This window comes from Bradyrhizobium retamae, assembly GCF_001440415.1.
Lineage (GTDB): Bacteria > Pseudomonadota > Alphaproteobacteria > Rhizobiales > Xanthobacteraceae > Bradyrhizobium > Bradyrhizobium retamae.
Map to the genome: position 1 here is coordinate 1 of NZ_LLYA01000001.1, position 458340 is coordinate 458340.

The 458340-nt window shown below is 62.9% G+C and carries 424 protein-coding genes, 1 tRNA gene, 5 pseudogenes and 2 riboswitches (1 of these 432 only partly in view); of the genes and pseudogenes, 199 read left to right on the forward strand and 231 right to left on the reverse strand.

From position 1 onward, the window contains the following. Together CQ13_RS00005 and CQ13_RS00010 are read left to right on the forward strand one after the other, a co-directional pair. The coding region (locus CQ13_RS00005; protein ID WP_197427206.1) for a transposase at positions 1–401 on the forward strand (401 nt) is incomplete at its 5' end. A gap of 466 nt (positions 402–867) precedes the next feature. Then, positions 868–1101, forward strand: coding sequence for a PepSY domain-containing protein (locus CQ13_RS00010; protein ID WP_057840989.1), 234 nt, complete (start codon positions 868–870; stop codon positions 1099–1101). A gap of 145 nt (positions 1102–1246) precedes the next feature. On the opposite strand, the gene CQ13_RS00015 is transcribed toward CQ13_RS00010, so the two are convergent. Continuing rightward, positions 1247–1657, reverse strand: a complete 411-nt coding sequence (locus CQ13_RS00015) for a cupin domain-containing protein (RefSeq protein WP_057840990.1) — start codon at positions 1655–1657, stop codon at positions 1247–1249. 1024 nt (positions 1658–2681) lie between these two features. Between CQ13_RS00015 and CQ13_RS00020 the strand changes: the two genes are divergently transcribed. From CQ13_RS00020 to CQ13_RS45100, 3 genes are all read left to right on the forward strand, one after another. Next, the gene (locus tag CQ13_RS00020; protein ID WP_057840991.1) at positions 2682–2921 is read left to right on the forward strand and encodes a DUF6894 family protein; all 240 of its coding nucleotides are present in this window, start codon (positions 2682–2684) and stop codon (positions 2919–2921) included. Between the two features lie 12 nt (positions 2922–2933). Then, entirely contained in the window at positions 2934–3260 is a 327-nt protein-coding gene (locus tag CQ13_RS40330; protein ID WP_347337008.1) for a hypothetical protein, read from the forward strand. 342 nt (positions 3261–3602) lie between these two features. Beyond that, a complete protein-coding gene (locus CQ13_RS45100) occupies positions 3603–3914 on the forward strand; it encodes a phasin family protein (protein ID WP_245308959.1) in 312 nt (103 codons plus the stop codon). 345 nt (positions 3915–4259) lie between these two features. On the opposite strand, the gene CQ13_RS42385 is transcribed toward CQ13_RS45100, so the two are convergent. From CQ13_RS42385 to CQ13_RS00035, 3 genes are all read right to left on the reverse strand, one after another. After that, positions 4260–4409 (reverse strand): hypothetical protein, encoded by a 150-nt coding sequence (locus CQ13_RS42385; protein ID WP_156433411.1) that lies wholly within the window; start codon positions 4407–4409, stop codon positions 4260–4262. A 233-nt stretch (positions 4410–4642) separates the two neighbouring features. Further along, entirely contained in the window at positions 4643–7798 is a 3156-nt protein-coding gene (locus CQ13_RS00030) for a multidrug efflux RND transporter permease subunit (protein WP_057840993.1), read from the reverse strand. A 9-nt stretch (positions 7799–7807) separates the two neighbouring features. Beyond that, a complete protein-coding gene (locus CQ13_RS00035; RefSeq protein WP_197427207.1) occupies positions 7808–9013 on the reverse strand; it encodes an efflux RND transporter periplasmic adaptor subunit in 1206 nt (401 codons plus the stop codon). Positions 9014–9899: 886 nt separating this feature from the next. On the opposite strand from CQ13_RS00035, the gene CQ13_RS00045 reads away from it, so the two are divergent. The 3 genes from CQ13_RS00045 (at position 9900) to CQ13_RS00055 (ending at position 12511) form a co-directional block, all read left to right on the forward strand. Beyond that, positions 9900–10895, forward strand: coding sequence for a hypothetical protein (locus CQ13_RS00045; RefSeq protein WP_057840995.1), 996 nt, complete (start codon positions 9900–9902; stop codon positions 10893–10895). 144 nt (positions 10896–11039) lie between these two features. Next, positions 11040–12065 (forward strand): peptidoglycan -binding protein, encoded by a 1026-nt coding sequence (locus CQ13_RS00050; protein ID WP_057840996.1) that lies wholly within the window; start codon positions 11040–11042, stop codon positions 12063–12065. Next, positions 12065–12511 carry a GNAT family N-acetyltransferase gene (locus CQ13_RS00055; RefSeq protein ID WP_057840997.1) on the forward strand — a complete coding sequence of 149 codons (447 nt, stop codon included), beginning with the start codon at positions 12065–12067 and terminating at the stop codon, positions 12509–12511. Before CQ13_RS00050 ends, CQ13_RS00055 begins: the two co-directional genes overlap by 1 nt. Before the next feature lie 169 nt (positions 12512–12680). Here the strand turns inward: CQ13_RS00055 and CQ13_RS00060 are convergent, their stop codons facing one another. Beyond that, positions 12681–14534 (reverse strand): ABC transporter ATP-binding protein/permease, encoded by a 1854-nt coding sequence (locus CQ13_RS00060; RefSeq protein ID WP_057840998.1) that lies wholly within the window; start codon positions 14532–14534, stop codon positions 12681–12683. A 180-nt stretch (positions 14535–14714) separates the two neighbouring features. Here CQ13_RS00060 and rpmE point away from each other — a divergent pair, with 180 nt between their 5' ends. Then, a complete protein-coding gene (rpmE, locus tag CQ13_RS00065; RefSeq protein ID WP_057833964.1) occupies positions 14715–14942 on the forward strand; it encodes a 50S ribosomal protein L31 in 228 nt (75 codons plus the stop codon). A gap of 182 nt (positions 14943–15124) precedes the next feature. On the opposite strand, the gene rcdA is transcribed toward rpmE, so the two are convergent. Then, the gene (rcdA, locus tag CQ13_RS00070) at positions 15125–15637 is read right to left on the reverse strand and encodes a protease adaptor protein RcdA (RefSeq protein ID WP_057840999.1); all 513 of its coding nucleotides are present in this window, start codon (positions 15635–15637) and stop codon (positions 15125–15127) included. A 450-nt stretch (positions 15638–16087) separates the two neighbouring features. Further along, positions 16088–16279 (reverse strand): DUF1192 domain-containing protein, encoded by a 192-nt coding sequence (locus tag CQ13_RS00075; RefSeq protein WP_057841000.1) that lies wholly within the window; start codon positions 16277–16279, stop codon positions 16088–16090. A gap of 119 nt (positions 16280–16398) precedes the next feature. Between CQ13_RS00075 and CQ13_RS00080 the strand changes: the two genes are divergently transcribed. Then, the gene (locus CQ13_RS00080; RefSeq protein ID WP_057841001.1) at positions 16399–17397 is read left to right on the forward strand and encodes an NAD(P)H-quinone oxidoreductase; all 999 of its coding nucleotides are present in this window, start codon (positions 16399–16401) and stop codon (positions 17395–17397) included. Positions 17398–17518: 121 nt separating this feature from the next. After that, positions 17519–20395, forward strand: a complete 2877-nt coding sequence (locus CQ13_RS00085) for an EAL domain-containing protein (protein ID WP_057841002.1) — start codon at positions 17519–17521, stop codon at positions 20393–20395. Positions 20396–20544: 149 nt separating this feature from the next. Here the strand turns inward: CQ13_RS00085 and CQ13_RS00090 are convergent, their stop codons facing one another. Together CQ13_RS00090 and CQ13_RS00095 are read right to left on the reverse strand one after the other, a co-directional pair. Then, the gene (locus CQ13_RS00090) at positions 20545–20898 is read right to left on the reverse strand and encodes a DUF2200 domain-containing protein (protein ID WP_057841003.1); all 354 of its coding nucleotides are present in this window, start codon (positions 20896–20898) and stop codon (positions 20545–20547) included. Between the two features lie 748 nt (positions 20899–21646). Further along, positions 21647–21916: a DUF7662 domain-containing protein gene (locus tag CQ13_RS00095; protein ID WP_057841004.1), complete on the reverse strand. Its 270-nt coding sequence runs from the start codon at positions 21914–21916 to the stop codon at positions 21647–21649. 154 nt (positions 21917–22070) lie between these two features. On the opposite strand from CQ13_RS00095, the gene CQ13_RS00100 reads away from it, so the two are divergent. Further along, a complete protein-coding gene (locus CQ13_RS00100; protein WP_057841005.1) occupies positions 22071–23573 on the forward strand; it encodes a GGDEF domain-containing protein in 1503 nt (500 codons plus the stop codon). 116 nt (positions 23574–23689) lie between these two features. Here CQ13_RS00100 and galU read toward each other — a convergent pair whose 3' ends face one another. After that, positions 23690–24568 (reverse strand): UTP--glucose-1-phosphate uridylyltransferase GalU, encoded by an 879-nt coding sequence (gene galU / locus CQ13_RS00105; protein WP_057841006.1) that lies wholly within the window; start codon positions 24566–24568, stop codon positions 23690–23692. 231 nt (positions 24569–24799) lie between these two features. Between galU and CQ13_RS00110 the strand changes: the two genes are divergently transcribed. Then, positions 24800–26194: a lytic murein transglycosylase gene (locus CQ13_RS00110; RefSeq protein ID WP_057841007.1), complete on the forward strand. Its 1395-nt coding sequence runs from the start codon at positions 24800–24802 to the stop codon at positions 26192–26194. Between the two features lie 160 nt (positions 26195–26354). Continuing rightward, positions 26355–28073 carry an SGNH/GDSL hydrolase family protein gene (locus tag CQ13_RS00115; protein ID WP_057841008.1) on the forward strand — a complete coding sequence of 573 codons (1719 nt, stop codon included), beginning with the start codon at positions 26355–26357 and terminating at the stop codon, positions 28071–28073. Between the two features lie 234 nt (positions 28074–28307). Here CQ13_RS00115 and CQ13_RS00120 read toward each other — a convergent pair whose 3' ends face one another. The 3 genes from CQ13_RS00120 to CQ13_RS00130 all read right to left on the reverse strand — a co-directional run bounded on the left by CQ13_RS00120 (position 28308) and on the right by CQ13_RS00130 (position 30778). Continuing rightward, positions 28308–28682 (reverse strand): CsbD family protein, encoded by a 375-nt coding sequence (locus CQ13_RS00120; RefSeq protein WP_057841009.1) that lies wholly within the window; start codon positions 28680–28682, stop codon positions 28308–28310. A 92-nt stretch (positions 28683–28774) separates the two neighbouring features. Beyond that, positions 28775–29509 carry an SDR family NAD(P)-dependent oxidoreductase gene (locus CQ13_RS00125; RefSeq protein WP_057841010.1) on the reverse strand — a complete coding sequence of 245 codons (735 nt, stop codon included), beginning with the start codon at positions 29507–29509 and terminating at the stop codon, positions 28775–28777. 252 nt (positions 29510–29761) lie between these two features. Beyond that, positions 29762–30778 carry an AraC family transcriptional regulator gene (locus CQ13_RS00130; RefSeq protein ID WP_156433412.1) on the reverse strand — a complete coding sequence of 339 codons (1017 nt, stop codon included), beginning with the start codon at positions 30776–30778 and terminating at the stop codon, positions 29762–29764. A 538-nt stretch (positions 30779–31316) separates the two neighbouring features. Between CQ13_RS00130 and CQ13_RS00135 the strand changes: the two genes are divergently transcribed. After that, positions 31317–31952, forward strand: coding sequence for a DUF1326 domain-containing protein (locus CQ13_RS00135; RefSeq protein WP_057841012.1), 636 nt, complete (start codon positions 31317–31319; stop codon positions 31950–31952). 139 nt (positions 31953–32091) lie between these two features. Then, positions 32092–32769, forward strand: a complete 678-nt coding sequence (locus CQ13_RS00140; RefSeq protein WP_057841013.1) for a DUF1326 domain-containing protein — start codon at positions 32092–32094, stop codon at positions 32767–32769. Positions 32770–32843: 74 nt separating this feature from the next. Here CQ13_RS00140 and CQ13_RS00145 read toward each other — a convergent pair whose 3' ends face one another. Next, positions 32844–33380, reverse strand: coding sequence for a GNAT family N-acetyltransferase (locus CQ13_RS00145; protein ID WP_057841014.1), 537 nt, complete (start codon positions 33378–33380; stop codon positions 32844–32846). Between the two features lie 91 nt (positions 33381–33471). On the opposite strand from CQ13_RS00145, the gene CQ13_RS00150 reads away from it, so the two are divergent. Then, the gene (locus CQ13_RS00150) at positions 33472–34251 is read left to right on the forward strand and encodes an SDR family NAD(P)-dependent oxidoreductase (RefSeq protein ID WP_057841015.1); all 780 of its coding nucleotides are present in this window, start codon (positions 33472–33474) and stop codon (positions 34249–34251) included. Positions 34252–34349: 98 nt separating this feature from the next. Then, positions 34350–35237, forward strand: a complete 888-nt coding sequence (locus tag CQ13_RS00155; protein ID WP_057841016.1) for a TauD/TfdA dioxygenase family protein — start codon at positions 34350–34352, stop codon at positions 35235–35237. Between the two features lie 139 nt (positions 35238–35376). Here CQ13_RS00155 and CQ13_RS00160 read toward each other — a convergent pair whose 3' ends face one another. Beyond that, complete coding sequence (locus CQ13_RS00160; RefSeq protein ID WP_057841017.1) at positions 35377–36027, reverse strand: YqgE/AlgH family protein; 651 nt, start codon at positions 36025–36027, stop codon at positions 35377–35379. Between the two features lie 137 nt (positions 36028–36164). Between CQ13_RS00160 and CQ13_RS00165 the strand changes: the two genes are divergently transcribed. After that, on the forward strand, positions 36165–36998 hold the full coding sequence (locus tag CQ13_RS00165; RefSeq protein WP_057841018.1) for a protein-disulfide reductase DsbD domain-containing protein: 834 nt from the start codon (positions 36165–36167) through the stop codon (positions 36996–36998). 150 nt (positions 36999–37148) lie between these two features. On the opposite strand, the gene CQ13_RS00170 is transcribed toward CQ13_RS00165, so the two are convergent. Beyond that, a complete protein-coding gene (locus CQ13_RS00170) occupies positions 37149–37493 on the reverse strand; it encodes a hypothetical protein (RefSeq protein ID WP_245308964.1) in 345 nt (114 codons plus the stop codon). A gap of 4 nt (positions 37494–37497) precedes the next feature. Next, positions 37498–37650: a hypothetical protein gene (locus CQ13_RS44175; RefSeq protein WP_197427208.1), complete on the reverse strand. Its 153-nt coding sequence runs from the start codon at positions 37648–37650 to the stop codon at positions 37498–37500. A 617-nt stretch (positions 37651–38267) separates the two neighbouring features. On the opposite strand from CQ13_RS44175, the gene CQ13_RS00175 reads away from it, so the two are divergent. The 3 genes from CQ13_RS00175 to CQ13_RS00185 all read left to right on the forward strand — a co-directional run bounded on the left by CQ13_RS00175 (position 38268) and on the right by CQ13_RS00185 (position 41407). Then, positions 38268–38615 (forward strand): hypothetical protein, encoded by a 348-nt coding sequence (locus CQ13_RS00175; RefSeq protein WP_057841019.1) that lies wholly within the window; start codon positions 38268–38270, stop codon positions 38613–38615. A 235-nt stretch (positions 38616–38850) separates the two neighbouring features. Further along, positions 38851–40209 carry an oligosaccharide flippase family protein gene (locus CQ13_RS00180; RefSeq protein ID WP_156433414.1) on the forward strand — a complete coding sequence of 453 codons (1359 nt, stop codon included), beginning with the start codon at positions 38851–38853 and terminating at the stop codon, positions 40207–40209. Positions 40210–40576: 367 nt separating this feature from the next. After that, complete coding sequence (locus tag CQ13_RS00185; RefSeq protein WP_057841021.1) at positions 40577–41407, forward strand: sulfite exporter TauE/SafE family protein; 831 nt, start codon at positions 40577–40579, stop codon at positions 41405–41407. A gap of 131 nt (positions 41408–41538) precedes the next feature. Here CQ13_RS00185 and CQ13_RS00190 read toward each other — a convergent pair whose 3' ends face one another. From CQ13_RS00190 to cysG, 12 genes are all read right to left on the reverse strand, one after another. After that, on the reverse strand, positions 41539–42327 hold the full coding sequence (locus CQ13_RS00190) for a 3-hydroxybutyrate dehydrogenase (RefSeq protein WP_057841022.1): 789 nt from the start codon (positions 42325–42327) through the stop codon (positions 41539–41541). Positions 42328–42332: 5 nt separating this feature from the next. After that, complete coding sequence (locus CQ13_RS00195; RefSeq protein WP_057841023.1) at positions 42333–43508, reverse strand: DUF3734 domain-containing protein; 1176 nt, start codon at positions 43506–43508, stop codon at positions 42333–42335. 137 nt (positions 43509–43645) lie between these two features. Next, positions 43646–44143 (reverse strand): CAP domain-containing protein, encoded by a 498-nt coding sequence (locus tag CQ13_RS00200; protein WP_057841024.1) that lies wholly within the window; start codon positions 44141–44143, stop codon positions 43646–43648. 135 nt (positions 44144–44278) lie between these two features. Further along, positions 44279–45328: a sulfate/molybdate ABC transporter ATP-binding protein gene (locus CQ13_RS00205; protein ID WP_057841025.1), complete on the reverse strand. Its 1050-nt coding sequence runs from the start codon at positions 45326–45328 to the stop codon at positions 44279–44281. Then, entirely contained in the window at positions 45318–46295 is a 978-nt protein-coding gene (gene cysW / locus CQ13_RS00210; protein ID WP_082637245.1) for a sulfate ABC transporter permease subunit CysW, read from the reverse strand. Before cysW ends, CQ13_RS00205 begins: the two co-directional genes overlap by 11 nt. A gap of 10 nt (positions 46296–46305) precedes the next feature. Continuing rightward, positions 46306–47112: a sulfate ABC transporter permease subunit CysT gene (cysT, locus tag CQ13_RS00215; protein ID WP_082637246.1), complete on the reverse strand. Its 807-nt coding sequence runs from the start codon at positions 47110–47112 to the stop codon at positions 46306–46308. A 67-nt stretch (positions 47113–47179) separates the two neighbouring features. Continuing rightward, positions 47180–48169, reverse strand: a complete 990-nt coding sequence (locus tag CQ13_RS00220; RefSeq protein ID WP_057841026.1) for a sulfate ABC transporter substrate-binding protein — start codon at positions 48167–48169, stop codon at positions 47180–47182. 137 nt (positions 48170–48306) lie between these two features. Beyond that, on the reverse strand, positions 48307–49029 hold the full coding sequence (locus CQ13_RS00225) for a phosphoadenylyl-sulfate reductase (RefSeq protein WP_430649644.1): 723 nt from the start codon (positions 49027–49029) through the stop codon (positions 48307–48309). Positions 49030–49034: 5 nt separating this feature from the next. Then, entirely contained in the window at positions 49035–49550 is a 516-nt protein-coding gene (locus CQ13_RS00230; protein ID WP_057841028.1) for a DUF934 domain-containing protein, read from the reverse strand. Beyond that, the gene (locus CQ13_RS00235; protein WP_057841029.1) at positions 49537–51192 is read right to left on the reverse strand and encodes a nitrite/sulfite reductase; all 1656 of its coding nucleotides are present in this window, start codon (positions 51190–51192) and stop codon (positions 49537–49539) included. Before CQ13_RS00235 ends, CQ13_RS00230 begins: the two co-directional genes overlap by 14 nt. A 13-nt stretch (positions 51193–51205) precedes the next feature. After that, entirely contained in the window at positions 51206–51517 is a 312-nt protein-coding gene (locus tag CQ13_RS00240; protein ID WP_057841030.1) for a DUF2849 domain-containing protein, read from the reverse strand. Then, positions 51514–52950 (reverse strand): siroheme synthase CysG, encoded by a 1437-nt coding sequence (gene cysG, locus CQ13_RS00245; RefSeq protein WP_057841031.1) that lies wholly within the window; start codon positions 52948–52950, stop codon positions 51514–51516. The genes CQ13_RS00240 and cysG overlap by 4 nt, the downstream gene beginning before the upstream one ends. A gap of 253 nt (positions 52951–53203) precedes the next feature. Here cysG and cysD point away from each other — a divergent pair, with 253 nt between their 5' ends. From cysD to CQ13_RS00265, 4 genes are all read left to right on the forward strand, one after another. Then, positions 53204–53998: a sulfate adenylyltransferase subunit CysD gene (gene cysD, locus CQ13_RS00250; protein WP_057841391.1), complete on the forward strand. Its 795-nt coding sequence runs from the start codon at positions 53204–53206 to the stop codon at positions 53996–53998. Positions 53999–54022: 24 nt separating this feature from the next. Next, entirely contained in the window at positions 54023–55939 is a 1917-nt protein-coding gene (gene cysC, locus CQ13_RS00255) for an adenylyl-sulfate kinase (protein WP_057841032.1), read from the forward strand. Positions 55940–56072: 133 nt separating this feature from the next. Further along, positions 56073–58235 carry a malate synthase G gene (locus CQ13_RS00260; RefSeq protein ID WP_057841033.1) on the forward strand — a complete coding sequence of 721 codons (2163 nt, stop codon included), beginning with the start codon at positions 56073–56075 and terminating at the stop codon, positions 58233–58235. 95 nt (positions 58236–58330) lie between these two features. Then, on the forward strand, positions 58331–58531 hold the full coding sequence (locus tag CQ13_RS00265; protein ID WP_028349298.1) for a CsbD family protein: 201 nt from the start codon (positions 58331–58333) through the stop codon (positions 58529–58531). 61 nt (positions 58532–58592) lie between these two features. Here CQ13_RS00265 and CQ13_RS42395 read toward each other — a convergent pair whose 3' ends face one another. Next, the gene (locus CQ13_RS42395; RefSeq protein ID WP_141686784.1) at positions 58593–58748 is read right to left on the reverse strand and encodes a Thivi_2564 family membrane protein; all 156 of its coding nucleotides are present in this window, start codon (positions 58746–58748) and stop codon (positions 58593–58595) included. Between the two features lie 204 nt (positions 58749–58952). Here CQ13_RS42395 and CQ13_RS00270 point away from each other — a divergent pair. After that, positions 58953–61047 (forward strand): annotated as a pseudogene (locus CQ13_RS00270) (methyl-accepting chemotaxis protein). Positions 61048–61104: 57 nt separating this feature from the next. Here the strand turns inward: CQ13_RS00270 and CQ13_RS00275 are convergent. Both CQ13_RS00275 and CQ13_RS00280 read right to left on the reverse strand, forming a co-directional pair. Further along, positions 61105–61740, reverse strand: coding sequence for a DUF2865 domain-containing protein (locus tag CQ13_RS00275; RefSeq protein WP_057841034.1), 636 nt, complete (start codon positions 61738–61740; stop codon positions 61105–61107). Between the two features lie 34 nt (positions 61741–61774). Further along, complete coding sequence (locus CQ13_RS00280) at positions 61775–62542, reverse strand: L,D-transpeptidase (protein WP_057841035.1); 768 nt, start codon at positions 62540–62542, stop codon at positions 61775–61777. 264 nt (positions 62543–62806) lie between these two features. On the opposite strand from CQ13_RS00280, the gene CQ13_RS00285 reads away from it, so the two are divergent. The 3 genes from CQ13_RS00285 (at position 62807) to CQ13_RS00295 (ending at position 64934) form a co-directional block, all read left to right on the forward strand. Then, positions 62807–63940, forward strand: coding sequence for an AI-2E family transporter (locus CQ13_RS00285; protein ID WP_057841036.1), 1134 nt, complete (start codon positions 62807–62809; stop codon positions 63938–63940). Positions 63941–64006: 66 nt separating this feature from the next. Then, positions 64007–64366: an ElaB/YgaM/YqjD family protein gene (locus CQ13_RS00290; RefSeq protein WP_057841037.1), complete on the forward strand. Its 360-nt coding sequence runs from the start codon at positions 64007–64009 to the stop codon at positions 64364–64366. Positions 64367–64484: 118 nt separating this feature from the next. Next, complete coding sequence (locus CQ13_RS00295; protein WP_057841038.1) at positions 64485–64934, forward strand: hypothetical protein; 450 nt, start codon at positions 64485–64487, stop codon at positions 64932–64934. 306 nt (positions 64935–65240) lie between these two features. Here the strand turns inward: CQ13_RS00295 and CQ13_RS00300 are convergent, their stop codons facing one another. The 7 genes from CQ13_RS00300 to CQ13_RS00330 all read right to left on the reverse strand — a co-directional run bounded on the left by CQ13_RS00300 (position 65241) and on the right by CQ13_RS00330 (position 71568). Further along, positions 65241–65657: a hypothetical protein gene (locus tag CQ13_RS00300; protein ID WP_057841039.1), complete on the reverse strand. Its 417-nt coding sequence runs from the start codon at positions 65655–65657 to the stop codon at positions 65241–65243. Positions 65658–65883: 226 nt separating this feature from the next. Continuing rightward, entirely contained in the window at positions 65884–66492 is a 609-nt protein-coding gene (locus CQ13_RS00305; protein WP_197427209.1) for a 2-hydroxychromene-2-carboxylate isomerase, read from the reverse strand. Between the two features lie 4 nt (positions 66493–66496). Next, positions 66497–66739: a hypothetical protein gene (locus tag CQ13_RS00310; RefSeq protein ID WP_057841040.1), complete on the reverse strand. Its 243-nt coding sequence runs from the start codon at positions 66737–66739 to the stop codon at positions 66497–66499. Positions 66740–67017: 278 nt separating this feature from the next. Then, positions 67018–68292: an MFS transporter gene (locus CQ13_RS00315; protein WP_057841041.1), complete on the reverse strand. Its 1275-nt coding sequence runs from the start codon at positions 68290–68292 to the stop codon at positions 67018–67020. A 444-nt stretch (positions 68293–68736) separates the two neighbouring features. Next, positions 68737–69348, reverse strand: a complete 612-nt coding sequence (locus tag CQ13_RS00320) for a LabA-like NYN domain-containing protein (protein ID WP_057841042.1) — start codon at positions 69346–69348, stop codon at positions 68737–68739. 298 nt (positions 69349–69646) lie between these two features. Then, positions 69647–70642, reverse strand: coding sequence for a DUF808 domain-containing protein (locus tag CQ13_RS00325; RefSeq protein WP_057841043.1), 996 nt, complete (start codon positions 70640–70642; stop codon positions 69647–69649). 119 nt (positions 70643–70761) lie between these two features. Then, positions 70762–71568, reverse strand: a complete 807-nt coding sequence (locus CQ13_RS00330) for a response regulator (protein WP_057841044.1) — start codon at positions 71566–71568, stop codon at positions 70762–70764. 314 nt (positions 71569–71882) lie between these two features. On the opposite strand from CQ13_RS00330, the gene CQ13_RS00335 reads away from it, so the two are divergent. After that, complete coding sequence (locus CQ13_RS00335) at positions 71883–72080, forward strand: NepR family anti-sigma factor (RefSeq protein WP_057841045.1); 198 nt, start codon at positions 71883–71885, stop codon at positions 72078–72080. Further along, positions 72080–72628 (forward strand): sigma-70 family RNA polymerase sigma factor, encoded by a 549-nt coding sequence (locus tag CQ13_RS00340; RefSeq protein ID WP_028349310.1) that lies wholly within the window; start codon positions 72080–72082, stop codon positions 72626–72628. Before CQ13_RS00335 ends, CQ13_RS00340 begins: the two co-directional genes overlap by 1 nt. 111 nt (positions 72629–72739) lie before the next feature. On the opposite strand, the gene CQ13_RS00345 is transcribed toward CQ13_RS00340, so the two are convergent. The 15 genes from CQ13_RS00345 to urtA all read right to left on the reverse strand — a co-directional run bounded on the left by CQ13_RS00345 (position 72740) and on the right by urtA (position 86942). Further along, positions 72740–74398, reverse strand: coding sequence for a CHASE domain-containing protein (locus CQ13_RS00345; protein WP_057841046.1), 1659 nt, complete (start codon positions 74396–74398; stop codon positions 72740–72742). Between the two features lie 335 nt (positions 74399–74733). Continuing rightward, positions 74734–75366: an urease accessory protein UreG gene (gene ureG / locus CQ13_RS00350; RefSeq protein ID WP_057841047.1), complete on the reverse strand. Its 633-nt coding sequence runs from the start codon at positions 75364–75366 to the stop codon at positions 74734–74736. A gap of 180 nt (positions 75367–75546) precedes the next feature. Then, the gene (locus CQ13_RS00355) at positions 75547–76284 is read right to left on the reverse strand and encodes an urease accessory protein UreF (RefSeq protein WP_082637247.1); all 738 of its coding nucleotides are present in this window, start codon (positions 76282–76284) and stop codon (positions 75547–75549) included. Next, positions 76265–76834 (reverse strand): urease accessory protein UreE, encoded by a 570-nt coding sequence (locus tag CQ13_RS00360; RefSeq protein WP_057841048.1) that lies wholly within the window; start codon positions 76832–76834, stop codon positions 76265–76267. Before CQ13_RS00360 ends, CQ13_RS00355 begins: the two co-directional genes overlap by 20 nt. A 66-nt stretch (positions 76835–76900) precedes the next feature. After that, the gene (locus CQ13_RS00365) at positions 76901–77200 is read right to left on the reverse strand and encodes a putative quinol monooxygenase (protein ID WP_057841049.1); all 300 of its coding nucleotides are present in this window, start codon (positions 77198–77200) and stop codon (positions 76901–76903) included. Positions 77201–77224: 24 nt separating this feature from the next. Then, the gene (locus CQ13_RS00370; RefSeq protein WP_057841050.1) at positions 77225–77524 is read right to left on the reverse strand and encodes a putative quinol monooxygenase; all 300 of its coding nucleotides are present in this window, start codon (positions 77522–77524) and stop codon (positions 77225–77227) included. A 127-nt stretch (positions 77525–77651) separates the two neighbouring features. Then, positions 77652–79367 carry an urease subunit alpha gene (gene ureC / locus CQ13_RS00375; protein WP_057841051.1) on the reverse strand — a complete coding sequence of 572 codons (1716 nt, stop codon included), beginning with the start codon at positions 79365–79367 and terminating at the stop codon, positions 77652–77654. A 127-nt stretch (positions 79368–79494) separates the two neighbouring features. Then, on the reverse strand, positions 79495–79800 hold the full coding sequence (locus CQ13_RS00380; protein ID WP_057841052.1) for an urease subunit beta: 306 nt from the start codon (positions 79798–79800) through the stop codon (positions 79495–79497). Between the two features lie 128 nt (positions 79801–79928). Continuing rightward, complete coding sequence (locus CQ13_RS00385; RefSeq protein ID WP_057841053.1) at positions 79929–80231, reverse strand: urease subunit gamma; 303 nt, start codon at positions 80229–80231, stop codon at positions 79929–79931. Between the two features lie 43 nt (positions 80232–80274). Next, positions 80275–81111 (reverse strand): urease accessory protein UreD, encoded by an 837-nt coding sequence (locus CQ13_RS00390; protein WP_057841054.1) that lies wholly within the window; start codon positions 81109–81111, stop codon positions 80275–80277. A 36-nt stretch (positions 81112–81147) separates the two neighbouring features. After that, positions 81148–81843, reverse strand: coding sequence for an urea ABC transporter ATP-binding subunit UrtE (gene urtE, locus CQ13_RS00395; RefSeq protein ID WP_057841055.1), 696 nt, complete (start codon positions 81841–81843; stop codon positions 81148–81150). 81 nt (positions 81844–81924) lie between these two features. Further along, the gene (urtD, locus tag CQ13_RS00400; RefSeq protein ID WP_057841056.1) at positions 81925–82686 is read right to left on the reverse strand and encodes an urea ABC transporter ATP-binding protein UrtD; all 762 of its coding nucleotides are present in this window, start codon (positions 82684–82686) and stop codon (positions 81925–81927) included. 4 nt (positions 82687–82690) lie between these two features. Further along, the gene (urtC, locus tag CQ13_RS00405) at positions 82691–83857 is read right to left on the reverse strand and encodes an urea ABC transporter permease subunit UrtC (protein WP_057841057.1); all 1167 of its coding nucleotides are present in this window, start codon (positions 83855–83857) and stop codon (positions 82691–82693) included. Further along, positions 83854–85467 (reverse strand): urea ABC transporter permease subunit UrtB, encoded by a 1614-nt coding sequence (gene urtB / locus CQ13_RS00410; RefSeq protein WP_057841058.1) that lies wholly within the window; start codon positions 85465–85467, stop codon positions 83854–83856. The genes urtC and urtB overlap by 4 nt, the downstream gene beginning before the upstream one ends. 158 nt (positions 85468–85625) lie before the next feature. Next, complete coding sequence (urtA, locus tag CQ13_RS00420; RefSeq protein WP_057841060.1) at positions 85626–86942, reverse strand: urea ABC transporter substrate-binding protein; 1317 nt, start codon at positions 86940–86942, stop codon at positions 85626–85628. 544 nt (positions 86943–87486) lie between these two features. Between urtA and CQ13_RS00425 the strand changes: the two genes are divergently transcribed. The 4 genes from CQ13_RS00425 to CQ13_RS00440 all read left to right on the forward strand — a co-directional run bounded on the left by CQ13_RS00425 (position 87487) and on the right by CQ13_RS00440 (position 91587). Further along, complete coding sequence (locus CQ13_RS00425) at positions 87487–88929, forward strand: DEAD/DEAH box helicase (protein ID WP_156433415.1); 1443 nt, start codon at positions 87487–87489, stop codon at positions 88927–88929. Between the two features lie 23 nt (positions 88930–88952). Beyond that, positions 88953–89240, forward strand: coding sequence for a translation initiation factor IF-1 (infA, locus tag CQ13_RS00430; RefSeq protein ID WP_028349326.1), 288 nt, complete (start codon positions 88953–88955; stop codon positions 89238–89240). A gap of 268 nt (positions 89241–89508) precedes the next feature. Continuing rightward, complete coding sequence (locus CQ13_RS00435; protein ID WP_002714433.1) at positions 89509–89721, forward strand: cold-shock protein; 213 nt, start codon at positions 89509–89511, stop codon at positions 89719–89721. A 282-nt stretch (positions 89722–90003) separates the two neighbouring features. Then, on the forward strand, positions 90004–91587 hold the full coding sequence (locus tag CQ13_RS00440; RefSeq protein ID WP_057841061.1) for a pilus assembly protein TadG-related protein: 1584 nt from the start codon (positions 90004–90006) through the stop codon (positions 91585–91587). An 827-nt stretch (positions 91588–92414) separates the two neighbouring features. Here the strand turns inward: CQ13_RS00440 and CQ13_RS00445 are convergent. From CQ13_RS00445 to CQ13_RS00465, 5 genes are all read right to left on the reverse strand, one after another. Beyond that, positions 92415–93035 (reverse strand): TadE/TadG family type IV pilus assembly protein, encoded by a 621-nt coding sequence (locus CQ13_RS00445; RefSeq protein ID WP_245308965.1) that lies wholly within the window; start codon positions 93033–93035, stop codon positions 92415–92417. A gap of 19 nt (positions 93036–93054) precedes the next feature. Beyond that, positions 93055–93612: a TadE/TadG family type IV pilus assembly protein gene (locus tag CQ13_RS00450; protein WP_057841063.1), complete on the reverse strand. Its 558-nt coding sequence runs from the start codon at positions 93610–93612 to the stop codon at positions 93055–93057. Between the two features lie 203 nt (positions 93613–93815). Then, positions 93816–94316: a pilus assembly protein N-terminal domain-containing protein gene (locus CQ13_RS00455; protein WP_057841064.1), complete on the reverse strand. Its 501-nt coding sequence runs from the start codon at positions 94314–94316 to the stop codon at positions 93816–93818. A gap of 136 nt (positions 94317–94452) precedes the next feature. Continuing rightward, positions 94453–95280 (reverse strand): sterol desaturase family protein, encoded by an 828-nt coding sequence (locus CQ13_RS00460; RefSeq protein ID WP_057841065.1) that lies wholly within the window; start codon positions 95278–95280, stop codon positions 94453–94455. Positions 95281–95342: 62 nt separating this feature from the next. Then, positions 95343–96794: a hypothetical protein gene (locus CQ13_RS00465; protein ID WP_057841066.1), complete on the reverse strand. Its 1452-nt coding sequence runs from the start codon at positions 96792–96794 to the stop codon at positions 95343–95345. Positions 96795–97300: 506 nt separating this feature from the next. Here CQ13_RS00465 and CQ13_RS40090 point away from each other — a divergent pair. From CQ13_RS40090 to CQ13_RS00505, 9 genes are all read left to right on the forward strand, one after another. Continuing rightward, a complete protein-coding gene (locus tag CQ13_RS40090) occupies positions 97301–97474 on the forward strand; it encodes a Flp family type IVb pilin (protein WP_063800013.1) in 174 nt (57 codons plus the stop codon). A gap of 202 nt (positions 97475–97676) precedes the next feature. Continuing rightward, entirely contained in the window at positions 97677–98198 is a 522-nt protein-coding gene (locus CQ13_RS00470) for an A24 family peptidase (RefSeq protein ID WP_057841067.1), read from the forward strand. A gap of 127 nt (positions 98199–98325) precedes the next feature. Then, positions 98326–99111 (forward strand): Flp pilus assembly protein CpaB, encoded by a 786-nt coding sequence (gene cpaB, locus CQ13_RS00475; protein WP_057841068.1) that lies wholly within the window; start codon positions 98326–98328, stop codon positions 99109–99111. 17 nt (positions 99112–99128) lie between these two features. Continuing rightward, positions 99129–100592, forward strand: a complete 1464-nt coding sequence (locus CQ13_RS00480; protein ID WP_057841395.1) for a type II and III secretion system protein family protein — start codon at positions 99129–99131, stop codon at positions 100590–100592. 9 nt (positions 100593–100601) lie between these two features. Continuing rightward, positions 100602–101351 (forward strand): CpaD family pilus assembly protein, encoded by a 750-nt coding sequence (locus tag CQ13_RS00485; protein ID WP_057841396.1) that lies wholly within the window; start codon positions 100602–100604, stop codon positions 101349–101351. Next, positions 101348–102616: a CpaE/TadZ family protein gene (locus tag CQ13_RS00490; RefSeq protein ID WP_057841069.1), complete on the forward strand. Its 1269-nt coding sequence runs from the start codon at positions 101348–101350 to the stop codon at positions 102614–102616. Before CQ13_RS00485 ends, CQ13_RS00490 begins: the two co-directional genes overlap by 4 nt. A 22-nt stretch (positions 102617–102638) precedes the next feature. Continuing rightward, positions 102639–104108: a TadA family conjugal transfer-associated ATPase gene (locus CQ13_RS00495; protein WP_057841070.1), complete on the forward strand. Its 1470-nt coding sequence runs from the start codon at positions 102639–102641 to the stop codon at positions 104106–104108. Positions 104109–104115: 7 nt separating this feature from the next. Continuing rightward, entirely contained in the window at positions 104116–105093 is a 978-nt protein-coding gene (locus CQ13_RS00500) for a type II secretion system F family protein (RefSeq protein ID WP_057841397.1), read from the forward strand. A gap of 10 nt (positions 105094–105103) precedes the next feature. Further along, positions 105104–106078 (forward strand): type II secretion system F family protein, encoded by a 975-nt coding sequence (locus tag CQ13_RS00505; RefSeq protein ID WP_057841071.1) that lies wholly within the window; start codon positions 105104–105106, stop codon positions 106076–106078. A gap of 195 nt (positions 106079–106273) precedes the next feature. On the opposite strand, the gene CQ13_RS00510 is transcribed toward CQ13_RS00505, so the two are convergent. Continuing rightward, positions 106274–107110, reverse strand: coding sequence for a tetratricopeptide repeat protein (locus CQ13_RS00510; protein WP_057841072.1), 837 nt, complete (start codon positions 107108–107110; stop codon positions 106274–106276). 129 nt (positions 107111–107239) lie between these two features. Here CQ13_RS00510 and CQ13_RS00515 point away from each other — a divergent pair, with 129 nt between their 5' ends. Both CQ13_RS00515 and CQ13_RS00520 read left to right on the forward strand, forming a co-directional pair. Then, positions 107240–108622 (forward strand): leucyl aminopeptidase family protein, encoded by a 1383-nt coding sequence (locus CQ13_RS00515; RefSeq protein ID WP_057841073.1) that lies wholly within the window; start codon positions 107240–107242, stop codon positions 108620–108622. Beyond that, a complete protein-coding gene (locus tag CQ13_RS00520; RefSeq protein WP_057841074.1) occupies positions 108615–109457 on the forward strand; it encodes a C40 family peptidase in 843 nt (280 codons plus the stop codon). The genes CQ13_RS00515 and CQ13_RS00520 overlap by 8 nt, the downstream gene beginning before the upstream one ends. 146 nt (positions 109458–109603) lie before the next feature. On the opposite strand, the gene CQ13_RS00525 is transcribed toward CQ13_RS00520, so the two are convergent. The 6 genes from CQ13_RS00525 to CQ13_RS00550 form a co-directional block, all read right to left on the reverse strand. Then, a complete protein-coding gene (locus CQ13_RS00525) occupies positions 109604–111241 on the reverse strand; it encodes an ABC transporter ATP-binding protein (RefSeq protein ID WP_057841075.1) in 1638 nt (545 codons plus the stop codon). A 6-nt stretch (positions 111242–111247) separates the two neighbouring features. After that, entirely contained in the window at positions 111248–112426 is a 1179-nt protein-coding gene (locus CQ13_RS00530) for an ABC transporter permease (protein ID WP_057841076.1), read from the reverse strand. After that, complete coding sequence (locus CQ13_RS00535; protein WP_057841077.1) at positions 112426–113538, reverse strand: microcin C ABC transporter permease YejB; 1113 nt, start codon at positions 113536–113538, stop codon at positions 112426–112428. The genes CQ13_RS00530 and CQ13_RS00535 overlap by 1 nt, the downstream gene beginning before the upstream one ends. Then, positions 113538–115421, reverse strand: a complete 1884-nt coding sequence (locus tag CQ13_RS00540; RefSeq protein ID WP_057841078.1) for an extracellular solute-binding protein — start codon at positions 115419–115421, stop codon at positions 113538–113540. Before CQ13_RS00540 ends, CQ13_RS00535 begins: the two co-directional genes overlap by 1 nt. A gap of 14 nt (positions 115422–115435) precedes the next feature. Continuing rightward, positions 115436–117331 (reverse strand): extracellular solute-binding protein, encoded by a 1896-nt coding sequence (locus tag CQ13_RS00545; protein WP_057841079.1) that lies wholly within the window; start codon positions 117329–117331, stop codon positions 115436–115438. A gap of 285 nt (positions 117332–117616) precedes the next feature. Beyond that, positions 117617–118168 (reverse strand): c-type cytochrome, encoded by a 552-nt coding sequence (locus CQ13_RS00550; protein WP_057841080.1) that lies wholly within the window; start codon positions 118166–118168, stop codon positions 117617–117619. 211 nt (positions 118169–118379) lie between these two features. Between CQ13_RS00550 and CQ13_RS00555 the strand changes: the two genes are divergently transcribed. Then, positions 118380–119120, forward strand: a complete 741-nt coding sequence (locus CQ13_RS00555; RefSeq protein ID WP_057841081.1) for a 3-deoxy-manno-octulosonate cytidylyltransferase — start codon at positions 118380–118382, stop codon at positions 119118–119120. A 33-nt stretch (positions 119121–119153) separates the two neighbouring features. Further along, on the forward strand, positions 119154–120014 hold the full coding sequence (locus tag CQ13_RS00560) for a prephenate dehydratase (RefSeq protein WP_057841082.1): 861 nt from the start codon (positions 119154–119156) through the stop codon (positions 120012–120014). A 752-nt stretch (positions 120015–120766) separates the two neighbouring features. On the opposite strand, the gene CQ13_RS00570 is transcribed toward CQ13_RS00560, so the two are convergent. Continuing rightward, on the reverse strand, positions 120767–121786 hold the full coding sequence (locus tag CQ13_RS00570; protein WP_057841084.1) for an LLM class flavin-dependent oxidoreductase: 1020 nt from the start codon (positions 121784–121786) through the stop codon (positions 120767–120769). Between the two features lie 381 nt (positions 121787–122167). Here CQ13_RS00570 and metF point away from each other — a divergent pair, with 381 nt between their 5' ends. From metF to maiA, 3 genes are all read left to right on the forward strand, one after another. Further along, entirely contained in the window at positions 122168–123082 is a 915-nt protein-coding gene (metF, locus tag CQ13_RS00575; protein WP_057841085.1) for a methylenetetrahydrofolate reductase [NAD(P)H], read from the forward strand. A 4-nt stretch (positions 123083–123086) separates the two neighbouring features. Then, complete coding sequence (gene metH / locus CQ13_RS00580) at positions 123087–126944, forward strand: methionine synthase (protein WP_057841398.1); 3858 nt, start codon at positions 123087–123089, stop codon at positions 126942–126944. Between the two features lie 93 nt (positions 126945–127037). Further along, positions 127038–127697 carry a maleylacetoacetate isomerase gene (gene maiA / locus CQ13_RS00585; RefSeq protein ID WP_057841086.1) on the forward strand — a complete coding sequence of 220 codons (660 nt, stop codon included), beginning with the start codon at positions 127038–127040 and terminating at the stop codon, positions 127695–127697. Positions 127698–127903: 206 nt separating this feature from the next. Here the strand turns inward: maiA and CQ13_RS00590 are convergent, their stop codons facing one another. Next, positions 127904–128536, reverse strand: coding sequence for a glutathione S-transferase family protein (locus CQ13_RS00590; RefSeq protein ID WP_057841087.1), 633 nt, complete (start codon positions 128534–128536; stop codon positions 127904–127906). A gap of 182 nt (positions 128537–128718) precedes the next feature. On the opposite strand from CQ13_RS00590, the gene CQ13_RS00595 reads away from it, so the two are divergent. Beyond that, entirely contained in the window at positions 128719–129138 is a 420-nt protein-coding gene (locus tag CQ13_RS00595; protein ID WP_057841088.1) for a DUF6636 domain-containing protein, read from the forward strand. Between the two features lie 157 nt (positions 129139–129295). Here the strand turns inward: CQ13_RS00595 and CQ13_RS00600 are convergent, their stop codons facing one another. From CQ13_RS00600 to CQ13_RS00630, 7 genes are all read right to left on the reverse strand, one after another. Continuing rightward, positions 129296–129889: a GNAT family N-acetyltransferase gene (locus CQ13_RS00600; RefSeq protein WP_057841089.1), complete on the reverse strand. Its 594-nt coding sequence runs from the start codon at positions 129887–129889 to the stop codon at positions 129296–129298. Positions 129890–129895: 6 nt separating this feature from the next. After that, the gene (glpK, locus tag CQ13_RS00605) at positions 129896–131398 is read right to left on the reverse strand and encodes a glycerol kinase GlpK (protein WP_057841090.1); all 1503 of its coding nucleotides are present in this window, start codon (positions 131396–131398) and stop codon (positions 129896–129898) included. 213 nt (positions 131399–131611) lie between these two features. Then, positions 131612–132385 carry an SDR family NAD(P)-dependent oxidoreductase gene (locus tag CQ13_RS00610; RefSeq protein ID WP_057841091.1) on the reverse strand — a complete coding sequence of 258 codons (774 nt, stop codon included), beginning with the start codon at positions 132383–132385 and terminating at the stop codon, positions 131612–131614. A gap of 169 nt (positions 132386–132554) precedes the next feature. Further along, the gene (pimD, locus tag CQ13_RS00615) at positions 132555–133694 is read right to left on the reverse strand and encodes a pimeloyl-CoA dehydrogenase small subunit (RefSeq protein ID WP_057841092.1); all 1140 of its coding nucleotides are present in this window, start codon (positions 133692–133694) and stop codon (positions 132555–132557) included. Between the two features lie 180 nt (positions 133695–133874). Next, positions 133875–135065 carry a pimeloyl-CoA dehydrogenase large subunit gene (pimC, locus tag CQ13_RS00620; RefSeq protein ID WP_057841093.1) on the reverse strand — a complete coding sequence of 397 codons (1191 nt, stop codon included), beginning with the start codon at positions 135063–135065 and terminating at the stop codon, positions 133875–133877. A gap of 31 nt (positions 135066–135096) precedes the next feature. Then, positions 135097–136770: a dicarboxylate--CoA ligase PimA gene (gene pimA / locus CQ13_RS00625; RefSeq protein ID WP_057841094.1), complete on the reverse strand. Its 1674-nt coding sequence runs from the start codon at positions 136768–136770 to the stop codon at positions 135097–135099. Beyond that, a complete protein-coding gene (locus CQ13_RS00630) occupies positions 136770–138866 on the reverse strand; it encodes a 3-hydroxyacyl-CoA dehydrogenase NAD-binding domain-containing protein (protein WP_057841095.1) in 2097 nt (698 codons plus the stop codon). Before CQ13_RS00630 ends, pimA begins: the two co-directional genes overlap by 1 nt. Before the next feature lie 165 nt (positions 138867–139031). On the opposite strand from CQ13_RS00630, the gene CQ13_RS00635 reads away from it, so the two are divergent. The 11 genes from CQ13_RS00635 to CQ13_RS45120 all read left to right on the forward strand — a co-directional run bounded on the left by CQ13_RS00635 (position 139032) and on the right by CQ13_RS45120 (position 149983). Continuing rightward, the gene (locus CQ13_RS00635) at positions 139032–139895 is read left to right on the forward strand and encodes an IclR family transcriptional regulator (protein WP_057841096.1); all 864 of its coding nucleotides are present in this window, start codon (positions 139032–139034) and stop codon (positions 139893–139895) included. A gap of 69 nt (positions 139896–139964) precedes the next feature. After that, positions 139965–140762, forward strand: coding sequence for an ABC transporter ATP-binding protein (locus CQ13_RS00640; RefSeq protein WP_057841097.1), 798 nt, complete (start codon positions 139965–139967; stop codon positions 140760–140762). Continuing rightward, positions 140759–141472, forward strand: a complete 714-nt coding sequence (locus CQ13_RS00645) for an ABC transporter ATP-binding protein (RefSeq protein ID WP_057841098.1) — start codon at positions 140759–140761, stop codon at positions 141470–141472. Before CQ13_RS00640 ends, CQ13_RS00645 begins: the two co-directional genes overlap by 4 nt. Positions 141473–141484: 12 nt before the next feature. Next, on the forward strand, positions 141485–142363 hold the full coding sequence (locus CQ13_RS00650; RefSeq protein ID WP_057841099.1) for a branched-chain amino acid ABC transporter permease: 879 nt from the start codon (positions 141485–141487) through the stop codon (positions 142361–142363). A 2-nt stretch (positions 142364–142365) separates the two neighbouring features. Further along, positions 142366–143382, forward strand: coding sequence for a branched-chain amino acid ABC transporter permease (locus CQ13_RS00655; RefSeq protein ID WP_057841100.1), 1017 nt, complete (start codon positions 142366–142368; stop codon positions 143380–143382). 237 nt (positions 143383–143619) lie between these two features. Further along, positions 143620–144849 carry an ABC transporter substrate-binding protein gene (locus CQ13_RS00660; protein WP_057841101.1) on the forward strand — a complete coding sequence of 410 codons (1230 nt, stop codon included), beginning with the start codon at positions 143620–143622 and terminating at the stop codon, positions 144847–144849. A 160-nt stretch (positions 144850–145009) separates the two neighbouring features. Continuing rightward, positions 145010–146236, forward strand: coding sequence for an ABC transporter substrate-binding protein (locus CQ13_RS00665; protein ID WP_057841102.1), 1227 nt, complete (start codon positions 145010–145012; stop codon positions 146234–146236). 131 nt (positions 146237–146367) lie between these two features. After that, a complete protein-coding gene (locus tag CQ13_RS00670) occupies positions 146368–147657 on the forward strand; it encodes a glycerate kinase type-2 family protein (RefSeq protein ID WP_057841103.1) in 1290 nt (429 codons plus the stop codon). A gap of 179 nt (positions 147658–147836) precedes the next feature. Continuing rightward, positions 147837–148649: a PAS domain-containing protein gene (locus tag CQ13_RS45110; RefSeq protein WP_245308966.1), complete on the forward strand. Its 813-nt coding sequence runs from the start codon at positions 147837–147839 to the stop codon at positions 148647–148649. 27 nt (positions 148650–148676) lie between these two features. Beyond that, a complete protein-coding gene (locus CQ13_RS45115; RefSeq protein WP_245308968.1) occupies positions 148677–149306 on the forward strand; it encodes a GGDEF domain-containing protein in 630 nt (209 codons plus the stop codon). Positions 149307–149332: 26 nt separating this feature from the next. Further along, positions 149333–149983, forward strand: coding sequence for a putative bifunctional diguanylate cyclase/phosphodiesterase (locus CQ13_RS45120; RefSeq protein ID WP_245308969.1), 651 nt, complete (start codon positions 149333–149335; stop codon positions 149981–149983). A gap of 99 nt (positions 149984–150082) precedes the next feature. Here the strand turns inward: CQ13_RS45120 and CQ13_RS00680 are convergent, their stop codons facing one another. Further along, positions 150083–150601, reverse strand: coding sequence for a MarR family winged helix-turn-helix transcriptional regulator (locus CQ13_RS00680; protein WP_057841104.1), 519 nt, complete (start codon positions 150599–150601; stop codon positions 150083–150085). A gap of 172 nt (positions 150602–150773) precedes the next feature. Here CQ13_RS00680 and CQ13_RS00685 point away from each other — a divergent pair, with 172 nt between their 5' ends. The 3 genes from CQ13_RS00685 to CQ13_RS00695 are packed head-to-tail and all read left to right on the forward strand — an operon-like array spanning position 150774 to position 154317. Then, complete coding sequence (locus tag CQ13_RS00685) at positions 150774–151814, forward strand: branched-chain amino acid ABC transporter permease (RefSeq protein ID WP_057841105.1); 1041 nt, start codon at positions 150774–150776, stop codon at positions 151812–151814. Positions 151815–151819: 5 nt separating this feature from the next. Beyond that, entirely contained in the window at positions 151820–153589 is a 1770-nt protein-coding gene (locus CQ13_RS00690) for a branched-chain amino acid ABC transporter ATP-binding protein/permease (RefSeq protein WP_057841106.1), read from the forward strand. Next, complete coding sequence (locus CQ13_RS00695; protein ID WP_028349379.1) at positions 153586–154317, forward strand: ABC transporter ATP-binding protein; 732 nt, start codon at positions 153586–153588, stop codon at positions 154315–154317. Before CQ13_RS00690 ends, CQ13_RS00695 begins: the two co-directional genes overlap by 4 nt. A 67-nt stretch (positions 154318–154384) precedes the next feature. Here the strand turns inward: CQ13_RS00695 and CQ13_RS00700 are convergent, their stop codons facing one another. The 9 genes from CQ13_RS00700 to CQ13_RS00740 form a co-directional block, all read right to left on the reverse strand. Then, positions 154385–155536, reverse strand: coding sequence for an ABC transporter substrate-binding protein (locus CQ13_RS00700; protein ID WP_057841107.1), 1152 nt, complete (start codon positions 155534–155536; stop codon positions 154385–154387). An 88-nt stretch (positions 155537–155624) separates the two neighbouring features. Next, a complete protein-coding gene (locus tag CQ13_RS00705; protein WP_028349381.1) occupies positions 155625–156044 on the reverse strand; it encodes an acyl-CoA thioesterase in 420 nt (139 codons plus the stop codon). Between the two features lie 13 nt (positions 156045–156057). Continuing rightward, positions 156058–156819 (reverse strand): SDR family NAD(P)-dependent oxidoreductase, encoded by a 762-nt coding sequence (locus tag CQ13_RS00710; protein ID WP_057841108.1) that lies wholly within the window; start codon positions 156817–156819, stop codon positions 156058–156060. 35 nt (positions 156820–156854) lie between these two features. Beyond that, on the reverse strand, positions 156855–158741 hold the full coding sequence (locus CQ13_RS00715; protein WP_057841109.1) for a feruloyl-CoA synthase: 1887 nt from the start codon (positions 158739–158741) through the stop codon (positions 156855–156857). A 1-nt stretch (position 158742) separates the two neighbouring features. Then, the gene (locus tag CQ13_RS00720) at positions 158743–159549 is read right to left on the reverse strand and encodes a crotonase/enoyl-CoA hydratase family protein (protein ID WP_156433417.1); all 807 of its coding nucleotides are present in this window, start codon (positions 159547–159549) and stop codon (positions 158743–158745) included. Positions 159550–159654: 105 nt separating this feature from the next. Continuing rightward, on the reverse strand, positions 159655–160113 hold the full coding sequence (locus CQ13_RS00725) for a DUF3237 domain-containing protein (protein ID WP_057841111.1): 459 nt from the start codon (positions 160111–160113) through the stop codon (positions 159655–159657). 61 nt (positions 160114–160174) lie between these two features. Then, complete coding sequence (locus tag CQ13_RS00730; protein WP_057841112.1) at positions 160175–161491, reverse strand: TRAP transporter large permease; 1317 nt, start codon at positions 161489–161491, stop codon at positions 160175–160177. A gap of 6 nt (positions 161492–161497) precedes the next feature. After that, entirely contained in the window at positions 161498–162007 is a 510-nt protein-coding gene (locus CQ13_RS00735) for a TRAP transporter small permease (RefSeq protein ID WP_057841113.1), read from the reverse strand. 77 nt (positions 162008–162084) lie between these two features. Beyond that, on the reverse strand, positions 162085–163101 hold the full coding sequence (locus CQ13_RS00740) for a TRAP transporter substrate-binding protein (RefSeq protein ID WP_057841399.1): 1017 nt from the start codon (positions 163099–163101) through the stop codon (positions 162085–162087). A gap of 260 nt (positions 163102–163361) precedes the next feature. Here CQ13_RS00740 and pobA point away from each other — a divergent pair, with 260 nt between their 5' ends. Continuing rightward, positions 163362–164531: a 4-hydroxybenzoate 3-monooxygenase gene (pobA, locus tag CQ13_RS00745; protein WP_057841114.1), complete on the forward strand. Its 1170-nt coding sequence runs from the start codon at positions 163362–163364 to the stop codon at positions 164529–164531. A 215-nt stretch (positions 164532–164746) separates the two neighbouring features. Continuing rightward, positions 164747–165172, forward strand: coding sequence for a PaaI family thioesterase (locus tag CQ13_RS00750; protein WP_057841115.1), 426 nt, complete (start codon positions 164747–164749; stop codon positions 165170–165172). Between the two features lie 22 nt (positions 165173–165194). On the opposite strand, the gene CQ13_RS00755 is transcribed toward CQ13_RS00750, so the two are convergent. Continuing rightward, positions 165195–166088 (reverse strand): LysR family transcriptional regulator, encoded by an 894-nt coding sequence (locus CQ13_RS00755; RefSeq protein WP_057841116.1) that lies wholly within the window; start codon positions 166086–166088, stop codon positions 165195–165197. Positions 166089–166205: 117 nt separating this feature from the next. On the opposite strand from CQ13_RS00755, the gene CQ13_RS00760 reads away from it, so the two are divergent. Next, complete coding sequence (locus CQ13_RS00760) at positions 166206–166835, forward strand: pyridoxamine 5'-phosphate oxidase family protein (protein WP_057841117.1); 630 nt, start codon at positions 166206–166208, stop codon at positions 166833–166835. A 63-nt stretch (positions 166836–166898) separates the two neighbouring features. Here CQ13_RS00760 and CQ13_RS00765 read toward each other — a convergent pair whose 3' ends face one another. Together CQ13_RS00765 and CQ13_RS00770 are read right to left on the reverse strand one after the other, a co-directional pair. Then, on the reverse strand, positions 166899–167630 hold the full coding sequence (locus CQ13_RS00765; protein WP_057841118.1) for a glutathione S-transferase family protein: 732 nt from the start codon (positions 167628–167630) through the stop codon (positions 166899–166901). 61 nt (positions 167631–167691) lie between these two features. After that, a complete protein-coding gene (locus tag CQ13_RS00770) occupies positions 167692–167940 on the reverse strand; it encodes a hypothetical protein (RefSeq protein WP_057841119.1) in 249 nt (82 codons plus the stop codon). Positions 167941–168042: 102 nt separating this feature from the next. Between CQ13_RS00770 and CQ13_RS00775 the strand changes: the two genes are divergently transcribed. After that, complete coding sequence (locus CQ13_RS00775; RefSeq protein WP_028351726.1) at positions 168043–168741, forward strand: helix-turn-helix transcriptional regulator; 699 nt, start codon at positions 168043–168045, stop codon at positions 168739–168741. A gap of 46 nt (positions 168742–168787) precedes the next feature. Beyond that, on the forward strand, positions 168788–169114 hold the full coding sequence (locus CQ13_RS00780) for a YkgJ family cysteine cluster protein (protein WP_197427210.1): 327 nt from the start codon (positions 168788–168790) through the stop codon (positions 169112–169114). A gap of 41 nt (positions 169115–169155) precedes the next feature. Here CQ13_RS00780 and CQ13_RS00785 read toward each other — a convergent pair whose 3' ends face one another. Beyond that, entirely contained in the window at positions 169156–169560 is a 405-nt protein-coding gene (locus tag CQ13_RS00785; protein ID WP_057841120.1) for a hypothetical protein, read from the reverse strand. Positions 169561–169740: 180 nt separating this feature from the next. After that, positions 169741–170094: a DUF3307 domain-containing protein gene (locus CQ13_RS00790; RefSeq protein ID WP_197427218.1), complete on the reverse strand. Its 354-nt coding sequence runs from the start codon at positions 170092–170094 to the stop codon at positions 169741–169743. A gap of 419 nt (positions 170095–170513) precedes the next feature. Here CQ13_RS00790 and CQ13_RS00795 point away from each other — a divergent pair, with 419 nt between their 5' ends. Next, on the forward strand, positions 170514–171923 hold the full coding sequence (locus CQ13_RS00795; protein WP_057841122.1) for a TAXI family TRAP transporter solute-binding subunit: 1410 nt from the start codon (positions 170514–170516) through the stop codon (positions 171921–171923). 1 nt (position 171924) lies between these two features. On the opposite strand, the gene CQ13_RS00800 is transcribed toward CQ13_RS00795, so the two are convergent. Beyond that, entirely contained in the window at positions 171925–172788 is an 864-nt protein-coding gene (locus CQ13_RS00800) for a DUF6537 domain-containing protein (protein WP_057841123.1), read from the reverse strand. Positions 172789–172805: 17 nt separating this feature from the next. Then, positions 172806–173471, reverse strand: coding sequence for a Crp/Fnr family transcriptional regulator (locus CQ13_RS00805; protein ID WP_057841124.1), 666 nt, complete (start codon positions 173469–173471; stop codon positions 172806–172808). 261 nt (positions 173472–173732) lie between these two features. On the opposite strand from CQ13_RS00805, the gene CQ13_RS00810 reads away from it, so the two are divergent. From CQ13_RS00810 to CQ13_RS00820, 3 genes are all read left to right on the forward strand, one after another. Further along, positions 173733–174509 carry an enoyl-CoA hydratase/isomerase family protein gene (locus tag CQ13_RS00810; RefSeq protein WP_057841125.1) on the forward strand — a complete coding sequence of 259 codons (777 nt, stop codon included), beginning with the start codon at positions 173733–173735 and terminating at the stop codon, positions 174507–174509. A 138-nt stretch (positions 174510–174647) separates the two neighbouring features. Next, positions 174648–174902, forward strand: coding sequence for a hypothetical protein (locus tag CQ13_RS00815; protein WP_057841126.1), 255 nt, complete (start codon positions 174648–174650; stop codon positions 174900–174902). Between the two features lie 229 nt (positions 174903–175131). Further along, complete coding sequence (locus CQ13_RS00820; RefSeq protein ID WP_057841127.1) at positions 175132–176766, forward strand: ankyrin repeat domain-containing protein; 1635 nt, start codon at positions 175132–175134, stop codon at positions 176764–176766. Positions 176767–176943: 177 nt separating this feature from the next. Here CQ13_RS00820 and CQ13_RS00825 read toward each other — a convergent pair whose 3' ends face one another. From CQ13_RS00825 to CQ13_RS00855, 7 genes are all read right to left on the reverse strand, one after another. Continuing rightward, positions 176944–177657: a nitroreductase gene (locus CQ13_RS00825; protein WP_057841128.1), complete on the reverse strand. Its 714-nt coding sequence runs from the start codon at positions 177655–177657 to the stop codon at positions 176944–176946. Position 177658: 1 nt separating this feature from the next. Continuing rightward, on the reverse strand, positions 177659–178903 hold the full coding sequence (locus CQ13_RS00830; protein ID WP_057841129.1) for an acyl-CoA dehydrogenase: 1245 nt from the start codon (positions 178901–178903) through the stop codon (positions 177659–177661). A gap of 116 nt (positions 178904–179019) precedes the next feature. Further along, positions 179020–180267: an acyl-CoA dehydrogenase gene (locus CQ13_RS00835; protein WP_057841130.1), complete on the reverse strand. Its 1248-nt coding sequence runs from the start codon at positions 180265–180267 to the stop codon at positions 179020–179022. 125 nt (positions 180268–180392) lie between these two features. Then, positions 180393–181520: an acyl-CoA dehydrogenase family protein gene (locus tag CQ13_RS00840; protein ID WP_057841131.1), complete on the reverse strand. Its 1128-nt coding sequence runs from the start codon at positions 181518–181520 to the stop codon at positions 180393–180395. Positions 181521–181657: 137 nt separating this feature from the next. Beyond that, a complete protein-coding gene (locus tag CQ13_RS00845; RefSeq protein ID WP_057841132.1) occupies positions 181658–183529 on the reverse strand; it encodes an AMP-binding protein in 1872 nt (623 codons plus the stop codon). Between the two features lie 276 nt (positions 183530–183805). Continuing rightward, entirely contained in the window at positions 183806–184564 is a 759-nt protein-coding gene (locus CQ13_RS00850; protein WP_057841133.1) for an SDR family NAD(P)-dependent oxidoreductase, read from the reverse strand. A gap of 69 nt (positions 184565–184633) precedes the next feature. Beyond that, positions 184634–185308: a TetR family transcriptional regulator gene (locus CQ13_RS00855; RefSeq protein WP_057841134.1), complete on the reverse strand. Its 675-nt coding sequence runs from the start codon at positions 185306–185308 to the stop codon at positions 184634–184636. Between the two features lie 147 nt (positions 185309–185455). Between CQ13_RS00855 and CQ13_RS00860 the strand changes: the two genes are divergently transcribed. The 6 genes from CQ13_RS00860 to CQ13_RS00885 all read left to right on the forward strand — a co-directional run bounded on the left by CQ13_RS00860 (position 185456) and on the right by CQ13_RS00885 (position 192252). Beyond that, positions 185456–186628, forward strand: a complete 1173-nt coding sequence (locus CQ13_RS00860) for an acetyl-CoA C-acetyltransferase (RefSeq protein WP_057841135.1) — start codon at positions 185456–185458, stop codon at positions 186626–186628. Positions 186629–186829: 201 nt separating this feature from the next. After that, positions 186830–188383, forward strand: a complete 1554-nt coding sequence (locus CQ13_RS00865) for an acyl-CoA synthetase (RefSeq protein WP_057841401.1) — start codon at positions 186830–186832, stop codon at positions 188381–188383. 90 nt (positions 188384–188473) lie between these two features. Next, complete coding sequence (locus CQ13_RS00870; protein ID WP_057841136.1) at positions 188474–189643, forward strand: alpha/beta hydrolase; 1170 nt, start codon at positions 188474–188476, stop codon at positions 189641–189643. A 106-nt stretch (positions 189644–189749) separates the two neighbouring features. Further along, complete coding sequence (locus CQ13_RS00875) at positions 189750–191222, forward strand: amidase (RefSeq protein WP_057841137.1); 1473 nt, start codon at positions 189750–189752, stop codon at positions 191220–191222. Positions 191223–191349: 127 nt separating this feature from the next. Continuing rightward, the gene (locus CQ13_RS00880; RefSeq protein WP_156433419.1) at positions 191350–191859 is read left to right on the forward strand and encodes a hypothetical protein; all 510 of its coding nucleotides are present in this window, start codon (positions 191350–191352) and stop codon (positions 191857–191859) included. 39 nt (positions 191860–191898) lie between these two features. Continuing rightward, positions 191899–192252: a nuclear transport factor 2 family protein gene (locus tag CQ13_RS00885; RefSeq protein WP_057841139.1), complete on the forward strand. Its 354-nt coding sequence runs from the start codon at positions 191899–191901 to the stop codon at positions 192250–192252. A gap of 154 nt (positions 192253–192406) precedes the next feature. Here the strand turns inward: CQ13_RS00885 and CQ13_RS00890 are convergent, their stop codons facing one another. Together CQ13_RS00890 and CQ13_RS00895 are read right to left on the reverse strand one after the other, a co-directional pair. Next, a complete protein-coding gene (locus CQ13_RS00890; protein ID WP_057841140.1) occupies positions 192407–193495 on the reverse strand; it encodes a Zn-dependent alcohol dehydrogenase in 1089 nt (362 codons plus the stop codon). A 48-nt stretch (positions 193496–193543) separates the two neighbouring features. Beyond that, on the reverse strand, positions 193544–195313 hold the full coding sequence (locus CQ13_RS00895; protein ID WP_430649639.1) for an acyl-CoA dehydrogenase family protein: 1770 nt from the start codon (positions 195311–195313) through the stop codon (positions 193544–193546). 170 nt (positions 195314–195483) lie between these two features. Between CQ13_RS00895 and CQ13_RS00900 the strand changes: the two genes are divergently transcribed. Together CQ13_RS00900 and CQ13_RS00905 are read left to right on the forward strand one after the other, a co-directional pair. Next, positions 195484–196185 (forward strand): SDR family NAD(P)-dependent oxidoreductase, encoded by a 702-nt coding sequence (locus CQ13_RS00900; protein WP_057841142.1) that lies wholly within the window; start codon positions 195484–195486, stop codon positions 196183–196185. A gap of 108 nt (positions 196186–196293) precedes the next feature. Then, positions 196294–197124 carry an enoyl-CoA hydratase gene (locus tag CQ13_RS00905; protein ID WP_057841143.1) on the forward strand — a complete coding sequence of 277 codons (831 nt, stop codon included), beginning with the start codon at positions 196294–196296 and terminating at the stop codon, positions 197122–197124. 64 nt (positions 197125–197188) lie between these two features. On the opposite strand, the gene CQ13_RS00910 is transcribed toward CQ13_RS00905, so the two are convergent. Beyond that, the gene (locus CQ13_RS00910; protein ID WP_057841144.1) at positions 197189–197809 is read right to left on the reverse strand and encodes a GNAT family N-acetyltransferase; all 621 of its coding nucleotides are present in this window, start codon (positions 197807–197809) and stop codon (positions 197189–197191) included. Positions 197810–197881: 72 nt separating this feature from the next. Beyond that, positions 197882–198085, reverse strand: a complete 204-nt coding sequence (locus tag CQ13_RS00915) for a DUF1127 domain-containing protein (RefSeq protein WP_028351757.1) — start codon at positions 198083–198085, stop codon at positions 197882–197884. 117 nt (positions 198086–198202) lie between these two features. On the opposite strand from CQ13_RS00915, the gene CQ13_RS00920 reads away from it, so the two are divergent. From CQ13_RS00920 to CQ13_RS00950, 7 genes are all read left to right on the forward strand, one after another. Continuing rightward, the gene (locus CQ13_RS00920) at positions 198203–199102 is read left to right on the forward strand and encodes a transcriptional regulator GcvA (protein WP_057841145.1); all 900 of its coding nucleotides are present in this window, start codon (positions 198203–198205) and stop codon (positions 199100–199102) included. Positions 199103–199296: 194 nt separating this feature from the next. Next, positions 199297–200688, forward strand: a complete 1392-nt coding sequence (gene tcuA / locus CQ13_RS00925; protein WP_057841402.1) for an FAD-dependent tricarballylate dehydrogenase TcuA — start codon at positions 199297–199299, stop codon at positions 200686–200688. Between the two features lie 56 nt (positions 200689–200744). Next, entirely contained in the window at positions 200745–201776 is a 1032-nt protein-coding gene (locus tag CQ13_RS00930) for an alpha/beta hydrolase (protein ID WP_057841146.1), read from the forward strand. Positions 201777–201810: 34 nt separating this feature from the next. Continuing rightward, on the forward strand, positions 201811–202926 hold the full coding sequence (gene tcuB, locus CQ13_RS00935; protein ID WP_057841147.1) for a tricarballylate utilization 4Fe-4S protein TcuB: 1116 nt from the start codon (positions 201811–201813) through the stop codon (positions 202924–202926). Between the two features lie 329 nt (positions 202927–203255). Then, positions 203256–204728 (forward strand): HlyD family secretion protein, encoded by a 1473-nt coding sequence (locus CQ13_RS00940; protein ID WP_245308971.1) that lies wholly within the window; start codon positions 203256–203258, stop codon positions 204726–204728. Between the two features lie 29 nt (positions 204729–204757). Then, entirely contained in the window at positions 204758–205951 is a 1194-nt protein-coding gene (locus CQ13_RS00945; RefSeq protein ID WP_245308972.1) for a hypothetical protein, read from the forward strand. Further along, positions 205951–207927 carry a glycosyltransferase family 2 protein gene (locus CQ13_RS00950; RefSeq protein ID WP_082637269.1) on the forward strand — a complete coding sequence of 659 codons (1977 nt, stop codon included), beginning with the start codon at positions 205951–205953 and terminating at the stop codon, positions 207925–207927. The genes CQ13_RS00945 and CQ13_RS00950 overlap by 1 nt, the downstream gene beginning before the upstream one ends. Positions 207928–207976: 49 nt before the next feature. On the opposite strand, the gene CQ13_RS00955 is transcribed toward CQ13_RS00950, so the two are convergent. From CQ13_RS00955 to CQ13_RS00975, 5 genes are all read right to left on the reverse strand, one after another. Beyond that, a complete protein-coding gene (locus CQ13_RS00955) occupies positions 207977–208567 on the reverse strand; it encodes a DedA family protein (RefSeq protein ID WP_057841149.1) in 591 nt (196 codons plus the stop codon). 271 nt (positions 208568–208838) lie between these two features. Beyond that, the gene (locus tag CQ13_RS00960; protein ID WP_063800014.1) at positions 208839–209390 is read right to left on the reverse strand and encodes a GNAT family N-acetyltransferase; all 552 of its coding nucleotides are present in this window, start codon (positions 209388–209390) and stop codon (positions 208839–208841) included. A 132-nt stretch (positions 209391–209522) separates the two neighbouring features. Next, complete coding sequence (locus CQ13_RS00965; protein ID WP_057841151.1) at positions 209523–209936, reverse strand: Rieske (2Fe-2S) protein; 414 nt, start codon at positions 209934–209936, stop codon at positions 209523–209525. After that, positions 209936–211045, reverse strand: coding sequence for an amidohydrolase family protein (locus CQ13_RS00970; RefSeq protein WP_057841152.1), 1110 nt, complete (start codon positions 211043–211045; stop codon positions 209936–209938). Before CQ13_RS00970 ends, CQ13_RS00965 begins: the two co-directional genes overlap by 1 nt. Continuing rightward, complete coding sequence (locus CQ13_RS00975; protein WP_057841405.1) at positions 211042–212121, reverse strand: amidohydrolase family protein; 1080 nt, start codon at positions 212119–212121, stop codon at positions 211042–211044. The genes CQ13_RS00970 and CQ13_RS00975 overlap by 4 nt, the downstream gene beginning before the upstream one ends. Positions 212122–212261: 140 nt before the next feature. Between CQ13_RS00975 and CQ13_RS00980 the strand changes: the two genes are divergently transcribed. Beyond that, entirely contained in the window at positions 212262–212744 is a 483-nt protein-coding gene (locus CQ13_RS00980; protein WP_057841153.1) for a CinA family protein, read from the forward strand. Positions 212745–212807: 63 nt separating this feature from the next. Here CQ13_RS00980 and CQ13_RS00985 read toward each other — a convergent pair whose 3' ends face one another. The 3 genes from CQ13_RS00985 to CQ13_RS01000 all read right to left on the reverse strand — a co-directional run bounded on the left by CQ13_RS00985 (position 212808) and on the right by CQ13_RS01000 (position 216577). Beyond that, positions 212808–214115: an HlyD family type I secretion periplasmic adaptor subunit gene (locus tag CQ13_RS00985; protein ID WP_057841154.1), complete on the reverse strand. Its 1308-nt coding sequence runs from the start codon at positions 214113–214115 to the stop codon at positions 212808–212810. After that, a complete protein-coding gene (locus tag CQ13_RS00990; protein WP_057841155.1) occupies positions 214112–215860 on the reverse strand; it encodes a type I secretion system permease/ATPase in 1749 nt (582 codons plus the stop codon). Before CQ13_RS00990 ends, CQ13_RS00985 begins: the two co-directional genes overlap by 4 nt. Before the next feature lie 447 nt (positions 215861–216307). Further along, positions 216308–216577 (reverse strand): GlsB/YeaQ/YmgE family stress response membrane protein, encoded by a 270-nt coding sequence (locus CQ13_RS01000; protein WP_057841157.1) that lies wholly within the window; start codon positions 216575–216577, stop codon positions 216308–216310. A 63-nt stretch (positions 216578–216640) separates the two neighbouring features. Between CQ13_RS01000 and CQ13_RS01005 the strand changes: the two genes are divergently transcribed. Further along, positions 216641–216958 (forward strand): Sec-independent protein translocase family protein, encoded by a 318-nt coding sequence (locus tag CQ13_RS01005; protein ID WP_057841158.1) that lies wholly within the window; start codon positions 216641–216643, stop codon positions 216956–216958. A 68-nt stretch (positions 216959–217026) separates the two neighbouring features. On the opposite strand, the gene CQ13_RS01010 is transcribed toward CQ13_RS01005, so the two are convergent. The 7 genes from CQ13_RS01010 to CQ13_RS01040 form a co-directional block, all read right to left on the reverse strand. Then, entirely contained in the window at positions 217027–218010 is a 984-nt protein-coding gene (locus tag CQ13_RS01010; RefSeq protein WP_057841159.1) for an ABC transporter ATP-binding protein, read from the reverse strand. Continuing rightward, positions 218007–219419, reverse strand: a complete 1413-nt coding sequence (locus CQ13_RS01015) for an Asp-tRNA(Asn)/Glu-tRNA(Gln) amidotransferase GatCAB subunit A (protein WP_057841160.1) — start codon at positions 219417–219419, stop codon at positions 218007–218009. The genes CQ13_RS01010 and CQ13_RS01015 overlap by 4 nt, the downstream gene beginning before the upstream one ends. After that, positions 219416–219613 carry a hypothetical protein gene (locus tag CQ13_RS01020; RefSeq protein WP_057841161.1) on the reverse strand — a complete coding sequence of 66 codons (198 nt, stop codon included), beginning with the start codon at positions 219611–219613 and terminating at the stop codon, positions 219416–219418. Before CQ13_RS01020 ends, CQ13_RS01015 begins: the two co-directional genes overlap by 4 nt. After that, positions 219610–220701, reverse strand: coding sequence for an ABC transporter ATP-binding protein (locus CQ13_RS01025; RefSeq protein WP_057841162.1), 1092 nt, complete (start codon positions 220699–220701; stop codon positions 219610–219612). Before CQ13_RS01025 ends, CQ13_RS01020 begins: the two co-directional genes overlap by 4 nt. A 3-nt stretch (positions 220702–220704) precedes the next feature. After that, positions 220705–221583, reverse strand: coding sequence for an ABC transporter permease (locus tag CQ13_RS01030; RefSeq protein ID WP_057841406.1), 879 nt, complete (start codon positions 221581–221583; stop codon positions 220705–220707). 11 nt (positions 221584–221594) lie between these two features. Further along, positions 221595–222548: an ABC transporter permease gene (locus tag CQ13_RS01035; RefSeq protein ID WP_057841163.1), complete on the reverse strand. Its 954-nt coding sequence runs from the start codon at positions 222546–222548 to the stop codon at positions 221595–221597. 212 nt (positions 222549–222760) lie between these two features. Further along, complete coding sequence (locus CQ13_RS01040) at positions 222761–224419, reverse strand: ABC transporter substrate-binding protein (RefSeq protein WP_057841164.1); 1659 nt, start codon at positions 224417–224419, stop codon at positions 222761–222763. Positions 224420–224624: 205 nt separating this feature from the next. On the opposite strand from CQ13_RS01040, the gene CQ13_RS01045 reads away from it, so the two are divergent. Beyond that, positions 224625–226238, forward strand: a complete 1614-nt coding sequence (locus CQ13_RS01045; RefSeq protein ID WP_245308973.1) for an ABC transporter substrate-binding protein — start codon at positions 224625–224627, stop codon at positions 226236–226238. A gap of 46 nt (positions 226239–226284) precedes the next feature. Here CQ13_RS01045 and CQ13_RS01050 read toward each other — a convergent pair whose 3' ends face one another. Then, positions 226285–228513: a CHASE2 domain-containing protein gene (locus tag CQ13_RS01050; RefSeq protein ID WP_057841166.1), complete on the reverse strand. Its 2229-nt coding sequence runs from the start codon at positions 228511–228513 to the stop codon at positions 226285–226287. 100 nt (positions 228514–228613) lie between these two features. Next, positions 228614–233428 (reverse strand): VCBS domain-containing protein, encoded by a 4815-nt coding sequence (locus tag CQ13_RS01055; protein ID WP_057841167.1) that lies wholly within the window; start codon positions 233426–233428, stop codon positions 228614–228616. Between the two features lie 684 nt (positions 233429–234112). On the opposite strand from CQ13_RS01055, the gene CQ13_RS01060 reads away from it, so the two are divergent. Beyond that, a complete protein-coding gene (locus CQ13_RS01060; protein WP_057841168.1) occupies positions 234113–234916 on the forward strand; it encodes a transglutaminase-like cysteine peptidase in 804 nt (267 codons plus the stop codon). Between the two features lie 353 nt (positions 234917–235269). Continuing rightward, positions 235270–237345, forward strand: a complete 2076-nt coding sequence (locus CQ13_RS01065) for a PQQ-dependent dehydrogenase, methanol/ethanol family (RefSeq protein WP_430649645.1) — start codon at positions 235270–235272, stop codon at positions 237343–237345. 120 nt (positions 237346–237465) lie between these two features. Here the strand turns inward: CQ13_RS01065 and CQ13_RS01070 are convergent, their stop codons facing one another. The 6 genes from CQ13_RS01070 to CQ13_RS01095 form a co-directional block, all read right to left on the reverse strand. Beyond that, a complete protein-coding gene (locus CQ13_RS01070; protein ID WP_057841169.1) occupies positions 237466–238665 on the reverse strand; it encodes an ABC transporter substrate-binding protein in 1200 nt (399 codons plus the stop codon). 91 nt (positions 238666–238756) lie between these two features. Continuing rightward, complete coding sequence (locus CQ13_RS01075; protein ID WP_057841170.1) at positions 238757–240595, reverse strand: AMP-dependent synthetase/ligase; 1839 nt, start codon at positions 240593–240595, stop codon at positions 238757–238759. Positions 240596–240729: 134 nt separating this feature from the next. After that, positions 240730–241509 (reverse strand): ABC transporter ATP-binding protein, encoded by a 780-nt coding sequence (locus CQ13_RS01080; protein ID WP_057841171.1) that lies wholly within the window; start codon positions 241507–241509, stop codon positions 240730–240732. A 10-nt stretch (positions 241510–241519) separates the two neighbouring features. Further along, positions 241520–242278, reverse strand: a complete 759-nt coding sequence (locus CQ13_RS01085; RefSeq protein ID WP_057841172.1) for an ABC transporter ATP-binding protein — start codon at positions 242276–242278, stop codon at positions 241520–241522. Next, positions 242275–243426, reverse strand: coding sequence for a branched-chain amino acid ABC transporter permease (locus CQ13_RS01090; protein ID WP_057841173.1), 1152 nt, complete (start codon positions 243424–243426; stop codon positions 242275–242277). Before CQ13_RS01090 ends, CQ13_RS01085 begins: the two co-directional genes overlap by 4 nt. Then, positions 243426–244301 carry a branched-chain amino acid ABC transporter permease gene (locus CQ13_RS01095; protein ID WP_028351790.1) on the reverse strand — a complete coding sequence of 292 codons (876 nt, stop codon included), beginning with the start codon at positions 244299–244301 and terminating at the stop codon, positions 243426–243428. The genes CQ13_RS01090 and CQ13_RS01095 overlap by 1 nt, the downstream gene beginning before the upstream one ends. Before the next feature lie 288 nt (positions 244302–244589). Here CQ13_RS01095 and CQ13_RS01100 point away from each other — a divergent pair, with 288 nt between their 5' ends. Together CQ13_RS01100 and CQ13_RS01105 are read left to right on the forward strand one after the other, a co-directional pair. Next, a complete protein-coding gene (locus CQ13_RS01100; protein ID WP_057841408.1) occupies positions 244590–245342 on the forward strand; it encodes an ABC transporter ATP-binding protein in 753 nt (250 codons plus the stop codon). Then, the gene (locus CQ13_RS01105; protein ID WP_057841174.1) at positions 245339–246862 is read left to right on the forward strand and encodes a hypothetical protein; all 1524 of its coding nucleotides are present in this window, start codon (positions 245339–245341) and stop codon (positions 246860–246862) included. Before CQ13_RS01100 ends, CQ13_RS01105 begins: the two co-directional genes overlap by 4 nt. A gap of 42 nt (positions 246863–246904) precedes the next feature. Here the strand turns inward: CQ13_RS01105 and CQ13_RS01110 are convergent, their stop codons facing one another. Beyond that, entirely contained in the window at positions 246905–247789 is an 885-nt protein-coding gene (locus CQ13_RS01110) for an alpha/beta fold hydrolase (protein ID WP_197427219.1), read from the reverse strand. Positions 247790–247995: 206 nt separating this feature from the next. On the opposite strand from CQ13_RS01110, the gene CQ13_RS01115 reads away from it, so the two are divergent. Next, positions 247996–248814: an MBL fold metallo-hydrolase gene (locus tag CQ13_RS01115; RefSeq protein ID WP_057841176.1), complete on the forward strand. Its 819-nt coding sequence runs from the start codon at positions 247996–247998 to the stop codon at positions 248812–248814. An 11-nt stretch (positions 248815–248825) separates the two neighbouring features. Beyond that, positions 248826–249440, forward strand: a pseudogene (locus tag CQ13_RS01120) (amidohydrolase family protein); the annotation flags it as partial. Here CQ13_RS01120 and CQ13_RS01125 read toward each other — a convergent pair. From CQ13_RS01125 to CQ13_RS01150, 6 genes are all read right to left on the reverse strand, one after another. Beyond that, positions 249441–250697, reverse strand: a complete 1257-nt coding sequence (locus CQ13_RS01125) for an aminopeptidase (RefSeq protein ID WP_057841177.1) — start codon at positions 250695–250697, stop codon at positions 249441–249443. A gap of 273 nt (positions 250698–250970) precedes the next feature. Continuing rightward, positions 250971–251258, reverse strand: a complete 288-nt coding sequence (locus CQ13_RS01130; RefSeq protein ID WP_057841178.1) for a DUF1330 domain-containing protein — start codon at positions 251256–251258, stop codon at positions 250971–250973. A 50-nt stretch (positions 251259–251308) separates the two neighbouring features. Continuing rightward, entirely contained in the window at positions 251309–252037 is a 729-nt protein-coding gene (locus CQ13_RS01135; RefSeq protein ID WP_057841179.1) for a Crp/Fnr family transcriptional regulator, read from the reverse strand. After that, positions 252015–253346, reverse strand: coding sequence for a (Fe-S)-binding protein (locus tag CQ13_RS01140; RefSeq protein WP_057841180.1), 1332 nt, complete (start codon positions 253344–253346; stop codon positions 252015–252017). The genes CQ13_RS01135 and CQ13_RS01140 overlap by 23 nt, the downstream gene beginning before the upstream one ends. Before the next feature lie 4 nt (positions 253347–253350). After that, positions 253351–253740: a RidA family protein gene (locus tag CQ13_RS01145; protein WP_063800015.1), complete on the reverse strand. Its 390-nt coding sequence runs from the start codon at positions 253738–253740 to the stop codon at positions 253351–253353. A 121-nt stretch (positions 253741–253861) separates the two neighbouring features. Then, on the reverse strand, positions 253862–255760 hold the full coding sequence (locus CQ13_RS01150; protein WP_057841182.1) for a DEAD/DEAH box helicase: 1899 nt from the start codon (positions 255758–255760) through the stop codon (positions 253862–253864). Positions 255761–256063: 303 nt separating this feature from the next. Here CQ13_RS01150 and CQ13_RS01155 point away from each other — a divergent pair, with 303 nt between their 5' ends. Further along, a complete protein-coding gene (locus tag CQ13_RS01155) occupies positions 256064–256780 on the forward strand; it encodes a DNA-3-methyladenine glycosylase I (RefSeq protein WP_057841409.1) in 717 nt (238 codons plus the stop codon). A 64-nt stretch (positions 256781–256844) separates the two neighbouring features. Here the strand turns inward: CQ13_RS01155 and CQ13_RS01160 are convergent, their stop codons facing one another. Continuing rightward, positions 256845–258077 carry a rhodanese-like domain-containing protein gene (locus CQ13_RS01160; protein ID WP_057841183.1) on the reverse strand — a complete coding sequence of 411 codons (1233 nt, stop codon included), beginning with the start codon at positions 258075–258077 and terminating at the stop codon, positions 256845–256847. Between the two features lie 59 nt (positions 258078–258136). On the opposite strand from CQ13_RS01160, the gene CQ13_RS01165 reads away from it, so the two are divergent. Beyond that, a complete protein-coding gene (locus CQ13_RS01165; RefSeq protein ID WP_057841184.1) occupies positions 258137–259060 on the forward strand; it encodes a LysR family transcriptional regulator in 924 nt (307 codons plus the stop codon). A 7-nt stretch (positions 259061–259067) separates the two neighbouring features. Here CQ13_RS01165 and CQ13_RS01170 read toward each other — a convergent pair whose 3' ends face one another. Further along, the gene (locus CQ13_RS01170; protein ID WP_057841185.1) at positions 259068–259667 is read right to left on the reverse strand and encodes a thiamine pyrophosphate-dependent enzyme; all 600 of its coding nucleotides are present in this window, start codon (positions 259665–259667) and stop codon (positions 259068–259070) included. Further along, a complete protein-coding gene (locus CQ13_RS01175) occupies positions 259664–260230 on the reverse strand; it encodes a thiamine pyrophosphate-binding protein (protein ID WP_057841186.1) in 567 nt (188 codons plus the stop codon). Before CQ13_RS01175 ends, CQ13_RS01170 begins: the two co-directional genes overlap by 4 nt. A 244-nt stretch (positions 260231–260474) precedes the next feature. Between CQ13_RS01175 and CQ13_RS01180 the strand changes: the two genes are divergently transcribed. The 3 genes from CQ13_RS01180 (at position 260475) to CQ13_RS01190 (ending at position 262100) form a co-directional block, all read left to right on the forward strand. Beyond that, positions 260475–261158, forward strand: coding sequence for an RNA polymerase sigma factor (locus CQ13_RS01180; RefSeq protein WP_057841187.1), 684 nt, complete (start codon positions 260475–260477; stop codon positions 261156–261158). Between the two features lie 90 nt (positions 261159–261248). Then, positions 261249–261770: a DUF4142 domain-containing protein gene (locus CQ13_RS01185; protein ID WP_057841188.1), complete on the forward strand. Its 522-nt coding sequence runs from the start codon at positions 261249–261251 to the stop codon at positions 261768–261770. 9 nt (positions 261771–261779) lie between these two features. Beyond that, entirely contained in the window at positions 261780–262100 is a 321-nt protein-coding gene (locus CQ13_RS01190; protein ID WP_057841189.1) for a cupredoxin domain-containing protein, read from the forward strand. Positions 262101–262399: 299 nt separating this feature from the next. Here the strand turns inward: CQ13_RS01190 and CQ13_RS01195 are convergent. Then, positions 262400–262473 (reverse strand) — tRNA-Gly (locus CQ13_RS01195). A 390-nt stretch (positions 262474–262863) separates the two neighbouring features. Here CQ13_RS01195 and CQ13_RS01200 point away from each other — a divergent pair. From CQ13_RS01200 to CQ13_RS01215, 4 genes are all read left to right on the forward strand, one after another. Beyond that, positions 262864–263703 carry a helix-turn-helix transcriptional regulator gene (locus CQ13_RS01200; RefSeq protein ID WP_057841190.1) on the forward strand — a complete coding sequence of 280 codons (840 nt, stop codon included), beginning with the start codon at positions 262864–262866 and terminating at the stop codon, positions 263701–263703. A gap of 54 nt (positions 263704–263757) precedes the next feature. Further along, positions 263758–264117: a VOC family protein gene (locus CQ13_RS01205; protein WP_057841191.1), complete on the forward strand. Its 360-nt coding sequence runs from the start codon at positions 263758–263760 to the stop codon at positions 264115–264117. 122 nt (positions 264118–264239) lie between these two features. After that, positions 264240–264641 carry an SRPBCC family protein gene (locus CQ13_RS01210; RefSeq protein ID WP_057841192.1) on the forward strand — a complete coding sequence of 134 codons (402 nt, stop codon included), beginning with the start codon at positions 264240–264242 and terminating at the stop codon, positions 264639–264641. A gap of 119 nt (positions 264642–264760) precedes the next feature. After that, on the forward strand, positions 264761–265117 hold the full coding sequence (locus tag CQ13_RS01215) for a hypothetical protein (protein ID WP_057841193.1): 357 nt from the start codon (positions 264761–264763) through the stop codon (positions 265115–265117). A 56-nt stretch (positions 265118–265173) separates the two neighbouring features. Here CQ13_RS01215 and CQ13_RS01220 read toward each other — a convergent pair whose 3' ends face one another. Further along, positions 265174–266613 carry an MATE family efflux transporter gene (locus CQ13_RS01220; protein ID WP_057841410.1) on the reverse strand — a complete coding sequence of 480 codons (1440 nt, stop codon included), beginning with the start codon at positions 266611–266613 and terminating at the stop codon, positions 265174–265176. A gap of 208 nt (positions 266614–266821) precedes the next feature. On the opposite strand from CQ13_RS01220, the gene CQ13_RS01225 reads away from it, so the two are divergent. The 5 genes from CQ13_RS01225 to CQ13_RS01245 all read left to right on the forward strand — a co-directional run bounded on the left by CQ13_RS01225 (position 266822) and on the right by CQ13_RS01245 (position 272292). Further along, positions 266822–268168: a PQQ-dependent sugar dehydrogenase gene (locus tag CQ13_RS01225; protein WP_057841194.1), complete on the forward strand. Its 1347-nt coding sequence runs from the start codon at positions 266822–266824 to the stop codon at positions 268166–268168. Between the two features lie 116 nt (positions 268169–268284). Beyond that, positions 268285–269514: an acyltransferase family protein gene (locus tag CQ13_RS01230; RefSeq protein WP_057841195.1), complete on the forward strand. Its 1230-nt coding sequence runs from the start codon at positions 268285–268287 to the stop codon at positions 269512–269514. A gap of 11 nt (positions 269515–269525) precedes the next feature. Then, complete coding sequence (locus tag CQ13_RS01235; RefSeq protein WP_057841196.1) at positions 269526–270659, forward strand: ABC transporter permease; 1134 nt, start codon at positions 269526–269528, stop codon at positions 270657–270659. Continuing rightward, positions 270656–271381, forward strand: coding sequence for an ABC transporter ATP-binding protein (locus CQ13_RS01240; RefSeq protein WP_057841197.1), 726 nt, complete (start codon positions 270656–270658; stop codon positions 271379–271381). The genes CQ13_RS01235 and CQ13_RS01240 overlap by 4 nt, the downstream gene beginning before the upstream one ends. Positions 271382–271395: 14 nt before the next feature. After that, a complete protein-coding gene (locus CQ13_RS01245; protein ID WP_057841198.1) occupies positions 271396–272292 on the forward strand; it encodes an alpha/beta hydrolase in 897 nt (298 codons plus the stop codon). Between the two features lie 27 nt (positions 272293–272319). Here CQ13_RS01245 and CQ13_RS01250 read toward each other — a convergent pair whose 3' ends face one another. Then, positions 272320–273426, reverse strand: a complete 1107-nt coding sequence (locus CQ13_RS01250; RefSeq protein ID WP_057841199.1) for a 2'-deoxycytidine 5'-triphosphate deaminase — start codon at positions 273424–273426, stop codon at positions 272320–272322. A gap of 119 nt (positions 273427–273545) precedes the next feature. Continuing rightward, positions 273546–273625: riboswitch (SAM riboswitch) on the forward strand. 70 nt (positions 273626–273695) lie between these two features. Here CQ13_RS01250 and CQ13_RS01255 point away from each other — a divergent pair. Further along, the gene (locus tag CQ13_RS01255) at positions 273696–274889 is read left to right on the forward strand and encodes an O-succinylhomoserine sulfhydrylase (protein ID WP_057841200.1); all 1194 of its coding nucleotides are present in this window, start codon (positions 273696–273698) and stop codon (positions 274887–274889) included. 111 nt (positions 274890–275000) lie between these two features. Here the strand turns inward: CQ13_RS01255 and CQ13_RS01260 are convergent, their stop codons facing one another. The 3 genes from CQ13_RS01260 to CQ13_RS01270 are packed head-to-tail and all read right to left on the reverse strand — an operon-like array spanning position 275001 to position 278062. Then, positions 275001–276032: an SGNH/GDSL hydrolase family protein gene (locus tag CQ13_RS01260; protein ID WP_057841201.1), complete on the reverse strand. Its 1032-nt coding sequence runs from the start codon at positions 276030–276032 to the stop codon at positions 275001–275003. Between the two features lie 12 nt (positions 276033–276044). After that, positions 276045–276806 carry an SGNH/GDSL hydrolase family protein gene (locus tag CQ13_RS01265; protein WP_057841202.1) on the reverse strand — a complete coding sequence of 254 codons (762 nt, stop codon included), beginning with the start codon at positions 276804–276806 and terminating at the stop codon, positions 276045–276047. Next, positions 276803–278062 (reverse strand): OpgC domain-containing protein, encoded by a 1260-nt coding sequence (locus CQ13_RS01270; RefSeq protein ID WP_057841203.1) that lies wholly within the window; start codon positions 278060–278062, stop codon positions 276803–276805. The genes CQ13_RS01265 and CQ13_RS01270 overlap by 4 nt, the downstream gene beginning before the upstream one ends. Positions 278063–278313: 251 nt before the next feature. Here CQ13_RS01270 and apaG point away from each other — a divergent pair, with 251 nt between their 5' ends. Next, positions 278314–278706 carry a Co2+/Mg2+ efflux protein ApaG gene (gene apaG, locus CQ13_RS01275; RefSeq protein ID WP_028351829.1) on the forward strand — a complete coding sequence of 131 codons (393 nt, stop codon included), beginning with the start codon at positions 278314–278316 and terminating at the stop codon, positions 278704–278706. A gap of 813 nt (positions 278707–279519) precedes the next feature. Here the strand turns inward: apaG and CQ13_RS40335 are convergent. Beyond that, positions 279520–279660 (reverse strand): annotated as a pseudogene (locus CQ13_RS40335) (Hsp33 family molecular chaperone); the annotation flags it as partial. A 94-nt stretch (positions 279661–279754) separates the two neighbouring features. On the opposite strand from CQ13_RS40335, the gene CQ13_RS01280 reads away from it, so the two are divergent. Continuing rightward, positions 279755–280072 carry a hypothetical protein gene (locus CQ13_RS01280; protein WP_057841204.1) on the forward strand — a complete coding sequence of 106 codons (318 nt, stop codon included), beginning with the start codon at positions 279755–279757 and terminating at the stop codon, positions 280070–280072. 347 nt (positions 280073–280419) lie between these two features. Here the strand turns inward: CQ13_RS01280 and CQ13_RS40340 are convergent, their stop codons facing one another. Further along, complete coding sequence (locus CQ13_RS40340; RefSeq protein WP_082637253.1) at positions 280420–280686, reverse strand: DUF1488 family protein; 267 nt, start codon at positions 280684–280686, stop codon at positions 280420–280422. A gap of 423 nt (positions 280687–281109) precedes the next feature. On the opposite strand from CQ13_RS40340, the gene CQ13_RS01290 reads away from it, so the two are divergent. The 5 genes from CQ13_RS01290 to CQ13_RS01305 all read left to right on the forward strand — a co-directional run bounded on the left by CQ13_RS01290 (position 281110) and on the right by CQ13_RS01305 (position 284719). Continuing rightward, positions 281110–281412, forward strand: coding sequence for a hypothetical protein (locus tag CQ13_RS01290; RefSeq protein WP_245308976.1), 303 nt, complete (start codon positions 281110–281112; stop codon positions 281410–281412). A 118-nt stretch (positions 281413–281530) separates the two neighbouring features. Further along, a complete protein-coding gene (locus tag CQ13_RS01295; RefSeq protein ID WP_430649640.1) occupies positions 281531–281917 on the forward strand; it encodes a response regulator in 387 nt (128 codons plus the stop codon). A gap of 96 nt (positions 281918–282013) precedes the next feature. Next, entirely contained in the window at positions 282014–282793 is a 780-nt protein-coding gene (locus tag CQ13_RS01300; protein WP_057841207.1) for a sensor histidine kinase, read from the forward strand. A 167-nt stretch (positions 282794–282960) separates the two neighbouring features. Continuing rightward, positions 282961–283176, forward strand: a complete 216-nt coding sequence (locus CQ13_RS42400) for a hypothetical protein (protein ID WP_156433423.1) — start codon at positions 282961–282963, stop codon at positions 283174–283176. A 1171-nt stretch (positions 283177–284347) separates the two neighbouring features. After that, the gene (locus tag CQ13_RS01305) at positions 284348–284719 is read left to right on the forward strand and encodes a signal transduction histidine kinase (RefSeq protein ID WP_156433448.1); all 372 of its coding nucleotides are present in this window, start codon (positions 284348–284350) and stop codon (positions 284717–284719) included. A gap of 22 nt (positions 284720–284741) precedes the next feature. Here CQ13_RS01305 and CQ13_RS01310 read toward each other — a convergent pair whose 3' ends face one another. The 3 genes from CQ13_RS01310 to CQ13_RS01320 all read right to left on the reverse strand — a co-directional run bounded on the left by CQ13_RS01310 (position 284742) and on the right by CQ13_RS01320 (position 288070). Next, entirely contained in the window at positions 284742–285740 is a 999-nt protein-coding gene (locus CQ13_RS01310) for an Hsp33 family molecular chaperone (protein ID WP_057841209.1), read from the reverse strand. Between the two features lie 195 nt (positions 285741–285935). Continuing rightward, positions 285936–286862, reverse strand: a complete 927-nt coding sequence (gene argF / locus CQ13_RS01315) for an ornithine carbamoyltransferase (protein WP_057841412.1) — start codon at positions 286860–286862, stop codon at positions 285936–285938. Then, positions 286862–288070, reverse strand: a complete 1209-nt coding sequence (locus CQ13_RS01320) for an aspartate aminotransferase family protein (RefSeq protein ID WP_057841210.1) — start codon at positions 288068–288070, stop codon at positions 286862–286864. Before CQ13_RS01320 ends, argF begins: the two co-directional genes overlap by 1 nt. Before the next feature lie 482 nt (positions 288071–288552). On the opposite strand from CQ13_RS01320, the gene CQ13_RS01325 reads away from it, so the two are divergent. Continuing rightward, positions 288553–289062: a GcrA family cell cycle regulator gene (locus CQ13_RS01325; protein ID WP_028351833.1), complete on the forward strand. Its 510-nt coding sequence runs from the start codon at positions 288553–288555 to the stop codon at positions 289060–289062. Positions 289063–289252: 190 nt separating this feature from the next. On the opposite strand, the gene phoB is transcribed toward CQ13_RS01325, so the two are convergent. The 7 genes and pseudogenes from phoB to CQ13_RS40350 all read right to left on the reverse strand — a co-directional run. Continuing rightward, positions 289253–289957 (reverse strand): phosphate regulon transcriptional regulator PhoB, encoded by a 705-nt coding sequence (phoB, locus tag CQ13_RS01330; RefSeq protein WP_028351834.1) that lies wholly within the window; start codon positions 289955–289957, stop codon positions 289253–289255. 73 nt (positions 289958–290030) lie between these two features. Then, entirely contained in the window at positions 290031–290747 is a 717-nt protein-coding gene (phoU, locus tag CQ13_RS01335) for a phosphate signaling complex protein PhoU (RefSeq protein ID WP_057841211.1), read from the reverse strand. A 104-nt stretch (positions 290748–290851) separates the two neighbouring features. Next, entirely contained in the window at positions 290852–291673 is an 822-nt protein-coding gene (gene pstB / locus CQ13_RS01340) for a phosphate ABC transporter ATP-binding protein PstB (protein ID WP_057841212.1), read from the reverse strand. After that, positions 291670–292515, reverse strand: coding sequence for a phosphate ABC transporter permease PstA (pstA, locus tag CQ13_RS01345; RefSeq protein WP_057841213.1), 846 nt, complete (start codon positions 292513–292515; stop codon positions 291670–291672). The genes pstB and pstA overlap by 4 nt, the downstream gene beginning before the upstream one ends. Positions 292516–292519: 4 nt before the next feature. Further along, positions 292520–293518 carry a phosphate ABC transporter permease subunit PstC gene (gene pstC / locus CQ13_RS01350; protein WP_156433425.1) on the reverse strand — a complete coding sequence of 333 codons (999 nt, stop codon included), beginning with the start codon at positions 293516–293518 and terminating at the stop codon, positions 292520–292522. Positions 293519–293698: 180 nt separating this feature from the next. Continuing rightward, positions 293699–294709 carry a phosphate ABC transporter substrate-binding protein PstS gene (gene pstS / locus CQ13_RS01355; RefSeq protein WP_057841413.1) on the reverse strand — a complete coding sequence of 337 codons (1011 nt, stop codon included), beginning with the start codon at positions 294707–294709 and terminating at the stop codon, positions 293699–293701. 139 nt (positions 294710–294848) lie between these two features. Then, a pseudogene (locus CQ13_RS40350) lies at positions 294849–295293 on the reverse strand (sensor histidine kinase); the annotation flags it as partial. Between the two features lie 606 nt (positions 295294–295899). Here CQ13_RS40350 and CQ13_RS01370 point away from each other — a divergent pair. From CQ13_RS01370 to CQ13_RS01400, 8 genes and pseudogenes are all read left to right on the forward strand, one after another. Then, on the forward strand, positions 295900–296769 hold the full coding sequence (locus tag CQ13_RS01370) for a trypsin-like serine peptidase (protein ID WP_156433426.1): 870 nt from the start codon (positions 295900–295902) through the stop codon (positions 296767–296769). An 8-nt stretch (positions 296770–296777) separates the two neighbouring features. Next, complete coding sequence (locus tag CQ13_RS42405) at positions 296778–296924, forward strand: hypothetical protein (RefSeq protein ID WP_156433427.1); 147 nt, start codon at positions 296778–296780, stop codon at positions 296922–296924. Positions 296925–297033: 109 nt separating this feature from the next. After that, the gene (locus CQ13_RS01375; RefSeq protein ID WP_156433428.1) at positions 297034–297357 is read left to right on the forward strand and encodes a hypothetical protein; all 324 of its coding nucleotides are present in this window, start codon (positions 297034–297036) and stop codon (positions 297355–297357) included. Positions 297358–297482: 125 nt separating this feature from the next. Further along, positions 297483–298910, forward strand: coding sequence for a multicopper oxidase family protein (locus CQ13_RS01380; protein WP_057841219.1), 1428 nt, complete (start codon positions 297483–297485; stop codon positions 298908–298910). A gap of 27 nt (positions 298911–298937) precedes the next feature. After that, a pseudogene (locus tag CQ13_RS01385) lies at positions 298938–299382 on the forward strand (DUF411 domain-containing protein). 101 nt (positions 299383–299483) lie between these two features. Next, on the forward strand, positions 299484–300143 hold the full coding sequence (locus tag CQ13_RS01390; RefSeq protein ID WP_063800016.1) for a TlpA family protein disulfide reductase: 660 nt from the start codon (positions 299484–299486) through the stop codon (positions 300141–300143). 14 nt (positions 300144–300157) lie between these two features. Next, positions 300158–300430: a hypothetical protein gene (locus CQ13_RS01395; protein ID WP_156433429.1), complete on the forward strand. Its 273-nt coding sequence runs from the start codon at positions 300158–300160 to the stop codon at positions 300428–300430. A 48-nt stretch (positions 300431–300478) separates the two neighbouring features. After that, the gene (locus CQ13_RS01400) at positions 300479–301171 is read left to right on the forward strand and encodes an SCO family protein (protein ID WP_057841414.1); all 693 of its coding nucleotides are present in this window, start codon (positions 300479–300481) and stop codon (positions 301169–301171) included. A gap of 103 nt (positions 301172–301274) precedes the next feature. Here CQ13_RS01400 and CQ13_RS01405 read toward each other — a convergent pair whose 3' ends face one another. The 4 genes from CQ13_RS01405 to CQ13_RS01420 form a co-directional block, all read right to left on the reverse strand. Further along, positions 301275–302576: an ATP-binding protein gene (locus CQ13_RS01405; RefSeq protein WP_057841221.1), complete on the reverse strand. Its 1302-nt coding sequence runs from the start codon at positions 302574–302576 to the stop codon at positions 301275–301277. Positions 302577–302622: 46 nt separating this feature from the next. After that, positions 302623–303681: a lysylphosphatidylglycerol synthase domain-containing protein gene (locus CQ13_RS01410; RefSeq protein WP_057841222.1), complete on the reverse strand. Its 1059-nt coding sequence runs from the start codon at positions 303679–303681 to the stop codon at positions 302623–302625. Positions 303682–303955: 274 nt separating this feature from the next. After that, positions 303956–304252: a hypothetical protein gene (locus tag CQ13_RS01415; protein ID WP_057841223.1), complete on the reverse strand. Its 297-nt coding sequence runs from the start codon at positions 304250–304252 to the stop codon at positions 303956–303958. Positions 304253–304254: 2 nt separating this feature from the next. Further along, complete coding sequence (locus tag CQ13_RS01420) at positions 304255–305649, reverse strand: OmpA family protein (protein ID WP_057841224.1); 1395 nt, start codon at positions 305647–305649, stop codon at positions 304255–304257. 168 nt (positions 305650–305817) lie between these two features. Between CQ13_RS01420 and CQ13_RS01425 the strand changes: the two genes are divergently transcribed. Next, positions 305818–306876 carry a polysaccharide deacetylase family protein gene (locus CQ13_RS01425; protein ID WP_057841225.1) on the forward strand — a complete coding sequence of 353 codons (1059 nt, stop codon included), beginning with the start codon at positions 305818–305820 and terminating at the stop codon, positions 306874–306876. A gap of 101 nt (positions 306877–306977) precedes the next feature. Further along, positions 306978–307778, forward strand: coding sequence for an SDR family oxidoreductase (locus CQ13_RS01430; protein ID WP_057841226.1), 801 nt, complete (start codon positions 306978–306980; stop codon positions 307776–307778). 155 nt (positions 307779–307933) lie between these two features. Here CQ13_RS01430 and CQ13_RS01435 read toward each other — a convergent pair whose 3' ends face one another. The 6 genes from CQ13_RS01435 to CQ13_RS01460 all read right to left on the reverse strand — a co-directional run bounded on the left by CQ13_RS01435 (position 307934) and on the right by CQ13_RS01460 (position 314856). Further along, positions 307934–308218, reverse strand: a complete 285-nt coding sequence (locus CQ13_RS01435; protein WP_057841227.1) for a hypothetical protein — start codon at positions 308216–308218, stop codon at positions 307934–307936. 126 nt (positions 308219–308344) lie between these two features. Beyond that, positions 308345–309781 carry a benzoyl-CoA 2,3-epoxidase subunit BoxB gene (gene boxB, locus CQ13_RS01440; protein WP_057841415.1) on the reverse strand — a complete coding sequence of 479 codons (1437 nt, stop codon included), beginning with the start codon at positions 309779–309781 and terminating at the stop codon, positions 308345–308347. Between the two features lie 162 nt (positions 309782–309943). Beyond that, positions 309944–311632 carry a 2,3-epoxybenzoyl-CoA dihydrolase gene (boxC, locus tag CQ13_RS01445; protein WP_057841228.1) on the reverse strand — a complete coding sequence of 563 codons (1689 nt, stop codon included), beginning with the start codon at positions 311630–311632 and terminating at the stop codon, positions 309944–309946. Positions 311633–311741: 109 nt separating this feature from the next. After that, the gene (locus CQ13_RS01450) at positions 311742–312260 is read right to left on the reverse strand and encodes a DUF309 domain-containing protein (protein WP_057841229.1); all 519 of its coding nucleotides are present in this window, start codon (positions 312258–312260) and stop codon (positions 311742–311744) included. A gap of 36 nt (positions 312261–312296) precedes the next feature. Further along, positions 312297–313115: an alpha/beta fold hydrolase gene (locus CQ13_RS01455; RefSeq protein ID WP_057841230.1), complete on the reverse strand. Its 819-nt coding sequence runs from the start codon at positions 313113–313115 to the stop codon at positions 312297–312299. Between the two features lie 184 nt (positions 313116–313299). After that, the gene (locus CQ13_RS01460; RefSeq protein WP_057841231.1) at positions 313300–314856 is read right to left on the reverse strand and encodes a benzoate-CoA ligase family protein; all 1557 of its coding nucleotides are present in this window, start codon (positions 314854–314856) and stop codon (positions 313300–313302) included. 126 nt (positions 314857–314982) lie between these two features. On the opposite strand from CQ13_RS01460, the gene CQ13_RS01465 reads away from it, so the two are divergent. Then, positions 314983–315888 carry a helix-turn-helix transcriptional regulator gene (locus CQ13_RS01465; protein ID WP_057841232.1) on the forward strand — a complete coding sequence of 302 codons (906 nt, stop codon included), beginning with the start codon at positions 314983–314985 and terminating at the stop codon, positions 315886–315888. Between the two features lie 290 nt (positions 315889–316178). Then, on the forward strand, positions 316179–316718 hold the full coding sequence (locus CQ13_RS01470; RefSeq protein WP_057841233.1) for a P-loop nucleotide/nucleoside kinase family protein: 540 nt from the start codon (positions 316179–316181) through the stop codon (positions 316716–316718). Between the two features lie 49 nt (positions 316719–316767). On the opposite strand, the gene CQ13_RS45130 is transcribed toward CQ13_RS01470, so the two are convergent. Then, positions 316768–316992 carry a hypothetical protein gene (locus CQ13_RS45130; protein ID WP_245308977.1) on the reverse strand — a complete coding sequence of 75 codons (225 nt, stop codon included), beginning with the start codon at positions 316990–316992 and terminating at the stop codon, positions 316768–316770. Between CQ13_RS45130 and CQ13_RS46940 the strand changes: the two genes are divergently transcribed. Further along, positions 316885–317319 (forward strand): GNAT family N-acetyltransferase, encoded by a 435-nt coding sequence (locus CQ13_RS46940; protein WP_430649646.1) that lies wholly within the window; start codon positions 316885–316887, stop codon positions 317317–317319. The two genes, CQ13_RS45130 and CQ13_RS46940, sit on opposite strands and share 108 nt — an antisense overlap. On the opposite strand, the gene CQ13_RS01480 is transcribed toward CQ13_RS46940, so the two are convergent. Together CQ13_RS01480 and CQ13_RS01485 are read right to left on the reverse strand one after the other, a co-directional pair. Next, entirely contained in the window at positions 317282–317770 is a 489-nt protein-coding gene (locus CQ13_RS01480) for a GNAT family N-acetyltransferase (protein ID WP_057841235.1), read from the reverse strand. The two genes, CQ13_RS46940 and CQ13_RS01480, sit on opposite strands and share 38 nt — an antisense overlap. A gap of 4 nt (positions 317771–317774) precedes the next feature. Beyond that, positions 317775–318566, reverse strand: coding sequence for an IclR family transcriptional regulator domain-containing protein (locus CQ13_RS01485; RefSeq protein WP_057841236.1), 792 nt, complete (start codon positions 318564–318566; stop codon positions 317775–317777). A 97-nt stretch (positions 318567–318663) separates the two neighbouring features. On the opposite strand from CQ13_RS01485, the gene CQ13_RS01490 reads away from it, so the two are divergent. Next, on the forward strand, positions 318664–320022 hold the full coding sequence (locus CQ13_RS01490; RefSeq protein ID WP_057841237.1) for an aromatic ring-hydroxylating dioxygenase subunit alpha: 1359 nt from the start codon (positions 318664–318666) through the stop codon (positions 320020–320022). 147 nt (positions 320023–320169) lie between these two features. Beyond that, entirely contained in the window at positions 320170–321606 is a 1437-nt protein-coding gene (locus CQ13_RS01495) for a glutamine synthetase family protein (RefSeq protein ID WP_057841238.1), read from the forward strand. A 260-nt stretch (positions 321607–321866) separates the two neighbouring features. Here CQ13_RS01495 and CQ13_RS01500 read toward each other — a convergent pair whose 3' ends face one another. The 8 genes from CQ13_RS01500 to CQ13_RS46950 all read right to left on the reverse strand — a co-directional run bounded on the left by CQ13_RS01500 (position 321867) and on the right by CQ13_RS46950 (position 328173). Continuing rightward, positions 321867–322595: an ABC transporter ATP-binding protein gene (locus CQ13_RS01500; RefSeq protein WP_057841239.1), complete on the reverse strand. Its 729-nt coding sequence runs from the start codon at positions 322593–322595 to the stop codon at positions 321867–321869. Beyond that, positions 322588–323355, reverse strand: a complete 768-nt coding sequence (locus tag CQ13_RS01505) for an ABC transporter ATP-binding protein (RefSeq protein WP_057841240.1) — start codon at positions 323353–323355, stop codon at positions 322588–322590. Before CQ13_RS01505 ends, CQ13_RS01500 begins: the two co-directional genes overlap by 8 nt. Further along, positions 323348–324295 carry a branched-chain amino acid ABC transporter permease gene (locus tag CQ13_RS01510; RefSeq protein ID WP_057841241.1) on the reverse strand — a complete coding sequence of 316 codons (948 nt, stop codon included), beginning with the start codon at positions 324293–324295 and terminating at the stop codon, positions 323348–323350. The genes CQ13_RS01505 and CQ13_RS01510 overlap by 8 nt, the downstream gene beginning before the upstream one ends. Beyond that, a complete protein-coding gene (locus CQ13_RS01515) occupies positions 324292–325209 on the reverse strand; it encodes a branched-chain amino acid ABC transporter permease (protein ID WP_057841242.1) in 918 nt (305 codons plus the stop codon). Before CQ13_RS01515 ends, CQ13_RS01510 begins: the two co-directional genes overlap by 4 nt. A 239-nt stretch (positions 325210–325448) precedes the next feature. Then, positions 325449–326624, reverse strand: a complete 1176-nt coding sequence (locus CQ13_RS01520) for an ABC transporter substrate-binding protein (RefSeq protein ID WP_057841243.1) — start codon at positions 326622–326624, stop codon at positions 325449–325451. A gap of 333 nt (positions 326625–326957) precedes the next feature. Further along, positions 326958–327845 carry a sigma-70 family RNA polymerase sigma factor gene (locus tag CQ13_RS01525; protein ID WP_156433430.1) on the reverse strand — a complete coding sequence of 296 codons (888 nt, stop codon included), beginning with the start codon at positions 327843–327845 and terminating at the stop codon, positions 326958–326960. Continuing rightward, a complete protein-coding gene (locus CQ13_RS46945) occupies positions 327846–327986 on the reverse strand; it encodes a hypothetical protein (RefSeq protein ID WP_430649641.1) in 141 nt (46 codons plus the stop codon). A 49-nt stretch (positions 327987–328035) separates the two neighbouring features. After that, a complete protein-coding gene (locus tag CQ13_RS46950; RefSeq protein ID WP_430649642.1) occupies positions 328036–328173 on the reverse strand; it encodes a hypothetical protein in 138 nt (45 codons plus the stop codon). A 197-nt stretch (positions 328174–328370) separates the two neighbouring features. Between CQ13_RS46950 and CQ13_RS01535 the strand changes: the two genes are divergently transcribed. Next, positions 328371–329645 carry an NAD(P)/FAD-dependent oxidoreductase gene (locus CQ13_RS01535; protein WP_057841244.1) on the forward strand — a complete coding sequence of 425 codons (1275 nt, stop codon included), beginning with the start codon at positions 328371–328373 and terminating at the stop codon, positions 329643–329645. A 4-nt stretch (positions 329646–329649) separates the two neighbouring features. Here the strand turns inward: CQ13_RS01535 and CQ13_RS01540 are convergent, their stop codons facing one another. The 4 genes from CQ13_RS01540 to CQ13_RS01555 form a co-directional block, all read right to left on the reverse strand. Continuing rightward, the gene (locus tag CQ13_RS01540) at positions 329650–331230 is read right to left on the reverse strand and encodes a tannase/feruloyl esterase family alpha/beta hydrolase (protein WP_430649647.1); all 1581 of its coding nucleotides are present in this window, start codon (positions 331228–331230) and stop codon (positions 329650–329652) included. A gap of 322 nt (positions 331231–331552) precedes the next feature. Beyond that, the gene (locus CQ13_RS01545; RefSeq protein WP_057841246.1) at positions 331553–332767 is read right to left on the reverse strand and encodes an ABC transporter substrate-binding protein; all 1215 of its coding nucleotides are present in this window, start codon (positions 332765–332767) and stop codon (positions 331553–331555) included. A 78-nt stretch (positions 332768–332845) separates the two neighbouring features. Further along, on the reverse strand, positions 332846–333169 hold the full coding sequence (locus CQ13_RS01550; RefSeq protein ID WP_057841247.1) for a 2Fe-2S iron-sulfur cluster-binding protein: 324 nt from the start codon (positions 333167–333169) through the stop codon (positions 332846–332848). Positions 333170–333181: 12 nt separating this feature from the next. Continuing rightward, entirely contained in the window at positions 333182–334417 is a 1236-nt protein-coding gene (locus CQ13_RS01555; protein ID WP_057841417.1) for a cytochrome P450, read from the reverse strand. A gap of 80 nt (positions 334418–334497) precedes the next feature. On the opposite strand from CQ13_RS01555, the gene CQ13_RS01560 reads away from it, so the two are divergent. Further along, the gene (locus CQ13_RS01560) at positions 334498–335028 is read left to right on the forward strand and encodes a MarR family winged helix-turn-helix transcriptional regulator (protein ID WP_057841248.1); all 531 of its coding nucleotides are present in this window, start codon (positions 334498–334500) and stop codon (positions 335026–335028) included. Between the two features lie 241 nt (positions 335029–335269). Here the strand turns inward: CQ13_RS01560 and CQ13_RS01565 are convergent, their stop codons facing one another. Next, complete coding sequence (locus CQ13_RS01565) at positions 335270–336499, reverse strand: ABC transporter substrate-binding protein (protein WP_082637256.1); 1230 nt, start codon at positions 336497–336499, stop codon at positions 335270–335272. Positions 336500–336611: 112 nt separating this feature from the next. On the opposite strand from CQ13_RS01565, the gene CQ13_RS01570 reads away from it, so the two are divergent. Continuing rightward, positions 336612–337139 carry a MarR family winged helix-turn-helix transcriptional regulator gene (locus tag CQ13_RS01570; protein ID WP_057841249.1) on the forward strand — a complete coding sequence of 176 codons (528 nt, stop codon included), beginning with the start codon at positions 336612–336614 and terminating at the stop codon, positions 337137–337139. 100 nt (positions 337140–337239) lie between these two features. Here the strand turns inward: CQ13_RS01570 and CQ13_RS01575 are convergent, their stop codons facing one another. Next, on the reverse strand, positions 337240–339102 hold the full coding sequence (locus CQ13_RS01575; protein WP_057841419.1) for a feruloyl-CoA synthase: 1863 nt from the start codon (positions 339100–339102) through the stop codon (positions 337240–337242). Positions 339103–339321: 219 nt separating this feature from the next. Here CQ13_RS01575 and CQ13_RS01580 point away from each other — a divergent pair, with 219 nt between their 5' ends. Further along, positions 339322–339750, forward strand: a complete 429-nt coding sequence (locus CQ13_RS01580) for a MarR family winged helix-turn-helix transcriptional regulator (protein ID WP_156433432.1) — start codon at positions 339322–339324, stop codon at positions 339748–339750. A gap of 208 nt (positions 339751–339958) precedes the next feature. Beyond that, the gene (atzF, locus tag CQ13_RS01585) at positions 339959–341767 is read left to right on the forward strand and encodes an allophanate hydrolase (protein ID WP_057841250.1); all 1809 of its coding nucleotides are present in this window, start codon (positions 339959–339961) and stop codon (positions 341765–341767) included. A gap of 56 nt (positions 341768–341823) precedes the next feature. Here the strand turns inward: atzF and CQ13_RS01590 are convergent, their stop codons facing one another. From CQ13_RS01590 to ugpB, 10 genes are all read right to left on the reverse strand, one after another. Next, entirely contained in the window at positions 341824–342528 is a 705-nt protein-coding gene (locus CQ13_RS01590; RefSeq protein WP_057841251.1) for a GntR family transcriptional regulator, read from the reverse strand. Next, positions 342525–342953 (reverse strand): oxalurate catabolism protein HpxZ, encoded by a 429-nt coding sequence (gene hpxZ, locus CQ13_RS01595; protein ID WP_057841252.1) that lies wholly within the window; start codon positions 342951–342953, stop codon positions 342525–342527. Before hpxZ ends, CQ13_RS01590 begins: the two co-directional genes overlap by 4 nt. A 2-nt stretch (positions 342954–342955) precedes the next feature. Beyond that, positions 342956–344353: an AtzE family amidohydrolase gene (locus tag CQ13_RS01600; protein ID WP_057841253.1), complete on the reverse strand. Its 1398-nt coding sequence runs from the start codon at positions 344351–344353 to the stop codon at positions 342956–342958. A 7-nt stretch (positions 344354–344360) separates the two neighbouring features. Beyond that, entirely contained in the window at positions 344361–344543 is a 183-nt protein-coding gene (locus CQ13_RS01605) for a DUF4089 domain-containing protein (protein WP_057841254.1), read from the reverse strand. 19 nt (positions 344544–344562) lie between these two features. After that, complete coding sequence (locus CQ13_RS01610) at positions 344563–346347, reverse strand: dipeptide ABC transporter ATP-binding protein (protein WP_057841421.1); 1785 nt, start codon at positions 346345–346347, stop codon at positions 344563–344565. Between the two features lie 110 nt (positions 346348–346457). Further along, on the reverse strand, positions 346458–347357 hold the full coding sequence (locus tag CQ13_RS01615) for an ABC transporter permease (protein WP_057841255.1): 900 nt from the start codon (positions 347355–347357) through the stop codon (positions 346458–346460). Between the two features lie 9 nt (positions 347358–347366). After that, positions 347367–348380, reverse strand: a complete 1014-nt coding sequence (locus CQ13_RS01620) for an ABC transporter permease (protein ID WP_057841256.1) — start codon at positions 348378–348380, stop codon at positions 347367–347369. Positions 348381–348500: 120 nt separating this feature from the next. Further along, positions 348501–350123 carry an ABC transporter substrate-binding protein gene (locus CQ13_RS01625; protein WP_057841257.1) on the reverse strand — a complete coding sequence of 541 codons (1623 nt, stop codon included), beginning with the start codon at positions 350121–350123 and terminating at the stop codon, positions 348501–348503. Positions 350124–350348: 225 nt separating this feature from the next. After that, the gene (locus CQ13_RS01630) at positions 350349–351305 is read right to left on the reverse strand and encodes an aminoglycoside phosphotransferase family protein (protein WP_057841258.1); all 957 of its coding nucleotides are present in this window, start codon (positions 351303–351305) and stop codon (positions 350349–350351) included. 84 nt (positions 351306–351389) lie between these two features. After that, positions 351390–352700 carry a sn-glycerol-3-phosphate ABC transporter substrate-binding protein UgpB gene (gene ugpB / locus CQ13_RS01635; protein WP_283807479.1) on the reverse strand — a complete coding sequence of 437 codons (1311 nt, stop codon included), beginning with the start codon at positions 352698–352700 and terminating at the stop codon, positions 351390–351392. Between the two features lie 639 nt (positions 352701–353339). Between ugpB and CQ13_RS01645 the strand changes: the two genes are divergently transcribed. The 6 genes from CQ13_RS01645 to CQ13_RS01670 all read left to right on the forward strand — a co-directional run bounded on the left by CQ13_RS01645 (position 353340) and on the right by CQ13_RS01670 (position 359790). Beyond that, complete coding sequence (locus tag CQ13_RS01645; RefSeq protein ID WP_156433450.1) at positions 353340–355346, forward strand: sensor histidine kinase; 2007 nt, start codon at positions 353340–353342, stop codon at positions 355344–355346. Next, positions 355316–357061, forward strand: coding sequence for an ATP-binding response regulator (locus tag CQ13_RS01650; protein ID WP_057841260.1), 1746 nt, complete (start codon positions 355316–355318; stop codon positions 357059–357061). Before CQ13_RS01645 ends, CQ13_RS01650 begins: the two co-directional genes overlap by 31 nt. Further along, positions 357058–357795 (forward strand): response regulator, encoded by a 738-nt coding sequence (locus CQ13_RS01655; protein WP_057841261.1) that lies wholly within the window; start codon positions 357058–357060, stop codon positions 357793–357795. Before CQ13_RS01650 ends, CQ13_RS01655 begins: the two co-directional genes overlap by 4 nt. Before the next feature lie 358 nt (positions 357796–358153). Continuing rightward, complete coding sequence (locus tag CQ13_RS01660; protein ID WP_057841424.1) at positions 358154–358765, forward strand: sigma-70 family RNA polymerase sigma factor; 612 nt, start codon at positions 358154–358156, stop codon at positions 358763–358765. A gap of 178 nt (positions 358766–358943) precedes the next feature. Further along, positions 358944–359144 (forward strand): hypothetical protein, encoded by a 201-nt coding sequence (locus tag CQ13_RS01665; RefSeq protein WP_057841262.1) that lies wholly within the window; start codon positions 358944–358946, stop codon positions 359142–359144. A gap of 145 nt (positions 359145–359289) precedes the next feature. Further along, the gene (locus CQ13_RS01670; protein ID WP_057841263.1) at positions 359290–359790 is read left to right on the forward strand and encodes a hypothetical protein; all 501 of its coding nucleotides are present in this window, start codon (positions 359290–359292) and stop codon (positions 359788–359790) included. A 20-nt stretch (positions 359791–359810) separates the two neighbouring features. Here CQ13_RS01670 and CQ13_RS42410 read toward each other — a convergent pair whose 3' ends face one another. Beyond that, positions 359811–359984, reverse strand: coding sequence for a hypothetical protein (locus CQ13_RS42410; protein ID WP_156433433.1), 174 nt, complete (start codon positions 359982–359984; stop codon positions 359811–359813). Positions 359985–360044: 60 nt separating this feature from the next. Here CQ13_RS42410 and CQ13_RS01675 point away from each other — a divergent pair, with 60 nt between their 5' ends. From CQ13_RS01675 to CQ13_RS01690, 5 genes are all read left to right on the forward strand, one after another. Continuing rightward, positions 360045–361442, forward strand: coding sequence for a cytochrome ubiquinol oxidase subunit I (locus tag CQ13_RS01675; protein ID WP_057841264.1), 1398 nt, complete (start codon positions 360045–360047; stop codon positions 361440–361442). After that, on the forward strand, positions 361439–362449 hold the full coding sequence (gene cydB, locus CQ13_RS01680; RefSeq protein WP_057841265.1) for a cytochrome d ubiquinol oxidase subunit II: 1011 nt from the start codon (positions 361439–361441) through the stop codon (positions 362447–362449). The genes CQ13_RS01675 and cydB overlap by 4 nt, the downstream gene beginning before the upstream one ends. A 29-nt stretch (positions 362450–362478) precedes the next feature. Then, a complete protein-coding gene (locus tag CQ13_RS42415; protein WP_197427214.1) occupies positions 362479–362577 on the forward strand; it encodes a DUF2474 domain-containing protein in 99 nt (32 codons plus the stop codon). A 167-nt stretch (positions 362578–362744) separates the two neighbouring features. After that, the gene (locus CQ13_RS01685; RefSeq protein WP_057841266.1) at positions 362745–363344 is read left to right on the forward strand and encodes a L,D-transpeptidase; all 600 of its coding nucleotides are present in this window, start codon (positions 362745–362747) and stop codon (positions 363342–363344) included. A gap of 57 nt (positions 363345–363401) precedes the next feature. Continuing rightward, the gene (locus CQ13_RS01690; protein ID WP_057841267.1) at positions 363402–364442 is read left to right on the forward strand and encodes an amino acid ABC transporter substrate-binding protein; all 1041 of its coding nucleotides are present in this window, start codon (positions 363402–363404) and stop codon (positions 364440–364442) included. A gap of 199 nt (positions 364443–364641) precedes the next feature. On the opposite strand, the gene CQ13_RS01695 is transcribed toward CQ13_RS01690, so the two are convergent. Both CQ13_RS01695 and CQ13_RS01700 read right to left on the reverse strand, forming a co-directional pair. After that, on the reverse strand, positions 364642–365781 hold the full coding sequence (locus tag CQ13_RS01695; protein WP_057841268.1) for an acyl-CoA dehydrogenase family protein: 1140 nt from the start codon (positions 365779–365781) through the stop codon (positions 364642–364644). Between the two features lie 152 nt (positions 365782–365933). After that, on the reverse strand, positions 365934–367118 hold the full coding sequence (locus CQ13_RS01700) for an acyl-CoA dehydrogenase family protein (RefSeq protein ID WP_057841269.1): 1185 nt from the start codon (positions 367116–367118) through the stop codon (positions 365934–365936). A gap of 162 nt (positions 367119–367280) precedes the next feature. On the opposite strand from CQ13_RS01700, the gene CQ13_RS01705 reads away from it, so the two are divergent. Together CQ13_RS01705 and CQ13_RS01710 are read left to right on the forward strand one after the other, a co-directional pair. After that, a complete protein-coding gene (locus CQ13_RS01705; RefSeq protein ID WP_057841425.1) occupies positions 367281–367826 on the forward strand; it encodes a carboxymuconolactone decarboxylase family protein in 546 nt (181 codons plus the stop codon). A 219-nt stretch (positions 367827–368045) separates the two neighbouring features. Then, positions 368046–368540, forward strand: a complete 495-nt coding sequence (locus tag CQ13_RS01710; protein ID WP_057841270.1) for a VOC family protein — start codon at positions 368046–368048, stop codon at positions 368538–368540. A gap of 11 nt (positions 368541–368551) precedes the next feature. Here the strand turns inward: CQ13_RS01710 and CQ13_RS01715 are convergent, their stop codons facing one another. Both CQ13_RS01715 and CQ13_RS01720 read right to left on the reverse strand, forming a co-directional pair. After that, a complete protein-coding gene (locus CQ13_RS01715) occupies positions 368552–369052 on the reverse strand; it encodes a DUF2938 domain-containing protein (RefSeq protein ID WP_057841271.1) in 501 nt (166 codons plus the stop codon). After that, on the reverse strand, positions 369045–369908 hold the full coding sequence (locus tag CQ13_RS01720; RefSeq protein WP_057841272.1) for a class I SAM-dependent methyltransferase: 864 nt from the start codon (positions 369906–369908) through the stop codon (positions 369045–369047). Before CQ13_RS01720 ends, CQ13_RS01715 begins: the two co-directional genes overlap by 8 nt. A gap of 97 nt (positions 369909–370005) precedes the next feature. On the opposite strand from CQ13_RS01720, the gene CQ13_RS01725 reads away from it, so the two are divergent. Continuing rightward, positions 370006–370482, forward strand: a complete 477-nt coding sequence (locus CQ13_RS01725; protein WP_057841273.1) for a helix-turn-helix domain-containing protein — start codon at positions 370006–370008, stop codon at positions 370480–370482. Here CQ13_RS01725 and CQ13_RS01730 read toward each other — a convergent pair. From CQ13_RS01730 to CQ13_RS01745, 4 genes are all read right to left on the reverse strand, one after another. Continuing rightward, entirely contained in the window at positions 370445–371677 is a 1233-nt protein-coding gene (locus tag CQ13_RS01730) for an MFS transporter (RefSeq protein WP_057841426.1), read from the reverse strand. The genes CQ13_RS01725 and CQ13_RS01730 overlap by 38 nt on opposite strands. A gap of 170 nt (positions 371678–371847) precedes the next feature. Next, positions 371848–372207, reverse strand: a complete 360-nt coding sequence (locus CQ13_RS01735) for a nuclear transport factor 2 family protein (RefSeq protein WP_057841274.1) — start codon at positions 372205–372207, stop codon at positions 371848–371850. 14 nt (positions 372208–372221) lie between these two features. Next, on the reverse strand, positions 372222–373466 hold the full coding sequence (locus CQ13_RS01740) for an MFS transporter (protein ID WP_057841427.1): 1245 nt from the start codon (positions 373464–373466) through the stop codon (positions 372222–372224). Between the two features lie 134 nt (positions 373467–373600). Then, positions 373601–374095: a type II toxin-antitoxin system HicB family antitoxin gene (locus tag CQ13_RS01745; RefSeq protein ID WP_057841275.1), complete on the reverse strand. Its 495-nt coding sequence runs from the start codon at positions 374093–374095 to the stop codon at positions 373601–373603. A 230-nt stretch (positions 374096–374325) separates the two neighbouring features. Between CQ13_RS01745 and CQ13_RS01750 the strand changes: the two genes are divergently transcribed. Beyond that, complete coding sequence (locus tag CQ13_RS01750; RefSeq protein WP_245308979.1) at positions 374326–375054, forward strand: protein-L-isoaspartate O-methyltransferase family protein; 729 nt, start codon at positions 374326–374328, stop codon at positions 375052–375054. A 14-nt stretch (positions 375055–375068) separates the two neighbouring features. Here the strand turns inward: CQ13_RS01750 and CQ13_RS01755 are convergent, their stop codons facing one another. Next, positions 375069–375755, reverse strand: coding sequence for a DUF938 domain-containing protein (locus tag CQ13_RS01755; RefSeq protein WP_057841276.1), 687 nt, complete (start codon positions 375753–375755; stop codon positions 375069–375071). A gap of 36 nt (positions 375756–375791) precedes the next feature. Continuing rightward, on the reverse strand, positions 375792–376181 hold the full coding sequence (locus CQ13_RS01760; protein WP_082637259.1) for an ArsR/SmtB family transcription factor: 390 nt from the start codon (positions 376179–376181) through the stop codon (positions 375792–375794). Positions 376182–376400: 219 nt separating this feature from the next. Between CQ13_RS01760 and soxC the strand changes: the two genes are divergently transcribed. The 10 genes from soxC (at position 376401) to CQ13_RS01810 (ending at position 384137) form a co-directional block, all read left to right on the forward strand. Further along, on the forward strand, positions 376401–377645 hold the full coding sequence (soxC, locus tag CQ13_RS01765; protein ID WP_057841277.1) for a sulfite dehydrogenase: 1245 nt from the start codon (positions 376401–376403) through the stop codon (positions 377643–377645). Then, the gene (locus tag CQ13_RS01770) at positions 377629–378303 is read left to right on the forward strand and encodes a c-type cytochrome (protein ID WP_082637260.1); all 675 of its coding nucleotides are present in this window, start codon (positions 377629–377631) and stop codon (positions 378301–378303) included. Before soxC ends, CQ13_RS01770 begins: the two co-directional genes overlap by 17 nt. Positions 378304–378353: 50 nt before the next feature. After that, complete coding sequence (gene soxX / locus CQ13_RS01775; RefSeq protein WP_057841430.1) at positions 378354–378683, forward strand: sulfur oxidation c-type cytochrome SoxX; 330 nt, start codon at positions 378354–378356, stop codon at positions 378681–378683. Between the two features lie 56 nt (positions 378684–378739). After that, on the forward strand, positions 378740–379234 hold the full coding sequence (gene soxY / locus CQ13_RS01780) for a thiosulfate oxidation carrier protein SoxY (protein WP_057841278.1): 495 nt from the start codon (positions 378740–378742) through the stop codon (positions 379232–379234). A 16-nt stretch (positions 379235–379250) separates the two neighbouring features. Next, positions 379251–379562, forward strand: coding sequence for a thiosulfate oxidation carrier complex protein SoxZ (gene soxZ, locus CQ13_RS01785; RefSeq protein ID WP_057841279.1), 312 nt, complete (start codon positions 379251–379253; stop codon positions 379560–379562). Further along, positions 379559–380425, forward strand: a complete 867-nt coding sequence (soxA, locus tag CQ13_RS01790; RefSeq protein WP_057841280.1) for a sulfur oxidation c-type cytochrome SoxA — start codon at positions 379559–379561, stop codon at positions 380423–380425. Before soxZ ends, soxA begins: the two co-directional genes overlap by 4 nt. An 8-nt stretch (positions 380426–380433) precedes the next feature. Beyond that, complete coding sequence (locus CQ13_RS01795) at positions 380434–380739, forward strand: hypothetical protein (protein WP_057841431.1); 306 nt, start codon at positions 380434–380436, stop codon at positions 380737–380739. Positions 380740–380765: 26 nt separating this feature from the next. Then, complete coding sequence (soxB, locus tag CQ13_RS01800) at positions 380766–382514, forward strand: thiosulfohydrolase SoxB (protein ID WP_057841281.1); 1749 nt, start codon at positions 380766–380768, stop codon at positions 382512–382514. Then, positions 382511–382972, forward strand: a complete 462-nt coding sequence (locus tag CQ13_RS01805; RefSeq protein WP_057841282.1) for a DsrE family protein — start codon at positions 382511–382513, stop codon at positions 382970–382972. The genes soxB and CQ13_RS01805 overlap by 4 nt, the downstream gene beginning before the upstream one ends. Before the next feature lie 124 nt (positions 382973–383096). Next, positions 383097–384137 carry an MBL fold metallo-hydrolase gene (locus CQ13_RS01810; protein WP_057841283.1) on the forward strand — a complete coding sequence of 347 codons (1041 nt, stop codon included), beginning with the start codon at positions 383097–383099 and terminating at the stop codon, positions 384135–384137. Between the two features lie 41 nt (positions 384138–384178). Here the strand turns inward: CQ13_RS01810 and CQ13_RS01815 are convergent, their stop codons facing one another. From CQ13_RS01815 to CQ13_RS01825, 3 genes are read right to left on the reverse strand one after another with little or no spacing between them, the layout of a single operon-like run. After that, positions 384179–385012, reverse strand: a complete 834-nt coding sequence (locus CQ13_RS01815) for an ABC transporter substrate-binding protein (protein WP_057841284.1) — start codon at positions 385010–385012, stop codon at positions 384179–384181. Next, the gene (locus tag CQ13_RS01820) at positions 385012–385794 is read right to left on the reverse strand and encodes an ABC transporter ATP-binding protein (protein ID WP_057841285.1); all 783 of its coding nucleotides are present in this window, start codon (positions 385792–385794) and stop codon (positions 385012–385014) included. The genes CQ13_RS01815 and CQ13_RS01820 overlap by 1 nt, the downstream gene beginning before the upstream one ends. Further along, positions 385791–386834: a FecCD family ABC transporter permease gene (locus tag CQ13_RS01825; protein ID WP_057841286.1), complete on the reverse strand. Its 1044-nt coding sequence runs from the start codon at positions 386832–386834 to the stop codon at positions 385791–385793. The genes CQ13_RS01820 and CQ13_RS01825 overlap by 4 nt, the downstream gene beginning before the upstream one ends. Before the next feature lie 133 nt (positions 386835–386967). Further along, positions 386968–387167, forward strand: a riboswitch (cobalamin riboswitch). A 113-nt stretch (positions 387168–387280) separates the two neighbouring features. On the opposite strand from CQ13_RS01825, the gene CQ13_RS01830 reads away from it, so the two are divergent. The 3 genes from CQ13_RS01830 (at position 387281) to CQ13_RS01840 (ending at position 390369) form a co-directional block, all read left to right on the forward strand. Further along, positions 387281–389539 carry a TonB-dependent receptor gene (locus CQ13_RS01830; RefSeq protein ID WP_057841287.1) on the forward strand — a complete coding sequence of 753 codons (2259 nt, stop codon included), beginning with the start codon at positions 387281–387283 and terminating at the stop codon, positions 389537–389539. 293 nt (positions 389540–389832) lie between these two features. Next, positions 389833–390072 (forward strand): hypothetical protein, encoded by a 240-nt coding sequence (locus tag CQ13_RS01835; RefSeq protein WP_057841288.1) that lies wholly within the window; start codon positions 389833–389835, stop codon positions 390070–390072. A gap of 6 nt (positions 390073–390078) precedes the next feature. Continuing rightward, positions 390079–390369 carry a hypothetical protein gene (locus CQ13_RS01840; RefSeq protein WP_057841289.1) on the forward strand — a complete coding sequence of 97 codons (291 nt, stop codon included), beginning with the start codon at positions 390079–390081 and terminating at the stop codon, positions 390367–390369. 30 nt (positions 390370–390399) lie between these two features. Here the strand turns inward: CQ13_RS01840 and CQ13_RS01845 are convergent, their stop codons facing one another. Beyond that, positions 390400–390642 (reverse strand): hypothetical protein, encoded by a 243-nt coding sequence (locus tag CQ13_RS01845; RefSeq protein WP_057841290.1) that lies wholly within the window; start codon positions 390640–390642, stop codon positions 390400–390402. Positions 390643–390819: 177 nt separating this feature from the next. Here CQ13_RS01845 and CQ13_RS44180 point away from each other — a divergent pair, with 177 nt between their 5' ends. Continuing rightward, entirely contained in the window at positions 390820–390978 is a 159-nt protein-coding gene (locus CQ13_RS44180) for a hypothetical protein (protein WP_197427215.1), read from the forward strand. A gap of 119 nt (positions 390979–391097) precedes the next feature. Here the strand turns inward: CQ13_RS44180 and CQ13_RS01850 are convergent, their stop codons facing one another. Next, positions 391098–392372, reverse strand: coding sequence for an ATP-grasp domain-containing protein (locus CQ13_RS01850; RefSeq protein ID WP_057841291.1), 1275 nt, complete (start codon positions 392370–392372; stop codon positions 391098–391100). Between the two features lie 174 nt (positions 392373–392546). Here CQ13_RS01850 and CQ13_RS01855 point away from each other — a divergent pair, with 174 nt between their 5' ends. Next, positions 392547–393761, forward strand: coding sequence for an MFS transporter (locus CQ13_RS01855; RefSeq protein WP_057841292.1), 1215 nt, complete (start codon positions 392547–392549; stop codon positions 393759–393761). Between the two features lie 88 nt (positions 393762–393849). Further along, positions 393850–395592: an N-acyl-D-amino-acid deacylase family protein gene (locus CQ13_RS01860; protein ID WP_057841432.1), complete on the forward strand. Its 1743-nt coding sequence runs from the start codon at positions 393850–393852 to the stop codon at positions 395590–395592. Positions 395593–395667: 75 nt separating this feature from the next. Here the strand turns inward: CQ13_RS01860 and CQ13_RS01865 are convergent, their stop codons facing one another. After that, positions 395668–396954: an MFS transporter gene (locus CQ13_RS01865; RefSeq protein WP_057841433.1), complete on the reverse strand. Its 1287-nt coding sequence runs from the start codon at positions 396952–396954 to the stop codon at positions 395668–395670. 255 nt (positions 396955–397209) lie between these two features. On the opposite strand from CQ13_RS01865, the gene CQ13_RS01870 reads away from it, so the two are divergent. From CQ13_RS01870 to CQ13_RS01885, 4 genes are read left to right on the forward strand one after another with little or no spacing between them, the layout of a single operon-like run. Further along, the gene (locus CQ13_RS01870; RefSeq protein WP_197427216.1) at positions 397210–397896 is read left to right on the forward strand and encodes an ABC transporter ATP-binding protein; all 687 of its coding nucleotides are present in this window, start codon (positions 397210–397212) and stop codon (positions 397894–397896) included. Beyond that, positions 397893–400355: an ABC transporter permease gene (locus CQ13_RS01875; RefSeq protein WP_057841293.1), complete on the forward strand. Its 2463-nt coding sequence runs from the start codon at positions 397893–397895 to the stop codon at positions 400353–400355. The genes CQ13_RS01870 and CQ13_RS01875 overlap by 4 nt, the downstream gene beginning before the upstream one ends. Further along, positions 400345–401430 (forward strand): lipocalin-like domain-containing protein, encoded by a 1086-nt coding sequence (locus CQ13_RS01880; protein WP_057841294.1) that lies wholly within the window; start codon positions 400345–400347, stop codon positions 401428–401430. Before CQ13_RS01875 ends, CQ13_RS01880 begins: the two co-directional genes overlap by 11 nt. Before the next feature lie 26 nt (positions 401431–401456). After that, positions 401457–401849, forward strand: a complete 393-nt coding sequence (locus CQ13_RS01885) for an MAPEG family protein (protein WP_057841295.1) — start codon at positions 401457–401459, stop codon at positions 401847–401849. Positions 401850–401913: 64 nt separating this feature from the next. Here the strand turns inward: CQ13_RS01885 and CQ13_RS01890 are convergent, their stop codons facing one another. The 3 genes from CQ13_RS01890 to CQ13_RS01900 all read right to left on the reverse strand — a co-directional run bounded on the left by CQ13_RS01890 (position 401914) and on the right by CQ13_RS01900 (position 407613). Then, positions 401914–403107: an ABC transporter substrate-binding protein gene (locus CQ13_RS01890; protein WP_057841296.1), complete on the reverse strand. Its 1194-nt coding sequence runs from the start codon at positions 403105–403107 to the stop codon at positions 401914–401916. A gap of 145 nt (positions 403108–403252) precedes the next feature. Beyond that, positions 403253–406405 (reverse strand): efflux RND transporter permease subunit, encoded by a 3153-nt coding sequence (locus tag CQ13_RS01895; protein ID WP_057841297.1) that lies wholly within the window; start codon positions 406403–406405, stop codon positions 403253–403255. After that, complete coding sequence (locus CQ13_RS01900; protein WP_057841298.1) at positions 406402–407613, reverse strand: efflux RND transporter periplasmic adaptor subunit; 1212 nt, start codon at positions 407611–407613, stop codon at positions 406402–406404. The genes CQ13_RS01895 and CQ13_RS01900 overlap by 4 nt, the downstream gene beginning before the upstream one ends. 433 nt (positions 407614–408046) lie before the next feature. Between CQ13_RS01900 and CQ13_RS01905 the strand changes: the two genes are divergently transcribed. The 7 genes from CQ13_RS01905 (at position 408047) to CQ13_RS01935 (ending at position 416645) form a co-directional block, all read left to right on the forward strand. After that, entirely contained in the window at positions 408047–409201 is a 1155-nt protein-coding gene (locus tag CQ13_RS01905) for an iron-containing alcohol dehydrogenase (RefSeq protein ID WP_057841299.1), read from the forward strand. A 16-nt stretch (positions 409202–409217) separates the two neighbouring features. Then, positions 409218–410768: an AMP-binding protein gene (locus CQ13_RS01910; RefSeq protein ID WP_057841300.1), complete on the forward strand. Its 1551-nt coding sequence runs from the start codon at positions 409218–409220 to the stop codon at positions 410766–410768. A gap of 293 nt (positions 410769–411061) precedes the next feature. Beyond that, a complete protein-coding gene (locus CQ13_RS01915) occupies positions 411062–412657 on the forward strand; it encodes an ABC transporter substrate-binding protein (protein WP_057841435.1) in 1596 nt (531 codons plus the stop codon). A gap of 140 nt (positions 412658–412797) precedes the next feature. Beyond that, complete coding sequence (locus CQ13_RS01920; RefSeq protein WP_057841301.1) at positions 412798–413745, forward strand: ABC transporter permease; 948 nt, start codon at positions 412798–412800, stop codon at positions 413743–413745. 4 nt (positions 413746–413749) lie between these two features. Next, the gene (locus CQ13_RS01925; protein ID WP_057841436.1) at positions 413750–414643 is read left to right on the forward strand and encodes an ABC transporter permease; all 894 of its coding nucleotides are present in this window, start codon (positions 413750–413752) and stop codon (positions 414641–414643) included. Further along, entirely contained in the window at positions 414643–415656 is a 1014-nt protein-coding gene (locus CQ13_RS01930) for an ABC transporter ATP-binding protein (protein WP_057841302.1), read from the forward strand. The genes CQ13_RS01925 and CQ13_RS01930 overlap by 1 nt, the downstream gene beginning before the upstream one ends. Further along, the gene (locus CQ13_RS01935; protein ID WP_057841303.1) at positions 415653–416645 is read left to right on the forward strand and encodes an ABC transporter ATP-binding protein; all 993 of its coding nucleotides are present in this window, start codon (positions 415653–415655) and stop codon (positions 416643–416645) included. The genes CQ13_RS01930 and CQ13_RS01935 overlap by 4 nt, the downstream gene beginning before the upstream one ends. 140 nt (positions 416646–416785) lie before the next feature. Here CQ13_RS01935 and CQ13_RS01940 read toward each other — a convergent pair whose 3' ends face one another. From CQ13_RS01940 to CQ13_RS01975, 8 genes are all read right to left on the reverse strand, one after another. Then, on the reverse strand, positions 416786–418747 hold the full coding sequence (locus tag CQ13_RS01940; protein ID WP_197427217.1) for an acetyl/propionyl/methylcrotonyl-CoA carboxylase subunit alpha: 1962 nt from the start codon (positions 418745–418747) through the stop codon (positions 416786–416788). An 11-nt stretch (positions 418748–418758) separates the two neighbouring features. Next, on the reverse strand, positions 418759–420375 hold the full coding sequence (locus tag CQ13_RS01945) for an acyl-CoA carboxylase subunit beta (protein WP_057841437.1): 1617 nt from the start codon (positions 420373–420375) through the stop codon (positions 418759–418761). Positions 420376–420474: 99 nt separating this feature from the next. Next, a complete protein-coding gene (locus CQ13_RS01950) occupies positions 420475–421341 on the reverse strand; it encodes a beta-keto acid cleavage family enzyme (RefSeq protein WP_057841305.1) in 867 nt (288 codons plus the stop codon). 89 nt (positions 421342–421430) lie between these two features. After that, positions 421431–422225 carry a helix-turn-helix transcriptional regulator gene (locus tag CQ13_RS01955; RefSeq protein ID WP_057841306.1) on the reverse strand — a complete coding sequence of 265 codons (795 nt, stop codon included), beginning with the start codon at positions 422223–422225 and terminating at the stop codon, positions 421431–421433. Positions 422226–422355: 130 nt separating this feature from the next. Further along, positions 422356–423012: a glutathione S-transferase family protein gene (locus CQ13_RS01960; RefSeq protein ID WP_057841307.1), complete on the reverse strand. Its 657-nt coding sequence runs from the start codon at positions 423010–423012 to the stop codon at positions 422356–422358. Between the two features lie 87 nt (positions 423013–423099). Then, positions 423100–424317: an ABC transporter substrate-binding protein gene (locus tag CQ13_RS01965; protein WP_057841308.1), complete on the reverse strand. Its 1218-nt coding sequence runs from the start codon at positions 424315–424317 to the stop codon at positions 423100–423102. A gap of 203 nt (positions 424318–424520) precedes the next feature. Further along, positions 424521–425681 (reverse strand): acyl-CoA dehydrogenase family protein, encoded by a 1161-nt coding sequence (locus tag CQ13_RS01970; RefSeq protein WP_057841309.1) that lies wholly within the window; start codon positions 425679–425681, stop codon positions 424521–424523. Positions 425682–425826: 145 nt separating this feature from the next. Beyond that, entirely contained in the window at positions 425827–426981 is a 1155-nt protein-coding gene (locus tag CQ13_RS01975; protein WP_057841310.1) for an acyl-CoA dehydrogenase family protein, read from the reverse strand. A gap of 192 nt (positions 426982–427173) precedes the next feature. Here CQ13_RS01975 and CQ13_RS01980 point away from each other — a divergent pair, with 192 nt between their 5' ends. Further along, entirely contained in the window at positions 427174–428727 is a 1554-nt protein-coding gene (locus CQ13_RS01980; RefSeq protein ID WP_057841311.1) for an acyl-CoA synthetase, read from the forward strand. A gap of 116 nt (positions 428728–428843) precedes the next feature. On the opposite strand, the gene CQ13_RS01985 is transcribed toward CQ13_RS01980, so the two are convergent. Together CQ13_RS01985 and CQ13_RS01990 are read right to left on the reverse strand one after the other, a co-directional pair. Next, on the reverse strand, positions 428844–429053 hold the full coding sequence (locus CQ13_RS01985; protein WP_057841312.1) for a cold-shock protein: 210 nt from the start codon (positions 429051–429053) through the stop codon (positions 428844–428846). A 179-nt stretch (positions 429054–429232) separates the two neighbouring features. Next, positions 429233–429997, reverse strand: a complete 765-nt coding sequence (locus CQ13_RS01990; RefSeq protein ID WP_057841313.1) for a helix-turn-helix domain-containing protein — start codon at positions 429995–429997, stop codon at positions 429233–429235. 187 nt (positions 429998–430184) lie between these two features. On the opposite strand from CQ13_RS01990, the gene CQ13_RS01995 reads away from it, so the two are divergent. From CQ13_RS01995 to CQ13_RS02005, 3 genes are all read left to right on the forward strand, one after another. Beyond that, positions 430185–432455, forward strand: a complete 2271-nt coding sequence (locus tag CQ13_RS01995) for a marine proteobacterial sortase target protein (RefSeq protein ID WP_057841314.1) — start codon at positions 430185–430187, stop codon at positions 432453–432455. A 207-nt stretch (positions 432456–432662) separates the two neighbouring features. Next, positions 432663–433241 (forward strand): class GN sortase, encoded by a 579-nt coding sequence (locus tag CQ13_RS02000; protein ID WP_057841438.1) that lies wholly within the window; start codon positions 432663–432665, stop codon positions 433239–433241. 165 nt (positions 433242–433406) lie between these two features. After that, positions 433407–435629 (forward strand): acetate--CoA ligase family protein, encoded by a 2223-nt coding sequence (locus tag CQ13_RS02005; protein ID WP_057841315.1) that lies wholly within the window; start codon positions 433407–433409, stop codon positions 435627–435629. Between the two features lie 183 nt (positions 435630–435812). Here the strand turns inward: CQ13_RS02005 and CQ13_RS02010 are convergent, their stop codons facing one another. Beyond that, on the reverse strand, positions 435813–436574 hold the full coding sequence (locus tag CQ13_RS02010; RefSeq protein WP_057841439.1) for a S1 family peptidase: 762 nt from the start codon (positions 436572–436574) through the stop codon (positions 435813–435815). A gap of 108 nt (positions 436575–436682) precedes the next feature. Here CQ13_RS02010 and CQ13_RS02015 point away from each other — a divergent pair, with 108 nt between their 5' ends. The 3 genes from CQ13_RS02015 (at position 436683) to CQ13_RS02025 (ending at position 439757) form a co-directional block, all read left to right on the forward strand. Next, positions 436683–437318, forward strand: coding sequence for an HAD-IA family hydrolase (locus tag CQ13_RS02015; RefSeq protein WP_057841316.1), 636 nt, complete (start codon positions 436683–436685; stop codon positions 437316–437318). A 108-nt stretch (positions 437319–437426) separates the two neighbouring features. Further along, entirely contained in the window at positions 437427–438374 is a 948-nt protein-coding gene (locus CQ13_RS02020; RefSeq protein ID WP_057841317.1) for an AAA family ATPase, read from the forward strand. Positions 438375–438380: 6 nt separating this feature from the next. Next, the gene (locus tag CQ13_RS02025) at positions 438381–439757 is read left to right on the forward strand and encodes a vWA domain-containing protein (protein WP_057841318.1); all 1377 of its coding nucleotides are present in this window, start codon (positions 438381–438383) and stop codon (positions 439755–439757) included. A gap of 14 nt (positions 439758–439771) precedes the next feature. Here the strand turns inward: CQ13_RS02025 and CQ13_RS02030 are convergent, their stop codons facing one another. The 3 genes from CQ13_RS02030 to CQ13_RS02040 are packed head-to-tail and all read right to left on the reverse strand — an operon-like array spanning position 439772 to position 443843. Then, positions 439772–442000: a xanthine dehydrogenase family protein molybdopterin-binding subunit gene (locus CQ13_RS02030; protein WP_057841319.1), complete on the reverse strand. Its 2229-nt coding sequence runs from the start codon at positions 441998–442000 to the stop codon at positions 439772–439774. Continuing rightward, entirely contained in the window at positions 441997–442494 is a 498-nt protein-coding gene (locus tag CQ13_RS02035) for a (2Fe-2S)-binding protein (RefSeq protein ID WP_057841320.1), read from the reverse strand. The genes CQ13_RS02030 and CQ13_RS02035 overlap by 4 nt, the downstream gene beginning before the upstream one ends. Continuing rightward, positions 442491–443843: a cytochrome c gene (locus tag CQ13_RS02040; RefSeq protein WP_057841321.1), complete on the reverse strand. Its 1353-nt coding sequence runs from the start codon at positions 443841–443843 to the stop codon at positions 442491–442493. The genes CQ13_RS02035 and CQ13_RS02040 overlap by 4 nt, the downstream gene beginning before the upstream one ends. A 243-nt stretch (positions 443844–444086) precedes the next feature. Here CQ13_RS02040 and recQ point away from each other — a divergent pair, with 243 nt between their 5' ends. Continuing rightward, on the forward strand, positions 444087–445949 hold the full coding sequence (gene recQ / locus CQ13_RS02045; RefSeq protein WP_057841322.1) for a DNA helicase RecQ: 1863 nt from the start codon (positions 444087–444089) through the stop codon (positions 445947–445949). Between the two features lie 9 nt (positions 445950–445958). Here recQ and CQ13_RS02050 read toward each other — a convergent pair whose 3' ends face one another. Then, positions 445959–446972, reverse strand: coding sequence for a 1-aminocyclopropane-1-carboxylate deaminase (locus tag CQ13_RS02050; RefSeq protein ID WP_057841440.1), 1014 nt, complete (start codon positions 446970–446972; stop codon positions 445959–445961). Between the two features lie 159 nt (positions 446973–447131). Here CQ13_RS02050 and CQ13_RS02055 point away from each other — a divergent pair, with 159 nt between their 5' ends. Further along, positions 447132–447596 carry an Lrp/AsnC family transcriptional regulator gene (locus CQ13_RS02055; protein WP_057841323.1) on the forward strand — a complete coding sequence of 155 codons (465 nt, stop codon included), beginning with the start codon at positions 447132–447134 and terminating at the stop codon, positions 447594–447596. Between the two features lie 96 nt (positions 447597–447692). Further along, a complete protein-coding gene (locus tag CQ13_RS02060; RefSeq protein ID WP_057841441.1) occupies positions 447693–448253 on the forward strand; it encodes a hypothetical protein in 561 nt (186 codons plus the stop codon). Between the two features lie 66 nt (positions 448254–448319). On the opposite strand, the gene CQ13_RS02065 is transcribed toward CQ13_RS02060, so the two are convergent. Further along, positions 448320–448589 (reverse strand): hypothetical protein, encoded by a 270-nt coding sequence (locus tag CQ13_RS02065; protein ID WP_156433437.1) that lies wholly within the window; start codon positions 448587–448589, stop codon positions 448320–448322. A gap of 469 nt (positions 448590–449058) precedes the next feature. On the opposite strand from CQ13_RS02065, the gene CQ13_RS02075 reads away from it, so the two are divergent. Beyond that, on the forward strand, positions 449059–449364 hold the full coding sequence (locus CQ13_RS02075) for a hypothetical protein (protein ID WP_057841326.1): 306 nt from the start codon (positions 449059–449061) through the stop codon (positions 449362–449364). Between the two features lie 167 nt (positions 449365–449531). Here CQ13_RS02075 and CQ13_RS02080 read toward each other — a convergent pair whose 3' ends face one another. Further along, positions 449532–450791: a S1C family serine protease gene (locus CQ13_RS02080; RefSeq protein ID WP_057841327.1), complete on the reverse strand. Its 1260-nt coding sequence runs from the start codon at positions 450789–450791 to the stop codon at positions 449532–449534. A gap of 455 nt (positions 450792–451246) precedes the next feature. Here CQ13_RS02080 and CQ13_RS02085 point away from each other — a divergent pair, with 455 nt between their 5' ends. After that, positions 451247–452227 carry a Bug family tripartite tricarboxylate transporter substrate binding protein gene (locus CQ13_RS02085; RefSeq protein WP_057841328.1) on the forward strand — a complete coding sequence of 327 codons (981 nt, stop codon included), beginning with the start codon at positions 451247–451249 and terminating at the stop codon, positions 452225–452227. A 76-nt stretch (positions 452228–452303) separates the two neighbouring features. Here the strand turns inward: CQ13_RS02085 and CQ13_RS02090 are convergent, their stop codons facing one another. Together CQ13_RS02090 and CQ13_RS02095 are read right to left on the reverse strand one after the other, a co-directional pair. Continuing rightward, positions 452304–453173, reverse strand: a complete 870-nt coding sequence (locus CQ13_RS02090; protein WP_057841329.1) for a tetratricopeptide repeat protein — start codon at positions 453171–453173, stop codon at positions 452304–452306. Positions 453174–453270: 97 nt separating this feature from the next. Further along, positions 453271–453927: a FecR family protein gene (locus CQ13_RS02095; protein ID WP_057841330.1), complete on the reverse strand. Its 657-nt coding sequence runs from the start codon at positions 453925–453927 to the stop codon at positions 453271–453273. Between the two features lie 293 nt (positions 453928–454220). On the opposite strand from CQ13_RS02095, the gene CQ13_RS02100 reads away from it, so the two are divergent. Continuing rightward, complete coding sequence (locus CQ13_RS02100) at positions 454221–456815, forward strand: VCBS domain-containing protein (RefSeq protein ID WP_057841331.1); 2595 nt, start codon at positions 454221–454223, stop codon at positions 456813–456815. A gap of 46 nt (positions 456816–456861) precedes the next feature. Here CQ13_RS02100 and CQ13_RS02105 read toward each other — a convergent pair whose 3' ends face one another. Continuing rightward, complete coding sequence (locus CQ13_RS02105) at positions 456862–457854, reverse strand: tripartite tricarboxylate transporter substrate-binding protein (protein WP_057841332.1); 993 nt, start codon at positions 457852–457854, stop codon at positions 456862–456864. A 219-nt stretch (positions 457855–458073) separates the two neighbouring features. Here CQ13_RS02105 and CQ13_RS02110 point away from each other — a divergent pair, with 219 nt between their 5' ends. Next, positions 458074–458340: the beginning of a 2-dehydro-3-deoxygalactonokinase gene (locus CQ13_RS02110; protein ID WP_057841333.1), read on the forward strand. The gene runs 645 nt beyond the window's last position; 267 of the gene's 912 nt are visible here — the first part of the coding sequence; the start codon lies at positions 458074–458076; its stop codon lies beyond the right edge, outside the window.

Sequence of the window (458340 nt, forward strand, 5' to 3'; positions counted from 1 at the left end):
GCCCGGGCGGAAAGCGGCTCGGAACGAGCGGCACCGTGCACGAGGGCAAGACGCTTTTGTATCGTGCGAGCAAGCTCGACTGCGATGTATGCCCGCTCAAACCGCAGTGCTGTCCAAAAGAACCATCGCGCAAGATCCCGCGCGACATACATGAGCACGCCCGGGACGTCGCCCGGTCGTTCGCTGGCACCGAGGGCTTCGAGACATCACGACGTGAGCGCAAGAAGATCGAGATGCGGTTTGCGCACCTGAAGCGCATCCTTAAGCTCGGTCGACTTCGACTGCGTGGTCCACAAGGCGCCCAGGACGAGTTTGTTTTAGCTGCCATCGCTCAGAACCTGAGGCGGCTCGCGTCACTGGTTGCGCGACCGCCACCGGCAGAAGTTCTGTGCACCGCGTAGCGTTGGAGTTGAGCGTCAAGGCCGGCGGCGTTAAAGCCGCCGTTCCTAACAAAACGCCAAACGACCCGACCCCTTGCACCCGACTTTTGCAACAAAATCGGCACCTTTGAGACATGCCGACTGGTTCTAAAGATGTCCGATTGTCGAACTGGACCCGAAGTGGCTCGGACCTCATCAAATCAACGCGATTGACCCACTCCGGACCTCGCGCTCATTGGATCGCATTCCGAAAGGTGGGCCGTGCTCGCGGCGAACGTCAGCTTTGGCCAGTTCAAGACCCGCCCGTCACTTGAGCGATGCGATTTTGACAATTGATTTGCGCGCCCTGCATCCTGGGTGCAGCCTATCCTCGCGGGCTTGCCAGCTTCGCGATGGTTCCGGCGTTGCGTTCGAAGGAGCGCACGAAAACACCAGGATAAAGGCCAATACACAGGGGGGCTGACGGCATCAACCAGGAGAACGGACGATGTGGACACGATCGATCTCTCGGGCAGTCCTTTGCCTAACGCTGGCGAGCGTCTTCTCGCCTGCCCATGCCCTGACCCAGCAGGAGCTTATCGCCAAGCTTGAGGCGGCGGGCTATTCCCAAATTCGGGAAATCAAATCCACCGCCGAAGGGATCTCCGTCAAGGCGATGAAAGACGGCAAGGAGGTGTCCCTCGTCGTTGACAGCAGCGGCCAAGTCAAGGAGCGCCGCTAGGCCGCTCCCCGCTCGCTAGTCCGCTCCGCTGCGGTCGTCCCCGCCAGCCCACGACAACGAGACGCGCGACCATGGATCGCTGACGTCGTGAGACTGTAGAGTATCGGGAGAGTATCGGGCAGCCGCCAACCTATGCGCGCAGGCTTCAGGCCATTAGGTCGGTGATCCGCATAATTGCGACCGCATTGCTTACATTGGACGGTTGCTCTTTGGTGCCCTTGTTGCAGGTCCAGACGAAGTTCTTTTTGGCCGTGAACGTCTTCTCGTCCTGGTCGATCTGAAGCTCCCCTTCGGTGATATGGCAGACCATGGCATTGTCCATCGGGTGACTTGGGATCTTCGATCCCGGCTGCATGATGATGTCACGCATCGAGACAGTCTTGAAGCCGGGAATAAGGGACGGTGTCTCACCACCGTAAGCACGCACCACGACACCTGGCCACGGCGTGGTGGAATCCTTGTAGTCCGTCGTTTGCGCAGCTGCCGGCTTCACCATGGCCGCCGAAGCCGCTGCCAATCCTAGCGCCACTGCTGACCTTCGATTTACTTTTTGCATTGACCTTCTCCTCACGGAAAGGCTTCCCTCGTGCAATAGAGTCCATGCGGCGCGATGGCCAGCCCGATTCCTGACAGGGCGTTCCGATCAGTGTTTCGACAGGAACTCGAATATGGCGGCGGCGCGCGCGGCTGCTGGCGGGCGGCAGGTCAACTCGCACCCCTTGCGTGTTGTGAAGGTCCGCTGTTGCACCTTTGAGACATGCCCGCCTATCCTGAGAATGTCCGTTGACCCGGGTAGACCGGAAGTTGTTGTGGTCGCGGTCAACCCGACGCGAATGACCAAACCAGACGTCGCGGTCTCTGCCCAACAATCTCTTGGTATCTCCACTACAGCTTCTTTGGCTGCTGCCCGCAACATTGGATCGAGTCAGCCCCTATCTCGGACGGTTCGTCGCCTTTCGAGCAGTTAACTGCGGGAAGGCACTCACCAACGCCCCAGCAAAGCTCGGCGATCAAGCCAGCCATAAGCGGCCGCCTTAAGAAGCCGCAGAATTGCCGGGGCTCGCGTGGACGTCCGGAGTCGAGAGCTAGATGACTCCCGCTCATATGCCGCGAAGTGGGCTTAAGACGGCTGCCCGCTGATTTCGCCAGTTTTTGGATCAAAAATCAGGGCGCCGCGTTGAGTAACGCTAACTCATCAAGGTGAAAATGATAGAGACCACGCCTTTATGCGCCGGGAGACGACGCCGGCCGAGCGGCGCGCCCACAAAACGTTCAGAGAGGTCAGAAATGACATGACTGATTACGAAAAGGCGCAGAACTCTTTCCACGAAAACCGCGAGCGTCTGAAGGCAGAGCGGCTAGCCCGAGAAGCGGAAGCGAGGGCTCGATCATCTTCCAATTGATGATTTATCGACGACCCTGCGCGGTTAACGATCGTCACTGCATAATCTGCGTAGTCTCTCGATACTGGGCAGTCTCTCTCTTTGTGCTCATGCCTTGTACCTACGGGCACCAATATAAAATCCCACTCTGTGGCAGCTGATTAGGAACAGGTCGGCGCAGTGCTGGGTTATGCGCCTATGAAGAAGTTTTTCTTTGACCTAGCCGGAGAGCTTCCGGCCCACGACGTCCTGGGACGCCAGTGCAAGTCCGACGAGGAAGCGAAGGACCATGCTCAGTTCATCGCTCATCGGATTGGCACCGAGCGGCCGACTTTCGCAAAGCCGGGGAACTATATCTCAGTCCGAGATGAGAGCGGCCGCGAGGTATTCGAGGCGCCTATTAAACCGACGATCCGCACTCAAGTTGCGCGTCACTAGTGACTACTTCGCTTGCTGAATGAATTCAAACAGACCGATCGGCGGATGTTCACCTCGTTGATGATGTTGGCAGTCGAAGCAAATGGCGTCGTTTCGCTGCGGATGATGAAACTGATGCGCGGCGGCAGAAGAGCTCGTCGCGAAGCTGAACTAATGGTTAGCGAAAAGATACGTGCTGCTTTCGAAGCTAGCGCCAGTTTAATGGCTGGTGCTTCGGGTGATGAAATAGTCCATCAATATCGGCGGCATGTAGCGGTAAATGCGAAGCGGCTGAGCAAGCTTAATTCGGGCCGAAGCCGAAATCGTGCGTTCAAGCGAACAAGGCGTCGACGGAAATAACAACGGCCTCAACTAACACCGCTGACAGTCAGCCGCCGCTGGTTCGCCTAATCTTGGGGATGTCGAGTTCATAACTTTGAGTCTGGAACGTACAGGATACTGACCCTACACGAATGACCGTCGTGGTCGACCAATCAATCCTCGGAGTGTCAAATGAGTAAACGTAGACCGGCAGCGAAGTCAAAGCACAGCCGCGGCCCGAAAATAGCCGCTAAGGCCCAGCGGGTCGCTCAGACGGTTGTTAGAAGTCCCAAACGAAGCCGTCTGCCCTCAGTTGGGACAGCCTCGACTGAATCACGCCCAGAGCGACGTAGCGAAGAAGAGGCTCTCGGGGGTGATCCGATGACAGCTTTTCACGAAACTCGCCTTGAGCCGGCAACAGCCTTACAAGATGAGCCCAACAAGGACCCACCGAAAGGATCTGATTTTTCTTCAGCCGCGGCAAACGTGGGAGCAATTCAAGCAAAGTTGCTGGAGGTGGCACAAGCCAACATGCAATTTGCTTTTGAGTTCGCTCAGAGGCTTGCGACAATTAGATCGCCCGTCGAATTTCTCAGTGTCACTGCAGAATTCACGAGCAAGCGGAGCGCCATGTTCCTGAAGCATTCGAAGGAGATCGCTGAATTAAGCATCAGGTGGCGAACAGCCCTATGAGGAATATCCGTTCCGTTCGCGCTTTTAGGATTTGCCTTGGCATGACGGAGACGGTGATCGTCACGCGGTCTTCCGAAAGCCCCTCGCGAATTGCACCAAACTCTGCAGTCCTCGCTTCACCTTCTCGTCGGTGATCACTTTGAGAAGTTCACCCGCCGAACTGTTCGCCGCCTCGTTTTGTCCCTTCGCTCTTGAGAAGTCCGCAGTTGGCGAGGTAGGGCTCGCCAGTTGGCGGCCTCTTTCATGGACGCAATTGGCCTAGTTGAAATTAACAGTGGCCTGATTTGAACTTTCGCCCTGTCCTGCCGTCCTACAGTTATGGATCGGATTCGGGAAAAGCAGACACTAGAAGCCAAACTTGCCAGATGCCGCGAGCTGGCGAAAGAGTTCCCACACGGCTCCACGGCGCAGATGATCCGCGATATGGAGGAAGAATTCCGCCAGCAAATCCGAGAACTCGAAAAACAGTAAGGCCGCCTCGGCTGGCGGCTTCATCTTTATACGCGGGCTCGTAAGTCGCCTATTGGCACATAGCGTCGTTTCGCTGCTATGCAGCAGCATGTCGGCTATCGGGGCATAGCAGACTCTGGCGCGGCGTCAGCCCGGCAAATTTATGGGTTCATGGACTGGATGCATCGGCCGCCGCCTGCGCTAATGCTTCTCGACGGCCCGAGACTGCAAGTCCTGGCGCAGCCCTGGCGTCGCGAGGTCACGGAGCATGACAGCGTCTATGACTTCACCGGCGCCGGCGGGCCAGCCACCTCGGCTCCCGCCATCTCCTCCACCTTCTCCCGGTCCCCCGCCAGCACGCGCTGCACTGAGACGAAGAACACCGGCACCATCAACAGCGCCAGAATCACCACCGCGATCATGCCGCCCATCACGCTGGTGCCGAGCGCCTGCTGGCTGGCGCCGCCGGCTCCCGTCGCAATCGCCATCGGCAGCACGCCGCAGACGAAGGCTAAGCCGGTCATCAAAATCGGGCGGAAGCGCAGCGAGCAGGCTTCGACCGTCGCTTCAATCAGCGGCTTGCCTTGCGCGCGCAAATCCTTGGCGAATTCGATGATGAGGATGGCGTCTTTCGCCGCCAGGCCGATGATTGTGATCAGGCCGACGGTGAAGTAGACGTCGTTCGGCAGCCCCCGCATGGTCGCGGCAATCACCGCGCCGCAGATGCCGAGCGGCACCGTCAGCAAGACCGCAAGCGGAATGGTCCAGCTCTCATACAGCGCGGCAAGCAGCAGGAACACCACCAGCACCGAGAGGCCGAGCAGGAACGGCGCCTGCGAGCCCGACAGCTTTTCCTGCAGCGACTGGCCGGTCCATTCGAAACCGAAGCCGCGCGGCAGCTTGTTGGCCAGCCGCTCCATCTCTGCGATGGCATCGCCGGAGGTGAAGCCGGGCTTGGCTTCGCCTGAGATGCGCACGGCGGGATAGTAGTTGAAGCCCGCGATCTGGGTCGGCCCCTTCGACCACTGGACCGTGGCGAAAGCGGAGAACGGCACCAACTGACCGCGGCTGTTCTTGACGTTGTAATTGAGGATGTCGTCGGCGTTCATGCGGCTGGCGCGGTCGGCCTGCACGATCACGCGCTGCATCCTGCCGCGGTTCGGAAAGTCGTTGATATAGTTCGAGCCGAGATTGGTCGAAATCGTCTGGTTGATGTCCTCGAAGGTGACGCCGAATGCGCCGGCTTTTTCGCGGTCGATCATCAGATTGACCTGCGGCGCCGGCGGCAGGCCCTCGACATAGACCTTCTGCAGGATCGGGCTGGCATTGGCTTCCGCGATCAGCCGGTCGGATGCGGCGACCAGCGCCGGATAGCCCTTCTGGCCGCGGTCCTGCAGGCGGAACGAGAACCCGGAGGAATTGCCGAGATTGTCGATCGGCGGCGGCTGCAGCGCCGAGATCCTGGCGTCGCGGATCGACGAGAGCTCGCGGTTGATGTCGGCGACGATCGCGGCGGCGGAATCCTTTCTGCCCCGTTCCGACCAGTCCTTCAACGTAATGAAGGCCTGCGCGGTGTTCATGCCCTGGCCGAGGAAGCTGAAGCCAGTGAGGAACGTGACGTCCTCGACGCCGGCGCGATTGAGCAGATACTTCTCCACGGCCTGGACCGCCGCTTCGGTGCGGGCGTAGGAGGAGTCGGACGGCGTCTGCACGTCTGTCGTGATGAAGCCCTGGTCGTCGACCGGCAGGAAGCCGCCGGGCAGCCGGACGAATGCCCAGCCGAGGCCGATGAGCAGCGCGGCGTAGATCAGCATCAAACGCCCGGTGCGCTTCAGCGAGCCCTGCACGGTGCGCGAATAGCCGCCACGGCTCGTCTCGAGCACGCGGTTGAACCAGCCGAACACGCCCTTGCGGGCATGGCCGTGGCCGGCCTCGACCGGCTTCAACAGCGTCGCGCACAACGCCGGCGTCAGCGAAAGCGCCAGCAGCGCGGAGAAAGCGATGGCCGAGATCATGGTCACCGAGAACTGGCGATAGATGATGCCGACCGATCCCGGGAAGAACGCCATCGGCACGAACACGGCCATCAGCACCAGCGTGATGCCGATGATGGCGCTGGTGATCTGCGACATCGCCTTGCGGGTCGCCTCCTTCGGCGGCAGGCCCTCTTCCGCCATGATCCGCTCGACGTTCTCGACCACGACGATGGCGTCGTCGACGAGAATGCCGACCGCCAGCACCATGCCGAACATGGTCAGCATGTTGATGGAATAGCCGGCCGCCATCAGCGTCGCACAGGTGCCGAGCAGCGCCACCGGCACCACGATGGTCGGAATGATGGTATAGCGGATGTTCTGCAGGAACAGGAACATCACGATGAAGACCAGCACCACCGCTTCCACCAGCGTCATCAACACCTTGTTGATCGAGGCCTTGACGACGGGCGTGATGTTGTACGGGATTTCGTAACCGATATTGGCCGGAAAGAATTTTGACAATTCCTTCATCTTGGCTTCGACGGCGCTTGCGGTGGCAAGCGCGTTGCCGGTCGGCGACAGCAGCACCGAAAGGCCCGCCGTCGGCTTGCCGTTGAGCCGCGTGTTGAACTGATAGCTCAAGCCGCCAATCTCGATGCGGGCGACGTCGCGCAGCCGCACCGTCGATCCATCCGGATTGGCGCGCAGCGTGATGGCGCCGAATTCATCCGGCGATGAGAGCTGACCCTTGACCAGCACCAGCGCGGAAATCCTCTGCTCCGGCGTGCTCGGCTCGGCGCCGACGCTGCCCGAGGCGACCTGGGCGTTCTGCGCCGAGATCGCCTTGTTGACGTCGTCGGCGGTGAGGCCGTAGCCGACCAGCTTGGCCGGATCGACCCAGATCCGCAGCGAACGTTCGGTGGAATAGAGCGTGGCTCGGCCAACGCCCGGAATGCGCCTGATCTCGCCGAGCACGTTGCGGATCATGAAATCGCCGAGGCCGATTTCGTCGAGCGATCCGTCGGCCGAATTCAGCGTAATGATCTGCAGCACGGCAGAAGAGGCCTCCTCGACCAGGATGCCCTGCTGGATCACCGCGCGCGGAAGCCGCGCCTCGACGCGCTTGAGTCGGTTCTGCACTTCGACCGACGCCGCACCCGTCTCCGTGCCGGGCACGAAGTTGGCGATGATTTCGACCTGCCCCAGCGAGTCAGAGGTAGATTCGAAGTTGAGGATGCCGGAGGCGCCGTTGAGTTCCTCCTCGATCAGCCGCGTGACGCTGTTGTAGAGGTTCTCCGGGGACGCGCCGGGATAGCTGGTCGAGATCGAGATCGAGGGCGGTGCGATGATCGGATATTGCGCGACCGCCAGCAACGGGATCGAGATCGCGCCGATCAGGCAGATGAAAAGCGCGACCACCCAGGCGAAGATCGGCCGGTCGATGAAGAAGCTGGGCATGTCCCGGTCTCAGCGGGACGCTTGCGCTGCCGGTGCTGGCGCTATCGAACCAACCGAGGCATCCGCATCGATCCACGCCTTCGCCTTGACCTTGTCGCCGGCAACAAACTTCTGGAACCCGTCGACGATGACGCGGTCGCCCTCCTTGAGGCCCTCGCTGATCAGCCACACGCCGTCCTGCATCGGGCCGGTGCGGACCGGCTGCGTCGCGACGCGGCCGTCGTCCTTGACCACGAAGACCTCGCTGCCGCCGCCGGCATCGCGCTGGATCGCCTGCTGCGGCACGGCCATGGCATCGGAATCGATGCCCTGTTCGATCAGGACGCGGACATACATGCCGGGCAGTAGTTCGCGATTCGGATTCGGAAACTGTCCGCGCAGCGTGACCTGCCCGGTATAGGCGTCGACCTTGGCATCAGAGAACAGAAGCTTGCCGGGAATGGAATATGCCGGACCATCGTCCAGCACGAGGCGGACCTTGGCCACGTCGGGCGCGATCCGGTCGAGGTCGCCGCTTTCGAGCGCACGGCGCAGCTTGTTCATCTCCGCGATCGATTGGGTGAAGTCGGCGTAGATCGGGTCGAGCTGTTGGATCGTGGCGAGGCTGGTGGTCTCGTTCTGCACCACCAGCGCGCCTTCGCTCACCAGCGCGGCGCCGACGACGCCGCTGATTGGCGCACGGATTGTTGCATAGTCGAGATTGAGCTTCGCGCGGGCGACATCGGCCCTGCGGCTGCCAACCTCAGCCTCAGCCTGGCGTTGGGCTGCGATGGCTTTTTCGTTCTCGGCCTCGGGCGCCGCACGCTGGCTGGTCAGCGTCGCAATGCGCCGGGCGTGCTGGGTGGCGAGATCGAGCGCAGCTTCCGCCTTGTCCAGCGCGGCTTCGCTCGCCTGCAGTTCCACCTCGAAGGGTTTGGGGTCGATCCGGTAGAGCGGATCGCCGGCCTTCACCTCGGTGCCCTGCTGGAACAGGCGCTCGACGACGATGCCGGAAACCCGCGCACGGACTTCCGAGACCCGGGTGGGTGCGATTCGGCCGGGCAATTCACGAACGATGGCGCGGGGCTGAGATCTGACGGTGAAAGTGCCCACTTCAGGCTCGGGCGGCTTTGCCGCTGCTGTCGCAGTGGTCGGTTCATTGCAGCCAGCCAAAAGTGGCGCCATCGCAGTCAACATCACAATGATGCATGCCGATTGCGTTCGTAGTCCGGACATTGAAAGCTTTGCCCCAGTTCAGGTTGAAGGCGCGAATTGAGCATTCGCGACGTTGTCGTAAGCAGCCTTGGAACTCACGGTTGATGGAAGATAGGATAGGGACAGGGTGCTGCGACGCAATACGGTTTCGCGGCGGCCCAATGTCACACAACGCTATCACACTGAATTACCGACGACTTTTCCGGACTCACTTGATTGTGAGTCGGTTCCATTGCGTGTGGGCCGGGAACAAAGGGGCGGAACCTGCCGTTTCGCTGCATATGATTGCAGCAGATGACCGCGCGGGAGGCATCCGGCACGAATCGGTTAACGCCGGGTTAAGCCGCCGCCTTGAGCCGGTAATGGCTGGTGCCCCCGCTCGCTGCCACCGGCGTAACCGAACAGGCCTGCGGTGGGGAGCAGGAAACAGCGCCAGCGCCGCATCCACAGCGCGGTCTCTCCGCCATAAACCTTGCGAAGCACGCGCTCGAGTTCGTCGGCGAGCCAGCATCGTCGGGCAGCGGCACCCGCTCGGCGGTGCCCACGATCGCGGAGACGAAGCTTATGACCACTCCCTCCCTATTTGGCACGATCCTCTTCAAAAGACCGGTGCCCGCTATGGGCTAACGCGATCCTGCGGGTCGGATGATGCCGGCATCGGCCGCGGGAAGAACGGGCTGGTGCGCAACCGGCAGTCGCAATAGCGCCCTGCCTGGCGCTGGGCGGGCTCCTCATGAAAAATCCCGGTTGGACATCGAACCGTTCCAAAATACGCTGATGTCAAAGCCGAGTTTCGGGAAGAGGTTCCACGGTCGGCCCGAAATCGCGGCTTGCAAGCTTTTTTCTCCAGCCCGCTGTGCCATATTGGCGCCAGCGCGGCTTTTCGTAACCGGATGACACCCCGCAAATGCCTTCAGGCCCCTCCTCCCGCTCCGAAATGGAGATCGAGCTGAGCAAACTGTCCTCACCACGGATTTTCCTAGTGCGGATGCTCGTGTTCCTGGTGCTCTGCACGCTGGTCACGGTCGTGCTCTACAAGCAGATCACCGTGGCGTTCTTTGCCAATCCTGGACTTAACGCTCTGATCGGCGGGGTGCTCCTGATCGGCATCATCCTGTCATTCCGGCAGGTGGTTCGGCTCTATCCGGAGGTGGCCTGGGTCAACAGTTTCCGCATCGCCGATCCGGGGCTCGCGATCGACCGGCGCCCGACCCTGCTGGCGCCGATGGCGGCAATTCTCGGCGGCGAGCGTACCGGGCGAATGACGATATCGCAGCAGACCATGCGGCACTTGCTGGATTCGATTGCGACGCGGCTGGACGAAGCCCGTGATATTTCCCGCTACATGACGGGCTTATTGGTCTTCCTCGGCCTGCTTGGCACCTTCTGGGGCCTGATCGAAACCGTCGGTTCCGTCGGCAAGGTGATCGACGGCCTGAAAGTCGGCGGCGATGCCGGCTCGCTGTTCGACACCCTCAAAGAGGGGTTGGCCGCGCCGCTCGGCGGCATGGGTATTTCGTTCTCGTCCTCGCTGTTCGGCCTCGCGGGCTCCCTGATCCTGGGCTTTCTCGACCTGCAGTCGAGCCAGGCGCAGAACCGCTTCTATACCGACCTTGAAGACTGGCTCGCCTCCACCGTGCGCGAATATGGCGATGGCAGTTCCGGGATCGGCGGCGAACTGCAGCACGCAATGGAACGTATCCGCGCAGTGGTGGAAGAGAGCGGCGGCAGCCGCAACACCACGGCGGCGATGGCCAATCTGGCCGAGGCGATCCAGGGCCTGGTTGCGCATATGCGTACCGAACAGCAGATGATCCGCGAATGGGCCGACGGCCAGGGCGAACAAAACCGCGAGATCAAGAAGCTCCTGGAGCGGATCGCCAGACAGCCCGAGAAGAGCTGAAGTGGAAAGTTCGTGTCCCGGACGCGGCGCAGCACGCAAGTGATGCGACGCAGAGTCGGGACCCATGCAAGCACTCTAGGTTCCGGCACTGCGGAGCGGCGTTGCACGCCGCACCGCGTCCGGGACAGATACCGGAGACAATAAATGGCCCTCGCCCGTGCCCGCCGCAGTGAATCCGGTTTCAACTATTGGCCGGGCTTCGTCGACGCGCTGTCGACGCTGGTGCTGTCGATCGTGTTCCTGCTGTCGGTGTTTTTGGTGGTGCAGTTCTTCCTGTCGCAGGAGGTTACTGGCAAGGACAAGGCGCTCGAACAACTCAACGCCAAGATCGCACAGCTCAACGACCTGCTGTCGCTGGAAAAGCTCGGCAAGATCACGCTCGACGATCAGCTCGCGCAGTTGCGCGCCGGCCTCGCCGCCGCGGAAGGCGAACGCGACCGCATCAAGGGGCTTTACGAGGGGTTGTCCGGTGCCGGCGACGCCCAGGGCCGCGCCAACGAGCTCAACAAGGCGCTCGAATCCGAAAAGGCGGTGACCTCGCGCGCGCTCGCCCAGATCGAGGTGCTGAACCAGCAGATCAGCGCGCTGCGCCGCCAGCTTGCGGCGCTCGAGGAAGCGCTGGAAGCCTCCGAAAAGCGTGACAAGGAATCGCAGGGGCGGATTGCCGATCTCGGCCAGCGCCTGAACGTCGCGCTGGCGCAACGCGTGCAGGAATTATCGCGCTACCGTTCGGAATTCTTCGGCCGCCTACGCGCCATTCTGGGCAATCGCCCCGATGTCCGCATCGTCGGCGACCGTTTCGTATTCCAGTCGGAAGTCTTTTTCGATACCGGCCAGGCGGTGCTGCTCCCCGAAGGCCGCTCCGAACTCGACAAACTCGCCACCGCGCTGATCGATCTGGACAAGCAGATACCGAGCGAGATCGGCTGGGTGCTGCGGGTCGATGGCCACACCGACATGCGGCCGATCAACTCGCCGCTGTTCAAGTCGAACTGGGAATTGTCGTCGGCGCGCGCCATCTCCGTGGTACAATATCTGGTTTTCCTCGGTGTTCCCGCGCAACGGCTGGTCGCCGCCGGCTTTGCCGAGTTCCAGCCGCTCGATTCAGCGCCCAACGAAGACGCCTACAAGCGCAACCGCCGCATCGAACTGAAGCTGACGGAACGGTAGTGGGATATCACACCCGCCTCTACCGTGCAGATGATGAAGCAGCGGCAATTGAGCTGTGGCATCGCACTTGGCAACAGGCGTATCCCGAGATCGACTTCACCTCACGGCTGGAATGGTGGCGCGGTCGCTGGCGCAACGATCTCGTACCGAAAGCCGAGATTGTGGTCGCGGAACAGGAGGCCGGCGCGCTGGTCGGTTTTGTCACCGTCGATCGCGAAGGCTATCTCGACCAGCTTGTGGTTGCGCCAGAACACTGGGGCTCCGGCGTCGCTCACCTGTTGGTCGAAGAGGTCAAGCGCATCTCGCCGAAGGGGGTCACGCTACTCGTCAATAAGGACAACGCCCGCGCGATCCGCTTCTACGAGCGCAACGGGTTTGAACATGCCGGCGAGGATGTGAATCCGACCTCGGGCCGGCCGGTGTTGAAGATGGAATGGAAGGCATAACACCCTCACCCAGCCCGACAGCGTCATACCCTGCGCATGCGGGATATCCAGTACGCCGCGGCTTCTCAGCTTGATCACTGACGTCTCTGGAAGATTGGGTCACCCAGCGGAGTCTGTCATCGGGCGCATTCGCGCGACCCGTTGGGTGACAACAGTTCCCACTGATCGGCTACGCGCCCTCGAACTGCAGCCGCGCCAATCGCGCGTATAGCCCGTTCGCCGCGACCAGCTCCGCACGCGTGCCCTGTTCGACGATCCTGCCCTGGTCCATCACCATGATGCGGTCGCAGGAGAGCACGGTGGCGAGGCGATGCGCGATGACGAGCGTGGTGCGATGGCGCATCAGTTCTTCCAGCGCGGTCTGCACCAGCGTCTCGCTTTCGGCATCGAGCGCTGACGTCGCTTCGTCGAGCAGCAGTAGCGGCGCGTCACGCAGGATCGCACGCGCGATCGCGATGCGCTGGCGCTGGCCGCCGGACAGCGTCACGCCGCGCTCGCCGAGTTGCGCCTCGAAGCCGCCGGGCAGCTTGCGCAGGAATTCGGTGGCGTGCGCGAGATCGGCGGCGCGCTCGACCTCGGCGTCGGTGGCGTCGGGCCGGCCGAAGCGGATATTTTCGCGCGCCGTGGCCGCAAACACCACCGAATCCTGTGGCACCAGCGCAATCCGCGAGCGCACGTCAAGTGGATCCGCCGATTTGACCGGCACGCCGTCGAGCGAGATCGTGCCCTGGGCCGGATCGTAGAACCGCAGCAGGAGGTGAAACAGCGTGCTCTTGCCCGCACCCGAGGGACCCACGATCGCGACCTTCTCGCCGGCCCTGACCGAGAGCGAAACATCGTCGACCGCGAGCACATCCGGCCGCGCGGGATAGGCAAAGCTGACGTTCTCGAACCCGACGTCGCCACGCGCAGGCCGCGGCAGCGCGACGGGCTGCGGCGGGGCCGTGATCTGCGACTTGACCCGAAGAATCTCGAACAGCCGCTCGGCGGCACCGGAGGCGGCCGAGACTTCGCCCCATACCTCGCTAAGCTGTCCGAGACCGGCGGCGGCGAACGCCGCATACAGCACGAATTGACCGAGCCGGCCCGGCGTGATCTGGCCGGTCAGCACGTCGTGCGAGCCGACCCAGAGGATCGCCACTACGCTGGAGAACACGATGAAGATGATGATCAGCGTCAGCACCGCGCGCGCCCGCGTCGAACTGCGCGCCGCCTCATAGGCCTGTTCGACATCGCCGCCGAAGCGGGCGGTGGCCATCCGCTCGCTGGTATAGGCCTGCACGGTCCTGATCGCGCCGACCAGCTCGGAAGCGTACGCGCTGGCGTCCGCCAGCGTATCCTGCGCGTTGCGCGACAGCCGCCGCACCCAGCGGCCGAAGGCGACCAGCGGGATCACGATCACGGGGATTGCCAGCAGCACGAAGCCTGAAAGCTTGGGGCTCGTGATCACCATCATGGTGGCGGCGCCGATGAACAGCATCATGTTGCGCAGCGCGATGGATACCGAGGCGCCGACCGCGGACTTGATCTGGGTGGTGTCGGCCGTCAGCCGCGACACCAACTCGCCCGAACGCGCGGAATCGAAAAATGCGGGCGAGAGTGAGATCAGATGCGCGAACACGTCGCGCCTGACGTCGGCAACGATGCGCTCGCCGATCGTCATGACGAGGTAGTAACGCGACGCGCTGGCGGCGGCGAGCACCGCGACGACCGCAATCATGACGCTGAAATAGCTGTTGATAAGGGCGATGCCTTCGGGACTGAATCCGAAATCGATCATGCGCCGGATCGCGATCGGCACGATCAGCGTGGTGATCGCCGCGACCGTCAACGAAATGAAAGCGAGCGCCGCGCGCCCGCGGTAGCGCGCGACATAGGGCGCGAGCGCCAGCAGCGGGCGCAGCCTGGCGCCGGTCCTGGCCGGCGATTGCGTCAACTGGCTCTCGATGAAGGCCTCTTCCTCGAGCAGGGCGTCACGCGGCGGCGTGCCGCGGGGGGCTTCAATCTGTTCCACTGCGCTCATGAAATCCGACCCGTTTCTCTGCCCCCAGATAGGCCTCCACGGCCCCTTCTGGCAAATCCGGGAGATTCCCAATCAGGACATATACGTAGCTTGTTTTGACAGGCTTCCTGAGCTATAGAGCCGCCAAATCCCGTATCCCCTGACAGTTGAGACGGGCGCAGGCGCGCCGAAGGATATGCCATGAAAGCCGAAATTCATCCGAATTACCATACGATTACGGTCGTGATGACCGACGGGACCGAGTACCAGACCCGCTCCACCTGGGGTAAGGAAGGCGACAAGCTGAACCTCGATATCGATCCCAAGTCGCACCCGGCCTGGACCGGCGGCTCGCAGCAGATCCTCGACCGCGGCGGCCGAGTGTCGCGCTTCCAGAAGAAGTTTTCGGGCTTCCTCAAGAAGGACTGAGGGGTCTTTGGGCCGTTCCGTACCCATCAGAAGTGAAAAACGCCCTGGCAAGCCGGGGCGTTTTTGTTTGGCACGATTCTATCCCCGTCATTGCGAGCGCAGCGAAGCAATCCACGCCTCCACGTGCGGAGCTATGGATTGCTTCGCTGCGCTCGCAATGACGGCGGAGAGAGTTTGCGGACCTACTGCTCGAACGCCGCTTTCAACCTGTTGAGCTGCGGCACCAGCGGATTGCCGATCGGCGCACGTTCCGCGGGCGCCGCGTGGATCGAGATGTCGAGGCGACGGACCCGCGTCTGCAGGCTCATCGATCGCGCAATCAGATCCTGCAATTGCTGCGGGAGCTTCTCGATCATGTCCTCCGGCCCGGGATCGGCGGCCGTGAGCTTGACCTTGGTCTTTTCCCGATTGGCCTGGGTCAGCGTCATCTCGCCTTCCTTGACCGCGCGATGCAGCAACAGCCATGACGCAAGCTGCATCAGGCGGGTGGTCAGGCGCATGCTTTCGGTTGCGTAAGTAAGGCTGACAGAACGTTCGAGCGCCTTGGCTTCGGTGCGGCCATCGCCATCGAGATAGGCGGCGGTTTCCTCGACCAGATCCATGCCTTCCCGGAAGAGAGTTCCGAACGCCGCCGAATTAGTCAGCCGCTCGCTGAACAGAACGAGCGCGGGTTCGCTTTGCGAACGGTCCGCCATGGTTAACGCCCTCACGCCACTATTTGCCCCAACCGGCTGTGAACCACCGGCTTATGATGAACAAATCATTGCTCGGGCGAAGTCGAGAGTCCAGCGGCAACCGGATTTATGGTTTCCAGCTCGTGGGAGCACAAAATAGCCGCGGAGAGCACAAAAAAGAGCCGCCGTTTCCGGCGGCTTTTGAAGTTGATAACAGGGAGGCGTCAAACAGAGTGGACAGGAGCCACTCGGTGTCCAAACGAGGACGATGACAGTCATAAAGGAGAAAGCTTAATCCTTCGTAAACGAGCGATTTTCTTCAGGGATTATTTGCCATGTGGGCCACTGGCCGAGTTTTGTAATTGCAATCGTTTGGAGAGTAGCGGGTCTCGTGCCCCGGAACGAAAGCGTGGGTCCCGGCACTGGAGCAGCGCCAAGGGCGATGCACCGCGTCCGGGACACGAGATCCTCTCACGTCTTGAAGAAGCTGTTCGCGGCATCCTTCGATGCGCGCTTCTTGGTGACCGCTTCTTGCAGCCGCGCGACTTCCGAATTCAAGAGCTCAATCCGCTCCGTCAATTCCTCGACCGACAGGAGCGACAGGTCCTGGCCGATCTCGTGGGTAATCTTCCTCCGCGGTTTGTCGTCATCCTCGATCGACATGCGCTTCCTCCTTCCGCCGGTTCGTAACGGCTTGCTGATCCCTCAAGCGGTTGCCAGCCGCAACCGGGCTGGCTAATCAGGGGCCGCCTTCAATTCTCAGCCTTTCACAAGGACAAATCATGTCAAAGCTGCCCGCGCAAATGACCGTCATCGGCATCAGCAAGCCAGGCGGCCCCGACGTGCTGTTGCCCGAAACCCGCAGCGTTCCAGCGCCCGGCCCAGGCGAAATCCTGGTCAAGGTGATGGCGGCGGGTGTCAACCGCCCCGACGTTGCGCAGCGTTCCGGCGCCTACCCGCCGCCGCCCGGCGCCAGCGACCTGCCCGGCCTTGAAATCGCGGGCGAAGTGGTGGCGCTTGGCGAAGGCGCCACAAAGCACAAGCTCGGCGACAAGGTGATGTCGCTGGTCGCGGGCGGTGGCTATGCCCAGTATTGCATTGCGCAAGACGCGCAGGCGATGGCGGTGCCGCCGTCGCTGTCGATCCAGGAAGCCGGCGCGATCCCGGAAACGCTGATGACCGTCTGGCACAATGTGTTCGAGCGCGGCGGGCTCAAGCCCGGCGAAACGCTTCTGATCCACGGCGGCTCGTCCGGCATCGGCACCATGGCGATCCAGCTTGCGAAAGCGTTCGGCTCCAAGGTGCTCGTGACCGTCGGCTCTCAGAACAAGATCGACGCCTGCCTCAAGCTCGGCGCCGACCGCGCGATCAATTACAAGACCGAAGACTTCGTCGCCGTGGTCAAGGCCGAGACCAACAATGTCGGCGCCAACCTGATCCTCGACATGGTCGCCGGCGACTATGTCGATCGCAACTATGACGCTGCTGCGGTCGACGGCCGTATCGTGCAGATCGCGACGCTCAACGGCCCCAAGGTTACCGTCAACATTGCCAAGGTGATGGTGAAGCGGCTGACCCATACCGGCTCCACGCTGCGCCCCCGTACTAATGCGGATAAGGCAGCGATGGTCGCTGCGATCGAGGCCAAGGTGATGCCGCTATTGCGCGAGGGACGTGTAAAACCGCTGATGGACAGCTCATTCCCGCTGGAAAAAGCGGCCGACGCGCACCGGCGGATGGAGACCTCCGCACATATTGGCAAAATTGTGTTGGCGGTCTAACCGATCGCGAGCGAAGCGCGGGTGGAAACCCTTTGATTTGCTTCGCTTTCATGTCATTTATCGCGGCAACGCCGACCCCGTTCGCTGGGCCGGGAGAATCGCTGGTCGCGGAGTACTGACATTGCGTCTGATCAGGCGCCTTGCGCTAGTCGCGCTGGGCCTCATGATTGTTATGGCCGCGCCTGCGGCGCATGCCATCGACGCGGTCAGCGTCCGCAGCGACGCGCCTGCCATCGATCTCACCGCAGTGCTCGACCACCAGCGCAGCGAAACCGACCGCATCCAGGTTTCGACGGCGCCGGGAACCGACGGCATCGTCCGCCGTATCGAAGTGCGCGCCCGCGAGGGCGGACAGAACTGGGTGGTGTTCGCGCTTGCCAACAATACCGACGACCAGCTCGATCGTCTGATCGTCGCGCCACACTATCGCATCGTGTCATCCGGCCTCTTGTGGCCCGATCTCGGCCTGTCGCGCATCGCGACCATTACGCCGTCGACCGGCGACCGCCCCGAACGGCAGGAGAGCGCGACCGCCGACATCTTCCGCATCACGCTCGACCCCGGTGCCGTCATCACCTTCGTGGCGGAACTGCGCACCGACAAGCTGCCGCAGCTCTATCTCTGGGAACCCGACGCCTACAAGGACAAGGTCAACTCGTTCACGCTCTACCAGGGCATCGTGATCGGCATTTCCGGCCTGCTGGCGCTGGTGCTGACGATCCTGTTCGTGGTGAAGGGCAGCATCATGTTCCCCGCTGCTGCGGCGCTGGCTTGGGCGGTGCTGGTCTATATCGGCGTCGATTTCGGCTTTTGGGGCAAGGTGCTCGACATGTCGAACAATGCAGAGCGCGTCTGGCGCGCGGCCGGCGAAGCGATCCTCGCAGCGACGCTGCTGGTGTTTCTGTTCGCCTATCTCAACTTGAGCCGCTGGCATGTGCGCTATTCCCACATCACCGTCGGCTGGCTGGCCTTCCTCGGATCGCTGGTGGCGCTGGCGCTGTTCGATCCCGCGGTCGCCTCCGGCATTGCCCGCATCTCGCTGGTCTTGATCGCCTTCGCCGGCTTTGCGCTGATCGTCTATCTCTCGACGCATGGTTTCGACCGCGCGGTGTTGTTGATCCCGACCTGGTTCCTGCTGGTGGTCTGGGTGATCGCCGCCGGCATGACGGTGGCGGGAAGCGTCACCAACGACATCGTAGGTCCGGCGCTGCTCGGCGGCCTCGTGCTGATCGTGATGCTGATCGGATTTACGGTGATGCAGCACGCGTTCGCCGGCGGCGGCGCGACAACCGGCATTGTCTCCGACATCGAGCGCCGCGCGCTGGCGCTGACCGGCTCCGGCGACCTGATCTGGGACTGGGACGTCTCTGCCGACAAGGTATTCACCAGCCCGGAGACCGAAAGCCTGCTCGGGCTGAAGCGCGGCACGCTGGAAGGTCCGGCCGCAAAATGGCTGGAGGTGCTGCACCCGCTCGACCAGGATCGCTTCCGCGCCGCGCTGGACAGCGTGCTCGACCAGCGCCGCGGCCGGCTGGTGCAGGATTTCCGCCTGCGCACGCCTGACGGCCACTTCATGTGGTTCGCGCTGAAGGCGCGCCCGGTGGTCGGCTCCGACGGCGAAGTCTCGCGCGTGGTTGGAACGCTGACCGACGTCACCGAAATCAAGAACGCCGAGGAGCGCATGCTGCACGACTCCGTGCATGACAACCTCACCGGCCTGCCCAACCGCAAACTGTTCATGGATCGCCTCGGCGCGGTGGCAAATTTCGCCAAGAGCATGCCGAACCTGCGGCCGACGCTGATGGTGATCGACCTCGATCGCTTCAAGCAGGTCAACGATTCCGTCGGCATTGCGGTCGGCGACTCCATCCTGCTGACGCTGGCGCGGCGGCTGACGCGCATCCTGAAACCGCAGGATACGCTGGCGCGGCTGGCCGGCGACCAGTTCGGCCTGATCCTGATGTCGGAGCAGGACCCGGCACGCATCACCGCCTTCGCCGAAACCATCCGCAAGACCATCCGCGCCCCGATCGCCTTCAACGACCGCGAGATCTTCCTGACCGCGTCCATCGGGCTCGCGCTGTCGGATCCGCAGACGCAATTGTCCGACGAGATCATCAAGGACGCCGAGCTTGCGATGTATCACTCCAAGCGGATCGGCGGCGACCGCATCGACGTCTACAAGCCGGCGATGCGCGCGCGCAAGACCGACCGCCTGACGCTGGAAAGCGAATTGCGCCGCGCCATCGAGCGGCGGGAAATCACGATCCTGTACCAGCCGATCGTGCGGCTGGAAGATCGCTCGATCGCCGGCTTCGAGGCGCTGGCGCGCTGGGATCATCCCAAGCTCGGCCGGATGTCGCCGTCGGAATTCATCTCGATTGCCGAGGAAATCGGCCTGATCGTCGATCTCGGCATGTTCGTGCTGGACCAGACGGCGCGGCAGCTCTCGGTATGGCAGCGTGCGATGCGCTCGCGCGAACCGATCTTCGCCTCCGTCAACGTTTCCTCGCGGCAGTTGCTGCGCCATGATTTGATCCACGATATCCGCACCGTGCTGTCGCGTTCGTCGGTGGCGCGCGGCACGCTTAAGCTGGAGCTCACCGAGTCGCTTGTGATGGAGAATCCGGAGCATGCCGCGCAGATGCTGGCGCGCATTCGCGAACTCGGCACCGGACTATCGCTGGACGATTTCGGCACCGGCCATTCCTCGCTGGCGTACCTGCAGCGCTTCCCCTTCGACACTATCAAGATCGACCAGTCCTTCGTGCGCACCACCAGCCGCGGCACGCGGCCGGTGATCCTCAAATCGATCATTGCTCTGGCGCATGACCTCGGCATGGATGTGGTGGCGGAAGGCGCGGAGACGGATTCGGATGCGGTCGAGCTCTATCAGTTGGGCTGCGAATACGCGCAAGGCTTTGCCTTCGGCGAGCCGATGGACGCCGACGCCGCGATGCGGCTACTAACGGAAGAACGGCTGGAAGCGGCGAGTTGATATCGTCGAGCCGCACGTGAATATGGATGCGAGCTCAAGCTTTGAACGCCGAGGCGTCCTGGTCCAGCACTTGAAAAGAATGGGCAGTGCGCCGGGCCAACTCCGCGCAGCGTCGCCGAGCTAAGTGGATCGAGGCTGGTCGCTCAGGGTCATTTTCTTCGCAGAATTTTGTCCATCGTTTTTCCCTGCGCTAGCTCATCGATAAGTTTGTCCAGGTAACGAATTTCTCGCATAGTTGGTTCTTTGATATCCTCCACTCGGACGCCGCAAACCACGCCTCTAATCAAGGCTCTCGAAGGATTGATTTTAGGGGCCTTTGCAAAGAATGTTTCAAAGTCAGTCTGTTTTTCGAGTTGAGTTTCCAGCTCCTTCTGACCATAGCCTGTCAACCAAGAGATGACCTGATCGACCTCTGCCTTTGTGCGTCCTTTTTTCTCTGCCTTCGCAACGTAAAATGGGTAAACGCTTGCGAAGCTCGTTGTATAGATCCGGTGTTTTGCCATGGGTGCTCCAAGGGTCGCTAATAAAGCATGCAAGGCCTGAGACCATCAGGGGTGCCGGGCCGTCCCCAGATACATAGAAACCGCGCATCACTTCTCCCGCGCTCACCGCAAAGTATCCGCGACCCGGACGCTATTGAGGCAACGTGCGCGAATTCTGGTGCGACGAAAGGTAACGATACAACATGGACCGCTTCGTCACGAAGTGACTGCCTACGTGCACTTGCGCTTGATGTTGGCGGCATGTCCGGTTTGGGATTAATCTCATAGTTGCCAATCAGAATTTTGCCGCGCAATGAACGGGCCAGCCGTTGTTCCAAAGAATTAATTTCCTGAACCGGATCAACATGATTGTCGGAATTTTGGCCCGCAATCGCGCCAGAAGCCGTTTGGCAGACCATGGACGGTTTTAAATTGCGCAATGTTGGAAGGTGCCGGTGATTTGCCCGACAGGTCAAATGTTTTCGGGTGTAAGCATTCATGCCAGCGACACCTTGTTACTTTGCATGGGATTGTTTTCGATATTTTGGTTGGGAGCAAAAGCCGCGCCGGGCTCCATCCGGGTTACGCGCGCTGACCTCATCCTGAGGAGCGCGCCTTCGCGCGTCTCGAAGGATGGCCGCTGTCCGCTGCAACCATCCTTCGAGACGCTTGCTTCGCACGCTCCTCAGGATGAGGTCGGCGGTCGTTGCGAAGGAAGCTCCTCGTAGCCTGGATGGAGCGAAGCGTAATCCGGGAACGGGACGCCAGGTTATCGAGCCAGCTTGTCGGTCGATTTCATCTTCCTGAATTTAACGCTCTTGCCGTCGGCCTGCCGGGTCGCGATGTAACCGGCTTCGAGGCAGGCTTCGCGTTGCGGCATCTTTTCCTGCGGGCTCCGCAACGTCTCCCACCATGACGCACGGTGCGCGGCGCGCGGCAGCGCCGCATCGAGGATCTCCTCGATCTGCTCGAAGCTCAGCACGAGTTCGGGAACCGTCTGTTTTTTCAGGTAGTCCCGCAGCAGGTCGTAATCGTTCACCCGTATCCCCAATGGCGATTTGCACAAAACCGTCTATCCCGGCAACCAACCGTTAACGCATTATCATATCGCTGTCGCCGCTTAAGGCCGCAACAACGTATCCGGCGCATACCGGTAGGTTATTGCGGGCGATACTATTGGACGGCACGAAGGCGTGGCCAGAAAAAGCTATTTTGGGAAAGACGCGGGCCGCCGGCCCTGGCGGTTGTCGGTCAAACTTCTGATCGCGTCGTCGGTCGCGGCCGTGATCGGCTTCTCCGCGATTTGCACCAGCGTCATGTTCGACATGCGCCGCGGCGAGGAAGAGCTGGCACGGCAGACGCTGCAAAATCTCGCCTCGGGGGTCGACGCCGACATCAGCCGCAATATCGAGCTTTACGACCTGTCGCTGCGCGCCGTCGCCAGCAATCTGGTGATGCCGCAGATCAAGGGCGTCGGCAAGGAGATCCAGCACCTGATCCTGTTCGATCATGCCGCCACCGCAAGGCATTTCGGCGTAATCCAGGTGTTCGACGCGCAAGGCAAGCTGACACATGAAGCGGCAAGCCTCGATCCGGCGCCGGAGGATCGCAGCGACGAGGAGTATTTCCAGGTTCATCGCTCCAATCCCGATGTCGGCCTGTACATGAGTCGCCCGATGCTGCATCGGAGCGCCTATTCGATCGTGCTCAGCCGGCGCATCAACGATTCCGATGGCGGCTTCCTTGGCGTCGTGGTGGGCTCGATCCGCTTCAGCTATTTCCATGAGCTGTTCGGCCGGCTTACCCTCACTCCCGGCGATACGATCACCGTGCTGCGCCGCGACCGGATGGTCATCATGCGGACGCCGTTCGACCTCGACATCGTCGGCAAAAATCTGGCAGAGCGAAAAAACTGGAATCCGGCAAATCTGCAGCAAGGCGGGTCCTACGCCGGGGTCGGACCGGTGGACCCGACACCGCGGCTTTACGTTCGAAGCGCCAATACGAGCCTGTTCTTTGTCGTAGTCGGAAAACCGCTGGCGAGCATCCTGAGCCTCTGGTACCGGGAAGTGATCCGGATCGGCGCGGTCATGGTGGCCCTGATCCTGTTCGTGCTCGGCACCACATTGTTCCTCGCGCGCGAGATCGGCCGCCGCGCCGAGGCAGAGGAAAAACTGGAAGAGCTCGCGACCACCGACGCGCTCACCGGCCTGAAGAACCGGCGTAAATTCGATTGCGAGATCGACCTGGAATGGCGGCGGGCGACGCGCAACCAGACCCCCGTCGCGGTGCTGATGATCGATGCCGATCATTTCAAATCGTACAATGACAGGTTTGGACATCAGGCCGGCGACCAGGTGCTGGTCGGCATTGCGATCTGCATTTCGGATTCGGTCAGGCGGGCCGGCGACTGTCCGGCCAGATACGGCGGCGAGGAATTCGCGGTACTGCTGCCCGGCCTCTCGGCGGTGGAAGCGCTCACCGTCGCCGAAACCATCCGCCTCAAAGTCGAACAATGGGCCGAAGATCCCAACGTGACGACGGTGAGTATCGGCGTGGCGAGCATGACGCCCACGGCAGCGATCGATTGGTCCTATCTGATCGAAGCGGCCGACAAGGCCCTCTACGCGGCCAAGGCCAACGGCCGCAACCAGTCGGTGGTCGCCGCCATCCCGCAGCTCGCGCTGGTGGCTTAAGGCAAGCGCAACACTATTTCGTCTAACGCGTACTAGCTTCGTCGTCGCGCTTCTGCGTCAAAGCGTCGAGATAGGCCTTGGCTTCGTCAGCAATGACGGGATGAGCGTCCTCGCCCCTACTCCGCCAGATACTTCTTCATCTCCGCGCGCAGGCCGTCGCGCAGCTCGGCGCGGGCCATGCCGTAGGCGATGTTGGCGCGAAGGAAGCCGGATTTCGAGCCGCAGTCGTGCCGCTCGCCCTCGAATTCCACGCCGAAGAACTTTTGCGTCTTGGCGAGAGCTTTCATCGCATCGGTGAGCTGGATCTCGTTGCCTGCGCCGCGCTCCTGGGTTTCGAGGATCTTGAAGATTTCCGGCTGCAGGATGTAGCGCCCGGTGATCGAAAGGTTTGACGGCGCGGTGCCCTTCGGCGGTTTCTCCACCATGCCGTCGACCTCGAACATGTTTTTGGCAAGGCGCTTGCCGACGCCGCAAATGCCATACTGGTGGGTGAGATCGTCGGGCACCGCCTCCACCGCGAGCAGATTGGATTTGGCGCCGAGCTTCGCCGCGGCCTCGATCATCTGCTTCAGGCAACCCGGGCTGTTGAGCACTAGCTCGTCCGGCAGCACGACGGCGAACGGCTCATCGCCGACGATATCGCGCGCGCACCAGACCGCGTGGCCGAGACCGAGCGGCGCCTGCTGGCGGGTGAAACTCATGGCCCCGGCTTCGGGCTGGTCGCGCGCCAGGATGTCCTGCTCGGCCTTCTTGCCGCGCGCGGCGAGCGTGGTGTCGAGCTCGAACATCCGGTCGAAATGGTCCTCGATCACCCCCTTGTTGCGCCCGGTGACGAAGACGAAATGCTCGATTCCGGCCTCCTTGGCCTCGTCGACCACGTATTGAATCAGCGGCTTGTCGACGATGGTCAGCATTTCCTTCGGCATCGCCTTGGTGGCGGGCAGGACGCGGGTGCCGAGGCCGGCGACCGGGAAGACGGCTTTACGGATTTTCATGGGATGTCGGGCGCCTTGATATTGAGATCTGGAAATGAGGAAAGTGCTTTGATTGCACGTTGATAGCCGGTTTGCACCCTTGAACAAAGGCGGATGTATGGTGGCGTTCCCGCCCGACCTGCACCTCCCCTTGCGCGCGCCGGGCGCGACAACAAAATCCGCTCTGTTAAGCTATTGGAAACCGTGACAGGGCCTTCTGGCACAGGGTTGGTTTCGACGGATGGGTACGGCATGGGTCTCTTTGAACGAGTGACGAGTAATCGAACGGGCGCGATCCTAATCGCCGCAGCGCTGTTGTGTTCCAGCGGCCAATCCCAGGCCCAATCTCAAGCCCAATCCTCCGGCAACGGGGTTTCGAACTTTTTCGGCACTATCTTCTCAGGGCAGAAGGTCGCGGCGCAGCCGGCCACGCCCAGTCCGGACGGCAGTCCGCCGCCCTGGAGCGGAGAAGACGGCGCCTCCGGCCATCCGCTGATGACGGCGTCCGCGATCCGGCAGGCGGCGGCGAACTTTCAAAATTGCGTCGCCTCGATGTGGCCGGATGCTGCGCGGCGCAACATCACCCAGCAAAATTTCGAGCGCTTCACCGCCGGCCTCGAGCCTGATTTGCGCATTATGGACCTGATGGACTCGCAGCCCGAGTTCACCAAAGCGATCTGGGACTATCTCGATATCCTCGTGAACGACAACCGCCTTGCCAAGGGCCGCGAGATCCTCGCCCAATACAAGCCGCAATTCGACGCGGTGGAGAAGGCCTATGGCGTCGACCGCTACATCATCGCATCGATCTGGGGCATCGAATCCAACTACTCGACGCAAGTGGGCGACCGCAACGTCGTGCGATCGACCGCGACACTGGCCTGCATCGGCCGCCGCCAGGCTTATTTCAGGGATGAATTCCTCACCGCGATCGAGATCCTCAACCGCGGCGATCTCAGACCCGAACAAATGCGCGGCTCCTGGGCCGGCGCGTTCGGGCCGACGCAGTTCATGCCGACCGCCTTCAAGCGCTATGCCGTCGACGCCGACGGCGACCGACGCCGCGACGTCGTCGACAACGTCGCCGATCTGATCGCCTCCACCGCCAACAACCTCAGGAAAGACGGCTGGCAGACCGGTCGGAGCTGGGGTTACGAGGTGGTGCTGCCGGAGGGCTTTAATTTCATGCTGGCGGACAAGTCCAAGGCGATGACGATTGCGCAGTGGCAGAGCCAGGGACTGAAGCGGGCCGACGGCAAGCCGTTTCCTGACACAACCGATAAGGCCTATCTGCTGGCGCCGGCCGGCATGCAGGGGCCCGGCTTCCTGATGCTGCAGAACTTCCGGGTGATCATGAAATACAACCCGGCCGAGGCCTATGCGCTGGCGATCGGCCATTTTGCCGACCGGCTGCGCGGCGGGCCGCCGTTCGTGCAACCCTGGCCGCGGCAGGAACGGGTGCTGTCGCGGGCGGAACGACTGGAACTGCAGCAGCTCCTGGCGCAGCGCGGGCTCTACAAGGGCACGCCGGATGGCCAGTTCGGTGGCCAGACGCGGGAGGCGCTCCGCAGCTTCCAGGCTTCGATCGGAGCGCCAGCGGACGGATTTGCCTCTTCCGACGTGCTGGAGCGGCTGCGGGGCCGTTAAAACCTGTTTTCAGCGCTTAAACGACCCTGAAAACCACGATTCGGCAGGAGCCTTGACGCTGGGCCTGGAACCTCGGTTTATGGGATGTGAAATCTGCCCGCTTGCGGCCCGATTCCGCTGCTATATTTGACGCTTCACGATCCATTTGCGACCGAGCCGGATGCGAAAGCCAACGTCCTTCTTGCGCGTGTTTACCGAGACCGGGCCACTGGTGGCGCTGGCGGTTGCGATCGCGCTCCTGATCGGGATCGTGGGACCCGCGTCGGCGCAGTTTTTCAATTTCGGCGGCTTTGGCGGGCCGCCGCAGCGGCAAGCGCCGCAGCGCGGCTGGTTCGGCGGCGATTTCTTTTCGCCATTCCAGCAGCAGGCGCCGCAGGCGCCGCGCCAGGATTTCTCCCGCGCGCCCGCGCCCGCCAAGCGAGATACGGTGCCGGAACGTAACGTACTGGTGCTCGGCGACGCCATGGCCGACTGGCTCGCCTATGGCCTGGAAGACGCCTATTCCGAGCAGCCCGACATGGGCGTGATCCGCAAGCACAAGACCGTCTCCGGCCTGATCAAGTATCAGCCGCGCGGCGAGCCCGCCGATTGGACCGCGGCCGCCAAGGGCATCCTCGCCACCGAAACGCCCGATGCCATCGTCGTCATGCTCGGCCTCCATGACCGCCAGGCCATCCGCGAGGCGGTCACCGAGAAGAAGGCCGATAAGAAAGAAGACAAGAAGGACGCGCGCGGCAAGGCAGATACCAAGACAGATACCAAGCCGGCGGACGCAAAGAAGCCGGAAGGCTCGGCTGACACGGCAAAGCGCGACGATAAGCCGGCCGATGCCGAATTGTCGCCTGACGATGCAGCCGATAGCGACACGCCGCAAAACGCCGCACCCGCGCGATCTGGCGGCGGACTTTATGAGTTCCGCGACGAGCGCTGGGTCGAACTCTACACCAAGAAGATCGAAGAGCTGATCGGCGTGCTGAAATCCAAGGGCGTCCCAGTGCTGTGGGTCGGCCTGCCGGCGATCCGCGGGCAAAAAGGAACGGCTGACATGCTGTTCCTCGATGCGCTGTATCGCGACGGCGCCGGCAAGGCCGGCATTACCTATGTCGATATCTGGGATGGCTTTGTCGATGAAGCCGGCCGCTTCCTGCAGAAAGGTCCCGACTTCGAAGGCCAGATCCGCCAGCTCCGCACGGCCGACGGCGTCTTCTTCACCAAGCCCGGCGCGCGCAAGCTCGCACACTATGTCGAGCGCGAGGTGACGCGCCTCCTCGCCGCCCGCTCCGGGCCGATCGCGGTGCCGATCGAACCGGCGACGCCGGAGGCCAATGTCGCGCCGGGCCAGCCGGCGCCGCGTCCGCTGGCCGGACCGGTCATGCCGCTGGTGGCCTCTTCCGTCGGCACCGATCAATTGCTCGGCGGTCCCGGCTCGCGTCCGGCAGCGGTTGATGCGCTAGCCGCGCGCACGCTGGTGAAGGGTGAAGCGCTGGCCGCGCCGGCCGGCCGCGCCGACGACTACGTATGGCCTCGTCGCGAAATCGGCCGCGAGCCGGCGAAGGGCGATACCCCGATGGCGGCCACCTCACCGAGCGGAACCACGGCAGCCGCCCCGCCACAGAAGCAGCTCTTACTGCCGCCGCCGCAGCAAACGCTGCAGCAACAGAAGAGACAGGTGCCGCCGCCACCGATGCAGATCCGCCCGGCGCAAAACAACGGTCCGTCACTACGTGACTTCTTCGGCGGGTTCGGTGTGGGGCCGCGGCCGCCTGCACCACCCGCGGCCGCACCGCCGCGTGGACCCGCTGCTCTTCCGGGCGCGCCGCGGCCGCCGGGCAATGTCGGGCGCTCGGCAGAGGTTCCGCCGGGCAATTTCACGCGGTGATTTAGGTAGAGCGTTTTCCAGCGAAGTGGACACCGGTTCGCGTCAAGAAAACGCGTCAAAACAAAAACCTAGAGCCCGGTTCTGATTCAATCGGAACCGGGCTCTAGTTCTCATGCTGAGGAGCGCTTCTCCGCGCGTCTGCGGGCGATGCTTCACACCGCCGCGCGAACCATGAAGCTCCCATGCAGCCATCCTTCGAGACGCGGCCAATAGGCCGCTCCTCTCAGGATGAAGTTAGCCGTAATAGCGCCAGCGCGGCGGCGGGCGGCGCGGCGGGCGCGTCATCAACAGCGCCAGCGCAAAGCCAATGCCGGCTGCGACCAAGAGCGCGCCGAGCGGATTTTCCTGAACAGTTTTCGCTACCGTCTGCTGGCCGCTACGAATGGTGTCGCCGCTATGCTCAATGGCGTCCTTGGCATAGCTGACGGCGGTGTCAGTGGCGTCGCGGGCGGCATCCTTGGCCTGGCCGTAGAGATTTTGCACTGTGCCCGCCGCTTCGCGCGCGCGGCCTTCGGCTTGCGCCTTCGCATCGCCAGCCATATCGCCGACGGTGCTTTCGACCTTACCCGCAAAATCCTCGGCCGAACCAGCAATCCGATCCTTGTCCATCGCGGTCCTCCTGTTTTCGGGGAATGTAACCGGTGAGACCCCGTTCGGGTTCCTACCGCGATCGAAACGCAGTTCTAATCAAGATGCCAAGCTTACAGGATCAGACCACCGTCGACCACGATGGTCTGGCCGATGACGTAGGTCGCAAGCGGCGAGGCCAGGAACAGCGCCGCACCGGCCATATCCGCCGGCGTGCCGAGCCGCTTCAACGGGATCCGCTCGAGCGCGCCTTCGAGGCGTTTCGGATTGGCGGTGGTCGCCTTGGTCATCTTGGTATCGACCAGGCCGGGCGCGATGCCATTGACGCGGATGCCGTCCCCGGCCCACGCCTCGCCGAGCGTGCGCGTCAGCCCGACCGCACCGGTCTTCGAGGCGTTGTAGGCTGGATTGCCCATCGTGGAGTGATAGGCGGCGGTCGAACTGACGATGATGAGCGCGCCCTTGCTGGCGCTCAGCATCGCATGGAATTTTGTCGCACAGGCCATCAGGCTCATCAGGTTGATTTCGACCACCCTGCGAAAGCCATCCATCTCGAATTCGCCGCGGCGGTAGATCACCGCGCCCTGCGCCAGCACCAGCACGTCCAGTTTCGTGAAGGATGGCTGGAAGGATTCAATGGCCTGCGCGTTGCTGACGTCGAGCTGGGAATAATCTAACCCGTCAAGAAGCGAGCCTTCGTCAGGCGAATAGTCGGCGGCGCTTTCGCGGGTGCCGCAGACGGCGACACGTGCGCCCTTGGCACGGAACGCCTGCGCGATGCCATTGCCGATCCCGCTGGAGCCGCCGACCACCAGCACCTGCCTGCCGCTGAAATCCAGTTCGTTCATCGCTCGCGATCCTTTTTGTGTGTTCTAGGGCGTACTCATAAATCCAAAAGGGCCATGCGGCTCAATGGGTGACTGCACGGAGAAGGGCTTTGTAAGAAATGCGAAGCATTTAGTCTTCCAGCTCAGCAACGAAGTGCTGTGCAACAATATCCGCTTCGGGGTCATTACGAGACCTCGACACCAACCTACTTGGTTGCTTTGGTGGATTGAGCGCACTCAGCAAATGCAATTGCGGGCCTCGAACTTTCTGGACTACGGTTGCTTCCGAGGCTGCTGCACTTGCCTGCCATCTCTTAGCGTCTCCGAAGGACTTTCCCCAAAGCACGCGCGGTACGAGACCGAGAACCGGCCCATATGGGTAAACCCCGTGCTCATGGCAATCTCGGTGACATTCGCTTCCGGATCGGCCCGCAGCAGGGCTTGGCGAACTTGCCGCAAACGGGCGTTCCGCAGGTAGCGCATGGGGGAGACACCCTTGAAATCGCTGAAGTGTTTAAAGAGTGTTCGGCCTGCAACGCCGGTCGCCGTAACGAGGTCGGCCACGGTAACCACCCGGTCGAGATGGGCCTCAATGTAGTCGATCGCGCGCTTCACGTCACGCGGAGCAATCGGCTTCTCGAGACGTCGCAGTGCGGCGCTGTAATTGTGCGGGTGCGACACCAGCAATGCCGTGACAATGAACTGCTCGAATGTGCTCATCGTCGTCGGGCTCCAGAGCACCGATCCCGCCTGTTCCAGGTCCGCGACGCCCGTCAGCACGTAGCGTGCCAAGCTGCGGCCGTACCCGGTGGCGAGGTCGATCGTGGGCGCAAATTCGAGGGGAGCGGTTGGTGGCTCGCCGAGTAGGGCGACAAGCTGATCTGTAAGGCTGGATTTGGTCAGAGACAGTTGGATGCGGCTGCTATCGGGCTCCGATACCAGCCGACAACTCTCGCGCATCGGCGAGATGATCGTGGCGAGGTTCGGATTGCACACGACGTTTTCACGGCCAATGGTGGCTCCAAGCTGTCCGCGAAGCGGCAGGTGGATCCAAGTGTCCGTGCGGCCGGGGCTCGGACACAGGACGACCGGTGCGCCGCCGTATTGCGCGTAACCCACGTAGAGGCCCGGCATGTAAACGCCGTTAAGGCGCGTATCGAGGAGGTGGGTCTGCCGCCCCGCGATGTCGAAGCGGTAGCCTTTCGCGCGCAGGAATGCACCGGTCTCTTCCACATTGCGGCTGTGGAAGATGGGCATCTGCTCCAGAAGCGGCGCTGTGCCAGGCTGCATGCTCGCCTCCGTGTTGATCGAGCATACCACGCATGCCGCGGCATGGGCACCGGGGCCGGGAATGCTCCGATCATTCTTGCAGTTTTTGGATAATGATAGTTGGCGCTTTCCGTGGGCGATTTCCACGTTTTACGCGCTTTCCGGATAGGCCCCGGCGGCAATCGGATATCCAGCACCCAAATGCGCCAGCTAAGCTTCGCGCCCAACGGGCGCCGTGCCTATCGATGCCGTGCCTATCGATAGGGGTGGCCCATCAAGGAGGGAAGCGTCATTGCGGACGCGCTTACGCACGCTGTGATCTCATTCCAGTATCCGTCGTGACCAGTGCCAGTCGACCACGAGCCCGATCGCGGCATCTCGACCCGCCTGCGCCTGCTTGATCGACTCGTCATTGACAAGCGCCGGCTGATCGGTGCTCACCTGCCGTTCCCTGGCACCGGCTTCGTCGAGCGCAAGGATGGCGTCTATCGCTTCGTTCCGGCTTGAAGCTCGCGCAAAGTCGAGCTGAGCGTCATCGCTTTTGGGAGGGCGCAGTGAGATGGCTGATCAATGGCTGTTCAAAAGCGAGACTTATGATAACTGCAATTGTTCAGTGAGCTGCGGGTGTCAGTTCAACGAGCCCACGACACATGGAAATTGTCAGTTTGCCTATGTCGGCACCGTCGTTGCAGGTCATTTCAATGGCACGCCGCTGGCGGGCCTGAATTGGTCGCTGCTCTGCATATTCCCCGGCGAGATCGAGGAAGGAAACGGCAAGCGCCAGATCATCATCGACGAGCGGGCGAACAAGGCTCAACGGATCGCTCTCGAAACGATTGTATCGGGTAAGGCATGCCGGCCACTCAGCAACCATTTTTCCGTTTTCGGTTCCTTATGCACGGAATTTTTCGAGACACTTTTCCTGCCGATCAATCTCGAGGTGAATCTCCAACTCAGAACCGCGAACGTCGACATCCCGGGTGTTGTGAAGAGTGTCGGCAGACCAATCATCAACAAGTTCAGTGGCGAGCCCTTCCACATTGCACTGGCACGGCCGTCCGGCAGCTTCGAGTTTACCTATGGGGAAATTGGGCGAGGCACGACCTCGGTAAGCGGTGATATGGAGATGGCGTTCAAAGATTCATGGGCGCTATTTTGCGTGCACCACTACAACCAGGATGGCTTGATCCGCTGAGTGATGACGGCAGAGAGCTTAGCCGGATCGAATTTGTCGTGTTAGCTGAGCCTCGAGCTGACATTGGTTGGCTGTAGAACGGTCGGGTCTTGTTACCGATGTTTCTCTGCAAGACTATCCGTAGAGGAGGGTGACGACGATGGCGGATCAATGGCTATTCAAGAGCGAGACCTACGATAACTGCAATTGCGCGATGAACTGTGGTTGCCAATTCAACCTGCCGAGTACTCACGGCTATTGTCAGTCGGCCTTCGTCGGCACCATCGTCGAAGGCTACTTCAACGATACGCCGCTCTCAGGCTTGAACTGGGCGGCGCTGTACAAGTGGCCCGGCGAAATCAAGGACGGAAACGGGCGGCGCCAGATCATAATCGACGAGCGTGCAGATGAAGCTCAACGGATCGCGCTTGAAGCGATCATCTCAGGCGACGCATGCCAACCATTGAGCAATCTCTTCGCCGTATTCGCGTCCACATGCTCGGAGTTTTGCGGGACGTTGTTCCTGCCGATTGATCTCGATGCGGACTTGGAGCTCAGAACGGCAAGGGTAGAGATACAAGACGTCATGCGGAGCACCGGCAGGCCGAAGATCAACGAGTTTACTGGTCAACCATTCCACATTGCGCTGGCGCGTCCCAGCGGCAGTTTCGAATTTACCTACGCAGAAATCGGGCTAGGTACCACGTCGGTCACAGGTGACATGGAAATGGCATTCGAAGATTCATGGGCACATTTTTGTGTTCATCACTTCAATCAGGACGGCTTGGTCGGGGAAAGATCAAGACTCACGGCATGGCTTGGGCCGACCCCGCGGTGAATGAGGCTAGGTGTTATCGTTCTGAAGGATGTCTCCTGATCGGTGGCGAAGTATCGGCGGTTTGACGCTGGTGTCTACGGAAGCAGCCGAGTGGTTTCCCGAGCCTCGTCGAGAAATTTGACCATCAGAATCTCGTCGTAATATCGCCCACCCTGCTTGAGGGCTCGCTTTTCATAGCCGTACTCGACAAAGGCCATGGCGCTGTAAAGTTGGCGCGCCGCTTCGTTCTCGCTCACGACAGTCAATTGAACCATCTCCACGCGCCCGCGCGCATGGTCGAGAACGGCCGCGACAAGCAACTTTCCAAGGCCCGAACCTCGCGCGGTGTTTCGAACATACATCGCCCAAAGCCGCCCCTTGTGCGCCTGCTTCAAACCTTCCTGCGCGGAAAATCCGGCAATTCCGGCAAGCTCCCCGTCAAGGAATGCGCCGAAGATATCCGCCCGTCCGATGGCCGCTTCGAACCACGATAGTGGTTGCGCATTTTCTCTCTCAAACGTGCTGCCGAAAGCCTCCGGATTTTTCTCAAGCGCTTCCAGCCGGATCTCTCGATACAGGGGCGCGTCGGCAAGCTCCAGGAGACGTATCTGCGCCCCGCCAGTATCGGTCACGGTTGCACCTCGCTCGGCTTCGTTTGACCTGTGTGCGGATCGGTGCCAGCCTTGTCAATCCTGCAAAGCGCATCTCTGTCCGGATCCCATTATGCCAGATTTCAAGGAGCTGAGTCGTTCGGTCAAAGGCCTGACCGTCCTCGTCACCGGTGCTGCCAGCGGCATGGGCCGTGCAACGGCGCTGGTGTTCGCGGCTGAGGGCGCCAATGTTGCAGTTACCGATCTGAACGCCGCGTCGACCCAGGCGGTTGCCAGCGAGATCGCAGCGAAGGGCGAATCGGCAAAAGCGTGGACGCTCGACGTCACCAATCCTGGCGACATCATCAAGGTGGTCAACGAGGTTGCCGCGCATTTCGGTGCACTCGACATCGTCATCAACAATGCCGGCATCTCCGTGCACGTGGCGATCGACGAGGAAGGTTATGAAGCAGCCTGGGACAAGGCGCTGGCCGTGATGATGACCGCGCATCCACGCATCATCCGGGCCGCGTTGCCGCATTTGCGCCGATCGAAGAATCCGCGGATCGTCAACATCGCATCGACCGAGGCGCTCGGCGCTACCGCGCTGCACAGCCCGTACTCGGCAGCGAAAGCCGGCGTCACCGGCTTGACGCGCTCGCTCGCCGTCGAGCTCGGACGCGAGGGCATCACCGTGAACTGCATTTGCCCGGGTCCGATCCGCACCGCGATCACCGAGCGGATTTCCGAAGAGCACAAGACGATCTACGCCAAGCGCCGCACCGCACTCGGCCGCTACGGTGAGCCGGAGGAAGTGGCGCACATGACGCTGAGCCTGTGCTTGCCAGCGGCTTCGTTCCTGACCGGCGCGGTGATCCCTGTCGACGGCGGCCTCATGGCGCGAAACGCGTAGCGGGCATGCGTCCGCAGCGTTGACTTGGACATTTCGCGGAGTAATTTTTCTTACAAAGAAAGCGGGACACACCGCCCGCCGTTTTTGGGAGAGACGCCATGACGGTCACGATCCGGCAGCTTCATCCGCATTTTGTCGGCGAAGTATCCGGGCTTGATCTGCGAAAACCCCTGACGCCGCAGGAAGCAGCCGACGTCGAAGCCGGCATGGACAAGTACGCCGTGCTGCTGTTCCGCAACCAGGACATCACGGACGAACAGCAACTCGCATTTGCGCTGAATTTCGGCAAGCGCGAAGACGCTCGCGGCGGCAATATCGTCAAGCCTCAGGATTCGCGCCTCTCGACCGGCCTCAATGACGTCTCCAATCTCGGCAAGGACGGCAAGCCATTGCCGCGCGACAGCCGCGCACATCTGTTCAACCTCGGCAATTGCTTGTGGCATTCCGACAGCTCGTTTCGTCCGATCCCGGCGAAGTTCTCGCTCTTGTCGGCGCGGGTGGTGAACCCGAAGGGTGGCAACACCGAATTCGCCGATATGCGCGCGGCGTATGACGCGCTCGACGACGACACCAAGGCCGAGATCGAGGACCTGATCTGCGAACATTCGCTGATGTATTCGCGCGGCTCGCTCGGCTTCCTGGATTATACCGACGAAGAAAAAGAGATGTTCAAGCCGGTGCTGCAGCGGCTGGTGCGGACGCATCCGGTGCATCGCCGCAAGTCGCTGTATCTGTCATCGCACGCGGGCGCGATTGTGGGCATGAGCATGCCCGAGGCGCGGTTATTGCTGCGCGACCTGACCGAGCACGCCACGCAGAAGGAATTCGTCTACGTCCATAAATGGACCGTGCATGACCTCGTGATGTGGGACAATCGCCAGACCATGCACCGGGTTCGGCGCTACGACCAGTCGCAGCCCCGCGACATGCGGCGCGCCACTGTTGCCGGTACCGAGCCGACAGTGACGCAGCAGGCCGCGGAGTAGAGGTTTCCCGTCGTCCCTGCGAACGCAGGCCCCATACGCCGCGGCCCATCCGTGAGGCGATGGGGCAGCTATCATTTCAAACAATCAAAGCCGGTGGTTATGGGTCCTGCGTTCCCAGGGACGACGCCGCGGCTAGCGCCTACGCGTGCCCGGCCTCATTCGACAGCATGCCGAGGTCGATGCCGATCTTGCGCAACGCACGTTGATATTTGTCGTCGACGTCGTCGCCGAAGATCAGATCCGGGTCGGCGTCGCAATGCAGCCAGCCATTGTGCTGGATCTCGTTCTCGAGCTGCCCGGGCGCCCAGCCGGCATAGCCGAGCGCCAGGATGGCATGCTTCGGCCCGGTGCCTTTGGCGATCGCCTTGAGGATGTCCACCGTCGCGGTCAGGCAGATGCCCTCGTCGATGTTCAGCGTCGCGTCCTTGATGAAGAAATCGCTCGAATGCAGCACGAAACCGCGGCCGGTATCGACCGGGCCGCCCTTCAACACCTGCATGGTCTCGGCGTTTTCCGGCAGCGTGATCTGGTCGGCCTTCTCGATGATATCGAGTTGCACCAGCAGTCCTGGAAAGTCGATGCTGCCGGCCGGACGGTTGACAATGATGCCCATCGCCCCTTCCGACGAGTGCGCGCACATGTAGATGACTGAGCGCTCGAAGCGCGGATCGCCCATGACCGGCATGGCGATCAGCAGCCGGCCGTCCAGATAGCCCTCGCCAGACGAATTATCGCCAAAGCCGGCGGCTTTGCGGCGGACAGGCTTCGATGTCTTGCCTTCAGGGCTCATCCGCAAAGGCCTTTCTCTTGCAGGTTCATATCCTGATATCGGGTGCGGTTTCTGTCAATCAAGCTTCCGGCATCATTCGGCTGCCGATCACACGCAATTCAATGGTTTGCCTCGAAACTTGCCTGTAAAGACGTGCCATGAGCGTCCTAGTTCCCCTGCGCGCCGCACTCGGCGTCGCCGCCTTGAGTGTCGCGTGTGCGGCGTCGGATGTTCGCGCCCAGGATGCCTCGCCGTGGCAACACGACGCCCATTCCGCGGTACGGTTGCTGGCGGGATCACGCAGCGGCGCGGTGCTGCTCGGCGGCGTAGCCATCCAGTTGCAGCCGGGATGGAAGACCTATTGGCGGACGCCCGGGGATTCCGGCGTGCCACCGCGCTTCGACTTCTCCAAATCCGACAATGTCGAAGCCGTGACGGTGCTGTGGCCGGCGCCGATGAAATTCGACGACGGCGCAGGCGGCACCGCGCTGGGATACAAGCAACAGGTCGTGCTGCCGTTGCGGATCGTCGCCAAGAATGCCGACAAGCCGGTGACACTGCGCACCCACATCAGCTACGCGGTTTGCGAAAAGCTCTGCATTCCCGTCGAAGCCCATGCCGAACTCGCTTTTGCCAGCGTGGCAAGTACCGAGGACGGTACACTGTCCGATGCGCTCAATGCGGTGCCGAAGCCGGCCAATGTCGGGGACCCCAATCCGCTGACCATCCGCGACGTCAAGCGCGAGGGAAAGAACGTGCTGGTCGACGTGACCGCGCCCGAGGCCAGGGAGGTCAACCTGTTCGCCGAGGGGCCGACGCCCGACTGGGCGTTGCCGGTTCCCAAGCTCGTGGAGCAAGGCCCGCCCGGCGTCAAACGCTTTGCCTTCGAACTCGACGGCCTGCCGCCCGGCGCCAGTCCGGAAGGCGCCGCACTCAAACTGACGCTCGTCGGCGGCGACCGGGCCTACGAGTTCAACGTCAGTTTGAATTGACGCGACTTGAATTGACGCGACCTGCCGACCCTGCGGACGTGCTCAGCCGCGCCACGATGCCGCAAGGTGTTTCCACCCGGTGCAGCGACGCTTTCCAGTCAGAGGAGAGCCGGCGCTTGGCAGCTCTCCTCTTCGGCAACGTGTGTCCTCCTAGCTCTTCTGGCCGCTCATCTGCTGAGCGCGCATATAGCTCTTGCAAGCGCTACGCATGTCGCCCTTTGACATGGCGGCATTCGCCGCGCCCATCTCTTTCATCATCGCAAATTTGCCGGGGCTGTCAGGCATAGCGTTACTGGACGCGACGAGCTTGGCCATGTTTTCGCTTGTGCAAGCCGTCTTCTGGGCAGAAGCCGGGCTGACAGCCAGCGCGGCGGTGATCGTTACAGCGGTGACAAGCAGTAGTTTCATATTTTTCCTCCCCGGCCGCACCATGCGGCCGAAGCTCAGAATTACAAAAAGCCAGAAAAGTTCCGCCAACCCGGGACCAACCGGCATGAAGCTACGAAACCGGAGATACCTGCACGGCTGGCGGGGGCCTGTGGGTCGGTATGGGATCGGGCGCGTTGATCAGATAGAGCGCGCCCGCCACCAGCATGATGGCAGCGATCACCAATCCCAACATGGCCAGCACCAGATCGTTCGGGTCATCCATCTCGCGGCCCGGACATGCGGGCGTTCGGGTGCGATGGCAGCCATCGCCTTTGGCTATCCGCGCGAGCGCCTGTGATGAATAACGGCGGGTCCGAAGACCTTTGGCTATCCGCGACATGCGCCGTTGTGAACGGCGGGCGATGGCTCCGCGGCATCAAACGACGGCCCAGCCGTTTTGTTCCTGACTTCGTAGTTTCGTGGCACCCCGACCAAGCAGCTCAGGGTTCGAGCCGTCCAGGAGCGATCAACGGATCGGGTCGCCGCGACGTTGCCGCTGCGCCAAGCCATGGTCGGCGGCGGCTCCTGCCCGTGCGTTAAGCAAAAATTTTCGCTGACCTCTTGAACACAATTTTTGTGCTCCTCAGATCATTTTCCGCGCCGGAGGCGCTTCGATGCCGCAGACGGCGCGCATCCAAATCCGCAGCCCCGGTTTGCAGGCCGGGCGACGCAATCGTCAAACGAGGAAAGGATAGATCTGTCAGCCACGGGAGCTTGAGATGAGCACCTCTGTTCAGCGAAGGCCGCGCAAGGGCGGATCGCTTGTTCTTGACTGGCTCATGGTCGCAATGAGCTTCGCAACGATCGCTTGGATCAGTTTTCGAACGATAGGAGGATGATATGATCACTGATCACACCATTGTCTCCGCTCGGGCGGAGCAACGCAAAAAGGCTGCTGAAGATCGCCGCTTCATCCGGCGATTGATCGCAGCTTTCACCGGCGCGGCGTTGGCCATGCCGGCGCTGGCAGCCTGGGGAATCGATAGTCCGCATACCCAGCAGCCTTCCGATCGCGCCGTGACTCCGATCATCTTGCCGCCAATTCCCTACCTCGATTCCATGCCCTGGATGCAGTGGAACGTGAACGCCAACGCGTCCAAGACCGACCTCCTGCTGTCGCCGACATTGCGGTGGGGAATTGGGCTGACACCAGTGGCGCAGGATCAGCAGAAGCTGTCGGCTAACTGAGCCAAGTCCGTCCGGATGCGATTTGCGATTGCTCGCGCAGATCGCATCCATCTGCAGCGGCTCGGTACAAGCTATTCCTGGTAGGGCATGACCGCGGAGCGGCGTCGGTCGGCCGAAAGCCACTCATATCGGTCCCACGGGCCCCCCACCCAACCGAATCTTAACGAATGGTTGATACATCCGATCGTCGCCGCCGCCTCGCGGCACGTTTCGGGGATGTACCGTTGTGGCCGTAATGGATTCGCAATCCGCAACCGCTCCGCCTGGTGGCGTGATCGCGCGCCTGCGTGCGCTGCTTGGCGGCTCCAGTGAAGCCTCCGTTACAAGGCGGCTGGCCGGCACGATCTTCGTGATCCGCGTCTTCAGCGCAGCGCTTGCCTATTTCTCGCAGATCCTGCTGGCGCGCTGGATGGGCGGCTCGGACTATGGCGTCTATGTCTATGTCTGGACCTGGGTGCTGCTGCTCGGCAGCATGATGGATTTCGGCATCTCGGCATCCGCGCAGAAGCTCATTCCGGAATATCGTACACGCGGCGAACACGCGCTGTTGCGCGGCTTCCTCTCCGGCAGCCGATGGATGACGTTCGGTGTGTCCTCCATCGTCTCGCTGCTGCTGGCGGGCGCGGTGAAGGGATTGTCGCCGTGGATCGACGGCAACGCGATCGTTCCCCTCTACATCGGTTGCCTGACACTGCCGGCGTTCGTCGTCGCCAACACCCAGGACGGCATCGCCCGCTCGCACGACTGGATGCGGCTTGGCCTGGTGCCGCAGTTCATCGTGCGCCAGTCGCTGATCATTGGCCTGACCGCCGGCGCCTTCGTGCTCGGCTTCGATCTCGGCGCCACCGCCGCGATGTCGGCCAGCGCCGCTGCGGTATGGATCGCGATGATCGGCCAGATGATCGTGCTCAATCGCAAGCTCGGCGGCCACATCGAGCCCGGCCCCCGAGCCTACGACTTCCGCGGCTGGCTCGCGGTCTCGCTGCCGATCCTGATGGTGGAGAGCTTTTATCTGCTGTTGTCATACACCGACGTGCTGGTGCTGCAGCAATTCCGCTCCTCGGAAGAGGTCGGCGTCTACTTTGCCGTAGTGAAGACGCTGGCGCTGGTCTCCTTCATTCACTACGCGATGGGGGCTTCGACTGCGCATCGCTTTGCCGAGTATCACGCGCAGGGCGACAAGCCGCGGCTGTCGGCCTATGTGGCGCATGCGATCCAGTGGACGTTCTGGCCGTCGCTCGGCGCGACTATTCTGCTGCTGGCGCTGGGCAAGCCGCTATTGTGGCTGTTCGGACCGCAATTCGTCGTCGGCTATGACATCATGTTCATTGCAGCGATTGGCCTTGTGGTGCGTTCCGCCATCGGCCCAGTCGAGCGGCTCCTGAATATGCTCGGCCATCAGCACATCTGCGCGCTGGCCTATGCGCTCGCCTTTGTCATGAATGCTGTGCTGTGCGTCGTCCTGGTGCCCCACTTCGGCGGCCATGGCGCGGCAGCGGCGACCTCGATCTCGCTGACGTTCGAGACGGTGCTGCTGTTCTGGATCGTGCGCCGGCGGCTCGGACTGCGCGTGTTGGCGTTCGGGAAGCGTTGATCGTGGAGCCACCGGAGCGGTTGGAACACGGCCGCTTGCATCTCAAGTCCGTGTCGTAACCGTCCTGCGTTATCCGTTCCGGATTTTCTATCGTGTGCGCAAGGACGATCGATATCCTGCACATCCGACATACGTCGCGACGGCCCGTTAACGAGGTTGACCAGTAAGGGCCCCGCCAGGCGGCCGACAGCATCAACGAGGCAGGATACCGGTTTCGCTCTGCACCGCCAAATTGGGGAAAATAACCACCGGATTCCCGTGTGCGCATGAAATATTCTTATTTCACCCGATGCGCCGCCATCGATAGGACGTTTATCCCCTGCGTTGATATATACTCGCACATGCCAAATGGAACTTGCACCCGGAAATGATTGATCCGCTTTACGTTGCCTCGGGATTCGGCGTCGGCCTGCTGGTCGGGATGACCGGTGTCGGCGGCGGCTCGCTGATGACGCCGTTGCTGATTCTGCTATTCGGCATCCACCCGTCGACCGCTGTCGGCACCGATCTTCTATATGCCGCGGCCACCAAGACGGGCGGCAGCCTGGTGCATGGCTTTGCACGCAGTATCCACTGGCCGGCCGTGATGCGCCTTGCCAGCGGCAGCATCCCGGCAAGCGTCGTTACCTTGCTCGTGCTGTGGCAGCTCGAGCTCAAGGGGGAGGCCGCGCGCAGCGTGGTCAATCTGGTGCTGTGCTTCGCGCTCCTCCTCACGGCGACATCGTTGATCTTCCGCAGGGCGATCATGGATCACTATCGCCGACGCATGGAAGGGTTCGATGCCGCGGCGACCGGCCGCGCGACCGTGATGGTCGGCGTGGCGCTCGGTGTGCTGGTCTCGATTTCATCCGTCGGTGCCGGCGCCGTCGGCGTCACCGCGCTCTTGCTGCTCTATCCCCGCCTGCCGATGGCGACCATTGTCGGTTCCGACATCGCACATGCGGTGCCGCTGACGCTGGTAGCCGGCATCGGACATTGGGCGCTGGGTTCGGTCGATTGGGCGCTGATGGGTGTGCTGTTGGTCGGATCGTTGCCCGGCATCCTGATCGGCAGCTACTGCGCGGTTCGCGTCCCGGAGACGGTGCTAAGGGTGGTGCTGGCCACAGTCCTGATTTTGGTGGCCAGCAAGCTCGGCTTCAACGAGCTGCATTTTTCGCAGGCCAGTATCGCAGCTGTCACCGGAAGCGTCGCCCATTAGCGCGTTTTCCAGCGAAGTGGACAGTGGTTCGCGTCAAGAAAACGCGTCAAAACAAAAAAACCTAGAGCCCGGTTCTGATTCAATCAGAACCGGGCTCTAGCCGCGCTTCCCGGGCCTGCTCACGATTTGCCTTATTCTGCGGTCCATCCGCCATCGATCGATAGATTGGTGCCGGTGATCTGGGCTGCATCGTCGCTGCACAGGAACAGCGCCAGTGCGGCGACCTGTTCTGAGGTCACGAACTCCTTAGTCGGCTGCGCTTCCAGCAACACGTCGTTGATGACTTGCTCCTTGGTCAGGTTACGTGCCTTCATGGTGTCGGGAATCTGCTTTTCCACCAGCGGCGTCCAGACATAACCGGGGCTGATGCAGTTGCAGGTGATCTTGAACGTCGCAAGCTCCAGTGCCACCGTCTTGGTGAGGCCGGCAATGCCGTGCTTGGCCGAGACGTATGCCGCCTTGAACGGCGACGCCACCAGCGAATGCGCGGAAGCCGTGTTAATGATACGGCCCCAGCCGCGCTTCTTCATGCCGGGGACTGCAGCGCGGATGCCGTAGAACGCCGACGACAGGTTGATGGCGATAATGGCTTCCCACTTCTCCGGCGGAAAATCCTCGATCGGCGAGACGAACTGGATGCCGGCATTGTTGACGAGGATATCGACCGAACCAAACGTCTTCTCGCCAAGCGCGACCATTTCTGCAATCTCGGCGGGCTTGGTCATGTCGGCGGGCGAGTGCACGGCGCGGACCTTGAAGTCGGTCTCGATGCCGGAACGCTCGCGCTCGATATCGGCCGGCACGCCCATGCCGTTGAGGACGACATTGGCGCCGGCGGCGGCAAAAGCGCGCGCGTAAGCCAATCCAATGCCGCTTGTCGAGCCGGTCACGACAGCGGTCTTGCCTTTTAACGTACCCATTCCATTCACTCCTGCTTGCCTGCGGCGGTCTTCGAAACATCCCCCGTCATATCGTAGGCCATCATGGTCTGGCCGGATTGCGGACGCTCCAACACATCCTTGTGACGCATCGACAGATGAACGTCGCGGACGCCTGCGTTCCAGTGTTCGACCATGGCGACATGCGAAAAGTCGTAATCCTTGGATGACGTTTCGTAGTTCTTGCTCTTGTAAATCAGATGCACGACGGTGACGGTGTTTTCCTTGGCCGCGTTGCAGAGAACTGCCACCGACGGATCGTTCTTGAGATCATCGGGCAGCTTTCCGAGCAGCTCGCGCAGCGCCTTTCGCGCGTTGTGCACCTGCTTGTTCTTGTCGGTAGCCATGCGGGTGCGGCTGGAATAGCGGATGTCCTTTTCGCGCTCTGCGGCCTCCAGCAGCGATGTCGGCAATTCGCCGCGCGCGCTGAACAAATCGACCTGAAAGATCAGGAGATCGCGGTTGGTTTCCTCGCTCAGCACATAATCGAGCGGCGTGTTGGAAGCGATGCCGCCGTCCCAATAGTGCTCGCCTTCGATCTCGATGGAAGGAAAGCCGGGCGGCAGCGCGCCGGAGGCCATGATGTGCTCCGGGCCGATCTTCTTGCCGTGCTTCCTGAAATCGAAACTGTCGAAATATTTCAGGTTGCCCGAGGTTACCCCGACCGCGCCGACGCTGAGCCGCGTCTTCAGATCGTTGATGCGATCGAAGTCGATCAGCCGCTCCAGCGTTTTCTTCAGCGGCGCAGTGTCATAATAGCTTTGCGATTGCCGGCTGCCCGGCGGCCACAAGGGCGCGGGCGGAATGCGCGGCGTGAAGAAGCCCGGTACGCCGAAGGTCGCAATCAGCGCGGCACTGGTCTCGTTGAACAGCGAGCGCGCGCGGTCACCCGATGCGACGGGCTTCCATGGCACCGGAGATGATACCATCTCCCAAAATTCTTTCAGCCGATCGACGCGCTTTTCGCCTTCATTGCCGGCAATGATCGCGGCATTGACGGAGCCGATCGAAATGCCCGCGATCCATTCGGGTTCGAACCCCGAGCGGCACAGCGCCTGAAATGCACCCGCCTGATAGGAGCCGAGCGCGCCGCCGCCTTGCAGGACCAGCACACGCTGCGCTTTGGCGGGCGTGGTTGCCGGCGCGGTATCGGAATGATCCATCGTGACCGTCGGCTAGTGGACAATGACCGGGGCACCGTGGCGGCAGTTCGCGACGGCGTCAATCAGGCAGGATCGAAGCAAGGATCACGCCGAGTTTATCGCATTGTGAGACGTCGAAGCCCGCATCCGGCGTTGCCTCACGTCGATGCAAGGATGAGCGTCCAGAACACCTTGTATTTGGTGTTTGGAGCATAAACCGCCGCGATGCCCAATTTTGTGACACCGTTCTTGAGCATATTGGCCTTGTGCGGCGGCGAGTCGCGCCAGCCGGAAAAGGCTTCCGCCACCGTGTGATAGCCGGCCGAGATATTCTCGACGGCAAGCTTCGCCGGATAGCCTGAGGCCCCCAGCCGCTTCTCCAGCGGGCCCTTCACGTTATGGTCCATCTTGTTGCGGGCCGCCATCGCCTGGGACTGCTGCTCCGCCAGCTTGATCAGATCGGGATCGACCACTACGGCGCCGAGGCCATTGTTCTGCCGATATTGCGAGATCAGGAGCGCCGCCGCCACGGGGTCGAGCGTGGCGCCGGGTTGGGCCATGTCGAGATACATGGCCGGCTGTTCCGGAATCTTGACGTCTGCCGAGCAGCCGGCAAGCAGCAATAGGCCGATAATGGCGGTGGTCGCCCGTTTCACTGAAAGAATCCCCCGAAGAAGCCCCTAAGCCTGGATGGCCGCTTGTTGCATACCAACCGTGGCTGAATGGTGAACGGGCCGTCGTTTCGACGTCATTCCGAGTTCGCTTCGCGCCGCGGAATGACGACTTCGTCGTCAATCCTGCACGGCAAAGATCCGGTAGCGGCGGGGTTGCAGGCTGATGATTTCGCCGGCCTGGAGTTCCCGGTCCCGGGGGGCGTCGATCTCGATCACGGTCTTGCCCTCCCCGCCCATCAAGGCGATCTCCGCCCGCTGGATCGGGCCGAACGAGCGGACATGGCGCACCGCGCCCTCCAGCGAGCCGGTTCCGGCGGGCCCGATCTGCATGTCGTGGCGACGGACGAACAGCTTTGAGGCGCCGGAGGCTGCACCATCGGCGGCGATATTAAGCGGCCGGCCGCCGAGCCGCACCGAGCCGCCTGAGACCTCGACCGGCAGCACGATGGATTCGCCGATGAAGCCGTGGACGAAGGCGGTCGCCGGATTGTCATAGACATCGCCGGGCGTGCCGATCTGCTCGATACGCCCCTTGTCCATCACCACCACGCGGTTGGCGACTTCCAGCGCCTCCTCCTGGTCGTGGGTGACGAAGATCGAGGTGACATGGATTTCGGAATGCAGCGAACGCAACCATTGCCGCAGCTCTTTCCGCACCTTCGCGTCGAGCGCGCCGAACGGCTCGTCGAGCAGGAGAATGCGCGGCTCGATCGCAAGCGCGCGGGCGAGCGCAATGCGCTGGCGCTGGCCGCCCGACAATTGGCTGGGATAGCGGTTTGCCAGCCAGTCGAGCTGCACCAGGTCGAGCAATTCCTTGACGCGGGCACGGATCGCGGCCTCGTCCTTGCGGACGGCGCGCGGCTGCACACGCAGGCCAAAGGCGACGTTCTCGAACACCGTCATATGGCGGAACAGCGCGTAGTGCTGGAACACGAATCCGACGTGGCGTTCGCTGGCGCCGTGTCCCAGCGCATCCTCGCCATCGATCCGCACCTCGCCTGCATCGGGCCAGTCGAGGCCTGCGATAATCCGCAGCAGCGTGGTCTTGCCCGACCCGGATGGGCCGAGCAGCGCCAGCAATTCGCCCTTGCCGACCTTCAAATCGACATTGTCGAGGGCTGCGAACGCGCTGAATTTCTTGACGATATTTTTGACTTCAATGGTCACTTGAATCGTTCCTTGGAATCTGTCCTTCGTCGTCCAGGCGCCGTTCGAGAACCGTTTTCACGACCAGCGTGATCAGGGCCAGCATCGCCAGGAGCGAGGCAATCGCAAACGAGGCTACGAATTGATATTCATTATAGAGGATCTCGACCAGTAGCGGCATGGTGTTGGTCTCGCCGCGGATATGGCCCGACACCACCGACACCGCGCCGAACTCGCCCATGGCGCGCGCATTGCACAGCAGTACGCCATACAACAGGCCCCATTTGATATTGGGCAGAGTGACGCGGAAGAAGGTCTGCAGGCCTGACGCTCCCAGCGAGATCGCGGCTTCCTCCTCCTGCGTGCCCTGCTCCTGCATCAGCGGGATCAGCGAGCGGGCCACAAACGGAAACGTCACGAAGATGGTCGCGAGCGCAATGCCGGGCACGGCGAACAGAATATGGATGTTGTGCGCCTGCAGCCAGGTGCCCCAATAGCCCTGCGCACCGAACAGCAGCACGAAGACGAGACCCGAAATGACCGGACTGACCGAGAACGGCAGGTCGATCAGCGTGACCAGGAAGGTCTTGCCGGGGAAATCGAACTTTGCGATCGCCCAGGCCGCGATCACTCCGAACAGCAAATTGAGACCGACCGAAATCGCCGCCACCATCAGGGTCAGCCGGATTGCCGACAGCGCCTCCGGCTCGGCCAGCGCGGCGAAATAGGCGCCAAAACCTTTCGACAAGGCCGATGCGAACACCACAACCAGCGGCAGCACGACAAAGATGGTGAGGAAGCTGACGGCAAGCGCGACGATGACGAAGCGGACCGGCCCCGGCTCTGTCCGAAAATCCTTGGGTGAAGCAATCGCCCGCGGACGCTCGCGCGCTTCTCGGCGCGACAGCGAGGAAACGGCCGCGCCCGCCGTTGACGCGTAGGGCTTTAGCGGCGCCACCGGAGTCACAAAGCTTGTCTGCGTCGACATCAGCAGGCCCTCAATGCGCGGGAATGCGGATTTGCGCCCAGCGTTGCAGGCGATTGACGGCTAAGATGATCACGAACGAAGCCAGCAGCATGATGACGGCAATCGCCGTCGCATCGGCGTAGCGGAATTCGGACAACCGGATCACGATCAGCAGTGGCGCGATCTCCGATACGTTCGGCAGATTGCCGGCGATGAAGATCACCGACCCGTACTCGCCGACCGCACGCGCGAACGCCAGCGCGAAGCCGGTCAGCAGCGCCGGAATCAGGCTCGGCAAGATCACCCGGAACACGGTGTGCCAGCGGTTGGCGCCGAGGCTTGCGGCCGCTTCCTCGATTTCCGGATCGAGATCGATCAGGACGGGCTGAACCGTCCGCACCACGAAGGGGATGCCGATAAAGACCATCGCGATAAAGATCCCGATCGGTGTGAACGCCACCTTGATGCCGAGTTCAGCCAGCGGCGCGCCGAGCCATCCCTTCTGTGCGAACAATTGCGTCAGCGCCACGCCCGCAACCGCGGTCGGCAGCGCAAAGGGAATGTCGACGATGGCATCGAAAATCCGCCGGCCAGGAAAGCGGTAGCGCACCAGCGCCCACACGATGATAGTACCCATCACCAGGTTGACGCAGGCTGCGGCAAAGGAGAGACCGAACGAAATCCTCAGCGCATTCAGCGTGCGGCGGCTGGTGAGAATTTCCCAGAACTGAGCGGGCGAAAGCTCGAGCGTCTTGAGGAACAGGCCGGCGAGCGGAATGAGGATGATAACGGAGAGCCACGTCAGCGTCAGGCCCATGGTCAGACCGAACCCGGGCAAGCTCGTGCGCCGTGCGACCGCTGTGCCCACAAATCCCCCGCTTCCGCTACGGCTGACGCTGGCCGGATCAGTTCTTGTAGATCTGGTCGAAAATGCCGCCTTCGCCGAAGTGATCTTTCTGCGCCTTGGTCCAACCACCAAAAACGTCGTCGATTGTGAAAAGTTCGACCTTGGCGAAGGATTTTTCATGCTCCTTCGCAATTTCCGCATCGCGCGGACGATAGGAATTGCGCGTGGCGATCTCCTGGCCCTCTTTGGTATACCAATACTTCAGATAGGCTTCGGCGACGGCTCGCGTGCCTTTTTTATCGGCAACCTTGTCGACGACAGAAATCGGCGGCTCGGCGAGAATCGACGACGGCGGCGCGACGATCTCGAATTTGCCCTTGCCGAATTCGCGCTGCGCCAGGAATGCCTCGTTCTCCCACGCCAGCAACACGTCGCCGACGTCGCGCTCGACGAAAGTTACGGTCGAGCCGCGCGCGCCGGTATCGAGCACCGGCACGTTTTTGAAGAGATCAGCGACGAACTTCTTCGCCTTGTCGGGGGAACCGAATTTCTTTTCGGCAAAGCCCCATGCGGCCAGGTAATTCCATCGTGCGCCGCCCGACGTCTTCGGGTTCGGCGTAATCACCTGCACGCCGGGCTTGATCAGATCGTCCCAATCCTTGATGGCTTTTGGGTTACCCTTGCGCACCAGGAATACGATCGTCGAAGTATACGGCGATGCATTTTGCGACAGGCGCTTCTGCCAATCCGGCGCCACCAGTCCCTTCGCAGCGATGGCGTCGATGTCATAGGCCAGCGCCAGCGTGACGACATCGGCCTGCAGCCCGTCGATTACCGCGCGCGCCTGCGAGCCCGAGCCGCCATGCGACTGCTTGATCTCGACGCTCTTGCCGTTCTCTTTCTGGTAGGCCGCCGCGAACGCCTTGTTGAAATCGGCGTACAGCTCGCGCGTCGGATCGTATGACACGTTGAGCAAGGTGTAGTCGGCAGCGAAGGCCGAACTCGCCCAGAGCAATCCGGCAACAAGCGGCAGAATGCGACGGATCATCGTTGATCTCCATTCGGCTTGACGAAGCATATCATCAACCACGAACGCATAAGTCGCGACGAAGGGCCCCTTAGTCAACGAAACCGCATTTCATTGTTTGCGGTTCCGCAGCTTCCTTGTCCTATGAAGTCCGGATTCTAGGAAGTTTTGGTCGTATGGATGCCGCATTCCGTCTTGGGCCTGCCGCGCCAACGGCCGGCGCGGGCGTCCTCGTCCGGCGCCGTCCGGCTCGAGCACGGCATGCACCCGACCGACAGATAACCGGAGGCGACCAGCGGATGCGGCGGCAGTTTGGCGAGCTCGTAGATCGCCTCGATCTCTTCGCGCGACACGTTGGCAAACGGATTGAATTTCAGCTTGTTGCCGTCGTCCTCGACAACGGGAATCTCAGCGCGCGCGCCGCCCTGAAAACGCTTGCGTCCGTTGATCCAGGCCGAGAACGGTTTGAGCGCCCGCGCCAGCGGCTCTACTTTACGGATACGGCAGCAGGCGTCGGGATCGGAAAACCATAATTCGCGATCGGGATCCTGGCGTGAGAGCGCTTCTGCCAGCGGCTTGATCGAGCGGACGTCGCGGAGGCCAAGCGCAGCAATCAGCGTATCGCGATAGGCGAGTGTCTCCTCGAACAGCCAACCTGTATCGAGGAAGATCACGGGAATCGCGGGATCGACGTCGGCCATCACCTTGAGCAGAGCCGCCGATTCCGTACCGAACGACGACACCAGCGCAAGCTGCTCGCGACCGACGGTCTTCAGCGCAGTTTCAATGACATGCGCCGGCGAAGCGTCGCGCAAGGTATGGTCGAGCGTCTGCGCCGAATGAAGGATCGCTGGACCCGCGGCGACCACCTGCTGTGAAATCGTGCTCACTGGCCGGCACTCTCCGAATGACGCAACTGCATCCGCCGATTGAGCGCTGTGACGCGGCCATCGCCGGTCGGCTGGTAGAACACCGAATAGCGCTTCATGGTCTCGGCGAAGGCATCGGCGTCGGCATCCTTCTTCACCTCGAACGCGTCGAAGCCGGCGCGCGACATGAACACGAACTGGTCGCGCAGCACCTGGCCGGTGGCGCGCAACTCGCCGTCGTAGCCATGCCGCTCGCGCAACAAGCGCGCCTGGCTGTAGGCACGGCCGTCACGGAAGGTCGGGAACACCAGCGCGACAGCGGCCAGGCGATCGAGATAGGGCACGAGGTCGTCGACGGCTCGGCTGTTCGGCCAGATCACGCCGGTTTTGCCGGCACGCTTGAGAATGGCTTCCGGATCTTCGAGGAACCGCGCTGACGAAATGAGGACCGCTCCGTCGCCCGGCAATTCGGCGCCGTCGGCAACATGGACGAACAGGTCGGTGGCGATTCTTCCGTTCTTAACGAGTGGCATAGACCCGCTCCTTGAATGGCTCGACGCCCAGACGCTTGACCGTATCGACGAACAGTTCTTCGGGACGGTCGCGCAGCGCGAGATAGGCTTCGACAATGTCTTCGATCACGTCGGCAACTTCCGCATAAGGGACGGCCGGGCCGATCAGCGCGCCCATCTGCGCGTTCTCGTCGGCGCGGCCGCCGATCGTGATCTGGTAAAACTCCTCGCCGTTCTTCTCGACGCCGAGGATGCCGATGTGGCCGACGTGGTGATGGCCGCACGCGTTGATGCAGCCGGAGATGTTGATGTGCAGCCGGCCGATCATGTCGGCGGTGTCGTGGTTGGCAAAACGCCGCGTCAATTCCTGTGCGATCGGAATCGAGCGCGCATTGGCGAGCGAGCAGTAATCGAGCCCCGGGCAGGCGATGATATCGGTGACCAGATTGACGTTCGGCGTGGCGAGCCCGAGACGGTCGAGCGCCTTCCACAACTGCGGCAGGTCGCGCTTGGCAACATGCGGCAACGCCAGGTTCTGCTCGTGGCCGACGCGGATTTCGCCGAAGGAGTATTTGTCGGCGAGATCGGCGATCGCGTCCATCTGGTCGGCGGTGGCATCGCCGGGTGGGCCGCCCACCGGCTTCAGCGACAGCGTCACGATCGAATAGCCCTGCACCTTGTGCGGGGCCACCGAGTTCTTGCGCCAGCGCTCGAACAGCGGATCATGCGCGGCCTGCTTCAGCTCGTCCGGCATGTGCGGAAGCTTCTCGTAAGCCGGATAGGAGAAGCGCGAACGCACCTCCTCGATGACGGAATGGTCGAGTGTCAGGGCGCCGTGGCCCATCTGCCTCCATTCCTCGTCGACCTCACGCGCGAACTTCTCGATGCCGAGCTCATGCACCAGGATCTTGATGCGCGCCTTGTAGATGTTGTCGCGGCGGCCATACTGGTTGTAGACGCGCAGGATCGCCTCGACATAGCTGAGAATGTCGCGGCCGGCTACGAACGGCTTGATGGTCTTGGCGATGAACGGCGTGCGGCCAAGGCCGCCGCCGACCAGCACCTCGAAACCGGTCTCGCCGTCGGCGTTCTTGTGCAGGCGCAAGCCGATGTCATGGATCTTGATCGCGGCACGGTCGTGCTCGGATGCGGTGATCGCGATCTTGAACTTGCGCGGCAGGAACGAGAATTCCGGATGCAGCGTGGTGTGCTGACGCAGAATCTCCGACCAGATGCGGGGATCCTCGACCTCGCCGGGCGCGACGCCCGCCCATTGGTCCGAGGTGACGTTGCGCATGTTATTGCCGGAGGTCTGCATCGCGTGGATACCGACCTCGGCAAGCTCGGCCAGCGCATCGGGCAACTCGGCAAGCTTGATCCAGTTGAACTGGATGTTCTGCCGCGTGGTGAAATGGCCGTAACCGCGATCGTAGCGGCGGGCAATGTGGGCGAGCCGGCGCAACTGCTTCGACGACAGCGTGCCATAGGGGATCGCGACGCGGAACATGTAGGCGTGCAATTGCAGGTACACGCCGTTCTGCAGCCGCAGCATCTTGAATTCGTCCTCGGTGAGTTCGCCCGAGAGGCGGCGCTTCACCTGATCGCGGAATTCCGAAACCCGCTCGTTGATGAGCGTGCGGTCGAGTTCGTCATATGCATACATGATGGATCAGCCTTTAGGCCGGAAGAAGGTCGATGGTGAGGCCCTTCGACCGGATGTGTTCACGAAGGTTGCCGGGCTCGACCACCCGGCCCTTGAGCTCGACGGGCGCGATATAGGCACCGACCGCGCCGACGTCATCGGCCGCGCTTTCGGCGAGCAACGCACGCGCATCATCCGAAGTGCTCACGATCGCAGCGTCGGACAGAGCGGTCGACCACCCATGTTGTGCGGTCCGGTAGACCACGGCGCCATCCCAGGTGCGATTGGCGGTCACGACCGACGGCCCCGTGATTCTGATTTTCTTTTGTTCGAGCGGAGAGGTCATTCGGCAGCATCCAATAGTTTTGAGATGACTTGATTGAGGTTGGACTGGCGCCACGGCGCGGAATGCGCGACGACGTCGCCGATGATGAGGATGGCGGGGCCGCCATCGATTTTTTCGACCAGCGCGGGAAGGTTTTCGAGCGTCCCGACCACGGCCTGCGCATCCGGCCGCGTCACCCGTGCGAACACGCCGACGGGCGTTTGCGGCAACCGGCCGGCAGCCAACAGGCCCGCGCGGACCGACGGCGCGGCGGTCATGCCCATATAGACCACGATGGTCATCTTCTTGTCTGTCAGCACCGACCAGTCGACGTTCTCGGCATCCTTTGCCTTGTGCGCGGTCAGGAAAGTGATGCGCAGCGCTTCATGCCGATAGGTCAGCGGCGCCTCGAACTGCGCGGCGGCGCCGAGGCCTGCGGTGATGCCCGGCACCACCGAATAGGCAACGCCGGCGGCGCGCAGCACTTCGATTTCCTCGCCGCCGCGGCCGAAGATGAAGGGGTCGCCGCCCTTCAGCCGCACCGCGCGCTGTCCAGATTTTGCAGCTTCAATCAGCAATTTGTTGATCGCGTCTTGGCCGATGCCGGGCTTGCCGACGCGACGGCCGACCGGAATGCGCGAAGCGTCGCGACGGATGCGGTCGAGAATTTCCGGCGAGACCAGCTCGTCGTAGAAAACCACGTCGGCATCCTGCAGCGCGCGCAACGCCTTGATGGTGAGCAGATCCGGATCGCCCGGCCCCGCGCCGACCAGCGTCACCCTGCCCTCGGCCTTGCCGTCCTTGCTCGCGCCAGCGAAGGCGGAGGGATCGGCGATTTCATTCAACGCGGTTTCCGCCTCGGCCTTGCGCCCGGCCAGAACCAGCGCACCGATCGGGCCGTCAATCACGCGCTCCCAAAAGCGGCGGCGCAGCGCAAATTCGGGAATGCGCGCATGGATCGATTTACGAAAGCTGCCGATGAAGCCGGCGAGATCGCCGATGCGCGCCGGCAGCACCGCTTCGATGCGCTCGCGCACGCGACGTGCGACCACTGGCGACGCGCCGCCGGTGCCGACGGCGACGACGACGTCGCCGCGATCGACGATCGCGGGAAAGATGAAAGTCGAGTGCGCGAGATCGTCCATCACGTTGACAGGCAGACCGACCGCCTTCGCGCGCACCGACATCGCAACGCCGACATCACCGGCGCCGGCGCAGAGTACCGCGATGACACCCGCAAGATCGGCCGTAAGCGGATCGCCGGTTGCGCGTTGGATCCGCGCGGCAGCGGCCGCATCGAGTCCCGAAACGTCATGGCTGCCGTCGGTCGCATACCAGCGAATGTCTGCACCGGCTGATGCCAGGAGGCGCAACTTCGCGCGCACGAGTTCGCCGGCTCCGACGAGCAGCACCACACCGCTTTGCAGATCGAGAAACACGGGCAGAAATCGCATGCGAAACTCGCTTCCCCCACTTCGGGGTTGACTGGAATTATTTTCTATATATGTCTCGTTCAACGCCCGCAAAGAGAAAATTATTTCTTCTCGATTGCGTCGCAACTATAGAATTTTCGCCCTCCAAGGCCAAGGCCCAGAGATGCATCTTCTCAATCCCGACTCTGCCAAAGACCGGTTGCGTGGCGCTGACCGCAAAAGCGGCGCCACCGTCGAACAAATTTTCGCCGATGGACGGCTGCCGCCGCCCTCGATGGATCATCTCGACGAGCTCGAGGCGCAGAGCATCTACATTCTGCGCGAGGCGTTTGCGCGGTTGAAAAAACTCGCGCTGCTGTGGTCGCTCGGAAAAGATTCCAACGTGATGATCTGGCTGGCGCGCAAGGCCTTCTTCGGCCGCGTGCCGTTTCCGGCGCTTCACGTCGATACCGGCAAGAAATTTCCCGAGATGTACGCCTTCCGCGATCGCTTCGGAAAAGAGTGGGATCTCGATCTGAAGGTCGAACCCTGCCCGTCGATCGATGCCGTCGATCCAACGCTACCGCCGGCCGCACGTTCGGCCGCCCGCAAGACCGAAGGGCTGAAGTGGGCCCTGACCAAATATGGCTTCGACGGATTGATTGCCGGCATCCGCCGCGATGAGGAGGCCACGCGCGCCAAGGAGCGCGTGTTCTCGCCGCGCGGACTCGAAGGCGGCTGGGACGTGCGCGACCAGCCCCCGGAGTTCTGGGATCAATTCAACGCATCAGTGCCGCAAGGCGCACATCTACGCGTCCACCCGATCCTGCATTGGACCGAGGCCGACATCTGGGCCTACACCAAGCGCGAAAACATTCCGATCATTCCGCTCTATCTCTCGAAGGACGGCAAGCGCTATCGCTCGCTGGGCGATCAGGACATCACCAATCCGGTGGCGTCGACCGCCTCCAGCATCGACGAGATCCTCGCCGAGCTCGACGGCACCAAGGTGCCGGAGCGCGCCGGCCGCGCGCTGGATCATGAAACCGAAGATGCTTTCGAGCGGCTGCGCGTCGCCGGCTATCTCTAACGGACATTTGCTGTGAGCGTTGCGATGAACATGATCCTGCCTGCCAGCGTTTCGGCAACACCGAACGGCACCACCCGCCCGCAAGTGCGCATCGTCATCGTCGGTCACGTCGATCACGGCAAATCCACGCTGGTCGGTCGCCTGCTGCACGAGACCGGCAGCCTGCCCGAAGGCAAGCTGGAGATGTTGCAAGCCGTCAGCGCACGGCGCGGCATGCCGTTCGAATGGTCGTTCCTGCTCGATGCGCTGCAGACCGAGCGCGACCAGGGCATCACCATCGACACCACGCAAATCCGCTTCCGCACCCGCTCGCGCGACGTCGTACTGATCGACGCGCCTGGCCATGCCGAATTCCTGCGCAACATGATCACCGGCGCCTCGCAGGCCGACGGTGCGGTGCTGATCATCGACGCGCTGGAAGGCGTGCGCGACCAGACCCGGCGGCACGGCTATCTGCTGCATCTGTTGGGCATCAAGCAGGTCGCGATCGTCGTCAACAAGATGGACCGCGTCGATTTCAGCGCGGATCGCTTCAAGGAGATCAGCGACGAAATTTCGGCGCATCTCATCGGCCTTGGCGTGACGCCCTCGGCCGTGATTCCGATTTCCGCACGCGACGGCGACGGCGTCGCCGAGCAGACGCCACGGATCGGCTGGTACCAGGGACCAACCGTCGTCAAAGCGCTTGACGCGCTCGAGCCGGCGCGGCCGCTGGAGCAACTGGCGCTGCGGCTGCCGGTGCAGGCGATCTACAAGTTCGACGACCGCCGCATTGTTGCGGGCCGCATCGAGTCCGGACATCTGAGTGCCGGCGATGAAATCGTCATCATGCCCGCCGGCAAGATCGCGAAGATCAAGACGGTGGAGAGCTGGCCGGTGACGCCGCTCAACGGCAGCCACGGCGCCGGCCGCTCGGTCGGCATCACGCTCGACCGCGAATTGTTCATCGAGCGCGGCGATGTCATCGCCCATGCGGGAGCTACCCCGCGCGACACACGGCGCATTCGCGCGCGCATTTTCTGGCTGCACGACAAGCCGCTGTCGAAAGGCGACCAGATCCTGATCCGCCTCGGCACGCGGGAAACCCGCGCCAGCGTGGTGGCGATCGAGAAGGCGGTCGATCCAGGTGAACTCTCCAACGAGGAGACCACGGCGATCGCGCGCAATCACGTCGGCGAAATCGACATCTCGCTGGCTCAGCCGATCGCGGCCGATCCCTATCAGGAAAATTCGCGCACCGGTCGGCTGGTAATCGAGGTCAATGGCCGCATCGCCGGCGGCGGCCTCGTGCTGTCGGTCGACGCCGGACAGCGCGCCGTTCCGATCGACATCGTGCCGGTGGAATCCGCATTGCGCCCGGAAGAGCGCTCGGCGCGCTACCGCCACAACGGCGCGGTGATCTGGCTGACCGGCTTGCCGGGTTCGGGCAAATCGACGCTGGCGCGCGCACTCGAGCGACGGCTGTTTTCGCGCGGCGGTTCGCCCATCCTGCTCGATGGCGACACGCTGCGCGCCGGCCTCAACGGCGATCTCGGCTTCTCGGCGCAGGACCGCACCGAGAACATCCGCCGGCTGGCGGAAGTTGCGACCCATCTGGCGCGCAACGGGCACATTGCCGTCGTCGCGGCGGTCTCGCCGTCGGCGGACGATCGCGCAGCCGCGCGACGCATCGCCGACGCTTCGTTCCGCGAGATCTACGTCGCGACGCCTGCCGAAGTCTGCGAGAGCCGCGATCCCAAAGGCCACTATGCTAAGGCGCGCGCGGGCACGCTGCAGGCTTTCACCGGCATCGGCAGCGACTACCAACCGCCCGTCCAGGCGGAGCTGCGCATCGACACCTCTGCGCGCTCGGTTTCGGACGCAACCGACGATATCGAGCGAATGCTGGCGGAGACCGGCATTCTGTTCGACGAACTCGTCGACCTGGCGGCGAACATCTAGGCTTTTTGGGGCCTTCTCATCGACCCGGCTTTAGGGCTAAAAGGGCGGCCAACGTCGCCCCTTTGGCGCGTTTTCTGCTGTTTTCGCCCGAAAACCAGCCAGCGAACGCCAGTTTTACCTGAGAAAGCCTGTCATGAATCGTGTCGATGCCCACGGATTGAAGATCGCCCCTGTCCTGTTCGACTTCATCGCCAAGGAGGCAACTCCCAAGACCGGGATTTCACCCGATGCATTCTGGGCCGGCGTCGCCGCCATCGTCAAAAAGCTCGGGCCGAAAAATCGCGAGCTGCTCGCCTTCCGCGACGCGCTGCAGGTCAAGATCGACGGCTGGCACCGCGCCAACAAGGGCAAGGCGTTCGACATGAACGCCTATACGGCGTTCCTGAAGGAGATCGGTTATCTCCTCCCCGAGCCGGCTACGCAGAAGGTCGAGACATCAGATGTCGACGAGGAGATCGGCAAGATCTGCGGACCGCAACTCGTCGTTCCCCTGACCAATGCCCGCTACGCGCTGAACGCGGCGAATGCGCGCTGGGGCTCACTGTATGACGCGTTCTATGGCACCGATGCGATTCCGCACGATCCGAGCGAGAGCGGCAAGGGCTATAACAAGGCACGCGGCGACAAGGTGATCGCCAAGGCCAAGGCGTTCCTCGATTCCGCCGTGCCGCTCGCGACCGGCAGCCACACCGATGTGACGTCGTACAGCGTGATCGCCGGCCAGCTTGCGGTGAAACTGAAGAGCGGCAACGCCACCGCGCTAAAATCCGCGTCGCAGTTCGCCGGCTACCAGGGCGACGCCGCTCAGCCTTCCGCGGTCCTGCTCGTCAACAATGGCATGCACGTCGAAGTGAAGATCGACCGCAATCATTCGATCGGCAAGGACGATCCGGCCGGTGTCGCCGACATGATTCTGGAATCGGCGGTTTCCACCATTCTCGACATGGAAGACTCGGTTGCCGCGGTCGACGCCGAAGACAAGGTGCTGGTCTATCGCAACACGCTCGGCCTGATGAACGGCACGCTTTCGGCCGACTTCGAAAAGGGTGGCAAGACGGTTCAACGATCTCTCAACCCTGACCGCGTCTACAAGACGCCCGACGGCAAGGAGCTGACGCTGCACGGTCGCAGCCTGCTGCTGATGCGTAACGTCGGCCATCACATGTTCACCGACGCCGTGCTCGACGAAAAGGGCGAGGAGATTCCAGAAGGACTTCTGGATGCTGCGGTCGCCGGTCTGCTTGCGATCCACGACCTCAAGGGCAATTCGAAAGTCAGGAATAGCCGCACCGGCTCGGTCTATATCGTCAAGCCGAAGATGCACGGCCCCGACGAAGTCGCGCTGACCTGTGAACTGTTCAGCGAGGTGGAAAAGCTGCTCGGACTGCCCGAGAACACCATGAAGGTCGGCATCATGGACGAGGAGCGCCGCACCACGGTGAACCTGAAGGCCTGCATCCAGAACGCCTCGAAGCGCATCTGCTTCATCAACACCGGCTTCCTCGACCGCACCGGCGACGAGATTCACACCTCGATGGAAGCGGGTCCGATGATCCGCAAGAACGACATGAAGGCGCAGCCCTGGATCAAGGCCTATGAGGACTGGAACGTCGACATGGGACTGATCGACGGCCTGCCCGGCCATGCCCAAATCGGCAAGGGCATGTGGGCGGCACCCGACAAGATGGCCGACATGCTCAGCCAGAAGCTCGGCCATCCACAGGCCGGCGCGACCACGGCGTGGGTGCCCTCGCCGACGGCGGCCACGCTGCACGCGCTGCATTATCACCAAGTCAACGTGATCGCGCGACAGGAAGAGCTCGCCAAGGGCGGCCAGCGCGCAAAACTCTCCGACATCCTCACCATTCCGGTTTCGCAGTCGAACTGGGCGCCCGATGATGTGAAGCAGGAGATCGACAACAACTGTCAGGGTATCCTCGGCTATGTCGTGCGCTGGATCGACCAGGGCGTCGGCTGCTCCAAGGTGCCCGACATCCATGACGTCGGCCTGATGGAAGACCGCGCGACGTTGCGGATTTCCAGCCAGCATCTGGCGAACTGGCTGGCGCATGGCGTCGTCAGCAAGGATCAGGTGATGGAATCGTTGAAGCGCATGGCAGTCGTAGTGGACAAGCAGAATGCCGGCGACCCGCTCTACAAGCCGATGGCACCTTCGTTCGACGGCGTTGCCTTCCAGGCCGCCTGCGATCTCGTCTTCAAGGGTCGCGAGCAGCCGAACGGCTACACCGAATACATCCTCACCGCGCGCCGCCGCGAGGCAAAGGCGGCAGGCTGAGCCCGCCGCGACACGTCACGATGCCGCATTGATTCTAGCGGAACGCCTGAGCTTTTTGTCCGTTGATCGCCATACCAACTGAGGAGGAGATGGCGATGGATTGGAACAGGGTTGAAGGCAACTGGAAACAGTTCAAGGGCTCCGCCAAGGAGAAGTGGGGCAAGCTTACCGATGACGATCTGAACGTCATCGAGGGCCGCCGCGAACAACTCGAAGGCAAGCTGCAGCAGCGCTACGGCTTCGCCAAGGACCAGATCCGCAAGGACGTGGACGACTGGTTCAGGACCTTGAAATAGGAACACGCTTTCGAGCGAAAAAGCCCCGCCCCACGCCGGGGCTTTTCGTTGGTGGCTACGGCTAAATCACCGCGATGTATCTCAACAGCGAGATCACGCCCAGAATGATCACCACGACGCGGGCGATCTGCTTGGCGCGGCCATCGATCGGCAGGAGGTTGATGAGATAGAGGACGAGGATAACAACCAGGAACGTGATGAGTATACTGACAAGCATGCGAAGCCCCCTCGGCGTTGGCCGGAAAATGCGCTGGTAGTGTTTTGTTAACGTGAAGGGGCGCCCCGGGTTCCGCACCATGGAACCGAGCCCGCTTGGAAAATTGCAGTTATTTCAAGGAATCCTCGTAGTACTACGCGGCTCTCACTCGACAAGTATTTACCGTTTGCCCTCCAAATGGCCACGACGCCTCGGGGGAGCATCATGTTGAACCGTCTGACCGTATCCGCGCTGCTGAAAGCCGTCATCCTCATCACCTCATTCTGCGTGGTGGTTGGATTCTCGCTTAGCGCCTGGGACTCCTGGGGCCGCTTGCAGGTGGCAAGCCGCATCGCGGTCATCGCCGACGCCTCCGCAAACATGTTCAAGGCGATGCACAATCTGCGCACCGATCGCTCCACGACCAACCGGCTCTTGAATTCCGATGCGCCGATGGATGCCGATATCGAGAAGTATCTGCGCAACATCCGCGACACCGAAATGCCGGCGATGGGCAATGCGCTCGGCCTGCTCGGCAGCCTGGAGTTCGCGCAGCACCAGACGTTAATCCCTGAGTTCGACCGCCTCTACCGGACGATGACCGCGCTGCAGAAGGAGTTCTGGGAAGCCGTGGCCAAGCCGAAGGCCGCGCGCCGACCCGAGCTGGCCAAGGAGTACATGACTGCCGCCAGCGCCATGCTGGAGACGCTGGAGAAGCTGTCCGGGGCGCTGGGTGCGGCCGTCAATCACCAGGACGCGACCATCGACCAATTGCTGGCGATCAAGCAGATCGCCTGGCTGTTGCGCAACACCGCCGGCGAGGCCTCGCTGATCGTTTCGACCGGGCTGAGCTCAGGCAAGGTCACGCCGGAGGCGAGGCTTGCCTACCCGAAATACGTCGGCGGCATCGATGCCGCGTGGGGTGCGCTGGGGCTGACCGCGTCGGGAATGCAGTTGCCTGCCGCGATCTCGAGTGCGATCGCCGCGACCAAGACCGCGTATTTCGAGCCGTCCTATCTCGACCTGCGTGACCGGTTACTGACGCAGATTGCGGATGGTGCGAAGCCGGAAATGACCGCCAACCAGTGGACCCCGGTCACGGTCGGGCGCCTCGCTGCCGCCGTCGCCGTGGCCGAGGCCGCGCTCGACGCCGCCAAGGATCACGCCGCGCACCTGCGCTCCACCGCCCAACGCTCCCTGACGATGCAGCTCGCATTGCTGACCGGTGCGCTGGCGCTGGCATTCGGCGCCATGGCGATCGTTACCCGCCGCATCATCAAGCCGCTGCACGCCATGCGCGACGCCATGCTGAAAGTCGCAGCCGGCGACCTCGGCGTCGATACCGGCTATGCCGCGCGCCACGACGAAATCGGCGCGCTGGCCGGCGCACTGGAGACGTTCAAGCAGCAGGCTGCCGACAAGGCGCGGATCGAGGTGCAGGAGCGCGAGCGCAACGCCGGCGCGATGGCGCGGCAGCAGGCGATCGAGAGCTATGTCGGCGAGTTCGAGGGCATGGTGCGCGAGACGCTCACCCAGCTCGGCGATGCTTCCGGCCAGATGCGGACCACCTCGACCGGCCTCTCGGCGATTTCGCGTCAGACCAACGAGCGCGTCCAGGTCGCCGAGAAGGCCTCCGGCGACGCCTCGATGAGCGTCGAGACGGTCGCGGCGGCTTCCGAAGAGCTCAGCGCCTCGATCAACGACATCAGCCAGCAGGCGGCGCACGCCGCCAGCATCGCCAGCCGCGCGGTCGGCCAGGCGCGCAATACCGACGGCACCGTTCAGGGGCTGGCGCAGTCGGCAGGGCGGATCGGCGAAGTCGTCGGCCTGATCAATACCATCGCCGCGCAGACCAACCTCTTGGCACTCAACGCCACCATCGAGGCCGCGCGCGCCGGCGAGGCCGGCCGCGGCTTTGCGGTGGTCGCCTCCGAGGTCAAGTCGCTGGCAAGCCAGACCGCGAAGGCGACCGAGGAGATTTCCGAGCAGATCTCGGATATCCAGCGCGTTGCCGGCGAGGCCATCGACGCCATCAAGGGCATCGGCAGCATCATCGGTGGAGGTCAACGAGGTCGCGACCGCGATTGCCGCCGCCGTGCAGCAACAGGGTGCCGCGACGCAGGAGATCACCCGCAGCACCCAGTTTGCCGCGCAGGGCACCAAGAACGTGTCCGACAACATCACTGGCGTGAAGGCCGATGCCGACGCGGCAGCGGCCGCCGCCGAGGACGTCAAGCAGGCTTCCCAGACGCTGGAGACGCAGAGCCAGCAACTCGGCAATCAGGTCACCGCGTTCCTCGGCAAGATCCGCGCGGCGTAATTCACCTATACTCGTCATGCCCGGGCTTGACCCGGCCATGACAGCCGGCAATCATTCTCAATCCCGCGCCACCACGGGCACGCGCCCATACTTGGCGCGGACCTTGCCGGAGGCGGGTGAGAAGTTCAGTTCGGCGCCGCGCCTGTCGCCGCTGCGGCCCGCGACCAATAGCCCGTTCTCGCCGGCGACGATGTCGCCCTTGCGCAGCGTCGGGTCGTCCTCGATCTTGACCTGTGCCAGCCCGACCTGGTCCTTGCCGTTGCAGGTGCAGCCGCTGACGAGTTCGTTGCGATAGCGGAACGCGTTCGGCAAGTCCGAATAGGCTTTTCCGTTCTCGGCGGCCGCGGCGTCGATGCTGCTGCCGTAGAACACCTTGGTCTCGCTCGCCGGGCACAGCTTGTTGCAGGAGGCCCCCCGGCTTGCGTTGTCGGACGCTGTGAGCGGGAAGTAGCGCCCGTCGCAGGTCCGCACGCAATACGCCTGACCGCCACCGCCGTAACGGGTGCGCCCCTCGCCGCGCGGCGCATACACCTGGCCGTCATCATTTGGCATCTGGATAGTGGGCTGATGGCGCGGGCGGGCGAATCCGCCGAATAATTGCGAGAAGAAGTCCTGCGCCTGCGCGGCAGGCGCCAGCGCCGACGCGCACGCCAGCGCGGCTGCTCCCCATACCGCCAGTTTTCCAGATCGCATCAACGCTCTCCCTCACGCAGTACCAGGCATCACTTCAGTTGAGCTGCGGCGTCAGGTTCATCGCCTGACGGCCCGACGGAGCAATTGCGACGGGGCGCGCATGCGCGGCGGCCGGACGCGCCGCGATGCCGGTCCTGGAATCCCCGCCGCGCGCCATGACCGGTGCTCTCTTCGGCAACACCACGACCCTGGTGCCGACATCAACGCGGTTGAACAGATCCATGACGTCCTCATTGACCAGGCGGATGCAGCCGGACGAGACGAATTTCCCGATCGTCGAGGGATCGTTGGTGCCGTGAATGCGGTACTGGCTGGTGCCGAGATACATCGCCCGGGCGCCGAGCGGATTGCCGGGACCGCCGGCCATGAAGCGCGGCAGATAGGGCTGGCGCGCGATCATCTCGCTAGGCGGATGCCAATCCGGCCATTCCGCCTTGCGGCTGATGGTCTGCACTCCGGCCCAGGTAAAGCCTTCGCGGCCAACGCCGACGCCGTACCTGATGGCCCGGCCCTGACCGAGCACGTAATAGAGCGTGGTGTTGCCGGTATCGATGACGATGGTGCCCGGCGCCTCGGTCGTGCCGAAGGGGACGACGGCGCGGCGAAGCCGTTCGGGCGTCGCGCCTTCGTCGGAGGCAATCACCTCATCAGCGGGATAGCCATTCGGCTGGGTGGACGCGTAGCCGAGCGTCTGCGCGTTCGCAGCGCTCGAGAGTGCCGAGGGCGTCAGCAAGACGGCGGCGACGAGGACAAATGCGCTCGCCACGCGCGACGAAGGCCGGCGATCGGAGGACTGTGTCATGGGACCTGCCCCGTGGGATTGTGCATCGCTGGATGCTCTGCTCCAACAAACGCCGCCGCGAGCCGGCGGTTCCGAACCGCCGATGTCGCGTCGCATCACGTCAAGTGCGACACCGCTCACGCCTACGCGATTGGAACTCGCACCTTCGCGTCACGTTATGATCGAAGTCCGGTTCGCGACGTCGCTTATGCCGTGTCACCGCCGCTTCGGGCGAGGGAAGCCATTGTGAGCGTCACTCCCACCAAGCCTTCGCCCACCAAGCCTTTGGCCGCCAAATCCCCGCCGACAAGGCCGTTGCCCGGTGAACGCCAGCTTTCCCACGAGCAGGAAGGCACAACGGTCCCCGAGAGCAAGCTCGATTTGCCGCCGGTCATCCGTCGCACGGAAGTAGTTGCGATCTGCCTCGTGGGTCTTCTGATCATCTGCATCATCACCGGCCTCTATCTCGCCAAGGCGTTGTTTCTGCCGATCACGTTGGCTTTCATCGTCGGCACCATGCTGTCGCCGGCCGCCAACTTCCTGGAACGCTACCGCATTCCGCGCGCGGTCGCCGCGGTGCTGATCGTGGCGGCCGCCAGCGCCGCGACCTCTTTCATGGTCGGCCTGATCGCCTCGCCCGCGATCGAATGGAGCGGCAAGCTTCCGGAGTTGGGAGCGCTTTTAAAGGACAAGCTGCACGTGTTCGACCGGCCGCTCGCGCAGTGGCAGGAGCTGCAGAGTATGCTCGGCGGGCCCGATACGCTGACGACATTGTATCTGCCCAAGGCCGACTGGGTGCAGCCGACGCTGGAATTCCTGTCGCCGACCTTTGCCGAATTCCTGCTGTTCATCGCAACGCTGATCCTGTTCATCGCGAGCTGGCGGGACCTGCGCCGGGCCCTGATCCTGAATTTCGGCGAGCGCGCGTGGCGGCTGCGGACGCTGCGGATCCTCAACGAGATCGAGGAGCATCTCGGCAACTATCTGTTGGTGGTGACCATGATCAATGTCGGCGTCGGCATCGCCACCGGCCTGATCTGCGCGGTCACGGGCATGCCCAACCCGGCCAGTCTTGGCGCGCTGGCGGCGATCCTGAATTTCATTCCGATCATTGGCCCGGTGGCGATGTTTGCCGTGCTGGTCGTGGTCGGCATTGTCGCGCTCCCGACCATCAGCGCTGGGCTGCTGGCGCCGGCCATATTCGCCGTGATGACTTTCCTGGAAGGCCATTTCCTGACACCGACGATCATCGGCCGCCGGCTGGCGCTGAACGCGCTTGCGGTATTCCTGGCGGTGGCGTTCTGGACTTGGCTGTGGGGCCCGATGGGCGCGTTCCTGTCGTCGCCACTTCTGATCGTCGCGCTGATCGTGAAGGAGCATTTGATGCCGCCGGATTCGCCGCAACTGCCGGAAGATTAGGCCGGGGAACTTCCCGTTCCACGAAGCGTTTGTTCCGTGGATGAACTCAGTACCCGGGAGCTTTCGATGTCTGACGCCGCAATGAAGAATCTGACGGACAAAGCGACCTACGAGCGCCTGCAGAAGGATATGACCGCTGTGAAAAACGATATCGCGGCTCTCACCGAGCAGATCACCGACGCGCTGAGCAGTTTTGCCGGCACCGCCGGTAAGCAGGCGCGGCATGGCTACAGGCAGGCGCGCGCCAATGCAGAACAGGTGGTCGACGACGTGTCGGAGCGCGGCAGCGCGATGATGGACGCAGCCCAGGACGCCGCCTCTTCGATCGAGGAGACGCTGGAAGACGCCATCACGCAGCGTCCGCTGGCAACCGTCGCCGTGGCGCTGGGGATCGGCTTTCTGATCGGTGTGGCGTGGCGTAGGTAGGTTTGGCGACGGATCGCGTGCGCTGGGCAGCCATGCCTTGCATCGCCTCTTGCATTCCCGTGGCGACGGAGCGCTGCGGCGTGTTTCGTTGACGCGGTTTTCAGATTGAGGCGTGGCCATGTTTCAGCGACTGATCGACGATTTCAAGGAATCGACCGGCACCGCGTTGCGGCTGACCTCGCTGGCGGCAGCGGCGGCCATGGCGTTGCTGGTCACGGCCGCTTTTCTGTGCGCGGCGGCCTTCGTGTTCGTGCTGGAGCGGTACGGTCCCGTGCAAGCTTGCCTCACCGGTGCCGCCATCTTCTTCGTGGTCGCGCTCATCGCGGCCGGCTGGTACATGGTGCGCAAGAAGCAGATCGAGGCGCGCGCCAAACAGGCGGCTAAAGTGAAATCCACCGCGCAGACCGTGCTGTCCGATCCGATGCTGGTCGCGACCGGCATCCAGTTGATCCGCGCCATCGGCGTCAAGAAGCTGATCCCGATTCTCGCAATCGGCGGACTGGCACTGGGATTTCTCGCGAGCCGCGCCAACGCCAGCAGCAGCGAGAGCGAAGCGCCGGCGGAGTAGGCGAGCTCGGCCGTCGTGAGATAACGAAGTTGTCGTTCCGCGCGCATGCCGATCCAGCACGCAGCGGCCCATCCACGTCATGGCGAGCGCAGCGAAGCAATCCATTCTTTCTTTATGCGACGCATGGACTATTCGCGAGTAGGGTGGGAAAGCCAACGGGTCGCGCGAATGCGCGCCCAGCGAGGAGCGGCGCTCGCGGAGTGACGACAGGCTCCGCGTGCCCACCATCACGAAGCGTGCTCAATGATAGATGGTGGGCACGGCGCATCGCGCCTTTGCCCACCCTACAGACCTCTGCCCATTGGATCAGGTCACGCAACGGCCAGGCTGGAGCAGTTTTGCGACTTCGGTCAACACACTGACGGGCGGTTCGCAGGCGATCGCGGTCTGTGACTTGCTGGGCTTGTTGTCTGGCTTGGCCGGTGGCGACGGGCGGTTCCGCGCCTCCTCTTGAACCACGGGAACACGTACCACCACGGATGTGTCGTCGAGGCCGACGGTCCGGATCGTAATCGTCTCGGTCTGGCCCGTCGCGGCTTTAACGGCCGCGCGGTCGGCCTTGCCGGCGCGGTTGATGTCTGCCCCGCGGTTGATGTCTGTTCCGGGTGAGGTCGCGGCGAGTTTCAGCCGGCTGGCGAGGTCGTGACCGGAAGCAAGCTGAACGGCGCCAAACGTGGCGAAGACGGCAAGAAGTGCAAAAATTGCTTTGAAAATCTGTGACATGGCTCTGTGTCCCTCGCCCCATGGCGATCACGAACACAACCCGAACCGAGTAGCCGTAGGTCCGGCGCTTATCGATCACTTAACCGTGTACGAAAAATATTTGCGGCACCATGGAACGAGTCCGGGGGGCTCGGAGTCATCCCGGCAGCCGGTTATTCCCCCTGCCCCATTGACCGGCGACGTAGGGCGCGACCGTGGTGATGCCGGTCGCGCCCTGCTTTTTTGTTTAAGCCAGCGTCTTCAAAGCGCGTTCCAGCAGATCCAGCCGGTCCTGGCCCCAGAAGATCTCGCCGGAAGGCAGCACGTAGCTCGGCGCACCGAAGACGCCTGCTGTCAGCGCCTCCTGCGTAAACTTCTCATGCAGCCCGTCGAGCTCGGCGTCCGAAGGCGCGCCCGCGCGAAGCTCCGCGGCATCAAGGCCGGCGCGCTGGGCGGCCAATGAAATCGCGGTGGGATCGGCGAGCGTTTCCTCCCGTTCCCATACCGCGCGCCCAAGCTCAAGGGACAGCCTGTGGGCATTCTTGCCTTGCAGCTTGGCCGCGATCACCAAGCGGGTCGCCGCGACGTCGTCGCAAGGAAAATGCTTCGGCTCAAGATTGATCGGAATGCCCAGCACCTCGCGCCAGCGCTTCAACTCCATCATCCGGTAGGCGCGCCGCTGCGGAGAGCGCTTCGGCAGGGGCAGCCCGCCGGTCTGTTCGAAGATCGGCCCGAACTTGCAGGGCTTGATGTTGACGGTCGCGCCATTGCGCCCGGCGATCTCCGCGAACGACGCGCTGCCGAGATAAGTCCACGGCGAGGTGAGCGACATGTAGTAGTCGATGGTGACAGGCACGCTTTCAGCCCGAGACGTTCGTGATCTTGTGGTCGAGATGACCGGTTTTGTAGTCGCGGCGAAGCTGGCTCAGGGATGTCTCGTTCAGGTGAAGCAAAACATCGCTCAGCTTCTCGGTCGGAGGATAACCGGCGGCAAACCCCTGTCCGTAAATCTTGCGCAAGGTGCCGATCAAGGTGTTTCCGTGCTTGTGGCTGATTTCGTCGTCCTGGTTGCGGTAGCGATTGTCGTGACCTGCCTTGCTCATGCCGCTCTCCCTTGTGCCTGCGGCCAAAACATCCTCCCGCTGGGGCAGATTGGCAATCGTGCACTGCAACCGGGATCAAGACGAGGCCATCGCGAACGCTGGTCGCGATCGCCGCCATCTGAAGTGATCGACAGGTATCGCGCCTGCTCGTTTGCGATGCATGAGCTTGGAATGGGACAAGGCGGACTGCAACCCGGCAGCCGGTTATTCCCCTTGCCTATTGACCGGCGACGTAGGGCGCGACCGTGATGATGCCGGTCGCGCCCTGCTTTTTTTAACTACCGCCTCGCCGCCTTCATCTCCTCACTCGGCTTCACATCCTGCGAGCGGCTGTAAACCGCAACCGCGACGATCAGCACCAGCGTCAGCGTGCCGAACAGCGCGCGATAGGCCTCCTCCGTGCGCGCGCCGTTCGCCAGCGGCTCGAACGCGCCGATGATGATGCCGGAGAGCGTCTGCATGCAGGCGACGCCGAGCATCACTGACGTATTCATGGTGGAGATGCCGCGGCCGATCAGGCGGTCGGGGAAGATACCGCGGCCGTGGGTCATCACCATGGTGCTGGAGGCGGAGAAGAAGCCCATGGCGACGATGACGCCGACCGGCAGCCAGGCGGGCGGGTGGGAGAACAGCGCCAGAATCGCAAGCAGCAAAATGATCGCCGAGGTGCCGCCGATGGCGATCCACTTGCGGGTGTCGAGCCGGCGGTCGAGCGGGCCGAAGGCGAGCATGCCGGCCTGGTAGGCGATCACGGCACAGAGCAGGACATTACCGGCCGCGATCGGGCTCAAGCCATGCACCTCGCGGAGGAATGCGCCGCCCCACAGGCCTTGCACGGTGAAGGTGCAGGCATAGTTGCAGAAGTTCAGCGCCAGGATCGGCTTCAGGCGCGGGTTGCGCAGCACCTCGATCAAGCCTTTGAGCATCTCGCCGGGCGGCTCCGCCTTTCGGCTCAGAAAGGGATGGCCGGGCGGCGCGTCGCGCACCACCAGAAAGATCGCGACCGTGGCGAGCGCGGTGAACACGACGACGGCGCCGAACACCGGACGCCAGCCGACCGCCTGCGATGCCCAGGCAAGCGGCGTGGTGGCGGCGAGGTTGCCGAGCAAACCGATCGACAGCACGAGCGCGGTCAGCGTGGAGAAACGATCCGGCGGAAACCAGCGCGAGATCACCACCATGCTGCCGATCAGCATCACGCCGCAGCCGGCCCCCATCAGCGCGCGGCCGGTGAGCAGCACCGGCCAGCTCGGCGCCAGCGTGAACATCGCGCCGCCGATGCAGGCCACGATCAGCATGCCGACCACGGTATAGCGTGGCCCGAAACGGTCGAAGAAGAAGCCGCACGGGATCTGCATCGCGGCGAAGCCGAAGAAGAACGCGCCGGTCAGCGCCCCCAGCGCTTCCGGCCCGATGGCGAGATCGCGCATCAGATCGAGGCCGATGGTGACGTTGGAGGCGCGGAAAAAATGGCTGGCGACATAGGCGGTCGCCAATGTCGCAACGATGATGAGGCCCCGGCGGTGGGGGAAAGGCCGCTCGGCGGACTGCATCGGTGAAGGGACGTTTCCGTTTGTTTTCTCGTTGCAACGAGCCTATGCGGGCGCGGCGCGCAGTTCAACAAGCAATCGATCCGATTGCTAGCCTCTATGTCAGTGCGCGCATGGCTCTTGCTCGAAAAAAATCCGGCGCGCTGGTGGCGCGCCGGATAGTCCGACCAGCTTTCACTCGAAGCTGGTGGCCCTAGCCAGGGGGAGGTGCCTGGCCGAGAACACGGTAACGCCGGCGGTCGCCGGTCCCAGCGTGTGGAATTCCGGGATCGGCGACGTGTCAGGTGAAGCAATCATACCGCCGGCCTCACAAGCCGGAGGTGAACTACTTCACAGACCGCGTGCACAAAACGACAGGCCGTGCAGCGGGCACATGGAATCCATTTCCACTCTACGCAACAGCAACTCGGGTCAGTCTGCAGCCCCGCGGAACCGACCAATCAGAAATCATTCCGCAATGCTACCGCCATTGATCGCTCCGCGCGTCGCGAACGGCGGCAATTGCTGGCGGATCTCGCGTAGTCCCGGCCGCTCGGACGGATCGCGCCCGAGCGCTGCCTTCAATTCCGCGAGGTCGATGAAGGCATCGGCCTGACGCCGCAGTTCGTCAGCCACCATCGGAGGCTGGCTGGTCAGGGTCGAGACGACGGTAACGTGCACGCCGCGGCGCTGCACCGCCTCCACCAGCGGGCGAAAATCCCCATCGCCGGAGAACAGAAACATCCTGTCGATACGCTCGGCGAGCTCCATCGCATTGACGGCAAGCTCGACATGCATGCTGCCCTTCACCTTGCGGCGGCCGCCGGCGTCAGTGAATTCCTTGGTGAGCTTGGTGACGACGGTGTAGCCGTTATAATCGAGCCAATCGATGAGGGGACGGATCGATGTATATTCCTGATCCTCGATAACGGTCGTGTAGTAGAACGCGCGCAATAACGCGCCACGACCCTGGAACTCCTTGAGCAGACGCCGGTAGTCGATATCGAAACCGAGTGTCCTGGCGGTCGCGTATAGATTGGCGCCATCGATAAAGAGCGCGATTCTGTCGGACGGCATCATCAGACAAGCCTCTCATTTAGGGGACGCCGATCGAGCGAGCATTCGCTAAAGGCTTGCCCGCACGCTGCTAGGGTACCGAAGCTGACCGAGGTGACGAGGCAGGTGGCGCCGACGATCGGGAGGAACAATCGCGCGCTGCGCCAGTAGTTCAATCGATACGTATCCTGCCTCGACACGCCAACGTTAAGGTGCGTGCGCGCCGAGCTCAATTGTACCGAGGTAAGCCGCCGGTATCGAAACGGATGGACCGGCTATACGAAGGTTTAACGTCTCCCGCCCGCAAACAGGCGACTCTTCACTAAGCCGGCCTATTCTGACGGCGTTGCAGAAGATGCTTCAGCCGTTTCCATGCGGGCCCGAGGACAAATCCAACGACCGGAATCGAGGCGGCGCCGATCAGCAATCCGATGACACCGGAGATGGCGGCCTCAACCACCCATTCGAGAATCGCGGCGACGGGCGGCACCGTGTGCGCCGCAGCCTCCGCCGCCGCCTTGACGGCGTGTTCGATCGCGGGCGGGCCGTAGACCTCGAGGCCATGCAGGATGATGCCGCCGCCCACCCAGATCATGGCGGCGGTGCCGATCACGCTGAGGAGTTTCAGCAGCACGGGCATGCTGCGAACAATGCCGCGTCCGAGCGCGCGGCCAACAGCCGAGGCGCGGTCGCTCCGCGCCAGACCCACGCCGACATCGTCGGCCTTCACGATCAGCGCGACCACGCCATACACGGCGACGGTGATTCCGATCGCCACGACCGCCAACACGAGCGCCTGCTTCCAAATGCTCCCCGCTGGGAGCGCCGCCAGCGTGATCGCCATGATTTCGGCCGAGAGGATGAAGTCGGTCTTGATCGCGCTTGCGACCTTCTCGTCTTCGACCGACTGTGCGTTCAACGCCACCGAGCCGAGCTGGGCCTCATGCTGGTGCGCCTGATGGGGCATGACCGCTTCGAGCACTTTCTCGACCCCTTCGTAGCAAAGATAGACGCCGCCCAGCATCAGCAGCGGCGTGATCGTCCAGGGGAGGAAGTAGCTCAGCACCAGGGCGGCCGGCAACAGAATCAACAGCTTGTTGCGCAGCGATCCTGCGGCGATCCTGCCCACAATGGGAAGCTCGCGCTTCGGCTCGAAACCGATTACGTAACCGGGCGTAACAGCGGTATCGTCGATCACGACACCTGCGGCCTTCGCGCCCGCCCTGGCGGCCTGGCTGGCGACGTCGTCGAGGGAGGCTGCAGCCACCTTTGCGATCGCCGCGATGTCGTCGAGAAGGCCGATCAGCCCGATACTCATCGATTTCCAACCCGCACTATTTGATTCGCCGCCCCAAGCCTTGCGGTTTATGACCGCAAAAAATCCGGCGCGCTAGTTGGGCGCGCCGGATCATTGCTACTCTCGCTACAAGGCTCCCGTCAGCCGGTGGCTGCACGCGGGCTGCGATTGCGCGAGTTGCGCTGGAAGAACAGCGCCTGGCTCGCGACCGCCGAAACCATTGCGGGCTGGAACGGCTTTGAGATCAGGAACGCCGGCTCGGGGCGTTCGCCGGTCAGGAAGCGCTCGGGGTAAGCGGTGATGAACACCACCGGCACCTCGAACGCGCGCAGCAATTCGTTGACCGCGTCCAGGCCCGACGAGCCGTCGGCGAGCTGGATGTCGGCGAGGATCAGGCCGGGCTTCTTGTTCTTGGCCAGCGCGACCGCGTCGGCATGGGTGCGGGCGACGCCGATGACGTTGTGACCGAGGTTCTTCACGAGGCTCTCGAGGTCCATCGCGATGAAGGTCTCGTCTTCGATGATGAGAACGTCGGTGGCGATTTCGGCCGCCATTTCGCGGCCGGCGGTATCCGTCAACTGCCGGGTCTCGGCGATGTCGGTATTGAGAATGAACGCCACCTCTTCCTCGGAGAAGCCTTCGAGCGACAGCAAGAGGAACGCCTGCCGCGGCAGCGGCGTGATGTTCGACAGCCGTCGCTCCGGCGGCAGCGCCAGCGTCGCGACATCGGGATTGTCGTTGAGCGAGACCGAATTCCAGATCTGGGTGAACAGCTTGAAAAGCCCGGCGCGCGGGCCGTACCGTTCATCCAGCAGCGAGCCATCCTGCAGCAGGGCCTCCAGCATGGCGGCCACATAGGCATCGCCCGAGGCCTGGTTTCCGGTGAGCGCACGGGCATAGCGCCGCAATAGCGGCAGATGTTCAGCAACGAGCTGTGATCGGGACATCCCCATTCATCCTTGTCTAGGGCCGTATTCTTGGCCGTACTTAGGGTCGCATCTGGGCGGACGTAACCTCGAGCGCCGCGTCCGGCGCCATTTAAGATTTGTAAACCATTTTTGAGTCGGGGGGACCCGGTTCCCCTGTCACCCCCGACTACTCGCGGATGGCAAAAAAGTTCCAGAAAAAGTTCCCAGATTTCGGAACCTTCCGCAGATTTTCGCATTAGCCTTTGAACCTATAACGCGGCGGCTAGGCCCAATTTCGAGGTAACCTCTTGAAACCACAGAGAATTAACTCTCGGGGAAGCGTGGATCAGACCATGAAGGAAGCAAAAAAGCAGGGCGGGCTCAATGCCGAGATTCAATCGAGGATCGGCCACCAGCTTCGTGCCATGTACGACGATGTGGTCCGACAGGGCGTGCCGGACCGCTTTGCGGAGCTGATCCGGAAGCTCGATGGGCCGGAGGCGGCGGCGGCCCAGATCGACGAAACAGCAAAAAATGACGGGAGGGACTAATGCCTCTCACGGACTCTCTTCGCGACGACATTTTGGCGTCGGTACCAAGCCTGCGCGCGTTTGCGATCTCGCTCTCCGGCAACGGTGATCGTGCGGACGACCTGGTGCAGGAAACGTTGCTGCGCGCCATTGCCAACATTGACTCGTTCCAGCCCGGCTCGAACTTGCCGGCCTGGCTGTTCACCATCCTGCGCAACCTGTTTCGCTCGGACTATCGCAAGCGGCGGCGCGAGGTGGAGGACGCCGAGGGCAATTACGCGAAAACTTTGAAGACCCAGCCCTCGCAGAACGCGCATCTGGAGTTCGAGGAGTTTCGCACAGCGCTCGACAAGCTGCCGCAGGACCAGCGCGAAGCGTTGATCCTGGTCGGAGCCTCCGGTTTCTCTTACGAGGACGCCGCCGCCATCTGCGGCTGTGCGGTCGGCACCATCAAGAGCCGCGTCAACCGCGCGCGCTCGAAACTCTCCGCATTGCTCTATGTCGAGGGCGCCGAGGATTTCGGACCTGACGAGACCGTGCGCGCCGTGATCGGCGGCAACGGCGGCTGATGACGCGATCGAGACGACACGGAAAAGGCGGCCCGGGTGGGCCGCTTTTTTTGTCGCTATCGTAACCTGGACGTGATGCCGTCGTCGGACGACGGGCGGATGGGGCGAGACCTACCGCGCGGGCCGCACCGGCGCGGAAATCTCTCCCGTGCGATCGCGCTCGTTCATGTCGACCACCGTGGCCATCGGAGCGATGAGTTCGTAGACATAGCTAACATCGGTGAAGTAGCGCTTTGCGGTACCGCCGAGCGCTTCGGGGGCGACGCGGTCGAGCAGGATGAGGCCGAAATCCGAGTCTTCGCGCCGTGTCGCCGCGCTGGTGTTGAACTCTTCCCAACGGAAATGAAAGATCGTGTCGGGCTCCTCACCCGACACTTCCCAGTTCGCGACGATATGCGGATGTTTGCCGACCAGCGACAGGCCCTCGTCGGAGTGCGAGGCCAGCTCGAAAAACAGCAGCGAGAGCGACTGCGCGGCGCGCGCGCTGACGGCGATATCCGGGCCGTTGATGACGATGCGGTCGGCATGGGGAATCGCGCGCGACTCGAACAGGCCCTTGAGCTTGACGCCCTGCCACTGGCTTTCGCTGAGCAGCGTCACCACGTTCGACATCGCATGAATGCGGCCGATCAACAGCTCGCGTGCCACATCCATGTCGGAGCCGTGACGCAGCGTGCGCGTCACGATCGACTGGATCACAGCCAGGATGTTCTTGACCCGGTGATTGAGCTCGTCGATGACGGCGGTCAAGCGCCGCTCGAAACCGATCCGCACCTCGATCTCGCGGCTGAGCCGTAGATTGTTGTAGGCGACATAGCCGAACAGCCCGCAGACGATTCCGGTGAGCGCCAGCCCAATGGCCGCGACGACGATCGCGGTCTGCTGCGCACGCTGCGCGGCATTGTTCTTGGCGTAATAGGCTAGCGACCAGTCGCGACCGCCGAACGTCACCGTCCGCACCACCGACGGCAGCGGATCGCCCTGCCTCACCGCCCGCAGCGTGACGAAGCCCTGGTCGTTGGCGACATATTCGTCGTTGGCGTCATCGGGATCCTTCAACACCACCGAGAACAACGAGCGGTCGTCATCGGTCAGCATCAGCGGTGCCAGCTCGTACGAAAAGGTGACGAAGCCGGCCGGCTCCGAACTGCCCTCCAGCAGAATCGGAGACGCGAGCACGAGACCGATCGGCCCATTCTGGCGCAACAGCGGGATCGGGTCCGACGCCAGTGGCCTGCCGGTTACCGCCGCCTGCGCCAGCATCGGCCCAATCACCGAGTGCCGGTCGTAGGCGCGGCCGGGAAAGCCGAGCGTGTCCGGACTACGCGGCTCGAGATCCATCAGCACGTCGATTGGCTTGTTGATGGTCCGGAGATCCAGCGGCTTGTCGTCGAAATCCCTGATCGTCGGATTGGTGAAGCCCGCGCTCTTCAGCTCCGCCTGCGCAGCCGCAAGATCGCCCGGCTTGAGACGCGCGATCCAGGACGCGATCACAAAATCGGTCTTGAAGGCATAGATCGCCGAGCGCAGCGGCTGCAGCATGTTGGCCTTCACTACTGAGGGTGAGCGAAACAAGCCAGATGCAACGCGTGCGAGCAATTCGCGCTCGGTCAGCCGGTCCTGCACCAGGCTGGCATGAACGTCGATGGCGCGCGACAGCGCAATGCCGTCGATCGCCAGTTCCTGCTCATGGACGCGATAGGCTGCGAGACCGGAGAGCAAAACTCCGATCAGGGCAATAAAGCCGATAATGAAGCCCAGCCGAACCACTCGCTTACTCAGGAATGACGTGTTGGCGAAGACGTATTGGAAGCATTTCGAGGTCTGCCGGGGCAGAGACACGTGGCAATAGCGCGAAGGCCAAGCGCGGCGAATATGACGGAGCGATCATCAGCACGCAACTGACAGCTTGGCAGCGGGCAACAACACGGCAGCCGTTAACGCTGATTTGGCGGCGCCAGAAGTTGACAATCTGACAGCGTCGATTTGGTTCCGGCGCGGACAAACAAATCTGAGGGCTGCGGCGGCGGACGAGCATTAATGTTAATGCGCCGCTCACCTGCCGCTGGCCTGACCGCCGGCCCCCCGGAGCCGGCTACCCGGGCCTACCGGGCCTTCGCGGCCGGACGCAGGCCGCCCTTGGTCTCGATGAAGCCGATGATGCGATCGAGCCCCTCGCTCTTCTTCAAATTGGTCATCACGAACGGCCGCTCGCCGCGCATCCGCTTGGCGTCAATCTCCATCTTCTCCAGCGACGCGCCGACATAAGGCGCCAGGTCGATCTTGTTGATGACGAGCAGGTCCGAGCGGGTGATGCCGGGGCCACCTTTGGAGGGAATCTTGTCGCCGGCGGCAACGTCGATCACGTAGATCGTGAGATCGGCGAGTTCGGGAGAAAACGTCGCAGCAAGATTGTCGCCGCCGGATTCGATCAGGACCAGATCGAGATCGGGAAATTTCGCGCGCATGTCGGCGACCGCCGCAAGATTCATCGAGGCGTCCTCGCGGATCGCGGTGTGCGGGCAGCCGCCGGTCTCGACGCCGGCGATGCGGTCCGGCGTCAGCGAGCCCGAGCGCACCAGAAATTCGGCGTCCCACTTGGTGTAGATGTCGTTGGTGATGGCGGCGATGTCGTAGCGCTCGCGCATCGACTTGCAGAGCAGGTCCATCAGCGCGGTCTTGCCGGAGCCGACAGGACCGCCGACGCCGATCCGAAGCGGGCCGTGAGAGGTTGCCATGTTATGCACTCTTTCCGTTTCGTCGTCCCTGCGAAGGCAGGGAGCCATAGCCGCTGAATTTGATTGCTGCAACGCGCTGGAGCTCCAACCCGGCATAGCCACGAACATTTGTGGTTATGGGTCCCTGCGCCGAGTGCGCGATTGCGCACGGAGGCAGGGACGACGGGAGCGTGTGCGGCGTCATGACCGGAACAGCCGCGTATACTGCGTCTCGTGTCGGAGGCTGGCGAGATCGGCGCGGAAGGTGGCGCTGCCGAGATCGTCCAGCGAGGCGGCGAGCGCGCGCTTCGCCGTTGCCGCGACATCAGTTTCCAGGCTCGCGAGAATGCGCTGGCTGTCGGTTTGCCCCAGCGGCACGAGGCGGGCGCCGGCGGAAATCCAGTTCGACACCACGGCATGCAGGAAGGCATGCATTGCCGGCGCAAGCGGAACGGCATGGGCGGCGCTGACGACACCAACCGCGACGGGATAAACGATCGCGCTGCCGCTCGCAGCAACCATGCCGTCGAACCCGTCGCAGGCCCAGGCGGCGCGAGCGATATCGATGAAGGCGCGGCCCTGCGTCGAAGTCTCGAGCTGACGCTCGCGCGAGGGCACGAAGGCAGCGGCCAGTTCAGCAATCTCGCGCAACGCCGTGGCGTCCTGCACGGACGCGGCGCGATACGCCTGCGCCAGAAACACGGCGTCGCAGAAGCCGGAACCATCGTTGAGCATCGTGCCCAGCCAGTCGCGCAGCGATGCGGCGTCGGTGATATCGCCTGCCTCCACCGCCCATTCGATGCCGCTGGAATAGGAGAATGCACCGACCGGGAAAGACGGCGACAGCCAGGTCATCAGCCGGTACAGCGCCGCTGACTCCTCCGCATTCATTCCGCTGCTCGCGGCGGCGGGCGCAGGCTCACTTGTGGTCATGAGCATGGGAGTGATCGTGGTGGTGATGATCGTGGTCGCAATGTTCGTCGTGGTGGTGATGGTGGTCATGATCATCATCATGGTGACGATCATGACCGTGGTGGTGCGCGGCATGATCATGCGAAGCCTGCGCATAGGCGCCGCCTTCGGGATCGAACGGCGCCTCGATCTCGATGATGCGCGCACCCAGCCCCTTCACCATCGCCTCGATGACGTGATCGCGGCGGATGCGCAGGCCCTTCGGCATGATCTGCGTCGGCAGGTGACGGTTGCCGAGATGCCAGGCGATGCGGACCAGATGCACGGGATCGACGCCCCGGATCTCGATCAGGGGCTCGGCAGCCGCGACCACCTCGATCAGCCTGCCGTCCTCCAGCACCAGCGCGTCACCGCCGCGCAGCGCCACCGCATTCTCCAGGTCGAGCAGGAACTCGAGCCCGCGCGTTCCAGTCATCGCCATCCGCCGCCGGTGCCGGTCGTCGAAATCGAGCACAACGGTGTCGGCGGCTGCTTGCGTCCAGCGATGCTGGCCCAAAACTTTGGTCGCGCGGATCATAAGAGCCTTTTGTTTGACGCGTTTTCTTCGTGCGAACCGGTTCCCACTTCGCTTGAAAACGCTACGCTAAAATTTCTCGACCTTGCCGTCGCTGATGATCTCGATCACCGTCGGCGCCGTCTTCATTTGCGAGGAATACTCCCGCCACACCTTCATGTGAGGCGCACGGCCATGCGCATTGAGGTCGTCGCGGGTCTCCCAGCGCTCCACCACGACATATAGATTTGGATCGTTCACGCTGACATGGCCTTCGTAGGAGATGCAACCTTTCTCCTTCCGCGTTTCGGCGATGCAGGCCTTGTGCCCCTTGATGAAGTCGTCCTTGTTTTCCGGCTTCATCGGCGTGGTGGCGATGACGTAGATCATAAATTTGTTCCCGTTGTTTCTTGGTTAGCGGACGTCGACCTTTTCGGGCGTGATCACTTCGATCTTCGGCGGAGCCGACATGCATTTCACGGCGACGCGACCGAAGGTCTTCATGTGCTCGGCGCCACGATGCGGCACCAGCGCCTCGGCATCTTCCCACTGCTCGACGAACACCATTTTTGAGGGATCGGTGACGCTCTCGTGCAGGTCATAGGCAATGTTGCCCGGCTCTTTGCGGGTTTCCTTGATGCAGGCGGTGGCGGCGGCGATGAAATCGGCGCGCGTTTCGGGTTTTATGGTCAGCGTGGCAACGACGTAGATCACTAGATCCTCCCGGACTTTTGTTCTGGCTAACGTTCCGGAATGGACCTTAACTCAGAAGCGCGATCGGACGCAAAACCGGAATCCACCCACGGATCAAGTCCGAGGGCATGCGTTTGCTGATCGCGCTTTAGAACATGAAATACCTCTGCGCCATGGGCAGGACCTCGGCGGGCGCGCATGTCAGAAGCTCGCCGTCTGCGCGCACCTCATAGGTCTCGGCATCGACCTCGATCTTGGGCGTCGCCCCGTTGTGGATCATGCTCTTCTTGGAAATGCCGCCGCGGGTGTTTTTTACCGGGTAAAGCGTCTTGGCTATGCCGAGCTTGCGCGCCAGCCCGCCGGTGATGGCGGCCTTCGACGTGAACACGACGGAAGACGCGGTCAGCGACTTGCCGAAGGCAGCGAACATCGGCTGGTAATGCACCGGCTGCGGCATCGGGATCGAGGCGTTCGGATCGCCCATCGGTGCCGCCACGATCGACCCGCCCTTGATAATGCAGTCCGGCTTGACGCCGAAGAAAGCCGGCGACCACAGCACGAGGTCGGCAAGCTTGCCCTTCTCCACCGAGCCGATCAGTTTCGAGACGCCATGCGCGATCGCGGGGTTGATGGTGTATTTGGCGATGTAGCGCTTGACGCGGAAATTGTCGTTGTCGTTACCCTTGTCCTCGGGCAGCGAACCGCGCTGCTTCTTCATCTTGTCGGCGGTCTGCCAGGTGCGGATGATGACTTCGCCGAGCCGGCCCATCGCCTGCGAATCCGACGACATCATCGAGAGCGCGCCGAGATCGTGCAGGATGTCTTCGGCTGCGATGGTTTCCTTCCGGATGCGGCTCTCGGCGAAGGCCAGGTCTTCGGCGATCGAAGGATCGAGATGGTGGCACACCATCAGCATGTCCAAATGCTCGTCGATCGTGTTGCGCGTAAACGGGCGCGTCGGGTTGGTCGAGGACGGCAGCACGTTCTTCAAGCCGGCAATCTTGATGATGTCAGGCGCATGGCCGCCGCCGGCGCCTTCGGTGTGGAAGGCGTGGATGGTACGGCCCTTGAAGGCTTTTACCGTGTCCTCGACGAAACCAGATTCGTTCAACGTGTCCGAATGCAGCATCACCTGGACGTCGTAATCGTCGGCGACGGCGAGGCAGTTGTCGATCGCGGCCGGCGTGGTGCCCCAATCCTCATGCAACTTTAGCGCGCAGGCGCCGGCTTTGATCATCTCGACCAGTGCAGCGGGACGCGCGGCATTGCCCTTGCCTGATATGCCGAGATTGACCGGGAAGGCGTCGAACGACTGGATCATTCGTCCCATATGCCAGGGGCCAGGCGTGCAGGTGGTCGCAAACGTGCCGTGCGAGGGCCCAGTGCCGCCGCCGAGCATCGAGGTGACGCCACTCATCAACGCATGCTCGATCTGCTGCGGGCAGATGAAGTGGATGTGGCTGTCGAACCCGCCAGCGGTGAGAATTTTTCCTTCGCCGGCGATGACGTCGGTGCCGGGGCCGATGATGATGGTGACGCCGGGCTGGATATCGGGATTGCCGGCCTTGCCGATCCCTGCGATCATCCCCTCCTTGATCGCGACGTCGGCCTTCACGATGCCCCAGTGATCGACGATCAGCGCATTGGTAATGACGGAATCGGCCGCGCCCTGCCGGTTCGTCACCTGCGACTGCCCCATGCCATCGCGGATCACCTTGCCGCCGCCGAACTTCACCTCCTCGCCATAGGTGGTGAAGTCTTTTTCAACCTCGATGATGAGATCGGTATCGGCCAGCCGCACTCTGTCGCCGGTGGTCGGCCCGAACATGTCGGCATAGACACTACGTTTGATTTTCACGGACATGACGGACCCCAGCGTTCAGATTTGATCGGTGTTTCGTTTCGGACATGGGGACTCGGGGCCACCCCTCTCCCCAACCCTCCCCCGCAAGGGGAGAGGAGCCCGGCTAGCGTGCTCACCTCACAATGATTCACAGCTTCCCCTGCACGTCGCCGCGAAAGCCATAGATCACGCGCTTTCCCGCGAGCGCGACGAGTTGGACGTCGCGCGTTTGCCCCGGCTCGAAACGCACCGCGGTGCCGGCGGCGATGTCGAGGCGCATGCCGCGGGATTTTTTGCGGTCGAATTTCAGTGCGGGGTTGGTTTCGAAGAAGTGGTAGTGCGAGCCGACCTGGATCGGGCGGTCGCCGGTATTGGCGACGGTGAGCGTCACCGTTTTGCGGCCGGCGTTGAGTTCGATCTCGCCATCCTTGATGAAGCGTTCGCCGGGGATCATGTATCCTCCTCTGTCATTCCGGGGCGCCCGAAGGGCGAACTGTGATGCGCAATTGCGCATCTGAGAATCTCGATCAACAACCTCTGGAATCCGGGTTCCCGCTTCGCGTGTCCCGGAATGACGAATAACTATCTGATCGGCTCGTGCACGGTGACGAGTTTCGTGCCATCCGGAAACGTCGCTTCGACCTGGATGTCATGGATCATCTCGGGAATGCCATCCATCACCTGTGCGCGGGTCAGGACCTGCGCGCCTGATTGCATCAGCTCGGCGACGGTGCGGCCGTCACGGGCGCCTTCGACGATGAAGTCGGAGATGATGGCCACCGCCTCGGGGTGGTTGAGCTTGACGCCGCGCTCAAGCCTGCGGCGCGCCACCATGGCCGCCATCGAGATCAAGAGCTTGTCCTTTTCGCGGGGGGAGAGATTCATGCGAGCACTCTGGTGAATGAAAAACCTAATCGAGCCACAGCGGTTAATTGAGCCAAAGTCTTGGCGGCGCTGCGCCGCTGGCGCGGTCGAGCACCGTCATCATATCGGCGCGGAGCCGGGCCGCATCTTGGGCACAGAAGCGCGCCATTGCAAATCCATTCCAGCAGGAGGCGCCGACCTCGCCACCAAACGTTTCCGAGGCTTCGCGGATGCGCTCCACGACTGCTTTATCGCCGGGCACAATCAGCGCGGTGCCGATGGCAACGCCGCCATTGGCCACGGCCGGCCGCGCCAGCTTTGCGCCGATATCGCCGTCGAGCCGGATGGTCTCCGCAAAGACCAGCTTGCCGCCGCGGCGCAGGCGCCAGCGGTCGACGAACTCGCCGTGCCGCATCGTTTCACCCATCGCGGCGCGGCCGAACACGACGATTTCGCAGAGCAGAAGCGAGGCGTCTTCGGCCAGGTTGATGTCGATGCGCCTGACAATTCGCGCGCGGTCAAACAGGATGGTTTCCTGCGGCAGCCAGGCGAGATGCGCACCGGCTTCCGCCTTCAAGGCGATGCCGAGTTGCGCGGCGGGACCGGGGGCGCGATAGACCTTTTCGGCCGCTGCCGTCGTCAGCGTCAGCCGGGTGCCCTCGCCTGCCCTGATGTCGATGTCGAAACGGTCGCCGCCGGCAATGCCGCCGGCCGTGTTGACGAAGACGCCGGACAACCCTTCTGCCTCGGGCGAAGGAAAGCGCACCCGCAGCGAGCCGGATTCATGCAAGTCCCCACGGCGGGTGACGCCATCCTGCAGATGCACGCCGAACCGCACCGCGCCCTGGGCCCGGTTGGCCGCGAAGGTTGCTGAAACCGTGCGCGTGATATCACTCCGCATCCGTCCCCCAAACGGTGTCTGCCGCGCTCGAAAACGTTACAGCGCCATCTGGCGACTGATCTCCGCGGGATCGAGATTGGCGCGGTCGCAGGCATATTTCACGGCGCCGCGGTCCATGACCGCGAAATTGTCGCCGAGCTCGCAGGCAAAGTCGAGATATTGTTCGACCAGCACGATCGCGATGTTGCCGAGGCTGCGCAGGTAAGAGATCGCGCGGCCGATGTCCTTGATGATCGAGGGCTGAATGCCTTCGGTCGGCTCGTCCAATAGCAACAGTTTCGGCCGCATCACCAGCGCACGGCCGATCGCGAGCTGCTGCTGTTGGCCGCCGGAGAGGTCGCCGCCGCGCCGCCCCAGCATCGTATTCAGCACCGGAAACAGTGAAAACACGTCGTCGGGGATATGGCGATCCTCGCGCTTGAGCGGCCCGAAGCCGGTCTTCAGATTTTCCTCAACCGTGAGCAGCGGGAAAATTTCGCGGCCCTGCGGCACGAAGCCGATGCCGCGTCGCGCGCGTTCATAAGGTTTCAGACCGGTGATATCGTGACCATCAAGCGCGATCGAGCCACTGGCGATCGGATACTGGCCGACCATCGCGCGGAGCAGCGAGGTCTTGCCGACGCCGTTGCGGCCCAGCACGCACGTCACCTTGCCGGGCTCGGCGGACAGCGAGACGCCGCGCAAGGCTTGTGCTGCGCCGTAGTAGAGATTGATGTTTTTCACATCCAGCATCGTCAGCCTTTCGCGACGGGCGAATGGCGAGTAGCGAATAGATCGAAGACTTCCATTCGCTACTCGCAACCCGCCATTCGCCTATCTTCCCAGATACACTTCGATCACGCGCTCGTTCGATGAGACCTGATCGATGGTCCCCTCCGCCAGCACCGTGCCTTCGTGCAGGCAGGTGACCTTGACGCCGAGCTCGCGCACGAAGGTCATGTCGTGCTCGACGACCATGACGGTCTTTTCCTTGTTGATTTCCTTCAGAAGCTCGGCGGTCTGATGCGTCTCGACATCGGTCATGCCCGCGACCGGTTCGTCGACCAGCAGCAGTTTTGGGTCCTGTGCCAGCAGCATGCCGATCTCCAGCCACTGCTTCTGGCCGTGTGACAGGCTGCCCGCAAGACGGTTGCGTGCATCGGTCAGGCGGATGGTTTCGAGCACGCGGTCGATCCGCTCGGATTCGTCCCTGCTGCCGCGCCAGAACAGCGTGCCCTTGACGCTGTGATCGACATTGAGCGCCAGCAACAGATTGTCCTCGATGGTCTGGCTCTCGAACACCGTCGGCTTCTGGAATTTGCGGCCAATGCCGAGTTCGGCGATATGGGTCTCATCCAGCCGCGTCAGGTCGATCATGCCATCGAACAGCACTGTGCCTTCGTCCGGCTTTGTCTTACCGGTGATGATGTCCATCATCGTGGTCTTGCCGGCGCCGTTCGGGCCGATGATGGCCCGCATCTCGCCTGGCTCGAGGGTGAGCGAGAGATTGTTGATGGCGTGAAAGCCGTCGAACGAGACATGCACACCGTCGAGGTAGAGCAGCGCCGAAGTGGTCCTTCCCTCCATGACACTCATGCGCTCACTCCGCCGGCTTCGGTTCGCCGACGCCGTCTTCGAGCGCAGCGCTTTCGGCATTGGCTTTTTCGGTTGCCTTCCGGGACTCCCGCCAGGCGTTGAAGGTGCCGACGATCCCCTTTGGCAGGAGCAGCGTCACCAGGATGAACAGCGCGCCCAGCATGAACAGCCAGTATGGCGCCAGCGGGCCTGAGGTGAAGTAGGTTTTTGCGTAGTTGACGACGACAGCGCCAAGCGCGGCGCCCACCAGCGTGCCGCGGCCGCCGACGGCGACCCAGATCACCGCTTCGATGGAGTTGCCCGGTGCATATTCGCTCGGATTGATGATGCCGACTTGCGGCACGTAGAGCGCGCCGGCGACACCGGCCATGCAGGCCGACAGCGTGAACACGAACAGCTTGTAGGATTCGACGCGGTAGCCGAGGAAACGGGTGCGGGACTCGGCGTCGCGGATTGCAATCAAGACCTTGCCGAGCTTCGACGTCACGACCGCCCGGCAGATCAGGAAGGCCACGATCAGCGCCAAGCAGCTCAGCGCGAACAGAGCGGCGCGGGTGCCGTCGGCCTGCACGTTGAAGCCGAGGATGTCCTTGAAGTCGGTCAGGCCGTTATTGCCGCCGAAGCCGAAATCGTTGCGGAAGAACGCCAGAAGCAGCGCATAGGTCATGGCCTGGGTGATGATCGAGAGATAGACGCCGGTGACGCGGGAGCGGAACGCCAGCCAGCCGAAGCAGAACGCGAGCAGGCCGGGAACAAGAACGACCATCAGCGCCGCGAACCAGAACATATCAAAGCCGTGCCAGTACCAGGGCAGCGCCGGATAGTTCAGGAACACCATGAAGTCGGGCAGGATCGGATTGCCGTAGACGCCGCGGCTGCCGATCTGGCGCATCAGGTACATGCCCATGGCGTAGCCGCCGAGCGCGAAGAACGCGCCGTGGCCGAGCGAGAGAATGCCGCAATAGCCCCAGATCAGGTCAATCGAGAGCGCCAAAATGGCGTAGCAGGCGTATTTGCCGAACAACGCGACAAGATAGGTCGGCACCTGCAGCGCCGAGCCTGAAGGCAGCAGGAGATTGGAGAGCGGGATCAGCACGCCGAGGCCGGCGACCACCACCAGGAAGACGGTGGCGCTGCGATCGAGCGAGCGCGTGAGGATATGCGGCGTCATGCTTCCACCGCCCGGCCTTTGAGCGCGAACAGGCCGCGCGGACGTTTCTGGATGAACAGGATGATCAGCACCAGGATGGCGATCTTGCCGAGGACGGCGCCCGCCACCGGCTCCAGGAACTTGTTGGCGATGCCGAGTGTGAAGGCGCCGACCAGCGTGCCCCAGAGATTGCCGACACCGCCGAAAACGACGACCATGAAGCTATCGATGATATAGCTCTGGCCGAGATTGGGGCTGACATTGTCGATCTGCGACAGCGCCACGCCGGCAATCCCGGCGATCCCCGAGCCGAGACCGAAGGTCAGTGCATCGACGCGCGAGGTGGCGATGCCCATCGAGGCCGCCATGCGCCGGTTCTGTGTCACAGCGCGCATTTCGAGTCCGAGCGCGGTGTAGCGCAGCATGGCGAGCAGGATGACGAACACGGCCAGCGTAAAGCAGAGGATCCAGAGCCGGTTGTAGGTGATGGTGATCTGCCCGAGCTCGAACGCGCCGCTCATCCAGGAGGGATTGCCGACCTCGCGGTTGGTGGGGCCGAACGCGGTGCGCACGGCCTGCTGCAATACCAGCGACAGGCCCCAGGTCGCGAGCAGCGTTTCCAACGGGCGGCCATAGAGGAAACGGATGATGCCGCGCTCGATCAGCACGCCGACGGCGCCCGCGACGAGGAACGCCAGCGGCACCGCGATCAGCAGCGAATAATCGAACAGGCCAGGATAATTGCTGCGAATGACCTCCTGCACCACGAAGGTGGTGTAGGCGCCCAGCATCACCATCTCGCCATGCGCCATGTTGATGACGCCCATTACGCCGAAGGTGATGGCGAGGCCGATTGCGGCGAGCAGCAGCACCGATCCTAGCGACAGGCCGTACCAGGCGTTCTGGACCATCGACCACATCGCAAGATTGCTCTGGATCGAGGCGATCGCGCTTGCTGCGGCGCGCGCGACATTGGGCGGCAGGTCATTGCCCAAGCCCGTCAGCAGCGCCATCGCCTCCTGATCGCCGCGCGCCTTGACGACGGCAACCGCCTCGAGCTTCTCGACCTCGGTCGCGTCAGACTTGTAGAGCAGGATGGCGGCGCGGGCTTCCGCGAAGGCGGCCTTGACGGACTTGTTGGTCTCTTTCGCCAGGGCGCCGTCGATCACCGGCAGCGCACTCTCCTCATGGCTCTTGAACACCGATTGCGCCGCCGCGATCCGCTTGGCCGGGTCCGGTGACAACAGCGTCAACCCGCCGAGCGCGGCCTCGACGGCGCGGCGCAAGCGGTTGTTGAGGCGGACGGCGGCCGCATTGTCCGGCAGCTTGTCCACGGCAGCGCCGGTCGCAGCATCGATGACCCTGCCGTCGGCCTGCGTGATGAAAACTTTCTTGGTATCCGGATCGGCGGACAGCCTTCCGTCCTGCAGCGCACTGATGATCGGAAAAGCCAGCGGATTGCCCGAGGTCGCGACCGCGCCGATCGCCTCATCGGTGTCGGAAAAATCGTCGTTGGCGAACTTGGCGACCGCGTCCTCGAACGGGCCCGCCAGCGCCGGCGCTGCAAAGGCTACGGCGAGGGAAATCGCGAGCAAAAGCGCGCGAAGGCGATCAAGGAAATTGGCAGACACAATGCAACCCCGGCAGGAGTATGGGGGGAAGGCGGCGGCACCACCGCCTTCTCCCGTCGTTCTCTTCGAAGAACTCTTGGAAGTTCTTTATTGCAATCAGGCGATCCCGATCCTGTCGGATCAGATCGAGATCATGATCCTGTCGGATCAGATCGGGATCAGGAGCCCTGACCGCCGCACTTGTTGATCTTGGTGTTGTAGTTGCCGCACTTCTTGCCGACCCAGTCGCCGATCAGGTCCTTGGAGCCCTCGAGCTCCTTCGACCAGGCGTCGCCAGCGACAAGGCCCGGGGTCTTCCACACCACGTCGAACTGGCCGTTGGCTTTGATTTCGCCGATGAACACAGGCTTGGTGATGTGATGGTTGGGCAGCATCTTGGAGGTGCCGCCGGTCAGGTTCTTGGCTTCGATGCCGGGCAGCGCGTCGATCACCTTGTCCGGATCGGTCGACTTCACCTTCTCGACCGCCTTGACCCACATTTCGAAGCCGATGACGTGCGCTTCCATCGGGTCGTTGGTCACGCGCTTCGGATTCTTGGTGTAGGCCTGCCAGGCCTTGATGAACTTCTCGTTCTCGGGCGACTTGATCGACTGGAAGTAGTTCCAGGCGGCGAGATGGCCGAGCAGCGGCTTGGTATCGATGCCGGCGAGTTCTTCTTCACCGACCGAGAACGCGACCACCGGAATGTCGGTCGCCTTGATGCCCTGGTTGCCGAGTTCCTTGTAGAAGGGAACGTTGGCGTCGCCGTTGATGGTGGAGACCACGGCGGTCTTCTTGCCGGCCGAGCCGAACTTCTTGATGTCGGCCACGATCGTTTGCCAGTCACTATGACCAAACGGCGTGTAGTTGATCATGATGTCTTCCTGCTTGACGCCCTTCGACTTCAAGTAGGCTTCGAGGATCTTGTTGGTGGTGCGCGGATAGACGTAGTCGGTGCCGGCCAGCACCCAGCGCTTCACCTTCTCGTCCTTCATCAAATAGTCGACGGCGGGGATCGCCTGCTGGTTCGGCGCCGCGCCGGTGTAGAACACGTTGCGCTCGCTCTCCTCGCCCTCGTATTGCACGGGGTAGAACAGGATCGAGTTCAGTTCCTTGAATACCGGCAGCACGGACTTGCGTGACACCGAGGTCCAGCAGCCGAACACGACCGAAACCTTGTCCTTGGTGATCAACTCGCGGGCCTTTTCGGCAAACAGCGGCCAGTTCGAAGCGGGGTCGACGACGACAGGCTCGAGCTTCTTGCCGAGCACGCCGCCCTTCTTGTTCTGCTCCTCGATCAGGAAGAGAATGGTGTCCTTCAGCGTGGTTTCGCTAATGGCCATGGTGCCGGAAAGCGAATGCAGGACGCCGACCTTGATGGTCTCCTGCGCCTTGGCGTTCGAGAACGCAGCCAGACCCAAAATCAGGCCGGCAGTGGCCGCCAGCCAGCGGCGGCGGCTCAGCGTCGCTATATCGTGAGTCAATTTGGTAACCATGAAATGTCATCTCCCTGACGCAGGCGTTGAACGCTGCGAAACGGCCCCACGGCCGCCTGCGGTTAAGGGAATCGCAAGAACCATGCCATCGCTCGATGGCCGGATAAACTCCTATAATCGCTTGAAAATTCCGGCTACGCGAAAATCGCCGGCGGGAAATCTGCCTATTTATTAGACAGTATAAATGTATGCTTTGGCGGCAAAGTATCTGTTTTTTGTGCAAATGCCGCAATTTGGTTAAATTTCTTGCACGAATTTTGATCGTTTAGGTTGGCCCGGCGGCACGAAGCGATCTGGCCGATCGGTTTCTTTTAACCGCGCTGGCGAGGCGCGCCGAATTCACCTTGAAAGCGGCGCGCAAGTGCTCCATATGACTATCGTGACCTAGAGAATCATCAGGTCCTTGCGAGCCGCGTGTTCTGATCCCGTTTTACGGTTTCTGGCTTGCCCCCTTCAGCTAGCAAAACCGACGCCCCAAACACGCGGGTGTCTCTGACACACCCGCGCGCTCCTGGCTGATATCGCCGGGCGCCTGCCCTTTTTAATGGAAAGAACCACCCTTTTGACCTCCTTTCAGGATTTCGGCCTTGCCGATCCCATCTCGCGTGCGCTCAAGGAAGAAAATTACCACACGCCCACGCCCATCCAGGCCCAGACCATTCCCATCGCATTGACAGGCCGTGACGTCGTCGGCATCGCCCAGACCGGCACCGGCAAGACCGCGGCGTTTGCGCTGCCGATCCTGCACCGGATCCTGGAGAACCGCACTCGGCCGCAGCCGAAGAGCTGCCGCGTGCTGGTGCTGTCGCCGACTCGCGAACTGTCAGGCCAGATCCTCGACAGCTTCAACGCCTATGGCCGCCACATCCGCCTGACCTCGGCGCTCGCGATCGGCGGCGTGCCGATGGGCCGCCAGGTCCGCTCGGTCATGCAGGGCATCGAAGTGATGGTGGCGACCCCCGGCCGCCTGCTCGATCTCGTCCAAAGCAACGGGCTGAAGCTGAACCAGGTCGAGTTCCTGGTGCTCGACGAAGCCGACCGTATGCTCGACATGGGCTTCATCAACGACATCCGCAAAGTCGTCGCCAAGCTGCCGATCAAGCGGCAGACGCTGTTCTTCTCGGCCACCATGCCGAAGGATATCGCGGAACTCGCCGAATCCATGCTGCGCGCCCCCGCCCGTGTGGCGGTGACACCGGTGGCCTCGACCGTCGAGCGCATCACCCAGCGCATCATCCAGGTCGATTTCGCGGCCAAATCGGCCGTGCTGGCGCAGCTCCTGAAGCAGGAACCGGTCGATCGCGCGCTGATCTTCACCCGCACCAAGCACGGCGCCGACAAGGTCGTGAAGGTGCTGGCCAAGGCCGGCATCGACGCCAACGCCATTCACGGCAACAAGTCGCAGAACCACCGCGAGCGCGTGCTGGCGGCGTTCCGCACCGGCGAGATCCGCACCCTGGTCGCCACCGACATTGCAGCCCGCGGCATCGATGTCGACGGCATCAGCCATGTGGTGAATTTCGACCTGCCCAATGTTCCCGAAACCTATGTCCACCGCATCGGCCGCACCGCGCGCGCCGGCGCCGAGGGCGTGGCGATCTCGCTGATCGCGGGCGCCGAGGAAATGGGCTATCTGCGCGACATCGAGCGGCTGATTCGCATTGCGCTGCCGCGGGAAGACCGAAGGACGCCGGGCCACCGTGATGCGGCGCCGGCCCCCGCCCAGCACCGGGGCGGACGGCCTGGAACACGCGTCCATGCTAGCCGTTCCCATGAAGCGGCCCCAAGCGCAAAAGGCCCTCGCCGACACCGCCGCGGTGGTGGTAATAATGCGCAGCAGCCGAACAGGCACGAAGCGCCGCGTCCGGCCCAGCAGGCCGGCAAGAGTCAGGCCGGCCAAAGCGAGGGCATTCAGGGCGTCGCCTTCTTGCATCGCGAGAGCCGTCCGAATAATCAACCGAACCGTAACCGCCGACCGCAGCGCTAGCCTCGATCGACCTGGAGACCACCATGGCTAAAGAAGAGCTGATCCAGTTCGAAGGACTGGTGACCGAAATTCTCCCCGACGCGCGCTATCGCGTGCAGCTCGATGCCGGACACGAGATTGTTGCCTATACCGCGGGCAAGATGAAGAAGAACCGGATCAAGACGCTGGCAGGCGATCGCGTGACGATCGAGATGTCGCCGTACGATCTGGAGAAGGGTCGCCTGATCTTCCGACACAAGGACGAGCGCCCGTCAACGCCGGGCGCCCCGCGTGGCGCGCCGCCGCGCGGCGGCCAGTTCCGCCGCCGGTAAACAGATCGTAAACGCCGCTCGAAATCGCGCCGACGCGGCCGCGTCGCGCGCGAGCGAAGGCGGCCGGCCGTCCGAATCAAAAAATCGCACGTCAGGATTGTTTTGAACCCTACTATCGAATAATATTAGGTATCGATTTTCGGCCGGACGACATTAGCTATCCACCGGTACAGCCGGTTTAGACGCTGACGACCCTTCCAAAAATTCGATCTCACCAGCCCGTCGAAAGGTGGGCTACGACTTGTCTATCTGAGAAGGGACTACCCCCGTGAGCATGGGAACCGTGAAGTGGTTTAACGCTACCAAGGGCTATGGCTTCATCCAGCCGGATGACGGCGGCAATGACGTGTTCGTACACATCAGCGCTGTCGAGCGTGCCGGCCTCGGAACGTTGCGTGAAGGCCAGAAGATCTCCTACGAAATCGTGGCAGATCGCCGCTCTGGCAAATCTTCGGCCGACAATCTGCGCGCCGCCGGATAAGGGATTTCTTCGGGCCTCGGCCGAGAAATCCAGTTCGAAAATTTGAAAAGGCCGCGCTGATGCGCGGCCTTTTTATTTGGCCGATGCGAGTGATTTGGCGATCGGCGAAGAACGCGCAGGCGTTGCGCCTTCGCCGAGCCCACGTAGTAAAGAGATCGTAACCCACGGCTGCTGAAATCGGTCACATCCGAGATCGGCCTGTTTTTCGGCAATCAGATTAAGGGGCACTTAGGGAGGCCAGGACTACGATCACGCGCTTTTGGATAGCCAAGGGGCGTTGTCGTGCCATTTCGTCTTAAGCAGTGTCTTTCCCGTTTCCGCCGCGATCAACGCGGCAATATCGCGATAATTTTCGGGATCGCGGCGATCCCCCTGATATCGGCCGTTGGTTCTGCGGTGGATTACTCGCTCGCGACCAGAATGAAGGCAAAACTGCAATCCGCGGCAGATGCCGCAAGCATTGCCGCGCTTGCGCAGAAGTCGCCTGGCTTTCTCGCGGCTTCGGTGATGTCTGGCAACGGCTCGGTAACCGCCGGCGTTACCGATGCCAATAATGTCTTTGACGCCAACATGAGCGGGATCACGGGCTACCACAACCTGGTTCGCACCAGCACCGTTACGAAGACCGGAATAAAACTGGCTGCCAGCGTCCAGTTCACTGCCGAGGTACCGGTGACCTTCATGAAAGTGCTTGGGTTTCAGAAGCTGACGGTAACAGGCATTTCAAGCTCGGCCGCCTCGCTGCCGCCGTACCTCGATTTTTATCTGACGCTGGACGTCTCGGGGTCGATGGGCCTTGCATCGACGGGCGCCGAGCAGACGCGGCTTGCCCAAGTCAACCCGGATAACTATCGCCAATATCCCACCGGCTGCGCCTTCGCCTGCCATTTTGCGCCGCAGAACAGCGCCTGCACCAATACCGGGACCCAGGCATACCCAACGAACAACTACTGTATGGGCTATGCGATCTCGCGCGTCAGCCAAAGCGGCTACAAGGGTCTTCTCTCGAACACGACAGTAAGTTCGACTTATCCTGCGGGCAAGAAGCTTTCAAATACGATGGCGGACGGCCTGCCGAATTCGTTGTATGCGGCCTTGCCGCCGGTTTCATCCTGCCCGACCGACGGTACCGACGCCTGCATCCAGTTGCGCCTCGACGCGGTCGGCTACGCCTTGACCGAGTTGTTCAAAACTGCGAACGACTCCAAGAAGGTTGACAACCAGTTCCGGATTGGCCTCTACCCGTTCATTCGGTATCTCTACGCCTATTTTCCGCTGACCAGCAGCATCAACGGCTCTCCCACCAGCCCCGGCACCATCAACTACGCGGCCGCAAACCTCGCCACGCAGCTTGATACAAATATAAATGCAAACCTTGGCTCCGGCGGCACGCATATCGGTGCCGCGCTTGAGTCGATCAATGCCAAAATCGGCACCGGCTCCGGCCCCGTCGGCGACGGCAGCACGCCGACCACCCCGCAGCCTTACGTCTTCCTCGTCACCGACGGCGCCCAAAACAACCAGGTGAAAGGCGTTCCCAACGGCTCCTGGTCCGGCAGCAACCGCGCTACCACGATTGATCTCCAGAACACCCTGACGACCGTTCCCTCCTGCGAAACCCTCAAGAGCCGCGGCATCATCGTTTCCGTGCTCTACATTCCCTATGAAAAGATCGATCCCGTGAATACGAGCTTTGCCGGCAATGAAGGCACCTATGCCAACAACAACATTCAGTATATTCCGGGCAGTCTAAAGAAATGCGCGTCGCCTGGCTTCTTCTACACCGCGAGCACGCCCAAAGAGATCGAGAAGGCGCTGGACGCCATGTTCAAGCACGCGCTGCAGACCGCACATATTACGCAATGACCTGGCAGCAGCGGCCGGCCATCAGTCTCCAATGGGGCTATTCGGCCGCGGGCCCTCGTCTTCGAACTCGGCAAAGACCACGTATGGCCCACCAGGCCGACGTTTTCTCTCGCGTTCTATCCCAGACGGCGAGCGCCCAGAACGATCACAATGAGATCGGTGGGTCCGTTCGGTAGCCAGCCCAGACAGGCGATAGATGGAGGAATTCCGGATTGCTTGGCGCGCGCATTAGACCCTGATCCGATCAAAACTGAAACGGGTCGGGATCTAATGTCTCTGTCTGAGCATGACTCCGGGCAAGCGCTTCGCGTTTGTCCCGAGGAAAACTGGCCTCCCCTTTTGCGCTAACTTCACTGTGTCATAAGCCCCTCGTGACGAGGAGCGCGGAACGCGCCTCTCCAACCATGCGGCCCGTCTGTGACCCACATCCTTCGAGACGTCCGCGGAGCCTGTCATCACTCCGCGAGCGCCTTGCGCTCGTCGCTGGGCGCGCATTCGCGCGAGCCGTTGGCGGGCTCCTCAGGATGAGGGGTTGAGCGGCTATGACGCGGTAAGACTAACGCGCCCCTTCTGGTCCGGATCATGCACAGCTCAAAGCCCCACGATGGCGTTGGGCAGAGGCCGCCTTGTGTCGGTCAGTGGAGAGTTGGACGTACGCGCTCAAAATGCAGTGCTGCTGTACGGAAGCGGCTTTCCGATGCACCGGATCAAACCCGCCCTTACCGCTGCCTGAACCAATGCAACCCACGAATACAGCGCCGGTCCTCCTCCAGGAGAAGGTCGCGGTGAACGCTACGAATTGCGAAGGTTGTCGCAGACTGCTGCCGTCATAGCTTCGGACAGTCGGGAGGGAGGGGATCCGAAGCGGATGCTCGATATTTAACGCAGAGTTCCAGGCGCGGACGCGTGAAGGCGGCATCGCTATAGGTAACACCTGTCGTCGCCAGCACATAACCGATGGCCGGCGTATACTTGTAGCTGACCTCGCTCCAGATCACGTATGTCCCCTTGGCCACGACGAGAGCTGGAGGCAACACTACAACGTCACCCTCATTATGAGGCGGCGTCGACGCGATCGTGACACCGCCTCCCGTATCGATCGTCAAACCCTTGCTCCACTGAACCCGAGCGACCCCCGTCGCGCTATCGACGTAAACTTCCGTGATCGAGGATACCAACGGCGACGCCGGGTAGGGTGTCATGATCGCCTTTGCCGCTTCGCCAAAACTGATGATATCGGCATCCACCACGCTCTTCATCTGAGAGGTCAGATCGGAAAGCGTTCGCGCCACCAGGGTAGCCTTGCGATCCACAGAAATGGCCGACGAAACCTCGACCACTCCGAAGAACATCACCACCATCAGCGGAAAGATCATGGCAAACTCGATCGCCGCGAGGCCGCTGCGATCATCCAACAAGCCGCGCACGCGAAGTGACACCTTCTGCATCTGGGATACCATCATCGTATCACGGCTCTACATGAAAAGCGGCGGTCGCAGCGAGCAGCCGCTGCCTGCCGTTGAGATTTGCGATGTCGTAGCCTAATCCCGTCACATACAGCGGCCATTTATAAAAAGCGCGAATGACGACGGTATTGGGAGAGCCGACTGCCGGCAGAGAATATGAGAAAGGTCCGGTCAGGTTTCCACCGACGACCGGAGCGGTAATCGTGATCGCGGTGCCCGGGGGAAAGACCTTCACATCCACATTAAGGTTGGCCAGATTGCCGCCGTCGCAATTAAACATCACCTTGATGCGATTGCAGAGGTCCGTCTTGAACGCAGTTTCGTCCATGCCGCTATCCTGGGCTTGATGCGTGAGCATCAGCCGCGCGCTTTGCTGCATTCCATGGTCCAGAAGCTGGCCTGCAAAAAAAATAATCGCCGTCTCGAGAATCGCAAACAGCATGCCGAAGAACAACGGCGCAATCAGCGCAAACTCGACGGCGGCCGAACCCCGGCGGTTGTGGCGAAATCGGTACAGTGCGTTTCTTACAGAGGCTGTTGCAGCAGCGGGTGACGACATCGAAAGATCCCAGACGGCAGCGATTATCCGCCTGCAAGAACTACCTGAAAGTGATTGTGGAAGTGTTTCGTCGAATCGAGGGAGAGCGGCCCCGCCCGCTAACCGGGCGTTAACAATGTTCTGAGCGAGATCGAATCGTGGACAGGATAATGTACCGGATGCGCCAACTGGAGCTTCGGTTCTGATTCAATCAGAACCGAAAATCAGTTTGCCGATTTAGCCCCAGCGCCACTGGCTTGACCGCTGAGAGAACCGGCCTGATCGATCGCCGCCTTGAAGTAGTTCTCGCCGTCGCCGAGGGTGACGCGGCGCTGGCAGATCGGCATGCAGCTATAGGATTCGCGCTCGACGCCGCGATAGACGGTGACGAGCTGATCGGTCGGGCCTTCGACCTGAATCTGACGATCGACCAGCACGTCGCCGTTGCGGTCCATGGCGATGAAATTGGTCGCGCCGTAGCCCTTGCCGGTGACGACGACGATGCCGCCGCTCTGCAGCGTGACGTCCGCAATCAGCGGATTTCCGACCACGATGGTGGAGACCTTGGCGGGAAGCTTCACGAGCTTCGCCTGATCGACATAGACGGCGATACGGTCGGGATCGGGCGAGGCCAGGCCGACGGCCGGCCACAGCAGGATTCCTGCAGCGAGGGAACGCAATCCAAAACGCGCACGTGCGCGAATACGCGGGAACTTGAACGACATACTTTACCCCGGGGCATCAACAAGCCGGCGATGGCGATACGCAGCGGAACCGGCGCCCGACACGGACGAATCTGACGACAATTCATGAACAAAGGGCAAATAGACCCTGAAATGGGGCAAGAAATCCGCCGCCGGCCTATTTGCGGAATGGGTAAGCCAGTTGCCCAATCATCTCGCGCGGGAACGAGGACTGATCTTCCACGCCGTACTGCTCCGGCAGGCGATCCGAGGGCATCCGGAAGGTTCCGAACAGGATGTCCCAGAGGGGAAAGGTGCCCGCGAAATTGCTGTCGCCGCCTTCTTCGCGCGCGGTGTGGTGCCAACGGTGAAACACCGGCGTTGCCACAACGTACTTGAACGGTCCGAGGGTCCAGTTGAGGTTGGCGTGAACGAACGCCGAAAGGAACATGTTGAACGGGCCGAGCCAGAGCATCACGCCCGGCGAAATGCCGGCCATCAGCAGCGCGACGTCGACCCCGATGGTACCTAGCAGCAGGTTGACGGGGTGAAAGCGCGCCGCCGAGATCCAGTCGACATCCTCCGACGAATGGTGAATGGCGTGGTATTTCCAGAACCCGCCGCCATGAAACATGCGGTGCAGCCAGTACATCATGAAATCGGTTGCGACCAGAAACAGGATCGCCTGCAGCCACAACGGCAGCCTCGACAACGGGCCGTGGCCGTTGTCGTAGAAGGCGATCAGCTCGTCGGCGTCGCGAATTCCGAACACCAGCGCGGCGCCGAGCACCAACAGGGCGATGCGGAACACGCGCAAGAACAGCGGCACCAGGAACCAGTAGCAGATGTCGGTGACGAGTTCGCGCTTGCGCCACCAGGGCTTACCGGGATTGCATGCCCAGAAATGCGAAAGCACCGAGAACAATAGCGCCAGCGCGATCGTGACCGGCACCACCTTGGCCAGGGTCTGGCCCAGCATCTCGACGACTTCGATCGGCAGGTTCATCCGGCCCGCGTACCAGAATCCCAGCTCGCCCGCCAGTTGGCGTCCCCAAAAGATCGGCCGGATCAGTTGGCCGTGCGAACGTGCAGCACCGCATTCTCATCGGCGTAGGCGCGCCGCCAGCCGCCAATATGATCGAGCAGGCCGACCGCAGGCGTAGACGGCGTCAGCAGCACCGCGTCGATATCCCAGCTCTTGAGAATGTCGAGAAACTGGTTGACGTCCTTGAGCTTGAGCGCACGGTAATAGGCCATTTCGAACGCTTCGCCGTAGAGCTCGGCGCGCCCGTCGACGAACACGGGCGTCTGCCGCCAGATCAGATAGCCGCCGAACGGAAGGTCATTGAGAACCCGCTTCGGATTATGCGCCTTCAGCGCATCGACGGCCGCGGAAGGCGACTGCCTTTCGGGCGGTGCAAACGTGGTGTTGGCCGCGAGCAGCCATGTCCAGCCGCCGAGCAGGACCATTACTGCCGCTATCACAGCCGTCGGGGCGCGGGTGCGGGCAGACCAGGCCGGCCGCAGCGCGAACTGCGACGCCACCGGCGCGAGTACCACGATCGGCAGCAGCAATGCGAAGATCTCGAAGTTCCTGACATGCGACAACGCCATGTGCAAAAGGCCCAGCACCAGCGCGATCCGCGGCGGGGAAAGCTTGACGCCGCCGTGAAGTGCGCCGGCGATCAGCGTGAGGATCGCCATCTCGAACGCGCCGAACTTGCTGAAGTCCGCCGGCGTCCATTCAGAGATCAGATGCAGGAGTTCGCCGAGATCGAGAATCTTGCGTGCGGCGAGGATCGATCCCCACCCGTAAGGCGTGGCGCAGCAGGCCGCCAGCGCGCCGATGCCGAACGCAGCCCAGCGCAGCACCAGCTGTTTTTGCTGCGTCCGATCGGCATTCCACAGCGCATCCAGCGCGAACGCGCCGACCAGCACCAGGCCAAACACGAATCCGCCGTGCAGGTTCGCCCACACCGCGATCAACGAGAGCAGCCATGGCGACGGCGCCTGGCCGCGCTCGCTCGCCGACATAAGGCCGTTTGCCCACGCAAGCATGATCGGCAGCGCCAGCACATGCGGCCGCGCCAGAAAATGCTCCATCGAAAGCGCCGACGCCGCCATCGCGAAGGTGACGGCATGGACCGCGGGGATGCGGCGGCCGAGAATATGAGCGAGCAGTGCGAAGGTTGCGGCGATGCAGCTCGAGGCGAGAACCACCGGCCCGGTCCAGCCCGCCAGATTATAGCTTGCCGCATACAGCACCTGCGCCAGCCAGGACGACGATGTCCATGGCTCTCCGGCCTTGGTGAAGGAATAGCTGTCGGTGCGCGGCAAGGCGTGGTGATCGAGGATCCACTGGCCCACGGTGATCTGCCAGTAGGTATCGGAATCGTTCAGCAACATGCCGCCATTGCTCAATAGCAGCGCGTAGACACCGATGCCGATCCATAGCCATGCAGGTACCTGGCCGAGGATGGTAGACTTCTCATTGGTAGCCGCCGCAGTAATTGTATTCATGCCATCAGCCCGCAAGAGACCGGCACGAAGAACCAGCAACAGAGGTCGGTGATGAACTCGCGCCTGCGCCACCAGGGCTTGCCGGGATTGCAGGCCCAGAAATGCGAGAGTACCGCGAACACGAGGGTGAGCGCGATCGTGACTGGAACGTCGTCTCGTCTACCACCTTGATGACTTCCATTGGCAAACCGGTCATGACGGCCTCGTTCGATCGTGGAGCACAAAGGGTATCCGCTCGCGCTTAAGGGGCCGTGAATCAAAGGAGTCGCCCGACACTGCACGATCGCGACGAACGACCCCGCAGTCGCAGCTTGCATTTTATCGAACGCCTTAATGCAGTGTTTACTGTGCTCAAGAACTGCAAGTTCCAAGCATTTTTGCACGGTTGAATTAACTGCGCCGAAATTGTCGCACCCTAGGGTGACGCCATGGTCACGGTGCTGAGAACGCCGGCGAGACCAAACTGAAGTCCGACCAGCCACGTGTCTACACAGGAGCTATCATCTATGAAGAATCTCGTTTCGCGTTTCGTGAAGGATGAGTCCGGCGCCACCGCCATCGAATACGGTCTGATCGCCGCAGGCATCTCGGTCGCGATCATCACCGCCGTCAACGGCATCGGCGGCAAGCTGAGCACGTCCTTCGGTAAGATCTCGACCGACCTGAAAACTACTCCTTAAGCGACGGTTGCGAGCAAGCGTCAAAAGGCCCCGGCAAGCCGGGGCCTTTATTCGTTTTGGCAAGGCGCGCGCTGGATTAGCAAGCCGCCGCCAGATGTGGCGCGAGCCGCTACATTCCCTCGTTTCCCGATTGTTCATTTCTCGTGGCTAGGCTCGGCCAGAGCCTGGACCCCCGGGTTAACCGCAGCGTGTGTGAAAACTTATGATTCTCGATACCGCCCGCCTCCTGCTGTTTCCGGCCCTGATGGCGTTCGTAGCCGCGAGCGACCTCTTAACCATGACGATTTCGAACCGGGTGTCGCTGGCACTGATCGCCGGCTTTGTGACGCTTGCAGTGCTGGGCGGCATGGGCCTGCACGACATGCTCATGCATTTCGCCGCCGGCGCCGCCGTTCTGGTGGTGGCCTTTGCCTGCTTCGCGAGGGGGTGGGTCGGCGGCGGCGACGCCAAGATCGCGGCCAGCGTGGCGCTCTGGTTCGGCTTCGACCAGCTTCTGAATTTTCTGGTCCACGCCTCGCTGTTCGGCGGGGCACTGACGCTGTTGCTGCTGCAATTCCGGCAGTGGCCGCTGCCCTATCCGCTTTCGGGACAGGCCTGGCTGAACCGGCTGCACGACAACCAGAGCGGAATCCCCTACGGCATCGCGCTCGCCTTCGGCGCGCTGATCGTCTATCCGGAGACCGCATGGATCAAGGCGATCGACCTTCACCTCGCCATGCGCTGATCCATCACCGCTAACTTTCCGTTAAGGCAATTTACACACGCCTCATTAACCATGCTTTGACGAATAGCTGGTCAACTCCCATCACGGCGGCGGAAGCGTCGCGGCGTAATGTGGAAAGTGAAGCGTAATGAATACCGCACGCATTGTGGTCCTGGCTATCGCCATCGGCGCCGGCGGCATTGCTGCATATCTCGCCAGCGGGTCCGGCGACACACCAGCGCCGGTCCAGCCGGTCGCGCAGATGCAGACCGTCGATATTCTCGTCGCCAAATCGGATATTGGCCTCGGCCAGTCGGTCAAGCCGGACGATCTGCAATGGCAGACCTGGCCGGCCTCGACTGCCAGCAACTTCATCAGCCGCGCCAGCAGGACCGACGCCGTCAAGGAGATCACCGGCTCGATCGCGCGCGCGCCGTTCATCGCGGGTGAGCCGATTCGCGAGCAGAAGTTGGTGAGGGCCGACGGCTCCGGCTTCATGGCGGCGATCCTGCCCGCCGGCTTCCGGGCCATTTCCACCGAAATTTCGCCGGAAACCGGCGCCGGCGGCTTCATCCTGCCGAACGACCGCGTCGACGTGATTCTTACCAAGCGCGCGAAGAACCCGGACGGCAGCGGCCCGGATATATCCAATTCGGAGATCATCCTCAGCAATGTTCGCGTTCTGGCTATCGACCAAGCACCGAAGGAGAAAGAAGGCACCAGCGCGCTGGTCGGCAGGACCGTCACCCTCGAACTGAAGCCCGACCAGGCCGAGACGCTGGCGCGATCGCGCCAGAACGGCACTCTGACGCTGGCGCTGCGCAGCATCGCTGACATCAACGCAGCCCCGGACGATCAACAACTCAACAAGCGCGGCGAAAGCCTCAACGTCATTCGCTACGGCGTTGCCAGCCAGCAGACGATGCAGAAGTGACCGAAAGGACGCACGATATGAAGTGCAGGGAAATTCAGCCGATGATGCGAACGTTCATCGTCCGCGCCCTGTCGTTTTCGGCCATGGCTGCTCTCACGCTCAATCCGGCGCTGACGCAGGTATTGGCGAGTGACTATCGCGTCGCGCCGATGCCCTCCGACGGGCAGATGAACGCGCGTTTCGTTTCGCTCGGGATCGGCAAATCCATCGTGATCGACCTGCCGCGCGAGATCAAGGACGTGCTGGTTGCCGATCCGAAGATCGCCAACGCCGTGGTGCGTTCGACCCAGCGCGCCTATATCATCGGCGCCGCGGTCGGCCAGACCAATATCGTTTTCTTCGATTCCACCGGTGCACAGATTGCGGCCTATGACATCGCGGTCAAGCGCGACCTCAACGGCGTGCGCGCCGCGCTGAAACAGTCGATGCCGAATTCGGAGATCCTGATCGATGGTGTCGGTGACGGCGTCATATTGAGCGGCACCGCGGCAAGCCCGATCGAGGCGCAACAGGCCGCCGATATCGCCGCCCGCCTCGTGGGCGGCACCGAAAAGATTGTCAATTCGATTGTCGTCCGCGGCCGCGACCAGGTGATGTTGAAAGTCACGCTCGCAGAAGTCCAGCGCTCGATCATCAAGCAGCTCGGCATCGATCTCAGTGCCAGCATGACCTACGGCACATCCGTTGTTACCTTCAACAACAACAATCCGTTCTCCGCAAACAGTGCGCCGCTCGTCCCCGGCAACGCCCTAACCGGGAGTTTCGGCTCGACGCCATCCGTGCAGGCGACGCTGCGCGCGATGGAAAGCGCCGGCGTGGTGCGGACCCTTGCCGAGCCCAACCTCACGGCTATTTCCGGCGAGTCCGCAACCTTTATCTCCGGCGGCGAATTTCCAATTCCGACCGGCGTGACCTGCCAACCCACAACGGGCGGTGGCATCGGACAATGCGTCCAGACAGTCAGCTTCAAGAAATTCGGCATCTCCCTCAACTTTACGCCGGTCGTGCTGACGGAGGGACGGATCAGCCTTCGGGTGATGACCGAAGTGTCGGAGGTCTCGACCGAAAACGCTCTAACCGGCGGTGCCGGTGGAACGACGATCCCCTCGATCAAGACCCGCCGCGCCGAGACGACATTGGAAATTCCGTCCGGCGGCGCGATGGCGATGGCCGGCCTGATCCAGGAACAGACCAAGCAGGCGATCAACGGTCTGCCGGGTCTGGCGCAACTGCCGGTTCTCGGCACGCTGTTTCGCAGCCGCGACTTCGTCAACAGCCAGAGCGAACTGATGGTTCTCGTCACGCCCTACGTGGTGCGTGCGGTTGCGCAGAAAGACCTGTCGCGTCCCGATGACGGCTTTGCCAGCGCCTCGGACCCACAGGCCGACCTGCTCGGCAGCATCAATCGCATCTACGGCGTTCCGGGCCGCGTCGAGAAGGCGCGGAATTATCGCGGCACCTACGGCTTTATTACGGACTGAGGCGGGATGATGACAGCACAGAGCACAAAATTCGCCGATCGCAAGCGCGCGCTCCGCCTGACCGCAGCGCTGATCGGTGTTTCCGTCGCGCTCGGCGCCTGCAAGCATGCCGTCGTCGATCCCGTGACGACGGCCGGCGTGCCCGACGATTACCGCCAGCGCCATCCGATCGCGGTCCAGGAAGCCGACCGCTCGATCGTGGTTTTCGTCGGTCGCGGACGCGGCGGCTTGTCCGCCCCTCAGCGTGCCGACGTCATGGGCCTGGCCCAGGACTGGCTTCGCGAAGGCACCGGCGTCATCAGCGTCGACGTGCCCGTCAATACGCCGAACGCGCGGGCGGCCGAGGATTCACTGCGCGAGATCCGGGCGACCTTTGCAGCTGCGGGCGTGCCTCCGCGCGCGATCAATGTCCGTCAGTACCACCCGGAAGATCCCAGGCATATGGCCGCGATCCGCCTCAACTATCCGAAGATCTCGGCCGTGGCCGGGCCGTGCGGGCTGTGGCCAGAGGATCTCGGACCGTCGATCCACAACAAGGGCTATTTCGACAACAAACAGTACTACAATTTCGGCTGCTCCAACCAGCGTAACCTGGCGGCGATGGTCGACAATCCGTCTGATCTCGTGCAGCCGCGTTCCGAAACCCCAGCCTATACGCCTCGCCGTAGCGTTGCCTTCGAGAAATATCGCAAGGGCACGACCACCGCGACCACCTATCCCGAGAGCGACAGGGCCAAACTCAGCGATACCGGCAAATGATCACTTACTCGCGCCAGAATACAGAACCGCAGCCGGACATCACGGCGCCGTCGACCGAGGACCACATCGCACCGGCGCCACGGGTGTCAGTGCAGGCGTTCTGCGAGACGGTGGAAACCGCGGCCGCCGTGCAGTCGGCGGGCGAAGATCGCCGGCTCGGCAAGGCTCATCTCAAGATCCAGATGGGCGGCATGGCCGCGGCTATCGAGGCTTACCGCTCGGCCCCGACCCCGAACGTCATCATCCTGGAGACCGAGGGCCGCAACGACATTCTCCTCGGGCTCGACCAGCTCGCCACCGTCTGCGACGCCGGAACACGCGTGATCGTGATCGGGCGCATCAACGACGTGATGCTCTATCGCGAACTGGTCCGCCGCGGCGTCAGCGATTACGTCATCGCGCCGGTCGGCGCCATCGACGTCGTGCGCTCGGTCTGCAACCTGTTCTCCTCGCCGGAAGCCAAGGCCGTCGGCCGCATCATCGCCGTCGTCGGAGCCAAGGGCGGCGTCGGTGCGTCCACCGTCGCCCACAACGTCGCCTGGGCGATCGCGCGCGACCTGTCGCTCGACTCCGTGGTCGCCGATCTCGACCTCGCTTTCGGCACCGCCGGCCTCGACTACAATCAAGACCCGCCGCAGGGTATCGCGGATGCGGTATTCTCTCCCGACCGGGTCGATACCGCGTTCCTCGACCGCCTGCTGTCGAAATGCACGGACCATCTCAGCCTGCTGGCAGCGCCGGCAACGCTCGACCGGGTCTACGATTTCGGCGCGGAAGCCTTCGATTCGATCTTCGATACGCTTCGCACCACGATGCCCTGCATCGTGCTCGACGTTCCACATCAATGGTCGGGATGGACCAAGCGCGCCTTGATCGCGGCCGACGACATCCTGATCGTCGCCGCGCCTGATCTCGCCAACCTGCGCAACACCAAGAATATCTTCGACCTCCTGAAGGCATCGCGGCCGAACGATCGTGCGCCGCTCTACTGCCTCAATCAGGTCGGCATCCCGAAGCGGCCGGAGATCCCCGCCGCCGAGTTCGCCAAGGCAATCGAAAACCACCCGATCGCCACGATCCCGTTCGAGCCGCAAATCTTCGGCGCGGCTGCCAACAACGGCCAGATGATTGCGGAGATCTCCGCAACTCATCGCACCACCGAGATGTTCCTGCAGATTGCGCAGCGGCTCACCGGCCGCGGCGAGACCAAGAAGAAGAGTTCGTTGCTGTCGCCTTTGATCGAGAAGTTGCGGGCCAAGAAGTAAACAGCCCGCGTGGAGTGCCATCGTGTTCGGTAAGCGTAGCGGAAATGATAGTGATACGCGGGTACTCAAGCCCGCCATTCAGGCGCCGGAGCCGGTCTCCAGCGCCGCAGCCGCGCCGCGCGAGATCGCGGCGCCGGCGGTGGCCTCGCCGCCACTCGCCCCCGCAAAGCAGCAGCCCGCGGCCACCACGGAGGCGGCGCGGCGCTCCGACAACTACTACCAGGTCAAGGCGACAATCTTCGGCGCGCTGATCGAGGCGATCGATCTTGCCCAACTCGCCAAGCTCGACGGCGAGTCCGCGCGCGAGGAAATCCGCGACATCGTCAACGAGATCATCGCGATCAAAAACATCGTGATGTCGATCGCCGAGCAGGAAGAGCTGCTCGACGACATCTGCAACGACGTGCTCGGCTACGGCCCGCTCGAGCCACTATTGTCGCGCGACGACATCGCCGACATCATGGTCAACGGCGCCGGTACGGTGTTCATCGAAGTCGCCGGCAAGATCCAGAAGACCGGCATCCGCTTCCGCGACAATCAGCAGCTCCTCAACATCTGCCAGCGCATCGTCAGCCAGGTCGGCCGGCGCGTCGACGAATCCTCGCCGATCTGCGACGCCCGCCTCGCCGACGGCTCCCGCGTCAATGCCATCGTTCCGCCGCTGGCGATCGACGGGCCTGCCCTCACCATTCGTAAATTCAAGAAGGACAAGCTGACGCTCGACCAACTGGTCAAGTTCGGCGCGATATCACCGGAAGGCGCGACGATCCTGCAAATCATCGGCCGTGTCCGCTGCAACGTGCTGATCTCGGGCGGTACCGGCTCCGGCAAGACCACGCTGCTGAACTGCCTGACGCAGTTCATCGAGCATGACGAGCGCGTCATCACCTGCGAAGACGCCGCCGAGCTTCAACTGCAGCAGCCTCACGTGGTGCGGCTGGAAACCCGTCCGCCCAACATCGAGGGCGAAGGCCAGATCACGATGCGCGAGCTGGTCCGCAATTGCCTGCGTATGCGTCCCGAACGCATCATCGTCGGCGAAGTCCGCGGACCCGAGGCGTTCGACCTCCTGCAGGCGATGAACACCGGCCACGACGGCTCGATGGGAACGCTGCACGCCAACAACCCGCGCGAAGCCATGTCACGCTGCGAATCGATGATCACGATGGGCGGCTTCTCGCTGCCCTCGCGCACCATCCGCGAGATGATCTGCGCTTCGATCGACGTCATCGTGCAGGCCGCGCGCCTTCGCGACGGCTCGCGCCGCATCACCCATATCACCGAGGTGATGGGCATGGAAGGCGACACCATCATCACCCAGGACCTGTTCGTCTACGAATTGCTCGGCGAAGACGCGAACGGCAAGATCATCGGGCGTCACCGCTCGACCGGCATCGGCCGTCCGAAGTTCTGGGATCGCGCGCGATATTACAACGAAGAGAAGCGGCTTGCGGCGGCGCTCGATGCCGCCGAAGTCGTCGACCAGACATGAGGAAGCGATGAGCATGCAAGCGCTCGCACTGGCGTTTCTTGCCGCCACCACCATCGGCGGCCTGGCATGGGTGTTCATCTATCCGGCGCTGTCGGGCGAGAAGAAGGCCGAATCGCGCCGCGCCTCGATCGCCCGTTCCGATGCGCCGGCGCGGCAGGCCGAGAAAAGCCAGCGCTCGCGCCGCGAGCAGGTCGAGGGATCGCTCAAGGAGCTCGACGCCCGGCGCAAGAAGGAGAAGTCCGTTCCGCTTTCGACCCGCCTCGCCCAGGCCGGCTTGGGATCCTGGACGCCTCAGAAATTCTGGATCGTTTCCGGCATCCTCGCGGCGGTGGGCTTCGTGGTCGCATTCATCGTCGGCGGCTCGCTGTTGGGCGCCGCCGTGATGGCATTCGGCACCGGCCTCGGCCTGCCACGCTGGCTCTTGAGCTACCTCAAGAAGCGCCGCGAGAAGGCGTTTCTGAAAGCGCTTCCCGACGCCGTCGACGTCATCGTGCGCGGCATCAAGGCCGGTCTGCCGCTGTTCGAATCGATCAAGGTGGTCGCAGCCGACTCGCCGGAGCCGCTCAAGAGCGAGTTCAACGCCATCATCGAAACCCAGACCATCGGCATGCCGCTCGGCGACGCCTGCGCGCGGCTGTATGAGCGGATGCCGTTGCCGGAGGCGAACTTCTTCGGCATCGTGATTGCGATCCAGCAGAAGTCCGGCGGTAACCTGTCGGAAGCGCTCGGCAACCTCTCCAAGGTTCTGCGCGATCGCAAGAAGATGGCGGAGAAGATTCAGGCGATGTCGATGGAAGCCAAGGCCTCCGCTGGCATCATCGGCTCGTTGCCGCCGGCCGTGATGGTCCTGGTGTGGATCTCGACGCCCGACTATATCGCGCTGCTTTGGACCACCCATCTCGGCCAGTTCATGCTGCTATGCTGCGCAGCCTGGATGACGATGGGCGTCCTGGTGATGAAGAAAATGATCAACTTTGACTTCTGACGGTGCGCCTATGATTGAGTTTCTGATCGCCAAGATGCACGACGCGCGGTTCATGACCATGCTGCTTGCGGCCATCGCCGCGAGTGCGACCGCTTATACGCTGATCATGCCGCTGTTCGCCGGCGAAGGCCTTGCCAAGCGCATGAAGGCGGTGGCCAGCGAGCGCGAACGGCTCCGCCAGCGCGAGCGCGAGCGCCTCAACAAATCGGAGAAGGTATCGCTGCGCCAGACTCCGAAGCAAATCGTTTCCAAGGTCGTGGAAGACCTGAACCTGACCAAATGGCTGGCGCAGGAAGCCGCGCGAGACAAGCTGATCATGGCCGGCTACCGCGGCCACGCGCCCTACGTCACCTTCCTGTTTGCCCGCGCGGTGACGCCGATCGTGCTGTTTCTCAGCGCGGCCCTCTACGTGTTCGTGATCACCAACTTGGACAAGTCGTTGACGATCAAGCTCGGCATCTGCATCGGCGCCGCCTATCTCGGGCTGCAGGCGCCGATGCTGTTCCTGAAGAACGCCATCACCAAGCGACAGCTCTCCATCAAGCGTGCCTTTCCCGATGCGCTCGACCTCCTGCTGATCTGCATCGAGTCCGGCATGTCGGTCGAAGTCGCCTTCCGCAAGGTTTCTACCGAGATCACGTCGCAATCGATCGCGCTATCGGAGGAATTCGCGCTGACCACGGCGGAATTGTCCTACCTGCAGGACCGCAAGGTGGCCTACGAGAACCTCGCCAAGCGCACCGGCCTGGAGGGCGTGAAATCGGTCTGCCTCGCGCTGATGCAGTCGGAACGCTACGGCACCCCGCTTGGCCAGAGCCTGCGCGTGATGGCGCAGGAAAACCGCGACATGCGCATGACCGAGGCCGAGAAGAAGGCGGCGGCGCTGCCGCCGAAACTGACCGTGCCGATGATCCTGTTCTTCCTGCCCTGTCTGTTCATCGTCATTCTCGGACCGACCTACATCAAGCTTCAGGCGATACAGTAAGGCCGCGGCGCCGCGGGAGCCGCGCCATTCGACCGTCGTCGGTCGTGCGGCCGGCCGCCCGGCGAACTCTTCGCAAGCCGAAAGCAGACGAGGCGTGCGCCGACGCCCTGCTCGATGACGATTAGCTTCGGAACGTCAGATCAGGCCTCGCGCGTTGAGCTCCGGCGGACAAGTCACCCGTATCGGCAGCGATGCTCAGTCCGGCCGGTTGAGGGCGGCGACCGGGACGGTCGCCTTGTTGCCGGGGGGACGCAAATGGTCCTTGTCCTTGCGGCTCAGCATTTCCCGCAGGTAAGCCACGTTGGCAGCCGCCTCGTCGGCGGGCAGATCGCCCTTGGCGATGGTCTCGGCTTCGGCGAAACGGCCCTGCAGGCCGACGACGAGCGCGAGGTTCTGCCGCACCCTGGCGTCGGCACGCGGATTGGAATAGGCGCGCCGCAGCGTTTCCTCGGCTTGCGGCAGCTCGCGCGTCAGCATGTAGGAGAGGCCGAGATTGGACAGCACCGAGGGCTCTTCCGGCACGATCTTCAGCGCGCTCGCGTAATAGCGGCGGGCCTCTTCGTGCTTGCCCATCTTGTCGAGCGTGGTGCCCTGCACCGACAGAATGCGCCAGTCGGGATTGGCGGGCGTATGGGCGCGGCTGAGCACGTCGAAAGCAGCCTGCGAATTGCCGTTATCGGCGAGCGCGCGGCCGTAAGCAGCGAGCAGCGTCTTGTTGCCGGGATGGGCGATCGTGGCCTGTTCGAGCACGGCAGCGGCCTGTGTGCGCTGGCCAGTGGCGCGGAGTGCCTGGCCATACCCCAACGCCGCCTCGGCATCCTTGGGATTGGCGCGATAGCGCTCGCCATAGACCTCGGCCGCGCGGCGTGGATCTTCGGGAACGGCTTCGGCCTTGGATGAGGACGAACCCAGCGATCCCGTAATATCGGACATGGTCTTGCAGCCGCCAAGGCCCGCGGCCAAAACCGCGGTTACCGCGGCTGAGGTCAGGAACCGAGCAAAAGACCCGGCGTGGCTGGACGATCGACGCATGGCACTTCAACTCACGGGAATGGCGGACAAATAGAGGCGAACGAGGAAGCAATAGACTGTTAACCCTAACGGCCGGTTAATTGGCCGTGCTATGCCAGCCAGACACGCCCCATTCTCCGCGAGACATGCATGCAATCGCCGTTCGAGACCGCGCCCATCGCCCCCGCCATTCCGATTACGTTCGCCACCAAAATCACCTGGAGCGCGATCGCCAAAGACCTTCCCGAACCGGCCCGGCAGTTTGCGCTCGCCAATGATTTTACCGCCAAGCCCGGCAAGTGCCTGACGCTGCCGGCGCCCGACGGGAAGATCGCGCAGGTCGTGTTCGGGCTTGATGAAGAAACCGCCAAGTCGCGCGACCTGTTCCGGCCCGGCGCGCTGCCTGGCCTGTTGCCGCCGGGCGTCTATCGCTTCGCCAACGCGCCGCACGATCTACGCCTGGCGACGCTCGCCTTTGCGCTGGGGAGCTACCGCTTCGGCCGCTACCGCAAAGCCGAAAGGCCCGAGGCCCGGCTGGTGCCGCCCGATGGCGTAGATATCGCCGACATCGCGCGGATGGCGGAAGCGGCGGCGCTGGCGCGCGACCTGATCAACACGCCGTCGAACGACATGGGGCCGGAGCAACTGGCGGACGCCGCGAAGGCATTGGCGGCGCGTTTCGGCGCCAGCTTCGACTGCATCATCGGCGACGACCTCGTGAAGCAGAACTTTCCGCTGATCCACGCGGTCGGCATGGCCTCGGCGCGTGCCCCGCGCCTGATCGACCTGAGCTGGGGCGATCCCGCCCACCCCAAAGTGACGCTGGTCGGTAAGGGCGTCTGCTTCGACACCGGCGGGCTCGACATAAAGCCGTCCAGCGGCATGCTGATCATGAAAAAAGACATGGGCGGCGCCGCCAACGTGCTGGCGCTGGCGCAGATGGTGATGGACGCGAAGCTGAAGGTCCGCCTACGCGTCCTGATCCCCGCGGTCGAGAACGCGGTCGCCGGAAACGCCTTCCGTCCGCTCGACATCTTCAAGTCGCGCAAGGGGCCGACGGTGGAGATCGGCAATACCGACGCCGAGGGACGGTTGGTGCTGGCGGATGCGCTCGCCCTGGCGGACGAAGACAAGCCGGATCTGTTGATTGACTTGGGCACACTGACCGGCGCTGCGCGGGTGGCGCTGGGACCGGATTTACCGCCCTTTTACACCCATGATGAGACGCTGGCCGAAGGCATCGCAGAACATGCAAAGCGGGAGAACGATCCGTTGTGGCGAATGCCGCTGTGGCCACCCTATGATTCGTGGCTGGATTCGAAGGTCGCCGACATCAACAACGCGCCGTCGGGCGGCTTTGCCGGCTCGATCACCTGCGCGCTGTTCCTGCAGCGCTTTGTCACCGATGCCAAGAGTTGGCTGCATGTCGATATCTACGGCTGGACGCCTTCCGCAAAACCCGCGCGTCCCGAAGGCGGCGAATGCCAGGCCGCACGCGCGATCTACAAAGTGTTGAGCGAACGCTATGCATGATCCGCGCCTGACGCCGGCACGGCCCGAAATCGCCGCGAAATATCTCGAAGGCAAGGTGAAGGCCGAGCGCTATGTGTCCGGCGAGGAATTTTGCGTGTGTGAGGCGATCGCGCCGCTGTGGGAGCGACCTGCCGCGGGCGCCATGATGCTGACGCAGGCGCTGAAGGGCGAACGCGTCACGATCTACGACCGCAATGACGAAGGGTTTGCGTGGGGCCAACTCGCGAGTGACGGCTATGTCGGCTGGATTCCAGATGCCGCGCTGGCAAAGCCTACGGCCGCACCAACGCACAAGGTCACGGCACTGCGGACCTTCGCGTTTCCGGGCCCTTCGATCAAGCTGCCGCCGGTCGAGACGCTGACGACGGGAGCAAGGGTGACGGTCATCCGCGAAGACAGCGCGTTCGCCATTACAAGCGACGGCTGGTATCTGCCGCGCCATCATCTCCGCAGCCTCGACGCGGTGGAACAAGACTTCGTCGCGGTTGCCGAACGCTTCATCGGCACGCCCTATCTTTGGGGCGGCAAGAGCTCGCTCGGTATCGATTGTTCCGGCCTCGTCCAGGTTTCGCTGGCCGCCGCCGGCACCGGCTGCCCGCGCGACAGCGACATGCAAGAGGGAGGCCTCGGCCGGGCATTGAGTCCCGCCGAGATGACGAAGCTGCAGCGCGGCGATCTGATCTTCTGGAAGGGACACGTCGCGATTGTGCGGGATGCCGACAGCATCGTGCATGCCAACGCGAACCACATGGCGACAGTGGTGGAGAACACGCAGGAGGCTATTGCACGGATCAAGGCCGTCAGCAGCGAGGTGACGGCGATCAAGCGACTCTAATCACAAGCCCGCTGTCATCACCCGCGAAAGCGGATGATCCAGTAGTCCGGGACATTTGTGAGTGAATGAGGGGCTGCGGCGTACTGGATACCCCGCCTTCGCGGGGCATGACGATCGTTATCTTTGACGGCTGTTACTCATGACGGTCACGTCGCAGCCGCGTCGCCCGAAACCGCCTCGATCCGGAACGCGGCAGCGAACAGGGCGCGGGTGTAGTCGCTCTTCGGATTTTTGAACAGCTCCGCGGCCGGCCCCTCCTCCACCACCTTGCCGTGACGCATCACGATCAGATGGCTGGCCAGCGAGGCCACGACGCGCAGATCATGCGAGATGAACATGTAGGTCAGATCGCGCTTGCGCTGCAGCTCGCGCAAGAGGTCGACCATCTGCGCCTGGAACAGCATGTCGAGCGCGCTGGTCGGCTCGTCCAGCACGACAAAATTCGGCTCCAGCACCACCGCGCGCGCAATCGAGATGCGCTGGCGCTGGCCGCCGGAAAATTCATGCGGATAGCGGAATCGCGTCGCCGGATCGAGACCGACGTCTGTGAGCGCCTTGACGACGCGCGCCTCGCGCTCTTCACGCGACAGCGACTTCTGATGCACGCTCAGGCCTTCGGCAACGATATCGCCGACCGACATTCGCGGGCTGAGCGCGCCGAATGGATCCTGAAACACGATCTGCATGTCGCGACGGTGCGGCAGCATGGCCTTGAAGCGCAGGCCCTGGATGTTGTTGCCGAGGAACACGATTGGGCCGTCGGAGGAAATCAGCCGGAGCAGCGCGAGACCCAGCGTAGTCTTGCCCGAGCCGGATTCGCCGACGACGCCGAGGGTCTCGCCCTTGCGGACCGCGACGCTGACGCCATCCACCGCCTTGATGTGGCCGACGGTCGAGCGCAGCAACCCACGCTTGATCGGAAACCAGACCTTGAGATTGTCGGCCGACATCACCACCGGCTCGTTGGGCCGCGGCGGCGCCGGGTCGGGCTTGGGCTCGGCCGCGAGCAGCGCGCTGGTATAGGCATGTTTCGGCGCGGTGAAGACCCGTTCGACCGGGCCCTGCTCGACGATCTTGCCCGAGTTCATCACGCAGACCACGTCGGCGATGCGGCGAACGATGCCGAGGTCATGGGTGATGAACAGCATGCTCATACCGAGCCGGGACCTGATCTCCGCGAGCAGCGCCAGGATCTGGGCCTGCACCGTGACATCGAGCGCGGTAGTCGGCTCGTCCGCGATCAGAAGATCCGGCTCGTTGGCGAGCGCCATCGCGATCATGACGCGCTGGCGCTGGCCGCCGGACAATTGATGGGGATAGCTCTTCAACCTGGTTTCGGGATCGGGAATGCCGACCTGCGTCAAGAGCTCGAGCGTGCGCGCCCGCGCCATCTGCCCGCCGATGCCGTTGTGCAGGGAGAGAATCTCGCCGATCTGCGCCTCGATCGTGTGCAGCGGATTGAGCGAGGTCATCGGCTCCTGGAAGATGATCGAGATGTCGTTGCCGCGGATCTCGCGCATCTCGTTTTCCGAGGCATTGAGCAGCTCGCGGCCTTTGAAATGGATCGTGCCGGAGGGATGCGACGCGGTCGGATACGGCAGCAGTCTTAGGACCGACAGCGCGCTGACCGATTTTCCGGAACCGGACTCGCCGACCAGCGCCACGCACTCGCCGCGCTTGATGGAAAACGAGACGCGGTCGACCGCAATCGTGGCGCCGCTCGGCTGGTGAAACGCCACCGAGAGATCGCGCACATCGAGCAAGGGTTGGTTGACGGCGTCCATTATGCTCTACCGGAACGTCTTGCGCGGATCGAAGGCGTCGCGCACGCCCTCGCCGATGAAGATCAAAAGCGACAGCATGATCGCGACCGAAAAGAAGCCGGTAAAACCGAGCCAGGGCGCCTGCACGTTGGACTTGCCCTGCGACAGCAGCTCGCCGAGTGATGGCGAACCCGGCGGCAGACCGAAGCCGAGGAAGTCGAGCGCGGTAAGCGTCATCACCGAGGACGACACGATGAACGGCAGAAAGGTCATGGTCGCCACCATCGCGTTCGGCAGCAGATGCCGGAACATGATCACGCCGTTGGAGACTCCGAGCGCGCGCGCCGCCTGAATGTATTCGAAATTGCGCCCGCGTAAGAATTCCGCGCGAACCAGGCCAACCAGCGAGGTCCAGGAGAACAGCAGGAGAATGCCGAGCAGCACGAAGAAGCCGGGCACCAGCACCGATGACAGGATCAGCAGCAGATAGAGCGAGGGAATCGCGCTCCAGATTTCGATGATGCGCTGGAAGATCAGATCGGTCCAGCCGCCGAAATAGCCTTGCACGCCGCCGGCGACGACGCCGATGATCGAGGACAGGATGGTCAGCGTCAGGCCAAACAGCACCGAGATGCGAAAACCGTAGATCAGTCGCGCCACCACGTCGCGGCCCTGGTCATCGGTACCGAGCCAGTTGTATTCGAGGTCGCTACAGCTCTTCAAGCCCTTCTTCTCCACCACGGGCTTGCACTGCTCTTCCGTCAGCATCCATGTCGGCTTCGACGGCGCCGGCGTCGGTAAATCGAGATTGTGGGTAGAGTAGGAATAGCGGATCAAGGGCCAGATGATGGTGCCGCCCTTTTCGGCGATCAGCTTTTGCAAATAGGGATCGCGGTAGTCGGCCGCGGTTTCGAAATCGCCGCCGAAAGTGGTCTCGGAATAGCTGACGAAAGCCGGCCAATACAGTTTTCCGTCATACTTGATAAGGAACGGCCGATCGTTGGCGATCAGTTCGGCAAACAGCGAGATCATGAACAGCGCAAGGAATATCCAGAGCGACCAGTAGCCGCGGCGGTTCGCCTTGAAGTTCTGCCAGCGTCGGCGGTTCAGCGGCGATGGCGCGAACGCGTGCTGCGTGGCCGGGACGACCTCGCCAAGCGGCGACCTCGTGGTGGTTTCGACCGGTTGTGGAGCGAGCAGCGCCATCAGACTTCCCTCGCCTCAAAATCGATCCGGGGATCGATCCACATGTAGGCGAGGTCGGAGATCAGACCCACCACAAGGCCCACGAGGGAGAAGATGAACAGCGTGCCGAACACGACCGGATAGTCGCGGTTGAGCACGCTTTCGAAGCCGAGCAGCCCGAGCCCGTCGAGCGAGAAGATGGTCTCGATCAGCAGCGAGCCGGAGAAGAATGCACCAATGAACGCACCGGGAAAGCCTGCGATTACGATCAGCATGGCGTTGCGGAAGATATGGCCGTAGAGCACCTGCCCCTCGCTGCAACCCTTTGCACGCGCGGTCATGACATACTGCTTCCTGATCTCATCGAGAAACGAGTTCTTGGTCAGCAGCGTCATGGTGGCGAAGGCGCCGAGACCCATCGCGATCAAAGGCAGGGTGAGGTGCCAGAAGTAGTCGATGATCTTCCAGTACCAGGGGAATTGCGACCAGCCGTCCGAGGTCAATCCGCGCAGCGGGAACCAGTTGAAGAACGAGCCGCCGGCAAACAGGATGATCAGCAGGATCGCGAACAGGAAACCGGGGATCGCAAAGCCGACGATGATAGCGGCGGAAGTCCAGGTATCAAATCGCGTTCCGTCCGCCACCGCCTTGCGGATGCCGAGCGGGATCGAGATCAAATAGGTCAGCAGCATCAACCAGAGGCCGAGCGATATCGAGACCGGCAGCTTTTCCTTGATCAGCTGCAACACGGTGGTGTCGCGAAAGTAGCTCTTGCCGAAATCGAAGCGGGCGAAATTCCATACCATCAGCGCAAAGCGCTCATGCGCCGGCTTGTCAAAGCCGAACTGCTTTTCCAGGTTCTTGATGAAATCCGGATCGAGCCCCTGCGCGCCGCGGTATTTCGAATTGACGGCATCGGCGGAGGCGCCCGCCTGGGGCGTACGGCCGGCAAAGTCACCGGTGGAAGAGCCTGAGATGCGCGATGAGCCGCCGGTATCGGCGCCGGAAAGCTGTGCGATCACACGTTCGACCGGGCCGCCCGGCGCGAACTGCACGACCACGAAGGAAATGAAGAGGATGCCGAGCAAGGTCGGAAACATCAAGAGGATGCGGCGGGCGATATAGGCGGTCATTATTGCTTCGCCTGCTCGAGTTTGCCGGCCTTGGCAGCGTCATACCACCAGATAACTCGCTCGCCGGAGCCCGATGCATCGATCTGATAACGCGGCAGGTTCTTCGGGCGGTCGAAGATGTCCCAATAGGCCAGCCGATGCGTCTTGTTGTACCACTGCGGCACCCAGTAGCGGCCGGCGCGGAAAACGCGGTCGAAGGCATGGCAGGCAACCGTCAGCTCGGCGCGGGTATCCGCCGCAATGATCTTTTCGATCAACGCGTCGATGGCGGGATTCTCTATACCGGCCAGGTTGTAGGAGCCCTTGGTGTTGGCAGCGTGCGAGGAGAAGAAGGCACGCATTGCGTCGCCCGGCGTCGTCGACATCGAGAAGCGCGTGATAGTCATGTCGAAATCGAAATCTTCCACCCTCGCTCGGTACTGCACCGCATCGACCATGCGCGGGCTCGCCTCGATGCCGAGCGTTCCCAGATTCTTGATATAGGGCGCGTGATGCGGATTCAGCGAAGGCTCATCGTACAGGAATTCGATGCGAAACACTTCACCGCTCCGCGTCATCCGCTTGCCGTCCTTGATGATGAAGCCGGCTTCGTTGAGCAATTGCTGTGCCTTGCGCAGCATGGTGCGATCCTGCCCCGAGCCATCCGAAACCGGGGGCACGTAGGGCTGGGCGAACACTTCGTCGGGCACTTGGCCGCGGAATGGCTCGAGCAGCTTCAGCTCCTCCGGTGAGGGCGGCCCCTTCGCCATCATGTCTGAATTCTGGAATGGCGAATGCGTACGCGCATAGGCGTCGTACATAATGGTCTTGTTGGTCCACTCGAAATCGAAGGCGTTGATCAGCGCCTCGCGCACGCGGGGGTCCTTGAACTTGTCGCGGCGGGTATTGATGAACCAGCCCTGCGCGCCGGACGGCCTTTCGTCCGGTACCTGCTCGCGCTTGACGCGGCCGTCCTTGATGGCGGGGAAGTCGTAGCGCGTCGCCCAGATGCGCGCGGTAAATTCTTCGCGGAACAGATAGTTCTTGCCGGTAAAGCCTTCGAAGGCGACGTCGCGGTCGCGATAGAATTCGTAGCGGACCACATCGTAATTGTAGTAACCGCGGCAGACCGGGAGGTTCGCCCCCCACCAGTCCTTGACGCGTTCGTACTCGATGAAACGGTTGACCTCGAACTTGCCGACCTTATACGGCCCCGAGCCCAGCGGCGTGTCCAGTGTCGATTCATCGAAGGGCCGCGTCTCATAATATTTCTTCGAGAAGATCGGCAGGCCCGCGACGAAGAGCGGCACGTCGCGCGCGCGCTTCTCGGCGAAGGTGACGATCATGGTCGCATCGTCGAGCGCCTCGGCGCCCTTGACGTCACGCATCTGCACCTGGACCAGCGGATGGCCCCTGGCCTTCAGCGTGTTGATGGACCAGGCGACGTCATGCGCCGTGATCCTCGAGCCGTCGTGAAACTTGGCCTCGGGGCGCAGCGTAAAGCGGTAGGTCAGCTTGTCCGGCGAAATTCGCACCGACTTTGCGACGAGCCCGTACATCGCATCCGGCTCGTCGCCGGCCCGCACCATCAGCGCTGAGAAGGTCAGGTCCATGCCCTGCGCGCCCTCGCCCTTGAGGATGTAGGCGTTGAGCGAATTGAAGGTGTGGTAGGACTGATTGTAGGAGCGCGTCGAGGGGATGGTCGAGAACACGCCGCCCTTGGGGGCAGAGACATTCACATAATCGAAATTCTTGAAGTCGGCCGGATATTTCAGATCACCGAACGCCGAGATGCCGTGCATCTCAGCGCCGTTTTCCTCTGTGGCGCGGACGGGGCTAAGCCGCAGAACGCTCAGCGCGCCTGCGCCGAGGCCGAGGACGTGCCGGCGGGAAAATTGCGCCATGCGCAGGCTATCCTTCAAGACCGTCTTCCGATCTTTGCCGCCTTGTCGGCATCATACCACCAGATCGCGGGGAAGCCGGACAGGCCGTATTTGGGCAGTTCGGACGGACGGCCGAAACGATCCCAACGCGCCGTACGGACCTTGGGATAATTCCACTGCGGCACGACATAGTGGTTCCACAGCAGCACGCGGTCCAGCGCCCTGGTCGCAGCAACAAGGTCTTCCCGGCCCTTCGCATAGATCAGCCGCTCGATCAATTTGTCGACCGCGGGATTCTTGATGCCGATGATATTGCGCGAACCCGCCATGTCTGCCGCCTGCGAGCCCCAATATTCGCGCTGTTCATTTCCGGGCGACAACGATTCCGGCCACGACGAAACGACCACATCGAAATCCCAGCTACGAATCCGGTTTTCATACTGTGTCGGATCGATCGTGCGTACGCTGACGGCGATACCAAGTCGCTCCAGGGACGGCTTGAAGAACAGCATGACGCGTTCGAAGGACGGGTCTGCACCGAGTAATTCGAGCGCAAATGGCGTTCCCGTCTTGCTATCGACCAGCTTGCGCTCTCGCACCTCATAGCCGGCTTCCTTCAGCAGGCGCAGGCCCTCACGAAGATTTTCGCGAACCGCTTCGGGACTGCCGCCGACCGGATTGGTATAGGGCTTCGTGAATACCTCGGGCGGCACTTCCGCGCGGACGGCTTCGAGTATTTCCAACTCCCTGCCTTGCGGTAGGCCGCTTGAAGCCAGTTCAGTGCCGTCGAAATAGCTGCTGATGCGCTTGTACTGACCGAAGAATATCTGCCTGTTCATTTCCTCGAAGTCGAACGCATAGTTCAGCGCGCGACGCACCCGCGGATCCTTGAACTGGTCACGCCGGATATTCAGCGCGAACGCCTGCATGATTCCGGAGCTGCGGTTCGGAAACTCCTCAAGCAGCACGCGCTTGTCATTGACGGCCGGAAAGTCGTAGGCCGTGGCCCAGTTCTTCGCGCTGTTTTCGGTTCGCCAATCGACCTGGTCGCCCTTGAAGGCCTCGAGTGCGACCGTCGAATCCCGGAAATACTCCAAGCGCAACTCGTCGAAATTATTGCGGCCGACACTCGTGCTGGAATCGCGTCCCCAATGGTCCTTCACCCGCTCCAGCGTCAACGTCCTGCCCGGGACAAACTCCTTGATCCGGTAGGCACCCGAGCCCAGCGGCTTCTCCAGCGTCGTTGCAGCGATATCGCGCTTGCGACCCTCGCTGTCGGTTCCCTCCCACCAATGCTTCGGCAAGATCGTGAGTTGTCCGACGATCAGCGGCAGTTCGCGATTGCCGGGCGCATCGAAGCCGAACTTTATGTCGCGATCACCGACCTTTTCAGCCTTCACCACATGGCGGTAGTAGGCCGAGTACTGCGGATGATGTTGCTTGAACGCATTAAGGGAGAAGATGACGTCGTCAGGCGTGACAGGCTTGCCGTCATGCCATTTCGCCTCTCTTCTGAGACGATAGATGACCCAGGAGAAATCCTCGGGGTGACTGACGGCTTCGGCTAGCTCGCCGTACTCGGTCGAAACCTCATCCAACGACTGCGTCATGAGCGATTCGTAAATCAACTGAACGCCACCTGCGAGCGCCCCTTTGACGCCGGCAACTACAAGATTGAAATTATCAAACGTCCCGACTTGGATCTGACGTACGGTGCCGCCCTTCGGGGCCTCTGGATTCACGTAGTCGAAGTGCTTGAAGCCGACTGGGTATTTGATTTCGCCGAACAGCGACAGGGCATGCCGAAAGACCGGTTCGTCCGCACCCGATTGTGCGTGAGCCGGCGAAATTTCAGGTATGCCTAGCCCCAATGCGGGTGCCATAGCGGCAACTGCGCTGCCCTGGAGAAGATGTCGTCGGGTAATGGCCAAATGCAGAATTCCTGTTGCTGACGCCAGTATCCGTTGTTTCGAAGTTCGCCGCCCCTGCCACGAACGACGCAAACAACAAGGCCGAGCTAGTGAGGACCCAATATAAGGCAAGGGTTCGACGAATTACGTTGCTTTTTCCTCATGATAGCAGCTTGGGAACACGGCCGCTGCGGCGAAAAGTCCCGGTAACAACTCCGATAACAACAATGCGATCCCTCATACGCAAACGGCCAGGCGATGCCTGGCCGTCATGTCGTGGCGAAGTCCCTGCAGGCTGACGAAATATTAGTTCGCCGCCGTCGGAAGCGGAGCCGGGCTATCCGAGAGGCTGCGCAGATAGGCGATCACGTCGGCGCGCTCGCTGTCCTTCGGGATACCGGCAAAGCCCATCGCCGTGCCCGGAACGAAGGCCTTGGGGTTGGCGAGGAACTTGTTGAGGTCCTCATAGGTCCAGGTGCCGCCCTTGCTCTTCAAGGCGGCCGAGAAGTTGAACCCGCCGCGTCCCTGGCCCTTCGGCTCGTTCAAGACGCCGTACAGATTGGGCCCGACGCGGTTGGGGCCGCCCTTTTCGAACGTATGGCAGGCGGCGCACTTTTTGGCGGCGGCGGTGCCCTTCTCGACGGACGCGGTCTGCAAGAGCTTCTCGATCGGCTCGGACGGCGCGGCGGCTTCCTTGGCTGCACCCTGAGAGGTGTCTTCCTTCACGGCAATCTCGAAGCCCGGCTTTTCCGGCTTCACGGGGGCAAAAATCGCATGAGCGGCAAAGTTCGTCACCAGAACGAGAAGGCAGGTGGCGAGGACGGCGCCGAGAATCTTGTTGAGTTCGAAGGAGTCCATAACGGATCAGGCTCCAAGCCGGAAAGGTCGACTGAAGGCCGGCAAAACGGCCGCGGGTGGGCGTGAGGAATCAGCCTTTCGCGCCGCACCCTCAGCAGGGGTTGAGATATCGGTTTGCCCGGGCTCTGGCAACCCGTATAAACGCGCCGACTTTCCACCGATCCCCCATTATTTCCGGCCTGTTTTTGCCGGCCGGCTGACCTCGTTCCGGATGACCGAAACTCGCATCTTGGTGCTGATTCCCGCCCGCATGGCGGCAACCCGTCTGCCCGGCAAGCCGCTCCTGGGTATCGGCGGCCTGCCAATGATCATCCACGTGCTGCGGCGGGCCGAGGAGGCCAGAATCGGCCGGGTAGCGGTCGCCACCGACACGCCGGAGATCGCCGCCGCCGTAAAGGCTCACGGCGGCGAGGCGGTCATGACCAGGCCAGAGCACCCCTCCGGGTCGGACCGGATTTACGAGGCGCTGAGGACCCTCGACCCCGACGGGAAAACCGAGGTCGTCGTCAACATCCAAGGTGATCTTCCGACCATTCCCCCTGCGGATATCCGCGCCGCGCTCGCGCTGCTGGACGATCCCCAGGTCGATATCGGGACCTTGGCTGCCGAGATCCGACGGGATGAAGAGCACACCAACCCGAGCGTGGTGAAGCTGATCGGCTCCCCCGTAGGCGGCCAGCGGCTCCGTGGGCTGTATTTTACCCGCGCCACCGCGCCCTACGGCGACGGGCCGCGCTACCATCACATTGGCCTCTATGCCTACCGGCGGCAGGCGCTGGAGCGGTTCGTGAAGCTGCCGCCTTCCGTTCTGGAACAGCGCGAAAAACTCGAGCAGCTCCGCGCGCTGGAAGCCGGCATGCGGATCGACGCCGCCATTGTCAATTCGGTGCCGCTCGGGGTCGATACACCGGACGACCTCGAAACCGCCCGCCGCATACTGGCAAATAGCTGAGCGGCTGCTAAAAGGCCGCCAGAGAAACGAGACATGACCAACAAGCTCAAAATCGCATTCCAGGGCGAGCCTGGCGCCAATTCCCATATCGCCATCGTCGAGGCCCATCCGAACGCCGAGCCGTTGCCCTGCGCGACCTTCGAGGACGCGCTGTCGGCGATCGCCTCGGGCGAGGCTGACCTCGGCATGATCCCGATCGAGAATTCGGTCGCCGGGCGCGTCGCCGATATCCACCATTTGCTGCCGGCGTCCGGCCTGTTCATCGTCGGCGAATGGTTCTTGCCGATCCGCCATCAATTGATGGCGCCGAAGGGGGCAAAGCTCGCGGACATCAAGACGGTGGAGAGCCACGTCCATGCGCTCGGCCAATGCCGCCGCATCATCCGCAGGCTCGGCATCAAGCCGATCGTCGCCGCCGACACCGCCGGCAGCGCGCGCGATGTTTCCGAACGCAAGGACAGAAGCGTGGCCGCAATCGCGTCACGACTGGCGGCACAGATCTACGGGCTCGATATCCTAGCCGAAGACGTCGAGGACGAAGCGCACAACACCACGCGCTTCGTGGTGCTGGCGCGCGAGGCCGGCTGGGCGAAACGAGGCTCGGGCCCGCTGGTCACCACTTTTGTTTTCCGGGTGCGCAACCTGCCCGCTGCGCTCTACAAGGCGCTCGGCGGCTTTGCCACCAACGGCGTCAACATGACCAAGCTTGAAAGCTACATGGTCGACGGCAATTTCTTCGCCACCCAATTCTATGCCGACGTCGACGGCCATCCCGACGACAAGGGCCTCGCCTTTGCGCTGGAGGAACTGAAATTCTTCTCGCGCGAATTCCGCATCGTCGGCGTCTACCCGGCGCATCCGTTCCGGGCGACCTTCAGCGAGAAGCTGGATTGAGGGACGCGCGCACGTCTGCTCGCATCTCCCGGCGCACGATTGCTGACGTGGGCGCGGAGAGCGCAGATTCGTGACGTGCAGCAGCCGGATACTCACCAGCGAGCTGCGAGTTGCGCGGCATTAACGGTGCAGCCGATACGGATATTGAAAGCGGTGCTCGCCCGGCATTGTCAGCCGGCGTACGGCCGCTCTCCGATCACCACCGGCCGTTCCAGCCCCATCCTGGACGCGGGCCCCATCCTGGGCGCGGGCCCCATCCTGGGCGCGGCCCCCATACCGGGCGCGGGCCCCATACCGGGCGCGGGCGCCAAACTGGCGGGCCACCCCAAGCATAGGCGCCGCGCCATCCCGGACGCGGACCCCAGCCGCCATAGACGCCCCACCTTGGACCCGGACGCCACCAGCAGCGCCCCCAGGCGTTGCAGACCCAGCGGACCTGCTCAACATCATTGGCTTGGCGTGAAATCTGGTCGGCCTGCGGAAGGCCGTTCGGCATCGCAGCGGAAGCCGAGCCGGCGGTGAGCACAACGCCGCCGAGGGCGGCCAACCCAACAATAGCAGATTTCAGTTCCATGGTTCGTCTCCGTGGTTGGAGACCTCAACAACCTCTTTGACAACGTTTGGTTGCTTCCAGGATTCGAAACCAGCGCAGGGTATGTTCAAAAAAATGAGATGGGGATTCGAAGAAAAGTCATCACGATCTTAAGCCGTTATTCCGGGGCGCCCAAAGCGCGAACCCGGAATGACGGTATCTACGCAGCAGCCTTCTCACCCAACCCGAACGCATTCGCCAACAAACTATACGACTTCTTGCGTGCGTCGTGGTCGTAGACCGCCGTGATGATCATGAGTTCATCCGGCTGGCTGGCCGCGATCATCGGCTGCAGCTTTGTCAGGATGGTCGCCGGACTGCCGACGAACAGCCGCGAGCGGTTGCGCGCGATCGAGGCGCGCTCGGCATCCGCGTACGGATAAGCCAGCGCTTCCTCCACGCTCGGCAGCGGCAGATATTGTCCGCGGTCCCGGCGCAGGCGGTTGAGGTCCATCGAGGATGCGAGCTTCTCGGCCTCCGCATCGGTCTCGGCGGCGACCGCCGCAACGGCGAGAATGCCATGTGGGGTTTCCCGCCAGCCGGACGACTTGAAGTGGCTGCGGTAGTTCGTCATCGCCGCAATCGCATCATAGGACGCAAAGTGGTGCGCGAACGCGAAGCCCATGCCGACTTGCGCCGCCAATTCCGAACTGTAATCGGAGGAGCCGAGCAACCAGATCGGCGGCAACGGCGTATCATCGGGCATCGCCACCACATTGTTGTAGGGATGGCCGGCCGGAAACCCGCGGGTTTCCCACAACACCAGTTCGCTCAGCCGTTCGAGAAAATCGTCGCCCTCGCGGCGATCGAGCCGGCTGCGCAGCGCATGCGCGGTTGCGCCATCGGTGCCGGGCGCGCGGCCGAGGCCGAGATCGATGCGGCCGGGAAACAGCGCCTCCAACATCTTGAAGCGTTCAGCCACCACCAGCGGCGCGTGGTTGGGCAGCATCACGCCGCCGGAGCCGACACGGATGTTTTTGGTCACCGCGGCGATCTGCCCGATCATCAAATCAGGCGCGGGGCTCGCCACCGACGCCAGATTGTGGTGCTCGGCGAGCCAGTAGCGGACATAGCCGAGCCCATCGATATGGCGCGCGAGATCAATGCTGTTCTGCAGCGCGGCGGCGGGTTTTGTGCCTGTGGTGACGACGGAGAGGTCGAGGACGGAAAGCGGGATCATGGCGCTAAGCTAATGCGGCAAGCGAAGCCGACAAAGGCCTGGTCGGCGCAGAGCAGGTCCGCGCTTGTGGGGAAAGGAGCGCCACATCGCGGCACTGGAGTGGGATGAAATGTGACAAACTCTATGATTTACGCCATTGCCCACCACTTGTTATACTGACTCCACAAGAAACCGTTTTCTTGGCCATTGTTTTTACTGCATAATTTACTGAAAGCGCCACCCACTAAATCCTTCTACCAAGACATAAATTTCGTATATTTTGCGCGTATTGGGCCATTTCCCATCTCCAATGGGCTGTTTGACCCGCCCTGTTTCGCTTACTTTAGCGCATCGCCGCTACGGCTGGCGTCCGCCCATCGTTTCGGAGCTTTGTGAAGTGCCATGACCGAGGTTACGCCCGCTGCTTTCGACGGCCATCGCGCGCTGCATTCGCCAAAGATCTCCTTTGAGTTCTTCCCGCCCAAGACCGAAGAGATGGAGCGGAGCCTGTGGGAGACCATCAACCGGCTGGCGCCGCTTGCCCCCAATTTCGTCTCGGTGACCTATGGCGCCGGAGGATCGACCCGCGAGCGGACCCATTCGACCATTGCCCGCATCCTGAAAGAGACGCGGCTCACGCCTGCCGCGCACCTGACCTGCGTCGGCGCGCCCAAGGGCGAGATCGACGACGTGGTGGCGCGCTATCACGAGATCGGCGTCCGCCATATCGTAGCGCTGCGCGGCGATCCCACCACCGGTATCGGCACCGCCTATCGCGCGCACCCCGACGGCTACCAGAGTTCGCCAGACCTGATCGCAGGCATCAAGAAGCGCTTTCCCGATATCGAAATCTCAGTGTCCGCTTATCCGGAAAAACATCCGGAGAGCCCGACGATTGACGCTGATATCGATACGCTCAAGGCGAAGGTGGACGCCGGCGCGGCGCGTGCGATCACGCAGGTGTTCTTCGATAACGATCTCTACTTCCGCTACCTCGACCACGTCCGCGCCCGCGGCATCGATATTCCGGTCGTCCCCGGCATCATGCCGATGCACAATTTCAAGCAGGCGCGGAGTTTTGTGACCCGCGCCGGCACCACGGTGCCAGACTGGCTGGCGGACAAATTCGAAGGCCTGGATGACGACGCGGAGACCCGTAAGCTCGTCGCCGCCACGGTGGCCGCCGGCCAGGTGCAAAAGCTCGCCAAGCACGGCGTCGACACCTTTCACTTCTACACCATGAACCGCGCGGACCTGGTGTTCGCGATCAGCCATCTGCTGGGCATCCGCCCCAATGGCGCACAGAAAGCCGCCTGATCCGATGAGTGTTTCGATTCCGAAGGTTTCGCCGAAGCGAACTGCCCTGCTCGCCGCCGCCCGCGAACGCATCCTGGTGCTCGACGGCGCCATGGGCACCATGATCCAGGGCCTGCAGTTCGACGAAGCAGCGTTTCGCGGCGAGCGTTTCAAGGACTTCCATCGCGACGTCAGAGGCAACAACGATCTCCTGATCCTGACGCAGCCGGAGGCGATCGAGGACATCCACGCCGCGTACTTGCGCGCTGGCGCCGACATCGTCGCGACCAACACGTTTTCATCGACCTCGATCGCACAGGCCGACTACGACATGTCGGACCTCGCCTATGAGCTGAACCGTGACGGCGCAAAACTCGCCCGCGCCGCAGCGATGCGCGTCTCGGCCGAGGACGGCAAGCCGCGCTTCGTTGCCGGCGCGCTCGGCCCGACCAACCGCACCGCCTCGATCTCGCCCGACGTTTCCAACCCCGGCTATCGCGCCGTCACCTTCGACGATTTGCGCAAGGCCTATGGCGAACAGGTCAACGGCCTGCTCGATGGCGGCGCCGACCTGCTGCTGGTCGAAACCATTTTCGATACGCTGAATGCCAAGGCGGCGCTGTACGCGATTTCGGAAATCACGGAGGAACGCGGCATCGACGTGCCCGTGATGATCTCCGGCACCATTACCGACAAATCCGGCCGCTTGCTGTCGGGGCAATTGCCGGAAGCGTTCTGGAATTCGATCCGCCACGCCAAGCCGATCACCGTTGGCTTCAACTGCGCACTCGGTGCGGAAGACCTTCGCTCCCATATCGCCGATATCGGCCGCGTGGCCGACACGCTGGTTTGCGCCTATCCGAATGCCGGCCTGCCCAACGAATTCGGCCAGTACGACGAGACACCGGAATATATGGCGCGGCTGATCGGCGAGTTTGCCGAAGCCGGCCTCGTCAACATTGTCGGCGGCTGCTGCGGCACCACGCCCGACCATATCGCCGCGATTGCCGCCGCGGTCGCCCCGCACAAGCCGCGTATTGTGCCCATGATCGAGCCCCGGCTGCGGCTGTCGGGGCTGGAGCCGTTCGAACTGACGCCGGCGATTCCGTTCGTGAACGTCGGCGAGCGCACCAATGTCACGGGCTCGGCGAGATTCCGCAAGCTGATCACCGCGGGCGATTACACTGCGGCACTTCAGGTGGCGCGCGACCAGGTCGAGAACGGCGCGCAGATTATCGACGTCAACATGGACGAGGGATTGCTGGATTCGGAAGCCGCGATGGTGACGTTCCTCAACCTCGTCGCCGCCGAGCCGGATATCGCGCGCGTCCCTGTGATGGTCGATTCCTCGAAATTCCATGTGATCGAGGCCGGCCTGAAATGCGTTCAGGGCAAACCGGTGGTGAACTCGATCTCGATGAAGGAAGGCGTGGAGAAGTTCATCCACGAGGCCCGCATCGCGCGCCGCCATGGCGCCGCCGTCGTGGTGATGGCGTTCGACGAAATCGGCCAGGCCGACACGTTCGCGCGCAAGACCGAGATATGCAAGCGCGCCTACGATATCCTGGTCAACGAGGTCGGCTTTCCGCCCGAGGACATCATCTTCGATCCGAATATCTTTGCGATCGCGACGGGCCTCGAAGAGCACAACAATTACGGCGTCGACTTCATCGAGGCAACGCGCTGGATCCGGACGAACCTGCCGGGAGCGCATATTTCCGGCGGCGTCTCGAATCTGTCGTTCTCGTTCCGCGGCAACGAGCCGGTGCGCGAGGCGATGCATTCAGTGTTCCTGTATCACGCCATCCATGCCGGCATGGACATGGGCATCGTCAATGCCGGGCAAATGATCGTCTATGACGATATCGATCCCGAGCTGCGTCAGGTGTGCGAGGACGTGATCCTCAACCGCGACCCCGGCGCGTCCGAGCGGCTGCTGGCGCTGGCGGAAAAATTCCGCGGCAAGGAGAAGCAGACAAGAGAGCAGGATCTCGCCTGGCGCGAGTGGCCGGTCGAGAAGCGGCTGAGCCACGCGCTGGTGCACGGCATCACCGAATTCATTGAGGAAGACACCGAGGCCGCTCGGCTGACGGTCGAACGTCCGCTGAATGTGATCGAAGGACCGCTGATGGCGGGCATGAACATCGTCGGCGACCTCTTCGGCGACGGCAAAATGTTCCTACCGCAAGTGGTAAAGTCGGCGCGCGTGATGAAGCAGGCAGTCGCCTATCTGATGCCGTTCATGGAAGAGGAGAAGGCGCGCAACCTCGCCAATGGCATCACCGGCGACGGCCGCAACGCCGCCGGTAAGATCGTGCTGGCGACGGTGAAAGGCGACGTCCACGACATCGGCAAGAACATCGTCGGCATCGTGCTGCAATGTAACAATTTCGAGGTGATCGACCTCGGCGTCATGGTGCCGGCGACCAAGATCATCGAGACGGCGAAAGCCGAAGGCGCCGACATCATCGGGCTATCGGGCCTGATCACGCCGTCGCTCGACGAAATGAGTTTTCTGGCCGGCGAGATGGAACGGCAGGGCATGAAGATGCCGCTGTTGATCGGCGGCGCGACGACGAGCCGCGTCCATACCGCCGTCAAGATCGACCCGAACTATCGGGGCGGACCGGTGGTGCATGTCAACGACGCCAGCCGCGCCGTCGGCGTCGCGTCGTCGCTGCTGTCGCCCGACAGGCGCGAGGCCTATGCCGCCGACATCCGCGCCGAATACGCCAAAATTTCGGCCGCGCATTTGCGCGCACAGGCCGACAAGAAGCGGCTGAAGCTGGCGGACGCCCGCGCCAATGCGGTCAGGGCGGACTTTGTGAAAACGCCGCCGAAGAAGCCATCGTTCCTGGGGCTCAGGAATTTTGACGCCTATGATCTGGCCGAGCTTGCCGAATACATCGACTGGACGCCGTTCTTCCAGACCTGGGAATTGACCGGGCGTTTCCCGGCCATCCTCGACGATCCCAAGATCGGCGAGGTCGCGCGCTCGCTCTATGACGACGCACGCAAGATGCTCGACCGCATCATCAAGGAGAAATGGTTCACGGCGCGTGCAACGATCGGCTTCTGGCCGGCCAATGCGGAAGGAGACGATATCGCGGTTTACGCCGACGACAGCCGCAAGCAGAGGACCGCCACGTTCCATACGCTGCGTCAGCAGTTGGAGAAGCGCGAAGGCCGCTTCAACGCCGCATTGTCGGACTTCATCGCGCCTGCGTCGTCGGGCGTATCTGATTATATCGGCGGCTTTGTCGTCACCGCAGGAATCGGCGAGGACGCGGTCGCCGACCGCTTCAAGAACGCCAATGACGACTACTCCTCGATCCTGTGCAAAGCGCTGGCCGATCGCCTCGCCGAAGCCTTTGCCGAGCGGATGCATCAGCGCGTCCGCAAGGAATTCTGGGGTTATGCGGCGGACGAGGCGCTGAGCTCCGACCAGTTGATCCTGGAGCAATATGCCGGCATTCGTCCGGCGCCCGGCTATCCCGCGCAGCCCGACCACACCGAGAAAGCGACGCTGTTCCGCCTGCTCGATGCGGAAAAGACTGCCGGCGTGAAGCTGACCGAGAGCTTTGCGATGTGGCCGGGCTCGTCGGTTTCGGGACTTTACTTCTCCCATCCCGAAAGCTTCTATTTCGGCGTCGGCAAGATCGAGCGCGACCAGGTCGAGGACTATGCCGCGCGCAAGGGCATGAGCGTCGCCGAGACCGAGCGCTGGCTGGCCCCGGTGCTGAACTACATCCCTTCGCAGGAACAGGCGGCGGCGAAGGCACCGGTGGCGGAGATCGTCCCCGCCAACGATGTCGCCTCGCATCCCCCGGGCTGCACCTGCGCGGTGCATCTGGCCTGGCGGAAGAAGGCGGTGGGGGCTTAACTCGTCATCACCGGGCTTGACCCGGTGATCCATCTCACGAAGATGGATGGATGCGCCGGTCAAGCCCGCGCATCACGAGTGCGTGGAGCCCTCATGAAGTTCTTCTCCTTCTGGCGATCGCTGGCGAGCTTTCGCGTTCGCATCGCGCTCAATCTGAAAAATGTTCCGGTCGAAGTGATCTTCATCGACCTCGACGCCAACGCGCATCGCGATGGCGAGTATCGCCGGATCAACCCGCAGATGGCGTTGCCGGCGCTGGTGGAAGATGACGGCGCCACGCTGTTCCAGTCGCTCGCCATCCTCGAATATCTCGACGAGAAATATCCCTCCCCGCCGCTATTGCCCTCCGATCTCGCCGGCCGCGCCCGCGTCCGCGCGCTGGCGCTGATGGTGGCCTGCGAGGGCCACCCGCTGCTGACGCCGCGGGTGCGGCGCTATCTCGACCACGAGCTGAACCTGCGCGACGCGCAGCAGTCGGCGTGGCGGCGGCACTGGATCGCCGAGACGCTGGCAGCGCTGGAGGGACATCTTGCCGACCACAAGGACACCGGCAAATTCTGCCATGGCGATGCGCCGACCATCGCCGACATCTGCATGGTCGGCCATGTCACCGCTGCGCTGAACCAGCAGGTCAATCTGGCGACCTATCCGACCGTGAAGCGCATCTTCGAGACCGCGATGGCGCTGCCGGAATTTGCGAAAGCCCATCCGCTGGCGCAGCCGGATACGCCGGAGGCGATGCGGCAGAAGTAGGGTGGGCAAAGGCGCGCTTGCGCCGTGCCCACCATTTATCGGCAGACCCATCTTGGATGGTGGGCACGCTGCGCACTGCCCACCCTACGAAAGCCCCTCACGCCTTCGGCGGGGCCAGCGCCTGCTGAACAAATCGCGAAAACAACCCCATGCAAAGTAGGATTGGGCCTAACTCCACGGCCGTGGCCGGGCACGGCCCATCCAGCTCAATCGCCGCTCGGCGGGGCTAACGGCTGCACGATTTCTTTAAACGGCGGCAGCGCCTCGCAAGTGGCGGAATGCGCTTTCAGCGCCCGATAGCTGGCGTCGAACAGCTCCGGATGCGCCTCACCGACGAAGCGCAGCACGCAGGCGACCGCGATGTCGGCGTGACCGGCGCGCTCGCCGAACCAGTACGGCGTTTTGACCGCCGCGCGCTCCTTCTCCAGCACCTCCAGCACGCTCGCTATCTGCGACTTGCAACGCTCGACCCAGAGATCGAGCTGCTTCTCCTTCCGCAGCACGCGCTCGTAGAGCAGGCTGACGCCCTTGTCGCCGAGCCCCATTGCCAGCGCGCAAATCCGCAAATGCCGCCAGCGCGCTTCACCGCTCCTGGCAATCATCGCTTTCTCGGGGCCGACGCGATCGTCGAGATAATCCAGGATCATCGCGCTCTCGATTAGCGCTTCGCCGTCATCGAGTACCAGCGTCGGCACCCGTCGCAGCGGATTATAGCGTGCGATCTTGTCGGCATCGCCAAAGGTCGACCACGGCTTGTGCTCGAAGGCAATGCCGTAGAGCCGCATGGCGATGGCGACGCGGCGGACAAAGGGGGAGTCGTATTGGCCGATGAGGATCATGGTTGTTGTGCTCTCCGCTCGTCATGCCGGGCTTGACCCGGCCATCCATCCCTCCGTGGAAGGATTCTTCCGAAGAATGATGGATGCCCGGATCAGGCCCGGGCCTGACGAGGTTGCTTTGGGTTGCGCTGCACGTCATCCTAAGTACGTTGAAGCCCATTGCAACCCGCGAGTCACACATCATGCTCCGCTTGCGGCCGATCTTTCCCGCGCTCTCGCTATTGGTTCTCGCCGCACCAGCCCACGCCCAATCCGGCCCCGCTGGCTTCCAGTCGCCATCCAAAAACATCGCCTGCCAGTATTTCGACTACGACAAGCAGAACGTGCTCCGCTGCGACATCGCCGCGATAAAAACCAGGCCGCGCCGGCCTGCCGATTGCGACCTCGATTACGGCCAAGCCTTCGAGATGAACGCCAGAGGCCCCGCCGCCCGCATCTGCCATGGTGACACCGTGATGGACAAGTCACTGCCGGTGCTGGCCTACGACGAGGTCTGGCAGCGCGGGGGATTTACGTGCAAGTCGGAGCCGACTGGCGTGACCTGCTTCAACACCGACCGGCGCGGATTTTCGCTGGCGCGGGCGAAGCAGGAGGTGTTTTGAGAGATGTTCTGACGACGCCCCACACACAAGTCGTCATACTCCGCGAAGACAGAGTATCCAGTACGCCGCGGCGGCTCGGTTCCATCCTAAGGTCTCTGGAATACTGGATCCCCGCCTTCGCGGGGATGACGATCGAGGATGAGGATGCGCTACTGATTCACTCAATCACCGGCACATGCTGCGCAACCTCACGCGGCGCGGTGCCGTCGAGCCGAGGATCGTCGGCGATCTCGATCTGCCGCCGGAAGGCGCGAAAGCCGGAGCGCTGATAGAAGGCAAGCGCGGCGGGGTGGTCGAAGGTGCAGGTGTGCAGCCAGACGCGGTTGATCGGCCGTGACCAGGCGACTTCCAGTGCGCGATTCATCAGCCAGCGGCCGGCGCCGGTACCGACAAGTTTGGCGGTGACGCCGAACATGCCGATCTCGCATTGGCCGGACTCGCGAAAATCCAGCTCGAGCAATCCCTCGTCACGGCCATCATCGATCAGCGCGTAGACTTCGAGTTGAAGCGAATGAAGCCGTGCCGCAAGCTCGGCGTCGGGCATCTGCATCCGCGAGAACCACAGCCATTCCTCGCCGACGCGGCGATAGAGATCGCGAAACCAATCGAGCGGCGGCGTCTCGACTCGGCGCAGTGACCAGGCTCGGGGCGGATCGGAGCGCAGCGCGGGACGCGCAGTCATCTCCAGATGCGTGACGATAGCGGCAATTTTGCCGGTGGGAACGTCCGAATAGCCGTCAGGCACTATCAACTGACATCACTCCCCTTCATCGCTCGCCAGCACGCCCTTTACCGCCCTCGCCCAACCCGCCAGCTTCCGCTCGCGCGTCGCCTTGCTCATCGCCGGCTTGAAGCGGTGTTCGAGCCGCCAGTTGTCGGCGAATTTTGCGGGCTCGGGGTAGACGCCGGCGTTCAACCCGGCGAGATAGGCGGCGCCTAACGCTGTGGTCTCCTGGATCTTCGGCCGGTCGACTGGTGCATCCAGCAAGTCGGCGAGGCGCTGCATGGTCCAGTCGGAAGCGGTCATGCCGCCGTCGACGCGGAGCACGATGTTGGCGGCGGTTGCGTCCGGCCAGTCGGCGCGCATGGCGGCCCAGAGGTCGAAGGTCTGGTAACAGACGCTTTCGAGGGCGGCATGCGCGAGTTCGGCCGGGCCGGTATTGCGGGTCAGGCCGAACAGCGCGCCACGTACGCGCGGATTCCAGTAGGGCGCGCCGAGGCCAACGAAGGCGGGCACCAGATAGACACTCTGCATGGAATCGGACTTGTCGGCGAGCGGGCCGGTTTCGGAGGCCTGCTTGATGACGCCGAGGCCGTCGCGCAGCCATTGCACCGCCGAGCCCGCGACGAAGATCGAGCCTTCGAGCGCATAGGTGCGTTTGCCGTTCAATTGATAAGCGATGGTGGTGAGCAGCTTGTTCTTCGAGGCCACCGGCGTGGTGCCGGTGTTGAGCAGCGCAAAGCAGCCGGTGCCATAGGTCGACTTGATCATGCCGGGCGTGAAGCAGGCCTGGCCGATGGTTGCGGCCTGCTGGTCGCCGGCAATGCCGGATATTGCGATCGGGCCGCCGAACAGGTCGGGCACGGTTTCGCCGAACTTGGCGGAGGAATCCTTGACCTCGGGCAGCATCGAGCGCGGCACGCGCAGGATTTTCAAGAGCTCGTCGTCCCAGTCGCCGGTGTGGATGTTGAACAGCAGGGTGCGCGAGGCGTTGGTGGCGTCGGTGACGTGCACCTTGCCGCCGGTCAGCCGCCATAGCAGATAGCAATCGACGGTGCCGAACATGAGTTCACCGCGCCCGGCGCGTTCGCGCGCGCCCGGGACGTGATCGAGGATCCATGCGACTTTGGTGCCGGAGAAATAGGGATCGATGATCAGGCCGGTCTTGGCCGAGATCATGGGCTCGTGGCCTTCGCTCTTCAAGCTGGCGCAGATATCCGCGGTGCGGCGGTCCTGCCAGACAATGGCGCGGTGCACCGCCTGCCCCGTGGCGCGGTCCCACACCACCGTGGTCTCGCGCTGGTTGGTGATGCCGATCGCGGCGATGTCCTGCGCTTTCAGTCCGGCCCTTTCCAGCGCCTCGCGGCAGACCTGTAACGTCGAGGTCCAGATGTCCTCCGGCTCGTGCTCGACCCAGCCCGACGCCGGGAAATGCTGCGGGAATTCCTGCTGCGCCGTGGCGGCGATGGAAATATCGCTGCGGAACACCATGGCGCGCGAGGACGTGGTGCCCTGATCAATGGCCAGCACAAAGGACATGACGTTGCTTCCCCGAAGGATTGTTGGTTGCGCAGAGGCAATCCGATTGAGAGGCGAAGGTCAATATCTCCGTCGTCGTCCCTGCATCTCCGTCGTCCCTGCGAACGCAGGGACCCATACCGCGCTGTGTCCTCGATTGAAACGAGATGGCAGACACTCTTCGCAAAATGAACGCTGGTGGCTATGGATCCCTGCGTTCGCAGGGACGACAGTTCACACCGCCGCTGTCGTCACGCCGCCGTCCACTACAATGGTCTGGCCGGTCATGAAGGTGGAGGCATCAGACGCCAGATAGGCCACGGGGCCCGCGATTTCATCCGGCTCGCCGATCCGGCGCAGCGGCGTGGTGGCGGTGCGGCGTTTGAGGAGATCGGCGTCTTCCCACAGCGCGCGAGCGAAATCGGTTTTCACCAGGCCCGGCGCGACGCAATTAACGCGGACGCCCTTTGGACCCCATTCGCCGGCGAGGCTGCGGCACAGCGCAAAATCCGCCGCTTTCGAAATGCCGTAGGCGCCGATCACGGTGGAGCCGCGCATGCCGCCGATGGACGAGATGATCACCACCGAGCCGTTGCCGCGCTCCGCCATCTGCGGGATCGCCAGCGCGCAGAGCCAGATGTTGCTCTTGACGTTACTGCCCATGATCTTGTCGAAGGCCTCGTCCTTGATATCGAGCAGCGGACCGTAATAGGGGTTCACCGCGGCGTTGCAGACGAGGATATCGACCTTGCCGTAATGCTTTGTCGTGCCCGATATCAATGCCTCGACTTCCTCGCGGCGCGAGATGTTGCAGGGGATGACATGGGCGTCGCCGCCGGCCTTTTTGATGCCTTCGGCCACCTCCTGGCAGGCATCCGCCTTGCGGCTGGAGATCACGACCTTGGCCCCGAGTTTTGCCAGCAGTTCGGCGGAAGAGCGGCCGATGCCGCGGCTGGAGCCGGTGATGACGGCGACTTTTCCGGTGAGATCGAACGGGGTGTTTTTCATTGTTGTTTGATTCCTCTCTATTCCCGTCATTGCCTGCGACAAACGCGAAGCGTTTGCGCAAAGGAGCGAAGCGACGAAGCAATCCATCTATCCCTGTGTAGCGCGATGGATTGCTTCGCTTCGCTCGCAATGACGGGGCAACATCAGTGCCCCGCAATGACAATTTGGCTTACACCAGCCCACCTTCCGCGACGCGGCGGAGGTGGTAGTCGGTGTCGCCGAACGTATTCTCGATCATGGTCAGGCGCTTGAAGTAGTGGCCAATCTTGGCTTCCTGGGTCATGCCGATGCCGCCGTGGAGCTGGATCGACTGCTGGCCGATGAACTTCCCAGACTTCCCGATCTGCACCTTGGCAGCGGCAACCGCGGTCGCGCGCTCCTTGGCGTCTTCGAAATCGGCCGCCATGGTCGCGAACATCGACATGCTGCGAGCCTGTTCGAGGGCGACGAACATGTCGGCGGCGCGGTGCTGCAGGGTCTGAAAGCTGCCGATCGGAACGCCGAACTGTTTTCGCGTCTTGAGATACTCGACCGTCGTCTTCAGCGCTTCATCCATCGCACCGACGGCTTCCGCGCACATCGCGGTGCGGGCTTCATCGACCACGCGCTCGATCAGCGGCAAGCCGTTCTCGGGATCGCCGATCGCGGCGTCGCTGCCGACCTCGACGCCGGTGAAGGTGATGTCGGCGGCATGCAGCCCGTCCTGGGTCGGATAGCCCTTGCGGGTGACGCCCTTGGCATTCGCCGGCACGAGGAACACGCCGATGCCCGTCTTGTCGTGCCGGCTGCCCTTGGTGCGCGCGGTCACGATCAGCGTGTCGGCATTCTCGCCGTTGAGCACGACGAATTTTTCACCGTCGATCACGTAAGCCCCGCCCTTCTTCTTGGCCGTGGTCGAGACGTCGGCGAGATCGTAGCGCGAGTTCTTCTCGAGCTGCGCGAAAGCAAAGGTCTTGCTGCCGTCGATGATGCCGGGAATATGCGCGGCCTTCTGCTCGGCCGAGCCGCCATGGCGCAGGAAGCCGCCGCCGATCACGACGGTGGCGAGATATGGCTCCAGCACCAGCGCCTTACCGAGCGCTTCCATCACGATCATGGTTTCGACCGCGCCGGCGCCGAAGCCGCCGTCGGCTTCCGCGAACGGCAGGCCCAGCAGGCCCTGCTCGGCGAGCTTGCCCCAGACGGCCTTGCTCCAGCCGCCCTTCTCCTTCTGGTACTTCTTGCGCGCATCGAAATCGTAGGAATCGGTCAACAGACCGTCGATGCTTTCCTTGAGAAGCCGCTGCTCCTCGGACAAATCAAAATCCATGTTGTTTTCTTTCTCCGGCTAACCAAATCCGTCGTCATGCGCGGGCAGCCGCGCCCCACCCTCAGTCGTCATCCCCGCGAATGCAGGGATCCAGTATTCACCGGCGTTCTTCGTGAATCAGGACCGCCGCGGCGTACTGGGTCCCCGCTTTCGCGGGGACGACGTGCATTGTTGTGGCGCCTACAGCCCCAGCACCGCCTTGGTGATGATGTTGCGCTGGATCTCGTTGGAGCCGCCGTAGATCGAGACCTTGCGGTTGTTGAAGTAGCTCGGCGCGATCTGGGCGGTCCAATCCATGGTTTCGTTGGAGGCGTCGTCGCCATGCTCGTCGTAAGGCGCGGCGAACGGGCCGATCACTTCCATCAGAAGTTCGGTGGTGGTCTGCTGGATTTCCGAGCCCTTGATCTTCAACACCGAAGACGCCGGGTTGGGCTTGCCCTTGCCGTGCTTGCCCTCGTCGGCGACGACACGGAGCTGCGTCAGTTCGAGCGCCTTCAGCTCGATCTCGCAGGCCGCCAGCTTCTCGCGGAAACCCTGGTCTTCCAGTACCGGCTTGCCGTTCTGTTCGACCTTGGAGGCGAGCTCCTTGATGCGGCGCAGCCGCTCCTTGGAGACGCCGACGCGGGCGATGCCGGTGCGCTCGTTGCCGAGCAGGAATTTTGCGTAATCCCAGCCCTTGTTCTCTTCGCCGATCAGGTTCTCGACCGGCACCTCGACGTCGTCGAAGAATACTTCATTGACCTCGTGGCCGCCGTCGATGGTCTCGATCGGACGCACGGTGACGCCCTTCGACTTCATGCTGAACACGATGAAGGAGATGCCCATCTGCTTCTTCGCTGACGTGTCGGTGCGGCACAGGCAGAAGATCATGTCGGCGTGCTGGGCCAGCGTGGTCCAGGTCTTCTGGCCGTTGATGATGTACTTGTCGCCCTTGCGCTCGGCCTTGGTCTTCAGCGAGGCGAGGTCAGACCCCGAACCCGGCTCCGAGAAGCCCTGGCACCACCAGTCGTCGACATTGGCGATGCGCGGCAGATAGTGCTGCTTCTGCTTCTCGTTGCCGAAGGTGTAGATGACCGGGCCGACCATGCTGACGCCGAAGGCGAGCGGCGCCGGCGCCGGATGCATCTGCAGCTCTTCGTTGAAAATGTACTGCTGCACCGAGCTCCAGCCGGTGCCGCCATATTCCTTCGGCCAATGCGAGACGCCCCAGCCCTTCTTGTTCAGGATGCGCCACCAGGCGACCATCTCGTCCTTGGAGAGATGACGGCCCTCGACCATCTTGCGCCGCGTTTCCGGCGGTACGTTGTCCCTGAAGAAGGCTCTCACTTCTTCACGAAACGCGATTTCTTCCTTGCTGAAAGCGAGATCCATCAGATCCTCCTGTGAGCGAATTAGATTCCGGCTAAGCGACGTTCTCGCTGTTGGCAGCTTGCGATGACTTCTGCTGCATGCGCAATTCGTGGCGCGACAGCTTGCCGACCGGCGTGCGCGGCAATTCTGTGACGAACTCGACGGCGGTCGGCAGCTCGTGCTTGCCGAGCTTGCCCGTGAGGAAGCTGCGCAGCTCATCGATGGTGAACGGCTGAGCGCCCGCGCGCAGCCTGATGAAGGCTTTCGCCGACTCGCCGCGGTAATCGTCTGATATGCCGATCACGATCACTTCCTGCACGGCAGGATGCGTATAGATCGCCTGCTCGATCATCTGCGGATAGACGTTGAAGCCGCCGGAGATGATCATGTCCTTCTTGCGGTCGACCAGGTAGAAATAGCCGTCAGCGTCCATGTAGCCGATATCACCGGTGAGAAAACGGTCGCCGACAAAGGCTTCCGCGGTTTCCTTCGGCCGGTTCCAGTATCCCTTGGTGACATTCGGACCGCGGATGCGGATTTCGCCGGTTTCGCCCACCGGCATCAACTTGGTCGGATCCTCCAGCGACACAACGTCCATCTCGATGCCGGGCAGCATCAGGCCGATCGAGCCTGGCTTGTCCGGTCCCTCCTTCGGGTGTGCGGTGCCTGGCGAGCAGGTCTCGGTCATGCCCCAACCGCTCTTCAGCTTCATGCCGACCCTGCGCTCCAGGATCCGTGCGACTTCGACCGGCAGCGGTGCGCCGCCGGAGCCAACGCTGACCAACGAAGACAGATCGCGCTTGTCGAGGTCCGGTAGGGCTGCGATCGCGATCCACATGGTCGGCACGCCGGGGAAAACGGTAGCACGCTTGATCTCGATATCGCGCATCACGGCCTCGACGTCGAAACGCTGATGCAGCGAGATCAGATTACCGCGCCGGATCGCCGACAGCAGCACGACCGTCAGCGCATAGATATGAAACAGCGGCAGCACGCAAATCATGCGCTCGACCGCATTGCGCTCGGCGCGCGACGGTCTGCCCCAGACGTCGTAGACCGACACCGCCGACGTCAGATTGCCGTGGCTGAGCATCGCGCCCTTCGGCAATCCGGTGGTGCCGCCGGTATATTGCAGCAACGCGACGTCGTCGGCCGAGATCGCGGGCCATTGCGCCGGCTTTGCTGCACCGTCAGTAAACTTCTTGTAGGTGACGATCTTCAAATTATCGGGCAACGCCGTCTGCGGCGTCCCGACCTTGCCCCAATGATCGTCCTCGCAAACGATCAGGCGATCGAGCAGTCCGTGAGCGAGAAATTTCAGCGCAGTCGGCAACAGCGCCGACAGATTGCTGGTAACCAGTACCCGCGCGCCCGAGTCAGTAAGCTTGTGCGACAGCGCGATCTCGCCATCGAGCGGCGACAGATGCACGACGCGGGCGCCGGCCTTCAGCGCGCCGAAGAAATTGATCGGGTGATCGGGCGAATTGCCGAGGAACAGCGCGACCGAACTGCCCTTGCCGTAGCCGGCGCGCAGGAAGGCGCTGGCGGCCGTTTCCACCAATGCCTCAAGTTCGCTGTAGCTGATCGGCCGCTCCCGGAATTCGATCGCGGGGCGCGAGCCGAACTCCGCGGCTGCCGTCGACAATAGATCAGGCAGCGTGCCGCGTGCGATCGGCTCGTCCCAGCGGACGCCTTGCGGATAGAACTGTTCGCCCGGATGCCCCATCAAGCCGCCTTCGATTGCGCGGCGAGCGACGCAAACGTCTTGCCTTCCGCGGCAAGGCGCTTGAGCAGCGGGGCCGGCTCGAGCGACGGATCGTTGGTCTCCTTGGCATAGTACGACAGCCGGTCGGCAATATGCTTCAGCCCGACCTGGTCTGCATAGAACATCGGGCCGCCGCGATAGATTGGCCAGCCATAGCCATAGAGCCAGATCACGTCGATGTCGCTCGGCCGCGCCGCGATACCTTCCTCCAGGATGCGCGCACCCTCGTTGATCATCGGGTACATCATGCGCTCGAGGATCTCGTCGTCGCTGACGACGCGCTTCTTGCGGCCGAGACGCTGCAGCGTCTCGTCGATCAGCTTCTCGACCTCCGGATCGGGCAGCGGCGCGCGCGAGCCGCCTTCATACTTGTAGTAGCCCTTGCCGGTCTTCTGGCCGAAGCGGCCGGCCTCGCACAGTGCGTCGGCGATTTCCGACTTGATGCCGCGGTCTTTTCGCGAACGCCAGCCGATATCGAGGCCGGCGAGATCGCTCATCGCGAACGGGCCCATCGGCATGCCGAATTTCGTCACCACGGCATCGACCTGCTGCGGCAACGCGCCTTCGAACAAGAGCTTCTCCGACTGCTTGCCGCGCTGGGCCAGCATGCGGTTACCGACAAATCCGTCACAGACGCCGACCACGGCCGGCACCTTTGCGATCTTGCGCGCAATCGACACCGCCGTCGTCAGCGCATCCGGCGCGGTCTTGTCGGCACGGACGATCTCGCACAGCTTCATCACGTTGGCCGGCGAGAAGAAATGCATGCCGAGTACGTCCTGCGGACGTTTCGTCACCTTCGCGATCTCGTCGATGTTGAGATACGAGGTGTTGGAAGCCAGCACCGCGCCGGGCTTGGCGTATTTGTCGAGCGCCTCGAATACCTCCTTCTTGACCGCCATGGTCTCGAACACCGCTTCGATCACAAGGTCAGCATCCCTGACGTGCTCGAGGCCGACCTTGCCGTCGATCAAGCCCATGCGCTTAGCCGGCGCATCCGCCGGGATGCCACCGCGCGCCGCGGTCGCCTCGTAATTCTTCTGCATCACGCCCATGCCGCGCTTGAGCTGCTCTTCGCCGGTCTCGATCAGCGTCACCGGGATACCGGCGTTGGCAAAGGACATCGCGATGCCGCCGCCCATGGTGCCGGCGCCGATGATGGCGACGCGTTCGACCGGGCGCGGCTTGGTGCCATCAGGCACGCCGGCGATCTTGGCGGCTTCGCGCTCGGCGAAGAAAGCGTAACGCTGCGCCTTGGACTGGTCGCTGGAGACCAGCTTGAGGAAACCCTCACGCTCCTTCTTCAACCCTTCGTCGAACGGCAGCTCGATCGCGGCGCGCACCGCATCGGCTGCGGCGAACGGGGCTTCCAGCCCGCGCGCCTTCTTGGTCAATGCGGCGACTGCGTTGGTAAAGATCGAGATGTCGGCCTTGGCGGCAGCGAGCTTACTGTCATCGTCGCGCAGCTTGCGTAAGGGGCGCTTCTCCGCCAGCACCTTCAGCGCAAAGGATTCGCCACCCGACGCCGGCCCCTCGACGATCTCCTCGATCAGGCCGTTCTTGAGCGCCTCGGCCGCGCCGATCGGATCGCCGCCGACGATCATCTTGACCGCCAGCTCGGGCCCGACGGCGCGCGGCAGGCGCTGGGTGCCGCCGGCGCCCGGCAGCAGGCCGAGCTTCACCTCGGGCAGGCCGAGGCGAGCGTCCTTGGTGGCGACGCGATAGTGGCATGCCAGCGCGACTTCGAGACCGCCGCCGAGCGCCGTGCCGTGAATGGCGGCAATGATCGGCTTCGGCGACTTCTCCATGAGATCAAGCACCTCGGCGAGGCCCGGCGGCTTCGGCGGCTTGCCAAATTCGGTGATGTCGGCGCCGGCGATGAAGGTGCGACCGGCGCAGGTCAGCACGATCGCCTTCACTTCCGAATCCGCGATCGCGCTCTTCATGCATTCGAAGATGCCGCCGCGCACGGCGGCACTCAGCGCGTTGACGGGAGGACTGTTGACCGTGACGATGGCGATGACATCATGACGCTCGAGTTTTACCACTTCGCTCACGGGACTCTCCCTGGATCGTTTGTTCTTGGATGCCGCCCAACTTGCGTTGAGTAGCTACGGCTATTACCAATTTCGCAGTGCGAAATTTAATTCCACATCTTGACAGGGAGGGTTATTTTGAAGCACGTCCCTTGTCAACGAGCTCATCAGCAGCAGTAGCGGGTAATGAAACGTCCAGGGAAAAAAGCGGCGACCGATCGCAGCTTCGTCGTCGCACTCTCCCGCGGACTCGATGTGTTGCGCGCATTCCAACCCAATGACGGGCTTCTTGGCAATCAAGAACTCGCCGCCCGCACCAAATTGCCGAAGCCAACCATTTCCCGGCTGACTTACACTCTGACCAAACTCGGTTATCTTACACCCGTTCCGCGCTTCGAAAAGTATCAGCTCGCGCCATCAGCCATGGCGCTGGGGTATGCCGCCCTTGCCAATCTCGGCGTTCGGCATTTGTCCGAGCCTTATCGCGAAGCGCTGATGCGCGAGACCGGCGGCGCCGTCGCAGTCGGCGGACGCGACCGTCACAGCATGATCTATTTCGGGCAGAGCCGCACCGGGCTGCTCGGTGTGCAGCTTGACGTCGGCTCACGCGTTCCGATCGCGACCACCGCGATGGGACGGGCCTATCTCTGGGCCCTGCCCGACGACGAGCGCGCCTCACTATTGCGCGAACTGCGCGACCACTACGGCAATCGCTGGCCCAAAATGCGCGACGGCATCGAGCGCGCGGGCGAAATGCTCGCCCGTCACGGCTTCACTATCTCTGCCGGCGAATGGCAGGACGATGTGCACGCCGTAGGTGTGCCGCTGAAGCTGAGCGACGGAACCGGACCGTACGCCTTCAATTGCGGCGCGCCCGCTTTCCGTTTCACGGAAGATCGTTTGATCAACGACATTGGACCTCGCCTTGTCACGATGGTAAGGAACATCGAAGCAGCGCTGGGCGGCGCAGCACCGCAATCAAAAAAATCAGAGAACAAGAAGTTGAAAGCAGGAGGAAGAGTTGCACGTTTGGCCGAGGGGATCAGATAGCCTTCACCATGACCGGCAAAAACATTTGCGCGGTCATTCCCGCTCCGTGATCAGGGCGGGCGGGACGCGATGACGCAGCCACAGCTCGCGCAGGGCAATGTTCCCCTGCTCGCGGTCCGCGACGTCAGCGTCGTGTTCGGCGGCATCATCGCGCTCAACGGTGTGTCCTTTGACATGCACAAGGGAAACATCCTCGGCCTGATCGGACCGAACGGCGCCGGCAAGACGACGCTGTTCAACTGTCTGTCCCGCCTCTATCAGCCGAGCACCGGCGACATCCTGATGGAAGGCGTCAGCATCCTGACGCGCCCGGCGCACAAGATCGCGGAGATCGGCATCGGCCGCACTTTCCAGAACGTCGCGCTGTTTGCCAATTTGTCGGTGCTCGACAACGTCCGCGTCGGCTGCCACGCGCGCTCCTCCAGCGACATCATCTCCGACTCGATCAAACTCGCCTGGGTTCGCCGCGGCGAGGTCGAGATCAACAAGAAGGTGCAGGAGATCCTCGCCTATCTGCATCTCGAGGATGTTGCCCATACCATCGTGTCCGGGCTGCCGTTCGGCACCCAGAAGCGCGTCGAGCTGGCGCGCGCACTGGCCGCGGATCCGAAGATCCTGCTGCTCGACGAACCCGCCGGCGGCCTCAACCATGAGGAAGTCCATGTGCTAGGCGACCTAATCAAGCGCATCAGGGACGAACGGCACATGACGGTGCTGCTGGTCGAGCACCACATGGGTCTAGTGATGTCGATCGCCGATCATGTCGTGGCGCTCAATTTCGGCCGCAAGCTTGCCGAGGGAACGCCGGCCCAGGTCCAGGCCGATCCTGACGTCATCAAGGCCTATCTGGGGAGCAAGGACCAATGACTGCGATGCTCAATGTCAGGGACCTGCGCGCCTATTACGGCCAGGTCCAGGCCCTTCACGGCCTCTCCTTCGCCCTCAACGAAGGCAGCCTCACCACGCTGCTCGGTGCCAACGGCGCCGGCAAGACCACCACCCTGCGGGCAATCTGCAACATGGTGCGCTCGACCGGCGCGATCGAGTTCGAGGGCAAGCCGCTGTCCGGCAAGTCGACCGAAAACGTCGTTCGCCTCGGTATCGCGCATGTGCCGCAGGGCCGCGGCACCTTCACCACCATGACGGTGGAGGAGAACCTGCAGCTCGGCGCCATCACCCGCACCGACAAGAAGAACATCGTCGCCGACATCGAGCGGATGTACGAGCACTTTCCGGTGCTGAAGGAACGCCACACCCAGCAGGCCGGCACCCTGTCGGGCGGCGAGCAGCAGATGCTGGCGGTGGCGCGTGCGCTGATGCTGCGGCCGCGGCTGATGTTGCTGGACGAGCCGTCGTTCGGCCTCGCGCCGCTGATCGTGCGCGACCTGTTCAAGATCCTCGGCAAGATCAACCGTGAGGACAAGGTCACCATCCTCGTGGTGGAGCAGAACGCGCAGCTCGCGCTGGAGCTCGCCGACCAGGCCTATGTGATCGAAACCGGAAAAATCGTGATGTCGGGGAACGCGAAGGAAATCGCGAGCAACGAAGACGTCCGCAAATCCTATCTGGGTTACTGAGGAGCTGGGACGATGGAATTGTTCACCAACCAAGTCCTGGCCGGCATCGCCACGGGCGCGATCTATGCCTGTATGGCGCTCGCGGTGGTCATGATCTACCAGGCGATCGACCATCTGAACTTCGCCCAGGGCGAAATGGCGATGTTCTCGACCTTCATCTCCTGGCAATTGATGCAGTGGGGCGTGCCCTATTGGTGGTCATTCCTGCTCACGCTGGCGATTTCGTTCGCCGGCGGCATCCTGATCGAACGCCTCCTGTTCAAGCCGCTTGCGAAAGCGCCGGTGCTGACCAACGTCGCCGGTTTCATCGCGCTGTTTGCGATCGTCAACTCGGTGGCCGGCCTGACCTGGGACTTCACCATCAAGCAATATCCGACACCGTTCGGCTCCTCGCCGTTCCTCGGCAGCCAGCTGATCTCGACCCACCAGGTCGGGATGATCGGCGTCACTCTCCTTATGCTGATCGGGCTCTACCTGTTCTTCCAGTTCACCCGGATCGGCCTTGCCATGCGTGCAGCGGCGGCATTGCCGGAATCGGCGCGGCTGGTCGGCGTCAACACCTCCTGGATGATCGCGCTCGGCTGGGGCATGGCCTCCGCGATCGGCGCCGTCGCCGGCATCCTGATCGCCCCGGTCGTGTTCCTCGAACCGAACATGATGGGCGGCGTGCTGGTTTACGGTTTCGCCGCTGCCGTGCTCGGCGGCCTTAGTTCGCCGCTGGGCGCCGTCATGGGCGGCTTCCTGGTCGGCGTCTTCGAAAACCTCGCCGGCACCTACATCCCAGGCGTGGGCAATGAACTGAAACTGCCGATCGCGCTTGCGCTGATCATCACCGTCCTGGTCTTCAAACCTGCCGGTCTCTTCGGCCGAGCCATCGTCAAGCGAGTCTGATCATGAGCGTAGCTGCAGAAGACACCGTCACAGAAGCCCCGGCCGTCGAGGCTGTTCCGAAGCGCGCCATGACGCTGGGCACCGGCACCTCGCTGGTGATCCTGGCGGCGCTGCTTGTAACGCCGGTATTCGTGAAGAACTTCGTCGTCTTCCAGATGACGATGGTCATGATCTACGGGATCGCGGTGCTGGCACTCAACATCCTGACCGGCGGCAGCGGGCAGTTTTCGCTCGGCCAGAGCGCGTTCTACGCGCTCGGCGCCTATACGTCGGCGGTCCTGATGGAGAACGCCAACATGAACTATGCGCTGACGCTGCCGATCGCGGGGCTGGTCTCGTTCGGCGCCGGCTACCTGTTCGGCAAACCCGCGTTGCGGCTTACCGGCATCTACCTCGCGCTAGCCACCTTCGCGCTGGCGGTCGCCATGCCGCAGCTCCTGAAGCTGCATTTCCTCGAGCATTGGACCGGCGGCGTTCAGGGCCTCACCGTCATGAAACCCGATGCGCCGTTCGGGCTGCCGATCGGTCAGGACAAGTGGCTTTATTACTTCACGCTGGCGATCTCGGTCGCGATCTATGTCGGATCAGTCAACCTGCTGCGCTCGCGCTCGGGCCGCGCCTTCATGTCGATCCGCGACAACGAGATCGCGGCCTCCGCCATGGGCGTCGACGTCGCCCAGTACAAGACGCTCGCCTTCGGCGTATCCGCGGGCATCACCGGTATCGCCGGCGGGCTCAGCGCCATCGTCGTGGCGTTCGTGGCACCCGACAGCTACACGATCAATCTGGCCATCGCGCTATTCCTCGGCATGGTGGTTGGCGGCGTCGGCTGGCTGCCGGGCTCGTTCGTCGGCGCCGCCTTCATCATCTTCGTGCCCAACATCGCGGAGAGCATCTCAAAGGGCCTCTCCGGTGCGGTGTTCGGCGTGCTCCTGTTTATTGTCATCTTCCTCGTGCCGCATGGCGCAAGGCAGGTGGCAATTGTTGCGCAGCAGATGCTCGGTAAATTGAAGAAGTAACTTCACGCCGCGGGATCTGTTCGGCTGACATCACCAGCGGCGAACTCGGCCATTAACCAATATTCCGCCGGGCGGTAGTTTCCCGGAGCATCCGACTAAATATCGCCCTCCGCGACACCGTCGCGGGGGGCTTTTTGTTGCTGGACGCGGCCGAAAGGTATTCAATGTTCGCAAAGGGCCGCCAAGCGCTCCAATCAAAAATGATGACACAGTCACCGATCCTAGGGAGATCAAAAAATGTCCGCCATCAACTTGCGTTTGGGGGCCTTTGCGGCCGCCCTCGCATTGCTTGCTGCGACCAGCAGCGGCGCACTCGCGCAGAAAAAATACGACACCGGCGCCAGCGACACCGAAATCAAGATCGGTAACATCATGCCTTACAGCGGACCGGCTTCCGCTTACGGCGTGATCGGTAAAACCGAAGAGGCCTATTTCAGGAAGATCAACGCCGAAGGCGGCATCAACGGCCGCAAGATCAATTTCATCAGCTATGACGACGCCTACTCTCCGCCGAAGACGGTGGAGCAGGCGCGCAAGCTGGTCGAGAGCGATGAGGTGCTGCTGGTCTTCAATCCGCTGGGCACCCCGCCGAACACGGCGATCCAGAAATATCTGAACAGCAAGAAGGTGCCGCAACTGTTCGTCGCCACTGGCGCCACCAAGTGGAACGACCCCAAGGACTTCCCCTGGACGATGGGCTGGCAGCCCAACTACCAGAGCGAGTCGCAGATCTACGCCAAGTACATCCTGAAGAACCATCCGAACGCCAAGATCGGTATTCTTTATCAGAACGATGACTACGGTAAGGACTATCTAAAAGGCTTCAAGGACGGACTTGGCGCCAAGGCTGCATCAATGATCGTCTTGGAGGAGAGCTACGAAGTCTCCCAACCGACGATTGACTCCCACATCGTCAAGCTGAAGTCATCAGGCGCCGACGTATTCTTCAACATCACCACACCGAAGTTTGCGGCGCAGGCGATCAAGAAGAACGCCGAGATCGGCTGGAAGCCGCTGCATTTCCTCAACAACGTCTCGGCGTCGATCGGCAGCGTGATGAAGCCGGCCGGGTTCGAGAATGGACAGGACATCATCTCGTCGCAATACTTCAAGGATCCAACCGACGCGCAGTGGAAGAACGATGCCGCGATGAAGGCATGGAACGAATTCCTGGATAAGTACTATCCGGAAGCCAACCGGGCCGATGCATCGGTGATGTACGCGTATATCGTCTCTCAAGGCTTGGTGCACGTGCTAAAGGCCTGCGGCGACGACCTGACTCGAGCAAACGTCATGAAGCAGGCGGCCAGCATCAAGGACCTCGAACTCAATGGCCTGCTGCCTGGGGTCAAGGTCAACACGTCGGCGACCGATTTTGCTCCGCTCTCTCAATTGCAACTGATAAGATTCAAGGGCGAGAACTGGGAGCGCTTCGGCGAAATTCTCTCGGGAGACGTCGGCGGCTGACCCGGCTGCGAGCTCTGCTGAAGATGCAGCCCCTGCGGCTTTTACCGCAGGGGCTTTTTGTTTGTGAGGCTTTCGGCAAGATGCTAATCACGACGCTGTCAAAAGAGCCGCGTCAAGAGGCCCGACAGTTACATTAAGAGATGAAAAGGGAGAGACAGAAGTGTCCACAATCAAAAAACTTGCGGTGGTTTCGACCGCGTTTGGATTGCTCGCGGCAAGTTCGAGCGGCGTTTTCGCGCAGAAGAAATACGATCCCGGTGCGAGCGACACTGAAATCAAGATCGGCAATATTATGCCCTACAGCGGACCAGCTTCCGCTTACGGTGTGATCGGAAAAACCGAAGAGGCCTACTTCAGGAAGATCAATGCCGAGGGCGGCATCAACGGTCGAAAGATCAATTTCATCAGCTATGACGACGCCTACAGCCCGCCGAAGACCGTGGAGCAGGCGCGCAAGCTGGTCGAGAGCGATGAAGTCCTGCTGATCTTCAACCCGCTTGGCACCCCGCCGAACACGGCGATCCAGAAGTACCTGAACAGCAAGAAGGTGCCGCAACTGTTCGTCGCCACCGGCGCCACCAAGTGGAACGATCCGAAGAGTTTTCCGTGGACGATGGGCTGGCAGCCCAACTACCAGAGCGAAACGCAGATCTATGCGAAATACATTCTGAAGGAGAAGCCGAATGCCAAGATCGGGATCCTCTATCAGAATGACGACTACGGTAAGGACTATCTGAAGGGCTTCAAGGACGGCCTTGGCGCCAAGGCTGCGTCGATGATCGTGCTGGAGGAAAGCTACGAAGTCTCCGAGCCGACCATCGACTCGCACATCGTCAAGCTGAAGGCCTCCGGCGCCGACGTGTTCATCAACATCACCACGCCGAAATTCGCGGCGCAGGCGATCAAGAAGAACGCCGAGATCGGCTGGAAGCCGCTGCATTTCCTCAATAACGTCTCGGCCTCGATCGGCAGCGTCATCAAGCCGGCCGGCATGGAGAACGCCCAGGACATCATCTCCTCGCAATACCTGAAGGATCCGACGGATGCGCAGTGGAAGGATGATGCGGGCATGAAGGCCTGGAACGAATTCCTGGACAAATATTACCCGGAAGCCAACCGCGCCGACGCCTCGGTGATGTTCGGCTACACCGTCGCCCAGGGTCTCGTGCATGTGCTGAAAGCCTGCGGCGACAATCTCACGCGCGAGAACGTCATGAAGCAGGCCGCCAGCATCAAGGACCTCGAACTTGGCGGTCTGCTGCCGGGCATCAAGGTCAACACGTCACCGACCGACTTTGCGCCGATCTCGTCTGTGCAACTGATCAAGTTCAAGGGCGAGACCTGGGAACGCTTCGGTGAAATCCTGTCCGGCGACGCCGGCGGCTAGTCATTTTGAAGTCTGATCGGCCCATTTGCGGGCCGGGAGAACCCCCGCAGGCATCCTGCGGGGGTTTTCTTTTGCAGCGATTGGATGGATAACCAGACCTCCCGTCCCCCTAGCAGCTCCCGTTGCAAATCATGACCGACCGACGTCCCCTTTTGCGTGCGATCTTTGATGCGGCCGTTGCGGCCGCGCATCCCGACGTCGTGCTGTCCGCGCATCTGCGTCCCGTGCCCAAGGGCAAGGTGATCTGCCTCGCCGCAGGCAAGGGCGCTGCAGCGATGGCGGCTGCGGCCGAACGGCACTACCTCGATACGCTTGGCCTCGATCCGTCGCGGCTGACCGGCCTTGCCACCACGCGCCACGGCCACGGCGTGCCAACGCGGCGCATCAGGGTGATCGAGGCCGGCCATCCGGTGCCCGACGAAGCCGGGCTGAAAGCCGCCGACGAGACGCTGCGTCTTGCCGCGGAGGCGACTGCGGACGACCTTTTGCTGGTGCTGTTGTCCGGCGGCGGCTCGGCAAACTGGATCGCGCCCGCAGATGGGGTTTCGTTCGCACAGAAGCAGCAGGTAAACCGCGCGCTATTGCGCTCGGGCGCGCCGATCGGCGAGATGAACGTCGTGCGCAAGCATCTGTCGCGGATCAAGGGCGGCCGGCTGGCCCGCGCCGGACAGCGCGCCGCTGAGATCGTGACGCTCGCGATCTCAGACGTCCCGCATGACGATCCGTCAGCGATTGCATCGGGACCGACGGTACCGGATCCGAGTACGCTGGCGGACGCCCGCGCCCTGGTTGCGAAGTATAATCTCACGGTCGACGATGCCGTCCGACGCGCGCTCGACGACGGCAGGAACGAGAGCTGCAAGCCCGGCGATCCCGCCTTTTCCCGCGCGCAATTCGAGATGATTGCAAAGCCGAAGGCTTCTCTCGACGCGGCGATCAAGGTCGCGAAGGACGCAGGGTATGAGGTTGTCGGCCTCGGCGCGGATCTCGAAGGCGAGGCGCGCGAGGTGGCGGCCGATCATGCGGGACTGGCGCTGAAAGCACAAAGCGAGGGCAAACGCATAGCGATCCTGTCGGGCGGCGAGCTCACCGTGACCGTGCGTGGCAATGGCCGCGGCGGTCCCAACCAGGAATATGCGCTGGCGCTGGCGGATCTTCTGAAGACTACGTCCGGCATTGTGGCGCTGGCTGCAGACACCGACGGCGCCGACGGCGGCGCCGGCAGCGCGACCGACCCGGCCGGCGCTTTGATCGATCAGACGACATTCGCGAAGATGAAGTCGCTCGGCCTCGATCCCGCGGCCTATCTCGCCAACAACGATGCGACCGCGTTCTTCTCGGCCACCGGCGATCTCCTGCTGACCGGCCCGACCCTCACCAATGTCAACGACGTCAGGGTGATCTTGGTGGACCCGACGTAGATCGCCGAGGCAGTTGCCGGAGCCTCGCATGCGCCGTAACGGCATTAACGCTTTGTTGAGCAGTTTGCGAAGAACCCCCGCGCGGTTTGCCTATCTCGAAGGTGCGATTCATTAGCCTGGCATTTAATGGCCGTTCTCCCGGAGGAGGAGAGCCGCCAGTCGCGGCTGGGGAACGCTTTATGACGGATCACATCCCGACAACCGCGCCGCGGTCAGCGCATTTGAGCGCTCGGCTGGAGGACGCGATCAACCATATGTCGCTCGGAATCGTCGTATTCGACGAGAAGCGCGAGGTCGTTTTCTGCAACCGCCGCTACAGGGAGATGTACGGGCTCTCGCCTGAACAGGTGAAGCCGGGAACACCGACCCAGGCACTGATCCGGCACCGGCTGAAACTCGGGCTGAAGGTGCAGGTCGCGGTCGATGATTATATCCGTGAGCGCGTCGGTCGCGACATCGCACTCGACACCACGGTGCAGGAGTTCACCGACGGCAGGATCGTCGCCTACACCGTCTACCCGATGCCGGACGGCGGCGGGATGGCGACGCATGAGGATATCACCGAGCGCGAAGAGCTTAATGCCCGGCTGAAGAAACAATACGAGCTCGGCAAGGAGCAGGAAGAAGCCCTGCGCATCAGGAACTTCCAGTTCGACACCGCGATCAACAACATGTCGCAGGGGCTTTGCTTCTTCGATTCCGACCACCGCCTGATCGTCTGCAACGATCGCTTCGTGGAGATGTATGACATTGCGCCCGAGCGCGTCAGCCCCGGCATGTCGCTGGTCGAGATCGTCGACCTGCGCTTCGAAGCCGGCAGCTTCCCCGCCATGACGCGCGACGAATATCTGCAATGGCGCACCAACGTGGCGGTTTCCAATGAAGCGAAAGACAGCATCGTCGAATTGAAGAACGGGCGTACCTTCAAGATCCGCCACCGCCCGATGCCCGGCGGCGGCTGGGTCGCGACGCATGAGGACATCACCGAATAGCGCCAGTCCGAGGTCAAGATCGAATACATGGCGCATCACGATGCGCTGACCGATCTTGCCAATCGGGTGTTGTTGAACGATCGGCTCGAATATGCGCTGGGCAGGGTTTCGAACGGGGAAATGGTGGCCGTCCATCACCTCGACCTCGACCAGTTCAAGGCCGTAAACGATACGCTCGGCCACCCCTGCGGCGACAAGTTGCTCAGGAGCGTCGCCGAACGGTTGCGCCGGCTCGTCGGCGATTCCGACACGATCGCGCGGATGGGCGGCGATGAATTCGTCATCGTGCAGGCCACGATCTCGGACCCCGCCGATGCCACTTCGCTGGCGCAGGGCGTCATCGATGCGCTGAGCGAGCCCTATGAAATCGACGGCCAGCAGGTCGTGATCGGCGTCAGCATCGGCATTTCGGTCGGTCCCGGCGACGGATCGAACCCCGACAAATTGCTGCGCAATGCCGACCTCGCACTCTACCGCGCCAAGAGCGACGGCCGCAGCACGTTCCGCTTCTTCGAGCCTGCGATGGACCTGCAGATGCAGACCCGCCGCATCATGGAGCAGGATCTGCGCAAGGCGCTCCCGGCGCGCGAGTTCGAGCTGCATTACCAGCCGGTCGTCAATCTGGCGAGCAAGGAATCAGCGGCTTCGAGGCGCTGATACGCTGGCATCATCCAACCAAGGGATTGATCTCGCCGGCCGCCTTCATCCCGCTGGCCGAAGAGATCGGCTTCATCGTGCCGATGGGCGAGTGGGTCATCAGGCAGGCTTGTGCCACCGCCGCGCAATGGCCCGACAACCTTCACGTCGCCGTCAATATTTCAGCGATCCAGTTTCGCAGTCCCGGCCTGATGCAGGTGATCGTCGGCGCGCTCGCCGCCTCCGGACTCGCGCCGACGCGGCTGGAGATCGAAATCACCGAGAGCGTGTTGCTCCACAACAAGGAAGCGACGCTCGCGCTGCTGCATCAGTTGCGCGCGCTCGGAATCCGGATCGCCATGGACGATTTCGGCACCGGATATTCGTCACTGACCTACCTGCAGAGCTTTCCGTTCGACAAGATCAAGATCGACCGCTCGTTCGTCAAGAACATTACCGAGAATTCGAGCTCGCTCAACATCGTGCGCGCGGTTGCCGCGCTCGCCAATGGAATGGGCATGACGGCGACCGCCGAGGGCGTCGAAACCGCGGAGCAACTTCACAGCATCGCATCCGAGGGATGCACGGAAATGCAGGGCTTCCTGTTCAGCAAGCCACTTCCCGCCGCCGAGATTGAGCGGCAGTTTTTGTCGGGACGCGGACCGCGCGAGGCTCAAGGCCGCATCGTCGCGGCGTGAGGGCCCAGCTTTTCATTCCGGAGCGCGCGAAGCGCGAATTACGATGCGCAATTGCGCACCATAGTTCGCATCTTCGATGCGCCCCGGAATGACTTTTGTTCAAAACTCCGCCGCGATCTTCGACAGCATTTCCAGCAGCGCGATGCGGTTGGCAGGACCCAGCAGTTCGTTGAGACGCGCCTCGTGCTTGCTGGCCACCAGCTTCTTGGCACGTGCCAGCACCGCCCTGCCCTTGTCTGTCAGAACCAGGATGTGCGAGCGACGGTCGTTGGTCGAGCGCATCCGGGCGCAGAGGCCGCGGCCCTCCAGCGCATCCAGCATCGAGACGAAATTCGGCCTGAGGATGCCAAGGGTGTTGGCGATTTCGGTCTGGTTGCGCCCGGGATTGCGATCGAGCAACAATAGCACGGAGAATTGCGCCGGCGTCAGTTGCAGCGGCGCGACACAGCGCAGGAAGTCCTCGAATACCTTGAGCTGCGCGCGCTTGAGCGAATAGCCGAGCAGGTCGGCCAGCTCGCCCAGTTGCAGCCCGGCATTCTCCGCGGCGCCATCGGCGATTTCCTTGCCGTTGCCGCGCGACGACTTGACGACATCGGTCGCTGCCTTGGAAACTGTCATGGCGTGAGGCTCGCCCCCAACAAAGGCTCGGCGGTGACCGGGCCTTGATGTTATATTTGATAATTGTTATTGGATATATCAAATATCGGCGCCTTTCAACTGCCGAGATATAGGACGGCCGGCGGACCGTGCGAGGTCAGGACCGGCGACGCTTTTAGGGGGAGCGCCAGTCTTGAATACGACGATCATGCTGTTCCTGCTGCAGGACGGCATCACCAATGGCGCGATCTATGCGCTGCTCGGACTGGCGCTGGTGCTGGTGTTTGCCGTCACCCGCGTCATCCTGATTCCGCAGGGCGAGTTCGTGACCTTCGGCGCGCTGAGCTACGCGATGCTGGCGACCGGTCAGGTGCCGGGCACCGCAAAGCTGGCGATGGCCATGGGCGTGGTCGCCTTCGGCCTCGACCTGTTTGAGGCGCGGCGATCATTACGGCCAAGGCGGGTCGCGCGCGCCGTTGCCCTCAACATCGCTCTCCCCGCCGCGATCATGGCCCTGACCTATGGCCTTGCCGGTCCCAAGACTCCGATTGCGGTCAACATCGCGCTGTCGCTTTTGATCGTCGCGGCGATCGGGCTGTTTCTCTACCGCATCGCGTTTCAACCGATCGCTCATACCTCGGTGCTGGTGCTGCTGATCGCCTCTGTCGGCTGCCATCTTGCGCTGCAGGGCCTGGGGCTCGTGTTCTTCGGCGCCGAGGGCCTGCGCGGGCCGGCGCTGTCGAATACCGCACTGACGATCGGCCCGCTGCGCTTCACCGGCCAGAGCCTTGCGGTCTACGGGCTGACGGTCGCCTTCATCGTCGCGCTGTGGCTGTTCTTCGGCTTCACGCTGATGGGCAAGGCGTTGCGCGCTACCGCCGTCAACCGCCTCGGCGCCCGCCTCGTCGGCATCCGCACCACGCTATCGGGGCAGATTGCCTTCCTGCTGGCATCCATCATCGGCGCGATTTCCGGGATCCTGATTGTGCCGATCACCACGCTCTATTACGACACCGGCTTCCTGATCGGCCTGAAAGGTTTTATTGCCGCGATCATCGGCGGACTGGTCAGCTATCCGCTGACGGCGGTCGCAGCCTTGCTGGTCGGCAGCGTCGAGGCGTTCTCATCGTTCTACGCCAGCAATTTCAAGGAGGTCATCGTCTTTACGCTAATCCTTCCCGTGCTGGTGCTGCGCTCGCTCGCAGCGCCCGCGGTCGAGGAAGAGAAGGATTGACGGCGATGAACCGGCGCACCCCTCTCATCATCTTCGCGCTCGTGATGGCAGCGATCCCGTTCATTCCGGGGGTCCCGCCATTCTGGATCGTGCTGCTCAACAATATCGGCCTCGCCGCACTGGTGGCGATGGGCCTCGTGCTCCTGACCGGCGTCGGCGGCCTCACCTCGTTCGGCCAGGCCGCCTTCTGCGGCTTCGGCGCCTACACCACGGCGGTATTGACCACGGCCTATGGCGTCTCGCCATGGCTGACACTGCCGCTCTCACTCGTGGTCAGCGGCATCGCCGCAGTCCTGCTCGGCATCGTCACGGTACGGCTGTCCGGCCATTATCTGCCGCTCGGCACCATCGCCTGGGGCATCGGCCTATTTTACCTGTTCAGCAAGCTGGAGTTCCTCGGTCGCAATGACGGCATCTCCGGCATCCCGCCGCTCTCGATCGGCAATTTCCGGATGCTCGATCCCGGCACGATCTATTTCGCGATATGGATCGCGGTGCTGGTCTCGGCGCTCCTGACCATGAACCTCCTGGACTCCCGCACCGGCCGCGCGATCCGCGCGCTGCGGCGCGGGCATATCGCCGGCGAAGCGTTCGGCGTGCAGACGCCGCGCGCCAAGCTGCTGGTATTTGTGTATGCGGCGGTTCTCGCCGGCCTCTCCGGCTGGCTTTATGCGCATTTCCAGCGCGCGGCCAACCCAACCCCGTTCGGTGCACATGCCGGTATCGAATATCTGTTCATTGCCGTGGTCGGCGGCGCCGGCTATGTCTGGGGCGCGGTGCTCGGCGCCGGCATCGTCGTGATCTTGAAGGAGATCCTGCAGAGCTATCTGCCCTATATCTTCGGCGGCCAGAGCCAGCTCGAGACTATCGTGTTCGGCATCCTGCTGGTCGTTCTGCTGCAACTGGCGCCGACCGGCGTCTGGCCCTGGCTGATGTCGCGACTGCCGATCCAGCCGGGCCGCAGGATGCCCGATGCGTCGCTACCGCTTGCCACGCCCGTGCGCGCACAGGCTTCATCCGCCGTGCTGCTGCAGATCGAGAAGGCGCGCAAGCAGTTCGGCGGCGTGATTGCCGTCAACGACGTCTCCTTCGACGTCCGGGCCCGCGAGATCGTCGCCTTGATCGGCCCCAACGGCGCCGGCAAGAGCACGACCTTTAACTTGATCACGGGCGTGCTGACGACGACCGGCGGCACCATCTCGGTGCTCGGCAACAAGGTCGACAACGCTCCGCCGCAGGACGTGGTAAAGCTCGGCGTCGCGCGCACCTTCCAGCATGTCAAGCTGGTCCCTGACATGACCGTGCTGGAGAACGTCGCGATCGGTGCGCATTTGCGGGGGTCTGCGGGCGCGATCTCCAGCATGCTCCGGCTCGACCGGGCCGACGAGGCCAAATTGCTGGCGGAAGCCGCCCGCCAGATCGAGCGCGTCGGCCTCGGCGACCAGATCGACCAGTTGGCGGGAAGCCTGTCGCTCGGCCAGCAGCGCATTGTCGAGATTGCACGCGCGCTGTGCGTCGATCCCCTGCTGCTGCTGCTCGACGAGCCGGCCGCGGGACTGCGCCATATGGAAAAGCAGCGGCTCGCTGCCCTGCTCCGTCAACTGCGCGACGGCGGCATGTCGGTGCTGCTGGTCGAGCACGACATGGGTTTTGTGATGGATCTCGCCGACCGCATCGTCGTGCTCGATTTCGGCACCAAGATCGCCGAGGGCACGCCGGATGCGATCAAGACCAATCCCGATGTAATCAAGGCCTATCTCGGAGCTACCGCATGAGTGCGCTGTTATCGGTCTCCGACGCCCACGTTTCCTACGGCAAGGTCGAAGCCGTGCGCTCGGTTTCGCTCGAGGTCGCTGACGATGAGATCGTTACCATCATCGGCGCCAACGGCGCCGGCAAGACCACGCTGCTGAACGCCATCATGGGCGTGCTGCCGCTCAAGGGCGCCACCGCCTTCGCCGGCACCGACATGACCCCGCTCGACATCGAGGATCGCGTCGCGGCGGGCCTCTGTCTCGTTCCGGAGCACCGCGAATTATTCGGCACGATGAACGTCGAGGACAATCTGCAGCTCGGCGCCTTCCGGATTCCGAAGGCAACCGCGGCAAGGTCGTTCGAGCGGGTCTACACGCTGTTTCCGCGCCTCAAGGAGCGGCGCAAGCAATTGGCCGGCACGCTCTCCGGCGGCGAGCAGCAGATGCTGGCGATGGGCCGCGCGCTGATGGGCGCGCCAAAACTGTTGATGCTGGACGAACCGAGCCTTGGTCTCGCGCCGATCATCGTGGCCGATATCTTCCGCACCATCGGCGAATTGCGCGCCGCCGGCGTGTCGGTGCTGCTGGTCGAACAGAATGCGCAAGCGGCGCTTAAAATCGCCGACCGCGCCTACGTCATGGAACTCGGCGAATTCATCCTGTCCGGATCGGCCAAGGATATCGCAAGCAACCAGCGCGTCGCGGCGAGCTATCTCGGCTTCCAGCACGAGGGCGCAAGCGGGATCTAGGGACTAGATGGGCCGCTTCCGCGCAGCCCATCTAGTCTGTCAGACCTCATCCATGAGGGTCACGATCTCACTTCGCCGGGACGTATTTGCCGTCCTTCACGGTCAGGATGATGCGCGAGCGGTCGTCGAGGCCGTAGCGATCCTTTTCGGTGAAGTTGTAGACGCCCTGGCTTGCCGCGATTTCCTTCTCCGAGATCAGCGCCAGACGGATCGCCTCGCGGAATTCCGGCGTGCCCGGCTTGGCCTTCTTCAGCGCCACCGGTATCACGCGCTTCAGCACTTCAAAGGCGTCGTAGGAATGGCCGGCGAACTGGCTGCGGCTGTTGGCGCCATACTTGGCTTCGTAGGCGGTGTTGAGTGCCAGACCCGGCTTCTTGGTCAGCGCGCTGTCGGGCTGGGTTTCCGGAGACATCACCGGACCGGACGCCATGATCACGCCCTCGGCCGCGGCACCTGCGATGCGGATGAAGTCCATGCTGGCGGCGCCGTGGGTCTGGTAGATCAGGCCCTTGTAGCCGCGCTCGCGCAGCGCGCTCTGCGGCAGCGCTGCGGCGGTGCCGGAGGCACCGACCAGAATGGCGTCAGGATTGGCAGCGACCAGTTTTAGCACCTGGCCCGCGACCGACGTATCGGGACGAGCGTAGCGCTCTTCGGTCACCATGGTCAGGCCCATGGGTACGGCCTGGGTCTTGAAGTCGTTGACCCAGAGATCACCGTAAGAATCGGAGTAGCCGATGTAGCCGACGGTCTTGATGCCGTGGGCCTTCATGTGCTCGTACAGCACCTTGCCCATGATCGGGATCGGCTGCGGCATGGCGACCGACCATTTCATGCGCGCTTCGTTGATCGGGAGCGGCGCCAGGCCGAAATGCGGAATCCCCGCTTCGTTCGCAACCGTGGAGACCGCAACCGTCGGAGGTGTTGTCGAGGAGCCCATGATGATGTCGGCCTTCGACTCGGTGACGAAGCGCCGTGCATTGGTAGTCGCCGTGGTCGGATCGCCGCCGTCATCGAGCACGATGATCTTGATCGGCACGCCGCCGATTTCCTTCGGCACGAAATCGAGCGAGTTGCGTTCGGGAATGCCCAGTGCCGCCGCGGGACCGGTTGTGGTGACGGTGATGCCGATCGTGATTTCATTGGTCTGTGCAATGACCGGCGCCCCGGGCAGGGCGAGGGCCGCGATGACAGTCGCCGCGGACAGAAAAGCCTTGTTCATTCATTCCTCCCTTGGATTATTATCTGCAGTCTTAAGCAAAACCGGGCCCTCAATTCAGCCCCTCCTTTAGGTCATGCCGGATAGTAAGTCAGCCCCGCATGAAACGCTCGACGATCTCCGGCGGCATCGGCGCCGATTTCAGCTTCGCGGGATCATCCGGGTGCTTGCCGACCAGCACGCGGGTTTCGAATGCCTCGATCGCCAATGCCTCGCCCTTGAACACGTTGTGGACCACCTCGAAGCTGGAGCGCTTGAAGCTCTCGATCCGGCTTTCGATCCGGATCCAGTCGCCATGGGTGGACGGGATATGAAATTTGGCCCTTGTGTCGACCATGGGAATGCCGACGAGGCCATATTTGTGGATGAGATCCTGTTTCGAAAAGCCGGCGGCTTCGAACATGATTGAGGTGGAATCGTCGAACATCGCGAAATAACGCGGGTAGTAAACAATGTTGGCGGGGTCGCAATCGCCCCACTGGATCTGCACATCGCGCCGGTTGACGAACATGGGATGAAATATCCTAGCGCGGCGCCATGCGAAGCGCGGCATCGAGCCGCACCACTTCGCCGTTCAGATAAGGGTTATCGATCATGTGCAGCGCGAGCGAGGCAAACTCGTCGGCCTGGCCGAGGCGGCGCGGGAACGGGATCGAGGCGGCCAGCGAGTCCTGCGCTTCCTGCGGCAGGTTGGCCAGCAGCGGCGTGAGGAACAGGCCCGGCGCGATCGTCAGCACGCGAATGCCGAACTGCGCCAGTTCGCGCGCGATCGGCAGCGTCATGGCGACGATGCCGCCCTTGGAAGCCGAATAGGCTGACTGACCGATCTGGCCGTCATAGGCCGCGACCGAGGCGGTCGAGATCACCACGCCGCGCTCGCCGGTCGCAAGCGGCTCGAGCTTCGACATCGGCGCGGTCGCCAACCGCAGCATGTTGAACGAGCCGATCAGGTTGACCTTGATCACCTTGTCGAAATCACCGAGCGCCATCGGGCCGTCCTTGCCGATCACGCGCTTGGCGACGCCGATGCCGGCGCAGTTCACCAGCACGCGCGCCGGGCCATGGGCCGCCGCGGCTTTTGCAATCGCAGCTTCCGCCGAGGCCGCATCGGAGACGTCGCAGATTACCGCGACGCCGCCGATCTCGGCCGCGACGGCCTCTGCCAGGTTGGCGTTGAGATCGCAGACTGCGACCTTGGCGCCCTGCGCCGCGAGGCGGCGCGCGGTCGCCGCGCCCAATCCCGATGCGCCGCCGGTGACGATGGCGGCCTGGTCCTTCAACTGCATGGTGCTCTCCCTGACAAGCTTCTGAGCGAATTCGGTTACAGCGTGATCACCTGCGCCGGTGGCGCGGGCGAATAGATCTCCTCGATCAGCGCACTGCGGTTCTCCAGAACCGCGCGCTGGTTGATCGAACCCTTGTCGGTGACCTCGCCGCGATCGATCAACAGCGGCGTATCGAGCAGCACCGCGCGCGTGATCCGGGTCGACGATCCGGTTGCGCCCGCGACGAGCTTCTTAAAGCGTTCGCGGAAGGCCGCGACGATCAGCGGATCGGACGCCGCGGCAGCGAGGTCGTCGACCGGAAGCGTCGGATTGATCAGACGGCAACCGTCGAGATCGAGCACCACCAGCGCCGATATTTCGTCGCGGTTGATGCCGGCAATCACGACGTCGCGCACCAGCGGCGCGCAGGCCGCGACGAAGCGCGCCCGTAACGGGCCGACGCTGACCCAGGTGCCGCTGGCAAGCTTGAAGTCCTCGCCGATGCGGCCGTCGAAATCGAAGCCGGCGTCGAAATTATCTGCAACGGCCGGCTTGAGCGCATCGCCCATCTTGTAGAAGCCTTCCTCATCGAAGGACTTCGCCGTCATATCAGGCTGACGCCAGTAGCCGGGCATCACGTTCGGCCCCTTGGCGCGAACCTCCAGCTTGCCATTATTGGGCACGAGTTTCGCATCATTACCTAGAACCGGCAGCCCGACATGGCCGGAGCGGCTGGTCACCGGATTGACCGACATGAAGAACGGCGCGGTCTCGGTGGCGCCGAGGCCGGTCAGCATCGGCACGCGATAGCCGGTTTCCTGGACCGACAATTCGTCGAGGCTGTTCCAGACGAAGGCCGACAGCGCCGCGCCCGAAAAAAACATCGCATGCAGCCGCGCAAAGAACTTTTTACGCAAGGCCGCATCGTCGCGCAGATAGGGCAAGAGCGATTCATAGCCCTTGGGCACGTTGAAATAGACCGTCGGCGAAATCTCCCGGAGATTGCGCACGGTCTCCTCGATGCCGCTGGGCATCGGCTTGCCTTCGTCGAGATACATCGAGCCGCCATTATAGAGCGTCAGCCCGATATTGTGATTGCCGCCGAAGGTGTGATTCCACGGCAGCCAATCGACGATGACCGGCGGCTCGTCCTTCAGGAACGCCAGCGTCTCGCGCAGCATCACCTGATTGGCGCAGATCATGCGTTGCGTGTTGATCACGGCCTTCGGGTTGCCGGTCGAGCCCGACGTCAGCAGGAACTTTGCGATCGTATCCGGGCCGATCGCCTGGTGCACCGCGTCGAGCCGCGGATGCAGCGGCGTCGGCATCAGATCTGCAAGCGTTGTGACATCACGGCCGGGCACCGCACCGCGCGAGGCGGCGATCTCGGTCCCGAACGACACATTGGCGGCGAGCGCATCGGCGAATTTCGTCGCGTCGTCGACGAACACGAGGCCGGGAGTCAACAGCTTCATCAGATAGTTGAGCTTGCCGTAGTCGCGCGACACCAGCGAATAGGCCGGCGATACCGGACAGAAGGGAATACCGGCATAGAGCGCGCCGAACGCGATGAGCGCATGATCGACCGAGTTGCCGGACAGAATGACGACCGGCTTTTCCGCGGAAAGGCCGCGCGCCAGCAGCGCAGACGCGATATGCCGCGACGACGTCAACAGCTCCGCATAGGTGATCTGCCGCCAGCCGCGTGCGGCGTTGCGCTCCGCCATGAAGACCCGATCGGGCGCCGCTGCGGCCCAATGATGCAGCCGATCGGTGATACGCGCCGGATAGTCCCGCAACTGCGCTTTCGGACGCAGATAGATGGTGCCGTCGTCGCGGCGCTCGACATGCACCGCGGGCGTGCCGAACGAGATCGGGCGCAGCGGATGATCGGCGCGCGCGGCTGAATCGGTCGAGGCGGACATGCTGGGCTTGGCGCTCATGTCAGGTCGGCTTCACCTTTGCGGTCTTGTGGTCGAGAAACGCACGAATGCGGCGCTTGGCCTCTTTGTCGCTTTGCGCCACGGTTGCCATCAGGGATTCCATCAGGAGGCCAGTTTGTGGATTGGCCTCCGCGATCATCGGCAGCGCCTGCAGCACGGCAAAATTGGTCAGCGGCGCGTTCGCCGCCACGCGTTCCGCCAGTTCCAGCGCCTTCGGCAGCGCGCCGCCGGCCTCGGTGAGGTATTGCGAGAAGCCATAGGCCGAGCCTTCGGTGGCCGAATAGACCCGCCCCGTGAGCATCATGTCGATCATCCGCGCCACCCCGATCAGCCGCGGCAGCCGCACCGATCCGCCGCCGCCGACGAAGATGCCGCGCTGGCCTTCGGGCAGCGCGAAATAGGCTGATGGTTCGGCGACGCGGATATGCGCGGCGCAGGCCAGTTCCAGCCCGCCGCCGATCACCGCGCCCCTCAGCGCCGCGATCACGGGGACGCGGCTATACTGGATGCGATCGAACACCCGGTGCCACATCTGCGAGTGCCGCAGGCCCTCCGTGGCGTCATGCTCGGTCAGTTCGGACAGGTCGAGGCCGGAGGAAAAATGGTCGCCGACGCCATGGATGACAACGGCGCCTGTGCCCTCGGGCAGATTGGAGAAGCAATCCTGGATCGCGAGGATGATGCCATCGTTGAGCGCATTGCGCTTGGCCGGCCGGTTGAGGCCCACGGTCAGCACCGCGCCCTTCTGCTCGATCATGAGCAGGTCGGATTGACCCGCGGCGGCGGTAGAGGCGTTTCCCATAGGCAATTTTAGGTCCTGCGCAGAATAGTTATGTTTTATAACGATTTTGCCGGGCGGGAGTCAATGAGGGAGTTCACCCTCCCCTGGAGGCGTCCGAGACGAGCGCGCGCCTCACAGCACCTGGTGCACGTCGATGACGACGCGGTCGGCGTGGCGGGCGGCGGAGGCGACGAAGAGGTTTTGCATCAGCCAGCGATATTTCTCTGCGCCCGTCTCGAATTTCGGCACGGTGCGGAAATAGATCAGTTTTGGATCAACCGGCTCGCCGCGCTTGAGCTTCCGCAGCAGTTCGACCGGGCCGAAACGCAGGCCCTTGTTCTCGACATAGACCACCGCACCGTCGTCGGTCTCGAAGGCGTATTTGGCTTCCAGCTCGATCAATTCGTTAGGGCGGATGATCTGGAAGTCCGCCCCGAAGGGAAGAACATTGCCGTTGACTTCGCCCTTCACCTCGCCGCCGATGATCGGAATGATCCGGCGCACGCCGGTGCCGATCTCGCCGGCCGACGTCACCTCGCCGATCCGCACGGTGATGGTGAAGACGTATCTGGTCTCGAGCTGCGGGGTCATCGGACTATCTGTTTGAGCATGATTTTTCGGAAAACCGGCTTCCACTTTTCCGGATCATGCCCTATCCGGCCATGCGCTGCGGCAGCCACAGTGCCAGTATTGGAAATGCAATCAGGATCACCAGCCGGATCAAGTCCGTCAACACGAAGGGCATCACGCCACGGAAGATCGTGGAGAACGACACGTCCTTGACGACGCTCTTGATGACAAAGACATTCATGCCGATCGGCGGTGAGATGAGGCCAAGTTCTACCGTCATCACGACGATGATGCCGAACCAGATCGGATCAAAACCGAGGTGGACGATCACTGGAAAGATGATCGGCACCGTCAGGATGATCATGGCCATGGCATCCATCAGGCAGCCCAGCACCAGATACATCACCATGATCAGCGCCAGGATGCCGTAGGGACCGAGCCCGAGGCCGGTGAGCAGTTCCGTCACCTTCTGCGGGGTCTGCGTCACCGTCAGGAAATAGCCGAAGATCAGCGCGCCAATCAACACCGTGAACACCGCGGCTGCGGTGCGGGTCGCCTGCAGCAGCGAACCCAGGATCTTTTCCTTGTCCAGCCTTCCCGTCAGTATGCCAATCAGGAACGCACCGGTGGCGCCGACCCCGCCCGCCTCCGTCGGCGTAAAGCGCGGCAGAAATGGCAGGCCGTACAGCCCGCCGATCACGAAGATGAACAGCAGCACCGGCGCCCAGATGTTCTTCAGGCCGGCCAAGCGCTCGCGCCATTTGGTTTGCGGACCCGCCGGCAGGAAGTCCGGCCGGAACCAGCCGATCAGCGAAATCGTAAGCATGTACATGGCAATGGCGAGCAGGCCGGGGATGATGCCGGCGATGAACAGCTTGCCGATGTCCTGTTCGGTAATGATGCCGTAGACGGCGAGCACCGTCGATGGCGGCAACATGGCGCCCAACGTGCCGCCGGCCGCGATCACGCCCGTGGCAAAGGATTGCGGATAGCCATAGCGCCGCATTTCCGGATAGGCGACGGCCGAGAACGTCGCGGCGGTCGCCACCGACGAGCCGCAGATCGCGGCAAAACCGCCGCAGGCCCCGACGGTAGCAATGCCAAGCCCGCCGCGCAGATGGCCGACAAAGCCGTTGGCGGCGCGGAATAGTTCGCGGCTCATGCCGGAATTGCTGACGAATGCTCCCATCAACAGGAACATCGGAATCACGCCGAAGGTGTAGTCGGTCACCGTGCGCATCGAGGTCTGGCCGACCATCTTGAGCGCCGGCGTGAAGCCGACCAGATAGCCGAAGCCACAGACGCCGACCAGGCCCATCGCCATGCCGACCGGCACGCGCAGCAGCATCAGCACGAAGAGCGCGACAAATCCCAGGACCGCGACGGCATCGGTGCTCATCCCGCCCTACTCCACGGTCTTGATCTTGGCGTCATGGATTTCTTCCGGATGGAAGACCAGCCGCCAGGTGCGGATCGCGATCAGGAGCACCGCGGCGGCGTCGCCGGCCCAGGCGACCGCGAAGAACGGCCAGGTTGGCATATGCACTTCATACGTCAGGACATTGTCGTTGTAGGTGCCGCGCACCTTGTCGAACAGGGTATAGGTCTGCACGGTGACGACGAACAGCAGCACCAGCGTCGCGAACACGTCGATCATGCGCTGATACTTTGGTCCGACATTGGCCCAGATCAGATCGACCGTGATATGGCCGCCGCGATAGCTGGTCGCGGCGATGCCCCAGAAGATCAGGATGCCGAGCAGCATGCGCCCGATGTCGAACGAGTCCGGGATCGCGTAATTGAACGTGTTGCGCAGCAGGACGCCGATGAAGATGTTGAGCGCAACGATGCCGACAAAGCCGGCCGCGATCCATTCGATCGTGTTGATGAAACGATCCATCCACGCGCGATTCATGTCCGCTCCGAACGGCTGGCAATGGCAGCGAGCAACGGCGGCAGGAGATCTCTGCCGCCGGAAGGTTGTTTACGCGTCTACTGCGCGAGCGCGTTGTACTTGCTGAGCGAGGCCTTGAGTTCGGCCAGCGCCGCGTCCGGGTCGCCGCCGTTCTTCTTGACGCCCTCGCCCCAGGTCTTGACCAGCGGCTCGGCCGCCTTCTTCCATTGCGCGGTCTGCTCCGGCGTCAGCTTGTAGACCTCGTGACCGGTCATCGCCTTGATCTTTTCGACGCCGGCATCCTCGTACTTGCCCCAGGGTTCGCCGACGCGGCCGGCGGCTTCCGTGTTGCAATTGTTGTCGATCGCCTTCTTTTGCTTATCGGACATCTGGTTGTACTTGTCCTTGTTCATCACGAAGGCAAAGGTCGTGACGTAGATCGGCGCTTCGATGTGATACTTCGTCACCTTGTCGATGCCGAACAGCACCACCGACCCCCACGGGAAGGTAACGGAGTCGGCGACGCCGCGTTCGATGATGTCGCGGACCTCAGGCGCCGAGGACTGCACGTTGGTGCCGCCGAGCTGGGTGACGAAATTAGCCATTGTGGCATGGGCGGGCCGGATCTTCATGCCCTTGATGTCTTCGGGCGTGACGATTTTCTTCGTCCGGGAATGGAAGGTCGACGGCGAATGGATGAAGGCCAGGCAGAACTTGACGTCCTTCATCTCTTTCTCGGCATATTTGCGATACCAGGCGTCGAGCGCCATCGAGCCGCCCTTGGCGTCCGACATCAGGAAGGGCAGTTCACCGGCGCCGATTATGGGAAACCGCCCCGGCTGATAGCCCGGGTTGATGTAGGTGACATCGGCGATGCCATCGCGCGCCATGTCGTAATGATCGAACGCCTTGCCGAGTTGCTGCGCCGGGAACACCTTGGACTTGATGGTGCCGCCGGATTCCTTCTCGACCGCCGCGCCCCATTCCTCCAATGCCTTCTGCAACGGGTGCGACGCCGGCACCCAATGCGACAGTTTCAGCTCGAAGGTTTTTTCCTGCGCCAGCGCAGGCGTCACGCTGGCGGCCAGCAGCATCGCCAGAAATGTCTTCCTCATCGGCATCCTCTCCCTTGGCACGCGGGCTGTTCGATCGCCCGACCTCGTTAATTAACATGTTATCTAACTCGCCCGCCTTTTCAAGGCGAACGTTCGGCCGCGCGTCTCCTCTTCTCCTGGTCGCCATGTGCACCGCCGCGAGTACACTCATAATGTTTCGCGCCAATGTCCTTTGCCAAAACCGTTATATGATATAACTACCATTGCAAGCCTGGGGGCAACCGCCGGCTTGAAACCTATAATACCGGGAGGAGCGGGTATTGAGGACAAAAGTCGCAATCATAGGTGCAGGTCCGGCAGGATTGTTGCTTGGGCAACTACTTCACCGCTACGGTATCGATAACGTCATTCTCGAGCGCCAGACAGGCGAATATGTGCTCGGCCGCATCCGCGCCGGCCTGCTCGAGGAAGGCACGGTGGCGCTGCTCGACGAGGTCGGCGCCGGTGAGCGCGCCCATCGCGAGGGGCTGGTCCACCATGGTCTGGAATTGGCGTTTGGCGGCGCGCGGCACCGAATCGACTTGCACGGCGCCACCGGCAAGACCGTCATGATCTACGGCCAGACCGAGGTGACGCTCGATTTGATGAACGCGCGCAAGGCGGCGGGCCTCACCGCCATCTACCAGGCCGCCGACGTCAAACCGCTCGATTTCGATACCGACCGCCCGCGCGTCAGCTACGTCAAGGACGGCGTCACCCACGAGATCGAATGCGACTTCATCGCCGGCTGCGACGGCTTTCATGGCGTCAGCCGCGCCAGCGTAAAGCCGTCCGCGATCCAGACCTTTGAACGGATTTATCCATTCGGCTGGCTCGGCATCCTCTCGGAGACGCCGCCGGTCAGCCCCGAGCTGATCTACTCGAATCATGCGCGCGGGTTCGCGCTCTGCACCATGCGCTCGACCCGGCGCAGCCGCTATTACGTGCAGTGTCCGCTCGACGATCATATCGACCAGTGGCCGGACGAGCGCTTCTGGGACGAACTGAAGCGCCGGATCGACCAGAAGGCGGCCGACGAACTCGTCACCGGCCCCTCGATTGAAAAGAGCATTGCACCACTGCGCAGTTTCGTCGCCGAGCCGATGCGGTTCGGCCGGATGTTTTTGGCCGGCGACGCCTCCCACATCGTGCCGCCGACCGGCGCCAAGGGCCTGAACCTTGCCGCCAGCGATGTGCATTACCTCTCGCAGGCGCTGCGCGAATATTACGACGAGAGATCCTCGGCCGGGATCGACGGCTATTCCGCCAAGGCATTGTCGCGCGTCTGGAAGGCGGTGCGCTTCTCCTGGTGGATGACCTCGATGCTGCACAAATTCCCGGACCAGGGCGAATTCGGCGCACGGATTCAGCTCGCCGAGCTGGATTACGTCGTCAATTCGAAGGCGGCGTCCGCGTCGCTGTCGGAGAATTATGTCGGGCTGCCGTTTTAGACGCCGCTATCGTCATTGCAAGGAGCGCTAGCGACGAAACAATCCATCTTTCTCCGCTTGCGGACGCATGGATTGCTTCGCTCCGCTCGCATGACGAACGGAGAGAGCGCGGCATTTCAAACACCCGTCTTAAAGCCGTTTAAAACTTTGTAGGTGGTGACTTCGCTGGCCGGTTGCGTTCAATGACGACAGCATCGTCACACCGCGAGCCGCCAATGACCGCATCAGACATTCCCCAAGGATTCGAGCCGCACACCCGCAAGAGCCCGCTTACCGATCCCTGGGAACCGCTCTATTCGAAGAAGACCGACAAGGCCGTGATCATCGGGCTACGGCTGGCAAAACCGCACACCAACGGCCGGGGGCTCATTCACGGCGGGCTGATCGCGGCGCTCGCCGACAATGCCATGGGCCATAGCTGCGCGCATGTGATGGGCGGGGTGTCGTCGCTGGTGACGATCGGGCTGGCGGTCGATTTCGTCGGCACCGCCGAGGTCGGGCAGTGGCTTGCGGTCGAGAGCGAGGTGGTCAAGACCGGCAGGACGGTCTGCTTCGCGCAGAGCCTGATCAAGGCCGACGACGCCGTGATCGCGCGGGCCAATGCGACGTTTCGCGTGGTGCCGAAGAAGGAGCCGGTGTAGCGCCGCGTCCGGGGCACGGTAGCTACCCGAAATGCCAGTCGGCCATTTCGGTCACCAGATCGACGAAGGTGCGCACCTTGGCCGAGAGCAGCCGCGAGGTCGGATAGACGATGTGGATAGGCATCGCCGGCTGTTCGAACGGCACAAGCACGATTCGGAGCCGACGCGCTTTAAGGGATTCGGCGGCCTGATAGGCCATCACCCGCGTCAGCCCGCCGTCCTGCTCGGCATATTGAATGGCGGCATCCGAGCTGTTGGTGGCAAAGCGCGGCGTGCTGGCGACGCGGATCTCGCGGCCGTCCTCGACGAAACGCCAGTCGAGCGCTGCGGTCATGGCGCCGAACTGGATCGTGTCATGCGCGGAGATGTCCCGTGGCCGCTGCGGCTCGCCGCGCGCCCGGAGATAACCGGGCGAAGCCACCACGATCCGCCGCATCTCGCCGACATGGCGCGCCACCAGCGTCGAGTCGGGCAGATGGCCGATTCTAACCGCGAGATCGACGCCGTCCTCGACCAGGTTGATCATGCGGTCGGACAAACGGAGATCGACGCCGACGGCGGCATAGCGCTTTAGGTAGGCGGTCACGATTGCGCTGACATGCAGCCGGCCGAACCCGACCGGCGCCGAGATGACGAGCTGTCCCTCGGGGCGCGTGCGCTCGCCCGCGACGGCGCCCTCGGCCTCCTCGACGTCAGCCAGGATCCGCCGCGCCCGCTCCAGATAGCGCGAGCCGGCATCGGTCAGCGTCACCTGCCGCGTCGTCCGCTGCAGCAGCCGCACACCGAGACGATCCTCCAGCGCCGCAATCAGCCGCGTCACGCCCGATGGCGATAGCCCGAGCTTGCGCGCCGCTGGGGCAAAGCCCCGCAGGTCAGCCACCGCGACAAAGGCCTGCATGGCATCGAGCCGGTCCATCCTATTATTGCATATCCAGCAATAGTAAAGTGTCAATTCCAAAGATTGTTTAAGTTACGGAAACATCCATCTTGGAGCCTGAAGGACGACCGTTTAGGCGCTCCACGGGAGGCTCAGATGTCTGACGTTCACACCTCTTCCAGCGATGTCGCCTTCACTTCGGCGGTGAAGGCGATCCAGACCCGCAAGGGCTCGCGCGAGGCCTATGCCAGCGTCGAGGCGCGCGGCGGCTGGCGCGTCGAGATCGACGAAAACCTCGCCGGCTTCCTCACCGAGACCACGAGCTTCTATCTCGCGACCGCTTCCGCCGACGGCCAGCCTTACATCCAGCACCGCGGCGGGCCGAAGGGCTTTGTCAAAATTCTCGACAAGAACACCATCGCGTTCGCCGATTACAGCGGCAACCGGCAGTACATCAGCCAAGGCAATCTATCGGAGAATCCGAAGGCACATATTTTCGTGATGGACTATGCGCATCGCCGGCGCGTGAAGATCTGGGGCGAGGCGCGCGTGGTGGAAGACGATCCGGCGCTGACGAAATCGCTGATGCCGCACGGTTACAAAGCGCGGCCCGAGCAGGTCATCCTGTTCAAGATTGCGGCGTGGGACACCAACTGCCCGCAGCACATTCCGCAGAAGTTCGACGCCGCCGGCGTCGCGCAGGCGTTGGCCGTGCGCGACGCCCGCATCGCCGAGCTCGAAGCGGAGCTGGCCGCTTTGCAGGGCCGGTCCGCTCCGGCAGGCTAGAGCGTTTTCAAGCGAAGTGGTACCGGTTCGCGTAAAGAAAACGCGTCAAACAAAGAGCCATAGTCAGGCGGCTTGCTGTTGCACCGGCGCCCAGGCGAATTCCGGATAGTACAGCAGCATCATCCGGTCGACATAGGCGGTGAGATTGGCGAACTGCTCGGTCCGCTGCCGTAGCGCCGACTCGAAGAACGGCGTCAGGATTCCGGCGAGCGCGCCGAACGCGGTGGCGTCCGTGCCGCAGGGTGCTTCGCCCATCAGAAACGGCTTGTCGCCGAGCTGGACCGACAGCGCAAACAGCGAGCGGGCGGCAAGATCGATGTCCTCGTCCGGGGCGTGGCGGCCGAGGCCGCTGAGCAGGTAGTTTTCGGCGACGCGGAACTGGGCGTCCTCGCGCATCTTCTCGCGCAGATGCGCCGGCGCGCTGTCGAAGAAATGCGCAGGGCCCTTGGCAAAATTGTCGCCGTCGATCCAGCGCGCGCCGACCAGCGCCCAATAAATATGATGCTCGATCATCCGCTCGAACGCCCAGGCCTGCGCCCGCGCCTGCAGGCTGAGCGGCGCATCGAAGTCGAAACCATATTTGGCTTCCAGATGCGCGCGAATGAAGGTGGAATCGGCGATCGTCTCGGCCTCGTCGACGATGTACGGCAACTGCCCCTTGGGAGAAGCCGGCGGCTTGGCCTTCTCCTTGCGATAGGCAAGACCGGCCATCTTGAGCTGGACCTCGGTCTTGGTCACAAAGGGACTGATCTCCGGCAGGCCGAAGCCGGCACCGAAGCCGTAGAGGGTAATCATGCTGGTCTCCCGATCTCAAAAACGCGCCCGAGGCTAGCGCCCCCCTGCTGCCACCATGGTGTCAGCAGCAGCAGTGCCGGCCGCCGCCTTCCTCCTGCCGCGGCGAACGGGGCTTGCGCGCCCACGACGCAAGCTGCTCTTGCGCCAGGGCGCACATGGCGACGAGCGAACGCCAGGCCAGCTCAACCATCGCCCAGCGCAGGTCGGTGGTGACGCAGTGGATGGAAACGAGCTGTTCCAATGCAAATCGGTGGGCATTCACGAGAGGTCCGCGGCTTTGCCGGAAGCCGAATTCGCGGAAAATGGTCATGGACAAGTTCCCTTTAATTGAGGTGTTGTCCCGATATACAAAACCCCTGCTGCCAACATGCTGTCAGCATCGCGGGCCATCGATCAGGAAAAGAGACGAGCCATGAGACGGGCCGACCGGCTGTTTCAGATCATTCAGGTGCTCCGGCGCACCCGCAAGCCCTTGACCGCGGACGCGATCGCGGCGGAGCTGGAGACTTCGAAGCGAACCATCTACCGCGATATAACGACCCTGATCGAACAGCGCGTGCCGATCCGCGGCGAAGCCGGCGTCGGCTACATCCTGGAAAAAGGCTTCGACCTGCCGCCCTTGATGCTCACGCCAGATGAGATCGAGGCCTGCGTGCTCGGCGCGCAATGGGTGGTCGGCCACGCCGATCCGGCATTGGCACGCGCAGCCCAGGATCTGATGGCGAAAGTCGCCGAGACGGTGCCCGAACGGCTGCGGCCATTCGTGCTGGAGCCGGCCAGCCGCGCCCGACGGGCATGGAACCGGGAGCCCGACCGCATCGACATGGTGCGGACGCGGGCGCAGATCCACGACGGCAAGAAGATCACGCTGAACTATCGCGACGAGCATGGCCGCGACAGCCAGCGCACGATCTGGCCGATCGCGGTCGGCTATCACGAGGCGGTGCGGATACTGGCGGCGTGGTGCGAGTTGCGGAAGGATTTTCGCAGTTTTCGCACCGACCGCGTCGTCGACGCGGTCTATCACGACGAAAAATATCCGGAACGGCGCGATATCCTGCGGGCGAAATGGCGGCGCAGCCTGGTCTGGGAAGCGCCGAAGGATACTTGAGGCTGGTCGCTGGTCGCCGCCGTCATTCCGGGCTAAACGCTGAAACATGCAAGGAATCGCCGCCTACGACCAAAACCCCTGCCAGGCCTGCGGCGCGTGCTGCAGCTACTCGCAGAACTGGCCGCGTTTCACCACCGAGGACGATGCGACGCTCGACCTGATTCCGGAAAGATTCGTCAACGAACGGCTGTCGGGAATGCGCTGCGACGGCGAGCGCTGTTCGGCGCTGTCAGGCAAGGTCGGCGAGGCGACGTCGTGCCTGGTCTACGCGGTGCGGCCCGAGGTGTGCCGCACCTGCATGCCCGGTGACGTGGAGTGTGCGATGGCGCGAAAGCGGCACGGATTGCCGATACTTCCCGCCCTTCCTGCCTAGTGCGCAATTGCGCACGGGCGCAGGGATGACGGCAGTGCAAGTTACGCCGTCACCGCTTCCGCAAAATCTTCGTCGTCGATCTCATCCTCGATCGGCTTGAAGGTCGAGAGCGGTTTGGTCGAAAGAGTGATCGGCTTGCGACCACCGTGCGATGACGACGAGGCGGAACGCACGGCGGGTTCGCGCGACAGCGCGTAGAGGGTGGAGCCGACCCGGCCGCCGAAATGGATCAGCTCGCGTTCGGTGCAGCTCGCGGCGATGGCGATGGCCAGCGCGTGGAGGTGGCTGCGGCGGTAGCAGAACAGCGCCAGCATGGCGCGGACGTCGGACGAAACGCTTTCCACCAGCAGCGACAGCCCGTGCGGATTGGCGCGATACATCTCGCCCAGCAGTTCGTCCCGGACCGGACAAAAATCGTTCTCGAAGGCGTCGCGGCTTGAAAACATTGCGGTTCTCCCTTTCCGGAAGATGCCGTGTAATTCTCTAATGAAGGGTTAACCACCTGCACCAGTAGTGTTCCGGGGCGCTTGCCTGTGACGCCTGAACCGGAATCAGAACGTGATTCGCGCCAACGTGGATACGCCTTCCGAATTCGGAGAAGATTGGACTGATGCCACCAGGCGCGATCAGTTCGCCGCCATGTAAATCGCCAGGCCGAAACCGGTGAGATGATGCAGCGCCTGATCGACGCCGATCAGCGTCCAGAACCACGGATGCTCGTTTTCGAGCGTGACGCCGAACCGGGAGGCGATGATCCCCTTGAGGCGGTCGACGGTGATGTGGATGAAGAAATCGATAAACGCGACGAACCAGAATCGCGGCGCGACGATCAGGATCAACGCCAGCGATACCGCGAGGTGCACGAGGCAATGCGCAAGCAGCGGCATCGCCCAGCCAGTCTTTTGATCCTTGCCGATCGCCATCCAGGAAGTTTGCAGCATGAAATCGGCAATGACGTGCTTCACGGTGAGAAGCAGCATCCATCCGACCAGCGCACCTACCGGGATCGAGGACGACATCGAGGGAAACAACAAAGCTGACGCCCTTTGCTGGGACTGACGAGATGGCGAAAAACCGGGACCTAGGCTGTCAGCGCAATGTTCTTGTCAAACCCGGACTATTCGAACGTTGCCTTTATTTATGACACCTCCCGCGGCGGAATGCACCTGTGGGTAGTCTGAAAATCGCACGGTGTGGCGGAACTGCGATACTGCGGCAACGGCGCGCAGCGTGGCCCGGGCAAGGTTACCGGCGGGCCCGCTTTGCCAATCCCATAAGAGCGGGCTATCATTGGCCGGCAGCCAAAATTATCGTTCTTTTCTAGGTATTTACAAATCCATTCGGACGGCCTGCGGCGCCCAGCCCGGCGGCAACACGTCCCTGACCCCGGGTGCGAGCCATGCGAGCCGAAACCCCAACGCCGCATCCGAAAATGCCGCGTTGCCGCTCGCGGGCGGTCAAGAGCAACCGGACCCAGATCCTGCTGTTTTCCATCCTGACGCTAGTCCTGACCGCCGCGGTGGTGTGGGGTGGCCGGACGCTGCTGCGCAATTCCGAAACGCTGGTATTTGCCGTCGGTGATACCGGCGGTCCGGAGGCGCGCTTCGCTGCCCGGCTGGCGACGGTGCTGAAGAACAATTCCTCGCGGCTGCGGCTCAAGATCGTGCCCAACGGCGACAGTGCCAAGGCGTTGTCGCAGTTCGACCGCAAGGAGGCCAACCTTGCCATCTTGCGCACCGACGCCAGGATTCCGCCCCGCGCCCGCGCGCTGGCGATCCTCGAACACGACCTGCTTCTCTTGATCAGCCCGAACGGCAAGAAAATCAAATCCGTCGCGGAGCTGAAGAAAAAGAAGATTGCCGTCATAGCCGACAACGAGAGCGGGGCTGCGCTGGTGCGCAACATTCTCGAGCTCTCCGACACCCCGGATGCGGCGGCGCGGGTCCAGATGGCCTCGCCGGGCGCGACCTTCGACCAGTTGTTCGCCGCGGGCTTCGGCGCCGTGGTCAAGATCGCGCACGCCTCGCAGATCGTAAAGGACAAAAGTTACCAGCAATTTTCCCGACGCGGCAGCTTCACCCTGAATGCGATCGAATCGGCAAAGGCGATCGCGAGGAAGTACCCGGCGATCTCGGAGGAGACGGTGGCGACCGGAATGCTGTCCGCCTCCCCCGCTGTCCCTGCGGAAGACGTCGAGACGATCGGGCTCGAATGGCTGCTGGTCGCCCAATCCAAGCTCTCGACCACCACCGTGGGCGACCTTGCGCGGATCATCTACGAGAACAAGGCCGAGCTTGCGCTACCCGACGGCTTCGCCTCCAAGATCGAGCCCGCAGAGACCGACAAGGACGCCTTCGTCGTGGCGCATCCGGGCGCCGCCGAATACATCAACGACGACACCAAGTCCTTTGTCGAGCGCTACAGCGATTTGATGTATGTGGCGCTATTGGCGCTCAGCATCATCGGCTCGATCTTTGCCGCCATCTACGCCAAGATCACCCGGATCGCACCGGAAAAGGCCAGCCAGCTCGCGACCGCAATTCTCGATATCGGCGAACGCGTCGAGCACGCCAACTCTCTCGACGCGCTCGACGAACTGCAGGACGAGCTGGAAGCAATCCTGCGCGGCGTGGTGATTGGCTTGCGCGACGGCACCATCAGTAGCGACGGGCTGGATACCTTCAAGCTCGGCTATGAATTCGTGCGCGACGAAATCGGCCTGCGCCGCGAACATCTCAAGCGGTATGCCGCGCATGATCATCCGCAGGACGACAAGGTCGTGGTCGTGAAGACCGCGCAGAGCGCGTAAACTACACGTTAACGGGCACCCGTGCCCTTATCTCGGCGATCTTGCGCTTGAGCGCGGTCTGCCGCGGGTCGGGCGAGACGGCGGCGCGCGCTTCGGCGATCGCGCCGGCGAGATCTGACAAGGCCAGCGCGCCATCGAAGGTCGGCTTGGCAAGCCCGTCGATGATCGCGTTCCAGTCCGCCATGCCCTGCCGATAGACGTCGCCATAGCCCTCGATCATGGTCGCAGTCTGGATGACCGTGGGCGCGGCTTGGGGCTGCTTGGTCAGGCTGCGGTCAATCATGTGCAGCCAGCGTTCGACCCAGACCCGCTCCTTGGCATAGCGCACCGAAAGCAGCCGCCATCGCCGCAGCCCGGCCTCGATCTTGAGGCGGCGAATGCCGAAGCGACTTGCCGTACTAAAGCGGATCGAAACGCGCTTGTGCGCCCAACCCACCCATTCGATGGCATCGAGCAGGTATTCGGCGACGACGGCGGGAAGCGCCCCGATCAACTCTTCAAGCCGGAATTTCCTGATATCCACGGACCCGGCCGACCCGCCGGGCGGGCCACTGAGTTCGGCGAGCTTGAGCTGCGCGATCCGGATCGGGTCCTGATAGCTCATGCGCACCGCCATCAGCCGCGCGATTTCGCCGAGCATCACGTCGTCGACGCCTCGTTTGCCGATGAACCGCCGCAGCCGGTCGACGTAGAGCCGGGCGTAGCTCGGGCCCTGATAGTCGATGAGGAGATGGATGGCCTTGCTCGCCACCGCCATCACCGGCTCCGGCAGCCCTTCGGGCAGGAACGGCGGCTCGTCGTCATCGTCGCCAATGAAATCGGCTAAGAGATAACGCAACGACGACAGAATACCGCGGTCTGACACTCCTTGGGCTCCGGCCTCTACGCGGGTTTCGGCTCGGCTGCCGGCGCAGACTGCTGTGCCAGTCGCCGCTCAAGCGTTTCAATATTCTGAAACAGCCGGGCACTTGACAGCCGCAGGAAATAGAAGCCGAAGGCCGGGTTCTGCACGTAGAGCTCCTCAACCTTGGTGTAACTGACGCTCAGGATGAGGCCGGATTCGACGCATTCCAGCGTCTGGGTTCGCATGTTCGACGGCGACAGCATACCGAGCTCGCCAACGATGGCGCCTACCGGCAGCACGATGCCGGATTCGACCAGCTTGAACTTGCCGCTGACGATATAGAGCATGTCCTCGGCCTTCTCATCCTTGTAGAACAGGATTTCGCCGGCCTGGCATTGGCGCTCGGTCATGAACGGCTTCAACCATTCCATCGACAGGTCGCTGTTGACGGATTTTTTGACGTCGCGCACCAACTGCAACATCTGGTGCAGCCGATAGGAATTAACCAGCAGCATGATCAACTGCACCACCATGACCAGGTAGTTTCGGGCGGGAATTGCGGTGATGATCAGGATGACGTTGGCGAGAATGCCGAAAATCCGCAAAGGGATCATGGTCTTCATCGTCGTGGTGGCAACCACGAAGATCGTGGCAAACAGCACACCGGCCGTTCCCGCGTGTTGTGCCAGATGAGACGTATCCATTGGAGACCAACCAATTTTCTTCAGGGAGTGATCTAATTCACGTTTCTGTTGCCGTGCCCGCTATCGTAATGTCCGCGGGCTTGCTTTGGTATACGAGGAAAACGCGACTATTTGTCGGGATTCTCACCTTTCCGGGGTAAAATTCACCGCAATGGCGCTTGCTGGACAGTGCCGGCCGCGGCCTGGGTTTTGACAAGGCATTTGACGGTCCTCCCGGCCCGACGGCGCACCAAGGCAGACAAAAGAATAATGGAGAACAGGATGTCCGAAGCGGCGAGCGCACCAGTCCTTGAAATCAAAGGCCCGCGCGCCACCATCCGCCTCAACCGGCCGAAACATCTGAACCGGCTGCAGAGCGAGGATCTCGGCGAACTCATGAAACTGTTCGACCGGATCGAGGCCGATCCCGCGATCCGCGTGCTGGTGCTGACCGGCACCGGCCGCGCGTTCAGCGCCGGCTATGATCTCAATTCGGTCGCGGACCGAGCGATCAGCGAGAAGGAACAGCCGAGCGCGGGATCGGCGTTTGAGGTCGTGGTCAACCGGCTGGAGGATCTCGGCGTGCCAACGATCTGCCGGCTTAATGGCGGCGTCTATGGCGGCTCGACCGACCTGGCGCTGGCCTGCGATTTCCGCATTGGCGTCGACACGGCGGAAATGTTCATGCCGGCGGCACGGCTCGGCCTGCACTACTACAAGAGCGGTATTAAGCGCTACGTCTCGCGGCTCGGCGTCGACAATGCAAAGATGCTTTTTCTCACCGCGCAAAAAATCACCGCACCGGAAATGCTGCGGATCGGTTACCTCACTGCCATGGTGCCGGTGGCGATGCTGGACGAGGAAGTGGATCGTCTCGCCACTATCTTGGCCGGCAACGCGCCGCTGGCGATGCGCGGCATGAAGCGCGCCATCAACGAATTCGCCCGCGGCAAGCTTGACGACGAGGCCGCCGACCTCCGCCACCGCGAGAGCATGCGCAGCGCCGAGATCAAGGAAGGCATCGAGGCGTTCGCGGAAAAACGGCCGCCGCGGTTTTAGAGCGGGGCGTATTTCGCGGCATGAAACACTCCTGAAACACGATTCTCTCCTTCGCGCGTGAACGCAGTTCGCCCCTGGTCCGACTGATGGGCAGGGACGCAACAACGGCCTCGTGCCAAGCAACTGGAGAAAATGAGTATGTTTCGCAAGGTTACCCTCGGACTGATTGCCGCCGCCTCGCTGACCATTGCCGCTGCAGCGCCCGCTTCCGCCGGCGGCTTTTACCACGGCCATCACTGGGGCCATCATTGGGGCCATGGCTGGGGTCCCGCCATCGGCGTCGGCTTCGGTGGCGTCTACGTCAACACCGGTTTGAACGCCTGCCTGCAGCAGCGCTGGGTCGAAACCCGCCGTGGCATGCGCCTGCGCACCGTGAACGTCTGCGCCTACTGATCGAACAGCATTTGTAAGAGAGATCCCGACCGCGCCTGCGATCGGGATTTTTCCGCTTGCCTGATACGTTGACCCGTGCCCGCTGCAGCCATATTGTGGCGCCTGCGGTGCAAGCCGCGCCCGGGCCCGCGGGAAGGGTTGAACCCACTTGCAGCTTTCGAGCGACATCTAGAGCCTTTGTGCAGCCGGTATTGCGGGCCCTCGGCGATGTCACGCACGGAGGTGTCTGATGAACCGGTCTCCCGATCGATTGAATCTCGATCATCTGAAGAAACAAGCCAAAGAATTGATCCGCCTCTATCGAAGCCGCGACCCGGCGGCGATAGCGCGGTTTCGGCATGCGCTGCCGGCGGCGGTCGGCCGAAGCGATCAGGACATTTCATTCCTGCAATTTCGCCTGCACGACGCGCAATCATGCATCGCGCGCGAGCACGGCTTTGCGTCATGGCCTGACCTGAAACAATACGTCGAAGTGCAGATGGCAGTGCGCAACGAGCGCGCCGCTCGCGTCCTGCACTGGGCTCAGCTCATCTATTCCGGCGACGTCAGCGGCGCTGCCAACCGCGCCAACCCGCGCGTCGCGCTGCGCATCCTGGCCGATGATCCCGAACTCGTCGCGGGCGATCCTTATCTCGCCTGTGCGATCGGCGACGAAGACGCGCTGCGGCGAGCGACACAGGCCGATCCGGCCTGGACCAACCGTCCCGGCGGCCCGCTGCGATTGCCGCCGCTGTTCGCGGTCGCGCATTCAAGCCTGCTGCGCGTGGAAGAATTTCGCGGGCGCCTGCATCGCTGCGCGCAATTGCTCATCGCGGCAGGCGCCGACGTCAACCAGCACATCTACAGCCGCTGGCCGCCTGGATCGCTGAACGAGCCCGACCAACGCTATCCGCTCTCAACGCTTTATGGCGCGGCCGGCAGCAACCATGATCCGGCGCTGACCAGACTGTTGCTCGAAGCGGGAGCAGGTCCGAATGACGGCGAATCGCTTTATCATTCATTGGAGAATCCGGCGTGCACGCGGCTATTGCTGGAGCACGGCGCGCGGATCGCAGAGAGCAACGCGATCTACCGCTCGATCGATCTCGAAGACGACACCGCGCTAAGACTGTTGCTGCAGCATGGCGGCGATCCGAACGAACCGGCGCTGAACAAGCCGCTGGCCGGCTGGGGCTCGCCTTTAGCATGGGCGATCTACCGCCGGCGCCCCCGCCATGTGAACGCATTGCTGGAAGCGGGCGCCGATCGGTTTCGACCAACCGCTGACGGCATCAGTCCCTACAGGCTGGCGCTGCAGTTCGGACTCTCCGAGGTCGCAGCCCTGCTGCGCGAGGGCGAACCTGACGTTACCGACGAAGAGCGCTTCGTCGCCGCATGTGCGCGCGGCGACGAAACGGAGGCGCGAGCGATCCGCTCGCGGCGACCTGACCTGCCGGCCTCGTTGTCGCCGGCGCAGTTGCGATTGCTGCCTGACATGGCCGCGGCCGGCGCCGATGACGTCGTCAAGCTGATGGTCAGGCTCGGCTGGCCGATCACGGTGCGCGGCGGCGACTGGGATGCATCCGCGCTCAACCTCGCGGTGTTCCGCGGCGATGCCGCGCTGACGCGCTTCCTGCTCGAACACGGCGCTGATTGGACCGAGCAGCACGGCCACGGCGACAACGCCTGCGGCACCTTGGGTTGGGCCTCCTGCAACGAACCGGTCGAGGGCGGCGATTGGGTCGGCTGCGCATGCGCCCTACTCGATCACGGCATGCCGCGTGCGACGGCGATGCCCAACGATCCTGATTGGGTGCTGGTCGCCGGCATGCGAAAACGCTTTTCCGACGAGGTCACCGAGGAACTGCTGGTTCGCGGAGTTTGACATTCTCCCCATCTCCCTTGTGGAAGAGGGTGCCTTCGCGAAGCGAAGACAGGTGAGGGGTTGTCTCCGCGGATAGAGACCCGTCATCCGGCGCCGTAGCCGATGCGAAGCATCGGCGTTCTAAGAGACGGCGGCCAAAGGCCGCCTATGCCACCTTCACCCACAAGGGGAGAAGGGTTACTCGTCCACGAAGGTGACCGTATCAGCCACGCTCGCCCGCGAGGTGCGGTAGCTGTTGACCTTGTGGGCGTGGTCGGCATAGCCGAAGGAAATGCCGCAGACCACGCGCCGGTCATCCGCCAGCTTGAAGTGACGCCGGATCAATCCGGAATGCCGCGCCAGCGCGGCCTGCGGGATGGTGCCCAGGCCGAGCGCCTGCGCCGCCAGCATGAAATTCGAGACATAGGCGCCGCAATCGACCGCGCCATAGATGCCGAGCGGCTCGTCGGTGTGGATAACAGCGACATGCGGGGCGCCGAAGAAATTGTAGTTCTCCAGCGCCTGTTTGGCGTAGGCCATCTTGTCGCCTCTGGCGATGCCAAGCGTGTTGTAGAGCTGAAAACCGCTCTCGCGGCGGCGTTCGAGATAGACGCCGAGATATTCGCGCGGCGGCGTGAAGTCATGATCATCTTTCGCGCCGGAGGCGGCTTCGGCATAGATCGCCTTGCGAAATGTCTCCTTGGCCTCGCCGCTGGCGATCAGCACCTGCCAGGGCTGGCTGTTGCACCATGACGCCGTGCGCTGCGAGACCCTGAGAATATGTTCGATGGTCTTGCGCGGCACTTCTCGCGGCAGAAATGCACGGACGGAATAACGCTCGTTCAGGAGCTCTTCGAGCATGCCGATGCGATCCGCGGTCGCGTAACGTGCCTTGGGTGCTATAGCATCCATGTTAGCGTCCCTTGGTTGGGATCTTGTTGAACGGCACGTCTTTGTCGACTCTGATATCGCCGGGGAGGCCGAGCACGCGCTCGGCGATGATGTTGCGCAGAATCTCGTCGGTGCCGCCGGCAATGCGCATCGAGGGCGAGGACAACAGCATCTGCTGGAACTGGCCGCGCGCCGTTTCCTCATCCGCGCCGGTGAGCGCGCCGGCCGCGCCCTGCAGATCCATCGCATGGGTCGCGATATCCTGCAGCATCGAACCCGACACCAGCTTGCCGATCGAGTTTTCCGGGCCCGGCCGTTCGCCCTTCGACAGCGAGGAGATGGCGCGGTAGCTGGTGTATTTCAGTCCGCTCGCCTTAACCGCCCAGTTCGCGAGTTTTGAGCGCGTCGCGGGATCGTCGATCGCAAGCCCGTCATCGGTCATCAGGTTGGAGCAGAACTCCAACATCTCGGGGAAGCCCGTCGCAAGCCGCGAACCGATCGACATACGCTCGTTCATCAGCGTGGTCAGCGACACGTTCCAGCCGTCGCCGACCGCGCCGAGCCGTTGGCTGTCCGGGATCACCACATCGGTGAAATAGACCTCGTTGAACTCCTGCATGCCGTTGGCCTGCTTGATCGGCCGCACCTCGACGCCCTTGCTCTTCATGTCGAGGAAGAACATCGTCAGGCCCTTGTGCTTGGGCACGTTGGGATCGGTGCGCGTGATCAGCAGGCCGTAGTCGGAGTAGTGCGCGCCTGAGGTCCAGATCTTCTGGCCGTTGACGATCCAGTTGTCGCCCTGCTTCTCCGCGCGCGTGCGCAGCCCCGCGACATCCGAGCCGCCGGCGGGTTCGGAGAAGAGCTGACACCAGATGTGCTCGCCGGAAGCGAGTTTCGGCAAATAGTAGCGCTTGTGCGCCTCGCTGCCGAACGCCATCACCGTCGGGCCGCACATGCCCTCACCGATTTGGAACGGCTGCGTCAGCTTGCCGTAGACGCCCTCTTCCTGCTGCCAGATCACCTTCTCGATCGGGCTAGCGCCGCGGCCGCCATACTCCTTCGGCCAATGCAGGCAGGCCCAGCCTCCTTCGGCCTTCTTCTTCTGCCAGGCCTTGCCGACGTCGACGATATCTTCCTTCTCCAGCCGGATGCGGCCGAGCGAGGATTTTGAGAGCTCCGCCTCGTAATGCTTCGGCGCGTTGGCGTCGATCCATTTGCGGGCGAGGCTACGGAATTCCGCTTCCTGCGGCGTATCGTCGAAGTTCATTGCGGACCTCTTTTTCTTGCGTAGGGTGGGTTAGCAAGGCGTAACCCACCAGTTCTATCGAGCGTTGTTGCTGGCAATGGTGGGTTACGCTTCGCTAACCCACCCTACGAATCGTCTTAAGTCCTTCCCTTGGTCGGGATCTGGTTGAACGGCACGTCCTTGTCGACTCTGATATCGCCGGGCAAGCCAAGCACGCGCTCGGCGATGATATTGCGCATGATCTCGTCGGTACCGCCTTCGACGCGGGTGCCCGGCGCGCGCAGCAGCATCGCCTGGAATTTTCCGGCGACTTCGGCGTCTTCCGGCCCGCTCAGCACGCCGGCAGCGCCCTGCAGGTCGAGCGCGTACATCGCGACTTCCTGGACCATCGATCCCGCCACCAGCTTGCCGATCGAATTCTCCGGGCCCGGACGCTCACCCTTCGACAGCGCCGAGATCGCGCGCATACTGGTGTATCTCAGGCCGCTCGCCTTCACCGCATAGTTCGCCAGCCTCGAACGAACGCTGCGGTCCTCGATCGCAGGCCCATCTTCCAACATCAGGCTGTTGCAGAACTCGAACAGTTCCGGGAAGCCTGTCGCCACGCCCGCTCCGATCGACATGCGCTCGTTCATCAGAGTGGTCAGCGAGACGTTCCAGCCGTCATTGACGGCGCCAAGCCGCTGCGAGTCCGGGATCTTCACGTCGGTAAAATAGACTTCGTTGAAGTCGGACTGGCCGCTGGCCTGCCTGATCGGCCGCACCTCGACGCCCGGGCTCTTCATGTCCAGGAAGAACATCGTGAGGCCCTTGTGCTTCGGCACATTGGGATCGGTGCGCGTGAGCAGGATGCCGTAATCCGAATAGTGCGCGCCCGAGGTCCAGATCTTCTGGCCGTTGATGATCCAGTCGTCGCCCTTCTTCTCGGCACGGGTGCGAAGCCCTGCGACGTCGGAGCCGCCTGCGGGTTCGGAGAATAGCTGGCACCAGATCTTCTCGCCGGAAGCGAGTGGCGGCAGATATTCGCGTTTCTGCTCCTCGCCGGCATAGGCCATCATGGTCGGGCCGCACATGCCGTGGCCGATGATGAACATGCCGCTGAGTTTGCCGAACGGCCCCTCTTCCTGCTGCCAGATCACCCGCTCGATCGGCGAGGCGCCGCGGCCGCCATATTCCTTCGGCCAGTGCAGGCAGGCCCAGCCGGCATCGGCCTTCTTCTTCTGCCAGGCCTTTGCAACGTCGAGAATGTTCGCGCCCTTGAGCACGGTGCGGCCGAGCGAGGACTTTCGCAGTTCTTCCTCATATTGCTTCGGCGCGTTGGCTTGTATCCATGCGCGGGCTTCGGCGCGAAACGCGGCTTCCTGCGGAGTGTCGTCGAAGTTCATGTTTTAAATCCTCGGTCGCATCCTGCTTCGTAGGATGGGTGGAGCGAAGCGATACCCATCTCTTTTTGCCGTCCGACTTCTGATGGGTTTCGCTGCGCTCTACCCATCCTACGGGTCTCACAAGCTTACGCCGCGTTCTTCTTGCGCATGCGGTCGATCAACTGATCTTCCCAGTACGACAGGCTGCCGAGCGTCAGCGCGGTGGTGTTGGCGCGGCGGTAGTACATGTGGCAGTCGAATTCCCAGGTGAAACCCATGCCGCCGTGAACCTGGATGTTGTTCTTGGAGCAGTGCTGGAACGCCTGCGTCGCGCTGATGCGCGCCGCCGCTGCGGCCTCCGGCAATTCCGACGCATTGGTCGAGAGCGCCCAGGCGCCGTAGTAGCAATTCGAGCGCGCCAACGTCGCCGAGACGTACATGTCGGCGAGCATGTGTTTCACCGCCTGGAACGAGCCGATCGGCCGTCCGAACGCGATACGGTCGAGCGCGTAGTCGCGGCCCATTTCCAGCGCGCGGTCGGAGCCGCCGACCTGCTCAAACGCCAGCAGTACTGCGGCGCGGTCGAGCACTTGCGTGAGGATGCTCCAGCCCTCGCCGGCCGCGCCAAGCGGTTCGGCGTTGGCTTTCGTGAAGGTGAGTTCGGCTTGCCCGCGGGTCGGATCGACATTGGTCAACGGCTTCGCCTCAACGCCGCCGGCCTTGAGGTCGACCAGGAACAGCGAGATGTCGGAATCGCGCTCGGTCGAACCGGTACGCGCGGCAACGACCGCGAAATCGGCAATCGCGCCATCCGGCACCGGCCTCTTCACGCCGTTGAGCGTGCCGCCGGAAGCCTGCAGCTTGATCGCCTTCGGCGACGGATTGCCCTTGCCTTCGAACAGCGCCAGCGTGCCGATCGCCGCACCGGAAGCGATCTTCGGCAGCCATTTCTGCTTCTGCGCATCGGAGCCAGCCAGCAGCAGCGCCTCGGCGGCAAGATAGACCGTGGAAGAGAACGGCACCGGCGCATTCGCGCGGCCCATTTCTTCCGCAATCACGCAAAGCTCGAGATGGCCCGCGCCCGCGCCGCCGAACTGTTCGGGAATTGCGACGCCGAGGAAGCCCATTTCGGCGAGCCCTTTCCACAATTCCTTGTCATACGGCGCCTTGCCGTCGAGCACCTCGCGCACGGCCTTCGGCGGGCACTTCTCAGTGAGAAATTTCCGCGCCGCGTCGCGCATTTGTTTTTGTTCGTCGGAGAAATCGAAGTTCATGGCGGCCTACCTCAGTTGCTTTCGTATTGTTCTATTCCCCGTCATTCCGGGGCGATGCGAAGCATCGAACCCGGAATGTCGAGTGGAGAGAATCGGTTTCGAACGATGGGTTTCGCTGCGCTCTACCCATCCTACGATCAGTTCAAAATGATCACATCATCTCCCGGCTTGTCGGCATAAAGCCTCTCCACCAGCGCGGCGCGGCGTTCGAGGCCGGCGCGCTGGTTGATGTAGCCCTTGTCGGTGAGTTCGTTGCCGTCGATCGAGGGCGGCTCGGCCATCAGCATCGCGCGCGCAATCCGCATGCTGCTGCCGGTGGCGGAGGCGTTATGCGCTTCCAAGCCACGCTTCAGGCAGGCGATCACCTGGGGCTGCTTCACCACCTGCTCAAACGTCGCATCGGGATTCCCCACGATCTGCCGACAGGCGTGCAGATTGGGCCAAGCCAGAAGTCCGATGAACGGACGATCCTGTCCCGTGACCAAAGCGTCGTGCACCACTGGCGTCGCAGCCGCGATGGCGTCGGTGCGCAATGAGCCGACATGGACGAAGGTGCCGGTCGTGAGCTTGAAGTCTTCCACCACGCGGCCGGAAAAGATGATGCCCTGCAGCGGATCGTTGTCATCGACGAACACGCCGGCATCGCCGATGCAGTAAAAACCTTCCTCGTCGAACATCTTCTTCGTCAATTCCGGCTGGCCGAAATAACCCGGCGTGACGTTGATGCCGCGCAGGCGCAATTCGTATTTGGAACCGCACGGCACCATCTTCAACTCGACGCCGGGAAACGGCAGGCCGATCAGGCCGACACGCTCGGTGTCCCAATAGGTGCCGGTCGAGGTCGGCGCGGTCTCAGTCGAACCCCAGCCGGTGTAGAACACGATGCGCTCGCCGGTGGTCTTCACCGCCAACGCCTGCATACGGTCGTAAAGATCGTCCGGCAGCCGAGCGCCGCCATAGGCCATCACGGTCAGGTTCTTGAAGAAGCTGCGGCAGAGCGCGTCGTCCTTTTCCATCGCAGCGGCGAGCGCCGCGTAGCCGGCGGGGACGTTGGCGTAATAGGTCGGCGATATCTCGTGCAAATTGCGAATGGTCTCGTCGAACTGGCCGGGCATCGGGCGGCCGTCGTCGATGTAGAGCGTGCCGCCGTCGATCAGCGCCGGGTTGAACAGCGCATTGCCGCCCATGGTGTGATTCCAGGGCATCCAGTCGAGATAGGTGGAAACCGGCCCGTTCGGGTCGCGCGGGCGCACCTGCATCATCATCGCCGCGTTGGCGCACATCATCTCCTGCGTATTGATGACGGCCTTCGGCATGCCGGTCGAGCCCGACGTGAACAAGAGCTTGCCGACGGTTTTCGGTGTGATCTTTGAAATCGAGTCTTCGACATCTTTGGTGGCCGGCGTTGCCGCGAGTTCGGCGAACGACACACTCCTGATGCCTTCGCACGGGCGCGCGACGTGAACCACAGTGACGCCGGCCAGGTCGATCGCCCTGAGCGCCTTCTCAAAGGTCGGACCGTCCTGCACCATCACGACCGCAGGCTTGATCAGGTTGAAGAGATATTTGAGCTTGAGACGATCCTGGCTCATCAGCGAATAGGCCGGCGACACCGGCGCGGCCGGCCGGCGAGCCTGCATCGCCGCCTGCGTCATCAGCGCGTGCTCGATGGAGTTGCCTGATAGGATCGCAACGGGACGGCCCTCCGTGAGGCCAAGGTTGAGCAGGCCCTGCGTCAGTCCGTCGACGACGCGCTTGGCTTCGCCGTAGGAGACGTTGCGCCATTGCCGCTCAGCGCCGCCGCGTTGTGCCAGCCAGATCCGTTCGGGCGCTTGCTTCGCCCATTTCGAAAGCGACGCCGGAATGTGCTTCTCGTAAGGCTGCAGCGGAATGCGCGACTTCAGGATGATGACGCCATCGGGACGACGCTCCACCGCGATGTCGCGCGGCAACCATTCGATCTTGCGGAAGGCCGGCTTTGTCAGCACCTTTGCTGCACTCCCACTCATATTGCGCCTCCCGGAATTTTTGTCCTTTGCGGATCTTGTCGTCATCGCCTGATATAGACAGGCTTTCGCTTTTCGAGGAAGACCCTGATGCCTTGCATCCGCGGATTGCGGCGCTCATTGCTGCGCCCTCTCCCCTTGTTGGGGAGAGGCTACACCGGCATCAGCCGTGCATTCGATGCGGTGAGGGGTTGCCAGCCGGAGAGAACCCCTCATCCGTCTTCGCGTTCCGCGAAGCCACCTTCTCCCACAAGGGGAGAAGGAAGAAGTGCATCGCCCTTACCGCGGCGCCATGCGGATGGCGCCGTCGAGGCGGATGGTCTCGCCGTTGAGCATCGCGTTCTCGACGATGTGCACCGCGAGCGCGCCATATTCGTCGGGCTCGCCAAGGCGGGCCGGGTGCGGCACCTGCGCACCCAGGCTCTTGCGGGCTTCCTCGTTCAGGCCCATCAGCAGCGGCGTGAAGAAGATGCCGGGAGCGATCGTGTTGACGCGGATCTTCAGGCTCGCGAGATCGCGCGCCGCCGGCAGCGTGAGGCCGACGATGCCGCCCTTGGAGGCGGAATAGGCGATCTGGCCGATCTGGCCTTCATAGGCCGCAACGGAAGCGGTGTTGATGACGACGCCGCGCTCCTCGCCGACCGGGGCCGCGGTGGCTAGCCGCTCGGCGAACAAGCGCAGCGCGTTGAAGGTGCCGATCAGATTGACGTTAATGATGCGGACGAACTTTTCCAGCGGATAGACGCCGTCCTTGCCGACCACGCGCTGCGAGCCGCCGATGCCGGCGCAGTTCATCAGCACGCGCGCGACACCATGAGCGGCTTCCGCCTTGGCGATCGCCGCCTTCATCTGGTCCTCGCTGGTGACGTCGGCATGAAGGGCTACGCCCTTCACTTCGGCCGCGACCTTCTCGGCATTCTCCTTGTTCTGGTCGAGCACGCCGATCTTGGCGCCCTTGGCGGCCATGGCACGGGCGGTCGCGGCTCCTAAGCCGGAACCACCGCCGGTGATGAGAACGGCAACGTCTTTCAACTGCATTTTGAGAACCTTTCCTTGGGTGTTTTCTTCTCTAGCTGGCGAATAGCGAGTGGCGAATGGATCCATTCGCTATTCGCTACTCGCTATTCGCCCCTTCCCTTCTTCCAGCATGCCGCCGCAGATCAGCGCTTCCATGTGCTTGATGTATTCGCGGCAGACTTCGTCGGTGACCGGGCCGACCCCGGTCGCGCGCGACATCGCGTGGCGGCCGAAGAACAGGTGATCGCAGGCACCGATCAGACTGGTGTAGAACAGCACCGGATCGATATTTCGGAATTCGCCGGCCTTGACACCCTCGGCGAGCAGGCGGCGATGAAAATCCAGCAGCGGCGCGACGAAGAATTGCGAGACTTCGTCGGCGGCTTCCGGGCTGCTCTCGTGCAGGAGATAGTGGATCAGCCGGTTCATGTAAGGGAACTGGTGATAGGCACGGATGATGCCGCCGATATGCAGGCGAAGCTTTGCGGTCGGCGAGATCGGCTGGCTGATCAGATATTCAAGCTGCGACATCTCGGTCGCGGCATCCCGCGCCAGCAGCGCCAGCAACAGCCCGTCCTTGTTGCCAAAATGGTATTTCACCAGCGCGGCATTGACGCCCGACTTCTGCGCAATGTCGGACAGCGACACCTCGATCGAGGCGCGCTCGATCATCAGCTCGCTCGCCGCCACGAGCAGCTTCTCGGCGGTGGTATTTTTGCCGCTCGGGAGCCTGGCCGGTACGCTGGTATTCAACGGTGATCCCATCACTGCTGAGGGCGGGAAATCTGGCCGCACATAAGCGCATGCCGCGGCTGCACTCAAGAGTTAATTGATTGATTGACTAAATCCCGCAGCCCCCCTTAAATCCGGCCCATCTTTCCAAGCCACAAACAACATTCAGGGAGAACAGACATGGCCGAGGCCTATATCGTCGCCGCCGCACGCACTGCCGGTGGCCGCAAGGGCGGACGTCTCGCAGGCTGGCACCCGGCCGATCTCGCCGCTTCCGTGCTCAATTCGCTGGTCGACCGCACCAGCGTCGACCCGGCCCAGATCGAGGACGTGATCATGGGCTGCGTGATGCAGGCCGGCGAACAATCCAACAACATCGCGCGCAACGCGGTGATGGCCTCGAAGCTGCCTGAGAGCGTGCCCGCCACCTCGGTCGACCGGCAGTGCGGTTCCTCGCAGCAGGCGCTGCATTTTGCGGCGCAGGCAGTGATGGCCGGCTCGATGGACATCGTGATCGCCGCCGGCGTGGAATCGATGACGCGGGTGCCGATGGGGCTTGCTTCGTCGCTGCCGGCCAAGAACGGTTTTGGCCACTACAAGAGTCCGGGCATCGAGGCGAAATATCCGAACATCGTGTTCAGCCAGTTCACCGGCGCGGAAATGATGGCGGAGAAGTATGGGCTCTCCAAGGATCAGCTCGACGAATATTCCTACAACAGCCATCAGCGCGCGATTGCCGCGACGCAAGCCGGCAAGTTCAGGGATGAAATCGTTCCGCTACAGATCACCCGCGCCGACAACTCGACTGACACCCACCATATCGACGAGGGCATCCGCTTCGACGCCAGCCTCGACGGCATCAGGGGCGTCAAGCTGATTGCCGAGAACGGCAAGCACACCGCCGCCAGCGCCAGCCAGATCTGCGACGGCGCCTCCGGCGTGCTGGTGGTCAACGAGAAGGGCCTGAAGTCGCTCGGCGTAAAACCGTTGGCGCGCATCCATCACATGACCATGATGGGCGGCGATCCCGTGATCATGCTCGATGCGCCGCTGCACGCCACCAAGCGGGCGCTGGAAAAGGCCGGCATGTCGATCAATGACATCGACCTGTTTGAGGTCAACGAAGCCTTCGCGGCCGTGCCGGTGGCGTGGCTGAAGACGACGGGCGCCGATCCGGAACGGCTCAACGTCAATGGCGGCGCGATCGCGCTCGGCCATCCGCTCGGCGGCTCCGGCACCAAGCTGATGACCACGCTGGTCAATGCGTTGAAGCAGAACAACAAGCGCTACGGCCTGCAGACCATGTGCGAAGGCGGCGGCATGGCGAACGTGACGATCGTGGAAAGGCTGTAAGCTGCTGCTGGACGAAAGAAGCGTCCGCATAAAAGGTGTCGTCCCGGCCCTCATGCGCAATTGCGCATCAGGAGCCGGGACCCATAACCACAGGTGTTTGTGGTTATGCTGAGCTGGAGCTCCAGCTTGCTTCAACAAATCAAAACTGTGGTTATGGGTCCCTGCGTTCGCAGGGACGACGCATCACCCGAGGAAACGTTTGTGACCCACCCCTTCATCCACGCCCGCACCCAGCCGAACAAGGTCGCCTACCAGATGGCCGGCACCGGCAAGGCGATCACCTATCGCGAGCTTGACGAGCTATCGAACCAGGGCGCGCAACTGTTCCGCAAGCTCGGCTTGAAGGCCGGTGACCACATCGCATTCCTGATGGAAAATCGCCTGGCGTTCATGGAGATCTGCTGGGCGGCACAACGCGCCGGGCTCTATTACACCGCGATCAGCCGCTATCTCACTGAGGAAGAGATCGCCTATATCGTCAGGGATTGCGGCGCCAAGGTCTTCATCACCACGCCGCAATGCGCCGACAAGGCCAAAGGCCTGATCAAGGGCGAGCCGAGCGAACCGCTGTTCTTCATGGTCGATGAGCCCGCGCCGGGATTCCGCTCCTGGGACAAGGAAGCGATCGCGATGCCTGTGACGCCGATTGCTGACGAGGTCGCCGGCTACGACATGCTGTATTCCTCGGGCACCACCGGCCGGCCCAAGGGCATCAAGAAGGAGTTCGAGGGCAAGGCGATCGACGTGCCGAACCCGCTCCTGAGAATTCTCTGCGCCGACATGTGCGGCATGTCGTCCGACAGCATCTATCTGTCGCCAGCGCCGCTCTATCACGCAGCTCCCCTGCGCTTCAACATGATGGCAATCACGCTCGGCGGCACCTCCATCATCATGGAGCACTTCGACGCCGAGGAATTCTTGAGGCTGGTCGAAAAGTACAAGGTCACGCAGTCGCAGCTCGTGCCAACCATGTTCGTGCGGATGCTGAAATTGCCGGACGAGGTGCGCGCGGCTTACGACGTCTCGACGCTGAAAGGCGCGATCCACGCCGCGGCGCCCTGCCCGGTCGACGTGAAAGCGAAAATGATCGAGTGGTGGGGGCCGATCCTGATCGAATATTACGCCGGCTCCGAAGGCAACGGCGTTACCGTTTCAACTTCGCAGCAATGGCTGACCCATCGCGGCACCGTCGGCCGCGCCGTGGTCGGTAAGGTGAAAATCCTCGACGAGAATGACGAGGAGAGACCGACCGGCGAAATTGGCACGGTCTATTTCGCCGACGCGCCTGTTTTCACCTATCACAACGATCCCGAGAAGACCAAGAAGGCCTACAACGCCAAGGGCTGGTCGACGCTCGGCGACGTCGGATATCTCGACGCGGAAGGTTTTCTCTATCTCACCGACCGCAAGAGCTACATGATCATCTCCGGCGGGGTGAACATCTACCCGCAGGAGACCGAGGACGTCCTGATCACCCATCCTGCCGTCTCCGACGTCGCCGTGTTCGGCGTGCCGAACGAGGAAATGGGCGAAGAGGTCAAGGCCGTGGTGCAGCCGCACGACATGGCAAAAGCCGGCAAGGATCTCGAGGCCGAACTGATCGTGTTCTGCCGAAAACATCTGTCGCCAATCAAATGCCCAAGGAGCATCGACTTTGAAGCCGAGTTGCCGCGCACGCCGACGGGAAAATTGGTGAAGCGCCACCTGCGTGACCGGTACTGGCCGAAGGCCCTCTTATCCTCCCCTGGAGGGTAGAGGGCGCGACAATCATTCGTGGCTTGTCGTAGACATTCGCGCCATTACAGTCGCGGCAGAACAAGACTTGGCCGACCACAAGGAAACGCCATGCCCACCCTCCCCGAGATCCCGCTCCCCGCAACCATCCGCTCGCGCACCATCGACAACATCAACGGCTTGCGCATGCACGTGCTGGAAGCCGGCTTCGAAACACCCGGCCGTCCGTGCCTCCTGCTCCTGCACGGCTTTCCCGAACTCGCCTATTCCTGGCGCAAGGTGATGCCTTCTCTCGCGCAAGCCGGCTATCACGTGATCGCGCCGGACCAGCGCGGTTATGGCCGCACCACCGGCTGGGACCCAAATTACGACGGTGACCTCGCCTCGTTCCGCCTCACCAATCTGGTACGCGACGCGCTCGGGCTGGTGTCGGCGTTCGGCTACGCAAGCGTCGATGCCGTGATCGGGCATGATTTCGGCTCGTCGGTCGCGGCCTGGTGCGCGCTGATACGGCCCGACGTGTTTCGCTCGGTCGTCATGATGAGCGCCCCGTTCGGCGGGCCTCCATCGCTGCCGTTCAACACGGTGCACGAGCCCGCCAAGCCCGCCGATGATCCCATTCACCGCGAACTCGCCGCGCTGCCGCGCCCGCGAAAACATTACCAGTGGTATTACTCGACGCGCGGGGCGAATAACGACATGCACCGCGCGCCGCAGGGCGTCCATGATTTCCTGCGTGCCTATTACCACCACAAGAGCGCCGACTGGAAAGCCAACCAGCCCTATCCGCTCAAATCCTGGACGGCGGAAGAGATCGCAAAGCTGCCGACTTACTATGTGATGGACCTCGCCAAGGACATGGCGGCCACCGTTGCCAAGGAAATGCCGTCGGCCGCGCAAATCGCCGCCAACAAATGGCTGCCGGACAGTGAGCTTGCCTTCTACAGCGCCGAGTACGAGCGCAACGGATTCCAGGGCGGGCTGCAATGGTATCGCTGCGGCACCTCCGGCGCTTTTGTGCCGGAACTGCAGATATGGTCCGGCCGCACCATCGACGTGCCGTCCGCTTTCATCTCGGGCAAGCAGGACTGGGGCACCTATCAGCGCCCCGGCGTCTATGAGGCGATGCAGTCGAAAGCCTGCACCAACATGATCGGCTGCCATCTTGTTGACGGCGCCGGCCACTGGGTGCAGCAGGAGCAGCCCGGCGAAGTGACTCGGCTGCTGATGCAATTCCTGCAACAAGCAAAGGACAACGCAGAGACAAAGGCGAGCCAGTAGCGTACCGGCAAGAGAGGACCGCCGCTGTACAGCTATTGCTCTTGCCGCACGCGCCCAAACTGAGCATCATCCGCGCCGTATTCAGAAACAGAGCGGAGCGTACGCCTTGGCCAAATCGCAATGGAGTTTCAAGACCGCCGTTGAATTGTCCGCGGCGCTTGCCGCGAAGAAGGTCTCGGCCGTCGAACTGGCCGAGGACGCAATCGGCCGGATCGAGCGGCACGACGCGAAGATCAACGCGATTTGCGTTCGCGATTTCGAGCGCGGCCTTGCCGCCGCCCGCGCCGCCGACGCCGAACTGGCGCGCGGCGTGAAGAAGCCCCTGCTTGGCCTCCCGCTGACCGTGAAGGAGTCCTACAATATCGCGGGGCTGCCGACGACCTGGGGCATTCCGGCGCAGAAGGACTTCACGCCGACGGAAGACGCGCTGTCTATCTCACGCGTCAAGGACGCCGGCGGCGTCATCCTCGGCAAGACCAATGTCCCGTTCGGGCTCGGCGACTGGCAGAGCTATAACGAGGTCTACGGCACCACCAGCAACCCTTATGACCTCGGCCGGACGCCGGGCGGCTCGTCCGGCGGCTCCTCGGCGGCGCTCGCGGCCGGTTACGGCCCGCTGTCGCTCGGCTCCGACATCGGCGGCTCGCTGCGCGTGCCCGCCTTTCATTGCGGCGTCTACGCGCACAAGCCGACCTTTGCGCTGGTGCCGGGACGCGGCCACACGCCGCCGCCATTCCAGCCGCTGCCGCTCGACCGCGATCTTGCCGTGATTGGCCCGATGGCACGCAGCGCCGCCGATCTCTCGCTGCTGCTCGACACCATTGCCGGTCCCGATCCGCTGGAGGCCGGCAAGGGCTACCAGCTCGCCCTGCCGCCGCCACGCCACGGCGCGCTGAAAGATTTTCGCGTGTTGGTGGTCGATAGCGACCCGGTCATGCCGACCGACGAGGTGGTGCGCGGCACGATCCACAAGCTCGCCGCCAACCTCGAAAAGGCCGGCACCAAGGTCGATCGCAACAGCCCGTTGCTGCCGAACTTTGCCGAGACGTCCCGGCTCTACATGCGGATGCTGATGTCGTTCCTCGCCGCTTCCTTCCCGCCGGAAATCTATGCCGGCGCGCAGGCCGCCGCCGCCGCGCTACCGCCGAGCGATGTAAGCCTCGCCGCCGAACGCCTGCGGGGCATGGCGCAAAGCCACCGCAACTGGTTGATGGACGACGTCGCGCGTGCGCGCCTGCGAGCGCAATGGCGCGAACTCTTCAAGACCTATGATGCTGTAATCTGTCCGATCATGCCGACCCCGGCCTATCCGCACGACCATTCCGACGACCAGGAAAAACGCCGCATCGAGATCGACGGCAAAGATTACGTCTATCCCGATCAGCTTTCGTGGCCCGGCATCGCCACCCTGCCCGGCCTGCCCGCGACCGCACTCCCGACCGGCTTCTCGCCGGACGGACTGCCGATCGGCGTGCAGATCGTCGGCCCCTGGCTGGAGGACCGTACGCCGCTCAAGCTGGCGGAGCTGATCGAGCACGAGTTTGGCGGGTTCAAGCCGCCGCCGATGTTTGATGATTAGAGATCCCTCGTGCCGAGGGGTTAAGCGCAAGCGCGCCTCCTCGCCGGGAGGGTGAAGCGGTATCGTTGAAAGCACCATGCGGACTTTCATTCGAAGCGTCATCGCCGCCGTTGCCGGCCTCCTGCTGATGTGGCCGCTTGGCTACGCCTATGCCGCGCTCGGCTGGCCAACATTCCACTTGTGGGGGCTGATGCACGGCACCTTTGTCGCGGCCTGGCCCACCCTATCTATCCTGGCATTCCTGGTACTGGGGTATCTGCAGCTTTTCCGAAGAATCGACGACACGGCGCTTCTGATCGCCGGCCTTGTTTGGGGTCTGTTACTGGCCAGCGGTTTCAACATCCGCCACGCTCTCGGCTTTGAGATCGCCTATGGCCTGCTCAGCGCCACGGCCGTTGTTGTTGCAGCACTATGCATCTTTGCCAAACACCGGCTCCGTCTGGCGTTGCTCGTGATATCGCCGCTTGTTTTCCTGAACCTGGACTTTCTGCTGGCGCCACCGGCGCTTGAACAATTCCTGTCTCGAGCCATCTTTGATCTCAAGGTGCTTTTGCCGCCAGTCGCCTTCTCGCTTGCGGGTTATGTGCTTGGTTCGCTCGTCCGCGTCGTAATCAAACGCTCGCCGAGACCAGCGTGATGGCCGCTCTACATTGACGAACAAGGACCGGAGGAAATCATGAACAACGACCTTGCCGAGCTCACAAAGCTCAACCACGACTATGTCGCGTCCGTGCAGAACTCCGACGTCAAGCGCTTTGACGAAATCCTCGCAGCCGATTTCTACTGCTCCAATCCCGACAAGTCGCTGGTTGATCGCGCCGCGTTCCTGCAACAGACCGCAAAGCCGGTCGCGATCAAAAACCTGCGTGCGGAAGACGTGAAGATTCGTATCCTCGGCGATTTCGCCATCATCCACGCAGCGACGAGCTACACCACGCCGGATGGCCAACAGGCGCACGGCCGCTATACCGACTGCTGGGCAAAGCAGAATGGGAAATGGCTCGCAGTCTCCGCGCATGTGACGCGGTAGCCTATGCTCTCACCGCGTCGTCCCTGCGAAAGCAGGGATCCATAACCACTGCTGCATATTGGGATAGAAGTCGTCTCCCCTTGTGCCAATTTCGTCGGCCACGGCGTATGGGTCCCGGCGTTCGCCGGGACGACGGATATTGTTGCGTACACCCTCACGCATCAAACACAATCACGCTGCGGAGCGTCTTGCCGGCTTTCATGTTGGCAAAACCTTCGTTGATCTCAGAGAGGTTCAGCTTGGCCGAGATCCAGTCTTCCAGATGCAGCTTGCCGCGCATATAGAATTCGACCAGGCGGGGCATGTCGACGCGGAAATGGTTGGAGCCCATCGACGACCCCTGAATCCGGCGCTCGCGCAAGAAATCGAAGCCGTGCAATTCGATCTTCTGGCCGAACGGGATCATGCCGACGATGGTCGCGGTGCCACCGGCCGCCAGCATCGCAAAGGACTGCTCGGCGGTCTCCTTGCGGCCCAGCACCTCGAAGGAGTGATGAACGCCACCATTGGTGAGCTCACGCACCTGCTGTACCACATCGCCGCGGGAGGGATCGACGATGTCGGTAGCGCCGAGTTTTGTGGCCAACTGCAGCTTGGCCGGATTGGTATCGATCGCGATGATGCGGCCGGCGCCGGCGATCGCGGCGCCATTGATCGCGGCCATGCCGACGCCGCCGCAGCCGATCACGGCCACCGTTTCGCCGGCCTGCACCTTTGCGGTGTTCACGACCGCGCCATAGCCAGTGATGACGCCGCAGCCGATCAGGGCCGCCAGCTCCAGCGGCATGTCCTTGCGGATTTTGACGATGGCGTTCTCGTGCACCAGCATCTGCTCGGCAAACGACGAGAGATTGAGGAACTGATGAAGCTTTTCCTCACGCGCCCAAGACAGCCGGTTCGACTGACCGGGCAGCATCTTCACCGTCGTATCAGTGCAGAGCACGGTGCGACCGGTGGTGCAGTTATCGCAGGTGCCGCAGAATACCGAGAGACAGGTCACGACGTGATCGCCGGGTTTCACATAGGTGACGTCGGAGCCGACCTTTTCGACCACGCCCGCCGATTCATGGCCGAGCACGGCCGGCAGCGGATGGGGATACAGCCCCTCCATGAAGTGCAGATCGGAATGACAGAGGCCGGCGACGCGCGTGCGGATCAGGACTTCGCGCGGGCCGGGATTCGGCACGCTGACCTCCTCGATCACCAGCGGCTGGTTGACTTCATGCAAAACGGCGGCCTTCATCGGTGCTCCCTCTATTCTGTTATTTTTTGAACCAGTACTGGCTGCAGCCTACGCTGCGACAAGCAATTCGCCAACCTCGGCCATGCCGACGCTGCGTTCGCCGAGCAGATGGCCGGTGATCGCGCGCTGGGTGGCATTTTCCGCAAGCCGGAACGGGTCGCTCGGCGCGACGCGATGGTCGACCACCATCCGCGACAGCAACAGCCGCCTGGCGTCGCCGCGCATCTCGTGAATCCGCCCGCCCTCCCAGGCCAGCGCAACGGCGCTGGCGACATGGTAGAGCAGGCTGGTGGCGCGCCGCGCGTCGCCTTCATTGTCGGTCCGGCTGGCTACCTCGCGGGCAAAGCCGACCGCACGGTCTGTCAGTTCACGCAGCCGGTTGCACCAGGCCTGCGGCACGTTGGTGCTGTCGTCGAGGCGGGCGTGCAGATCGGCCGCGAGCGCGGCGTCGGCGCCGTGGCGGCCAACCGCGCGGGTCAGCGCATCGATTGCGACGATGTTGCCGGTGCCTTCCCAGATCGAGCCGAGATGGGCGTCGCGCAGCAGCCGCGCGGTGGCAAACTCCTCAATGTAGCCGATGCCGCCGCGCATCTCCATCGCATCGCCGCAGACTTTTCGCGCGTCGCGCGTGGCGCGGAATTTCAACGTCGGCGTCAGGATGCGCAGCAGCGCCGCCGCGTCCTGGCTGCCGGCTTCCGCGCGATCGAGCGCATCGGCCGTGAGAAAACTCATCGACAGCGCCTGCTCGGTCGGCAGCATGATCTTCATCAACTGCCGCCGCGCCAGCGGCAGGTCGATGATCCGCTGGCCGAACACCACGCGGTTCTTCGCCACCGTCATCGCGTCATGGTGCGCGCGCCGCATCAGCGCGGTGGATTTGACGCCGTTGGAGAGCCTGGACGAGTTCACCATCTCGGCCATCTGCACGAAGCCGCGATCGAGCTTGCCGACGGCATAGGCAATCGCGCCCTCGAACTTGATTTCGCCCGACGCCATCGAACGGGTGCCGAGCTTGTCCTTCAGGCGAACGATCCGGTAGTGATTCTGCGAGCCATCGCCGAGGAAGCGCGGCATCAGGAACAGGCCGACGCCGCGCGTGCCGGGCCCCGCTCCTTCCGGCCGCGCCAGCAGCATCACCACCTTGGCGTCGGCATTGGAGCAGAACCATTTCTCGCCATAGAGCCGCCAGTGATCGCCTTCCTGCACGGCCCGCGTCGTCAGCGTGCCGACGTCGGAGCCACCTTCCTTCTCAGTCATGAACTGGCCGCCCTGAGTAAGCTTGCTCATGTCGGTCTGGGTCAGGCCGTCGAGATATTTTGCCTTCAACGCGTCGCTGCCGAAATTGTTGAGCAGTTTCGCGCAACCATCCGTGACGTTGATCGGACAGCCCATGCCGAATTCGGTCTGATTGAACAGGAACGTGAAGGCATGCTTGGCGACGACGGGGTATTTATCCGGCCAGCCCATGATGCCCTTGCGGATCGACATCGCGTGAATGCCGAACTCGCCGAACGCGGCTTTCTCCAGCTCGCGATAGGCCGGGTGATATTCGATATACTGGATATCGCGGCCGAACCTGTCGCGCTGGTGGAGCACCGGTGTATGCCGGTCGGCAAGCCGCGCGCATTCGTCGAGATAGCCGCCGGCCAATTCGCCGAGCCGGTCGAGATGCGGCTCGATATGCCGAAACAGCGGTTCAGGCAGATGCAGGCGAAGCAGATCCGTCAATGCCGGATCGGCGCGGTAGAAATTCATCCCCGTCGTATCAGGTGCGAGCAATCCCGGCTGATTGGCTGACGCGGCTGCACGGTCTTGCATGAGTGGATGCATTTTTAGCCCTTGTTCGTTCCGCCCGATGTTGGTCAACTATCGATAACGCGGGCTGACGTGCCGTCAACAACCATAATTGGAGGGCCGCCATGGCGGACGATTGCCAGGCGGGATCGGGTTCCTAGATACCGAATCCCCACCATCCGAGGACTGCGCCCATGGAATTGCCAAAATACAAGATTGCCCTGATTGTTGGTGTCGGCGAGGGATTGAGCGCATCGCTGGCGCGACTGTTCGCGCGCGAAGGCATCAAGGTTGCGCTTGCCGCGCGCAAGATCGAGAAGCTTGGCGCGCTCTGCACCGAGACCGGGGCCCGCGCCTTTGCCTGCAATGCTACCGAGGCCGAAGAAGTCGAGAGGCTGTTCGGCATGGTCGAACGCGAGATCGGCACGCCCGATCTCGTCGTCTATAACGCCAGCGGCCGCGCCCGCGGCGCCTTCACCGACCTGGTTCCGGCCGAAGTTGCGAATGCGATCGCGGTCTCCGCCTTCGGCGGCTTTCTGGTAGCCCAGCAGGCCGCGACACGCATGCTGCCGAACAAGCACGGCGCGATCCTGTTCACCGGCGCCTCCGCCAGCGTGAAAGGCTATCCGCAATCGGCGCCGTTCGCGATGGGCAAGTTTGCGCTGCGCGGGCTGGCCCAAAGCATGGCGCGCGAATTGTCGCCGCAGGGCATCCATGTCGCGCATTTCGTCATCGACGGCGGCATCCGCAGCGCCGCGCGTACGGAGCCTGCCGATCGGCCGGATTCGATGCTCGATCCCGACGCGATTGCGCTGAGCTACTGGAACGTGCTGCAGCAACCGCGCAGCGCCTGGACGTGGGAAGTGGAGCTGCGGCCGTGGGTGGAGAGGTTTTGAGACGGCCACCGCCGTCATTGCGAGCGCAGCGAAGCAATCCACCGCGCCGCGAAGGAAGATGGATTGCTTTGTCGCTTCGCTCCTCGCAATGACGAGAATAGGACAACCATGACCTCCGAAACCAAAATCGACACCGGCACCGACGAACTGCTCTGCGTGATCCGCGACCGCGTCGCCACCATCACGCTGAACCGCCCCGAAGCGCGCAACGCGTTCTCGGATACGCTGACGCCGGCGCTTCGCAGCATGATCAAGGCCTGCGGCGAAAACCCCGAGGTCGGAGCGCTCCTGCTCACCGGCGCGGGCACCGCGTTCTGCGCCGGCGGCAACGTCAAGGGCATGGGCGCGCATCGCGACAAGAAGAAGCTCGAAATGGCGTATGACGAGAAGGTCGCCGACCTGCAGGAGCGGCAGCGCCTGCTTACCGGCGCGCTTGCCTCGGTGCGCAAGCCGACGATTGCGGCGCTGCCCGGCCCCGCGGTCGGCGCAGGCCTCGCGCTCGCGCTGGCCTGCGATATCAGACTAGTGGCGCAATCCGCCTTCATCTCCACCGGCTATGTCCGCGTCGCGCTTTCCGGCGACTACGGCATCGCCTGGCTGCTGACGCGGCTGGTCGGCACCTCGCGGGCGCGCGAACTTATGTTTACCGGCGACAAGGTCGATGCCGCCAGATGCGAGGCGATCGGTCTCGTCAACCGCGTGGTGCCCGACGACAAGCTGCAGACTGAGGCCTTCGCGCTTGCCAGATCCATGGCCGAAGGCCCGACGCTCGCGCTGCGCTACATCAAGGACAATCTCGACGAAGCGCTCCAGTTCGACTTCGCCACCGCGCGCGACCACGAGGCCGAGCGCCTCGTCCGCCTGACCACCACCGCCGATCACAAGGAAGCGGTGCAAGCCTTCATCGACAAGCGCAAGCCGGTGTTCAGGGGAAGCTGAGTTCCTTTTCCGCGGGTAGCAGAAAATGGCCCGGTTCCGGCGCGGCCAGAACCGGGCTCAGTGGTCAAACCGCAGGCGAGGACATTGCGCTGGGAGAGACGGCGGCAAGCCGCCAACTGGCGCATGGGATTTCCCGCGGTTCGACGTGGATATCTTTCTGGAAGCGCGTCAACTTCCAGTCGCCGGGCGTATTGGTAAAGCCGTAGCCGGACTTGCGGGCGAGCGCGATCATGGCATCGTTGGAACGCAGCGTGTCGCCGAAGATGCGCTCGGCGCCGAACGCGGCGGCGCGGCATTCGAGGTTTTTCAACAGCGCCTTGCCGATGCCGTGCCCCTGCCAGCGGTCGTCGATCGACAGGCCTAATTCGATTGCAGCAGTCTGGCTGTCGAAGGCATAGCGCGCTTCGCCGACGATGGTCTCGCGGCCGTCGACCGGCATGGTCGCGACCACACTGAACCGGTCCGCTTCGCCGACACGGATGAAGCGATCGAGTTCGGACGGCGGCAGTTCGCTGGCGGCGCCGAGGAAGCGGTTGTAACGGGAGCGCGTCGAGAGCGCGCGGAAATAGTTCTGCAGCGCCTCGGCGTCGCGCGGCTCGACGAAGCGCACGGTCACGGCCTGGCCATGCCGCGAGCGCAGCACGTCCGAATATTGCCTGAGATCGTCGAAACGCAACCTGGTCATCGCGCGCTCCCGTCGGTCCTCAATGAAGGTGGCCGGCGTCCCCCAGACGAGGCGGCGCCGGCCGGCTGCTACTTAAGCCCGCCAGAACGGTTTCTCGGCCTCGTACGCGACGTCGCTCCACGAGACGCCGATGTCGTGCAGCTCCCGCTCCGACCACTTGGCCAGCTCGCGGCGGGACTGGTAGCGCTGCCGCCAGACATGGAGGGTCTCGGCCAACTGGCTCAAAATCCCCGGTCCATGATGATTTATCATCGATTCATGAGTGTAAGTGGACATTTTCGGCTCCTGTAGTAATCTGTTGGCGCTAATATCTGCGCTATTGGGGCCGTTCACAAACGACACTTTGTACCGCTTCGGATGATATAAACTCATGAATTGAGGGAGAATCCGGCAATGACCGGCAGACTGCCGTCGCTGAACGGTCTGCGCGCCTTCGAGGCAGCCGCCCGGCATCTGAGCTTCACGCAGGCCGCCTCCGAGCTGAACGTCACGCAGACCGCGATCAGTCACCAGATCAAGCGGCTGGAAGAAGAGCTCGGGGTTCGCCTCTTCGTCCGTCAGAACCGCTCGCTGACGCTGACGGCGGAAGCGCAGGACTACCTTCCCGGCATCCGCGCCGCCTTCAACGATCTCCGGCTCGCGACCGACCGCCTGCTGCGCAAAGACGACGACCATGTGCTGACGGTATCGACGCTGGCCTCGCTGGCCGCCAAATGGCTGCTGCCGCGCCTCACGGCCTTTCAGGAAGCGCAACCGGGGATCGACGTTCGCATCACGACCTCGATCAATCTCGTCGACTTCCAGCGCGACAAGGTCGATGCCGCGATCCGCTACGGCCGCGGCCAGTGGCCTGGCGTTCGCGCCGACTGGCTGATGGCGGACGAACTCTTTCCGGTGTGCAGTCCGGCGCTGCTCAAGGGGAACAAGCCGCTGAAATGCCCCGAAGACCTCCGGGATCACGTGCTGCTGCATACCAGCAACGCGAATAGCGACGACTGGCGGCTGTGGCTGACGGCGGCCGGGCTGCCGGCCGATTTTTCCAAACAGCCGGGCGTGACCTTCGACATGATCTTCATGACGGTGCAGGCGGCGATCGACGGTCTCGGCGTTGCGATGGGCCGCACCGCCTATGTGCAGGAGGACATCGCGAAGGGACGCCTGGTCGTTCCTTTCAAGATGGCTTTCCCGGTCGATGCCGGATTCTACCTGGTCTCGCCGGCGGGTAGAGCCGATCCGCCAAAGCTCGCGGCCTTCCGGCAATGGCTGCTCGCCTCCGTTCAGAACCGCGCCTGAGCGTGCAGATATCCCGCACAGCCAGATGCATGCGACATGGTCGCATGCAGCCATGCTGATTACTGATGCAGGCGCACGAGAGGCGTGACGCGGCCGCTGCATCAGGCTAGAAAATCGCGGGCGGATGGATTTGCCTGGCCGAGCGCCGGTTTGATTTTTGAGGCCAACAACGACAACAAGAGCGCATGGCCGATTTGACAGTCAAGTTCGATGTGCTGGTGATCGGCGGCGGCAACGCCGCTCTCTGCGCCGCCATCAGCGCCCGGCGCGCAGGTGCTTCCGTGCTGGTGCTGGAAGGCGCTCCGAAATTTTATCGCGGCGGCAACACCCGCCACACCCGCAACATGCGCTGCGCGCACGATGCCGCGACCGACATTCTCACCGGGCCGTACACGGAAGAGGAGTTCTGGGACGATCTGTTGCGGCTGACCGGCGGTCAGACCGACGAGGAACTGGCGAAATTCATGATCAGGGAGTCCAAGGACATTCTGAACTGGATTGTCGAACAGGGCGTGCGCTGGCAGCCCTCGCTCGGCGGCACGCTGAGCCTCGGCCGCACCAACTCGTTCTTCCTCGGCGGCGGGCGGGCGATGCTGAACGCGCTCTATCTCACCGCGGAAAAGCTCGGCGTCGAAATTGTCTACGATGCGGAGGTGATCGACCTCGACATCGAACACGGCATGTTCCTGTCGGCGAAGCTGAAGCAGCCGATCGACGGCACGAGCGAAATCCGCGCTTCCGCACTGGTCGCCGCCGCCGGCGGCTTTGAAGCCAATATCGAATGGCTGAAGGAATATTGGGGCGAGGCGGCGGATAATTTCCTGATCCGCGGCACGCCCTATAACCGCGGCTCGATTCTCAAGATGCTGCTCGACAAGGGCGTGCAGGACATCGGCGATCCCACCCAATGCCATGCGGTTGCGATCGACGCTCGCGCACCGAAATTCGACGGCGGCATCATCACCCGCCACGATTCGGTTGTGTTCGGCATCGTCGTCAACAAGCACGCCCAGCGCTTCTACGACGAGGGCGAGGATATCTGGCCGAAGCGTTACGCGATCTGGGGGCGGCTAGTGGCCGCGCAACCGGACCAGATTGCCTACATCATCTTCGATGCCTCCGTTCGCAACAGTTTTATGCCGACGCTGTTTCCGCCGATCGAGGGCGGGAGTATTGCCGAGTTGGCCACCAAGCTCGAACTCGATCCGGCGGCGCTGGAGAAGACCATCGCCGAATTCAACGCCGCGGTTAGGTCCGGCACGTTCGATCACACCATTCTCGACGATTGCCGCACTGAGGGCATCACGCCGCCGAAGACGCATTGGGCGCGCCGGATCGAGACGCCGCCTTACCTCGCCTATCCAGTGCGGCCCGGCATCACCTTCACCTATCTCGGCACCCGCGTGAACAGGCAGGCGCGCATGGTGATGAAGGACGGCAAGCCTTCGGCCAACATGTTCGCGGCCGGCGAGATCATGGCCGGCAACGTACTCGGCAAGGGCTATGCGGCCGGCATCGGGATGACCATCGGCAGCGTGTTCGGTCGGGTCGCGGGTCGGGAAGCGGCGAAGAATGCGCGGAATTAGCGAGCCACCTTGCCCCCGCTCTTGGCGGGGAGAGGGAGAAGCCAGAGGGAGAGATCATGACTCGTCTTGCGATTATTTCTGCTACGGCAGTTCTAATGAACGCGACGCTGGCCCACGCCGCCGAGCCGATCGCGCTACGCGACATGGGTTCGTTCCATGTCGGCGGCCGGCTGGTCGAAATTTCCGGCAAGCCGGTGAAGGAAGTGACCTTCACCCCCGGCGGTGTGCCGGCAAAAGTCGATCCCAACGGCACCTATCAGGTCGAGCAGATGTACGTGCAGTATTTTCTGCCTGCGAACGAAAAGGGCGCCTATCCACTTCTGATGTGGCATGGCGGCGGCCTGACCGGCGTCACCTACGAGACGACGCCCGACGGGCGCGAGGGCTGGCTGAACTATTTTCTGCGCAAGGGCTGGGCCGTCTACAACTCCGACGCGGTCGAGCGCGGCCGCGCCGGCTGGGCGCAATATCCAGATATCTTCAAGAGCGAGCCGGTATTCCTCACGACAGCCAATCCGTTCGAGCGGTTTCGGATCGGCGACGGCATCGGCTCCTACAATCCCGATCCGGCCAAGCGGAAGCTGATGCCGGGCAGCCAGTTTCCGAACGAAGGCTACGAGAATTTCGTCAAGCAGAACGTGCCGCGCTGGACCACCACCGATGATGCGATCATCGCTGCCTATATCGCCGAGATCGACCGCGTTGGCCCTTCCGTCATCCTGTTCCACAGCCAGGCCGGCAGTTTCGGCTTCAAGGTGGCGCAGGCGCGGCCCGACAAGGTCAAGGCGCTGATTGCGATCGAGCCGGCCGGCGTCGGCGATCCCGCCAAGGTCGACGTGCGGAAGAACATTCCGACGCTGATCGTCTATGGCGACTACATCGAGAAGGATTCGCGCTGGCCGAAGATTCGCGCCAACGGCCTTGCGTTTGCGGACGCGATCAAGGCGGCGGGCGGCAGCGTCGATGTCGTCGATCTGCCGCAAGCAGGCATCAAGGGCAATTCGCACATGGTGATGATGGACAGGAACAACGCCGAGGTCGCCGCCCTGATCCAGAAGTGGCTGGAGGGCAAGGGGTTAACGAAATAACCGGGTTGGCCGCGAGGGCAGGAAGCAGCGCATCATGCACGGAACGAAGATTCTGGAGGAGGCCGACCGCCTGATGACGGTCTGCAATTCCTGCCGCTATTGCGAGGGCCTCTGCGCAGTGTTTCCAGCGATGGAAATGCGCCGGGCCTTTTCCGACGGCGATCTCAATTATCTCGCCAATCTCTGCCACGCCTGCGGCGCCTGCTACACCGATTGCCAGTTCTCGCCGCCGCACGAATTCAACGTCAATGTGCCAAGGACGCTCGCGGTGGCGCGCGCGGAATCTTATGCGGCCTATGCATGGCCACGCGCCTTCGCGGGCACGTTCGCGCGCAACGGACTTGTCATCAGCCTCGTTGCCGCGCTCAGCGTCGCCGCATTCATTTTCGGCTTCGCCGCCTTGCACGATCGCCAGGTGCTGTTTGGCACGCATACCGGGCCGGGCGCGTTCTACAAATTGATGCCGCACAATGCGATGGCAGCCCTGTTCGGCGCGGCGTTCCTTTACGCTATCGGGGCGCTGGCGATGGGCGTGCGCGCCTTCTGGCGCGACATCGGCGAGCCCATCGGCATGAAGACCGATGCACGCGCGCTGTTGCAGGCCATCCGCGACGCCGGCGAGTTGCGCTATCTCGACGGCGGCGGCGTCGGCTGCTTCAACGAGGACGACCGTCCGACCGACCACCGCCGGCTCTATCATCACCTCACCTTCTACGGTTTTGCGCTGTGCTTTGCCTCGACCTGCGTCGCAACGCTCTATCACTATCTGCTGGCGCGCGAGGCGCCGTATCCGTGGTGGGATCTACCCGTGGTGCTCGGCACGCTCGGCGGCATCGGGCTGTTGATCGGGCCGATCGGTTTGCTCGCTGAACGATGGAAGCGCGATTCCATCCTGGTCGATGAAGCGCGTTACGGCATGGATGTCGCGTTCATCGCGATGCTGTTCCTGACGAGTCTCACGGGCATGGCGCTGCTGATCTTGCGCGAGACCGCAGCGATGGGACCGCTGCTGGCGCTGCATCTCGGCGTGGTGTTTTCGCTGTTCGTCACCATGCCCTATGGCAAGTTCGTGCACGGCATGTATCGCTTTGCCGCCCTGGTGCGCTATGCAATGGAGCGAAGAGCGATGGCACAGGGGACGGCGGAGTAGCGGCGCCGCCTTTCTACGTCATCGCGAGCGGACCGTCTCGCCATGTCGGCAAGTCGGCTCCCTCGCCCTTGCGGGGGAGGGAACAGACCTCTCGTGCGGTAACGGTGATGTTGGGAGCGCGGCGTTCGTTTGATGATGTCGCAGACGTGATCGCTGGAAACGCGAATTCACCGCGCCTTCACGCCGAAAGTTTCTGCAGCTTTTTCCCGAACTGACCCGAACCAATCGCGCCCTGCATTGTTTGCAGTGCATTAACAAGGCCGCCGGAGGAACCGGAGCCGGTTAATGAGGAAGCGCTTTTTCGGGCGCCACCAACCGAGAGAGAGCGGATGAACAATCTATTCAACGCCGGTGCGACGGAACGTTCCTCCGGGCTGGACCACGGCCTCCCGCCGAGAGCCCGGCGCCACCCGACCATCCTGAGAGTTTCCGCCGTCGGTGTCGCCGGGCTGTTGTCGGCGTTGATGGTGACGGCCGCGGCTCCGCCGATTACCGCCGATCAATCCGACCGCGCCGTTGTCAACGCGCCGGTGACGCTGCTGACCGTACCGATCAGCGGCGAAATCGACACGCTGACGGCGCTTCCAGGCCGCGACGTTCGCGACGGCGACAGACTGGCACAGATCAGCAATCCAAGGGTTGACCGCAGCACGCTGATCTCGCTGGAAGAAAAATCATCCGATGCGCGCCAGAAGCTCGACGCGACGCGGGCAAAGGGCGCATCCGACCGCGCCTATGTTGCTTCCCTCGAGGCCGAACTCGCCAGCCAAACTGAGCAGCTCAAGATGAAGTTCCAGTTGCAGATCGAGGAGCTGCGCGCCCGCGTGTCGCAATCCAATGCCCAGAGCGGCGAAAAGAAGGTTTTGGTAGAACGGCAAAGCAACATGGTGACGCGCAATACGGCAAGTATGGACATGCTCAGGCCGACCACACAGCAATATGCCGCGGCCATGCACAATGCGGACGCGGAACGCGCCAAGCTCAATCAGAAGATTGCGCAGCTCGATGCCTTGAACAGGGGAATCTATGTCGGAGAGGAACTGGTTGGGCTCAACAATCTGGCGCAAAAGCGCAGGGACATCGATCTCGACGCCCAGCGCATGGAGATCGAGGAGCGGCAGCAATCCGCCGTCCTCGGCGACCTGGAGCGCCTGATCGACGCTGAGCAGAAGCGGCTTGCGAGCCTGGCAGGAGCGGACGTCCTTTCCCGCGGCCCCGGCAAGGTGCTGACTATCGGCGCTGCGATGGGGCGTCACGTCAACGCCGGCGATACCATCAGCTCCATCGTTGATTGCGACAAGCGCTTCGTGGTTGCCATTTTCTCGTACCGGCAAGGACAGAATATGATGCCCGGCACCCGTGTCCGCATCGACGGGAGCACGTTCCGTACCGGAATCGTCAGCGCGGTGTTACCGAAGACCAGCGACAAGGTCGATGAGCGCTTTGCCGTGCCGTTTCCGCAAACCGAGCGGCGCGAGCTCTATGCGATCATTACGCCTGAAGGCGCGAACGAGGCTGGCGCGCCGGTGCGGGAAACGCAGGCTTCGGACGCCGCGGCCTGCGCGGTCGGCCAGTGGGTCACCGTCACGCGCGACAACGGCGTTGTGCCGTCGATGTCGGTTACCTGGCGGCGGCTCGGCAATCTCATGGCCTCGTGGACGCATGATGATGGCCGCAACAGCGAGACCGCGCAAAGCCACCCGATTGATGCGGATCAACCCCGTTCCGGCATGCCCCAGCCCGAGGCGCCGAAGGCCGATGAAAACTGGTGGTCCCGCACTCGCACGCTCGTATCGCGATGAAGCACGCGATCGGGATGGCGTTATGTGCAATGGTCCTGGGTTCGACGCCGGTTGCGAGCAAGCAGCCGGAAAAGAGCGGCGGTCCGTTTTGTGCCGGGCTCAACAAGGCGGTGGCGCCGCTGACCGGCGAAGCCGACGCCGTCTTCATCCGCAGTTATGAACCTGGCGATGGCGAAGCAAACCTGCCGGCGGGCATTGCCACGACGGCGTTTGTCTATGACAACGCGCTCGCCGTCATTGCGCTGATCGCCTGCGGCAACGTGCCGGATGCCAAACCGATCGGTAACGCATTGAGCCGGGCGGCCCGCAACGACCGGACTTTTCACGATCATCGGGTTCGCAACGCCTATCGCGCCGGCCTGGTTGGCAACGGGGCTCCGAATCTACCGGGATGGTGGGATGAGCACGCCAGGATCTGGGCCGAGGATGCGGCGCAGGACGGCACCTCGACCGGCAACGTTGCATGGGCGGCCTTGGCGCTGCTGACGCTGCACCAGGCGACGCACGATCGGCAGTATCTCGCCGACGCCAGAAGCCTGATCGATTGGGTCATCGCCACGACCGCCTGCGGCGATGGGTTCTGCGGTGGCGTTCATGGCTACGATCCGCAGCAGGTCACGCTCACCTGGATGTCGACCGAGCACAATGCCGACGTCCACGCCGCCGCGAGTTGGTTGTTGCGCCTGACCGGCGAGCCAAAATACGCCGACGCGGCCGGGCGGGCCCGGCGGCTGCTCGACCGTAGCTTCCGCGGAAATCACTTCCTGCTCGGCACCAAGCCAGACGGCAGTCTTGCGGATGAAGGCCTGCTCGCGCTCGACGCTCAGCTTTGGCCATGGATGGCCGTGCCAGACGCGCCTGCGGCCTGGCGAAGCACGCTTGATTTCGCGCAAACTCACCTGGCGGTGGATGGCGGTTTCGATTTCAACGGCGACCGCGACGGCATCTGGGTCGAAGGAACGGCGCAGGCGGCATTGGCCCACCGGATCAGCGGCAACACATCGCGGAGCGATCGGCTGCTGGCCAATTTGAAAGCCGACCAAACGCGCTCCGGCCTGCTCAACGCCGCACGCACCGCGCGACTGACGACGGGGTTGTCGATCGATCCCACTGGCGCCGTGCCCGACTTCTTCTACTACCGCCGCCCGCACCTCGGCGCGACGGCATGGGCGGCGCTGGCCGAAACGGGTTGGAATCCGTTCACCGGGGAAAAGATACGATGATGTTCCCGAGCGCCGGCGATGACCTATCGATCCTCACCATGGATATGGGAATCCTCCTAGGGCTTCTGGTGATGGCGCGACTGCTGGATCCGCTGCATGCCGAGGACCGTATCCTGTTCGGCATCACGGCTTCAGCCCTTCTGATCCTCTATGGGCTCTGGCGATGGAACGATACGTTACCGCCGTTTGCGCTATCGGCCGAAAGCCTGTGGCCGCGGCTGTTCATCTCGTTTGAATTTCTTGCCATTCTCTACACGCTGATCTCGATCGTCATCCTGTTCCGCAGCACGGATCGCTCCGCGCAGGCCGACGCGGCGCAACGTGAACTATCGAGATCGCGTGGCTTCCCCGCCGTCGACATCTTCATCTGCACCTATGACGAGCCGCTAGAAATCCTCGAACGATCGATCCTCAGCGCGCTGGCGCTCGACTATCCCAATGCGACGGTCTGGGTGCTCGACGACACCAGGCGCGACTGGCTGCGGGAGTATTGCGAAAAAGTCGGTGCGCGTCAGGTGACGCGACCAGACAACAACGGCGCCAAGGCCGGCAATCTCAATAATGGGCTGATGGCGACCGCGCGCGAGACCAATGCGCCCGTCATCCTGGTGCTCGACGCCGATTTTGCCCCACGGCAGGATTTCTTGAAACGCACGGTCGGCCTGCTGCTGTCCGATCCGGAAGTTGCGATCGTGCAGACGCCGCAGTTTTACCACAACGCCGACCCGATCCAGCACAATCTGCTCGCCGGGAAGAGCTGGGTCGACGATCAACGCTTCTTCTTCGACGTCTTTCAGCCTGCCAAGGACGCGTGGGGCTGCTCGTTTTGCGTCGGCACTTCCTTTGTCGTTCGCCGCGACCGGCTTGACGAGATCGGCGGCTTCCCGCAGCAAGCGATTTCGGAAGACATCAATCTCACTTACACGATGCTTGCGCACGGCTACCGTACCTGGTGGCTGAACGAACCGATCAGCTTCGGGCTTTCCGCCGAAGGCATCCCCGAATACATCACCCAGCGCGCTCGCTGGTGCCTTGGCACCATACAGGTCGCTCTGCTGCGCAATGGCCCGCTATTCGGCCGCGGCTTCAGCTTCACCCAGCGCTGGCACTATTTTCACGGGGTGCTGAACTGGCTCAGCAAACCATTCATGGTGTTGCTGCTGATCGCGCCGACGATCTACTGGTTCGGCGGCGTGCCCGCCTTCGAAGCCGATTACCATACCTTCCTGCGCTACGGCCTGCCGGCGCTGCTCGGTCAAATCATCTACATGGGCTGGATCTCGCGCGGGCGGACGCTGCCGTTATTCATGGAGGCCACACACGCGGTCACCTGCTTTGCGGTGACGGCGACGCTCTTGAGCGCTATCGTCAAGCCGTTCGGCCGCCCGTTCAAGGTCACCGACAAAGGCGGCGACCGCTCGACGCCACGCGTGCAGTGGAAGCTTGCAGCGATCTTTGGACTGATCTCCGCAAGTTCTGCCGCCAGCATCCTCTGGGCGTTCATCTCGCCTTATGCGGCCAGCGAGATTTCCTTGCTCGACTTCTTCAATCTGCTGTGGGCAGGCATCGCGATGCTGATCGCCTTCATCGCGTTTCTCGTCTGCTTCGAATTGCCCCGTCCTGGCGACATGTTCGAAACCGATGAGCCCGCCTGGCTGTCGGGCGAAGGGAAAATCCTGTCGTGTCGCCTGCTCGCAGTGTCACCGACCTCGGTGCGCTTTTCGGGTCCGGCCGGCAACGCCCTCGAGCTTGCCGGCTGGCGATATCAGATTCATCTGGAAGGGTTGGGATGGACCGACATATCAATGGTCTCGCGATTCCGCGAGACAGTGCTCGCGCGCCTTGAACCTACGGCCGAACAATATCAGCGGCTGGTAGTTCGGCTTTTCAGCACATCTCGCGGCAACATCGCCAATGAAGCCAGCCTGCGCGGCGCGCTGGCCGGATTGCTGCGACGGGGATTCCTCGGCGCCTGAGGCGATATGCACGCCCCATCGACATCGGTACAGGCGAGCGCACCTTGCGTCAGTACCGCTCTGCGATCTGATCGAGCTTCCTGCTGAGCAACCATGACAGGCCGAGGAACGCGACCAACATCACGATGCCCAGGCCCGAAGAGGCATTGTTGATCGACTTCTCCGAGAACTGACCGAAGGCATAGCCGGCCGAGACAACGGCGCCGGACCAAAGACCTGCCGCAACGAAGTTGAGCGCAAGGAAGGTCGACCAGGGCAGCCGCGATATTCCGTAGGCGAATCCCGCGACCCCGCGAATACCGTGCGGGAAGCGATGAAACAGGATCATCCAGACATAGTGGCGCTCTGTCAGCCGGACTGCGGTCTGGACGGGGCGCTCAAACCGCGGGAAACGATCCAGCAGGCGGAGGCCGTAACGCCGCCCGATCCAGAAGCGAATGACGTCGCCGGCGAAACTGCCGAACCAGCAGACCACGATGAGCGTTCCAAGACCCAGCGCACCCGAGTGCGCCGCGTAGCCCGCAAATAGCGCAAGCAGCAGGCTATGCGAGGCCGCATAGGCAAACATGAGGCTGTAGGCCACATCGCCGTGCTGGCGGATGAGCTCGAGAAATGAGGTCAGATCGGTCGGAAAAAGCAATGGAAGCCCGCCCACTCATGTGAATATTTCCCCCAGATGAGTGGGTTCGGCTTGAACGCTAGCACTCCGCGGGAAGATACGGAAGCCAATTGGCAGGCCCACAGCCGCCAGCTTTGCACGCCGAGCGTGTTTGCGAGTGAGGCGGGCCGTACGGGTTAGGACGCCTTTCCGCTAATCGAGCTTGATCGATGCGGCTTGATCGATGTCCGCCATACCCCGACAGCGGCCAAGTTCCGCAGCGCAGCGAAATGACGCGATGTGCCAACAGCGGTCATTCGCCTAGCAGTGAACCAAGGCGCCGCCAACCGTACGCCACCTCAATCAAAGCAACTGCAGTGCTCGGCCCGTGCGCTTGCTCACCCACGACCTCTCCGTTGAGGGCTTCATAAAACCGGCGCGCTACTTCGTTGTCACGCAAGGTCCAACAGGCACCGCCCGATATTGCGAGACTGCTGAGGTAACGTGCCATCTCAGCCATCAGAGTTCGTCCTATCCCGCGACCTTGAGCAAGCGGAAGTACGTAGATGGACTGAAACTCGCCAGTGAACCCCTTTGCTGCTAACACTTCGGAACGCTGCCGGCTACAGCAGCCAAAGCCTACAATCATGTTGTCTGCGTCCTCCGCCACAAAAACCGCGATGCCGGCACTATCCGGCATTTCGATGGTCTTGTGCCACTGCTTTGCCCGGCGCTCGACTGAAAATTGATCGAGTGTCTCAGCCGGGAGCAGATTAGCGTAAGTCGTGCGTGACACCGACACATGCACGGCAGCAATTGCGTGCGCGTCGCTCAACCGAGCGTTTCGAATAATTTCGCGAGCCAATGGCTGGCATCCTTCATGAGCTAATGTTCAATTACCTTACAGCGACTGTGGGGTCACTTCGGGGTCACTTCCGGGCGTAGTCCGCCTACCCCAATGAACCGACATCGTTAGCCCAGCCGGTTACACACGCCGCTATAGATCCACTACCACGTAGTCGCTTTCGACCGATACCGCGATGGTCTCTGCCACATACGGGCCCTTCACCACGGCCGATCCCGGCTCGACATTGACGGGATAGGCCCGCGCGCGGAAGCGTTTCGGGTCGCAGTAGGATTGGCCGGTGCGGATGTCGAATTCCCAGCCGTGCCAGGGACAGCGGATGATTTCGCCGAGTTTGGTATACTCGATCTCGCCGGGGCTGGAGGATTGCGCGAGGCCAATCAACGGGCCCTCGCACAAGGCCGCGCCCTGATGCGGGCAGCGGTTCAGCAGGCCGAAGAACTCGCCCTTGATGTTGAAAATCGCGATCGGCCGGCCGTCGATGTCGAGGAATTTTCGTGTCCCCGGCGGCAATTCGTCCACCGGGGCAATGACGTGCCGAACCATCAAGAAATTCCGTACAGCTTCTTGGCGTTGCCGAGATAGAACGCTTCGCGATTGGCTTCGCTGACGCCGGCCGGCAACACGCGCGACGGCTCGTCAAAATCCCAGTGCGGGTAATCGGTGGCGAACAACAGCTTGTCCCAGCCGATCCATTCGATCGTCTGGAACAGGTGATCGCGGCGCTCCGGATCTTCCATCGGCTGCGTGGTCCACCAGATATGGTCGCGAATATATTGCGACGGTTTTCGCTTCAGATGCGGCACCTCGCTGTGCAGCTTCTCAAAGGTCTTGTCGAGCCGCCACGCCAGCGACGGCGCCCAGCCGAAGCCGGCCTCGATCATCACCATCTTCAACTTTGGGTACCGCTCGAACACGCCTTCGAGCACGAGGCTCGCCAGCGCGGTCTGCTGACACTGCGAGTGGCCGACCATCTCCTCGATGTAGAAGCTCGGCCACCCCGAGGGGGTGAGCGGATTGCCGCCGAAGCCGAAGGCATGGACGCCGACCGGCAGCCCGATCTCCTGCGCGGCCTCGTAGACCGGCCAGTAGCGGCGCTGGCCGAGCGGCTCGACATTGCGCGAGAGCAGCAGCACCTGCACAAAATTCGGATCGCCCGCGCGCTTGCGGATCTCCGCGGCAGCGGAGATGCCGTCCTCATTGGCGACGACGATCGAAGCCTTCAGGCGCTTGTCCTTGCTGGTCCATTTCTCGATCTGCCAGTCGTTGATGGCGGAGCAGATCGCGCCCGCCAGATCCTGGTTGCGCAGGCCCTGCCCGGTGGCGAGCGGATTGAGCACGCCGAGGGCAACATTGTAAGGATCGAGAAGCTGCTTCTGCATGAAGGACAGCGAGGAGCCCTGTGGCCCGCCTTCCGGCGGCCAGGCATCGCGGCGCGAGGCGTTGGGCTGCGCCTTCGGATAGGGCGGGCCTTCCATCATGCCGTGATAGGCCTGGACGCCGTAGGTCTCGAGATGCGAATGCCAACGCTTTGCCATGAACGGATAGAGCTCGTCCCTGGTGGCACGTGCCGGATGGATATCGCAATCGGCAATCGCTGATTTGACGCTGACAGACGCTGAAGGCTCCGGACGGTCACGGAACTGGATGTTCATGGCGTCGCCTCCTTCGCAAATTCCAATCGGCCGTAGGTCTTAAGCGGATTATCGATCATGATCTTGCGGACAAGGTCAGGCGACAATCCCGGCGGCAGCGCCTCGTCGCCGTCGAACTGCCAGTGCGGATAATCGGTCGAGAATAGGAGCAATTCGTCCGACTGCATATGGTCAAACAGGCGGTTCAGGGTTGCGGGATCCGGCGGCGCATCTACCGGCTGCAGCGAGAAGCGGATGTTGCTGCGCACAATCTCCAGCGGCGCGCGATCGACCCACGGCGTTTCCATCCGGATGCCGCGCCAGAACTTGTGCAGCCGCCAGAGATAGGCCGGCAACCAGGTGAAGCCTGATTCCAGCATCACCATTTTCAGATTCGGATGGCGGGCGAACACGCCCTCCACGATCAGGCTGGTGAGCTGGGTCTGGAACGCGGTCGCTTGGGCTACATAGTCCTCGATGTGATAGGAGCCCCAACCGATCGAGGTCGGCGGGTTGTGATAGGCGCTGCCGGCATGGATGCCGACGGCCAGGCCCAACCGTTCGGCGGCGGCGTAGATCGGCCAGTAGGCGCGCTTTCCGAGCGGCATGTCGCCCATGACCAGCATCAGCACCTGCACGAAGCGCTTATCCTCAGCACGGCGTTCGATCTCCGCGACCGACTTCTCGACGCTTTGCGTCGGGATCACGATCGAGCCGCGCAGCCGATCGTCCTTGTCGAGCCATTCTTTGGCTAGCCAGTTGTTCAGCGCGCGGCAGAACGCGTCCTGCATGTCTTCGGAGAACACCATCTGCACGCCATAGAGCGGATTGCAGATGCCGAAACGAACGGCGAACCGGTCGAGCGCCTGCTTCTGCATGTCGGCCAGATCGGCGCCCGGCTTGCCCTGCGCCGGCCGCCAGTCCGGCCGCGACGAGATCGGCGAATGGGTGGGATAGGATTGCGAGACCAGGTCGGTCATGCCGCGCGTCGTCACCTGGTCGCGCCAGTAGTCGTTCATGTAGGGCAACAGGCTGGTCAGATGCGGAACGGCGGGATGCAAGTCGCAGTCCACGCCACCCGCGATCGGCGACGTCATGGTGTTTCCTCGTATGGTCGCGTCGACGCTGTTGTTTGAGGCATTCAATCAGGACGGCGCGTGCGCGGCAACTCGGCAAGCGTAACCCTCCTGTGTTAGGAAGGCATGACTGGACCAATGGCGTGCGCGCAGGAGTTGAAATGAAAGAGCTTGTTACGATAGCCGAAAAGATTGCCACCCAACTGATCGCGCGGAAACAGACGATTTCGGTGGCGGAATCCTCGACCGGCGGCCTGATCTCGGCGGCGCTGTTATCGGTGCCGGGCGCATCGGCCTATTTCCTCGGCGGCGCCGTGGTCTATACTCGCGACGCGCGTCGGCTGCTGATGGATATCCCCGACGAGGCGATGAAAGGCATCCGTTCGGCGTCCGAGCCTTACGCAAAACTTCTGGCGAGCCAGGTTCGCCAGCGCTTCTCAACGGATTGGGGATTGTCGGAAACCGGCGCAACGGGACCAACCGGCAACCGCTACGGCGATGCCGCGGGCCATAGCTGCATGGCGGTCGCGGGTCCGCACAACGAAGTGTTCACGCTGGAAACCGGGAGCGCCGACCGGCAGGCGAACATGCAGCAATTTGCGAGCACGGCGTTGAATTTGTTGCTGGAGAACTTGTCGAAGTAAGGCGTCGTCCCTGCTTTCGCATGCGTTCGCAGGACGACAGAACCTAGGCAGCGACAACAACCCTCATCGCTCCCGGAATGAGCGCATCAGTTGATCGCTGAACGGCTTCATCAGATAAGAGAACATAGTGCGGTCGCCGGTTTGCACGAAGGCTTCGACCGGCATGCCGGGAATGATCTTGACCTCGCCAAGGCGGGCGACTTCGTCGGGCGGCATCGAGACACGGATGGTGTAGTAGCTCTGGCCGGTGCGCTGGTCGGCGGTGACGTCGGCGGAGACGCGGGTCACCACGCCGTTGAGTTCCGGCGTGGTGCGCTGGTTGAAGGCGGAGAGCCTCAGCAGCGTCTTCTGGCCGATCTGCAGCTTGTCGATATCCTGCGGATTGACCTTGGCCTCGACCGAGAGATCGTCGGCTTTCGGCACGATCATCATGATGGCGTCGCCCGCGGTGATGACGCCGCCGACGGTGTGCACGGTCGACTGCAGCACGACGCCGTCCTGCGGCGCGCGGATGTCGATGCGGCGCAGTTGATCCTCCGCGGTGACCTTGCGCTCGACGAACTCGCCGATCTTGTCGTTGGTCTCGCGCAGATCCTTGGAGACCTCGCTGACGACGTCCTTGTCGACCTGGATGATCTGCAGTTCGGTTTCGGTGATCTTGCCCTTCGCCTGCGCGCGCGCGGCGATATATTGCGCACGCTCGCCCGACAGCCGGGCGAGATCGCGCTCCAAAACCGTCAGGCGCGAGATCTGGATCAGACGCTGCTCGTAGAGCTGGCGGACGCCAACCAGCTCTTTCTCGACCAGCGCGATTTCCTTTTCCTTGGCCTGTTCTTGCGCGGTGAGGCCGGCGATTTCTTCATTGAGCTGCGCCACGCGTTCGCGCAATTGCGATTTCTGCCCAGCGCGCCCGAACACGCGAACCTCGAACAGTTTGGTTTCGCTCGCGATGATGTCGCGGACGTCCGGGTCGTCGGCGCGATCGGAGAGCTGCGGCGGGAACTTGATCTTGTCGAGGCCGCGCTGCTCGGCCTCCAACCGCGCCGCCCGCGCCCACAAGCCGTTCAGCGTCTTGACGACGATGGCAAGGCTCGCCTTGACCACGGTCTCGTCGAGCCGCACCACGACGTCGCCCGCCTTGACCACGTCGCCGTCGCGCACCCTGACCTCGCCGACCACGCCGCCGGTCGGGTGCTGCACCTTCTTGACGTTGGAATCGACCACCACCGAACCCGGCGCGATCAGCGCGCCCGAGATCTGCACCGTCGAGGCCCAGCCGCCGAACCCGCCGGCAATGACCAGCATCAGCGCCAGACCTACGATGAGATGCGAGCGTATCGAGCGGCGCGCGCCTTTCAGGTCCGCGGTCATGATTTTTTCGCAGCTCCCGCTTCGGACACGATCTTGATCGGCGGCGGCGACGGGACGCGCTGCAGCACCTGGCCGAGCACGGTTTCCTTGGGACCGAACGCCTGCATGCGGCCGTCCTTCAAGACCAGCAATTGATCGACGGCCTCGATGCCGATCGGCCGGTGCGCCACCACGACCACGATGGCGCCGCGCTCGCGGGCGGCGCGCACGGCGCGGGTCAGCGCCTCGTCGCCCTCGCTGTCGAGATTGGAGTTCGGCTCGTCGAGCACGATCAGGAACGGATTGCCATAGAGCGCACGCGCCAGCGCCACGCGCTGCGCCTGCCCGGCCGACAGCGCAGTGCCCTGCTCGCCGATCTGGGTATCGTAGCCTTCGCGCATCTTGATGATCATCTCGTGCACGCCGGCGTCCTTGGCGGCGACAATGATCGCCTCCGATTTCGCCTCGGGGTCGAAGCGGCAGATGTTCTGCGCCACGGTGCCGGAGAACAATTCGACGTCCTGCGGCAGATAGCCGATGTGGCGGCCGAGCACATCTGACGACCATTGGTCGAGCGCCGCGCCGTCGAGCCGCACCTTGCCGCGGGCGGGTGTCCAGACGCCGACCAGCGCGCGCACCAGCGACGACTTGCCGGAACCGCTCGGACCGATGACGCCGACACCGGACCCGGCCTCGACGGCGAAGCTGACGTCCTGCACGATGACGCGCTGGTCGCCCGGCGGCACGATACTGACCGCCTCGACGGACAGCCGCTTCGTGGGCGCCTGCAACAGCGTCTGTTCATTTGCCGGCGGCATTTGCTGCAGGAGTTTCGACAGGCGATGCCAGCTCTGGCGCGCGGCGACAAAACCTTTCCAGTGGGCGATGGCGAGATCGACCGGGGCGAGCGCGCGGGCGGCCAGGATCGAACCCGCGATGATGATGCCGGCGGTGGCTTCCTGATGGATCACGAGGTAGGCGCCGACCGCCAGCACCGCCGATTGCAGCATCATGCGCAGGACCTTGGCGACCGCGCCGAGGCCGCCGGCGATGTCGCTGGCGCGCTGATTGCCTGCCAGATAGGTCTCGTTGGCCTCGCTCCAGCGCTTCATCAGCCGTCCGGACATGCCCATCGCCACCAGCACTTCGGCGTTGCGCCGGCTGGTGGCGGCGAGATCGCTGCGCCGCGCGGCCAGCGTCATCGCCTCCTTCGCCGGCGTGCGCGACAGGAACTCGGTGATCAGCGTCAGCGCCACTAGAATGACGGCGCCAACCAGCGCGGTGACGCCTAGCAGCCAGTGGAACAGAAAGCAGATCGCCAGATAGAACGGCAGCCACGGCAGATCGAAGAACGCGCCCGGTCCCATGCTGCCGAGGAACGACCTGACGTTGTCGAGATCGCGCAAAGGCTGCAGGCCTTCGTTGCGGGCGCCGACCATCAGCGGCAGCCGCACCACGGTTTCGAACACGCGCGCATTGATGGCTTCGTCGAGCGCGGTTCCGATGCGGCCGAGAATGCGGCCGCGGATCAGGTCAAGACCGCCCTGGGCGATGTAGAGGCCGGCGGCGAGAATGACGAGGCCGACCAGTGTGGGTACGCTGCGGCTCGGCAGCACGCGGTCGTAGACCTCCAGCATGAAAATCGAGCCGGTGAGGTACAGCAAATTGATCATGCAACTCATGACGCCGACGCCGATAAAAGCGTTGCGGCAGGCGCGCAGCGCCTCACCAAGCTCGGAACGCCGGACGCCGGGAGCGGCTGCCATAAATGCGTGTCTCTTTAAAAGGATCAGGTGACGGCAGGTTTTACCGATGTTTTCGGACACCGTCTATTTTAAGTCACGTTAACCTACACCCAGTTCACCCCCATGAAGGGGGTAGATAGGGAGGTTGGCGAGTTTGCAGCAGCTAGTTGACGCCGGCGCGGGCCCTTCGGTGGGTTCAGCCTTCGCCCGGCGCGGAAACGGAACCAGAATCACCGATATCGAGACCCGGCCAATCTCGCCGTTGGTATCGAGCAGGACGCCGCTTCCGGCGCCCAGCCCGCCCGCCGGCAGGCGGAACGGGCGATGCCGTGGGTCCAGTCCGCCGGGCCGGCGATGCTGAGGTTGCCGGACAGAGCTTGGCGCGATGCTCGGCATGTCGCCGCTGATCAAGGCACGGCCCTCCTGCAGCGGATCGCAGATGCGGTGGCCGCGCAAACTAGCGCCGCGCTACAGCCGCCCGCCGGTCCGCAACAGCCGGACGATCAGCAGCAAGATGACGGCGCCGATGGTGGAGTAGACGATCTCGGACACCAGGCCGGTGCCGATACGGATGCCGAGCTTGGGAAACAGCAGGCTCGCAAGCAGCGCGCCGGCGATGCCTACGAGAATATCGCCGATGATGCCAAAGCCGGTACCGCGCACGATCTTGCCGGCGAGCCAGCCGGCCACCAGGCCGACAAACAGAATGACGAGAATGCCTTCGTTGGAAATCTGCATGTGAAGCCCCCCCCGGGGTCTTGCGGCGCAGGCCGCACGACAGCCTATCCACGATTGTCCGATGTGACGAGCCGCAATCCGCGCGCCTTCCAACTGCGGCTGCGACGTGAAACTTTTTCGCCTCACATGCGTTATGTCGGCATGAAACAGGGCGATATTTGGTATGTGACTTTCAGTCCGGACAAGACGGACGATACTGCGGAGAGCATGGCTCGCTCGACCCGCACCTTCAAATCTGAAATCGACGCCAAGCTGTTTGCAATGCAAATTTTGGCCAAGGGCTGGTCCGCCAGCGCCGGCACCCTCAATCCGCATCAGCCAAAGCAGGTCGTGGGACCGGCGCAGATCGAGCAGTGGGCTGATCCCGGATTGGGTGGCTGAATTATTCTCGTGTCCCGGACGCGGCGCGTTGCGCAGCATCCGGGAAATGCAGCCGAAACCGCGTCACTTCAGGTCGCAGCAGAAACTTCCGCCGCCTCCGCCAGCACACAACGCGCCGTTCGATCCGGCGATACCTGCACATTCGGCGGCAGACGCTCGCTGCAGCGCGGCTGCGCAACCGTGCAGCGTGGCGCGAACGAACAACTGACGGGCGCCTTGTCGAGCGAGGGCGGCGTGCCCGGGATGGTCTCCAGCCGCTGGCCGCGTTTTGCGCCGTGGACGGTCGCGGCCAATAGCCCCTTGGCATAGGGATGCACCGGGGTGCGGACGATGTCGCGCAAGCGGCCCTGCTCCACGATCTGGCCGGCATACATGACCGCGACGCGGTCGCAGATTTCGATGGCGACGCCGATATCGTGGGTCACGAAAATCACGGACATGCCGAACTCACGCTGCAATTCGCGGAGCAGCAGCAGGATCTGAATCTGCACGGTGGCGTCAAGCGCCGTGGTCGGCTCGTCCGCCAGCAGGATTTTCGGCTTGCACGCCAGCGCCAGCGCGATCATGGCGCGCTGCCGCATGCCGCCGCTCATCTCGTGCGGATAGGCTTCGAGGCGCCTCTTGGCGGAGGGAATCCGCACCACCTCCAGCATTTCCAGCGCGCGCGCGAGTCCCTCCTTTTCGCTCTTGCCTTCGTGGCGGATCACGGTTTCCGCAATCTGGCGGCCGATCGTGTAGACGGGGTCGAGCGCCAGCGCGGGCTCCTGAAAGATCATTGAGACGGTCTGGCCGCGAAACGCCGACAGCTCCTCGTCGTTCATTGCGAGCACGTCGCGTCCCAACACCTTCACGGTGCCCGAAATCTGCGTCCGCTTCTTCGGCAACAACCGCATCAGCGCGCGCAGGGTCACGCTTTTTCCCGAGCCGGATTCACCGAGCAGGCCGAGCACCTCGCCCTCGCCAAGCGAGAGCGAGATATCGTTGACGGCATGAACCGTACGTTCGCCGGTGAAGCGGATGTTGAGGTTGCGGATATCGACGAGGTTGCTCATGCCAGTTCGGGTACCTGCTGGTGATAGTCGGTGGCGCGCTGGAACGCCGCGCCGATCCGCACCAGCCCGGCTTCATCGAAGGGGCGGCCGATCAACTGCATGCCGACCGGCAGGCCGCTCTTGGTGAAGCCTGAGGGAATCGAAAGCGACGGCAGGCCGAGATAGTTGATCGGTCGGGTGAAGCGCGTGATGCGCTGGATGACGGCTTCCGCCTCCAGGCTGTTGCCGACATCGCTCTCGGCAATGGTCGCTGCGGGCATCGGGGCCACCGGCGCGATCACGGCGTCGGTGCCCTCGACCGCCGCGAGGTAGGCGGCCAGCGCCGGACCGCGCCAGCGCATCGCTTCGAGGTAGGTCACGGCCGGAATGGCGAGCCCATTCTGCAACCGCATCAAGACCTGACTACCGTAATCCTGAGGACGCTCGATCATCCAGCGCTTGTGGAAGGCAGCCGCCTCGGTGGCGAGCACGATCTGGCAGGCGGCCGTGAGCTGGCGCTGGTCCGGCAGTTCGACCTTGACGATTTCGGCGCCCTCGCCCTTGAGCGTGACGATGGTCTCGTCCAGCACCCGCGCCACTTCGGAATCGAGATCGTCGACATAGAAAGCGGTCGGCACGCCGATCCTCAGGCCCTTCATCGAGCCCGTGGTTGCGGCCATGTAGTTCGGCACCGGCCGCGTGGACGTGGTCGGGTCCTCGGGATCGGTGCCCGCCATCAATCCCACCAGCAGCGCGCAGTCCTCGACCGTTTGCGCCAGCGGGCCGACGGTGTCGAGCGATTGCGACAGCGGCATCGCGCCGGCGCGGCTGATCAAGCCGACCGTCGTCTTGAACCCGGTGACGCCGCAGAAATGCGCGGGCATCCGGATCGAGCCGCCGGTATCCGAACCAAGCGCGGCAAAGGTCAGCCGCGCCGCGACTGCGGAGCCCGAGCCGGACGACGAGCCGCCGGTGATGTGATCGACATTCCAGGGGTTACGCACCGCGCCGTAATGCGCGTTATGGCCGGTCGGCCCGTAGGCGAACTCGACCATCTGCAGCGAGCCGAGCCTGACGGAGCCGGCGTCCTTCAGGCGCTGCAACGCGGTCGAGGTCGTCGTCGCGACGAAATCGCGCCGGATTTTGGAGCCGCAGGTGACGACCTTACCGGCCTCGTAATACATGTCCTTGTGCGCCATCGGGACGCCGTGCAGCGGACCGAGATTTTGGCCCTTGGCGAGCGCGGCGTCAGCGGCATCAGCCGCGGCAAGTGCCTCCTCCGCCTCGATCGCCATGAAGGCGTTGACGCGCGGTTGCCATTGCGCGATGCGGTCGAGGCAGGATTGCGTCACTTCGCGCGAGGACAACTTCTTGCCGGCGATCGCCTTGGCGACCGCGACCGCTGACATCAAGGCCGGTTCGCCGCTCATTTCGACACCTTCGCGTTCTGCACCAACAGGAAACTCGCCGGCTCGAGATCGATCGGCAGCGTGCCGGCGACCGGCGCAAAGCCGTCAAAGGCCGGGCCGATGGAATTGGCAATGCGGGCGGCAACTTCCGCATCCTGCGGCACGCCGGCGACGTCGGTCATTACCTTGACCTGCTTGGGATCGGGTCTTGTCATGCAGCGGTTACTCCCATGTCACTTTTCTTGGCATTTTCTTTGGCCGGTGCGCGGCTGTGCCCGGAGCCGGGTATGGCCATGTAGCACGCCGCCTGATGGCCCATTGTATCGACATCGCTGAGTTTTGGCGTCGCATTTGCGCAGAGCGGCTCCGCAAACGGGCAACGGGTGTGAAACCGGCACCCCGACGGCGGGTCGATCGGATTGGGCGGATCGCCGGAGATCGGCGGCGTCTCGGTGCGGTTATCAGGGTCGGACGACGGCATCGCCGCCAAGAGCGCCCGCGTGTAGGGATGTGCCGGCGCATCCCAGACCTTGTCGACCGGGCCGAGTTCGACCACTTCGCCGAGATACATCACCAGCACACGATCCGAGATGTAGCGCACCACGTTGAGATCGTGGCTAATGAAAAGATAGGTCAGGCCGAATTCGCGCTTCAGATCGGCCAGCAGATTGAGCACCTGAGCTTCGACTGATTTGTCGAGCGCTGAGACGGCCTCATCAAGAATCACCAGCCGCGGCGACAACGCCAGCGCACGCGCGATATTGACGCGCTGGCGCTGGCCGCCGGAAATTTCGTGCGGGTAGCGGTTGGCGAAAGTTTCGGGACGCAAGCCAACTTTGCCGAGGAGCTCACGCGCCAGCGTGCGCGCGGCGCCGTCCGCCATGCCGTGCACCTTGGGGCCGAAGGCGATCGATTCCTCGATGGTCAGGCGCGGATTGAGCGAGGCGTAGCTGTCCTGAAACACCATCTGCATGCCGCGACGCAATTCACGCAGGGACAGCGCGCGGCCGACCTGCATGCCGTCATACACGATGTCGCCGGCGTCGCGCTTCATCAGGTGCATCAGCAATCGCGCTGTGGTCGACTTGCCGCAGCCGGATTCGCCGACGATGCCGACCGTTTCGCCCTTGGCGATCGAGAACGACACATCATCGACCGCGCGCACCGTTTTACGAGGGCTGAACAGGTCGCCGCGCACCGGGAAATGTTTGGTCAGGCCGGTGACCTGCAGCAGCGGTTGCGCCGCCCCGCCGATGTCCTCGACCTGTTCCAGCAATTCGACTGAGGTGGACGTCTCACCCATGCGTCAGTTCCTGATATCCATGGCGCTGCGCATGCCGTCGCTCAAAAGATTGAAGCAGATCGACACCGCAAAGATCATCACGCCCGGCAGCGCCGCCACCCAGGGATTGATATAGATCGCAGTGCGCAGCGTGTTCAGCATCAAGCCCCATTCCGGCTCCGGCGGTTTTGTGCCGAGCCCGAGGAATGACAGGCCGGCGGCGAGGATCATCGACACCGATATCAAGCCTGTGGCGTAGACGAAGATCGGGCCGAGAACGTTTCCGAGCATATGCACGCGCATGATGGTAAAAGGTCCGGCGCCGGAGGCGCGCGCGGCTTCCACAAAATCCATGTTACGCACGCCGGTGGTGACGCTTTCGGCGACGCGGGTGATCTGCGGCACGAACACGACGGTCAGCGAGACGATGGAATTGACTATACCCGCGCCCAGCGCGCCGGAGATCGCGATTGCCAGCAGCACCGACGGGAAAGCGTAGAAGACGTCCACCGTACGCATGATGGCGGTGTTGAGCCGGCCGCCGACATAGCCGGCGACGAGGCCGAGCGAGGTGCCGATCACGAAGGCGAAAATCACCGGCAGGATGCCGATGATCAGCGACAGCCTTCCGCCGTAGATCAGCCGCGCCAGCATGTCGCGGCCGAGCTCGTCGGTGCCGAGCGGATAGTTCGGCGTGCCGATGTGGCGAAGCCGGCGGATCATCGAGCCCTGGTAGGGATCGGCAAGGCCGAGCCACGGCGCCAGCAGCGCGGAGGCGAAGATCAGCACCAGCACGAAGGCGCAGACCATGCTGACCTTGTCGCGCGCGATGCGACGGCCGACGGTGGCCCAATAGCCACGCGCCTTGGTCGCGGGCGCGGCTTGCAGGGCGGTATCCGACATCACGGTCATGATCAGCCCCGCTTGATGCGCGGGTCGATCGCGGCCTGCGCGATGTCGACCAGCAGATTGAGCGTGACGAAGAAAAGCGCCAGCACCAAAATCGTGCCTTGCAGCAGCGGCAGGTCGCGCTGGAAGATCGCGGAATTGAGCAGCAAGCCCGAGCCGGGCCACGAGAACACGGTCTCGATCAGGATCGAGCCGCCGAGCATGTAACCCAGTTGCAGGCCCATCACCGCAAGCGCGGTGGGCGCGGCGTTCTTGATGACGTGGCGGAACACGTCCAATTCGCGCAACCCTTTGGCGCGCAACGCTTCAACAAAATCCTGGCTCAGGATGTCGCCGGTCAGCGCCCGGACGGTGCGGGTGACGATGCCCATCGGGATCACCGAGGTCGTAATCGCCGGCAGGATCAAGTATTTCATGTGCTCCCAATCCCAGCCCCACGAACCGGAGCCGCCTGGACCGGCGCCGACAGCGGGCAGCCAATTGAGCTGCACCGAGAAGATGATGACCATCACCATGCCGAGCCAGTAATGCGGTACCGAGACGCCGGCGATCGCGATGGAGGTCGCGACCTTGTCGATCCAGGTGTCGCGGAAATAGCCGGCGATCAGGCCGAACATCAGCCCGAGCGTAAAGCCGATCAGCGCGGCGGCAACCGCAAGCGTGACGGTGTTGCCGACGGCGCGCAGGACTTCCGACAGCACCGGGCGGCCGGTCGCGATCGAGCTGCCGAGGTCGCCATGAAGCGCGCGCCATAGCCAGAGGCCGAATTGCACCGGCAGCGGCCGGTCGAAGCCGTAAGCGGTGCGCAGTTGCGCCGCGAGTTCCTGCGACGCATCCGCCGGCAGCACCGCGACCAGGGGATCGCCGGGCGTGATGTGCACCAGCAGGAAGCACACCAGCGCCACGCTGATCACGATCGGAATGACGTAGACGATACGCCGGGCAATGTAAGCGAACACGGGTTACTCTCTTCTTCCCTTCTCCTTTGTGGGAGAAGGTGGCGCGGACCTGGGTCCGCGCCGGATGAGGGGTTCCATCCGCGGACGGGGGCATTCAGATGAGGGAGGCGTATCCGCGGACAGAACCCCTCACCCGTCTCGAATGAGCTCCGCTCATTCGATCCACCCTCTCCCACAAGGGGAGAGGGTCAGCAAGCATTGCGCTCCTGAACTCACGGTGCCATCGACACCGGCGAGAAGTCGACGAACCAGCTCTTCGGCTGCACGAAGCCTTTTACCTTCGGGCTCATGGCCCGCGGCGAGACGTCGTGGGCGACGTAGAGGAACGCCGCATCGTCCACCGAGGCCGCATGCAGTTCGGCCAGCGCCGCATCACGGGCGGCGGGGTCGAAGGTCTGGCGCGCCTTGGTCACCAGCTCGTCGAACTTGGGATTGTTGATGTAGCCCCAGTTGTTCGAGACGGGAGGCGCCATCGACGATTGCAGGAAGCGCACCAGCGCGAAGAACGGATCCATCGCCGCGTAGGTGACGTTGGTGGCGTTGGCGCCGTTGGCGGAGGGATCCTTGGCGCCGCGGCGCCAGTTGGTGAACAGCGTGTTCCACTCGATGACGTCGAGCTGAACGTCGAAGTAGCATTCAGCCAGCGCCTGCTGCAGATATTCGTTCATCGGCAAGGGCTGCATCTGGCCCGATCCCGACGCCGAGGTCTGCGTCTTCACTGTCAGCTTCTTGTTCGGGCCGTAGCCCGCCTCTTGCATCAGCTTCTGGGCGGCCTTCAGGTCATATTTGATCTCGAAGGTCGGCTTTCCGCGCCAGGGATGGCCGGGCTCGAACGTGCCGGTCGCCGGCACCATCAGGCCCGCAAGCAGCCCCTCCTTGAGCCCTTCGCGGTCGATGCAGAGATTGGCGGCCTTGCGGACGCGGATGTCGTTCCAGGGCGAGCCTTCAATACGCGAAAATTGCCACGGCCAGACGTGCGGCGATTCATTGGCCTGGAGCTGGAAGCCCCGCTGCTTGATCTCCCTGACCGCGTCGGGCGCGGGCGCCTCGACCCAGTCGACCTGGCCGGACAGCAAGGCCGCGGTGCGGGCATTGGCCTCCGGCATCGGCAGCAGCACCATCCGGTCGACCTTGGGCACGCGGCCCTTGTCCCAATAGCCTTCGTTCTTGACGAGTTCGAGCCGCTCGCGCGGCGTGAACTTCGACATCTTCCAAGGGCCGGTGCCCGAGGCGTCTCTGGCGAACGCCGCCCACGCGGCCTGCGATTTCGCCTTGGCGTCGGCGCCTTCAGCCTTGTCATAGAAGGCCTGCCACTTGGCAGGGCTCGCCATGAACAGGTTGGTCAAGTTGATCGGGAGAAAGCTGTCCGGCTCCTTGGTGGTCAATTCCACCGTCATGTCGTCGATCTTGCGCGCCGAGGCCAGCGTCGGCATGCGCGAGGCGGTGACGCCGACCTGGCTGGCGTCAAAATGCGGCGCATCCTGCTTCAGCACCTTCTCGACGTTCCAGACCACGGCGTCGGCATTGAAATTGCTGCCGTCATGGAATTTGACGCCGGGGCGCAGCTTGAAGGTCCACTTCTTCTTGTCGGCCTCGTCCACCTTCCATTCGGTCGCGAGGCCCGGAATCATGACGCTTGCCTTGTCGCGGGATGAGAGGTCCCACATCGTCAGGCCGTCATACATCGTCAGCCCTGTGAAGCGGTTGCCCTCAAAACCCTGATCGGGCTGGCCGAGCGTGCGCGGAATATCGGCAGCGGTCATGCCGATCCGCAGCACCGTTTCGGCACTTGCGAGTTGCGGCAACCCGACCACCAGCGCGGTTGCCAGCAGCCACGCGGTGGCCGTCTTGTTCGATTTGTCGTTACGCATATGCAGCAATCCCCTTCTAAACGCTTCGGTGACTAATTCTTATGCAGCCGTATGCAACGCCTGTGCCAAACGGCATGCTTCCCTTCGGGCTATGCGTTTGACCGCACAACTCCTTGTGAAGCGCGCATGCACGTCAAGTCCAATGCCTAAGCTGGCACCAAGCTTGCATTTTTAGCTCCAAACCCTGCCCGATGGAGCCTAATTCATGCGCACTCGAAATTCGATGCTTCTTCCTGCCGCAACTCTGGCCGTGGGCTTAGCTCTTGGCATCTCAACGATTTCGGCGCAGGCCGAGACCATTGTGCGCTACGGCATTTCCATGGCGGACATCCCGCTGACCACTGGCCAGCCCGACCGCGGCGCCGGCGCCTATCAGTTTTCCGCCTATACGATCTACGATCCGCTGGTCGCGTGGGAGATGGGCGTCGCCGACCGGCCCGGCAAACTGGTGCCGGGGCTTGCGACCGAATGGAAGGTCGATGAGAGCGACAAGAAGAAATGGCGCTTCTCGCTCCGCAAGGGCGTCAAGTTTCACGACGGCAGCGAATTCAATGCCGACGCGGTGATCTGGAATCTGGACAAGGTGCTCAACGACAAGGCACCGCAGTTCGACAAGCGGCAGAGCGCGCAGGTGAAGACCCGCCTGCCCTCGGTCGCCAGCTACGCCAAGGTCGACGACGCCACCATCGAGATCACGACCAAGGCGGTCGACTCCTTCTTTCCGTACCAGATGCTGTGGTTTCTGGTTTCCAGCCCGGCGCAATATGAAAAGCTTGGCAAGGATTGGGACAAGTTCGCAAGCCAGCCCGCCGGCACCGGGCCGTTCAAACTGACAAAACTGGTGCCGCGCGAACTCGCCGAGCTGACCAGGAATGCCGATTATTGGGACAAGAAGCGGCTTCCGAAGGCCGACAAGATCGTGCTGATCCCGATGCCGGAAGCGCTGACGCGCACCAACGCGCTGCTAGCTGGCCAGGTCGACCTGATCGAGACCCCGGCGCCGGACGCGGTGCCGCAGCTCAAATCCGCCGGCATGAAGATCGTCGACAACGTCACGCCGCATGTCTGGAATTATCATTTGAGCGTGTTGCCCGGCTCGCCCTGGACCGACATCCGCCTGCGCAAGGCGCTCAACCTCGCGATCGACCGCGAGGCGGTGGTCGGGCTGATGAACGGTCTGGCGAAACCCGCCAAGGGCCAGGTCGACCCGTCGAGCCCGTGGTTCGGCAAGCCATCCTTCGAGCTCAAATATGATGTCGCGGCGGCGAAGAAGCTGGTGCAGGAGGCCGGCTATTCGAAGGAGAAGCCGCTGAAGACCACGTTCGTCATCGCGCAAGGCGGCACCGGACAGATGCTGTCGCTGCCGATGAACGAATTCCTGCAGCAGAGTTTTAAGGAGATTGGCATCGAGATCGACTTCAAGGTGGTCGAACTCGAGACGCTATACACGGCCTGGCGCAAGGGCGCGGCCGACGAGATGAACGCCGGCATCACCTCCAACAACATCGCCTATGTCACGTCAGACCCGCTTTATGCCATCGTCCGCTTCTTCCACTCCGGTCAGATTGCGCCTGTCGGCGTCAACTGGGGTGGCTACAGAAGTGCGAAGGTCGATGCGCTGATCGACGAGGCCAAGCAGACTTTTGATGTCGCCAAACAGGACGAGCTGTTGGCGCAGGCGCACGCGCAGATCGTCGACGACGCCACGCTGGTATGGGTCGTGCACGACACCAACCCGCATGCGCTGTCGCCGAAGGTGAAGAAGTTCGTGCAGGCGCAGCACTGGTTCCAGGATTTGACGCAGATCGGGCTGGAGTAATCTTGTCGTCCCTGCGAACGCAATGCGAACGCAGGGACGACGGAAGCTATTTCGTCAGCAGCGCAAACGCGCCGTTCCAGTCTTCCGGCGGAGGGTCTTCGAGATAGCCGCGAATGCGCGCTTCGTAGAGGTTGTAGAGCAGCTCCAGCGAATTTGCCTCGTCGGTCTTGCGGCCGCGCGCGATGGCCGCAAGCGCGCCGTGCCAGTCGCGGTTGCGGTAGCAGGCGAGCATCTCGATCGTCAGGTTGCGCAGGCGCTGGAAGCGGCCGGACTGCGCGGTGTCCTCGCGACCGGCGATGGCGTAGATCACCTCCGGCTCCTTCTTGCCTTTCACCATGATGAAGTCGAGCTCGAGAATGGCGAACTTGTCCTTGACCGCGAGCGCGGTCTTGGAGCCGACGATGATCGGAAAACCATATTCTTTCGACTGCCCTTCGAGGCGCGAGGCGAGATTGACGCTGTCGCCGAACACTGAATAGTCGAAGCGCTGGTCGGAACCCATGTTGCCGACCACGCAGACGCCGGTATTGAGCCCGATGCCGGCATTGAGCGGAATGAACGGACGCCCCTCTTGCTTGGCCTCCTGCTCGCGCGCCTGGTTGAGCTCGTCGACGCGGTCCAGCATGTCGAGCGCTGCTTCGCAGGCATTGAGCTCGTGGTCCTTGTCGTCCAGCGGCGCATTCCAGAACGCCATGATGGCGTCGCCCATGTATTTATCGATGGTGCCCTTGCGGTCGAGGATGGCGTTGGTCAGCGGCGTCAGGAAGCGGTTCATCAGCGCCGTGAGGCCCTGCGGGTCGTTCTTGTAGGTCTCCGAGATCGAGGTGAAGCCGCGCATGTCGGAGAACATGATGGTCATCTCGCGCTCCTCGCCGCCGAGCACCAGCTTTTCCGGCGACTGCGCGAGCTGTTCGACCAGGGCCGGCGACAGATACTGGCCGAAGGCGGAGCGGATTTGGCGGCGCTGCGCCTGCTCGCGCACGAAGGCGGAAAAGATCAGCGTGAGGTAGATCGACGTGGTCGACATCAGGGGATAGGTGAAGTCGATCAGAAGGCGATGCTGGGTGTAAAAGTATGCCGACGTTCCGACCAGCACGGATGCAAACGCGCCCCCGAAGATGACCAGCGAGACCGGACCAAACAGGGGCGCAAACACAATCACGAGAAGCCCGAGCAACATCGCTGCTGCGAATTCAATGCCGATGCCATAGTTCGGCTGCGAGATCACCGCGCCGGTCAGCGCGCTTTCGAGCACCTGGGCGTGGATTTCGACCCCGGGCATGGCGCGGGACACCGGCGTGGTCTTGATGTCGTTGAGGCCGACCGCGGAGGTGCCGATCAGCACCAGCTTGCCCGCGATCATGTCGGGGGCAACGTTCTTTTCCAGCACGTTGATCGCGGGGACGTAGATTGAGGCATCGTTGCGGGCATAATGGACCCAGAGCTGGCCGTTATGGTCGGTCGGGATCTGGACGCCCTTGATGCCGAGGCTCTTGATGCCGGCCTTCTCCGCCTTGATCAGGATGGTGCCGGACCCGGTGGCCACCCGGAGCATCTCGAAGGTCAGCGACGGCATGGTCTGGCCCTGCGCGAGCATGATCATCGGCACCCGCCGCACAATGCCGTCGCGTTCGGGCCTGATGGTGAACAGGCCGCGCCCGGCGGCGGCATGTTCCAGCACCGGAACGTTGCGAAGAAGGCCGGGAAATTCGAACATGAAGCGCTGCGGCTCCTCGCCCAGCATCGCGAGCCCGGTGACCGGCAGCGTCTTGTCGAGGGTCGCGATTTCCTCCGGCAGGCCGGATTCGCCGAGCACCACGCGCGACTTCCGGATGGCATCGGCGAAGATCTGGTCGTTGCTCGGCAGCGCGCGCAGCCTGGCACGGGTTTCCTCGTCGAGATTGCGGAAGGTGTCCGCCGCCAAGTCGGGGTTGAGACGGTCGGGCTCCGGGAACACCGCGTCGAACGCGATCACGACCGCGCCGAGTTCGGTCAGTTCGGTGATGAGGTCAGCAAGCCGGGTGCGCGGCCACGGCCACTGCCCGAACGTTTCCATGCTCTTTTCGTCGATATCGACGATAGTGACCGGCCGCGCGGTCTTCTTGCGCGGGTCAATGCGCTGGAAGGCGTCGAAGGTCCGGACGCGGATTTCCTCAACCGGCGCCGGATCGGCGACGCGAAGCGCGGCAAACCCGATCAGGAGCGCAAGGCACAGCAGCCGGGCATAGCCGATGCGCCGCTTGAACCACTTGGGTAAGGTCCGTAGTCGCTTCATGGCTTTCGATTGTTCGCCTAACTGCCAGCGCCACGCAAGCCGGAAGGTGGCACCGATGTCAGGAAGCTAGCGCGGCTCGGGAAGCACCATTCCAGAGGGCTTAGTGCGGCGACACGATGAAGTCGCTCGCATGCAGATTGGCCAGGACGACATTCTTGAGGATGATAGTATCGTTGGTGTCGAGTGTGAACCGAACGTCAGTAGAATTTATCTGGTTCAGCGGATTAGCTAGCCAACTACTGACAGTGGACGAGTCCACCGCGGCAAACGCCCGCAGATCGATATGGTCCCGTCCCGGCGCGAAGTCCATGATAGTATCGGTGTTGGGACTGTCTTCCGGCGTGAAGACAAACTGGTCAGCGCCCTCACCACCGGTCAGCGTATCGGCATAGCCGGTCGCAAAAATGACGTCCTTGCCGGACGTGCCGTTCAAGGTGACTTCCGGGCCTGTTCCAGCGTGGTTGAAAATGAAATTGACCGTATCGGCGCCGCCAAAACTATCGGCAACCGTGAGCGTGACCATGTCGGTCTGCGGTTCCGCAGCGTCGTGGAGGTATGCGATACCGCTGTCCAGCGTCGTGTTGATTTCCTCAAAATCAAGGCCGCTGTCGTTTGCCGGTGTCACACTGGTTACCGGGCTAGCACCGGTCGTCGCTGACATCGCAAACGTGGATCCGGCAGCATCGGCATCCGTGACATAAAGGCCCGAAAAAGTCGTCGTTTCATCAACATCTGTGACGACGAACTTATCGGTTCCGATCACGGGCGCGTCGTTGATCGGTGCGATACCGATAGTCGCAGTTGAGGTTGCGGTCTGACTGCCGCCCGATCCGCTGTTGCCATTGTCGTTGACGGACAGCGTCAGGTTGGTCGATGCGCTCGGATTGTCTGAATTCGCGGTGTAGCGGATCGTACCGGAATTGTCTCCGGAGAGCAGCGCTTCGATGTAGTCAAGCAGTCCGGTGATCGTGACCGAGGATGTCCCGCCGCCGGTGACTAACACGTCGTTTCCGCCCTCATTGACGGTCAATATTCCTTCGCCGACGGTGAGGGTGACCGTTTCGGTGCCGCCGTTGCCGTCGATGTCTGCAACATGCAAGCCGGTGCCACTGATGATCAGCGGTGTCTGTTCGGTCGCCGCATAGTGCGTCGGTGCATCTGCGGTCGGAGCATCGTTGACGGGCGTCACCGTCAGAGTCGTAGTAGCTGAAGTGACAGAAAACGCGGTGGAGCCGCCCGCTGCCGAGACATCGGCCGTCGCGCCGTGGACTCCCGTCGTTTGATCCCACGCCACGTAGGTGAGCGTGTCCGTCCCACCATCCTGCCCGTCGGGAACGAACCTGACCTTGTCGGTTGCCGCCAACAGCAAGGCGGTGTCGGTCGACACGGAAGGGAAAGCGATGAAGCTGCTGCCGTCCGTCGAATATTCCCAATGGCCATGCGCGCTGGTCGTCGCGGTGATCGCGATGCCTTCCAGCGCGCCATGATCGACGTCGGAAATGCTGCTGCCGACGAACGAGGCAACGGTCTGCCCGGTATTCGTGGTTTCGTCTTCCGTGATCGTTGTCAGGGAGGACGTCGACGCGGCCAGCACCGGCGCATCGTTGGTGCCGGTGATGATGACGGTGACGTCCTGCAGAACCGTGCCACCGTGACCGTCGGAAACCGTGATCGTATAGATTTGCGTGATGGTCTGGTTTAGCGCCAGTGACTGCAGCGTCGGGTTGTCGTTGTCGAGCGTAAAGGTCCAGCCCAGCGAGGCGGTATTGGTGGTGTCGGTAGGGTATTCGCTCACGGTCGTGATTGCGAACGTCCCAATCTTGCCAAGGGGCGCCGTCTCCGAATAGCCCGGCAGATCGGCGTTGGCATCCGCCGACTTCAGCACGAATGACGCCGTGTGGATGTCGATCAGGTCGAGGTCTTGGATCGCGATCGTGCCGCCGGCCGACAGCGTGGGGGTGCTGGCGTCCTCAATGACCGCGCCTGATGCAGCTGCGGCATTGCTGGTGATGGTCGGCTCGTCGTTGGTGCCGGTAATGGTGACCGTGACATCCTGCGCTATAGATGCGCCGTTATTGTCGGTGAAGGTGACGGTATAGACCTGCGTAATGGTCTGGCCCAGCGCCAGCGACTGCAGCACCGCATCGTTGTTGTCAAGCGTGAAGCTCCAGCCGAGCGTGGCACCGTTACTGGTATCGCTGGTACTCTCGATCACTGACTGATCGATGGTGAAGGTACCGATATGCGTACTGCCCTCGTTGAATCCCGGCAGATGCGCATTCGAAGCCGACGCCTTGAACTGCCACCTCGCCGTATGGGTGTCGATCAGGTCGAGGTCCTGGATCGCGATCGTGCCACCGGCCGACAGCGTGGGGGTGCTGGCGTCTTCGCTGACCGCGCCTGACGCCGCTGCCGCATTGCTGGTGATGGTCGGTGCGTCGTTGGTGCCGGTAATGGTAACCGTGACGTCCTGCGTGACGGTGCCGCCGTGGTGATCATCGAAGGTGACGGCGTAGACTTGAGTGATGGTTTGCCCGACCGCCAGCGACTGCAGCACTGGATCGTTGTTGTTAAGCGCGAAGCTCCAGCCGATCGAGCCAATAGTGGTGACGCCCGGATTCTCGCTCACCGATGTGAGCGTGAATGTCCCGATCGCGCTGAGTGGCGCCACCTCCGAATAGCCCGGAAGATTGGCATTGGCATTGGACGATTTGAGAACAAAAGTCGCGGCGTGGGTGTCGGTCAGGTCGAGGTCCTGGAACGTGATGGTGCCGCCGGCGACCAGCGTTGCCGCTTCATCTTCCGTCACCGAGTCAGTGGCTGTGGTCAAATTGTCAACGATCGTCGGAACGTCGTTGGTGCCGATGACCACGACTTCCCCGCCATGGATCGACACGGTGATCGGCGTCGAGATGATGCCGCCGTGACCATCGTCGACCCGCGCGACATAGTTGAGGTTCAGCGTTTCGCCGTCGGCGATGAAGTCGAACGCGCTGTCGGCAATGCTGTAGGTCCACGTCGCCGAGCCGTTATGGCTGTTTCCGGCCGCCTGCACCACTGTCAGCGGCACCAGGACGGCTTGAATTGCCGCCTGCTGCTCCGCCGTCAGCGTCGCGGTGACGTCGTTGCCTTGCGCATCATAGTAGCGGAACGGATCGGTGGCCGAGATCGCCGCGCTGACGACGGGACGGTCGGTCAGGTCGACATCGCCGAAGGTGACGGTGCCGGACACGGTATCGATCACCGTATTGCCGGTGCCGATTCGCTCCGTGATCTGGCCGCCGGTCGCGGAGATCGTCGGCTTGTCATTGGTGCCGGTGACGACGATCGTAAACGGCACAAACGTCGTCTCGTTGAACGGCGCGTAGTTGTTGTCGACCCGCGCCATGTAGGTCAGTTTCAGCGTCTCGCCGGCGGCGAGGAAGTCGAACGCGCCGTCGGCGATGTTGTAGGTCCAGGTCGCCGTGCCGAAATTCTTGCCGTTGGGATCCTGCACTACGGACAGCGGCACTTCGACTGCTTTGATCGCCGCCAGTTGCTGCGCCGTCAGCGTGGCGGTGACGTCGGCGCCCTGCGCGTTCTGATAGGCGAAGGAAGAAAACTGCGTACTGACGCTCGGAGTATCGCCGGGATTGATGTCAAGGTAGTTGACGCTGCCGGAGATGCTGTCAAGCGCGGAGCTGGCGGTCACATCGATCCGTTCGCTGACCGTACCGCCGAACGCCGCGGCCTGCGGCGGCCCGGGAATGTGCACGAGCCTGGGGGGCGGTCCCGGATCCACGGGGGGAGTAGCCCCGCTCGGGATGTTGAGTAGCTGAAGCGTCACGGGAATGAACTCCCCGCCGGCCAGCTTGATGAATAGCGTTTCCGGAACGATCGAATCGGTAAAATTGGTGGTGAGCTTGGTGTTCGGGTTGTTCAGGTCGGTAAACTTCAGCGAGAACACGTCGCTGATGATCTTCTGCGCGTCGGGCGATAGCTGCACCGACGATTGGAAGCTGACCGTGCCCTGGCCGCTGACGATCGTCTGCGTTCCCGCCTGGTTGACGGTCGCGATCGGCGTCAGCGTGGTCTTGTCGAACAGGATGTAGGAGCCGGTGGTGCCGTCGGGCTCGACCAGCACCTGGAATTTCGCCGGCGGCGCGATACCCGAGCCGGGCACCTCGAAGTCGATCTCGACCAGCACCGCGGTGCCGCGGATGCCCATGGTCGCGACCGGGGTGTCGACCTTCATGTCGCCTTTCTTGGCGGTGGCGCCGGCGACGAACGAGATCGTGCCCTGCACAAGGCTGAGCAGCGATTTGTTGTCCGACCCGTCGGGGTCGTAGACCATCTCGTTCAGCACCATCCGGGCGTTCGATGCGAGACCGAACACGGAGCCGTCGATGAAGGTGATGCCCAGCGTCGAATCGGAGCCGGACTGGACGACGTCGCCTTTATGGACGGTTTCGCCCTGGTTCAGGATGATTGAAACGCCGTTGCGGATCGCCGTCGCATTTCCCGTCAGCTTGGTGACATGCCCGATCACAGGCGGCGCGATGCTGGGACTGCCGTCCGCTTGCGCGAACTGGGTGTGTCCGCTCAGCGCGTTGACGATGTCGCCGGTGAGATGGGCGCCATCGGGCGAGGCCAGCGCAGCGCGCTTCTCGCCCTTGAAGTAGTCGCGCAGCACGACCTCGCGGTCGCTGCTACTGAGGATCAGGTCGACGCCCGATCGCTTGAAGTCGCCGCTGAAGAGCAGATGGGCATCGGAAACAATTATGGCGTCGGACGGCGCGTGTGTCGAAACTTTGTCGACTTGGAGCTTGCCGTGGGAAGGAAGATGGCCGTGCGATGACAGCAGTGCCCCAGAACCAATATCCGCGCCGGAAAAAGGGGCGAGGTCGCCCGATCCGAATTTGCCGGCGTAGTTCAATGGAACACCAATCTAAATGGTTAAGAAGTATGAAATTTCCCTGCGGGGTTTTCATACCATGCAGGTAGGGAACACAAAAGCACGCACGCTGCGAACACCCTTAATATGGGGTAAGTCTGCAACACGACCGAAAAGGTCCGGAAAACTGTCGGGCGAGAGTGTGGCGAGGAGAAGGCAGGGTTTACCGCGGGCCGACTAAAAAATTAGGCACGGCCTTCTCTAGGCATAAAGATAAGCAGTCACAATACTTTATCTTTGCTGCAGCGCAGAAGTACCGCTTCCTGAGGAAAGCGACGGCCGCCCGAAGGGCTGACCGTTTCGCCGATCCACAAGGAGCCGCCATCGCTTCAAGGGATCCGGGACAGGTTGCAACCGTCCACCGAGCGATTCCGCCGGTAAGGTTAATTCGGGTGACCTGTGACCCTTCCGCAACCGTAAACTTTTGCGCCGTGTCCGCGTCCTGTCTCGGATGGCCGAGCGGCCCTGATGAGCGCTGATCTGAGTGGATCGATAAAATCCTCTGCAAACCGGCAAGGCCGCGTTCACGCTCCTTCGCAAACTTCCGATAGGCCTCCCCTCGTTTTAAACGGATCAAAAGCGCCGTTGCCCATCCTGCCCGTTCTGAAATGATCCGGGTTCGAGCAGGCAGAGCAGGCCCGCCGATGCCCGGACAAGGGGTGTCAGATGGGATTGGCAGTCTATGCACGCGCATGGCGTGCGGGCATCGTCGCGTGCGGCCTGGCCTGGTTCGGGCCAGTCGACCTGCGCGCCGAGACGGGCGAGCCATCCGCGCCGGTGGAGATGATCCAGCGGTCGGCCGAGCCGTTCGGGCTTGTCGCATCTGCCCTCTCCAGCGGCGGACTGCACGACAAATGGATCGGCGTGCAGCGCCGGCTCGACGACGAAATGGTGCAGCTTGCGCTCTGCGAAGGCGACCGTGACGGCTGCGTGTCTCCGGCCGCGTTGAAATTCCTCGACATTGTCGACGCCGCGCGCTTGCGCGAAGGCCGCACGCGGCTCGGCGAAATCAACCGCGCCGTCAATCTCGCCGTCCGGCCGATGAGCGATCTCGCTCAGCACGGCCAGATCGACGTCTGGACGCCGCCGCTCGCAACGCTCGCGCGCGGCGGCGGCGACTGCGAGGATTATGCGATTGCGAAATTCATAGCCTTGCGCCGCGCCGGCCTCGCGTCCGACGACCTCAGGATCGTGGTACTGCACGATACCATCCACGGCGAGGACCATGCTGTGGTTGCCGCACGGCTGGAGGGGCGCTGGCTGACGCTAGATAACCGCCGCATGGCGATGGTCGAGGACGTCGACGTCAGAAACTTTCGGCCGACATTCGCGATCAGTCAGCACGGCGTGATGCGATATGCCAATACTCCGCTGCTCGCCGACGCCTCGGGCAGTACGCTTGCGGCTCCGCTTGTCTTGAGCTCTCTGGCCGCTCCGCCGACCGGTCATTCGAACGTGCCGACTGAATGACGGCACGCAATTGTTGCGCGGCGACGGCAGGCAACAATCTGCTTTCCTTACCTGATCTTCCCTGCCTCACGGCCAATGGTGCGCTGCAGCCGGCATGCCAGCTTGCATTCGTTCGGTGAAAACGCTCGCTCAAAACATGCGAGACAAATGTTCTATTTCTCGTTTCGCGCATCGCGTTGATTGACGCGATCCTTCTCACCGGCATAGCATTCCACCAGATCCGCTAGAGATCACTGGGAGGGAATAAGATGACATGCTTGCCGCGCGTTGATTCCGCTTGCCTTTTATTTCCTGAAATTGCCGTTACTTCCTATCGGCCAGCGCGCCTTGCGCAGGCCGTGATCGCAATCGGGCTGAGCCTGACGCTGGGCTGCAGCACAGCCCTTGCGCAGACACCCGCCAAGGGATCGCCCGAGCACATCAAGGCGGTTACTTCGGCGGTCGACGGCGCATCGATCAAGGCCAACACCGCGACCTCGAGCGACTGGCCGACCATCGGCCTCGACTATGCCGAGACGCGCTTTTCCAAGCTCAACCAGATCAACGCCGACAACGTGAAGAAGCTCGGACTGGTGTGGAGCTATCCGCTGGAATCCTCCCGCGGCGTCGAGGCGACGCCGGTCGTTGTCGACGGCGTCATGTATCAGACCGCGTCCTGGAGCGTGGTGCACGCCATCGATGCCCGCACCGGCAAGCGGCTCTGGACGTACGATCCGAAGGTTGATCGCACAAAGGGCTACAAAGGCTGCTGCGACGTGGTCAATCGCGGCGTCGCGCTCTGGAAAGGCAAGGTGTTCGTCGGCGTCTATGACGGGCGGCTGATCGCGCTCGATGCCGTCACTGGCAAAGTGGTCTGGGAAAAGGACACGCTGATCGACAAGGAGCATTCCTACACCATCACCGGCGCGCCGCGTGTGTTCAACGGCAAGGTCGTGATCGGCAATGGCGGCGCGGAATATGGCGCCCGCGGCTACGTCACCGCTTACGACGCCGAAACCGGCAATCAGGCATGGCGCTGGTTCACGGTGCCGGGCGATCCGTCAAAACCGTTCGAGGATGAATCAATGGCGGCTGCCGCCAAGACCTGGGATCCCGCCGGCAAATACTGGATCAACGGCGGCGGCGGAACGGCGTGGGATACCATCACCTTCGATCCAGACCTCAACCTCGTCTATATCGGTACCGGCAACGGCTCACCGTGGAATCGGGATGTGCGCAGCCCGTCCGGCGGCGACAACCTCTATCTGGCCTCGCTGGTCGCGCTGAACGCCGACACCGGAAAATACGTCTGGCACTACCAGGAGACGCCCGGCGATCACTGGGACTACACCTCCACCCAGCCGATGATCCTCGCCGATCTCACCATCGATGGCACGCCGCGCAAGGTGATCCTGCACGCGCCGAAGAATGGCTTCTTCTTCGTCGTCGACCGCACCAACGGCAAGTTCATTTCGGCCAAGAACTTCGTCGATGTGAACTGGGCGACCGGCTACGACGCCAACGGCCGGCCGATCGAGGTGAAGGAGGCGCGCGGGAGGGAACAGTATGACAGTATCCCGGGCCCGTACGGCGCCCATAACTGGCATCCGATGTCGTTCAACCCGCAGACCGGCCTCGTCTATCTGCCGGCGCAGAACATTCCGGTGAATCTCACGCCGGAAAAGGCGGTCAAGCACAACGCACAAGAGCCCGGCAAATTCGCTTCCGCGGCGGGCTGGAACGTTGGCTTCATGCTCAACGCGACGCCGCCGAAGAGCGCGCCGTTCGGCCGCCTGCTCGCCTGGGATCCGGTGAAGCAGAAGGAAGCCTGGCGCGCGGAATATGTCGCGCCGTGGAACGGCGGCACGCTCACCACCGCGGGCAACCTCGTTTTCCAGGGCACTGCGGACGGCCGCTTCATCGCCTACAACGCCACGACGGGCGAAAAGCTCTGGGAGACGCCGGTCGGTACCGGCGTGGTCGCGGCCGCCTCGACCTATCTGGTCGACGGCAAGCAGTATGTCTCGATCGCGGTCGGCTGGGGCGGCGTGTTCGGAATTGCCGCCCGCGCCACCGAGTTGCAGAGCCCGGGTACCGTCTACACGTTCGCGCTCGACGGCAAGGCGCCACCGCCGGCCTTCGTGAAGTACCAGACCGAAGGCCTGCTCGCCGGCGTCAAGTACGACCCGAAGGACGTTCCCGAAGGCACTGCGCTTTACGTCACCGCCTGCGCGCAGTGTCATGGCGTGCCCGGCGTCGACAAGGGCGGCAATGTCAGGAACCTTGGCTACGTTTCCAAGGAGACCATCGAGAACCTGAAGAACTTCGTGTTCAAGGGCCCGTTCCACGATCAGGGCATGCCCGACTTCACCGGCAAGCTGACCGAAGCCGACGTGGTGAAGATCCAGGCCTTCATCCAGGGCACCGCGGACGCGATAAGGCCGAAGTGACGAAGTGATCCCGGGATGGTGAGCAAGCACCAGACCTCAGATGCGCAAATAGAGAGGGCTGCGCGAGATGATCGCGCAGCCCTCTGTCGTTGAAGCCCTGTCGTTAGAGCGAAGCGCCCCTCAGAACATCAGGCCTTCCTTGATCAGCACCCAGCGGCCGTTCTTGATCTGCTGGACCTGGGTGATCGTGGTGGCGAGATGATCAGTCTTGGAGAACTTGGTCGGCGGCGAATTGAAGATGTCACGGAACTGCTCGCCTGACTCCAGTGCGTCGAGCATCTTCTGCCCGCTCAGATCCTTGCCCGCCTTGTTGGCATAGAAGGCAAAGGTCTGGACGGCGTTGTAGCCGATGATCGCCTGGGTGTTGGCGTCGGTGCCAAACATCTTCTTATAGTTGGTCAGCCACTCCTTGACCTTGCCCTTGGCGGTGTCCTCGTACGGGATTTCGAAGCCGGAGGCTGCATAGAGACCTTCGACCGCTTCCTTGCCGAGGGCCGGCACTTCAAGCACGTTGACAGGCGTGGCGCCGAGGAAGGTCACGTCCCATCCGAGCTTCTTGGCTTCACCCATCGCGCCGATGGTCTCGCGGATGACGGTGCCGAGCACGACCATATCGCAGCCGTCCGATTTCATCTTGGCGATCTGCGCGCTGAAGTCGGAAGCGCCGCGCTTGTAGCTCGTGACAGTAGCCGGCTCCAGCTTCATCGCCTTGACCTGCTGCGTGAAGCCGTCAAGCACGTTCTTCCCGTACTCGTCGTCCTGATGCAGGATGCAGGGCTTCTTGAAACCCTTGGTCTCCAGCATGTACTTGACGGCGGCGCGGGTGCTCTCGACGTAAGGCAGCAGGTTGTTGAACTTCAACCTTTCCTGCGGCTTCGCCGGATCGAACTTGAAGGTGAATTCGGCCGCCGTCAGGGGGAAGAGCTGCATGACACCGGCGTCGAACAGGATGTCCTGCGCGGCGAGCACGGTGGGGGAGCCCATCGGACCGACCATGGCGAACACCTTGTCGCGCTCGACCATCTTTTGCGACGCCAGCACGGCGCGTTTCGGATCGTAGCCGCTGTCTTCAATGACCAGCTTGATCTTGCGGCCGTGGATGCCGCCTGCGGCGTTGATCTCCTCTACGGCCATCTTCATGCCGTTGGATACCGGCACGCCCCAGAACTTGATCGGACCGGACAGGTCCTGATGGGTACCGATCACGATCTCATTGGCCGAGATCCCTTGATCGGTAACCTTGGTTTGGGCTGCGGCCGGCAATTGGGTCAGCGCAAGGGCGCTCACCGCAAGGCCCAGCACCTTGAACGATTTCGACATTGCAGTCTCCTCTTCCTTGGCCCGTGTTGCGCGAAGGGTGGGGCCTTCTCAGTCCTTCGCCGTTTTCAAATATTTTGTTCCAAATGGGCGCCTATGCCACCGCCCGTTCGCGATACATGGCGTCGATCTCGGCGGCGTAGCGCTTGTTCACGAAGCTGCGCTTCAGCTTCATGGTCGGCGTCAGCTCCTCGTCCTCGGGGGTCAACTGACGCTCGATGAGGTAGAACTTCTTGATGGTTTCGACGCGCGCGAAGTTGGCATTGACCGCCTCGATTTCACGCTGGATCAGGTCCTGGATCTCCTGCGCACGGCACAGGCTGGCATAATTGGTGAACGGAATATCGTGGTCCTGCGCGTATTTCTCGACATTCTCCTGGTCAATCATCACGAGGCAGGTCAAATACGGCCGCTTGTCGCCGATCACCACGGCGTCCGAAACGTAAGGCGAGAATTTCAACTGGTTCTCGATCTCCGACGGCGTGATGTTCTTGCCGCCCGAGGTGATGATGATGTCCTTCATCCGGTCAGTGATCTTGACGAAGCCTTCATTATCGATCGAGCCGACATCGCCGGTGTGCAGCCATCCCTTGGCGTCGATGGTCTCGGCGGTCTTCTCCGGCTGGTTCAGATAGCCCATGAACAGGAAATCGCCGCGGATCAGGATTTCGCCCTGGGGCGAGATCGCAACCTCGCCCCACGGCGCGGCCTTGCCGACCGAGCCGAGCTTGATGCGATCGGGCGGCATGATGGTCGCGACGCCGCAATTCTCGGTCTGGCCGTAGACTTCGCGCATGTCGAGACCGAGCGCGAGATACCAGCGGATCAGGTCCGGCGCGATCGGGGCCGCGCCGGTAAAGGCCAGCCGGCACCGATCGAGCCCGAGCATGCGGCGGATGTTGCGGAACACCAGCCAATAGGCGGCGCGGTTGGCCAGCCGCAAGGACAGTGGCGGCGTATCGCCCTGCAGCTTGTACTCGGTCATCCGATTGCCGATGGCGAGCGCGTTGCGGTACATCCAGTTCTGGAACTTGGTCGCATCCTTCAGCGCGATCGTGATTCCGGAATAGAACTTTTCCCAGATCCTCGGCACCGCGAGGAAGGCGGTCGGCTGCACCTCGCGCAGATTATCCGGCACGGTCTCCGGGCTCTCGGCGAAATTCATCACCGATCCCAGCGCCAGCGAGACGTAATAGCCGCCGATCCGCTCGGCGACGTGGCAGAGCGGCAGAAACACCAGCCGTTCCTCGTTGTCGGTCGACGGAAACAGGTCGTTGGCGTGGCGCATCTGGTGCGTCACGCTGCGGTTGGAATGCATGGCGCCCTTGGGCGGGCCGGTGGTGCCCGAGGTGTAGACCAGGATGGCGAGATCGCCTGCGCTGCGGCTTTCGATCATCTCGTCCCACAGCCCCTCGTTGCCCTGCGCGTGGTTGCGACCGAGCGCCATGAATTCGGCCAGCGACAACACCATCGGGTCGCTGAAGCCGGTCAGGCCTTCCATGTCGAACACGACGATCTTCTGCAGCGTCGGGCAACGCGAACGGCAGGCGAGTATCTTGTCGAGCTGCTCCTCGTCCTCGGCGAAGATCACCTTGCTCGAAGAATCGTTGATCAAATATTCAACCTGCGACGAGGAGTCGGTCGGGTAGATGCCGGATGAAACGCCGCCGGCGCAGAGGATGCCCAGGTCGGCATAGACCCATTCCGGCACGGCGTTGGCGATGATCGAGGCGACGTCCCCGGGCCGGAACCCGCTGGCATGCAGACCATAGGCCACGTCCTTGGATATCTGCAGCCATTCGCGCCAACTGGTCGGCTGCCAGATGCCGAACTTCTTTTCGCGGATCGCCGGCCGGTCGCCGCGTGTTTCCACGGACAGCAAGAAGCTCTTCGCGATCGTGTCGGCGACCGTCAGCACTGCCGGTCTGGCCATGCGCATCTCCTCCCTCTGTCGCCTGCCTCCGGTGCCGGTGTCAAACCGGTCTTGGTTTTCGAAGCAGGCTCGAATTTAGCTCTAACTCGTTCTTAACGCCATGCTTTTGACTGCGACGGTTAACGCCAGATCTTCTAACGCCACGTCTTCTTCTTCTTCCAGCGCCGTTCGCCGCGGGCGCCCTCTTCCTTGGCGCCGAGATAGAATTCCTGGATATCCTTTGAATTCATCAGCCGCTCGCAGGTGTCGTTCATCACGACCCGACCAATTTCCAGCACGTAGCCGTAATGCGCGGTCTCCAGCGCCACCTTGGCATTCTGCTCGACCAGCAGGATCGACATGCCCTGCTCCTCGTTGACGCGCTTGATGATGGTGAATATCTCTTTCACCAGGATCGGCGACAGGCCGAGCGAGGGCTCGTCCAAAAGTAGCAGGGTCGGCCGGTTCACCAGCGCCCGCCCGATCGCCAGCATCTGCTGCTCGCCGCCGGAAAGTTGCCCGGCTGGCTGGTTGATGCGTTCCTTCAGCCGCGGGAAATAGCCGTAGACGCGGTCGAGATCGTCGGCGACGCCGGCCCGATCCTTGCGCGGATAGGCGCCCATCATCAGATTTTCGCGTACAGAGAGGAACGGAAACACCTCGCGCCCCTCCGGCACGTGGCTCAAGCCCAGCCGGACGATCTTGTCGGCTTCCATGCGCTGGATCGGCTTGCCCAGAAACTCGATAGAGCCCTTCTGCGGATCGAGAATGCCGGAGATGGTCTTGAGCACCGTGGTCTTGCCGGCGCCGTTGGCGCCGAGCAAGGTAACGATGCGGCCGCGCGGCACTTCCAGGCTGATGCCGCGGATGGCCATGATCGGCCCGTAATAGCTCTCGATATTGCTGAGCTTGAGGATGATGTCGGAAGCGCTCATGGCATCATCCTCATGCGCCGAGATAGGCGGCGACGACGTCGGGATGGCGCTGCACCTCGGACGGCGAGCCCATCGCCAGCACGCGGCCGTAGTTGAGCGCAATCACGCGGTCGGAGACGCGATTGACCAGCGTCATGTCGTGCTCGACCATCAAGACGGTGATGCCAAGCTCGGTCTTCATGTCGCGGATCCAGAACGACATGTCCTGGGTCTCCTCGACGTTGAGCCCGGAGGACGGCTCGTCCAGCAGGATCAGCTTCGGCTCGGAACACAGCGCGCGCGCCAGCTCGATCACCTTGCGGACGCCGTAAGGCAGCCCCGAGATCAGCTTGTCGCGATAGGCTTCGAGATCGAGGAACTCGATCACCTGCTCGACGCGGCGGCGATGCATCTTTTCGCCGGCGCGCACGCTCGGCAGGAACAACAATTCCTGCCAGAGCCGCGTGGTGGAGTGGCGGTGCCGGCCGACCAATAGATTGCTCAGCATGGTCGCATTCTCGAACAATTCGATGTTCTGGAAGGTGCGGGCGATGCCGAGGCCTGCGATATCGTAGGCCGGCTGATTGGTAATATCCTGGTCCTCGAAGAAGATCCTGCCAGAGGTCGGTGGATAAATCCGCGAGATCAGGTTGAAGATTGAACTCTTGCCTGCGCCGTTCGGGCCGATGATCGAGAGTATCTCGCCCTTCTCCACAGCGAAGCTGACGGAATCGACAGCCTTGAGGCCGCCGAAGTGCAGAGAGAGATTTTCGGCACGGAAATAGCTCATCGGTTCCGCTCCGATTTCACGTAGATCTTCTGGCGTTTGAAGGTAGCGCGCTTGTAGAGCGGGAAGAGTTGGAAGAAGAGTTTTATCTTCAGCCAGCGGCCGTAGAGACCGAGCGGCTCGAACAGCACGAACAGCACGATGATCACCCCGTAGATCGCGCCCTTCAAGCCATTGGCGGACGCAATAGCGGCGACATTGTCGTGAATTTTGCCCGCCGCAATGCTGTCGGCGCCAAAGGTCGCTGCGATGCCGGCGATGATGCCGGGCAGGTCGTCCTTCAGGTACGTCAGGAACGGATCGATCATGACCAGAAAGATTGCACCTAACACCGCGCCGTGCAGGCTGAAGGCGCCGCCGATCAGGATCACGATGATGAACTCGATCGAGAGCTGCAGCGTGAACATTTCTGGCGAGATGAAGGAGAGCTTGTGCGCGAACAGCACGCCGGCGAGGCCTGTGATCGCCGCGCTGATCGCAAACGACTTCACCTTGTAAAGCGACACATTGACGCCCATGCTGCGCGCCGCAGTTTCGCTGTCGCGGATCGCGACGAAGGCGCGTCCTGTCGGCGAGCGCAGCAGATTGAGCGCGCCGACGATGGTGAGGATCAGTACGGCAAGACAGAGATAGTAGAAGGCCGGGCCGTTTTGCGGCACCGCCTGCCCGAACAGGCTCAGCGTCTTGACCCGCATGCCCTCGTTGCCGTGGGTTACGCTTTCCCAACGCGCCAGCACCTCCTCGACGATGAAGCCGAAGGAAATTGTCGCGATGACGAGATAGATGCCCGTCAGCCGCAGCGCCGGGAATCCGACCAGCGCGCCGACCACGCCGGTCAACAGGCCGCCGGCCAGGAAATAGACCGGAAACGGCACGTTGAACTGCTGCAGATAGGCCGCCGTGTAAGCGCCGATCGCCAGAAATGCGGCGTGCCCGAGTGAGGCCTGCCCGGTGAAGCCGGTGAGAATCATCAGTCCCACGCCGACCGTTGCATAGATGCAGACGAACACCAGTTGGCTGACGAGGTAGCTGGAAAGCACGAACGGCGCGATCAGGAGAAACGCCAGCAGGGTACCGTAGGAGACGACGTAGCCGCTGTGCGGAAACAGTTTGATGTCGTCTTCGTAATCCGTCTTGAAGAGAAAACGCATTAGACCTTCTTCCGCATGTGAACACCGAACAGGCCTTCGGGCTTGAGCAGCAGCACCACCAGAAGGACGATGTAGGGTGCGACGTCTTTCCAGCCCTGCGGCAGGTAGAAGCCGGCCATGCTCTCGATCACGCCGATCAGCACGCCTCCGACCACGGCGCCGGGGATCGAGCCGAAGCCGCCGAGCACGGCGGCGGGAAATGCTTTCAAACCAAGCACCAGTCCGACATTGGAGTGAATGAAGGTGATCGGCGCTAGCAGCACGCCGGCTGCTGTCGCGACCGCCGCAGCGATCGCCCACACGATCGAGACCACGCGCTTGACCGGAATGCCCATGTAGTAGGCAGCGAGCATGTTCTCCGAACTGGCGCGCATCGCGGTGCCGAGCGTGGTGCGGTTGAAGAACAGATACAACAGCGCGCAGAGGATGATGGTGGCGGCGATCACCGACAGCTTGTCGTATGCGAGCACCAGCGATCCGATCCGCAGCACACCGTCGCTGAACGGTGTCTCGATCTTGAAATCGTCGGTGCCCCAGATCATGCCGACCACGGAGCGCAGGAAATATCCGAGCCCGATCGTCGCCATGATGATGGAAAACTGCGGATAACCGAGAATCGGGCGCACGACCACGCGTTCGGCCAACATGCCGAACAGGGCCATGGCAATGACGGCACCGGCGAATCCGAGCCAGTAATTGAGACCAAGCATGCCGATGAATGTGAAGGCGAAGAATCCGCCCAGCATCATCAAATCGCCCTGGGCGAAATTGACGACCTCGGTTGCCTTGTAAATGAGCACAAAACCGAGCGCGATCAGGCCATAGACGCAGCCGAGCGCGATGCCACTCACGAGCTGCTGAACGAAGTCCAGCATCATTTCCCTCCCCGATGCCGGGCGATTCTGTCGATCGCCTCTTTCGCATCTTGCGTCTACACGCTGCCCGGCATCCACGATGCCTGCAGCCGCATATGTCCCGCTGCATTGAGCCCAAAGCGCCGACCGCTGTCAACAAAGCGGTGCGAGCGGCGCCGTTAACAATTGCGGAGAAATGCCGCATCCCGGGAAGTTGCGGGGATCAGCGCGATTTGGTCCACCAGATTCACCGCGCCGAAAGTTCTTCGGTTCATGGTCCGCGGCGAACAACTGGATCGCTCCGAAATCATGAAGGCGGATGTATCGGCGCTCGAGGTGCGAGGGTTAACGAAGCGTTTTGACCGCCCGGCGGTCGATGCGCTCGACCTCACCGTTCGCACTGGCGAGTTCTATGCCCTGCTCGGCCCCAACGGCGCCGGCAAGACTACGACCCTGCGCATGGTCGCCGGTCTGCTCAGGCCCGACGCCGGCTCTGTCGCGATATTGGGCATCGATGCGCTTGCCGATCCCGTCGCCGCCAAGCAGATCATGGCCTGGGTTTCCGACGAGCCCATGATCTACGACAAGCTGACGCCGCTGGAATATCTCGAATTCGTCGCCGGCCTGTGGGGCATCGATCCCGCAACTTCCGAAACTTCCGCTCACCAGCTTCTGGCGTCGCTCGGACTGGAGCCGCATCTGCACGAACGCTGCGAGGGATTTTCCAAGGGCATGCGGCAGAAGGTGGCGCTCGCCGGCGCGCTGGTTCACGATCCCCGGCTGATCATCCTGGACGAGCCGCTGACCGGGCTCGACGCGCTGTCGGCGCGGCACGTCAAGGGATTGCTGCAGGAGCGCGTCCGCTCCGGCTGCACCGTGATCATGACGACGCATATTCTCGAAGTAGCCGAGCGGATGGCCGATCGGATCGGCGTTATCGCCGCGGGACGGCTGGTGGCCGAGGGGACGCTCAGTGAGCTGCGCCAGCAGAATGGCCGCGGCGACACCAGCCTCGAAGACATGTTCATCGCGCTCGTCGACGCCGGGGCGGCAGCCGCATGAGTTCGGCCGCGGCGCTCACCTGGTATGCTCGGCACGAAATCCGGCTGGCCTGGCGCGAATGGCTGGCCATGATGACCGGCAGCCGGGGAAAACGAAAGCGTGCGATCATTGCCCTGGTCGTGTTCGCTGCCATCATGCACCTGCCGGCCTATGCGGTGATCGGCCGCTTTGCCGATTTGCAGGCGCCGTTAGGCAAGCCCGAACTGATCGTCATCACCGCGACGATCCTTCTCGCCTGGGCCTTGATGCTGTCGCAGGCGATCGAGTCCGTGACGCGGGTGTTTTACGCCCGCGCCGATCTCGACCTCCTGATGTCGTCACCGGCGAACCTCGCCAACGTGTTCTCGGTGCGGATCGCGGCGATCGCGCTATCCGTCATCGGAATGGCGCTGCTGCTGTCGACGCCCTTTGTCGACGTTCTCGTGATCGGCGGCGGCGCGCGCTGGCTCTCGGCGTTCGGCGTCGTCGTCGCCATCGGCCTTTCGGCCGCAGCGGTAGCGATCGCGATCACCGTGCTGCTGTTCAGGCTGATCGGCCCGAGCCGCACCCGCCTCGTCGCACAGATCGTGGCCGCCGTCATCGGCGCCGGCTTCGTCATCGCGCTCCAGGTCGCGGCCATCCTTTCCTATGGCACGTTGTCTCGCTTCACCGTGCTGACCTCCGATGCCGCTTCAGCCTATGCGCCTGATCTCGACAGTCCGCTGTGGTGGCCGGCGCGCGCGGCGATCGGCGACGGCATGGTGCTGTCATGGCTCATGGCCGGCGGGCTCCTGCTGCTCGGCGCGGTGATGGCGGTCTTTTCGCCGCGATTTGCCGATACCGTCGTCCGTGTCGCCGCCACCACGCGCGCTGTCTGTCGCGGGCCGCGCGCCACGGCATTTCGCGGCGGCTCGCGGCAACGGGCGCTTCGCACCAAGGAGTTCGTGCTGCTGCGGCGCGACCCATGGCTGCTGTCGCAAAGCCTGATGCAATTGCTGTATCTGGTGCCGCCGGCCCTGATGCTGTGGCGAAGCTTTTCCGAAAGCTCTGACGCGATCGTGCTGATCACGCCCGTAATCGTGATGGCGGCGGGCCAGCTTGCCGGCGGCCTCGCCTGGCTGACGATTTCAGGAGAAGATGCCGCCGACCTGGTCGCAACCGCACCGCTGCCGCCCTCGCACGTGATCCGCGCCAAGATTGAAGTGGTGCTGATCTCAATTGGCGCCATCTTCACGCCGCTGATCGCAGCCCTTGCATTTGCCTCCTTGACGCAGGCGATCGTCACCGCGCTCGGCGTCATTATCGCGACCGTCTCCGCCGCCGCGATCCAGCTCTGGTTCCGCGTGCAGGCCAAGCGCACCCAGTTCCGCCGCCGCCAGACTTCGTCGCGACTGGCGACCTTCGCGGAAGCCTTCTGCTCAATCGGCTGGGCCGCGACGTCAGTCCTCGCGGTCACCATTCCGGTTGCGGCCGTGATCAGCGGCGCGCTGACCGCGGCGATCCTGGCTGCGACGTGGAAGATCAGCCCGCGGCGGGGGTAGCGGACAACGTTCGGTCTTTTTATGCCATACGGCAAAGTCGACTTATCCGCGAACCAGCTCCATCACAGCCCCCGCAAACTCCTCCGGCGCTTCCTGCGGCAGATTGTGCCCGACGCGGGGCACCACGCGATGGACGCGGCGGCCGGTGAATTTCGGCGCGCTGGCGGTGCCATCGCTCGCGGGCGCCACGCCATCGCCTGCGCCGTCCAGTGTGATTGACGGCACGGTGATGGGAGGAAGTGCCGCCAGCCGGCGCTGGATGTCGGCATATTGCGGATCTCCCTCGGCCAGACCGAAGCGGTGGCGATAGCTGTGGATCACCACGTCGACGTAGTCGGGATTGTCGTGGGCGCTCGCAGTCCGCTCGAAACAGGCATCGTCGAACGACCAGTTCGGTGACCACTGCGTCCACAATATTCGGGCGATCTCGCGCCGGTTGGCTGCAAGGCCGGCGCGGCCGCGCTCGAGCTGGAAGTAATACTGGTACCACAGCGCCACCTCGCGTTCGGGGCGCATCGGCACCATCGCGTTGGCAATATCCTGGATCAGATAGGAATTGACGCAGACGAGGCCGAGGCAGCGCTCCGGCCATAGCGCCGCGCCGACACAGGCCGCGCGCCCACCCCAGTCATAGCCCGCGAACACCGCACGGCGGATATGAAGCGCATCCATCAGCGCCATCATGTCGGCGCCGACCGCCGCCTGCTCGCCCGAGCGCGGCGTCACGGCATCGCGAAACCGGGTCGGACCATAGCCGCGCAGATAGGGAACGAAGACACGGCAGCCTTGGGCAGCCAGTTGCGGTGCGACGTCGACATAGGAATGAATGTCGTAGGGAAAGCCGTGCATCAGCATCACGGCGGGGCCATCCGCCGGACCCGCCTCGTAATAGGCGGTGCTGAGCGGGCCGGCATCGACCTGGCGCAGCGGCTCCAGCCGCTTCGATGATTGGGCACGCGGGGCTGGGGCAGCGGTTTCTTCAGTCACGGCGAACTCCCTGGTTGAATTTTACGATATGTCATAGTCCGGCCCCAATGAAGCAAATCCGGCGCTGCCGTGCGCGAATGCCATGACGTCTCCCGAATTCGGCGATACAGTGTCGCCCACGGCCTTCACCGCTGACGGGTCATGCCATGTTGCGATCCCTTGCTGTCGCCCTCGCCCTCCTCGGTTCGCTGATCGTCCCGGCGGCCGCCCAACAGCAGCCCTTACGCAGCGAGTGCCTCGCGATGGCGAGCACGCCGCCACGCGCCGTTCCGGTCAGCCTGCGCCGTACCGCCGCCAAGGTGGAAGAGGTCGCGATTACCTATGTCGGGCATTCCACCTATTACATCGATACGCCCGACGGCGTGCGGATCGCGACCGACTTCAACGGCGCCTACCGGACCGGACGACTTCCTGACGTCGTCACCATGAATCGCGCGCATTCCACCCACTACACATTATTTCCTGATCCAAAGATTCCGCACGTCCTGCATGGCTGGGGCGAGAATGGACAGGCGGCGCATATCTCAACGCGCGTCGGCGACGTCTATATCCGCAACGTGCCGACCGACATCCGCCGCTACTATGGCGAGGGCTTCGGCGGGGGGATGATCAAGGATGGCAACTCCATCTTCATCTTCGAAGTCGCCGGCCTCTGCATCGGCCATCTCGGACATCTGCATCACAAACTCGACGAGACGCATTTTGCGGCGATCGGCCGGCTCGACATCGTGATGGTGCCGATCGACGGCACCTATACGATGTCGCTCGACGGCGTTTCCGAAATCACCCGGCGGCTGCGCTCCTCGATCGTGCTGCCGATGCACCGTTTCGCCACGCCGCTCGATGAGTTCATGCGCCTGATCGGCCAGCAGTTCCAGATCGAGCAGCGGACGGAACGGACGTTGAAGATTTCGCGCGACACGCTGCCGGGCACGCCAACGGTGATCATTCTGGAAGGGGTGTGAAGGCAAAGCCACGGCATTCCTCGGCGTGGGATGCCGACCCCAACGTCGCCGGCATGTATGCGAGACGGCCGCAGGGGCTGTTGCTCGACAGCACGTTTCGCAGGGGCTTTGCCTGCCTCGCGCCATTGGGCCTGAGCTTCGACGCCTGGCTGTTTCATCCGCAGATCGGCGAACTCACCAGCCTCGCCCGCGCTTTCCCTGACACCAAAATCGTGCTCGATCATTGCGGCGGCCCGGTCGGCATCGGCCGCTTTGCCGGCCGGCGCGACGAAGTCTTTCCGCAATGGAAGGCCTCGATCCAGGAAATCGCGCGATGCCCGAACGTCGCGGTCAAGCTCGGCGGGCTGGCGATGTGCCTGCTCGGCTACGACTTTCACCTACGCCCGAAGCCGCCGTCTTCGGAACAGGCCGCCGCCGCGTGGCGTCCCTATATCGAAACCTGCATCGAGGCCTTTGGGCCCGATCGATGCATGTTCGAAAGCAATTTTCCGCCTGATAAAGGCCAGTGCAGCTATCAGGTGATCTTCAACGCCTTCAAGCGTATCGCCGCGCAGTATAGCGAAGCCGAGAAGACGGCGCTGTTTTCGAGGACGGCGACCGACTTCTACAGGCTCACGCTGGGCTAATTACGCCCACTCGCCCTTGCGGAATACCGGCACGCGGCTTCCGTCGGCGTGAATGCCGTCGATATCGGTTTCGGCCGATCCGATCATCCAGTCGATGTGAATGAGGCTCTTGTTGCCGCCCTGCTGGGCGATCTGCTGCGGCGTCAGCTTGTCGCCGCCAACGAAGCATTTCGAGTAGCACTGGCCGAGCGCGATATGGGAGGCGGCGTTCTCATCGAACAGCGTGTTGAAGAACAACAGCCCGCTTTTTGAGATCGGCGAGGAATGCGGTACCAGCGCCACTTCGCCAAGACGCGCCGCGCCCTCGTCGGTGTCGAGCACCTTCCTGAGCACCTCCTCGCCGCGCGAGGCCTTTGCCTCGACGATGCGGCCTTCCTCGAACCTGACCGCCATGTTGTCGATCAGCGTGCCCTGATAGGACAGCGGCTTGGAGGAGACGACATGGCCGCTGACGCGCCGGCAATGCGGCGTGGTGAAGACTTCCTCAGTCGGGATGTTGGCGTTGCAGGTAATGCCGTTCTTCGCGGTCGAGGCGCCGCCTTCCCATTCGTGACCATCGGCAAGACCGATCGTCAGATCGGTGCCCGGGCCGGAATATTTCAGCGCGTGGAAGCGCTGGCCGTTCAGCCATTCGGTGCGCTCGCGCAGCACGGCGTTGTGTTTTTCCCATGCGGCGACGGCGCCATCCTGATCGACGCGGGACGCCGCAAAGATCGCGTCCGCCAGTTTTGCCACCGCGACGTCCTCGGGGACGTCAGGGAAAACCTGCTTGGCCCAGGACGGACTCGGATAGGCGATGATGTTCCAGTTGGTATCGAAATTGACGATCTTCTCCAGCGCCGGCTGATAGGCGATCGAATTGGCCTTGCTGGCGCGCGCCACCTTCACGGGATCCTCGCCCGACAGCAGCATCGGATTGTCGCCGACGATGGCCAAGCGTGCGGTGTTGGCGCCGAACGCCTTCGCCATGCCCTCGTAGAGCCAGTCGGCGGCACGGTCGAAACCGGCCTCGTGGCCGTAGCGGTAGCGCGCCAGCGTGATCGCCTCGTCCGACAGTAACGGGGTCACCAAACCCGCGCCGGCCTTGTACGCATGTACGGCAATCCGGCGCACCAGCGGCAGCGCGACCGAGGGGGCGGTCAGCAGCAGGTCCTGCCCCGGCTGTAGCCGCAAGCCGACCTTGACCGCGACTTCGGCGAGGCGGTCGAGCTTTACGGGATCAATCGAGACGGAAGCATTTCGCTCAGGTGCGGTCATGATTCTTTCGGCCAATGCTGAAGGATTATTAAGGCTTCGCAAGCTTCGGTCATGATGGAGCAATCATGTCAAAGCGAGCGAAGCGCCTGACAGCAATAGCACAAGAATGGCCCGGCGAAAGCCGGCCTCGTTGATGTTCCGGAATGCAATAATGCGAGCACGGAACCGTCAAAGCATGGCAGTGCCGGCGTCCATGGAGGACGACGACGAGGATGGAATCATGGCGAGCGGCGGCTTGTTACGACCGGACGATCAACTCAACGGTTCGCGATGTCACAGGCCCCTTACCACCAGCACGATGGCGTCGGCGCCCGCTTTGCGATCGACCGAGATCTCCTGATATTCCGGCGAACTCTGAAATTCCTTTGCCGCGGCGTCATCGGGAAATTCCATGATCACGACCTTGTCGCGCGGCCATTCGCCTTCCAGCACGACCGGATCTGCGTCCGCTACCAGCAGCTTGCCACGGAATTTCTTGAATACGTCCGTAAAGCGCGCCTGATAGCGATCGTAGAGTTCGCGCCGGGTGAACATCAACTGGGCGATGATGTAGACGCTCATGGGCTATCCTGTGTTGGACTTCCGTTTGAGGTATCCGCGCGAGATCGGCGCTAGTGATTGCGTTGCTCGGCGATGAAGTCGTCGAGGCGCTTAGTATTGCGGATCACGATCTTGCCGCGGCTCTTGGAGATCAGCCCGAGCCGCTCGAATTCGGACAGCGCGATCGCGACCCAGCTTCGGCTCACGCCGATCATCCTGGCGAGTTCCTGCTGCGTCAGGTCGACCACGGAGAGGCATTGCTGCGGCGTATCACCCGGCTCCGGCCGCGCCAGCGATTTGAGCACCGTGCCGAGCCGCACCGAGGCGCGGTCCAGCACCATCGGCCCGCTGCGTTCGATGCTCTCAATCGAGAGAATGGCGAGCAGCCGGGTGATGTTCCAGTGGAACGGCGGAATTTCCACGAGGCAATGCAGGAAATCGGTGCGCGTCATGATGGACGCGGTGGCCGATTCCAACGATTCGGCCGATAGGATGCGGCTCTGTCCGGTGACGGTTGCCGCCAGCCCGAGGATCGTGCCCGGCAGGCAGATGCCGAAGGTGAATTGTTCGCCGTTCTCCAGCGTCTGGAACAGCCTGATACGGCCCTCGGTGACGAGCAGCAGCGTATCGCTCGGCTCGTCCTGATCGAACAGGATTTCCTTCGGTTCGAACGACACAACCTCCATGCGATCGAGGATCGTCTGACGCTGTGCCGCGCTCAATCCCTCGGTCGCGATATTCCATTTCGGCGACAGCGTTCTGGCGGGAACCTGCGCATCAGGCAGGGTTTGCATGCGCATGTCCTTTCTCAAAACAATCAAGCTGCCCCTTGAATTCCAGCGACGCGAAGATGGCAGGTCCATGCTGCTTGAGCCATTCCGGATCGATGTCCAGGCCATTGGCTTGCAAATAGGGGCGGCCTTCTTCGACGATCATCTGCCAGTCATCGAGGAGGCGAAACTCCTTCAGCCGATCGGCATGAGGCACGCCGCCAAGCGCTTCGACCAGCAGATCGGTGTAATTGAGCACACGGAACTTTCCATCGGCCTCCGCGCCGATGAAAACGGCGTGGCAGCCATGGTAGAGCGTAACCAGGATATCGGCGCCCGTCGCGTCTGCGCGCGCAAGAAGCTCGTTGTGTTCGCGTGCGGCCAATTCCGGCGACTTGCTGCAGCCGGAGCCGCCGCAGGTGTAGCCCGATTCAAAAACGGTTTCGATGATTTCGAGGCCCGGAATCGCGCGCAACAACAAATCGACATTGCGGCAGATATCGGCGCGGCCGACATGCGCATGGACGATGACGCGGCGTGCGATGGGGATCACAAATTTTTCCCGCAGTTCGTCAATTCGGCTGACGAGATATTCGGTCAAATGGTCGAAGTCGTAGCTGCTCTTGCGATAGCCTTCGAGGGTTTCGCCAAGGTGCAACTGGCACGTCGGGCACCAGTTCAGCACCCGCTCCGGACTGAACCCTTCGAAACGATCGATCGCGTTCGCGGTGACGCGTTCGCCGGTGCGGATTTCACCTTCCCATTTGGTGGCGATGACGCCGCAACAGGAAGACGGGCCGCCGACGACTTCATAGTCGGCATCCAGCGCGTCGAGCACGGCCACCGAGTTGAACAGCAAATGGGGCGTTCGCAGCGCGTTGCAGCCGAGATAGAATACGATCGGCGCGCGCCTCCTGCGAGGCGGCACGAATACGCGGCGGAATTCCTCAGGGATAAGCTGCATGGCGGCCATGATTTTGATGGCGCGCGACATGCGACGAAAAAGCTCGGGGGTTTTCGATCCGCGCGACGCAGATCTCGCGCTGGCAAGCGCGAGCATCTTGCGCGGATTGATCTCCTCGGGACAAGCGGGGATGCAGAGACCGCAGCCGTTGCAAGTCGACGCCCACGTGTCCGAAGCCGGATCGAGTTGTTCCTGCCCGCTGAGGAAGTCCACGATGCCGCCGACGACCTGACCTGGCACCGTATTCACCGCGGCGCCATACGGAATGACCGGGCATACGCTGACGCATTGGCCGCATTTCGTGCAGCGGTCCGCGATGGCCTGCGCCTCGGCCGTGAGGAAATTCGCGAGGGACTGCGGTGCAGAGCGTTCCATCGCATCAATCCAGGCAAACGATGGCTTCGATTTCGACCAGCATGCGCGGATCGACGAGCCTGCTCACCTCGACCAGCGTCGCGGCAGGACGGCCGCTAAAATGGGGAAACCGGATATCGCGGGTGTCGTGGTTGAAGCGGTCGATGTCGGTCGTGAAGATGGTGAATTTGACCACGTTGTCGAACGAGGTCGCGGCGTGCTCGAGAATATCGGCCAGATTGGCAAAGCACTGCGCGACCTGCGCACGCATGTCGCCTTCGCCGACGACTCCACCGTCGGCGTCGCGCGCGGTAATTCCGGCAGTGTGCAGCAGGCGCCCGGACGAAATCACGCCCAGCGAAAACGGCACGTTGCTTTCAAAATGCTTTCCCAACATCAGGGCTGTCCTGGCCATGCAATCTCCCAGCATCCATTTCAAAACATGGATGCAAGGTTAGCCCAGGTCGGCAAAAATCTCTGTTAAGTAGTCGGCATTCGCGCTCCGGAAACGTGTTCCGGACCCTCGATGGCGACCGTTAGCCGCGAAATTTCTTCTTTTTGTTCTTCCCGAAGGCGGCCTTGGCGGGCGCTTCCCCTTCCTGCCGCGGCTTTCTGGCGTAGGCCGGCTTATCCCGACGCTGGCCCCTGGTGGCGAAATTCGCCCGGTCAGCGGCCTCGGGTTTGTCGGATCGCGTGTCATATCCATTGTTGGTTTCGCGATGAGGCTTGCCGCTGTGAGCTTTGCCATGCGGCTTCGAGGGTCGCGCCTCCTCGCGCGGCGAGGCATTCGTCATCGCCTCGATGCGAATGCTGTCTTCCTTGTCGGGACGGCGAACTCTGGCGGCGAAGCGGTCGGCGACGCGCGCGGAAATCTCGAACTCGGTGACGCTGTCGAGAATACGAATGGCGCCAATATCTTCCTTCTTGATGCTGCCGCGGCGGCACAACATCGGCAGCAGCCAACGCGCTTCCGCGTTCTTCCGGCGTCCGATCGCGGCGCTGAACCACACGGTGTCCTCCGCCATGCGGTGGCGCGTCGAGGATTTCGTTGGCTTCACTCCCTTTCCAGCCTCGCGATCGGTCCGCTCGCGGGCGCGCTCGGCACGAGATTTGACGCGCTCCTCGCCGGGATCGACGATGTCCTCGGGAGAGGGCAATCGCGCGCGATAGAGCCGCGCCAGCGCGGTGGCGATCTCTTGCGACGACCGTTCCGCAAGCAAGCTTTGCGCGAGTGCCTCATCCTCTGCCGTTATTTCGCCTGCGAACACATCATCGCGCAACAGCCGCTCCTGATCGAGCTTGCGGATTTCATCCGGCTGCGGCGCCAAGCCCCAGGCCGCGTCGATGCCTGCGAGCTTGAGCAACATATCCGCGCGACGCCGCCGCGCCGGCGGCACCAGCAAGATACTGACGCCCTTGCGACCGGCCCGCCCGGTGCGCCCCGAGCGATGCTGCATGACTTCCGGATCGTTCGGCAGATCGGCGTGGATGACGAGGTCCAGGTTCGGCAAATCGATGCCGCGCGCGGCAACGTCGGTAGCAACGCAAACGCGGGCGCGACCGTCGCGCAAGGCCTGCAGCGCCAGCGTTCGCTCGTTCTGGGTCAACTCGCCCGACAGCGCCACCACGGAGAAGCCGCGCTCCAGCAGCGTTGCCTGCAGATGCCGCACGGCCTCGCGCGTGTTGCAAAACACCAGGGTGCCAGGCGATTCGAAATAGCGGAGGAGATTGACGACGGCGTGCTCGACATCGCCGGCGGCGATCCGGATCGCGCGATACTCGATATCGGCATGACCGCCCTCGTCGCCGGCGACTTCAACGCGGAAGGCGTCTTGCTGATATTCCTTCGCCAGCGCAATGATGCCGCGAGGAAGGGTGGCCGAGAACAATAGCGTGCGGCGGCTCTCCGGCGTGGCCTGCAGGATGAATTCCATGTCCTCGCGAAAACCGAGATCGAGCATCTCGTCAGCCTCGTCGAGCACGATCGCCTTCAACTCGCTGACGTCAAGTCGGCCGCGCCGCAAATGATCGCAGAGTCGCCCCGGCGTGCCGACCACGATATGGGCGCCCGCGGCCAGCTCGCGCTGCTCGCGGCGCGGATCCATGCCGCCGACGCAGGAAACCACGCGGGCGTCCGCATGCTGATAGAGCCAGCCGAGTTCGCGGTGCACCTGAAGCGCAAGCTCGCGGGTCGGCGCGACAATCAATGCAAGGGGCGCGGCAGCCCGCTCGAATCGTTCGGCGTCATCCAGCAGGTTCGTTCCAATCGCCAGACCATAGGCGACCGTTTTGCCGGAACCGGTTTGCGCAGAAACGAGCAGGTCACGGCCATCAGCATCGTCGGCCAGCACCGCCGTCTGCACCGGCGTCAGCCGATCATAATTGCGTTCCGCCAAAGCTCGGGCGAGCGGCGCATTTGCGGGCAGTAATGTCACGAGATGTCAGACCTTGGTTGGCGTTGTCGGCCGGGAATATGAAAAGGGCGCCTCGAACCGAAATGACTTAAAAAGCTGCGCATTGACGACGCGCAGCCGCACGGCCTGACGGTTGAATGAGGTGGGGATGCTTTAGGCGAAATCCAGCCGGGACGCCATCCATTCTTTGCAGGTCAGCCGATCACTTCTGCGACGGTTAACCTTCTACGCTGCCGGCTGGGAATTCCGGGATGATCCGCTACACTAGGGTTTTCCGGGTATTTCAGCCGTGGTTTTCAACTTAGCCATATGGGGCCATGCACCGTGACCGCGTTCAAGACCATTCGCGCCCGCGCCGAGAAGCGCAAGGGCGGGCCGAGGGCACTCGCCAAGCTGCTGCCGGCCAAGCCGGACCCGAAGGCGCTCGCCAAGCTCGGCGACGACCGGATTCTCGCCGAAATGACCAAGCGGGTGTTCTGCGCGGGCTTTGCCTGGAGCGTGATCGAGAGCAAATGGCCGGGATTCGAAAAGGCGTTTCTCGGCTTCAAGCCCGGGCCGCTGACGCTGCAGCCGGATGATTTCTGGGACGGCCTGATGAAGGACACCCGCATCGTGCGCAACGGCGCCAAGATCATGTCGGTGCGCGCCAATGCCGGTTTCGTCCGCGACGTTGCGAAGGAGCACGGCAGTTTCGGCAAGTTCCTTGCGAATTGGCCGTCGTCGGACCAGGCCGGATTGCTGGAACTGCTGGCCAAGCGCGGCAGCCGGCTCGGCGGCAATACCGGGCAGATGATGCTGCGTTTCCTCGGCTGGGATGGATTCGTCACCTCCAGCGACGTGATCCTGTGCCTGCGCGATGCTGGTCTCGACATTGCGGAGACGGTTACCTCCAAGCGCGATCTCGCGAAGGTGCAGGCGCAGTTCAATGCATGGGCGGAGGAAAGCGGTCTTCCCTATGTGCAGCTTTCGCGGATTTGTGCGCTGTCGATCGGCGAGAATTATTCGGCCGAGAAGTTGGCCAGTTTCGGCGCGGATGAATGATGGGGTCGCTTCCGCCTTCGCTCTTCGAGCCAGGGCGCGACAAGTCCGCTCCACCTACGCGATCTCAAATCACGAAAAATCCGTGCGTGCCGTCGCGGCGGAGCTGCTCGACGAGGCCGTATTCCCAGTCGAGATAAGCCTGCATCGCGCTTTCCTTGACATCGGTGCCCTCATAGGGCCGGCGATAGCGATGTGACGGATCGGATTTTGGGATCACGCGCGGTGGCCCGATTTCCAGCGAGGCGTCGTAGCCCCCTTCAAGCACGTAAGTTTCCCAGCCCATTTGCGCCAGCCAGGACGCCGTCATGTCGGCGCGCACGCTCATATTATCCGTCAGCACGATCCGGGCGCCGCGCACCGGCGCCGCCATATCGATTTCCTGCACCAATTGCCCGCCGGCGTAATGGCGGAAGCCCGTGATATGGCCAGCCGTGTATTCCTCCTCCGAGCGGACGTCGAAGCAGTAGAGCGTACGGTTGGCCTGCGCCTGCAACGCTGCCATTTCCTCTGATCCGATATGGCGGACGCCAGCGCGATAGGCGACGTCGCGGGCATTGGCTTCGCCGCCTTTGATAGCACCGACCTCGCCACGCCTGTCACTGCCGTGTTCGAGATGTTGTTTGGCCAGCGTCCAGCCGATGGTGCCGTTGCGCAGCGCCCGCACCTTGTTCGCGACGCCGGCATTGATCAGCGATTGGGTGCCGATGATCGAGCGGGTGCGGCCGGCGCAATTGACGATGATGGTGGTCTCGGGATCCGGCGCGGCGCGGCCGGCGCGCAGCACCAGTTCCGCACCGGGCACGCTGATGGAGCCCGGGATGTTCATGGTGGCGTATTCATCGAAGCGGCGGACATCGAGGATCTGGATATTGGCGCCGCTCGCAATCAGGGCGCCGACTTCCTCGGCGGCGAGCGAAGGCGTGTGCCGGCGCGACTCGACCAGTTCGCCGAAGGCCTTGGCGTAGGAATTGACGTCCTCGAACACCTCATAGCCCGCCGACTTCCAGCCCTGCAGTCCGCCGTCGAGCTGGCGGACATTAGTATAGCCCAACGCTTTCAGGTGGTCCGCCGCTACGGTAACGAGGCCTTCACCAGTGTCATAGAGCACGATCGACACGTCCTTGCGCGGCAGCCGCGTCTCCGCTTCGAGCGCGATCCGGTCGGCCGCCATGTTGGCGGCAAACAGCGGATGGCCGGTGGCGAACACGGCCTCGTGCCTGACATCGAGCAGCGCAATTTCCTCGCGCAGCAGCAGCGCGGCGCGGACTTGCGAGGGGGTAACTGAGGGTACGGTCATGGACGGAGATTCCAAAAACGGCCTATGATCGCTTGCATAATAGACACTCTGGGCACCCGATGGATCTCAAACAATTGCGGACTTTCCGGGCCGTAGCCGAACTTGGAAGCCTGAGCAAGGCCGCGGACCGGCTGCGTGCCGCGCAGCCGGCGCTGAGCCGCCACATCAAGCTGCTCGAGCACGAGCTTCGCGTCGAGCTGTTCGTCCGCAACGGGCGCGGCATGCTCTTGACCAGCGCGGGCCGGATGCTGCTCGACCGCACCACCGGCCTGATCCGCCAGATCGAGCAGGTCAGCGACGATCTCAAATCGGCGAACGGCAATCCGTCGGGCCGGGTCATCCTCGGGCTGGTGCCCACGGTCAGCGCTGTCCTGTCCGGACGGTTTGCCCGCCGCGTCCTCAACGAGTTTCCCGACGTCTCGCTGCGCATCGTAGAGAGCTATGGCGGGCATCTGGTCGAATGGCTGCACCGCGGCGAGATGGATCTCGCGATCATCTATGGTCCGGCGGTCGATCTCCATCTTCAGGTCCAGTCGATCGGCCGCGAGGATATCGTCGCTGTCGGGCCGCCGGGATCGGGGCTGAACAAGCGCAAGCAGGTCGATCTGAAGTGGCTGGTGAAGCAGAAGCTGATCCTGCCGAGCATCTCACATGGTCTGCGGGCGCTCTTGGAGAAAGCGCTGGCGCGCGAAAAACTGAAGTTAGAGGCCATGATCGAGGTCGATTCCTACCGCGCCCAGATCAGCCTGATGGAGGAAGGGCTCGGCTACACGCTGCTGCCGCCTTCCGCCATCCGCACCGAGGTGGCGGCGAAACGGCTGGAGATGACCGCCGTCAGTCCCGCCGTGTCGCGCGAATTGATTCTCGCCTCGCCGATCGCCCACCCGCCGTCGATCGCAACGACGACGATCGGCACCCTGATCGTATCCGAGATTCAACAGCTTTCCCGGGAAGGACGCTGGAAGATCAGCATGACGGCGTAGCTGCGCGTCAATTATACAACGCCTCGTCTCCCAACACCGATTGCCGGAAGCGCGTCATCAGGATGACGCCGTCGGCAGGCGGCATCACGAACACCAGCGCCTCGGGATTGATCTTGATCTGCGCGAAAACCGTTCCTCGCCCATCATGCGCGAGGTCGCGCAGTTCGGTCACCTCGGCCATCGTGCGAACAATGCGCGAGGTACGGATGCCGCAGGCGGTCGCGATCGCGGCGAGGTCGACTCCCGACGCGGTCGGGGTTTTCTGCATGCCGGTCTCGCCGAAGCGCTCGTTGTCGAGAACGGCGATCGTGAGATTCTTCGGCGCCTCCACCGCGATCGTGGCGAGCGAGCCGATATTCATCAGCATCTCGCCGTCTCCGGTGACGACGAGCACCTTGCGCTTGGGCTGCGCCAGCGCCAGCCCAAGCCCGATCATCGAGGCGGCGCCCATCGCGCCCCAGAGCGGAAAATTGTTCCGATGGTCGCCGGCGGCGGAGACGTCCCAGTTCGGCGCGCCGAGCCCGGCGATGACGAGGAGATCGGCGCGGTCGCGCAACAATTCGTTGACGACGTCGCGGCGATGCAGAAGCGCGTTCGGATTGCTCATTTGCGGGCAAGCTCCTTGAAATTCTTGGCGCCAAGCACGCGCTGGCCGATCAGGACCGCCACCGGCTTCCAGGTGTTGAAGGCGAGGTTGGCCGCGCCCTGCACGGTGGAGGCGACGAGATCAGGCTCGTCCACCTTGTTCACGATCACGCCCATGGCCTCCAGCGAGGGACGCGTGCCCTGCCCCATCGGGATCTGCCACGGATTGAACTCGCCCCAGTCGCCGCGCATGGTGACGATCATCAGTAACGGCATGTGACAGATGACGGGCAGCGACAGCATGTTGATGCAATTGCCGACGCCGCTCGACTGCAACAGCAGCACGCCGCGCTCGCCGCCCAGCCACGCACCCGCCAGCATCGCTACGCCCTCTTCCTCCGTCGTCAGCGTCACGACGCGAGTCTCGGGATCGGCCTCGAAGGAGCGGATCAGGCGGCTGTGGCCGGCGTCCGGAACCATCGCGACCTGGCGGATGCCGGCGTCCTTGAGCACGCGGTAGATCTCGTCCGGCCACGTCGGCAGCGCCGGTGCGGCCTCGGCGCGTGATTTTGCTGCTTCCGCCATCGGGCTCAATTTCCTCCGCGATTCCAAGGGTTGATTGACGTGCAGAATAGATCGCGGCGAGGGTTCGAGGAATTTGAATGTGGACATGGCTTCTATCGCAAAATTGAAAGGCTCGGTGGAGCCAAAGCGTCATGCCGAATGGCTGGCAGGCTGACGTTTGGCCCGTCCATGCAGCCGAAATTATTTCGGGAACCTGCTGGCTCCTGCAGCATCCAATCCCAATACCCTGTTATTGGTGGATATCATGCACCAGGCCCACATACCGGACATCGCGCGCCTTGATACCGGCGACGCCGAGTTGGTGCGCCGCGCGCTGGCCCGCGACGAGGCGGCGGTGCGCGCGATCATGCAGGCGAATAATCGCAGGCTGTACCGGCTCGCCCGCGGCATTCTGCGCAACGATGGCGAGGCCGAAGACGTCGTGCAGGAGGCCTATGTCCGTGCCTTCACCCATCTGGAAAACTTTCGCGGTGATTCCAGCCTGTCGACGTGGTTGTCGCGGATCACCATGAATGAGGCGCTCGGCCGGCTGCGCCGCCAGCGGCCCGCCGTCGAACTGGACTCATTGCCGCAGGGCGCGCTCGAGGCCCAGATCATCCAGTTTCCTCGTGCCGCCGACGATCCGGAAAAATCCATGGCCCAGCGTGAAATTCAGCATGTCGTCGAACACGCCATCGATGAATTGCCGGAAGCGTTCCGTCTCGTCTTCATCACCCGCGTGATCGAGGGGATGAATGTGGAAGAGACCGCCGAGATCCTTGGGCTGAAGCCGGAGACGGTAAAAACCCGACTGCACCGCGCCCGCACCATGCTGCGCGATATCGTCGAGAACAAGATCGGTCCCGTGGTGATGGAGGCGTTCCCCTTTGCCGGCCGGCGCTGCGAGCGCCTGACGGACACTGTGCTGAAGCGGCTGGGCTTCGACTAACTTTTCCGGGAACCTCTGCACTCCACGCCCATCCAACTCCTGTTCATCATTGCGCGGCATTGGTTCCGCGCGCCACAGGAGTATCAAACCATGTTCATACGATTGAGCGCGGCAATCGCCGCATTGAGCCTTCTTGGAAGCGCCGCGCTGGCGCAAGGCGCAAAACCCACCGATCCCCAGATCGCGCATATCGCCTACACGGCGGGCGTCATCGACATCAACGCCGCCAAACAGGCGATCGCGAAAGCCAGCAGCAAGGACGTCAAGGCATTCGCGCAAGACATGGTGCGCGACCATGAGGCCGTGAACAAGCAGGCGCTCGACCTGGTCAAGAAGCTGAAGGTGACGCCGGAGGACAACGACACCAGCAAGACGCTGTCGAAGCAGGCCACCGAGAAACTCGCGGAACTCGACAAGCTGAAAGGCGCCGAATACGACAAGGCCTATCTCGCCAACGAGGTCGCCTACCACAAGACCGTCAACAGCGCGCTGGAGACGCAGTTGATTCCGTCAGCCAGCAATGCCGAGCTGAAGAGCCTGCTGCAAACCGGCCTAAAGATTTTTCAGGGCCACCAGCAGCACGCCGAACAAGTCGCCGCCAAGCTGAAGTAGGAGGCCGCCATGCGTTCGGGACGATATCTGCCCCTCGTCGCCACCCTGCTGCTTGGCGCGGCAGTCGTCCCGGCGCATGCAACGACGATCCAGATCACGATCGACAATCTGGTGTTCGCGCCGGCCGAGGTATCCGCCAAGGTCGGCGACACGATCGAATGGACCAACAAGGACGTGTTCGCCCACACCGCGACCGCGCGCAACGGCGATTTCGATGTCGCCACGCCGCCGAAGCAGACGGTGACCTCGGTGCTGACGAAGGTCGGCAGCGTCGAATATTACTGCCGCTACCATCCCAACATGAAGGCGGTGCTGACGATTGCGCCGTAACACGGCCGTCATTCCGGGGCGCGCTTCGCGCATGCCCGGCTCACGACGTCCCGGGGAGGCAGCGCGGCTCAGGCCGCGCGCACCTAGCTTAGGAATTTTCCAATCTCGCGCTTCAACCGGTCGCTTTCGCCGGACAGCGATTTTGCCGCTGATAGCACCTGGGCGGAGGCGGAGCCGGTCTCGCTGGCGCCGCGCTGCACGTCCGGGACGTCAGGACCGCCGCAAGATCATCGCGAGCCTGACAGCGTGCTGTTCTAACGACAGCCTGGCGCAATCCGTGGCCGGCAGGGCGGGGAAATTGGAGCGGGCGAAGGGAATCGAACCCTCGTATGCAGCTTGGGAAGCTGCCGTTCTACCATTGAACTACGCCCGCGGGAGGCTCTTTAATTTTGAGCATGATCTCCGCGCAAACGCTAGCGCGTTTGTCGCGAGGGAAAACCGGCATCCACTTTTCCGGATCATGCTCGCATCCCATGATTAGCCGACCGCGCGCCATTCGCCAAGCTGTTCCATTGGCCGTCTTGCTCGCTGTCAACTTCCCCAAAATTCCAGATGCGATTGGTCAGGCCGGTGGTATGATTCGCGTCCGGGACTGGTGGCGTATGACGGGGCGTGGCTACAGCATTTTCGACACAGGGATCGGCCGCTGCGGGGTTGCATGGAGCCCGGCCGGCATTGCAGCTCCCGGAAGTCTGCGAGAAAGACATTGTTCGACGTGCTGCTGCCGGTTGCACCGCCCCGCGCGCATCCTTAGCTAGGCGGGATGATCGCGACCACGCTTCTTGAACGCAAATCCATATCCGTCTTCGACTTTCGCTGCACCGCAGGACCGGGCGACAAGCCGTTCGCGGAGCAGCATGGCGGTCATTCGATTTCCTATGTGCGCAAGGGCAGTTTCGGCCTGCGCAGCCGCGGCAAGTGCAGCGAACTGGTGGTGGGATCGGTGCTGATCGGCCATCCCGGCGATGAATATACCTGCACCCACGAGCACGTTTGCGGTGACGAATGCCTGTCGTTCTTCTTCGCCCCCGAGTTGGTGGAAACCATCGGCGACAGCCGGTCGCCGTGGCAGATCGGCTCCGCGCCGCCACTGCCGGAGCTCGTCGTGCTCGGCGAACTGGCGCAGGCGGCAGCAGATGGCAGCAGCGACATCGGCCTCGACGAGATCGGACAGGTGCTGGCGAGCCGCTTTGTCGAGGTGGTTTCCGGCAGGCCGCGCAAATCCGGCCCCGATGCGGCGCGCGACCGCCGCCGCGCGGTGAAAACCGCGCTGTGGATCGATGCCAATTCGTACCGTCAGATCAACCTGGAGGACGCCGCGGCCGAGGCCGGGATCAGCCCGTTCCATTTCCTGCGGCTGTTCTCGCAAGCGCTCGGCGTCACCCCGCACCAATATCTGGTGCGCTCGCGGCTGCGCCATGCCGCGCGGCGCTTGGCCGATGACGACAGCCCGATCACCGACATCGCCTATGACGTCGGTTTCGCCGACCTCTCCAATTTCGTGCGCACCTTCCATCGCGCCGCCGGCGCCTCGCCGCTGAAATTCCGCCAGGCCTCGCGGGGCATGCGCAAGATTTTCCAAGAACGGCTGGCCCTCCACTGACTAGGCTTTCTCCAGGCCGCGCGAGTTAGCGGCACTTTCTTGCTGGAGAATGTCATGTACGACCACATCGGATTACGCGTCGGCGATCTCGACGCCAGCGTGCGCTTCTATACGGCAGTGCTCGCGCCCCTCGGCTTCGTGCTGTGCTCGCGGGATGGTTCCGGCGCAGGCTTCGGCCCGAAGGGCGCACCCGCGCTCTGGCTGCATCTGCACAAGGGATCTCCAGGCTCCGCCGCGCATGTCGCGTTCCGCGCCAAGGATCATGCGGCGATCCAGAAATTCCACGCTGAAGGCCTGAAGGCCGGCGGCCGCGACAATGGCGGCGCCGGGCCGCGGGCGGATTACAGCCCGACCTATTACGCCGCGTTTTTAATCGACCCCGACGGCAACAATGTCGAGGCGGTTTGTACGTAGGCTCTGCCGTCATTGCGAGCGGAGCGAAGCAACCCATAGCGCCGCAGATGGAGGCATGGATTGCTTCGTCGCTTCGCTCCTCGCAATGACGACCCCAACATCATTGTATAAGGATTTACACCATGGCCTCCATCCACAAAGGCATCTCCCTCGACGCTTCCGCCAACGACGTCTGGGATGCATTGCGCGATTTCGGCGCGCTGCATACCCGGCTGGTACCAGGGTTCGTCACCGACACCAAGCTCGACGGCGACGCGCGTATCGTCACCTTTGCCAACGGCACCGTCGCACGCGAAACGCTGGTCGATTGCGACGACAGACGAATGCGGCTGGTCTATGCGATCAACAGCGATCGTGTGAAGCATTATAGCGCGTCGGCCCAGGTGTTCGCTGATGGCGAAGCGCGCAGCCGATTGGTCTGGATCATCGACGTATTGCCGAACGAGATCGCGCCCTACATCTCCTCACAGATGGATCAGGGCGTGCTTGCCATGCAGAAGACGTTCGGACGAAGCGCGGCATGACCATGCGTTGCGGACACTAGCTGGCGCGATCCTTCTCACAGATTGGCTCCCTGCCATTCCTAGCCCCGGCGCGTGCGTCCGAATGGCGCCGCGGCCGTCGGCGCATGAGGAGCAGAACCATGACGGGAGCTGACAAGGTGGTGTGCCAGGCGGCCACGCTGCCGCTGGAAATGATGAAGGCGAAGATGGGCAAGCGCCGCTTTGCCATGATGATGCAGACCATGGGCCCGATGATGAGCCGCATGATGGAAGGTGGTGGCGGGTTCGGCGGCAGGATGGGCGGTGGTATCCCCGGCGGCTTTGGCGGCGGCTACGTGCCCGAGGGTTACGGCGTGAACGCTGGTCTGGGCGGCGGCGATTTCATGGGCATGTTCGGCGGCGCTGGCGACGGCGAGCTGATGAGTATGGTCCCGCAACTGATGCGCATGGCCAATGTCGGCGGCGGTCGTCACGGCCGGCGGCGTGCGCGACGCTAGTTAGTTGATCGGTCATTCGGAGATGGTCCGAACGATCAGACCTGAAATGACAGTCCTCACGACAGCGCCGGGCTAACCGCGGGCAGCCGCTGCTTCGGCCCCCAGCGCGTCAGCACAACGCTCGCGCATGAGAGCACGCCGAGCAGCACCATGGAGGCTGCCGCCAGCATGAAAAAGCTCTGCGCGGTGGCGTCGTGCGTCAACAGCCACCAGCCACCGGCGCCGATGAACAACAACCGCGCGGTCTGCGCCATGACGGGGCCGATCACCTTGGCCGCGCCCTGCGAGGAGAAGTACATCGCGGTAGCAAGGCCGAGGAAGGCGTACATCGGCGCCGCCGTCGATAGGTATTGACGGCTCGCGGCACGCACGGCCGCATCGTCGGTGAAGAGGTTGACCCAGATGTCGGGGAAGATTGCGATGAAGGTCGCGAATGTACCGACCGAGGCGAATGCGACGAGCCCCGCCGTCCAGGCAATCTTGCGGGCCCGCGCAATGCGCTGCGCGCCGACGGCCATGCCGACCATCGGAACCGAGGCGATGCCGACCGCAAATGAGATCGAGGTCAGCATGAACTCGAGCCGCGCCCCGATGCCGTAGCCGGCGAGCACTTCGGTGCCAAAACTCGCCAGCATGTGCGTGAAGATACTGATCGTCAGCACCGACTGAAGCGGCGAGAAGCAGGCGATCGCCCCGACCTTCAGGATGTCGATAAACATCGACCACTGAATACGAAGGCCCTTGAGCTTGGGAACGACGCGCGCGCGGCCGGAAAACAGATACCAGGACATCACGGAGATGCTGATCAGGTAAGCGATCAGCGAACCGGCCGCGACGCCGCTCATGCCGAATTGCGGGATCGGGCCGAGCCCCAAGCCTAGCGTGCCACCCAGAATGATCTGGCAGATCGCCGACGACAGCATCAGGAGCGACGGCAGCTTCATGTTGCCGGTGCCGCGCAAAATGCCGGACATCGTGTTCATCAGCCACGGCACCACGGCGCCGCCGAAGAAGATCTGCGTGTAAGCGATCGCCTGGGTCAGCACGTTGCCGCGGCCGCCGAGCAGTTCGAGCAGCTTTGGCCCGAAGATCAGCATGCCCAGCATGAAGGCCAGCCCGAAGCAGAGGCCGATCAGCAGCGCATGCGCGGCAAGGGTCGAGGCGCGATCGAGGTCACCGGCGCCGAGCGCACGCGCGATCGCGGACGCCACGCCGCCGCCCATGGCGCCACCCGACATCGTCATGGTCAGGATCACGGTAGGAAACACCAGCGCCATCGCGGCCAGCGCTTCCACGCCCAGACGGCCGATATAGGAGGTCTCGGCGATGACGACGCAGGTGCCCGCGGTAAGCGCGATCACGTTCGGCCAGGTCAGCCACAACAGCGTGCGCAGGATCGGGCCGTCGAGCAACGCGTTTTTCGCCGGCGCCGCCGGTGGCGGAAGCGGACGCTCGTTCTCGTCCACGGGAATTTCGGCAACGCCGAGATCGGACATTTCTGCTCCCAGCGCGCGGACTTGGGCAAACCGCGGCGCGCTGCTTCCTAGCATGGCGAAGCCTGATTCCACGTGCACGGGGCGCAATGGGGACCTGCGGGATTGCGTGGCGGGCCTTCGGCCGGCCGTTTCACAGGGAATTCATGCCGGAACACGAACGTTCGGGCCGGCACTGCATTGTACGGGCGATATCCCGGAGAACCCTGCCATGCGCAAGACCCTCCTTCTGGCCATCTGCGTCGGCGCGTTGGCGCTGCCACTGGCCGCCTGTAGCGACCCCAAGGAGACCGCGACCGTGGCGCAGAGCTATGGCCCTTCACCCAACCTGCCGCCACCGGAACATTCCTGGATCCCGACGGTGGACATCGCAACCGTCAACCGTTGGCCGAACGGCGCCACGCCGACCGCCGCAAACGGCATGACGGTCAGCGCCTTTGCCCTCAACCTTGAACATCCGCGTACCGTCTACACGCTGCCGAACGGCGACGTGCTGGTCGCCGAGAGCAACGCGCCGCCGAAGCAGGGCGGCGGCATGAGCATCAAGGGCTTCATCTACAAGCAGGCGCAGAACTGGGCCGGCGCCGGCGTTCCCAGCGCCAACCGCATCACGCTGCTGCGCGATGCCGACGGCGACGGCGTTGCCGAGCTGAGAACCACCTTCATCAGCGGGCTGAACTCGCCCTTCGGCATGGTGCTGGTCGGCGACGAGCTCTATGTCGCCAATACCGACGCGATCATGAAATTCCCTTATCGCGAAGGCGACACCAAAATCGGCGGGCCCGGCGTCAAGCTTGCCGGCCTGCCGGCCGGCACCCTCAATCATCACTGGACCAAGGATCTCACCGCCAGCCCTGACGGCACAAAGCTTTATGCGACCGTTGGCTCCAACAGCAATGTCGGTGAAAACGGCTTGGATGCCGAAAAGAATCGCGCGGCGATACTGGAAGTCGATCGAGCAAGCGGTCAATGGCGCGTGTTCGCCTCGGGCTTACGCAATCCGAATGGCCCGGCCTGGAATCCAGTGACCGGCGAGCTCTGGGTCGTCGTTAACGAGCGCGACGAGATTGGCAACGACCTGGTGCCCGATTACATGACGTCGGTGAAGGACGGCGCGTTCTACGGCTGGCCATACAGCTATTTTGGCGACCATGTCGACACCCGCGTCGAGCCGCGGCGGCCTGATCTCGTGCAGAAGGCGGTGGCCCCGGATTATGCCTTGGGCGCGCATACCGCCTCGCTCGGGCTTACCTTCAACACTGGCAATCTGTTCCCGCCCGAAATGGCCAATGGTGCCTTCATCGGCCAGCACGGCTCATGGAATCGCAAGCCCCCTTCCGGCTACAAGGTGATCTTTGTCCCCTTCAAGGACGGCAAACCATCCGGACCGCCGCAGGACGTGCTCACCGGTTTCCTCAACGACAAGGGCCAGGCGCAGGGCCGCCCGGTCGGGCTGCGGCTCGACAAGCAGGGCGCGCTGCTGGTGGCTGACGATGTCGGCAACACGATCTGGCGCGTGACGCCGGCGGCGAAGTCGGCATCGGTCTCCCAGGACTGACTCGGCTGGGGGACCACGCTCCCGAGCACGGAGTTCCGCACGTTGGCGGGAACGAGCGCGCCGGCTACACGTTGAATCCCTGCCGGTTCCCAAATCAGTGGGATGGCAGTGGACAAATGGCCTTGTCACCACAGGTCAATGTGCCCCTCAGCAACTTGCGCGCGATTACCATCGTCATCGTGGTCGCATTTCACTCTGTGCTGCCGTACCTCGCATCGCAACCGGCCGATCCCTTTCCGTTCGACGCACCGCCCTATCGCTGGATTGCATTCCCAATCCTCGATAACCAGCGCTGGTTCGGCTTCGACCTGTTCTGCGCGTGGCAGGATGTCAGCCTGATGTCGCTGATGTTTTTGCTGGCCGGTCTGTTCACACCGTCCAGCCTTGGCCGCAAGGGGCCTCGCACCTACACCTTGGAGCGCTCGTGGCGGATCGGCCTGCCGTTCATTGTTGCCGTCGGCGTTCTCAGCCCTCTCGCCTACTTCGCGTCCTATCGGCTGACCGCGGCCGATCCCTCCTTCAGCGCCTTTTGGCAACACTGGCGCGCGCTTCCGATGTGGCCGGCCGGGCCGCAATGGTTTTTGTGGCAGATCTTTCTGCTGGGCGCCGTTGCGGCCGCCGTCCACGCGTTCGCCCCGCATTGGCTTCGGGCATTGAGCGCGCTCGTCGCCCGCGTTGCCGATCGCCCGCTAATGTTTTTCATTGGGCTGGCGGCGCTCTCTGCGCTGGCCTATGTGCCGCTGGCGATGGCCTTCTCACCGTGGGAGTGGACTTTTCTCGGCCCATTTTCATTTCAGCTCAGCCGGCCGCTGCACTACGCGGTCTATTTCTTCGCCGGATTTGCGATTGGCAGCCACGGCCCCGAGCACAGCATACTGCGTCCCGATGGTCCGCTTGCACGTCACTGGCTGGCCTGGCTTGCGGCCGCCATCGCCAGCATGTCCGTATGGGGCGGGCTCACATCGCTGACCTTGCCGGAGTGGCAGGCGAGCGCGCCGCTCTTGCGTCTGGCTTCGGCGCTGGCGTTTCCAGTTGCTTCCGCGGCCGCCGCTCTGTGTCTGCTCGCGATCTGCCTTCGGCTGCTGCAATCGCGCGACCGCCTGCTCGATAGCCTCTCCAGCAATGCCTACAGCATCTATCTCTTGCATTACGCCGCGGTCGTGTGGCTGCAATACGCGTTGCTTGATGTCGATCTCAACGCGATCGGCAAGGCGACGATCGTTTTTGCCGCCGCGCTCGCCGCAAGTCTGGCTGCAAGCGCCGGAACAAAAATCGGCGTGAGAGCGCTGGTTTCGCGCCATTCCGAGTCACGAGACGAAAGAGCCATCGCCAATCAACCGCGATAACGGATGCCGACATGTCGCTGGTACTGACACTTGCGTCCCGCAACCTGTTCCACGATCGGCTTCGCTTCGTTGCGACCATGGTCGGAATCGTCTTCTCGGTCGTCCTCGTCATGATCCAAATGGGCCTGTTCCTCGGGTTCGGCCGAATGGTCACGACGATGATCGACCATGCCTCCGCCGATTTGTGGATCCTGCCCAAGGGAGCCAAATGCTTCGAGGATCCGTCGCTGCTCGACGTCAAGCTGCGCGACCGCGTCGCCACCATGGAAGGCGTTAGTTGGGCCGTCCCGCTCGTGATCGGCTTCTCGGACTGGCGCCTGGAAAGCGGCGAAGTGACGCCGGTCTTCATTGTGAGCGCCGACCTGCGCGACAGCAGCCTGCAACCCTTCAACGTCGTGGACGGCAACGTGCAGGCGTTGACGCGGGGAGCGAACGTTGCGGTCGACCGCTCCTATTTTGACCGGCTCGGTGTCAGCGGCGTCGGCTCGACGGCAGAAATCCGTGGCCGCAAGGTGCGCGTGGTCGCGGTCACCGACGGCATCCGCTCGTTCGCCACGACGCCGTACGTGTTTGTGGACTTGAAAAACGCGCGCAACTACACCGGAACGCCGCGCGATCGCGCCAGCAGCGTTCTGGTTCGGCTGAAAAGCGATGCCGATCGGGAGAAGGCGCTCAGCGCCATTCGCGCGGAGGCCGGCGATGCAGAGGTTCTCACGTCGGACGATTTCCGCAGCCGCAGCCGGTCGTTCTGGCTGTTTGGCACGGGGGCCGGAGCCGCGCTGTTTGCCGGTGCATTGCTCGGAGTGATCGTCGGCACCGTAATCGTCGCGCAGACGCTTTACTCCAGCACCAAGGATCATCTGAACGAATTCGCCACCCTGCGCGCGATGGGCTCCTCGAACGCCTATATCTACACCGTGATCATCTATCAGGCACTCATCAACGCCGTGATCGGATTTGCGATCGCCGCCGGGATCGGCTCGATCGTCGTCCAGATGACCGCCAAGAGCGCGTTGCCGATTGTCATCACGCCATGGCTGATGGCGGCGCTGTTCGCGCTGACGGTGGTTATGTGTGTAGCATCCGGCATTGGGGCAATCATCCGTGTCGTTCGTATCGACCCAGCCACGGTGTTCATGCGATGAATGACTATGTCGTCGAAGCCAAGTCGGTCGAGAAGACGCTGGGTCGCGGCGCCGGCGAGGTGCACGCCTTGCGTGGCGTCGATCTCGCGCTGCGGCGGGGCGAGTTGACGTTGCTGATGGGTCCTTCGGGCAGCGGCAAGACCACGCTGCTTTTAGTCCTCGGATGCATGCTGACGCCGAGTTCGGGCAGCGTCACCGTATGCGGGACGCCGACGGCCGACGCCGACAAGGAAGCGCTCGCCAGGATTCGGCGCGAGCATGTTGGTTTCGTATTCCAGTCCTATCATTTGTTCCCGACGCTGACCGCGACTCAGAACGTGCAGTTGGCGCTGGATATTCGTGGCGAGCACGGCGGGCGCGCGGCGCAGAAGTCGCGGGACGCCCTTGCAATGGTCGGCCTCGAGCAAAAGGTGGACAGTTTGCCGGGCGGGCTCAGCGGCGGCGAGCAGCAAAGGGTCGCGATCGCGCGGGCTCTCGTCGCAAACCCTTCCGTCGTTCTTGCCGATGAGCCGACCGGAGCACTGGATGGAAAAAACGGCCAGAGCATCATGCGTATTCTCGCCGACACCGCCCATGAGCGTGAGCGGGCGGTGCTGGTCGTCACCCACGATCCGCGTGTGGTCCCCTACGCCGATCGCATCGTCGAGATCGAGGACGGTCTTATCGTGCAGGAGCGTACCGACCGCCCGCGCATGCCCACAGCCGTGCCGTTCAGAGCCTGAGCGCAAGGGCCGCCATGAGCCTGCGAGCCGAACTTTTGCGCATCGGTATTCGCATGTTGCTCAAGCGGCGCGGCGGGAGTCTCGATGTCGAACAATGGCGGCGGAACATGCGTGCGATGGAGCGGTTTGTGCCGCATCCGCCCGCCCGGAGCGCAACGGTCGAGATCGAGACCGGTCGGGTGCGATTTCACCGGGTTACCACGCCGGCATCCCGGCCCGAACGTAACGTGCTCTATCTCCATGGCGGCGCCTATGTTTCCGGCGCGCCGGTCTATTACCGGCACTTCCTCTGGCGGATTGCCGACGCTTTGCAAGCCCGCGTCTGGGCGCCCGAATACCGCCTGGCTCCCGAGCATGTCTTTCCGGCGGCGCTCGAGGATGCGGTCGAGGGCTATCATTGGCTTGTCGATCACACGCCCGATAGTCGCCAGCTGTTCGTAGCGGGGGATTCGGCCGGAGGCGGCCTGGCGCTGTGCCTGCTATTGAGGCTCCGTGACGATGGCAAGCCGCTTCCTGCCGCGGCCGTCGCCTTGTCGCCGTGGACCGATCTGGCCCTCACCGGCGCTTCGCTGAAGACGAATGCAGCGGCCGATCCGATGCTGAACATCGAGGATCTTCCCGATCTGGCGAAGCTCTATCTCGGTGGAGCCGATCCGCGTACGCCCTACGCTTCGCCGCTCTACGGCGATCCCGCCGGATTGCCGCCAGTGCTTATTCAGGTCGGCAGCGATGAAATTCTCAGGGACGACGCTGTCCGAATGGCGGAGAAGCTACGGTCGCACAATCCGCGCAGCAAACTCGAGATCTGGCGGCGCATGCCGCACGTCTGGCAATTGTTTGTGCCGGTGTTGCCGGAGGCCCATCGCGCGATTGCGCAGATCGGAGCATTTGTCTCCGAGGTGCAGCGCTGACACGAAGCGTGACCGTCGCGCAGGCGGTCACACCCGGAAGTGCTTGGAGAGCTTCAACCCTTGCGCCTGATAGTTCGAACCGATGCGCTGGCCGTACATCGCGTCGGGCCGCGACAGCATTTTCTCGTAGACCAGACGGCCGACGATCTGGCCGTGCTCGAGGATGAACGGCACCTCGCGCGAGCGCACTTCGAGCACGGCGCGCGCACCCTGCCCGCCGGCACCGGCATAGCCGAAGCCGGGATCGAAGAATCCGGCGTAATGCACGCGGAATTCGCCGACCAGGGGATCGAACGGCACCATTTCGGCGGCGTAATCCGGCGGCACCTGCACGGCCTCCTTCGAGGCCAGGATGTAGAACTCGCCGGGATCGAGGATGAGGCTCCCGTCTGATCGGGCCGGGATCGGCTCCCAGAATTCGTCGACCGCATAGCCGCCGCGGCGGTCGATATCGACCACACCAGTGTGGCGCTTGGCGCGGTAGCCGACGAATCGGCCTGTGTTCTCGCCGGAGAGATCGACCGACAGCGCCACGCCATTGGCAAGATCGGCGTCATCGATATCGACCAATCGCTCGGCGCCATGCAGCGCGTCGAGCTCGTCGGCATTGAGGAAGGCGTCGCCGGTGCGGAAGCGCACTTGTGATAGCCGCGAGCCCTCGCGCAGCAGCACCGGAAACGTCTTCGGGCTGATCTCGGCATAGAGCGGGCCGTGATAGCCCGCGCCGATCATATCGAAGCGGCGGGTGCCGTCGGCAATCACGCGGGTGAAGACGTCGAGCCGTCCGGTCGAACTTTTCGGATTGGCGGCGGCCACGATCTCCGGCGGCAGCGCGAGGCTTTCCAGAAGCGGCACGATGTAGACGCAATTGGTCTCCAGCACCGCGCCGTCGGAGAGATTTATTTCATGCAGCTTCAGTTCGTCGATGCGCTCGGCGACGGTCGCGCCCGGGCCAGGCAGGAAGCTCGCGCGCACCCGATAGGCAACGTCGCCGAGGCGCAAATCGAGGCTTGCGGGTTGGATCTGGCTCTCGATGAACGGATAGGCCGGCAGAATCAGGCCCGCATCCGCCATCGCCGCGATCATGCGGTCGGGGAGAATTCCGTTACCGTCGGGCGGAAGCGTGAACGACACGGCGCGGTCCTCTGAGGTGGCCCTGGATGCCCAAATGTCATCCAAACCTCGTAAATATGGGCTTTTAGGGGTTATCCGATGGCTGCCTTGACTGAAAGGGCGCAACCGAATATCAGCATGACTTATCCCGTGGTGATTTGAGCCGGCCGGCTTGCAGCCACGTTAAATAAGTAGCTAAACAGGCCGGGGACACGTGTGATCCCGGCCTGTGGAAATTCTTCCAGGCCGGTTTTTTGTGACCATTTTCCGGTGGTCACGACGGAGGTCACATGTCTGAAGTTGGTTCTACCAAGCGTTTTCGTCCCGAAACCCGCCTCGTCCATGGCGGCACGCTGCGCTCGCAATTCGGCGAGACGTCGGAAGCGCTGTTCCTCACCCAAGGCTATGTCTACGACAGCGCGGAGCAGTGCGAAGCGCGCTTCAAGGGCGAGGATCCCGGCTTTATCTATTCGCGCTATTCCAATCCTACGATTTCAATGTTCGAGCGCCGAATGATCGAGCTCGAAGGCGCGGAAGCTGCTCGCTCCACCGCCACCGGCATGGCCGCGGTGACGACCGCGATCCTCGCACCGCTCAGAGCCGGCGATCATGTGGTGGCCTCGAAAGCCCTGTTCGGCTCGTGCCTTTACGTCGTGCAGGACCTCCTGCCGCGCTACGGGATCGAAACGACGCTGGTCGACGGCCTCGATCTCGCCCAATGGCAGCGCGCATTGCGGCCCAACACCAAGACCTTCTTCCTGGAGAGCCCGACCAACCCGACGCTGGATGTGCTCGATATTCCGGCGATTGCCGAGATCGCGCACAAGGGCGGCGCACGGCTGGTCGTCGATAACGTCTTTGCCACGCCGATCTGGCAGAGCCCGCTTTCGCTCGGCGCCGATGTCGTGGTCTACTCCGCAACCAAACATATCGACGGTCAAGGGCGCTGCCTCGGCGGCATTATTCTCTCGTCCGAAGCCTTCATCGCTGAGCACATTCACAACTTCATGCGCCAGACCGGGCCATCGCTCTCGCCCTTCAACGCGTGGGTCCTGCTCAAGGGACTGGAGACGCTGGGCCTGCGGGTACGCGCGCAGACCGACAACGCGGCGAAAATCGCCGAGGCGTTGGCAAGCCATCCGAAGATTGCGCGAATGATCTATCCTGGCCGCGCCGATCATCCGCAGGCGGAGCTGGTGAAGAAGCAAATGCGCGGCGGCTCGACGCTGATCGGCTTCGAGGTCAAGGGCGGCAAGGCGGCCGCCTTCCGCGTTCTCAATGCGTTGCAGATCTCGCGCATCTCCAACAATCTCGGCGATAGCAAGAGCCTCGTCACCCATCCTGCGACCACGACGCATCAACGGCTGACGCCGGAGGCGCGCGCCGAGCTCGGCATCAGCGAGGGCTTTATCCGCTTCTCGGCCGGGCTCGAGCATGCGGATGATCTGGTCGAGGATTTTGCGCAGGCGCTGGAGAAGGCGTGAGCGACCTTGTAGGGTGGGCAAAGCGAAGCGTGCCCACCCTCTCGCAGCACATGACATGATAAACGGTGGGGACGGCGCTTACGCGCCTTTGCGCACCCTACGAATTCCGACTCACATCGGCCGATAGGCTCGCACGTCCGACGGCACGGCGACGCCGAGCTTGATCTGGCCGACCGACTTGATGATGTCGTCGCCGAGCAGTTGGGCGAAGCAGGCATAGCCCCAATCGCTCATGTGCAGGCCGTCGGCGATCACGAAATTCTCGATCGGAATCGCCTGCCGCTCGTGCCAGTCCTTCATCACCGCGAAGCGCGGGAAGACGCCGACCTTGCGAAGCTCGGCCGCCTTGTTCAGCAGCTTCATCATCTTGCCGGCGCTTTCGGCGTGCTCGTTGACCCGCGGCGAATATTGCGGATCGATCAGCACGACGTCGGAGCCCGCAGCCTGAATGCGTGCGATGCCTTCGTCGACGAGCTTGGCGGTCTCGGCGGGATCGAGGTTGCGCAGCACCGCATTGGTGCCGACCTGCCAGATCACCAGATCCGGATGCAAGTCGATCACGGAGGTCTGCAGCCGCCTCATCATTTCCGGCGCGTCCTCGCCGCCCTTGCCGGCATTGATGACGGAGATGTCGGCCGTCGGATATTTGCGACGTAGCTGCGCCGCGAGGCGGTTCGGATAAGTGAATTCCGGTGAACTGGAGCCGTACCCCTGGGTCGATGACGATCCGAAAGCGACGATCACCACTGGCTGACCCGCGACGAGCTTGTTCGCGACACGCGGCAGCGATCCCATCGATTTGGAAGCGCCCTTCGGCGGCAGGCAGGGAACGCGGCTGAAGATGTCGCCGGCCGATTTCGCGACTTCCTTCACCTTGTCGATCGCTTTGCCGGTGACGCCCTTCTGCGCGGCCGGATTGCCAGTAGCCGCCAGCGCAGCCTGCGGCGGGGCGCTTTCAGCCGAGGGTTTCGTTTCCGGGTTGTTTTCAGCTTTGGCGCTATCGGACAGCGTCGCCTGCTGGCCGGTTTGTTGCGAAGCCGTCTGGGCATGCAGCGGCAACACCGAGGCAGGAATCAACAGCGCGTGGCCCGCGGCGAAGACAGTCAGCAATATTGACAAACGAAAAGGGCAGTGAGAACTCATTAACGCCAGTTCCTAATTCTGCTGCGCCTGATCGAGGCGGGCCGCATCGAGTACGAATTTCGACAGCGCGCGGCCGAGGCAGGCATGAACCCTCTTGGCCATGTCGGTGCCATGAAAGGTACTGAACAGATCGAAATCTCCGGCGTCGTTCCAGTGGCGCATGATGGCGAACCGATCGAACAGCGGAACATTATGCTGCTGCGCCACCACGCGCATATTATCTAGATATGGCGGCGCCGAAATCATCGTTTCCGTGCGCGGGCTGTATTGCAGATTGACCAAAACCACGTCGGCTCCGGCATTTTGCAGCGCAGCAACGCCCTCGTCGACGGCGCCACGAAAATCGTCGGGATCGACGGATCGCATAGCATCGACGGTTCCCGTCTGCCAGATGACCAAAGTAGGCCGTTTCGCTTCCACCAGCTTAATGAGGCCGACATCCACCTCCTCGGCGGTTTTGCCGGTCTGTAGTTCTACGGAGAGGTTGATTGGGGTGGAGGGCAGCTTCTCCTTCAGCGCTGCCTGCAGCCTGGCCGGATAGGCGCTGTTTTCCGAGGACAAGATGGTCGATGAGCGGCTCCCCACCACCAGGACAGTCAGCGGCCGGGCGTTCTTGACGGCCTCGGCCACCTTCGGAAGCGTGCTCTCGGTGGAGAGGAGGTAAGGGGGAACTTCGCAAGCCTGGGGGGCGGCATCCTGGGCGCGAGCCAACCCGGCCGCTGCAAGGCCCGCAAGCAGCGTCAGGACCAGCACAGATCCCGAGCCGGGTCTCATGCGCTTCCTCCGGTCATATCGGCGTTGATTGCCGTATTTTTCGTTTTCGAGGCTCCCTTGTCGGCCGAATGCTTGTACCACGAAATCACCCACGCCATGCCCCACATGATGAGGATACCGGCAAGACTGACCAGGGCGTGCGTAAGGGCACCCCCACCGACTTCGGCCAGCACGAAGTGTCCCGCAAAGGCCAGGAAGACGCCGAGACAGAATATCTCAAGCGAGTGCTGGCCACACAGTATCAATGGTCGCAGCCAGCGCGATTTGAGGCCCGACCAATCCTTGGGCAGGAAGCGCACGGTGAGCGCGGCCAGCGCCAGGAAATGGGCAAACCGCAGCACGTCCAGATCCGTCTTGGTGATCGGGTACATCCACTGTTCGATCCGCTTGGGCATCAGGAAGCTGAGTTGCGGAATGTGCCAGGTGAGGGTCACGAAGAACGCCGCCAGCAGATAGGCAACGCAAATCCACAGCGTCACCGGCGACGACAGGATGCGCGACATGCGCTGCGCACCGCCCAGCGCACACCAGGCACCGAACACGAACAGCAACTGCCAGCAGAACGGATTGAATATCCAGAAGCCGCTCGGATAGGCCGTGAGATACCAGTCGAAGTGCCAGGTCAGCGCGTAGAGCAGCATCGATAGTCCCAGCGTGACGTCGGCCCGCCACTTCATCAGCCACAGGATGATCGGCAGAAACAGCATCAGCACGATGTAGAGCGGCAGCACGTCCATGTTGACAGGCCGAAATCTCAGCAGCAGCGCCTGGACGATCGTAACGTCAGGCTGCTTGAGGAAATCCATGATGCCCATTTCCTCGCTGTAGAGCGGGTTCTCGAAACGGGTGGCGACGTAGGATATTTCCGCCAGGAAGATCGTGAACAGGAACACATGGGCGACGTAGATCTGCCACACGCGCCGCATGATGCGCGCGGTCGCCACCACGAAGCCGGCCTCGAGCATCGCGCGGCCGTAGACGAAGGCGGCCGTGTATCCGGAGATGAAGATGAAGATCTCGGTGGCGTCGGAAAATCCGTAGTTGCGGATCGTGAACCAGGTCAGGATGTTGGTCGGGAGATGGTCGATGAAGATCAGCCACAGCGCCATGCCGCGAAACAGGTCGAGCCGCAATTCGCGCTCGCCAGCCACAGGCAATGCAATCGCCGGCACGGAAGATGCTGCTGCGGCCTTGGCATCGCCGGCCTTGGCATCGCTGCGAGAAGTTCCGGCGACTGGATCGGCAATGGACGACATCTGGCACCGTTTGGGCAGTTGAGCTTCTACGCTTGCATTGTCCGGAAAAGGCAATACCGGCCCGCAACTTGCACACCAGATACGCAAGGGATACGCAAGCGGAAGGTCCGAGGCCGGGCAGCGCGGCTGCGCTCTAGAACGGAACTATGTTGAAACCGCGATGAAGCAAGCGGCAATCCGGCGCAGCGGAGATTGGTTCCACCGGCATTCCCGGCTATGATGCGACACAGGATTTCCGGAAGCTTGCCCGCATGTACCGCGCCGTCACCCGCCAGATCGAAGTCACCGTCGAGCCGAACTTCCTTCCCGAGCGCTCGTCGGTCGACAAGGGCCAGTATTTCTGGTCCTACACCATCGTCATCACCAATACCGGCGCCGAGACCGTGCAGCTTCGTACCCGGCACTGGATCATCACCGACGCCACCGGCCGCAAGCAGGAAGTCCGCGGCGAGGGCGTGGTCGGCGAGCAGCCTGTTTTGGCGCCGGGCGAGCGCTTCGAATATACCTCTGGCGTACCGCTGCCGACCGCGTCGGGCTTCATGACCGGGCGCTATCAGATGGTCAGCGAAAGCGGCGAGCGTTTCGAGATCGACGTGCCGACATTCTCGCTGGACAGCCCGGATAATAAGCGGGTGTTGAATTGACGAGCGCTCGCGCTTGTCATCACCGACTGTCATGCCCCGCGTAGGCGGGGCATCCAGTACACTGCAGCTTATCAGTTCAATCACTAGCGTCTCTGAGATACTGGATCGTCCGCCGGAGCCTGTCATCTGGCGCGCATTCGCGCGACCCGTTGGCGGACGATGACAACTGAATATGAGGCAGCATTCTCGCGACGCATCTCGCCCGAGGTTTGCATTCTTGTCCCGCCCTCTCATTTAGAGGGCGCAAGGAAGACCGGGTGCGCGCCGCACCCGCGGTCTCGTGTGCCATTGCGCATAAAAGAAACGCACACGAGCATACAGGTTCGGCGGGAGCATCCCGGCCTTCCCTGCGCAATGGCTTTACGGCTTACTTCGTGCTCTCCGCGGAGAACGGCTCTTTTGCCTCCGTCGTCAGCGGGACACCGCGCTCGATCCGATAGGATCGACGCGCAACCGCCAACTTAACGCCAGCACCGCGGCGCCCGAACCGCACGACTTCGCCGTACGCTTCCGGCGCGTACGCCTAGCGCGCCATCTGCGTCCATCGCATCTCACCGCACGTTCGTGACGATCGCGAGCGCCCCTCATCTGCAATGAGACGAGCGGAGTTATGCGACTGATTTGGGTGAGAACGAAAGCGGATTATTTTTGATTTCCGGGCTTGACACGATTTCTGAAAATCAGAAGTGATTTGCCCCGTAGGGTGGGCAGAGCGAAGCGTGCTCACCACCACCGTCTAACCGCGCGATCGATGATCGATGGTGGGCACCTCGCTAACGCTCCTTTGCCGACCCTACGGAATCGCCTACGGCCCTACTCCTCCACGCCCGCTTCGTGCGGGGTGAACTGGTCGACCGAGAAGCAGAACTCGCAGGTCACCACCACCTTGTCGTTCCTAACCATTTCAGCACGGTCCTTCGGCGCAAAGCTTTTCATCATCGACGGGACCTCATCACATGCGATTAGTGACGATTGATGTCCGACGGCAGGAACCATCGCCCTGCCAGCTTATTGTCTCCCGACATAGTTACTTTGGAAAAGAGACATTATGAAAAATCTCGCGATCTATCTGACGGCCGGAGCAAGTGCGCTTCTCGTGACGGCGGCTTCCGCTGCGCCGCTTTCGGCCGATCTATCAATCGTACCGGAAAGCAACATTCAAAACGTCCGCATGGTTTGCAATGAGGCAGGCCAGTGCTGGCGTGAGCGAGGTCAGCGCCGTGTCATCATCCGCGAGCACAGCGATACATATGGATATGCTCCACGCCGCGAGCGCTATATCGAGCGTCGCGGTTACAGGGAAGGAAGCGGCATAGGCATCCGCGCGCCTGGCGTCAGCGTCGGAATCGGCACCGACCGCTACTGAGGCAGCCGACAAACGCCTGAATACGAACGAAGCCGCGGAGGGATCCGCGGCTTTTTTCTCGGACCGTTCAATGGGCGGAGTCAGCGGTATCGAGCCCGCGCTCCGACATGCTGCTCGCAACCTGACCTCACACGTAAGGAGCGCTTGCTCCCCGTAGCCGCTCCACGAACCAAACGGCCCAGATCGTAACGAACGAGGGGACGAAAAATGCTCCGCAGGCCAGTAAGGTCGGCGCTGTATTCATATCCATGACAGCCTCCAAGAGGAGGTCGCTTGCGGCGTCTATCGCAACAAGCCAGCACCTGCGCCCGGACTGCGACGTCGCCTCCGCTGATCAGATCAAACGTTCATTTGCGAAAATCTGCAGCGACCAGATCGTAAGATCCCCGGCTTCCACGGACGTAAACCTTCGCAGCCGCCGCGCATATCGCATCACGATTGCAATCGAACGCTTTCAGGAAACCGGCCTCGTCGAGATGAGCATCTGGTTGAATGCGCCTCAACGCGTCCTCGTCTATAAAAAATGTCGTTTCCAGCGCGCTATCGTGCCCCCAAAAACGCACGGCTCGCCGCGTTTGATCATATGAACGACTATGATTTGGAAACTCAATCATGGATGGGCACCGCCAGATTCTCGGCCAACGAACCACGGACTCCGCCAGCTTTCGCGCGGCCGAGGTCGAGACCCCACTCGATAGCCACGGGTCGACCTTGCCGACTAAGCGCACACCAAAGCGGCGCGCAATTGGTCAATGTTGTTGACAAGAGTTGCCGTGGTTAAGCTTCGCACTGCCAGCGATGCTGAAGTAATATGACGGCGCTGGCATTGAAGTGGCTACTCAATGCCGCATTACAAGCCTTGTCAGGGCCAACGCGCAAAACAAACTGCGATTTTTCTCGCTAATCCGCAGATAGTCACTATATCTACGATATCACCGCGCGCCTCGGGCTGTTATCGGTGACTGAGAGCGTTGCGCTCCCGCCCTCAACCCAAAGGGCGATCATATGCCAAAATTCCACGAGATCAATTTTCGTGAGTGGCTGATACCCTCGGTACTGATGCCGATCTTTCTTGTGCTGCTGGTCGCCGCTGCGATGATTATTCAATGGTGATCGAGCGGAGTCCGGCTTCACTGCACGGCGGGTTATCTCCGACCAAACAAACCCAATCGGCGCTTGCGCGTGATCTGGATGCCAGGGCGATGATCGCCATGGACGAAGCTCGCGAGATGTCGCCGGGGGATGAGCGCACCGAGGCAATTCACAAAGCAATCGTCCTTCGAAATGCCTTCGAGATTCACGAACTGCTCTGCGGCAAGCGCGGCGCGCCGGCCACATGAGGGCGGCTTGTCTCCACTGTGTGATTGTTAAACCAGCGGGAGATCATATGGGCAGCGAGCCGCTTGTCCTACATCAAACGCCTGTCCCGATCGACGGCCGTTGCCCGCGAGCGCGTTTATGATGGTACTTGATCATTCATGCGTTCCCGCGGTCGTCCTCATTGTCGAGGACGAGATGGTGCTCCGCATGCGCGCGGTCGACATGGTGGAAGACGCCGGATACACGCCACTGGAGGCGCTGGACGCCGCCGAAGCCGTCGCCATCCTGGAATCCCGATCCGACGTCGTGCTGATGTGCACCGACATCCAGATGCCAGGCCAAATGGATGGCGTCGGACTTGCGCATGCCGTGCATGATCGTTGGCCGACCATTGGGATCATCGTGGTATCGGGGCAATTGGACCTGCCGCACCTCGATCTTCCTCCCCGTAGCAGGTTCCTTGGCAAGCCGCTCAATGCCGGGGAAGTAATAGCCGAAATGCGCGACATGATCGGCTACGCGTGAGTCACCGGTGCTTGTCACGCCGAATACCGTCCAAAGCGTGATGACCCAGTCCCCGAAGATCAGTGCGGAATCCAACTCATGATGATACGATCAACGATGTCCGAAGCCGATCTCCGTACGGACTCACGCCCCGCAAGCAGCGCAACGCCATACCAGGACGAACTCGCGGCAGAAAATGTCAGCCTGCGGCTTCTGCTCGCGCAAGCCGAGATCAATGCACGAAGCTTGCTTGCCACGGCGGGCATCGACGCCAGGGAGCGCGAGGCGTCCGACAAGCTGCAGAAGCTGATCCTCGAGGAGTTGCACCACCGCATCAAGAATACGCTGGCAACCGTTGGCGCCATCGTGTCGCAGAGTCTGCGCGATTTACCCGAAGCCAGGCATGCGCAGCACGCCATCGAGGGCCGGCTGCTGGCGCTCGGGCGTGCGCACGATCTGCTTTTGCAGGCAAGATGGACCAGCGCGAACCTTGGCACGATCGTCCGCAGCGCTACCCAAGCCTTCGATAATCCCGACGAGCCGAAGTTCTCGATTTCGGGACCCGATATCCGGATGACGTCTGGTGCCGTCATTGCGATCGCGATGACACTGAACGAGCTTTGCACCAACACCACGAAGTTTGGTGCCCTGTCGGTCCCGCAAGGACGAGTTGACATTAGCTGGACGCTGGATGGACAGGCGCAGCGCCTCCACCTCACATGGACCGAGAAGAATGGTGCGGCAGTCCGCCCGCCCAAACAGCGTAGCTTTGGGACACGGCTGATCGAGACACTCGGCAGGCAGCTCCGGGGCGAGGTGCAACTGACCTATGCGCCAACCGGGTTCGTCTACACATTCGACGCGCCGACGGCTTCTCTGACTTCGGCGGCGGCGTAGGCCTTTATTCGGATTTGCGAAAGCCAAATCGTGCTTACGTTCGTTCAACTGACACGAATTGACTCGACGACCGGGCTCAAAGGATATCTAGTTCCGATCACCGCCGCCTCTGGCGGGTATCGTGACCTAGTGTGCTGCGAGCTCCCGCCTACTAACAGGAGAGCCATATGCGGCCTATCCAGCATAACCAACCTGAACCGCCGTTGCGCGATCTTCTGGCGTTGGAGACCCTGCCGCCAATGGATATGCCCGCAACGAATAACGTGCCAGCGGTGCGACCCGGTCCCAAACGTGAGGACACCCTTCGCAAGGCGCGACTGGTGGAGATCGCCTCGCATATCGATGAATGGCTGGCATCGCCCGGTTTGCGGACTCCGCGCTAGAAGCTGATATCAGAAGGCCTCCAGCACGGGCGCGCACTGAGGCCGTCATTCATCGGATGCCAAGGGGGTATGGCATCCGGTCGCCCTCAATCAAACGACCCCATGATCCCCATAAAGCCTATCCTCTAATGCCCACAGCAGGAGGACATTGCAACACTTCAACAATCCGAAACAAACAAATAGGAATGACGCCGTGCGCGCTGCGAAAGCAGAGATAAGTCCTCGCCGATCACTCAAGAAACAGCGCGAAGAGCAAACGGCTCATCTCTATTTTCGAGAATCCAGTTCGCGATAAAGGGTTCGCAAATATGATAGGCCTTCCACGGTCAGACGGTGCTCGTCTCGCTCTCCTTCGATATACCTTTTCATAAGATGCTTGGACAGTCGCTCCCGCACTCCTTCCAACTCGGAGCGGTCGGCGAGGGCCCCATAAATATTCAGCGCGCGATCAACTGGCAGTATGTTCATCGGATTCCTCTAAGATATTTGGGTATTCAAGTAACAGGATGCTCAATCGTTCCCAAGTTAGACGCTTAGCGCCGTGACTTCCTCTGCCAAACAAGAACGATGTTGGCGCGGATTAACCGCTAGCGGATCTCGGCAGATGTCCAAGTCCTCGAATTAAACTCAGACTGTATGCACTAGCGCTCTTATATTCGACGGACAGGATACCCATCTTCATATCATCGCCGCCCCCTACGTGGCATCTATCGGTGACTGAGAGACAGTTGCGCTCCCGCCTTACTCGAAAGAGGGCGCAGTGCGATGCAGAAACGACGACACCGTTCCACACAGTACCGACACCGTTTCACACAGACGCAGCCTCTTGAAGAGCGGCTAATTGAACATGCGACGCGGCTGCGCGATGAAGCTAAATCGCTTCCCCCTGGTGTCGTGCGCGAGGCGATTCTAAGGCGGGCTGAGCAGGCGGAAACTGGCGCGCACATGAGCCAGTGGCTGCGCTCGCCTGATTCAAAGAGTAACGCGTAATCTGCACAAGCATAAGAACCATGCCGGCCCAGAACGGCTTCGACGGAGGATGCGCATCGCGACGCGAAATCGCGCGCCGCGGCTCTGTCGCGATGGGACGATGAGGGAGGCGCAGTCCCCGACGGACTGCCGAGGTGAACCAATTTCGGCAACTGGAGGATACCCCATGTCACGTAAAAACATGTCACTGACAAAATTCGGCATCGATGACGGCCCGCACAACATGGATGGGCTGCGGCTTTTCGCGCGCGACGGAACTGAACGGGTCGAGGCGTTCATGGGCCGCAAGGTGATGGACGTCTGGGTCGAATCCATCGAGCACCGGGGAGGACGGCGGAGTCTGTTCCGCGATCAGTACAACGCATTGGGCAGGCGCAATCTTGCGGCGATTGAGCGGATCGTGAAAGCGAAATACCAACGGGGCGCCGCTCATAACCGCCAGCATCCCTATGTCGAGGTGCTGTTCTCGGACATCATGGAAAGCGCCGAGACCCTGGACTTAGGCGGTCTTGTGCGCCCGCCCCTGCCGCCGGAATTTCTCCGGCTGGGTTGAGCCGACTGGCCAAGCGAGCTTCCTACTCCACGCCCGCTTCGTGCGGGGTGAACTGGTAGACCGAGGAGCAGAACTCGCAGGTCACCACCACCTTATCGTCCTTGACCATCTCGGCGCGGTCCTTCGGCGCAAAGCTTTTCAGCATCGCGGAGACCGCCTCGCGCGAGCAGGAGCATTGTGCGCGCAAGGAGAGCGGCGAGAACACGCGCACGCCGCGCTCGTGAAACAGGCGATACAGCAGGCGCTCGCCCGACAGATCGGGATCGATCAGTTCGACATCCTCGACGGTGCCGATCAGCGACTGGCCTTCCACCCATGCGTCGTCTTCCGCCACCTGATGCGTCACCGCGCCTTCCGGCGCGTCGCCCGGATGCAGGTCGGCCTGCCGCGCCCGTTCGGGCGCCCGCGGCAGGAATTGCAGCAGCATGCCACCGGCGCGCCAGCGATGCTTGCCGCCGTCGCCACCGCGCCATTCCTCGCCGACCGCAAGCCGCACGCGGGTCGGGATCTGCTCGGAGCGCAGGAAATACTCATGCGCGGCATCCTCGAGGCTGCCGCCGTCGAGCGCAACCAGTCCCTGGTAGCGGCTCATGTCCGCGCCCTGATCGATGGTCATCGCGAGGTGGCCTTTGCCGAGCAGGGCGCCTGAATCCTGCCCGTCCTTCAGCCGCCTTGCGTCGTAGCGCGCATACGCGCGGAGCCGATCCGGCGACTGGAAATCCACGATCAGAAACGACACCGGACCATCGGTCTGCGTCTGCAAAATGAAACGGCCGTCGAATTTTAGCGCCGAGCCAAGCAGCGTCGCCAGCACGATCGCTTCGCCAAGCAGTTTTCCGACCGGCGCCGGATAATCGTGCTTGGTCAGGATGTCGTCGAGCGCGGGGCCGAGCCGAGTCAGCCGTCCGCGCAGATCGAGCGAGGCGACCTCGAACGGCAGCACCGCATCATCGACGGGAACGGACGAGGGCGCGCGGATCGGCGCCTCGGTCGTGATTTTGACGTCTGATTGTGAATCCATGGCGCCTTATCTGGGGGCTCGGAATGCAAAACAAAAGGGGTTGACGAGCCGGCGAAACCATCTCCACGCGTCGTCCCTGCGAACGCAGGGTCCCGTAACCACAGGGCGTTGTGCGTAAGGCAAGGCGTCAACCACTGCCTTTAATTGTGGGGCCGCGGCGTATGGGTCCTGCTTTCGCAGGGACGACGGAGAGAGTTACCCCGCCGTGTCAAAACACCAGGCCAGAATGCCTTTCTGCGCATGCAGGCGATTTTCGGCTTCGTCGAACACGACCGACTGCGCGCCGTCGATCACTTCATCGGTGACCTCCTCGCCGCGATGGGCGGGAAGGCAGTGCATGAAGATCGCGCCCGGCTTGGCCAGCGACATCAGCTTCGCATTGACCTGATAGGGCTTCAGCACATTGTGGCGATGTTCGCCGTCCTTGTCGCCCATCGAGACCCAGGTGTCGGTAACGACGCAATCGGCGCCGCGCACCGCGGCTTCGGGATCGGTGCCGAGCACGATCGGCGCCTGCGTCGCCTTGATCCAGTCCTTCATCGCCTTGTTCGGCGCAAGCTGCGGCGGGGTCGCGACATTGAGCTTGAACTTGAAACGCTCGGCTGCATGCGCCCACGAGGCCAGCACGTTGTTGTCGTCGCCGGTCCAGGCCACGGTCCTGCCCTCGATCGGCCCGCGATGCTCCTCGAAGGTCATCAGGTCGGCCATCACCTGGCAGGGATGCGAGCGCCGCGTCAGGCCGTTGATCACGGGCACGGTGGCGTGCGCGGCCAATTCCAAGAGCGCGTCATGGTTGAGGATGCGGATCATGATCGCATCGACATAGCGCGACAGCACGCGCGCGGTGTCGGCGATGGTCTCGCCGCGGCCGAGCTGCATCTCGGCACCGGTCAGCATGATGGATTCGCCGCCGAGCTGGCGCATGCCGACGTCGAACGACACCCGGGTGCGGGTCGAGGGACGTTCGAAGATCATCGCCAGCGTCTTGCCTTCGAGCGGCTTCTTGCCCTTCTCATGCGCTTTCAGCTTCGCCTTCATGGTGGCGCTCAAGGCCAGCATGCTGCGCAATTCATCTAACGGCAGTTCGTTGATGTCGAGGAAGTGACGGACGGACTTGCTCATCATCCCGCCGCCTTCTTCAACTGGCCAGCGGACAGCGCGACACAGGCGCGCTCCAACCTTTGCACGGATTCCTCGATCTCGGCCTCGGTGACGATCAGCGGCGCCAGGAACCGCACCACATTGTCGCCGGCGCCGACGGTGAGCAATTTCTCGTCGCGCAATGCGTTGACGAGATCGCCCGACGGCACCACAGCCTTGACGCCGACCAGAAGCCCCTCGCCGCGCACTTCCGACAGCACTGCGGGATAGCGATCGACGACGGAGGCCAGTTTCTGTTTCAACAGCAGCGACATCTTCTGCACGTGATCGAAGAAGCCGGGCTTCAGCATCACGTCGAGCACGGCATTCGCCGCAGCGATCGCCAGCGGATTGCCGCCGAAGGTCGAGCCGTGCGAGCCCGGCGTCATGCCGCTTGCGGCTTCCGCCGTCGCCAGCACCGCGCCGATCGGGAAACCGCCGCCCAACGCTTTGGCCAGCGACATCACATCCGGTGTCACGCCGACGCGCTTATAGGCAAAGAGATCGCCGGTGCGGCCCATGCCGGTCTGCACCTCGTCGAACGCGAGCAACAGGCCCTTCTCGTCGCAGAGCTGGCGCAGCGCCTTGAAGAAAGACTGCGGCGCGGAGCGCACGCCGCCCTCGCCCTGCACCGGCTCGATCAGGATGCCCGCGGTCTGCGGGCCGATCGCTTTCTTGACCGCTTCGAGATCGCCATGCGGCACCTGGTCGAAACCGTCCATCGGCGGCCCAAAGCCTTCGAGATATTTGGCGGAGCCGGTTGCTGCGAGCGTGCCCAGGGTGCGGCCATGGAATGCGCCCTCGAAGGTGACGAGACGATAGCGCTCGGGATGGCCCTTGGAGAACTGATAGCGGCGCACGACCTTGATCACGCCTTCCATCGCCTCGGCGCCGGAATTGCAGAAGAACACGAGGTCGGCAAAGCTCTGCTCGCAGAGCCGCGCGGCGAGCTTCTCGCCATCGGGCGAGTTGAACAGGTTCGACATATGCCAGAGTTTGGTCGACTGCTCCTGCAGCGCCGCGATCAGGTGCGGATGGCAGTGACCGAGCGCATTCACCGCGACGCCCGAGGTAAAGTCCAAATAGCGCTCGCCATTGGTGGCGGTCAGCCAGCAGCCCTCGCCGCGTTCAAAGCCGAGATCGACCCTGGCGAAGACGGGGAGCAGATGCGACGTGGCGCTATTGGTCATGGCAATCACTGAAGTTTGAGACCTGCCTTTGAGACCTGCCGCGGGCGAACGCGGCAGCAGCCGGTCTTGCGAAAACGAAACGTGCCGCCTCTTAAGGGCGGCACGTGAGAGGCATTCTATGTGGGCGCGGGGCGCTGTCAACACGCTACGGAGCCGCCTTTCCTGCAGTGCAAGATGCTGAAAACCGTAAGATTGCGGTGTGGTGGAAAACACGCAGTGAAATGCCTAGATGTCAGAACATGTGGACGTTCGGGCCCGGACTCTTGCGCCCGAGTCACGCCATATTGTAGCCTTTGGGCTGTCGGGTACGACATCTCGTGCGGCAGTTCTGATCCCTTAGAGTCCTTTTGTGCAGGCGTAAACGTTCGGCGCGGTTAACGCGTCCGGCGAGGGCTAAGGGATTCTGACCGCAGGGATTTTTGAGACGAATGACTCGCCAGCGCTGCCCCCGATTGGCCGGCGCGATGCAAGGGAAGAGTACGATGACGGTTTTGACCTGGTCCGACGATCGCGTCGAACAGCTTAAGAAGCTCTGGGAAGCCGGACTGTCGGCGAGCCAGATCGCCGCGGAACTTGGAAATGTGACGCGAAACGCCGTGATCGGCAAAGTGCACCGGCTGGGCCTTTCCGGCCGTGCCAAGAGCCCCTCCTCGGCCGCCCCGCGGCAGCGCAAGGCACGCCCCGCCCAGCCGATGATGCGGGTGTCGCGCCCGGTCTCGCGCGGCAACACCGCGCTGGCGCACGCCTTCGAAGTCGAGATGGAGCCGGATCCGATCGCCTTCGACAACGTCGTGCCGATGAGCCAGCGGCTGTCGCTGCTCGAGCTGAACGAGGCCACCTGCCACTGGCCGGTCGGCGATCCCTCGAGCCCGGAATTCTTCTTCTGCGGCGGCAAGGCGCTCACGGGCCTGCCCTATTGCGCCCACCACTCGCGCATCGCCTACCAGCCCGCCGCCGATCGGCGGAGGCAGCAGCCGAAGCAGACGAGGTAAGGGCGCGCGGTTATCGCAACGATGTAGTCCCTGCGAACGAACGCAGGGACCCATAACCACGGGAGTCTGTGGTTATGCCTCGCTGGAACTCCAGCGCATTTCAACAATGAGATTTGTGGTTATGGGGGCCCCACGTTCGCGCGCGTTCGCGGGGACGACGGTGGAGTTTGCGGAGATAGCGGCGGAGCAGCTACGGCTCCACCTTCGCAAACCGGTCATCCAGCGCGTAGCCTGCGCCGCGGACGGTGCGGATCGGATCCTGCTCGCGGCCGGGGTTGAGCAGTTTGCGCAGCCGGCCGATGTGGACGTCGACGGTGCGCTCGTCGATATAGATGTCGCGGCCCCAGACGCTGTCGAGCAACTGCTCGCGGCTGAAGACGCGGCCGGGATGCTCGAGGAAAAACTCCAGCAGGCGATACTCGGTCGGGCCGAGATCAATCTGGCGGCCCGAGCGCGCGACGCGGCGCTTTTCGCGATCCAGTTCAATGTCGCCATAGGTCAGCACGGTAGCGAGCCGCTCGGGGCTTGCCCGCCGCAACAGGCCCTTCACCCGCGCCAGCAGCTCTGGCACCGAGAACGGCTTGACGATGTAATCGTCGGCGCCGGTTGCCAGCCCCCGCACGCGCTCGCTCTCCTCGCCGCGCGCGGTCAGCATGATGATCGGCAATTGCTTGGTCTCGGGGCGTGCCCTCAAGCGGCGGCACAACTCGATGCCGGAGAGCCCCGGCAGCATCCAGTCGAGCACGACGAGATCGGGTACGCGCTCCTTCAGCCGCGTATCGGCGTCGTCGCCGCGGCCGACAGTTTCGACCTCATAACCTTCAGCGTCGAGGTTGTAGCGCAACAGCGTGGTCAGCGCTTCCTCATCCTCGACCACCATTATGCGCGCGCTCATCCTGCTCTTGCCTCTACTGTTTGACGCATCTTCTTCACGCGAACCGGTCTCCACTTCGCTTGAAAACGCTTTGTCAAGTATTGGGTACGGTCGTGGCAAAATTCGTCATGTCGCCCTTCGGGCGCTTGTCGAGCATCTGCTGACCCTCGATCATGTAGAACACGGTTTCGGCGATGTTGGTGGCGTGGTCGCCGATCCGCTCGATGTTCTTGGCGCAAAACATCAGGTGGATGCAGAACGAGATGTTGCGCGGATCCTCCATCATGTATGTGAGGAGTTCGCGGAACAGCGAGGTGCAGATGGCGTCGACTTCCTCGTCGCCCTTCCACACCGCCATCGCCGCCGGCAGGTCGTGCGCGGCATAGGCGTCCAGCACCGACTTGACCTGCGACTGCACCAGATCCGTCATGTGCTCGAGGCCGCGCATCAGTTTCAGCGGCTGGAAATCGTTCTCCAGCGCCGCGACGCGCTTGCCCATGTTCTTGGCGAGGTCGCCGATTCGCTCCAGGTCGGTGGCAACCCGCATCGAGCCGACGATCTCGCGCAGATCGATCGCCATCGGCTGGCGGCGGGCGATGGTCAGCACCGCGCGCTCCTCGATCAGATGCTGCAGGCGGTCGATCTCGAGGTCGGTGGCGACGACGTGCTTGCCGAGCGCGACGTCGCGGCGGACCAGCGCGTCGACGGATTCGGTGATCATGCGTTCGGCAAGGCCGCCCATCTCGGCGACCAGACGCGTCAATTCCTGGAGGTCGCTGTCAAACGCCTTGGCGGTATGTTCGGAAGCCATCTTCTATCTCCTCAAATCATGATCCGATCGGACGGATCATGATTTCGTTTTCTTGTTGAGCATGATCTGTTCGAAAAAACGGTCCCCGCTTTTCCGGATCATGCTCAGCCGAACCGGCCGGTGATGTAGTCCTGGGTACGTCGATCGCGCGGCGAGGTGAAAATCTTGTTGGTATCGTCGAATTCGACCAGCTCGCCGAGATACATGAAGGCGGTCTTGTCCGAGACGCGCGCCGCCTGCTGCATATTATGGGTGACGATGGCGATCGTGTAATCCTCCGCCAGTTCCTGGATCAGTTCCTCGATCTTGGCGGTCGAGATCGGATCCAGCGCCGAGCAAGGTTCGTCGAACAGAATCACCTCGGGCCGCACCGCTACCGTGCGCGCGATGCAGAGCCGCTGCTGCTGACCGCCGGACAGCGACAGGCCACTGGCGTTCAACTTGTCCTTGACCTCGTTCCAGAGGGCGCCGCCGCGCAGCGCCCTCTCGACCCGGTCGTCCATCTCCGACTTCGAGACCTTCTCGTAGAGGCGGATGCCGAAGGCAATGTTCTCGTAGATCGTCATCGGGAACGGCGTCGGCTTCTGGAACACCATTCCAACGCGGGCCCGCAGCAGATTGAGGTCGAGCTTGGGGTCGAGGACGTTGGTCTGGTCGAGCAAGAGCTGGCCGGTGGCGCGCTGACCCGGATAGAGATCGTACATCCGGTTGAATATCCGCAGCAAGGTGGATTTGCCGCAGCCGGACGGGCCGATGAAGGCAGTGACGCGATGGGTGCCGAGCGTCAGGTTGATGTCCTTCAGCGCATGGTGCTCGCCATAGTAAAAGTTCAGGCCGCGGGCGGTCACCTTGGGTGCGGCCTCGGGCAGCGCCACCTGCGGAACTGGGCCGCTCGCGTTACTCACGGATACGGAGAGTTCGGTCATTTGGATATCCTCTCGGCGCCAAGAATGCGAGCGCCAATGTTCAGGGCCAATACGGTGAGGGTGATCAACAGGGCACCGGCCCAGGCGAGTTGCTTCCAATAGGCATAGGGGCTCTGGACGAAGTTGTTGATGGTGACCGGCAGGTTCGCCATGGTCTTGGTCAGATCCAGGCTGAAGAACTGGTTGGAGAGCGCGGTGAACAAGAGCGGCGCGGTTTCGCCGGCGACCCGGGCGGTCGCGAGCAGGACGCCGGTGATCAGGCCAGCGCGCGCGGCGCGATAGGCGATCCGCCGGATCACCAGCGAGCGCGGCATGCCGAGCGCGGACGCCGCTTCCCGCAAAGGATTGGGTACCAGCCCCAGCATGTCCTCGGTGGTACGGACCACCACGGGGATCACGATCACGGCGAGCGCGAGGCAGCCGGCAAAGGCCGAGAAGCCGCCCATCGGCACCACGATGGCGCCGTAGATGAACAGGCCGATGATGATCGAGGGCGCGCTCAACAGGATGTCGTTGATGAAACGGATCACCGAGGTGAGCTTGTCGTGCTTGCCGTATTCGGCGAGGTAGGTACCGGCGAACAGGCCGAGCGGCGCGCCAATGCCGACCCCGATCATGGTCATGATGATGGAGCCGATGATGGCGTTGCGCAGGCCGCCATCGGTCGATCCGGGCGGCGGCGTATCTTGGGTGAAGACAGCGAAATTGATGCCGGCAAGGCCATTGAAGAACAGCGTGAACAGGATCAGCGCCAGCCAGGTCACGCCGAACAGCGCGGCGCCCAGGCACAGGTACTTGACAATGACGTTGTTACGGCGGCGAGATACGTAAATCGGGTTCATGATCTCAGTTCCCCGCTTTCTGTTCCAGCCGCATCAGCATCAGCCTTGCGGCAGCAAGAACGAAGAACGTCAGAACGAAGAGCAATAGACCGAGCAGGATCAGGCCGGATTGGTGCAGGCCGTCGCTCTCGGCGAATTCGGAAGCGATGGCAGCAGAGATCGTGGTGCCGGGCGCGAAGATCGAGGACTGGATCTTGAACGAATTGCCGATGATGAAGGTGACCGCCATGGTCTCGCCGAGCGCGCGGCCGAGCGCCAGCATGATGCCGCCGATCACGCCGACCCGGGTATAGGGGATCACGACGTTGCGGACGACTTCCCAGGTGGTGCAGCCGACGCCGTAGGCCGCCTCCTTCAAAACCGGCGGCACCGTCTTGAAGACGTCGACCGAGATCGCGGTGATGAAGGGAAGCACCATAATCGCCAGGATCAGCGACGCATTGAACAGGCTGAGATAGGAAGGGGGACCTGCGAAGATCGTGCCGAGCACCGGGACGCCATCGAACACGCTGATCATGAACGGCTGGAAGTTGTTGGCCAGGAACGGCCCCAGCACGAAGAAGCCCCACATGCCGTAGATGATCGACGGAATGCCGGCGAGCAGTTCGATGGCAAGGCCGATCGGACGACGCAGCCAGAGCGGGCAGATCTCGGTAAGGAACACCGCAATGCCGAGGCCGACGGGAATGGCGATCATCATCGCGATCACGGAGGTGACCAGCGTGCCGTAGACCGGGCCGAGCGCACCCAGCACCGGCGGATCGGCCGACGGCGCCCAGCGCTGCGTCCACAGGAATGCTGCGCCGTACTCCCGGATCGCGGGCCAGGCGCCGATGATCAGCGAAAGGATGATGCCGCCGAGGATGAGGAGCACCGAGATCGCGCAGGCGCGCGTGATCCAGTAGAAGGTGACATCGCCAAACTTGAAAGCGCCAAGGGCCCGGGCGCGGTCATAGGGTCCGGCAGCTTCCATTACGTCGCTTTCAACCGCCATTTCTGCCACGCTGGTCCCCTGCACTTCTACTTGATCTTGTTTGATCCGTCTCGTGTCCCGGATGCAGCGCGGTAGCGGTGCGCTGCTAGGCCGGGGCCGAACTTGTTGGGTGACGCGCTCTTGGTTACGCGTGGGTCCCGGCTCTGCGGCGCAGCGTTGCACGCTGCGCCGCGTCCGGGACAAGAGTCATCAGCTCTTGATGTCCGACGACCAGGTCTTTTCGATCATCTTGACGACCGAGTCCGGCATCGGAATGTAGTCGAGTTCTTCAGCCATCTTGTCGCCCTTCTCGAACGCCCACTTGAAGAACTTGATGGCCTCAGCCGAAGCCGCCTTGTCCGCGGGCTCCCGGTGCATCAGGATGAAGGTCGCGCCGGTGATCGGCCACGAGGCCTCACCGGGCTGGTCGGTCAGAATCACGAAGTAGTTCTTGGCACCGGCCCAGTCAGCGTTGGCGGCTGCGGCCTGGAACGCACCGATGGTCGGCTGCACGGTCTTGCCGGCCTTGTTGATGACCGCGCCATAGGTCAGCTTGTTCTGCTTGGCATAGGCGTACTCGACGTAACCGATCGAGTTCTTGGTCTGGCTGACGTTGCCGGCGACGCCTTCATTACCCTTGGCGCCGACGCCGGTCGGCCATTCCACGGCGGTGCCGGAGCCAGCTTTGGCCTTCCATTCGGCATTCGTCTTGGAGAGATAGTCGGTCCAGATGAAGGTCGTGCCCGATCCATCGGAGCGGCGCACAACGGTGATGGCCTCGCTCGGCAGCTTCACTTTGGGATTGAGCTTGGCGATCGCGGGATCGTCCCACTTCTTGATCTTGCCGAGATAGATGTCGCCGAGCAGCTCGCCCGAGAACACCAGTTCACCCGGCTTGATGCCTTCGAGATTGACGACCGGCACCAGGGCGCCCATCGCCTGCGGCCACTGGATCATGCCTTCCTTGTCGAGTTGCTCCGGCTTGAGCGGCATGTCGCTGGCGCCGAAGGTCACGGTCTTGGCCACGATCTGCTTGATGCCGGCGCCGGAGCCGATCGATTGGTAGTTCAGGCCGTTACCGGTCTCCTTCTTGTAGGCATCGGCCCACTTCGAATAGAGCGGGAACGGGAAGGTGGCGCCCGCGCCGGTAATGTCGGCCGCAAAGGCCGAGGTCGACGCGGCGACCAGGCCGGCGGCGACGATTGTCCTGACGAAATTCATGGTTGATCTCCATATCCTGAGCGAAGCGCCGTTGCGCCCGATCGCGCTCATGCCGCCCGTGTAGGCGCGGTCGATAGAGCTTTTACGAAGGTTCGATGACACTTGGATGACATATCCAAGCGATTGAAATCGCTCGTATTTACGCCGCTGTCGGGGGTTTCGCCTGAGGAAAACAGGCGGTGAAGGTGGCGCCGTTTTTCGGCACGCTTTCGATCAACAACCGGCCGCGATGGCGGTTAAGAATATGTTTCACCAAGGATAAACCGAGCCCGGGTTCCGCCCGGCGCGCGGCTGTCGCCGACATCGACCCGGTAGAAGCGTTCGGTTAGCCGCGGCAGATGTTCGGGCGCAATGCCCGGGCCGAAATCGCGGACCTTGACGCGCACTTCGGGCGCGCCCTCTCCCGAGGCGACCTGGCTCAGCGAGATGATCACCCTCCCGCCGGACGCGCCATATTTGAGCGCGTTCTCGATCAGGTTCTCGAACAGCCGCAGCAGTTCCTCGCGATCGCCCGCAATCGCGACCGGCGTCTCCGGCAGATCGATCTCGATCGCGACCTGGCGTTCCCTGGCGAGATTGCGAAGCGGATTGTTCGCTGTTAGCCTGCAAATATGCGCGTGATGGCCCGGTTGTTTCCGTTGCTGTTGATGGTCGCCGCACTCACTCTGCCGGTGGCCGCACGGGCTAGCGTGTCAACTGAGGCCCGCATTGAAGCGTCAGCCAGTTTCGTAAAACCTGCCGGTCGTCCGAACCCCAAGCACATGGTGGCACCTTGCCATGAGTGCTGGATGAAGGCCTGCGGCTCATATGCTGCTTGCGACCTTTGCTGCGGTGCGGCGAGTGCCATCCTCCCCTCTGCGAGCGTGCTTGGATTGATAGGTCCGCGAGTGATAGCTCCCTCGCCGATTCCGGACATTCGAGATCACCACGGCCCTCCGGACCCGTATCCTCCCAGACCCACCGCCTTCAGTTGAGGTGGCCGCAGTCGCGGCTGCCTCGCACTGTGCCGTCACGTGCCTGATTTCGAGCGTGTGACGGCAACCGGCAGAGAGCGACCCGTCAGAGGTCCTCAATCTTCCCGGTCTGCTGACGACGGGGATCCTCAAAGCGCAGTCGCTTGGATCGGCGGGTAGCCGAAACTGCCATCGTTTTTGGAGGCATTGCGCTGCCTAATTTTCGGGGAGGGGACCATGATGCAGGCTACGCAAATTTTCATGGCCGTCGGAAGTTGGGCGCTTCTGGCAACCGCTACGCTAGTCATCGCGACCACCGGCCCGCCAAGCGCCGTCGATTCCCAATCAGTCCCTCGCACCGGAAAGGAGGCACCTCAGGTCACCAACGTTGATCTCCGTCGTATTGTCGATGCGCGGTTGCCGCCCTACGCAGCAGTCGGGAAATTCAAGGGCACGATGGGCTGCACGGCCGCCATCGTTCTCCATCCAAGGATCATCGTCACAGCAGCTCACTGCGTCACTCAAAGAGATGGCTCGATCAAACAGTCCAACTTGTCTTTTCGGTTAGGCTATCAGGTGGAAACCGCGCTTGGCGATTTTCAAGCGACCGTATGGACCATCGGATCGATACAAAGCTTCAGGCGACAATCGGTCCACGACGCCTCGCAAGATTGGGCGATTCTCGTTCTTGATCGGGCCGCGGTGGGCGTCCACCCCTTTCTCTTGAGCTTTTACTCGGTTGCAAGCCTGAAGTCGCTCGAGCAGCAAATCCGAATGCCGAGTTACTCAAACGATATCGGCGACGCGGAGGTTCTCAGCGTCGATCCGGCGTGCACCATTCGTGACCTCGTTTGGGACGCACTCATTCACGACTGCAAGGCACGGTATGGCTCATCTGGAGCTCCCTTGCTGGTACGAGATGGACCTTGGTACGCAATGGTCGGCATCCATACTGGCTCAATGTTCGCCAGTGACGAAGATGGCCACGTCGCGAAATTTATTGGAAATCGGGCCATCGTCGCCTCGATGTTCGCGGACGCGGTGGTCGCACTCTCCCGACGCCTGGATGCCGATGCCGTACCTGACGTCGGCTCGGCTGCATACTGATAGACCGTATGAAGCTGAAACGCCGCCAATTCGAAAGTGAAGAAATGACAAGCGACCAACTGATCAACTTACCCAGGGCGCGCACCTCCGCGAGCGCCCGTCTGCCCGATACCGCACCGATTATGCTGGAGCGCGCCACAGTCACGATCCCGTGAGCCGAGGGCTCAGAGATGGAACAGGCATTCTGATAGATGTCCTATCGGCCTAGCTTTCGGCCCAGCCAATCGCTATTTTGATTGTATGTTGGAGAAGGTCCGCCGCGTCATGACGCTGTTGCTGGCCATCGCGTTCATCGTGGGGCTGGCCCCTCATGGCCTGCGGGCCGCGGATGCGGACGTGAAGATGGTCATGGCTGCCGCCACCGACATGCCGATGTCAGGCGAGTGCGATGGTTGCGGCGATGATCAGAAGGCAATGACGGCAGCCGCATGCTCCGCCTACTGCGGCAGTTTTGCCGCCTTGCCCTTGATCGGAACGTTGTTTGAGCCGTCATCGGCCGAAACGGTGGAAGATTTGCCCGGACCAACTTCCGCCGGACATACAATTCCACCCGATCCCTACCCTCCCAGGCCTGCCATCCTGAGTTGAGGCACGTCGCCGGCCCGGCGATGTGATCCTCTCGCGCGTGACGCTGATAGCGTCGCAAGCGTATCGAACGCACGTAGGCTTTATGGCCACGTGCCGCGGATCAACGCACAGGATCGGCTTTCGCAATGCACTCTCATTCGGGTCCGTCGATCAATCGCCGCGCACTCCTCATTGGCGGCACCGCGCTCGCCGCATCGGCCTCGTTGGTGCGTGCCGGACGCGCTGCACCGGCAGAACCGAACGTGGTCGAGCTCACCGCAGCGGCCGGCCGGGTACCGATCGTTGGCGCGCCTTACCCGCGTACGGATGTATGGTGCTATGGGGATCGCGTCCCCGGCCCAGAAATCCGGGTGCGCCAGGGCGAGCGCGTTCGCGTCATCGTTCGAAACGATCTGCCGGAAGAGACGACTGTCCATTGGCACGGCATCCGTGTGCCGAATTCCATGGACGGCGTTCCTGGTCTCACGCAGCCGCCGATCAAGCCCGGCGAGAGCTTCACATACGAATTCACGCCGCCCGATGCCGGGACGTTCTGGTACCACCCGCATTCTGACAGTCTGCGGCAACTCGGGCGGGGTATGGCGGGTGCCTTCATCGTCGAGGAGCCGACGGCGGTATCCGTTGATCGCGACCTTGTCTGGATGCTGTCGGACTGGCGCCTGACATCAGAAGCGCAAATTGCAGCCGGCTTCGGCAATGCGATGGAGGCGGCGATGTCCGGCCGCGTCGGCAACACGGTAACTCTCAATGGGGCCGTACCAGACGAAGTGCCGATGCGCGCGGGCGAGCGCATACGCCTGCGTCTCGTGAACACCTCGCTCGCACGGATCATGTCGCTCCGTTTCGAGGGTCACCGTCCGGTGATCGTGGCGATCGACGGCCAGCCCTGCGATCCCCACGAGCCCGAACGCGGCCGTATCCTGCTTGGTCCGGCCATGCGCGTCGATCTCGTGATCGACATGCAAGGCGAACCGGGACGGCGCTACCGGGTCATCGACGATTTTTACGAGGGGCTTTCCTACTGGCTCGCAAAGTTCGTCTACGAAGACAAGCCGCCACTCCGCGCGCATCATCTCGAACCTTCGCCTTCCCTTCCGCGCAATCCTTTGCCGGAACCGGATTTGGCCGCTGCCGAGCGCCACGAACTGCGATTGCAAGGCGGCATGATGGGCGGCGGCATGATGGGAATGGGCGGCATGCAAGGCATGTCGCACGGGGCGAGCTGGGCCATCAACGGCACATCCATGACCGGCGACGGCCACGCGAACATGCCACCACTGCTGACGCTCCGGCTTGGCCGAAGCTACGTGCTGACTATCCGCAATGAAACGGCTTGGTGGCATCCGATGCACCTGCACGGCTACAGCTTTCGGGTGTTGACCCGCAATGGAACGGCGGTTCCGCATCGGCGATGGGCCGACACCGTTCTCGTACCGCCAAGGGATACTGTCGAGGTCGCCTTCGTGGCCGACAATCCCGGCGACTGGATGATGCACTGCCACGTCACCAACCATCAGGTGTCCGGGATGATGACGGTGCTGCGCGTTGCGTGAACACTCCACGCTGCGAAGGAGAATGAAATGAACATAAGAAGTTTCTGGTTTGGCGCCACACTCGCGACGCTGGTGCTGCCACTGCCGGCATTCGCCGAGTCGATCCAGGCGATGTTGTACAAGAACCCGCAATGCAGTTGCTGCGAGGGGTATGCTGCATACCTTCGGCGGTACGGCTTCACGGTCGACGTGAAGCCAACCAACGATCTCGCCGAGATCAGCAGCAAAGCCGGTGTGCCCGAAAAATTCCAGGGCTGCCACACCATGTTCGTCGATGGCTACGTGATCGACGGACATGTCCCGGTGAACACGATCCGGAAGCTGCTGTCGGAGCGGCCGGCAATCGCCGGAATCACCCTTCCCGGCATGCCGTGGGGATCCCCAGGCATGACCGGCTTCAAACACGGGCCCCTTCACGATTTACGCGGTCACCAAGGATGGCGCGCCGCCAAAGGTCTACTACACGGAATGAGGAAAGGGATGCTGGTCATCGGATCCCTTCAGCCACGAGCGAAATGACATGACCCCCGAGAGGACATTTCAACTCTCGATGATCAGGAGCCTGTGACAGCAATGAACGGCGTCGGTCGCATCGCACTACGTTCGGTCACCCGATTCACCGCAGCGGCCGCGGTCGCCTTACTGGCCCAACACGTAGCGGCGCAGGAGGTGCCGAAGAACTTTGTCATGCATCCGGCACCGAAGGCGGTGCCGGCGATCACGTTCGAAGATGAAACCGGAGCCAGTCGGAGCCTTGCCGAGTTCACGGGGAAGGTTATCGTCCTCAACATCTGGGCGACCTGGTGCGTCCCCTGCCGGCGCGAAATGCCGGCTCTCGATCGTCTGCAGTCGATCTTGGGCAGCAATGATTTCGCGGTGGTGCCCGTTTCGATTGATCGCGGCGGAATCGGCGCGGTAAAGAAGTTCTACACTGAAGTCGAGATCAAGAATCTCCGGATCTACCTCGATGTGTCTGGCCGGGCCGTCCGGCGGCTCGATGCAGTCGGACTGCCGACCACGCTGATCCTCGATCGCAACGGACAAGAGATTGGTCGCGTCGTCGGGCCGGACGAATGGGACGCGCCTGAGATAACGGAATTCCTGAAGTCGATCATCGCAAGGAAAGTCGATTCAATCGAGCGGGTTGCCCACAGCAGCGACGATCGTCACGAATCAACGCCGGGACTGCTCGCGCGCGGCCTTCGATGGCTGAAGGCACTCGTCGCTAAATGAAGGGAGAAAAACTCATGCTGAAGCTCAGGCCTACACTCGCACTCGCTGCCGCAATCGTTGTGGCGACAATCGCTGCGCAGACGCTTTACGCGCAGGACAGCTCGACGAGCCGTCACCGCATGATGGACGGCGATCCTGCTCGAGGCACGATGGGCATCACGAAGATGATGCGCCAGATGAGCGGGATGATGGATCACTGCAGCAGCATGATGCACAACCGCAGCACTGGTCGGCCTAATGATCAGTGGCGCAGGCGCGCACCAACAGCGCCGGATAACGAGAGCTGAACTGACGCTCCCGGTGTTTCAGCGGGCGCGTTCAAAATGGAGGCTGAAATGCAAATCCCATTGGTCCTGACTCTGGCGGTCGCTTTGGCAGCGGTTGCCCCGGCTGTCTCGGCGCATTCCCTGAAGGATCTCGAGCGCATGCTGGGCGATCGGGAGAAGTATTTCCAGGCTGTCGACAAGGCGGCGCCCGATTTCACCCTTCGGGATGCGGAGGGGCGAAAGATCAGTCTCGCGGATTTCCACGGCAAGGTGGTCGTCCTGCATTTCATTTACGCCAGCTGTCCTGACATATGCCCGTTGCACGCCGACCGGATCGCCGAGATTCAGGGCCTGATCAATCAGTCGCCGATGAAGACGCAAGTCCAATTCATCAGCATCACTACGGACCCGAGCAAGGATACGTCAGACGTTCTGCGCCACTACGGCCAGGCTCACAGGTTTGATTCCGCGAACTGGCTCTTTCTGACGACCAGATCTGATCAGCCGGAGGATGCCACACGCGACCTCGCGGAGCGGTTCGGCCATCGGTTCGACAAGACGCCGGACGGCTATCAAATCCACAGCCTCGTGACGCATGTCATCGACAACCAGGGTCGCTGGCGAGCCAATTTCCACGGCTTGAAGTTCGAGCCAACCAATCTCGTCGTGTTCGTCAACGCCTTGGCCATTGACGCTGAGAAGCCGCACGGCCATGTCGCGCCCAGCCTGTGGGAAAAGGTCAAGAGGTTGTTCGGATCCTGATCGCGCCCCCCAAACATGTGCGCAACGCCTCACTCACCCTGTGCTTGCAAACGCAAGGTGATACCAGGGGATGACAGGATCAAGGCATCGGAAGGGCCGGGCTCTAACTTGCCGCCGGGGGTTTCGCCGGGGGAAAACAGGCGGTGAAGGTGGCGCCGTTTTTCGGCACGCTTTCGATCAACAACCGGCCGCGATGGCGGTTAAGAATATGTTTCACCAAGGATAAGCCGAGCCCGGTTCCACCCTGCGCGCGGCTGTCGCCGACATCGACCCGGTAGAAGCGTTCGGTTAGCCGCGGCAGATGTTCGGGCGCAATGCCCGGGCCGAAATCGCGGACCTTGACGCGCACTTCCGGCGCGCCCTCTCCCGAGGCGACCTGGCTCAGCGAGACGATCACCCTCCCGCCGGACGCGCCATATTTGAGCCCGTTCTCGATCAGGTTCTCGAACAGCCGCAGCAGTTCCTCGCGATCGCCCGCGATCGCGACCGGCGTCTCCGGCAGATCGATCTCGATCGCGACCTGGCGTTCCCTGGCGAGCGGCTCCAGCCCGTCGGCGACCTGGCGAATGATCGGCACGATATCGACACAAGCTTCCGGGCGGACATGCGCCGACAGCTCGACCCGCGACAGCGACAGCAGGTCGTCGATCAGCCGCGCCATCCGCGTTGCCTGCGCATGCATGATGGAGAGAAAGCGCTCGCGCGCCTTGGCATCATCCTTGGCCGGGCCCTGCAGCGTATCGATGAAGCCCGACAAGGCGGCGAGCGGCGTGCGCAGCTCATGGCTGGCATTGGCGACGAAATCGGCGCGCATTTCCTCGACCCGCCGCAGCGGCGTCTGGTCGTGGAAGGTCATCAGCATGCATCGTTCTGTGCCGCCGAACAGCGTCGGCACCGGTACCGGCGTGATGATCAGTTCCATCCAGCGGTCGACCGGCACCTGGTCGAGATAGTTGGCGCGGCGCGGCTCGCTGGTCGCGATCGCCTCGCGCAATGCGGTGATGATCTCGGGAGAGCGCAGCGCGAACTGGGCGAGTTCGTTCTTGCGCAGCGCTGGCGCGAGCTGGGCGGCCGCCGCATTGAGATGAATGACGCGACCGGCGCGGTCGAGCAGCACGGCAGGGTCCGGCATGCCGGCAACGACCGCGCTGACGGCGGCCGATTCAACCGGACTGACGGCGCGGACATCCTCGCGGGAACCGACGGTATCATGCAGCCGCCACGGCACCAGCGCTGCGGCGGCGATGCAGATGAAGACCGCTACTGCACGCGCCAGCGAGAGATCGGCCAGCAGCACCAGCGCGCATAGCGCTAGTCCGGCGGCCAACAGGATGATGGCCGAATGCCGCAACCGGTCCGGCCACGGTGCAAAGAAGGAGGAGGAGTTCGAGTCGTCTATCGCCATGGACGCAGGCTTCCCTTCCGCTATTCGCGAGGCGCCCGCCACATCATCAGGCGCCGGTGTCTCCACGCTCGCGCACATAGACGGGGGCCTCATGCCTCGGCTCGGGGTCGGCGGCAGACGCCAACTGGCGCAGGCGCTTCGATCGCGCGCCGATGATAATCTCCCGAAGCGTCAGCAAGATTACAGATATGACAAAAGGCCCGATATAATAGAGGACCCGGAACAGCAGCATGCCGGCGAGCAGTTCCTCCCGGTCCATCTGCCAGAGGCCGACCAGCATGGCGGCATCGAACACGCCGAGCCCGCCCGGCGAATGGCTGGCGAACCCCAACAGCGTGGCCGAGACGAAGATGACCGCGACGACGACAAAGCCGATATCGGGCTCGTCCGGCACCAGCATGTACATCGCCAGCGCACAGAAGCCGAGATCGACGATGCCGATGGCGATCTGCAGGAGCGTCAGCGGGCCGCCCGGCAGGGTGACCGTCCACGGTCCGCGGCCGACCCCGCGCGGCTGGGCCCAGACCCAGGCGACATAGCCGACCAGAGCGATGAGGATTCCGAACGCCGCAACGCGGTTGAGCCAGGCCGGCAGTTGATCGATCGCGGCGGCGGCTTCCGGGTGGTAGGCGATGCCCAGTCCCAATACCGCGGCATTGCCGAGCCAGAAGGTGAGCCCGGCGAGGAAGCAGATCTTGGCGACGTCGATCGCGTTCAACCCCCAGGCCGAATAGATCCGGTAGCGCACCGCGCCGCCGGTGAAGACGCTGGCGCCGACATTGTGTCCGATCGAATAGGAGGTGAAGGCGGCCAGCGCGCGGACGCGATAGGGCACATGGTGCTGGCCGATGGCGCGGACGGCGAACCAGTCATAGAAGGTCAGCGTGAAATAGCCCGCCGCCACGAACAGGGCCGCCAGCGCGATCCGCCGCGGCTCGGTGCCCTTGATGGCGTCGATCACCTCGTTGGTGTCGATGCCGCGGAGCATGTGATAGAGCACGTAGCACGCAACGGCGATGACCGTGATGCTGATAAGGACCCCGAGCTTATGGAGGACCTGTTTCTGGCGCAGAAACGAAGTTGCCCTGCGTATTGCTTCCAGCATCTACACCTCGAATTGCGCTTCTGCGACGACGGCAATGGCGCGAACCCCGCCGCCGCTACGCGGCTCCCTTGCCCCTCTGGTAGCGCGTTTTGGGCCGGAGTGGAATTCGCCTGACGACAATAAAACGCGCTGCTTCAACATATTAGGCGTAGTTGATGACGGCGGTAGCACAGTTTTGCTGCATTCCCGCCGCCCGATGGGGGTTTCGGACCATAGCCAGGACCGGTCAACAACCCGTGACAGTGACAGCGGTAAAACTGGGCTCATGATGCAGTCATGCCGGCGGCGCGCTGCGCGAGACTACCCAGTCGCGCAACCATGACCCGACCGCACAGCCGCAGAGGTAGAGCGCGAACATGATCAGGCCGAGATCGAGCCAGTAGCCGAAACGGCCGGGCACGACGCGCGCGAGCGCGGCTGCAACCAGCGCCGCGACCAAAGCCGAGAGCGCCCACCGCCATTTCCGCGAGATGCCTTTGCCGTGCTGAACCACGGATATCCAGCCCATGCCGAAGCCGAGCAGCACCGATGCCAAGAGCCAGCCCCAGTAGAATGTGGTCAGATAGGCCATGCTCACTTCACCACGAAATCGATGCGGCGGTTCTGCGCCTTGCCCTGGTCGGTCTCGTTACCCGCAATCGGCTGCGTCGAGCCGTAGCCGACCGCGCTGAACCGGTTGGCAGGTAATCCCGCCTTGACCAGATAGTCGGCGACCGCCTGCGCGCGCCTCTCGGACAGCGCCTGGTTGGCCGCCTCATCGCCGTCGGTATCAGTATGTCCCGCGATCTCGATATTGGCGGCCGGACAGCGCAACGCGGTTTCGATCAGGCGGTCGAGCAGACCGGCGGAATCGGCGACGATGTCGGCCTTGCCGGATTCGAAGCGGATCCGGGCCTTGCCGAGCAGTTCGGTAAACAATTGCTGGCAGACCGTCGCATCCACCGGCGCGGCGGCCGGCTTGACGGAGATTTCCGGCTTGAATTGCCAGCCCTGCGGAAAGTCCTTGCCAAGGCCGGCGCGGATCTGACTGGCGGCGGCTTCATAGAGCGCATCGCCCGACAGCTTCACCTCGCGGTCGGAGACGACGAGTGTACCGGTCGACAGCCGCGACAGCGCGCCGAGCGCTGATACGACCGCGTTGGCGAAGCCTGCGGGCGCGCCGATGCTCGTCTTGAGGTTATCGACGACTTTTTCGCTGAAGAACTTGCGCCCTGCCGCCGCCACCAGCGCGGCGTGGACGTTGTGGTCGGCCACGTTGCCGGTCAGCGTCAGCGTTACCGCGACGGGATCCTTGTAGGCCTGGAAAATGTAGGGCGGTGCCTTGACCTCGTTGGCTGCGACCGAAAAACCCTCCGGCAGGTTTTTCAGCGCGGCGGCGATGGCTTCGCGGCCGCCGAGTTCGCGTGCCATGCCGGAAAGGCTGACCGTGGTGTCCGACAGCGTGATCTTGCCGTCCTTCAGCTTGCCGATCTGGTCGAGCAGCAACAGCGCGGCATTGTCGAAACGCGGCGGCGCCCCGCGCGCAAGATTCGTCCGGTCGACCACCTCGACGCCGCCGAGGCTGGCGCGAGCCGCCTCCATCAGCCGGCCCTTGCTCGCCGGCAGGGGCGAACTCCCCGATAGCGTTACCCGGACGACGTCGCGTTCGGCCGACCAGACGAACGGCTTGGCTTCGGGAACGAGCCGGGTTTGGTCGTTAACCAAACGCACGCCTGGCACCACTTCCACCGACGCCACCGCACTTCGCCGGCCGTCTTCCGAGAACGCGTCTGCGGCCAGGGTCACGTCGCGGCCTTCGACCGAGATCCGCCGTTTATCGAGGATGGTGCCCTTCAGGGCTGCGGCCGAACGCTGCGCCAGGTCGATTTCCAGCGGTTCGGTGCTCGTCCAGGCCGCGATCGCCCAACAGATGACCAGCGGAATCACACCCGGCCACCATTTGCTACTCCACCTGAAAAGTCCGCGCATTCGAGTTCCCGCCGGGTCTGGAACGGAGAGAAAACAAACCCTTGCGGGGCTGTCAAACCCGAAATGTCGCAGGCGCGAAAGGAGACGGAAATCGGTCCGGCTAACAGTTTCTTCAGCCGTCTGTCGCTAGTTTCGTCCCCGTAATTAACCGGGCAGCCCCGCATCTCGATGAAACAGCTTCGCAACACCGTCATTCGCGCCGGGCTGGAAGCGCTGTACTTCTCCGGAGCGCACTACCTGCTGCGATCAATCTTCGCAGGCGTCGGCGTCATTTTCATGCTGCACCACGTCCGTCCACGCCGTGACGGTGAGTTTCAACCCAATCGTCATCTCGAAGTCGAGCCGGAGTTCTTGCGGGCGATGCTCGCGCATCTTCGCGCGCTCGACATCGACCTCGTCACCATGGACGAGGTGCATCAGCGACTCCAAAAGCGGGATTTCGCGCGGCGCTTTGCCTGCTTTACCCTCGACGACGGCTATCGCGACAATCGCGATTGCGCTTTGCCGGTGATGCGTGAGTTTGATGCGCCCCTCACCGTTTACGTCACGAGCGATTTCGCCGAAGGCACCGGAAGGTTGTGGTGGGTCGCGCTCGAAAAAGCGATCGCCAAGACTGCCTCGATTGATGTCCCGATCGGCGGCACAGCCACCCGCCTCGATAGCTCGACGCCGGCGGCCAAGCAGGCCGCCTTCGACCGCGTGCACGACTGGCTGCGCCGACTTCCGGGCGAACACGACCTGCAGCGCGAGATCTCCACGCTATGCACGCGCCACGACGTCGACGAGTCTCTCATCGCCCGCGATCTCTGCATGTCCTGGGAGGAATTGAAGGGGTTCGCGGACGATCCGCTGGTGACGATCGGCGCGCATACGATCACGCATTGCAGTCTGGCGCGGCAGAGCGAAGAGACGGCTTGGCTCGAACTAACCGAAAGCCGCGCGCGGATCGAAGCTAAGTTGCAGCGGCCGGTGCTTCATCTCGCCTATCCCTATGGCGACCGGATCGCCGCGGGCCAGCGCGAATTCGCCCTGGCGAAGGCGGCGGGATTCAAGACGGCAGTCACGACGCGGCCGGGCATGATCTTCGCCGAAAGCGCCGGCCACATGACCGCGCTGCAGCGGGTTTCGCTGAACGGGAACTACCAGGACGAACGGATCATCCCGGTCCTGACCTCCGGCGCCGCCACCGCGATGTGGAACGGCTTCCGCCGCATCGACGCGGCCTGAGATCTCTCCATACGTCGTCCCTGCGAACCCAGCGAACTGGTGTCCTTGACTCGCCCTGCTCCCACGCCCAAAACCTCCGGCAAAGCAAATGGAGGAACGCAATGTTCAAGGATCTGTTCTCGCTCAACGGCCGCATCGCGCTGGTGACGGGCGGCTCGCGCGGCATCGGCAAGATGATCGCGGCCGGATTTCTCGCGCAGGGCGCGGCGAAGGTTTACATCACCGCGCGCAAGGCAGGTCCCTGCGAGGCGACCGCCAAAGAACTCACCGCCGCCTATCATGGTGAATGCATCGCGCTGCCGATCGACATCTCGACGGTCGAAGGCTGCGACAGGCTGGCTGGCGAAATCATCAAGCTGGAGCCGAAGCTCGACATTCTCGTCAACAATGCCGGCGCGGCCTGGGGCGCGGAATTCGACGAGTTCCCCGAAAGCGGCTGGGACAAGGTCATGGACCTCAACGTCAAGTCGCTGTTCTTCCTGACCAAGGCGCTGGCGAAACCATTGCGCGCGGCGGCATCACCCGAGCGACCTGCCAAGGTCATCAACATCGCCTCCGTCGATGGCATCTTCGTCAACCCCAGCGAGACCTATTCCTACGCGGCGAGCAAAGCTGCCGTGATCCATCTGACGCGGCGCATGGCGACGAAGCTGGTCAAGGAAAATATCAATGTCACGGCGATCGCGCCGGGCGCGTTCAAATCGGACATGAACCGGGCCGCGCGCGACCACTCGGATGAAGTCGCAAAGCGCATTCCGGCGCGGCGTATCGGAACCGATGAAGACATGGCGGGAGTGGCGATCTATCTCGCCTCGCGCGCGGGCGATTACGTGGTGGGCAACACCATCGCAGTCGATGGCGGCGTGGTCTACGCAAATGCGGGGCTTGAGATCGCGGGGTAAGCCGCCGTCGTCACACCCCGCGAAAGCGGGGTATCCAGTACGCCGTGGCCGTGATGGCGGATCGCGGCGCTCCTGCAATTGATGCTGGTGTTTACTGGATCACCCGCCTTCGCAGGTGATGACAGCGTGCATTGAGGACGCCGTTTGCGCTGGCCTCACGGCTCGTCCTTCGTATATTCGAAATCAGCACTCGGCGCGTCAGGCAACTCGCGATCCAGCGCTTCGCGGTAGCGCAGGCAGCCGCGCAAAAATTTCGGCCAGGGTGGCACCGCCACTTCGGGCGTAAGCCGCTCGGGCAGCAGACCCCAGAGATTGGGATGATGCCAGCAGAGATCGTGACCGGTGCTGTCGCGGTGCGCGCGGATGCCGGCCCTTAGGCGCTTTACCTCCGCGACCAATTGGTCGCGACTTAGTTGTTCGAGGTCGCGGTCGGGGTCCATGTTACTGCTCCCCGATTGCGGGGTTTAGAGCGGGATGACTTTTCTTCGAAACGTCATCCCGCTCTCTCTCTTTGATTTGAGCATGATCTTTTCGGAAAACGGGTATCCACTTTTCCGGATCATGCTCTAGGTTTCGATCTTCACGTACTCGAAATCGCCGGGCTTGTTGTCGATGCCGACTTTCGGCGGCGATATCCAGGAGGCGTACTGGCCAGCTTCGGTGACCGGCTTCATCAGCGAGGCGATGAAGTCGCCGTCCTGCGATGAAGGCAACCATTCGCCCTTGCGTTGGTTCCAGGTGGCATCGTCGATCAGGACGCCGTCGGGCGTCGCGTGGACATCCTTGAACTCGCCGATCTGGCGGTGAAACGCGACATTCGGCAGGGTCAGCTTGTACTGATAGCCCGCGGTCGAGATCACCTTGTTCCAGCGCAGCATGCCCTTGACGCAATCCTGCGTGTAGTCGTCGCGCAGCCGCATGTTGAGCGCGGTCAGCGCCGGCTCGTCGACGCGCTTGATCACGCCGTCGACTAGCTTGAGCACCGGATAGGTGGCGTTCTTGAGCTGGTGGTCGTCGTCGATCTGGGTTTCCTTGTAGCGGCCCTTGATGCCGGCGTTAAAGGCATTCGCCGCGTTGGTCGAGACTTCCGAACCAAAGAGATCGAGCGACAGCGAATAGTGCAGGTTCAGCTTCTTCTGGATGGTCGGCAGGTCGATCACGCCGAGCGCGCGGACCTTGGCGACATCGGTCGGATCGGCGATGCCGGCAGCCCTCATCGCCTCGCAGGTGCGCTGCACGACGCGGCTGATGCCGGTCTCGCCGACGAACATGTGATGGGCCTCTTCGGTCAGCATGAAGCGGCAGGTGCGCGACAGCGGATCGAAGCCGGACTGCGCGAGGCTGTGCAACTGCATCTTGCCGTCGCGGTCGGTAAAATAGGTGAACATGAAGAACGACAGCCAGTCCGGCGTCGCCTCGTTGAAGGCACCGAGCATGCGCGGGGAATCCGCATCGCCCGAGCGGCGGCGCAACAAATCGTCGGCCTCCTCGCGGCCGTCGCGGCCGAAATATTTCTGCAGGAGATAGACCATCGCCCAGAGATGGCGACCTTCCTCGACATTGACCTGGAACAGGTTGCGCAGGTCGTACAGCGAGGGCGCGGTCTTGCCGAGATGGCGCTGCTGCTCGACGGAGGCAGGCTCGGTGTCGCCCTGGATCACGATCAGGCGGCGCAGCGTGGCGCGGTGTTCGCCGGGGACTTCCTGCCAGGCCGGCTTGCCGTAGTTCTCGCCGAAGGGAATGACGCGATTTTCTTCCTGGGGAGCAAGAAGGATGCCCCAGCGATATTCCGGCATCTTGACGTAGTCGAACTTGGCCCAGCCGCGCGGATCGACCGAATAGGCGGTGCGCAAGTAAACCAGCGACTGCTGAAAGCCTTCCGGCCCCATGTCACCCCACCAGTCCATGTAACCGGGATGCCAGCCCTCCAGCGCCTTCAGCACCTGGCGGTCTTCGCTGAGATTGACGTTGTTAGGGATTTTGGTCGAGTAGTCGACGTTCATGTAATTCATTGGGGCCTCCCGTGGTTCGGTCTCGTGTCCCGGACGCGGTGCAGCGTTGTTCACGATGCACCGCAGAGCCGGGACCTATTTCGGTGGCTGAGGTGGGTCCCGGCTTCTGCGAGCCGCGTGATAAGCGTGCCGCGCAGCGCCCGGGACACGGCCTTAGACTCTCGTCATATCGAATTGCGCCTTCTGGCCGGTGCCGTAGCGGCGCAGCGCGCCTTCTTCGCCGACCGCGTTGGGGCGCTGGAAGATCCAGTTCTGCCACGCCGTGAGGCGCGAGAAGATTTTCGATTCCATGGTCTCGGGACCAACGAAGCGCAGATTCGCTTCCATGCCGGTGAGGCCGTCGGGCGAGAAGGAGGTGCGCTCTTCCAGGAACACCCGCACCTCGTCGTCCCAATCGATATCGTCGAGCGCGAAGGTGACCAGACCGAGCTCTTCGGCTTCCTCCGCGTCGAGCGTGGTGCCGATGGCGGCTTCCGCGCGTTCCAGATCGGACGGATCGGCCTGGAAGCGCGATTGCAGGCGGGTCAGGCCGTGGCTCATCGGGTAGGGACCGAAGTTCAGCGCGGTGAGCTGGATCGCCGGCGGCGGGCGGTTGTCGCCCTGGCGTGAGCCGATCAGCATGTAGGAACGGTCTGCGGCGAACACGAGTTCGGCGAGCGTGCCGGCAAAGCAGGAGCCGGACTCGACCAGCGTCACCAGCGTGCGCGAGGTGACGTCGATGCGCTTCAATACCCGTTTCCAATAATGCCTGATTTCGTTGACCAGCCAGTGCGCCTTGTTGGCTTCGAGGAAAGCGTCGCAAGCGACCACATTGGCGGGGTCGCCGTGCGACTTGAACACCAGCATCGCGATTTCGAGTTCGTTGATACGCAAGTGAAGGATTGCATCATCGAGCTCGCGCGCCACCTGGAGCGGCCAGAACGACGCGCCCTGCCCGATCAGGCCGTCGATATCATCAGGCGGCGCCGCCTCCGGCGCCTTGATCGAAATGGTCGCGATGCGCGCCGCGCGATCGATGTCGACGCTGACAAAGCCGTAGCGGATGCCGGTCTCGTCGATGGTGCGGTTGAGTGGCGCAAGCGTGATGCCCTTGCCAATGCCGTTGCGCTTCGAGCTGGCGGCGAATTCCTTGGCGCGCTCGGCGACCTTGGCCTCGAGCTTGCTGTTCGGCGCGATTTCATCGACCAGCCGCCAGGCGACGGCGCGCTTGCCTTTAATTCCTTCCTCGATGGTACAGAAGAAGTCGGCATGGTCGCGGCGCACCTTGCGCTTGTCGACCACGCGGGTCAGACCGCCGGTGCCCGGCAGCACCGCGAGCAGCGGCACTTCCGGCAGCGCCACGGCGGCGGCGCCGTCATCGGCCAGGATGATGTGATCGGTCGCGAGCGCCAGCTCATAGCCGCCGCCGGCCGCGGTGCCATTGACGACAGTGATGAAGCGCTGCCCGGAGTTTTGCGATGAATCTTCCAGGCCGTTGCGGGTCTCGTTGGTGAATTTGCAGAAATTGACCTTGTGGGCGTGGGTCGCCCCCGCCAGCATGCGGATGTTGGCGCCGGCGCAGAACACCCGGTTCTTGCCGGAACGCATCACCACCACTTTCACTTCAGGGTGTTCGAAGCGCAGCCGCTGCACGGCGTCGGCGAGCTCGATGTCGACCCCGAGATCGTAGGAATTCAGCTTGAGCTGATAGCCCTCGAACAAACCGGCATTCTCGTCGACGTCCATGGTGAGGGTTGCGATCTCGCCCTCGACCGCCAGTTTCCAGTGGCGGTAGCGCGACGGATCGGTTTGAAAATCGATGTATTTCGCTCCCCCCGCAAGGACGCGATCTTCACCGGCCATGAGCCACCCTCTGTTGTCGTTTTCTCAGGATTTGTTTGGTTCGTTACATGCACAATAATGCATGTTTCTGATTGAGTCTAGCCTAAACCACCGAAACATGCATTTTGTTTCATGTTCGGCCGGCGGCCGCGAAGGCCACGCAACCGGCCTTGGCGAGCTGCGGCTGCTCCAGTTTGGCCTTGACGAGGCCCGCCAGGGCCGCAACCGGAAAGCTGTCGGCAAAGCCGGCGCCGCCGACATTGCGCATACCAAGCGCCTCGAGTTCGCCGAGCGCTTCACCGAATAGCCGGACGGCGACGTGCGGCTTTTGCATGCGCAGCCGCAGATTGGCGGTCGTGATCAGGATGCAGGCGCGCAGCAAAATCCGCTCGCGGCCGCCCTGCGGCGCCGCCGCCCATACCGCTTCCAGGATCTCCTGCGATTCCCAGAAGTAGCCGTGGTCGTTGAGCGCCATGCCGTAGCGCAGCGCCGGGTGGCGCGCCGGCACGTAGCCCTGGAAGCGCGCCGGCACCAGCGCCGCGATCTGTGCCAGCGTGTCGTAATCGGCGGCGGCTTCCTTGGACTGTCCGGGCACATAAGCCCATCGCGGCAACGGCAGATGACCGATGCCTGAGGGCGGCGCGGTCATCCGAACAGCGCTTCGGCAAGCGCAGGAGAAAATGCGCTACGCGGCCCGTCCTTGCGAGCCATTCTCGACGTGCAACACCGCCTTCGCGAAATCCGAAATCGCATCGAGCGTCGCCTCCGGCGCTTCACGATGCGGCTGATGTCCCGCGCCCGGAATCACCGTCACATCGACCGGACAATAGCACTCTTCCCGAGCGATCTCGACCTGACGCATGGTCCCATATTGGTCATCCACGCCTTGCAGGATCGCCACCGGCACGCGGATATAGGCGAGGTATTCGGAAATATCCCAGTTGCGGAAATCAGGATCGAGCCATGCGCCGTTCCAGCCATAGAAGGCGTTATCGACGTCCCTGTGCCAGCGCGAAAGCTTGCCCTTCAGGTTCGTGGTCTCGTAGGCGCTCCGGATATTCGCAATCGACGCCACCGAAATATCCTCGACGATGAAATGCGGGGCGATCAGCGCGAGGCCCTGCACGCGGTGATCCTGATGCGAGCCCGCATAGATCGCCGCGATCGAAGCGCCATCGGAATGGCCGAGCAGCAGGCCGCGGCGAAAGCCGATCTTGTCGAGCAATTTTGGCAGCACGTCGAGCGCCTCGACATGCATGTAGTCAAGCGGGCGCGGCAGTTTTACCGGCGTCGATGCGCCGTAGCCCGCGCGCGAATAGACGAATACGCCCGCGCCGGTCGCGGCCTGCAACTTGTCCGGAAAGTCGCCCCACAGGCCGGTCGAGCCGAGCCCCTCATGCAGCATCACGATAACAGGCGCGTGCTCGGGCGACAGGCCGATCATGCGGTATTCGAGATGGGAGGCGCCGACCGTGAGGAAGCCCTGGGGAGTAAGGGTTGTCATTGTAACCGCTCCCCTCCCAGCACGGCACGGTGAGCTCCCTCCCCCCTTGCGGGGGAGGGTTGGGGAGAGGGGTAGCCACGCGCACCGCCTTTGCGGCTTACCCCTCTCCCTAGCCCTCCTCCGCAAGCGGGGAGGGAACGAGCGCCGCTTGCGGCAACACTTTGCACTTCGAAAGACAAGTCCATCATACCTTCGCCGTCTCGCCATCCCGCAGCTTGAACCGTTGAATCTTCCCCGTCGCCGTCTTCGGCAGGCTGTCCACCACGTCGATCCAGCGCGGATATTTCCATGGGCCGATCTTCTGCTTGACGTGCTCCTTCAGCGCCTCATGCAGTCCATCGGTGCTGACGCCGGCGCGCAGCACGACGAAGGCTTTCGGCTTCAACAATCCTTCGGGATCGGCTTCGGGCACGACGGCGGCCTCGAGCACGGCCGGATGGGTGATCAGCGCGCTCTCGACCTCGAACGGCGAGACCCAGATGCCGGAAACCTTGAACATGTCGTCGCTTCTGCCGCAGAACGTGTAACGGCCGTCCGCATCGCGAGTGTATTTGTCGCCGGTGCGGGTCCAGTGGCCTTCGAAGGTCGAACGGCTCTTGGCGCGCTGATTCCAGTAGCCCTCGCCGGCGGACGGCGCATCGACCAGCAATTCGCCGACCTCGCCATCTGCCACCTCGGCGCCGGCCTCATTGACCAGCCGCACCTTGTAGCCGGGCACCGGACGGCCGGAGGAGCCGTATTTGATGTCGCCGGGCGCATTGGAGAGAAAGATGTGCAACAGCTCGGTCGAGCCGACGCCGTCGAGAATGTCGACGCCGAAGCGTGCCTTCCAGGCGTTGCCGACCGATTCCGGCAGCGCTTCGCCGGCGGAGGTGCAGATGCGCAAGCGATTGCCGGCGCGCGCGTCCTTCAGCGTCTCGTCGTTGAGCATCGCGGCGAACAGCGTCGGCACGCCGTAAAAGATGGTCGGGTTGTACTTGTTCATCAGCGCGAACATCGCAGCCGGCGTCGGCCGTTCCGTGTGCAACACCGTGGAAGCGCCGACCGACATCGGAAACGTCAGCGCATTGCCGAGTCCATAGGCAAAGAACAGTTTTGCCGCAGAGAGACAAACATCGTCCCCGCGAATGCCGAGCACCTGCTCGGCGTAGGTTTCCGCGGTGGCGGCGAGATTGGCATGCAGATGCCGCACGCCCTTGGGCATGCCGGTCGAGCCCGACGAATACAGCCAGAACGCCGGCTCGTCGGAATGCGTCGCCGCGGTCGCAAACGTATCGCTCTCGCGCGCGAGTTCATCAAAGAGTTTCTTGTGGCCGTGGGCGTCCTTGCCCGACACGATGACATGCTCGAGGTCCGGCATCCGCGCGACGACATCCTTGACGACCGGCAGCAGCGCTTCGGAAACGAACAGCACGCGCGCGCGGCAATCTCCGAGAATGTAGGCATACTGCTCCGACGTCAGCAGCGTATTGAGCGGCACCGGCACGACGCCGGCGCGGATCGCGCCGAGGAACACCGCGGGAAAGTCCACGGTGTCGAACATGATCATTGCCACGCGCTCTTCGCGGCGGACGCCGAGCCGGCGCAGCATATTGGCAACGCGGCGGGTCTGCCGCTGCAGCTCGCCATAGGTGAGTTCGGCGACGGCGTCGGTGAAGGCGAGCTTGGTGCCGCGCCCCTCCTCGACATTGCGGTCGAGCAGCCAGGTCACCGCATTGTACGAACCGGACGTGCCGCTCACGACGCTCCTCCCCTGAGTTTTAAGAATTATAATTCATACAAAGACACCGGCTACGCTTGCTGTCAATCCTCATCGGCATTATGTTTCCGAAATCCGTTCACCCCGCCGCAATGCCGAACGAGGGAAATGACCGAGGCCAGCGACCCCGAATCCGGCTTTCTCGAGCAGCTTGGCCAGCGTGTGCGCACCATGCGCGCCCTTCGCGGCATGTCGCGAAAAGTGCTCGCAAAAGTTTCCGGCATTTCGGAGCGCTATATCGCGCAGCTCGAAAGCGGCAAGGGCAACGTCTCGATCGTGCTGCTGCGACGCGTGTCGAACGCGATGGGCGCGCATCTCGAAGATCTCATTCCCTCGGCCGAGCCCGCGCCGGATTGGGCCGTGATCCGCGATCTCTTGCGCAAGGCAACGCCGGCGCAGATCGCGCAGGCCAAGGATGCGCTGGCCGGCGGCGGCCTATCGGCGCAGCGGCGGATTTCGTTTGCCGGCATCGCCCTGATCGGCCTGCGCGGCGCCGGCAAATCCACCCTCGGCAGGATGCTGGCGAAGAAGATCGGCTGGAAATTCGTCGAGCTCAACAAGGAAGTCGAGGCGCAGAACGGCTTGTCCGTCGCCGAGATCATCGCGCTCTACGGCCAGGAAGGCTTTCGCCGCATGGAGCAGGCGGCGTTGACGCAATTGCTGGCGCGGAAAGAGCTGATGGTGCTGGCGACCGGCGGCGGCATCGTCTCCGAGCCGCTGACCTTCGACCTGATCCTGTCGTCGTTCTACACCATCTGGCTCAAGGCCGAGCCGGAAGAGCACATGGCCCGCGTCCGCCGCCAGGGCGATTTGCGCCCGATGGCCGACGATCGTTCCGCGATGGCGGAATTGCGCAACATCCTGGTCAGCCGCGAACCGCTCTATGCGCGGGCGTCAGCCGTGGTCGATACCGCCGGGCTTTCCGTCGATGCGGCGGCGGCGCGGCTGAGCGATGCGGTCGCGCCGGTGCTGCACGACAAGCACACGTTCGGCCTGCGCAGCGCGGCCTCCTGATCGCTTCGACGAAAGCGCCATTCGTAAACGGCTGTTTCGACCAAGCCGAGGGTACGCGCTCGACGGTTGCATCCGACGGCGAGCGCGACCGCTAACCATCGCACAAGCTTCATGCGAGCGACGGCTACAATACACGCTCGTCGCCATGGCCGTCAGCCTGACGGTTGCGGGCATCCTGCACTATCTGGTGACGCCGAAGGTCGTCGCCGAATTCGAGGCGATCGCCGCGGCATTCAAGCATTAGCCCGGGTGCCCTCGAACTTCGGGCCTGTTCGCGATACTGATGGCGCATGAAGCTGCTTTTCCTCCATGGCTCACCCGCGGTCGGCAAGCTGACGGTCGCCAACGCTCTGCTCCAGATGGTGCCGGGCCGGCTGATGGACAATCATGCGGCGATCGATCTTGCACGTACGGTCTTCGACTTCGACGCACCCGGATTCTGGGAACTTGTCCACGACGTCAGATCGTCGGCGCTCAATGCCGCAGCAGCGAACGGCGTACCGCTGCTGGTGATGACGTTCTGCTACGCCGAGCCGGACGATCGCGTCCAGTTCGCGAATTTCGAGGAGATCGTGCAGCGGCACCGCGGCGAGTTGCTGCCGGTCTTCCTGCATTGTTCGCGCGAAGAAGCGATGAAACGGGTCGGCAATCCCGGCCGGGTAGCGCGGCGGAAGATGACTTCAGAGGAAGCCCTCACCAGATTTCTCGACAGCCACGACTTCACGGCGGTGCCGCGGCCCGATTGCGTTAAGCTGGATACGGGGATCAATCCGGCGGACGTGACTGCGCAGCAAATCGTCGAACATTTCGGGCTGAACGTTCCCGCATGAAAAGTCCGTAGTCCACGGTGAAGGCATGAAAATCGAAATTGCATCCAGATCAGACATCCCAATGATGATGCGCATCGAGCGCGGCGACGGCTATGCGCGCCTCGTCGGCCGGTGGGACGCCGAGCAGCACGCCGCGGCAATCGAGAAGAAGTCCTGCAGATATTATCTGGCGCGCGATGAAGCCGACATTGCGGGATTTGCGATCCTGCAAAACATCGGAAGCGAGAATCAATGCCTGCGGCTTCGCCGTATCGCTGTGCAAGATGCGGGGCACGGCATCGGCTCACGCTTCCTGCACTCTCTCCTGAAAATCTGCTTCGACGATCTGGGCGCGCATCGTGTCGAGCTCTTCGTATTCGAAGACAACGAACGCGCCTATCGCGCCTATCTGAAGAACGGATTCGTCGAGGAAGGCATCGTCCGCGATATACACCGGGACGCGGAGGGGACCTTCCGTTCCATGCGATTGATGTCCTTGCTCAGATCGGAATGGAATCTCCGGCATAGCGGATGGGGTCGAGGATTTACGGCAGCCGGTTCTGGCCTCCAGACGCATTTGTTGCCTATCCGAGTTTCGCAAAGGCGGGAGCATGCGCAATGATTCCCGTATCTGTCGGAAGTTCTTTTTTTCCAAGCGGTAGGACCATCAGATGCGGTCCGGCATAAGGCGAGAAAAAACCGCTCGCCTTGCCAACATCGAACCCGAAACGCCGATAGAACGCGGGATCGCCGAGGACAAAAATTCCGAGCCAGCCGGCGGTCTCGCTGCGGGTTATTCCCTGGCGGATCAACCGGCTGGCAAAACCCGTCCGCCGATATTCAGGCAGTACCGCTACGGGTGCGAGCGCCAGCGCGGGAAACGGCGCTTTCATCCTCGAGAACAGCGCGTGGCCAACGACCGTTCCGTCATCAACGGCAACCAGCGAGTAAACTGAATCTCCTGCCGCGCGAAGATCGTCGACCAACTGGGCCTCGGCTGACCGACCGAACGCTACTTCTTCAACGAGGCGGATGGCCGCAATGTCGCCGGGCGTTTCAGATCGGACAATCATCGCATCACACCAGCATCGATTTGACCGACGCCGCCGCCTCGCGCAGGCGCGGCAGAAATTTCTCGACCATCTCTTCCGCGGACACGCGGTCGACGTGCGCGCCCATGTTGATGGCGGCGATGATCGCGCCGTCGTAGCGGCGGACCGGCACCGAGACCGAACGGAAACCCGGCTCGGCTTCGCGATCGACCAGCGAATAACCCTGCGCGCGATCGGCGATGATCGTCTTTAGGACCAGCTTCCTGTCGGTGACGGTGAACGGCGTCAGCGGCGCAAGCTCCGTCCGGTCGAGCGCGGCGGCCAGTTCGTCGTCGGCCAGCCGCGACAGCAGGACACGACCGACCGAAGTACAAAACGCCGGCAGCCGGTAGCCGATATCGATGCCTGACGAGAAGATTCGCGTCGGGCTGGCGCGCGCGATGAAGACGACGTCGTTGCCGTCGAGGATCGCCATCGACGAGATTTCCTGCGCCTCACTCGACAGCCTGTCCAACGCCGGCTGCAGCACGGAGACGACATGGCTGGAGGCGAGATAGCTTGACGCCAGCACCAGCACGCGCGGCGTCAAGCGGAACAGCTTGCCGTCAGTTGCGACGAAGCCGGCGCGTTCGAGCGTGAAGAGGATGCGCCGCGCGGTCGCGCGCGGCAGCTCAGCCGCCTTGGCGAGGTCGCTCAGCGTCATCGGATGCCGAATGCCGCCAAATATTTCGAGCACGCGCAGCCCGCGGTCGAGGCTTTCGACGAAATCGGTCGCACTGCGGTTGTCAGTGTCCGCCGCGCGCTTAAGCTTGGGCATAGCTGCCTCCACAATCCGCTTGCCTCACGCCAAGCCTACGCTAAAATCGCACAAAAGTTCAATAGACGAACAAATCCAGCCGCCGGAGATCATCGCCATGATGAGCCAGGAAGCGAACGACCTGATCACCCGCACCGGTCGCAAGGACCCATGCGGCAAGCTGATGCGGATGTACTGGCAGCCGGCGGCGCTGGTCGACGAGCTGCAGGGATCGCGGCCGGTTCGCCCGGTCAAACTGCTCGGCGAAAATCTCGTGCTGTTTCGCGACGATCAAGGCCGCTACGGCCTGATCGATCGCCACTGCGCGCATCGCGGCGCCGACCTCGCGTTCGGACGGCTCGAGAATGGCGGACTGCGCTGCGCCTTCCATGGCTGGCTGTTCGATGTCTCCGGCCAATGCCTGGACACGCCGGCGGAGCCGAAAGAGTCAAAGCTGTGCCAAGGCATCAAGCAGCGCTCCTACCCCGTGGTCGAGAAGAGCGGTATCCTCTGGGCTTATCTCGGCGAAGGCGAACCGCCGGCGTTTCCGGAGATCGACTGTTTTGTGGCGCCCGACAGCCATACCTTTGCGTTCAAGGGCCACATCAACTGCAACTGGCTGCAGGCGCTGGAAGTCGGCATAGATCCGGCGCACGCCTCTTTCCTGCACCGCTTCTTCGAGGACGAAGACACTTCCACCGCCTACGGCAAGCAGTTCCGCGGCGCGTCCGCCGGCAGCGATATGCCGATGACGAAGATCTTGCGCGAATACGACAACCCGATCATCAACGTCGAACATACCGAGTATGGCCTGCGCCTGATCGCGCTGCGCGAACTCGACGAAGAGCGCACGCATGTGCGCGTCACCAACCAGCTTTTTCCGCACGGCTTCGTCATCCCGATGAGCACGGAGATGACGATCACGCAGTGGCACGTGCCGATCGATGACGAGAACTGCTACTGGTACGCGATCTTCACCTCTTACACGACGCCGGCCGACAAGAAGAAGATGCGCGACCAGCGCCTCGAGCTCTATGAGCTGCCGGATTACAAGTCGCGCAAGAACAAGAGCAACGATTACGGCTTCGATCCGCACGAACAGGCGACCGCGACCTATACCGGCATGGGGACCGACATCAACGTCCACGACCAGTGGGCGGTGGAATCGATGGGACCGATCCAGGACCGCACCAACGAGCATCTGGGACAATCGGACAAGGCGATCGTGCAGTATCGCCGGCTGCTGCGGCAGGAGATCGAGAAGGTGGTCGGCGGCGAGAAGCCGATGCTGTTCCTCGACGCGGCGCATGCGCGCAGCATTCAGGGTCCTGCCACCATGGACGGTATCGGGCCCACGCAGGGCTGGGAAATCTACTGGATGGAAATCGACGTCAAGCGCCGCCGCGGCGCGCCATGGGCCGCGCCGGTGCCGGCCGAGATTGCCGGCAAGATCCGGCATTTGTCGGCGGCGGAGTGATGGTCTCTTCCCGTCATTGCGAGCGAAACGAAGCAATCCATCGCGCCGCGCGTGGAGATATGGATTGCTTCGTCGCTTCGCCCCTCGCAATGACGGCGGATATAGCACGATTTCAATGCATCAAATCAGACTCGCGGGAGTGACGCGTTGAGTTTTGTGAAACGTCACGGGCTGTGGTCTGGGGAGCAGCAGGAAGCCGCGAGCAGCCTGCGCAGGATTGTCGAGGAGAAAAACCTCGAAGTCATCCGCCTGTCATTCCCCGACCAGCACGGCATCCTCCGCGGCAAGGCGCTGGTCGCGAGCGAGGCGATCGCCTCGCTGGAAAGCGGCTGCTCCATCACCACGACCATGCTCGCCAAGGACACCTCGCACAAGACGGTATTTCCTGTATTCACCGCCGGCGGCGGGTTCGGCATGAAGGAGATGGAAGGCGCCGCCGACGTCTTGATGGTCGCCGACCCCACCACGTTTCGCGTGCTGCCGTGGGCGCCGACCACCGGCTGGCTGCTGTGCGATCTCTATTTCAACGATGGCCGCCCGGTGCCGTTCGCCACGCGGCATCTCTATCGCAAGGTGATCGATCAGCTCGGGCAGCGCGGCTACGATTTCGTGGCTGGCCTCGAGGTTGAATTCCATCTCTTCAAGCTCGACGACGCGCATATGGCGCCGGAGGATGCCGGCCAGCCTGGACGCCCGCCATCGGTGAGCCTGCTGTCGCACGGCTACCAGTATCTCACCGAGCAGCGCTACGATCAGATGGAGCCGGCGCTGGAAATCATCCGCCGCGACGTGCTGTCGCTGGGGCTGCCGCTGCGCTCGGTCGAGGTCGAGTTCGGGCCGAGCCAGTGCGAATTCACCTTCCAGCCGGCCAGGGGCCTCGCGCCCGCCGATAACATGGTGCTGTTCAGATCGGCCGTAAAACAGATCGCGCGCCGCCACGGCTATCACGCAACCTTCATGTGTCGGCCGAAACTGCCCAATGTCTTCGCCTCCGGCTGGCACCTGCATCAATCGCTGGTGTCGCGCGCGAGCGGCGAGAGTGCGTTCATGGCCGGCGACAACGACGAGGTGCTGAGCCCGTTTGGACGCGCCTATCTCGCGGGACTGCTGGAGCACGCCCGCGCATCCACCGTGTTCACGACGCCGACCATCAACGGCTACAAGCGCTACCGCTCCTATTCGCTGGCGCCGGACCGCGCGATCTGGGGCCGCGACAATCGCGGCGTCATGATCCGCGTGCTCGGCGGTCCCGGCGATGCGGCCACACGGCTGGAAAACCGCATCGGCGAGCCCGCGGCAAACCCATATCTCTACATGGCCTCGCAGATTCTCTCAGGCCTCGACGGCGTCGATCGCAAGCTCGATCCGGGGCCGTCAGCGGATGCACCGTATGAGACCAAGGCGGCGTTGTTGCCGAAGAGTTTGCGCGAGGCGGTGTTCGCGCTGCAGGACGATCCGTTTTTCCGGCAAGCGCTGGGCGCGGAGTTCGTGGACTATTACGTCCACATCAAGAACGCGGAGATCGAGCGGTTTCAGGCCGAAGTGTCGGACTGGGAGCACCGCGAATATTTCGAGATGTTTTGAGGGCGGCGCACGCCTCTCCGCTTGTTCCGTCATCGCGAGGAGCGGAGCGACGAAGCAATCCATCTCTACGCTTGCGGGGCTATGGATTGCTTCGCGGAGCCTGTCATCGGGCGCGCATTCGCGCGACCCGTTGGCTCGCAACGACGGCGACGAGCACGGAATTGTAGGGTGGGCAAAGCGACGTGTGCCCACCATCAAGCGCGCAATTGGATGGATGGCGGGCACGGCGCGAAGCGCCTTTGCCCACCCTACGGATTCCCTCAAATCCCGAGATACCGGTGCTGCAGGTCCGGCTCCGCAATCAACTGCTCGCTCGTCCCCGTCCACACCGTTCGCCCGCGCTCGATGATGTAGTGGCGATCGGCGATGCGCGAGAGGTTGGCGACGTTCTTGTCGATGACGAGCACGGATTGGCCGCGGCCCTTCAGCATCGACAGGCAGTTCCAGATTTCCTCGCGGATCAGCGGTGCGAGGCCTTCGGTGGCTTCGTCGAGGATCAGGAGTTTTGGGTTAGTCATCAGCGCGCGGCCGATCGCCAGCATCTGCTGCTCGCCGCCGGACAGCGTCACGCCCATGTTGCTGCTGCGCTCGGCGAGCTTCGGAAACAGTGCGTGGATCTTGTCGATGGTCCAGGGATCGGGATTGCCTGAGCGGTTGCCCGAAGCCGCCACCAGATTCTCGTAGACCGTCAGGTTCGGAAAGATCTGGCGGCCTTCCGGCACCAGGCCGATGCCGAGTTTTGCTATTCTGTAGGACGGCAGGCTGCGCATTTGCTCACCCGCGAAGCGGATCGTGCCCGCGCGAGCCGGCGTCATGCCCATGATGGAGCGGATGGTCGTGGTCTTGCCCATGCCGTTGCGGCCCATCAGGGCTACCATCTCGCCCGATTGAACCTTCAGCGACAGGCCGAACAGCACCTGGCTGAGGCCATAGCAGGTCTCGATCCCTTCAACTTCGAGCAGGGGTTCAGCCATCTTCGATTCAGCCATGGCTAACCACCACATGCTGGTCGCCGAGATAGGCGCGCCTGACTTCCTCATTGTTGCGGATGGCGTCTGGATCGCCCGAGGCGATCACGCAGCCATAAACCAGCACGGTGATACGGTCGGCGAGCGCGAACACCGCTTCCATGTCGTGCTCGACCAGCACGATGGTGACTTCCTTCCGCAATTCCTTCAGCAGCGCCACCATGCGCGCGGATTCGGTGACGCCGAGGCCGGCCATCGGCTCGTCGAGCAGCAGCAACTGCGGCTTGGTGGCGAGCGCCACCGCAAGTTCGAGCTCGCGCTGTTCGCCGTGGCTCAATTCCGACACCAGCACTTCGGCGCGCCGGGCGAGCCCTACCCGCGCGAGCGCCGCCTGCGCCGCGTCGCGCAGATGCCTCTCCTTGCGCGCCGAGCCCCAGAAGCGGAACGAGTGGCCGTCATGCGCCTGGGCTGCGAGCGCGACATTGTCGGCTGCGGTAAAATCCGGCAGCAGGCAGGTGATCTGGAACGAGCGCGCCAGGCCAAGCCGGCTGCGCTGATAGGGCGGCAGCCGCGTGATCTCGCGGCCGGCGAAGTGAATGGTGCCGGAATTCGGCATCAACTGTCCGGTCAACTGGCTGATCAGCGTGGTCTTGCCGGCGCCGTTGGGACCGATGATGGCATGCAGTTCGCCCGGCACGACATCGAGCGACAGATTGTCGGTGGCTTTGATGCCGCCAAAACTTCGGACCAGGTTTTCTACGCGGAGCAGAGGATCAGCCACGGCTCAACCTCCCGAGCAGGCCCATGATGCCGCCGCGCGCGAACAGCACGATCAGCAGCAATAGCGGGCCCATGATCAGCGCCCAATATTCGGTGAATTGCGACAGGATTTCTTCCAGCAGGAGGAACACGATGGTCCCCAGGACGGGACCGAACAGCGAGCCCATGCCGCCAAAGACCACCATCACCATGAGTTCGCCGGAGCGGGTCCAGTACATCCCGGCCGGGCTGATGAAATCGGTGTTGTTGGCGAGCAGCGCCCCGGCAAGGCCGCAGATCGTACCGGAGATCACGAAGCAGACGAGACGATATCGGTTGGCGTGAAAGCCGATCGCTTGCATGCGTTGCTCGTTGGAACGGACGCCCTGCACCACCATACCGAACCGGGAATTGACGATGCGCCAGATCAGATAGACGCCACCGAACAGGCAGAAAAGGCAGAGGTAGTAGAACTGCACGCGGTTCGACAGGTCGATCAGGCCGCCGAAAGTGCTGCGCTTGTAGATGGTGAGGCCGTCGTCGCCGCCATAGCGAGAGAGACCCGAGGCGATGTAATAGGCCATCTGCGCGAAGGCGAGCGTGATCATGATGAAATAGACGCCGCGGGTGCGGAGGCTGAGTGCACCGATCACGAGCGCATAAAGCGCTGACAGCGCCAGCGCGACCGGCCATTGGATGAAGCCGGAGCCGATGCCTTCATGGGCGAGGATGCCCACGGCGTAGCCGCCAATGCCGAGATAGGCGGCGTGACCAAAGCTCATCATGCCGCCATAACCCATGATGAGATTGAGGCTCGCGGCCGCCAGCGCAAAAATGACGATGCGGGTGAACAGCGTCAGAATGAAGATGTTGCCGGTCAGCGCTGAATAGGCCGGCAGCAAGGTGAGGCCAAGCGCGACGAGCGCCACGATGACGTTGCGGGCGTTGATGTGAGATTTCATCGCTTGGCAGCCGGAAATAGCCCCTCCGGCCGCACGACGAGGACGATGGCCATCAGGAGATAGATCAGCATCGACGACAGCGCCGGCGCGGCGGTGGAAGCGGCGGCGGAACTCAGCACGGTGCGCAGGAGATCGGGCAGGAAGGCGCGGCCGAGCGTATCGATCATGCCGACGAAGATCGCGGCCATGAACGCGCCGCGGATCGAACCGATGCCGCCGATCACGATGATGACGAAAGCGAGGATGAGGATGTTCTCGCCCATGCCGATCTGCACGGTCAGGATCGGCGCCTGCATCAGGCCGGCAAGGCCTGCGAGCGCCGCGCCAAGCCCGAACACCAGCGTGAACAACAGCTTGATGTTGATGCCGAGCGCGCCGATCATTTCACGGTTGGAGGCGCCGGCGCGGATCAGCATGCCGATCTTGGTCCGCATCACCACGATATAAAGCAATGCCGCAACCGCCAGCGCGACCACGATGATCGACAGCCGGTAGGCCGGATAGAACACGCCGGGGACGATCTGCACCGGGACGGTCAGCCAGGCCGGCAGCGGCAGCGACAGGCCGGCGGGGCCCCAGATCAGCCGCACCGCGTCGTTGAAGAACAGGATCAGCCCGAAGGTCGCCAGCACCTGATCGAGATGATCGCGGCCGTAGAGATGTCTCAGTGCGATGAATTCGAGCGCGATGCCCAGTAGCAGCGTGGCGCCGAGCGCCAGCAATATGCCGAGCACAAAACTATTCGTCCAGGCGACAAAGGTCGCCGCGAAATAGGCGCCCATCATGTAGAGCGAGCCGTGCGCCAGGTTGACGAAGTCCATGATGCCGAACACTAGCGTCAGGCCGGCTGCCAGCAGGAACAGCAGCAGGCCGAACTGCAGGCCGTTCAGCGATTGTTCTACGAGGACGAGCATGAACCTTAAAACTCTGGGCCTAGAGCGTGATGACTCGTCATTCCGCTCTATCTTTATGATTTGAGCATGATCTCATCGGAAAGCCGGTGCCCACTTTTCCGGATCATGCTCCAACAAAACAGCGGCAGCACATCTGCGCCGCCGCCATTTTTCTTGTTGGGCGGATGATCTGTCGTTAACCGCCCCCGGGTCAAGCCCGAGGGCGCGCTCCGACGATCATGCACCGGTCATGCCAACAATCACTTCTTCATCGGACATTTGTCGTGGAAGCGATCCTGGTCGTCCTTGACGATGGTCGCCACCGTCTTCAACGAGAGCTGGCCGTCGGCGTCCTTGACCACGTCCTGCAGGTAGAAATTCTGGATCGGAATGTGGTTGTTGCCGTATTTGAACGGGCCGCGCACGGACTTGAAGTTGGCCTTCTCCATCTCGGCCTTCATCTCGTCCTTCTTCGACGTATCGCCCTTCACCGCGACCACCGCACTGTTGATCAGGTTCGCGGCGTCATAGGACTGCGCGCCGTAGAACGTCGGGCGCAGGCCGGTGTACTTCTTCCGGTAGTCCTCGACGAACTTCTTGTTCTCGGGGAACGGCAAATCGTTGACCCATTGCTGCGCGCCGGGCACCCCGATTGCATTGTCCTTCTGCAGCGGCAGCGACAATTCGTCGATGGTAAACGCAGTATAGAGCGGGATCTGCCCCTTGAGGCCCGCCTGGGCGTATTGATTGAGGAACTGGACACCGGCCGCGCCCGGATAGAACACGAATATCGACTCGGCCTTGGAATTCTTTGCCTTGGTGAGCTCGGCGGAGAAGTCGAGCTGGCTCGGCCACACCGTATATTCCTCACCCACGACCTGGCCCTTGAACGTGCTCTTGACGCCGGCCAGCATGTCCTTGCCGGCGGCATAGTTCGGGCCGATCAGGAATACTGACTTCACGCCCTTCTGGTTCATGTAGGTGCCGACCGCCTGCGGGGTCTGGTCGTTCTGCCAGGAGGTCGAGAACACGTAAGGCGAGCAGAGTTCGCCGGCGAGCTGCGAGGGGCCGGCATTGGACGTGATCAGGAAGGTTTTGGAATCGACCGCGGTCTTCAGCGACGCCAGCAGCACGTTCGACCAGATGTAGCCGACAATGAAGTCGACCTTGTCGGACTGGATCAGCTTCTCGGTCTTCTGCTTGCCGACGTCGGGCTTCTGGCCGTCGTCCTCGTAGAGCACCTCGACCGGCTTGCCGCCCATCTTGCGGCCGAGATGGTCGAGCGCCAGCTCGAACGAGTTGCGCATATCGTTGCCGATCACAGCGGTCGGGCCGCTGAAGGTCGAAACAAAGCCGATTTTGATGGTGTCGCCAGCGAGCGCGGGCTGCGCCAGCGCCAGAATTGTTGCGCCCGCCAGCCAGAATGCCTTTTTCATAATCACTCCCCTCCTGTTTATCACGCCAAACCCGGTCAACCGGGCTACCGGCAACGCTTGCTCCGCGCGCCTCTTATCTGTGAGGTATTTTGTGCGCGAAATCGCCGGTCAGCGGCAAGCATGAACCCAAGGCTCCGGCTAGAACCTTCGGCGCATGCTTAAGCCACCTGCACCATAATTCGCGGATGGCGGGGATGGCAAGAAATATAATGCCGGTTGCCCTGGCAACAATTGTCGCGGGTTTTGGGGGCCAGGCAAGCCTGATGGGTCGACTGCTGCAGCCGGGCGGCGCGCCGTGACGAGCATCATGGCGCACCTTCCGGGAGCGCTCGTTCAGATCAGGTATTCAGCGTCCTTGATGACGTAAGGCGCGTGGCGGAAATCCCTGATGGTCGCGACCTTGCCGGCCGACCAGCCCAGCAGCACGAAATATTTCGGCTTTGCATCGCCTTCGTTGGGATCGAACACCAGGATGGCGGGACGCCCCTCCACCATGCCCTCCACCAGGCGCCAGTCGCTCACTTTGTCATAGTTGCCGAAATAGCGGGACACTTCGGCTTTGCCACGCAAGTGGGTTCTGCTGACGAGATCGAGCCTGACATCGTCCGAGATCATGGCGCGGATGGCATCGAAATCGCGCGCGTTGAAATGCGCGACATAAGCGCCGAGCCGCTCGCGATCGGCGTCGGATAGTTTTTGCTGCGGCGCGTCGTCCGGCTCGTCGGCAATCTCACGCAACTGCGCGCGGCCGCGATGCAGCGCGGCCTTGGCCGCGGGCAGGCTGCAATCCATGACTTCGCAGATTTCCTTCAGCGAGCAGCCGAGCACGTCCATCAGGATCACGCTCGCACGCTGCGGCACCGGCAACCGCATAAAGGTGCGCAAGGAGGTCGCGGCGATCTGGCGGCTCGCCACGGCATCGAGCTGGTCAACGATCATGTCCACCTCCGCTGGTCCCCGGAACGCTTCCTGGCGCTTGCGCTGGCGCAGAAAATCCAACGCGGTGTTGTGCGCAACGCGGAACAGCCAGCCTTCGGGATTGTCGAGCGTGCCGGCGGAGGCATGCGCCTCCACCGCCTTGATCATGGCATCCTGCAGCACGTCCTCGCCGTCGATGACGGAGCCCACCATGCGCGCGCAATAGCGATGCAGCTTTGGGCGCATCGCCGCCAGCAGGCGCTCGATGTCGAACGCGGCGGATGTCTCGGGATCCACTGTCATTCAGGCTCCGGCAAGCGCGTTCTCGGTCTCGCGCAACATGCGATAATTGCCGACGATGGTCACGCCTTTCGGCAGCGGTGGTTCGGCGCAACGCTCGCGAATACCGTTCTGGAACGCCCGAAACGCCGCCAGTTTCGGCAAGGCGCTGGAGCCGTCATCGGCTGCGGACTCGACGAAATGGATGAACGTATCATCCTCCAGCCGCAGCGACAGATAGCGAAAGCCCTCCGGCTGCCGCCTGCAATTCGGCGAACACCGCAGCCACCAATTCGGCGTTCCTGTCGCTCATTTCCGGCTTGGTTTTGTACCTGATCACGGTCCGTCTCATGGCTTTCTCCTCATTATGCGGCCATCTCGACCCCAAGGACGTTTCGGAACGGGCAAAGGATGCGGCCCCGAGAAAAATCTTTTCGCCTGCCGCGATGCACTTTCGCTATCGGCCGATTAGCAAAGGCGTTTGGACCGCGGGCGAAAATGGCTACATAATCCAATGCGTTGAGCCATCTGAAACCGGGGTCGTGTTCCATGACGACAGTGCCGAAAGAACCCCATCACGTCGTGATCGTCGGCGCCGGTTTCGGCGGTCTGGAGACCGCCTTTGCCCTCGCCGGAGCGCCGGTCCGGATCACGCTGATCGACCGCCGCAACCATCATCTGTTCCAGCCGCTGCTCTACCAGGTCGCGACCGCTTCGCTGGCGACGTCGGAAATCGCCTGGCCGATCCGCTATCTCTTGCGCAACCGTCCCGAAGTGACGACGCTGTTTGCCAATGTGAATGGCGTCGATGCCGAGGGGAAGCGCGTGCTGCTCGAGGACGGCGACACGATTTCCTACGACACGCTGATCCTCGCCACCGGCGCCCGCCATGCCTATTTCGGCCACGATGAATGGGAGCCGTTCGCACCGGGCCTGAAGACGCTGGAGGATGCCACGACGCTGCGGCGGCGCATCCTCGTCGCCTTCGAGCGCGCCGAGCGCGAGACCGACCCGGCGCGCCGCGCGGCGCTACTGACCTTCGTCATTATCGGCGCCGGCCCGACCGGCGTCGAAATGGCCGGAACAATCGCCGACCTCGCCAAGGACACGCTGCCGCCGGACTTTCGCAACATCGACACCCGCAAGACCCGCGTTCTCCTGATCGAGGCCGGCCCGCGCGTGCTCGCGGGCTTTCCCGAAGACCTCTCTTCCTACGCGCAGCGCGCGCTGGAGGAACTCGGCGTCGAAGTGGCGTTGGGGCAGCCCGTCACCGAATGTGCGATCGACGGCGTCGTCTATGGCGGCAACAAGCTGGAGGCCAGGACCATCGTCTGGGCGGCGGGCGTGCGCGCCTCGCGCGCGGCGGAGTGGATGAAGGCGCCCGCCGACCGCGCCTACCGCCTGAAGGTCGAGCCCGATCTGACCGTGCCCGGCCATCCCGATGTCTTTGCCATCGGCGATACCGTGACGATCGCGGGCCCCGACGGCAATCTCGTGCCCGGCATCGCGCCGGCGGCCAAGCAGCAGGGGCGCTATGTGGCGGCGTTGATCAAGGCGCGCCTCTCCGGCGGTACGCTGCCGCCGTTCCGCTACAAGCATGCCGGCAGTCTCGCGCAGATTGGCAAAAAGAAGGCCGTGATCGATTTCGGCCGCATCAAGCTGCGCGGCAATCTCGCATGGTGGATATGGGGCATCGCCCACATCTACTTCCTGATCGGCCTGCGCAACCGGCTCAGCGTTGCCTTGAGTTGGCTGTGGATTCACGCCCGCGACCAGCGCGCCGCGCGGCTGATTACGCAGGGCTCGAGCAAGGTCACGGGATAGGGTCTCACGGCGCGCAGGCAAAACTGGCGGCGCGGTTCATCGGCCCCGATTTGTAATGCGGCCATGCCGGCCATTGGCACAATGGCAGCGCGCGCGTGGTCTCGAACGCCGGCGCTTCGACCTTCTGCTCGATTACCTCGAGATCGCCGGGCGCCTTGCCGTTCTCGACCCAGTCGACGAGCACCGTCAGCATGTCGACATTGGCGGGTGCGCCGGAGCCGACATGGTCGACACCAGGCGCCGTGTAGAGGCGGGCGAACGCCGCCGTCTTATCGCGGCCCAGGGTGCGCTGAACGTTCTCGAAGTAGCGTATCCCTGCGTAAGGACTCTGGGCGTAGTCGGCCATGTTCTCGAGAATCACGAGCTTGCCGCCGCGCGCGGCAAAGCGGCTCAGATCCGGATTGGTTGAATCCATCAGCCGCGATACCTGCAGCAGGCGCTCCCTGTGATCCTCGGGCCTGTAGGTCGTGACGTCGAGCTTCGGATCGCGCGCGAAGACATATTGAATGCCGCCCGCGCCGTAGATCCAGGCGATGCCGTTCTGAGGCAGCGGCGGCTGCGCCGGCGCCGCCTTGCCGAGCCACCAGGCGACCCAGCCGCCGGTCGGACCGAACGCAGGAATGTTTTCGCCGGAAACGCCCCAGCCCGGATAATCGTCGAGGCCGTTCTCCAGCGGGAACGAGAACTTGTACGTCGAATGCAGCGTCCTGATCGCCGCGATCTGCGCTTCCGTCAGGCACTGGTCGCCGCTCTGCCCCGCCGCGCAGCGCACCGACTCCGGCTGGAATTTCGCCTTGCAGCCAACCGGATCCAGCACCAGCGAATCCTCGGCGCCGTCCGCCTTGTCGCAGGCAGCAAGCACCGCCTTGGCCACGAGCTCGACCTGCGCGGGACGGATCCAGCCCTCACCCATCGTTGCAAGCCCCGACCGCGTCCCGGCATGCTGCAATCCGACCCAGTTGATAACGGGCACGCGGGCAAAGATGCCGTCAAAATCGTCCGGATAGCGCTGCGCCATCGTCAGCCCCTCGCGGCCGCCTTCCGACGATCCCATGAAATACAGTTTGGCCGGCGGGTTGCCGTAGGCGCGCAGCATCAGGGCAACCGCGGCGTCGCGCACGCGCTTGTAGGAAAGATGGGCGAAATTCTCAAAGGCCTCGTCATTGAGCGCAAACGTCTGCGGCGGCTCGCCCGGCTTGGTCTCGTGGCCGGAATCGGTGCCATAGGTGACGAACCCGCGCGCCAGTGGCGACGGCGCGCCGAATGGATACGCCGGCGGCAAGGCAAGCCCGGTAATCAGCACGCCGTTGAAACCGCCGCCACCATATTGCAGCGAGCGGCCGTTCCACTCGACCGGAAGATTCACCTGAAATTTGATCGGCGGCGCCTTGGGATCGGCCGGCGCGATCTGGCCGAGGACCTTGCAGAATTCCGGATTGGCCGGCGTGACGCGCGCCGCCGGCGTCGGTGCTCTTTCGGCGACGGCGAGCGGCGACGGCGCGACCATGGTCGCAGAATCGATTCGCACGGCATTGTCGACCGGCCGGATCAGGTCGCTGCAGGTCGCGGCGGGATCGCCGACCATCTTTGCGGCCGTCGCGTCTGCGGCAAAGAGCGAGGTCGCAGCGATCAGCAAAGCCAATTGGATCATTTGGAATCTGAGACGTTGCATCCTTCCCCCTCCGCTGTCGCCGCGCTTTTTGCCGGTCGTCGGGCTTACAATGGCTCGCTCGGCACGGGCGTCAATCGAATAAAATCGGCGCCGCCTGCCTATGCGTTGACATCCACTATGCGGCGATACCCCCACCCATAGCCGATGCTCCGCCATCGGCGTTCTTCTAAAGAACGGCGGCCACAGGCCGCCTATGCCTCCTCCGCACGCGGGAGAGGGAGGGCAGCGGTGACTTTCATTTCACCAGCGAGCAGCCGCCGTCGGCGAGCGGGCGGAAAGCCTGGTCGGCCGGAATCGTCGAGACCAGCTTGTAGTAGTCGTACTGGTATTTCGATTCTTCCGGCTTCTTCACCTCGAACAGGTACATCGGGTGGATGACGCGGCCGTCCTGGCGGATGGTGACATCGCCGAACAGCTTGTCCTTGCCCTTGAACTTCTTCATCTCAGGCACCGCATCCTTGGCATGGTCGCTGCCGGTCGCGGCCACCGCGTTGAGATAGGCGAGCGTCGAGGCATAGACGCCGGCCTGATTGCCGCTTGGCATCTTGCCGTTCACGCCCGGCCGCGCTGCGAAGCGCTTTGCAAACGCGCGGGTGTTTTCATCCATGTCCCAGTAAAACGCCTCGAACAATTGCAGGCCCTGGCCTACCTTCAGCCCCATGCCATGGACGTCGTTGATGAACAGCAGGAACGCCACCATCGTCTGTCCGCTTTGCTGAAGCCCGAACTCGGCCGCCTGCTTCACCGCATTGACAGTGTCGCCGCCGGCATTGGCGAGGCCGATGACCTTCGCCTTGGAATTCTGCGCCTGCAGCAGAAGCGAGGCAAAGTCCGGCGTGTTGAGCGGATGCTTGGCCGAGCCCAGCACCTTGCCGCCATGCTTTTCGATGTAGTTGGTGGCCTCGGCCTCGATGCCCTGGCCGAGCGCAAAATTCACCGTGATGAAGTACCATTCCTTGCCGCCGCGCGCCATCATCGCCGCCGCGGTCGAGTTGCCGGTCGCCCAGGCGTCATTGACCCACTGGATGGTGTTGGGCGAGCAGGCCTTGCCGGTCAGGTCGGAGCTCGCCGTCGACGACGCCAGGAACGTCATGCGGCTATCGCGCAGCAGTGAGTTGATGGTGAGCCCAACGGCGGAATTCGGCACGTCGACCACGGCATCGACGCCATCGACGTCGAGCCATTTGCGAACGATCGCCGAACCGACGTCGGCCTTGTTCTGGTGATCGGCATAGACGATCTCGACCTTGATACCCCTGCCGCCGCCGTTGAAATCCTCCGCCGCCATGCGCGCGGCTTCCACGGAACCCATGCCGTTGGTGTCCTGGAAGATACCGGAAATGTCGTTCAGCACGCCGATGCGCACGACATTGTCGGAAATTTCCGCGCGCGCCGCGCCTGACGCCACGCAAGACAAGGCAAGCGCGAGACCTAATCTTAAACCCCTCATTGTTCTCTCCCTTTCGAATTTGATCTTGAGCGTACCCGGACTTCGCCGGATTTGACTTCAGTTCAGGTGATTAGGCCGTCACAATTGCCGGTCCGGCAGATTGAGAACCAAGCCATCGAGGTCGGTAGCCAACTTGATCTGGCAGGACAGCCGGCTGTTGGCCCGCCGTTCGGCCGCGGCGCCGTCCAGCAGTGCGTCCTCGTCGCCGCCCATGGCCGGCAGGCGGGCGAGCCAGCCCTCGTCGACATAGACGTGGCAGGTGGCGCACATCGCGTTGCCGCCGCATTCGGCCAGAATTCCACCGACATCGTGGCGCGTCGCCGCCTGCATTGCGCTTTCGCCGTCGCGGGCGTCGATGCGCTGCGGCCGGCCGTCAGGGTGAACAAACGTGATGCTCGGCATGGGCGCGGTCCGTCAGGCCGGAGAAATGGTGATGGGGAGACTTTCGAGGCCGCGCAGCGTGTTGTTGTAGCGGCGCTTCACCGGACCTGATATCTCGATACTTGCGACCTTGCGCGCGATCGCCGCCAGCATCACCTCGCCTTCGAGGCGCGCGACAAGCTGGCCGACGCACATATGGATGCCCGAGCCAAAGCCGACATGCCCCGACGTGCGGCGGGTGACGTCGTAGCGGTCAGGATTTTCCCATCGCCGCGGATCGCGGTTGGCGGCGCCGAGGAACATCAGAACCTTTTCGCCTTCGCCGATGCGATAACCGGCGAGTTCGACCTCCCGCGTCGTGGTGCGGAAAAAGGTCTGCACCGGGCTTTCGAACCGGATCGCTTCCTCGAATGCGTTGCGCGCCAGCGTCGGATCGCTGCGCAGCAACGCAAGCTGATCGGGGAAGCGCGCCAGGCAGTACATCGCGGCGCCGATGCCGTTGACGGTGGTATCGAGCCCGGCCGAAAGCAGCGAGCGCACCAACAGCGGCGCCTCTTCCGCCGTGATGTCGCCGGCGTCGGCGCGCGCATGGATGCAGGCGCCGAAGCCGCCGGGCGTAAGATTTTCGCGCTGGCACTGCGCGGCGACATAGGCCTGATGTGGCGCGGAGCGCTCGATCGCCTCCTGGCGCAACTGGTTCGGCGGCCCGAACGCGTTGAAGACCAGGCTCGCATAGGGCAGCAGATTCTCACGGCCCTCCTGCTTCAGGCCCATCGCATCAGGAAATACCGAGAGCGGATAGGCCTCTGCTAGATCGGCAACCGCATCGAAACTTCTGCGCGTCAGCAGTTCGTCGACTTTGGCCGCGGCCATCGCCGTGAAATGCTCGCGGACCTGCTTCATGGCGGTCGGCGACAGCACTTGGGCGAGCACAGAGCGTGTCCTGGTATGCGCCGGCGGGTCCGCTTCAAGGATGATGCTTTGCGGTCGCCACGGCTTTTCCTTGGCGAAATCGCTCAAGCCCACGCCGCGGCTCGAACAGAAGGTCAGGGGGTCGTTGAGGACGGCGTGCACCTCGGCAAAGCGTGCGACGCCATAGACGCCCCACTTCTCGAGCCATACCACCGGCCCGGCCTCGCGGAGGACGTCGTGGATCCGGTGCGGATCCTCGAAAAACTCGGTCGAGAACGGGTCCACGTCCAGATGGGGCACGCCCGCCGGCGCACTCCGTTCCGGGGTTGCAGAATCTATCCGGGATGTCGCGCTCATGTGGGTCTCCTGCATAATGTTCTTGCAGAGCGGTGGGCGCTGTCTCTATGTCTGGAACGCTGGAGCAGCGTCGGAAAAGCATGAGCAGGAACAGACAGGCGCGCGCCCCCCGTGCGGGCGCGGCAAGCAGGACCGGACGGGCCGAGCAGGTGCTCGACCTCGACCGTTACGTTCCGGCTCTCATCACCTTCATTGCCAACAAATTGTCGCGCAGCGCGACCGTGGTCTATCAGAAGCGCTTCGGGGTCAACGTCACGGAATGGCGGATACTGTCGCTGCTCGCGATCGAGCCGGAAATTTCGGCGGCGCGGATCTGCCACGTGATCGGCTTCGACAAGGGACCCGTGAGCCGGACGCTGGCCGGCATGGAGGAACGCGGGCTGGTCAGCATCAGGACCGACCGCGAGGACGGGCGCACCCATTCGATCTCGCTGACCCCGAAGGGCTATGCCACCCATGATCAGGTCATCGCGGTCGCGCTCGAACGCGAGCGCCGCCTGCTCTCCTGCCTGAGCAAGCCGGAGCGGGAGACCCTGATCGCGCTGCTGCTGCGGGTGCACGGCAATCTCGACGCCGTGAAGGGCGCGGGCGAAGTCGATACGCGGAGTTGAGCGGCGCCTATTAGCTGCGCCGCGGCGACCACGCTGCGCATGCGACATCGCATTGCGTCGTGACGATCCGACACGCCCGAACATCCGTTTCTCCCTGTGCGGCCCGGCAATCTCCGTGCTCTGCGATCGACCGCCTATTGAAAACAGGCTCGCACAAATTAGTTGCCTCGGCAACATACATGGCAAACGCCCAAGATGATTTTCGGCTGCGGCCGGTTGCTGCCGGCCGCAGCCAGTCAGGTCACCGCTTGACCAGCGGGCAGTTGCCGTCGCTTTCGGGGCGAAACGCCTGATCGCCCGGGATCGTAGCGACGACCTTCAACAGGTCCCATTTCGACGTGGATTCGTCAGGCTTCTTCACCTCGAGCAGAAACAGCGGATGAATCTTGCGCCCGTCTGCGCGGATGGTTCCCTTGCCGAACAGCGGATCGTCGGTCGGCATCGCCTTCATCGCCGACACTACGGCCTTGCCGTCGGCGGCGCCGCCGACCTTGTCGACGGCCTTCAGATAATGCAGCACCGAAGCATAGACGCCGGCCTGCATGTCGTTCGGATAATTCTTTTGCGGATGGCGTTCGGCGAACCGTTTTGCAAAAGCGCGTGTGCCGTCATTTAAATCCCAATAGAACGGATTCATGATCTGCGCGCCCTGGGCCGCCTTCAGGCCGAGCGCAGGAATTCCGTTCATGCCGAGAATCAATCCGACCAACTTCTGCTTTTGCGTCAGCCCGAACTCCGCCGCCTGCTTGATCGACGTGATGGTGTCGTCACCGGCATTCGCCACGCCGACGATGTCGGCGCCCGAGGCCTGCGCCTGCAGCAGGAACGAGGCATAGTCGGCGGTGCCGAGCGGATGGCGCACGGCGCCGAGCACTTCGCCGCCGGAGGCCTTGACGCCTTCCATCGCCTGCTTCTCCAGGTCGTGGCCGAAGGCGTAATCGGCGGTCAGAAAGAACCATTTCTTGCCGCCTTGGGCTACCACGGCTTTGCCGAGACCCCGGCCATAGGCGTAGGTATCGTAAGTCCAGTGCACGGTATTCGGCGTGCATTTCTCGCCGGTGAGCAGCGCGGTGCCGGCGCCGGAGCCGATAAAAACCTTGTTCTTCTGCTCGCTCATATTGGCGACCGCGAGCGCAATCGCCGAGTTCGGCAAGTCGAAGATGGCGTCGATGCTTTCGGTGTCGTACCAGCGCCGCGCGATGCCAACGCCGACGTCGGTCTTGTTCTGATGATCGGCGGTGATGACGTCGACCACCTTGCCGGCAGCCTTGCCGCCATAGTCCTCCACCGCCATTTGCGCTGATATGACCGAGCCGATGCCCTGGTAGGTCGAGAACACGCCCGACTGGTCGTTGAGCACGCCGATCCGGACGCGGTCCTGGGCTTGGGCCTGGGCTTGGTCTTGGGGAGCGCCGGCAAATATTCCGCCGAGCGCGACCACGAGCACTCCTGTGCGAAAAAGCTGTCGCATGCGTTCCCTCCTGCATGGAAAAGGCGGCCTTCGCGACCGCTTCGAAGTTACTTATATTTTATAAGCATTTTGAGGATTGTCAATTCAGGTGATGCCGTGCGAGCTATTGCCCATGGAAAGAATCGGAAAGATTTCGACACGCAAGGGCAACGGAGCGGCCAGACCGGCCGAGCCGGACTCGGCGCGAAAACTCGACCTCACCGCGCTGCAGCAGACCCCGGGATTCATGATCCGGATCCTGCAGTTGGAGAACTTCGAGGCGTTCTATCCGTATTTCGAGTCCCTAAACCTTTCGCCGCTCGAATACGCCATCCTGGTTACGGTGCGGGACAACAAGACGGTGACGCAGAGCGAACTCGCCGCCGTGTTGAAGATGCAGCTCCCCAACCTCGTGAAAATCCTGTCACGGATGGAGGAAGCCGGCGTCTTGAAGCGGAAGCGATCCGCGCGGGACAAGCGCGCGGTCGAGCTCAGCCTCAGCGTGGCGGGCGAGAGGCGCGCTGACGAGGCCAGCCGGCTTGGCGAGAGCTTTAATGCCCAGACGCTTTCCGCGCTCAGCAAGAGCGAGCAGACGGCATTTCTCCAGATGCTGGTGCGGCTGGTCGAGGCGCACAAGCACGCGGCGTCCCGACGCGCCTAGAGCCCTTTCGGTTCTGATTCAATCAGAACAGGGCTCTAGATTCTTACTTTGACGCGTTTTCTTGACGCGAACCCACTTCGCTTGAAAACGGTCTGGCGTTTCAGCCGGCGCAGCCGATCCATTCGGTTGATGAATCGTCATCCAGCGTTGCCACTGCGCTCGCGCGCCGCGTCAGCACCGCGCGCTGGTTGATATAACCCTTGTCGGTGATCTCGCCGCCGTCGACGGACGCGGGTTCGGCCAGCAGCAGCGCGCGCGTTGCGTGACCGGACGAATTGCCAGCTTGCGCCTTTAGGTTCGCAAGCCCCTGCGCGATCGCTGCGCGAACCTTGTCGTGGCCTATCACGTCTTTCAGGTCGGCGCTGTCGGGCAAGCCGGCATGTGCACGGCAAGCCGCGATATTCGGAAACACCAGGAAGCGAACCTCGTCGCCGCCATGGCCGGTCACCACGATATCCTGCGCCAGCGGGGCGAGCGCAGCGATCCCTGCAACGCGCAACGTGCCGACGCTGACCCAAGTGCCCGAATTGAGCTTGAAGTCCTCGGCGACGCGGCCGTCGAAGAACAGTCCAAGTTCGGGACGCGCCGGATCGGCAAAGGTCACGGCGTCGCCGATGAGATAAAAACCCTCTTCGTCGAAGGCCTGCGCGGTCAATTCCGCCGCCTTCCAGTAACCGGGCGTGACATTCGGACCGCGCACCCGCACCTCGAGCTTGTCGCCTGATGGCACCAGCTTCAGTTCGGTGCCCGGGATCGGCACGCCGATATTGCCGGAACGTTTCGCCTGGAAATGGCAATCGGTGGCGAGCGGCGAGGTTTCGGTCGAGCCGCAGGCCGACACCATCGGCAGCGCACGGCCAACCGTCTTGATCGAGAGTTCTTCCAGCGCATCCCAGAGATTCTGCGGCAAGGCTGCGCCGGCGTAGAAAGCGAACTTCACCTCGCTGAAGAACTTTTTGCGCAACTCGTCGTCGCTGCGCAGCGCCGCGATCAGCATGTCAAAACCGCGCGGCACGTTGAAATAAACTGATGGCATCACGCTTCGCAGATTGGCGAGCGAGGTCGCGAACAGCCCCGGCGCCGGCTTGCCGCCGTCGACATAGAGCGTGCCGCCGTTGCGCAGCACCAGATTGAGATTGTGGTTGGCGCCGAAGGTGTGGCTCCAGGGCAGCCAGTCGAGGATCACGAGATCCTCGCCGATATCTTCGAGGAATGTCCAGGTCTGCGCCTTGGCCTGCTGGCTCGAGGTCAGCATGCGCTGGGTATTGATGACGGCCTTCGGCGTGCCGGTCGAGCCCGAGGTGAACAGGAATTTTGCGATCGTATCCGGCGTAATCGCGGCAAAGGCCTTTTCGACATCCGGCGTTTCCGGCGTTGCCGTGATGGCGCGGAAGGAGATCGCGTCGCCCGCGTCCGCACTGCCGCTAACGATGGTGGCCGAATGCAGCGGCTTGATCGCCGCCAGCGCCGCCGCGAATGGTTTCGTGCCGGAAACATAGATCGCGCCGGGCCCGAGCAGCGAGATCATGCTCTTGAGCTTGTCAAAATCCTTGGACATCAGCGAATAGGCCGGCGAGATCGCGGCCGATGGCACACCGACATGCTGGGCGGCGAGCGCGAATAGCGCGTGCTCGACGCTGTTGTCGGACAGGATCACCAATGGCCGCTCCGCGCTTAGCCCCTGCGCCAGGATCCAGGCGGCGGCCGAGCGCACCTGCTTCAACGCATCCTTGTAGGTGACGGCGGTCCACGGCGTATCAACGCTGGCTCGATCGGCGAGAAAGATCCGGTCCGGCGCCTGCCGCGCCCAATGCTCCAGCCAGTCGCCGATACAGCGCGCACTCGACCGCAGCGGCGTGGTCGACCTCACCAAGATGCTGCCATCGGTCCGGCGATCGGCAACGATCGCGGGCGTCGCGAATAGATTTTGGGAATCGGCACCGCTGATGGCGGCGATGGTCATGGGCATCCTCCTGCCGCCTCGAAGGGGCTGGCTTGGCGCCAAGTGTTGAGCACAACAATTGTTGTCGTCAACAACAATCTTCCACTTGGCGCCGCGAAGCGCTAGAAGGGAATGATGGCGAGGAACAGTCCGGCACCCAGAAGTGCCAAATCACGCGCTGGTATTCGGCCGCTTCCCGGCCGCGCGCGAAGCGAAAACGGCAACGCGCACAGCGATCTGATGAACGGCGAAATCGGCCTCGACGCGCTGGCGGGCCACGCCGGCTACGCGGTGCGGCGCTTTCAGATCTGGGTTTTCCAGGATTTCATTCGCACGCTCGGCGCCGTCGATATCCGTCCCACGCAGTATTCCGTGATGACGGTGATCGGCGCCAACCCGGGGCTGAGCCAGATGGCCGTTGCAAAACGGCTTGGCATCGAGCGCGCCCGGCTTGTGCACCTCCTGGATAGTCTTGAACAGCGCGATCTCGTCAGTCGCGTCAAATCCGCCGCTGACCGGCGCTCCCACGCGCTGCACCTGACCGCGCGCGGCCGAACGGCGCTGGCGCAGTTCAAGCGGCTTGCCGCCGAACATGAGCGTCATGTGGCCGAGAAGCTCGGCAAGGAGAACCGGAAGAAACTGCTGCAGATACTCTCGGACTTCACCTGATCGCGGCCGGCGCCGCGCCTTGGGCTGAGCCGCCTAAATTATAGGCAGCCTTCGGTAACGACCGGCGTCCATGGCATGTGCAGTGATCCCATAAGTACATGAAATTGCAAATCTATATTTGACCATTGGCTCGCCTAAGCGATTGTACACAATGGCACATCGCTTGCTTCAGTCGGGGTAACCTTTTGCTCGCTGGAGTTTTGCTGCCATGGGGTCCGATGCGCCTGAAACCGTTGCCGCCATCGTCGCCGCGCACCGCGCCGGCGCGATCACTCCGGCGCAAACCGTCGCCCGCAGCTATCAGCGCATCCGCGACCATAATGATCCCGCCGTGTTCATCAGCCTGCGGGACGAGAAGGATGCGGTGGCGGAGGCCGAAGCGCTGGCCTCGAAAGATGCGGCATTGCTTCCGCTGCTCGGCGTTCCGGTCGCAGTGAAGGACAATATCGACGCGCTGGGCTTAGCGACCACGGCCGCCTGCCCGGCCTTTTCCTATGCGCCCGCGCAGGACTCGACGGCAGTCGCAAAGCTGCGGGCAGCCGGCGCCATCGTTATCGGCAAGACCAATCTCGACCAGTTCGCGACCGGCCTGGTCGGCGTCCGCTCGCCCTACGGTATTCCTGTCAATCCGATCCGCGCCGATCTCGTGCCGGGCGGATCGAGTTCGGGATCGGCGGTGGCGGTTTCCGCCGGCCTGGTGCCGCTGGCGCTCGGCACCGACACCGCAGGCAGCGGCCGCGTGCCGGCAATGCTCAACAACATCGTAGGACTCAAACCGAGTCTCGGGCTGATCTCCAACGCCGGACTCATCCCGGCCTGCCGCACGCTGGACTGCATTTCAGTGTTCTCGCTCACCGTCGACGATGCAATGACCGCGCTTGCGGCGATGGCGGGCGCCGACAGTGTCGATCCGTTTTCGCGCGACCGGCCGCTGGGACCGATGTCCGCGTTTCCCGAAAAACTCCGGCTTGGCATGCCGCGCAATGGCCAATTGATCTTCTTTGGCGACGCGGCTTCCGAGAAAGCCTATGGCGAGGCGCTCAAGCGCTGGACGGCGCTCGGCGCCACGCTGGTCGAATTCGACCTCGAACCCTTTTATGAGACCGCGCGGCTGCTTTACGAAGGCCCGTGGGTCGCCGAGCGATACCTTGTCATCCGCGACCTCCTGGCATCCTCGCCGGATTCGATTCATCCGGTGACCCGCGAAATCACCGCCGCCGGCGCGCGGCTGACCGCCGCTGACACCTTTGCCTCACTCTATCGGCTGCAGGCGCTACGGCGCACAGTCGAGCGCAGCTTTGCCCATTTCGACGCGATGGTGCTGCCGACGGCGCCGACCGCCTATTCGACAGCGCAGGTGCTGGCCAATCCGATCGAGCTCAACAGCCGGCTCGGCACTTACACCAATTTTGTCAACCTACTCGACCTCTGCGGCCTCGCGCTGCCGGCCGCGATGCGCGCGGACGGCATTCCGTTCGGTATCACGCTGCTGGCGCCCGCGGGACGCGACGCGCAGCTCGCCAGCATCGGGCGGGTGTTTCATGCCGATACCCAACTGAAGATGGGAGCCAAGGGGCTGATGCAGCCGCCGCTCGCTTCGTTGCCGGCAGCCGCGAGTGGCGATGAAATCACCCTCGCAGTGGTCGGCGCGCATCTCTCTGGCATGGCGCTCAATGGCGAGCTGCAGGCGCTCGGTGGACGCCTGATCGAGGCGACCACGACCGTGCCGGACTACAAGCTCTACGCGCTCGACACGGTGCCGCCGAAACCCGGCATGCTGCGCGTGGAGCAAGGCGCAGGCAGTTCGATCAAGCTCGAGCTTTGGGCACTGTCGGCGACGGCCTTCGGCAAATTCGTAGCCGCAATCCCGCCGCCGCTCGGCATCGGCACGATCCGGCTCGCCGACGGAAGAGACGTGAAGGGATTTCTGGTCGAGCCCGCAGCCATCAACGGCGCGCGCGATATTTCAGCCTATGGCGGCTGGCGCGCGTTCATGGCGGAGAAGGTGGTGGTGTAGCCCTCGTGTCCCGGACGCGGTGCGGTGTGCAACGCTGCGTCCGGGGTACGACGAGGCTATACCGACACCGCGTAAATCTCGTACTCCCCGCGCACCAGCTCGATATGCGCGCGCATGGCGGCCGCCGCTCCGCTCTTGTCGCCGCGCATGATCGCGACCACGACGCGGTCGTGCTCGGCGTGCGACTTTGCCAGCCGCCCGAGATTGCGGAATTGGGCGCGGCGGAATGGCTGCACGCGTACTCTTGTGGCCAGCGTCATCTCGGCGATGTAGCTGTTCTGCGAACCGGCATAGATCGCATTGTGGAAACGCTCGTTGACCGCGTGAAAGCGTTCGGGATTGCCGGCATGGCTCAGCACCCGCAATTCCTCATGGATCGCCTCCAGCTTCTGGCGGTCCCCCGGCGGCATCCGTTCGGCCGCGAGCCCCGCGCACAACGCTTCCAGCTCCGCCATCGCCTCGAACATTTCGGTCAGGCGGTCCAGCGATGGCTGCGCCACCACCGCGCCGCGATGGGCTCGCGCCTCCACCAGGCCGCTCGCCACCAGTTGGCGCAGGGCCTCGCGCACCGGCGTGCGCGACACGGCGAAGCGCCGGGCGATATCGGTCTCGTCGAGCGCCGACCCCGGCGGCAGCACGCCGCGCACGATCTCGTCGGCCAGTTGCAGCCGCAGTTCTTCCGCGCGCGTGACCTTGTCCCGCTGCGACGAAGGGCGATCGACGCGGCGAACCGTGGCTTCCGGCAGATCTTCCAGACTCATGCCTTTTGATCCATTTGCTTGGAAGACGTTTGCTCAGAAGATTTTGGCTCGTCGATGATGCTGACATGGGCCGCGACGATCTTCCAACCTTCGGGAAACCGTATCCAGGTTTGCATCTGCCGCCCGACCCTGCCGGGTGCGCCGTCGCGATAGAACAGCGTCGAGGCGACCGCGGTATCGCGGCCATAGGCCGTGATCACCGTCTTGTCGGTCCGCCGCATCAGCCCGACCGGCGAGCGCGCAGCGCGGAACGCCATGATGGCGTCGTAGCCGTAGAGATTTTCGCCGATGCCATAGCGCAGCGTGCGGGGATCGTCGCGGAACAATTCGTCCAGCACCGCCACGTCGTTCGACACCAGTGCCTTTTCGTAGCGTTCGAACTGCGCGGTAATTTCGGCGAGCACGTCGGGAAGATCGATCTCCATGCTTACAATCCTCTCGGCGCAGGTGCCGCAACGGCGCCCATCCGCTCCAGCGCATGCGCAACCCGCAAGGCGATATCTTCCCGCCACGGCGCGGCGATGATCTGCACGCCGATCGGCATCGGCTCCAGCGGCACCGGCACCGCCACCACCGGAAGGCCGATGAACGAAATCGGCTGGGTGTGGATGCCGATATTGGCGCGCACCGGCAGTTCGACGCCGTCGAGCGTAAAGGTTACCTGGCCGAGCTTGGGCGCGATGCAGGGCGTCGCCGGTGCGATGATTACGTCCACCGATTGGAACAGCTCCAACACCCTTTCCCGATACCAGCGGCGGAATTTCTGCGCGCGATCGACCAGCGGCGCCGGGACCATAGCGCCCGCAATCAGGCGGTCTCGCACCGCGGGATCGAAATCGTTCGGACGCTGGCGCAGGCGATCGAGATGCAGCGACGCGCCTTCGGTCGTGGTGATCACGTAAGCCGCGGCGCGGGCGCGCGCGGCCTCGGGAATTTCGACCGTCTTGGTCGCGTTCAACGCCTTGGCGATGCGCGCCACGGCCTCGACCGCTTCCGGAAAGACGTTCTTCTGAAAATACCCGCCGGCTACCGCGACCCGCAGGCCGTCGATACCCTGAGCCAACAGTGGCGCAACCGGTTCGACCGGCCGCGTCGTGCAGGCTGCGTCATCGGCATCCGGCCCCTGCATGGCATCATAGGCCAGCGCGAGATCGCCGACATTACGCGCCAAGGGACCGAGATGATCGAGGCTTGCGACAAAGGGAAACGAGCGGGCGCGCGACAGCCGGCCATAGGTCGGCTTCAGGCCGAAGACGCCGCAGAAAGATGAGGGCACGCGGATCGAGCCGTTGGTATCGGATCCCAGGGCGATCGGGACAAGAGCGCCGGCCACCGCACTGCCAGAGCCGCCGGAGGAGCCGCCGGTCATCCGCGTCGGATCGTGCGGATTGCGCGAGGGGCCGTCATGCACATTCTCGCCGGTGAAATCATAGGCGTATTCACCCATGTTAAGCGCGCCGACCAGCACGGCACCGGCCGCTTCCATGCGCTCGATCAGCGTGGCGTCGCGCGGTGACAGAGCGAGATCGCGGTTGATCTTCGATCCGGCGCGGGTGGCGAGACCCTTCACGTCGAACAGGTTCTTCACCGCGAACGGCACGCCAGCGAGCGGTCCGACCTTCTGACCGGCGGCGATGGCGGCATCCGCCGCGCGGGCTTTCGCGCGTGCGCGATTGGCGGTGATGTCGGTAAACGAGTTCAGCACGGAATCATACTTAGCGATTCGCGCTAGCGCTGCTTCGGTCGCGTCTAGTGCGGATAGCTTGCCGCCTGCGACGGCCTGCGCGATTTGTTGGGCAGATAGCCCGTCACTGTTCACGGTCATGGCCTTATCACGCTGTGTAGACGCTGGCCGGCTCGGTCTCGTCCGGCAGCGGGAATTCATCGACCAGCCGCGCCAGCCTCAGCGACACTTCGAGGTTCGCCCGCACCGCCGGCCGCCAGGCTTCCTCGACCGGCAGCGCCAGCGCCTTGGCGACGGCGTCGATGTAATTATCCAGGGGATCGGCGGCCATTTCGCTTCCATTCTAGTTTCTAGTGAACCGGCAACGGCGGATGCGGGATCGCCGTCAGCAATTCCTTGGTGTAGGCGTCCTGCGGATCGCCGAGCACGCGTTCGGACGGACCCTGCTCGACGATTCGCCCCGCGCGCATCACGATGACACGATCGCAGAGCAGACGCACCACATTCAGATCATGCGATACGAACAAATAGCTCATGCCCATCGACGCTTTCAGATCCTGCAGCAGATTGAGCACGACGGCCTGCACGGAGACGTCGAGCGCCGCCGTCGGCTCGTCAAGGATCACGAGTTTCGGATGCAGCGCGATTGCGCGGGCGATGCCGACGCGGGCCTTTTGACCGCCAGACAATTGATGCGGGAAACGATCGAGCAGATCGACGGGCAGGCCGACCAGACCGGCGAGCTTCTCGCAGCGAGCGCGCAGCGCGTCGCGCCCCTTGACGTCGCCGAGCTGCAGAAGCGGATCGGCAATGGCGCGTGCCGCCGTGAAGCGCGGGTTGAGGCTGTCGGTCGGATCCTGAAACACCATCTGGATGCTCTTGCGTAGCGGCAACCGCGCAAAGGCCTGCGGCAGTATGGCGCCGATCTCCTCCCCGTCGAAGGCGATGCGCCCGGAGGTCTGATCCAATAGCCGCATCACCATCATCGACGTCGTCGATTTGCCGCAGCCGGACTCGCCGACGAGGCCGACGCTCTCGCCGTGCCCGACCGTGAAGCTGATGCCGTCAACGGCGCGGAAGACTTCCGCCTCCACCGGCGGCTTGCGGGAGAACAGCTTTGACAGCACCGCGCCTGCGCCCTGGCGCGGGTATTCCTTGACCAGCTTTTCGACGAGCAGCAGGGGCGATTTGGTCTCGTCACCCGCGGGCTTGACCCGGGGGTCCATCGCCTTTGAAGAGCCTTCCGAAGAGTGATGGATGGCCGGGTCAAGCCCGGCCATGACAGCAGGCGTGCGGGGAGAGGCTAAAACCTCCTCCTCCGGCAGCAGATCCCGCAACGACACCCCGAGCCGCGGCGTCGCGCGCATCAGCTTCTTTGTATAGGCGTGCTCGGGCCTGGCAAAGATATTGGCGGACTTCGCGGTCTCGACCACGCGGCCTTTCTCCATCACCACCACGCGATCGCAATAGGCGGCGGCAAGGCCTAGATCGTGCGTGATCAGGATCGTCGACATGTGCCGGCGCTTTGTCAGCTCCACTATCAGATCCATCACCGCCTTCTGCGTGGTGACGTCGAGTCCCGTCGTCGGCTCGTCCGCGATCAAAAGCTGTGGATTGCAGGCTAGCGCCAGCGCGATCACGACGCGCTGGCACATGCCGCCGGAAAGTTCGAACGGATAGGCATGATAACGCTCGCGCGGGCGGGCAATCTTGACCTGCTCCAGCGCCTCGATCGCCTTCTCGCCGCGGTCGCTGGCCGCGCTCTGCACATGCTGGCGCAGCACGTCCTCGATCTGGTCGCCCACCTTCCGGATCGGATTGAGGGCTGCGCGCGGGTTTTGGAAAATCATCGAGATTTCCCGGCCGCGCAAATCGCGCATCTCGTTTTCGCTCGCCGCCTTGACATCGATGCCGGAAAACATCACCGAGCCGTCGGCGATCCTGCCGGCGCGGTCGAGGATCCGCATCACGGCATATGACGTCACCGACTTGCCGGAGCCGGACTCCCCGACGATGCCGAGCGTCTCGCCCTTGGCCACGGAAATGTTGACGTGCTGCACCGCCTTGACGATGCCGCGCCGGGTGGTGAATTCGACGGTGAGGTCGTGGACGTCGAGAAGAGGCTGGGCCGTCATGACGACCTCCGCAAAAATCTCGAAAACAACCCCATGCAAAGTAGGACGGTCAGCACCCCTGTCGCATTCCCCTTGCGGGGGCCGAGACGAGCAAAGCTTGAATCAGCCATTCACGTCCTCCGCTGCGGATCGACGATGTCGCGCAGGCCGTCGCCGAGCAAATTGAAGCAGAACACCGCGATCATCAGCGCCAGTCCCGGGAACAGCGCGATCCACCATTCGCCCGACACCATGAAGGTGGCGCCTTCCGCGACCATGATCCCCCATTCCGCCGTCGGCGGCCGCACACCGAGCCCAATGAAGGAGAGGCCGGCGGCGTTGAGGATCGCGTAGCCCATGGTCAGCGACATCTGCACGATCATGATCGGCATGATGTTGGGCAGGATGTGCATCAGCAGGATCCGCATCTCGCCGTTGCCTGACAGCCGCGCCGCCTGCACGAAGCCGGCGTTGCGGCGCACATTGGCTTCGGCGCGGGCGACGCGGGCATAGAGCGGAAAGTTCACGATCGCGGTTGCGATAATGATGTTCTGCACGGTATTGCCGAGTGCCGCCACGATGCCCATTGCCAGCACGAACAGCGGAAACGCCATGATGGTATCGGCGATGCGCCCGACGATGCGGTCGGTCCAGCCGCCGAAATAACCGGCGGCGATGCCGGCCAGTCCGCCCATCAGGAAGACCAGCGCCACCGAGGCGACCGCGATGAAAGCATCGAGCCTTGTGGCGACAATGACGCGGCTGAAGATATCGCGGCCCAATTGGTCGGTGCCGAACCAGTGCGCCGCCGACGGCGGCTTCAGCGCCGCGGCGGTATCGCTGGCGAGCGGATCGTAGGGAACGATGTAGGGGCCGAAGATCGCGGCAAACAGGATGATGACGAGCAAGCCGAAAGCAAAGGCGGTGACGCGGTTCTCGCCGAGCACGTACCTGACATGCTCGAACGTCGCCGATAGGCCCGAGGTGCGCGCGGGTCCAACGGGTTCAGCGGCAGGCGCGACGCTACTCATGTTTCAACCTCACCCTTCAAGCCGCACGCGCGGATCGATCACGCCATAGAGAATGTCGATGACCAGATTGAGCAGCACGTACATGACCGCCATGGTCAGCACGAAACCCTGCACCGGCGCGAAGTCCGACGAGATCAGCGCTTCCACCGCATAGGAACCGATGCCGGGCCACGCGAACACCTTCTCGACCAGCACGTTGGCCCCGAGCAGAAACGAGAACACCATGCTGAGCGTGGTGATGACCGGCAGCATCGCGTTGCGGAACGCGTAGGTGACTATCACCGTGGAGGGAGACAACCCGCTGGCGCGCGCGGTGCGGACGAAGTCGGAGGCCAGCACCGCCAGCATCGAGGCCCGCGTCATGCGCGCAATCGGCGCCAGCGAGAAGATCGCCAGCGTCGCCGCCGGCAGGATGAGCTGGCTCAGCGCCGAACGAAATGTCTCGAATTCGCGCGCGATCAGCGCGTCGATGAGATAGAGACCGGTCACGGTCGGCGGCGCGCTGTAGAACACGTCGAGCCGGCCGAGCGGCGCCGGCGACCAGCCGAGCCTGAAATAGAACACATAGACCAGCACAAGACCCGTGAAGAACACCGGCAGCGATACGCCGGCCGTCGTGGTGACGCGGCACAGATGATCGATCCACGAGCCCGGGCGGGTTGCGGCCAGCACACCGAGCGGAATCGCGATCGTGATCGAGACGATGAGGCCGAGCAGCGTCAGTTCGGCCGACGCCGGCAGGCGGTTGCGGATTTCGGTGGCGACCGGCTGGCCAGTCGTGAGCGAAGTGCCGAAATCGCCATGCGCGAGATCGTTGGCGTAGCGGAGGAACTGCTCGATCAGCGGCTTGTCGAAGCCGAGTTTCTTGCGGATCTGCTCGATCGCTTCCTTGCTCGCCGCGGGCCCGGCGAAATAGGCGGCTGGATCGCCCGGCAGCGCGCGCGTCAGCAGGAACGTGACGATCACGACCCCGATGAGAGAGGGAATCGCAAACATGAGCCGCTTGCCGATCATGGTCAGCATGATGCGCTCTTCTTGCTCCGCAAGGAACGCGCGAATAGCGAACGGCGAATAGCGAATGGATATCCGCGGCTGTTCGTCTCCATTCGCTACTCCCTATTCGCTATTCGCCATTCGCCCACATCACGCCTTCACCAGCGTGCGGTAATCCAGCCTGCGGTGGAACCAGTATTGATAGCCGGACACGTTCTTCTGCATCGCGACGTTGACGTAGGGCTGATAGAGCGGGATGCGCGGGATGTCCTTGAAGGCGAGATCGACGAAGCCTTTGACGTCGGCATCGTACTTCGCGGTGTTGCCGATCGCGGCGGCGTCGACGGCGCCGTGGATGAATTCGTCCATCGGCTTCGACTGGTAGCTCATGGTGTTGAAGATCGAATTCTTGCCGTCGTAGCACCAGATGAAGAAATACTCGGGATAGTCGAGCCAGCCGGAGAACACGTTGGTGTAGAGCGGCAGCACCTTCTTGTTCAGTTCGGTGCGCCAGTTGGCGCCGGGAATCTTGTTGATCGTGGTCTTGATGCCGATTTGCGCCAGGCTCTCCTGCACCAGAATGCAGAGCGGCTCGTTGACGCCGGCGAAGCCGAGGTCGAACGACAGCGTCGTTTCGAAACCGTTGGGATAGCCGGCTTCCGCCAGCAAGGCCTTGGCTTTGGCGATATCGGTGACGTATTTGGTCGGCTGCGGCCAGGCCACCTCGGTCGCCTTGTCGGCTGCGGCGCCGAACATCGGCTTGGCGAGGCCGAACAGCACCGCATCCATGATCTTCTGATAGGGAATCGCGCAGGCGACGGCCTCGCGGACCTTGACGTTGTCGAACGGCGCGATCTTCACGTTCATGCCGATATACTGGACGCCGTTCGAATACGGCACCGAAACGATGTTGAGCTTGCCGCTGTCCTTCAACTCGACGAAATCCTTGTTCGGCAGATCGTAGGAAATATCGGCGTCGCCGCGCTCCAGCAGCGCGCGGCGGTTGCCGGCCTGCGGCACCATGCGCCAGATCACGCGCTTGACCTTCGGCAAGGGACCGCCGGCCCACGCATCATTGCGCTCCATGACGACTTCGGTGCCGGCCGTCCACTTCACCACCTTGTAGGCGCCGGAGCCCGCGGTCTGCTGCTTGGTATATTCGAGGCCCCATGGATCCTTCTCGGTGGCGTTCTTCTTCACCAGCTCGGAATTGATGATGCAGGGCACGATGACCGCGAGATCGGGAATGGTGAGGCGGTCCTTCTTGGCGAAATCGATCCGCACCGTGCTGTCGTCGACGACGACGAACTGCTCGGTCTTGGTCAGCGAGCCCGCGCCCATCTGGAATGTCGGAAAGCCGCCGACGCTGACGGCGCGATCCAGCGACCATTTGACGTCCTTCGCCGTCACCGGCGCGCCGTCATGGAATTTCGCGTGCTTCTTCAATTTGAAAGTCACCGACATGTCGCCGACATTCATGTCTTCAGCGAGCTCGGGCTTGAACTTGTCGCGGTCGTAATACGGCACGCCGCCGGGACCGCTTTTCATTTCATGGCTGATCAGGCGGTCGTAGCAATTCCACGACACCTCATAGCCGGGCACGTTGGTGCCGACGCCGTGAATGTCGAGATTGTTGGGGCCGCTTTCGGAGACGATGAGCAGCGTTTCCGACCGCGCTTGCGCCTTGGCGGAGGACCAGATCGCCGGTGCCGGCGTGAGCGCGCCGGCGGCCGCCAGCCCAGACACGGATTTGAGGAAATCGCGACGCTTCATGGGTGATGCTCCAACGCCCGAGGGAAAACGGCTGGAGCTCGAATCGCAAGGTTCGTGCCAACCCTTAAGGAAAGCTTACTTTCGCATCAACCCATTGATACTGCTGGCGAATGCATCCGAAGCGAATCGGCGCGCGGAATATGCACGCCGATGGATTGCATACAAAGATGCATATTTGCTCATAAAATATGCAAAAGTTCTGTGCGCCCCGTTGCTGGGCGGCACTCAGATTGGCCAGAGCAAATCCTGCAATTCGCGGAGGTCCGCGGCCTTCTCCTGCCACCCCTCGATGCAGATCTTCCTGACCGGATCGCTGGCCCGGTGCAGCAGCATCAGCACCATCAGCCGCCGCTTCAGGTCACGATTGATATCCGCGGCTGAATATCCAAAGCCCTCGAACAGGCTTCGCACCCGGCGCGGCATGCCGGCGGTCATGAAGGCGCTGGGGCCAAGCAGGTCGTACTCGCGCCTGCCCGTCATCACGTCGCCGAAATCGATCAGCCCCGCGAGATGCCAACCCGGACCGCTGCGGCTCAGCAGGAAGTTCTCCGGGATGTATTCGCCGGTCAGGATCACCGCTGGCTCGTCCAGCGCGACCAGCGAGACCGCATCGCGCAGCAAATCATCATCTAGGCCGTCGAGAAATTTCTGCGGCAATCCGAGACGCGCGTGCCGGGCGTGGCATCCCTCGATCTGTCCGCGCATGAAGATGTCCCAGGCCGGCTCGACCTGCCCAAGCGGTCCGACGGGGACGCGCTGCACCTCGGCGATGGTTTCGCCGACTTCAGCAAGCACGCGCTCCTTGTCTGCTTCCGGCAGTGATGGCCAGGCATCCGCGCCCAACACGCCTGACAGCCGCGTGATGACGAGATATGGCCATCCGTCACGCTCTCCTTCGGCGATGATTTCGGGGATCGCGACGCGAAGCCGTCCATAAAGCTGCGCCAGCGCGCCACGCTCCGACACGAATTGGGCGCGAAGAAATGGCGGGAAGATTTTTAGGATGAGTTGTTCGTCGAGGGCAATGACGAGATTGGTGCCGGTGGAGAAGACGTGCGGCGCTGCGCACGCCAGGCCGTGGCCGCGGGCGATATCGCGCGCGATCGGCAGCCATTGCGCGGGATCGGCGCGAAAGGCGCGGAAGGGCTCGTAGTCCGTGAGTGTCGGTAGTGATGCGGTCATGCGACTGAACCTTGTTTGTCGTCATTGCGAGCCAACGGGGCGCGCATTCGCGCGACCCGTTGGCTCGCAATGACGGCGGTGAGATTACCGATCCGGATTGGCCCGTTCGAACTGGCGCAGCAGGCGGTTGCCGCGCTCGACGGCTGCGTCGAGTGCTGCCTGCGCAGTGCGCTTGCCGCTGAAGACGTGCTCCAGCTCGTCCTCGATGGCGTCGCGGATCAGCACAAAGGAGCCAAGCCGGATTCCCTTCGAATTCTCGGTCGGCGGCTTCAAGGTCATCTGCTCGATTCCGATCGCAGCACCCGGATTGCGATCGTAGAAGCCCTGCGCGCGGGTGAGATCGAAGGCGGCGCGGGTGATCGGCAAGTAGCCGGTGTTCTGGTGCCAGGCGGCCTGAACCTCAGATCTGGAGAGATAGGCGAAGAACCGCGCAACGCCGGTGTATTCGGCGCGCGACCGGTCGCGCAGCACCCATAGCGTGGCGCCGCCGATGATCGAGTTTTGCGGGGCGCCGGCGATGTCGAGCCGGTACGGGATCATGCCGTAGCCGACCTCGAATTTGGAATTGGCCTTGATGTCGGCGCGTGTCCCGGAAGAGCCGATGAAGATGGCGCATTCGCCCTTTTGAAAGCGCGGCTCGGCCGATTCCCCGCGGCCGCTATAGTCGAAAACTTTCGTCGCCTGCCATTCCGCGAGTTGCGCGATGTGCCGAACCGCGTCCGGATTGTTGAAGGTCAGCTCGGCATCGAGTCCGCTGAAGCCATTGCCCCGGGTTGCCAGCGCCAGATTGTGGAAGGCAGAAAAATTCTCGACATGGACCCAGGACGGCCAGGATGTGGTGAGCCCGCAGGGCGAGCCGGCCGCACGCAGGCGCTTCGCCGCCGCGCCGACCTCGGCCCAGGTCTTCGGCGCCACCTCAGGGTCGAGGCCCGCGGCGCGGAACAGATCCTTGTTGTAGTAGAGGATCGGGGTCGACACGTTGAACGGAAACGAGAGCATGTTGCCGGCGACATCGGAATAGTAGCCGGTGACGGCCGGCAGATACGCCTCTGGCGAGAACGGCTCCGACTGGTCGCGCATCAATTCGAACACCGGATAGATCGCGCCTTTTGCCGCCATCATGGTTGCGGTGGCGATCTCGTTGACCTGAACGATGGCCGGCTGGCTTCGCGATCGGAACGCGAAGATCGCCGCCGTCACCGTGGCGGTGTAGTTGCCCTTGTAGGTCGGCACGATCCGGTAGTCAGACTGCGACGCATTGAAATCGGCCGCCAGCTTTTCGAGCTGCTTGCCGAGTTCCCCCGACATCGCGTGCCACCACATGATCTCCGTGGCGGCGTGGGCGGGGGACGCAAGCGCCATGGCGGCGAGCGCTGCGAATTGCAAGGACCTCAAGGCCGATTTCACCGGTGATCACCCTGCTCTGCCGCGCGAGCGATGTACCCGTTCGCCGCGCCCTCATAAATCCCCGCGACCGCGGTTTCAATCCGCCGACATCACTGCAATGCACAATTGAAGATTGTAACCGGCCTATCCGGATAACCCCAGGCTAGCCCCCGTCCCGCCATGCTAACAATAGCCAAGCATCGGCAAATTCTGCTAAAATTGCGTTGAACCTTTTTCTTCCCGCTGCAGACTTCATCTCTAAGGGGATTTGTCGCCTGTGTCTCGCCGCGCCAACCTTTCGCGGATCTTGGTGCTTGTTGTCGCGCTGTTGCTTGCGGCGGTCTCAACGGGCGTTTTTGCGCGCGGATTTCCTTCCGCCGATCCCCGAAACGACAGGCATTGGATCGAAATGTTCCATTCCCGCCAATCCGGCGCGGAACGGGACCGTCCCGGACAGACCTGGACCGGTGCGATCGATCTCCACCGTACCAACGTTGCATTGATCGGGACGGTGGCGCCGTTATTGGTCGGGCGCCTTCGCAGAGTGGAGTGGATTTGACCGGCGCGCCGCAACAGCAGCGACCAGCGGAACGGCCGGCGAGCTTCGCCGCGCGCGGGCGCTTTCGCGTCGTCCAATGGCTCCGCGCGGTGCCGATCCGATGGCGCATTCTGTCGATCGCGGGATTGAACTCCGCCGTCGTCATGGTGCTCGCCATCCTGATCTGGAACGGCGCCAACGTGCTGGGCTCTGCATGGGACGATGTCCGGCAGGTGCGGGAGTCCGACAAGATCCTGGCGCACCTCGAAAGCGAAACCAGCCGGCTGCAGAACCTGATTCATCGATACATCAACCAGCCAAGCCCTGACCTGTTCGCCGAGATCCTGCTGCTGCGAGAGGCCCTACTGGGCACGCTCACAACGCGCGCCTCGAACGACCCGATGCTATCAGGGTCGGTCGAGCGGCTCGAACAGGTCACCGACCGCTTCCTCAACGGTTTCGGCGAATTGCGCGCCGTGCAGGCCACCATCACCAAAACCTATGAGCAGCAGGTGCTGGGACCGGCCCGCGAAATGGCCGGGCTGTATTCGGTCATCGAAGGCGCCACCGGGCATCGCGACGCGCAGATCTGGCCCGCGCTCGGCAGATCGCGCGAGGCGTTTACGGCCATGCTGGTCGCCGCCAACGCCTATTACCTGTCGCCCGCCTCAGGCTCCGCCGAGGACGCCCGCAGGAATACCGAGACGATCGAGAAGACGATCCCCGTGATGACCGATCTGGCCGACAACGATCTGCAGCGCATGGCGCTGACGCGACTGCAGGCGCGGACGGTGGCACTGCGCGAGGGCATGGCCAAACTGACCGAACAACTCGCGGTCCGGACCGAACTGTTGCGCAACACCATCGATGCCAGCCAAGCCGAGGCCATTGCGGTCATCGACGAACTATCGGACAAGATGCGCCAGCGCGAGCAAAAGGCGCAGGAGACTTTTGACAAGACGCTGTCAGGCATCTCGCGCCGGGTGCTGTCGATCGCCGTGATGTTCCTCGGCATCATCCTTTCCGCCGGCGTGTTGATCGCGCTCTCGATCCGCCTGCCGCTGCAGCAGATCCTGGCGGCGATGCATGCAATCACGTCGGGCAATTACGATCGCCGCGTACAGGGCACCACCGCGAGAGACGAGGTCGGCGCCATGGCGCGTGCGGTGGACGTCTTCCGCGAGAACGCCATCGCCAAGCGCAAGACCGAGGACGAACTGCGCACCTCGAAGGAAAGAGCGGAGAGCGCATTGCTCGAGCTCAACACCGCGCAGCAGAACCTGATCGACGCCGAGCGGCTGGCGGCGTTGGGCGGGCTGGTCGCCGGCGTCGCCCATGAAGTGAACAACCCGATCGGCATCAGCCTCACGGTGGCGTCGAGCTTTGCGCGCCGGGCTGAAACCTTCGAATCCGAGTTGCGGACCGAGCCGCTCCGCCGCTCCAAGCTCGACGAATTCGTCAAGAGCTCGCGCGACGCAGCAGGGCAACTGGTGGCGAACCTGCATCGCGCCGGCGAGCTGATCCAGTCGTTCAAGCAAGTGGCGGTCGACCGCTCGCACGCCGAGCGCCGGCAATTCAACCTGAGCGAGGCCACCGACCAGATCGTCGCGAGCTTAAGGCCGGTGTTGAAGAAAGCGGCGATCACGCTGTCGGTCGAGGTGCCGGAGGGGCTGGTCATTGACGGTTATCCCGGCTCCTACGGCCAGATATTAACCAATCTTTTCCTCAATGCCGCCAATCATGCCTTTGCCGATGGCCGCTCCGGCGCGATCACGATCTCGGCCCGGGCGCGCGGCAGCGACGATGTCGAGATTATCTTTGCCGATAACGGGGCCGGAATGACGCCGGACGTGCAACGGCAGGCGTTCGACCCGTTCTTTACGACGCGCCGCAACGAGGGCGGTACCGGACTGGGCTTGCATATCGTCTATAATCTTGTCACTCAACAGCTCGGCGGCCGGATGATGCTGGAGTCAAGACTGGGACAAGGCACCACATTCCGCATTATCATGCCGAAAGTCGCCAAGGGCGGATCGACAGGCGGATCCACGAGTACAGACCAGACAGCAGCCGACGGAACTTCGCAATGGCCGAACAGGACGATGTCCTCCACCTGATCGACGATACCGGAATGGCTCCGGAGGACTCGTCTGCGCGCAAGTGGAAAATCGCCGTCATCGACGACGATGCCGCCGTGCACGAGGGCACGCGCTTTGCGCTCAGCGACTACAGCCTCAATGGCGCGACCCTGGAGATCCTGTCGGCCTATTCCGCGGCCGAAGGCCGCATCTTGATGCGCGACAATCCGGACATCGCGGCCGTGCTGCTCGACGTCATCATGGAGACCGACGTCGCGGGCCTGGAGCTGGTCGAATACATCCGCAACGAGATCAAGAACGAAACCGTCCGCATCATCCTGCGCACCGGCCAGCCCGGACAGGCGCCCGAGCGCCGTGTCATCGTCCAGTACGACATCAACGACTACAAGGCCAAGACCGAGCTGACGGCCGACAAGCTGTTCACCTCGCTGACCGCGGCGCTGCGCAGCTACCAGCAGCTCGAGCGCATGGTGCAGACAAGACGCGGGCTTGAAATCATCATCGACGCCGCCTCGACGCTGTACGATTTCAAGTCGATGCAGCGTCTGGCGGAGGGCGTGCTGACGCAGCTCGCCTCGCTGCTCAATGTCGACTGCGCCGGCATTCTGGTGCTGCGCGACGACGGCGCCCCGGGGAGCGAATTCTCGGTGCTGGCGGGCTCGGGCTGCTACAGCCGGTTCATCGGCACGACCAGCTCCAAGGCGCTAGATCCGGATTTGCGGCAAATGGTGGAGGCCGCCTTCCAGCGCCGCAAGAACGAATTCGCCGATCACCGCAGCGTGCTTTATTTGCGCACCGGCAGCGGCCGCGAAGTGGTGGTGCTGTTGCAGGCCGAGCGCCAGCTTTCCGACACCGACCGCGCGCTGGTCGAGATTTTCTCCAGCCGGCTGTCGATCGCGTTCGACAACGTCATCCTCTATCGCCAACTGCATGAGGCCAACACCCAGCTCGAGGACCGCGTCGCCCAGCGCACCCGCGCGCTGATGCAGGCCAACCGCAGGCTCTCGGCGCAGTGGCTGCGGCTGCAGCGCGCCAACGGCTTCAAGAACGAAATTCTCGGCACCGTGGCGCACGATTTGAAGAACCCGCTCGGCGTGATCCTCGGCCGCACCGAGATGTTGACCGAATTGATCGGCGCAGGCTCGCCGAAGGAGAACGTCACCGCGCAGGTCGAGCACATCAGGGATGCCACCAAACGCCTTACCTCGATGGTCGATCACCTGATTTCGGATGCGATGGCGGATGCCTTCGACATCACGATCCGCCGCGAACCGGTCGATGTCGCCGCGCTCGTCACCGAGGTCGCCGATTCCAACCTGCCCTCGGCCGTGAACAAGCAGCAGGCCGTCACGGTATCAGCCCCGCCGAACATCGTTACCATGTGCGACGCCGACCGGATCCGCGAGGCGATCGACAACCTCGTCAGCAACGCCATCAAATATTCGCCGATCGGCGGCAAGATCACGGTCACTGTGAGCCATGAAGGCAGCGACACGGTGATCCGCATCGCCGACCAGGGCGCCGGCCTTTCGCCGGAGGATCTCGGCCGGCTGTTCGGCCGCTTCCAGCGGCTCTCGGCCAAGCCGACCGCCGGCGAAAGCTCGACCGGCCTCGGTCTGTCGATCGTCAAACGTATTATCGACATGCATGGCGGCCATGTGACTGCGGAAAGTGCCGGACCCGGGCAGGGATCGACATTTACGGTTACATTGCCTGCGACAGAGACGACATGACCCAGAGCCCGCATATCTTCATCGTCGACGACGAGGCGCCGGCCCGCGAGATGGTCGGCGATTACCTCAAGATGCACGGCTTCGGCGTCACCTTGTGCGACGGGGGAAAGAGCCTGCGCAAGGAGATCGAGAACGCCGTACCCGACCTCGTCGTGCTCGACCTCAACATGCCCGAGGAAGACGGGCTTTCGATCATTCGCGACCTCAAGAGCCGCATCAACGTCCCCGTCATCATGCTGACGGCGACCGCCAGCCCGATCGACCGCGTCGTCGGCCTCGAACTCGGCGCCGACGACTACATCGCAAAGCCCTGCGAGCTGCGCGAGCTGATGGCGCGCATCCGTTCCGTGCTTCGCCGCAGCACGCCGCCCAAGGCGGCGACGCCCGAGCCCGCGGCGGCCAAGGCGGAGAAGGAACAACTGGTGCGGTTCGGCACCAAATGGCTCGACCTCGAGGCCCAGGCGCTACGCGACGACGAAGGCAACGAGCATCCGCTGACGGCCTCCGAATTCGGCCTCTTGAAAGTGTTCGCGGCGAATCCGAAGCGGGTGTTGTCGCGCGAGCGGCTGTTGGAGTTGGCCAATGCGCGCGACGCCGAAGCCTTCGACCGCGCCGTCGACCTTCGCATCATGCGTATCCGCCGCAAGATCGAAATCGATCCCACCAAGCCCGCCGTGATCCGCACCATCCGAGGCGGCGGCTACCTGTTCTCGCCGACCGGCGAAAAGGGTTAGCTTTCTTTGTCGTCCCTGCGTTTCGCAGGGACCCATACGCCGCGGCGGTTATTTGACCCGCTGGGGTAGATATCCTTTCCAGACAATAACGCCTTGTGGTTATGGGTCCCTGCGTTCGCAGCGACGACCCCAAGATTGTGCCTGCGCGGAACTATTCAGCATCTGAAATCTTCCAATTTTCCGCATATTGAAATTACTGGCATTTTGTCCCCGAATGTTTCATCGCGGGCCCTGCGACGAAACAATTCTCTCCCGCACGAAACCATTTTCCCTTCTTCGAGCAGACATCCCGAAACGGAGGCTCATTAACAATTCTCCCAACGGAACGCCGCACCTCGTGGCGCAATGGGAGCCTGTCATGTCGAACGTCATCGCCATCAACGCCGCAGCCAAGAAGTCGATTGCCGCCGCCCGCGCGACATCCGACGAAACGCTGCTGCAGAGTATTGCCAAGGGCGACCGCACGGCGATGCATGTGCTTTACTCCCGCCATAACGTCCGGGTTTACCGCTTCGTGCTGCGCATGGTGCGCGACACCACGATGGCCGAAGACCTCGTCAGCCAGGTGTTCCTCGATGTGTGGCGGACCGCTGCCCAGTTCGAGGGCCGCTCGCAGGTTTCGACCTGGCTGCTGTCGATCGCCCGCTTCAAGGCACTGACCGCGCTGCGCCAGCGCAAGCATGAGGACATCGAGCAGGAAGACGTGCTGGAGATCGCCGACGCGGCCGACACGCCGGAAGCCTCGCTTGACCGCAGCAACACCAGCGCCATCCTGCGGGCCTGCGTCGCCAAGCTGTCGCCGGCGCATCGCGAGATCATCAACTTGGTCTACTACCACGAGAAGTCGGTGGAAGAGGCCGGCGCGATCATCGGCATCCCCCAGAGCACGGTGAAGACACGCATGTTCTATGCCCGCAAACAATTGGCCGAGTTGCTTAAGGGCGCCGGCGTGGACAGCATCGCCGCCTAAAGACAAGCGATTTCAAACGATTAGATTGGAGATAGGGACAGAAAAACGGGGCAGTTTCGACGGACAAAGATTACTTCCAACGAAACAAATGAAACATTTCACGACATCACCCGGAAAAACTCACCCCCTATACCGATCACCACCGACTTAAACGCCAACGCCGAACAGGAGAGCGAACATGCTGAAGCCGTCCTTCCGCTTTTTCATCGTCCCGCTCGGCGCCGTCGCAACCCTGGCCACCCTGTCGGCCCAGAACGTTCAGCCTCGCGCTCAGCGCGACACCGGTTCGACGTTCGTACGCGAACAGGTGGTCGATTGCAGCACCAAGAGTCCCAAGGAGGTCTGTGTGATCTCCTACGACAGCGAGACCCCCCGCTGAACTTCCCCTCACCTCCCAAGTTGTAGACCCCCCAAGCAATCTCCAACGACCCGGCCGGGATGCCCCCCAGCCGGGTCGCTCTGTTTTTGGAAGGCGATCGACACAATCTTGCGGCGAGTTCACCGAACGAGAATAATCGGCCATCATGAGCGTTGAACAAGTCGAGCTGCCGGAAATTCAGATTGAGGATCGCTTGCCGACCTGGCTGCGGCTTTGCATCAGTGTAGGGGCAATCTTCTTTGTCGCCTGCCTAGCGTATGAATTTGCTGCCGAACCTGGCGCGAGGACATGGAGTAATGCCGGCAAATTGTTGGTTGCTATTTTCTTCTGCGGCGTGTTGATTTGGAACGTTCTTTTGAGCAGCAAGGTACGCTGGACCATCCGAAACAATGAAATACAAATTGACAAGGCCTGGATATACGACCGCCAGGAAGTCGAGTTCGTCAGAAGCGGGGAGATAGCCTTAATCAAGGTCGACAGTGAATCAGACGATTCCGGCATCTCCTATTATATCCGGCTAGAGCTCTACTCAGGCCGGGAAATCAAATCTCCGCCAATCGCCAATGCCCAACGGGCACGTGCATTGAAGGCCGAAATAGCGAACCACTTGAACGTGCCTCACGAATACGTGACGCCGCGGACATGAAGCTCGCCGCAGGTTGTGGGTCATGCACGATCGTATTCCAGCACGATGACGAGGGCCCATACGAACAGATCGAGCGGACGGTCGCCGGGCTCCTGAACGCGAATAGCTGAAATGCCGATCCGCGCAGCGCGCGCGGGTACTATCGTCGCACCCGGCGTGCTAGGCTCCGCGCCGGGTCCGGGCGCGATCTCCAAAAAACTGTCATCCAGTTTTCAAAGGATCGCGCCCGACAAAACTAGCGACGGGTGGTGTCGATGTTCGAAGGCTGGGATGCGGTCGTATTGGCCCGGGCGCAGTTCGCATTCACGATGTCTTTCCACATCATATTTCCCGCCTTCTCGATCGGGCTCGCCAGCTATCTCGCCGTGCTCGAAGCGCTGTGGCTCGCGACCGGGCGCGAGGTCTACATCAACCTGTTCAATTATTGGCTGAAAATCTTCGCCGTCGCCTTCGCGATGGGCGTGGTGTCGGGCATCGTGATGTCCTACCAGTTCGGCACCAACTGGTCGGCCTTTTCCGACAAGACCGGACCGGTGATCGGCCCGCTGATGGCCTATGAGGTGCTCACCGCATTCTTCCTCGAAGCGGGTTTCCTCGGCGTGATGCTGTTCGGCCTGAACCGCGTCGGACCAAAACTGCATTTTCTGGCGACGCTGATGGTCGCGATCGGCACGCTGATTTCGGCGTTCTGGATTCTGTCGGCCAATTCCTGGATGCAGACGCCGGCCGGCCACACCGTCAATGAGGCCGGTCAGTTCATCGCCGCCGACTGGCTGAAAGTGATCTTCAATCCGTCGTTCCCATACCGTCTCGTGCACATGGTACTGGCGGCGTATCTGACCACGGCGCTGGTGGTCGGCGCGGTCGGTGCCTGGCACCTGTTGCGCGATCGGCACCTCGCCGGCCCGCGCGTGATGTTTTCGATGGCGATGTGGATGGCGACGCTGGTGGCGCCGATTCAGATCATCGCCGGGGATCAGCACGGGCTCAACACGCTGGAGCACCAGCCGGTGAAGATCATGGCGATGGAAGGCCACTTCAAGAGCCACAAGGACGGCGCGCCCCTGATCCTGTTCGGTCTGCCCAATCAGAGCGCCGGCAGGGTCGACTACGCCGTCGAAGTGCCGAAGCTCGGTTCGCTGATTCTAAAGCACTCGACCGACGCGCCTATGGCCGGCCTCGACACGGTACCGCGCGAAAACTGGCCGCCGGTGGCGATCACGTTCTGGTCGTTCCGGATCATGGTCGGCATGGGATTGCTCATGCTGGCGCTTGGCTTGTTCAGCCTGTTGATGCGTATTCAGGGCAAGCTCTACGATTCCCGGCTGTTGCACAAGTTCGCGGTCGCAATGGCCCCTGCGGGCTTCATCGCCGTGCTCGCGGGCTGGATCACCACCGAAGTCGGCCGCCAGCCGTTCACGGTCTATGGATTGCTGCGCACGGTTGAATCCGCCTCGCCGCTGGCAGCGCCGGCCGTCGCCTCCTCGCTGATCGCCTTCATCATCGTTTATTTCGTGGTGTTCGCCGCCGGCGTGATCTACCTGCTGCGCCTGACGGCAGCGCCGCCGCATCCGGGCGAAGAGGGACCGTCGCACGAGGCACCGATCCGCACCGCCGGCATCACGCCGGCTGCCCAGGGGGTCGGCTCATGAACATCGCGGTCGACCTCGCCACCGTCTGGGCTTTCATCATCGCCTTTGCCGTGTTCGTCTATGTCGTGATGGACGGCTTCGATCTCGGCCTCGGCATTCTGTTTCCGCTGTTTCCGGAGAAGCGCGACCGCGACGTCATCATGAACAGCGTCGCCCCGGTGTGGGACGGCAACGAAACCTGGCTGGTGCTCGGCGGCGGCGGCCTGATGGCGGCCTTCCCGCTGGCCTATGCCGTGCTGATGCCGGCGTTGTACACGCCGATGATTGCGATGCTGCTCGGCCTCGTATTCCGCGGCGTCGCCTTTGAATTCCGGTGGCGTACGACAAAGGAGCGGAACAAGTGGGATATCGCCTTTTTCGGCGGGTCGTTGCTGGCGACGCTGGCGCAGGGCATTGCGCTCGGCGCCATCCTGCAGGGCGTGCATGTCGAGGGGCGGCACTATGCCGGCGGCTGGTGGGACTGGCTGACGCCGTTCAGCATCCTGACCGGCGTGGCGCTGGTGATCGGCTATGCGCTGTTAGGGGCGACATGGCTGGTCATGAAGACGGAAGGCGAGTTGCGCGACCGCGCCTATCACCTGAGCTGGGTACTGTTGCTCGCGATGCTCGGGGCCATCGCCGCGGTCAGCATCGCGACGCCGTTCCTCCATATACAGTACACCGAGCGCTGGTTCGCCTGGCCGAACGTCCTCATGACGGCGCAGGTACCGATTTCGGTTGCCGTAGTCACCGCCCTGTTGCTGCGCAGTCTCGCCAACAAATACGACTACCAGCCGTTCTTCCTGACGCTGGCGTTGTTCGCGCTGTCCTATGCCGGCCTCGGCATCAGCATGTATCCCTATATCGTGCCGCAGAGCATCACGATCTGGCAGGCGGCGGCGCCGGAAAACAGCCAGCTCTTCATGCTGGTCGGCGTCGCCGGGCTGATCCCGCTGATCCTCGGCTATACCGCCTGGGCCTATTGGGTGTTCCGCGGCAAGGTCAAACCCGAGAGTGGATACCATTGAAGCCCAACGAGCCGGCCCCTCGCCCTCTCATGCAGCGCTTGCTGTGGTTTGCCGCGCTCTGGCTCGGCGGCGTCGGCACCGTCGCGCTGATTTCGTTCTGCCTGCGGCTGTGGATCGCGCCGAAATAAGGCAGGCAAGATATCCCATGAATTTGGTGGACGACGAAAATGGACGACATTTCAGTCACGCATCCGCCGCATTCGCCCTAAACTTGCCATCAAGCCGGCCCTGAGATTTGATGTTCCGCTGATTTGCCCACCATTTGGCCACCGCGCCAGCAAGGAGAATTTCTGCGATGAAATATTTTCGGCACCTGATCTGGATGGTGATCGCCGCCGGCGGTTTGATCCTTTCGGCCTCGCAGAGCCAGGCGCAGATGCGGCAGCCCGATGTCGGCGACCAGCCCGGTCTGCTTCCCGACGAAGCCGTCGAGCTGGATCCGCAGTTCAGGAAGACCGCGGTGCTCTATCGCACCAACGAACCGCCGGGCACCATCATCATCTCGACGCAGGATCGCCACCTCTATCTGGTGCAGGGCAATGGCCGCGCGTTGCGTTACGGCATCGGCGTTGGCCGCGAAGGATTTCAATGGCAGGGGCTGCTCAATATCACCCGCAAGGCGGAATGGCCGGACTGGACGCCGCCACCGGAGATGATCGCGCGCCAGCCCTATCTGCCGCGCTTCATGGCCGGCGGCCCCGGCAATCCACTCGGCGCGCGCGCGATGTATCTCGGCACCACTGTCTACCGCATCCACGGCACCAACCGGCCCGACACCATCGGCACCGCAGTCTCCTCCGGCTGCTTCCGACTGGTCAACGCCGACGTCGCCGATCTCTATGAGCGCGTGCCCGTGGGCACCAAGGTGATCGTGCGGCAGAAGCCGGAACTTTAATTGCGACGCCGCTTCTCCCGCCGATCCATTCCCCCCGACTTAGTGAGTTCAAAAAAAATGCTACGGACATTTCGAGGCGGCCTCCTCATTGGGCTGGCGGTCGCAATCGCGATTGCGGCTGGCGCGATCACCTATGAGCGTTACGACACCAAGACCCTGAAGCGGACCATCCGCCGCGGCGACGTGCTGTGCGGCGTCAACAAGGGCCTGCCCGGCTTCTCGATCCCCGACGACAAGGGCGACTGGACCGGCTTCGACGTCGATTTCTGTCGCGCAGTCGCCGCGGCGATCTTCGATGATCCCAAGAAGGCGAAATTCGTGGCCCTCGATGCCAACGAACGCTTCAAGGAGCTGCAGAGCCGTAAGGTCGACATCCTCTCTCGCAACACGACCTGGAGCATGTCGCGCGAGAGCAACTACGCCCTCTATTTCCCGGCGGTCGCCTATTATGACGGCCAGGGCTTCATGCTGCCGCGCTCGCGCAACATCGATTCCGCGCTGGACCTCAACAACAGCAAGGTTTGCGTGCAGGAGGGGACGACAACGTTGCTCAACGCCGCCGACTATTTCCGCGCCAACAACATGAAATACACCGAGATGAAGTTTCCCAGGCTGGAAGATGTGCTCAAAGCGTATGAGTCCGGCAAGTGCGACACCTTCACCGCCGACGTCTCCCAGCTCTACGCACTCCGGCTGAACCTGATCCAGCCGAGCGACCATGTCATCCTGCCCGACGTCATCTCCAAGGAGCCGCTCGCGCCCGTGGTGCGCCAGCGCGACGACGACTGGATGATGCTCGTGAAGTGGACGCTGTATGCGATGATCAACGCCGAGGAACTCGGCATCACCTCGAAGAACATCGACGAGGCGCTGAAGTCGAAGAAGCCCGACGTGATGCGGCTGGTCGGCACCGAAGGCGCCTATGGCGAAGATCTCGGCCTGTCCAAGGACTGGGCCGCCCGCGTCATCCGCCATGTCGGCAATTACGGCGAGGTTTACGAGCGCAATGTCGGCGAAGGATCGAAGCTGAAGATCCCGCGCGGCCTGAATTCGCTGTGGAGCAACGGCGGGATTCAGTACGCCCCGCCGATACGGTGACGGCCTTTTAGCCACACCCACTACTGTCGTCGCCCGGCCTTGTGCGCAATTGCGCACTGGGACCGGGCGATCCAGTATTCCAGAGACGTCGGTGACTAACGAGAGGCCGCGGCGTACTGGATCGTCCGCATTCGCGCCTTCGCGGGTGACGACACCGTGTGTGGGGGCGCTTCGCACGCCCCGGAATGACTGCTAACTATCAGTACCCTTTCATCCGCGCCAACTGATCGGCGTGGTAATTGCTGTCGCCGAACAATTCCTGGCAGACACGGGCGCGCTTCATGAAGAAGCCGATGTCGAACTGGTCGGTCATGCCCATGCCGCCGTGCATCTGCACGCCCTCCTGCACCGCCAGCGTCGCCGTGGTGCCGGCGCGTGCCTTGGCGACCGCGACTGCCGCGCCGGCGTGCTCGAAATCGCCGTCGAGGGTCTGCAGCGCCTTCAGAACGGCCGCGCGGGTGATCTCGATGTCGATATAGAGCTGGGAGGCGCGGTGCTGCAGCGCCTGGAATTCGCCGATCAGTTTGCCGAACTGCTTGCGCTCTTTCAGATAGGTGACGGTGCGGCCGAACACCTCTTCGCTCAGGCCGACCATTTCGGAAGCTACCGCGCCACGGCCGATATTGAGCACGCCCTCCAATAACGCGCCGCCCTGGTCGACCTCGCCGAGCACCTGATCGGCATTGACCTCGACATTGCTGAATTCGATCCGTGCAGCGTTATGCGCATCGACCATCGCCGTGCGTTCGATCGCAATTCCCTTGGCTTTGGGATCGACCAGGAACAGCGTCAGCCCATCGCGTTCGCCGGCCGCGCCGCCGGTGCGCGCCGCGACGATCAGGAGATCGGCCGTGTGGCCGTCGACCACCAGCGCCTTGGCGCCGTTCAGCTTGAAGCCGTTGCCGGAGCGCACCGCCTGCAAATTGATCTGCAGCGGGCGATGTTTTGCGCCTTCATCGATCGCGAGCGCCGCCAGCAGCGATCCATCGGCAATCTTCGGCAGATGTGCGGACTTTTGCGCGTCACTTCCACCGCGCGACAGTGCCGACACCGCCAGCACCGCAGTCGACAGGAACGGCGACGGCATCAAGGTGCGGCCGATTTCCTCCATCACCACGCCGGCCTCGACGCAGCCGAGCCCGCTGCCGCCGAAATTCTCCGGCACGAGCAACCCGGAAAAACCCATCTCGGCGAACGCCTTCCAGAGCTCGCGGGAAAAGCCCGTTTCGTCCTTGCTGTCGCGCAAGCTGCGCAGATGCGACACCGGTGCCTTGTCGCTGATAAGGCCGCGCGCGCTGTCGCGCAGCATGGATTGTTCTTCGGTGAGGACGAGGGGCATTGAAGGATATCCGTTTCAGAAACGATGCGTGATTTCTTGGGACGTCGTTCCGGAGTGCGTCGAAGACGCGAACCCGGAACCTCGAGATTCTCAGGTGCGCAATTGCGCACCATAGTTCGACGCTCCGCGTCGCCCCGGAATGCCAGCTCGGCTCACGCCCCCGGCAGATCGAGGATGCGCTTGGCGACGATGCCGAGCATCACCTCGCTGGTGCCACCCTCGATCGAGTTGGCCTTGGTGCGCAGCCAGGCGCGCGGGCGGGCGCCGCCTCTGGAGCGCTCGCTTTCCCATTCCAGCGCGTCGATGCCGCCAGCCGACATCAGGATCTCGTGGCGGCGCTTGTTGAGCTCGGTACCGTAATATTTCATCGCCGAGGAGAACGCCGGATGCGACTGCCCGGCTTTCGCCAGATCGATCGCGCGTTCGGCCACAGCCGCAAACGCCGCCTCGTCGATGTCGAACGCCGCAACCTGGCTGCGCAGCATCGCATCGTCGAGCCGACCGGAATCATCGCTGCCGACGGAGTCGGCGGCGACCTGCCCGAGCGGACGGCCGACGCCGCGCTCTCCAGTGCCTGAGATCATCGCCCGCTCATGCTGCAGCAGATATTTTGCAACATCCCAGCCGCGGTTGACCTGGCCCACCACATGCGATTTCGGCACCCGCACATTGTCGAAGAAGGTTTCGCAAAACGGCGAATAGCCGGAGATCAGAAGAATGGGCTTGGTCGACACGCCCTTCGAGGCCATGTCGAACAGGATGAAGCTGATGCCGTCATGCTTCTTCGCCGTGGGATCGGTGCGCACCAGACAGAAAATCCAGTCGGCGTAGTTCGCATACGACGTCCAGATCTTCTGGCCGTTAATGATGTAATCGTCGCCGTCGCTATCGGCGCGGGTTTGCAGCGAGGCGAGGTCCGAGCCGGCGTTCGGCTCGGAATAGCCCTGGCACCAGCGGATCAGGCCGGCGGCGATCTTGGGCAGGTGCTCTTTCTTCTGCGCCTCGGTGCCGTATTTCAGCAGCGCCGGCCCAAGCATCCAGATGCCGAAGCTCGGGAGCGGAGAGCGCGCGCCCATCGCCGCCATTTCTTCGCGCAGCACCTTGTGCTCGGCGGGCTCCAGCCCTCCGCCACCATATTCCTTCGGCCAATCCGGCACGGTCCAGCCCCTGTCGCGCATCCGCTCAAACCAGATGCGCTGCGGCTCGGAGGAGAATTTGGCGTTGCGACCGCCCCAGTAGGTATCGCTTTCAGAGGTCATCGGCCGTCGCATTTCCGGCGGACAATTGGCCTCCAGCCAGGCGCGGGTTTCACGGCGGAATGTTTCCAGATCGGACATGTCGGCGTTTCCATGTGGGAATGTTTGGAAGCGACCTTAGCCCTCGCGTTGCGGAATTCAACATATGTCTGACATCAGCCCATGCCGCTCAGTCGGTAGTCACGCTGCCCGATCGGGTGTATGCGCTAGGCGATAACGATGGAAAAACAAGAGGAAACCGGCATGCGGCTGAAGTTGCTTTCGCCTGGCGAAATGAGCGCCGACCAGAAAGAAACCTACGACGAGGCCATCGCCGGCAAGCGCGGCGCTCCGCCGGCACCGATGATGGCGTGGCTCAACAGTCCGGAGATGGCGCGGCACGCCACGCGGCTTGGCGAGCAGCTGCGTTTCAACACGATCTTTCCGGCAAAGCTTTCCGAGATTGCCATTCTCGTCACTGCGCGGCACTGGACGTCGCATTACGAATGGTATGCGCACAAGCGCCTGGCGCTGAAGGGCGGCATGGACCCGAAAATCATCGAGGACATCCGCGACCGTCGCACGCCCACCTTCGATGACCCCAAGGGCCAGATGATCTATGATCTCGCCAAGTCGCTGCATGAGGGCCACGGCGTGTCGCAAGCGCTGTATGACGAAGCGGTAAAAGTGCTCACCGAACGCGGGATTGTCGAGGTGATCGGGCTGTGCGGCTATTACACGATGGTGTCGATGACGCTGAACACGTTTGAGTTCGGGCTGCCGAACGGCGAGGTATCGGATCTTGTGTGACGAGAGTCCGCGCCTACGTGTCCCGGACGCGGTGCAGCGCCACAAGCGCGTTCACGCGCGTCTTCGACGCGCTATGGCGCTGCTCCGCAGAGCCGGGACCCATGCCGGCACTCAACGTGGACCCCGGCTTCGCAGCGCACCGCCGGAGTCGCGCAAAGCGCGATCCCGGACGCGCTGCGCAGCATCCGGGGCACGGATACTTCCAAAGCGGAGAAGCACATGCCCCAATCCCCACCCATCGTCGCCGGCACGCGGATCGGGCATGTCCATCTCAAGGTCGCCGATCTCGACCGCGCGCTCGGCTTCTATTGCGGCGTGCTCGGCTTCGAGGTGATGCAGCGGATGGGTTCTGGCGCCGCGTTCATTTCGGCCGGCGGTTATCACCATCACATCGGTCTCAACACCTGGGAAAGCAAAGGCGGCCATCCGCCGCCGCCGGGCACCACCGGCCTGTTTCACACCGCCATTCTCTATCCCACCCGCGCGGCGCTAGCGGATGCGCTGTACCGCGTGATCCAGGCCGGCATCGAGCTCGACGGTGCCAGCGACCACGGCGTCAGCGAGGCGCTCTATTTGCGCGACCCCGACCAGAACGGCGTCGAACTCTATCGCGACCGGCCGAAAGAAGAATGGCCCCGCGCGCCCGACGGCTCGCTCGCGATGTTCACCAAGCGGCTGGATCTGGAGGATTTGCTGCGGCAGCGGGAGGCGTAGGCCAATGCGATTCACCGTAGCACCATGTGCGTAAGCCAGCCGCCGGCATAGAGACCGCCGCCAAACACCGCATGCGTGACGAGACTGTGCAGCCGGGCGGCTGCCGGATGCGACGTGCGACTCGCGACAATGCCGAAACCCATGGCGGGCTGCATCACCAGGAACGGCGCGGCCACGCTGCCGAGCCCGACCAACAGTGCCGGGCCGATTGTCGGATCGCGCGCCCAATCGAGGCCGAAGAACGCAAGCAGCACGCCGGCAAACACAATCCCGATCAGGTAATGCGCTGACCAGCCGATCAGTCGCTCGCCCCGCAAAGGCGGCGACGCGGCAATCCGGTCGTGGCGCAGGCGTCCGCGTGCAAGGTGGCCGAGCCAGCGGCCCACCAGACCATAATCCAGCGACGGAATGCCAAGCAGCCGCTGCCGGATCATCGTCCAGATGTCCATCACGACGGTCGCACCCGTCCCGATCAGCACCGCTGATATCAGATAATCTGCCGCTTCAGTCATGCATGGCATCCGTTGGAGCCTGCGCTGCCACCATCCAGCAAGCCGCGGTGAAGGAAACCGCTGGCCCGCATGTATAGGGCTCGAAGGCAATGCTGACGGTCTCGATCACCCGTGCACGAGTGCCTTCATCCGCCCCCTGAAGGAACAGGCCGACCGGTCCAAGCCAGCCGAGGTAGCGGGCGAGTTCCGTCTTTTGAAAGCTGCAGACGACATCGATCGGCCGGATGTCGATCGCTGTCCAACCACTCGCCTCCAAAATGGTCTCGATCCGGCGCCGGTCGGCGAAGGCGAACTGCCCCGGCCCTTCGGGTCGACGCGCGGGAAGGTCGGGCAGCAGCGGCTTTGCCGCCCGCTCGGCCGTCGTCATGAATAGATTTTCCGCCGCGCCCCGCCAGGCGATGAAGCGCAGCCTCGCGTCAGGCCGTGCCGCCTGGCGCAGATTGGCGAACGCCTGCACGGGGTCGGCAAAGAACATGACGCCGAGGCGCGAAATGATCATGTCGAAACTTGCGGGCGCGAAGGCGTGTGTTTGGGCGTCGGCGCAGATGAAATTTGCAGGTTGGCCGTCCAGCGCCGCTCGGGCGCGTGCCACGGCGATCATCGGTTCCGAGAGGTCGATGCCCGTGCAGTATCCCTTGGTGCCGAATGCCCGGGCGACGGCGAGCGTCGTGGCGCCCGTGCCGCAGCCGACGTCGAGCACGCAGCTCGCTGCGGCCTCGGACACCACCTGGACCAGCAAATCCTCGAAGGGCTTGAACATCTCCTCGAGCACGTCCCGTGCCTCGACCCAGCCACGTCCGGCAGGGTCGTTCCATAATCTTGCCTGTTCGTCATCTGGCTGCTGCGCGAAATTCATGATCTCTTCCTTTTGTTGTTAGAGCTGTTTCCTGGCTTGCCAAGTGGGCGCGGATGGCTGCACTCTGCCAGTTCAAGTTAACTTGAGGTCAAGGGCCATGAGGGACATCGATATCGCGGAGGCGGCTCGATTGTCGGGCGTTCGCGCCTCGACCCTGCGCTTCTATGAGGAGAAGGGGTTGATCGCCTCTCACGGAAGGCGGGGCCTTCGCCGGATGTTCGATCCGGCCGTGTTGGACAGGCTGGCGCTGATCGCGCTCGGGCGGGCCGCCGGCTTCTCGCTCGATGAGATCGCCAGGATGTTCGCACCCGACGGCCGGCCGCGCATCGACCGGCGGATGCTGGCGGCCAAGGCCGAGGAGCTGGAGCGGACGATCCGCAAGCTCAACGCCATGCGCGACGGCCTGCGCCACGCCGCCGCCTGTCCCGCCCCGAGTCACATGGAGTGCCCCACCTTCCGCCGCCTGCTGCGGGCCGCGGCGTCAGGCGCTATTGGCGAAAGGAAGACGCGGCGGCCGCCGCGCAAATCGTTCGCCGCTACTGGACGCGAGCAGGGCCGCGCCCGCGGATCATGATCAGCACCGCCGCCGTCAGCTCGACTGCGATGCAGCCATAGAACGGCAGCGCGTAGCTACCCGACAGATCCCGCAGCAATCCCACCACGCCGGGACCGAACGCATACGTGATCTGGTTGATCGCCGTGATCAAACTGACCAGCACGCCGAATGAACGCGGATCGAATTCGCGCTGCACGATCAGCGCCGGCAATGTGATGAGGTTGCCGACGGAGAAGCCGAACAGCGCGCAGGCTGCGATCAGCACGTAATCGTTATGCACATTGATGACAATGAGCAGCGCCACCGCCTGGCTGACGAAGGAAAGCGAGGACGCCAGCCGCTGGTTCATCCGGTCGATCACGAAAGAAAACAGCACACGACCGACCACCGCCATCGCCGTCAACAGTGCCACCGCGATCGCCGCGCGCTGCCGCCCGATCACCGAATCGAGAAACGCGATCAGGTGGACGATGAAGCCGACCTGCGCGAACAGCACCAGTGCGAACGCCGACGACACCGAGAGAAAGCCGATGTCGCGAAAGGCGCGTGCGCGAATCTGCGTCGGCGACGGCGCGTCGGCAGTGTCGAGCCCGCCCGTGCTCAGGTGAAGCGGCGGCCGTCCGACCAGCAGCAGGATCGCCGGCACCATCAACGCAACCATTACGACGGCCGACGCCATCATCGCGCCAGAGAAGCCGAAATAGCCGATCGCGGTCACCAGCAGCGGCACGCCGACGATCCCGCCAAAGCTCGCGCCATTCAGCGCCAGGCTGATCGCCATGCCGCGCTTGTTGTCGAACCACAGGCCCAGCGTATTGGTGATGATGCCGAGGCTGGTGCCGGCCCAGCCGAACGCCAGCACGGCATTGGCGAGGTAAAGCTGCCAAGGCTCGCGCACCTGACCGATCGAGACGGCCGCCGCGGCCATCGCCAACGTGCCCGCGATCAGGCAGTTGCGCGGACCGAACGCCTTGATGGCTTCGCTGACGAAGGCGACCAGCGCTGCGCCGAACAGATAAAAGAACGTGGTGCCGGACGAAATCAGCGACGCCGGCCAGCCGTGCAGCCGCTGCAGCTCGGCGACATAAACGCTCTGGCCGTAGAAGCCGAGCCCCCAGCCGAAGGTTGCCAGCAGGAAGCACACGACCACGATGCGCCAGCCGTCGTAGCGGATGGAGGATTCGTCGAGCGGGGTGAAGTTGGATGCGTCCACTTTTTCTTGCTTCTTGCTCACCGCGCGGGCCTGTCCCGCGCATCCACATCCTTCGCGCTTCAAGCGAACTAAAGACGTGGATGGCCGGGACAAGCCCGGCCATGACGGTGATAGTAGCAGGTCGCCGCGAAAATTGCTTCGGCGCCGGCCGAAATGTCAGCAGATGGCAACTAGGCGGGCTTCGACGGATCGTAGAAGAAGCGCTCGCGCCAAACCTTGTCGCCGCGCCATTCCTGCAGCGCGACTTCGTCGAACCGGCCGGTCTTGCCGGAATGATAAGTAAACTCGAACACCCAGTGGATCGCGACATGATCGCCCTCGACGATCGAGGTCACACAGGTCGAGGTCACGCTCTTGACCCGCTCCAACACCGCGCGCTCATGCGCCACCAGCACGTCGCGACCGACCCGTGGCGGGGCGGCGTTCTCCTGCATGCTGGCGTCCTCGGTATAGAAGCGCTCGATCGCGCCGGCATGATCGCCGGAGACGACGGCGGCGATGAATTCATCGAGACGGGCGCGCGACGGCATGGGACCTCCGGTAATCAGACGCTCGGACCTGGAATCTCGTCGGCCGCCTGCAGCTTCGCGCGACGCTTGGCAAATGACGCAAACGACAGCACTGCAAGGCCGAGCAGCACTGGCGGGAACACCACCATGTTTACCATCGACCAGCCGTAATGCGCCAGCAACTGGCCCGACGAGAACGACCCCAGCGCCATCATCCCGAAGATCAGGAAGTCGTTGAACGCCTGCACCTTGTTGCGCTCCTGCGGCCGGTGCGTCTCGAGCACCAATGCCGAGGCGCCGATAAAGGCAAAATTCCAGCCGACGCCGAGCACGATCAGCGCCGCCCAGAAATGCAGCACGGTGATTCCGGAAAGGCCGATCGCGGCAGCGACGGCTTCCAGGATCAGGCCAAGTGCCACGATTGTCGGTGCGCCGAAGCGGGCGATCAACGTGCCGGTGAAGAAGCTCGGGCCGTACATCGCCACGATGTGCCACTGGATGCCGAAATTGGAATCGCTCACCGTGAGCCCGCACATCTTCATGGCGAGCGGTGCAGAAGTCATGACGAGATTCATCATGGGGTAAGCAATCACGCCGCACAGCGCCGCGGCAATGAAGCGCGGTTGCCGTGCAATCTCGAACAGCGGCCGCCCGCCATGCATGTCCGACGGTGCCGGCTTCGGCGCGTCGACGCCCCACAGCACCGCCGTCGCCACCAGCGCGACGAACGCCTGCACCACGAAGCTGAACGCGAACAGATAAGGCGGCCAGATATCCATGGTCCACTGCACGAGCTGCGGACCGAGCACGCCGGCGAACACGCCGCCGGCCATCACCCAGGACACGGCTTTCGGCCGGAACGCGACGCTGGCGCCGTCAGCGGCGGCAAAACGATAGGACTGCGCGACTGCGCCGTAGAGGCCGCCGAGAAAAGTCGCGAAGCAGAACAGCCAGAACGACGCGTAGAGAACGGCGGCGGCGGCCAGCGCACCGGTGAGGATTCCGCAGAAGGTACCAATGATGAACGCGACACGGCGGCCATAGGCGCGCGAGATCGCGCCCGTCGGCAGCGTGCCGGCGGCGAGCCCCAGCACGTACATCGACAGCGGCACGGTGGCGAGCGAGATGGCCGGAGCCAGCGTCGCGCCGACGATCGAGCCGGTGGCGAAAATCACCGCCGAATTGGCGCCGGTCAGCGCCTGCGCCGCGGCGAGCCGCAGCACGTTGGCGCGCGCGCGGGCGTCGTTCGATATCTCTTCGGTGGCTGTCGTATCCAGCATCGGCATTCCCGCCCGGCAGGCCCCGGGCCGGGAGCCTCATTGATTGATTCCGCGGCACTATGAAGACACGGGGCGGTGCGATCAACCGACGCAAACGGGCGCGCGCTATGCGAGGGGCGCAAGCAGCTGCCGTATCACGACCGCTTCTTGCCTGCTCGTTTCCCAGCTTGCACCGCGCCCGTCTTGTGGACCTTCGAGCGAGGATGGCCAAGGCCGGCATGCGGAAAGCCCGGACTCCAATCAAGTGCAATCGTGGCAGCGAAGCCGAAGAAGCTGGAACGACTCATGCCAAGCTCCGTGGCGCGCTTGTCGATCCGCGCAATGAGGCTCTTCGGTAGATAGACGTTCACGCGCTCTGACGGATCGGGTGGGTCGACCCCGACAATGAAGTAGGCGACGACGTCGGCGCCCCTCGGCAGCGCGATCTGTTCGATCGGCGTTGGCTCCGGTAGCGACCTGCCCTGCTCCGCCATTTCATCCACCGCTCGCGCCAGCGCGGCCTCCGCTTTCTCGATCGCCGCTTCTTGCGATCGCCCGCCAGCGACGCAACCCGGAAAATCGGGAAACCACGCGCCTAGCGCACCGCGCGGACCGCGTTCCAGCACTGCAGGATAGAGCCGCTTCTTCACTCTGGCCTCCCCATGATCATTATGCTATTTAACACACACGATGGTGTGTCAAATCACACATCAATATTAACATGATCCAGGAGGAGAGGCAAAATGGACGCGCAAGCCGAACTCCGCATCATTCGTGCGGCCTACGCCAAGCAGGTCCTTGCTGCTGCAAACGTTGCTGGTGCGCGCCTTGCTCAGGCGTTTGCGACCATTCCCCGCGAGGACTTTCTTGGGCCCGGTCCGTGGCTGGTGCGGCGCTACGCGACTACGTTTCGACACCCGACGCCGATCCCGTTTATCTCTACACCGACGATCTGGTCGCGCTCGTGCCCGAGCGGGGCGTCAACAACGGGCAGCCGTCGTTGCACGCCCATCTCATTCACCAGGCCTCACCCGCCATCGGCGAGCACGTGGTGCATGTCGGAACGGGCACAGGCTATTACACCGCCATCCTCGCGCATCTCGTCGGACCGTCAGGGCGGGTTACGGCCATCGAATATGATGGTGCCCTCGCCGCCCGCGCCAGAGCCGGCCTGGCGCCCTACGCGAACATCACCGTGATCGAGGGCGACGGCGCACAGGTGCCGCTCGATGCCGCCGACGTCATCTACGTCAATGCCGGCTGCACACGGTCCGCCACGCGCTGGCTCGACAGCCTTGCCGATGGCGGTCGCCTGATCATGCCGATAACGTCAGATCAGGGATTTGGCGGTATTGCGCCGGAGCGCATGGCGAGTGCCGGCGCAGTGTTCCGAATTGAGCGAAGAGCTGCGGACTATCTTGCAAATTGGATCTCGCCGGTTGCGATATTTCCCTGCGCCGGCAGCCGCGACGAGGCGTCCGAACGCGCTCTCGCCGAAGCTTTCGCCCGTGGCGGCTGGCAGAAAGTCACGCGACTGTACCGCGACCAATACATTCCTGACGAGCGCTGCTGGCTTCGCGGAGTTGGATGGTGCCTCGCCTATCATTGATGCGCGGAAAGCGCCTACGCTGACCCGTGCAATCGCCGAAACGTCAGAATCATGTTGTTGGCGGGCATTAGCTCGGTTTCGGCCAGCGTGAGGCCAACGCTTGCGGCGAGCTTCTCGAGGTCGGCGATATCGCGCACGCCCCATTCGGCGTCCTGCTCGCGCAGCCTGGTGTCGAACACGGCGTTGCTCATCGCGGTGTGCTTGCCGTCGCGCTTGAACGGGCCATAGAGAAACAGCCGCCCGTCATCGCGGAGATACCGCGCCGCGCCGGCGAATAGGCCCTCAGCCACGCGCCAGGGCGCGATGTGAATGACATTGGCGCAGAACACCGCCAGCAGTTTGCCCGGCCCGCTGCCGTCATGCATCGCCGGACACCAGGCCGGATCGGCGAGATCGACCCGCAGCGGCGAACGAATGTTCGGCAGACCGGCATGCGTGCGCCACGCTTCGATGCTCCTGAGATGTCGTTCATTGAGATCGCTCGGCCACCAGGTGATGTCGGGCGTGTGCTTTGCGAAATGCACCACGTGCTGGCCGGTGCCGCTGCCGGCCTCCAGCGCGTCACCGGATTTGCCGGCGAGAAATTTCTGCAGCACCGCCCAGATCGGTTCGTGGTTGCGGTGGAATGCCGCCGCGTCGAGCCGGCCGTCGGGCTCGACCGGCCGGCCATCCTTGCCGAATTCCACCACATACTCAGCCATCGCAGTTCGGTCCCGAAAAAATCAGTGGCGCAGCGATCACTTCAGGTCGCCGCAGAAGATCTCCTTCAACACCCCAAGCAGACGCAGTGTGCGCTGATCGGCAACGCGATAATGCAGCGTCTGCGAGGTCCGGCGGAATTCCACCAGGCCGTCGGCGCGCAATTTCGCCAGATGCTGCGACAGTGCGGACTGACTGAGATTCACGACAGCGACCAGCTCGCCCACCGTCATCTCTCCGCGCACGGCAAGAAAGCAGAGGATCAGCAGTCGCTTTTCATTGGCGAGCATTTTCAGGAGCTGCGCGGCGTCACCGGCCTGCTTCGCCAGCTTCTTCAGCGCCGCCGCGTCGTCGGCGCCAGGGGCGAAGGTGGTCTCTTGCGCAGTCTCTTGTTCAGTTTCCTGGGCTGCCGGGGCGGCTGCTCTCATCACTGCAAATCCGGTATCATTTTCCGCGCCTGCGAAGCACACATTACCATACTAGTGCGCCAGCCTTCCTTTAGCATTGACTAAATTAGCAAATGTCGATACCGGTTCAAAAAAGCAAGAAATGATGCGGCGATGCGGCCGCGAGGGGAAGAAAACGTGCGGCCAGACCCGTTACGCAGCAAAGCTGTTCTCTCCGATCCTGCCGCCGCGGATACCCCGATGGGCCGCCGCCGCTTCCTTGGCCTCGGCGCGGTCCTGACCGGCAGCCTCGCCGTTGGCGGCAAACAGGCCATAGCGGACGCCGCGCAGGAGTCTCCCCCCGCAGACGCGCCCTGGTCGCAATCGATCGGCGCCGGCGTGGTCGACCGGCCCTATGGCCGCCCGGCCGATACCGAAGCTTCCGTCATCCGCCGCAACGTGCCCTGGTTGACCGCAAGCGCGGAATCGTCAGTGAGCTTTTCGCCGCTGCAGGACCTCCACGGCATCATCACGCCGAACGGATTGTTCTTCGAGCGCCATCACGCCGGCCGCCCCGATATCGACCCGGCGCAGCACAAGCTGATGATCCACGGCCTCGTCGAGCGTCCGCTGCTTCTCACGATGAAGGACATCATGCGCTTCCCGTCCGTGTCGCGCATCCATTTCATCGAATGCCCGGCCAATGGCGGCATGAACTGGCGCGCCGCGCAGATGAATTCGCTGCAGTTCAGCCACGGCATGGTCAGTTGCGCGGAATGGACCGGGGTCAAACTGTCAACGCTGCTGGAGGAAACCGGCATCAGAAATCAGGCGAAGTGGGCGATGGTCGAAGGCGCCGACGGCGCGCACATGAACCGCAGCCTGCCGCTCGATAAATGCCTCGACGATTGCCTCGTGGTCTATGCGCAGAACGGCGAGGCGCTGCGGCCCGAACAGGGCTACCCACTGCGGCTGGTGGTGCCGGGCTGGGAAGGCAACGTCAACATCAAGTGGCTGCGCCGGATCAAGCTCGGCGAAAAGCCGTGGCACACCCGCGAGGAAACCTCGAAATATACCGACCTGATGCCGGACGGCACCTCGCGCGGCTTCACCTGGCTGATCGACGCCAAATCGGTTGTCACCTTTCCCTGCCCCGAGAAGCCGCTCGATGGGCCCGGCCTCTATGAAATCCGGGGACTGGCCTGGACCGGCAACGGCAAGATCAAGCGCGTCGATGTCACCATGGACGGCGGCGTCAACTGGCAGAGTGCGCGGCTCCACGAGCCGGTGCTGTCGAAGGCGCTGACGAAATTCACCCTGCCCTGGCGCTGGGACGGCCGGCCCGCGCTGGTCGCATCCCGCGTTATCGACGAGACCGGTTATGTGCAGCCGACAATTGCACAACTGCGCGCACAGCGCGGCTCAAACTCGGTCTACCACAACAATTCGATCCAGACCTGGCAGGTCAAGCCCGACGGAAGCGTCTTCAATGTACAGCTCGCGTAAGATTTGCCTGCCGATCATAGCCATTCTGCTTGCCTGCGCCGCAAGCCTCGCCGGCGCGGCCGAACCCGGCTCGTTCGGTTACGGCAGCGTGGCCACGCCGGCGCAGATCGCCGGATGGGACATCGACGTGCGCGGCGAGGACGGAACGGGCCTGCCGTCCGGCAAGGGCACCGTCGACCGGGGCGCGGAGGTTTATGCCGAACAATGCGCGGCGTGCCATGGAACCTTCGGCGAAGGCGAAGGCCGGTTTCCAAAGCTGGTGGGCGGCGTCGGATCGCTCCGGGACGAGCGCCCGGAGCCGACGGTCGGCAGCTACTGGCCGTTCGCCCCGACCCTGTGGGACTATATTAACCGCGCCATGCCGATGCAGGCGCCGCACACATTGTCAGCGGATGACGTTTATGCTTTGACCGCCTATATTCTGAACCTTAACGATCTCGTTCCCCATGAATTCGTTGCCGATCGCAACAGTTTGCCGAAAGTCAAAATGCGCAATCGCGACAATTTCATCTGGACCGATCCGCGCCCCGATACGATGACAAAGCCCTGCATGAACGATTGCGTCAACGCCGCCGATGTCAGGATATCGTCGACGGCCGAGGGCAGGAATCTGACGCCGCGCACGACCGGGCCGCTCGACACGATGCAACAGAAGTAGAAATTACGGAAACGCCTGTGACCGATCATTTCCCGACGAAATCAGCAAAGCTGCCGGCGTTGGCACTGCTCGTCGCTCTGGCGTCCGCGGGCACCGCGCAGGCGCAGTCCGCGGTGGATGAAGGCCGCAAGCTGGCCTTCGACCGCAGCAAGGGCAATTGCCTGACCTGTCATGTCATCAAGGGCGGCAACCTTCCCGGCACGATCGGGCCCGAACTGGTCGACATCAAGAGCAAATATCCGAAGCGCGAGGATCTCGTCGCCATCCTCAACGACGAGACCCTGCGCAATCCGCTCACCGTGATGCCGCCCTTCGGACGGAACCGGATTCTGACCGAGAAGGAAATCGACGCGGTGGTGGATTTCCTGCAGACGCTTTAACGCAAGACGAGAGATCAAGCCTGTGACGTGCCAACGCAGGCTTTAGGAGATTTTCGATGAATAAGATTGATGTTGGATTCTCGGCCACGCGGCGACTGATCCTGCAGGGTGCAGGCGCGGTCGCGCTCATCGGCCTCGGCAACCTTCCCTTCGGCCTGACGCCGGCGCTCGCCGCGGCCAACGACAAATACCCGGAAGAAGCGTTCAAGCAGAAGAGTGACGCCGACGTCATCAAGACGCTCTACGGCAAGACCGCTGAGCCATCGGACAAGGTCAAGATGGACGCGCCCGAAATCGCCGAGAACGGCGCCGTGGTGCCGATCTCGGTTTCTACAACCCTAGCCGACGTAACCTCGGTTGCGTTCCTCGTCAGCGAGAATCCGAACGTGCTGATCGCAAAGTACAACATCCCGGCCGGCACGCTGCCGAGCGTCGCCAACCGCATCAAGATGGCCAAGACCAGCAACGTGACCGTGCTGGTGGAAGCCGGCGGCAAGCTCTACAGCGCCTCTAAGGAAGTCAAAGTCACGGTCGGCGGTTGCGGCGGTTAAGGCAGGGAGAACTCACATGGCATCCACCATTCGCGTGCGCGCTTCTTCAAACGGCGACATCACCGAGGTGCAGGCACTGATCCAGCACCCGATGGATTCCGGGTTCGTCAAGAACGCCAAGGGCGAGACCATTCCGCCGCACTTCATCCAGCAGCTCACCTTCGAGCATGACGGCAAGAACGTGTTCGCCGCCGATTGGGGCGGTGGTATTTCCAAGGACCCCTATGTGAAGTTCGCGTTCAAGGGAGCCAAGAAGGGCGACGAACTGAAGATCAGTTGGGTCGATAACAAGGGCGCGACCGACACCACTACGGCGAAGATCCAATGAAGCTGCGATCCGCGATCTTTCTGGCATCCGCCACGATTGCGCTGGCCGCGCTGACGCTGGCGGGCGCGCCGCTGTTGGCAGCCGACGACAAGATCGATCCTGTCGCCGACGCCAAGGCGTTCCAGAAGTTCTTCAGAGACAAATTTCCCAAGGTAAAGTTCGAGGACTTCGTCAACGGTCCCTATTCGATGAACGAGGACCTTTATCGGCAGTGGCAGGAGAAGGAACAGTTCCCGCCCTACGAGTTCTCGCTCGAAATGGGCAAGGAGATGTTCTCCAAGCCGTTCAAGAATGGCAAGACCTATGCCGACTGCTTCCCGAACGGTGGCATCGGCATCCGCCAGAACTACCCTTATTTCGACGAGAAGGAAGGCAAGGTCATCACGCTTGAATTGGCCTTGAACCGCTGCCGCGAGGCCAATGGCGAACCGCCCTATTCCTACGTAAAGGACGAAATGGCGGCGCTGACCGCCTACATGGCCTTCACCTCGCGCGGCAAGCCGATGGACATCAAGATCCCGAACGATCCGCGCGCGCTCGCGGCTTACGAAAACGGCAAAGAATATTTCTACACCCGGCGCGGACAGCTCAACTTCTCCTGCGCCACCTGCCATGTGCAGAGCCCGGGCGAACGTATCCGCGCTGAGGTGCTTGCACCCGCGCTTGGCATCGTCAACGCAATGCCGATCTACCGCTCCGAATGGAGCGGCATGGGCACCACCAGCCGGCGCTTCACCACCTGCAACAGCCAGATCCGCGCAGTGCCGCTCAGCCCGCAGGACGACGAATATCGCAACGTCGAATATTACCTGTCCTATGTCAGCAACGGACTGCCGATTTCAGGTCCGGGAGCGCGGCCATGAGGAACTTGATGCAGAAATCCGCATTAGTTCTGTCACTATTTGCCGCGGGTGCTGTGCCCGCGCTCGCCGCGGGCTCCGAGGACGAATTCAAGGCAGCCTATGCCGCGGCCGAGGCCGCCAACAAGGAGGCCGGCAAGCTACGCAACCAATGGACCACCACGGCGAACACGCTGGCGGCGGCGAAGAAGGCGGCGGATGCGGGCGATTTCGATAAGGCCACCGCGTCGGCCAAGGAAGCGGAGGCGCTGGCCAAAGCTTCGATCTTCCAGGCCACCAGCGAGAAGACCCGCTGGAAGGACCTGGAAGTACGCTGACACCGTTACGACGCGCGGAGACCCGCATGACCATCCGCCGCCGCGATTTTCTGACGCTAGCGGGCGCTGCCACCCTGTCGGGCAGCCTGCCACGGCTGGCGCGCGGCGCCGATAATGGGGGCGTTTACGATCTCGAGCGGTCCGGCAATGCACGTATCCTGCACATCACGGATACGCACGCGCAGCTTCGGCCGGTGTTCTTCCGCGAGCCGAGCGTCAATCTCGGTGTTGGACCGATGCAGGGCAACCCGCCGCATCTGGTCGGACGTGCCTTTCTCGATCGCTTCGGCATCCGCCCGGACAGTGCCGATGCCTATGCTTTCACCTGCCTCGATTTCGAGAAGGCCGCCGGCCGGTTCGGCAAGCTCGGCGGCTTCGCGCATCTGAAGACGTTGATTGATCGCATGCGCAGCGAGGGCGGCTCCGGCCGGACGCTGCTGCTCGACGGCGGCGATCTCTGGCAGGGCACCGGTCTCGCCAATACCATGCGTGGCATCGACATGGTGGAGGCCGCCAACCTGCTCGGCATCGAGGCGATGACCGGCCATTGGGAATTCACCTATGGCGAGAAGGCGCTGCGCGCCAACCTCGAACGCTTCAAGGGCGAGTTCCTGGCGCAGAACGTCTATCTCACTGAAGAAGCCGCCTTCAACGACGCCAAGGCCTTCGACCCGGCATCGGGGCGCGTGTTCAAGCCGTCCGTCATCAAGGAAATCGGTGGCTATCGCGTTGCCGTGATTGGACAGGCGTTCCCCTACGTGCCGATCGCCCATCCGAAGCGCTTTACGCCGGACTGGAAGTTCGGCATCCGCGACGAGGAGCTGCAGAAACTCGTCGATACGCATCGTAACACCGACAAGGTCGACGCCGTCATTCTGCTCTCGCACAACGGCATGGATGTCGATCTCAAGCTCGCCAGCCGCGTCACCGGCATCGACGTCGTTCTCGGTGGCCATACCCACGACGCCGTGCCGCAGCCGATTGCCGTCACCAACGCAGGCGGCACCACGCTCGTCACCAATGCTGGCTCGAACGGCAAGTTTCTGGCGGTGCTCGACCTCGACATCGGCAAGGGCAAAATCAAGGATGCGCGCTACCGGCTGCTGCCGGTGTTTTCCGAATTGCTGAAGCCCGACCCGGCGATGCAGGCGCTGATCGACAAGACCCGCGAGCCGCATGAGGTAACGCTCAACGAGAAGATCGCCTCCGCCGACCGCCTGCTCTATCGCCGCGGCAATTTCAGCGGCAGCATGGATCAACTGATCTGCGACGCGCTGCTCGGCGAATTGAACGCGGAGATCGCGCTGTCGCCGGGTTTTCGCTGGGGTACCACTGTGCTGGCCGGCCAGCCGCTGACGATGGAGGACGTGATGGCGCAGACCGCCGTCACCTATCCGGAGACCTATGTCCAGACCATGACCGGCGGCCAGATCAGGGACGTGCTGGAAGACATCTGCGACAACCTCTTCAACACCGACCCCTATTACCAGCAGGGCGGCGACATGGTCCGCGTCGGCGGGCTCGCCTACACCTGCACGCCGACTGAAACCGTGGGAAAACGGATTTCCGACCTCAAGCTCGACAACGGCCGCGCGCTGGACGCCGACAAGCATTACAGAGTGGCGGGCTGGGCCTCGGTCAACGAGCAGACCGGCGCGCCGGTCTGGGATGTGGTCGCCAAACATCTGAGGTCGGGCAAACCGCCCAACCGCTCGCCGCCGGGCGTGACGCTGAAAGGCGTTGAAGGCAATCCGGGCATTGCGGGACAGGCATGACGGGCTTTTCGACTATCCTTCGCGCGATGGCCGCGGCGCTTCTGATCGCAACCGCCGCGCCCGAGGCCCGCGCACAGCAGGCGCCACTGCAGGACAAGCCGTTCGCGGAGCACAAAATCGTGCTGCAGCTCTCCGACAACGATCCGCGCAAGCAGGGCCTCGTGCTCAGCGTCGCCAGTAACCTGATGAAGCATTACGACCCCGACAAGGTGGCGATCGAGGTCGTCGCATTCGGCCCCGGCATCGACCTGCTGCGCCCGGAAAATCCCAACCGCAAGATGGTCGAGAGCCTGGTCGCGCAAGGCGCGCGTTTCGACGTCTGTCTCAATACCGTCGATACGCTCGAACGCGAGCACGGCAAACGGCCGGAGTTCATCGCCGCGGCCACGCCGGTGCAGGTCGGCGTCGCGCAGATCCTGTTTCTGACGGAGAACGGGTATACGTTAGTGCGGCCGTGAATTCATTGCGAGCGAGCCGTAATTTCATCGCGCCGTCAGGTATGGTAGAGTCGATGGAACTGCAGGAGCGGGCTGGAGCTACATCCGGCCCTGATCCAACCAGAGTTAACGCGGACGTGTAGCCATGATCTTTCGTCAACTCTTCGACAGCGTGTCCGGCACCTACAGTTATCTGCTGGCGAGCCGCGCCGGCGGCGAGGCATTGATCCTCGATCCCGTGCTGGAAAAGGCCGATCGCTACTGCCAGCTTCTGCGCGAGCTCGATCTGCGGCTGGTGAAGGCCGTCGACACCCATCTGCACGCCGACCACGTCACCGGCCTCGGCGAATTGCGCGACCGCACCCAGTGCATCACCATCATGGGCGAGCAGAGCAAGGCCGACGTGGTGTCGATGCGGGTGTCCGACGGTGACAAGGTGACGATCGAGGGGTTGTGCCTGGATGTCATGTACACGCCCGGCCACACCGACGATTCTTACAGCTACCTGATGGGCGACCGCGTCTTCACCGGCGACACGCTGTTGATCCGCGGCACCGGCCGCACCGATTTCCAGAATGGCTCCTCCCGGGCGCAATATGAATCGATCTTCAACCGGCTTCTGAAACTGCCGGACGAGACGCTGGTATTCCCCGCCCATGATTACAAGGGCGACACGGTTTCCACCATCGGCGAGGAGCGCCGCTATAATCCGCGGCTGCAGGTACGCAGCGTCGATGAATATATCGAGCTGATGGCGAACCTGAAGCTGCCGAACCCAAAGATGATGGACGTCGCGGTGCCCGCCAACATGCATGTCGGCCTGCACCAGGAGGAGCTTGCCAAGCAGGGACTCGCGCTCTGTGCACGCGACGCGATTGCGAGCCTTGGCCGGCCCGACATTCTGCTGGTGGATTTGCGCGAGACCAGCGAGCGCGCCAAGCATGGCACGATCTCGGGCGCGCTGCATGCGCCCTATCCCGGCATCGCCGAGAGCCTCAAGCCCGGTGGCATGCTGCGCGAAGTCGCCGCCGCTACCGGCCGCCGGGTCGTGTTCTTCTGCGCGTTCGGCGAACGCTCCGCGATGGCGGTGACCGCGGCAAAGAACGCGGGGCTCGCCAACACCGCCCATATCGAAGGCGGGCTGGACGCGTGGAAGAAGATAGGTGGGCCGGTGGTGCACGAGTAGTCTTTATGGTGTCCCTGCGTTCGCAGGGAGCTCGGCATCGGCTACGGTCTCACCCGCTGCAACTCCGCTGTCAGCGCATCCAGCGCGTCGGCCAGCATCACGCCGCCGCATTCGGTCAGCCGCTCCGGAATCACGATGCGCCGCTCCGGCGGGTAGAAGCGCTCCAGCGCCGGATGGACCAGAAACGCCTGGCCGTCGTCTCGCGCATAATCGCCGGCCTGCGAAACCACGATGAAGTCGGGCCTCAGGGAGACGATCGCCTCCAGCGAGGCAAATCCGCCGAAGGTAAAGCCGAGATCGCCGGCGGCGCTGCGCAGCCCGACTTCGCCCAGCAGCGAACCGAGAAAGCTGTCGCTACCCGCCACCCAGCCGCGCCGCGACAGCGGCAGCACGCGATAATGCCGCTCGGCGGCGGCACGGCGGGCGCGCGCCAGCGCGGCGTCGAGCCGCGCGATTTCGGCGACCGCGCGATCGGGGTGCCCGGTCATGTCGCCGACCTCGCGGATCTGCGCGCGGGCTTCGTCGAGGTTTCGCGGCACGGCGAGCTCGGCAAGATGAAGACCTTTCGCCTTCAACAGCTCCCGCGTCGAGCGCTTGTCAAACGCGCTGGCGATGACCAGATCCGGCTTGAGCAAGAGCACGTCCTCGGCCGCGCCTGATAATACCGGATAGCGGCTGATGTCGCCCGCCTGCGATTGCCAGCCGTCGCGCGCGAAGCGGCTGAGGCCCAAAATCTGCTCGGGGTCGGCCAGCGCCAGCAGCAACTGATCGCTGCAGACATTCATCGACACCATACGCGGAGGGCTGGCCGCGAATACCGCGCCGCCTGACATCCCCAACGCGGCGATCGCGACAAGAAAGACGAACCGTCGCATCAGATATCCGCCCAGGGCACGATGACCGCCTCGCGCTGATATTCCGCGCGGTAGGCGCTGATCCGAAACACGTCCGCCATCACCCGCTCCGATAGCCCCTCGCTCGGCGTGCCCCACGACACTAGATTGCCTTCCTTCAGCACCAGCACATGGTCGGCAAACCGCGCAGCGAGCCCGAGATCGTGCGTCACGACGATGACCAGCACGCCCTTGTCCGCAGTCGCGCGCAAATTCTTCATGACGTCGATCTGGTGCCGCGGATCGAGCGAGGCGGTCGGCTCGTCGGCCAGGATGATCGGCGCCTCCACCGCCAGCGCACGCGCCAGCGCCACGCGGCTGCGCTCGCCGCCGGACAACTCGGTGACGCGGCGATCACTGAACTCCATCACGTCGACCGCCTGCATCGCGCGCAGCACGGCCTCGGCGTCCTTCGGCGACAGCCGCGCCGGATCGGTTGCACCATGCGGGTAGCGGCCGAGCGCCACGATATCGCGCGCCGGCAGCGGCCAATGCACGAGATGCCCCTGCGGCAGATAACCGAAGCGTTTGGCGCGCTCGCGCAGCGGCAGCGAGGCCAGCGCATCGCCGCCGACCGTGATCTCGCCTTCGGAGGGGATTAGCCCGGCCAGCGCTCGCAACAGCGTCGTCTTGCCGGCGCCGTTCGGGCCGACCAGCGCCACCAGGTGTCCCGGCGACAGCGCCAGCGAAACGTCCTTCAGCACGACGCGGCCGGCGAGCCGCACACCGAGTCCCCTTGCGGTCAGCAGCGCCGCCTCGCTCATGCGACGCCTCCGCCGAGCGCGCGGCGTTCGCGCATGATCAGATAGAGGAAGAACGGTACGCCGATGATCGAGGTCAGTACGCCGACCTTGATGTCCGACGTCGAGGGAATGATGCGCACCGCGATGTCTGCCGCCAGCAGCAGCGCCGAGCCCGTGAGCGCGCTCGGGACCAGCAGACGCCCGGGATCGTGGCCGATCAGGGGCCGCATCAGATGCGGCGCGACCAAGCCGATGAAACCGATGGTGCCGGTAACCGCGACCGCGCCGCCGACGCCGAGCGCGACGCCGGAAATGACGAACAGCCGCAGACGCCCCACATCGACGCCAAGGCTCTGCGCAGTTTCCTCGCCCAAGCTCAGCGCGCGAAAGGCATGGCGCTGGCTGAACAGCATCAGCGCGCCGGCAATGATGAACGGAAACGCCAGCATGACATGCTGAAAGCTGCGGTCCTCCAGCGAGCCGAGCAGCCAGAATGCGATCTCCAGCACCAGGAAGGGATTGCTGGAGAGGTTCATCACCAGCGCGGTGGCGGCGCCTGCAAAGCTCGATATCGCAAGACCGGACAGGATCAGGATCAACAGCCCGGCGTTGCGGCCGGCGATCGCGAGCAGCACGAACACTGAAACGAATGCCGCGACGATCGCCGCCACCGGGAGCGCATAGGAGCGCACGTCGGCCAGCCCGAGCGCAATCACCAGCACCGCGCCGAAGGCGGCCGATTGCGGCGCGCCGAACAGCGAGGGCGAGGCCAGCGGATTGCGGAGCAAACCCTGCAGCGACGCGCCCGATAGCCCGAGAATGGCGCCGATCGCCAGCGCCAGCAGCGTGCGCGGCAGGCGGATCTCCCGCACGATCACCTGCGATACTTCGCTGCCGCCACCGAACAGCGCTTCCGCCACCGCAAGCGGCGACAACCGCACCGGACCGATGCCGAGCGAGATCAGCATCAAGAGCACCACGAGGGCGGCAAGCACTGCCGTCGCGCCGATCCGCCGGCGCGCGGCTTCCTCATTGGTCAGGGTTACGGCCTCAACACTCATCGATCGTCCTAAAGCAGGTTTACCCGCCCCGGTACAGGCGGCGGGCAGGCGAGCTCATGCGACAAAAATAGCGCACTCGTCCAGTGAGGATCGCCGGACGCCCGGGGCGCATTGACTCGGACTTTGACGAACTTCTACCATAGTTCCCGACGGTTCCCGTTTCGGGGATCAAAAGGGAATGCGGTGCGGGGAAATCCCCCAATTCCGCGGCTGCCCCCGCAACTGTAAGCGGCGAATCCTTCGTCATGAGCCACTGGGCATCTCGGTCCTGGGAAGGCGACGATGGGGTAACGACCCGCGAGCCAGGAGACCTGCCGTCAGCCGTGGTCACACGCGAAGATGTCGGTCGGGGAGTACAGACATTAGCTTCACCTGAGCTGCTGAAAGCACACGGTGAGACTTGGTTCGCTGTGACGTGCCACTGACGTCATACCGAGGTCCAAGTCATGTCTTTCGACCACACAGCCACGCGGCGGCGCCGCCTTTGGCTCGCCTCTAGCTTCCTGATACCCATCGCATCGTTCGGTATTTCCGGCGCGCAGGCCCAACAGACACCATCCGAGCAATTGCCGCCGATTGAGGTAATCTCGCCCACCGACCCGAACCGGACCCGCGCCAAGCCGACCTATGATGAAGCATCGACCTCGCGCCGCATCGTGCCGGCGGCTGCACCGTCGACCGGCACGCGACCTGCGGCGGGGACCGGCTCGAACGTCGCATCGCAAAGCGCGGGCGCAGGCGGCCGGCAGTTCTCCGGCATTGTCGGCACCTCGGCGACCGTGATCACCGCGGAGGACATCGCGCATTCGCCGGCGCAAACCGTGCAGGAAATCATCGCGCAAACGCCGGGCGTGCAGTTGACCAACCTGTACGGCGGCGTCAACGGCGCCGGAACCACGGTCGACGTGCGCGGGTTCGGCGCGTTCGCCGCCAATAATACGCTTGTTCTCATCAACGGCCGTCGGCTCAACGACATCGACAAGGCCGGCGTCGATCTTTCGACCATCCCGCTCCAGTCGATCGAACGCATCGAGATCACGCGGGGCAACAGCGGGGCAGTGCTTTACGGCGACAACGCGGTCGGCGGCGTCATCAACATCGTCACCAAGAACGGCGTCGGCGGCCCACCGGTCTCGATCCGCGCCGAGGCCGGCGTCGGCTCCTTCAACCAGCGTATGGCCGCAGTTTCGGCGGCGACCAATTACGGGCCGTGGTCGACCTCGTTCCATGGCAACGGTATCAAGTCCGACGGCTACCGCGTCAACAACGCACTCGATCAGCGCAACGGCATCGGCAACATCAACTACACCACCCCTGACCTCACCGCGTTCCTGACTTTATCAGGCGACGATCAAAAGCTAGGCCTCCCCGGCGGCCGTTTCGTTCAGCCTTCCATCGGACTCGATGAACTGGCTACTGATCGCAGAGGCACCGGAACGCCCTTCGACTATGCCAACAAGCAGGGCGCCAACGCCACAGCCGGATTTACCAAATCGCTGTGGAATGGCGCTGAGCTTATCGTCGATGGCGGCGTAAGAGACAAAAAGCAACAGCTAGGATTCTTTGGCACGAACCCGGGCTCCAGCTTCGCATCTACTTACGTCGATGCGAGTTTGCTGACCTGGTCGATAACGCCGCGGCTCAGTGTCAAGAATACGATCTTCGGAATTCCATCGTCGATTCTGACCGGAATCGATTATTACGATGCCACCTTCCACCAAGATCGCAGCGCATTCAAAGGCCTCACGCCGTTTCACAAGTACGATCTGGCGCAGCAGACGCTGGCCGGCTACTGGCAGCAATCAATCGGCCTGTTGCCGACGACCGATTTTTCATATGGCGTTCGTGTCCAAAACACCAACCTGACCGCGCGCGACCGCTTCGATGCGACGGCTCCATTCGCGTTCGGCACCGAGGCACTCCCGCTTGACAGCAACGAGACTCAATATGCACTGCATGTCGGTCTCGAGCATCGCTTCAACAACGTCTTCAGTGTGTTCGGCCGTGCCGCACGCGCATTCCGCACGCCTGACGTCGACGAGCGGGTATCCTCCGGCCCCTCGTTCGATCCATTCACCTTCGCACCCATTCCGGGCAACTTCAAACTGAAGACCCAGACCTCACACGACATCGAAGGCGGCTTCCGCATCAAGTCCGGCGGCTTCCAGATGCAATCGAGCATCTACAACATGGACCTCGAGAACGAGATCCATTTCATCCCGGCGCTATTCTTCAACGTTAACCTCGATCCGACCCGCCGGTACGGCTCTGAAACCAGCGCCTCGCTGCGTGTCAGCGACACCGTGCTGCTGCGGGGTGGCGTCGCCTATACGCGCGCTGTCTTCCGCGAGGGTGCGTTCGCGGGCAACGACGTTCCGCTGGTGTCGCGCTACACGGCGAGCGGCGGCGTGACCTGGAACATCTGGCAGAACTATCTGGTGTTCGACGCCACGGTGCGCGCCTGGAGCGAACGCGTCATGGACAACGACCAGGCCAACACCCAGCGACGTATTCCGGCGGACGCTACCGTCGATTTGAAGCTAAGCGGCGCCTACGATCGCTTCTTCTGGTCGGTGGGCGTGAACAATCTGTTCAATGCGCTGTACTACGACTACGCGATCGCAAGCTCGTTTACGCCCGGCCGCTTCTCGGCTTACCCACTCCCGGGCCGCACCTTCATGGTGAAGGCCGGCGCGACGTTCTGACCGACATTAGAGCGTTTTCAAGCGAAGTGGACACCGGTTCGCGTCTAGAAAACGCGTCAAAACAAGAATCTAGAGCCCGGTTCTGATTCAATCAGGACCGAAAAGGCGCTAGCCGGTTCGGCTTACTGCCGGACCGGCTAGACCTGCCGTGTTCCCGCAACCTTCCAGATCAAGGCAGATTCTGTCAGAAACTGCGCCATTTTCGACCGAAAATAACATCCTCTGCGCGCCGATCCGTGGTAAATGGGCCACAGACCGCTCGACGATATCAGTCGTGATTTCAGAGGTATGACATGAATGATGAGCCGAAGAGCGCCGCCGAGCTGAAAGAAATGAGGCTTAACCGCAAGCGCGCCCAGGAAGTCGACGGCGTCAAGGCAATGGCCGAGATCGCGGCTGCCGATATTGCGATCCGCCAGCGAACCGAGAAGCTGCGCGCGCTGCGTCTGGCAAAGGAAGCGGCCGACCGTGCAAATCCGCCGGAATCGAAGGTCAAGGGCAAGACCAAAGCCAGGATTGCGAAGAGAGGCTGACCTGAAATGACGAAAGTGGATCGCGATCGCGCCCAGGCGCGCTTTGATAAAGCCGCCAAGGCCGTTCAGGACGCAAAGTCCGGCAAGGCCGAACGCGATGCAACGGCGAAAGCCGTGCTCGACAATATGGCGAAGCTGAAGGCGCTGCGGCTCGCGCGCGAAGCAGCCGAGCCGCAACGCGCGCCCGCCGCAAAGGCCGCAAAGAAGGCGCGCAGCAGCACAAAGCGGCCCGACGAAAAGCCGGTGGCCCTGTCCGAGTGGCTGGCGAGCCAGCAAAACGGCGGACGGCGAACCTGAGATCGGCAGATCGAACTCGAAGATCCGGCGTTACGCCGGCCCCGGCCAATCGATCATCGATCGTGTCTTGTTCTCGGCATCGTAAACCTGCACCTGAAGCATCTGGAAGCGGTTCTTCAACGCCATGCCCGCTTCCTCAGCCGCCTCCACGGTATCGTGATGCGACTTGAAGTGGCCATCCACGACCAGCGAATAACCGGCGGTCGGAGCCTTGTCGGCGCGGAGGATCTTGCGCTGTTGCGGTTCATCGAGCGCAATGCGGGGCTTCTTCATACTGGCTCCATGTGATGCCCTTCGAGCTGAAGCCGCAAAAAGGGCGGGAAGAATCGTTTGACCGGCGCTAGGATAGCTTCCGGGCGCGATTAGATTGAGGTCATGCCGTTACCCTGAGTCGGCATGCGGCGCAAACGCCGATTGATCCGGCGAGAAGCATCACTTTGGTGAAATCATATGGGCGGAACAGGCAGGAAGAACAGCGAGCCTCCGAAACAAGGCGATGCCAAACCGAAGAAGCCGCCGCCCCCGCCGGTTGAGGAGGAGGACCACGAGGACGGCGACATCGCTACGCCGAAGCGGGACCGTTATGGCCCCGACGATGAGCCGTTGTAGCCTCATAAAAGTTGGTAGCCCGTAGAGTGGGCAAAGCGAAGCGTGCCCACCATTCAAGGCGAGATCGCGGTGCAAATGGTGGGCACGGCGCGAAGGGGTGCCTTTGCCCACCCTACGGTTCACTTCGCGGACGATGACGAGCTGTGTTGGTAGAAGCCTTCGCTTTCAATCATCCGAATACTCGCTGCATCGAGCAGATGCGCGCCAAAACCGCCGAGCGCTAGTTTGATCGCCAGCTTCGGCGAAGCCAGCAGCACGGCTGCCGTGATCGCCAGCGGCACGGCGCTGATCCAGTCCGACTGCACCGGGGTGAGTTCTTCGCTGCTGCCGGCATAAGGCCCGCGCGCCGCAGCGAGATGCAAACATTCCGTGAGAATGTCTGGCCGCGTTCCGCCGCGCGCCGCACATCCGAGCAGCGCCTGCATCGCCAGGTGCGTGAGCACGCCCTCGCGGCTTGCAAGCAACGGAGCCGGCGTCTCGCCCAGCGAGATCAGAAGCGAAAGTCCGACGAGGTCGACGCCGGAGCGATAGGCATTCATCGGCTCGACCAGCCGCGGATTGCAATCGATCAGCAATGGCGCGGTATCGACGTCCGGCATGATGTAATCGACCGACAGCGCGCCGTGCCAATCGAGCGCCCGGCCGATCTGTTCGACATAAGCGCGAACGACCGGCCGGCTTACGCTCTGCTTGATCGCCTCGCCGCCGCCAACACCCGCCGCGATCTGCCGATAGGCATGAAAGCCGAGCATCCGGCCGCGGCAGAATACCGATTGCGCCTTTTCGGTGGTGCCTGCGACGAGGTCTTGCACCAGCACCTCACCGGCGAATGCATCGCCGCCGCCGAGATCGTGCAGCGCGCGCATCAGATCGTCCGCGCTGCGCACGAACCAGATGCCCCGGCTGGCGGTGCCAACTGAAGCCTTCACGACGGCCGGAAAGCGAACCGCCTCGTGCACCCCCTGCGCGGATTGCACGATGCGCGTCGGCGGTTGCGGCAATCCCAACCGATCGAGCAGCCGGCTGAAACCGGCCTTGCTATGCGCCTCGCGATAGCTCTCGAAGTTCGGCAGCGCGAGGCCGGCGCGACCTTCGATGCGCTGCGCGACCCGCGCAAACAAAAATCCCTGCTCATGCGTCGGCAGCAGCACGTCGAACTTCCCGCCGGCCAGTCGCTGCTCGACGAAGGTCAGGTAACCGGCGGGATCGTCCCGCAGTCCAGGGCAGCGGTGAAATTTGCGAACGAAGCGCGAGCACCGCGACAGGCACCAGGGCGAGGGATCGCAGACCTCGACGTGATGGCCCGAAAGACCAAGAATTGTAATGGCCTCCCGTGCCGAGGTCGAGGAACCTTCGGAGACCAGTACCCGGAGCGGTCTTGCGGGATCAGGCATGCCGGATCATTGCCCCGTAGACCCGCCTTTGTCTCCCGATTTAATAGGCGGCATTCGTCCGCCCTGCCCTGCGCCGGGGCAGCCATGCAGCGGCATTCATGGACAAATAACGGCCTGCCTATATTTTCAGCCCGCTCAGCCGGGCCACAAGTTACACAGGATTTTTGAGCTGACATGGTCGACATTCTGGCCGCACCGCAACAAGCCAAAGCGGACACTTCGCTGCGCACGCTCGCGGCGATTTCGGTCGCCCATTGGGTCAGCCATTTCCATCTGTTTGTGTTGCCAATGCTGTTTCCGTTCCTGAAGGAGCAGTTGGGCGTCGGCTACATTGAGCTCGGCTTCGCGCTCACCGTGTTCGGCGTCGTCTCCGGCCTGACGCAGGCCCCGATCGGCTATCTCGCCGACCACATTGGCGCGCGAAAAGTGCTGCTCATCGGCCTCTCCGTCGGCGGCCTCGCGCTGATCATGCTCGGCCTTCATCTGAGCTACGTTTCGCTGATCATCTCAGCCGCGCTGCTCGGCCTTGCCAACAGCGTTTATCACCCCTGCGACTATGCGATTCTGTCGACGCATATGGACGAAGCGCGGATGGGCCGGGCGTTCTCGGTCCATACCTTTGCGGGTTTCCTTGGCGGTGCGGTGGCGCCCGCGATCATGGCGGCACTGGTGACAGCCGTCGGCGGGCTCGGCGCGCTGATCGTCGCCGGTGCGGTCGGCCCTGCGGCAGCGCTGCTATTGATCGCGGTCAGGATTCCCGATGCCAGTTCGGCCGATCGCAAGGCCGATGACGCTGCAGCGCCGCAGCAGAGCATCGTGACGCCTGCGATCATCGTGCTGACGATCTTCTTCATGCTGCTCGGCCTGTCCAGTGCTGGCATCAGCAATTTCGGCGTGGTTGCGCTGATGAGCGGCTATGGTGTGACTTTCTCGGCCGCCAACGTCGCGCTGACCGCCTATCTCGGCGCCAGCGCAGCCGGCGTGCTCGCCGGCGGCTATCTCGCCGACCGCACCAAGCGGCATGGCAATGTCGCCGCTGCGTGCTTTGCCATCAACGCCGTCATCATAACAATCATTGCGACGATCAATTTGCCGTTGGTGGTGCTGACCGCCGCGATGGGGCTGGCCGGATTCCTCGGCGGCGTCATCGCCCCCTCGCGCGACATGCTGGTGCGCAACGCGGCTCCTGCGGGCGCCGCGGGCCGCGCCTTCGGTATCGTCTCCACCGGCTTCAATTTCAGCGGCATACTCTCCCCCTTATTGTTCGGCTGGATCATGGACCAGAACCTGCCGCATTGGGTGTTCGGCGCTTCCGTCGCCTTCATGGTGCTGACGGTCCTGCTGGCGCTGGTGACCGACCGCAAGCCGGCGGCGCCGAAGCCGCTGTAATGCATTCCTGAGCGTCATCCCCGTTGGTTGACAGGCTCGGATGACGTCAGATGATGCGTCAACAAGAACCAGCACCGGGATGGAAGCCATGACCTCGACCCCCGACCTCGTGATCCGCGGCGGCACCGTTGCCGATGGCAAGGGTGGCGACTTGTTCGAAGCCGACATAGCGATTGCAGGCAGCCGCATCACCGAAGTCGGCAAGGTCGCGGCAAAGGGCAAGGAAGAAATCGACGCCAGGGGCAGACTGGTCACGCCGGGCTTCGTCGACGTCCACACCCATTATGACGGCCAGGTCACCTGGAGCCAGGATATCACGCCCTCCTCGCAGAACGGCGTCACGACGGCGATCATGGGAAATTGCGGCGTCGGTTTCGCGCCGTGCCGTCCGGCCGACCATGTCCGACTAATTCAATTGATGGAAGGCGTCGAGGACATCCCCGAGCCCGTGCTGAGCGCCGGCATCCCATGGGCCTGGGAGAGCTTTCCGGATTACATGGAGTGGCTGTCGAAAAGAAGTTTTGACATGGACATCGGCGCGCAACTGCCGCATGCGGCCTTGCGCGTCTATGTGATGGGCGAGCGCGGCGCGCGCCGCGATCCCTCGACATCAGACGACAACAAGGCGATGGCGGCATTGGCTGCCGATGCCGTGCGGGCCGGCGCACTCGGCTTCTCGACCTCGCGCACGCTCAACCACCGCACCTCGACCGGCGATTTTACGCCGACGCTGAAGGCCGGCGAGGACGAACTGACCGCGATCGCGGCGGCGATGCATGCGCAGGGCCGCAGCGTCCTGCAATTCGTGCTCGATCTCTCCACCATCGACGAAGACCTGCCGATGATGCTGCGGGTCGCCGAGAACACCAAAATCCCGGTGTCGTTCTCGATCACCCAGAACGACAGGGCGCCGGAGCGCTGGCGCCAGACGCTCGACACCATCAGAGAGGCCTCGGTGCGGGGCCTTTCTATCACGGCGCAGATCGCCGCTCGCCCGGTCGGACTGATGCTCGGACTCGAATTGTCGCGCAATCCGTTCCAGACTCACCCGAGTTATCAGGCGATCGCGCATCTGCCGCTCGCCGAGCGGCTCGCCCGCCTGCGCCAGCCCGAACTGCGCAAGGCGATCCTGAGCGAGCACGCCACCGCGACCGACGATCCGCTGTTCTTCCGGCCGAACTACGACAAAATGTACCTGCTTGGAAATCCGCCGGACTACGAACAGCCGCCGGAGAATACGCTGGGTGCGCAGGCCCGCCGCCAGGGCAAGCAACCGGAAGAACTCGCCTACGATGCGATGCTGACGGATGACGGCCGCGGCATGCTCTACGTGCCGTTCCTCAACTATGCCGACGGCAACCTCGATGCTGTCAGCGAGATGCTGCGCGATCCCAATGCCGTGCCGGGGCTCTCCGACGGCGGCGCGCATTGCGGCATCATCTGCGACGCCAGTTTTCCGACCTATCTCTTGACGCACTGGACACGCGACCGCACCCGCGGCGAAAAGCTGTCGATCCCGTTCGTAGTCGCCGCGCAATCGCGCAAAACCGCGCTCTCGGTCGGTCTCTACGACCGCGGCGTGATCGCGCCCGGCTTCAAGGCCGACGTCAACGTGATCGATTACGACCGTCTGCATCTGCATCCGCCAAAAGTGCACTACGACCTGCCGGTCGGCGGCCGCCGCCTGATGCAGCAGATCGACGGCTATGACGCCACCATCGTCTCCGGCGTGGTGACGCAGCGCGCCGGCACAGCCACCGGCGCCCGCCCGGGCAAACTGGTGCGTGGTACGCAGGGAAGCAAGCCACAGTTCGACGCGGCGGCGAGTTAAGGCGGCGGCGCCCACACTCGGTGTCGTCCCTGCGTTCGCAATGCGTTCGCAGGGACGCATAGATATGTTATTGCCTCACGCGAATTTCGGCTGCGCGACCGCCTGGGCCATCAACCGCTTGCGTTCGGTGTTCGGCCACAACAGCAGCAGTCCGAGCAACCCTGACGCTGCCATGATCACGGCGTTGATGGTGAAGCCGGTCATGTAGCCGTCGAGCGGCACCGCCGCATTCTGAATCACGGCGCCCATCACGAACGGCGCGATCATTCCCGCCAGCGTGTAGATCGCGCCATAGATTGCGATCACGGCACCGCGCTGCTGCACCGGGGTGAATTCGCCGAGCATCGGCGGACAGACCACATAGATCGAGCCGCAGAGCCCGGAGCCGAAGACGAGGAATGCGATCTGCCATCCAGCGCCGTTGACATAGGGCAGCACCGCGAGGATCAGCCCGCCGACGATCAGCGGCACAGAACCGAGCACACCCCGAGCGCCGCGCGTCGTGTAACCGCGCGTCAGCATCACCTGCGAAACCCAGCCCGTCAGCAGCACGACCGCCGCACCGAACACCCAGGGCAGAACCGAAATCCAGCCTGCATCTTGTTGCGAAAAGCCCAGCCCCTTGACGATGAATGGCGTGAACCAGGTGAGGCCGAGCGACAGCGCCCAATAGGCGCCGAAGGTCGCGGCGACGCAGCCGATAAAGGTTCGCGAAGTCAGAAGCTGGAGATAGGGAACGCGCGGATCGGTTGCGGCCGTTGTAACGGTCTGAACCAGCGGCCCTTCCTTTCCCATGACCAGCCACGCCGCTGCCCACATCAGCCCGACGATGCCGAGCGCGCCGAACGCGTAGTGCCAGCTATGATTGACGATGATCCAGTTCAGTGCGGGCACCGCGAGGATCACCCCGAACGCCGAGCCCTGCGAAAGGATCGCGGTGGGTAGCGTCCGCTTCTCGTCGGGAAACCACTTGTAGACCGCGTGCGCCGCTACCGCGAACGCAGGCCCCTCCCCTGCACCAAGGATGATGCGGCAGATCACGAGTGTCGTGAAACCGACGGTGCCGACCATCGGGAACTGCGCCACCGACCAGATCACCGCCATTGCGAGCAGCACCCAGCGGGTGTCGATGCGGTTGACGATGAAGCCGACGACGATGGCCGAGATGGAAAAAAGGAAAAAGAACGAGGAGCCGAGAAAACCGAACTGTTCCGGCGAGAGCTTCAGTTCATCCATGATCGGGGCGCCGGCGAGCCCGACGACGATCTTATCGGCAAAGTTCACCAGCATGAACAGAAACAGCAGGAAAGTGATTGTCCAGGCGCCCTTGAGCGTCCCCTTGGGCGTCGCTTGCGCGGTCATGGCTGCTTTCCCCATCTTTGCTGGCTCTGTCGGATCGGCCGGTTCCGATGCTACAAGGCGCCTTGCGGGCAAGGCAACCGCGATTTTCGCAAGAGGCCGCCGTGCAACTGCCGGCTGTTGCGACAGGCGCACGCCACAACCGCATCACGATCGCGTCGCGGCGCGATTGAGGCCGTGATCGGGGACGCGTGCCCTGATATGTTGCATGCTATCACGTCAGGGGATTTTCATGGTCAGATCGGTCCATCATCGCGCATGACCACATACAATCCCAGTGCGACCGGCTCCGTGCTGCACGTGGCTGGCCTGACCAAGAGCTATCGCACCGCCGGCGAAGAGGTCGCGGTGCTGCGCGGCGTGAACCTGACGGTCGCTGCCGGTGAGAGCGTCGCACTCACCGGCGAATCCGGCAGCGGCAAGAGCACGCTCTTGCACCTGATCGCCGGGCTCGATGCGGCCGACGGCGGCGAGATCAGGCTGGCGGATGCCTCAGTCGCCGACCTCAGCGATGCCGATCGGGCGGAATTGCGCCGCGACCGGCTCGGCCTGGTGTTTCAGCAATTCAACCTGGTCCCGAGCCTCACCGTGGAAGACAATCTCGTTTTCCAGTCGCGAATCGCCGGCCGTCACGATGCGGCCTGGCACCACGAACTGGTAGAGCGGCTCGGGCTCGGCCGCTTCCTGAAGCGCTATCCCGAGCAATTGTCCGGCGGTCAGCAACAGCGCGTCGCAATCGGCCGGGCATTGGCAGTCAGGCCGCTATTGCTGCTCGCAGACGAGCCGACCGGCAATCTCGACGAGGACACGGCGGACGAAGTGCTGGCGCTGGCGCGCGACCTGGTGACGCGCACTGGTTGCGGCTTTCTGATGGTGACGCACAGCGCGCGGCTCGCAGCAACGCTCGACCGCCAGGTCAACCTCCACGCCGGGGTGATCGCGTGAAACGCGCACTGTGGACGCTGGCCGTGCTGCTGAGCCACTGGCGGCGGCACCCGATGCAGTTGGCGACCCTGCTGATCGGGTTGATCTCGGCGACCGCGCTGTGGAGCGGCGTGCAGGCGCTCAATCAGCAGGCGCGCACATCCTATGATCGCGCCGCCGCTACGTTTGGCGGCACGCGCACCGCCATGCTGGTCGCCCGCAATGGCGTAACTTTCCCGCAAGAACTTTTTGTCGAGCTGCGCCGCGCCGGCTGGCCGGTCTCACCGGTGCTGGAAGGCCGCATCCAGATCGAGGGACGGTCGTTGCGGCTGCTCGGCATCGAACCCGTTACGCTGCCCACCGAAGTCGGCAACGCGCCGACGATCGGCAAAGCCAGCTTGCGATCCTTTATGACGCCGCCGGGCGAGATTTTGGTGGCGCCGGAAACGCTTTCCGATCTCAAGCTCGCGGAGGGCGCGCGTCCACAGGGCGATGGCGGCGCACCGCTGCCGCCGCTTCGCGTGCAGCCCAACCTGGTGCCCGGCGTGCTGGTCGTCGACATCGGCATTGCGCAGAACCTCCTGAAGATGCCGGACCAGCTTTCGCGGCTCCTGATCGGCAAGGCGACAGCGAGGCACGCGCCGCTCGAAAGCGTTGCCGGCGACAAGCTTCGGCTGATCGAAGCCGATGCGGAGACCGACCTCGAACGCCTCACCGACAGTTTTCACCTGAACCTGACCGCGTTCGGGTTGCTGTCGTTCTTTGTCGGCCTGTTCATCGTCAATTCGGCGATCGGGCTCGCCTTCGAGCAGCGGCTGCCGACCTTACGCACCTTGCGCGCCTGCGGCGTCTCGGCGCGGATGCTGAACGCCGTGCTGGTGCTTGAGCTGGTGTCGCTGGCACTGGCCGCGGGGCTGATCGGACTCGTGTGCGGTTACTTCATCGCCGGCGCGCTGCTGCCTGACGTCGCCGCATCGCTGCGCGGGCTCTATGGCGCGCAGATTCCGGGACATCTCACGCTCAAGCCGCAATGGTGGATCGCGGGCATCGCCATCAGCATTTTGGGCGCGCTTGCAGCGGCCGCTGCCAGCCTCACCAAGGCGCTGCGGCTGCCGTTGCTCGCCACCGCCCAGCCCTTCGCCTGGCAACAGGCGCAGCGGCGCTGGCTGATTTACCAGAGCGCGCTGGCGCTCGTAGCGTTCGCAGCGGCCGGCGGCTTTTTATGGTTTGGCGACTCCCTGCTTTCTGGCTTTGCCGTGCTCGCTGCAATAATGCTCGGCGCGGCGCTGATCCTGCCGATGTTTCTGGAAATCGTGCTGTCGCTTGGCCAGCGCTATGCAAGAGCTCCGCTCGGAGTCTGGTTCTGGGCCGACAGCCGCCAGCAATTGTCGGGATTGTCGCTCGCCCTGATGGCGCTGTTGCTCGCATTGGCGGTGAACGTCGGCGTCTCCACCATGGTCGAGAGTTTTTCCCGCACGTTTCTGGTCTGGCTGGACGGGCGGCTGGCGGCAGAAATTTATGTCAACGCCGCCAATGACGCGCAGGCACACGAGATCAAGGCGTGGCTGCGCGAACGCCCCGAGGTCGAGGCGATCCTGCCCGGCGGCCGCGCCGATACGCAATTGGCGGGCGCGCCGCTCGAGGTGCTGGGCCTGCCCGATCACGCCACCTATCGCGACAACTGGCCGCTATTGCAATCGACTGAGGATGCCTGGGTCAAGCTTCGCCCTGGCGATGCGGCCCTCGTCAGCGAACAACTGGCGCGACGGCTGCAGCTCTCCCTTGGCGACCGCATCGAAGTGCCCGCGTCAGGCGGAAACTGGGCGCTCAACGTGGTCGGCATCTATGCCGATTACGGCAACCCCAAGGGCCAGATCGCCGTGAACTTCGCCGCGCTGACGCGGCGCTTTCCGGAAATCCCGCTGACGCGCATGGGACTGCGGGTTGCCCCGCCAAAGATCCCGGCGTTGATCTCGGCCCTGCAGGAAAAGTTCGGCCTCGACAATCGCAATGTCGCCGACCAGGCGACAATGAAGGCGGAATCGACGCGGATCTTCAACCGCACTTTCTCGGTCACGGCGGCGCTGAACGCCTTTACGCTCGGCGTCGCCGGCGTGGCGCTGTTGACGAGCCTCTTGACGCTCGCCAATTCCCGCCTGCCGCACCTGGCACCGCTATGGGCAATCGGCGTCACGCGGCGGCGGCTCGCGGCCATCGAGCTGTTGAAGACGACCTCGGTGGCGTTCATCACCACCATCTTTGCGCTTCCGCTGGGTTTGCTGGTCGCGTGGTGCCTGCTCGCGATCGTCAACGTCAAGGCGTTCGGTTGGCGGTTGCCGTTTCATGTCTTTCCGTTGCAATTGCTTTGGCTCACCGGCGTCGCGATGGCGGCGGCGGTTGCGGCTTCCGCGCTCCCCGTCATCAGGCTGGCGCGCATGCAGCCCGCCAGCCTGATCAGGATCTTTGCCAATGAACGGTAGCGGCCTCATTACCCGCCGCGGTTTCATTGGCGGCACACTCCTCGCCGGATTTGGCAGCGAGGCACTCGCGCAGGGCTTTGCCGGGCTTGGCGAAAGCGCGGATGGATTTGCACCGGTCGTGCCCGGCAGGACATTTGCTTTTCCCGCCGACCACGGACCGCACCCGGAATTCCGCATCGAGTGGTGGTATGTGACGGCCAATCTCACTGACGTACGCGGAGCAGCCCACGGCGCGCAATGGACGCTGTTTCGCCAGGCGATCGCGCCAGGCGGGCCGCGAGAGGGCTGGGCCAACCAGCAGATATGGATGGGCCATGCCGCCGTCACGCGCGAAGATACCCACCGCTTCAGCCAGACGTTCGCGCGCGGCGGTGTCGGCCAGGCTGGCGTCGAGGCCAGCCCGTTTCACGCCTGGATCGATGCCTGGGAGATGCGCGCCCTCGATTCCGTGAATGACGACAATATTGCACCGCTGGAACTGAAAGCATCGGGCGCCGACTTCAGCTATACGCTGCGCCTGGACGCGGATCGGCCGCTGGTGCTGCAGGGCGAAGGGGGCTACAGCCGCAAATCGCTGCGCGAACAGGCCTCCTATTACTACAGCCAGCCGCACTATGCGGCGACGGGCATCCTCACCATCGACGACAAGCCCATCGACGTCACCGGCTTGGCCTGGCTCGATCGCGAGTGGAGCAGCCAGCCGCTCGCCGCGGATCAAAGCGGATGGGACTGGCTCTCGCTGCATTTCAACGCCGGCGACAAATTGATGCTCTACCGGATGCGCCAGACCGACGGCCAGCATTATGGCTCGGGCAAATGGATCGCGCCCAACGGCACGGCCGAGCAACTCGCCTCCGCGGATGTCGCCATGACGCCGCTCGCGTTCACCGAGATCGAGGGACGAGAAATTCCGACCACATGGCGCATCGAGGTTCCGAGCAAGGCGCTCAAGATCGAGTGCACGCCGCTCAATCCCCGGAGCTGGATGGGCACGAGTTTCCCCTATTGGGAAGGCCCGATTCGCTTCGCAGGCAGCCACACGGGTGTGGGCTATCTGGAAATGACGGGTTATTAAGCGCGCACGAAAAGGGGAGTTCAGCGATGTATCATCTCACCGCGCTCGTCAGCTTGCTGGCGATCCTGGTCTATTTCTATTCGTCCGTTCGTGTGTCACAGGCGCGCGGCAAATTCGGCGTCAAGCTGCCGGCGATTTCGGGCAATCCAGATTTCGAGCGCGTGTTTCGCGCGCAGATGAACACGCTGGAATGGCTGCCGATCTTCCTGCCGTCACTATGGCTGTTCGCGATCTATATCAGCGACGGCATCGCCGCTGCGCTGGGGTTGGTATGGGTGATAGGCCGCATTCTCTATATATTTGGCTATGCGAAGTCGGTCCCACAGCGCAGCCCCGGCTTTGCGACTCAGGCACTCGCGACGATCGCGCTGTGGGCCGGCGCATTCGGCGCCATCGTGTGGCGGTTGGTGCAGGGGTGACGGAGCGCTAACCTCACCCCCTCGTCGTCCCTGCGAAAGCATGCGAAAGCAGGGACGACGGAGACTACTTCACCAGCGGGCAGCCGGAATCCTTCGCCGCCGGGAACGCCTTGTCGCCCGGCACCACGGCGAGTTGCTTGTAATAATCCCACGGCTTCTTCGATTCTGAAGGTTTCTTGACCTCGAACAGATAGAGGTCGTGGACCATGCGGCCGTTTTCCAGCACCTTGCCGCCTTGCGCAAAATCGTCGTCGACCGGGAGCTCCTTCAACTTCTTCGCCGCCGCCTCGGTGTCCTTGGTGCCCGCGGCCTTGACTGCCTTCAGGTATTGCAGCGTCGCCGAATAGGTGCCGGCCTGAATCATGTTCGGCATGCGGCCGGTGCGCTTGAAGAAGCGTTCGGCGAGATTACGGCTCTTGGCGTCGCGGTCCCAGTAGTAGCCTTCGGTCAGCACCAGGCCCTGGGCAGCGTTGAGGCCGAGGCCGTGCACTTCGGCGAGCGTCAGCAACAGGCCGGCGAGCTTCTGGCCGCTCTTGACGATGCCGAATTCCGCCGCCTGCTTGATCGAGTTGGTGGTGTCGAGGCCGGCATTGGCGAGGCCGATGATCTTGGCTTTCGAGCTCTGCGCCTGCAGCAGGAAGGAAGAGAAGTCCGACGAGTTCAGGGGAATGCGGACTGCGCCGAGCACCTTGCCGCCCTTCGCCTTGACGAAATCGCCGGTGTCCTTTTCCAAGGCGTGGCCGAAGGCGTAGTCGGCGGTCATGAAGAACCAGCTATCGCCTCCGGATTCCACCAGCGCACCGCCGGTGCCGTAAGCGAGCGCGTGGGTGTCGTAGGCCCAGTGGAAGCCGTAAGGCTGGCAGGCGTCGCCGGTGAGGCGCGAGGTCGCAGCACCCACGACGATGTCGATCTTCTTCATCTGTCTGGAGAGATCGTGAATCGCGAGCGCGACGGAGGACGTCGTCAGCTCCGTGATCATGTCGACGCCTTCGACCTCATACCAGCGCCGCGCGATGGCAACACCGAGATCCGGCTTGTTTTGATGGTCGGCGGACACGATTTCGATCTTGTGGCCGAGCACCTCGCCGCCGAAATCCTCGATCGCCATCTTGGCCGCTTCGAACGACCACTTGCCACCGTAGTCGGCGTAGACCCCGGATTGGTCGTTCAGAATGCCGATCTTGACGCCCTGCGCCGATGCCGGCGCGGCGAGCAAAAGACCAACTGCCGCAACGGCGGCCAACAATCCCGACTTCATTCTTTTCTCCAGGAATTTTTTGTCAGAGGAACCTCGCGACTTTATTCAATAACCCCGCGAGTGCCCATCCATTTCAGATCAGCCAAAAGTATTGGGGAACTTTGATCGAAACTGCGCCGTCATTCCGGGAATGACGAGCGCGAATTCACACCGCCGTCCGCTTCTTACCCTTGCCTTCGGCGAGGTTGCGCACGATGACGTAGAAGATCGGCGTGAACACCAGGCCGAACAGCGTGACGCCAATCATGCCGAAGAACACGGCGACGCCCACCGCCTGCCGCATCTCCGAGCCCGAGCCCGACGAGATCACCAGCGGCAGCACGCCGAGGATGAAGGCGAATGACGTCATCAGGATCGGCCGCAACCGCAACCGGCAGGCTTCGATCACGGCCTCCAGCCGCGCCTTGCCCTCGAGCTCGATGTCGCGCGCGAACTCGACGATGAGAATGGCGTTCTTGGCCGCAAGCCCGACCAGCACCACAAAGCCGATCTGGGTCAGGATGTTGACGTCCTGTCCCATGATCCGCACGCCGATGGTCGCAGCCAGCAGGCACATGGGCACGATCAGGATGACCGCAAATGGCAGGCTCCACGAGCCATATTGCGCCGCCAGCACGAGATACACGAACAGCACGCAGATCGGGAACACGAGCAGGCCGGCTTGGCCGCCGGTGACCTGCTGATAGGACAGATCCGTCCATTCGAACGAGAAGCCGCTCGGCAGCGTCTCCTCGGCGAGCTTCTTCATTGTGTCGATGGCGGTCGCCGAACTGGTCCCCGGCAGCGTGTCACCCTGCAGCTCGGACGCGGGATAGAGATTATAGCGCGCGACGCGGTCGGGGCCGGAGATGTCGCTGAAACTCACGACGCTGCCGAGCATCACCATGTCGCCGGCGGCATTGCGGGTGCGCAGGCGAGCGAGATCGGACGTCTCCTTGCGGAACGGCAGATCGGCCTGCGCCGTGACGCGGTAGGTGCGGCCGAACAGGTTGAAGTCATTGACATAGGACGAGCCGAAAAAGGTCTGGATCGTATCGTTGATGTTCGCAATCGGCACGCCGAGCTTCTGTGCCTTGACGCGGTCGATGTCGACGAACAGTTGCGGCGTGTTGGCGGCAAAGGTGGAGAACACCTGGGTCAGTCCGGGCGCCTTGCGCGCGGCGCCTATCAATTCGTCGGTCGCCGCCGCCAGCATTTCGGAGCCGCGGCCCTGACGGTCCTGGATGCGCATGGTGAAGCCGCCGCCGGTGCCGATGCCAGGCACCGCGGGCGGCGGAATCACGATGATGAACGCACCCTGGATGTTCGCCAGCCGCTTGCGTAGTTCATTCGCGATCGAAGTGGACGTAAGTCCCTTCTTCGCCCTGGCCGCCGGATCGTCAAATACTGGAAACAGTGCCGCGGCATTGCTCGCCTGCGTCCGGGTCGCGCCCGAGAAGCCCGCGAAGGCCGGCGCGCGAACGACGCCCGGCGTTTCAAGCGCAATCTTTTCGATCTCCCTGACCACTTCGGTCGTTCGCGCCAGCGAGGCCGCGCCCGGCAATTGTACCGAGACGATGACGTAGCCACGGTCCTGCGCCGGGATGAAGCCTTGCGGCGTCGTGATCAACAGCCATCCGGCGCCGCCGATCAGCGCCACGTACACCAGCAACATCACCACCGAATGCCGGATCACGAAATCGGCCGTGCTGGCATAGCCATGTGCCAGCCGGTCGAAGCCGCGATTGAACATGCCGGTAAAGGCGCCCCAGCCGCGGGCGATGAAATTCCAGCGGGCCGGCGGCCTTTTGTCCTCGTGCGGCTGCAGGATCAGCGAGGCCAGAGCCGGCGACAGCGTCAGCGAACAGAAGCAGGAAATCGCGGTCGCCACCGCAATGGTGACGGCGAACTGCTGGAAGAACTGCCCGGAGATGCCGCCAAGGAACGCCGTCGGCACGAACACGGCGCACAGAACCAGCGCGATCGACACCAGCGCGCTGCCGACCTCCTGCATCGTGCGGAGCGCGGCGTCGCGCCGGCTCATGCCATGTTCGAGGTGGCGCTCGACGTTTTCGACCACCACGATCGCGTCGTCGACCACGATGCCGACCGCCAGTACAAGGCCGAACAGCGTCAGATTGTTGATCGAGAATCCTAGTGCCGCCATCACCGCAAAGGTGCCGACCAGCGACACCGGAATCGCCATGATCGGGATGATCGCCGGCCGCCAGCCCTGCAAAAATACCAGCACCACGATCACGACCAGCGCCATCGCCTCGTAGATCGTCTTGATCAACTCGCTGACGGACTGCGCGATGAATTCGGTCGGGTTGTAGCCGATGTTGTAGTCGAGCCCCATCGGGAAGCTCGCCTTCAGTTTCTCCATCGTCTTGGAAATATTCTCGGCGGTCGCCAGCGCATTCGAGCCCGGCCGCTGCGTCACCAGCATGGCGACCGCGGATTTGCGCAGCAGAAAACTGTTGGTCGAGTAGGCCAAAGCACCGAGTTCGATCCGCGCGACATCGCGCAGCTTGACCGTGCGCCCGTCGGCACCGGCCTTGACCACGATCTCCTCGAATTGTTTCGGGTCTTTCAGACGGCCGGTAAAGGTGAGATTCGGCGAAAAGGCGCGGTCGCCGATCGGCGGCTCCGCGATCTGGCCGCCCGCGATCTGCACGTTTTGCGAGCGGATCGCCGCCACCACTTCGCCCGCGGTCAGGCCGAGCGTGGAGATCTTGTCGGGGTCGAGCCACAGCCGCATCGAATAGTCGCGCGCGCCGAAGATCTGAATGTCGCCGACGCCGTCGAGCCGCAGCAACTCGTCGCGGACCTGCAGCAGCGCGTAGTTGGAGATGTAGAGCTGGTCGAACGTGTCGTCCGGCGACAGCATGAACACGACCATCAGGATGTCGGGGCTGTTCTTGCGGGTGATGACGCCGTTGCGCTGCACCTCTTCGGGCAACCGCGGCTGCGCGATCGCGACGCGGTTCTGCACCAGCACCTGGGCCTTGTCGAGATCGGTGCCGAGCTTGAAGGTGACCGTGATCGTCAACTGCCCGTTCGAGGTGGCCTGGCTGTAGAGATACAGCATGTCCTCGACGCCGTTGATCTCCTGCTCGATCGGGGCGGCGACGGTGTCGGACACGGTTTGTGCGGAGGCGCCGGGATATTGCGTGGTGACCGTCACCGTCGGCGGCACCACTTGCGGATATTCGGAGACCGGCAGCGTGGTGTAGGCAATCGCGCCGACGATCAGAAGCACGATCGACAACACCATCGCCAGGATGGGCTGGTTGATGGAGAGACGGCCGAGATTCATGTCTTGGCACCGGCCGGCTTGATCTCACCCGTTTGCGGGCTGACCTTTGCACCCACCCGTGCCCGTTGCAGGCCATCGATAATGACGCGGTCTTCCGGCTTCAGGCCCTCACGGATCACGCGCAGGCCTTCATCGAGCGGTCCGAGCGTCACCGACTTCGCCTCGACCGTGTTGTCGTCCTTGACGACGAAAACGATCTTGCGCGACTGGTCGGTCGCAATCGCCGTATCAGGCAGCAGCAACGCCTCATAAGGCGCACTGCCGATGATCCGGACGCGGCCGAACTGTCCGGGCAGGATCGAGAGATCCTTGTTCGGGATCACAGCGCGGCTGCGCAGCGTACCTGTCGAGACGTCCAGGCGGTTGTCGAGGAAATCCATCTTGCCCTCGTGCGAGGGCTTGGTCTCGCCGGTCAGCGTCACCTGGACCGGGTTCGGCGTGTCGCGCGAACTCGGCCGCTTGCCTTCGAACCAGAGCCGGCTGTTTCGTAGGTAAGTCGCCTCGTCGACATCGAAATAGATGTAGATCGGGTCGAGCGAGACGATCGAGGTGAGCAGCGTGGCGCCGCCCTCGGAGCCCTGCACGAGATTGCCAGGCGTCACGAGATGGCGGCTGACGCGGCCGGTGATCGGCGCCATCACATGGGTGAATTCGATGTTTAGCTTGGCGGCCTTGAGCGCGCCTTCGGCCTGCATCTCCGCGGCGCGTGCCGCCTGCAGGGTCTGGCGGCGCTGGTCGACGATAGAGTCGGATACGGCCTGGGTCTGGTTCAACGTCAGCGCACGGTCGAGTTCGCGCCTGGCGAGTTCGGCCCTCGCGCGTGCGTCCGACAACTGGCCATCGGCCTGCTCGGCGACCGCCTCGAACGGACGGGCGTCAATAACGTAAAGCAGGTCGCCCGCGCGCACGATCGCGCCGTCGCGGAATTCGACGCTCTTCACGAACCCCCCGACGCGGGCGCGAACCTGGACCTCCTGGATGGCCTCGAAGCGGCCGGTGAATTCGTCCCAATCGGTGACGGTGCGTTTCACCGGCTGCGAGACCGTGACAGATGGTGCCGCGGCGGCTGGCTGTTGCGGCGGCTTGTCGCCACAGGCGGACAGCGCAAGCGCAAGCAATGGGGGCAACCATTTGAGACCGCGAAGTGAGTGACCATCACGGCTTGTCGCAGCCGGACGGTTCAATGGCTCAGTCGTGCTCAATCCCATCTCCCCCTGCATTCTCAACATCCTGATCGATGGAAAAGCTTGCCGTGGAACTTAGTTGCGGAGGCCACAGATGTGATCGGTTCCCAGTCTCGTCAAGAACCGGCTGGGATCAAGCCCAATCGTTATGCATCCGCGTAGTCAACGCTCTTCGCAACGCGGATTTCGCGTTTTCGCACTGCGATGAAAGCGGAACCCGTTGCGACGAATGGTCAGCTAATCGCCGCCTGATGACGAAAACGTGACATCGTGCAAAGAGACTCTCACCACGCCCCGCCGCGGGGCGCCTCTCCCGCAAGGCGGGAGAGAGCGACTGCCCGATCGTCGAGATGGTCCGCTCATATTGCCGCCTTGAAGCATGACGTCGCCGATTTCCTCGGCTAACCTCGCCGCAAGGTCCGCCACAAGGGCCAGAAAATGTCCGGGGAGGACAAGCGTGCACAGAGGGCGTGTCGTATTCGGCGCCATGGACGAGGTCGTGTTCGGACGGCCGGCGTCCGAGGCGCTTGTCGCGCAGGTGGATCGGCTCGGCACGAGGCGCGCCTTCCTGATGGTCAGCGGCACGCTCAATCGCGAAACCGATGTGATCGACACCATCCGCCGTGCGCTGGGCCCGCGCTGCGTCGGCACGTTCGACGCGATGCCGCCGCACACGCCCCGCTCAGCCGTGATCGCCGCCAGCGAACAGGCCCGCGCAGCGGCTGCCGATCTCATCGTCACGATCGGCGGCGGTTCGATCACCGACGGCGCCAAGGCCGTGCAGCTCTGCCTCGCCAACGACGTCCGCAGCGCAGATGACATCGACCGGATCAAGGCCGGTCGCGGCGGCTCACCGCAACTTGCCGCGCCGACGGTGCGCCAGATCAGCGTGCCGACGACGATCGCCGGCGGTGAATTCTCCTCCACGGCCGGCGTCACCAACGAGAAGACGAAGGTCAAGGAAGCGCTGCGCCATCCGCTGCTGATACCGCGCGCCGTGATTCTCGACCCCTGGCTTGCCCAGCACACGCCGGAATGGCTGTGGCTGTCGACCGGTATCCGCGCCGTCGACCATTGCGTCGAAGGCATCTGCTCGCGCGAGGCTCACCCATATGGCGATGCGCAAGCGCTGAAGGGCCTGTCGATGCTGGCGCAGGCGCTGCCGCGGGTGAAGGCCGCGGCCGGCGACCTCGACGCGCGGATGGATTGTCAGATCGGGACCTGGCTTTCGACCGGGCCGCTCGCTTCCGGCGTGCCGATGGGCGCCAGCCATGGCATCGGCTACGTGCTCGGCGCGGAGTTCGGAGTCCCGCACGGCTACACCTCCTGCGTGATGCTGCCGTCGGTGATGCGATGGAACAAGTCAGCGAATGCCGAACGTCAGGCGCTGGTCGCAGCCGCCATGGGCCATCCGAACGAAGACGCCGGCGACGTGCTCGATCGATTCATTCGCAATCTCGGCATGCCGCGCAGCCTGAGCGAGGTCAAGGTTGGGCCTGAGCACTTCGACCGCATCGCGCAACAAGCGATGGCAACGCCGTGGGTGCCGCGCAATCCGCGCAAGATCGAGGGACCGGCGCAGGTGCGCGAGATTCTGGACATGACCGCGTAAGGAGACCGAAGCCGATATGTACACCGGCACACATGCTCATCTTCGTCCGCTGCAGCCCGCCTTCATCATGGCTTCCACCGGAGAGGCCGTAACCTATCGTGAACTGGAGGCGCGCACGAACCGGCTGGCGCACTTGTTTCGCAACCGCGGACTCAACCGCCTCGATCACTATTCGATCTTCATGGAGAACAACAGCCGCTACCTCGAGGCCTGCGGCGCCGGCGAACGCAGCGGACTTTATTATACCTGCGTGAACTCCTACCTGACCGCGGGCGAGCTTGCCTACATCCTCACCAACAGCCAGTCGCGCATTCTCGTCACCTCGAAGGCAAAGCTCGACGTCGCCCGCGAGGCGCTGAAGGAATGCCCCAAGGTCGACTTATGCATTGTCGCAGACGGCGACGGCGAGAGCGACCGTATCGTCGGGCTTGAGCAGGCGACGGCAGGCCTGCCGAAGACGCCGATATCAGACGAATGCATCGGCACCGCGATGCTCTATTCGTCGGGCACCACGGGCCGGCCGAAGGGCATCCTGCGGCCGCTGCCCGAACAACCTCCGCTTCAGAACCTGGCGATCTTCGATTTCCTGCACGGCGTCTGGCACTACCGCGAAGGCATGATCTATCTTTCGCCCGCGCCGCTGTACCATTCGGCGCCGCAGGCGGCGGTCAATTTGACGATCCGCACCGGCGGCACCGTCATCATCATGGAAAGTTTTGATCCGGAAAGGTATCTGGAACTGGTTCAAAGATGGGGCGTCACCCACACCCAGCTTGTGCCGACAATGTTCTCGCGCATGTTGAAGCTGCCGGAGGATGTCCGCAAGCGTCACGACCTCTCATCGCTCGAGATCGCGATCCATGCTGCCGCGCCCTGCCCGGCTGCGGTGAAGGACGACATCATCAATTGGTGGGGACCTATCATCCATGAATATTACGGCGCCACCGAAGGGCTCGGCTTCACCGCCTGCAACAGCGAGGAATGGCTGGCACACCGCGGCACCGTCGGCCGGGTGCTGCTCGGCGACCTCCATATTCTCGACGAGAACATGCGACCCTGCCCGGTGGGCACCCCGGGCACGGTGTGGTTCAAGACCGCGACCCCGTTTGAATATTTCAACGACCCGGCCAAGACCCAGGAGGCGCGCTCGCCTGACGGCAGCATGAGCACGGTCGGCGACGTCGGTTATGTCGATGAGGACGGTTATCTCTATCTGACCGATCGCGCGACCTTCATGATCATCTCTGGCGGCGTCAACATCTACCCCCAGGAATGCGAGAACCTCCTGATCACCCATCCCAAGATCGCCGATGCCGCGGTGTTCGGCGTGCCGAATCCTGACCTTGGCGAGGAAGTAAAGGCCGTGGTGCAGCCGATGCCGGGCGTTTCGCCGGGACAGGAACTGGCCGACGAACTGATCGCCTTCTGCAGCCAGTCGCTGTCGCGCCAGAAAGTGCCGCGCTCGATCGATTTCGAGGCCGAACTGCCGCGGCTGCCGACCGGCAAGCTCTACAAGCGCCTGTTGCGCGATCGCTATTGGGGCAACAAGACGTCGCGGATCGTGTGAGCATGCGACGATGTGAGATGGCGAACCAGAACACAGACGTCGCGACACCTGGTGGTGCGGTGCATCATCGGGCGAGACATTCCAGCGCGAGCAGCAACATAACGGCTACGCTGCAGCGAATCTGCCGCTTTCGCAGCGAACGGCTGCGTTGGCGCGCATGTTCCGCCGCGCGGATTTCGATTAGTTCGAATTGCCGATCTGTGCATCGTCTTGGCCGGTTGCCCAGACGCGCGGTCATGCTATCGTCTGACGCAATCGGCCGTTTCGAGACCGAGCAAATATGGGAGGGGACCATGCGGAGCGTTCATGCGCTTGCCGCCGCGGCGTTGTTGTTGCTGCCGGCTTATGATGTTGCATCGGCCGGCGAGCCGAAACAGGGCGGCATCCTCAGGGTCTATCATCGCGACAGCCCAGGCAGCGCCTCGATCCATGAAGGCGCGACGTTCTCGATCAACGTTCCCTTCATGCCGGTCTTCAACAACCTCGTCTTGTTCAAGCAAGACGTCGCGCAGAACAGCGCAGATTCCATCGTCCCGGATCTGGCGGAGAGCTGGGCCTGGAGCAACGACGGCAAGAAACTCACTTTCAAATTGAGGCAGGGCGTCAAATGGCATGATGGCAAGCCGTTCACCTCAGCCGACGTCAAGTGCACCTTCGACATGCTGATGGGCAAGTCGCAACAGAAGTTTCGCCAGAACCCGCGAAAGTCCTGGTACAACCAGGTCGAGGACGTGACGACAAACGGCGATTTCGAGGCATCGTTCAGCCTGAAGAGGCCGCAGCCGGCGTTGTTGTCGTTACTCGCCTCCGGCTACACCCCGGTTTACCCCTGCCACGTCTCCCCGGCCGACATGCGTACCAAGCCGGTCGGCACCGGCCCGTTCAAATTCGTCGAGTTCAAGGCCAACGAATCGATCAAGCTCACGAAGAATCCCGACTACTTCAAGAAGGGCCTGCCGCACCTCGACGGCATCGAGTTCACCATCATCACGAACCGTTCGACGGCCATTCTCGGATTTGTCTCCGGGAAATTCGACATGACTTTCCCGACCGAAGTGTCAATCCCGCTCTTGAAGGAGGTCAAGTCGCAGGCACCGAACGCAGTGTGCGTGGTCGAGCCGGTCAACGTCTCGACCAACATCATCGTCAACTCGTCCGCCCCGCCGTTCGACAATATCGACATTCGCCGCGCGCTGGCACTGGTGCTCGACCGCAAGGCCTTCGTTTCGATACTGTACGAGGGACAGGCCGACATCGGCGGCACCATGCTCCCCGCGCCGGGCGGCTTGTGGGCGATGCCGAAGGAAATGCTGGAATCGATTCCGGGTTACGGTCCCGACGTCAACGCCAATCGGGAAGAGGCGCGCAAGCTGATGCAGAAGGCGGGCTATGGACCGGACAAGCGCCTCGCCGTCAAGGTCGCCACGCGCAACATCCCGATCTACCGCGATCCCGCCGTCATCCTGATCGACCAGATGAAGAGCATCTATATCGACGGCGATCTCGACGTCGTCGATACCGCACAATGGTTCCCGAAGGTCGCCCGCAAGGATTACTCGCTCGGCCTTAACCTCACCGGCAATGCGGTCGACGACCCCGACCAGTCATTCTACGAAAACTATTCCTGCGGCTCGGAGCGCAACTACACCAACTACTGCAACAGGGAAATCGAGAAGTTGTTCGACGAGCAGTCGATGGAGAAGGATGTCACCAAGCGCAAGAAGCTGGTCTGGGAGATCGACAGGAAGCTGCAGGAAGACGTGGCGCGGCCGATCATCTTGCACGCCCGCCAGGGCTCGTGCTGGCAGCCTTATGTCAAGGGCATCACCATCATGGTGAACAGCTCCTACAACGGCTACCGTTACGAAGACGTCTGGATGGACAAGTAACGTCCGGCCGCGATAGCGTTTTCGAGCGAAGTGGATCCCGGTTCGCGTGAAGAAAACGCGTCAAAACAAGAACCGAGAGCTCGGTTCTGATTCATCAGAACCGAATGGGCTCTAGCCGATGGGTCAGGGAGAGTAGCCGGGTGTTTGCTTACATCGTGCGACGCCTCGCCTTGATGCTCGTGACCCTGATCGGGATATCGATCATCATCTTCGTGTTGCTGCGGGTCGTCCCCGGCAACATCGTCGACATCCTGTTCGACGCCGCCGGCTTCGTCGATCCCACCGACAAGGCCAACCTGGAAAAGGAACTCGGCCTCAACCTGCCGATCTACCAGCAATATCTGAACTGGATCGGCGGGCTGCTGCACGGCGATCTCGGCTATTCCTACGTCTCGGAAAAGCCGGCGTTGCAGGAGATCCTGCCGCGCATTCCGATCACCGCCCGGCTGGCGGCGCTTGCGCTGTTGTTCTCGGCCTCGATCGGCATTCCCTTAGGCGTTCTCAGCGCAGTCCACCAAGGCTCGCGGCTGGATTACACCCTCCGTGTCGTCAGCCTGAGTGGCCTGTCGCTGCCTTCCTTCTGGCTCGGGCTGCTTATCCTGATGGCCTCGGTTTCGCTGTTCGGCCACATGCCGATCTATAATCCGAACCCGGCAACCTGGACGGAGGCGTTCGCGATCTATGCCGTGCCGGCGATGGCGGTCGGGTTTCGCAGCGCCGCGCTGACCATGCGCATCACGCGCTCCTCGATGCTCGAAATTCTGCGGCAGGACTACATCCGCACCGCGCGCGCCAAGGGCGCGTCCGAGGCTTCGGTCAATTATCGCCACGCACTGAAGAACGCGATTCTCCCTGTTATCACCGTGATCGGCATCGAGGCAGCGTTCCTGATCGGCGGGCTGATCGTCACCGAAACCGTGTTCAATATTCCAGGCGTGGCCCGCTTCCTGGTCGAGGCGCTGCGCTGGCGCGATTACCCGATCGTGCAGAATCTCGTGATGCTGATCGCCGTGGTCGTGGTGGTCGCGAACTTCACCGTCGATATGCTTTACGCCGCGATCGACCCGCGCATCCGGTATGGGGATTAGCCGCGTGAGCACGATTAACTTCGAAAGCGAGTTGAGGCGGGCCGGCGCCCATTCGACGCATGGCTGGCGCCGGCTGGTGTTCCTGGCGCAGCGTTATCTGCTCGGCACGATCGGCCTTGTCATCATGGTGATGTTCGTCTGGATGGCGATCTCGGCCGACCTGATTGCCCGCTACGACCCGCTCAGTGTCGATTCGGCGCAGCGGCTGGCGGCGCCCAGCGCAGCGCACTGGATGGGAACCGATTCATTCGGCCGTGACGTCTGGAGCCGGATCATTCACGGCGCGCGGATATCGCTGGCCGTCGGCATCGGCGCCACCGCGCTCGGATCGTCGATCGGCGTCATCGTCGGCCTCGTATCCGGCTATCTGTCCGGCTGGGTCGATCTGCTGTTCCAGCGCGTCACCGACATCCTGCAGGCCCTGCCCTTGCTGGTGCTGGCGCTGGTGATGACGGCGGCGCTCGGTCCCTCGCTGCCGAACGTGATCATCGCGATTGCGATCCCGTTGATCCCCACCGTCGCCCGCGTGATCCGCGCCAATACGCTGGCGCTGCGCGAGCAGCCCTTCGTCGAGGCAGCGAAATCGATCGGCATGAGCGAGACCCGCATTGCGCTCCGCCACGTGCTGCCGAACACGCTCGCGCCCTTGATCGTGCTGGCGACCGCGCAGCTCGGTTCCACCATCCTCACCGAAGCCTCGCTGTCGTTCCTCGGCCTTGGCATCCCCGAACCTTATCCGTCGTGGGGCCGCATGCTGTCGGAATCGGCGGCTGAATATGTCCGCACCGCGCCGTGGCTGGTGATTTTCCCGGGCGTCGCCATCTCCCTTGCCGTATTCGGCACCAATCTGTTCGGCGACGCGCTTCGCGACATCCTCGATCCGAGGCAGCGCGGCTGATGAGCGAGGCACGCAAGGACGACACTATTCTCGATGTGAAGAACCTGCAGACGGTGTTCTTCACCAATTCCGGGCTGTTCCGCGCGGTCGACGACGTCTCGTTCACGGTGCGCCGCGGCGAAACGCTCGCGATCGTCGGCGAGTCCGGCTGCGGCAAGAGCGTGACCGCGCTGTCGGTGATGCGGCTGGTGCCCGACCCGCCGGGCCGCGTGGTCGGCGGGTCGGTGACGCTGGAAGGCACCGATCTGCTCAGCCTCGACGAGGCCGAGATGCGCGACATCCGCGGCAACCGCATCTCGATGATCTTTCAGGAGCCGATGACCTCGCTCAATCCAGTGATGCGGATCGGCGACCAGATCACCGAAGTGCTCCGCCTGCACCAGGAGATGACCGCAAAGGAAGCCTGGGCCAAGGCGGTCGAGATGCTCCGCCTGGTCCGCATTCCCGAGCCGGACCGGCGCGCGCACGAATATCCGCATCAATTGTCCGGCGGCATGCGGCAGCGCGCGATGATCGCTATGGCCCTGGCGTGCCGGCCGGCGCTGTTGATCGCGGACGAGCCGACCACCGCGCTCGACGTGACGATCCAGGCGCAGATCCTGGCGCTGATCGTCGACCTGCAAAAGAAGCTCGGCACCGGCTTGATCCTGATCACGCACGATCTCGGCGTCGTCGCGCAGACCGCGCAGCGCGTCATCGTGATGTATGCCGGCAAGAAGGTCGAGGAAGCGACGGTAGAGGACCTGTTCGAAAATCCAAAGCATCCCTACACGCGCGGGCTGATGGCCTCGATGCCGGCGGTGATTTCGTTCGGCGCCAAGACCGATGCGCGGCTGAACGAGATTCCCGGCATGGTGCCGTCGCTGACCAACCTGCCGCCGGGCTGCGCCTTTGCGCCGCGCTGCCGCCTTGCCGTGGACCGATGCCGCGCCGAATATCCACCGCTGCAAGAAGTCGACGGCGACCACTTCGCGGCGTGCTGGCGCGCAACCGAATTGGTAGGCGTGCCATGAGCGACCAACGCCCCCTCCTTGAAGTCACCGACCTCGTCAAGCATTACGCGGTGCGCGGCGGCGTCCTGCGCCGGCGCGTCGGCACCGTGCATGCGGTCGACGGCGTCAGTTTCTCGGTCGGCAAGGGCGAGACACTCGGGCTGGTCGGCGAATCCGGCTGCGGCAAGTCGACGGTCGCACGCGCCGTGCTGCGGCTGGTGGAGCCGTCCAGTGGCGCCATCAAGCTGAACGGCACCGACATCACCGGGCTCAGCAAGGCCGAGATGCGGCCGCACCGTCGCTCGATGCAGATCGTATTCCAGGATCCGTTCGCCTCGCTCAATCCGCGCATGACCGCGGGCGATATCGTCGGCGAGCCGCTCGCCGTGCATGGGCTGGCAACCGGTCGCGCGCAGCAGGAACGCGTCGCGGAACTGTTCGCGCAGGTGGGATTGCGGGCCGATCAGATGAAGAACTACCCGCACCAATTCTCCGGCGGCCAGCGGCAGCGCATCTGCATCGCTCGGGCACTGTCGCTCGGGCCGAGCCTGATCGTGTGCGACGAGCCGGTTTCAGCGCTCGACGTCTCCATCCAGGCGCAAGTGATCAACCTGTTGATCGACCTGCAGCGCAAGAACGATTTTTCCTACCTGTTCATCGCCCACGATCTCGCCGTCGTCGCCCATATCAGCCATCGCGTCGCCGTGATGTATCTCGGACGCATTGTCGAAATCGCGGACAAGTCGGAGTTGTTCGCCAACCCGCGGCATCCATACACGCAGGCGCTGCTGGCGTCAGTCCCGGTCGCTGATCCCAAGGCAAAGCGCCTTGCGCCGATGGTCGACGGCGACGTCCCGAGCCCGATCAATCCGCCCTCAGGCTGCGCTTTCCACACCCGCTGCCGCTATGTCATGGACCGCTGCAAGGTGGAGCGGCCGGCGCTGGTGGAGGCCGGCGAAGGACATCAGGTAGCGTGCTGGCTGAACGACGGCACGGGGCGACCGGAGTAAGTCTATCGTCGTCCCTGCGAACGCAGGTACCCATAACCACCGCTGCTACTTATGAACGAAAGTTATCGCCCCAACTTCGCACAAATCGTGCATTCGTGGTTATGGGTCCCGGGTCAAGCCCGGGACGACAGAGATTTTTGTCACGCCGCCGCAATCTCCACGACGATCCGCCCCGTCGTCACCTGCTCGCCCTCCGTGACATCGATCGACGAAACCGTACCCGCGACACCTGCCATGTGCACGTGCTCCATCTTCATCGCTTCCAGCGTCATCACCGGCTGGCCGACGGCAACCTGCTCGCCGGGCTTGACCAGCACGGCCACCACGCGGCCGTTCATCGTCGCGCGCACCTTGCCGTCGCCGTCCGCCGCCGCAGCGGAGGCCGGTGCAGCCAGCGTCAGATCGCGGGCGGCAAGCGAGGCTCCGCGATGCAGGATGTACAGATGACCGCCATCGCGCAGAAATCTCGCTGACTCCATCATGCCGTTGGCACGGAAGCGGATCGTGTCGGGGCCAAGCTCATTGATCTCGAAACGCCACTCGTTGCCATCGAGGCCGGCGACATAACTCCCGTCGCGGTTTCGAACAATATCGACATCGAACGCACCGTGGCCAAGGTCGATCCGCATCGTCAGCGGGAACGTCGCCGCCAGACTGCGTCCGCTGCGCCAGGGAGGCGCATGCGGGTTGGTGACATAAAGCAGCAATGCCGCCAGCGCGGCCTCCGTCTCGTGGTTCGCACGCGACGCCAGCAATTCGTCGCGGTGATTGCCGATGAAGGCCGTGGTCGCTTCGCCCTTCGCAAAGGCAGGATGGCGCAAGCAGGAAATCAGGAATCCCTGATTGGTGGTGATGCCGAATGCGGCAGTCTGTTCAAGCCCGCAAATCAGCCGCCCGCGAGCCTCGTTGCGGTCGGCACCATGGCTGATGATCTTGGCGATCATCGAATCGTAGAACGGCGGAATCTCCGAACCCGATCGCAGCGCGTGCTCGACGCGGATGCTGTCGGGCATCTGCCACAGCCCCATTCGCCCCGATTGCGGCATGAAGTCATGGTTCGCGTCCTCCGAGCACAACCGCACCTCGATGGCGTGGCCGGAGAATTTGACGTCTTCCTGCTTGAGCCCGAGCGGCTGGCCGGTGGCAATGCGCAACTGCAGTTCGACCAGATCGAGCCCGGTAATCGCTTCGGTGACGGGATGCTCGACCTGCAGACGCGTGTTCATTTCCATGAAATAGAACTCGCCGGACGGATCGAGCAGGAACTCCAGCGTACCCGCACCCTCATAGTCGATCGATTTGACCGCAGTGACCGCGACGGCGCCGATGCGCGCCCGCAAGTCCGGCGTCACTTTTGGCGAGGGCGCTTCCTCGATCAGCTTCTGGTGTCGGCGCTGCACCGAGCAATCGCGCTCGCCGAGATGGATGGCATTGCCGTAGCGATCGCCGAACACCTGAATCTCGATGTGGCGGGGATCGACGATCGCGCGCTCCAGGATCACCGTGGGATCACCGAACGCGCCCTGCGCCTCCGACCTTGCGCTGCGCAGCGCATCCGGAAATGCCGAGGCGTCTTCGACCAGCCGCATGCCGCGCCCGCCACCGCCAGCAACCGCCTTGATCATCACGGGGAATCCGATCTTCCTGGCCTCCGCCAGCATCACTGCGTCGCTCTGGTCCGCACCCTGATAGCCGGGCACGACAGGAACGCCTGCCTTTGCCATGATGTCTTTGGCGCCGGCCTTATTGCCCATCGCCCGGATCGCCTCCGGCGACGGCCCAATGAAGACCAGCCCGGCATCGCGGCAGGCCTGCGCAAAATCCTCGTTCTCGGCGAGGAAGCCGTAGCCCGGATGCACGGCGCCGGCCCCGCTGGCTTTGGCCGCGGCGATGATCGCATCGATCCGCAGGTAAGACTGCGCCGGCAGCGCCTCCCCGATCCGCACCGCCTGATCCGCCTCACGCACGTGCAGCGCATCACGATCGGCATCGGAATAGACGGCTACGACGCCATAGCCGAGCCGCCGCGCGGTGCGCATGATCCGCAGTGCGATCTCGCCGCGGTTGGCGACGAGAATCTTAAAGAATGGCGTTCGCTTCATCTCGATCCCGCTCATGGCCGGGCGACCGAGAATTGCAAGCGCTGCGGCGTGCGGGCTTCGGCCTCGCGGCAGATCGCCAGCACTTCCGCAAGCACGCTGCGGGTATCGCGGGGATCGATCACGCCGTCGTCGAGCACCCGCGCGCTGGTCGAGAACACGTCCATCTGGCCGTCGAACACGCCCGTGATCTGCGCCTTCATCGCCTCCAGCTTTTCCTTCTCGATCGGCTTGCCCCGTCGCGTCGCCGCAGCCTCGGTCACGATCGCCATGGTTTCGGCGGCCTGCTCGCCGCCCATCACGGCGGTCTTGGCATTGGGCCAGGAGAAGCAGAAGCGCGGGTGGAAACCGCGCCCGCACATGCCGTAATTGCCGGCCCCGAACGACGCCCCGCAATAGATCGTGATCTGCGGCACGGTCGCCGACGTCACCGCCTGGATCATCTTGGAGCCGTGCTTGATCATGCCGGCTTCCTCATAGGCACGGCCTACCATGTAGCCGGTGGTGTTGTTCATGTAGAGCAGCGGCGTGCGCGACTGGCAGCAGGCCTGGATGAAATGCGTCGCCTTGTTGGCGCCGGGTACGTCGAGCGGGCCGTTGTTGGTGATGATGCCGATCGCCTGTCCTTCGATGCGGGCGTGGCCACAGACCGTCGCCGGGCCGTAATTCGCGCCGAACTCGGTGAAATCGGAATCGTCGACGAAGCGCGCGATGGCCTGGCGCATATCGACCGGGCGCTTGTGGTCGATCGGCATGATACCGAGCAGTTCCTCGGCGTCATAGCGTGGCGGCTTGAAGGACAATGCCGCAGCCTTCGGCCGATCCCATTCCAGGTTGGCCATGATATCGCGCGCGATGCGCAGCGCATCGCGGTCGTCCTCGGCGAGATAGTCGCCAAGACCTGAAATGGAGGTGTGCATCTCGGCGCCGCCGAGTTCCTCCTCGGTTGCGATCTCACCCGTCGCCGCCTTCAAGAGCGGCGGGCCGGCCAGGAATGCGCGGGTACGGCCGCGGACCATGACGATGTAGTCGGAGAGCCCCGTTTGGTAGGCACCGCCCGCCGTTGACGATCCATGCGTCACGGTGACGACGGGCAGACCGGCGGCCGACAGCCGCGCGAGATTGCGAAAGATGTTGCCGCCGCGGATAAAATCCTCGACGCGGTAACGCAGCAGATTGGCGCCGGCGCTTTCGACCAGTTGCACGTAAGGCAGCTTGTTTTCCAGCGCCAGTTCCTGCACCCGCAGCGTCTTGTCGAGGCCGAAAGGCTGCAACGCGCCCGCGTCAATGCCGGAATCATTGGCGCTGACCATGCAGCGAATGCCGGAGACGAAACCTATCCCTGCGATCACGCCGCCGCCGGGAACGCTCTTCTCCGCATCCGGCACGTCGAACATGTAGCCGGCAAGCGTCGATAGTTCGATGAACGGCGAGCCCGGATCGAGCACCAGCGCCACGCGCTCGCGCGGCAGCAATTGCCCGCGCTTGTGGAAGCGGTCCTTGGCCGCGGCCGATGCGGCGCGCGTGCGATCTTCCAGCGAGCGCATCCGCGCGATCAGCACCAGCATGCCGTCGCGGTTGGCCTTGTAGGCGGCGCTGGAGGGGGAGATGGTCGATTCAATTACAGCCATGAACTCTCCACCCGTCATTGCGAGGAGCGAAGCGACGAAGCAATCCATACCTTGCCGGATGGCGCGATGGATTGCTTCGCTTCGCTCGCAATGACGGCACTAATGCCGGGTCCCGAAAATCTGCCGCGCCTCAGCCGGGCTCGCGATTTCGCGGCCCGCCCGCCGCGCGCAAGCGGCGATGGCTTCGATCAACTGCCCGTTCGAGATCACCTTGGTGCCGTCGCCGAGATAAAAGGTATCCTCCAGCCCGGTGCGCAAATGCCCACCGAGATCGGCGCAGCGCTGGTGCAGCGGCCAGATTTCGGCGCGGCCGATCGCGGTGACCTGCCAATGCGCTGCCGGCAGTTTCAGCTTGAGCAAGATCGGCAGCAACTCCGGATCCACCGGCATGCCTGACGCCACGCCCATCACAAAGTTATATTCGAGCGGTCCGGAATACATGCCGGTCTGCACGTACATGCCAACGCAGCGCTCGATGCCGACGTCGAAACATTCGAACTCCGGAATCGTGCCCGCTTCCTTCATCACGTCGAGATAGTCCTGCACCTTCTCGACCGCGTTGTCGAACATCATCGGCGGCCAGGCCCAGGTATTATCGGACTTCACCTTGAGATAGTTCAGCGAGCCGGCGTTGCAGGCCGCGATCTCGGGCCGGGTCTCGCGCACGCAATCGAGCGCACCCTGATACTTCGGACCCGACGTGCCTGTCGTGTGATTGATAATGACGCCGGGGCAGGCCTCGCGGATCGCCTGCTGGATCTCTTTGGAGACGTTGACGTCCCAGGACGGCAGATGCCCCTTGTTCGGTTCCTGCTGGCGCAGATGAATGTGCATAATGCTGGCGCCGGCATTGAAGGCGGCCTTGGCCTCACGCGCCATCTGTTCCGGCGTCACCGGCACGTTGTGCTGCTTCGGATCGGTCAACACGCCGTTCAGCGCGCAGGTAATGACGGCCTTGTCGCCCATGGATCAACCTTCGAAAACGAGACGCGAGAGATCGCGAACATCCAGCGCGATCATGCGTGCCGCATCAGCCGGCTTCTTGCGTCCACCCGCTATCCGGCGCTGGCGTGGCGGTGGCTGTAGATCGCGAGATCGCGCGAGCCGGAAAAGATCGCGCGCGGCTTCAGCCCGTAGAAGCGGCGGATCGAGTGGCTAAAATGCGTCGAATCGGGATAGCCGATATCCTGCGCGAGATGCGCAAGGTTGATGTCCTGGTTAGCGAAATGCAAGAGATGCCGCGCACGCTTCCAGGCGCGGAACGAGCGGAACGAGATTCCAGTCTCTTCCTTGAACAGGTGCAGAAAGCGCGACGGCGATAATCCCGCCTCCGCGGCGCAGCTTGCCGCCGTCACCGGCTCGCCGGAGAATTTTCCGATCTGCACAATCGCGTGTGCCACGCGGGGATCGAGCTCACGTTGCGGCAAGACTTCGCCAAGGCACAGGAGATCGAATTCGGCGCTGGAAAACTCACAGCCGGCGTGATGCTCGCGCAGTTCACGATAGGCGGCGCGGATGCGGCTGACGAAAGCCGCGCCCTCAGGCCCCGCGAGGCGCGTCGCGAGATCTTCCAGCGCACCGGGACGAACGCTCTCCGGTTCGATGACGACGCTGAGCACCGAGCGATGATCGCTGGCGATGGTGTGCCTGACGTTCGGCAACAGCGCGACCATATCGCCATGGGTTTCGCGGCCATCGGCCGTGGTCAGCCAAAGACCGCCCTCGATCGCAACATAGATGTTGAACCCGCCCGAGCAGCGTTGCCGGGGCCGACCAAGCAGGCCGGCGTAGAACACGCGTTCCGGGGTGATCAGCATCAGATGGCCGGATTTGTGGCCGGTATCGTCCATGGCTTGTCCTCCTCGCACGGCTCTTTGGCCGCTGCGATGGGGTCAACCATAGCGGAAATTTGAGGACTGTCACCGAGAGAAGGGACTGTCATTCCGGGGCGCGAAGCGAACCCGGAATGACACACACCCGTTAGGCCCGAACGCGCGGGGCGACGTTTTGCTCGATGCCCGCCTTGCGCTCCGCCGCAACCGCGCGCTGGTAACCCTCGCGCTCCTGCAACCGGGCCCAATAGGCCCTGACATTCGGCCCGAAATCCTTGTCCAGGCCGACATTGCCGGCCAGCCGCAGTGCATAGCCGTTAACGATATCGGCCGCGGTAAAGCGGCCAGCGCACAGGTTTTCGGCATTGGCGGTCGCTGCCTCGACCGCGCGCAGCCGGCCCAGGAACCATTTAGCGTAATCGCCGGCAACTTGCGGGTTCCGCCGTTCTTCCGGCTCGAGCTGGCTGTATCTCAGCACCAGCGTTTGCGGAAAGGTCAGCGTGGCGTCGCTGAAATACATCCAGTTCAGGAAGGCGCCATAGGCCGGATCATCCTGCCCTACCACCAGCGGCGTCGGTCCGTATTTGGTGCCGAGATAGTAACAAATGCCGGAGGACTCCGTCATCTTGGTCTCGCCATCGATCATGAATGGAATGGTGCCGAGCGGATTGATCGCGAGATATTCCTTGGCGAGCACGCGCGGCGGGAACGGCAGCATCTTCAGCTCGTAGGGCAAGCCCATCTCTTCGAGCATCCAGAGCGGGCGGAACGAGCGCGCGCCGTCGCAGTGATAGAGCGTGATCATCAGGCGTTCCCTCTCTTCTTGATTGGCAGTCTGGAACGCCGGCAGGCCGTCCGCAACGACATCCTTATACGTCCGGCGCGTGCCGCATCAGAGATCTGCCCCCTCGATGATATTGCCGAACCGGACATAACCTTTTCCGTCCCAGCGCTGCAACTGCATCTGACGCAACGGATGGTGGTTGGTAGGGCTGGTGTTGACACGAACGCCCGGCAACAGGGTCGGGACCTCGACGTTCCTAAGGTTGTTCGCTTCGCGCATGATGCTGTCGCGGCTGAAATTCCCTTTGCACTGCTCCAGCAATACGCGCAGCACTGATGTCACCGTATACCCGTACGCGTTGAGGAACTCCTTCGGATTCCCTTCGCTGTAATACTTCGCCATGAACTTCAAGTAGTCCTTGGTCGCGGGATCTTCCGCCCACGCCGGATCGGACGGATCCTTGATGTACACCGAGGTGATAACGCCGACCGCGCGCTCGGGCCCGACCGGCATGATGGTCGAGGCCACCGAGGCGGCGCCGCTGGTGACGAAATGCATCGGTTTCCAGTCGAGTTCGAAGACCTTCCGGATCGACTGCGCCGCAAACTTCGCCGTGACACCCGAGATCAGAACATCGGCGTTGCTGGCGCGCAGTGCGACGACTTGGGAATCGATCGTCGGATCGGTGACTTCGTAGGACACTGCCTTCACCATGGAATCGTAGCGCGGCCCCAGCACGTCGCGCAAGCCGTTGACGAAATCCTTGCCGAGGTCGTCGTTCTGGTAGAGCAAGGCAAACTTCGCATCGGGCTTCTGGCTCAGCGCGTACTTAGCAAAGATCTGCGCCTCGGTTCGTGAACTCGGCGCAAAGCCCATGGTCCAGGGATAGTTCTGGTAATCGCCCCATTTGTCGCCGTTCACCGACAGGAACAGATGCGGCACCTTCTTCGAGTTGACGTACTTGACCACGGCGGAGTTCGGCGCCGTGCCGAGCATCGAAAACAGAAAAGCGACATTGTCGCTTTCGATCAGCTTTCTGGTTTGCTCGACGGTTTTCGCCGGATTGAATCCATCGTCATAGTAGATGAAGCTGACCTTGCGGCCGGCGATGCCGCCCTGGTCGTTGATCATGCGGAAATAAGCGTCCGAGCATTTCGCGATCGTTCCCAACGCCGACACCGGACCACTCAGCGACGTGGTGCAACCGATCTTGATCTCGGTCGCGGTAACGCCGGGAGTTTCTTCGGCACGAGAAGGGCCCGCAAGCGCCACGACACCTGCCGCCGCCGAACCAGCCAGTAGCGTACGACGGTTGAGCGAGGTCATGCCTTCCTCCCATACTATGTTGAATCTTGGTTGAATCTTAGCTGCTTTGCGCAGGCGTTGGATGAACTGTATGAGGACCAGGTTCCGGGTCTTGCGTCTAAGCGCTGGTTGCCCTGTCGCAGCTTGGGCGTGCAGATTATTGAAGCGCTATGGCACGCCCGCCTGACCGCAGGCACAGCGGCGAACAGGCATCGCGTTCGCCGCTATTTCTGTTTCATGCCAGGCAGCGTGCCCATCATCTTGCATAACACCGTCAGCATCACCTCGTCGGCGCCGCCGCCGATCGAGGTCAGGCGGCTGTCGCGATAGGCCCGGCTGACCGGCGTCTCGTTCATGAACCCCATGCCACCCCAGAATTGCAGGCAGGCATCGGTAAGTTCGCGCCCCAGCCGTCCCGCCTTGAGCTTGGCCATGGTGGCAAGCCGCGTCACGTCCTCGCCCGCGATCAACGCCTCGGCAGCGCGGTAGACCAGCGCGCGCAACAGTTCGATCTCGGTCTGCATCTCCGCCAGCTTGAAATGAACGGTCTGGTTATCGAGGATCGACTTTCCGAATGCCTTGCGGTTGCGCGTGTATTCGATCGTCTCTGATATGATGAATTCATGCGCCTTCAGGCAGGCCGCCGCGCCCCACAGCCGTTCCTCCTGGAACTGCACCATCTGGTAGGTAAAGCCCTTGCCTTCCTCGCCGATCCGGTTGCGCTTGGGCACCCGGACGTTGTCGAAAAAGATTTGGGCGGTGTCGGATGAGCGCATGCCCATCTTGTCGAGCTTGCGCGCCACCTGCACACCCTTGGCTTTCATCGGCACACAGATCAGCGACTTGTTGCGATGGACCTGGCCGTCGCTGGTGTTGGCGAGCAGGCAGATCCAGTCCGCCTGCACGCCGTTGGTGATCCACATCTTGCCGCCGTTGATGACGTAATCGTCGCCGTCGGAGCGCGCACTCGTCTTGATCGAGGCGACGTCGGAACCGGCGCCCGGCTCCGAGACGCCGACGCAGGCCACCGCATCACCGGCAATCGCCGGCGCGAGAAATTCACGGCGCACGTCATCAGAACCGAACCGCGCCAGCGCCGGCGTCGCCATATCGGTCTGCACCCCGATCGCCATCGGCACGCCGCCGCAGGTGATGGCACCGAGCTCTTCGGCCATCATCAGCGCGTAGGAATAATCGAGTCCTTGACCGCCGAACTCGACTGGCTTGTTGAGGCCGAGAAAGCCGAGGTCGCCAAGCTTCTTGAACAATTCATGCGCCGGGAAAATGTCGTTCTTCTCCCATTCGTCAACAAAGGGATTGATCTCGGCGGCGATGAATTTTTGCAGGATACGGCGGGGTTCGTCGTGGTCGGCGGTGAAGAGCATGAGTTCCTTCCTGTCATTCCGGGCGCGCGTAGCGCGAACTATGGTGCGCAATTGCGCACCTGAGAATCTCGATCGATAAGCTCCGGATTCTCCGATGTGTAGTTGCACATCGTCGTTCGCGCTGACGCGCGCCCCGGAATGACGGTCAGAGGCCCATCTGCCGCGAGGCGAGATCCTTCATGATCTCCTCGGTGCCGCCGCCGATCGCGTTGACCTTGACCTCGCGATAGATGCGCTCGACCTTGACGCCGCGCATGAAGCCGGCGCCGCCGAAAATCTGGACAGCCTCGGAGGCGCAAAACGCCATGGTCTGGGTCGCCTGGTTCTTCATCATGCAGATTTCGGCGACCGGGCTCTCGCCCTGCCCGAGCCGCCACGCCAACATTTCCAGCATCGCCTGCGAGGCCGCTACCTTCTGCGCCATGTCGACGATCTTGTGACGGATCACCTGGTGCTGCGCAATCGGCTTGCCGAAGGTCTTGCGCTGCTTGGCATACGCGATCGCCTCCTCGACGCAGACACGGGCATAGGCCGTGCAGCTCGCCGCCATGCCCATGCGCTCGCTGTTGAAATTATGCATGATGATCTTGAAGCCCTGCCCCTCCTCGCCGATCAGGTTCTCGGCCGGCACGCGGCACTCGTCGAAATGCAGGGTTGCCGTATCCGACGCCCACCAGCCCATCTTCTTCAGTTTCGTCCGCGACAGACCCGGCGTATCGCCTTCGATCAGCAGCAGGCTGACGCCGCCCGGCCCCTCGCCGCCGGTGCGCACCGCGACCGTCAGATAGTCGGCCCGCATGCCCGACGTGATAAAGGTCTTCTCCCCGCTGACGACATAATGGTCGCCGTCGCGCCGCGCCCTGGTGCGCAGATTGGCGACGTCGGAGCCGCCGCTCGGCTCGGTGATCGCAAGCGCCGAGATCTTCTCGCCCGACAGCACCTGCGGCAACACCCTCGCCTTGATCTCGGGCCGCGCGGCGCGCGCGATCGGCGGCGAGCCGATGGTGTGGCTCATCAGGCTGGAGCTGACCCCGCCCGCACCGGCGCGCGCCAGTTCCTGCGACGCCACGATCTTCATGAACTGGTCGGCGGCCACACCGCCATACTCTTCGGGAAAGCCGAGCCCAAGCAGCCCGATTTCGGACGCCTTGCGATAGAGCTCGCGCGGAAATTCGCCGGCTTCGTCCCATTCATGGGCATAGGGCTCGATCTCCCGCGCCACGAAGCGGCGCATCACGTCGCGGAACGCTTCGTGATCCGCCGTGTAGAACGGGCTTTGCACCCCTGTGCGCTCCAGCATGGCTTTCCTCCGCAAGGATTACGATGCCCCGATTTGGCTCGCGCAAACTTGCGTTGAGCGGCTGCGGCCTATTTGGCGATGCGGCCAGCCACACAACGCAAGACATTACGCCGATATGCCGGCTTCATCAGATAAAACGAGATCAGATCGCTGGTATCGAGCGGCGCAAGACCGCCCTGCCCTGGAGGAAGTATGCCCTCGGTTCGCTATTACGACTGGATCGCGCATTTCGGCCGCCGCACGCCGGGTAAGATCGCAGCCATCGACCTCGCCAGTGACCGCCGCCTCTCCTACGCAGAGTTCGACGGCCGCATTTCGCGTCTTGCCACGCATCTGCGCGATGCGCTCGGCGTCAAGCGCGGCGACCGCGTGGCCGTGCTGGCACTGAACACCACCGATACGCTCGAAGTGCAGTTCGCCTGCGGTCGGATCGGCGCGGTCTTCCTGCCGTTGAATACGCGGCTTACAGTTCCCGAGCTGCAGTTCATTGTCGGCGATTCCTCGCCGAAGGTGATGGTCCATGACACGGATCTCGCGGAAGTCGCGCTGACGGTTGCGAAGCTCTGCAACGTTTCATCGGCGCTGCTGCTTGGCCCCGGCGGCTCCTATGAATCGGCGATCGCGGCATCCAAACCGCTCGACCGGTTTGAAAGCGTCACGCACGACGACATCTCGACCATCATGTATACCTCGGGCACGACAGGCCTGCCCAAAGGCGCGATCATCACCCACGGCATGACGTTCTGGAACTGCGTCAATCTCGGCGGCCCCGCCTATGTATCGCCGTCGACCGTTCTGCTCACGGTGCTGCCGCTGTTCCATACCGGTGGGCTCAATTGCTATACCAATCCGGTGCTGCATGCCGGCGGCACCGTGCTGATCATGCGCGCGTTCGATCCCGGCATGGCGCTGCAACTGATCAGCGACCCATCATACGGCATTACGCAATTCTTCGGCGTGCCGGCGATCTATCAGTTCATGGCGCAGCATCCTTCGTTCGCGACGGCCGATTTCAGCCGCCTCGTGATCGGCGGCGTCGGTGGCGCGCCGATGCCGGTGCCGCTCCTGAAAGTATGGGAAGAGCGCGGCGTCGCCCTGCAGCAGGGCTATGGCATGACCGAGACGTCCCCGGCCGTGCTGGCACTCGACCGCGAGGACGCCGCGCGCAAGGCCGGCTCGTCCGGCAAGCCGGTGCTGCATACGGAAGTACGGATCGTTCGCCCCGACGGGACGGACGCGGACGTCGGCGAGCTTGGCGAGCTCTGGGTAAGGGGGCCGAACGTCACGCCCGGCTACTGGAACAGGCCGGACGCCAATCAATCATCCTTCACCGACGGCTGGCTGCACACCGGTGACGCCACGCGCGTCGACGAGGAAGGCTTTTACTACATCGTCGACCGCTGGAAGGACATGTACATTTCCGGCGGCGAAAACGTCTATCCGGCCGAAGTCGAGAGCGTGCTGCATCAGCTCGCAGGCATTGCCGAAGCTGCCGTCATCGGCATTCCCAATGAGCAGTGGGGCGAGGTCGGCATGGCGATCGTGGCGGTCAAGCCGGGCCATACGCTCCGGCCAGAGGAGATCCATGCCCATTGCGCGGCCAATCTGGCGCGGTTCAAATGTCCGCGGCTGATCGAATTCGTCGATGCCCTGCCGCGCAACGCCACGGGGAAAATCCACAAGCCGACGCTGCGACAGAAATTCAGCGCGCCGAAAGCGACCGACAAGGCGGCCATTGCTTCATGATCGTGCGCCGGCATGCGACAAACGAAAACCCCGCCGGTTCATCACCGGCGGGCTCTTGTATCAGAGGCCAATTAGAGGATCCCAGTACATCCGTGGAAATCCCGAATCGGCAACCTTTAATCGACGCGAAGGTTCTCGGCGCTGGTCTTGCCGCGCATCGGGTCCTTCTTCGCTTCGAACGAGATCTTCTGACCTTCATTGAGCGAGCTCAGACCCGCGCGTTCGACGGCCGAGATGTGGACGAAAACGTCGGTGCTGCCATCATCGGGCTGAATGAAGCCAAAACCCTTGGTCGCGTTGAACCACTTAACTGTTCCGGTAGCCATGTAACTATCTCCAAGATGCGCGAAAGCGCTTTTGCCCGCACGACCTCCGCGCAGGCTTGATCCGATTTCAACGATGTCTTGGGGATTAGAGCCGGTTAGGCGTGGTCAACAAGGCAGAGCGATAAGTTCGAATAAGAGCCATATAGTCTGTTTCGCCGGGAATGCAAGGCTGCAGAGCGCTATCCCGGCAGGAACAGTGCGAAGGGTTCTTCCGTCGTTCGCCGCAGATGCTGGCGGTATTGCGCATAATTGGGGTCATCGGCAGACACGCGGCCAAAGGTCGGGTTCGCGACCATCTTGATTGGCAGATAGGCGATTGGGGCCGCGATGGGCGTCAACAATGAGCCGCGGCCGGCGAGCAGCGTCGTGATGATGCCGTACATCTCGCCCGAAATGGCGAGCCGGGCCACCGTGATCAGGCGATGCTGGCCGTGCCGGTTGGTGACCAGGTAGATATGGCCGGACTGGTTCGGCACCGCCACTTCGCCGAACTGGGTGAACGCCGCGTCCTGCCGTTCGCTCTCGTGAAACACCAGGGAAGACGCCGCATCGTCCCAGGTGATCTCGGTGCGGTAGGCGAAGATCGCGTCCTTGTCGCCGAACGAGGGACGCACCGTGACATAGGTCCCCTCGATCCAGGCGACCGCGCGGCGCGAATAGGCGCCCAGTCCATCGGGCGCGACCTCGCCGTTGATGGCAGGCAGGGGCGCTGGCGCCTCCGGCGTCTTGCGCAGGGAAACGCCGAGCGCCTGCTCGAGCCGGACGGTGGTGGCAAGGGTAAACGGGCGGCGACCACCCAGCACTTTTTCCAGCGTCGATAGGCTGAGTTTTGCAAGCTCTGCCAGAGACTGCCGGGAGATGCGGCGGCGGGCGATCTCCTCACGAATCGTGTCGGCAATCTGCCGGCTTTGTTCGGCGGAAAGCTGCTTGTCCGGCGTTGGCATTGTCACCCCTGCTTCATTCGCGCCAGTGTACCAGACGCACAATCCATCACAAACCCGCACAAAGCTGCCTCGACCGCGGCGGGCCGCGCTGGCCGGCGGCCGAACAAGGCCGATCATTCCGCTCGCGCCAAATCGCTGAACTCCACACCCTCTTACACGGCAAAATCGCCGTTCGGGAGAGAGCGACATGACGACATGCGACGACATCGAGGCCGACAAATGCAACGAACGGCCCAGCCTGGTCAGGCTGGTGCTGTTCTTTGTGATGCAAGGCGTTGCCGTAATCCTGGTCGGATTTGCGGCATTATTTTTGAGTTTTGAGCCGGTCTGGTCGGCGGAGCGCCTGCAGTCGGCCTTTCTCAAGCCCGGCGACGCGCGCGCCGGCTCGCTGCTCCTCAAGATCGATGAAGGCTATGCCGACGCTGCGCGGCTCGGCATCGACGTCGATCTCACCGTGTCGGGTCCCACCGTCCGCGCTCGCATCACCCAGATTTTCCGCAACCCTTCGAAAGACTGGGTCGAGGCGATCTATGTCTACCCGCTGCCGGCCGGCGGCGCAGTCGATTCGCTGAAGATGGTGATCGGTGATCGCGTCGTGGTCGGCGACATCAAGGAGCGGCAGCAGGCCAAGGCCATCTACGAGCAGGCGAAGCAGAACGGGCAGAAAGCGGCGCTGACCGAACAGGAGCGGCCGAACATCTTCACCAACTCGGTCGCCAATATCGGCCCCGGCGAAACCGTGCTGGTGCAGATCGAGTATCAGGAGCCAGTCCAACAATCCGGCGGCGCGTTCTCGCTACGGGTGCCGATGGTGGTGGCCCCGCGCTACAATCCCGCGCCCGTCGTGCAAAGCGTCGATTTCAAGCCGGGTAACGGCTGGGGTGTGACCAAGTCCGATCCGGTTCCGGATCGCGACGGCATCTCGCCCGAAGTGCTCGATCCCGCGACCAACGCGCCGGTCAATCCGACCCGTATCACCGTGCGGCTGCAGGCCGGCTTCCCGCTCGGCGAAATCAAGAGCCACCATCACGCGATCAAGACGGAGAAGCCGGACGCGAATACGGGCATTCTTCGATTGGCCGAAGGCCTGGTGCCGGCCGATCGCGATTTCGAACTGACCTGGAAGCCCGTGGCCGAGACGTCGCCTTCGGTCGGGCTGTTCCGCGAGCGCGTCGGCGACAGCGACTATCTGCTCGCCTTCGTTACCCCGCCGTCGGTCGAACAGGCGCAGCAAATACCTATGCCGCGCGAAGTCATCTTCGTGATCGACAATTCCGGCTCGATGGGCGGCGTCTCGATCATCCAGGCCAAGGCGAGTCTCATCTACGCGCTCGGCCGCCTGCAGCCCAATGACCGGTTCAACGTGATCCGCTTCGACCACACCATGGATGTGTTATTCCCGTCAGCCGTGCCGGCCGACAGCGAGCATATCGGCCGGGCCACCTCTTTCGTCGGCGCACTGCAAGCCAATGGCGGCACCGAAATGGTGCCCGCGATGCGCGCGGCGCTGTCCGACAAGGCCGGCCATGCCAATTACGTCCGTCAGGTCGTGTTCCTCACCGACGGCGCCGTCGGCAACGAGCAGCAATTCTTCGAGACCATCAACGCGCTGCGCGGCCGCTCGCGCATTTTCATGGTCGGCATCGGCTCGGCGCCGAACACCTACCTGATGACGCGCGCCGCCGAACTCGGCCGTGGCACCTTCACCCACATCGGCTCGGTCGAGCAGGTCGAAGAGCGCATGCGCGGGCTGTTCGCCAAGCTGGAGAATCCCGTGGTGACCAATCTGGTCGCGAAATTCTCCGACGCCAGTGCCGACATGACGCCGGCCGCGATTCCCGACGTCTATCGCGACGAGCCGCTGGTTTTAGCGACAAAACTCGACAAGCTCGGCGGCTCCGTCGAGATCAAGGGGCGCATCGGCGACCGCCCCTGGATGGTCACCCTGCCGCTGGCAGATGCAGCCGAAGGCAAAGGCCTGTCCAAACTCTGGGCACGCCGCAAGATCGCGGACGCCGAAGTCGCGCGCACTACACGGCAGGCGACCCCGGAAGATGCGGATAAGGCGATTCTGGCGCTGGCGCTCGAGCATCAACTCGTCACGCGGCTGACCAGCCTAGTCGCAGTCGACAAGACGCCGAGCCGTCCGCAAGGGGAGCCGCTCAAGGTCTCGGAACTGCCGATCAACCTGCCTGCGGGTTGGGATTTTGAAAAAGTGTTCGGCGAGCGCTCCCGCGTTCCCGCAACGCCGATGGAACGGCGTGCGGATACGGAGGAGGCGCGGGTCCAGATCGCGGCGCTGAAGCGGGCCCAGCCTGTCGCCACCGCAGCGCCCAGCACGGTCACGCTGCCGAGGACGGCGACCGACGCCGAACTGAAGATGATTGCGGGCGTGATCCTGCTCACGTTCAGCCTGATCGTCTTGGTGTTCAATCGACGTCAGATGTCACTGCGTTGACGTCGGCTGAAAGGAGGAGGGACCCCCGACCTCCTCTTTCCAGAGCGCGCGCGGCTTCCACCCGTCCCCCCAGAGCCGCGCGCGCCGCTTTATTTCTCAACGAACCACCACCGTCATTGCGAGCGAAGCGAAGCAATCCAGTCTTTCATCGTGTCGCGCTATGGATTGCTTCGTCGCTTCGTTCCTCGCAATGACGGCAGAACCAAAATGCTCCGCTTCGTCCTCCCTCTCCTTCTCGCACTCATCGGCCTGATCCTGTTCGGCCAAGGGGCCTACATCCACGCCAAGGCGCTGCTCGCACAGGTCCTGCTGGAGCGCGCCTTCGAGGAAACCGTCGCAACCGGGCGCGAGACAAAGCCGTGGTCGTGGGCCGACACCTGGCCGGTTGCGCGTATCGAGGTAAAGCGGCTCGGTGCCCGCGCCATCGTGCTAGCAGGCAGCAGCGGTCAGGCGCTCGCCTTCGGCCCGGGTCACGTCGAACAGACACCCGACGCCGGCGAACGCGGCGTCGCCGTCTATTCGGCGCATCGCGATACGCATTTCGCTTTCCTGAAAAACGTCGCCCTCGGTGACGAAATCGACGTCACAAGGCGTGACGGCCGGACGTTCCGCTATCGGGTGGATACGACCTCGGTCGTGCGCTTCGATGCCTCCGGCATCGATCCGCTCGCGGGCGGGCATGAGCTGGTGCTGTCGACCTGCTGGCCGTTCGACGCGCTGACACAGGGGCCGCAGCGCTATCTTGTGCACGCCACGATGATCGGACCCGTATCAGATACGCACTGAATTCTGTGAGCCGGGAAATCTTGCGCGGCGCGAATGGCGCTCATCGCGCAACGCGTGTTGCCACCCTCGCCAAGGCTCAATAAAAAGGTCCTAATCAAAAGAAGATCACGGCGGGACGATCGTTCTCGATCGCCGCGGCCAAGAACGACAGAGTTAGGGAAATCCATGGACGCTCAGGCAAGCACCGCATCGCATCAAGCCGAAAAATGGTCGCCATCGCCTGACGCCAGCGACATCGTCAAGAGCATCCATGCGATGCTGCACCCGCGCAACATCGTGCTGGTCGGCGCTACCGACAAGCCCGGCAACTATGCCGAGCGCATCTGGAACAATCTGATCAAGTACGGTTACGAAGGCGGACTGTTTCCGGTCAACGCCAAGCGCGAGGCGATCTGGGGCGTGCCCTGCTACAAGGATTTTGCGAGCCTCCCTGAAAATCCCGATCACGTGCTGGTGCTGGTGCCGGCGCGTTTTGCGGTGCAGGTGATCCGCGATGCCGCGGCGGCGGGCGCGCGCTCCGCCACCATCGTCACCTCAGGCTTCAGCGAGTTGCAGGACGACGAGAGCCAGAGGCTGGCGATTGAACTGAAAGAGGCGGTGCGCGAAACTGGTCTTGCGGTCACCGGGCCGAACTGCCTCGGCAATTTGAGCGCGGGCGAAAAACTTTTCACCAACATCGACGACCGTATCGTCACGATGGAGGCTGGACCGGTAGCGATTGTCGGCCAATCCGGCGCGATCGTGATGGCGATCCGGCAGACGCTGGAGGATCGCGGCGTCGGAGTCGGCTATATGGTGACGACCGGCAACGAGACCGGGCTCGAGACGCCGGACCTGATGGCCTATTTTGCCGCCGATCCCTCGATCCGCGTCATCGTCGTCTATCTCGAAGGTGTCCGGAACACAAAAGTGTTCCGCGAAGCCTGCAAGGCCGCGCGGGCTGCCGGCAAGCCGGTCATCGCGCTCAAGCTTGGCGCCTCCGAAGGCGGCCGCGCCGCCGCGATGGCGCACACCGGCGCGCTCGCCGGCTCGATCGAAACTTTTGACGCGATCTCGACCCGCGAAGGCGTGATCCGCGTCCGCGGACTGGACGAACTGATCGAGACCACCGAATGTTTCGTCCATGCCGATCCGCCGAAGGGCAACCGGCTCGCCGCGGTATCGCTCTCCGGCGGCAAGCGCGGCCTGTTGATCGACGCGTTCTATTCGGCCGGCCTGAACTTCGCGCCGCTGAGCCCGGATGCGACGGCACAATTGGCGCAGATGCTCGGGCCCGGCAGCATCGTGGGCAATCCGCTCGATGCCGGCTTTGCCGCCGTGGTCGACCCCTCCGTCTACATCAAGTCGATCAAGATCATGATCGACGATCCCGACACCGACATCGTCATCATCGACGCCGAACTGCCGAAGGCACCGCACGAATTGCGCGAGCGCAATCTGCGCCTCGTCAACGAGATGGCGGGAACCGCCAACAAGCCCGTGGTCTATATCAGCGCGATGTCGATCGGGTTCACCGAGTTCACCAAGGCCCTGCGCAAGTCGCTGCCGAACGTCGCGGTGATGCAGGGCCTCGACCGTGCGGTCGGGGCAATCAAGTCGCTGATCGAATATGCGTCCTTGCGCAAGGAGGTGCCCGATATCGTCTCGAGCTCGAAAGCTTCCGCGCGCGCAATGCTGGAGAAGACGCTCAAGGCCGCGAACGGCGCCGCCGCGCTGGACGAGGTCGCGTCGAAGAAACTGCTAAAGGCCTACGGCATCCCGGTTTCGAAGGAAGAGATTGCGCAGACCGCGGTGGAAGCCGTCAAGATCGCCAAGAAGATCGGCTTCCCCGTGGTGGCTAAGGTGGTCAGCGCCGACATCCTGCATAAGTCCGACATCGGCGGCGTGGTGCTGAACCTCAACAGCGCCTCGGAAGTGAAGAAGGCGTTCAACGACATCACCGCGCGGGTGAAGAAGATCAAGAGCAAGCCGAAGCTCGAGGGCATTCTGATCGCGCAGCAGGTCAAGGCCGATCTCGAACTCGTGGTCGGCGCCTCGCTCGACGCCGAGATGGGTCCCGTGGTGCTGTTCGGCACCGGCGGCGTTGATATCGAACTGATGAAGGATGTCGCGTTGGCCGGCGCACCCTTGGATGAGGCCGAAGCAAAACAGTTGATCGCCAAGACCAAGGCCGGCATCAAGATGAACGGTTATCGCGGCAAGCCGGCGCTGCATGAGGCGTCCGCCGTGAAGGCGCTGGTCGGCCTGTCGAACCTGATGGCGGATGCCGGCAACCGCATCGCCTCAATCGACGTCAATCCGTTTTTGATCAACAGCAAGGTCGGCGTGGCTGTGGATGGCCTGATCGTGCTTAACAACGCCGCTGCGAACAAGGCGGCGGGGCATTGAGTCACGGAATCCGCAGGGTGGGCCAAGCCAACGGGTCGCGCGAATGCGCGCCCCCAGCGACGAGCGCAAGGGCGCTCGCGGAGTAATGACAGGCTTCGCGTGCCCACCATTCAGTCCATCGACTTGGAAAGATGGTGGGCACGGCGCTAACGCGCCTTTGCCCACCCTACGGCACCGAGCAGGCTACAACCCCGCGCCCCACTTCTGCGCGGACTGCAAAATCCAGTCCCGATACAGCGTCAGCGGCGTGACGCCTGTCATGCCGCCACAACCTGCGCTGCCGTTCGGCCCAGTCGACCAGCTCACCACGCCGATAATGACGGGACCGCTTGGCTTGTCCTCAAATACAGGCGCGCCGGAATCTCCCGTGCAGGCGCCGAGCCCGTCACGCGTGCCCTGCCCCACCGGATCGACCAGCCTGATCTGCAACGTTCCCGGCCTGCCGGTCGCGACCAGGCTGGCGACCCGGATGGTGCCGCCGCTCTTGCCGTCGCCGCGGACGGTTACGCCGATGCCCGCGATCGTAAAACGGCTGCCGACGTTGATCGGAATGTTCGGCAATCCGAGCGCGGCCGTCGTCTTTCCCTTGGGCGACGCCGCCAATTGCAGCAACGCGACATCCGGCGTTGCGCGATGTCCTGACATCGCCTGCATGTTGAAGCCAGGATGAATGGCGATGCTCTTCACGTCCTGCAGCGAGGGTTGCCTATCCGCACCATATTCGACGATCTTGTATTCCGCGCCGGGCTGCACGCAGTGCGCCGCCGTCAACACCAGCCTTGGCGCAATCAAGGCCCCGGTGCAAAAATTACCGCGCGAGCCGACGATGGTGATGATAGAGCGGGCCACACCTTCGGTGGATGGCGCACCACCGCCGACGATGGCATGGGCGGGAACGCAGAGCAGCAGCACCAGGCCGGCAATCATTCGAGGCAGGATATTCATCGGCGCAGCAATAGCTTGTGCGGCGCGCATCGCCAAGCGCGGCGATCAGGCTGGCTCGGGCAGTCAATTCGTGTTAGCCGCTCCCCGGAGCGTTACTTCAGGCAGGACATGATGATCGAGGCAGTGATTTGGGATTTCGGCGGGGTGCTCACCACTTCGCCATTCGAGGCGTTCACGCGGTTCGAGACCGAGCGCGGGCTGCCGGCCGACATCATCCGGCGCACCAACGCCGCCAATCATTTGGAAAATGCCTGGGCAAAATTCGAGCGCGCTGAGGTCGATATCGAAGCCTTCGACGAATTGTTTGCGGCCGAATCGCTGGCGCTGGGCGCGACGGTTCGCGGCAAGGACGTGCTGCCGCTATTGTCCGGCGATCTCCGACCCGAAATGGTCGAGGCGCTCAAGCGCGTCAAGGCAAAGTTCAAGACCGGCTGCATCACCAACAATCTGCCTGCCAACGCCATCGGCAGCCACAGCGGACGCACGCTCTATGTCGCCGAAGTGATGGCACTGTTCGATCACGTCATCGAATCCGCGAAAATCGGGCTTCGCAAGCCCGACCCGCGCATCTATCGGATGATGGTCGAAACGCTGAAGGTCGATCCCAAGAAATGCGTCTATCTCGACGACCTCGGCGTCAATCTGAAGCCGGCGCGCGAGATGGGCATGACCACGATCAAGGTAGTCAGTGCGGCGCAAGCAATCACGGAGCTTGAGGCGGCAACCGGGCTGGCATTGCGCTAGGCGGAAAATACCCGGAAACGGCGGCCGCCCATGAGTAAACGACGCTTGTCCTTTGCCGTGAACGCAGGCAGAACACTCCGAAATCATCGAATTCGGAGTTGAAACCCGGTGGCTGATATCAGGCCTTCGGCCTCGATCGAGGCAGTGGAAAGCGGTCTTGCGGCGCAAGGCTATATTGCGAGCCGCCAGATCGCGACCGCGGTCTATCTGGCGCAGCAGATTGAAAAGCCCATTCTGGTCGAAGGTCCCGCGGGCGTCGGCAAGACCGAGCTGGCCAAAGCGATCGCCGCCTGGCGCGGCATGAAGATGATCCGCCTGCAATGCTATGAGGGGCTCGACGAGGCGAAAGCGCTCTACGAGTGGAAATACGCCAAGCAGCTTCTGTACACGCAGATCCTGAAGGACAAGCTCGGCGAAGTGCTCGGCGGCGCGCCGACGCTGGAAGCGGCCTTGAACCAGCTTCACGATTTCGGCGACGTGTTCTTCTCCAAGGAGTTCGTCGAACCGCGTCCGTTGTTGCAGGCGCTGGAGCAGCCCGCGGGCTGCGTATTGCTGATCGACGAAATCGATAAATCCGACGCCGAATTCGAATCGCTGCTGCTGGAAATCCTCAGCGATTTCCAGGTCACGATTCCGGAACTCGGGACGGTGGTCGCGGTCGCGCCGCCGACCGTCATCCTGACCTCGAACAGCGAGCGCGACCTCGGCGACGCGCTGAAGCGGCGCTGTCTGCATCTGCACATCGGCTTTCCCGAGCAGAAGCTGGAGGAGCGGATCGTCGAGAGCCGTGTGCCCGGCATTTCGCAGACGCTGCGCAAGCAAATGGTAAACTTCATTCACGAGGTCCGCTCGCTGGACCTGAAGAAGCTGCCGTCGGTGAGCGAGACCATCGACTGGGCGCGCGTGCTGGTGCTGCTGCAGGCCCCCGAGCTCGGCCATGAAATGGTCAAGGACACGCTTAACGTTCTCCTGAAATACGAGGCGGATATCGAGGCCACCATGCCGCAGGTCTCTACCTTCATCGCCAAGGCCTCGCGTCAAAACGTCTTCGGGTGACGGTGAATGCGCGAGAACCTGCATCGCTTCTTTCGTGCGGCGCGGGGCGCAGGCGTCAGGCTCTCGCCGGCGGAAAGCATCGACGCAATGCGGGCCGTCTCCAAGGTCGGTTTTACCGACCGCACCATCCTGCGTGACACTTTTCTGCTGACGCTCGCCAAGACGCAGGATGAGAAGAAGGCGCTCGGCGATTGCTTCGATCTGTTCTTCGATCGGCCCGAGCCGCAGTCGCCGCCCGAAGATGGCAAGCCGAACGGGCAGGATGCGGACGGATCCAACGCGTCATCCGATTCACCGAGCGAAACGAGCGGCGGGGACGAGCAAGCCGAAGGGCTTGGCGAACTCGCGCAAATGCTGCTGGCACAGGATCGAAACCAGATTTCGGCTACGATTGCCAACGCCGCGAGCGCGGCCTCGCTGTCGGACATCCGCTACTTCACGCAGCGCGGCATCTTCTCCGGCCGCATCCTCGACCAGATGGGCATCCAGCGCCTGCGCGACGATCTTGATAATCTCGCCGCCACCAACCCGGCGCTGGCGGAGCGGCTGACCAACGCGCTCGATGGGCTGCGCGGCACGGTGCGCGACACCGTCTCGCAGGCCTTGATGCTGTACGGCCGCGAGGAAGCGGAAAACCTGCGCAACGACATTTTACGCAATGCGCCGCTGTCGCGGATCGAGCCGCGGCAGGTCGAACAGATGCGGCATCTGATCCGCCAGATCGCCCGCCGCCTGCGCGAGCGCTACAGCAAGCCGCGCAAGCGCCAGCGCCGCGGCCATCTCGACGTCCGTCGCACCATCCGCCGCAACGCCGCATGGGGCGGCGTACCGTTTCTCACCGCGTGGAAGCGCCGACACCGTGACAGGCCGAAGATCGTGGCGCTGTGCGACGTCTCGGGCTCGGTGGCGCGAGTGTCCGATTTCTTCCTGCTGTTGATCCATAGCCTGCACGAGGTCGTGGACGACGTCCGCTCGTTCGCATTTTCCGGACACCTCATCGAAGTCAGCGACATCCTGGAATCCAAATCGCCGGAAGAGGCGATGGCCGAGATCATGTCCAAGGTAGGTTTCGGTTCGTCGGACTACGGCAGTTCGCTTGCCGACTTTGAAGACGAGTGGATGAGCGCGATCACGCCGCAAACCACCGTGATCGTGCTCGGCGATGCCCGCAGCAACAACCTCGATCCGCGGGCGGATATCCTTCGTCGAATTGCCGAGCGGTCGAAACGGCTGGTCTGGCTCAATCCCGAGGGACGCATGGCCTGGGGTTGGGGCGATTCCGAAATGCCACGCTATTCGACCTTTTGCACGGTCGTCCGCCAATGCGCTACCGCCAAGCAGCTTGAACGCGCGGTGTCCGACATCGTGGCGAGCTATCAGTAGCCGCCTGGCCGCCTTCACGCATCGATCGCTTCCTTGATGCGCTTACGCGTCAGCGGCAAGTTCCGCAGTCGCTTTCCCGTGGCGTTGGCGACGGCGTTGGCAATCGAGGCCGCCGCCGGGCCCTGCCCGGTTTCGCCGCTGCCGAGGAACGGCTGCCCCGGCCGGTCGATGATGTGAACCTCGATGCTTTCGGGCACTGAACTGAAACGCAGGATCGGATACGTCTGCCAGTCGATGCTGGTGATCCTGGTGTCGTCAAAGGTTACGCTTTCGTACAGCGTCCAGCTCATGGACTGCACGATTGCGCCTTCGATCTGGTTGATCAACCCGTCCGGATTGACCACCTGGCCGCTATCGACGGCCGCCGCCGCGCGGACCAGGCGCGGGCGACCGGTTTCACGGTTCACCTCCACTTCGGAAGCGACGGCGCAATAGGCCGCCAGATTCTTGTAACGCGCAAAGGCAAAGCCGTAACCGCGATCTGGCGGCGGCTTCTGATCAGGTTTCCATCCGAAGGCTTGCGCGGCCTTTTCGATCACGTCGCGGCCGCGCTGATCGTCGAGATGTTTCAATCTGAACTCGACCGGATCGGCGCCGGCAAGAATGGCGAGCTCATCGATAAAGCTCTCGATCGAGAACACATTGTGGTAGGCGCCGAGCGCCCGCATCGCTGAAATCCGCAGCGGCATCGCGGAAATGAAGTGATGTACCACACGCGTATTGGGGAAATTGTAGAACGGGATTGCGTTGCGGTCACCGCCGCCTTCCGGCAGCGGCAACGGCCTGGGAGCCGGCACGGCAAAGGGTTGCGCCATGTGCTGCGCCGCCAGCATCGATCCGGCACCGCCCGGCCGCATCGAATGCGTATTGCTCCAGACATCGAAATTCCAGTCGGCAATCTTGCCATTGCCGTCGAGTGAGGCCTTGAGCTTCGTCACCATCGCCGGGCCATAGGGCTCCCAGGCATGCTCCTGTTCACGCGTCCAGTGCACGCGAACGGGTCGGCCGGGTAATGCACGGGCGATCAACGCGGCGTCGGCTGCGGCATCGTCGGCGCCGTTATGGCCATAGCAGCCCGAGCCGTCGACATGGATCAGGCGAACGTTGGCCGGCGGCATACGCAGCATTTCGGCGATCCCCTGGCGATCGGGATAGACGCCTTGCGTATGCGTCCACACCGTCATCGCGCCGTCGACGAATTGTGCCACCGCGCAGGACGGACCGATCGATCCATGCGCCTGATAGGGCCTCGTGTAAGTCGCCTCGATAGTCCTGTGGGCCGCGACGGCGGCATTGCTGCGCTCGAAGATCGTCGTGTCCTGCGAAGGCAGGCTGGTCAACACGTTAACCAGATCATCCTGTTTCGGCAGGCGTGCGGTTTCCTTCCATTTGGCGGCAGCGGCAAGCGCGTTCATCGCCTTGATCGACTGGAATTCCTTTTCCGCGACCACGGCGAGGAAATTGCCGTCACGCACGACCTTGACGACGCCGGGCAGCTTCCCGACGGCAGCGGTATCGCATTCGGTCAGTTCCGCGCCGTAGCTCGGCGGCCGCACGACGCGGGCATGCAGCATCCCGGGCAGTCGCATGTCTTGAACATAGGCCTCTCCACCGGTCACTTTTGCGGGGATGTCGACGCGCGGCACAGGCCGGCCGATCACCTTGAACGTCGCAGGGTCCTTCAGTTTGGAGTCCGGCTGTGCCTGCACGTGCAGCATGTCGACCGCGACGAGCTCACCATACGACAGGCGCTTGCCATCCGGCGCGATTACCGCGCCGTCTGCCGTGCGCAGGCTCTCGGCCGACAGACCAAGCCGCCGCGCCGCTTCCGCGATCAGCAGCGCACGGACCTGTGCCGCCGCGTTCTGGATCGCGGTGCCGCTGTCCTTCATGGAGTTGCTGCCGGCCGTATAGCCTTCGTTCGCGGTCAGGCGCGTGTCCGCCGTCGTCACCTTGAGAGATTCAAAGGCAATATCGAGCTCCTCGGCCGCGATCTGCTGAAACGCCGTTTTGAAGCCCTGGCCGAGTTCGGCCTTGCCGGTGAACACCTCGACGCCATCGGCGTCGATGCGGATCCACGCGTCGAGATACGGCGATGTTTTCAAGCTGCCGGGCGGGCTCGGCGCGGCAGCTTGGGGCGCGTCTTGTTGCTGTGCCAAGGCACTGCCGAGCGAGAAGCTGACGATCAGCGCGCCGCCGCCTGCCAGCACGCGGCGGCGATCGATAATGACGGCGGCGTTCATCGGGCACTCCCGTTGGCTGCCGGTGACACATCCGCCGTGTCCATCAGCCGCGCCGCCCGGTGCACCGCACGCAGAATCCGCATATGGGTGCCACAGCGGCACAGATGCGGTTCGAGCTCGGCGCGAATTTGCTCGTCGGTCGGTTTCGAATTCTTCTGCAGCAAGGCCTGCGCCCGCATCATCATTCCCGGAATGCAGTAGCCGCATTGCGCCGCCTGCTCTTCCATGAACGCCCGCTGGATCGGCGCGGGCTCGGCGATCGTGCCGAGCCCCTCCAGCGTCGTTACCTGCTTGCCTTCGAGCAGCACCATCGGCACGACACAGGACAGCACCGCCTTGCCGTCCACGATTACCGTGCACGAGCCGCATTGTCCCAGTCCGCAGCCGTACTTGGCGGCGTTGAGCTTGAGGTCGTCGCGCAGCACGTAGAGCAGCGGCGTATCCGCCTCCGCGTCGACCTGATGCTCGCGGCCGTTGACCTTCAATGTCATCATGGCTTTTCTCGCTGCTGAGGGTCGGCAGGCGCGTTGCGCGGCGCGGGCGAGGTCTGAAGAAATACGGTTTGTGTGCGTCGCGCTTCTGCGATGGTCTTCTTGAGATCGGTCCATGCCGACTGGTCGCTGAACCGTGCCCGCAAATAGTTCAGCAAGGCCGAAACCTGATCATCATTCATGCTGGCGGCAAAGCCCGGCATGATCGGGCTGCGCTCGCCTTCCACCGCGTCAATGCCTGAAAGGACGATGTTGGCGAGATTGCGCGGATCCGGGCTTGATATCGCGGTGCTGAGGCCGAGATCGACTCCGCCATAGGGAAGCGGCCTGCCGCCCTCGTGGCATGATGCGCAGGCGGCAGTATAGATCGACGCGCCAACGGGATTTGTCTGCGAGGCCTTCTTGGCGCGCGCCAAGGCATCCTCGCTTGGTCCCGTGCGGCCAGACGTCGGCGTACCGGAAACGCTGGCCGTATAGACCGCGATGGCGCGGACATCGCTTGCCGGCACCGAGGACAGGTTGCTGACCACCTTCGCCATCGGCCCGCGCGCGGTACCGTGATCAGGATGCCAGCCTTCGCGCAAATAGGTGAACAATGCATCGGCGGTCCAGGGCACGGGTGAGCGGGACTGCTCGTTGATCGCATAGGCGTGCCAATCGTCGACATCGCCGCCGGCAAACCGTGCGCTGACGCGCTCCGCGCCCAACGCATTTCGCGGCGTATGGCAGGCGCCGCAATGGGCGAGCCCTTCGACCAGATAGGCTCCGCGGTTCCACTCGGCGCTCTGCCTGGGATCAGGCCGATAGGTGTCGTGGCGAAGGAAAAGCAATTTCCATCCCGCGATGGCGAGCCGCTGGTTGAACGGGAAAGAGAGCTGGTTTTCGCGTGGCGCTGCGCGAACCGGCTGCCGCGTCATCAGGAAGGCATAGAGCGCCCGGTCGTCCTCATCGCTGACGTTGGTGAAGTGGTCGTATGGAAATGTCGGATAAAGGTGCTGGCCCTCACGGTTGACGCCCGACCGCATCGCGCGGCGGAATGCCGCTTCCGACCACCGGCCGATTCCCGTCTCCGGGTCCGGCGTGATGTTAGTGGAAAAGATCGTGCCGAACGGGGTCGGCACCGGCAGACCGCCGGCAAAGTTCTTAGCCCCACGCGGCGTATGGCAATCGCTGCAATTGCCGATCGCCGCCAGGTCGCGGCCTCGCTTGACAAGGGCGGCATCGAAGGATTGCGGGTCGGGAGGATCGATTCCCGCGATTGCCGGGCGCCACACAATGGCAAAGGCTGCGACCGCGGCAGCGATCAGCACGGCGGCAACGATGCCCGCAATGATCCGCGTCGATGCCCGCATGCTCTCGCCTCGGGTTTTGTTGCTTGGGTTGCCTTCTAACACACATCTCCCAGCGTCGTTCGTCCCCGGACGCGCCGATCACCGGCAGTTGACCCCTTGCTGCCGTTGCCGAAACACGCCGCGGGAACATCAAAATCAGGCATGGACTTGCCACGATGTTTTTGGCCTATTGACCCCTCAATTCCGCAGTGCTTTGCCCCAAAGGCTGGCGCCATACGCCTTCAACCGGACGACTTCACTCCCATGCCTGCACCTGCAGCCCGGTACGCTGAACCCGGCAATGCCCCCGACGCGCTGTCCGTCCTGAATTCCGTGTTCGGCCTGCCCGCCTTTCGCGGCGCGCAGGAAGAAATCGTCCGGCACGTGACCGAGGGCGGCAATTGCCTGGTGCTGATGCCGACCGGCGGCGGCAAGTCGCTGTGCTATCAGTTGCCGTCGCTGCTGCGCGAGGGCTGCGGCATCGTGGTGTCGCCGCTGATCGCGCTGATGCGAGACCAAGTCGCGGGACTTCTGGAGGCCGGCGTCAACGCGGCCGTGCTGAACTCGACGCTGTCATTCGACGAGGCGTCGGAGGTCGAGCGGCGGCTATTGGCAGGCGACCTCGACCTCCTCTATGTCGCGCCGGAACGGCTCTTGACGCCGCGCTGTCTTTCCCTGCTCGGTCAAGCCAGTATCGCGCTGTTTGCGATTGACGAGGCACATTGCGTGTCGCAATGGGGACACGATTTCCGTCCCGAATATATCGGCCTGTCCGCGATCGCCGAGCGCTTTCCCGACGTTCCGCGCATTGCGCTGACGGCAACCGCCGACGAGATGACGCGCAAGGAGATCGTGACCCGGCTGGGGCTATCAGGCGCACCGAGCTTCATCTCGAGTTTCGATCGCCCGAATATTCGCTACGAGATCGTCGAGAAGCAGAACGCCCCGGCCCAGCTCAAGGCCTTCATCAGCGAGCGGCACGCGGGTGACGCCGGCATCGTGTACTGCCTGTCGCGTGCCAAGGTCGAGGATACCGCCGAAGCGCTGAGCAAGGCCGGCATTCCGGCCCTGCCCTATCACGCCGGTCTCGACGCCAGCGTTCGTGCCCGCAACCAGGATCGTTTCATCAACGAGGACGGCGTCGTGATCGTCGCCACCATCGCGTTCGGCATGGGTATCGACAAACCGGACGTGCGTTTCGTGGCGCATCTCGATCTGCCGAAAAGCATCGAAGCCTACTATCAGGAAACCGGCCGCGCCGGGCGCGACGGCAAGCCGTCCAGCGCCTGGATGGCCTATGGCCTGACCGACATCGTGCAGCAGCGCCGCATGATCGACGAATCCACTGGCTCCGATACGTTCAAGCGCGTGTCGATCGGCAAGCTCGACGCACTGGTTGCGCTGGCCGAAACCGCGGGCTGCCGGCGCAGCCGCCTGCTCGGCTATTTCGGCGAGGAAGCGACCTCCAGCAGTTGCGGCAATTGCGACAACTGCCTGTCGCCGCCGCAGCTTCGCGACGGCAAAGTCGCCGCGCAAAAACTGTTGTCCTGCGCCTACCGCACGGGACAACGTTTCGGCGCCATGCATCTGATCGACGTGCTGGTGGGTCGGCTCACCGAGCGCGTCACGCAATTCGGGCATGACAAGCTGTCCGTGTTCGGCGTTGGCCGTGAGCTCAACGAGAAGCATTGGCGTGCCGTGATCCGCCAGTTGGTCGCCATGGGCCATCTGCGGGCCGACAGCGAGGCCTTCAACGCGCTGAAGCTGACCGAGAGCGCGCGCGGCGTCCTGAAGGGCGAAACCGAAATTATGCTGCGCGAGGCGGCGCCGGGCACGCGCATTCGCGTCAGCCGCACCAAATCAAGGCGTGGTGATCTCGAGCCACGCGCCGAGGCGAAGCCCGCCGACGCCCCTCTTCAGGCCGCGCTTCGCGCATGGCGCTCGGAGATCGCGCGCCAGCGAAACGTGCCGGCCTATGTCGTGCTGCATGATTCCACGCTCGACGGCATCGCCGCCGCGCGGCCGATGACGCTGAACGCGCTTCGCGATATTCCCGGCATCGGCGACAAGAAGCTCGAACATTACGGCGACGAACTGCTCGCGGTGGTGCGGGCAGCCGACGCGTAAGTCTCGACCTCATCCGTTACGGAAGGTGTAAGCGTATCCGTTGATCGCGGGCGCGCCGCCAAGATGGGCGTAGAGCACCTTCGATCCCTTCGGGAAGTAGCCCTTGTTCACAAGGTCGATCATGCCCTGCATGGATTTTCCCTCGTAGACGGGGTCGGTGATCATGCCTTCGAGGCGCGCGCAGAGCCGGATGGCCTCCTTGGTCTCTTCCGACGGAACGCCGTAAGCCGGATAGGCGTAGTCCTCGATCAGGACGACATCGTCCTCGACGAGCTCCTTACCCAACTCGACGAGACTTGCGGTATTACGCGCGATGTCGAGCACCTGGGCCTTGGTCTGGGCCGGGGTGAAGGATGCGTCGATGCCAATCACCTTGCGCGCGCGGCCGTCCTTGGCAAATCCCACCAGCATGCCGGCATGGGTCGAGCCGGTAACCGTGCAGACCACAATGTAATCGAAAATAAAGCCCAGCTCTTTCTCCTGCGCGCGGACTTCTTCCGCAAAACCGACATAGCCGAGCCCGCCATATTTGTGCACGGAGGCGCCGGCAGGAATCGCATAGGGCTTGCCGCCTTTGGCCTTCACATCCGCAATCGCCTCTTCCCAGCTCTGGCGGATGCCGATGTCAAAACCTTCATCCACCAGCCGCACGTCCGCGCCCATCACGCGACTGAGCAGGATGTTGCCGACCCGGTCGTAGACCGCGTCCTCATGCGGCACCCAGCTTTCCTGCACCAGGCGGCACTTCATGCCGATCTTGGCCGCCACTGCCGCAACCATGCGGGTGTGGTTGGACTGCACGCCGCCGATCGAGACCAGCGTGTCCGCGTTGGAAGCGATCGCGTCGGGCACAATGTATTCGAGCTTGCGCAGCTTGTTGCCGCCGAAGGCCAGCCCCGAATTGCAATCCTCGCGCTTCGCATAGAGCTCGACCTGGCCGCCAAGATGCTGCGACAGCCGCTCCAGCTTTTCGATGTGGGTAGGCCCGAAGGTGAGCGGATAGCGTTCGAATTTCTCCAACATGGTCATCCCCGTTGATGGTCTGATGTCGGGGATGCCTCTATCACCACGGCCCAGATAGGTGTTTTCAAAATTGATACGCTGCTAGCGCTATTATTGCATTATTTTCGGATTGTGGTGCATTATCGACCATCAACTAGCGCGCGCGCGGAATATTCTTCCATGCCAGGCAGGCTCGACCGTATCGATCTTAAGGTATTGCGATTGCTGCAAAATAGCGGCCGGCTGACCAATGCCGAGCTGGCCGAAACGGCCGGTGTCAGCGCCGCAACCTGTCACCGCCGCACCCAGCGCCTGTTCGACGAGGGGTTCATAGCCGGGGTCAGGGCGATGGTGGCGCCACGAAAAGTCGGCAAGGGCGCGCTCGTCATGGTCGGCGTCGTGCTCGACCGCTCCACGCCGGAAAGCTTTGCCGCCTTCGAGCGGGCGATCGCGCGATTGAAATTCGTGCTCGATTGCCATCTGGTGGCGGGCGATTTCGACTATTTCCTCAAGATCCGCGTCGGCGACATGGAGGATTTCAACCGCATCCACGGCGAACAGTTGATCGCGCTGCCGGGCGTTCGCCAGACCCGGACCTTCTTCGTCATGAAGGAGGTAGTCGACAACGCGCCGCTCGACTTCTGATGGCCTGAGGTATCACACAACCGGTGCCATCCTCTTCCGATGTCCGGACCTCCGCCGGTCTGGCCAACACGGCGCTCGATGTCGTATCAACCGAACATGACCACGCGCCCTGGCCGTCGGGCTTTCGCCCTTGCCATCCTTCTCACGACAACGCCGGCGCTCGCCTCGGACGAGCCCGATACCATCATCTTCGCGCTGATGTCCGGCAAGTGCAGCACGCTGAAGGTTGCCGGACGGGACTTTGCCTGCCGGGCCGTGGCGTTCTTCCAGACCGAGGAAGGCCGCGCGAATTTTACCGTGGCTCTCGACGATCCCAGCGACGGCAGTCATACCATCACGTTCTCCGGTGACAACGGGCGAAGGCCGGAGGCCAATCTGTACGAACTGCCGATTGACCGGATGCTCCTGAAATCCAAGGACAGGCCGAAGGCCGACGGGCTACCGATACCATCGGTTGAATTGACGGCCGGCCTCTGCAAGCAGGTCGGAAACTTCGTGACGCTCGAAGTCTCCAGCATTTCCTGCACCGCGAGCGACAAGAACGGCAAGACGTACGAGCTGCAGTATCAGTCCGACGGCGCGCCGATGGCAGTGCGCCGTATCAAGCGGACGCGCATTGGCCGTCCCACGGTGTCGCCGTTCGACGAAGTAAAATGAAAGGCCGCCGACGGGAATCCGATGGCGGCCAGTGTCAATCCACGCACGGCTCGCGACGCGTGGGCTTTACCGTGACCTGCTTCGCTCGCGCCCGCTTCGCGTCGGCAGAATGGCGGCTGCGATATCAAACGCGATCGCCCATCTCGGCTTTTCTTCCTCCGCGCCGGGCACGTTGATTTGAACGCCGCCGCCGTCGCTGACGGTATAGGAGGCGGCCAGCACGGCGGCCTCGAGGGCGGCACCCCGCGAATCGTAGACCCCGCCAATCTTGACGTTGTCGGCAAACACCGACCAGCCCAGCGGCGCCTTCACGACTTCGAACACTGATCGCTCCATGAGGTCTCCTATACGCGTCACCTGTATCGCTTCCGCCCCTCGCCGACGCGACGAATCCTGGCGAAGGAAGCGTGGCGCCGGGACGCTGGCTTGTCGCCCATAGCCTTCGCTCGCCCCTCGGAGGCCCGCAAGCCCGTCAACGAATTCGCCGGCGGAGCCAGCGCGATTTCCTTCCGCACGGCGTCGACAATTCGATCGAACTCAACTTCGCTCATCGCACGCTCCATTGCGCCGGGCCGGCATTCAGCCGCCAGGACGATAAGAGAGGGACCGCGCTGACCACAGATCGCCATGCAAGTTTGTTGTTAGAAGGCTCGCCCGCGGTCGCTTCGATGGCAAAAAGAGGTCGAAATCGGGAAAGTGGCCGCCTCCCGCCATGCGAAACCGGTGGACCCGATGCCCCGCCCGGGCCCCTTGGCCCAACTTGCCCCATGCGTGCTAGATTCGGCCACGAATCAGGAGGGTTTGCATGCCGGTAGATAGTGACAGCGCCATTGCGTGGCACCGCGCCCAGCTCAAGAAGCTTCGCGAGACCTTGAAGAGCATCGAAACCGCCAGGTTTACGGTGGGCGAGTCGGCACAATCGCGCAGAACCGGCAATACCCAGAAGACCATTGCCGAGCTCGAGCAGAAAATCCGGCAGTCGCAGCACATCATCGCCGCCTATGAGCGGCAGACCCGGCGGCCGCTTGCTACCGACCAGCGAAGCCTCGCCAGCGTGAGCTGGAGCGCCTGGAACGCCCAGACTGCGGCAGCAATTCGCGGTAGGCGTTGAAGGGAGTGGGGGCGGCCGCGTTTTCCGGCGAATCCTGGGCCCGACTCTCTATCCGCCCGGATCGCATATCGGCTAGCGCACATATGCGCTCGGCTCGCAGCCGAGCGCTGTCAGGCGTCCGATCGTAATGTCCTGACGACTGGTAGGCAAAAGCGGCGGCGCAGTTTCTAGTTCTTCGCCGTCTCTTTCTCCTTCGCTCTGGCCCTGCAGGAAATCAGAAACGTAAACGCCCGCGCATTGCGGGCGATTTCTGCCGTCTTCAACTCGGCCTTGGCATCCGAGACCTGATACGGGACCACGCTGTTATCGAGAAAATCCCGCAAGGCCCCCGTCTTGATGGCGAAATTGATGTTCTCGGGAATGTTGCCCGTGGCTCTCGCGAACTTGATAGCATTCAGTTTCGCCGCGACCACGCCGACCACGTCGCCGCTTGCGGCCAATAGCGGCCCGCCGCTATTGCCGGGTTGAACGGCAGCACTGATCTGCAGGAAACGCGTGTCGTTCAGGATGCCGCTGAGCGAGCTTACGATCCCGGTCGTCACCGTGAAATCCGACGTCAGCAATCCATGAAAGGGATAGCCGATCGCCACCACGCTGTCGCCGGACTGGATCGCCTTGTCCCCGATTTTAGCGACGTCCTTGAACGAGCCCGTCACCTGCAGCAGCGCCAGATCATTGGTCTCGTCGCTCGACACCAGGCGCAATTTGGCGGGCGCCTCGCCGGACAGATTTCCCAAGATATCTCCGACGCATCCGTGCACGACATGCGCATTGGTCACGAGATGTCCGTTCGTGCTCACCAGGAAGCCGGTGCCGGTCTGGTCAAACAGCCTGTCGGGCTTGGCCGGCCCGGAATCCGGCGCCGCCGCTGCGGCGACCGGCTTGGCGGCAGGCAGGACCGAGAAATCCCCGGCACTGGCCAATCCCGATTGCCTGATCTTGGCGACGCAATTCGCCAATACCGGCAATAGCTGGCCGGTCTGGTCGAGGTTGAACTGGAAGAGCCGTCCCTGCGTAAAGGCGGTCATGGCCTTGGCCCGCCGGAACTGGCTGATCAGCGCGGAGTTGTTCGGCATCGGCACGCGGACCAGCTTGTCGGCAATCGGGACGCCATGAACGTTGAACGGTTGCTGACCATCGAATGTCAGGGTCAGCGGAAAGGCTTCCCCGGTCCTCAGTCTCCATTGTTCGTGCATGAAGCCGAGGCTCCATCCGCCATTGCCGTCGATCATCACGACAAAATAGACACCGCTGGCGTATTGGGCGCCTGCTGCACAATGCGAGAACGATCCGGTCTGATCGTTGGTATAGGCCCCGCCCTTCCAGTTGCCGACGCTGATCGAGCCGTAGGGCCCACGCGCCTCTGCGTTCGAATTGGCAAAAATCGACCACAACAAAGCTGCAACCGCAGCAGCACGCCAGGCCATAAGCGTATTTCCCCACATTCCCAGGGCGAGCATATTTTGCTTTGCAACCAGTGTCCATTTGGACTGGCGCAGGGGACCAAAATTTCCTCTCAGGGGAGTGGGTCGCCCCGCCCCACTCTTCCCCGTACTGCTGATGGTGCGTCTGCTTCGTCCGGGGGTTTCGACCGCCGCGGCGCTGGCGCGATAGCGGCAGGTGCGGGGCTTTTTAGAATCCCTCGACGCGGCCGTACGGGAAACGAGCGGTGCCGGCGCCCGTGAGAACGACCATACGCCCCAGGACTACGACCATTTTCCTCCGGCCGGCTGCTCATTTTGATGGATCGCGCCTGGCATATTGCATACGGTGCGGGCTCGTTGCCCTGGCCGTTTCCGGAATAAAGCCGGAATCAGGGACGTAAAAGACAATCGCGCCGCCGAGGGCGGATGCCAATTTGCAATACCCGGAGGAGAATACCGTGAAGTCAAGAGTTGTCCGGTACGCCCTGTTTACAGTTCTGGCGGCGGTATCCGCCGTGGCTGGTCAGGCCCAAGCCCAGTCATGGCCGGAGAAGCCGATCACCTTCATCGTCCCGTTCGCGGCCGGCGGCGGCACCGACGCCTTTGCCCGCCCGCTCGCAGCCCAGCTCGACAGCCAGTTGGGAAAACGCGTGCTGATTGAAAACCGCGCCGGCGCGGGCGGCACGGTCGGCGCATCGCTGGCGTCGAAGGCCGCGCCGGATGGCTACACCTTCTTCATGGGCGCAGCGCATCACGCCATTGCACCGTCGCTCTATCCCAATCTCGACTACAATTTCGAAAAGGATTTCGTTGCAGTTGCCCTGGTCGCGCGGCCGCCCCAGGTCGTCGTCGTCAATCCCGAGAAGGTCACCGCCAAAACGCTGGCTGAGTTCATCACCTACGCCAAGGCCAATCCGGGCAAATTGAACTACGGTTCTGCCGGAGCCGGCACCACGCATCATCTCGCGGGCGAACTGTTCAAGATTCTGACCAAGACCAACCTTCAGCACGTCCCGTATCGCGGGGCCGGCCCCGCGATGCAGGATCTCATCGCCGGCCACGTGCCTGTTGTCTTCGACGGACTCGGCTCGTCGGCCGCCCCCATCAGGGCCGGACAGTTGCGGGCGCTGGCCGTCGCTGCGCCAAAACGTGTGCCCGCGTTCCCCGATCTTCCGACCGCTGCCGAAGCAGGCCTTCCCGGCTATGAAGTATCGACCTGGTACGGCCTGTTTGCACCGAAGAACACGCCGCCGGCGATCGTCGAGCAGATGGCCAAGGAGTTGCAGAAGGCCATGCAGACCCCGGCCATCAAGGAAGCCTGGGAGCGCAACGGCTCCGACGTTCCTGATGTCGCCGGTCCTGCGTTCGCGAAAATGGTGTCGTCGGAAGTCGAGCGCTGGCGCAAGGTCGCGACCGAAGCGAACGTGAAGCTGGATTAGCCCGGCAGCCTGGGCGCGGCATCGTTTCATGACGAGTTCGCCGCGCCGGGCTCGCCGGCTAGAGCTGGAAAAACTTCTAGCTGCCGCCGCGCACGCCGTAGCGCATGAAGTCGTCATCGATTCCGGCCCGCAGCGTCTTTGCTGCGGAAATATCGGCGTCGCCGCCAGCCTTGTCGCCGCTCTTGAGCCTGGCAAGCCCGCGCCCATATAGCGCACTCGCCAGCTTGGAATCGAAGCGTAGCGCGGCACTGAAATCATCGATTGCCGCGGCAGCTTTTCCCATCTTCAAGTGAATCAGTCCGCGCGAGTCATATGTGGCGGCGTCGTTCGGCCATGACTGAAGCACCTTGTTGCAGTCCTCAAGCGCCGCCTGCAACGAGCCGATGATGGCGCGGGTCCAGCAGCGCCCGCTCCACGCGGCTTCCAGATTGGGCTCAAGACGAATTGCCTCGTCGTAATCTCGCGCCGCGCGATCGTACTCGTGCTTTTTCAGGAAGACCCCAGCCCGGTTGACGAAAGTTCCGGCGTAATTCGGGTTGAGCCTGATCGCTTGGTCAAGAGATTTGAGGGCGAGGTCGTATTCGCCCTTCCTCAAGTAAGCTGCGCCGCGGTTGTTGAAGGGTTTTGCATAAGTCGGATCAAGCTTGATCGATTGATCGAAATCCGGCAGAGCGCGGTCAATGTCTCCCGCTGCCGTGTGGGCATTGCCACGATTGTTATAGGCAACCGCAAGCGCCCTCGTCGTACCCTGACCGGAGTCGATGAATGCCGTGCAACCATTGATTCGGACTGCAAACGACGTGCGATCCGACCCGTTGCACAACGCAATATTCTCCAGATAGCCGCCCTTCTTGGGATTCTGCGCGGCAGCCGGCGAACCGAGCAGCAGCAAGGCAAAAGCAGGCGCAAGGCCCTGAATGACGCGCCCGCCCGCACTGCATTTCATATCAGGCTCTCCGATCCTGGCACTCGCGCTTAGGCGGCCGCCGATTTGAACTCCCGAGACCTAGTTCGCTGACAGGTCTTTCACAACGCGAATGGGCCTAGCATCCCCGACAGATGTTCAGATTTGATTTTGGATAGGGCTTTTGGTCCGGTTGCTGTGCCGCCGGTGCGCCCGGCTTTGGCGTGACCCTGCTTTTGCCTTCTTCAATGAGAGTGGAAAATCTGACTGTCCCGTCATCCGAAATTTCGATGCGTGGCGTGGTGCCTCGAACGCCCATGGTCGCGACCGGCGTGTCGACTTTCATATCGCCGGACTTCGCGACTTTGCCCGCGACAAAGGTGAGGGTTCCCTTGGTTAGGCTGAACAAGGTCGAGTTGGATGCGCTATTTGGATCGTACACGAACTCGTTCAATGCCATGCGCGCGTTGTTCGACAGGTTGAAGGACGTGCCGTCGGTGAAGTTGATACCGACCCGGCCGTCGGCGCCGGTTGCAACGACATCGCCCTGATAGACGAGATCACCTACCTTCGCCTGACCGGCTTGACCTGAGGTGCTGGCCTGAACGACCATCGCACTCGCGCGTTCAAGTGTGACCGAACCCGTGGCGACAACAATTTTTCCAATTGGTTTTGACGCGAGATCCTGAACGGCGGGCCTGGCGGAATCGCGTTGCGCGTGAGCCGGCCCAGCAAAAAGCCCGGCGGTCACCAGAACGAAGCCTGTCACCAACGCAGCAATAGCATGCGTGCACATGATCCCCCCTTCCTGAGAAGATCTTGTCCGAGAGAGCGCTCACGGTCGCTTTGAACCGTCGGCCAAGGCAACATTAGACCCGATGTCGGAGGAAGGCATTATTCTATCATCCGCTCAAAAGTATTACTCCTTTTGAGCCTAAAGCCTACCGTCCATGGATTGGGGTAGCGTGAAGTCTTGGCGGCTAGCCCTCGGCTGGCCGCGGTAGGCTATTTTGACCTGAATATTTTGACCTCGTGCGCTGGGCAAAGCCAGACCACGAAAATTTCACGCGAGGGGCGGGGATTGAAGCCATGCTTGTCGGGTCCCACGCCGAGACCGAGGACGAACGTAAGGCCGCGGCGGCTCCGCTTCCCCAAATTATCGGCAACGCTCAGACCGCGGCCGGCTCGGACCCCGTTGGGCGGGAGACCCGCACCGCCGCTCAAGTCGCGGTCAGCGATCCGCAAAGTCGGGCTCATGCCGGCAGGTTCGGCATGCTGTGGCTCACGGCACTGACGTTCTCGCTTGTGAAGGAGGCCCGGGCCGCCGATCCGAACGTCACGCTCCTGGACGACGGCAACATCACATACAAGGACCTCGAGCACGGCTCATTCGAGCTAGTCACCAAGGATGTGATCCCTCGACATATCCTCGTTGAGGATCCCGGACAGACCATCATCCTGCGTTCGCAAGGGTCCACGATCAGCGTCAGTCAGAGCACAAACTCCCCTGCGCGAATGGCTGAACTGCAGGCGGCCCAGCAGGAGGCGCTCGCCATCTACGAGAAGGGACTGGGGTCGACGGGATCGAGCACGCCTCCTCCCCTCGAGCGGCTACCGGTGCAACCGATCAATTTCATTCAGATTGACGATTCTTCCCCGCCGCAGGATTTGCCTGCTTTGCCCGCGGTGATCCTCGCGTCGGCCCCGGAGATGATCATCGGACAACTGCCGCCTCCGCAGCCGACGCCACCGACGCTGAATGCGGTGGTCGGGCCGACCGAAATCGACACCACGATCTTTGACGTGTTCGCCGCGACAAGCGGCACTTTCCTTGCCAGTAGCCCCAACAGCGACGCTACGCTGACCTTCGGCATCAGCGGGGGAACCCCCGGTAGCACCACAATCGACGGGGTGACGTACGATGTATCGAACGCTGGTCCCTACGGTACGCTTTACGTCGACAGCACGACCGGCGCCTATACGTTCGTTCCGGACAATGACGCGATCAATGCGCTGACCGAGCCCACCACCACGGACTTCATGGTCACCGTATCCGACGGCACGCTCTCGGCCAATCAACCCTTTACAATCGCCATCAACGGCAGCAACGACGCGGCCATCATCTCCGGCGCCACCAACGGCACGGCGATCGAGGCCAGCGGCGTCGCCAACGTCGCGCTCGCCACGCTGAGCGCCACTGGGACGCTCACCAGCGCCGACGTCGATGACGCGCCCAATACTTTTACGACGGTTGACATCCCGACCGCGAGCGCGCAGGGCTTTGGCACCTTCACGATGACGGCGGCCGGCGTATGGACTTACACGGTCAACGACTCCAACGGTACGGTGCAGGCACTCAATGTCGGCGATAAACTGACCGACTCCTTCACGGTGACCACGATCGACGGCACCCCCCAAGTCGTGACAGTCACCATCATCGGCACCAACGACGCAGCAGTCATTTCCGGCACCACGACCGGCTCCGTGACCGAGGACGGCGGCACCAAGTGCGATCTGCCGACCGCGACCGGCACGCTGACCGCTACCGACGTCGACAACGCGTCCGGTTTTACGGCGGTCAATTGCCCGACGGCCAGCGACGCCGGCTATGGCACCTTCACGATAACGCCGGACGGCGTGTGGACCTACATGCTCGACGACAGCAATTGCGCGGTGCAGGCACTTAGTGTCGGAGACACGTTGACCGACACTTTCAAGGTGACCGCCCTGGACGGCACCGAGCAACTGGTGACGGTTACCATAAACGGTACCAACGACGCCGCCATCATTTGCGGAACCAAGCAAGGCTCGGTCATCGAGGCTGGCGGCCTGGCCAATTCGGTATCTTGCAAACCAACCGCGACCGGCACGCTCACCGACACTGATGTCGACAATGCTCCCAACACCTTTACGGCGATCGAATCGCCGAAGCCGAGCGATGGCGGCTATGGCACTTTCACCATGACGACGGATGGCGTCTGGACCTACACGCTCGACAACACCAACTGCACGGTGCAGAGCCTCAATGTCTGCGACAAACTGACCGACTCCTTTACGGTGACCACCATCGACGGCACTCCGCAGGTGGTGACGATCACCATCAACGGCGCCAACGACGACGCCATCATTTGCGGCGCCACGACCGGTTCAGTAACCGAGGCTGGCGCTTGCACATACGGTACGCCGATCACGACCGGCACGCTCACAGATACCGACGTCGACAACAAGCCCAATACGTTCACGGAGGTGTGCAAGCCGAAGGCGAGCGATGGCGGCTATGGCACCTTCACAATGACGGCAGATGGCGTCTGGACCTACAAGCTCGACAACGCCAATTGCGACGTGCAGGCGCTGAACGACTGCGACACGTTGACTGACACCTTCACGGTAACCACCATCGACGGTACCGCGCAGGTAGTGACGATCACGATCAACGGCGCCGACGACACGTTCCACTTCAAGGACAAGATGTCCGACGTCAAAACTTCTGACGTCATCGACCCTTCAGAGGACATCTCATCGTTTGTCAGTTCCCCCGAAGACGCTTCAGGAGCCAGTGTACCGCCGGCGACGACGGAGACAGCCCAAACGATCGAACCGTCTGCGCAATGGTCCGACGGTTTCAGTTGGAACCAGCCGGGTATCGCTGTCACTACCCAAGCGCCGCACGATCTGATCGTGTGACGGAGCTGCGCAATTCGGCGCAGCCGTTCCGCACCCCGTAAGCGCGCTACTTCGCTTCGCTTGCTTTGATTCCCGAGCTTTCAACGAGCTTGGCCACCCGTGTCAGGTCGCTGGCAAACAGGCGCGCGTGCGCCTCCGGCGTCAGCTCGTTTTCGGGAAACGGCAAGGTACCGAGCTGTTTCAGCTTCTCCAGCAGGGTGGGGTCGGCCAGTGCTGCACGGAGCGCTGAATTCAGCGCGCCGATGGTTTCCCTGGACGTGCCCTTCGCGACGTAGAGTCCATGCCACATCGAGTAGCTGACCTCGGGCATGCCAAGCTCGGCCGTGGTCGGCACGTCCTTCAACTGTTCAAGCCGTTCCGGCGAGGTAATGGCGATGCCGTGCAACGTTCCGGCCTGGATCTGCGGCAGCGCGTTGGTCACCTGATCCCACAAAAGATCGATCTGCCCCGCCAGCAGGTCGGAGATCGCCGGCGCCGATCCGCGATAGGCCGCGACTGTGGGCTTGAAGCCGAGCACATTGCCCATCATCACGGCACACAAATGGCTGTTGGTCCCGAGGCCGCCATGCGCGAAGTTCGCCTTGTCGCGTTGTGCCTTGATCCAGTCCACAAAGTCCTTCGGTCCGGCGCCGGGGATCGACTTGCGGCCAATCAGAACCATTGGCGCGTTGTTGACGAGGCCGACCGCCTCGAACGCCGTTTTGGTATCGTAGCGAAGGTTGGTGAACAGGCTGGGCGCCGCTAGCAGCGCGACGTGATTAATGAGGATCGTGGTGCCGTCAGGCGCCGATCGGGCCACGCGATCATTGGCCAGCGTGCTGCCGCCTCCGACCACGTTCTCGATAATGACGGTCTGGCCGAGCGTGCGCGACATCCGCTCACCGATCAGACGCGCGACAGTGTCGGTGCCGCCGCCGGCCGCAAAGGGCACCACCAGCGTTACCGTCCTGGCGGAGGATTGCGCGTGCGCCTGCGGCGAGAGCGCCGCAATCAGCAGGCCAAGGCCCGCAATTGCGCGCCCGAAGAAAAAATTGATCACGACGGCGTTCTCCCGAATTTTTGTTCTTGTTGTCATGCCGCGTTGTCGCGGACGTGTGCTCGTTGGCAAAGCCCCCCGCAGCAAACGGCCCGGCTTCGCTGACCTCGGATCATGCTGATTGCGCTTTTGCAAATCAAATGGAAAGCGAACGTAGCTCGCCGGCAGATTGGCGTGATACGATGTCCTCAAGGCGCAGATAGGCATCGGGACGGATTTGAAATGAGCGAGGCTGCATATATTGCGGTCGATTGGGGCACAAGCAGTTTTCGGCTTTGGCTGGTCGACCGGACCGGCAACGTGCTGGGGGAGCGGCGCAGCCACGAAGGCATGATGGCGGCAGGCAAGCTTGGCTTCTCAACCGTGCTGCAATCGCATCTTAGAGCCGTCGGCGCCGCGGATGGGCTGCCCATTGTCATCTGCGGCATGGCCGGCGCCCGGCAGGGGTGGGTCGAAGCCGGATATGTCGAGACGCCGGCGCGGCTCGCA

Bases quoted from the DNA above. Each gene is read 5' to 3' on its own strand.
- CQ13_RS01650 (WP_057841260.1), top strand. From the start codon at position 355,316: ATGGCCGAACAGGACGATGTCCTCCACCTGATCGACGATACCGGAATG.
- CQ13_RS01815 (WP_057841284.1), bottom strand. From the start codon at position 385,012: ATGCGACGGTTCGTCTTTCTTGTCGCGATCGCCGCGTTGGGGATGTCA.
- CQ13_RS00535 (WP_057841077.1), bottom strand. From the start codon at position 113,538: ATGACCGCCTATATCGCCCGCCGCATCCTCTTGATGTTTCCGACCTTG.
- boxC (WP_057841228.1), bottom strand. From the start codon at position 311,632: ATGGCCGGTGAAGATCGCGTCCTTGCGGGGGGAGCGAAATACATCGAT.
- CQ13_RS00670 (WP_057841103.1), top strand. From the start codon at position 146,368: ATGACCGACCGACGTCCCCTTTTGCGTGCGATCTTTGATGCGGCCGTT.
- CQ13_RS01485 (WP_057841236.1), bottom strand. From the start codon at position 318,566: ATGCCCAAGCTTAAGCGCGCGGCGGACACTGACAACCGCAGTGCGACC.
- cysG (WP_057841031.1), bottom strand. From the start codon at position 52,950: ATGCGATTTCTGCCCGTGTTTCTCGATCTGCAAAGCGGTGTGGTGCTG.
- CQ13_RS01015 (WP_057841160.1), bottom strand. From the start codon at position 219,419: ATGAGCGGCGAACCGGCCTTGATGTCAGCGGTCGCGGTCGCCAAGGCG.
- CQ13_RS01675 (WP_057841264.1), top strand. From the start codon at position 360,045: ATGTTCGAAGGCTGGGATGCGGTCGTATTGGCCCGGGCGCAGTTCGCA.
- CQ13_RS00460 (WP_057841065.1), bottom strand. From the start codon at position 95,280: ATGAACCTGCCGATCGAAGTCGTCGAGATGCTGGGCCAGACCCTGGCC.
- CQ13_RS01930 (WP_057841302.1), top strand. From the start codon at position 414,643: ATGAGCGAGGCACGCAAGGACGACACTATTCTCGATGTGAAGAACCTG.
- pstA (WP_057841213.1), bottom strand. From the start codon at position 292,515: ATGAACCCGATTTACGTATCTCGCCGCCGTAACAACGTCATTGTCAAG.
- CQ13_RS02030 (WP_057841319.1), bottom strand. From the start codon at position 442,000: ATGAACGCCGCCGTCATTATCGATCGCCGCCGCGTGCTGGCAGGCGGC.
- CQ13_RS00715 (WP_057841109.1), bottom strand. From the start codon at position 158,741: ATGAGCGCCAAGCCCAGCATGTCCGCCTCGACCGATTCAGCCGCGCGC.
- CQ13_RS01470 (WP_057841233.1), top strand. From the start codon at position 316,179: ATGAAGCTGCTTTTCCTCCATGGCTCACCCGCGGTCGGCAAGCTGACG.
- argF (WP_057841412.1), bottom strand. From the start codon at position 286,862: ATGAGCAAGTCCGTCCGTCACTTCCTCGACATCAACGAACTGCCGTTA.
- CQ13_RS01690 (WP_057841267.1), top strand. From the start codon at position 363,402: ATGCTACGGACATTTCGAGGCGGCCTCCTCATTGGGCTGGCGGTCGCA.
- CQ13_RS01325 (WP_028351833.1), top strand. From the start codon at position 288,553: ATGACGGTTTTGACCTGGTCCGACGATCGCGTCGAACAGCTTAAGAAG.
- CQ13_RS01220 (WP_057841410.1), bottom strand. From the start codon at position 266,613: ATGTCCGATCTCGGCGTTGCCGAAATTCCCGTGGACGAGAACGAGCGT.
- urtC (WP_057841057.1), bottom strand. From the start codon at position 83,857: ATGACGCCGCATATCCTCACGCGCTCGCTCGATCGCAGCGCCACCGTC.
- CQ13_RS01970 (WP_057841309.1), bottom strand. From the start codon at position 425,681: ATGCTCTTCACCGCCGACCACGACGAACCCCGCCGTATCCTGCAAAAA.
- soxY (WP_057841278.1), top strand. From the start codon at position 378,740: ATGAATAAGATTGATGTTGGATTCTCGGCCACGCGGCGACTGATCCTG.
- CQ13_RS00895 (WP_430649639.1), bottom strand. From the start codon at position 195,313: ATGCAAGACCGTGCAGCCGCGTCAGCCAATCAGCCGGGATTGCTCGCA.
- CQ13_RS01935 (WP_057841303.1), top strand. From the start codon at position 415,653: ATGAGCGACCAACGCCCCCTCCTTGAAGTCACCGACCTCGTCAAGCAT.
- CQ13_RS00900 (WP_057841142.1), top strand. From the start codon at position 195,484: ATGGAATTGCCAAAATACAAGATTGCCCTGATTGTTGGTGTCGGCGAG.
- pimD (WP_057841092.1), bottom strand. From the start codon at position 133,694: ATGGATTTTGATTTGTCCGAGGAGCAGCGGCTTCTCAAGGAAAGCATC.
- glpK (WP_057841090.1), bottom strand. From the start codon at position 131,398: ATGTCCTTTGTGCTGGCCATTGATCAGGGCACCACGTCCTCGCGCGCC.
- CQ13_RS01310 (WP_057841209.1), bottom strand. From the start codon at position 285,740: ATGGATTCACAATCAGACGTCAAAATCACGACCGAGGCGCCGATCCGC.
- CQ13_RS02040 (WP_057841321.1), bottom strand. From the start codon at position 443,843: ATGCGGGCATCGACGCGGATCATTGCGGGCATCGTTGCCGCCGTGCTG.
- CQ13_RS00655 (WP_057841100.1), top strand. From the start codon at position 142,366: ATGAGCGTAGCTGCAGAAGACACCGTCACAGAAGCCCCGGCCGTCGAG.
- CQ13_RS01565 (WP_082637256.1), bottom strand. From the start codon at position 336,499: ATGCGACAGCTTTTTCGCACAGGAGTGCTCGTGGTCGCGCTCGGCGGA.
- CQ13_RS46950 (WP_430649642.1), bottom strand. From the start codon at position 328,173: ATGAGACGGACCGTGATCAGGTACAAAACCAAGCCGGAAATGAGCGAC.
- CQ13_RS00860 (WP_057841135.1), top strand. From the start codon at position 185,456: ATGGCCGAGGCCTATATCGTCGCCGCCGCACGCACTGCCGGTGGCCGC.
- CQ13_RS00425 (WP_156433415.1), top strand. From the start codon at position 87,487: ATGGAAAGAACCACCCTTTTGACCTCCTTTCAGGATTTCGGCCTTGCC.
- CQ13_RS42415 (WP_197427214.1), top strand. From the start codon at position 362,479: ATGCAGCGCTTGCTGTGGTTTGCCGCGCTCTGGCTCGGCGGCGTCGGC.
- CQ13_RS01755 (WP_057841276.1), bottom strand. From the start codon at position 375,755: ATGGCTGAGTATGTGGTGGAATTCGGCAAGGATGGCCGGCCGGTCGAG.
- CQ13_RS00785 (WP_057841120.1), bottom strand. From the start codon at position 169,560: ATGTTTTCAAGCCGCGACGCCTTCGAGAACGATTTTTGTCCGGTCCGG.
- CQ13_RS00705 (WP_028349381.1), bottom strand. From the start codon at position 156,044: ATGTTCGTCAACCGGCGCGATGTGCAGATCCAGTGGGGCGATTGCGAC.
- CQ13_RS00550 (WP_057841080.1), bottom strand. From the start codon at position 118,168: ATGGACTCCTTCGAACTCAACAAGATTCTCGGCGCCGTCCTCGCCACC.
- CQ13_RS01230 (WP_057841195.1), top strand. From the start codon at position 268,285: ATGGCCTTGTCACCACAGGTCAATGTGCCCCTCAGCAACTTGCGCGCG.
- CQ13_RS01000 (WP_057841157.1), bottom strand. From the start codon at position 216,577: ATGCAGATTTCCAACGAAGGCATTCTCGTCATTCTGTTTGTCGGCCTG.
- CQ13_RS02010 (WP_057841439.1), bottom strand. From the start codon at position 436,574: ATGAATATCCTGCCTCGAATGATTGCCGGCCTGGTGCTGCTGCTCTGC.
- CQ13_RS00120 (WP_057841009.1), bottom strand. From the start codon at position 28,682: ATGGACAAGGATCGGATTGCTGGTTCGGCCGAGGATTTTGCGGGTAAG.
- CQ13_RS01835 (WP_057841288.1), top strand. From the start codon at position 389,833: ATGAATGATGAGCCGAAGAGCGCCGCCGAGCTGAAAGAAATGAGGCTT.
- CQ13_RS00290 (WP_057841037.1), top strand. From the start codon at position 64,007: ATGTCTGACGCCGCAATGAAGAATCTGACGGACAAAGCGACCTACGAG.
- CQ13_RS00760 (WP_057841117.1), top strand. From the start codon at position 166,206: ATGTCTGACGTTCACACCTCTTCCAGCGATGTCGCCTTCACTTCGGCG.
- CQ13_RS00950 (WP_082637269.1), top strand. From the start codon at position 205,951: ATGTTCCCGAGCGCCGGCGATGACCTATCGATCCTCACCATGGATATG.
- CQ13_RS01030 (WP_057841406.1), bottom strand. From the start codon at position 221,583: ATGTCGGATACCGCCCTGCAAGCCGCGCCCGCGACCAAGGCGCGTGGC.
- CQ13_RS00525 (WP_057841075.1), bottom strand. From the start codon at position 111,241: ATGGACGCCGTCAACCAACCCTTGCTCGATGTGCGCGATCTCTCGGTG.
- CQ13_RS00730 (WP_057841112.1), bottom strand. From the start codon at position 161,491: ATGAGCACCGATGCCGTCGCGGTCCTGGGATTTGTCGCGCTCTTCGTG.
- soxC (WP_057841277.1), top strand. From the start codon at position 376,401: ATGGGCCGCCGCCGCTTCCTTGGCCTCGGCGCGGTCCTGACCGGCAGC.
- CQ13_RS00265 (WP_028349298.1), top strand. From the start codon at position 58,331: ATGGATTGGAACAGGGTTGAAGGCAACTGGAAACAGTTCAAGGGCTCC.
- CQ13_RS01580 (WP_156433432.1), top strand. From the start codon at position 339,322: ATGAACGGCGAAATCGGCCTCGACGCGCTGGCGGGCCACGCCGGCTAC.
- CQ13_RS01890 (WP_057841296.1), bottom strand. From the start codon at position 403,107: ATGAAGTCGGGATTGTTGGCCGCCGTTGCGGCAGTTGGTCTTTTGCTC.
- CQ13_RS01305 (WP_156433448.1), top strand. From the start codon at position 284,348: ATGTCACTGACAAAATTCGGCATCGATGACGGCCCGCACAACATGGAT.
- CQ13_RS00780 (WP_197427210.1), top strand. From the start codon at position 168,788: ATGCAAGGAATCGCCGCCTACGACCAAAACCCCTGCCAGGCCTGCGGC.
- CQ13_RS01260 (WP_057841201.1), bottom strand. From the start codon at position 276,032: ATGAGTTCTCACTGCCCTTTTCGTTTGTCAATATTGCTGACTGTCTTC.
- CQ13_RS00170 (WP_245308964.1), bottom strand. From the start codon at position 37,493: ATGCCGGTTGGTCCCGGGTTGGCGGAACTTTTCTGGCTTTTTGTAATT.
- soxZ (WP_057841279.1), top strand. From the start codon at position 379,251: ATGGCATCCACCATTCGCGTGCGCGCTTCTTCAAACGGCGACATCACC.
- CQ13_RS00985 (WP_057841154.1), bottom strand. From the start codon at position 214,115: ATGACCGCGGACCTGAAAGGCGCGCGCCGCTCGATACGCTCGCATCTC.
- CQ13_RS01490 (WP_057841237.1), top strand. From the start codon at position 318,664: ATGATGAGCCAGGAAGCGAACGACCTGATCACCCGCACCGGTCGCAAG.
- CQ13_RS00165 (WP_057841018.1), top strand. From the start codon at position 36,165: ATGAGCGTCCTAGTTCCCCTGCGCGCCGCACTCGGCGTCGCCGCCTTG.
- CQ13_RS00690 (WP_057841106.1), top strand. From the start codon at position 151,820: ATGAACCGGCGCACCCCTCTCATCATCTTCGCGCTCGTGATGGCAGCG.
- CQ13_RS01080 (WP_057841171.1), bottom strand. From the start codon at position 241,509: ATGAGCGCTTCCGACATCATCCTCAAGCTCAGCAATATCGAGAGCTAT.
- soxA (WP_057841280.1), top strand. From the start codon at position 379,559: ATGAAGCTGCGATCCGCGATCTTTCTGGCATCCGCCACGATTGCGCTG.
- CQ13_RS01400 (WP_057841414.1), top strand. From the start codon at position 300,479: ATGCAAATCCCATTGGTCCTGACTCTGGCGGTCGCTTTGGCAGCGGTT.
- CQ13_RS01465 (WP_057841232.1), top strand. From the start codon at position 314,983: ATGACCGAGGCCAGCGACCCCGAATCCGGCTTTCTCGAGCAGCTTGGC.
- CQ13_RS01620 (WP_057841256.1), bottom strand. From the start codon at position 348,380: ATGCTGACCATGATCGGCAAGCGGCTCATGTTTGCGATTCCCTCTCTC.
- CQ13_RS02015 (WP_057841316.1), top strand. From the start codon at position 436,683: ATGATGATCGAGGCAGTGATTTGGGATTTCGGCGGGGTGCTCACCACT.
- CQ13_RS01040 (WP_057841164.1), bottom strand. From the start codon at position 224,419: ATGCGTAACGACAAATCGAACAAGACGGCCACCGCGTGGCTGCTGGCA.
- CQ13_RS01190 (WP_057841189.1), top strand. From the start codon at position 261,780: ATGCGTTCGGGACGATATCTGCCCCTCGTCGCCACCCTGCTGCTTGGC.
- CQ13_RS00190 (WP_057841022.1), bottom strand. From the start codon at position 42,327: ATGGGTACGTTAAAAGGCAAGACCGCTGTCGTGACCGGCTCGACAAGC.
- cydB (WP_057841265.1), top strand. From the start codon at position 361,439: ATGAACATCGCGGTCGACCTCGCCACCGTCTGGGCTTTCATCATCGCC.
- CQ13_RS01430 (WP_057841226.1), top strand. From the start codon at position 306,978: ATGTTCAAGGATCTGTTCTCGCTCAACGGCCGCATCGCGCTGGTGACG.
- urtA (WP_057841060.1), bottom strand. From the start codon at position 86,942: ATGGTTACCAAATTGACTCACGATATAGCGACGCTGAGCCGCCGCCGC.
- CQ13_RS00510 (WP_057841072.1), bottom strand. From the start codon at position 107,110: ATGCGTCGATCGTCCAGCCACGCCGGGTCTTTTGCTCGGTTCCTGACC.
- CQ13_RS01945 (WP_057841437.1), bottom strand. From the start codon at position 420,375: ATGGCTGTAATTGAATCGACCATCTCCCCCTCCAGCGCCGCCTACAAG.
- CQ13_RS01390 (WP_063800016.1), top strand. From the start codon at position 299,484: ATGAACGGCGTCGGTCGCATCGCACTACGTTCGGTCACCCGATTCACC.
- CQ13_RS00090 (WP_057841003.1), bottom strand. From the start codon at position 20,898: ATGGCAAAACACCGGATCTATACAACGAGCTTCGCAAGCGTTTACCCA.
- CQ13_RS01950 (WP_057841305.1), bottom strand. From the start codon at position 421,341: ATGGGCGACAAGGCCGTCATTACCTGCGCGCTGAACGGCGTGTTGACC.
- CQ13_RS01510 (WP_057841241.1), bottom strand. From the start codon at position 324,295: ATGAAATCTCACATCAACGCCCGCAACGTCATCGTGGCGCTCGTCGCG.
- CQ13_RS00075 (WP_057841000.1), bottom strand. From the start codon at position 16,279: ATGTCGATCGAGGATGACGACAAACCGCGGAGGAAGATTACCCACGAG.
- CQ13_RS01270 (WP_057841203.1), bottom strand. From the start codon at position 278,062: ATGTCGTCCATTGCCGATCCAGTCGCCGGAACTTCTCGCAGCGATGCC.
- CQ13_RS01090 (WP_057841173.1), bottom strand. From the start codon at position 243,426: ATGCGTTTTCTCTTCAAGACGGATTACGAAGACGACATCAAACTGTTT.
- CQ13_RS00660 (WP_057841101.1), top strand. From the start codon at position 143,620: ATGTCCGCCATCAACTTGCGTTTGGGGGCCTTTGCGGCCGCCCTCGCA.
- CQ13_RS01205 (WP_057841191.1), top strand. From the start codon at position 263,758: ATGTACGACCACATCGGATTACGCGTCGGCGATCTCGACGCCAGCGTG.
- CQ13_RS01140 (WP_057841180.1), bottom strand. From the start codon at position 253,346: ATGGAACGCTCTGCACCGCAGTCCCTCGCGAATTTCCTCACGGCCGAG.
- CQ13_RS01425 (WP_057841225.1), top strand. From the start codon at position 305,818: ATGAAACAGCTTCGCAACACCGTCATTCGCGCCGGGCTGGAAGCGCTG.
- CQ13_RS00360 (WP_057841048.1), bottom strand. From the start codon at position 76,834: ATGATCCGCGCGACCAAAGTTTTGGGCCAGCATCGCTGGACGCAAGCA.
- CQ13_RS00940 (WP_245308971.1), top strand. From the start codon at position 203,256: ATGAACAATCTATTCAACGCCGGTGCGACGGAACGTTCCTCCGGGCTG.
- CQ13_RS00610 (WP_057841091.1), bottom strand. From the start codon at position 132,385: ATGAAAAACACCCCGTTCGATCTCACCGGAAAAGTCGCCGTCATCACC.
- CQ13_RS42395 (WP_141686784.1), bottom strand. From the start codon at position 58,748: ATGCTTGTCAGTATACTCATCACGTTCCTGGTTGTTATCCTCGTCCTC.
- CQ13_RS01125 (WP_057841177.1), bottom strand. From the start codon at position 250,697: ATGACCGCACCTGAGCGAAATGCTTCCGTCTCGATTGATCCCGTAAAG.
- CQ13_RS42400 (WP_156433423.1), top strand. From the start codon at position 282,961: ATGCGGCCTATCCAGCATAACCAACCTGAACCGCCGTTGCGCGATCTT.
- CQ13_RS01295 (WP_430649640.1), top strand. From the start codon at position 281,531: ATGATGGTACTTGATCATTCATGCGTTCCCGCGGTCGTCCTCATTGTC.
- CQ13_RS00885 (WP_057841139.1), top strand. From the start codon at position 191,899: ATGAACAACGACCTTGCCGAGCTCACAAAGCTCAACCACGACTATGTC.
- CQ13_RS01725 (WP_057841273.1), top strand. From the start codon at position 370,006: ATGAGGGACATCGATATCGCGGAGGCGGCTCGATTGTCGGGCGTTCGC.
- CQ13_RS01515 (WP_057841242.1), bottom strand. From the start codon at position 325,209: ATGCTCGTCCTCGTAGAACAATCGCTGAACGGCCTGCAGTTCGGCCTG.
- CQ13_RS45100 (WP_245308959.1), top strand. From the start codon at position 3,603: ATGACAGCTTTTCACGAAACTCGCCTTGAGCCGGCAACAGCCTTACAA.
- CQ13_RS00115 (WP_057841008.1), top strand. From the start codon at position 26,355: ATGCGAAAGCCAACGTCCTTCTTGCGCGTGTTTACCGAGACCGGGCCA.
- CQ13_RS00045 (WP_057840995.1), top strand. From the start codon at position 9,900: ATGCCTTCAGGCCCCTCCTCCCGCTCCGAAATGGAGATCGAGCTGAGC.
- CQ13_RS00870 (WP_057841136.1), top strand. From the start codon at position 188,474: ATGCCCACCCTCCCCGAGATCCCGCTCCCCGCAACCATCCGCTCGCGC.
- phoB (WP_028351834.1), bottom strand. From the start codon at position 289,957: ATGAGCGCGCGCATAATGGTGGTCGAGGATGAGGAAGCGCTGACCACG.
- hpxZ (WP_057841252.1), bottom strand. From the start codon at position 342,953: ATGGAGATCGATCTTCCCGACGTGCTCGCCGAAATTACCGCGCAGTTC.
- rpmE (WP_057833964.1), top strand. From the start codon at position 14,715: ATGAAAGCCGAAATTCATCCGAATTACCATACGATTACGGTCGTGATG.
- CQ13_RS01625 (WP_057841257.1), bottom strand. From the start codon at position 350,123: ATGAAGCGTCGCGATTTCCTCAAATCCGTGTCTGGGCTGGCGGCCGCC.
- CQ13_RS01060 (WP_057841168.1), top strand. From the start codon at position 234,113: ATGGGATTGGCAGTCTATGCACGCGCATGGCGTGCGGGCATCGTCGCG.
- CQ13_RS01100 (WP_057841408.1), top strand. From the start codon at position 244,590: ATGAAGGCGGATGTATCGGCGCTCGAGGTGCGAGGGTTAACGAAGCGT.
- CQ13_RS01245 (WP_057841198.1), top strand. From the start codon at position 271,396: ATGAGCCTGCGAGCCGAACTTTTGCGCATCGGTATTCGCATGTTGCTC.
- CQ13_RS00965 (WP_057841151.1), bottom strand. From the start codon at position 209,936: ATGGTTCGGCACGTCATTGCCCCGGTGGACGAATTGCCGCCGGGGACA.
- CQ13_RS01085 (WP_057841172.1), bottom strand. From the start codon at position 242,278: ATGAGCTATTTCCGTGCCGAAAATCTCTCTCTGCACTTCGGCGGCCTC.
- CQ13_RS00970 (WP_057841152.1), bottom strand. From the start codon at position 211,045: ATGAACATCCAGTTCCGTGACCGTCCGGAGCCTTCAGCGTCTGTCAGC.
- CQ13_RS01550 (WP_057841247.1), bottom strand. From the start codon at position 333,169: ATGCCGAGCATCACGTTTGTTCACCCTGACGGCCGGCCGCAGCGCATC.
- CQ13_RS00905 (WP_057841143.1), top strand. From the start codon at position 196,294: ATGACCTCCGAAACCAAAATCGACACCGGCACCGACGAACTGCTCTGC.
- CQ13_RS01855 (WP_057841292.1), top strand. From the start codon at position 392,547: ATGGTCGACATTCTGGCCGCACCGCAACAAGCCAAAGCGGACACTTCG.
- ureC (WP_057841051.1), bottom strand. From the start codon at position 79,367: ATGTCCGTGAAAATCAAACGTAGTGTCTATGCCGACATGTTCGGGCCG.
- CQ13_RS01710 (WP_057841270.1), top strand. From the start codon at position 368,046: ATGCCCCAATCCCCACCCATCGTCGCCGGCACGCGGATCGGGCATGTC.
- CQ13_RS01010 (WP_057841159.1), bottom strand. From the start codon at position 218,010: ATGAGCAACCTCGTCGATATCCGCAACCTCAACATCCGCTTCACCGGC.
- metH (WP_057841398.1), top strand. From the start codon at position 123,087: ATGAGTGTTTCGATTCCGAAGGTTTCGCCGAAGCGAACTGCCCTGCTC.
- CQ13_RS02100 (WP_057841331.1), top strand. From the start codon at position 454,221: ATGCTTGTCGGGTCCCACGCCGAGACCGAGGACGAACGTAAGGCCGCG.
- CQ13_RS00830 (WP_057841129.1), bottom strand. From the start codon at position 178,903: ATGAACTTCGACGATACGCCGCAGGAAGCGGAATTCCGTAGCCTCGCC.
- CQ13_RS01770 (WP_082637260.1), top strand. From the start codon at position 377,629: ATGTACAGCTCGCGTAAGATTTGCCTGCCGATCATAGCCATTCTGCTT.
- CQ13_RS00850 (WP_057841133.1), bottom strand. From the start codon at position 184,564: ATGCAGTTGAAAGACGTTGCCGTTCTCATCACCGGCGGTGGTTCCGGC.
- CQ13_RS00755 (WP_057841116.1), bottom strand. From the start codon at position 166,088: ATGGACCGGCTCGATGCCATGCAGGCCTTTGTCGCGGTGGCTGACCTG.
- CQ13_RS00840 (WP_057841131.1), bottom strand. From the start codon at position 181,520: ATGAACTTCGATTTCTCCGACGAACAAAAACAAATGCGCGACGCGGCG.
- CQ13_RS01480 (WP_057841235.1), bottom strand. From the start codon at position 317,770: ATGATTGTCCGATCTGAAACGCCCGGCGACATTGCGGCCATCCGCCTC.
- CQ13_RS42405 (WP_156433427.1), top strand. From the start codon at position 296,778: ATGAAGCTGAAACGCCGCCAATTCGAAAGTGAAGAAATGACAAGCGAC.
- CQ13_RS00180 (WP_156433414.1), top strand. From the start codon at position 38,851: ATGGATTCGCAATCCGCAACCGCTCCGCCTGGTGGCGTGATCGCGCGC.
- CQ13_RS00790 (WP_197427218.1), bottom strand. From the start codon at position 170,094: ATGCTGCTTCTCACCGTGAAGCACGTCATTGCCGATTTCATGCTGCAA.
- CQ13_RS01540 (WP_430649647.1), bottom strand. From the start codon at position 331,230: ATGGTCGGCGATCCCGCCGCGACCTGCAGCGACCTGATCCGGCCGGTC.
- CQ13_RS00020 (WP_057840991.1), top strand. From the start codon at position 2,682: ATGAAGAAGTTTTTCTTTGACCTAGCCGGAGAGCTTCCGGCCCACGAC.
- urtE (WP_057841055.1), bottom strand. From the start codon at position 81,843: ATGCTGGATGTGAAAAACATCAATCTCTACTACGGCGCAGCACAAGCC.
- CQ13_RS00910 (WP_057841144.1), bottom strand. From the start codon at position 197,809: ATGACCAGGTTGCGTTTCGACGATCTCAGGCAATATTCGGACGTGCTG.
- CQ13_RS01795 (WP_057841431.1), top strand. From the start codon at position 380,434: ATGCAGAAATCCGCATTAGTTCTGTCACTATTTGCCGCGGGTGCTGTG.
- CQ13_RS02035 (WP_057841320.1), bottom strand. From the start codon at position 442,494: ATGATGACATTGAAGGTCAACGGCCGCGAGCATCAGGTCGACGCGGAG.
- CQ13_RS00695 (WP_028349379.1), top strand. From the start codon at position 153,586: ATGAGTGCGCTGTTATCGGTCTCCGACGCCCACGTTTCCTACGGCAAG.
- CQ13_RS01610 (WP_057841421.1), bottom strand. From the start codon at position 346,347: ATGACGGCCCAGCCTCTTCTCGACGTCCACGACCTCACCGTCGAATTC.
- CQ13_RS00820 (WP_057841127.1), top strand. From the start codon at position 175,132: ATGAACCGGTCTCCCGATCGATTGAATCTCGATCATCTGAAGAAACAA.
- CQ13_RS00845 (WP_057841132.1), bottom strand. From the start codon at position 183,529: ATGAGTGGGAGTGCAGCAAAGGTGCTGACAAAGCCGGCCTTCCGCAAG.
- CQ13_RS00185 (WP_057841021.1), top strand. From the start codon at position 40,577: ATGATTGATCCGCTTTACGTTGCCTCGGGATTCGGCGTCGGCCTGCTG.
- CQ13_RS02000 (WP_057841438.1), top strand. From the start codon at position 432,663: ATGCTCCGCTTCGTCCTCCCTCTCCTTCTCGCACTCATCGGCCTGATC.
- CQ13_RS00160 (WP_057841017.1), bottom strand. From the start codon at position 36,027: ATGAGCCCTGAAGGCAAGACATCGAAGCCTGTCCGCCGCAAAGCCGCC.
- CQ13_RS01405 (WP_057841221.1), bottom strand. From the start codon at position 302,576: ATGGCGATAGACGACTCGAACTCCTCCTCCTTCTTTGCACCGTGGCCG.
- CQ13_RS00915 (WP_028351757.1), bottom strand. From the start codon at position 198,085: ATGTCCACTTACACTCATGAATCGATGATAAATCATCATGGACCGGGG.
- CQ13_RS01600 (WP_057841253.1), bottom strand. From the start codon at position 344,353: ATGACCGTGAACAGTGACGGGCTATCTGCCCAACAAATCGCGCAGGCC.
- CQ13_RS00080 (WP_057841001.1), top strand. From the start codon at position 16,399: ATGTCAAAGCTGCCCGCGCAAATGACCGTCATCGGCATCAGCAAGCCA.
- CQ13_RS01615 (WP_057841255.1), bottom strand. From the start codon at position 347,357: ATGAGTAGCGTCGCGCCTGCCGCTGAACCCGTTGGACCCGCGCGCACC.
- CQ13_RS00310 (WP_057841040.1), bottom strand. From the start codon at position 66,739: ATGAGCAAGGCAGGTCACGACAATCGCTACCGCAACCAGGACGACGAA.
- CQ13_RS01735 (WP_057841274.1), bottom strand. From the start codon at position 372,207: ATGCCGTCGCGCGCCCGTCTCGATGAATTCATCGCCGCCGTCGTCTCC.
- CQ13_RS01555 (WP_057841417.1), bottom strand. From the start codon at position 334,417: ATGAGCGCGACATCCCGGATAGATTCTGCAACCCCGGAACGGAGTGCG.
- CQ13_RS01320 (WP_057841210.1), bottom strand. From the start codon at position 288,070: ATGACCAATAGCGCCACGTCGCATCTGCTCCCCGTCTTCGCCAGGGTC.
- CQ13_RS00735 (WP_057841113.1), bottom strand. From the start codon at position 162,007: ATGAATCGCGCGTGGATGGATCGTTTCATCAACACGATCGAATGGATC.
- CQ13_RS02060 (WP_057841441.1), top strand. From the start codon at position 447,693: ATGACCACGCGCCCTGGCCGTCGGGCTTTCGCCCTTGCCATCCTTCTC.
- CQ13_RS01500 (WP_057841239.1), bottom strand. From the start codon at position 322,595: ATGGCTGAATCGAAGATGGCTGAACCCCTGCTCGAAGTTGAAGGGATC.
- CQ13_RS01590 (WP_057841251.1), bottom strand. From the start codon at position 342,528: ATGAGTCTGGAAGATCTGCCGGAAGCCACGGTTCGCCGCGTCGATCGC.
- urtD (WP_057841056.1), bottom strand. From the start codon at position 82,686: ATGAGTGTCATGGAGGGAAGGACCACTTCGGCGCTGCTCTACCTCGAC.
- CQ13_RS01235 (WP_057841196.1), top strand. From the start codon at position 269,526: ATGTCGCTGGTACTGACACTTGCGTCCCGCAACCTGTTCCACGATCGG.
- cysC (WP_057841032.1), top strand. From the start codon at position 54,023: ATGAACATGATCCTGCCTGCCAGCGTTTCGGCAACACCGAACGGCACC.
- CQ13_RS01665 (WP_057841262.1), top strand. From the start codon at position 358,944: ATGCTGAAGCCGTCCTTCCGCTTTTTCATCGTCCCGCTCGGCGCCGTC.
- CQ13_RS00150 (WP_057841015.1), top strand. From the start codon at position 33,472: ATGCCAGATTTCAAGGAGCTGAGTCGTTCGGTCAAAGGCCTGACCGTC.
- CQ13_RS00380 (WP_057841052.1), bottom strand. From the start codon at position 79,800: ATGATCCCCGGCGAACGCTTCATCAAGGATGGCGAGATCGAACTCAAC.
- CQ13_RS01805 (WP_057841282.1), top strand. From the start codon at position 382,511: ATGACGGGCTTTTCGACTATCCTTCGCGCGATGGCCGCGGCGCTTCTG.
- CQ13_RS01240 (WP_057841197.1), top strand. From the start codon at position 270,656: ATGAATGACTATGTCGTCGAAGCCAAGTCGGTCGAGAAGACGCTGGGT.
- CQ13_RS00295 (WP_057841038.1), top strand. From the start codon at position 64,485: ATGTTTCAGCGACTGATCGACGATTTCAAGGAATCGACCGGCACCGCG.
- CQ13_RS44175 (WP_197427208.1), bottom strand. From the start codon at position 37,650: ATGGATGACCCGAACGATCTGGTGCTGGCCATGTTGGGATTGGTGATC.
- CQ13_RS00810 (WP_057841125.1), top strand. From the start codon at position 173,733: ATGTCCGAAGCGGCGAGCGCACCAGTCCTTGAAATCAAAGGCCCGCGC.
- CQ13_RS00945 (WP_245308972.1), top strand. From the start codon at position 204,758: ATGGTCCTGGGTTCGACGCCGGTTGCGAGCAAGCAGCCGGAAAAGAGC.
- CQ13_RS00505 (WP_057841071.1), top strand. From the start codon at position 105,104: ATGATTGAGTTTCTGATCGCCAAGATGCACGACGCGCGGTTCATGACC.
- CQ13_RS01375 (WP_156433428.1), top strand. From the start codon at position 297,034: ATGACGCTGTTGCTGGCCATCGCGTTCATCGTGGGGCTGGCCCCTCAT.
- CQ13_RS00155 (WP_057841016.1), top strand. From the start codon at position 34,350: ATGACGGTCACGATCCGGCAGCTTCATCCGCATTTTGTCGGCGAAGTA.
- CQ13_RS01045 (WP_245308973.1), top strand. From the start codon at position 224,625: ATGCGCACTCGAAATTCGATGCTTCTTCCTGCCGCAACTCTGGCCGTG.
- CQ13_RS00010 (WP_057840989.1), top strand. From the start codon at position 868: ATGTGGACACGATCGATCTCTCGGGCAGTCCTTTGCCTAACGCTGGCG.
- CQ13_RS01720 (WP_057841272.1), bottom strand. From the start codon at position 369,908: ATGAATTTCGCGCAGCAGCCAGATGACGAACAGGCAAGATTATGGAAC.
- CQ13_RS01975 (WP_057841310.1), bottom strand. From the start codon at position 426,981: ATGCTGGAGCGCACAGGGGTGCAAAGCCCGTTCTACACGGCGGATCAC.
- CQ13_RS02005 (WP_057841315.1), top strand. From the start codon at position 433,407: ATGGACGCTCAGGCAAGCACCGCATCGCATCAAGCCGAAAAATGGTCG.
- CQ13_RS01215 (WP_057841193.1), top strand. From the start codon at position 264,761: ATGACGGGAGCTGACAAGGTGGTGTGCCAGGCGGCCACGCTGCCGCTG.
- CQ13_RS01915 (WP_057841435.1), top strand. From the start codon at position 411,062: ATGCGGAGCGTTCATGCGCTTGCCGCCGCGGCGTTGTTGTTGCTGCCG.
- CQ13_RS00485 (WP_057841396.1), top strand. From the start codon at position 100,602: ATGACAGCACAGAGCACAAAATTCGCCGATCGCAAGCGCGCGCTCCGC.
- CQ13_RS02065 (WP_156433437.1), bottom strand. From the start codon at position 448,589: ATGGAGCGATCAGTGTTCGAAGTCGTGAAGGCGCCGCTGGGCTGGTCG.
- CQ13_RS00990 (WP_057841155.1), bottom strand. From the start codon at position 215,860: ATGGCAGCCGCTCCCGGCGTCCGGCGTTCCGAGCTTGGTGAGGCGCTG.
- CQ13_RS01630 (WP_057841258.1), bottom strand. From the start codon at position 351,305: ATGACCGCATCACTACCGACACTCACGGACTACGAGCCCTTCCGCGCC.
- CQ13_RS00365 (WP_057841049.1), bottom strand. From the start codon at position 77,200: ATGATCTACGTCATCGCCACCACGCCGATGAAGCCGGAAAACAAGGAC.
- CQ13_RS00140 (WP_057841013.1), top strand. From the start codon at position 32,092: ATGGCGGATCAATGGCTATTCAAGAGCGAGACCTACGATAACTGCAAT.
- CQ13_RS01670 (WP_057841263.1), top strand. From the start codon at position 359,290: ATGAGCGTTGAACAAGTCGAGCTGCCGGAAATTCAGATTGAGGATCGC.
- boxB (WP_057841415.1), bottom strand. From the start codon at position 309,781: ATGAACGTCGACTACTCGACCAAAATCCCTAACAACGTCAATCTCAGC.
- cysD (WP_057841391.1), top strand. From the start codon at position 53,204: ATGGATCATCTCGACGAGCTCGAGGCGCAGAGCATCTACATTCTGCGC.
- CQ13_RS01200 (WP_057841190.1), top strand. From the start codon at position 262,864: ATGATCGCGACCACGCTTCTTGAACGCAAATCCATATCCGTCTTCGAC.
- CQ13_RS00750 (WP_057841115.1), top strand. From the start codon at position 164,747: ATGACCGCATCAGACATTCCCCAAGGATTCGAGCCGCACACCCGCAAG.
- CQ13_RS01380 (WP_057841219.1), top strand. From the start codon at position 297,483: ATGCACTCTCATTCGGGTCCGTCGATCAATCGCCGCGCACTCCTCATT.
- CQ13_RS01395 (WP_156433429.1), top strand. From the start codon at position 300,158: ATGCTGAAGCTCAGGCCTACACTCGCACTCGCTGCCGCAATCGTTGTG.
- CQ13_RS00635 (WP_057841096.1), top strand. From the start codon at position 139,032: ATGAAACGTCCAGGGAAAAAAGCGGCGACCGATCGCAGCTTCGTCGTC.
- CQ13_RS01955 (WP_057841306.1), bottom strand. From the start codon at position 422,225: ATGGACGATACCGGCCACAAATCCGGCCATCTGATGCTGATCACCCCG.
- CQ13_RS01185 (WP_057841188.1), top strand. From the start codon at position 261,249: ATGTTCATACGATTGAGCGCGGCAATCGCCGCATTGAGCCTTCTTGGA.
- CQ13_RS00050 (WP_057840996.1), top strand. From the start codon at position 11,040: ATGGCCCTCGCCCGTGCCCGCCGCAGTGAATCCGGTTTCAACTATTGG.
- CQ13_RS01095 (WP_028351790.1), bottom strand. From the start codon at position 244,301: ATGCTGGACTTCGTTCAGCAGCTCGTGAGTGGCATCGCGCTCGGCTGC.
- pstS (WP_057841413.1), bottom strand. From the start codon at position 294,709: ATGAATTTCGTCAGGACAATCGTCGCCGCCGGCCTGGTCGCCGCGTCG.
- CQ13_RS00500 (WP_057841397.1), top strand. From the start codon at position 104,116: ATGAGCATGCAAGCGCTCGCACTGGCGTTTCTTGCCGCCACCACCATC.
- CQ13_RS01605 (WP_057841254.1), bottom strand. From the start codon at position 344,543: ATGGCCGCCGATCCCCTGGATAATTACATCGACGCCGTCGCCAAGGCG.
- CQ13_RS01885 (WP_057841295.1), top strand. From the start codon at position 401,457: ATGTATCATCTCACCGCGCTCGTCAGCTTGCTGGCGATCCTGGTCTAT.
- CQ13_RS00515 (WP_057841073.1), top strand. From the start codon at position 107,240: ATGCAATCGCCGTTCGAGACCGCGCCCATCGCCCCCGCCATTCCGATT.
- apaG (WP_028351829.1), top strand. From the start codon at position 278,314: ATGTACCGCGCCGTCACCCGCCAGATCGAAGTCACCGTCGAGCCGAAC.
- CQ13_RS00815 (WP_057841126.1), top strand. From the start codon at position 174,648: ATGTTTCGCAAGGTTACCCTCGGACTGATTGCCGCCGCCTCGCTGACC.
- CQ13_RS00540 (WP_057841078.1), bottom strand. From the start codon at position 115,421: ATGGCGCAATTTTCCCGCCGGCACGTCCTCGGCCTCGGCGCAGGCGCG.
- soxB (WP_057841281.1), top strand. From the start codon at position 380,766: ATGACCATCCGCCGCCGCGATTTTCTGACGCTAGCGGGCGCTGCCACC.
- CQ13_RS00890 (WP_057841140.1), bottom strand. From the start codon at position 193,495: ATGAAGGCCGCCGTTTTGCATGAAGTCAACCAGCCGCTGGTGATCGAG.
- CQ13_RS00725 (WP_057841111.1), bottom strand. From the start codon at position 160,113: ATGACCCCGCAGCTCGAGACCAGATACGTCTTCACCATCACCGTGCGG.
- CQ13_RS01020 (WP_057841161.1), bottom strand. From the start codon at position 219,613: ATGACAAGACCCGATCCCAAGCAGGTCAAGGTAATGACCGACGTCGCC.
- CQ13_RS00975 (WP_057841405.1), bottom strand. From the start codon at position 212,121: ATGACGTCGCCGATCGCGGGTGGCGTGGACTGCGACTTGCATCCCGCC.
- CQ13_RS01180 (WP_057841187.1), top strand. From the start codon at position 260,475: ATGCACCAGGCCCACATACCGGACATCGCGCGCCTTGATACCGGCGAC.
- pimC (WP_057841093.1), bottom strand. From the start codon at position 135,065: ATGGATCTCGCTTTCAGCAAGGAAGAAATCGCGTTTCGTGAAGAAGTG.
- CQ13_RS00030 (WP_057840993.1), bottom strand. From the start codon at position 7,798: ATGCCCAGCTTCTTCATCGACCGGCCGATCTTCGCCTGGGTGGTCGCG.
- CQ13_RS01965 (WP_057841308.1), bottom strand. From the start codon at position 424,317: ATGACCTCGCTCAACCGTCGTACGCTACTGGCTGGTTCGGCGGCGGCA.
- CQ13_RS02090 (WP_057841329.1), bottom strand. From the start codon at position 453,173: ATGAAATGCAGTGCGGGCGGGCGCGTCATTCAGGGCCTTGCGCCTGCT.
- CQ13_RS00110 (WP_057841007.1), top strand. From the start codon at position 24,800: ATGGGTCTCTTTGAACGAGTGACGAGTAATCGAACGGGCGCGATCCTA.
- CQ13_RS45115 (WP_245308968.1), top strand. From the start codon at position 148,677: ATGGCGCATCACGATGCGCTGACCGATCTTGCCAATCGGGTGTTGTTG.
- CQ13_RS01760 (WP_082637259.1), bottom strand. From the start codon at position 376,181: ATGAGAGCAGCCGCCCCGGCAGCCCAGGAAACTGAACAAGAGACTGCG.
- CQ13_RS01535 (WP_057841244.1), top strand. From the start codon at position 328,371: ATGACGACAGTGCCGAAAGAACCCCATCACGTCGTGATCGTCGGCGCC.
- CQ13_RS00390 (WP_057841054.1), bottom strand. From the start codon at position 81,111: ATGCGGAGTGATATCACGCGCACGGTTTCAGCAACCTTCGCGGCCAAC.
- CQ13_RS01880 (WP_057841294.1), top strand. From the start codon at position 400,345: ATGAACGGTAGCGGCCTCATTACCCGCCGCGGTTTCATTGGCGGCACA.
- CQ13_RS00920 (WP_057841145.1), top strand. From the start codon at position 198,203: ATGACCGGCAGACTGCCGTCGCTGAACGGTCTGCGCGCCTTCGAGGCA.
- CQ13_RS00455 (WP_057841064.1), bottom strand. From the start codon at position 94,316: ATGTCGTTCAAGTTCCCGCGTATTCGCGCACGTGCGCGTTTTGGATTG.
- CQ13_RS42385 (WP_156433411.1), bottom strand. From the start codon at position 4,409: ATGAAGCCGCCAGCCGAGGCGGCCTTACTGTTTTTCGAGTTCTCGGAT.
- CQ13_RS00135 (WP_057841012.1), top strand. From the start codon at position 31,317: ATGGCTGATCAATGGCTGTTCAAAAGCGAGACTTATGATAACTGCAAT.
- CQ13_RS01985 (WP_057841312.1), bottom strand. From the start codon at position 429,053: ATGGCTACCGGAACAGTTAAGTGGTTCAACGCGACCAAGGGTTTTGGC.
- CQ13_RS01895 (WP_057841297.1), bottom strand. From the start codon at position 406,405: ATGAATCTCGGCCGTCTCTCCATCAACCAGCCCATCCTGGCGATGGTG.
- CQ13_RS01280 (WP_057841204.1), top strand. From the start codon at position 279,755: ATGAAAAATCTCGCGATCTATCTGACGGCCGGAGCAAGTGCGCTTCTC.
- CQ13_RS00325 (WP_057841043.1), bottom strand. From the start codon at position 70,642: ATGAGTATCGGGCTGATCGGCCTTCTCGACGACATCGCGGCGATCGCA.
- CQ13_RS00195 (WP_057841023.1), bottom strand. From the start codon at position 43,508: ATGGATCATTCCGATACCGCGCCGGCAACCACGCCCGCCAAAGCGCAG.
- CQ13_RS00650 (WP_057841099.1), top strand. From the start codon at position 141,485: ATGGAATTGTTCACCAACCAAGTCCTGGCCGGCATCGCCACGGGCGCG.
- galU (WP_057841006.1), bottom strand. From the start codon at position 24,568: ATGAAAATCCGTAAAGCCGTCTTCCCGGTCGCCGGCCTCGGCACCCGC.
- CQ13_RS01820 (WP_057841285.1), bottom strand. From the start codon at position 385,794: ATGAGCGAGGCGGCGCTGCTGACCGCAAGGGGACTCGGTGTGCGGCTC.
- CQ13_RS01990 (WP_057841313.1), bottom strand. From the start codon at position 429,997: ATGCCAACGCCGGACAAGCAGCTTTCCGCCGAACAAAGCCGGCAGATT.
- CQ13_RS00130 (WP_156433412.1), bottom strand. From the start codon at position 30,778: ATGCAGCCTGGCACAGCGCCGCTTCTGGAGCAGATGCCCATCTTCCAC.
- CQ13_RS01170 (WP_057841185.1), bottom strand. From the start codon at position 259,667: ATGAGCAATCCGAACGCGCTTCTGCATCGCCGCGACGTCGTCAACGAA.
- CQ13_RS00855 (WP_057841134.1), bottom strand. From the start codon at position 185,308: ATGGGATCACCGTTGAATACCAGCGTACCGGCCAGGCTCCCGAGCGGC.
- CQ13_RS00930 (WP_057841146.1), top strand. From the start codon at position 200,745: ATGACTCGTCTTGCGATTATTTCTGCTACGGCAGTTCTAATGAACGCG.
- CQ13_RS01070 (WP_057841169.1), bottom strand. From the start codon at position 238,665: ATGTCGAAATCGTTCAAGGTGCTGGGCCTTGCGGTGAGCGCCCTTGCG.
- maiA (WP_057841086.1), top strand. From the start codon at position 127,038: ATGAAGTTCTTCTCCTTCTGGCGATCGCTGGCGAGCTTTCGCGTTCGC.
- CQ13_RS01995 (WP_057841314.1), top strand. From the start codon at position 430,185: ATGACGACATGCGACGACATCGAGGCCGACAAATGCAACGAACGGCCC.
- CQ13_RS01560 (WP_057841248.1), top strand. From the start codon at position 334,498: ATGAGCAGGAACAGACAGGCGCGCGCCCCCCGTGCGGGCGCGGCAAGC.
- CQ13_RS01570 (WP_057841249.1), top strand. From the start codon at position 336,612: ATGGAAAGAATCGGAAAGATTTCGACACGCAAGGGCAACGGAGCGGCC.
- CQ13_RS01115 (WP_057841176.1), top strand. From the start codon at position 247,996: ATGTTGCGATCCCTTGCTGTCGCCCTCGCCCTCCTCGGTTCGCTGATC.
- metF (WP_057841085.1), top strand. From the start codon at position 122,168: ATGACCGAGGTTACGCCCGCTGCTTTCGACGGCCATCGCGCGCTGCAT.
- CQ13_RS00765 (WP_057841118.1), bottom strand. From the start codon at position 167,630: ATGATTACCCTCTACGGCTTCGGTGCCGGCTTCGGCCTGCCGGAGATC.
- CQ13_RS00775 (WP_028351726.1), top strand. From the start codon at position 168,043: ATGAGACGGGCCGACCGGCTGTTTCAGATCATTCAGGTGCTCCGGCGC.
- CQ13_RS00770 (WP_057841119.1), bottom strand. From the start codon at position 167,940: ATGACCATTTTCCGCGAATTCGGCTTCCGGCAAAGCCGCGGACCTCTC.
- CQ13_RS01830 (WP_057841287.1), top strand. From the start codon at position 387,281: ATGTCTTTCGACCACACAGCCACGCGGCGGCGCCGCCTTTGGCTCGCC.
- CQ13_RS00315 (WP_057841041.1), bottom strand. From the start codon at position 68,292: ATGCAGTCCGCCGAGCGGCCTTTCCCCCACCGCCGGGGCCTCATCATC.
- CQ13_RS00595 (WP_057841088.1), top strand. From the start codon at position 128,719: ATGCTCCGCTTGCGGCCGATCTTTCCCGCGCTCTCGCTATTGGTTCTC.
- CQ13_RS01160 (WP_057841183.1), bottom strand. From the start codon at position 258,077: ATGACCGTACCCTCAGTTACCCCCTCGCAAGTCCGCGCCGCGCTGCTG.
- CQ13_RS01300 (WP_057841207.1), top strand. From the start codon at position 282,014: ATGTCCGAAGCCGATCTCCGTACGGACTCACGCCCCGCAAGCAGCGCA.
- CQ13_RS01435 (WP_057841227.1), bottom strand. From the start codon at position 308,218: ATGGACCCCGACCGCGACCTCGAACAACTAAGTCGCGACCAATTGGTC.
- CQ13_RS01075 (WP_057841170.1), bottom strand. From the start codon at position 240,595: ATGGCCAGACCGGCAGTGCTGACGGTCGCCGACACGATCGCGAAGAGC.
- CQ13_RS00680 (WP_057841104.1), bottom strand. From the start codon at position 150,601: ATGACAGTTTCCAAGGCAGCGACCGATGTCGTCAAGTCGTCGCGCGGC.
- CQ13_RS00450 (WP_057841063.1), bottom strand. From the start codon at position 93,612: ATGTCGTCACCCGCTGCTGCAACAGCCTCTGTAAGAAACGCACTGTAC.
- CQ13_RS00330 (WP_057841044.1), bottom strand. From the start codon at position 71,568: ATGTCCCGATCACAGCTCGTTGCTGAACATCTGCCGCTATTGCGGCGC.
- CQ13_RS00125 (WP_057841010.1), bottom strand. From the start codon at position 29,509: ATGAACGAACTGGATTTCAGCGGCAGGCAGGTGCTGGTGGTCGGCGGC.
- CQ13_RS01210 (WP_057841192.1), top strand. From the start codon at position 264,240: ATGGCCTCCATCCACAAAGGCATCTCCCTCGACGCTTCCGCCAACGAC.
- CQ13_RS00980 (WP_057841153.1), top strand. From the start codon at position 212,262: ATGAAAGAGCTTGTTACGATAGCCGAAAAGATTGCCACCCAACTGATC.
- CQ13_RS01225 (WP_057841194.1), top strand. From the start codon at position 266,822: ATGCGCAAGACCCTCCTTCTGGCCATCTGCGTCGGCGCGTTGGCGCTG.
- CQ13_RS00465 (WP_057841066.1), bottom strand. From the start codon at position 96,794: ATGAATACAATTACTGCGGCGGCTACCAATGAGAAGTCTACCATCCTC.
- CQ13_RS00590 (WP_057841087.1), bottom strand. From the start codon at position 128,536: ATGATCCTCATCGGCCAATACGACTCCCCCTTTGTCCGCCGCGTCGCC.
- CQ13_RS01520 (WP_057841243.1), bottom strand. From the start codon at position 326,624: ATGAAAAAGGCATTCTGGCTGGCGGGCGCAACAATTCTGGCGCTGGCG.
- CQ13_RS01415 (WP_057841223.1), bottom strand. From the start codon at position 304,252: ATGGCCTATCTGACCACATTCTACTGGGGCTGGCTCTTGGCATCGGTG.
- CQ13_RS02025 (WP_057841318.1), top strand. From the start codon at position 438,381: ATGCGCGAGAACCTGCATCGCTTCTTTCGTGCGGCGCGGGGCGCAGGC.
- CQ13_RS00740 (WP_057841399.1), bottom strand. From the start codon at position 163,101: ATGAGGAAGACATTTCTGGCGATGCTGCTGGCCGCCAGCGTGACGCCT.
- CQ13_RS00570 (WP_057841084.1), bottom strand. From the start codon at position 121,786: ATGATCCCGCTTTCCGTCCTCGACCTCTCCGTCGTCACCACAGGCACA.
- CQ13_RS01135 (WP_057841179.1), bottom strand. From the start codon at position 252,037: ATGCGCATGCAAACCCTGCCTGATGCGCAGGTTCCCGCCAGAACGCTG.
- CQ13_RS01175 (WP_057841186.1), bottom strand. From the start codon at position 260,230: ATGGCGGAAGCAGCAAAATCACGCGCCGAGGCCGCACCGGCGCTGCCG.
- CQ13_RS00220 (WP_057841026.1), bottom strand. From the start codon at position 48,169: ATGATCCGTCGCATTCTGCCGCTTGTTGCCGGATTGCTCTGGGCGAGT.
- CQ13_RS01810 (WP_057841283.1), top strand. From the start codon at position 383,097: ATGATCTTTCGTCAACTCTTCGACAGCGTGTCCGGCACCTACAGTTAT.
- CQ13_RS00490 (WP_057841069.1), top strand. From the start codon at position 101,348: ATGATCACTTACTCGCGCCAGAATACAGAACCGCAGCCGGACATCACG.
- CQ13_RS01410 (WP_057841222.1), bottom strand. From the start codon at position 303,681: ATGCTGGAAGCAATACGCAGGGCAACTTCGTTTCTGCGCCAGAAACAG.
- CQ13_RS01840 (WP_057841289.1), top strand. From the start codon at position 390,079: ATGACGAAAGTGGATCGCGATCGCGCCCAGGCGCGCTTTGATAAAGCC.
- pimA (WP_057841094.1), bottom strand. From the start codon at position 136,770: ATGGGGCATCCGGGCGAACAGTTCTATCCGCAAGGCGTCCGCTGGGAC.
- CQ13_RS01025 (WP_057841162.1), bottom strand. From the start codon at position 220,701: ATGGGTGAGACGTCCACCTCAGTCGAATTGCTGGAACAGGTCGAGGAC.
- CQ13_RS01420 (WP_057841224.1), bottom strand. From the start codon at position 305,649: ATGCGCGGACTTTTCAGGTGGAGTAGCAAATGGTGGCCGGGTGTGATT.
- CQ13_RS01850 (WP_057841291.1), bottom strand. From the start codon at position 392,372: ATGCCTGATCCCGCAAGACCGCTCCGGGTACTGGTCTCCGAAGGTTCC.
- atzF (WP_057841250.1), top strand. From the start codon at position 339,959: ATGGGGTCCGATGCGCCTGAAACCGTTGCCGCCATCGTCGCCGCGCAC.
- CQ13_RS00555 (WP_057841081.1), top strand. From the start codon at position 118,380: ATGACCGAAACTCGCATCTTGGTGCTGATTCCCGCCCGCATGGCGGCA.
- CQ13_RS00560 (WP_057841082.1), top strand. From the start codon at position 119,154: ATGACCAACAAGCTCAAAATCGCATTCCAGGGCGAGCCTGGCGCCAAT.
- CQ13_RS00260 (WP_057841033.1), top strand. From the start codon at position 56,073: ATGAATCGTGTCGATGCCCACGGATTGAAGATCGCCCCTGTCCTGTTC.
- CQ13_RS00710 (WP_057841108.1), bottom strand. From the start codon at position 156,819: ATGCAGTTGAAGGACCAGGCCGCCATCGTCACCGGCGGCGCATCGGGA.
- CQ13_RS01575 (WP_057841419.1), bottom strand. From the start codon at position 339,102: ATGACCATCGCCGCCATCAGCGGTGCCGATTCCCAAAATCTATTCGCG.
- CQ13_RS01700 (WP_057841269.1), bottom strand. From the start codon at position 367,118: ATGTCCGATCTGGAAACATTCCGCCGTGAAACCCGCGCCTGGCTGGAG.
- CQ13_RS01450 (WP_057841229.1), bottom strand. From the start codon at position 312,260: ATGACCGCGCCGCCCTCAGGCATCGGTCATCTGCCGTTGCCGCGATGG.
- CQ13_RS00320 (WP_057841042.1), bottom strand. From the start codon at position 69,348: ATGATGCCGTCCGACAGAATCGCGCTCTTTATCGATGGCGCCAATCTA.
- CQ13_RS01900 (WP_057841298.1), bottom strand. From the start codon at position 407,613: ATGGGATTGAGCACGACTGAGCCATTGAACCGTCCGGCTGCGACAAGC.
- CQ13_RS00340 (WP_028349310.1), top strand. From the start codon at position 72,080: ATGCCTCTCACGGACTCTCTTCGCGACGACATTTTGGCGTCGGTACCA.
- CQ13_RS00275 (WP_057841034.1), bottom strand. From the start codon at position 61,740: ATGCGATCTGGAAAACTGGCGGTATGGGGAGCAGCCGCGCTGGCGTGC.
- infA (WP_028349326.1), top strand. From the start codon at position 88,953: ATGGCTAAAGAAGAGCTGATCCAGTTCGAAGGACTGGTGACCGAAATT.
- CQ13_RS00035 (WP_197427207.1), bottom strand. From the start codon at position 9,013: ATGTCCGGACTACGAACGCAATCGGCATGCATCATTGTGATGTTGACT.
- CQ13_RS00355 (WP_082637247.1), bottom strand. From the start codon at position 76,284: ATGCTCATGACCACAAGTGAGCCTGCGCCCGCCGCCGCGAGCAGCGGA.
- CQ13_RS45110 (WP_245308966.1), top strand. From the start codon at position 147,837: ATGACGGATCACATCCCGACAACCGCGCCGCGGTCAGCGCATTTGAGC.
- CQ13_RS01660 (WP_057841424.1), top strand. From the start codon at position 358,154: ATGTCGAACGTCATCGCCATCAACGCCGCAGCCAAGAAGTCGATTGCC.
- CQ13_RS02095 (WP_057841330.1), bottom strand. From the start codon at position 453,927: ATGTGCACGCATGCTATTGCTGCGTTGGTGACAGGCTTCGTTCTGGTG.
- CQ13_RS01255 (WP_057841200.1), top strand. From the start codon at position 273,696: ATGTCTGAAGTTGGTTCTACCAAGCGTTTTCGTCCCGAAACCCGCCTC.
- CQ13_RS01695 (WP_057841268.1), bottom strand. From the start codon at position 365,781: ATGCCCCTCGTCCTCACCGAAGAACAATCCATGCTGCGCGACAGCGCG.
- CQ13_RS00645 (WP_057841098.1), top strand. From the start codon at position 140,759: ATGACTGCGATGCTCAATGTCAGGGACCTGCGCGCCTATTACGGCCAG.
- CQ13_RS01705 (WP_057841425.1), top strand. From the start codon at position 367,281: ATGCGGCTGAAGTTGCTTTCGCCTGGCGAAATGAGCGCCGACCAGAAA.
- CQ13_RS01265 (WP_057841202.1), bottom strand. From the start codon at position 276,806: ATGAGACCCGGCTCGGGATCTGTGCTGGTCCTGACGCTGCTTGCGGGC.
- CQ13_RS02055 (WP_057841323.1), top strand. From the start codon at position 447,132: ATGCCAGGCAGGCTCGACCGTATCGATCTTAAGGTATTGCGATTGCTG.
- phoU (WP_057841211.1), bottom strand. From the start codon at position 290,747: ATGGCTTCCGAACATACCGCCAAGGCGTTTGACAGCGACCTCCAGGAA.
- CQ13_RS40340 (WP_082637253.1), bottom strand. From the start codon at position 280,686: ATGATTGAGTTTCCAAATCATAGTCGTTCATATGATCAAACGCGGCGA.
- CQ13_RS01165 (WP_057841184.1), top strand. From the start codon at position 258,137: ATGGATCTCAAACAATTGCGGACTTTCCGGGCCGTAGCCGAACTTGGA.
- CQ13_RS01545 (WP_057841246.1), bottom strand. From the start codon at position 332,767: ATGAGGGGTTTAAGATTAGGTCTCGCGCTTGCCTTGTCTTGCGTGGCG.
- CQ13_RS02080 (WP_057841327.1), bottom strand. From the start codon at position 450,791: ATGGCCTGGCGTGCTGCTGCGGTTGCAGCTTTGTTGTGGTCGATTTTT.
- CQ13_RS01655 (WP_057841261.1), top strand. From the start codon at position 357,058: ATGACCCAGAGCCCGCATATCTTCATCGTCGACGACGAGGCGCCGGCC.
- CQ13_RS00640 (WP_057841097.1), top strand. From the start codon at position 139,965: ATGACGCAGCCACAGCTCGCGCAGGGCAATGTTCCCCTGCTCGCGGTC.
- CQ13_RS00795 (WP_057841122.1), top strand. From the start codon at position 170,514: ATGCGAGCCGAAACCCCAACGCCGCATCCGAAAATGCCGCGTTGCCGC.
- CQ13_RS01685 (WP_057841266.1), top strand. From the start codon at position 362,745: ATGAAATATTTTCGGCACCTGATCTGGATGGTGATCGCCGCCGGCGGT.
- CQ13_RS01865 (WP_057841433.1), bottom strand. From the start codon at position 396,954: ATGACCGCGCAAGCGACGCCCAAGGGGACGCTCAAGGGCGCCTGGACA.
- ureG (WP_057841047.1), bottom strand. From the start codon at position 75,366: ATGGCAACCTCTCACGGCCCGCTTCGGATCGGCGTCGGCGGTCCTGTC.
- CQ13_RS01105 (WP_057841174.1), top strand. From the start codon at position 245,339: ATGAGTTCGGCCGCGGCGCTCACCTGGTATGCTCGGCACGAAATCCGG.
- CQ13_RS01960 (WP_057841307.1), bottom strand. From the start codon at position 423,012: ATGATCACGCTCTATCACTGCGACGGCGCGCGCTCGTTCCGCCCGCTC.
- CQ13_RS00700 (WP_057841107.1), bottom strand. From the start codon at position 155,536: ATGAACAAGGCTTTTCTGTCCGCGGCGACTGTCATCGCGGCCCTCGCC.
- CQ13_RS00480 (WP_057841395.1), top strand. From the start codon at position 99,129: ATGAAGTGCAGGGAAATTCAGCCGATGATGCGAACGTTCATCGTCCGC.
- CQ13_RS00335 (WP_057841045.1), top strand. From the start codon at position 71,883: ATGAAGGAAGCAAAAAAGCAGGGCGGGCTCAATGCCGAGATTCAATCG.
- CQ13_RS00520 (WP_057841074.1), top strand. From the start codon at position 108,615: ATGCATGATCCGCGCCTGACGCCGGCACGGCCCGAAATCGCCGCGAAA.
- rcdA (WP_057840999.1), bottom strand. From the start codon at position 15,637: ATGGCGGACCGTTCGCAAAGCGAACCCGCGCTCGTTCTGTTCAGCGAG.
- cysW (WP_082637245.1), bottom strand. From the start codon at position 46,295: ATGTCGACGCAGACAAGCTTTGTGACTCCGGTGGCGCCGCTAAAGCCC.
- CQ13_RS01525 (WP_156433430.1), bottom strand. From the start codon at position 327,845: ATGACAGTGGATCCCGAGACATCCGCCGCGTTCGACATCGAGCGCCTG.
- CQ13_RS00805 (WP_057841124.1), bottom strand. From the start codon at position 173,471: ATGGATACGTCTCATCTGGCACAACACGCGGGAACGGCCGGTGTGCTG.
- CQ13_RS00235 (WP_057841029.1), bottom strand. From the start codon at position 51,192: ATGTATGCATATGACGAACTCGACCGCACGCTCATCAACGAGCGGGTT.
- CQ13_RS01980 (WP_057841311.1), top strand. From the start codon at position 427,174: ATGCCCTCGGTTCGCTATTACGACTGGATCGCGCATTTCGGCCGCCGC.
- CQ13_RS01845 (WP_057841290.1), bottom strand. From the start codon at position 390,642: ATGAAGAAGCCCCGCATTGCGCTCGATGAACCGCAACAGCGCAAGATC.
- CQ13_RS00280 (WP_057841035.1), bottom strand. From the start codon at position 62,542: ATGACACAGTCCTCCGATCGCCGGCCTTCGTCGCGCGTGGCGAGCGCA.
- CQ13_RS01370 (WP_156433426.1), top strand. From the start codon at position 295,900: ATGATGCAGGCTACGCAAATTTTCATGGCCGTCGGAAGTTGGGCGCTT.
- CQ13_RS00445 (WP_245308965.1), bottom strand. From the start codon at position 93,035: ATGCAGAAGGTGTCACTTCGCGTGCGCGGCTTGTTGGATGATCGCAGC.
- CQ13_RS00300 (WP_057841039.1), bottom strand. From the start codon at position 65,657: ATGTCACAGATTTTCAAAGCAATTTTTGCACTTCTTGCCGTCTTCGCC.
- CQ13_RS40090 (WP_063800013.1), top strand. From the start codon at position 97,301: ATGAAGAATCTCGTTTCGCGTTTCGTGAAGGATGAGTCCGGCGCCACC.
- CQ13_RS02050 (WP_057841440.1), bottom strand. From the start codon at position 446,972: ATGTTGGAGAAATTCGAACGCTATCCGCTCACCTTCGGGCCTACCCAC.
- recQ (WP_057841322.1), top strand. From the start codon at position 444,087: ATGCCTGCACCTGCAGCCCGGTACGCTGAACCCGGCAATGCCCCCGAC.
- CQ13_RS00230 (WP_057841028.1), bottom strand. From the start codon at position 49,550: ATGCCACTCGTTAAGAACGGAAGAATCGCCACCGACCTGTTCGTCCAT.
- CQ13_RS01715 (WP_057841271.1), bottom strand. From the start codon at position 369,052: ATGACTGAAGCGGCAGATTATCTGATATCAGCGGTGCTGATCGGGACG.
- CQ13_RS00175 (WP_057841019.1), top strand. From the start codon at position 38,268: ATGATCACTGATCACACCATTGTCTCCGCTCGGGCGGAGCAACGCAAA.
- CQ13_RS01940 (WP_197427217.1), bottom strand. From the start codon at position 418,747: ATGAAGCGAACGCCATTCTTTAAGATTCTCGTCGCCAACCGCGGCGAG.
- cpaB (WP_057841068.1), top strand. From the start codon at position 98,326: ATGAATACCGCACGCATTGTGGTCCTGGCTATCGCCATCGGCGCCGGC.
- CQ13_RS00825 (WP_057841128.1), bottom strand. From the start codon at position 177,657: ATGGATGCTATAGCACCCAAGGCACGTTACGCGACCGCGGATCGCATC.
- CQ13_RS00060 (WP_057840998.1), bottom strand. From the start codon at position 14,534: ATGAGCGCAGTGGAACAGATTGAAGCCCCCCGCGGCACGCCGCCGCGT.
- CQ13_RS01870 (WP_197427216.1), top strand. From the start codon at position 397,210: ATGACCACATACAATCCCAGTGCGACCGGCTCCGTGCTGCACGTGGCT.
- CQ13_RS01130 (WP_057841178.1), bottom strand. From the start codon at position 251,258: ATGAGCGTCTACATCATCGCCCAGTTGATGTTCACCCGGCGCGAACTC.
- CQ13_RS01740 (WP_057841427.1), bottom strand. From the start codon at position 373,466: ATGCTGGATACGACAGCCACCGAAGAGATATCGAACGACGCCCGCGCG.
- CQ13_RS02075 (WP_057841326.1), top strand. From the start codon at position 449,059: ATGCCGGTAGATAGTGACAGCGCCATTGCGTGGCACCGCGCCCAGCTC.
- CQ13_RS01910 (WP_057841300.1), top strand. From the start codon at position 409,218: ATGTACACCGGCACACATGCTCATCTTCGTCCGCTGCAGCCCGCCTTC.
- tcuB (WP_057841147.1), top strand. From the start codon at position 201,811: ATGCACGGAACGAAGATTCTGGAGGAGGCCGACCGCCTGATGACGGTC.
- CQ13_RS01145 (WP_063800015.1), bottom strand. From the start codon at position 253,740: ATGGCCAGGACAGCCCTGATGTTGGGAAAGCATTTTGAAAGCAACGTG.
- CQ13_RS01050 (WP_057841166.1), bottom strand. From the start codon at position 228,513: ATGAAGCGACTACGGACCTTACCCAAGTGGTTCAAGCGGCGCATCGGC.
- CQ13_RS44180 (WP_197427215.1), top strand. From the start codon at position 390,820: ATGGGCGGAACAGGCAGGAAGAACAGCGAGCCTCCGAAACAAGGCGAT.
- CQ13_RS01455 (WP_057841230.1), bottom strand. From the start codon at position 313,115: ATGACAACCCTTACTCCCCAGGGCTTCCTCACGGTCGGCGCCTCCCAT.
- pstB (WP_057841212.1), bottom strand. From the start codon at position 291,673: ATGACCGAACTCTCCGTATCCGTGAGTAACGCGAGCGGCCCAGTTCCG.
- CQ13_RS01825 (WP_057841286.1), bottom strand. From the start codon at position 386,834: ATGAGTGTTGAGGCCGTAACCCTGACCAATGAGGAAGCCGCGCGCCGG.
- CQ13_RS00015 (WP_057840990.1), bottom strand. From the start codon at position 1,657: ATGCAAAAAGTAAATCGAAGGTCAGCAGTGGCGCTAGGATTGGCAGCG.
- CQ13_RS00240 (WP_057841030.1), bottom strand. From the start codon at position 51,517: ATGACCTCTCCGCTCGAACAAAAGAAAATCAGAATCACGGGGCCGTCG.
- CQ13_RS00530 (WP_057841076.1), bottom strand. From the start codon at position 112,426: ATGGCGCTGCTCGCTCCACAACCGGTCGAAACCACCACGAGGTCGCCG.
- CQ13_RS00835 (WP_057841130.1), bottom strand. From the start codon at position 180,267: ATGAACTTCGACGACACTCCGCAGGAAGCCGCGTTTCGCGCCGAAGCC.
- CQ13_RS00880 (WP_156433419.1), top strand. From the start codon at position 191,350: ATGTGGCCGCTTGGCTACGCCTATGCCGCGCTCGGCTGGCCAACATTC.
- CQ13_RS00385 (WP_057841053.1), bottom strand. From the start codon at position 80,231: ATGAATCTCTCCCCCCGCGAAAAGGACAAGCTCTTGATCTCGATGGCG.
- CQ13_RS01860 (WP_057841432.1), top strand. From the start codon at position 393,850: ATGACCTCGACCCCCGACCTCGTGATCCGCGGCGGCACCGTTGCCGAT.
- CQ13_RS00470 (WP_057841067.1), top strand. From the start codon at position 97,677: ATGATTCTCGATACCGCCCGCCTCCTGCTGTTTCCGGCCCTGATGGCG.